The sequence below is a fragment of the Holophaga foetida DSM 6591 genome (assembly GCF_000242615.2).
Taxonomy (GTDB): domain Bacteria; phylum Acidobacteriota; class Holophagae; order Holophagales; family Holophagaceae; genus Holophaga; species Holophaga foetida.
The window spans coordinates 1889477-2299476 of record NZ_KI912268.1 but is presented as its reverse complement, the minus strand read 5'-3'; the positions used below and the strand labels follow the sequence as shown (position 1 = coordinate 2299476).

Here is a 410000-nt window from a genome sequence, read left to right as displayed (position 1 = left end):
CTAAATAGGTCCATCAGACCGATAGTGAACTAGTACCGTGAGGGAAAGGCGAAAAGAACCCCGATGAGGGGAGTGAAATAGAACCTGAAACCGTCAATCTACAAGCAGTGGAACCCCTATGGTTTACCAGGGGAACCGCGTGCCTTTTGCATAATGAGCCGGCTAGTTATTTTCAGTGGCGAGGCGAAGCCGAAGAGGCGAAGTCGTAGGGAAACCGAGTCTGAATAGGGCGACAGTCGCTGGGAATAGACGCGAAACGGGATGATCTATCCTTGACCAGGATGAAGCTACGGTGAAACGTAGTGGAGGTCCGAACCAGTGTGGGTTGAAAACCGCTTGGATGAGTTGAGGATAGGGGTGAAAGGCCAATCAAATTCCGTGATAGCTCGTTCTCCCCGAAATAGCTTTAGGGCTAGCGTCGGATGTTTCGTCGTGCAGGTAGAGAGTCTGAATGGACTAGGGGGCTTACCAGCTTACTGAATCCAACCAATCTTCGAATGGCACGCCGTGAAGTCCGGCAGTCAGACTGCGGGAGATAAGTTCCGTAGTCGAGAGGGAAAGAACCCAGATCGCCAGCTAAGGTCCCAAAATACATGCTAAGTGGAAAAGGATGTGGATGTGCTTAGACAGCCAGGAGGTTAGCTTAGAAGCAGCTATCCTTTAAAGAAAGCGTAATAGCTCACTGGTCAAGCGGGTCTGTGCCGACAATTCAACGGGGCTCAAGCATGTTACCGAAGCTGCGAACAGTATTCTGTGGTAGGGGAGCATTCCCTAAGTCTGTGAAGGTTGACCGTAAGGACAGCTGGAGACATGGGAAGAGACTCTGTCGGCATAAGTAGCGAAAAGACGGGTGAGAACCCCGTCCGCCGTAAGACTAAGGTTTCCAACGCAAGGTCAATCCGCGTTGGGTTAGTCGGGCCCTAAGCCGAGGCCGAGAGGCGTAGGCGATGGAAAGCTGGTTAATATTCCAGCACCATGATTATCTCGTTTGTACGATGCAGGGACGCAGGAAGGTAGGGACGCACGACTATGGAATGTGGTGTGCAAGCTTTCAAGGGTGTGAGCCAGGGAAGTCCGGTTCACGTTAAGCCCAAGAATTCTGACGAAAAGTTCTGATCCTACACTGCCGAGAAAAGCTGCTAAGGAGAGGTAGTTGTGTCCGTACCGCAAACCGACACAGGTAGTCGAGGAGAGAATCCTCAGGCGTTTGAGAGAACTCTGCTGAAGGAACTCGGCAAATTAACCCCGTAACTTCGGGAGAAGGGGTGCCCCGGTAGGGTTCATAGCCCGAGGGGGTGGCACATAAATGTTCCAGGCGACTGTTTAACAAAAACACAGGTCTCTGCAAACTCCAAAGAGGAGGTATAGGGGCTGACGCCTGCCCGGTGCCGGAAGGTCAAGAGGAGCGGTTAGCGCAAGCGAAGCTGCGAATTTAAGCCCCGGTGAACGGCGGCCGTAACTATAACGGTCCTAAGGTAGCGAAATTCCTTGTCGGGTAAGTTCCGACCTGCACGAATGGCGTAACGATCTGGAAACTGTCTCCAGCAGAGACTCAGCGAACTTGTAGCACCGGTGAAGATGCCGGTTACCCGCACTTAGACGGAAAGACCCCGTGCACCTTTACTACAACTTGACATTGATGTCGGTATTGTGCTGTGCAGGATAGGTGGGAGGCTGTGAAATTGGCTCGTTAGGGTCGATGGAGCCATCGTTGAGATACCACCCTGCGCAATGCTGATATCTAACCCACGCCCGTAATCCGGGTGGGAGACAGTGTCAGGCGGGTAGTTTGACTGGGGCGGTCGCCTCCTAAAGCGTAACGGAGGCGTGCGAAGGTTCCCTCAGGCTGTTTGGAAATCAGCCGCAGAGCGCAATGGTATAAGGGAGCTTAACTGCGAGACACACACGTCGAGCAGGTGCGAAAGCAGGTCATAGTGATCCGGTGGTTCCGAATGGAAGGGCCATCGCTCAACGGATAAAAGGTACGCCGGGGATAACAGGCTGATCTTGCCCAAGAGTTCATATCGACGGCAAGGTTTGGCACCTCGATGTCGACTCATCGCATCCTGGGGCTGGAGCAGGTCCCAAGGGTTCGGCTGTTCGCCGATTAATAGCGGTACGTGAGTTGGGTTCAGAACGTCGCGAGACAGTTCGGTCCCTATCTAGTGTGGGCGTAGGATATTTGAGAGGACCTGTCCTTAGTACGAGAGGACCGGGATGGACTGACCTCTGGTGTTCCAGTTGTGTTTCCAAATGCAACGCTGGGTAGCTATGTCGGGAAGTGAGAAGCGCTGAAAGCATCTAAGCGCGAAACACCCCTCAAGATGAGATATCCCCACGAGACCCGTCGTAGACGACGACGTTGATAGGTCGCATGTGTAAGCGCAGTAATGCGTTGAGCTGAGCGATACTAATTGGTCCACTGGCTTGACCTTTCATCAATCAATTACATTTGTTTTTTTGCAGAGTGCAAAAAAACAAGATCAGCGAGCTGCGGGCCTGAGGGCGCGGAGCATTCGGAGAGACGATTGTTTCAATCGCTTCGCCTAAATACCCTTCGACAAACACAACGAAAAGAATTTTCAGATTTCCGAAGGAAATCTGAAAGAGCCCTTCGTCGTGGCTATACCCTGGAGGTCACACCCGTTCCCATTCCGAACACGGCAGTTAAGCTCCAGAGGGCCGATGATACTGCCAGGGACACTGGTGGAAAAGTAGGTCGCCGCGACGTTAAATAAACACACGCCCCCGAAAGGGGGCGTTGCTGTACCTGCTGGGAAATGGAAGCTGATCATCGACTTCTGCCACGTCCAGGGGTTTGGGTTGGTGACGCAGTGCGCTTTCCTATGGCCAACCTTCATTCTCTTGGGGCAAGGAGCCTGTCCAAGGGCTAGACTCGATAACAGAGGCAGGAGAAGTTCGCGGAATTGCTTCCCATCCTTCTCCAGCCCGTATTGAGTTGCCATGTCTATACCCGCCTCGGGGGCGAAGGCCCCGCGTTCCCGCATCCACGTGCTGGATTTCATCCGGCTGATTGCCATGCTTCTGATGATCCAGGGCCACACCCTGGACGCTGTTGTGAATCCTGCCAGGGTAGACTGGAATTCTTTTGGGTGGAGCACTTGGCTTCACCTGCGGGGGCTTACGGCTCCCCTATTCCTAATGGTTTCCGGGGCCGCAACCGTGCTGGGGGTCCGTCGCGATTCTGAGGGTGGGGTGGCGCATTCCGTGATCCGACGTCGGGTGTTTACTGCTTTCAAGGTGCTCTGCATAGGTTACCTTCTGGTGTTTCCAGCCAACCGGCTCGCCGACCTCCAGTGGGTGTCCTGGGATGTCTGGAGGGGCTTCCTCCAGGTGAACATCCTCCAGTTGAACGGCCTTGCTTTGCTTGCCTTGACACTCCTGCTGGCGGGTACCCGGAGTCTCCGCAGATATGCCTTTTCGGCGATCTGTCTTGGCCTGTTGGTCCTGATCGGTGCTCCTTTTGTCTATGCCGTGGACTGGCACCAGTGGCTCCCCGAAGGGCTCGCCGCCTACCTGTCCTTCCGGCACGGTTCACTCTTTCCACTATTCCCTGCGGGCGCCTTCATGTTCCTTGGGGTAGGGCTGGGGGCTTTGCTGGTGGGAACACCGGAGGAACGGAGGCTTCGGACCTTCCGCATGGCTTGCCTCGCAGGCAGCGCTGGCCTCATGCTGGTCGCCCTTGGGTTGGACTGGTCGGGCATGGAGGCTGCGCTTCCGGTGCACGACCCGTACAAGGCTGGATACGCCTATACCCTGCTGCGCCTCGCTTTCGCTCTTCTGGTCTTCGGAGTCCTGGCCTGGGTTGCCGAAGTTCGCCCGAGCTGGGTTGAGGTCTGTGCGTCCATGGGGCGCAAGTCTCTCTTCATCTACGTGGTCCATCTCGTGTTCCTCTATGGAACCCCTTGGGGAGAGGGCCTTGCGGGTGGTCGTTACCACTCGCTCTCTGTCGCACAAGGCATCATGCTCATCCCATTGGTGATCGCCGTTTCGTTTGGAACTCTACTGGCCTGGGAGTGGGTCCAGCGCCGTTCGGACCAGATGGGAAAGGTCATTCGCGCCTCCGCAGCATGTGCGCTCTTCTATGCACTCATCTTCTGAACTCACCTGTGCCAGCATCCCCCTGGAAAATTAGCCAGGAACAATGGAGCATTGGCGCGGTAAACTGCTGGATTCTTTGCGAGGAATGTCATGCCTATCAGTGTCCGCCTTCCCGATGACTCTGTTCGAGAGATGCAGGATGGCGCCACCGGGTCTGATCTTGCCGCCTCCATCGGCCCCAAGCTCCTTGAGGCAGCCATGGCCATCAAGGTGAATGGCTTGCTCTGCGATCTCAGCGCCGTGCTCCCTGATGGAGCACAGGTCGCCATCCTGACCTCCAAGGCTCCTGAGGCCCTGGACATTGTCAGGCACTCCACGGCTCACCTCCTGGCGCAGGCCGTGAGGCGGCTTTTCCCTGGGGTCAAGGTGGGCATCGGTCCCATCATCGAAGACGGCTTCTACTATGACTTCCTGGTGGAGAAGTTCTTCACCCCGGAGGACCTTGTGGCCATCGAAGCCGAGATGCGTGTCCTCGTGGACGCCAAGGTCCCCGTGGTGCGTGAAGAGCTCTCCCGCGAAGCAGCCATTCAGCGTTTTCAGGAACTCGGGGAACCCCTGAAGGTTGAACTCGCCTCCGAGATCCCCGCCGGCGAGGTCATCACTGGCTACCGCCAGGGCGATTTCTACGACCTCTGCCGGGGCCCTCATGTTCCGGACACCTCCAAGCTGAAGGCCTTCAAGCTCACCCATACCGCCGCAGCCTATTGGCGCGGGGATGAGAAGAACGCCCAGCTCTGCCGCATTTACGGGACGGCCTTCCACACCCAGAAGGAGCTTGACGAGCACCTGAAGCGCCTTGAGGAAGCCAAGGCGAGGGATCATCGCAAGCTCGGTCGGGAGCTCGGGCTCTTCTCCTTCCATGCGGAGGCCCCCGCATCCCCCTTCTTCCACCCCAAGGGCACGGTGGTCTACAACGAATTGGTGAACTACATGCGTGGGCTCTACGCTCGGCAGGGGTACGACGAGGTCATTACGCCCCAGGCCCTGGATGTCAGCATGTGGAAGACTTCCGGGCACTACGAGAAATACCAGGACAACATGTATTTCACCATGGTGGAGGAGCGTGAGTACGCCCTCAAGCCCATGAACTGCCCGACCCACTGCCTGATCTATGGCACAGGTCATCATAGCTATCGCGACCTGCCCATCCGTTACGCGGACTTCGGCCGCCTCCATCGATACGAGCGCAGCGGCGTCACCCAGGGACTGACCCGTGTGCGGACCTTCTGCCAGGACGATGCGCACATCTACTGTGCCCCTGAGCAGATGAAGGCCGAAATGGCCTCCTTCTTCGCATTCATCAAAGACGTCTACGACACCTTTGGTTTCGAGGAGGTGCGGGTGGCCTTGTCCACCAGGCCCGAGAAGCGCATCGGCAGTGATGATATCTGGGATCTCGCCGAGAACGCCCTGGCCGAGGGAATGCGGGAGGCTGGGATGGACTTCCATGTTGCTCCCGGAGACGGCGCCTTCTACGGCCCCAAGATCGAATTCCAGATCCTGGATGCCCTCAAGCGCCCCTGGCAGCTGGGCACCCTGCAGGTGGACTACTTCCTGCCGGAGCGCTTCGGTCTGCGCTACGTCAAGGCTGATGGCAGTGAAGGGACCCCAGTCATGCTCCATCGTGCCATCCTGGGCAGCCTGGAGCGCTTCATGGGCATCCTGATCGAGCATTGCGCCGGGGCCTTCCCGGCCTGGCTGGCTCCTGTCCAGATCGCGGTGCTGCCCATCACGGACCGCGTTCACGATTTCGCCCGGGAGGTCAAGGCCAAGGCCTTGGATCTCGGCATCCGGGTCGAGCTGGACCTTCGGAACGAGAAGGTCAATGCCAAGATTCGCGATGCCCAGCTCCAGAAGGTTCCCTACATGCTGGTCATCGGAGACCGGGAGGCGGCCAACGGGTCCGTATCCGTGCGTCACCGCAAAGAGGGGGATCTGGGGGCCCAGCCACTGGATGCATTCTTTGCTAAGCTGGTCGAGGAGATCAAGCTTAGAGTCCGATAATTGCCTTGGCTTTCATTTGAAAGCTTGGTAACATCTTTATCCTTGTGTAAATGGGGAGGGTAGTATTCGAGCCAATGAGACGCGTATCAACGATGGCATTCGGGCTTCCGAAGTCAGGGTCATCGACGAAGACGGCACACAGTTAGGGGTCATGACCCCTTATGACGCCGTCAGGATCGCTGAAGGAAAAGGCTTGGACCTCGTGGAGGTTTCCCCCACGGCCAACCCGCCCGTTTGCAGAATCATGGACTATGGCAAGTACAAGTTCATGGAGTCCAAGCGCGAGCACGCTGCCCGCGCCAAACAGAAGACGATCGTGGTCAAGGAGGTCAAGTTCCGGCCTCGCACCGACGACCACGACTTCGAATTCAAGATCAAGCACATCCTCCGCTTCCTCGAAGATGGAGACAAGGTGAAGGTCGTGGTGATGTTCCGCGGGCGCGAGGTCGTCCACCGGGATATCGGCTACCGCATCATCGAGGATGTGCTGGCCCGCGTTGCTGATAAGTGCATCGTGGAAAAGTCCGCAGGAATCGATGGCCGCGATATGCACGCCATCATCTCTCCCCGGCCAGTAGCTCCCGAACCCAAGAAGGTCACCAAGGCTCCCAAGGCCGAGGCCCCCTTGGAACCAAACCAAGCATAGAGGTCACCATGCCCAAGCTCAAGACCCACAAGGGTGCCGCTAAGCGCTTCAAGAAGACCGGTACCGGTCAGTTCAAGCGCGGTTGCTCCCACCAGCGTCACATCCTCACCAAGAAGACTTCCAAGCGCAAGCGTCAGCTTGATCTGGGCGGCATGGTGGACAAGTCCGATCTCGGACGCGTTCGCGATATGCTCCCCTACGCGTAAGTTTCTGCGGGGATTGTAACTACCAGGTGGCCTAGCCACCCCCGACGGGGCCGGAAAACGCTCGAATGGAGCTGCCCTGAGGAAAGGAACACATGACAAGAGTCAAACGTGGTTTTAAGCGGGTTCAGCGTCGCAAGCGGATGCTGAAGTTTGCCAAGGGTTTCTACGGCGCCAAGTCCCGGCTCTACCGGTCGGCGAAGGAAGCCGTCGAGAAGGCCCTGCAGTACTCCTACCGCGACCGCAAGGTGCGGAAGCGTGATTTCCGTCGTCTCTGGATCGTCCGTATTGGCGCTGCCTGCGAGATGAACGGCACCAGCTACTCCAAGTTCATGGGCGGCCTCAAGAAGGCCAACGTGAGCCTGGACCGCAAGGTCCTCGCCGACCTCGCCGTCCGCAATCCCGAGGCCTTTACCAAGCTCGTGGCCGTGGCCAAGGGCTGAGCGAATACCAAAACCCATCGCAACAGACCTGAAAGGCCGCTTCACGCGGCCTTTCTGCCTTTTTGAAGCCTCCAGCGAGGAACCCATGGAACTGAGCCTTCTGCCCCAGGAATTGAGAGATGCCTATGAGGCGTTTCAGGCGGCCCTGGACGCCTGTGGAGATCTGGACGCCCTGATGCGCCTGAAGGGCGCATACATCGGACGGGAGGGCAGCCATGCCGCCCGCATGATGGACCTGCTCAAGGCTGCTCCCAAGGAGCAGAAGCGTGAGTTGGGAGCCTCTATCAACGCCTTGAAGGGGAAGTGGGAGGAAGGCCTCCGCATTCGACAGGCTGAGCTGGAGGATGCCCGGAAACGTCAGGCTTCCCTGGCCCAGGCCTGGGATCCTGAACTCCCTCCGCCCACTCCCGCCAAGGGGGCCATGCATCCCTTGAACCGCCTGATGGATCGCATGGTGGAGGTCTTCCGCCCCCTGGGCTACCACGTGGAGGAGGGGCCGGAGGTTGAAACCGAGGCCCACAACTTCGATGGACTCAATATCCCCGCCGATCACCCGGCCCGGGGTAGCGCAGACACCTTCTACCTCAAGGAACATGGGGATCTGCTGCTGCGCACCCACACCAGCCCGGTGCAGGTGCGGGTCATGCAGCGTCTGGCCCCCACCATCGAGGCGAGGGGCGGGATCCGCTTCCTGGCTCCCGGGCGGGTCTACCGCAAGGACGAGATCGACCCCACTCACAGCCCCATGTTCCACCAGGTGGAAGGGCTTCTGGTCGGCAAGGGGATCGGGATGCACCACCTCAAGGGCACCCTCGACTACGCCATGAAGGCCCTCTTTGGGCCCAAGGCCGAGGTTCGCTTCCGTCCCAGCTATTTCCCCTTCACCGAGCCCAGCTGTGAGGTGGATGTCCGATGCCCCCTCTGCGGTGGCGACGGATGCCGGGTCTGCAAGGGCTCCGGGTGGGTGGAGCTCCTGGGGGCGGGTCTGGTGCACCCCAATGTGCTGCGCTTCTCTGGGATTGATCCCGAGGTGTGGAGCGGTTTCGCCTTTGGCATCGGCGTCGAGCGTACGGCCATGATGGTCAGCCAGACCCCGGATCTTCGACTGTTCTTTGAAAATGACACCCGCTTCCTTGCGGCCATGGGAGGGCTGGACTGATGCTGATCGAAATCAAGGCGCTGGTGCAGGAGCTGCCCGCGGTCGCCAACCTTTCGGTGACTGAACTCTGTGAACTCTCTGCCGCCCTCGGCTTTCCCGTGGATGGCGTGAGTCAGGAGGGGGGCGAGACGGTCATCGAAGTGGATGTGACCGCCAACCGAGGGGATGTCCTCTCCCATCGCGGCTTCGCACGGGATCTAGCAGCCCGTGTCGATGGAAAACTTGAGCCCCTGGCATGTCCGACCCTGGAGGAAGGTGCCCCCCTGATGCCCATCCATCTTCGGGCTGGGGCTGCCTGCCCCGTCTACTCCACGGCGGTACTGGACCTCGGTGAAGGCCCTGGGACCCCCGAGGAAGCCCGCCGCTTCCTGGCATCCATGGGGACCAATGCCAAGGGCTTCGCCCCGGTGGACGGTTCCAACGAACTCCTGTTCCGCTATGGCCACCCCACCCACGCCTTCGATGCGGACCGCCTCAAGGGCTGCCTCATCGTGCGCTGGGCCGAGGAGGGAGAGACCCTGTTGACCCTGGACGGGGTGGAGCGCAAGCTCAGCCCCAAGGATCTCCTGATCGCCGATGACTCCGGTCCGGTGGCCCTGGCTGGGGTCATGGGTGGCGATAGCACCAAGGTGACCCCTGAAACCCGGCGGGTCCTCCTGGAGAGCGCCTGGTTCGATGCCCGCAGCGTCCGGGCCACGGCCCATCGGCACGGACTCCATTCCGATGCCTCCTACCGGTTCGGCCGCGGGGCTGACCCCGCCATGGCCCGGACCGGGCGCGATCTCCTGGCCCGCCGCCTTATGGATTGGGGGGGGGCCGTGCTCCACGGCGCCTGGACCGCCGGAGAGGTGCCTGAGGCCTCTGCGGCCATCCGGCTCACCGAGGGAACCCTCAATCGGCTGACGGGTTCGCCCATCTCCCTTGAGGAGGCCAAGCCCCTGCTGGAGCGTCTCGGCTTCGTCGTCAGCCAGGGTGCCGATGGCCTTTGGGCCCACCCGCCCACCTGGCGCCACGATATGGAGATCGAGGTGGATCTGGCGGAGGAAGTGCTCCGCATGCGCGGCTATGACACCATCCCCATGGCCCTGCCTCCCTTGCAGGGGCACCCTGAACCCCTTTCCGCCAACTACGCGCAGCGTAAGAATCTGGCCCTGCGCCTGGCCCACCTGGGCTTCCATCAGACCGTGACGCTGGGCTTTGTGAGTCCCGAGATCGACGCCGAGTTCATGTCCGTGCTCGGAGTGGACAACCCTCAGGGGGGACGCACCCTGGTCAATCCGCTGGGGGTGGAATACTCCGTGATGCGGGGCTCCCTGCTGCCCAGTTTGCGCTCCACTGCTGAATACAACCTTCGCCAGGGTGCCCGGGAGCTTCGCCTCTTCGAGATCTCCCCTGTCTACTTCAGCACCCCGAAGGGGCCGCAGGAGACCCTCAAGCTCGGGATCGTATGGAGTGGCACCCTCGGCGGTGAGAGCTACCTATCTCCCGCCCGTCCCGTTCGCAGTGCGGATCTCGTGGGCATCGCCCGCGATCTTGGCCTGGAGGTCCTTCCCCAGGTCCACGAGCTGGGTGACGGCGTCTTCGGAATCGAGTTTCCCCTCGGGGAGCTTGGGCGCCCCCAGGATCGCATCATCCCTGCTTTCCAGGCCTTCAGCCGCTTCCCTGCGGTGGAGCGGGACCTTTCGCTCCTGGTGGCGATGGAGCAGTCCTATGCCGCCCTCCGGGATGCCATGACCCAGGTCCTGCCCAAGGACACCCTACAGAGCCTTGCCTGCGTCGACGTCTTCCGGCACAAGAGCCTGCCCCAGGGCAGGCAGGCCTGGCTCATGCGTTTCCGCTTCCAGCACATGGAGCGGACCCTGACCGGGGCGGAGGTGGATGGCTGGATCGCGAAGGCCCTCGAGGCCGCCCGGACCCACGGAGCCGAACTGCGCGGTTAGTGTGTGCCGGAAGGTGCAGGTCCTGAGATGTATGATTAGCCATGGCCTGCGTTTGTTTCTTCATCCATGGAAGTGATGCCTACTACGACGCAGGGCGAGAGGCTGTGCGCTCAGTCCTGGTGCATACCGATTTCCCTGTGTTCGTAAGCTGCGATGACAAGACTCGGCTGAAGCTGAATTCCTCCAGGCTGCAGGTCGATGAATGCAGCCGGTATTCCGGAGCCCACCGTTCATGGCGGTTCCTTGGCAAATTCCGGGCGCTGGAGGCTTGCATCCGCAGCAGCGACGAAGACCTGGTGCTGTTCCTGGATGCTGACGCACTATTGCTTCAACCGCTGGATGACAGACTGATACGAACCGCACTCAATCATCATCCTTTGGGCATGGTTGAACAGACGACCATCACCGGATCGACGATGAATCGGACAGCATTCTGGGAACACTACCGTCAGCACTCACTGTCATTCATTGCTCCCGACCTGGCCCCGCCAACGCCGTCTCAGTTCCGCTATTTCAACAGTGGTGTGGTTTTCGGGCGCAAGTCGACGATTGCGGCCATTACGGACTGGGCACTGTCTGAGATCCGCAGGAGCAGCTCGGATCACTGCATCGGGCAACACATGATTGCTGACCAGGACTACTTTCAGGTCTGGACGAACAATCTTTTCCCTGGCATATGCCAGGAACTGCCGTGGGAATGGAATCATTGCGAATACTGGGATGTCGGTTTTCCTCGCCGCACGGCGCGGATCGCTCACTTCAGCAATTTCTGCAACGGACCTGCACCTGATACCGCCACACGCATGCGAGCGCTGTTGGGGTGAGCTGCTCCAATCAACGCTTTCGCGGGGACACTTGTTCACTCATGGGGGGGGAAGTGGGGTTTGTAGAGAGAGAACTGACGACGGTGATCGTTACGCACAACTCAGCTGCAGTGCTGTCGGACTGCCTGGCCTCTTTGAAACGTTGCGCTTCGGGGCCGGTCCTGGTGGTGGACAATGGGTCAACCGATGGATCGGCCGAGCTTGCGCGAGCCGCTGGCGCAGTGGTGCATGAGTTGGGTCAGAATACTGGATTCGCGAAGGCGGCCAATCATGGGGCGCGCGCAGCACAGTCTCCCTTCCTCTGTTTCCTGAATCCCGATTGCGCTGTCGATGCCCATCTGCTGGAGATCGCAGCGGAAATGCTTCGGCAACACAAGCAGTGCATTGCATTGCCCAGTTTCTTGCACGATGACGGCATTACGATCCAGGGTTGCCAGCCTGGCTATACCTGGGAAAAGCTCCTCGCCGATGTCCTTGAAAACAATCGCAATTGGCCCCGGGTGGTCAGGCTGATCAAGCGCTTGCCGGGATATGATGCACAGAACTGGCAATGGCCGCTGTGCGCCTGTGCTTTTATTGCAAAGGATGTATTCCTGGGGCTTGGAGGGTTTGACGAGCATTATTTCCTGTACATGGAGGATGTCGAGCTCGGTCTTTCGATGCTTCGGGCCGGTGGGGTTGTCGCGGCCCTTGATGCCACGGTGCGTCATCATGCGCAGACAGGCTCCGCCGTGAGCCCCGATCGCCGGTTGAGGATGCTGAACACGGCTCGGCTCCAATACGCCCGCAGGCATTACGGAGCCTGTTTCGAATGGCTGCTAAGGTTGTTGGTGCCTCAGCACAGACGAACGGCAACACAGGGGGCCATCTGATGCTCTATTATTTCGTTCCGGGTACCTCGATATTCGGAGGCATCAAGGTTGCGTATCAGTTTGTGGATGCGCTGAACGCGCTGGGGGTGCCAGCTGTGATTGCCTCTCCGGGAGCTTCGGCTGCGACTTGGTTCCTATCCCATGCGGCGGTGGTGGATTCCGAAGAAGTTCGCAAGACCTTCCGGCCAGAAGACATCGCAGTCTTCTCTCTGCCCCACGATTATCCTTCGTTGCGAACGCTTCCTGGGCAACTGGTCTTCCACTGTCAGGGCACGGACCCCCTCATTGACCCCATCCTCGCAGACCCTGCCGTGAAGGTCCTTACCTGTTGGAGACAGGCTGCGGAGTATGTGAAGGCTCGTGGCGTCCATGATCCCCTTGATGTCGGAATCTCGATATCCTCCTGTTTTGCCTACACCGGAGAACCGAAATTTGAATACGCCGTGGCTTGCATGCCGCGCAGAGGTGCAGAGCTGGGTGAGGCCGTGAGGCGTGCCTATCCTGCGATGCGCTATGTCGTGATCGATGGCATGCGCGAGGGCGAGGTGGCGCGGGTCCTGAAGCACAGCTCCATCTTCCTCGCCACCGCCACGCATGAGTGGTTTGGGCTGCCGGCGCTTGAGGCCATGTCTGCAGGATGTGTGGTTGTATCGACCCCGGTGCTGGGTGGGATGGAGTACCTTGAGGACGGTATCAATTGCAGAGTGGCCGAACCCCAGGATTTCACGGCCGCCGTGGGCGAACTGCTGCAGGAGCGGTCTGCGGTCTCGCGTTTCCAGATGAGGCAGGCCGCGATCGCGACGGCACGGCGTTACACCACCGAGTGCATGATGCAGCGCCTTTCCGAGGGGCTTGATGGACCATTGTCGAGCTGGCGGAGGAGAGCATGAAGACCCGTCTATGCGCCGTGATTCTCTCCCGTGGTCTCGATGAAATGCTGCGCTTCTGCCTGAAAAACTTTTTCGAAAGCGCGGAGCAGTTGTCCGGTGAGATCGAGGCTGAGGCGATTGTGGTGGATAACGCCTCCCCTCGCCCGTACCTTGGCACTTCATTCTCTGATCGCCGTGTTAGGCTCCTGCGGTTTGATGCTCCAACGGGCTTTGCCGCAGCCTGCAACCGGGCCGTTCAGAAATGTGAGGCTGAGCAATTGCTGTTTCTCAATAATGATGTCTTCCTTGACCGTTCGACACTTGGCCAGATGCTGCAACATGGATGCGATGCCGACGTTGGCGTCACCGGATCGTGGCTCTACTTCCCGGACGGGCGGGTACAGCACCGCGGTGTCGTATTTGGCAACGATGATATCGGTCCATACCATTTGCACCGCGGACAGTACCTCGAACCCCGTCGTCCGCTCGAAGCGTTTCAGGCCGTGACCGGCGCGTGCATGGTGGTCGGCCGGGAGCTGTTCAATCGGATCGGTGGCTTTGATGAATCGTATGCTTTCGGGCTTGAAGACATCGACTTCTGCCTACGGGTAAGGCAATGTGGACAGCGGGTGATTTGTGTGGATGCTGGGCGCCCCATGCATTTTGAATCATTCACCCCTGGGCGGGTCGAGATGGACGTTTCATCCAGGCGGCTCTTCATGGAACGCTGGCGAGGCAAATACACCATAGATGGGTGATGAAATGCTCGAGTTGACGGTGATCATTCATACGCGGGACTCCGAGGCCACGTTGCCCCGGCTCCTGGAGTCCGTCCGGTGGGCAGAGGAATGCATCGTGGTGGACATGGAGAGCCGCGACCGCACCTGCGAGATTGCGCGACAGTACGGGGCAACACTGATTCCCACACCGATGGCTCCGCGGATTGATGGCATCCGAAACGCCTTCCTGGAGCGTGGTCAGCACGAGTGGGTGTTTGTCCTGGATTCCGATGAATACCTGGCGGAGGACGCAGAGGAGAACGTGCGGGGCCTGCTGGCTCAATACGGAGAGAGCTGCGATGCATTCTTTGTTCCGCGCTACAACATGATTGCTGGTCAGATCATCCGTAGCTGCAGCTGGTACCCTGACCACCAGATCCGCCTTTTCCGGAAAGGGTGCGTACGCTGGGGCGATACCACGCATAAACTGCCGGAATTGCTGACAGCGCCGGAGCGGCTGCACAAGCTCGAGCCGCCGGGCTGTCTTCATATCCATCATGAGAACTATACAAGTATTGAGCAATTTATTGACCGACAAGTCAAATATGCGCTAAATGACATCTATCCGGAGGACGGGTTTTCATTCCAGCAATACGTAGCTAAGGCTTACGAAGAATTCTTCTTCCGCCTGGATGAGAAGAACGATGGTGAACTTTCGTTTGCTCTTGCGACACTCATGGCCTGGGATCGAGTCGTTCGTGGGCTGATACACTGGGAGCGGCTTGGCAGGAAGGATTCGCTGTCCAGGGCCTATTCCCTGCCAATTGCTACAATCAGCAGATACCCGGATTATGTGTTCCCAAACGACCTCGAAGAACTGCGTCGCAGGGTGCAGATGCTTGAGTCGGCCCCAGGGGTGAAGTCATGGGCGCGCATCGTAAAATCCTTCCGACGGGAACGCCGGAAGGTGAAAGAACATTTGAAACGGATTCTGCACTGCTTCCGTAAATAAGCCGATCGCTCTAATGTCGTCCTTTCGCGGGACACCGCACTAGAATGGTCTGAGACGAGGCTTCCATGGAACTCCTGAAACAACTTGAATCCAAGCTCCAGATCCTGGTTCAGCAGCGGAACCAGCTTCGCGAGGAGGTGGAACGCATGAAGGCTGCTGCCTCCGCAGGGGAGGATGAGCTCCATGGGCTTCGGCGTCGCCTCGAAGACCTACAGATGGAGAAGGCCGCCCTTGTGAAGGAGCGGGAGGATGTGAAACAGCAGGTGGACACCATCCTGCAGATGGTCGAGGACTTGGCGTGAACTCAATGCGAGAAACGGTCCCCCTGGCGGCGGACGAGGTGTGGGTCGAGATCCTCGGGAGGGACTGCCGGGTTCTCAGGCGCACCGACGACAAAACGCTGGCGGAGTCCGTGGCCCTTTTGGAGCAGACCTATCGCGACATGGAACGGGCCTATGAGTTAAGATGGGGAGGTCCCCCTTCGACCCTGGACACCACGACCTGGTTGTTGATGGGGGCCCTGAACCTGGCCCACCGTGTGGTGCGCCTGGAACAAGAAGCCAGCCAGCAAACCCAGAACCTGGAACTGACCCTTACGAGACTCCTCGATGATGTTCCAGATGCAAGTCCCGATACGAATGAAACAATTTGATCCCTGCGAGGCCCGTGAGAAGGCTATGCGCTTGTTCCGTAAGCCGTTATGGGAGTCCTGCCCCCGGCCTTGTGCGCACCACGCAGTGGCGCGCCTTAAACCGGGTCTTGGTCACCCCCCTAGTTTGACTGGGAACACGGCAACCTTCCACGACTGAGCGGGGATCATCTTCGGGATTCGCTTGCTGGCTCCAGACCCTCGGAGCCTACTATGAATGCATTGCAAATCGTACTCCTGCTGGTGGCCATCGGAGCGGTGGTTTTCGGCATCCTGAACATGAAGAAGGCCCAGTTGGCCCAGGTCGATGTCTCCAAGGCCCAGGCCAGGGCTGAGGCTGACCTCAAAGCCCAGCGGGACCAGCTCTTCGCTGAGGCGGAGAAGGAAGCCGAGCGGATCCGGGATCGCGGTATCAAGGAAGCAGAGTCCCTCCGCAAGGAGGCTGAGCTCAAGGTCAAGGAGCAGGCTCTGTCTGCCCGGACCGAGGCCGAGAAGCTCGTTAACGAGCGCCTCCAGGCCCTGGACAAGCAGGAACAGCGTCTTCAGTCCAAGGAGGAGGGCCTCGACAAGAAGCTTACCCAGGTGGATCAGAAGACCAAGGAACTGGAACTCAAGGGCGAGAAGCTCAAGTCAGAGATCGAGAAGCTGGAGGGTCAGCAGGCCGATGCAAAGCGCCTGGTGGAAGAGCAGGCCCAACTTCTGGAGACCCTCTCGGGCTATACCCGGGAGCAGGCCAAAGCCGAAATCGTGGGCCAGCTCGAGTACACCGCCAAGATGGACGCCGCCAAGCTGATCCGGCGCATTGAGGAGGAAGCCCAGGAGGAGGCCCAGAAGAAGGCCCGCTGGGCGATTGGAGACGCCATCCAGCGGGTGGCCTCCGAGGTGGTCACCGAGAACGCCGTGACTTCCGTCCAGCTCCCCAGCGATGACCTCAAGGGGCGCATCATCGGCCGGGAAGGCCGCAACATCCGGGCCCTCGAGAAAGCCACGGGCTGCGATCTCATCGTGGATGACACTCCGGAATCCATCGTGGTCTCCAGTTTTGATCCCATCCGCCGCGAGGTGGCCCGCCAGTCTATCCTCAAGCTCCTGGCGGACGGACGCATCCACCCGGCCCGCATCGAGGAGGTGGTTGAGAAGGTCAAGGTCGAGATGGACCAGCACCTCAAGGAGATTGGGGAGGCCACCTGCATCGCCCTGGGCTTCCCCGATGTCCACCCCAAGCTCCACAAGCTTGTGGGGCGTCTCAACTACCGCACCAGCTACGGCCAGAACGTCCTTGAGCACACCAAGGAAGTGGCCCGCATCGCTGAATACATGGCCGTGGAGATGGGGGCCGACGCCCGTCTGGCCCGCCGGGCGGGCCTCTTCCACGATATCGGCAAGGCCATCGATCGCGAGGTGGAGGGCACTCACATCGAGATCGGCATGGAACTCATGAAGCGCTTCGGTGAGAAGGAGGCGGTCATCCACGCCATGGCGTGCCACCACGGCGATCACGAACCCACCACGGTGGAAGCCATGCTCATCACTGCCGCCGATGCCCTTTCCGCTGCCCGCCCCGGAGCCCGACGGGAAATGCTGGAGACCTACGTCAAGCGTCTGGAGCAGCTGGAAGGTATTGCAAACTCCTACAAGGGGGTCCAGAAGAGCTACGCCATGCAGGCTGGCCGCGAGATCCGCATCATGGTGGATGCCGGCCACGTCAACGACGACCAGGCCTTCTGGATCGCCAAGGATGTCACCAAGCGCATCGAGAACGAGATGCAGTACCCGGGACAGATCAAGGTCACCGTCATGCGGGAGACCCGGGCCGTGGAATACGCGCGGTAGAAGGATAGATCCACCACGAAGGCTCCAAGACGCCAAAGAAAAGAGAAGGGGCGCCCACGAGAGCGCCCCTTCTGCTTTCCCGATCCAGTGTCCTACTGGTTGGTGGCTGTCTGACCAATGGCGACCATGCCCGTCAAGAATGACGTCGGCCCAGTCGTATCGTTGACGGTGATGCCATCGTCGTTGATGATGTTCTCGTACCCGCCACGCCCTGCGATGATCCCTGCCGTTACGTTCGTAATGAGGACATCTGCGCTTGTCGGTGCCTGGACCATGCAGTGAGCGCTGGGAGCGGTGGCCATCGGGTTGAACGAGGCGAAGAACAGAGCGTAGTTGCATAGCCCTGTGGCGTTGTGCGAAGTGACGGAGTCGGCTACGAGGTAGACCGGATAGCCGTTCTTGGTGCCGCTCATCCAGGAGGCTTGATCAGGCACGTCGTAGGGGAACTCGGACTCCAGGAAGATCGTCCTGCCGCCGTTGCCATTCCAGATGACCTGCTCCTTCTGGTAGTGCTCAACGTAAAGCCCCATTGCAGTGACGTCATCCCCATTGACCACCAGGCCATGATCGGCGAGATTGATGGTCCAACCCGTGGTGTCCTCAGGGTTGTCGTTATGATCGCCGCGCCACAACCATGTGTGATCGATCAGGACATGGTTCTGGTTCACCTCCACGCTGGTGGTCGCACCCCCCCCGGCGTAGGCTGCGCCAGTGGGGATGCGGACAAAGATGTCGCTCAGGGTGGTGGGATTGGAGGCCTCCCCCAGGTGGGCGCCGGTGGGGCCCACCTGGATAAGGGTCTGAGACGGCACTGCATTGCTATCAACAATCAGTGCGGAAAGGATGACACCAGGGACATCGTCAACAACGATGGCGGCAGTGCCGGTGGTCGGTGTGACGGTCGCCATGCCCAGGCCCATGATCACCGTGTTTGCCTTGGTGACATGCAGGGGCTCGTCCACCTCGTATACGCCGGGCGTCAGGATGACGCTTTTGCCACTGGCGAGAGACGTGTTGATGGTTTGAGCTGTATCCGTGGGCTGGGCGATAAAGATGCTGCTCATGGGAAGGGCCGTGCCGTCCGAGCTGCTTGTTCCCCAATGGATGCCTTGGGTGTTGGTCCGTGCTTTGGGGACAAAGACTTTGGCCGCAGTGCCATCGTAGAAGAGGAAGGGGGCTTCGCGGGTGATGGGTGTGGCATCGAGCACGGTTTTGTCACCGGGGGCGAAGGTCGGCTCTGGAGCTCCCGTGACTCCGGAGAAGACGAAATTGCCAGCATGTCCTTGCCATCTGGCGATCACGCTGTCCCGGGTAAAGTATTGGGCTTGGCCAACACTGGGGCTGGTATCGGTTGTCCACCCGAAGCCTGCACGCACCTCGCCCTCGATGTGACTGTTCCCAAGGAAGGTCCCGAAAGACTGCCCTCCGGTCAGATCGAGGTTGCCCATCATGTGGAGGCGTCGGAGGGGGCAGGCCTGGGAGGTGCTCCATCGCATGGTGAGGATGTCTTCGTCTGTCTGGATGGGGACGATCTTCATGTTCGACAGCGAGCGCCAGAAGGTGGCCAAGGCGCCTTGCCCCTGGGCACCGGCACGCAGGTTGCCGTTGATGGTCACCTCGTCCGGCGAGGCCCCCAAGCCCTGCACGGTCATCATGAATCCGATGGGTGAGTCGACTTGCCCGGTCGCTTCCGCAGGGAAAAACTGCCCACTGTCGTCCCCGTAGGTGCCGGGCATGAAGAGCACCGCGGCGCGCTTCTCGTCGAACCCGGTGGATTGGGCCGCCAGATCTTGCAGGGTGGCATTGATCTCCGTCACGGACATCGCAGGCGTGATCACCGTTACGTTTGGACCCAGGTCCGGCATCGATTGGGGGGACGAGGTCGTGTGTGTGCTGCCCCCGCAGGCACTCAGTATCAGGACGAGGGGAACTGCAAATGGCAGCCCAAAACGAGGGGAATGAACTTTTTTCATGGCGATGCCGCCCTCCTGGATAGAGGTGATGTAATATTCCGGGAGCAGGGCTTAAAAGTGCCATGAAAACAGGCACTTAATGGGGCCTTGTGCCGGGTTGAATTGAAGGTTGTTTTAAACGATACCCGGGGTGAATTGGGTAATATAGTGTTTCGGGAATGAAAAAAATTATTCGAGTGGATCAAATTTGGAGATAGCCGTTTGGGTCCATCTTGGAGGGGGAATGGACGTTCGCCATCTTCGGTGTTTCCTCGCAGTTGGGGAGCACCTCAATTTCACCAGGGCGTCGCGCCACGTCTGCTTGACACAGTCTGCGGTGAGCTACCAGATCTCGGCGCTGGAGAGTGAACTTGGGGTGAAGCTCTTCGATAGGGCACCGCACTCTGTCCACTTCACCCCGGCCGGTCGCCATTTCTACGATCGGGTCAGGGAGATCCTGGCTTCCTACGAGGGTGCCGTCATCGATACCCGGCGGATCGCCTCCGGGGTCACTGGGATAATGTCCATCGGTTTTCTCGGCGCCGTAGAATCCCGCTTTTTGCCACTGTTTATCAGGCGTTTCCGTATGAAACACCCGGACATCACCCTTCGGATCGAGCACTTCGATCTCGCCCCCTTGTGCGGCTCCCTGGCGAATGGTGATCTGGATGTTGCTTTCACCCTGGCCTTGGGTTTGCCTTTCCAGGCCGAGCTTCAAACGCGGGTTCTCGCCCGGGAGCCTCTGGTGATCGTGATGCCAGCTGATCATCCCCTTGCCGGGCGGGAAGCCCTGGCATACAGGGATCTGGTAGATGAGTGTTTCGTGGAGCTGGTCCAGCCCCTGAATGCACCGGCTCACACGCGTTTGGTGGAGGTGTGCCGTAGGCAAGGCTTCACTCCCCACACCATTGAGCGTTTTCTCGGGCTGGACGCCCTTTTCCTGGCTGTGGAGACGGGTGTAGGCATCGCAGTGTTCCCGAAATACCTAGCGGAGGCCCGCGCCAAGGAACGTTTGACCATCGTCCCGATCTGCGGGGAGGACTCGACGGTGGATTGTGTCGTGGCCTGGCATGCGAACACCCCCAACCCTGCCGTATCGGCTTTCATCCGGGAGTTGGGGGTGCTGTGACTCGCCATGGAGGCCAGAAGGGATCAGAGCGCTCCGCGCAGTGCCGCGAAGGCGGCCTCCAACCCCTCGGGCCTCGTTCCACCCCCCTGGGCCAGATCCTTCTTTCCACCCCCCCGGCCATCAATGTGGGGGGCCATGGCCTTGAGGAGGGCACCGGCATCGGCCTTGCCCGCCAGATCGGGGGCGACGCTCACCAGGAGGGCCACCTTGTCCTCGGCGACCTTGGAGGCGAGGGCGATGACGGCAGACTGGTGGCGGGTGCGGGCTTGATCCATCAGCTCGCGGAGGGCTGATGCCTCCAGACCCTCCACCTGGGCGGTGACCAGGGTAAGTCCCTTGATCTCCTCCACGGTTTCGCTGGTATCGGAGGCGGCCTTGAGCTTGGCTTCCTTCAACTCCTTCTCCAAAGCGGCGATGCGGGCATCCTTGGCGGGGAGCAGGCTCTCCAGGTTCTCACGGCCCGCGTTGGCCTGCCGCGAGAGATGATGAATCAGGGCTTCGTCTTCCTGGAGGCGCTCCAGGGCGGCCATGCCGGCGACGGCTTCGATGCGGCGTACGCCAGCAGCTACGGCGCCTTCGGACACGATCTTAACGCAGCCGATCTCGCCGGTGTTGGCGACATGGGTGCCGCCGCAGAGTTCCTGGCTGAAGCCGGGAACCGACACGACCCGGACCTCTTCGCCGTATTTCTCGCCGAAGAGGGCCATGGCTCCCAGGGCCAGGGCATCCTCGATGGGCATGCTCTGACTCTTGGTGGGGATGGCCCGGAGGGTCTGCTCGCTCACCATGCGCTCGATCTCGAGGGTTTGGGCGGGTTCCAGCGGTGCGAAGTGGTTGAAGTCGAAGCGGAGGCGATCCGCATCCACCACGCTGCCGGCCTGCTTGACGTGGGTGCCCAGCACTTCCCGGAGAGCTGCGTGGAGGAGGTGGGTGGCGGTGTGGTGGGCCCGGATACGGGCGCGGCGTTCCTCGTTAACCTGGGCCAGAACCGCATCGCCTTCCTTCAGGCGACCGGAGCAGTTCACCCTGTGAAGGCTGCGCTTGGGGGCGGGGGCGGTGGTCTCCAAGACCTTGGCGCTGCCGGTTTCGAAGCTCAGGGTGCCGGTATCTCCGGTCTGTCCGCCGCTGGTGGCGTAGAAGGGAGTGGTGTCCAGGAGCACCGAGCCCTCGCCCGTGAGTTCCTTGACGCGCTTGTGGTTCAGGTCGAAGAGGGCCAGCACGGTGGCCTGGGCCTCCAGGGTCTGGTAGCCCACGAACTGGGTGGCCGGGAGGTCCGCCAGCACGGCGTAGTCACCCTGGATCCGGACATCGTGGGCCTTCATGGCGGCGCGGCTCTTGGCTTTCTGCTCGGCCAGCTCGGTCTGGAAACCTTCCAGGTCGGCCTTCAGGCCCCGCTCCCTGCACCAGTCCTCCACCAGATCCACCGGGAAACCGAAGGTGTCATAGAGCTTGAAGATATCGGTACCGCAGAGGGCGCCGGAGGAGATATCACAGGCTTCGAGCTGGCGCAGGCCGGCGTTGAGGGTGACGCTGAACTGCGCCTCCTCGCGGGCCAGGACCTTCTGGATGCGGGGGAGTTCTGACCCCAATTCCGGGTAGGCATCCCCCATGGCCTGGAGGACGGCAGGCACGAGGTCCGCGAAGAAGAGGCCTTCGATGCCAAGCTTCTTGCCGAAGCGCAGGGCTCGGCGGGTGATCTTGCGCAGGACGTACCCCCGGCCTTCGTTGCTGGGCACCACACCGTCATAGATCATGAAGGTGGCGGCGCGGATGTGGTCCGCGATGACCTGGGAGGCGGTGCGGTTGGTGTGCTCACGCCGTTCCTCGGGCTTGATCCGGGCGACCTTCCAGATGGCCTCGAAGATGGGGGCGAAGAGGTCGATCTCGTAGTTGGATTCCACCCCCTGGAGGATGGAGGCCACGCGCTCCAGGCCCATGCCGGTGTCGATGCTGGGCTTGGGCAGGGGCTTGAGGCCACCCTTGCCGTCCTGCTCGTACTGCATGAAGACCAGGTTCCAGATCTCCATGGTGTCGTCGCCATCGCCATTGACCAGCTCCGGGCGGTTGCCCGAGACGTCCTTGGGGCGGTAGTAGTGGATCTCGGAGCAGGGGCCGCAGGGGCCGGTGTCGCCCATCTGCCAGAAGTTGTCCTTCTTGCCGAAGCGCAGGATGCGGTCCGCAGGAACCCCGGCCTGGATCCAGAGCTGCTCTGCCTCAGTGTCGGCGGGGATGCCCTCGGCGCCCTCGAAGACCGTCACCCAGAGGCGGCTGCGATCCAGGCCAAGATTTCCCTGGGAGGCCGGTCCGGTGATGAACTCCCAGGCGTAGCGGATGGCATCGGCCTTGAAGTAGTCGCCGAAGCTGAAGTTGCCCAGCATCTCGAAAAAGGTGTGGTGGCGGGCGGTGAAGCCCACGTTGTCCAGGTCATTGTGCTTGCCGCCAGCCCGGAGGCACTTCTGACTCGTGGCAGCCCGGGTGTAGTCCCGGCGCTCCTTGCCCACGAAGACATCCTTGAACTGCACCATGCCCGCGTTGGTCCACATCACCGTGGGATCGTCCGCGGGGCCGATGACGGCGCTGGAGGAGACCAGGCGGTGGCCCTGGGCGGCGAAGTAGTCGAGAAAGCGCTTGCGAAGCTCAGAGGTCTTCATGGGATGGGTTCACTCCAGAGGGATTAGCCGAGATGTGGCCCATAGGCCACCCCACAGTCTACCTGGAGGCACCCTTGGGAGCCGCTGAAGTTGTCCTGCCTCAGGGTTCTCGCCCCTGCGGTGGATCTGACTTTACCTAACGCTGTGAGTAGCGACGCTCCCAAAGCTGGAGCTCGGCGGCGTAGGTTTCGGTGGCGCAGAGGGGGGCAGGGCGGGGGAGGGCAGGGAGGCCATGTCGGCGTTCCCAGGCCTCTTCGTGAGCGAGGCAACGGATGGCGAAAGAGTCCAGGATGCGGGCTTCGCCGGGCTCGAAGGTGTTCACGGACTTGCAGGAACGGCACCTCATGTTCTGGGCCGTGAAGGTCAGGGGGATTTCGACGGGGCTTCCACACTGGGTGCAGCGCAGGTCCTTGGGAAGCTTTGGGGACAATCGAGCCCACAGGATTCGGCTGGCGTCAGCCTTGGTGCGGATCTCAAAATCATCGAAGGCATAGGTGATCCATTCCCTGAGCCGCTCCAGCTTGGCGTGCTCGGTGTCCAGGACCTGCCGGTTATAGGCCTCCGTCCGCTCGAAGGCGGGGGCCACTTGCTGGAACCAAGCGTCCTCGGCCTTGGCGCTGAGGTCCAGGAGCCGTGTGCGGATGGCGGGGAAGACGTTGCCCATGGTGAAGGGGTCGAAGCCCCCCTGTTCGAAGACTGTCATGCACCCTGGTCCGGCCTCCCCAAGAATCTCTTCGACCCTCTCCCGGATGCGGGCCAGGAATCCATCCCAGCGGGTGCGCACAGCCTCAAGGTCCTCACCCATGTGTCATCCAAACAGATTGCCGCCGCAGTAGCGGCAGAGGGTTTCCTGGTCATGGCTGCGGGGGGAACCGCAGGTTCGGCAACGCAGGGTCATCATTCTTCGCGGTTTCGCCTTGGACATATGGCGTACCGAAGACCCCAGGGCCGTGGCGAAAACCGAGTCCATGGTCGGCCTGGGTTTCACTTCAGCCGCATAAGCGGCCGCCTCGTGCTCTGCCTGGTGACGGAGCCGGTGGCCGAAGGCTCGAAGCTCCGATGAGAATGGATGGGCGTCGCTGAGTTGCTCGAGCTCCTCATGGATCCTGTCGCACCAGGCTCTGGTGGCTCGTTCCACTTCGTGAAGAGGGGCTCCACCGCTCTGGCCGAACCCTTCCAGGGCATCCCGGCGTCGCTGTTCGGGGGAGTTGGGGGTGATCCCAAGGCTCACCAATCTTCGATCCCAGGTCCCATCCCCCTCCGGCCCGGAAGCCAGGGCCTCCTGGCGGATGGAGGCAAGGCCTGCTTCCAGGCGACTTTGAAGTTTCGCAAGTTCACTCTGGAGGTGAGCCTCCGGGGCGGGCTTCTTTTGAAAGATCAAAATTCGAGGTCCTGATCGTTCTTGGCCAAGGCGTACTTGGCGCGGTATTTTTCCGAAAGGGTCGTGTGCTCTTCCAGGATGGCAGGGTTCCGTATGGCATTCTGGTTGAACCACTCACCCCAGTGCTGGCCAGCGTTGACATAATCTGACAGCGACATCCCCAGCTGCTTGAGCACCGCCTGGGGGTCCACGCCTGCGGATGTGGCAGCACTCATGGCCTCGGTGGCTTCGATGTACTCCTCCCAGGAGAAGGCAGGGGTTTCAGTGGTGCCGCAGGCCTCATTGGAGGCTGGCATGAAGGCCTTGCCATATTCCCCCGTGAGGGTGAAGGTCGTATCCACGGCCATGCGCTGGTTCCATGCCTCGGAGACCCGGTCGTACTTGGCCTGATCCATTCCACTCTCCCGCAGGAGCACCGCCAAGTCCTGTCCGGCGACCATGCGGGCCACGATCCGGCCGTAGTCCTGGATACTGACGCCCTCGATGGGTTCCAGCAGGCCGGGGTCCGTGGCCACCAGGGTGGCGTGCTCCTGGGTCCTCATGGCTGCGGTTTCCGCGTTGAGGCAATCCTGGAAAACCTCGCGCCAGGCCTGCTCTCCACGGGTGGCGACCAGGTGGTTCTGGTGCTCGGTCCAGGCCTCGTTGAGGCGGCGGAAATGGGACTCATTCTGGATGCCGTACTGGTAGAAAAGGTCTTCCCGCTTTCCCTCGTCTTCCCACGCCTGCTCGATGCGTCGACTGGCGATGAACCACTCTTCTGGGCTTTCGTCGAAATCGAAGGGCGATTCCTGTTCCTGCTGAGGGTAGGCGTGGATGGGCTGTGTATCCCGTTCCGCCTCTCCGGTGGTGACCAGGCCTTTTAGTCGGTCGAACAAACCCATGAACATCTCCTTGTGTGGAGTTCCATGATGTCAAGCTTATGGCGATGGCGCTAGTGCTTGAAGTGACGCATGCCGGTGAAGAAGAGCCAGACCCCGAGCCGCTGGGCGGCCTCGATGACCTCAGCGTCGCGGTTGCTGCCGCCGGGCTCCACGATGGCCGTGACGCCATGCTGGACCGCCAGTTCCAGGCCGTCGGCGAAGGGGAAGAATGCATCGCTCCCCAGCACCGCGCCGCGGGCGCGATCCCCGGCCTTACGGCATGCGATGTCCACGGAATCCACGCGGCTCATCTGCCCGGCGCCGGCGCCCACGGTGCCGCCGTCTCGCACCAGGGAGATCGCGTTGGACTTGAGGGCCTTGGCGACGGTCTGGGCCAGCACCAGATCCCGGTCCGAGGGACGGGGAGCCTTGCCCTCCGCCTTGAGCTCCCACTGGGCAGGGGGCACGAACTGGTCGTCGGGGTGCTGCACGAGGAAGCCTCCGCCGATGCTTCGGACGTCCATGCCGTTGACACCACTGGGCCAGCCAGAGGCCGTCTTGAGGAGGCGCAGGCTGGGCTTGGCCTTGAGGACGGCCAGGGCCTCCTCCGTGAAGTCCGGCGCCAGGATGACTTCCCAGAAGGTGGGGGCCAGGGCCTGGGCTATGGCTCCGTCCACGACCCGGTTGAAGGCCACGATCCCACCGAAGGCGCTCATGGGGTCCGAAGCGAGGGCCTTCTGGAATGCCTCCAGGGGCGAATCGGCCAGGGCGACGCCGCAGGGGTTGTTGTGCTTGACGATGACGCAGGCGCTTTCCTGGAACTGCCAGGCCAGCTTGGCGGTGGCGTCGGCATCCAGGAGGTTGTTGAAGGAGAGTTCCTTGCCCTGGAGCTGGGTGCAGGCCGCCAGGCCCTCCGCGTCCTTGCCTGGGCGGGTATAGAATCCGGCGCTCTGGTGGGGGTTCTCGCCGTAGCGGAGGCTCTGCTTCCTGGCGAGGCCCAGGGAGATGCGCTTGGGGGGTTCCGGGCTCTCCTCGCCCAGACGCTCGGCGAACCAGGCCGCAATGGCGGCGTCATAGGTGGCGGTGCGCTGGTAGACCTGGAGGGCGCAGCGGCGGCGATCTTCAATGCCCCAGGTGCCGTTCTTGGACTTCTCAATAAAGATGTCGTAGTCTGCGGGGTCCGTGAGGACGGTGACCGAGGCGTGGTTCTTGGCGGCGCTGCGGAGCATGCTGGGGCCGCCGATATCGATCTGCTCGATGCAGTCCTCGAAGCTGACCCCCTCCCGGGCGATGGTGGCCTCGAAGGGATAGAGATTCACCACCACGAGATCGATGGGGTCGATGCCCAGGCGCCTGGCGTCCTCCACATGGGAGGTCTCTTCCCGACGGTAGAGCAGTCCTCCGTGGATGCGGGGGTGAAGGGTCTTCACGCGGCCTTCGAAACACTCAGGAGCGCCGGTGTACTCGGCCACTTCCTGCACCTCGATCCGGGCGTCCCGCAGGGCCTTGAGGGTTCCGCCAGTGGCCAGGAGGTGCCACCCCATCTCCTTCAGCCCCTGGGCCAGGGGCAGGAGGCCCGTCTTGTCGAACACCGATAGGAGCGCGGTAGGCATGCTTTCCTCTAAAAGGCCATTCTCCCACGCCGGAGCCATTCTTAGAACGATCCATGCGGGGCTTGAGAATTTGCGTCATGGGTCGATGATGGAATCCGGAGGGTTCCATGGATGTCCAGGTTGAAGTCCAGTTCACGATCCAGCACACCCTGGACGAGTTGAGGGCCGAGTTCGTCAAGCGGGGACACATTCCTTCGTGGCACCGGATCGCGGATACGGACCTGAGGCCGGATCTTTTTTTCGAAACCCGGATCGTGTCTGTGAACCTCTCGGGCGAGGCTGACCGCTTGGCCTGGTTCATCTTTTCGATGGAGGCCTGCGGGGAGCTGCGGAACCGGATCGTGATCCCCAACGTTGTGCCATCGGGGGTGAAGGTGGACTATCCATCCCTGGACGACTTTCTGGCCTTCTGCCGGCACTGTCTGGTGGCTTCGCCGACCAACGCCTAGCCGAGCTGTTCCATAATCAGGGGGCCCAACCCCCCCGGGAGTCCCATGCCTACGATCAAGATCAACGACCAGACCGTTTCCGTGGAACCTGGCACCCTGCTGATCGATGCCTGCAAGCAAGTCGGCGTCGAAATCCCCCACTACTGCTACCACCCGGCCCTGAGCCCTGTGGCCACCTGCCGCATGTGCTTGGTGGAGATCAAGGGGCAGCCCAAGCTGGCCACCTCCTGCACCACTACCGCCGCCGAGGGCATGGAGGTCTTCACCAACAGCCCGTCCGTGGCGGATGCCCGGGGCGGGGTGATGGAGTTCCTGCTCATCAACCACCCCCTGGACTGCCCCATCTGTGACCAGGCCGGGGAGTGCAAGCTCCAGGACTACAGCTATGCCTTCGGCTCCGGCGACAGCCGCATGGTGGAAGCCAAGCGGCGCTACGCTTACGAGGAGTTGGGCGCCAAGATCGTCATCGACAAGAATCGCTGCATCCATTGCACCCGCTGTGTCCGCTTCACTCAGGAGGTGAGCGGTGGCGCGGAGCTGACGGTGGCCAACCGGGGAGCCAGCCTGGAAATCACCACCTATTCCGGCAAGACTCTGGACGGGAATCCCCTGGCGGGCAACGTCGTGGATCTCTGTCCTGTGGGGGCTCTCACAAGTCGGGACTTCCGCTTCAACAAGCGGGTCTGGTTCCTGAAGCCCGTTCCCACCATCAGTCGGCATTCCGCCATGGCGAGCCCCATCTGGGCAGATGTGGACCAGAACCGGGTCTGGCGTTTCCGGCCCCGCCCCGAACCGGGCAGGCCTGCCACCCAGTTCCTTTTCGATGATGAACGCGCTGCCTTCCATCGCTATGACCTGGATCCCGCCGATCGTCTGGCGAAACCCCTTCTGAACGGACAGCCTGCGGCGGTGGAAGCCATCGCGGAGGCCCTCCGGGGAGCCGGGAAGGTCGCGGTGGTGGGGCAGGGCACCTTTGGTTGCGATGCCGCCCAGCGTCTGGCGCTGCTGGCTTCGGATGCCCTCTGCTTCGGTACCGGGGATCTCACCCATGCCATCTCCCACCCGGAGCTTCAGAAGAGCAGCGACGGCATCTTCAACCGGCGGGGTTTCAGTGAGCGGGGATTCCGTTTCGGGCGTCTGGATGCACTTCTGGCACTTGCGATCTCCGGGCAGGTGGGGGCCGTCGTTCTGCTGCACGATGCCGAGTTTAGCTCCCCAGGGGAGAAGGCCGTGCTCAGGGCCCTCCTGGAGGCCGTGCCTTTCAGTTTGGCCCTGGAGCCCATCCCTTCTGAACTGGGCGATCTCGCCTCAGCCCGGCTGCCCGTGACCACCTACCTGGAGGAGAGTGACTCTGTCCTCACCCACGATGGCGTCCTCCGTCGCTACCAGAAGGCCCTCCAGGCCCCCAAGGGCGTGAAGACGGTGCCGGAATGGGTCAAGGAGCTGATGAAGGGGTAGGACGAGCCCTGCCTACGGGAACCAGAGCCCCGCATCCGGCGGGTTCGTGCGGCCATTCTTGACATAGGGGTCGCCGGGTTCGATGGTGCAGGCCTCTTCGACCGACCTGGGCCAAACGGGGATCTTGCAGGTGGCCATGGCGAACTTGCGGCCAATCCAGGCCATGAGAAAGATGGGGGACAGCAAGATCTGGAAGAGGATCTGCCCGTTCACTTCGAGCCAAAGGCGCTGCAGGCCCAGGATGCGGGGTTCCTTGCGCTGGTCAATGGGCAGGCAGTAGTCCAGAAGCTCCCAGGGCTCCTTCGGGCCTTCTTCCATGTAGCGGCGCAGGTATTCCCAGTAGGCGACCACCGTGTCCTGGGAGGTGGAGCAGGGCCGCCGCATGTACCAATCATTACAAAATCGATCAAATCGGCTAGATTCCGCGTAATTCAACCGGAAGTGCCCATTTGATACTTGTACTTTATAGCCAGCTATGGCATGACGTTCTATGGAGATCTTCCCATGGGAACCAAAGCCAGAAGCCTCGTCGATCACCTCGAATCGTTGCCCGATCCCCGGAGCATGCGTGGTCAGCGGCACCTCCTTCTCGACATCATTCTCATCGCCGTCCTGGCCGTTCTCTGTGGTGCTGACAGCTGGGAGGACATCCACCGCTTCGCCAAGTCGCAGGAGGCATGGCTCAGAACCTTTCTCTCGCTGCCCAACGGTGTGCCAAGCGCCGACACGATCAACCGGGTGTTCATCCTGCTCGACCCCAAGGCCTTCACAGAGTGCTTCCTCTCCTGGGTTCGCGACGTACGGAAGAAGGTTCCTGGGGATGTTGTGGCCCTGGATGGTAAGACTCTCCGGGCATCGCTTGCAGCCGGTAAGTCGGCCCTGCACATGGTCAGCGCTTGGTCCTCTGCGAACCATATGGTGCTTGGACAATGCGCCGTCAACGAAAAGAGCAACGAGATCACAGCTATTCCCGCACTCCTCAAGGTTCTGGATCTGAAAGGGTGCATCGTGACGATTGACGCCATGGGGTGCCAGAAGGGAATCGCCAAGGGGATCGTGGCCAAGAAGGCCGACTACCTTCTGGCCGTCAAGGGCAACCAGGAGCGCCTCCACAAGGCCATCAAGGTATGCTTCGAGCGGCTGGATGCCAATCTGGCTGATACTGCCCACGGCAGCGCCGAATCCTTGGAGTCTCGACGTGGCAGACATGAGCGGCGCCGCGTGACCACCCTTGATGCCGTTGAGCAACTCCCGGAGGACATCCTCCTGGAATGGCCCAAACTGGAGACGATCACGCGAATCCACTCAGAATCCCTGCGCGACGGCAAGCCTGCCCTGGAAGAACGGTTCTACATCACCACCTTGCCCATGACCCAAGCCGAGGCTATTGGTTCGGCCGCCCGCCATCATTGGGGCATCGAGAACAAGCTCCACTGGGTTCTCGATGTGGCATTTCGGGAAGATGCCAATCGGACTCGGAAGGGAAGCGGCCCTGAGTGCAGCGCGGTCCTCCGCCATATCGTGCTGAATCTCCTCCGGCAGGACCCGAACCCCATGGGAAGCATCAAGTTCCGCAGGATGCAGGCCGCCATGTCGCCGGATTATCGTATGGCTGCTTTGCTTGGATTCCCACACTATGGAGAGACGACCTCTATCTAATAATTCCATCATGCGGTGGCCCGTGCGCCAGGCCAAGCCTGGATGAGGAGGAAAGATGACATAGCTCAACTTGAAACCTCGTGATTGGTCCTCAGCGGGTAGCCAATCCCGTCCGGCAAAGCTGGCCAGCAGCCGGTACCGAGTGTTGCGTGGGGAAGGGTGCCCCCGCCGCCGCCACCACGGCGATGGCTCCATGGTGGAGGGTGCCGTTGCGCGCAGCGGTCCCGAATGATCCCTCTCTGCCGAGTTGCGTTTCAATGGCGCCCTTCCTCATTCAAAGAGCGACTTGGGATTGGAACGCCAATCCTTGAAGTAGGGATCATCGGGCTCGATGAGGCAGGATCTATCGGGTATTCCGCGTCTTGCCACGGCAGATTCTGGCTTCGCCATGGCTTTGGCGATGGCGCCGAGGATCCTGCCCCTCGGCTCGAAAGCGAGGCGCTCCCCGAGGAACTCGAGCTGACTCTGTGCCGATTTGGGCAAGCTGGGGCAGGCAACCAGATAATCCAGGTCTGGACCGGCCAGTTCAGTCCGGTCGTTGGCCACAAGGAAGGCCGCTCGGCTCGCCCGGAGAACCGAATGGACCTTCCTAATCTCGTCCGCTGTGCGAGGTTGCTCCCCCGCGAAATCGCCAGACTCATCCTCCCCTTCCTGGGCGCTTCTGAGCTGGGCGGTGGATTGGGAGGTGGACTGCTCTGTCCCCGTGCTCCCATTCTCCTGGAAAAGCCACTCTAGCTGTCGAAGGTTCTCCTGGAGATGTCCCTTCCGCCGCCAGAAGTGGTCGGCCTTGAAGAGGATCTGGTCATCCAGGCTTTGGAACGCGAAATCTGACGCGAACAACGTGATCCCACTTGCCTGTCGGCCCATCAGGTAGGCGGTCATCCCATCCTTGCCCGAGCGACCGAAGTAGACCCCACCCGCAGGGAGGTGTTCGAGGGCATAGGGGGAGTCTGGGAGTGGGTCTCCTGTATCCGAGTTCACCAGATTGAAGAAGCTGCCGAAACGGCCGTCGAGTTCCCCTATCACTTCACAGAGGCACCAATCTTCTTCCTTGATCGGGTGGGGCATGCGGACAAAGCGGGTGTATCCATCCGAATCCGTGGTGTCAAAGAGAACCCCCTGATGATCGGTCCCCTGGATCTCGTGCTTGGCGTCCTTAGAGAAGAGGCGGTAGGGCGTGTCGGGGGCCAAGCGGAACTGATACCCGAAGGGGCCGACCCCGATCTCCGGGGAGTGCCGGGTATTCTTCGGATGGAATCGCGTAAGTCGAGGGGTCTTGAGCGGAGGAAGCTGCCCGGATCGGCGCGGGGCGCCAGCACCGGGGGGAATGGGCGCCCCTGTGAGGCAGTCCAATACCGGGGCGTCCTTCCAGCGCGCCCAGGCCGAGGGGCCCTGGGGCATGAGGCCCCCGAAGCCGCAAGCCTCAGCGAGTTCCCGTGCCGTGTGGATCACTTCGTCACCCGAGCACCGAGGGGAGGCCACCTCATCCGGGGAGACACCCCGAGCGATGAGGAGGCGGATCACGTCACGCTTGGCGTCGGCATTTTCCGGCTCGGCCTCAAGGCCACAGGCGGTCGCCAGGTAAGGGAAACCTCCTTGCCAGCTCGCCAGGATGCCCTGGTCGTAATCGGGGCACTGGAGGAGGCGCAAGGCCACTTTCAGGTGTCCGGCCTTGAGGGCTTCCTGAAGTGGCGTTTGCCCCAGGGCTGGACTGGCTCCGGCCTTGAGCAGAGCTTCCACCAGATCCAGCCGGTTCCGCCTAGCGCACAAAATGAGGGCAGGCGGCTGCCCTTTGTCGGCTGCGTCCGGGTTCCCCCACTTCCGGGCCAGTAGGTCGAGCACCCGCTCGGGGGAACGGCTCCTAGCGGCCATGGCGAGGATTCCAGGGTGGGGCTGGAAGGGAGCGGCGGACTTGGCCCACCTGTCCACCAGATCCAGGCTCGCTCCCGCCATGACGGCGTACTCGACCATGCCGCGCTGTTCCTTGTCCCGCACGGAAGCCTTTGCCCCACCGGCCAGGAGGATATCGGCATACTCAGGTTGCCCGGCGGCGTGGAGCAGGGCGGTGGCCCCCTGGGCATCCGGCACCTCGGGATCCGCCCCGGCCTTCAGAAGGCGCCGGAAGAGTTCAGGCCTCCGGGCCTGCATGGCCATTCCAAGGGGTGAAAAGTCGGGGTCCCCCGATTCCCAGGTTTCTCGGGTCGCGGAGAGATCTTCACCTCCGGTCGCGAGGATCCAGTCCACCAGTTTCCATTTCCCTCTTGCCATGGCCAGCGTGAGGGCCGAGCCCTGGCGATCCTTCCGTTTGCCCAGGGGCGACCCGCCGTCGAAAAGGCGCTGCGCGAGCAGAATTTCTTGGTCTTCACTGAGTCCCAAATCCGAGTCGGCTAGAAGCATGAGGGCGGTCCAGCCTCCTCGTTCCTCCCCCTCTTCCTCCTCCCTCGTCTCCGCCCGCTGCCCTGCGGCCCTGGCGCCTTCTCCCGTGAGGGCGAGGGCCTGCACCCCATCCTTATGCTCCAGGGCATCCCACAGTTCGGCATCCAGGTTCCGACGAGGCGGCTTGGACGCGAACCGCCTCGCCGCAACCTGGGTCTCCTTGCGGGCCTGAGCCATGCGAGGAACGGCCTCCCGGAAGGCCTGCGCGATGGGTGATGCCTTGGGCTGGGCAGTGGGCGCGGCCGACAGGGTTCCCGAGGCGAGAAGGAGAAGGCAAGCGCTGCTGCGAGGCTGCAGAAGGATGGTCATAGGTGGCTTCCTGGGAAACGGCAACGAAAGGCAGCCCAGACGGAGGCGCCCGTGGGGCATGATGGGGCTTGAAGTGCGCGAAGGGGGATTGGACACAGCGTCTCTGACCTCATCCGAGGAGCGACTTGGGATTGGCGCGCCAATCCTTGACATAGGGATCATCGGGCTCGATGACGCAGGCCTCCTCCACCTCCTGGGGCCAGACCGGGAGCTTGCTGGTGCGGGCGGCCAGCCAGCGGCCCACCGAACCGAAGATGAAGAGGGGGAGTAGAACGAGTTGCCCCAGGGGGTATCCCTTCAAATTGCCCCAGAAGGCCATGAAGCCATACCAGAAGGGTTCCCGGCGGTCCCATAGGGGGAGGCTGTAGCGGGTCTTTTCGAAGGCCTCCCGGGGGCCTTCCTCCATGTAGCGGCGGACATGCTCCCAGATCTCCAGGAGGCCTTCCAGGGTACCGCTGATGTTGCGGATCTTGATGGTCTCCTTGACGGTGATGCCATCGGCCTCCAGGACGTGGGCATGGAGCTGCCAGTCGCTCATGCCCTTGTTGTAGAAGCGTGTATAGAAGAGCTCGTCCCACGGGGCGCTCAACACCGTTCCATCCCGCCGGAACATGTAGACCATCCGATTCTTGCGGTTGAAGCGGATGGGGTAGTGGGTCCACTTCCAGGCTTCGAAGGAAAAGAGAAACCAGGCAGCCCAAAGGGTAGGTATGCCCAAGGCTGTCACCAGGAGAAGGAACAGCAGGCTTGATGTGTTGTCTCCGGTGCCAGCCCAAAACTCGACAATTGAGATATGCATAACGGAAACAAAAAAGGGAGAATAAATAAGAGCTATGGCAGCACCACCAAGAAAACCAAGCCCCCGCCAGGAATACCAGTAATCCACAAATTCAAGGTAGGTGGAGTTGGTCCGGATGGCATTGGTCTGGGGCCTTGCGTTGACCTCCAGTCTCTCTCGCGGGAAAAGTTTGAGTTTCATTTCTTCCGGGGTTAGCGGGCGGTTAACTGGGGGCATCGCCTTGGTCATAAGTCTCGATTGAATCGACATCAGGCCCCCGTGGCCAAGGCCAGATTCTTCATTTCTTCGTCCAGACTTTCATAGCGCTTGCCCTGGCCCCAGCAGCATCGCTCTAGCCACTCGAACACCTTTTCCGGTTTGAGGTAACTGATGGCGAGGCCTACTAGGATCAGGGCCACGGCGAGCACCCAACCCCACACCGGCACGGCTGCCGCGCCGACAATCAGGGAATAGAAGGATATGAAGGCAAGGCCTACCCCAAGAATTCCTGATATGAGATAGCAGGCAGCGAGCCCATAATGTCTATTTGTAGCCGTTCAGGTATTTCGCACTTGATATGAATGGCTAGGTTGTACTTTTCGTTCAGGGCTGCAAGGCTTGAGAGATGGACGAACTGCAGCGGCAAGTTGACGAGCTGAAGGCCCTGTTGGCGGCCTCTCTGCAACGCATCCAGGAGCTGGAATCCAAGCTCACCCAGAACTCCGGCAACAGCTCGAAGCCTCCCAGTTCGGACATGGGTAGGAAGCGCAAGCCACCGGTAGATCCGAGTGGACGGAAGCGGGGCGGTCAGCCGGGTCACGCCGGAAAGACCCGGGAGCAGGTTCCGCCCGAGGAGGTGGATGAGGTGAAGGACGCCGATCCCGAGTCCTGCGAGAGATGCGGGGAATCCCTGGAGCAGGCTCCCCGCCGGGATGCCATCATCCGGCAGTTCTGCGAGTCGCCGGCGTTCCGGGCCTTCATCACGGAGCTGAGGCAGTGGTCCAAAGCCTGCCCCCGGTGCGGGCATGTCACCCGGGCGGCTGCGCCGGTGGGAACCCCGAAGGGTGCTTTCGGCCCCCGCCTCCAGGCGCTCACCGGGATGCTCTCGGGGCGATTCCGATTGACCAAGCGGGAGATCATGGTGATGCACCGATCCGTCTTTGGCGTGCGGATGTCGCTGGGCTCCGTGGCGGCCTGCTGCAAGTCGGTGAGCGAGGCTGTGGCCCCGACTGCCAGAGCGATCCACGAAGAGGTGAAGGCCTCCCCAGTGGTGCACGCCGATGAAACGGGGTTCGGTCGCTGCGGAGAGGATCGGATGTGGCTCTGGGTCGCCGCAACGGCGGAGGCCGAAGCCTTCCGACTTCTGCCAGGACGGGGCCAGGCGCAGGCCAAGGACCTCCTCGGCGAGGACTACCCGGGCATCATCCAGCGCGACCGATGGAAGCCCTACGAGAAGTTCCTCAAGGCCAAGCACCAGCTCTGCCACAGCCACATTCGACGTGACGTGCAGGGGATGTTGGAGAGCAAGGGTGAGACGGGAACCCAGGGCTGCATGCTGAAGCTGGCCAGCGACAAGGCTTTCCATCTGTGGCACCAGTGTGAGCAAGAGGAAATCAGTCGGGAGGAACTGGCCAAGGAGACACAGTCGATCCAGGCGGAGATGCGGGAGCGGTTCGAGATCCTGGCGAAGCACCCCGATACCACCAAGAAAGCACGGGGGACAGCCAACGATCTGCTCCGGCAATGGGATCGACTCTGGACCTACCTGAGCCATGAAGGGGTGGTGCCGACCAACAATGAAGCCGAGAGGGCGATCCGCAAGGCGGTGCTGTGGCGGAAGGTGAGCCTGGGGGTGGAGAGCGAGCATGGCGCCCGCTTTGTGGAGCGCATGCTGACCCTGGCAGGCACGGCCCGGAAGCGCGGCGTGGACCTGCTGGAGTGGCTGACTCAGGCCATGAAGGCCAGCCTCGTCGGAATCGCCGCACCGGATTTCACAGCCTGATGCGGTCCCCGTGGAATCAGAAACCCCCTCCATGCGGAGGGGGCTGAACGGCTACGTCTATTTTTACGTTCATGGTTTGCCGCCATTAGATCCATCACCGCAATCGCCAATCCCCCAAGGATCCCCAGGCCACTCCCAATCCCTCGTAGAGCCCGAAACCCCGCCGACGCCGTAATATCCGCCACCCATCCCCGGGCGATCGCGGCTTCCAGGCTCTTGGTCAGGGTTTCGGCGGTGGTGCCCACCAGGGCGGCGATCTGGCTGTGGAAGCGCTTTTTGAGCGCGGGCACTTCGTGGGTCATGGCGCGATCCAGATCCCTGCTCATCTGGCATGCCCCCACAAAGCCCAGGAGCATCCCCAGGGAGCCCGACAGGATGGGCAGACCATGGGAGGGCTTGAGGGCCACCTGGGCTTCACCGGCCTCCTCCAGGCGGAAGCCGCTCGTGAGGATGGCCAATCGCTGCTGGGGGGTGGCCTCATGGGAGATGCTTTCCAGGCCACGGCAGGTCAGGACCATGCTGGAGGTGCTCCCATCCAGCTTCGCCCCCTTGAGCTTGCAGTATTCGATCTGGGTAGCCGCGAACTGCTTGGCGGCGGTTTTCGAGACACCGGGACATTTTCCCAGAACAAATTCCAGGAGGCCCTGCCGCAACATCCGCTCAGTGCCTTCCACCTTGATGCACTCCAGGGGCGTTCCGGTCGCCACCGCCACGGCGATGGCCCCATGGTGGAGGGTGCCGTTGCGGGCGGCGGCCAGCACCTTGCCCATGGGGGCGGAGATGATCCCGAAGAACATCGTCAGGAGATCGTCCTTCTGATACGGGGCGATGCCGGGGGCGGCCGCCCCGAAGGCGCTGCACAGGCTGGCCCAGGTGCTGGCGACGGAATGCCTGTCGGCCTGGCTTGCAAGGCTGGCCTTCAGGCTGTGGCTCTCCCGTTCAATGGCCGACCACACCCCCTCCTGGTTCAGCACCAGCGCCCGGTTGACCAGGCTTTCGCTCATCGTGGGCTTTTTCAGCTCTTTTTCGAGGTGGTCATGGCAGGGCCCCTTGTCCTGGACCCCTGCGTAGCACTTCGCCAGGGTCCGGGTGAAATCGCAGCCGCTCTGGGCATCCTGCGGGTCAAAGGTGTCCTTGAAGTGCCCCTTGAGAGGCGCACTCTCCATGAAGGCGGCGTGGGCTTCCGCCAGGGGCAGGATCCAGTCCTTGTCGAAGGGGTCCAGGTATTTCTCCTTGAATATCGGCTTCCAGTTTCCATGCACCTCGGCGTGGTATTTCTTTTGGGATTCCGCCTTCACCCAGGCAATGTTGCCGTCGAGTTCCCGGGCGGTCTGCTGGGCGAGTTTCTCATCCACCTCTGCGTCATAACCCGAAAGGGCACCCGGCGAATAGGGACTGCTGCTCTTGGCCAGCACACCCAGGATCTTCCCGATCAGCCGGCGCTCTCCCTCCTTCTTGCCCGACCGCTTGAAGGCCGCGCTCTCCACGCACGCATCAATGGCGCTGGCGGTCGTGGCCGCCCAGCCCCAGGTGACCTTGGGATCACTGAATCCCGCCTCGGCCCGCCTGGACATGAACTGGTCGGTGCGCGCCAGCATGAGCGTGGCAAGGTCCATGGCCACGGCGACAGGATCCTCCAAGGCAAGGGTCGCCCCGGCGTGGTAGAACGATTTCAGGCTCCCATGGCTATCTTCAAGCAGGGTCTTCAATGTCGAAATCTTGAAGGCGTGCCGACTGAACCAGAATGCGTTTTTGCTTGTTGCTCCGTGGAGGTCCGCCACATGCCGACGCGCATCCTGGGATGGCTCACTGTGAAGGGGGCAGGTGTGAGGCTGGGCTGCTTTGACTTGGCCCGGGTCGAAACGGCGCATGTGTTTGGAGCGAAAAGCGGCATCTTCCTGGGCGGTCTTCAGGGTGGCCTGGGTCCAGGCCGCATCGGAGAAAGCAAACCAGCAGGGCTCATCGTCTATCAGGTAGATCAGGCCCTTGGGTGAACAGTTCCGTTTTTTCCAGTCCTTGCCCTCCAGTGAGGTCAGGTGGCCCAGGTGGTTGATTTCAAACTTGCTCCAATTTTGATCCTTTTCGTTGAACATATAGAGATAGCCTTTTCGAAGGCGGCGGAGCGTCATGTGGGTATGGGTTTTACCGGCAAGGGGCGCGCACTGGAATTGCCCACTCAACTTGGGCACTGCTGTGCGTTGCTCGTGCCCATCTTCGCGGTAGTCGTTTGCCAGGGCGTAACGCACGGGGAATACGGCCACCCAGCCGACTGGCTTGACGAGAACCTTGACGGGCACCTTGTCCGCCAGGGGCGTCATCACGGCTGTCTGCTCATGGATGGGGGGGGCTTGGTCGTTGGCCATATGGATTCCTAGGACTGTGAAATGGGGTTGGGAAGGATCTTGATACTCAAGCCCTCCGCGTCGAGTCCCCGGACCTTGCTGGTGAACCCCTGGGCATCCGTCACCCCCCGCAGAACCTTTCCGAATGCGGTGGTCAGTTCGTAGGGCATGTGCGGGAGGGATTCGCCGCTTTCGGAATCCACCACATGGAAATGCTGGTCGAAGATCTCCCCATCCTTCGGCGGGTGGGGGAGGTCCAGTTGCACGCTCTCTGGCCCCATCATCTTCACCCCCGCCGCGTGGATCTCCAGGGCGTCGGGGAGCTGGATGACCATGTTGCCGTCTTTCATGGTGAGGGCACCGCCTCCGGCGGCGAGGTGGAGGGCGATCTTGGCGAGGATCTCGGAGCTGGCGGTGGCGGAAACGATCTGGATCTCCTGGTCCGCCACGAGGCCGAGCTTGCCTTCGTGGGCCTGGATGTCGATGTTGCCCTTGCCTGCGAAGAGCTTGATGCCGGACTTCGCCGCAAAGACGCTCCAGGCCTCCTGGGCGGCCATCATGATGCGCTTGCCTGCGGCGATCACCGTATCCTGGCCGCTGTCGAGATGGATGTGCTCCCCGGCGCTGGTGTGGGCGCTGGCGGGGGTGGCTTGCACGATGCCTGCGGGGCTAGAGAGGGCCAGCAGGGGGGCGGCGAAGGCGGGCACTTCTGTTTGCCCAGTCTGGACGGTTTTCTTCAGGGTGTCCTGAGCTTTCTTCGCAGTCTCCAGGCTGCCCAGGGGCTCCATCTGGTGCTTTTCGGCCACGTCGCTGAGTGCATTGGAGAGCTGCTGGCCGCTTTCGAGCTGGCTGTGCAGCCCAGCGGCTTCCAGGGCGGCGCTGCCGCCCTCGGTGCTGATCAGCAGGCCCTTCTCGCCCCGAAGGGCGCCGTAGGCCTCGCTGCGCAGCTCGAAGCCGGTGCCTTTGGCTTCCGCCACCCCCAGGGCACGGGGGTGCACGATGTGGCCCAGGTTCAGTTCCGTGTGGGCGTGATCCGAAGCCAGTCGGGCCCGCAGCTCGTTGGTGCTGTCGTCGAAGAGGAGTTCGTTACCGCCGCTCCCCTTGTGCATCTTGGAGCGCATACCCGAGATGGCCTTATCGCCAGGGAGGCTGGAGGCCAGGCTGAAGCGGGCGGGCTTGCGCTGGCCGCCGATCAGGACGCTGAGGCTCACGGGCTTGTCGGGGTCGTTGTGGCGGAAATCATGGAAACCAGAGCCCGGCATCCGGCGGATTGGTGCGGCCATCCTTGACATAGGGGTCGCCGGGTTCGATGGTGCAGGCTTCTTCGACTTCTATGGGCCAGACGGGGGTCTTGCAGGTGGCCATGGCGAACTGTCGGCCAATCCATGCCATCAGGAAGATTGGCGAAAGGAGGATCTGGAAGAAGATCTGGCCGTGCATTACTAGCCATAGCTTCTGCAGGCCCAGGATACTGGGCTCCTTGTGTTGGTCGATGGGCAGGCAGTAGTTCAGAAGCTCCCAGGGCTCCCTTGGTCCCTCTTCCATGTATCGACGGAAGTACTCCCAGTGGGCTTGGACGCCCTCCACGGATGTGGTGACATAGCCGAAGGAGAATGTCTCCAGGACGGTCTTGCGGTCCTTGTCCAGGACGTGCCCCCGCACATCCCAGGACTCGATGCCCATGGATTTTCCGCCCCGCCCCAAAGTGAAGAAGACCTCCTTCCAGGGGACTGAAAGCACCGTTCCGTCCAAACGGAAGACATAGACCATGCGGTTTTTCCGGTTGAGGCGGATGGGGTAGTGGGTCCAGCGGAAGGATTCTTTGCGGAGGAGCCAAATGCACACAATGGCCAGCGGAGAGGCTGTTGCAGTCATCAACAAAAGGGTCAACCACATGGTGGCCAGACCTGTGCGGATTTGCTGCTCGTTGGGTGATAGTAGCGAAATAAAGAGCGCCGACAAGAAAAGGACAATACCCAAGAAGACAATTGAAGTGGCAAACGTGAGCAATCCCTTCCATGCGTAGTATTTGTCCACAAGATCCAGGTACGACGAGTTCATCTTGATGACGCTGAGCTGGTAGAAGGGATTGGAGGCTTGTCGATCATGGGGAGAGAGCTTGAGTTCTTTCTCCTCCTCGGTCAAAGGGCGGTTGACTTTGTATCCGAACAGTCCGGCGTATTCCAAGTCAACCTCCCATCGCTGCGTTGAAATCGCCGATTTCGGTTTCCATGTTCCCGTAGCCTTCCTTGTCTCGGAGGGTCCCCCAACAGCCGCGCTTGAGCCATTCCTGGAGTTTGTTGTCCTTGATGTACTCAATCAGGACGCTAATCCCTACACTTAGGACCACCAGGAGCCACCCGACTGGGCCCAGCCAAACAAAGGTCGAGGCCAAGAGGAAGCAAATGGCCGCCCCTCCGCCGACCATGGCGCTGATGCCGTAGGCATAGGCAAGTCCGTTATTACCATTCTTCCACTCCCCCCATCCCTTACACCCATCCACCCCCGCCATCACCAACCCCGCAACAAATCCCAAAACCCGCCCTGTGGTCTTGATGCCGAGAGCGGCAGACTCTGTCCAGAAAATTGACGGCCGCATCTCTATAGCCCCACCCATCAACTCCCCCAAGGTTCCCGCAAAAGCCGCCACGCTGGCACCATGGCGCCACTGGTTCTCCGTCTTCTCGAAGGAGGTGCCCTTTTCCAGGTCTGCGGAGAGTTTGCTCATGGACAGGAACTGGCAGATGCCTGCCACGGCACCAAAGATAAGGGGAGCACCCTTGCCCCAGCCATTCTTGAGCTTGCCCTGCCACTTGGCAAGGTTCAGGGCTTCCACTTCCTCGGGGGTCCGGATGGATTGGGCCAGCCATTCGGCCTGGGCCTGGGGCTTGAGTCCCTTGGGCATGGCCTTGGCCTCTTCGGGGTCCACCATTAGCAGGAAGCGCTGCTGGTGGGTGCCCTCCATGGGCACGCCATGCACTTCCAGTCGCTTCATCTCTGCCGCTGTGGCCATCTGGACCTGATTTGCACTGGGTTTGCCCTTGTTGAGCCCCAGCAATTCCTTGACCAGCATCGCCCGGAAGGTCTTCTTGCTGCCCACGACCTCGACGCAAACCCTGGGCGTCTCGCTGACCACGCCCAGGGCGGCGGCGGCGTGGCGGATGGGTCCATTCAGCGCCCCCTTGAGCACCTCCGCAATGGGGTGACCCAGCGTGGCGATATAGCGCACGATGACAGCATCCTTGTCCTTCTTGACGGCCTCCACGGTTGTGGCAAATCCCGAAATCAGGCCATCCCAGGGCAAGCCCCGAAGGTCCATGGATGGCGACACCGCCGCGCGGATGTCCGCAGCGGTCTTCTTCAGGTTGAGGACCAGCCCGCGCAGCAACAGGTTCTCGCTGGTGAGTTCTGCCTTCAGCCATTTGGTCATGTAGGCGGCGCAAGGCCCCTTATCCTGGACCCCTGTGTAGCAACGGCCCAGGGTGTGGGTATAGGCCAAGCCGCTGACCACATCCACGGAATCGAAGACACCGTTGAAGTAGCCCTTGAATCGCTGACTTGGGAGTTCTTCCATATCTCAAGTTTCCAGATGGGCGCCCGCGTTAAGGCTGCATCGCCGTTGAGTTGGAGAGAAATAGAACGCCTCAGTAGCCAAAACGATACCCAGGCGGGTTGGTGGTGACGTCGTGGACATGGGGGTCCTCAGGCTCAATGGTGCAGGTGGCCTCGATCTCCTTGGGCCAGACGGGGACCTTGCAGGTGCGGAAGGCGAGCCAGCGGGCGCAGGATTGGAGAACGCGGATCGGGAAGAGGATCGTCCCCAGGAACCAGTTGGGCGAACCCATCTCCCGATGAACCACCGTCATCCCCGCCGAAAAGGGTTCCTTGCCCCGATCCAGGGGCAGGCAGACAAGCTGCGGGGTGTCCTCCAGTGCGGATTCGGGCCCCTCTTCCATGTAGCGCCGGAAGAACTCCCAGAGGGAAAGGGTGGCAGCCAACCCGGAGGCGTGCCCCCCCAGGATGAAGGTCTCCTTGGGGTAGCGCTTGGAGCCCTCCATCACGTGCCCCGCGATGAAGGTGGGCTGGAAGGGGCCTTTGTACCGGCCCAGGCCGACATTGAAGAAGACCTCGTCCCAGGGGACGGAAAGGACCGAGCCATCAAAGCGAAACACATGGACCATCCGGGTTTTGCGGTTCAGGCGGACGGGCATGTGGGTGTATTTGAAGAATTCGGATTTGGAAATAGAAATAAAAAATAAAGCAGCTAACCACAACAAAATGCATCCATCGATGTTGTTAAATGTTAAAACTTTATTTTGCGTTATTGAAGAGTGTAGATCCAATATGCCTACTGCAAAAAAACCGAATGATGAAACTCCACACCACATTGTCAACCATCCTTGCTGCCCATAAACAACGTCCGGCGACTCAAGGTAGGTGCTATTGAGCTTGATCAGTGACCCCCAATACTGAGGGCTGACGTCAAGGGGCTCATTCTGGAAGAGCTGTCTCGCCAGCTCCTCATCCTCAAGCCTCTGATCAGGCTTGAACTGCAACTTGTTATTGGGAATCCCCTGCATAGCTCAAACCCTCGAAAGAGCGGGGTGCGCGTCAGTAGCCAAAACGGTATCCAGGCGGGTTGGTGGTGACGTCGTGGACATGGGGGTCATCGGGCTCAATGGTGCAGGTGGCCTCGATCTCCTTGGGCCAGACGGGGACCTTGCAGGTGCGGAAGGCGAGCCAGCGGGCGCAAGATTGGAGAACGCGGATCGGGAAGAGGATCGTGCCCAGGAACCAGTTGGGTGAACCCATTTCCCGATGAACCACCGTCATGCCCGCCGAAAAGGGCTCCTTGCCCCGGTCCAGGGGCAGGCAGACAAGCTGCGGAGTGTCCTCCAGTGCGGATTCGGGCCCCTCTTCCATGTAGCGCCGGAAGAACTCCCAGAGGGAGAGGGTGGCGGCCAACCCGGAGGCGTGCCCCCCCAGGATGAAGGTCTCCTTGGGGTAGCGCTTGGAGCCCTCCATCACATGCCCCGCGATGAAGGTGGGCTGGAAGGGCCCCTTGTACCGGCCCAGGCCGATGTTGAAAAAGACCTCGTCCCAGGGAACGGAAAGGACCGAACCATCGAAGCGGAACACATGGACCATCCGGGTTTTGCGGTTCAAACGGACCGGCATGTGGGTGTATTTGAAGAATTCGGATTTGGCGAGCAGAGAAAAGAGAATGGCAAAAAATAGGTAGAAAAAAAGACCGAAAATATCCTTATCGGTATTGGAATGGAATATCAGCGAAGATAATCCTGTATATGAAGACGTACCCGCAACCAAAAAGGCAATAACAACAACTCCGCACCACATTGTCAACCATCCCTGCTGTCCGTATACAACATCGGGGGATTCAAGAAAGGTGCTATTGAACTTGATCAGTGACCCCCAATAACGAGGTCTGAATTCAAGATGATCATTCTGGAAGAGTTGTCTTGCTAGCTCATCGTCCTCAAGCCTCTGATCGGGCTTGAACTGCAACTTGTGATTGGGAATCCCCTGCATATCTCAAACCCTCGAAAGAGCGGAGTGCGCGTCAGTATCCAAAACGGTATCCAGGCGGGTTGGTGGTGACGTCGTGGACATGGGGGTCCTCAGGCTCAATGGTGCAGGTGGCCTCGATCTCCTTGGGCCAGACGGGGACCTTGCAGGTGCGGAAGGCGAGCCAGCGGGCGCAGGATTGGAGAACGCGGATCGGGAAGAGGATCGTCCCCAGGAACCAGTTGGGCGAACCCATCTCCCGATGAACCACCGTCATCCCCGCCGAAAAGGGTTCCTTGCCCCGATCCAGGGGCAGGCAGACAAGCTGCGGGGTGTCTTCCAGTGCGGATTCGGGCCCCTCTTCCATGTAGCGCCGGAAGAACTCCCAGAGGGAAAGGGTGGCGGCCAACCCGGAGGCGTGCCCCCCCAGGATGAAGGTCTCCTTGGGGTAGCGCTTGGAGCCCTCCATCACGTGCCCCGCGATGAAGGTGGGCTGGAAGGGCCCCTTGTACCGGCCAAGCCCGACATTGAAGAAGACCTCGTCCCAGGGGACCGAGAGGACCGAGCCATCGAAGCGGAACACATGGACCATCCGGGTTTTGCGGTTCAGGCGGACGGGCATGTGGGTGTACTTAAAGAATTCAGATTTGGCAAGCAGAATAAACAATAGGGAAATAATTAAATTCGCCGCAAGAACTGCAATAATCATTGTTAGGTTGTGGCGATCTACACGATATATGGTTGTGGAGTATATAATTCCCGTAGTAAAAAAAATCAACGCTGCAATGCCGCCCCACATGGTCAGCCATCCCTGCTGTCCATAGATAACATCTGGGGATTCGAGATATGTACTATTCAGCTTGATGAGTGATCCCCAGTAGCGAGGAGTGGCTTCAAGGGGCTCATTCTGGAAGAGCTGTCTTGCCAATTCCTCATCTTCAAGCCTTTGATCAGGCTTGAACTGTAGTCTTCTATTTGGAATGCATTGCATGGATCATACCCCGCTGACTGCTGTTTTCAAGAATGCCCGTTCGGCGTCGGCAGTATGGAATCCAGGTCTAATACCGAAAGCGCACTTTTCAAGCCAATCGTGGAGCGGTCCGCTTCTGGTTGCAAGGTAAAGCTGAATGCCAATAAAAACAGCCAATAAAACCCAGCCAACGATCGGAACCCAAGCACCAGATAGCCAGGTCGTTCCAAGTAATATTGATGAACCAATACCAGATGCTGCGGAAAACCAGTAACATCCCATCGTTTTATAGTCTTTTTGTGTTAATGCCTGCCAACCCTTGTATATGTCGACTAGTCCATTCAACACCCCCGCCGCGACCCCCATGTATCTGAAGGTCTTGAATGCATTGGATTCAATGATTCCAAGCGCCACGTTGGGGCTTACGACGCTGTAGACGGTGGTGGCGACGGAACTACTCCATGCGAGGATTCCCGCCGAGAGCTGGGTGAGCACATCGATGTTCTGCTGGACGGGGGCGGAGTTGAAGTCCCGGATGCTGGCCACCAGGCTTGCGCTCTGGCAGGCGAGCATGAGGGCGCTGAATCTGCCGGTGCTGGTCTTGAAGAAGTTCCATCGATTGGCGGGGGTTTCGGTGAGCCGGTCCAGGGTCAGCAGGCCCTCTGACCCTGGGTTGATGCCGTGGAGGCGAAGTTCCTCTTCGTTCAGGACCACCACCCACTTGGTCGGCTTTCGGGCATTGTAGACCCTTGGATCCTGCCCCAGGAACCCAGCGATTTGGCACCGGGCCTGGCCTTGCTTGATGCTGGGATTCACCCGCCGCACGCTTTCCGTGATGGACTCCAGGACATCAGACAGACCCGTGTTCCGGAAGGTGAGGAGGCGAAGCTGCTTCTTTTCAATGGCCGCCAGGGCCGAGAGGGCAAGCCGGCCCCGATCCTCCTCGGCCGCCTTTTTCGTCAGCTCCGTCAAGGGGCCGATCAGTTCCTTGGCCAAGGCTTTCATGCTGTCGCCCGCCGCACCCCCAAGAGCGTCCACAGCCTGGGTGATCACCGGGAGAGACCCCTTGATGGCGAAATCGTTGAAGCTGACTCCGCTGCTGAAGGGGGCGTTCCTGATTTCGTTGAGAAGGGGAGAGTGGTTGCTCAGCAGCCCCCGGGCGAGGATTCCGCAGGAACGGAATGCATCGTCCTCCAGCCACTTGAGGTAGAGATCCGCGCAGGGTTTGTAGGCTTGGGTGCCCTCAATGCATAGGCGAAGAAGGCCCGCATAGTGGCCTCCCGTGTCAGCGACGCCGCTGGGGTAGTGGTAACGAAATACCGCCTGGAGTTCAGGGCTTTGCATCCATCGGGCATGGGTCTCTGCGAGGGGAATCAGGACTTTGTCCTTATGCTCGTTCAGTTGCTGTTCAAGCTGGCTGGGCCACTTTCCCATGGCATCCCAGTTGACCTTGTAGTGGTAAGGCTCCCAAGCCTTCCACCTGGCCTGCTCGATGGCGTTCTGGACATTCTTATTGAAGTCGTCCAACATTCGCCCATCCTCCTGGACAACCGCACGTGCCTTCGCCATGAGCCCATACAGGGAATCCTGGGGTTTCTGCCGCTGAAGATATTCCTTCTCGCCGAAGGACTGGACGCTGGCGCGGATATCCAACACGGCTTGGTAACTGGCGTTCCGCCGGGCTCTCTCGGGCTCTGATACGAAGTTGTTATAGCGTTGAGCCATCATGGCGCGGGTGTCCATGGCAATGCCGGTGGGGTCGTCCAGGGCGAGTATGAGGCCACGCTGGAGGCAGTCTTTGCTGACTTCGCTCTCCAGTTGGTCCACTTTCTGCTTGGCGAAGGGGAAGGCGCTGAACCAGAAGGCCTCGGGCCTCACTCCGCGCGCCAAGTCTGCGACATGGGTCTCGACATCCTTCAATGCTCCGGTGTGGGGTCCAGGCGCCAATGGTTTTACGCAACGCATGAACTTGCTGCGGAAGTCCTGTTTATGGGCCGCCTGGGACAGGATGCTCTTGTCCAGAAGGTGGTTCGTGAAGCAGAACCAAAGCACCGAATCGTCGGGTGCCAGCACCAGTCCGTTTTGGGTGTAGCCAAGGTTTCTGTGGTCCTGGTCATTCCGGTCCACCGGGGAAAGCTGGCCCCAAGGGTTCACAAGAAAGATGTTCCAGAATTGGCTCTTCTCGTTGAATACGTAAAGATACCCCCCACGGGGGCGGCGCAGGGTGTAATGGGTGCCTGGGCTCGGCTTGACGCTGGTAACGCAAAAGGAGCCGCTCAGTGGGGGAGTTCTTGACCCGTCATCCCCCAACGCATAACGCACCGGGAATATCGGCACGGGTTTCGACCAGTGCAGGTCCTTGACGCTCCCTCTGACTAGATTGCTGCTGTGAGTGCCCAGATAATGGTCCACCATGTTGAGGTTGCTCCCCTAAATTTGGTCAGGATTCCAGAACGATGTTCATGCCCTTGGCTTGATCCCCGGTATGGACGCGCAGGGTCTTGCCTTCGGCATCCGTGACGCCCCGGAACACGCGCCCATCCTCCAGTTCGATGCGATATTTCCGGTTAGCCAGGGGTTCCTGGGTCGCTTGGTCCAGGATGCGGAACTGCTCGTCATGGGGGGCCTCCCCCTGGGGCAGGGAGGGCAGGCTGGGTTCCACCTTTTGTGCCCCCATCATCTTCACCCCCGCCGCGTGGATCTCCAGGGCGCCGGGGAGCTGGATGACCATGTTGCCGTCTTTCATGGTGAGGGCACCGCCTCCGGCGGCGAGGTGGAGGGCGATCTTGGCGAGGATCTCGGAGCTGGCGGTGGCGGAAACGATCTGGACCTCCTGGTCCGCCACGAGGCCGAGCTTGCCTTCGTGGGCCTGGATGTCGATGTTGCCCTTGCCTGCGAAGAGCTTGATGCCGGATTTCGCGGCAAAGACGCTCCAGGCCTCCTGGGCGGCCATCATGATGCGCTTGCCGGCGGCGATCACCGTGTCCTGGCCGCTGTCCAGGTGGATGTTCTGTCCGGCGCTGCTGTGGGCGCTGGCGGGGGTGGCTTGCACGATGCCTGCGGGGCTAGAGAGGACCAGCAGGGGGTCGGCGAAGGCGGGCACTTCTGTTTGCCCAGTCTGGACGGTTTTCTTCAGGGTGTCCTGAGCTTTCTTCGCAGTCTCCAGGCTGCCCAGGGGCTCCATCTGGTGCTTTTCGGCCACATCGCTGAGGGCCTTGGTGAGCTGCTGGCCGCTCTCGAGCTGGCTGTGCAGCCCAACAGCCTCCAGGGCGGCACTGCCGCCCTCGGTGCTGAGCAGCAGGCCCTTCTCGCCCCGGAGGGTGCCGTAGGCCTCGCTGCGCAGCTCGAAGCCGGTGCCTTTGGCTTCCGCCACCCCCAGGGCCCTGGGATGGACGATGTGGCCCAGGTTCAGTTCGGTCTTGGCGTGGTCACTGGCCAATCGGGCCCGCAGCTCGTTGGTGCTGTCGTCGAAGAGGAGTTCGTTACCGCCGCTCCCCTTGTGCATCTTGGAGCGCATACCCGAGATGGCCTTATCGCCGGGGAGGCTGGAGGCCAGGCTGAAGGTGGCGGGCTTGCGCTGCCCGCCCGGGAGGACACCCAGGATCACGGGCTTGTCGGGGTCGTTGTTGAGGAACTGGATCAGCACTTCGTCGCCAGCCCGAGGCAGAAATCCCCCGCCCATGCCCTGGCTGGACCAGGGCTGGAGGAGGCGCACCCAGGTGCTATCCCGATCTGTGCCCGTGGCCCCGGCCAAGGGGTGGTCCTCCTTGCGGGTGCAGTGGAGTTCGACCTTGATGCGCCCCACCTCGTCGGTGTGGACCTCCTCGCCTTCGGGGCCGACGACCGTGGCGGTCTGGAGGCCGGGGTCCGGGGCTTCCAGCTCCTCCGGGAGGATGGGAATGCCCTGGCGAAGGCACTCGAAGCGATTGGTGTAGACCTGTGCGGCCTCGTGGCCGGTCTTCAATCCCCCGAAGTTGTTCTCGGCCTCCAGTTTCAACGCGGTCAGGACGAAGGTGCGCTGGGCCTTGGGGTCGGCGTCGTGGACGGGGTGGTCCTCCAGGACGAAGCTCGTGCCCACCCGGAAGTCCCGCACGGTGCCCTCGCCCACGAAGCCCTTGGTGCGCTGCTCCCAGACCTGGGCGCGGCTGGTGGTGGCCTTTTCGTGGCCTTGAAGCTCGTCGTGCTCCAGGGGCGCCTCGTGGCGGTAGTCCTCCAGGGTCGAGGCCAGGGCGTTGCCGAAGGCTCCCTGGTCCGAGAGGAGCTCTTCGCTGGTGGTGCTGAGGGCGCCGCTGCTGTGGTCCCAGGTGCGCCGGGTGACCCTGCCCACCTGGAGGCTGCGCTGGGCCTGCCAGCCCGTGATGGTGTCGGCCTCCTCGGTGCCATCGGCCCGGTGGAAGCGGACCTCTTCGGCCTCGTTCTCGTCCAGGTCCCGGGGATCGTCGAAGAGGATGAGGGTGTGCTGGGGGTGCTCCGGGCTGCTGTCGGGGCTGGGGGCGATGACGAAGGAGACGCCGATCCTGGCGAGGCGGCGGCGGATGAAGTCCCACTTGTTATCGTCGCAGAGGAAGGCGAAGTCCCGGACGGGGTAGCTCTGCTTCTTGAGGCAACGGTCTTCGAGGTGGAGGGTGGCGGCAAAAACGCTATTGTTTGCCAGCTCTTCGTTGATCAGGAGCTTGGCGATCTCCAGATCGGTCTTCTGGAGGAAGATTCGGGAACTGCGGCCCAGGCGCAGAGCGGCGGTGACGGGCTCCACCACGAGGCGATAGGTGGAGAATCCACCATCGGACCCCTCGCTGTGGACTTCGGTGATGACCCCGCAGATGAGTCGCTTGTCGCCGCTGTCCGTGAGGATGCTGATCTCGACGGGAACGCCCTGGAGCTTCTTCAAGGGGAAGTGGGCGTCCTGGCAGAGGACCCAGATCTGGTAGCTGAAGCCTTCGTTGATGGCCTCGGTGCCTTTGATCCGATGGACCAGGAACTTGCCCTCGGGGATGCCGCTGTCGCCGGAGAAATGGATCCCCAGGAGGCGGGTGGCCTGGCTGATGAAGGCGTTGAGGATATCGGTGAGGCTGGTGGGAAGCTGGGGCAGGTAGGGGCTCAGGCCTGAGGTGGCGGCATTCAAGAGAGACATGGTTCGACTCCGATGATTAAAGCATACAACAACTATGTATGAATCAATCTTGGGAGAGGCTATTCCTGTCTGGTCCTAGGCGCGTCGAGCGACGGGTGCCCCTGTCCGGGGCACTCAGGTCCAAAGCCATCGCGCCATGTGAGCGAAATTACTTATAGCTGCTCTGATTGGGGTTCCGCTCCCCCATCTCCTCCCAAAGCCGCTGAAGGCTCTGGAGGCGTTCGGGGTAGTCCAGGTCCAGGTTGTCATCGAAGGGGTCCAGCCCGGTGGGGTCCTCGATCCAGTCCCCCGGGAACTCCGGGAAGACCTGGGCCAGGAGGGAGCGGTCGAAGCCGCGAACGGACAGGGTGCGGATGCCGGGGGTATCGATGAGGGTGCCCCCGTAGGGCGTGGGGAGCCACCGGGCGGCGGTGGTGGTCTGGCGGCCCGTGCCGTACTTGCTCATATCCCCGGTCTTGACCTTCGCGTCTGGCAGGAGGGCGTTGACCAGGGTGCTCTTGCCCACCCCGCTATGACCCACCAGGACCACGGTGCGGTCCTTCAGCAGGGTCTGCAGAGGTTCGAGACCTGCGCCCTTGGCGGCGCTGGTTTCCAGGATGGACAGGTCCTGCTCCCGGAGGGCATCCAGCTCGGGCAGGGTGTCCTTGACGCTGGCGCGGTCCCGCTTGGTGACGACGATGCGAAAGGTGAGGCCTGCCGCCAGGGCCAGGGTCTGGGCCCGCTCCAGGATCCCGGGCCGAAGGGGTGGGTCCACCACGGCGGCGCAGACCCACAGCTCATCTGCGTTGGCGCAGATGAGCTGCCAGGGCTCCCGGTCGTCGATTCCTCCCCGTTTCAGCAGGGTGTGGCGGGGCATGATCGCCACCACCTGCACCTGGGGGAGGTTGGACTCCACGTATTCGATGGGCACCGGAGAGTAGCGCACCCGGTCACCCACCACCAGCTTCACTCCCTTGAGCTTGCCAGCAAGGGAGGCCCTCAGAATGGACCGATCCGCCAGTTCCAGATCTACCCACTGGCTGTGACGCTGGATCAGGGTGGCTTCCTCCAGGTGCATCCAGGGCGCTGGGTCTGGGAGGGTCAGCATCGAGGCCGCATCGTGGTCCTCAATGTCCGTCAACAGGCGCTCGGCGCTCTGTTGACGGCGCTTGCTCTGGGCCTTGCCCTCCCGGGCGTAGGAGTCGGGACGGTCCAGGTCGTCGGCGTGACGGCTCTGGCCAAGGCGGTATTTGCGCGTAGACACGCTAGGCCCGGCCCGCGAACTCTCCGGTTTCCGTGCTCACCTTGACCTTTTCGCCCTCCTTGATGAAGAGGGGCACCTTGACTTCCAGACCCGTCTCCAGCTTGGCGGGCTTGGTGACATTGCCGCTGGCCGTGTCGCCGCGGCTGCCAGGCTCGGTGTAGGTCACGGTCAGTTCGACGTGCTGGGGCATCTGGAGGCCGATGGGGTTGTCGTTGAACTTCTGGATCTGGACGATCATGCCCTCCAGCAGGTAGTCCAGGGCGTGGTCCACCATCTCGTCGTTGAGGGTCAGGGTCTCGTAGGTCTCCTGGTCCATGAAGTGGTGCCCCTCGCCATCGCTGTACAGGTAGCTGGCGGGATTCATGGTGAGATCTGGCTCCTTGAACTTGTCGCCAGCCTTGAAGGTCTTGTCGAAGACGGCGCGGGTCAGGAGGTTCCGCATCTTGAGGCGGACCAGGGTCTGGCCTCCGCGGGCGGTGGGGGTGGAGACTTCCACATCCAGACAGTGATACGGCGTGTCTTCGAACTCGAAGAACATCTTGCGCTTGATTTCAATGGCTTCGATCAGGGCGGCCATGGGGACCTCGAAAAGGGCAAATCATCATTGTATCGTTACCCTTCCCTTTCGCCATCCCTGTCAGGATTGGAGCGCAGGCCGTGCCTTGGCGATATGATGTGAGGTTAGGTTCATACATGCCAGAGATTCCCACCAAGATTGGACGCTATACCGTGCAACGCACCCTCGGCTACGGGGCCATGGGGAGGGTCTACCTAGCGGATGATCCCCTCCTCAAGCGTCGCCTGGCCATCAAGGTTGTGCGGGCGGTGGGTGAAGAACGGGATCTTGCCCTGGACCGCTTCAAGCGCGAGGCAGAGATCTCTGCCCAGCTCAATCATCCGAATGTCGTCACCATCTACGATGTGGGGGAGGAACCGGACCTGGGGCCCTTCCTGGCCATGGAATACGTCGAGGGGAGCAGCCTGGGCAAGCTCATCCGGGACGGGAATCTGGAGGTGGAGACCTGTCTTGGAATCCTGATCCAGGCCATGCGGGCCCTCCGGGCGGCTCACCGCCATGCCATCGTTCACCGTGATGTGAAACCCGACAATATCCTGGTGTCCGAGGACGGCCGGGTGAAGCTCATGGACTTCGGCATCGCCAAGACCATGGCTCCCCGCATGACTGCCTCCGGGGAATTCCTGGGATCTCCCGCATACAGCGCGCCCGAGCTTCTGCGGGGGGAGGACCCTACGCCGAGCAGCGATCGATATGCCTTTGCCGTCACAGCCTTCGAATTGCTGACGGGTCAGCTGCCTCACCCCGGCAGTAATGTTGCCGCTGTGATTTCCCATGTGCTCCACGAGGGCCCGGTCATCCCGCCGGGCATGTCTGGGCCCGTGGGCAACGTCTTCAGGCGTGCTCTGGCCAGTGATCCGGATGATAGGTATGAAACATTAATGCAATTCTTACTGGCCCTGATGGACACATACCCCTTGGATGACTTGGCTCGGGGGCGGGTGGAGGATCTCTTCCGCCACGATGACCACGCTGGCGATATCGTGCCCCTCCGAAGGACCCGCGCGCCTCGTCAGGTGACCGGTTCGGAGTCCATTGGAGCCAGCGGGTCTTTTCACGCCCGTGCCACGCCTGTTCGTCCCACACCGGTCTACAGCCAGACCGGAACGATGAAGATCGAGCTCGATCCGGACGCCCTGGATAATCCCAGGACCACGGCCAGCCACCCCGCCAAGCTGGACCACTCTTCTGAGCCCATCCGTCCCTGGGTGCTGGTGGCGTGGATTGTGGTGGTGTGGATCGTGGGTTCGGTCTTCTGGGCCGTGATGGACTACCTCAGGCATCCGTAGAGGGTCCGCATCAGCAGGAACTGGGCTCCGTTCCAGCAGGCGTGGACAAGGATGGAGGTCCAGAGGCTGCCGGTGCGCAGGAAGGCGAGTCCCATGGTGAGCCCCAGGAGGCTCAGGAGGGGCAGGCCCATGGGTTGGAGGTGCATGGCGCCGAAGGCCAGGGCCCCCAGGAGCAGAGCGGGCCAGGGGGAGAGGCGACGTCGGAGGGCCGGGAGGAGGCAGCCCCGGAACATGAGTTCCTCGAAGCAGGGGGCCAGCAACGCCACCGTCAGGAAGAGGGGGAGGGCGGTCCCAAGGGTGCGGGCCCTGGTGAGGATTTCGATCAGTTCCCGCTGCGGAGGCTCCTCGCTCGGCATCACTTGGCTCAGGGCAAGGGAGAGGGCAAGGGCCAGGAGCACGGTGAGGCCCAGGTAGCCCAGGCCCCAGGCCAGGTTCCGGCCCAGGGGCCCAGGAGTCATGCGGTGCCAGAGCTCCTTGAAACCGATTCCCTCCATTCCGCAGAGGAGGCCGGTGCCGATGAGGGCGTGGAAGAGATAGGCGCAGGGCAGGGCCCAGGGACGCAGGAAAGGCAGGACCGCCAGGAGGGCCTGGACGAAGGTGCCCGAAAACTGCATGGCCAGGAACCAGCCCAGGAAGAGGATGGCCAGGGCTCGTCCTCCGAGGGCGAGGGGTGGCAGGGGCGCTGGGGGAGTCGGCTTTCGGATGGAGAGGAAAAGGGCGAAGCCCAGGCCGCCCACAAGGACCATGCCTGCAAGGCATCCGAGAGCTCCGAGGGCCCAGAGGCGCATCCTGAGCCTGTCTGACGCCGCACGTCTGAATGACACGGCATCCTGTCCCCCGGCCTCCATGAGCCGGGCCTGTAGCAGACTGGCGGCATGGGTCTGCCCCAGCCCCCTATCGACCAAGGTCCAGGTGCCGGGCTCAGGCTGGGGGCCAGCCAGGTAGGCCCTCTTCCAAGCCTGGGTGAGGGCTGGGGGGGAATCCTGGAGCCACCCCGCCGCCGTGGAGACCTGCCCGGCCTCGGCGGCATGGATTGCCAGTATGGTTCGATCCCAGGGGTTCTGGGCCTGCTTCTGGAGGGCGGTCCATGGGGCCTTGGAGCCGAGCACGCTCAGCTGAAGGTCCAGGAGGCGCCCCGACACGGAGACTTGGTCACCCATGGGGCCAGGAGCCATGCGCCTCTGGAGGCTTGCCCAGGCCATCAGCAGGGTGAGCACGGCCAGGAGGACGATCAGGGGATCAGCCCATTGGGGGTGGGGGCGCCAAGCGCGGTCGAGCTGGGGGGCATGGAGAGCCATGGATACCACAATGAGCCCTGGGATACCCTGAAGGAAGACCGTGGGGTCTTGTGGAGAACATCTTGAAGCCATTCTGCTACACGACAGAGGTCCGATTCCGTGATCTGGATGCCCTGGGGCATGTCAACAACGCTGTGTATCTCACCTATCTAGAGCAGGCCCGCATCCGGTGGTGGGATGATCAACTCCAGGGGCGCCCCTGGCGTGAGCACGGCTTTCTTGTCGTCAGGACCGAGATCGACTACCGCAAACCGCTCTTCTTCCACGATGTGGTCAAGGTCGAGCTGTTCTGCAGCCAGATCGGCACCAGCTCCTTCACCCTGAGTTTCAAGTTCCGTCGGGAGAAGGACGACGTGGTGGTCGCGGAGGGGCATACCGTGCAGGTCATGATGGATTTCAATGCGGATCGCCCCCGGCCCATCCCCCCCGAGGCCCTCGAATGGCTGAAGACCCGGGTATGATCCCTGAACTCCAGCTGGGCACTGTGGAATGGGAAGGGCGCTGCCTCATGGTGGCCCCCCTGCCCTCTGATCCCGGTCGCGTGGTGGACCTCCACCGGGTGGAGCGGGTGCGTCTGGCTAAGCTAGGTGAGGGACACTCCGAGATCCTGGCCGAGGCTACGGTGCCGCCCCGTATCCGGGCTGTGCTGGAGGCCGGCCCCAGGGCGCTACAGCGGGTGCGTCAGGCCTTGGCCTACGCGGAGAAATGGGAGCGTCGCAGCGGGCTTCCAGAGGATCTGGCGCTGCCTCTGGAGGGCCTGCGCTTCTGTCCATGCCTGCCGGAGCCCAGTGCCATCCGTCGCGCCGATGGGCGGGCCTTGGACCGGGTTTCGGTACGGGGCCCACTTGCTGCACTGAGTCAGCTGCCCCTTCCGACCCTGGCGGTCATCGGGATGCACGGCGGGCGATCGGCGGGCTTCTGTCTGGCTCTTGAGGAACCCGAAGGTGTGGTGTTGGGGGGCTGGCTCACCTTCCGATGGCCTGAGGGGCACCTGGAAATCTCGGGGGCGGGCCACTCCCGCAGCATCCCTGTGGAGGCCTGGGAGGGACTTTCCCTGCCCCTACTCCAGCCCGGGGAGGTAAGGCTCCTGCCCCCGCCGCGCCTGAGGCCCATTCCCGGCCTGGGGGCCGGAAGCTGGGTGGAGGTAAAAGCCCCCTTCGAGGTTCTGCGCCTTCAGCTCGGGGGGGATATCTCCCATCCGACGGTCCAGTAGGGTTCGGTGTCGGGGGATGAGCGGGGGCATTACCCCAGAGCCAGCATCCGCTCCAGGGGCTTCAGGGCCTTTATCCGAAGCTCCTCACCCATGGTGATCTCAGGCTTGAGGTCCCGCAGGGCTAGGTAGACCTTCTCCAGGGTGTTGAGCTTCATGTAAGGGCAGAGGGAGCAGTTGCAACCGCTGTCCGCTGGAATGGGAATGAGCTGGGCTTCGGGGCGCAGCTTGTGCATCTGGTGCAGGATGCCGCTCTCGGTGCCCACGATGAAAGACTCGGCTGGGTTCTCAGCGACGTAACGCAGCAGGGCCGCTGTGGAGCCCACGAAATCGGCCATGCGGCTCACAGAGGCGTCGCACTCGGGGTGGACAATGAGCTTGGCCTCGGGGTGCTGGGCTCTGAGGGCGGCGACGCGCTTGGCAGTGAACTGCTCGTGGACGATGCAGAAGCCGGGGTAGAGGACCATCTCGCGGCCCGTCTGTCCCATGATCCAGCGCCCCAGGTGGCGGTCAGGGGCGAAGACCACGGGCCTGTCCTTGGGAAGACTGTTCACAACCCGCACGGCGTTGGAACTGGTGCAGATGATGGTGGAGAGGGCTTTGACGCCAGCCGAGCAGTTGATGTAGCTGACGACCTCGTGATCCGGGTAGTCCTTGAGAAACTCCGCGAAGGTTTCGGCGGGGCAGCGATCCGCGAGACTGCACCCGGCGTCGAGGTCCGGGAGGACTACGGTCTTGCCTGGATTGAGGATCTTGGCGGTTTCCGCCATGAAGTGGACGCCGCAGAAAGCGATCACATCGGCGCTCGTCTTCTGGGCGGCCTGGGCCAGCTGGAGGCTGTCACCAACGAAGTCCGCCAGGTCCTGGATCTCCGGCTCCTGGTAGTAGTGGGCGAGGATCACGGCGTTGCGCTCCTTGCGGAGCCGCCGGATCTCAGCCACGAGGTCGAGGCCGGGTTCGATGCTGTCGATATCGGGAACATAGGGAAGCGCACACATGGCCCTAGTCTAACCCCTGGGGGAAGATCCTGAGAGGGAGCTCCACGGAGGGCGGCGTTCCCAACCTTCCGCTTGGAGGTAGCCGGGCTTCCGGCGATCCTGAGGGTTCGATTTGAACTTAATGGGTGTCCAGGTCACTTCTGGACGCGGACCCTGATACTGGAGGCGATGGCATGGTGAGAACGGCATGGCGGCTGGGCATGGGAGCAGCGGGACTGCTTGCGGTTCTCCCGGGGGCATCCCTGGCGGCCCAAACCCCCTATCTGCGGGGTTCCGACGCGGTGACCATCGGGCGCAGCGGGGCTGGCGTGGCTTTCGGCCGCAGCCTGGAGGCTGCCTCCATCAACCCCGCACTCCTGGTGACCCTCCAGGACTCAAGGTCGGCATATGTCTCCATGGGCCTGGAATTGCAGTCCTCCACCTCTACCCTGGCGGCCAATGGCCTGAAGCTCTCCACCTCGGATCGGAACCGCCTCCTGCCAGCCTTCGGGGCGGCCTGGAGGCTGAGCCCGACCTTCGCTCTGGGGCTCAAGCTGGACACTCCGGTCCTCAGGCACGGAACCCTCCCGGTCGAGGCCACCAGCCGCTTCTACTGGCAGGGCATCGATCTCTCGGTGCATCGGCTGGAGCTCCAGGGCTCATGGGCGTTGTCTGAACAGCTCAGCCTGGGCCTGGGCCTGGGCCTGGCCCGGATTTCCTACGCCTCGGATGTCAGCGTGAGGGCCATTGTCCCCGAGGATGCGAGCAGTGCCTATGCTCCGGGGACGAACGATGCCCAGGCCCTGGCGGAACAGTCCCTCCATCAGAGCGGTAGCAAGACCACAGGTTGCTTCTCGCTTGGCTTCCGCTACGCGGTCAATCCGCGGTGGACCCTTGGTGGCAGCTATTCGAAAATTCTCAAGGCGGACCTCTCGATGAGCGCCAGCAAGGGCAGTGCCGGGGTCACGACGGGGGTCGATGGGTACAGCCAGCCTTCAGCGGGCATTGATGATGCTGTCCAGACCGTGCTCACCTCTTCACGGGCCCAGGCAGGGAGCGGCTCCGTGGAGATACCGGGAGTGGCCACCCTCGGGGTTCGTCATCGCTTCAATCAGCTCTTCACTTGGGAGCTGGATCTGCGTTACACGCAGGGGGCCAGCACGAAGCTGCCCTCCCAGGCCAGCTTGATCACCACGAGCGGGACCGTGGACGCTCCCACCTCTGGTGCCGGATACCGAAACGCCCTGGGCATGAGCCTCATGGGGGAGATCGCGTTCACCAAGCGTCTGACCGGGCGCATCGGTATGGCAGTGGACGCTGCCACCGTGGAGGACCAAGCCATCGACCCCGTGGTGGGGGGGGCGGCCTCTTCTGCCTTCTCTGTGGGGGCGGGCTACCGGGTCTGGGGAGGGGAGCTCAATGTCGGCCTCCAGGTCCGTCAGTCCAAGGATACGGACTCCGATCGGCTGAACGCAGTGTGGACGGCGGATGGGGTAAGGACAGTCTCCGGCAAGACCCGTGTCGAGGGCACCGGTTACACCTGTGCCATCGGTTTCCGCAGGAGCTTCTGATGCGCTTTCTGGGACCCCACGCATGTTCCGAAGCCCTGGAGCGCGGCGCACTTCAAGTGCTCCGCATTGCACCCCAGTCCTGGGAGCGTTCCTCCAAGCTGCGGACAGACGCCAGGGAGCAGGGGGTGACCATCCACCGGGAACCCATGGACAGCCTGGACCGCCGGGCACAAGGGGAGAGGCACCAGGGTATTCTGGGCGAGGGGGAGGATGTGAAGCTCAGCGCCCTCGATGAACTCATCCAGCGGGTGAAGGAGCGCGGGGAGAAGGCCCTGGTCCTGGCCCTGGATGGGGTTACGGATCCGCACAACTTCGGGGCCATTCTCCGCACGGCCGCCGCAGCGGGTGTGGATGGCGTGGTCTTTCCGGAGCGGCGTTCGGCCCAGGTCAACGAGACCGTAATCCGGGCCAGTGCCGGGACTGCGGGGCGGATTCCCCTGGTCCGGGTGGTCAACCTGGGCCGTGCCCTGGACGAACTCAAGGAAGCCGGAGCCTGGGTATACGGTCTGGCGGCTGGCCCTGGGAGCCGGGCCTATCTGGAGGAGTCCTTTGACCGCAGCACCGTCCTGGTGATGGGTGCTGAAGGAGAAGGGCTGCACCAGAAGATTCGTGAGCGCTGCGATGGGCTGCTCCGCATCCCCATGCCCGGTGGAATCGAGAGCCTGAATGTGTCCGCAGCCGCGGCTGTGGTGGTCTTCCAGGTCCTTGCCCGCAGGGAAGACGGCTGCAGCTGAATCTTTTTGGTTGTGGTGTTCGGAAAGGCGTGATAGATTTCCTATTCCTGCCGGAAAAACCCCGCAACGGTTCGACCAGTAGGAAGATCTTTGGACAGCGCCGAGATGGCCGAGTGGTTAATGGCAGCAGACTGTAAATCTGCCACGCATCGCGTTACGGAGGTTCGAATCCTTCTCTCGGCACCACTCCCCAACTCCTTTTTCGGAAGGGTTGGTTGATCTGCGGGAATAGCTCAGTTGGTAGAGCGTCAGCCTTCCAAGCTGAATGTCGCGGGTTCGAACCCCGTTTCCCGCTCCAGCACCTCGCTGGGTTCCCCCGCGAGGCCCCCGCCCACATAGCTCAGTGGCAGAGCACTTCCTTGGTAAGGAAGAGGTCGCCGGTTCGATCCCGGCTGTGGGCTCCAGTTTTTTCAATTCGTGCGTATACTCAACGGTTCACACTTCTCTTCAGGAGGCAATTGTGGCGAAGGAAAAATTTGATCGTTCAAAGCCCCACGTCAACATCGGCACCATCGGCCACGTGGATCACGGCAAAACCACTCTGACTGCAGCTATCACCTTCATTCTCTCCAAGAAGTTCGGTGGTCAGGCCAAGTCCTACGATCAGATCGACTCCGCTCCCGAGGAGAAGGCCCGTGGGATCACGATTAACACCGCCCACGTCGAGTACCAGACCGAGAAGCGTCACTACGCTCACGTGGACTGCCCTGGTCACGCCGACTACATCAAGAACATGATCACCGGTGCGGCTCAGATGGACGGCGCCATTCTGGTGGTTGCCGCCACCGACGGCCCCATGCCCCAGACCCGCGAGCACATCCTGCTGGCCCGTCAGGTCGGTGTGCCCTCCCTGGTGGTGTTCATGAACAAGATGGACATCGCTGATCCCGAGCTGGCCGAGCTGGTCGAGATGGAGCTCCGCGAGCTGCTCTCCTCCTACGGCTTCCCTGGCGACGACATCCCCGTGGTTCGTGGGTCGGCGAAGGCCGCCCTGGATGACGCCACCGCTGGCAACCTTGAGACGGATAACACCAAGGCCATCTACGAGCTCATGGATGCCGTGGACAGCTACATTCCCGATCCCGCCCGTCCCACCGATCTGCCCTTCCTGATGCCCGTCGAGGATGTCTTCACCATCACCGGTCGTGGCACCGTGGTGACTGGCCGTATCGAGCAGGGCGTGGTCAAGGTCGGCGAGGAAATCGAGATCGTCGGCATCAAGGACACCGTCAAGAAGATCGTGACCGGCGTCGAGATGTTCAAGAAGACCCTGGACGAAGGCCGCGCTGGTGACAACGCGGGCATCCTGCTCCGCGGTGTGGAGCGCAAGGATGTTGAGCGTGGTCAGGTTCTGGCCAAGGCCGGCAGCATCAAGCCCCACAGCAAGTTCACGGCCGCTGTCTACGTCCTGAACAAGGAAGAGGGCGGACGTCACACCCCCTTCTTCAACAAGTATCGCCCCCAGTTCTTCTTCCGCACCACGGACGTGACCGGTTCCATCACCCTGGAAGAGGGCCGCGAGATGGTCATGCCCGGTGACAACGTCACCCTGACCGTTGAGCTGATCTGCCCCGTCGCCATGGAGAAGGGCCTGAAGTTCGCCATCCGTGAGGGTGGTCGCACCGTGGGTTCCGGCCGCGTTGACGAAGTCGTCGAGTAGGGATCAGACATGCGCGACAACATCCAGCTCCAGTGCACCGAGTGCAAGCGTAAGAACTACACGACTACCAAGAACAAGAAGACCGTCACCGGTAAGCTGGAACTCAAGAAGTTCTGCCGCTTCTGCGGCGGGCACAAGGTTCATCGCGAATCCAAGTGATTTGACTGCCCGGGCCAGGTTTCTCGCTTGGTCCGGGCAGCAGCGCTAGGCCCGCATAGGGGAGTAGCTCAGTTGGCAGAGCAGCGGACTCCAAATCCGCAGGTCGCAGGTTCGACCCCTGTCTCCCCTGCCACCTCTTGTTTCGGCCCCGGCCTGAGAGCTGGGGCCGGTTTCGTAAATGCAAGCCCTCTCTGGGGGTATCCCTTTGATCTCCACCATCAAGCAACAGACGAAGGATCTGGCCACCGAGCTGCAACGCGTGGATTGGCCCTCCAAGGACAAGGTTCTGGGATCCACCTATGCGGTGGTGATCGTTTCCGTGTTCGTGGGCGCCTTTCTCTGGGGTGCCGATTGGGTGATCTCCTGGGGGATGAAGTTCATCCTTCCCCACCACTGATCGGAGGATCATGATGTCCGATATGACGGAGGTCCGGATGGAAACTGCTGGCGCGATCGCCGACCGCATGATGGCCTGGTTCATCATTCACACCTATTCCGGCTACGAGGCCAAGGTGATGGAAAGCCTGCGGCAGCGCATCAAGATGGAAGAGCGTGACGATTGCTTCGGGGACATCCAGATCCCCGAGGAGACCTATGAAGAAATGAAGGTCGACGCCAAGTCCGGGAAGAAGGAACGCGTTCTCAAGAAGCGCAAGTCCTTCCCGGGCTATCTCCTCGTCCAGATCGCCGTCACCAAGAAGGGCGCGAACTATGAGATGGAGGATGCCGACTGGCATCTGGTGCGCAACACCCCGAAGGTGACCTCCTTCGTCGGTGCCAATAAGAAGCGCCCCACCCCTCTGACGGAAGAAGAAGTCCGGCAGATCATGAATCACACGGAAGAGACGCAGGAGCGTCCCAAGCCGAAATTCCACTTTGAGAAGGGCGAAAAAGTCCGTATCATAGATGGCCCCTTCGCCAATTTTGAAGGGGATGTGGAAGAGATCCACGAAGAGCGCTCCACCATCAAGGTGATGGTGACGGTGTTCGGTCGCAGCACCCCTGTGGAGCTCGATTTCATCCAGGTTGAGAAGCGCTGACGCGCTTCTCAAAATGAAAAGCAACACCCCTGGCGGATCCGGCAATCCCGTCGGCCGCACACCAAGGCAGTAGTTGCCAGCATTCGCTGGAATCCACTGCAGGAAAAGGAAGCAAGACATGGCTAAGAAGATCACTGGTTACATCAAGCTGCAGCTCCCCGCTGGCGAGGCCACTCCGGCCCCTCCCGTTGGCCCCGCCCTGGGTCAGCACGGCGTCAACATCATGGAGTTCGTGAAGCAGTTCAACGCGAAGTCCGTGACTGCCGTCGAGAAGGGCACCATCCTTCCCGTGGTCATCACCGTCTATGCGGACCGCAGCTTCAGCTTCATCCTCAAGACCCCTCCCGCCGCCGTGCTGATCAAGAAGAAGCTCGGCCTGGAAAAGGGCAGTGCCACCCCCAACAAGATCAAGGTCGGCAAGATCACCAAGGCTCAGATCGAAGAGATCGCCAAGGTCAAGATGCCTGATCTGAACGCCGCCAGCCTGGAAAGCGCCATGCGCTCCATCTCCGGTTCCGCGCGCTCCATGGGTGTGGAAATCATCGACTGAACTTGAACCCGGGGGCTTCCCTCCCCCGGATTTTTGTGCGGAGACCCGCGCCGTGCGGGGAACCCGGTAACCGCGACCGTTATCGCGGAAGATCTTCAAAACAGGAGAAACAATGGCAAAACCTGGAAAGAAGTACCAGGCAGCCGCCTCCAAGATCGAAGATCGCCCCTACGAGCTGAATGAAGCCCTGACCACCATCAAGGACCTGGCCTTTGCCAAGTTCGACGAAACGGTGGAAGTGCACATGAGGCTCGGCGTTGACCCCCGCCACGCTGACCAGATGGTCCGTGGCACCATCGTGCTCCCCCACGGAACGGGACGGACGATGCGCGTGGCGGTCATTGCTGCGGGCGAAAAGATCAAGGACGCAGAAGCCGCCGGTGCGGAAATCGTGGGCGGTGACGATCTTGTCGAGCGTATCGCAGGCGGTTTCCTTGAATTCGACGCCCTTGTGGCCACCCCGGACATGATGAAGGGCGTGGGTCGCCTGGGTAAGGTGCTGGGCCCCCGCGGCCTCATGCCCAACCCCAAGACCGGCACCGTGACCTTCGATGTGGCCAAGGCCATCAAGGAGATCAAGGCTGGCAAGGTCGAGTACCGCGTCGACAAGACGGGCATCATCCACGCTCCCGTGGGCAAGCTGTCCTTCGGAGTCGAAAAGCTCGCCGAGAATGCCAAGGCCCTCATTGACGCCGTCCAGAAGGCCAAGCCTTCCGCCGCCAAGGGCAAGTACGTCAAGGCCATGCATATGGCTTCGACCATGGGCCCCAGCGTCACGTTGTCCACCAGCATGATTGAGAAGTGAGGCGGACCATGGATCGTGATCAAAAACGTAATGAAGTGGCCGAGCTCAAGGGAACGTTCTCTGCAGCCAAGTCCGCGGTCGTCCTGGAGTTCAAGGGCCTGACCGTCGACAAGGACACCACGTTCCGCAAGAACATCCGCGAGAGCAAGGCCCAGTACCGAGTCTCCAAGAACACCCTCCTTCGCCTTGCGGTGAAGGAAACCGCCTTCGAGAGCCTGACGCCCCACTTCAAGGGCGCCACCGCTGTGGCCACCACCGAGAACGATGTGGTGTCCCTCGCCAAGGCTGTGAACAACTTCCTCAAGGACAACCCGGCTGCGACCTTCAAGGGCGCCATCCTGGATGGTCAGCAGGTCTCCGTTGCGGAGTTCAAGACCATCGCCGAGCTGCCCAGCCGCGAAGTCCTCGTTAGCAAGCTGCTCTACCTCATGCAGTACCCGATCTCTGGCCTGGCTGTCGCCCTCGACCAGATCCGTAAGCAGAAGGAAGGCGCGGCCTAGCCGTTTTCCCCCATTCGAATCCGAAAATTTTGAGAGGAGTACACCATGGCTCTCACCGCTGATCAGCTGATCCAGGAAATTGAAACCATGACCGTCCTCGAGCTGGCCAATCTGGTCAAGGCCCTCGAGGAGCGCTTCGGCGTCACCGCCGCTGCCGTTGCGGCCCCTGCCGCCGGCGCCGCCCCCGCCGCCGCTGCTGAAGAGAAGACCGACTTCGACGTGGTGCTGGCCGATGCCGGCGCTGCCAAGCTGAACGTCATCAAGGCCGTCCGCGAGATCGTCCCCGGCCTGGGTCTGAAGGAAGCCAAGGACCTGGTCGATGGCGCCCCCAAGACCATCAAGGAAGGCGCGACCAAGGAAGAGGCCCAGAAGATCAAGGAAAAGCTGGAAGCCGCTGGCGCCAAGGTCGAGATCAAGTAGTCTCGCCCGCGTTTCAAGGACAAAGCGTAAGGCGTCACATGCGCCTTGCGCTTTGTCCTTTGACGCTGCCTAAAGTGGTATGCTACTTTCTTGTGCCTGGTCAGTGATGACAGGCTTTGATCTCTAGCCAATACGAAGGGCTCCGGTTGCAACCAAATCTGTGCACCAGCACCCCCAAGTTCATGAGGTCCGCTTCCCCGCACGGTAACAGGGGGGAAGCTGGCCGTAGGCCTGTTCCCGCGACTGAACCCTTGAATATCCATGTTTTCCATCGCCCCCAGGCCACTGGCCTGGCCGGGCTGACTCAGGAGTGAACCATGAGCGTTCAACAGAACATCTATCGCCAGCGCCATTCGTTCTCGAAGATTCGCTCCTTGGTTCCCATCCCGAATCTGATCGATATCCAGAAGCGCAGCTACGACGAGTTCCTGCAGATGAACCTGCTCCACGAGGAGCGGGACAACCGCGGCCTGCGTACTGTCTTTGAATCCATGTTCCCGGTCCACAACGCCAAGAATCCCGATGGCTCCGATGCCAGCCTGGAAGTCGAGTTCGTGGATTACACCGTGGGTCACTGGGCTTGCAAGTGCGGAAAGAATGAAGGCTTGGGCCACCTCCGCACCACCTGCAAGAGCTGCGGCCACCACATCGTGGCCGACCACCCCAAGGACGCCACGGTGGATTGCCCCAAGTGCGGCACCCGCAACAAGAACGAAGCCACCATCTGCGACGTGTGCAATGAGCCTGTGGGCCTGCACTCCAAGATGAGCATGGAGGAATGCGTCGAGCGTGGCGCCACCATGGCGGCCCCCCTGAAGATCCGGGTGCGCCTGAACCAGTTCGACAAGGACGACAAGGGCAACCGGCGTTTCAAGCAGAGCCAGGAGTCCGAGGTCTACTTCGGCGACATCCCCACCATGACGGACCGTGGCACCTTCATCATCAATGGTACGGAACGCGTGATTGTCTCCCAGTTGCACCGCAGCCCGGGGGCCTTCTTCTCCATCGCCTCGGACAAGTCCCTCTACAGCGCCCAGATCATCCCCTACCGCGGCAGCTGGATCGAGTTCGAGCTGGATACCAAGGGCCTCTTCTACGCCCGCATCGACCGCAAGCGGAAGTTCCTGGGTTCCACCTTCATGCGCGCCCTGGGGCTCTTTGACGAGGCCCTCGCGGACAACCAGTCCATCCTGTCCCACTTCTACACCCCCCACACCTTCCGGCTCCAGGGCGAAGAACTCGCCGTGAGTCCCGGCGAGCTGCTGGTGGGCCAGAAGGCCATCGAGGATGTCAAGGATCCCAAGACCGGCGATGTGATCGTGGCCAAGGGCAAGAGCGTCAGCCGCCGCCTTCTGGACCACATGGTCAAGGCCCAGGTCCCCTTCGTCCCCGTCGACCGGGCTCTGCTGGAAGGCGCCGTCCTGATCCAGGATGTCGTCAACATGAACACCGGTGAGGTGCTGCTGGAGGCCAATGACGCCTTCGTGCAGACCCACCTGGAGATGTTCCTGGCCAACAACGTAGATGAGTTCGTGGTCTGCTTCCCCGACCAGGACGCCACCGGCAAGGTGCTCTCCGAGACCCTGGCCAAGGATCACACCGAGGATTGCGAGGAGGCCGCCAAGGAGCTCTTCAAGAAGATCCGTCCCGGTGAGCCCGCCACCCTGGAGTCCAGCAAGAAGCTGCTCTACTCCATGTTCTTCGATCCCCAGAAGTACGACCTCTCCAAGGTCGGCCGCCACAAGATGAACGCCAAACTGAGCCTGGAGACGGACCTGGACCTGCGCACCCTGCGCACCGAGGACTTCATCCAGACGGTGCACTACCTTCTGCGCCTCAAGAAGTACGACACCACCCGTTCCGATCGGGCCGAGGGCGAAGTGGCCCCCGTCCGCAAGGACGACATTGATCACCTGGGCAACCGCCGCGTCCGCTCCGTGGGCGAACTCCTGGAGAACTGCTTCCGGGTCGGCCTGGTGCGTGTCCAGCGGGCCATCAAGGAGAAGTTCTCCATGGCCCAGGACCCCAACAGCCCCCTGCAGGCCCATGACCTGATCAACTCCAAGCCCGTCATCGCGGCCATGAAGGAGTTCTTCGGCTCCAGCCAGCTCTCCCAGTTCATGGATCAGACCAACCCCCTCTCGGAGATCACCCACAAGCGGCGCCTCTCCGCTCTGGGACCTGGCGGTCTGAGCCGTGATCGTGCAGGCTTCGAGGTGCGCGACGTGCACACCTCCCACTACGGCCGCATCTGCCCCATCGAGACCCCTGAAGGTCCCAACATCGGTCTGATCTCCTCGCTGAGCTGCTACGCACGCATCAACGAGTTCGGCTTCATCGAGTCCCCCTACCTCAAGGTGGAGAACGGCCGCATCACCCACTTCGCCAAGATCACCAGCGTGGGCGACCTCAAACTGGCCGATGTGACCATCGTGGACCCCAAGAACGGCACCCCCCTCAAAGAGGAACTGCTCAAGGGCCTGACCTCCCTCTACCTCCAGGTGGTTCCCCTGGATCAGTTGGCCGAGGCCAATGCCAAGCTGGAGAAGGCCGGCAAGCGTCCTGCCAAGTTCGAGATGCACGCCTTCTACCTCTCCGCCTGGGAAGAGGATGTCCACACCATCGCCCAGGCCAACGCCGAGGTGGATGCGAACGGCATGCTGGTGGACGAGTCCCTGGTGGCCCGTATCGCCGGTGAAAACACCACCGTGGATCGCGAGAAGATCACCCTCATGGACGTGAGCCCCAAGCAGCTCGTGTCTGTGGCGGCCTCCCTCATCCCCTTCCTCGAGAATGACGACGCCAACCGAGCCCTGATGGGCGCGAACATGCAGCGTCAGGCTGTGCCGCTCATCCGCACCGAAGCCCCCATTGTGGGCACCGGCATGGAATACTACGCGGCCAAGGACTCCGGTGCCTGCGTGGTCTGCCGCCGCTCCGGCATCGTCGAGACCGCGGAGGCCAACCGTGTGGTGGTCCGGGTGGAAGACGATCCCGAGACCGATACCGACGAAAGCGGTGTGGACATCTACACCCTGGTCAAGTACTCCCGCTCCAACCAGAACACCTGCCTCAACCAGGTCCCCCTGGTGAAGAAGGGTGAGTATGTCGCCCAGGGCCAGATCCTGGCTGACGGCCCCTGCTGCGAGCACGGCGAACTGGCCCTGGGCCGGAACCTCGTGGTCGCCTACATGCCCTGGCGCGGATACAACTTCGAGGACGCCATCCTGATCTCCGAGCGCGTCGTCAAGGAAGACCTCTACACCACGATCCACATCGAGGAATTCGAGGTCCACGCCCGCGACACCAAGCTCGGCCCTGAAGAAATCACCCGCGACATCCCCCAGGTCCGCGAGGAGATGCTCAAGAACCTCGACGAGTCCGGCATCATCCGCATCGGTGCCACCGTGCGTCACGGCGACATCCTGGTGGGCAAGGTCACCCCCAAGGGCGAGACCATCCTCTCCCCCGAGGAGAAGCTCCTCCGCGCCATCTTCGGCGAGAAGGCCTCCGATGTGAAGGACGCCTCCCTCACCGTGGGCCCCGGCATCGAAGGTACCGTCGTCGATGTCAAGGTCTTCACCCGCAAGGGCCAGGAGAAGGATCTCCGCACCCAGCAGATCGAGCGTGACCAGATCGCCAAGTGGGAGAAGGATCTCGGGGACGAGGAACGCATCATCCGCGCCGAGGCCAAGAAGAAGATCGTGACCCTCCTGAAGAATAAGGAGCTCTCCGAAGTCCTGACCGACGACAAGGGCAAGGAGCTCCTGCCCAAGGCCAAGAAACTCACCCAGAACATGCTGGAGGCCGTCCCCTACGGGCGCTTCCGTCAGGTCACCGTCGCCGCCGGCAAGGAGCGCATCGAGGCCCAGGTCCTGGACATCCTGGACAAGACCGAGAGCCAGCTCCGCGTGCTGCGCGACATCCTGAACGAGCGCGTCGATCGCCTCGTGAAGGGTGATGAGCTGATGCCCGGCGTCCTCAAGACCGTCAAGGTCTACGTGGCCGTCAAGCGCAAGCTGCAGGTCGGTGACAAGATGGCCGGTCGCCACGGCAACAAGGGCGTGGTCAGCCGCATCCTCCCCATCGAGGATCTGCCCTACCTGGCCGACGGAACCCCCGTGGACATCGTGCTGAACCCCTTGGGCGTGCCTTCCCGTATGAATATCGGGCAGGTGCTCGAGGCCCACTTGGGCTGGGCCGGCAAGGTCCTGGGCGTCCACTTCGCCACCCCCGTCTTCGACGGCGCCAAGACTCCTGACATCAAGGAGTGGCTGAAGAAGGCCAACGAGAAGGCTCCCCACGGAGCGGGTGTGGATGTGAAGGTCAAGCGCTACGACCCCGTCAGCGGCGATCTGGAAGAGATCGTCATCCCCGATGGTAAGTCCGTGCTCTACGACGGCATGACCGGCGAGGCCTACGAGCAGCCTGTGAACGTTGGTTGCGTCTACATGTTGAAGCTGCACCACTTGGTGGACAACAAGATCCACGCCCGGAGCATTGGGCCCTACAGCCTCATCACCCAGCAGCCCCTGGGCGGCAAGGCCCAGTTCGGCGGCCAGCGTTTCGGCGAGATGGAGGTGTGGGCCCTGGAAGCTTACGGCGCCGCCCACATCCTGCAGGAACTGCTGACCTACAAGTCCGACGATATGCACGGTCGCACGCAGATCTACCAGGCCATCATCAAGGGCGAGCCCATCAAGGATCCCGGACTTCCCGAGAGCTTCAACGTGGTGAAGAAGGAACTGAATGCGCTTTGCATCGACGTGGAGATGCTCACCCGGGAGGAGCTGGAACCCCAGCTCGAACTGGAAGAGGCCACCTTCACCATCGAGGCTTGATGGGAGGAGCCATCCTGGTTCCTCCACCCTGCAACCCCGTGAACTGATTTGGAGAGAGTTCTCATGTTTCCCGAACAGCAGAACATCAATGCCTACGAATGCATCAAGGTAAGCCTCGCTTCCCCGGACAAGATCCGGTCCTGGTCCAAGGGCGAGGTCACCAAGCCTGAAACCATCAACTACCGAAGCCTCAAGCCCGAACGCGACGGCCTCTTCTGCGCCCGGATCTTCGGACCCGTGAACGACTGGGAATGCCTGTGCGGCAAGTACAAGCGCCAGAAGTTCAAGGGCGTCGTCTGCGACAAGTGCGGCGTCGAGGTCACCAAGAAGGTCGTGCGCCGTGAGCGCATGGGCCACATCCAGCTGGCGAGCCCCGTCAGCCACGTGTGGTTCTTCAAGGGTGTCCCCAGCCGCATCGGCTACCTCCTGGACATCCCTCTCAAGGACCTGGAGCGCGTACTCTACTTCGAGGCCTACGCCGTCATCGACACCGGCGACACCTCCCTGAAGAAGCACGAGATCCTCGCCGAGGAGAAGTACCGCGAATACAAGGCCGAGTATGGCGAGCGCTTCCGCGCCATGATGGGCGCCGAGGGCATCAAGGAACTCCTGAAGCAGGTGGACGTCGAGGCCCTGGCCGTCGAGCTGCGCTACCTGATGAAGAACGAGTCCTCCGCCCAGAAGCGCATCAAGCTGGCCAAGCGCCTGAAGGTCACTGAGGCCTTCAAGCGCAGCGGCAACAAGCCCGAGTGGATGATCCTGGACGTGATCCCGGTCCTGCCCCCTGAGCTGCGCCCTCTGGTGCCTCTGGATGGCGGCCGCTTCGCCACCTCCGATCTGAACGATCTCTACCGCCGCGTCATCAACCGGAACAACCGCCTCAAGAAGCTGCTGGAGCTCCGCGCCCCCGACGTGATCGTGCGCAACGAAAAGCGCATGCTCCAGGAAGCCGCTGACGCCCTCTTCGAGAATGGCAAGCGGGGCCGCCTCCTTCGCGGCGTCTCCAATCGCCCCCTCAAGTCCCTGTCCGATGCCCTCAAGGGCAAGCAGGGCCGGTTCCGTCAGAACCTGCTGGGCAAGCGCGTGGACTACTCCGGTCGTTCCGTCATCGTGGTGGGACCTGACCTCAAGCTGCACCAGTGCGGTCTTCCCAAGAAGATGGCCCTGGAGCTCTTCAAGCCCTTCATCTTCAACCGCCTGGAGCACAAGGGCCACGCGGCCACCATCCGCCAGGCCAAGGAGATGGTGGAGCAGGGTGTCTCAGAGGTCTGGGACGTCCTGGAAGAGGTCATCCAGAACCACCCCGTCATGCTGAACCGCGCCCCGACCCTTCACCGTCTGGGCATCCAGGCCTTCCAGCCCGTCCTGGTGGAAGGCAAGGCCATCCGCCTGCACCCCCTGGTCTGCACCGCCTTCAACGCCGACTTCGACGGCGATCAGATGGCCGTCCACGTGCCCCTGAGCCCCATGGCCCAGACCGAGGCCCGGGTCCTGATGATGTCCACCCAGAACATCCTCAACCCCGCCAACGGCAAGCCCAACGTGGTGCCCAGCCAGGACATCGTGCTCGGCGGCTACTACCTGACCAAGAAGCGGCTCAGCCGCCGCGGTGAGGGCATGGTCTTCGGGAGCGCCAACGAGGTCGTGGCTGCCCACGAGGCCAAGGTGGTGGACACCCACGCCATCATCCAGCTCCGTTACACCGGCGAGGTCGTGGACACCGAGAAGTGGCACAAGGCTGATCCCAAGAAGCACTCCGAGCAGGAGGTCTTCGAATGCCCTTCCGAGGACGTGAAGGATCAGCTCATCACCACCACCGTGGGCCGCGTGATCTTCAACCGCGCCATGCCAGATGCGCTGCCCTTCATCAATGGTCTCCTGAAGAAGGAAGGCCTGCTGTCCCTGGTGAACCGCGCCTACAAGCTCAACGGTCCCGAAGTGACCATCCACATGCTGGACGCCATGAAGGATATCGGCTTCCAGTGGGCCATGAAGGCCGGCGTTTCCGTGGGTATCGATGACTTGGTGGTTCCCTCCACCAAGCCCGCCATCCTCAAGGGTGCCAACGAGGAAGTCCGTGCCATCGAGCACGAGTACTACCACGAAGGCAAGCTGGACGCCGCCACCCGCTACAACCGCATTCTGGAGGTGTGGGGCAAGGCTGCCGAGGACGTCGCCACGGACATGATGAAGGAGCTGGAGCGCCGCAACGACACGGATCGCTTCCTCAACTCCGTCTACATCATGGCCGACTCCGGCGCCCGTGGTTCCAAGACCCAGATCCGTCAGGTGGCGGGTATGCGTGGTCTGATGGCCAAGCCCTCCGGTGACATCATCGAGGCCCCCATCAAGGCTAACTTCAAGGAAGGCCTCTCCGTGCTCGAGTACTTCATCTCGACCCACGGCGCCCGTAAGGGTCTGGCCGACACCGCCCTCAAGACCGCCGACTCCGGCTACCTCACCCGCAAGCTGGTGGACGTGGCCCAGGACGTGATCATCAACGAGGACGACTGCGGCACCCTGGACGGCATCACGGTGGCGGCCATCGTCAACACCGATGGCACCATCCGGGCCCGGCTGCGCGACCGCATCATGGGCCGCGTCTGCCTCGATGACATCGTGGATCCCTACTCCAAGGAGATCATCGCGGCCTCCGGCACCCTCCTCACGGAGGAGCTGTCCTTCACCATCGAGACCTCCGGTGTCACCTCGGTGAAGATCCGCTCGGTCCTTACCTGCGAAGCCCGCCGCGGCTGCTGCGCCAAGTGCTACGGCCTGAACCTCTCCACCGGCAAGATGGTGGATCTGGGCGAGGCTGTGGGCGTGATCGCGGCCCAGTCCATCGGTGAGCCCGGCACCCAGCTGACCATGCGTACCTTCCACGTGGGTGGTGCGGCCAGCCGCACCTCCGAGAAGTCCACCCACGAGGCCCAGATCAAGGGCCTGGTGAAGCTGGATGGCATCAAGTCCGTGGAGGACCGCAACGGAGACGTGCGTGCCCTGAGCCGGTCCGGCTTCATCCTCGTGGTGGACAAGGACGGCAACGAGCGCGAGCGTTACAAGGTCGCCCCCGGCGCCACCATCCGCGTCAAGGATGGCGAGGAAGTGGAGCCCAAGACCGTTCTGGCCGAGTGGGATCCCTACAACGATTACCTGATCAACGAGAAGCCCGGCGTAGCCGACTTCAAGGAGTTCGATCTCAACGCCAGCTACCAGGAAGAGAAGGACCAGATCACCGGTCGCTTCCGTAAGCGCATCATCGATCCTACCGATGACAAGCTGCACCCCCACATCAACGTCAAGGGCGAGAACCACAAGGTTCTGCAGCGCTACAACATCCCCACCGGCGCCTACGTCGAAGTGGAGGATGGCCAGGAACTGCTGCCCGGCGATGTGCTGGCAAAGACCCCCCGCCAGCAGGCCAAGACCTCGGACATCACGGGCGGTCTGCCCCGCGTGACCGAGCTCTTCGAAGGCCGCAAGCCCAAGGATCCCGCCATCATTGCCGAGATCACCGGCATCGTGAAGTACGGGAACCGCGTGCGCGGCCAGCAGAAGGTCATTGTGGAAGCTGTGGACGGCGAGAAGGGCGAGTACCTGATCCCCCGCGGCAAGCACATTCAGGTGCAGGATGGCGACGAGATCCAGGCCGGTGAGAAGATCACCGAGGGTGCCGTCTCCCCCCACGATCTCCTCAAGGTCCAGGGCGAAAAGGCCCTCCAGGCCTTCCTCGTCAACGAGGTCCAGGAGGTCTACCGCGCCCAGGGTGTGACCATCAACGACAAACACATCGAGACCATCATCCGGCAGATGATGCGCTGGGTCATGATCACCGATGTGGGCGATACCCCGCTGATCGTCGAGGAGAAGGTGGACAAGCACCGCTTCAAGGAGATCAACGAGACCGCTTTGAACAACAGCGGCCAGCCTGCCACATGCGAGCCCCAGCTCCTGGGCATCACCAAGGCGGCACTGACCTCCGAGAGCTTCATCTCGGCGGCCTCCTTCCAGGAGACCACCCGGGTGCTCACCGAGGCCGCTCTTGAAGGACGCGTGGACTACCTGCGCGGCCTGAAGGAGAACGTCATCCTCGGCCGTCTGATCCCCGCGGGCACGGGCATGCCCATCTACCGCGGTCTCCAGATCGAGGAGGGCCAGTACCCTGAGCCTGTAGATACGGATCTCATGAACTCTGATGACTTCGACGACGAGTACAGCCGGATGGCCCAGCACGTCGAGGAGCTCCAGGGACTTTCGGAGATCGACGGAGATGAGTTGTAGTTTCGACTCTCCTCAACGAAAAGGGCCCTTCGGGGCCCTTTTTCATGGATACAGGGAGGCTTCCGTGGACAACGCTGAAACGATCCTGATCATTGAGGACGAAGCTGCTTTGCGCAGGTCGATGCGCACCTTGCTGGAGGCAATCGGTTACCAGGTCCTGGAGGCGCCGGATGGGCCGGGCGGAATCGCCGTCTGTGCTGAGCGGCGACCGGACTTGGTGCTGCTGGACGTCCGAATGCCGGGCATGGATGGCTTTGAAGTCTGCACCCACCTCAAAGAGGATGAAAGGCTGCGGGACATACCTGTGATCTTCCTCAGCGGCATGCTGGAGGCCAAGGAGAAGGTCCGGGCCTTCCGGGTCGGTGCCGTGGATTACGTGACCAAGCCTTTCCATGTCGAGGATGTGAAGGCCAGGGTGCGGGTACAGCTGGAACTCCTCTGCCAGAAGCGGCGTCTCGAGGCTCAGAACCAGACGCTCCAGCGGGCGCTTGAGGAGGCTGGCCGCCTGAACCGGCAGCTCATCGATATGAACGAGCAACTCTGCCGCTCCGAGGCGCTCAAGGGACATTTCCTCTCCAACGTCCGGAACGAGATCAACAATCCCTTGAATGTCCTCCTGGGGCTCGGTCTGGAATTGGAAGCGGGCAGGGTGCCTCCGGACCGGATCTCGGCCGTCGGAAGGCTCATCGCTGGCGAAACCTCCGGCCTGGACTTCCAACTGCAGAACATCTTCTGTGCGGCGGAACTGGAGGCCGGTGAGGCCACCCCAAGTGTGGCGAAGGTTGAAGTGACTGCGGTCGTTCGGGGCGCTCTGGAAAACCTGCGCTACCCCTCGGATCAGGCGAAGGTTCGCATTCGCCTGGATTCGGAGCCAGTGGAGGGCTGGACCCTCCGCACGGACGCGGCGAAGCTCAGGCTTGTGGTGGCGAACCTTGTCTCTAACGCCATCAAGTTCAGTCATCAGGGGGGAGAGGTCAGGGTCCGCCTGTGCCCCGAGGGCACCTCGCTGGTGTTGGTGGTAGAGGACGACGGAGTGGGCATCCGACCGGAGGACCAGACTCGCATCTTCGAGCGCTTCCGGCAGTTGGAAATGGGGCCCACCCGGTCCTATCCGGGCAAGGGACTGGGGCTATCGGTGGTCCAGGCCCTCCTTGACCTCCTGGGTGGAACCCTCCTCCTGGAGAGCGATCCGGGGCGCGGAACGCGATTCACATGCACCTTCCCCTCCATGGAGGGAGGCGATCCCAATCTGACGGAGGGTGACGTGCTCTTCTTTGGTGGTTCTGAAGAGGTCTGAGATGCCTCTCCCGACTCACTTCCTCTTCCCTTGCGCCCTCTTCGCGCACAGGCAGGAGCATGGAGTCACCACGATCCTGGGATCCTGCGTGTCCGTATGCCTGGTGGACCCCGAACTCGGCATCGGTGGTATCAACCACTACATGCTTCCCCTTTGGAACGGGGTAGGCCTTCCCACGCCAAGATTCGGCAATGTGGCGATCGACAAGCTGGTCGAGCGCATGCTCTTTCTCGGATGCCGCAAGGAGAAGCTCGTGGCGAAGGTCTTCGGAGGGGCCCAGGTGATCGCTGGGGAGATGCAGCAATTCAGCGTGGGTGAGCGGAACGTGGTCCTTGCCATGGAAATGCTGGACTACCACGGGATTCCGGTGATCGCCCAATCGGTGGGAGGGCTCCAGGGTATGAAGATCTGCTTCAATACCCGTAGCGGGCAGGTGCTTGCGACTTGGATCCAGGGGCGTGATTCTATGGCAAAAAATTAACAGCTAATCAGAAATGAGGGGCTCGTCTTTCAAAGCGTAGCTTCCCCCCTCGATGCGCAGGGCGCAGCCCTCCACCAGGGCCTTGGCTACCTTCCGGTGGGCAGCGTCCAGCACCCGCCCGAAGGTGGCCCGGGAGACCCCCATGGATTCGGCAGCTTCCTTCTGGTAGTGCCCTTCCAGGTGAGCCAGACGCAGTGCCTCCAGTTCCTCCATGGACAGGGTGACCTCTTCCAGTTCGGCCATGGGAACGGCCCGGGGCTTGAAGTAGCGCACTTCGGGCAGGGCTTCGATGCGCTTGCAGCAGGGACGACGGGCCAAAGGAACCTCCAAAAAAGGGCGCCCAAAGGCGCCCTTTTACAGAAACAAGTGAAGCTACTTCTCTGCAGGGGGCTCGGCGTCGGCGGCCATCAGGGCCTTGCGGCTCAGCCGGATCTTGCCGTTGGCTTCCACGGCGATGCACTTGACCATGATCTCCTGGCCTTCGCTGACCTCGTCCGCAGGGGATTTGACGCGGTAGGGGGCCATCTCGGAGACGTGGAGCAGACCGTCCAGGCCGGGGAGGATGGTCACGAAGGCGCCGAACTCGACGACCTTGGCCACCTTGCCCAGGTAAGTCTGGCCCACCTCGGCGCTCTGGATGAGGTCGCCGATCATCTTCACGGCCACGGCCAGCTTCTCCTGGTTGGGCCCGGCGACCTGGCAGATGCCGTTGTCATCGATGTTCACGTCGCAGCCGCTGACCTCGATGATGTTGCGGATGGTCACGCCGCCCTTGCCGATGACATCGCGGATCTTCTCCTTGGGCAGGGTGATGGTGGCCATCTGGGGGGCATTCTGGGCGAACTCGTCCCGGGGGGCGGCCAGGACGGATCCCATGGCCTCCAGGAGCTCAAGACGGCCCTTCTTGGCCTGGTCCAGGGCCTTGGTCAGGATCTCGGTGGTGATGCCGCCGATCTTGATGTCCATCTGGAGAGCGGTGATGCCCGCGGTGGTGCCGGCAACCTTGAAGTCCATGTCGCCGTAGTGGTCTTCCTGGCCAGCGATATCGGTCAGGACGACGAACTTCTCGCCATCGCTCACCAGGCCCATGGCCACACCGGCCACGGGGGCCTTCAGCTTGATGCCAGCGGCCAGCAGTGCCAGGGTGCCGCCGCAGATGGTGGCCATGGAGCTGGAGCCGTTGGACTCGGTGATCTCCGAGACCACCCGCAGGGTGTAGGGGTTCACCTTGGCATCGGGGAGCACGGCCATGATGGAGCGCTCGGCCAGGGCACCGTGGCCGATCTCGCGGCGGCCGGGTCCGCGGTTGGGCTTGCACTCACCCACGCTGTAGCCAGGGAAGTTGTAGTGGAGGTAGAAGCGCTTCTCGTACTCCTCCTCGATGCCGTCGATGGTCTGGACGTCATCGGCGGTGCCCAGGGTAGCGGTAACCATGGCCTGGGTCTCGCCGCGGGTGAAGAGGCAGGAACCGTGGGTGGCGGGGAGGACGTCCACCTCGATGTTGAGGGGACGGATCTCGTCGAACTTGCGGCCATCCAGGCGCATGCCCTGCTTGAGGATGGCGTTGCGGAAGAGGGTCTCCTTGAGGAGGTCGAAGCAGGCCTTGACCTCGCCCTTGAGGGAGGCGTCCTCGGCGCACAGGTCGGCGACGACTTCCTTCTTCAGGGCGTCGATGGCCTTGTAGCTTTCGATCTTGACCTTGATGGTCAGGGCGGCCAGGAGCTTCTCGGCGTACTTGGCGGCCAGCTGGCCGTAGATCTCGGTGTTGCGCTCGGTCTTGACAGGGACCATCTTGGGCTTGCCAACCTGGGCCTGGAGTTCCTTCTGGAGCTTCACCAGGGTCTTGATCTGGGCCTGACCGAACTCCAGGGCCTTGACCATATCGGCCTCAAGGACCTCCTGGGCGCCGCACTCCACCATGACCAGGGCCTCATCGGTGCCGGCCACCAGCAGGTCGAGATCGCTTTCGTGACGCTGGGAAACGGTGGGGTTGGCCAACAGCTGGCCGTTGACGCGGCCCACGCGGACGCCGCCCACGGGGTTGGTGAAGGGAATCTCGCTGATGATGAGGGCAGCAGAGGCGCCCACCATGGCCAGCGTGTCGGGCTGATGCTCGCCGTCGAAGCTGATCACCTGGCAGGTGATCATCGTGTCGCCGTTGTAGCCCTCTTCGAAGAGGGGGCGCAGGGGGCGGTCAATGAGGCGGGAGACCAGGGTTTCCTTGGTGGTCTGCTTGCCTTCACGCTTGAAGAATCCGCCGGGGATCTTGCCAGCCGCGAAGCCGGGCTCGCGGTAGTCCACGGTGAGGGGGAAGAAATCGATGCCTTCCCGGGGCTCGGCGCAGCACACGGCCACGAGGACCATGGTGTCGCCCTGGCGGACGACCACGGAACCGGCGGCCTGCTTGGCGATACGGCCCGTCTCAATGGAAATGGGCGTGCCGCCCAGATCAATGCTGACGGTCGTGGGGGTGAATTTGAGGGTATTCATCTAATCTCCATGGGCCCTGGGCCCGGAATGGCTTCCTGCTGGCGATCCCTCCATGAAACCCTCCGCCGTATCTATGGGGGCGGGCTTCCTGCAGAGGTCGCTGCCGACGGAAGCAATAATCGGCTCAGGTATCATATCAGGGTGCAGAAATTTGCAGTCCCAGCCTTGCGCCAGATGCCGGAGTACCATACCTTCACGCCAAGCAGTCGGAGGCAGCCATGATCATCCGCGCCGAGTGGCCTGGCTATGTGGTGGATGTCCTGGTGAGCGTCGGCCAGGAGGTAGATGAAGACGAGAACTTGATCCTCATGGAGGGGACGGACTCGGCCCACACCCCCTTTTACATCGCCGCGCCCGACGCCGGGAAGATCCGGAAGATCTACCTGGAGGAAGGTGACTTCGTCGATGAAGACGATGAAGTCCTTGAAATGGGAGACGTGGAGTAGGGGATTGGTAACATGGAGGCACTGTCGAGGTCTCCATGTCCCTGCTCATCAAGAACGCCCGCATCCTGGACCCCTCCCAGGGCCTGAACGAGCCAGGATCACTGCTTGTGCTGGATGGGCGGGTGGCCGCCATCGGGGCCGATGTCCAGGCCCCCGCTGACGCCGAGCTCCTGGATGCCCAGGGGATGGTCCTCTCGCCGGGCTTTATTGACCTCCATGTCCACTTCCGGGAGCCTGGCCAGACTGCCAAGGAGACCATCGAGACGGGGTCTCGGGCCGCCGTGGCCGGGGGGTTCACCTCGGTATGCGCCATGGCCAATACCCGGCCCGTCAATGATTCCGTGGCCATCACCGAACTGGCACTGAACCGGGCCAGGGCTGCCAACCTCTGCCGCTACTTCCCTCTCGGCACCCTGACCAAGGGGATGGCCGGGGAGGAACTGGCGGACTATGGCACCCTGAAGGGGGCGGGCTGCATCGCCTTCAGTGACGACGGACGGCCCATCATGAACGCCGCCATCATGCGCAAGGCTCTGGAATACACCGCCTGGCTGGATGTTCCGGTGGTGGCCCACGAGGAGGACGAGCATCTGGCCGACAAGGGATTCATGCACGAGGGGGCCGTGAGCGCCGCCCTTGGGTGCCGGGGGATCTCAGCCGCCGCCGAGGAGGTCATGGTGGCCCGGGATCTGATCCTGGCGGAGCACACCGGGGGCCACGTCCACTTCCAGCACCTCTCCACCAAGGGCTCTCTGCGGCTGGTGCGGGAGGCCAAGTCCCGAGGCGTCCGGGTCACCTGCGAGGTGACGCCCCACCACTTCAGTCTGACGGACGAGGAACTCCGCCGCTTCGACTCTGACTTCAAGATGAACCCCCCCCTGCGTCCCCAGGCCGATGTGGATGCGGTGCTGTTGGCCATCGCCGATGGCACGGTGGACGCCATTGCCACCGACCACGCCCCCCATGCCTGGGACGACAAGTCCTGTGAGCTGCCGGATGCCGCCTTCGGCATCCTGGGACTGGAGACGGCACTGCCCCTGGTGCTGGAGCGCCTGGTCAAGCCCGGGGTCATCACCCTGGAGCGGGCCATCGAGCTGCTGACCAGCGGCCCCGCCAAGGTCGTCCACCTCGATCGCCGGGGCCTGGGCTCCCTGGCGGTGGGCAATCCCGCGGACTTTGTTCTCTTTGATCCCGAGGCCCGCATCACCGTGGACCGGGCCTTCATCCAGAGCAAGTCCTTCAACACCCCCTTCAAGGGCTGGGAACTGCCCGGAAAGGTGCTGGGGACCTGGGTGGAGGGAAAGCGGGTCTGGGGGTAAGCGCCGCCTTGTGACCTGGTTATTTCCGGGGTTGTCGTCGGGTTATATGGACCAATTTTATGATCCGTTGCTGTGATAGGATCCCATCTATCCACCGCCGGAGGTTTTCATTGACGTCCAAGCCCCCTGACTCCCAAGGCGGAGGCCAGACTTTTGTCCACAAGCAGGAGGGCAAGGAGATCATCGTCTTGATGCCCGAGCCCGTGAGAACACGCCGCAGGGTGGTTCGGGGGGTGCTCCTGGGGCTCTTGGCGCTGAGCTTGACGGCCTTCGTGATCTTCAATGTGCTGCCGGACCGGGGTCCTCAAGTTCGGAAACGGACCAAGAAAGTCGTCCAGTTCACCCCGGCGAGTCCCGCTCAGCCCCCGCCGGTTGGAAAGGGTGAGATGCTCGCTCATTTCGGGCGGCAGGAATGGGATTCCGCCTTCAAGTTGGCCCAACAGGTGGCCGGTCAGGGGGATCGGGAGGCGGATTTTGTCCTGGGCTGGCTGCTGGCCGAGGGCAAGGGGACGGCCAGGAACGAGGCCGAGGCCGCCACCCATCTGGGCAGAGCCCTGGAGGAGAGGGTCCGGGTTCCCCAGGCCGCTTGGAAGCTTGCCTGGCTGTATGAGCGAGGCCTTGGAGTGCCCAGGGACCTGGATTTTAGCCGCCAACTCCGGGAGGATGCCCTAGTGGTCAGTTCCGCGAACACCAATCCCGATGAGCTGCTCTTCCTGGCCAAGCTTTGGGAGGAAGGGCGGACCGGACAGGTGGACCCCGTCCAGTCCTCGGTGCTCTATGAAAGGGGCTGCCAGGGGGAGCAGGCCATCCTGGTGCTCCAGCGGGCCACGGCCGAGGGGCACGCAGGGGCCATGGAGCGCTTTGCGAGCTTCCACTACGAGGGAACGTTCGGCATGGCCAAGGACCCGCGACCCTGCGTGGCGCTCCTAGTTCGCGCTGGCCAGGCCGGGAGCAGTGAGGCTTGGCTGCGGCTGGCGGAGCTTTGCGACAAGGACGAGGAGCTTGCCGCTGCGGCGGCGCCCGGCAACGCCCTGGAGTTCCGGCGTCGGGCAGCGGCCCTTCCTGGCGCCGGGGCCAAGGCTTACCGGGCCTTGGGGAAGGCGCTTTGGCACCAGGAGAAAGGCCCTATTCCTGAGGCTGCGGCTCTGTTGGTCAAGGCTTGGGAGTTGGAGCCGACCGTCCCGGCGGTTGAACTGGCAGAGGGCTTGGATCAAGGCCTGGCAGGCCTCGACATGGACCCCCTGGAGGCCGCGAAGATCTTCCGTCTGGCCAATGAACCGGATCGGGCCAAGAGCGCCGCTCTCCGGGCCATCGAACAGAATCGTCCAGGAGCCTGGGTCGAGATGGCTGAAGCCTGCCTTGTCCAGGGTCGCCCCAATGGTGCCGAACAGGTCCTGCGGGATGGGGTAAAGCGGGGAGATGCAGCCTCCAGCCATCTCTTGGGGCAGCTTCTGGCGGGGTGGCGGGCCCAGGCTGATGACTTCAGGCCCAGGCCCTTGGAGGCCTTTCCTCTCCTGTTGGCGGCAGCGGAGGCCGGACAGCGGGGTGCCCTCATGGATCTCTATCTGCTTTGCACCCGTTTCCGTGAGGTGAGATCTCGCGCAGGCCGGCTGTCGAAGGTCCAAGGCCTGGTGGCCCGCCAGTCTCCCAAGGGAGGCACTGCTCTGAAGCTTGCCCATGCCCACATGCTGCTGCACCCCAGTGGCGAGCCTGGGGCCGAGCCGACCCTGGCCAATCGTCAAAAAGCCCACGATATGCTCGCCCCCCTGGCCATTGCCGACCTGCAACGCCTTGATCCGATGCTTCAGAGGGTGACGGTGGAACTTGGGGAGGCCTGGCTCTCCCAGGCCTTGCCCGGTGGGGACCCGGCCAAGGCCAGAACCTGTTTCCGGAAGGGAGCCGCGCTGGACCTCTCCGAGGCTTGGCAGGGCTTGGCCCGGGTTTATCGCGAGGGACTGGGTCTTCCGAAGGACACTGTCCGGGCCGCCTACTGCATGGGGCGCGGAGTCATGGCGGAGGGATGCGGCGACTGATTATTTGAACGGATTCCGTTCCGGGGCTTCTTCTGGGTCTGGCAGGGGCTTCAATAGGCTTCCCGCCACCAGATTGAGGGCCTGGATGCGGTGTCGCAGCAGGCAATAGGTGGCCTGGGGTTTGGCGCCGAGCTTGGCCTTGGGCTACGTGAGCGTCCCCTGGGTGCCCGTGACGCGGATGAGGAAAGGTCTTGCCAACGCCCCTCTGCTGGGCCTTTCTGGATTATGATTACCTTGTCATATTCCTGATCGGAGAGGTGCTTTGTGAGACGTGAAACTTTGGGCGCGGTCATGGCTGTGGTCATGACAGCTGCTGTCTTCTCATGGCTGACGGGTTGTCAGCGTTCGGGGCGTGCTTCCGGTTCGAATTCAGGCCGCAATAGCGCGGATGAGGTGCTTCAGGCAAAACTTGGGCCCTTCATCGAATGCATCAACAGGACGGACTCCAGCATCCAGCAGAACGCCGAGCTCTACCTGGAGAGCGCACGGGTTGCGGGCCGTTACGCCGACCCCCGCCACAAGCCCCAAGCTGATGAGTGGACGCGCATCCGATTCATCAGCTTCAAGGTCGCTCCCTATGAGCGGAACAATGAGATCTCACTTGGCTGCGCGGCGGATCTTGAGAAGGCCGTGGCGGCACCGCCCGTCTCGCCGGAGCTCGACCGGATCGGCAGGGAATACGCCGCAACCCTCCGGGAGCTCATCCCCATCTTCAACCAGATCGACAAGTACTACAGCCAGAAGGACTATCAGGACGATCGTTTCAGTAGGGGACGCGCTCTGGATGTGCAGGTGACCCCGCCGCTCCGGCGCATCCTGTCGCTTTCTGACGCTCTCCGGAACGAGGTCGGGAAGCAGAACGATGCGCTGCACCAGCAGCAGCTAGATGCGGCGGCCAAGGCCGGGCGCAAGGACCAGGCGTGGTACGCCAGCAACTTCATGCTCCGGGCCCGTTACGCGATGGAGGGGATCGGTTGCCGGGAAGATCTGGAGGAAACCACCCTCCTCACCTTTGAGAAATCGGTACAGGAAGCCTTCGACGCAGCAGAAGCCTACGGTGCTGCTCATCCGAACGAGAGGGACGCCTGGTATGGGGGCGCCGTCCAGGTTACCGCCGACCTGTTCCTGAAATACCTGAAAGAACTCCGGCGGAACGTCAGCAGTCACGCTTCCCGGCGGGTCTTGGCGCGAAACCGGGAAACCCTGCTCAGCACCTACAACAGCCTGGTTCACAATTACAACACCATGCGCTGATCCGGTTTTCCGGACCTCCCCCTCGGGAGGTCCGCGGAAGGCGAACGGACGACGGCCCCCGGGGCAGGGAATCCCAGGGGCCGCCGTCCGTCCGCTGCTCCAGGATCCTACTTACTGGCCCATCCCATGTTTCTTCATGATCACCGCTCGCTGAGCATCGTACTCAGCCTGATTGATGAGCTGGGAGTCGAAGAGATCCTTCAGATCCGTCAGCTCTTCCTTCAGACTCTTGGCGGGGGGCGCGGGAACCGCCGCAGCAGGGGCGTTGCCCGCAGGGTAGGGAGTCTGGGCCATCTGTCCCATGGCACCGCCCATCTGCTGGCCCATGATATTGCCCATCCCGACGCCAACGCCCAGGCCCATGCCCATGCCCGCCAGACCGCCAGGATTTTGGGCTGCCAGGGGCACGCTGTCGGCGACCTGCATCTGGGTGTAGGCGCCCATGACCGGGGCCATCATGCCCACGCTGGTGCGCTTGTCCATCATGGCCTCGACCTCTTCGGGGAGGCTGATGTTCTCGATGAAGAGCTTGGAGCACTCCATGCCCATGGTCTGGAATTCGGGGTCCATCTTCTGGCGCAGAAGGTCTGATAGTTCGTCGTAGTGGGCCGCCAGGTCAAGGGCCGGGACCTTGGCCTCCCCCAGGGCATCCGTGAATCGGCTGATCAGGCTTTTGCGGAGCTGGTTCTGGATGTCAGTGACGGAGTAGACCTCGTTGGTGCCCACCACGTTCTGAAGGAAGCTCTTGGGGTCCTTGATCCTGATTGAATAGATGCCGAAGGCCCGGATGCGCAGCATGCCGAAGTCCGCGTCGCGCAGCATGATGGGGTTGGGGGTCCCCCAACCCAGGTCGTTGAAGAGCTTGGTGTTCAGGAAGTAGACGTCGCTCTTGAATGGGCTCTCGAAACCGTACTTCCAGCCCTTGAGGGTGGCCAGGATGGGCAGGTTCTGGGTGGTGAGGTTGTGGGTGCCGGGGCCGAAGACATCGGCGAACTGGCCTTCGTTCACGAAGACTGCCACTTGGCTTTCGCGCACCACCAGCTTTCCGCCGTTCTGGATCTCCTGGCCGCGCATGGGAAAGCGCCAGGCCATCGTGTCATTGGAGTCATCCAGCCACTGCAGGATGTCGAGAAATTGGGCTTTACCCCAGTCCATCAGACCCATGAAGGCCTCCGAATCGGCATGTGCCGCAGGATAAGTTTACGCAGGGACGCAAGGGCTTCAGTGGGGCTTCTTCTTTCCCGCAGGATTCGGGATGCGGTCCCTGGTGCGGACCCGGTGGGTGTCGCAGTCCACAATGCATCGCCATCCGCGGTCTTCCTGGGGCATGTGGACATCCACTTCCCATCCCCCGGATGCTCCGTTGAGGTGGATGCGCTGAGCGCTGACAGCCTGGCCCTTTGTCTCCTGCTCGGCGATGGCCTTGGCCTCCCTGGCCGTGGAGACGGGGCCTCCCCGTCTGTGCCCCGCCTGGAGCGGGAGGATGAGGGCCGGAACCACCAAGAGGGCTGCCAGTGTTTTCATGTTTGATTCCTGGAATACCGCCCCAGCTTAGGCCTGGAATTCGGGAATGTCCAGATTCTTCAACCAAAGGGCGTGATCCGTGGGCCGTTCACTGCGAACTCCGTGGTGCCTCATGGCGTGGACCCGGAGCGACCCATCGGCGAAGCCAAGCAGGACGCCCTCAGGGCTCTGGCGGAAGGCGCCTGCGGGGCAGGGGGTTTCGGAAGGCAGGGCCCAGGATAGCTTGAGCTGTCCGTGCTCCGTCTCCAGGAATGCATTGGGCCAGGGGTCGGCCACGGCCCGGACCTGATTGAAGGCCTCCAAGGCTGTCATTCCAAAGTCCAGGCGGGAGTCCTGGGGCCTGCGGCCTCCGAAATAAGTGGAAGGGCCCAGTTCGGATTGGCGAAGGGGGCGGATGCTGCCCTGGATGAGTCCTGGGATGATCCGGCGCACCAACTTCTTCCCTGCCTCGGCCATGCGCAAGGTGAGGCTCAGGGCGGTCTCATCCCAGGCGATCGGCATGCGGGTCTGGCCCAGGATGTCGCCGTCATCAGGTTTGGGGGTCATGCGGTGGAGGGTGATGCCCGTTTCTGTCTCGCCTCTCACCAGGGCCCAGTTGATGGGGGCCCGTCCCCGGTAGGCCGGGAGCAGGGAGCCGTGCAGGTTGCAGGCCCCCATGCGGGGGAGCTCCAGGAAGCGGGCCTGGATCATCTCCCGGAAATAGAAGCTCAGGAGGAGGTCCGGGGCTTCATCTCGAATGGTCTCAAAGACGCGATCCGCGTTGAAATCGGGTTCCATGCGCACGGGAATGCCGTAGCGCTCCGCCAGACTCGCCGGGGCCTCAAACCATGCGTCCTCGGTCGGCTGGGGGTAGGTGTAGAGGGCCTGCACCTCGATGCCAGCCTCCAGGAGTCCCGTCAGGGCGCCGTGGCCAACGGGAGAATAGGCGCAAACGATGGCTCGGGTCATGACGGCTCCTCGCCTCAAGTGTAGCGATGCCGATTGTCCCGGTGGGGCGCTGGGGTCCTCAGGGTTCCGGCGCAGGCGTGAGGGGCAGGCGGAGGGTGAACCGGGAGCCTTTCCCCGCCTCGCTTTCGGCTTCCAGGATGCCCCCCAGCAGCTCGGCGAACTTCCGGGAAAGGGTCAGCCCCAGTCCCGTGCCGCCGAATCGGGCACTGGTGGAGGTCTCAGCCTGGGTGTATTCCTCGAAGATGCGGCTGAGCTGTTCCGTGCTCATCCCAATCCCTGTGTCTGTCACGGTGAAGCAGGCCCAGGGGCCATCGGTATGCAATCCCAGGGTGATGGTTCCATCCTGGGTGAACTTGGATGCGTTGCTGAGCAGGTTCTGAAGGATCTGCCGGAGCTTCCTGGCATCGGTATGGAGGCCCAGGATGGCTGGGGCCGCGTCCAGTCTGAGCTGATTGCGCTTCTTCGTCACCAGTGGCTCTACGGTGGCCATGACCGTGGCGAGCAGGGAGGGGATGTCGCTGTCTTCCAGGCAGGCTTCCATCTTCCCTGCCTCGATCTTCGAGAGATCCAGGAGGGTGTTGATCAGATCCAGAAGGTGGCGGCCTGCATCCTGGATCTTGTCCAGATCCCCTGTGAGATCCGGCTGGTTGCGGTCGTTCACTTCCTCCTTCAGGAGCTCGCAATAGAGGAGGATGGCATTCAGGGGCGTCCGCAACTCATGGCTGGTGTTGGCGAGGAAGGTGCTCTTGGCCTGGCTGGCCGCCTCTGCGTCCAATCGGGCCTGGCGGTCGGCTTCGCGCCTGGCCAGCTCTGTCGCCATGTGTCTGACGCTGGAGGCCACTTGTCCCACCTCATCCCTGGAGTTCAGGTCCAGGGAGCCGACATCCATGTTCCCGGATGCGATCTCTCGGGCTTGAGTGGCCAGGGCGTGCAGGGGGCGCGTAAGGCGCCGGGCCATGAGCAGGATGATCGCTCCGACCCCCGCCAGGACCGCGAGGGTGATCACTGTCAGGTAGCGGATCATCCTGGTGGCTGATGAAGGTCCCGTCCTGGGCCAGGATGATGCCGTAGCCGGTCTTTCCAGCCTTCAGGCTCTCGCAGAGCATGCTGATGTAGTCGAGCGAGATCCCGGCTCCGCTGAGTCCCAGGGGTTGCCCGGAGGCATCCTGGATGGGCGCCACCACAAAGACGGTATGGACGCCCGTGGTTCTGGAGGCGAGTGGTGGTGTGATCTGGGAGGGGCCCCCGGCCATGATGCTCTTGAAATACTCGCGGGTGCTGATGTCGCCCCTGAACATCCGATAGCCGTTCCCCGCCTCTTGTACCGTGTGGTATTCCCCCTTCCGGTTCGCTGCATAGACGTCCTGGAACACGGAGGGATACTTCTTGTGGAGGAAGGCGTGGCGCTGGATGTTGTGGCGGTCCACCTCCTCGAAATTCTCATTGATCGCTTGGGCCGCATCGGTTGCCGCGAAGGATTCCGGTTCGAGCATCAGCATCCTGAACCAGTTGTTGATGCTTTCCGCCGTCTTGGCGGTGGTGGCGAGCATGCTGCTGGTCAGTTCCTCCTTGATCAGCCTGTCGATGTACCAATGCGCCCCGAAGCCCAGGGCGAGAAGCCCGAGGAACAGCACGGGCATGACCGCCAGCAGCAGCTTGCTCCTGAATGTGATGGCCTTGAACATGGCGTTCTCTGGGGGGCCGCCGCCGATGGCAGTCCTCTTAATCTTTCGGGGGGGGCGCTGCGGACTTGAGATCGCGATTGCCCGGATCTCTCCGTTCTGGAGGCCCTCAAGGGTCACAAGACCCTGCACCACTGCACCCCGGGCAGGGCGCTCCGCGACCACTGACTCCCCTTTCCCTGACCGGCTCTCGACGGGTAAGGAGAATGGACCATACTGGTAAGGAGGTGGGGCCCATGAGTATTACCGCGGTTGCAACCATGACCAGTAAGGGGCAGTTGACCATCCCGAAGGCCGTCCGGGAGGCCCTGGGTCTGTACGAAGGGGGCCGGGTCCGCTTTGAGGTTGACTCAGAGCAGGGCACAGCCGCCCTGGAACCCGTCAAGCTCCAGGTGTCCGACCTCTGGGCCTTCGCTGTGCCCGGGGCTCCCACCATGAGCTTGGAGGACATGGACCAGGCCATCCAGCGGGGGGCCACCCGATGATCGCCCTGGATACCAACGTCTGGGCCCGCGCTTTCCTGGGGGATGATCCGGCCCAGTCCGCCGCCGCCCGGGCCGCCATCGAGAAGGGCGCTCAGGGGAAGGGTGTCTTTGTGCCCCTCCTGGTCCTGGTGGAGCTGTATTGGGTGCTGAAGAGCGCCCCGGGGTGGGATGCCGCTCGGGTCCACCAGGCCTTGGGGAGCCTCCTGGAGGTGGAGGGGGTTGAAGTGGACCAGGCCGCGATGATCCGGGAGGCCCTGGAGCTCTCCACTGGGGCCGTGGGGCTGGCGGACAACCTCCTGGCCCTGATGGTCAAGGCCCAGGGCTGCACCAAGTTCCTGACCTTCGACACCCGCTTGGCCAAGACCGGAAGGGCTTCCCTCCTGAAGGCCTGATACTCTGCCATCGGCGCGGCTAGGTTTGGCCGCCGAAGAGCCCGCTCCTACACGGGCCCGCCGCGCCGAAACCCTGTAGGGCATCCGGTAGGAGGGTGCGGTGAAGACTCAAGCCGACGAACTGGCGGAGCTCCACAAGATGAACGGGAGTTGTTGGCCGTGGCGGAACAGGTGCGCCGCCTGATGACCTCGCTTCGAGGGTTGCATGAGGGGCCCGAATTTGCTCCACTGATTCGGCATGTGGCCATGAAATGGCTGGATGCCTCGGCCCAGCGTTCCAGTTATACGACCTCCAGAGAGCTGCCCTTTAGGTGGTTCCCAGCGATCCGGGAGACGGATGCCGGGTTTGAGGTGGACCAAGAGGATGATTCCCGGATCGAGGATATGGAGCTTCTGCTGGCCTTCCTCAAGGAAGCGGCTGCCCTGGCTGACCCTGAATGGGTTCTAACCATGGGAATCAGGTTGGGAATTACGGGTCCTTCTGGCGATCTGGGATCGTCAATCGAGGGGACTGCACAGCTCGTACGGCCTCTACGTGCCATTTGAGCACGTCCGGCCTAGCCCCAAAAACAAAAAACCCTCTGATTTCTCAGAGGGTTAAGTGGTAGCCCCAAGGGGATTCGAACCCCTGATCTTCGCCGTGAGAGGGCGACGTCCTAAACCGCTAGACGATGGGGCCACAGGAAGGAAAAGAATACCGTCGATTCGGGTTTTTGCCAAGCAGAAAAGTGAGTGGTCAGGGGGTGGCAGGGGGCGGGTCACTGGCTTTGCTGGGTTCCTCCACGCCTGAGGGTGAGGAGGCTGAACTCCGGGGGGGAGGCGAGCCTGACTGGCAGGCCCACCATCCCGAGACCAGCGCTCACGTTCATCTGGTGGGGGCCTTCGTGGTAGATCCCGCGGGTGAAACGTCCCTGGATGTAGGCGCTGGAGACCCCTGGGACCAGGTTGATCTGGCCTCCGTGCGTGTGGCCCGAGAGGGTCAGCCGGGCTCCGGCCTCCAGGGCCAGATTCCAGTTGCTGGGGCGATGGACCAGGGCCAGGCGCCAGCCATCCCGTGGCATGAGGAGCGCTGTGTCCTGGGGCATGGGGCCAGGTCCGAAGCGAAGTCCCCGGAATCGCCCATTGCGAGCCATGGGATCCTGCAGGCCGAAGATAACTAGCTGATCCGCCCCCCGTGATAGAACCTGGTGTCGGTTCTCCAGGAAGGTGAATCCGATGCCTTCCATCCCGGCCCACAGGGGGCGGGGGTCTGTGAAATAGTCATGATTCCCGAGGATGGCGAATCGTCCCATGGATGCCGGGAAGTCGCGGAAAGCCTGGATGATCGGTTCCACCTCTTCCGGCAGGGCGTCCACCAGATCTCCGGTGATGAGCAAAAGGTCGGGGTGCTCCCGTTCTGCCATGGCCCGCCAGAGCCTCAACTGGTCCCGGCGCACCAGGGGGCCGGAATGGAGGTCCGAAAGGTGGGCAATGCGAAGGCCATCAAAGGCTGGGGGGAGGTCGGGAAAGAAGAGCTCCTTGCGCCGAACCTCGGGTTCCCCATGGCCCTCGCGGTATCCCTTGGCCGTCAGTAGCCCCAGGACGCCGAGGCTGACGATGGCGCCCTTCTGGAGGAAGGCCCTCCGGTCGTGGTCCAGGTCTCTGCCCCGGTGCTTGCGGATCCTCCATAGAAGGGCCTCTAGCGAGAGGAGTAGGAGATTGAAGGTGGAGAGTGCCACGAAGTAAAGCCCTCCCCGGGCCAGGGGGCGCAGGGCATACCCCATCTCCATGGAGGATGCCCCGGTCAGGCGCAGGACCACGTAGGTCAGCAGTGGGACGTGGATCAGGACCAGCGCTGCGGCCAGCCAGGGGCTCCACTTGGGTGGCAGGATCCGGCGGAGGGCTCGCCAGTGGAGGACCTGCAGGCCAATGCCCAGGATCAGGAAGAAGAAAGCCATACCCCCATGATGGCAGTCCTGGGGGTTTTGATTGCAAGTCCTGTGAGGGGGCTAGAGTCAGGATGGTTCCTCGAAGGAGATCACCTCCAGAGGGTGTTCTGCGAGTTTCTGTCGGGTCGTCGGACCCCGAGAGGAGAAGCTCAGGACCGAGATTGATGCCCGGGAGTTCATAGCCATCGAGGTCTTCTCTCCTGTTCGGGAAGACTATCTTCTGAAGCCCTGAGGCTGAGATGTGCGGTCATCTGTCTGGGCATCACTCGCGGGTGGTATTGACGATCTTCGACTTGATAGGGAAAACCCCCGAAACCTTTGATTTCTCAGGGTTTCAGGGGTTTCTTCTGGTGCAACCGGCGCGACTCGAACGCGCGACCTTTGGCTTCGGAGGCCAACGCTCTATCCAACTGAGCTACGGATGCCGAGCTATCCATGATGCCCGTTGTCGGGGCTTTTGGCAAGGTTGGCCCAGCGACGTCCCAGGGCCATGGCGGGCCTTTCGATCCAGCGGTGGGTGAAGGCGGAGATGGCCAGGGTCAGGACGAGGCTTCCGAGGAAGCGCCAGGTGGCGGGGGTGCTGGCGGGCAGGGCATGGGCCACGGCCAGGCTGGCGAAGGGGTGCATCAGGTAGACCGAGTAGCTCCAGTCTCCCAGGAGGGTGAGGGGCTGTTTGAGCCTGCCTTCCGGGACCTCGAAGAAGGCGAAGAGGAGCACCACCAGCATGGCGAGCCCGACGAAACGGGCCCGGTAGAAGCCCGCCAGGATGTCGAAGTGGTCGTAGAAGCGGGGGAGCTGCCACCAGGTGACCAGGAAGATCAGGAGCCCGAGGCCGAGGAACCATTGCCAATGGAGACGCCTGGGGGTCATGCCCCGCAGGTGGGCCGTCAGCCCTCCCAGGAGAAAGAGGAAGGCATGGTTCGGGATCTGGACGTAGGTATGGAACTTGGCGTCCCCCACGAGGGAGGCCGCCTGAACCTTGCCGAAGCTCCAGGGCAGGGCCAGGGCGATCAGGAGGACGCAGCCCAGATACAGGGCGGACTTCCTCCGTGTGGCCCAGGCCAGGAGGGGGAAGGCCATGTAGAAGACGTACTCGATGCCGATGGACCAGCCCCCCAGCACCAGGGCGTGGTTGGGGTGGAAGAGCCCAAAGGTGAGGGTGAAGTTCTCCGCCAGCATGCGGGCCGATGGATCGGGGCCTCTCGCCTGGCTGAGGATCAGGTTCAGGAGCACCGCCACATAGTAGAGAGGGGCGATGCGGAAGAAACGCTTGATGTGGAAGCTCTGGAGGGCCCGCTGATCCCAGCTCGTACCTCTGTAGATATGGAAGAAACAGAAGCCGCTGATGATGAAGAAACCCTCGACGCCGTAGTTCCCCAGGAGGGCCACGAGCCGGTTCAGTGCCGTGCCGGAGTCGAAGAGTTGGTTCCAGATGGAGAGGTGATAGAAGGCCACCGCCAGAGCCATGAAGCCCCGGAGGATGTCCATGGAGTCGACGCGCGAGGAAGGGGCAGGGGTCTTCAAGTTAATCCCAGTCCTTCTTCTGCCGGGCCTGCTTGCGCTGCCCGGTGACCTTCTTCGCCTCCACGCGACGGATCTGGCTGCCGCGGGTGGGGCGCGTGGCGTGTCGGATCATCGGTGCCTTCATGGCTTCGGCCACGATGGTCTGGATCTTGGTTCGGGCGTCCTCAAGGTTGGTGGCCTGGTCCCGGGTCCGGGAGCTGGTGACAATCCAGAGGCCCTCGGCATCCAGCTGGTTGCGGACCCGCCCCTTCAGGCGCAGAAGGGCCCCCTCGCTCAGGCCTTCGATCAGGGTGAGGTCCACCCGCAGCTCGACCTTGCTGGCGACCTTGTTGACGTTCTGGCCACCGGGGCCGCCGCTTCGCACCGCTTTCATGCGGAGCGCCTCTGCGGGAATCCGGACCTGCTCGGTGATGAAGATGGGCTCGGCCATACCGGATCATGGCAGGAGCCCAGCTCCCTTCACAATCCCAGCCGCTCCCGAAGGCGCGGAGCTCCGCCTCGGCTGGCTTCGACTTCCTCGCCTCCCATGAGGCGGACAATGGCCCTTCCTCCGGGGGCAGGCTTGAGGCCCAGCACGGCTTCGGGGCGCACCAGGAGGTGGCGGTGGATGCGGAGCAGGCCGGAGCCCGGGAAGGCGGATTCCACCTCGTTGAGGGAGGTCCACTGGGTCCGGAGGCGTCCCCCGGCGTGGGCCCAGACGACCTCGTTATCCACCTCGAAATAGGTCGTCTTGTGGAGATCCACCAGCAGGACGCCTTCCCCGGCCTGGATGGGGTAGCGGATGGGGCCGCTGGGTGCAGGAGGAGCCTGGGGGCTTGAAGGGGTGCTCCGCTCATCGATCCGCTGAAGGGCCCGCTCCAGGCGGGAGGCCGTGATGGGCTTCAGCAGGTAATCCACAGCCTCGGTGTCGAAGGCCTCTACGGCGTGCTCTCCGAAGGCGGTGGTCAGGACCGTGGGGATCTGGCCTCCCAGGTTCTTCAGGATGGCCAGGCCGTCCAGGTTGGGCATGTGGATATCCAGGAACAGGGCATCCAGATCGGGATGCTGGCAAAGCCATTCGTAGGCGCCCTTGCCTTCGGCGAAGCTGTTCACCACGGTGCATCCGGCCTCCTGTAGCAGGCGGATCAACCGCTTGCGGCTCAGGGCTTCGTCTTCCACCACCACGACTTTCAGTTTTCGCGCACTCATGCGTTGCTCCTCGGGGTCCATTCCACTCGCGCTATCGTCCATTCTCCCTGTCTCTCAAGGGAGAACTTACCGGCTGCATCCGTCCAGAGGCCCAGGCGGGCCTCCAGGTTTTCCAATCCCACACCCTTCCGGTCGCACGCCTTTGGCGGAAGACCGGTATTCGCCACTTGGAGGGCCAGGGTCCGGCCCTCCTGTTGGCAGCTGATGCGAAGCACCCCGCCTTCCCCCTGGGAGCTGATGCCGTGCTTGATGGCGTTCTCCACGAGGGGTTGGAGGAAGAGGGGAGGGGCCTGGATCGCATCGGCCCATGAGGGCCAGTCCCACTCAACCTGCAGGCGCTCCCCGAGCCGCATCTGTTCCATGGATAGGTAGGCTTCCACCAGCCTGCGCTCCTCACAAAGGAGGGCCATGTCCGCCTTACCGTAATCCGTCAGCATCCGGTAGAGATTGGCCAGCAGGGCCACCGCCTCCTCCGCCGCCAACGGATCCTCGTGAATCAGCTCCGAAAGGCCGTTGAGGGCGTTGTAGAGCACATGGGGCTCCAGTTGGTTGCGCAGGGCTCGGAACTGGGATTGGCGCAGCAGGTCGGCCGTCCTGCGCTCCCGGGCCTCCGTCAGCTCCTTCTCGGCCATCCCCCATCCGAAGATCAGGGCGAAGGTCACGTTGAGAAGCCCCAGGCCCATCTCGGGGAAGAAGGGGGTGCGGCGTCTGGGGAGTTGACTGGACCGTTCGGGTTCTCCCGGTCGGGGAGTCCCCATATTGATACCCAGGGGTGCGGGGGGTGGCGTGGACTCGGCCCTTGGTGGAGGAAGCGGGGGGCGCATAGGGGTGACGTAGTGTGTGACCGTAAGGCTCGCCGTCACCCAGAGGAGGTTGAAGGCCAGGGCCGTGAAGAAACGGCGAACGAGACTCCAGCGAGGAAGCTGTTGGGCCTTCCATAGCCAGGGCACAGGGGCGAGTGCCACCTGGAGGAACAGGAAGATGAAGGGGAGGAGCAGTTCGCCAAGCCGCAGGTTGGTTGGGTCGACAAGAATCCGGAAGCCGCCGAGTACGCCCCCTACCAGGAGCACCATCAGGAGATTCGACCTGTGGGTGACCCGGTTCAAAAGAGTTGGAAGGGTGATTTCTTGCCGCATGAATTAGAAGATCCCACGGATAAGTGCGCTGGGAACCCCCTTCGGCTCCCTGGAAGTTTGAGCTTCGGCCAACGTTGTTGGGTGGGGTTTGGCTGGCTGTATTCTGCCGCCAAGCGGCTGATGGGTGGGTATGAATGTCGTTTCCTGGTGGGCCCCTTCTTGCGGGCGCCCTCGATTAGGGGGCTATTTTTGTGCACTTTTTGCCTTGTCATTGATGTAAATATTGGTATAAAATAACCTGTAATTTGATCGCCGTGCGGATAATGGCAGAATCCCTGGGCTTGGTTTTGTCGCAGGGGAGGGTGGAATAGCTATTCGGCGTCTCTGGTATGCCATTCCCCTGCGGGGCTGATCTCCGCCCTGGGAAGTCGCCTGCCCGTTCTGGCTGAAGGTTTGCCAAGGAGGTTCTGGGCTGTGTCCCACACTTCCAAGGAGAACGTCATGGGTATTTCCCCCGCTGGAGCCGCTGCTTCTACGACCGCCACCAGCAGTACCAAATCGGCCGCCCAGGCTGCCGCCAGTCCATCTTTCGCTGAGATCTCCAAGCTGGCCGTCGCGCCGAGCGACACTGTGACCCTTTCTGCCCAGGCCAAGTCCCTGATGCAGGAACAGGGGATCGCTCCCGCCCTCGCACTCCTGGGGAACTGATGTCCCGGTTGGACGGAGGCTCCCCACGCGCCTGTCGCCGATCGGGCACCCGCTGAATGGCGACAGGTGGGCTCCGAATGGCTGGTGCCGGAATGTCTGGTTTGGCGGTTTTTGTCAAAAGGGCTGACTTTTGCTGGGTAAAATTGACACATCCGTGCGGTAAGTCGTTTATGGATACTGTTTTGAATATCGGTGGAGTGCTTGTCGTGGACGGCTTGGATGTCTTGGTCCTGCGCTGGACTCCATCGATATGCGATTCGGCGAGTCGATATACCTGTTGGGCGGAATGTCTGTGCTCTGCGGACCTCGGTGGCGCGGATGGGCGCCATGGCTTGGCAAAGCTCTTGCTCTGGGCACGGCGGACTCTGTCCCTATCAAGCCAGGAGGATTTATGAGCGTATCTCCCATCGGGGCCTCCAGCGTGTCGGCCCTCGTTCTGTCCAGGCTGCTGGGCAATTCGGACACTTCAGGCAGCACTGACGATGCCTCTAGCCTGCTCCAGAGCAGTCTGGACAGCCTCTTCATCTCCCCCGAGGCCCAGTGGATGAGCCGGACCCAGGAGGGGAACCCCTTCAAGGCGGACTTCGAGAATCTGGGCAGTCTCATCCAGTCCGGGGATATGAGCTCCGCCAAGAGCGCCTATGCCGCCATGATCGAGAAGATGCAGTCACGGCAGGATGGCCAGGATGCTGTTTCTGCAGAATTCACAGCCATCGGCCAGGCCCTGGAATCGGGGAACAGCACCGCGGCTCAGTCCGCCTGGGGCGGCATGCAAGCCACGCTTGCGAGCATGGGGGGCGGCCAGCAGGCCTCCAACCCCATGCAGCGTGATATGGACAAGCTCAGCACTCTGATCGCGTCCGGAGATCTCAGCAGCGCCTCAACGCTCTTCCAGGGCATTGAGGACAAGTTCCGGGCGGGTGAAACGAGCGGGGCCGGGACCAGCACCAGCGATCAGTCCAGCTCCATGGATGCCAAGTTCAGCGCCCTGGAAGCTGCCCTCAAGTCCGGGGATTCGGAATCCGCCAAGAGCGCGCTTGCCGCGCTGGAGGAGAGCCTCCAGAAGACGCCTCCTCCTCCGCCGCCTTCCGGAACCCAGGCGTCCTCTGGGATCTCGGACCTGGACGTCCTCCTGCTCTCCAACTACTGGAACTTACCAGGACTGACCTCGCAGGTGAGCGGGGCCGCCAGCGATCTGGCCTAGGATGCGCTGTCGAAGGGGTCCGTCACTCAGAGGAGGCGGATCCGTCCAGGGCGATGCCACGCATGGCATAACCGTAGTTGAAGACGACGGGCTCTGTGCTGGTGTCGGTAGCGGGTGACTTCCAGAGGGTGAGGTATGTCGGGCTGGTGCTGCTGCTGGAGGTGCTGCCGGAGCCCACCAGCCAGTCCTTGTTCCCCGGGTGGGCGATGACGGTGACGTAGATGGGATTTGCCGTGTTCCCGGGGAGTTGGATGCTGGGGGCCACGTTGTTGTAGGTCTTGGAGAACTGACTGTTCTTGTAGGCGATGACCGGGTTGGTGGCGTTGGTGCTGATGGCCGTGTAGACCAGGCTGTTGGTGGAGTCGGCGGCAAGGAGCCCGTAGCTGGCGAATTCCGTCTCATCCCCGATGATCACCTTGGAGAATGCCGAGGAGGTGCCCAGGCGCAGTCGGGCACCGGAGTAGCTGTTGTCGCTGTCGTCCGAGAGGGTCTTTCCGCTGTTGAAATAGGCATAGACCCTGCTGCTGGTGACCGCCACCCCATAGCCGTTGTAGTCCTTTGAGGTGGTCAGCAGAGTCGCGGAGGAGGAGGAGACGGTATCGTCCTGGGCGTAGCTGGTCGGGCTGCTGATGACCCAGATGCGGGAATTGCTGCTGTTCCATTCGGTGATGTAGAGGTTGCCGGAGCTGTCCACGGCCATCTGGCCGAAGGTGCTGTCGTCCAGAAAGTCATCGCTGTCCAGCTGGAAGGTCCGGATATAGGAAGACGTGAGGGCACCGCTGCGGGAGCGGATGCTGTCGATGCGGGCGATCAGGCCCGTTGTCGACACCAGCCAGAGGCGGCCATGGGTCCGGTCCATGCACATGCCACCCAGGCCAAGGGTGTCAATGTCTGCCAAGTAGTCGGAAGTCAGGGTCCGGTCAGGGGTGGGGGCGGTCGTCACACTGCTGGTGGATCCGCTTGTGTAAAGGGTCTCCAGATCGTCCCAGGCCAGGATCTTGCTGCTGCTCTCGTCAAATGCGTAGAGGCCTGTCCCGGAGGTTTCAGTCCCCGCGACAATGCAGGCCGTGCACATCATGAGGCTAAGGGATGCGATGGCCCCTAGAAGGAGACGCTGGATCTTCATGGTGGGTTCTTTCCTGGGAAGGGCGCAGCCTAGAGGGAGTCGCCATCATCTTACGTGATCCCACATTCTCCATCGTTCCGGAATCCTTTTCTTCGAATCGCTAATTGAAAGGGGCCCGGACGATGCCGGGCCCCCTTCAAATGCCATCCGTGGGGTTTACCCGCGGGTCATGGTGCCGTCCCAGGTCTCGATCTTCTTGGGAATGGCCTTGCCGGTGTTCCAGGTGGTGGTGACGTTCTTGCTCTCCGTGAAGAAGATGAAGCCGTCCCGGCCCATGCAGTGCAGGTCCCCGAAGAAGGAGCGCTTGTGGCCGGTGAAGCCGAAGATGCCCAGGGGCACGGGGATGCCGACATTGATGCCCACCATGCCACCATCGGTGCGGGAGGCGAACTGCCGGGCGTAGTGTCCGCTCTCCGTGAAGATCACGGAGCCGTTGGCGAACTCGTTGCCGTTCATGATGGCTAGGCCCTCTTCGAAGTCCTTGACCCGCTTGAAGCACACCACAGGCCCGAAGATCTCCTTCTGGCCCACGGTCATTTCAGAGGTCACGTTGTCGAAGATGGTGGGCCCGAGGAAGAAGCCGTTCTCGCAGCCGGGGGCTACCTGGGGGTTGCGGCCGTCGAGCACAAGCTTGGCACCCTCAGCGATCCCCTTCTCGATCCAGCCGGTCACGAAGGCCTTGTGGCCTGCGTTGATTACGGGGCCCAGGTTCGTATTCTTTTCCCAGGCCTTGCCCAGCTTCAGGCCCTTGGCTAGCTCCACCACCTTGGCGATGAGTTCGTCGGCCACTTCGTTCTCGACCACGATCACGGGCAGTGCCATGCAGCGCTCACCGGCGCAGCCGAAGGAGGAGTTGATGATGCTCTGGGCCACGCGCTCGATGACGGCATCCTTGAGCACCAGGGCGTGGTTCTTGGCCTCGCAGAGGGCCTGGACCCGCTTGCCGTTGGAGGCGGCGGTGGAGTAGATGTGGAGACCCACCTCCGTGGAACCTACGAAGGACACGCCCTTGATGGCGGGGTGGCGCAGGAAGATCTCGGACTCGTGGCGGCTGCAGGTGACGATATTGAGCACACCCGCGGGGAGACCGGCCTCCTCCCATAGTTCCATGATGCGCATGGAGGTCTGGGGGACGAAGCTGGCGAGCTTGAGGACCATGCAGTTGCCGGTGGCGATGCAGATGGGGGCCATCCAGCCTTGGGGAATCATGGAGGGGAAGTTCCAGGGGGCGATGCCGGCGAAGACGCCCATGGGCTCATTGAAGCGCACGGTGTCGAAACCTCTGGAGACGTTCATGACGGACTCGCCCTTCATGATGTGGGGGGCGCCGCAGGCGAACTCCACCACCTCGATGACCTTGAGGACATCGCCCTTGGACTCGTCCCAGTTCTTGCCGTTCTCCCGGGCGCAGATCTCGGTGAGCTCATCGAGGTGCTGGTCCAGCAGGGTCTTCATGCGGAAGAGGACCTGGACACGGGCGGACACGGGGGTATCGCGCCAGGCGGGGTAGGCCTGGTCGGCGGCCTGGATGGCATCCTCCACCTCCTCGGCGGTGCAGGTGGGGGCCATGGCGATGACGGCGCCCGTGGAGGGGTTGTGGCAGGGCATGAACTTGGTGGTCTTGGAATCCTTCCACTGGCCGCCCGCGTAGTAGCGCAGCTTGGTGGGCTTCTGACCGCTGATGGGGTCGACGGCCAGGGATTCGTCGGTCGTGAAATAACGCTGGGAAGTCATGACGGGATAGTCTCCTTTGCAGGGATTGAAAGCTTTTTCTTTATCCCCTTCATCCCCTTTATCCTGGCTAATTCTTTTTAAAAGCAAAATTGAGCCAGGATGAAGGGGATGAAGGGGATACTACAGGTGAAGTTAGGTCAGCGCAGGTGAGGGAGGTCAGGAACAGTCTGGCTTTTCGTCCCTGTGCCTCCCCGGCTCAGGCCAGGCCGATCTTGGAGGGCGTGAGGGTGCGGTAGTAGCTGCCGCCGAGGTGGTTGGGATTGACGGCCTCGCGCACCTTCCACTGGTAGGCGAAGACCAGGGGCTGAGCCGCATTGACATACATGGCGTCGTGCTCTTCCTGGGTGAAGTTGAGGCCGTCCTTGCGGCGGATATCCTGGTTCCAGCGGCCCATGTCGACGCCCAGGCCCTTGGAGGTCATCCACTTCTGGGTCTCGTCGATGAAGTCGTTGGTGCCCTGGATGGAGGCCTTGTCGTAGGCGTCGAAGTTCACGAAGAACTCCCAGCCCATGGCTCCGCCACCGCCGATGATGGACAGACTGCCCATGTCGGAGTCGCCGCCGGTGTCGGCGATGGTGGTGTGGGTCTTGGCCCACTTGTCCTTCAGCTCCGAGGCTTCCTCGATCACCGCCGTGGCCACGAAGACGTTGGAAGAAAGACCGTAGTTGCCCTCGTAGGAGCCGCAGAGGGTGTAGTTGAGGTTCTTGTGCCCCAGGCGCAGGAGGTAGAGCAGGACGTAGTCCTGCATGTCCTTCTCCAGCATCATCTCGGACTTCCAGCCGCCGCAGAGTTCGAGGATGCGGTCGAGGACCTTCTCCTTGTAGGCGATGTCCCGGGCGGTCATACCCGCCAGGACGACCTGGATGTCCATCTTCATGAGCTCGTTCTGCTTCTTGAGCTCGGGGTCCTGGAGCAGGGGCTCGAGGTCGGCGAGCTGGCCGTTGGGATCATTGAGGATCCGCAGCATGGCGGCCTTGATGTCCCGGCCGAACATGTTGAACTGGCGGTGGCCCAGGTAGACGATCTCGGCCTCGTGCAGCATGGCGGCGCCCTTGGCCCAGGCTTCCCAGGAGGGATAGCACAGGGTGTAGCACTTGAAGTTGTCCGGGAGGCTCGCCTTGTAGGCGGGCGTCTGGCCCCGGGTGGGGATGCACGTGGGGCCGGGCCAGGGGTGGAGGCGGATGGCCACCTTGGTGCAGACGCCCATGGTGCCGGTGGTGCCCTGGAAGCCGCGGAGGACGGAGCGGGTGCTGGGGCCGGGGCCCTCGCCGTTGAACCAGCCCGCGCCAGCGCCCAGGGAGCCGGTGCGAAGGACCTCGCCGTCCGGCAGGACCCACTCAGCACCCAGCATGTTCTCGCCGGCGACACCCATGGAGATGGAGGTGGGGCCGAAGCCCACCCAGCCAGCGGTGCTGGCCACCACGGAGCTGCTGCAGCCCACACCGGGGATGTTGCAGTTGAGGCCCACCTTCATGGCCTCCACCTGGACCACGGCGCCGATGGCGTAGGGTTCCACCACGGCGATCATGTTCTTTTCGTCGATCTCGATCCCCTTCATCCGGCGCATGTCGAGCTGGATGGCGTTCTCGGAACCGATGAAGCCCATGGCGGACCAGAAGGTGGTCGAAGCCTTGAACTGGATCTTGTATTTGTTGCAGAGCTTGATGATCTTCTGCACCTCCTCCGTGCTGCCGGGCATGATCACCGCCTGGGGCAGGGGAGTCTTGTGATCGAAGGGGCCGTAGTGGGCCGAGGACTGGGAGGTGATGCAGCGGTAGCTCTCGAGCACCCCCTTGTCCTGGGAGATGTTCCTCTGCCCCACCACATCTTCGAATGCCTGATAGATTTCAGCCGTCAATGCCATGGGTCACCTCAGAGCGCTTGCTGAACGAGTTCAATGATGTCGAATACCTGGATGGACTTGCCGTGCTCGTCCACGGCGCCCATGAAGTTGGCTTCGCACCAGGGGCAGGCGGTCACCATGGCTTCGGCGCCGGTGGTGTTGGCCTCGGTGATGCGCTCGCTGGCGGTCCAGGCAGAGTATTCGGGAAGGGTCTGGCTGCACCCGCCGCCGGCGCCGCAGCACCAGGCGTACTCGCGGATCCGGTCCATTTCCACCAGGCGGAGGCCAGGGATGGCGGCCAGGACGTTCCGGGGGGCGTCATAGATGCCGTAGGCGCCGTTGTAGCGGGGGCGCTTGGGCGACCAGGTGTGGACCTGGTTCATGATCTTCTTCTCGGTGCCATCCCAGGGGACGAAGGGCTCACCCAGACGGCCCAGGTGGCAGGGATCGTGGTAGGTGACGGTCATGTTCACGGACTTGGTGAACGTGAGCTTGCCTTCCTCGATCAGGCGCTCCAGGTATTCCACGGTGTGGAGCACCTCGATGGCCAGGCCCAGCTTGGCGTACTGCCGCTTCAGGGCGTGGTAGCAGTCCGAGCAGGGGGTGACGATGACCTTGACGCCAGCCGTGTTGAAGGCCTTGATGTTGGCCTCGGCGCGCTCCGTGAACTCGGCGCGGAAGCCCATCTGCAGGGCGCGGCCGCCGCAGCAGGCGTCGGCATTGCCCATGATGCCCACATCGGCACCGGCATCGATCAGGAGCTTGAGGGCAGCCTGGGCCACCTTCTGGAGCTTGGGGTCATAGCTGTACTTGCAACCGGGGTAGAAGGCCACCTCAGCCTTGTCCTTGAAGAGGTCCTTGACCTGGATGCCCTTGGCCCAATCCAGGCGCTGGGCCTTCTTGGAACCGGGGATCATGGTCTGTTCCTGCTTGAGGGCGGCCATGATGCCAGCCTGGGCGGGCAGGGTCTTGCCCTTCTCAACAGCATCGACCTTGAGCTCGATGTTGTGCTCCAGGGGCTCCAGGTTGTAGCGGCAGACCTTGCAGGTCACGTCGCAGGAACCGCAGGCCATGCAGTCGTGGACCAGTTCCGTGATGGTCTCGGTGTAGTCCGCATCGCCATCCAGGATGGTCTGGCCCAGCTGGAAGCGGCCACGTGCGGAGTAGGTCATGAAGTTGTTGTAGGCGATGCTGGGACAGTTCTCCCCGAAGCGCTCGCTCTTGAGCTTGTCGAAGGGAACCCACCTGCAGTTGAGGCAGTTGCTGCAGCGTTCCTGCATGGGCCTGAAATCTTGCAATGCCATGTTCAGTCTCCTCTGTTAGACGCTGAGCTTTCCGGGGTTCAGGATGCCGTTGGGATCGAAGATCCCCTTGACCTTCTTGAGCGCGATGGTGGACTGGGCGTCCTTGTTGAGTTGGAGCCGGGCCCAGATGCCGTGGGGGCGGGAGAAATAGGCACCCATGGAAGAGATCGTTTCGCTGATGTCAACGAAGAGCTTCTTGGCGCGGGCACTCTCTTTGGCGCAGGCGGCGTTGTAGGGCAGTGTGAACTCGCAGTGGCAGCCCACACCCATGTTGATGGGCTGGATGTAGACGCCGATGTCCTCGACGGGATACCCGGCGGCGATGGCCTGCTTCTGCACCGCTTCGATGAACTCGGGAGTCCGGTTCAGGGTGGTGGTGAAGAAGATGTCCTGGAAGGCGCCCTTGGCGGTCTCCTTCCAGAAGGGCACCTGGGAGGGCTCGAAGGCCTTGGCGCGGACCTGCTCGGCACGGAGGCCCGGGACGCTGGGAAGCAGTTGGAGGCCGCAGGCCTGGGCGATCTCGGCGATGTCCTGCTCCTGGGCCTGGACCCGCTCCTCGGGCAGCAGTTCCCGGCCCACCACGTTGACCACGGCCACGTAGGTGGGGAGTTCTGCCTTGAGGGTCTTTACTTCTTCGGCATTTCCGCCCATCAGGGAGGCCAGGGCGGCGCCGTTCATCACGAAGAGGCCATCGCTGAAGCGAACCCGAAGGGTCTTATACGCGAACTCGTTCACGTCCTCCAGCTTGGCGGCGGGCACCAGGTAGGTCCGCTCGACCTGGGGCAGCAATTCGCAGCGGAGGGAGACCCAGGTGACGATGCCCATGGTGCCCTGGGAGGCCGTCAAGAGGCGGTAGAAGTCCAGCATGTTGGGGCCCGTGGGGCTGACCTGCCACTTCTGGGCGGCCCACTGCTTCTCCAGATCCCGGGGGCCGGCACCGGCTTCGCCGGTGAACATGCGGTTGCCATCGCCCCAGGTGACTTCGGTGCAGCGCAGGGGTTCGGTGTAGTTCCACTGGTGCAGGGCGTTGAGTCGGGGTTCCAGGTCCAGGACGCTGGCGGCCACCGACTTGGTGGCCCGGGGAGCCAGGGGCATGGAGAGGCACATGCCCTCCTTGGCCAGGGCGGCCTGGAGCTCGCCGTAGGTCACGCCGGGCTCCACCACCGCCATGCGCTGCTGGCGGTTGATGTTGAGGATCTTCTTCATGCCGCTGAGATCCACAATCACCGATCCCGGCATCTCGGCCACGGTGTCCCCCTTGTAGTGGGGGGCGCCGGAGCTGACGGGCACGAGGGGGGTCTGGGTCTGGTTGGCCCACTTGACCAGGGCCTCGACCTGCTCGGCACTCTGGACCTTCACCACCGCCGCCGGTTTCATGGGGGTGGCAAAGCTGCTATCGGAGGCGTAGGCGGCGAGGCTTTCGGGGGTCGTGGACACCCCGGCCTGCCCGACGATCCCGGCAAGTTGGTTCAAGGTTGCATTCACTTCCAACCTCCTTTTCAGAAAACGACAGAGGAACTCCGGGTGCAAACTGCAAGCAGCGCCGGGGAAAACAACAAAAGAGCTGTTCTGGATTATCCGAGCTTGGAATATTCAATCAATTGTATTACTCGTGTGATTTTGATAACTTTTACTTATCAATAGTGGGGGCGCCTTGGACTTCCGTCAGTTCCGCTACTTCACCACCGCCGCGGAAGAGCTTCACTTCGCCAGAGCGGCGGAAAAGCTGGGCATTGCCCAGCCCGCCCTCAGCCAGCAGATCCGTACCCTGGAGGACCAGCTCGGCGTCCTTCTCTTCCACCGGGCCAACCGCCGGGTGGAACTGACGGAAGCGGGCACCGCCTTCCTGGCCGAGGCGAGGCAGGCCCTGGCCAGTGCCGAAAAGGCCATGCGTGTGGCCCGGGAGACGGCCCGTGGCGAGACCGGGAGCATCGACCTCGGATTCGTGGGCAGCGTGATGTACCGCCCGACCTTTCCCCTGCTGCTGCGCCAGCATGATCTGGAGCACCCAGGCGTCCAGCTCCAGCTCCACGAGATGGCGGTTCTGCCCCAGATCGAGGGGCTTCAGGCCCACCGCCTGGACATCGGGATCGCCCGTGGGCCCCTTCCCCCCAACCTCCCGGATGAACTGAGTACCTTCGTCCTCGCCAGACAGCGGATCGTGGCGGTTCTGCCGGAGGCCCATCCCCTGGCGGGAGCCTCAAGCCTGGCCCTGGCCCAACTGGCTGGGGAGGCCTTCCTGACCTTTGATGATCCCCCGGGGATGGGCCTGGGGCATTCTCTGCTGACCTTGTGCCGCGAGGCGGGTTTCCGGCCCTCCATCCATATCCGCCTGGGGGGTGTGGCGACCCTCCTGAGCCTGGTGGCGGCGGGACACGGCGTGAGCGTGATCCCCGAGTCCGCCAATGTCCTCAAGACCCATGGTGCGCGGTTCGTGCCTCTGGAGGGTATCGAGGCCTATTCCGAATTGTTGGTGCTGCATCGCCGCTTCGAATCGTCTCCCGCAGTGAAGGCTCTCCTTGCGAGGATCAAGAAGGCCAGGCCCCTGCTCCAGTCGTAAAAAGGAAGAGGGGGAGGCATGCGGACATGCCTCCCCCTCTTCGCTTTCTGGGAAATCAGTGTTCTGCTTTGGGAGCCTGGGCACCCCCCTCGCGGGGTGGCTCCTCCATGTCCCGGTCGCACGGCGGGGGAGGCGGCATGGCGCCGGGGTGACCAGGGCGGCCGGGACCACCGAATCCAGGCCCAGGCTGGCGGGGGCCACCAGGGCCTCCAGGGCCGGGGAAGGGGTGCTCTGAGCGCATCTTGGCGAGTTTGGCCCGCTGTTCGTTGGTCAGCAGGGCATCGGTCTCCTGGAGGAGGGCGTGGCCTTCCAGTAGCTCGTCGAGGTGGGTCTGGGCCTCCTTGGCGGCCAGGGCGCGGAGCTGCTCGGGCTTCGCCGTGGGATCGCCCATGGCCTGCATGACGGCCTGGCGGGCCTTGTGGGTTTCAGTGCGCTTGGCCTCCATGCTCTTGGCATGGGCCTCGAACTTCTGGCGGATCTGATCCTGCTGCTTCTGGTTCAGATCCAGGGGGCCTGCCATCTCCAGGAGGGGGCAGGGAGCGGGGGGGCGGGGGCCCGGGCAGGGACCGGGTTGGCCTGCGCTGAGGCCTAGAGTAACGACCATTGATAGTGCCAACTTTCCGAGATCCATGCCTCGACTCCATTCAGGGCTGTTCAACCCGCTTGTGAATATGCGGGGTCAGGTCGGCTCTGGCCAGAGGTTCAATCCCATTCGCTCGGGGGGGGCTTCCAATGGTCAAAGCGGGCGGTTGAACCGGGATTTTTGGACAGAGGGGGGGCTGGACTGGATAATTGATCTGGTCTGATCAGTGAGGCAACCCGTGAATCGAGCCCAACTTGCGCCCCCCCCGGCCTTCCTCCTTGCGGGGACTCATTCCGGGTGCGGCAAGAGCACCCTTTCTGTGGGCTTGATGCGCGCCTTCCGCAATCAGGGGCTTGTGGTGGCCCCCTTCAAGACCGGGCCGGACTACCTGGACCCCCAGCTCCATGCCGTGGCGGCGGGACGCCGGAGCTGGAACCTGGACGGCTGGTTCATGGACGATTCCGGCCTGCGGGAAGGCTATGCCAAGGGTTCGATGGGGGCTGATCTGAGCTTGGTTGAGGGGGTGATGGGGCTCTTCGACGGAGCCGATGCCGTGGACTTCAGGGGCTCTGCTGCGGACCTTGCCAAGCGTCTCGGTCTTCCCGTGGTGCTGGTGGTGGATGGGGCCGGTACCGGGGGCAGCGTGGCGGCCACGGTGCTTGGGCACCGCCGGATCTGGCCTGACCTGGACCTGGCCGGGGTGATCCTCAACCGTCTATCGGGGGAGCGGCACTTCCGTCTCCAGGAGGCTGCCATCCAGGCCCACACGGATGTCCAAGTCCTGGGGTACGTGGCGAAGTCCAAGGCATGGAAGCTCCCGGAGCGTCACCTGGGCATCTACCGCCCCCACGAGGTGGAGGGCCTGGAGGGCGCCCTGAACGGGCTGGCGGCGGACATCGGGGAGACGGTGGATCTGGAGCGTCTGCGGGGGCTGGCGCGGGTGCCCCTGGCCGTTCCGGCTCTTCCCTTGGCCCAACCCGGAGAGCTGCCCGTGGCCCTGGCCCGGGACGAGGCCTTCTGCTTCACCTATGCCGACACCTTGGATCGCCTGGAACGCCTGGGGGTGCGCTGGGTGCCCTTCTCCCCCCTGCGGGAGCGCCTTCCGGAGGGGGTGGCGGGACTCTATATGCCCGGGGGATATCCCGAGCTCCACGCCGCCGAACTCTCGGCCAACACCGGCTTCCTGGCGGACCTCCGGGAGGCTCACGCCCGGGACCTGCCAATCTTCGCGGAATGCGGGGGCTACATGGCCCTCAGCGAGGCCCTGGTGGACCTGGAAGGGCGCGCCCACCCCATGGCCGGGATCATCCCGGGGCGAACCCGGATGACGGAGCGGCTCCAGTCCTTCGGATACAAGAAGCTGAAGGCCCAGCGGGATACCCTCCTCTGCCGCGCCGGGGCCGAGGGCAAGGCCCACGAATTCCACCACTCCGTATGGGAAGGGGAACTGGCGGCTCCGGCTTGGCAGATGGAGAACCTTCGCGGCGAGGGGGGACCGGAGGGTTACGCCAAGGGCAACCTTCTCGCGGGTTACGCCCACCTTCACTTCGGCGCCCAGCCGGAGTGGGCGGAGCGGTGGGTGGCGAGGATGAAGCTGGCGAGTAACCGTTCACACCTCCTGCCAGCGGATTGATGGGAGCACCCCGCGAACACTCGGATGAGAAGAATAACGGCCGGGGATGGACGGGGAGGCACTGAAGAAAGCCCATCAAGGGGTGGGCACCCAGGCTGCCCCGCTATGCGGAACCAAGCCTGAGTGTCCTGGTTAACCGCAGCATTCTCTTCCCTGATTATCGACTTTGCTCAGCCGAAAAAGAGATGAGCTGGGATGTGCAGGATAGGCAGGATAAAAGCAGTAAGGACGATGAACCTCCCCAGCCAACTTGTCCGTTGCCGGGGGCTTTCGGGTATCAGGCCTTGTGACGATCTGTTGCCTGCTGGTGCGAAGGGTCTTGATCTGACGGCGCTTCCGCTTTCCCCGTCATCTCCTCGACGCTGAGGCGCAGGCCTTCCAGTTCCACCGCCGCATGGCCCAGCCGGGCGGAGAGCCAGGCGTCCGGACCTGTGGCCTGGAGGGGGGCCTGGCGCCACTCGCAGAGGGCTTGGCAGGGTTTCCTGGGGCCGTCCTTCCCTTCGAGGCGGGCCGCCAGGGTCTCAAGGATCTTGGCGGCGCAGCCTCCGAATCGGTCGAGCTTGAGGGCGGGTGCCGGGGGGGCCTCCTGGCCCAATCTGGCGAGCATGGAGTTCAGGATGTGGGTGAGGCGCAGACTGCCGTTGGCCAGGATGGCGATGGTCGCGAGGTTCGTCCGGTGCCCGGCGGGTTCCTTGCCCATCCGCCCGAGTCCCGCGAAGGCCCGGCCGTGGGCCAGTTCGGCCTGGAGCTTGAAGCGGAGGAGCTGCCTTGACGGATGGGGTTCGCCCCGGTTGATGGCCCCCAGCAGGGATTCGAAGTAGGCCCCGGTGGCCTTCATGGCTTCCGCCAGGAGGGGACGGATGCGCTGCTCCTCCCATACCGGCCATAGCCGCCAAGCCGCCAGGACCGCCAACAGGCTGCCAAGGACACAGCAGGCCAGACGCTCAATGGTGACAAGAAGACTGGCAGGCCCAGGTGCTTCGAGCTGCAGGATCACCAGCATGGTGAGGAGAAAGATTCCAGTACCGTAATGACGCCGGACGTAATAGGTGAAGGCTCCGCAGAGGAGGGCCGTCAGGCTCAATAGTCCCCAGGAGGGAAGCTGCAGCCAGACCAGGGCGCTGACCGCCAATCCTCCCAGGAGCGTTCCGATGGCGCGGTGGAGGGCTCGGTTCCAGGTGGCGCCAAAGTCCGGCTGAAGCACCACCAGAGTGCTGAAGGGGATCCAGAAACCGTGGGGTAGGTGGAAGGACTTGAAGATGGCGGTGCCGATGGCCATGGCCACTGACAGCCGGAGGCTGAAGCGGAAGAGGTCCCGGCCCATGCCGTGGTTGAGATTGAAGGCGCGCTCCAGGGGACTGGGGGCAGGGACATGCAGGTCCGCCAGTTCCAGGGAGGGCATCTCCACCGGGGCCTTGTCGCCCAGGGTGGAGCGAAGGATGGGTGGAAGATCCATCAGGAATCCATCGAGGCTGCGGAGCAGATCCACGGCGTGGTCGCTGGCGGGGGCTTGCAGTTTTCCCTCCAGGCGGGTCCTGAGGACTTCCAGGAGGCTGGAGGCCCTGGCCAGGCGCAGGGCGGCCCGCTCCGTCTGATCCATTCGCCGGGAAACCAGGGCCATGGCGATGCTCCTGGACGTATTGGACAGCGCGTGCAGCAGGGTGTGGAAGGCCTCTTCCACGCCCGGGTCCGCCCCCTCGGCCACCAGGAGCTGGTCCAGGGCGCTCAACCGGTCGGCCATTCCTCCAGCCCGGCGGTTGAGCAGGATGAAGGCGGGGAGCAGAGGGCGCTGCCTGGGGTGGCCAGCGCCGTCCAGGACCTTCTGGGTGCGGGCCTGGATCTGGTCCAGGGCCAGCTCCCGCGCCGCCATCTCCTGATGTCGTTGGGCCAGCTCCGTCACGGGCCTGGCCTCCATGGCGTCGCAGAAGTCAGCCAGGGCCTGCCAGCTCTCCCCCAGCGCGGCCCGCAGGGGATGCTGGGGCGCGATGGGCCAGGCCATGACCACCAGGAGAGTGCCCCAGAGGGAGCCCAGGACAGAAGCCAGCACCAGCCCCAGGCCCTGGGTCGGGCCAATGGCGTGGGGCGCTGCCAGGGTGGTGAAGAAGAGCATGGCGGAGGCCGCCGCCATGCCTGGACCGTATTCGGGCAGCATGTGCCGCAGGAAACCCGCCCCCATGGCGATGAGCCCTGCCGCCAGGATGGCGAGGATCGGGCCGCCTCCTGTCGCCGCGGCGAGGCCCACGGCTCCAGCCACGACGAGGGTCTGGAAGAGGAGGATCCTGAACCGCAGGCCATAGTGGCCGCGGACATCCTGCATGGTGATGCTGTGGGCCGAGAAACTGGCGATGAGCGCTGGGAAAGGGTGGACCATCCCGGCAGCACCCAGGAGCAGAGGGGCCATGAAGGCAGTAGCGGCCCTGAGGGCAAGCCAGAGCCGGGGCTGGATCCTCTCCTGTGCGGCAAGGCGGGCAAGGGCTTGTTGGACCTCAGACATGGGCAGGGGGGCCTCCGGGGATCTCCCCGGATGGGTGGGCGATCCCTGATGGCATTTTCACACCGGTGGGGAACCCGTGCTCCTCCATATCCAGTGTGCAGGGTGAGCTGTGACCGATAACGCCTGTGGCCGTAGGGCAGGGGGCGGATCGCTGAATATGACAAGTCGAGCCTATGAAGAGCCTGTGATACGGGTAGAATGGCCGTCTGATTCCAGATCCCATGACAGGAGACATCATGCACCGAGGCCTTCTCTTTCCGGCTGCTCTCGTCCTCTGCGCCGTTCCGGCCTTCGCCCAGGAACCGGACGCAGAAGGCTGCCGGGACCACCCGCTGCTCTCCCGCTTCCCCGGCTTCCGAATCCAGCGCTGCACGCAGCACGCCTTCTCCACCCATGCCTTCCTCATGGGGCGGAAGGAGGTCCCGGTGGAAGGCCGGTACACCGAGATCATGTACGCCCTGAACGAGGGGGCGAAGGCGCCCGCCCCGGTGGCGGTCCACCGCAACATCCAGAACGCCCTGGCGAGGGTCGGGGGTGTCCAGGTGGGTAACAACGGGGAAGGCGACCAGTATTACAAGGTGGCCAAGGACGGCGCGGAGGTGTGGGTGCACGTCAACGCTGTGATTGCCGAGCAGTATCTGCTCAGGATCGTGGAAAAAGGCGAGATGAAGCAGGAGGTCGTGGCAGACGCAGCCGCCCTTGGTGCCGGGATCAAGGCCGAAGGGCGGATCGCGGTCTATGGCATCCTGTTCGACACGGGCCGATCCGAGATCAAGCCGGGGTCAGAGGTCGCACTCCAGGAGATCGCCAAGCTCCTCAAGGGCCAGCCAGCCCTCAGGCTGCATGTGGTGGGCCACACCGACAACGTGGCGGGCCTGGAGCTGAACATGAAGCTCTCCAGGGCCCGGGCCGAGGCGGTGGTGGCGGCTCTTACTGGGAGCTACGGCATCTCCTCCGCACGCCTGATCCCCCACGGCATCGGCCCCATCGCCCCGGTGGCCAGCAACGACAAGGAGGCCGGAAGGGCCAAGAATCGCCGGGTGGAGCTGGTGAAGCAGTGAATCCGTTGATGTCAGCTCTATGCACGGTCTCTGACGGGAATCAGTCCTGGGGCCATGCCACCCTGGGGAGTCCGGGCTGCCGGACGGCTTCGCCCAGGAGGCCATAACCGTCCGCATTCCGTCCAGTTCCCCAGAGGGTGCCGTCCCGCTTCACGGCGTAGATGGCGTCTCGGGCCACGGCCACATGCACCACCTGCTCCATGACCCGCGCCGGGGATTGTACCGAGGGCTCCCGGGTGCCGGGGATCTGGCCTGAGAGGCTGGAGCCCCACACGTGGAGCCCTCCGTCTTCGGTGATGGCTGCGGTGTTGCATGGGCCTGTCGCCACGAATCGGGTGTTCGCCAGGATGGGGCGGGCGTCGAACCAGCGGAAGGTCGCATCCCAGACCCCCTGCCCGATCCGCCCCCCGCAGTCCGCTCCCTGGCTCCTCAGGCTTCCCCCTCCGTCAATGAAGAACACGGCGCCATAGGGGGCGCCGGGAGCCACTGCCGCAAAACGAACCTCCGAGGCGATGCGGGTCGGCGCCAGGGGCACGGCCTCCTTGTGGCAGTAAGGCTTCCCATGGGCGTCCGTCCGGCCCGGATGGACCAGTCCGGCGCCGAAGCCCCAGAGGCTGCCATCGGCGCGCCGCACCAGCAAGGCCCCCGGGTCGTTGTCTCCGGGATAGCTTCCTCCGGAGAGGCGCCAGGCCGATGTCTCCACCGGAGGAAGGTCGAGGGGTGAGGCCGGGGGCCGCTGCTCCTGGGGGCGGTAGTGGGCGGTGAAGGTGCCCCCCTCTGGCTCCACCCCTACCATGAAGGTGCCCAGTCCTTCCGTGACCGTTACGGTGACCCGCCAGCCCGGGAGGGTGGCGCTGATGACCGGCACCTGGGGAGCGGGCTCCAGGACCTGGGCCCCCATTCGGGTGAAGGTCGCCCGGTAGAAGTCGACCACCCCGTGGGTGCCATGGCGGGGCTTCAGGACCACGACGATGGACTGGTGGCCCGCCGGGGCCCCGGAACGGTCATGGACCTGCTGGACCTGCGCCCCCGGGGGGAGCGGCACCTGCTCGGGGAAGAGGGGTGGGAGACCCGGGGCCAGGCTCAGCAGGAGTAAGGCTAGAGGGATCATGGTTGCTGTTCCCTGAACATGCGGCCGTCCACTTTCGCCGTGACCCGACCCTGCTTGCGGATCGTGTCCACCAGGAGCTCCCTGAGGGGGAGGCGGGTATTGGTTGCAGGCTTGCCGGTGAAGACCTTGTACCCGTCTCCCCCTGCGTGCATGAAGTCGGTGAGTGTGACGGTGTAGGTTCTGGCGGGGTCGATGGGGTTTCCGCCGACCTTCACCTCCGTCACCGAGTGGCCTCTGATCCTCATGGTGATTCCGGAGACGTGGAGGAAGCCGCCGTCCTCATCCTCCCGGGAGCCCCGCACGGAGCGCACGAGGGCTTCCAGCAATTCGGCTCCGGTGAGCCTGGCCACGAGGATCTCATTCGGGTAGGGCATCACCTTGAAGATGTCCTCGATGGTGACTGGCCCCTTGTCCAGGCTGGCTCTCAGGGAGCCGGCATTGAGGAGGGCAAGGTCGGAGCCCGTGTGCTGCCGCATGATGTCGCTCACGAAGTTGCCCAGGTTGGTCTCCTCGTAGCGGATACGCCCCCGCTCGCCATCAAGGAATACCAGGGACTCGCCCACCACCTCCTTGAAGGTGGCGCTGAGCTGGGCGTTGTAGGCCTCCAGGAGCCGAGCGATCTCCGGGTCCTGGCGGATCTCCGCCGTGATGGGGATGTAGGCCCACTTCTCGATGGCCGCCCGTCCGGTCCTGGGGTTGACGACGATATCGAGCCTTCCGAGGAAGCGCCCCTTCTCAAAAGCTTGGAAGACAGGAACCCCAGCGGCGTACTTGGCCGGGTCGAAAAGGATCTGGTCGTGGCCGCCGATGATAGCCGTCAGTCCCGGGTTGGCCTTGGCGATCTCCGAGTCGGTCTGGAACTTGCTGTGCGAGAGGAGGAGGACCGGGCCGTGCCTCCGGGCCTTCCGGTACCCTTTGCTCACGGTCTGGACCGAATCCAGCACATCAACCTTCTCCACATTGCCCGGGGCCGTGGTCACCAGGAGCTCCTGGGTGGTGGCGCCGATCACTGTGAGATTGATCCCCTGGCCGAGGGGGAAGGTGGCCGAGGGGCGGTTCATGAGGCTGCGCCCCCGCTTCCAGACCACATTGGAGCTGATGATGGGGAAGCGGGCCATCTTCTTCAGGCGGAGGAAGTTGTCCAGGCCGAAGTCGAATTCGTGGTTGCCGACGGTCATGGCGTCCACGCCCAGGGCGTTGAACACCTCGATGTCGGGCCTCCCCTGGAAGACCGTGGACATTGGGGTGCCCTGGAGCACGTCCCCGGCCATGAGCAGGACCGTCCGGATGCCCTTCCGTGCGTTCTCTGCCCGGATCTCCTTGACCAGGGTGGCAATGCCGGCGACACCCCCCACCTCCACCTGGGTGCCGTCGCCCTTCTGAATTCTGAAAGGCATCAGATGTCCGTGCAGATCGTTGAAGAAGAGGATGGTCGTGCGTATCTGCCGGGCCTCCGGCCGCTTCCTTCCCCCGGGTGACACCTGGGCCTGCACCTGGGTGGGCGCCCCCGATCCCAGGGGGCGCCCAGCGCCGGCACTGATGAACGGCGCCAGGGTGATCGCAAGGGCGAGGGAAAGGGTAAGCCGTCGGAGCCTATTCATATCGCATTTCTCCAAGGTGGACTCAGTTTATAGGAGCCGGTCGAGGTTTTCGAATTTCAGGGTGTTCGGAGGGATCACTGTGCTAGTATGACCACTTACAACATGCATACGGTGTTCGGGAAGTCGGTTCAAAGCCGACACTGCCCCGCAACGGTAAGCGACGCACCTTCGGGTGTGCGGCCAGAAGCCAGGGTCACTGGGAAACCGGGAAGACTCTGGAGGATCGTCAGATCCAGCCTTATCGCAAGTCCGGAGACCGGCCCTGTGCTTAGAACCCCTGCCGAGGGAGCAGGCGGTGCCAGGGACACCAGTCCCTCGCCCTCCGTCCCCGGCAACCCGCAAGGAGCTTGGCGTGGGTCCCGAGAATTCGATACAGGTGGTGCATCCCTCCCTGCCGGTGCAGATCAGGCTTCAGAACCGTCTTTGCGTAATCCTGGGTGGGGGCCGTGTCGCCCTTCGCAAGGCTCTGAAGCTCAAGGATGCGGGAGCCGTGGTGAGGGTCATTGCGCCGAGCCTCGAGGGGGATGCAGCCGCCTGGGCCAGTCTGGAGATCGAGCACGAGGCCCGGCCGTACGGGGGCCCTGAAGACCTCAAGGCCTTCCTGGTGGTGGCTGCCACCAATGATGCCGAGGCCAATGCCCAGATCGCCCTGGATGCCCGGACGCAGGGCGCCATGGTGCTCCGGGCCGATGCCCCCGGGGATTCGGACATCAGCTTCCCCTCCACCCTGCGTCGGGGGGCTTTGAGTGTCTCCTTTGCCACCGATGGCCGTTGTCCGGCCCTGGCGGCCCGACTCCGGCGGGAGGCAGAGGTCCGCTATGACGCGCACTACGAGGTCTTCCTGGATCTGATCGCCGAACTCCGCGCCGAGCCGCGCTTCAAGGCCCTGCCGGGACGCGAACGGGAACGCATTCTCACGGAAATCGCCGAGTCCGATCTCCTGGCCAGCCTGGGCTGGGAGCAGCCCGAGGCGGTCCGCGAGGCCATCTTCCACAAGCTGGAGGAGCTTGTGCACCCGACCCCCCGGAAGGGTTCGGTCACCCTGATCGGGGCGGGTCCCGGGGATCCCGGGCTGCTGACCCTAAAGGCGGCGGAGGCCCTACGGGGCGCCGAAATCGTGCTCCACGATGCCCTGGCCAATCCGGCCCTGCTGGATCTCCACGCGCCCCAGGCCGAGCGCATCGATGTGGGCAAGCACAAGGGGAATGCGGTGATGACGCAGACCCAGATCAATCAACTCCTGGTCCAGCTGGGCCGGGAGGGCAAGCGAATCGTCCGCCTCAAGGGCGGAGATCCCTACCTCTTCGGCCGGGGGGGCGAAGAGGCCCGGGCATTGTCTGAAGCTGGCGTTGGCTTTCAGACGGTGCCCGGAGTAAGCAGTCTGAGTGCCGTTCCGGCGGCGGCGGGCATCCCCGTCACCGACCGCGATTTCGGCAATTCCGTGGGGGCCTTCAGCCTCCACAAGCACCACGGTGAGGGGCCCTGTGAGGACGAGTGGCATCGCATGGCCCACGGCCCGGAGACCCTGGTGCTCTTCATGGGCAAGTCCATGCTGCAGCACGCCTGCGATCGCCTAGTGGCCCACGGTCGCCCCGCCACCACGCCGGCGGCCCTCATCATCAACGGCACCCTGCGCAGTCAGCGGGTGATCCAGGGCACCCTGGAGACCCTCGCGGGGCAGGTGGCCAACGAGAAATACAGCGGGCCCGGGCTCATCGTCGTGGGCGAGGTGGTTGGCCTGCGGCAGATCCTTACCCCTTCGGAGGTCCTGGCATGAAGTCCCTGATCCATCACCTGATGGCCAACCCCATGAGCGGGGAGGACATCGAAAGGGCCTCCTTCGCCGCCATCGATCGCGAGGCTCCCGAGCACAGCTTCGATGCGGGGCAGTGGGGCGTGGCCCGACGCATGGTCCACACCTGTGCGGACTTCTCCATCCTGAAGGACCTGGTCTTCCATGCCGGGGCCGTGGAGGCGGGCATCCAGGCCCTCCGCAATGGTGCCCCCATCTTCACCGACGCCAACATGATCCGCTCGGGACTGAGCCAGGCCCGTCTGAAGGCGGTGAATCCCGGCTATTCCCCCGCATCCCTCCACTGCCATGTGGCGGATCCCGATATCGCCGAGGAGGCCAAGCGCACGGGGCTGCCTCGGAGTCTCTTCGCCATCCGCAAGGCCAAGGCCCAGCTGGAAGGCGGGATCGTGGCCATCGGCAACGCCCCGGTGGCCCTGCTGGAGCTGAACCGCATGATTGTGGAGGAGGGCCTGCGCCCCGCGCTGGTGGTGGGCATGCCCGTGGGCTTCGTCCACGTGGTGGAGAGCAAGGATGAGCTGCTGGGACTGGATGTCCCCGCCATCGCCCTCAAGGGCCGTCGCGGGGGTAGCCCTCTGGTGGTGGCGACGATCCATGCGCTGGCGGTGCTGGCGAAGGAGCGGGCATGAGACCGTTCCATCGACCGGGAAATGCAGGAACGCAGAGGGCGCAGAGAAAAGCAAAAGAGAGGGCGCGGAGAAGTTTGCGGGCAATGATACGCACTTCTACACGCCCCCGGCCGCTCCGCTGCGCGGAGGCGGTCGGCTGCGCCTCCCGCGTTCCGGGTGGACCTCGCCCCTCCGGCGCGCAGGCGCGCCTCCTGGGCGCTGCCCGCCCGGAACCGGGCCGGGGTCGCTCTGGGGCAGTCGCTGGTTCTGCTTCTGTTTCTTCTCCTCTTTTCTCGCTTTTTTCTTTTCCTCTGCGCCCTTTCTTTTGTACCTCCGCGCCCTCCGCGTTGACTCAGTTAATGGCTTTCGGGGAGGCAACGACATGACGACCCCCATCCTCATCGTGGCCTTCGGGGCCATGTCTTCGGCGGCCCGGGTGGCCTACGAGCACTTCGATGCTGAAGTCCGACTGGCCTTTCCTGGACGCGAGATCGTCTGGGCCTACACCGCCAAGAGCCTGGTGGCCCGCCTCCAGGCCAAGGGGGAGAAGGTTCAGCTCCTCTCCGAGGCCTACGCTGACCTGAAGGCCCGGGGCTTCCGGAACGTTGCCCTCCTGAGCCTTCACCTCGTGCCTGGCGAGCAGCATCAGGGCATCCTCGCGGAGGATACCCGGGGCCTTGAGGTGTCCTATGCCGGTCCCCTCCTGGGTACCCCGGCGGATATCGAAGCCATCGCCCAATGCCTGGGGGCGGAACTGCCCCAGGATCGCCCCGTGATGGTGGTGGCCCACGGCCACGCCCACGAGGCCAAGTTCAACGAGGAGCTGAAGGCCCTGGCGGATCGCCTGGGGCAGCTCCACCCCGATCTCCTCATGACCCGCCTGGAGGGCGACGATGCCCCCGAGGCCCTGGATGCCTTCATGGGGCGTGCCCGGGTCGCGGGGAAGGTCCATGTGGACCCCTTCCTCTATGTGGCCGGGGACCACGTTCGCAACGACATCCTGGGGGAGGAAGAGGACAGCCTCAAGTCCCGCCTGGGGGTTTCGGACTTCGGCTTCGGGGCCGTCCTTGGGGAAAGGCCCTGGGTTCGCCACCACTTCATCGAACAGCTTCGCAACGCACTGGAGACGGCATGATCATGCAACCTGAGAAGGGCCACTTCTACGCCGTGGGCGTGGGCCCTGGAGCCCCGGATCTCATCACCCTTCGCGCCGCCCGCCTCATTGAGGATTGCGATGTGGTGGTGGCCCCCCGCAGCAACCGCAGCGAGGAAAGTCTGGCCCTCAAGATCGCCGCCGCCCACATCAAGGGCCAGGAGGTTCTGGAACAGGTCTATCCCATGGTCCGGGATCAGGAGAAGACCCGGGCGGTCTGGGCCGAGGTGGCGGATTGGATTCTCCTCCGACTGGAGGCGGGCAAGTCTGTGGTCCAGATCACCCTGGGGGATCCCCTCATCTACAGCACCAGCGCCTACCTCCTGGAGGCCCTGGCGGCCCGGGTGAGCTCTGACCGCCTGCATATCGTGCCCGGCATCAGCGCCATGCAGGCCGCCGCCGCGTCCTTCGGTCTGCCCCTGACCCTTCAGGAGGACCGCCTCACCCTCATGCCCGCCACGGATCTCGAGGCGGTGTCCGAGGCCCTGGACCGCTCCGAGACCCTGGCCCTCTACAAGGTGGGAGGCGGTCTCCCGGCCCTGCGGGAGCTGCTGAAATCCAAGGGCCTCCTGGAGTGCTCGCGACTGGCCTACGCCGTGGAGCAGGAGGGCCGGGAACAGCTCTTCTCAGACCTGGACGACGTGGACGCCAGCCTGGGTTACATGAGCGCCGTCCTGGTCCACAAGGCCCACAAGCCCTGGATCGCCTGATGCGCATGGGATTCAGTACCGGCGCATGCGCTGCGGCGGCCACCCAGGCGGCTGCCCGCCTTGCGCTGGGCTTGGCGCCCAGGGCCCTTGAATCGATTGCCTTCCCTGACGGAGGCTTGGACGCCCTGCCGGTGCTCTGGGTCTGCCCTCTTCCGGAGGGTGCCGAGGCTGCGGTCTGCAAGGATGCCGGGGACGATCCCGATATCACCCATGGTTCCGAGATCCGGGTCCGCCTTCGCTGGCGGGAGGATAGTCGGATCACCTTCAAGGCTGGAATCGGGGTGGGCACCGTGACCCTCCCCGGCCTCCAGATCCCGGCGGGGCAACCCGCCATCAATCCGGGCCCCCGGCACATGATGGAAGTCGCCCTGCGCAGCCTTTCGCAGCGGGGTGCCGAACTTGAGGTTTCCATCCCGGGGGGGGTGGAGCTGGCGGCCCGGACATTCAACCCCCGTCTCGGTGTCCGGGGCGGGCTTTCCGTCCTGGGCACCACCGGCCGAGTGCGCCCCTTCAGTCTGGAGGCCATCAAGGCGACCATCGCCGTGGCCCTGGATGTGGCCTGGGCCGCAGGCTACCGGAAGGTGGCCCTGGTGCCTGGGCACATCGGCGAGAAGGCCGCCCGAACGCACTTTGAACTGGGACCCGAACAGGTGGTGGAGGTCTCCAACGAGTGGGGCTTCGCCCTGGAGACCGCCAAGAAGGTGGGTTTCACGGATTTCCTGGTGGTGGGCCACCCCGGCAAGCTCGCCAAGCTCTGGATGGGCCACTGGGACACCCACAGCTCCCGCAGTCCCAGCCCTATTCCGCAGGTGGCAGAACTGGCCCGGGATCTCACGGGTCGGGCGCTCTTCGATCTCCCCACGGTGGAGGGCCTCTTCCAGGCTCTGGACCCCCAAGGGCAGGGCCTCCTGACCCGGGAACTGGTCCAGCGGATCCATGCCAGCGTGACCGCTCTGGTGGAGCGACCCGTCACCGTGGCGCTCTGCACCATGGATGGGCGATTGTGGGGGGCGGCATGAAAGGCATGTCTCACGCGGAGGCGCGGAGGGCGCGGAGCCTGGAGCCAGGGAGGAGATGGCGAGTGACCGCGTCAACCCCTTGCGATTCCGCCCTCTATCTCTTTTCCCGCTTTCTCCGCGCCTCCGCGTCTCCGCGTGAGGCTCTTTTCCCGGAGGTGCTGTCATGACGGCTCCGCTCCTCATCGTCGGCTGTGGTCCCGGTGATCCTGACCTCATCACCCCCGCTGCCCGCAGGGCCGCTCTGGAAGCTGAAGTATTGGCCGGGACACCCCGGCTCCTGGAACTCTTTCCGGAGGCCCCCGGCGAGCGCTTGCCTTACGCCGGTGGCCTGGAGCCCTTCCTGGATGCCTTGGAATCCCGCATGGGTCAGAAGCGTATTAGCGTCCTGGTCACGGGCGATCCCGGTGTTGCCAGCCTGGCGGGGACGCTGCGGCGACGCTTCGGGAAGGACGCCTGTCGTGTCATCCCTGGCATCAGCAGCGTCCAGCTGGCCTTTTCCGAGGTCGGGCTGGACTGGCTGGATGCCCGGATCCTTCGGGCCCACGGCGAGGTGCCCGAGTGGGATCCCGCCTGGGCGGTGCACAGTGGGCCCTTTGCCATCCTGGCGGGCTCCGATGAGGCCGCCGCCTTTGCGGCCAAGCTGGCGGCCCACCTGGATCGGGAAGCGGTCTGGCGCTGCGAGCGTCTGGGCCTGCCGGGCCAGCGAATCGATCGCATGGAACCCGCGGCCCTGGCCCGGGCGGGCTGCGATTCCCTGAGTGTGCTCATTGTTGAAGGAGAAGTGCGATGAAGGTGTGGTTTGTGGGCGCTGGCCCTGGTGATCCTGAACTCCTGACGGTGAAGGCCCGCCGTCTCCTCCGCAACGCCAAGGTCTGCATCTATGCCGGGAGCCTGGTGAATCCCCAGGTTCTGGAGGAACTGCTGCCCACCTGCGAGCGCCATGACAGCGCCGCCATGAGCCTGGAACAGACCACGGCGGTCTGCGCCGAGGCCCAGCAGCGCGGCATCGACGTGATCCGCCTCCACAGCGGCGACCCCAGCATCTACGGGGCCATCCGGGAGCAGATGGATGCCCTGGACGAGCTGGGCATCGAATACTCCGTGGTGCCCGGGGTCAGCGCCTTCCAGGCCAGCGCCGCCGCCCTCTGCGCCGAGCTGACGGTGCCCGAGCTGAGCCAGACCATCGTCCTGAGCCGCACCAAGGGCCGCACCCCCATGCCCGAGTGGCAGGACCTGCCGCAGCTGGCGGCCCTCCGGGCCTCTCTCTGCCTCTACCTCTCGGCCCACAAGATCGGCGAGGTGGCGGAGGAACTGATTCCCTTCTACGGCGCCGAATGCCCGGCGGCGGTGGTCCACAAGGCATCCTGGCCCGACGAGAAGATCTACAAGGGCACCCTGGCCACCATCGGGGAGATGACCAAAGATGTCAACATGACGGCCCTCATCCTGGTGGGGCCCGCCCTGTCCCGGGGCCACGCCAAGTCGAAACTCTACGACGCCAGCTTCGCCCACGGGTTCCGCAGTGCCGAATGATCTGGCGCTCATCACCCTCTCGGAGCAGGGGCTGAAGGTCTGCCGCCTCCTGGCCGAGCGGCTGGGGCCTGCGGACCTCTACGTCCATCGGGAGGCTGCGCCTCCCGATGCAGAAACCTTCGACCGGGTGGTGGAGCTGAGTCCGAGGATTTTCCACCGCTACCGGCGCCTGGTCTATGTCATGCCCTCGGGGGTGGTGGTGCGCGCCATCGCGGCCTCCGTTCAGCACAAGCTGAAGGATCCTGCGGTGGTGGTCACTGATGTCCTGGGGCGCTGGGCCGTGAGTCTGCTGAGTGGTCACGAGGGCGGGGCCAACGACCTGGCCCTGGCGGTTGGCAATGCCCTGGGGGCCGAGCCCGTGATCACCACCACCTCCGAGGCCGCCAAGGACCTCATCGTGGGCCTGGGTTGCCGCCGGGGAACCTCGACCGAGGCCCTGGAGGCAGCACTTCGCGAGGGCCTGGGCCAGTGTGGGGGGGAACTCTCCCAGGTGCGCTACCTGGCCAGTGTGGACATCAAGGCCGACGAAGTGGGGCTCATGGAACTCTCCCGGCGCCTGGAGATCCCCTTCCGCACCATTCTGTCCGAGGAGATCCGCAAGGCTCCCCTGGACCTTCAGGAAAGCGGCGCCGCCCGCAGGCGTCTGGACTTGCCGGGGGTGGCCGAACCCGCGGCGCTCCTGGCGGGACGCCGCACCCGACTGATCCTGCCCCGCACCATTGTCGGAGGCGTCACCGTGGCCGTGGCCCGGGAGGAGGAACCCGTATGACCGGAAAACTGAGCGTGGTGGGCATTGGCCCCGGAAGCATCCTGGATCGCACCCGCCGGGCCGAGAATGCCATTCTGGAGGCCTCGGTGGTGGCGGGCTACGACCTCTACCTGGATCATGTGAAGGACCTGCTGGATGGCAAGGAGCGGATCGCCTCGGGCATGATGGCCGAGGTCGAACGCTGTCGGGCCGCCCTCCAGGCTGCCCAGGCCGGGGCCAAGGTGGCCCTGGTGTCCAGCGGCGATGCTGGGATCTACGGCATGGCGGGCCTGGCCCTGGAGATGGCCGAGGCCGAGGGCTTCTCGGTCCCCATCGAGATCGTCCCCGGGGTCAGCGCCGCCCAGTCCTCGGCGGCCCGCATGGGGGCCCCCCTCATGCTGGACTGGGCCTGCATCTCCCTTTCCGACCTCATGGTGGACTGGGATACCATTCGCCGCCGCATCGCCGCCGTGGCTGAGGCCGATATGGTCCTGGCCCTGTACAACCCCCGCAGCAAGCGCCGGATCAAGCAGCTTGAGGAGACCGTGGAGATCCTGCTGAAGCACCGTCCCGGCTCCACCCCCGTGGGCATCGCCACGGCGGTTGGCGCTCCCGAGGAGCGCATCGTCCTCTCCACCCTGGAGCGCCTCCTTTCGGAAGATGTCGGGATGCGCAGCCTGGTCATCATCGGCAACAAGGGCAGCCGCGTCAGTTCTGGCTGGTTCATCACCCCCCGGGGCTACGAATTATGATCCTCCTCCTGGGCGGCACCTCGGAGACCGGACCCCTGGCCTCAGCCCTCCTGGGCCGAGGTCTTGAGGTGCTGGTCTCCACCGCCACCGACGCTCCCCTGGCCCTGCCCGAGGGGGTCCGTCGACGTTGGGGGCGCCTGGATGGGGCCGCCCTGGCGGAGCTCTGCTGTCGGGAGGGGATCAGTGCCCTGGTGGATGCGGGGCACCCCTTCGCCACGGAGCTGCACGCTGCGGTCCAGGAGGCGGCTCGCCTCACAGGCCTGCCCCTGCTGCGCTTCCGCAGGGGGGAGACGAGGCTTGGTGATGAATCCGTCCACTGGGTGACGGACCACGAGGAGGCCGCCCGGGTGGCCTTCTCCTTCGGTCGTCCCGTGCTGCTCACTTCGGGGAGCCGTCACCTGGAGCCCTACGTTCGGGCCTCAAGGGAGACCGGGCTGCCGGTCTACGCGCGGGTGTTGGACCATCCGGAGAGCTGGAGGAGCTGCCAGGAGGCTGGCCTCGACCGGGCATGCGTGATGGCCATGCGCGGCCCCTTTGATCTGGAGACCAATCGCGCCCATCTGCGCCACACCGGGGCCGGGGTTCTGGTGAGCAAGGACAGCGGCGAGGCCGGAGGCCTGGGGGCCAAGGCCGAGGCCTGCCGCCTGGAGGGGGTGCTTCTCGTGCTGCTCCGAAGGCCGAACGGTGCCGGGGATGCCTCTGATCCCGAGGTTCTGGCTGATCTTGTCATTCTTGCAACTCACCAAAGGAGTTAGACATGCACATCATGGAAGGCTATCTGCCGGTCGTTCATGCTGTCGGGTGGGGAGTCGCCTCTGCGCCCTTTGTGGCCTTTGGGTTCCGCTCCATCCGGAAGCGGGCTCAGGAGATGCCTGAACTGAAGATGGTGCTGGGGGTCAGCGCCGCCTTCACATTCGTGCTATCGGCCCTCAAGATGCCCTCGGTGACCGGGAGTTGCTCCCATCCCACGGGTTCCGGCCTGGGCGCCGTGCTCTTCGGCCCCCTGGTGATGGCGCCCATCGGGGCCATCGTGCTGCTCTTCCAGGCCCTCCTCCTGGCCCATGGCGGGCTCACCACCCTGGGCGCCAATGTCTTCTCCATGGCGATCGTCGGGCCCTTCGTTTCCTACGGCGCCTTCAAAGTTGCCCAGCGGATCGGTCTCCCCGTATGGACCGCGGTCCTTCTGGCGGCCTTCCTGGGGGACCTTTCGACGTACCTCACGACCGCACTCCAACTGGCGCTCGCATTCCCCGCAGCCCAGGGCGGAATCCTCTCCTCCTTCCTCAAATTCGGTGGCATCTTCGCATTCACCCAGATCCCCCTGGCCCTGAGCGAGGGGCTCTTGACGGTGATCATCTTCAACCTGCTGGCCAAGCACAACGCCCATTCCTTCCGGAATATGGGGCTTCTGCGGGACGCAGGAGGGGACCTGTGATGGGCAGGAAGGGAAACCTCATCATGCTGGGGATGGTGGTCCTGCTGGTGGCAGCCCCCCTGGTTATTGTCAGACCGAAGACCGGCCCTGGAGGCGAGGCGGTCGAGATGTTCACGGGAGCCGATGGCCAGGCCCAGGACGCCATTGCTGAAGTCTCGCCCGGCTACAAGCCCTGGGCCATTCCCCTGATGCGCCCGCCAAGCGGTGAGGTGGAGAGCATGCTCTTCGCCCTTCAAGCCGCCGTGGGAGCCGGGTTCATCGGGTACTACTTCGGATCCCGCCGCGCCAAGTCTGGTTCCGATGTGAAGGCATAGGGGCGCCCGTGCTCATGGATGACTTGGCGTACGCCAACCGCCTCCGGCGGGTGCACCCAGCAGAGAAGGCCATCTTTGCCATCCTGTGCCTGATGGCCTCGCTGCTGGCCCGTTCGCCCATCGTGCCGCTCCTGGTCCTGCTTGTCATGAGCTTGGTGGCCCTGGGCGTGGCACGCATCCCCTTCGGGGCATGGCTTCGGATCAGTCTCCTTCCTGTGGGCTTTCTCCTGGTGGGCGGCCTCTCTCTGGCCGTGGACATCGGCACGCCGCAAGGGGCCTGGAGCCTGCCTTTGGGGCGCGGGCTTTCCCTCTGCACCACGCCACAGGGCCTGCGTCTGGCGGTTCATGTCACCGCACGTTCCCTGGGCTGCACGGCGGCCATGCTCTTCCTGGCGGCCACCACCCCCTTGACCGATCTGATCCAGCTCCTGCGCTGGGGAAGAGTGCCTGATTTCGTCATTGAGATGCTCACCATCAGCTACCGCGCCCTCTTCATCCTGCTGGAGACCGCGGGGCAGATGCAGCGGGCCCAGGCCTCCCGCCTCGGCTACAGCAGCTTCCGGACTTCACTCCGCTCCCTGGGCCAGATGGTCAGTCACCTCTTCGGCCGCTCCCTTCAGCGGGCGGATCTTGCCTGGAATGCGATGCTTTCGCGGGGATACGGAGAGGTGCTGTGCGTCCTGCCGCCCGAATACCGCGTGTCGCCGGGCCGGGCCCTTGCAGGGGCCGGAGTCGGCCTGGGTCTCCTGCTGCTTGCCCTTTTTCTCCCTGGAGGCTGGTGATGACCGGACCGATCCTTGAAGCCCGTGCCCTCTCCTTCCGCTATCCCGGCGGTGTCCGGGCCCTGGACGGCCTGGACCTCGCCTTTGCTCCTGGATCGCGCAATGTGGTGCTGGGGGCCAACGGTGCGGGGAAATCGACCCTCTTCATGCTGCTCAACGGGGTGCTCCGACCCTCGGGGGGGCAGGTCTTCCTCAACGGCGAAGCCCTGGACTATGGCCGGGCTGGGCTCCGGAAGGTCCGCAGCAAGGTGGGCATCCTCTTCCAGGACCCAGATGCCCAGCTGGTCTCGGCGGACCTCCGGGAAGACATCTCCTTCGGCCCCATGAACCTCGGACTGGACGTTGCGACGGTGAGGCGCCGAGTCGAAAAGGCCCTCGTCGACACCCATCTCGAGGATCTGGCGGACCGCCCCGTCCATGCCCTGAGCTATGGGCAGAAGCGGCGTGCGGGAATTGCGGGGCTCCTGGCCATGGAGCCGGAGGTGCTGATCCTCGATGAACCCACCGCTGGGTTGGACCACCGGGCCCAGGGCGAATTCTTTGAGCTCCTCGACACGCTGCGCGCGGATGGGCTTACGGTGATTCTCTCCACCCACTCCATTGACCTGGCCTATGCGTGGGCCGACCGGGCCTTTGTGCTGGAGCGGGGGCGACTGGTGGCCTCCTGCCATGCCCATGAATTCCCGGAAGTCTTCCCCACCCTCCCGCGCTTCGGCTTCGGCCTTCCCAGGGTGATCGAACTCCAGCAAGCCCTCGCCTCCTGCGGCCTATCCCTGGGTGATGGACCCCCGCCACGGGATCATGCCGGGTTGCTGAGGGCGATAGGGGATGCTTCATTATCTTGGGAATATATAGAAGAATGAGGCTATGTCATGCCTGGAACTGCGTAAAATGAATCCTCATCATTTCGTCATACCAGGGAGGTTCCCGTGGCTCTCGATTTTCAGGAACTCGTCCAGGCGGCCTTAGATCGCAAGGCGGATCACGCCGCCATCGCCCTGAGCTCCCAGATCAACTTCGTGCCGGAATTCCGGAAGGCCTGTGAGCAGGATACCTGCCGCAAATACGGCACCAACTGGATGTGCCCTCCGGGGGTGGGTCCCTTTGAGGAGCTGAAGGCCAAGGCCCTGGAATACAAGCAGGGGCTCTTCTTCCAGACGGTCCACCAGATCGCCAGCTCTTTCGATCTGAAGGGCATGTACGCGGCCAAGAAGGTCCACGATCCGATCTTCCGGGAGATCATGGACTACTTCCGCACCCGCACCGAGATCAAGCGCATGCTGCCCCTCAATGCAGGGGCTTGTGAGCTATGTGCCCGCTGCACCTACCTTGACGACAAGCAGCCCTGTCGCTTCCCGGACCAGGCCTTCCCCTCCGTCGAGGCCTACGGCATTGATGTCATCAACCTGGAGAAGGCCATCAACATCCCCTACTACAACGGCAAGAACACCGTGAGCTACGTGGGGATGATCCTCTTCGAGGCTGAATAGACGTTCCGTTCGGGGCCACGAATCTCGTTTTGTCCGAGTAGAAAAGCAAAAGACAATTTCAGCCACAGATGCAGGGGATGAACACCTCAAAGATGTCCACCTGGGCGCCTGGGGCTGGTTCAGCAAGGGAGAGGGAGGCGGAGGCAAGCGAGCTTGCCATAGCCTCCCTCTCCCTTGCTGAACGCGGCGGCTTCGCCGTCCGCCCCCGCGTTGCGGGGCAGACCCAGGTGCCCCGCCCGTAGACCATTTCTTTATCGGTGTATATCCAATTTATCTGTGGATGGTTCTGCTTTTACAAGCAGTTCTGTTCCATGGCGGGGGTCCGAGCGCTTTCTCCGCGGCTATTCCCTCAGCAGCGTGTTGTACGTCTCCTGCAGGCACTGGACCGTCTGTGTCATCTGCTTGAGGTAGTCGGGGTCGATAGCTCCGTAGACCTCAGAGTTCAGCTGAAGGACAACGGGGACAAGCCTCTCCCAGAGGGAGTGGCCTTCCGGTGTCAGGCGCACGATGTAGGAGCGGCGATCCGATGGATTGCACTCCCGGCAGACGTACCCCTTTTCCTCCAGCTTCCAGATCACCCGGATGGTGGAAGGCAGATCCCGCTCCAGTTCACCCATCAGCTCTGACGGGGTGATGCCATCCTTGCCCTTGAGGCCGGACAGGATGCCCCATTGTACGGGGGTGATGTCGAAGGGGGCCAGACGGCGGTACAGAGCGGCTGTGGCCGCTGCGGATGTGCGGCTCAGGTTGAATGCGAAGGATTCGAAGAGGTCGTACTTGATCACCGGATCCACCTACACCAGGGGTTCAAGCGTTTGAACGGTTGACTGCACATACGGGACGCTTCCGAAAGAGCCCACGGCTATGGCACCGTGGGCTCTGAAAAAAACCAACTGCCCACTGCCCCGACTGCTGTGCGGAGGCGATCCATCCGCGCAGGTCAGGCAGCTGCCAGGCGATACCCTGCTCTACTTCTTCCAGCGGATGACGCCGCCGAGGAGGTTGGGATCGAGGTTCCAGACCATGTCGTAGGCCTTGGAGATCTCCTCGAACTCGAAGCGGTGGCTGATCAGGGGCGTGATATTGAGGGACCCGAACTTGATGAAGTTCAGGATGACCCGGATATCCTCGTCGCTGGTCCAGGTATCGGAGTTGACGTAGCGGACAAGGTTGTCGCCCATGACCGGGGGCCACTCGCCCTTGATGGTCAGGTCGGCCCGCTTGAGGGCGAAGGGCTTGGAATTGATGTAGCCGCCGATGAGGGTGGCGCCCTTCTGCATCAGGTTGTTGTCGTACTGGGGGGCGTCGCCGCCGTGGACCTGGGACATCATCATGACCCGGCCGCGCTCGGAGACCAGCTCGAAGGCCTGATCCAGGGGCTTGCGGGCACCGGTGGCCTCGAAGATCACGGGGATGCCGCCCCAGCCGATGCTCTCGATCACACGCTCCAGCTCACCGGGCTGGGTCTTGGGGTTGATGGCGTACTGGACACCCATCTTGCGGGCGTTGTCGAGGCGGCGGTCATCGAGGTCGGTGACGATGAGGGGCATGGCGCCAGCCAGGCGGGCCAGCTGGGCGGTGATGGCGCCCACAAGGCCCTGACCCATGACCAGGGTGGGCTCGCCGAGCTTGATGCCGGTGCGGCGGATGGCATACATGCCGGTGTGGGCCAGGTTGAAGAAGGCGGCCTGCTGCATGTCCACGCCGTGGGGGGCGGGGGTGCAGTTCTTGGCATCCATCAGCAGGAACTGGGCGTGCTGGCCGGTGGTGACGACGGGATCGCCCACCTTGAAATCGGTGACTTCAGGGCCGACTTCGATGACACGGGCGGCCATGCTGTAGCCGATGGGCTGGGGCAGGGGCACGATGTGGTTGCCCATGAGGGCGTTCTCGGTGCCCATGCTGATGGTGCTGTATTCGGCTTCGAGCAGGACCTGACCAGGGCCGGGCTTGGCCAGTTCCTTGGTCTTGAGGACGACTTTGCCGGGCTCGGCAACTGCATACTGGGTGATCATGCTTCCATCTCCTCTGGGATTCAATAGAGTGGACTTGCGTGGTGTTGGCAGAAAAAAACGGCCCGCACTCATACCGATACGGGCCGCCACATACCTTCTGGTAATTCTGGACCCTTAGGCCTTGATGCTGGCCCCGACCTTGCGATCGGCGAGCTTGCCCATGCCCAGGGCGCCAACGGCGCCGATGAGGCCGAGGATGACCACGATGTTGATGGGCCACTGGTAGTGGCCAGTCATGTGGAGGGCGCTGGCTCCGGCGGCCACACCGGCGGTGCCGGCGAACATGCTGATGCCCTGGGCGGTGCCGCAGAGACGGCCCACCACGTGCTCAGGGTAGTTCTTGGCGAAGAAGGCCATGAGCACAGGGTTGATCATGGCCATGAAGAGGCCGGCCAGGATCAGGCAGGGCACCAGGGCCGCGCTGCCGGTGACGGCGGGGAACTTGATGGCGAAGGCGAAGACGGCGAAGAGCAGGCAGGCCAGGAAGGCCACGGGCTTGGCGTTGCCGCCGAAGACCTTCTCCACGATGAAGCCGCTCAGGGCAGCGCCAACCATCAGGGCGATGGAAACCATAGACATGTACTTGCCAGCGGTCATGGGGCCCATGCCCAGGCCGATGCCGGGGATGGCGATGTAGCCGGGGACGATGTCGTTGTAGCCCTGGAAGAGCCAGCCGAGCGCCACGACCACGACGAGGGTGGCCCAGGTTACGGGCTGCTTCATGGCCCAGGCGAAGGCGTTGTCAGAGTTGGCGCCAGCGGCAGCCTCGGGCTGTGCCATTTCGGGGGCCTTGGGGCCGAAGGCAACCACAATGGCCAGGATGAGGGCGATGATGCCGACGATGCTGACGGCGGCCATGGCCTTCATGGGGTCACCGGTCTTCATGAGGAAGGCGGGGGCGATGCTGAAACCGAGGGTGATTCCGACACCCATGGCCAGACCCTGGGCACCGGTGACGGTGCCACGCTCTTCAGGCACGAACCATTCGGCGGCCACCTTGCCAGCGGAAGCCATGATGGGTCCGCCGCCGATGGCCTGGAGGGACCGGAGCACGGAAAGACCCAGGATGCTCCTGCCGAAGAAGGGGGTCAGCACCAGACCGATGATCATCAGGGCAAGGCAGCCGATCCAGACCTTATTGAAGCCGAAGCGGTCCAGGAGCCAGCCACCACCGATGGCGGCCAAGGCGCCGAAGAGGTTGAAGGTGCCCATGGTCGCGCCGACCACTACGCCGGGTTCCGTTTGCAGGGCCTTGCAGAGGTCGCCGATCATGGGCGCGGGCGCGATCAGGGTGACGGCGTTGGTCATGCACGCGATTACCAGCGCGACCAACACAACCCAGCGGAATGCGGGCTTTTCTGTGCTCATATAATGCTCCTTTTTGTTTTTGATGCGGTTTCAGGAAATGCCATTAAGGGGGCAGAATGACGAGGCCCTCCTGCCCCCTTGCGTCAGGCTTCAGTTCACTTGAAGAAGAAATCGACCTGCAGGCGGAACATGTTGTCCTTCTGGCCGGCGAAGCAGGCGGTGCTGCCGTCCTGGACGAGGGAGTTCCCGCCAGGCTGGAGGGGGTTGTCAGACTCGATGTACTTCGCCACGTCATACCAAGCGGTAATCAGGACGCTGTCCATGGGGGTGTAGTGGGCTCCGAAGCGCACACCCTTCATGTTCTTGTAGTAGCGCAGGTCGTTGTACATGATCGAGTTGGCCTGGAGGTTGTGGTAGGCCGCGTAGATGTCGAAGGTGCCGGGCACGAAGGGGATGGCGTTCCCGTACTTTAGCTGGGCGTAGACACCCTTGTTGTCGTCGTCATAGCTGCTCTTGATGCCAGCGGCCTCGAAGGACAGGTTCATGGGGAGCTTGGTGTCGAAGCCACCTTCCCAGTAGTTGATGTAGGCGTTATCGCCATAAACACCGCCGAGGCCACCCGAAGCGATATAGCCCGCGTAAGCGGCAGCAGGGGCCAGACCACGGTTGCTCTGGTTCCGCTGGAAGGCGACTTTTACGTTGGTGGTCTTGGGGATGACGGTGACGGCGGCTTCAGCGGCCATGTAGCCCATGGAGGCGAAGGTGCCGCCGGGGACGTAGTTGGTGTTCTGGCCACCGGTCAGGGTCAGGCGGACCTGATCGATGGGGCTGAAGCCCACCTGGGCGCCGCTGACGTAGAGGTAGTCGCCATGGGTCATTCCGTAGGCGGGGATGTAGGTGAAGCGGCCGGCCTTGACGTTCAGCTTGGCCACATCCCAGTTGGCGTTCACATAGGCGTTCTCGAAGAGGTGGGTCCAGTCCGACTTGTCATCGGGGAAGCTGGATCCGTTGAGGTTCTGGTTCTCTTCGGTCTGGCGGTACTGCTTGTGGAGCTCGCTCTGGGTCTCGAAGCTGATGTGATCATTGACCTTGAAGCCCAGCTGGAGGATGCCCACGAAGCTGGTGTCGGTGCGACCCTCGACCTTCATGTGATCGTAGCGGTGGCCCATGATGCCGAAGTAGTGGAAGCGGTCGCCGAGGGAGTCGGCGGCGTTTGCCGCGCTGCCCGCACACAGGGCGGCGGTCAGGGCCAGGATTGCGCTCTTTTTGTTCATGTTGTCTGCCTTTCCTTTTGGGTTGATTTACAACACCTTTCGGGTTGTAGGGGTTGGTTGCTGGGGAACAGGTTTGACGTGTTGCTGGGTTGCCTTGTCCGGTAGTCCCACCCACCCTCCATGGCTTCCAGCGAGGTGATGCTGGTCTGTCTGGGAACCTCCTAGCAGGCGGATGGTTTCTGGATCAGTTCGATGAGGTTGCCGGTATTGTCACGGATGAAGGCCACCTTGTCGCCCTGCATGGGGAAGACGTCCATGGCGATATCGACATCCTTGGTCTTCAGGTCGGCCATCAGGGTGTCGAGATCCTGCACGAGGTAGGCAACGTGCTTGGTGCCGTGGGTCCGGATGTCGAGGTTGGGGGTGCGGCGATCCGCAGGAAGGGGGGCGGCTCCCTCGTAGTAGAAGAGCTCGATGCTCCAGTCCCCAAGCTCCATGAAGGCGATCCGGGCCAGATGAGGGATGACCATATCCGATACGAGCTTATAGCCGAACATATTCTGGTACCAGGCGATGGATTCTTCCATGTTTGCAACGCTGATGCCCTGATGCAGGGGCTTGAGGGCTACATCCCAGGCTTCGGTGGTATTTGGCATTTCCTCTCCTGTTGTTATTTGTTGGCATACAAGACCACGTCAATACGCAATGTATTGAATGATAATGATTCGTGTAATCTGCTTTTAAGCCGTCATGACCTTTGGTGATTTGCCTGTTTCTACTTGAGATGGATCCTGGATTTCAAGACAGCCTGTCGAGAATCTATGACTTCTTTCCAGGCTATAGAGAAGAGTGAGAGGCGGATGACCTATCCAGTATGGAAGGCCTAAATGGGGAGTCCAATTCGAATTTCGGATACTGAATTAGTTTGGAACCAAATATCATTATAAATAAAAAATAATAAAACAACATATCACCCCCTTTTATGGGCATGTGTAATTATTCAAACATTGCGAGGGCCGAAAAAACTTATGCAGAATGCAACAAGGCGGGGGAAGCGCCGCAAAGGTGGCCGTTGGGTATGCATGGAAGCGTTGCGTCCTAGCTTTTGAGGTGCGTATATGTCCCATGGAATGGATTTGGGGTGCTTTGCTCTCCTGCGGGATGATTAAAAATTGGATGAACGCCAATAAGGAAGTGGTCTGCGGGCGGGGCACCTGGGCCTGCCCCGCAATGCGGGGGCGGACGGCGAAGCCACCCGCGTTCAGCAAGGGAGAGCGCGATTCGCAGACTTCCAGGGGTCGTCCCCTGGCGGGTGAAGGCTTCGGGGTGTGTGTTCTCTTGCGCGGCGGGGGAAATATCGATGGAAGTGGAGGCGGTCACAAATGCGATATTCGTGCTATTCGAGAAAAATATAACGATATACTTTTCTCGAAAAGTTTATCTCAACAGGCGATCGATGGCTCAGTGATGTCCATGATCCAGAACATACAAACCGGAGAAAACGCAATGTGTTCTAACGTCGTTGAAGCCCCGCAGTCGGCGAGGCAGTTCGCCAAGGTGCTCCAGATCCTGGCGTCCTTCGGCAACGAGGAAGCCAAGCTGGTGCCCATCCTCCAGGCCGTGCAGGAGGAATACCGCTACCTGCCTGAAGAAGTCATGACCTTTGTGGCCACGGCCCTGGGGGTCCCGCCCGCCAGGGTCTACGGCGTCGCCACCTTCTACGGGCATTTCGCCCTGGAACCCAAGGGCAAGTACGTCGTCCGCGTCTGTGATGGCACCGCCTGCCATGTGAAGGGCAGCCAGAACCTGGTGGAGACCCTCCGCGACATCCTGAAGCTCCCGGAAGGGAAGAAGACGACTCCCGACATGCTCTTCACCCTTGAGACCGTGAGCTGCCTGGGGGCCTGCGGCCTGGCGCCCGCTGTGGTCATCAATGAGGACGTGCATGGCCTCATGACCCCCGAGAGCACCGCCGCGCTTATCGAAGACATCCGCCGGGAGGAAGGCCTGTGAGCAGCACCGCCACCGAACTGAACCTGGAGCAGATCGGATCTGCTTATGACGAAGCTGCGGCCCAGTGCGCCCGCCGCGTGGTGATCTGCGCCGGAACCGGCTGCATGGCTGGCGGCGCCCTGAAGGTGTTCAAGGCCCTCCACGAGGAGGCCAAGGCCCTGAACATTTCGCTGGAGATCGACCTCGACTTCGAAGACAAGACAGACAAGGCCGGGCTGCTCACCAAGAGTGGCTGCCAGGGCTTCTGCCAGATGGGCCCCCTGATGTCCATCGAGCCCGATGGCATCCTCTACTGCGGCGTGAAGCCCGGGGACGTGGGGGAGATCCTCCGGACCACCTTCCAGGACGGCAAGCTGGTGCAGCGTCTCCTCTACAAGGTCCCGGCCACCGGCAAGGTTTGCAACGGGCACGGCGACATCCCTTTCTACACCCAGCAGAAGCGCACGGTGTTGGCCGCCTGCGGGAGCATGGATCCTGAGGATGTGCGGGAGTACATCGCCCGGGGTGGGTACGCGGGCGTCCGCAAGGCCATCCTGGAGATGAGCGACGAGGACGTCTGCAAGTCCCTCCTGGATTCCGGGCTCCGGGGTCGCGGTGGTGGCGGCTTCCCCACGGGCCGCAAGTGGGACCTCACCCGCATCCAGCCCAAGGGCAAGAAATACATCGTGTGTAATGGTGACGAAGGCGATCCCGGGGCCTTTATGGACCGCTCGGTGATGGAAGGCAACCCCCATGCGGTCATCGAAGGCATGATGATCGCCGCCCGTGCCGTGGGAGCCGACGAGGGCTACGTCTACGTCCGCGCCGAGTACCCCCTGGCCGTGGCGCGCCTGCGCCGGGCCGTGAAGGACGCTGAGGCGATCGGGGTTCTGGGTGAAGGCATCTTTGGAAGCGACTTCAACTTCAGCCTCCATGTCATGGAGGGCGCCGGTGCCTTCGTGTGTGGTGAGGAGACCGCCCTGCTGGCCTCCATCGAGGGCAAGCGCGGGATGCCCATGCCCAAGCCTCCCTTCCCGGCCCAGAGCGGCCTCTGGGGCAGGCCGACGGTCATCAACAACGTGGAGACCCTGGCCTCCGTGCCCCTCATCCTTCGGAACGGCGCCGCGTGGTACCGCGCCATGGGCACCGAGAAGAGCCCCGGCACCAAGACCTTCGCCCTCACGGGACACGTGGCCAACACCGGCCTCATCGAAGTCCCCTTCGGTGCCACCCTGCGGAAGATCGTCTTCGAGATCGGCGGCGGGATCACCCGGAAGGACGGCACCATCGACAACGAGGCCTTCAAGGCCGTCCAGATCGGTGGGCCCTCTGGCGGCTGTCTCACCCGTGAGCACCTGGACCTGCCCATGGACTTCGACAGCCTGACCAGCATCGGCGCCATGGTGGGGTCCGGTGGCCTGGTGGTGATGAACCAGGGGACCTGCATGGTCCGCATCGCGAAGTTCTTCATGCAGTTCACCCAGAACGAGTCCTGTGGGAAGTGCGTTCCCTGCCGTGAGGGCACGAAGCAGATGCTCCAGCTCCTGGATGACATCACCGAGGGCCGCGCCACCGAAGAGACCCTGCCCCTGCTGGAGCAGCTGGCCAGGAATGTGAAGCTCGGCTCCCTGTGCGGCCTGGGCAAGACTGCGCCCAATCCGGTGCTCTCCACCCTCAAGCACTTCCGGGCCGAATACGAGGCCCACGTCCACCGAAAGGTCTGTCCCAGCCGCGAGTGCAAGGCCCTGATCACCCCCGTGATCGAGGCCGCCCGCTGCAAGGGCTGCACCCTCTGCGCCACCAAGTGTCCGGTGGACGCCATCGAGGGGGAGCGCAAGGCCCCCCACCACATCGACGTCTCCAAGTGCATCCGCTGCGGCGTCTGTGTGGAAACCTGCAAGTTCAACGCGATCTCCGGGATCTGAGGAATATCCATGACTGCTGAAAAGACCCTGACCATTGATGGCCTCCCGGTCGCCATCCAGGACGAGAAGAACATCCTGGAGATGATCCGCAGGGCCCACATCGAACTGCCGACCTTCTGCTACCACAGTGAACTTTCCGTCTATGGCGCCTGCCGCCTGTGCATGGTGGAAGTGGAAGGGCGCGGCCTCGTGGCCGCCTGTTCCACGGCCCCGGAGCCCGGCATGAAGCTCCGCACCCAGACCCCCCAGGTCCGCGAACTCCGGAAGATGAACATCGAGCTGCTGCTGGCCAGCGGCAACCACGACTGCCCCACCTGCAGCAAGAGCGGCTCCTGCAAGCTCCAGAGCCTGGCCGAGCGACTGGGGGTCACCAAGGTGCGCTTCCATGCCCCGGTGCCCGAGCGCCCCCTGGACACCAGCTCCCCCAGCATCCTGCGGGATCCCTCCAAGTGCATCCTCTGCGGCGACTGTGTGCGCTTCTGTGACGAGATCCAGGGGATCGGCGCCATCGGCTTCACCCATCGCGGCTCCCAGTCCATGGTGGCTCCGGCCTTCAACAAGGGGATTGCCGAGGTGGACTGCGTGAACTGCGGCCAGTGCGCCGCCATCTGCCCCGTGGGCGCTATCACCGTGAAATCCGACATCGAGAAGGTTTTTGATGTCCTGGGGGATCCATCGAAGACTGTGATCGTCCAGGTGGCCCCCGCTGTGCGCTCCGCCATGGCTGAGGCCTTCGGCCTGCCCAATGACACCTTCACCACCATGGGCCGCATCGTCACCGCGCTGCGCCGCCTGGGCTTCAAGAAGGTCTACGACACCTCCTTCACCGCCGATCTCACCATCTGGGAAGAGGCCACGGAGTTCATCAACCGCAAGCAGAAGGGCGGCAAGCTGCCCCTCTTCACCAGCTGCTGCCCCGCCTGGGTGAAGCTGGCGGAGCACGACCTGCCCGAGATCCTGGACAACATCTCCTCCTGCCGCAGCCCCCAGGCCATGTTCGGCAGCCTCGCCAAGGAGATCCTTCCCGGGGAGCTGGGCATCCAGCGGGAGGATCTGGTCGTCGTCTCGGTCATGCCCTGTACCGCCAAGAAGTTCGAGGCCACCCGCCCCGAGTTCGCCGTGGATGGCAATCCCGACACGGATCTGGTCATCACGACCCAGGAACTGGCCCGGATGATCCAGGACGCTGGCCTCCTCTTCGGCGAGCTGCCCGTGGGAAGCCTGGATATGCCCTTCGGCTTCAAGACCGGCGCCGGGGTGATCTTCGCCAACTCCGGAGGCGTGAGCGAGGCGGTCGTCCGCTACGTCGCCGGGCATCTGGGGGAGGAGAATCCGGTCGTCCAGGAGCTGCGCTCCGACAAGAACCGCCGCATCCTCGAGGTGCCGACCAAGCTGGGGGCCATCCGGATGGGTGTGGTCTACGGACTTGCCGAGGCCCAGCGGCTGGTGAAGGAGATCCAGGCGGGCCAAAGCGATGTGGATTTCGTGGAGGTCATGGCCTGCCCTGGCGGGTGCATCGGGGGCGCCGGCCAGCCGGTCACCCACTCCGCTGCGACCCGTGAGCAGCGGACCCAGGCGATCCGCCGGGTGGATGCCGCCCTGGACCTGCATTGCCCCCAGGAGAACCACTACGTCAAGGAGATGTACTCGGAGCGGCTGGAAAGCCCCAACAGCCACCAGGCGCACCACCTGCTGCACACTCACTACCAGAGCCGCAAGCGCATCCAGGGGGAAGGGATCTCGCTCAGTGACATGACCGGGACCCCCAAGATCCCGGTGAGCTTCTGCGTGGGCACCGCCTGCCATCTGCGGGGCGCGGAGGTGCTCCTGAAGAAGGTCATGGCCTGTGTGGACCAGGAGGACCTCGGAGACCGCTTCGATATCCGGGCCACCTTCTGCATGGAGTCCTGCGACCGCGGCCCCACGGTGAAGGTCGATGACATCGTGCTGCACGGCGCCACCGTCGACTCCGTGATGGGGCTCATCCGGGAAGTCGTGGCCGAGGGTGCCAAGGGATAGCCCGCTTGGACGCTGCAACCGGTCTCCCAGAAACACCGGGGGGGGGGACGCTTCCATTGCCCACCTAGCCAAGCCTATCCCCGTTTATCCCCGGCCAATGATCTTTTTAGCCGGGGATGCACGGGGATAAACGGGGATAGACCTTGCCCTGTCCCGGGTCGACCCGATCGATACGATGGGTGAGCGCTTACATCGGTCCTTTCTTGCCGTGAGGTGCGTAGCGTCCACGCAGGGGGCTCCGCGGCCAACATGCTTTTCCTCTGGATCAGCTCATTCAAGGTGCCCCATGCGGCCCTGCTGGTAGTCCAGGATGGCCTGCTCGATCTCTTCCTGGGTGTTCATCACGAAGGGGCCGTAGTGGGCGATGGGCTCGTGCATGGGCTCACCGGCCAGCAGCAGGAAGCTGACGGGCGTTTCGGCGGTCACGAGCACCGCATCCCCCCCGCCAAGCTGGGCCACGCAATTCTCCGAAACCGGAGTGCCCTCGATCCGGAGCGAACCATGCAAGGTCGCCACGGCGGAAGACCAGCCCTCCGGAAGCCTCTGCTCGAAGCGTGCGCCTGCCTCCAGTTCCAGGTGGGCATAGGCGATTCTTGCGGGAGTGATGGCCGGGCCGGTCACCCCCGCCAAGGTGCCTGCGAGGACACGGATGCGGCCCCCCGTGAGGGGCTTCCATGGCATGGATTCCGGTTGCAGATCGGTATAGCCGGGGGCGGAACGCTTGTCGGCCTTCGCCAGGTTGATCCAGAGCTGCACCCCTTCGATGGGGCCGCCGGTTTCCAGCTGCTCGGGGACCGGCATCTCTTCATGGACGATGCCCGAGCCCGCATTCATGAGCTGGGCTCCCCCCGGTCGCAGGAGGCCGGATCCACCCGTGCTGTCCCGGTGCCGGAAGGCACCCTGGATGAGGTAGGTGAGGGTCTGGAAGCCTCGGTGGGGGTGGGGCGGGAACCCTGCGTCCGTGCCAGAGGGCAGCACCATGGGGCCGAAGTGGTCCATGAGCAGGAAGGGATCCATGGCGCGGAATGCATCCGCTCCGCGCTGACCCCGCCCCGGCACGAGACGCGTAAGGGATACCCGATTCCCATCCTGGGTGAGTAGGCCGGGGATGACCGTTGTTACCACCTTGTTGGGCATGGTTATCTCCTCAGGTCGGCCCCTGCAAGGGTCACGCGCTGGTCTCGACCCATGCCGCGTATGCCGTCATGAACCGGGGGGCGGATGCTCGAATGGAATCGGCCATTCGGATCGGGAGGTTGAGTCCGGTTCACTGCTGAATCAAATCGGTGTTGGAGTGGGGTGGGGGGAGGGAAATGAGCGTCCCGGCGATTGGGCCGAGCGTTTCAGCCCCCTTAATGCGCCATTCGGCTCCCTCGCAATCGCTGCCCCCCGACCGTATGGGGCCATGGTCCATAGAGACACCCCGAACGCGCTGAAACTGGTGCAATATAGAATTAGCATTCGAGGGGAATTCCGGTGGATTTGCGTCAGTTGCGTTGTTTCCTGTCTGTGGCGGGGCTCTTGAGCTTCACCAAAGCGGCGAAGCGCCTTGGCATGACCCAGCCTGGGGTCAGTTATCAGGTGAGTTCCCTGGAGCAGGCCCTGAGCCTGAAACTCTTCAACCGGGGGCCCCGGGCGGTTCAGCTCACGGCCTCCGGACACTACTTCTTCAGCCACCTCCAGAGGCTCTGTGCTGAATACGAGAGCGTGATCGCCCATTGCCGGACTTTCCCTGGAGAGGACATCGAGGGGGCGGGCGAACCCGAGACCTTTCCGGACATCCGTCAGCTCCAGTGCTTTCTGGCGGTGGTTCATCGCCAGAACTTCACCAAGGCCGGGGAGGACATCTTCAGGACCCAGTCCGGGATCAGCTACCAGATTGCTTCCCTGGAAAAGTCCCTCGGCAGGAAACTCTTCCATCGCGCCGCCCGCTCCATCAGCCTGACCGAGTTCGGGAGGCTCTTCTTCGAACAGGTCTGCGGCCTGGTGGCTGACTACCAGAGGGTTCTCATCCAGGCCCAGAGTCTGGGGGCGGGAGCTGGCGGGAGCTTGACGGTCGGCTTCCTGGGCGTGGTGTTCATGCAGATGCTTCCTGGGCTCATCCGGGAATTCTCGCAGGCCTGCCCAGGGGCCCGCGTCAAGACCGTGCATGTCACCCTGGCGCACATGTTCGACGCCATTCTGGCGGGGGAGATCGATTGCGGATTCGCCCTGATCTTCAATCATGACTGCCCCCCCGGCATCCAGACCCAGCTGATCTTGAAGGACCGCATGATGGCGGCCATGTCCGTGGACCACCCCTTCGCCAGCCGCAAGAAACTGAAGCTCTCCGAACTGCGGGGGCAGCCTCTGTTGAGCATCACCCCGGCCATCGCTGGCGTCGGAGTCGAGTGGCACCGGGCCATATGCGAGAAACACGGATTGGACTACGATTTGACCGAGTTCTCGCCGGATTTCCCCTCCATGTTCCTGGCCATCAGCATGGGGAGCGGCATTGCCATCCAGCCCCGGCGGACCATCGAAGAGCACGGCAACGCCCGGCTCCGGTCCGTGGAGATCGAGGACGATGGCATGGACATCGAGTTCGTCGTGGCCTGGAAAGCCGAGGGGGCCAACCCCCTCCTGCCCCTGTTCCTCCAGTGCTTCAACCGAGTCGGATGCTGACTTCCACCGGCAGGGCCAGCTTCTTCTCCACCTCAATGGCCTTGATGATCCCTGCAGGCACCGGACAGGCGGCGTGAAAGCAGTGCTGGAGGCCGAGCTCCAGGCAGCGTGGAGTCCCCCGGCGGGAGGAGATCTCCTTCATGGGATCCAGGGGGCCCAGTTCCTCGGCGATCTTCTGGATGGCTTTGCAATCGCTGGTGATGGCGACATTGCAAAGGCGGCCTTCGGAGCTGACCTCCACCACCGTGAAGAACCCACACACCCCCGGTGCGATCTCGGCCTTGCTCATGGCGAACCTCCTGCCTGGAGAGTCTAGCGCAGGCGGAATGAAAAGCCCCCCGAAGAGCCGGGGGGCTTGGAGTTGGGGGGGAGGGCTTCGTCAGAAGTGGCAGACGAAGCTGGCGCTCACGACGGGGGAGCTGAGCCTCTGCTCCAGGCCGCTGAACTCGGGCTTGTTGTTGGTGTAGGTATAGCGGAGTTCGGCGCCATAGTTTTTGGTGAACATGTAGCCTGCCTGGGCTGCGTAGTAGACGGCGTTGGTGGTGCTGTCCGCGCTGTCCGCCTCGAACTTGGTGCGATCATAGCCAAGGCCAAGGCCCGCGTAGAGGCCTTCGTTGGCCTTCCTGGAGAAGAAGTAGTCGCAGTCGGCGCCCACCTTGAGGCTCTGGACCTTGAGGTCATGGTTGTCGCTGTTCTTGAAGTAGGTGTAATCCACCCGGGGAACCACCGCGAAGCCGCGATCCAGTCCGACGAAGACGTGGCCGCCGATGCCGCCGCCGAGCTTGCTGTCCAGGTTCTGGCCACTGCCCAGGGGGCCGGCGGGAAGGGAGAGGGTGGCCTGACCGCCATAGTGCAAGTCCTGGGCGCCCAGTGAAGCGGTAGCGGTGACGGTGGCAAGAGCGCCGAGGGCCAACTTGGATATGTAGTTCATGATGTCCTCGCTTTTTGATGGGGGTTCCTGGTTGGAAGGTGGAACCCTGAGGTTGTGGATCGAACGATTGATCGATCTGTGGGGGTAATATGATCGAACGATCGATTGTTGTCAAGCCGGTCTATCTTGGAAATCCGGAACGCAGAACGAGGGAAGGGCGTGGGATGCGTAATCCCACGCCCTTCAAAGCCGATTGAATATTCGATCAGTCAAAGCGTCCGTACTTGTCCACGGCTTCGAAGAAGGCCTTCACGTTGGGGAGCTTGGCGTTCATGGGGAGGCTGCAGCCCGAGGAGTAGATGAGGCCCTCGCCATTGCGGAAGGTGCTCAGCAGCTTCCTGGCGTAGGCGTCCAGTTCGCTGGCCGATGCGGAGGTGAAGAGGGCCGGGGGGACGTCGCCCTTGATGGCGCAGTGGCCCTTCAGGATCTCGTGGGCCTTGAAGATGTCCGTGGCGCTGTCCAGCTCCAGGACGAACTTCCCCTTGGGCAGCTCCAGGAAGAACTCCAGGTTCATGGTCCAATCGGCGTCGAAGTGCAGGACAGGGACGATGTCCTTCTCTGCCAGCCTCTCGATCATGGCCTTGAGCTGGGGCCAGACGAAGCGCTTGAACTGGCGCAGGGAGATGAACTCCCCTGCGCCCCGCACGCCGCCGATAAAGACGCGATTGTTGCCGGTGGCCTTCACGGCGGCTTCGCACCCGGCGATGATGGCGTCGTTGGCGGTCCAGAGAACATCATCCAGCTGGTCACCCAGCTGGAAGACGTCCTTATAGAAGGCCGTCATGGAACGCATGATCGAATAGGCATCGAAGGGGATGACCCCCAGGATGGCGCCCCACATGAGGCTCTGTCCCCGGGCCAGGCTGCGCTGAATCTCGTCCTGGCGCAGGCGGGCGGACTCCTTCTGGCCCGCCAGGACTTCCTCCCGGCTCACGCCGTGGACCCGCTCCAGGAAGCTGAGGCGGTACTCCGGGAAGCCCTTCTCCCGGACGATGGCGTAATCGTCCCGGCTCATGACCTCGAACTCGTGGATCTGGTACTGCTCGTTTTCCGCCAGTTCGGTGCCTGGCATCTTGAGCTGGCCGGGGCCGCACTTCTGGCCTACGGGGGCGTAGCGGCCGTGCTGCATGATGGCGTTGCAATCCCAGATCGGGAAGTCCTCCCAGACTCTCTGGATGGCGGCCTGGGACTTCTCCCAGTCCCACATGAACTCGCGGTTGGTCATGCCCACATACTGCCCGGCGTACTGTTCGATGATGGGGGCGCACACGACCCGGTCCACGGGCTGAAGCGCAATACTGGCGACGAGGCGCTGCTCGGCGGTCATGGTCATTCTTTCCTCCTTGGACCCATCCCGATTCTAGGGGGAGCTCCCGGGTGGGGCGAAACGCGAAATCCTGGGAGCTGTCCGGCGAAATATCGATACCTCTCCGGGGGGCGCTTCGTGGTCCCCATGGCGGATTCCGAGGAAGATGATCTGCAGGGTGCCAAACTGTTGGGACCCTGCGGGAGTTCCATGGATATCCGACAGCTCCGATGCTTCCTGGCCGCCGCCGAGCGGCTGAACTTCACCAGGGCCGCAGCGGACCTCTTCATGACCCAGTCCGGGGTCAGCTACCAGGTCGCGGCGCTGGAGGACATTGTGGGGGTCCCCTTGTTCCACCGCACCTCCAGGGGCTTGAGGCTGACGGAGGCCGGGGCCTTCTACCATCAGGCCATCCGGGACATGATGGCCAGCTACGACGAGGTTCTCCTGAAGACGCGGCTTCTGGGAACCGAGGTCTCGGGGAGCCTCGCCATCGGCGTCCTGGGGGGCTTCGAGAAGAAGCTGCTGCCGGGTTGGCTGGATGCTTTCTCGCAGCACTTCCCCAGGGTTGAGGTCAAGCTTTCGCACCACAAGCTGAATTCGCTGGTCGAGGCCCTGGAGAGCGGGGAGGTGGACCTGGGCTTCACCATGCTCTTCGAGGGGGAGTGCCCGCCCAACCTGGAGAGCCACACCCTCATTTTGGACCATTCCGTGGTGGTCATGCGCCCGGACCATCCCCTGGCCTCCCGGAAGAGCCTCCTCCTGGCCGATCTCAAGGACCAGGCCTTCGTCGCCATGGATGCCGAGCTCGGCTCCAGGGCCCTGGAGTGGCGCAAGAAGCTCTGCCGCAAGCGGGGCTTCACGATGCACATCGTCCAGTCCCTGCCGAGCTTCGCCACCCTCTTCATGGCGGTCGAGGCCGGGGCCGGGATCTCGATCCACGCCCAGCAGGTCGTGGAGGAGAACGGTTCCCCCCGCCTCCACTTGGTTCCCCTGGAGGACGAGGATTGCCGCGCGGAGCTGGCGGTGATCTGGCGGAGGAATTCGAACAATCCCAACGTCCCCTTCTTCCTGCAGACCATGGGGCTGGCGGGCTAACTGCATCTGTCGAACGGTGATTCAATCTGTGGGAATGGGATTACTGCCCTGCCAGGGGGAATCATGAAAAGCAAAGCCAGGCCCTGAGGGCCTGGCTTCACTTTGACAAGCGTTGCAGCCCCCAGTGCCAAGGCTGAACAACCTCTTCGGCATCTAGGACCGGTGGGGGTCCAACCTCCTCCTGCCCGCTGGTATGGTGATTCTGGCGGCCAGTTACCTCACTCCTGGCCATCGCCGTCGTGATGGGTGTGGGTTTCAGCATCGGCCTGGGGCTCCTGGCGGGTCACGCGGGGCTCCGCACCGCCTTCCTCACCCGCGGCCTCCTCCACGCGGTGCCGCTGAACCTTTTCCTGGTCTTCGACCGGGTGTGGACTGCAACCCGGGCCTGAAGGCCGCTGAAGAGGCTCTGATTTACTGGGCGGTACCGCCTTTGGCCTCACCGGGGCCTTTGAGTGCGATACCAAGCCGTGTGAGGCACTCCCCGATGGGGATGAAGAGGTTCAGGTGCCCGCCCCGCGCTCCACCGGCCAGATCCGCGATCCCCACCACCGCGCCATCGGTATCCAGGAGGGGGCCGCCGCTGTTTCCGGGGAGGATGGAGGCATCGCTCTGGATGAACTTGAGGTCGGCGAGGTCGCGGAAGCCACTGATGACGCCCTTGGTGATGGTGCCATTGAACTGGTCCCCGAGGGGGGAGCCCACTGCGAAGACCTCTTCGCCGGGTTTGGGTTCGGTGAGCCGCAAGCTGAGGGGATCATAGGGCACAGGCGCGGTCTTGATCAGCGCCACATCCCGCCGCTCGTCGAAGGCCAGGACCTCCCCAGGCAACTCGCGCCCGGTGGCCGTTTTGACGCGCAGGAATTTGCTCTTGCCCACCACATGGTTGTTCGTGATGAGGTAGCCGTCCTGGCTGATGAAGAATCCTGACCCGGTCCGGCCATCCACCTCCAGCGTCACCACGGCACCCTTGAGGGTGGTGCTGTTCTTGATGGTGCCCCCGGGCTTGAGGCCCGGGTTGGCGATGGTGTAGGCGACAGTCTTGTCGGTCTGGGGCTCGAGGCTGGCCTGCTGGTGGGCGCTCTTGAAGGCGGGGGAGCGGAAGAGCTCCTGGGAGAGGTTGCCGAGGGCCTTTTCCAGGACCTGGATCCAGGGCATGGACTCGCCATCGGTTTTGTAGGAGCCCTGACCCGGGAACTCGGCGATGGTCTTCTGGTTTTTTGCGTTGAAGAGGACCCACTTCCCGGAGATGCTCACTTCCCCCTTGGAATTGCCCCCCATGCTGCACAGATCGGCATTCATCTTTTCCAGACGGAACCCCAGCTCGCAGTCCGCAGCCTCGGACTTGGTCTCGGATTCGAATACCTTCTCGCTCTTCTGGGGCGTGGGCAGCCCGGCGGTCCTCAGTTCACGGTTGACCATCTTCAGGAATTCCTTGGTCAGGATGGTCTTCCACCGCTCACCCCACTTGAGGGGCGTCTTGTTGATGCAGAAGAGGCCGTAGGACTCCTGTCCGATTAAATCATCTTCCTCGATGCCTGAAGTGAAGCGCTTGAACTCCAGGGTCGGGAGGTGCCCCTTGGCGGGAGCCGCCGGGGCCACGGCTTGGAGGGCAGGCCCGGGGATTTGGGGATCGGCGGCAGTGAGCTGGGAGGCCGCAAGGGCTGTCGCCAGGAAGCAGGAGTTGTAGGACGGCATGTGGACTCCAGGAATCAGTCATTTCGAGGGCTGAACTGGCATTGTAGGCCGCCCGGTGTGACCAAGTCCATCAGAGAGGCGCGGGGCCCCTACAGGAATTTGATGCTGGTCTCCCGAGGCAGGGCCAGCTTCTTCTCCACTTCGATGGCCTTGATGATGCCCACGGGGAGGGGGCAGGCAGCGTGGAAGCAGTGCTTGAGGCTCAGCTCCAGGCTGCGGGGGGGTCCGCGGCGGGAGGCGATCTTCTGCATGGGATCAAGGGGGCCCAGTTCCTCGGCGATCTGCTGGATGGCCTTGCCGTCACACTGGATGGACACTAGGCACATCCGGCCCTCCGAGGTGACCTCCACCGTGGCATGAAAGCCGCGGACATCTGGATCGATGGCAACCATGGACATGGCGACTCTGTTTCTCTGATCATACCAGAGCGGGGGCCGGGGTGTCCTTCCAGACTGCAAGGGAGGCCAGCAGCCTAGCCTGATCTGCCGGGTCCTTCAGGGCCAGGCGGACATAATGGTCCCCCAATCCCGGCCAGGCCCCGCAGGTGCGCACCAGGATCCCCTTAGGGCGCAGGTCGGTCGCCAGGGAGGATCCGGTGCGGCCCTCCGGGAGCTTCACCAGGACGTAGGGGCCGGCGCTGGGCAGGGGCTTCAGTCCCAGTTCCCGCAGGCGCTCCTGGAAGAGCGGGGCATCGTTCCGGAAGACCTCCAGGCTTCGCGCCTCGAAGTCGCGGTCCCGGAGGGCCGCCTCAGCGGCGAGGAGATCGAGTTGCCCCACGGGCCACCCCTCCTGGAGGGCCCGCATCCGTCCGGCCGTGAGACCATCCGCAAAGGCGTAGCCCACCCGCAGGCCCGGCATGGCATAGAACTTGGTGAGGCTTCGCAGAACCACGGTCCGGGGGCGGGCCAGGATGCCCGGAAGGAGGGTCTGGTGGGGGGCATAGTCGATAAAAGCCTCGTCTATGATCAGCCCCACCTGGGGGTGCTTCCGGATCCATTCCGCCAGGGCGGCCCGCTCCAGACACTGTCCCGTGGGGTTATGGGGGCTGGTGAGGAGGACGGCGTCACAGGTGGCTGCTTCGGGATTCAGGTCCTCCAGGTCCAGGCGCAGTTCCGGCATGGGATGGGGCACCAACTCAGCTCCGGCGGCCTGGATGGCCCGGGGCTGTTCCTGGAAGCAGGGAATCGGCACCATGATCCGCCTGGGAGCCAGGGCCCGCAGGGCGAGCATCAGGAGGGCGGCCCCACCGTGCCCCAGCACCAGGGAGACATCGGGCGCTCCGTTGCGTTCGCAGAGCAGGCGGCGCAGGGCAGGGGCCTCGTTGTCCGGGTAGGCCGAGAGGGCCTGGGGCAGGGCCTCACGGATCACCCGGAGCACACCCTCCGGGGGGCCGAAGGGGTTCAGGTTGGCGCTGAAGTCCAGGATCTTGGAGGGCTCGCAGCCCAGCTCCCGGGCCAGTTCCCAGACCCTTCCACCGTGCAGGGCTTCAGCCATGGAGATACCTCAAGGAGAGAAGGGCGGCCCCCAGGAGGAGCGCCAGGAGGTTGACGCGGCGCTCCAGCCCAAGCCCCTCCCGCAGGAGGGGGCCATCCAGGGTGCGACCGGGATCCCCCAGGCGCGGACCCTCGTGGGGCACCCCATCGTAGACGTTGCGGCCCCCAAGCTGGATGCCCAGGGCACCGGCGTAGGCCGCCTCGCACCAGCCGGCGTTGGGACTGGAGGTCTTGGAACCGTCCCGCCAAGCCAGCCGAATGGCCCGCCCGGACCAGGCGGCCAGGGCGATGAGGAGAACGGAGAGGCGGGCCGGGATCAGGTTCAGGAGGTCATCCAACCTGGCGGAGGCCCACCCGAAGTGGGTGTAGGGGGCCTCCATGTGGCCTACCATGGAATCCAGGGTGCTGACCGCCTTGAATGCCCAGAGGGCGGGAACTCCGCCGATGGCGAACCAGAACAGGGGGGCCAGGACCCCGTCGCAGAGGCTCTCCGCCACGGTCTCCAGCCCAGCTCGGGCGATTTCGGATCCATCAAGGGTGGCTGTATCCCGGCCCACCACCATGGCCACTTCGCGGCGGGCCAGGTCCAGATCCCCGGTTTCCAGGGCGAGGGCCACGGGGCGCACGGCATCCCTCAGGCTCCGGCCCGCCAGCATCCAGGCCCCCAGGATGAGCTCGGCGATCCAGGCCCAGGGGCCGCAGAGGCGCAGGACGCCCCAGGCGAAGCCCCCGGCCAGGGCGGCCATGCCCAGGGCCAGGAAGACGCCTAGAAACCTGAGCAGGTTGGGGGAGTTGACGCGTCGGCGGGCCTTGTCCAGGCCCTCGATGATGATCCCGATGACCCGCACCGGGTGGGGCCAGGAGGGCGGATCGCCGATGGCTTCGTCCAGCAGACCCGCGCCCAGAAACACCAGCGGATGCATCAGAATTCGATCCCTGCCTGGGCTTTCACGCCAGCGTGATAGGGGTGCTTATGCTCCCTCATCTCCGTCACCAGGTCCGCTGCCTGGAGGATGACCTCCGGAGCGCCCCGGCCGGTCATGACGACATGGAGCTTGGGCTGGCGGGCCAGGAGGTCCGCCAGAACCTTGTCCGTGTCCAGGAACTGGTGCTGGAGCACGATGTTGAGCTCGTCCAGCATCAGGAAGCGCAGCTCCGGGTCCGCCAGGAGCCCCTTGACCTGCTCCCACCCCTGCTGGGCCAGCTCCAGGTCTCGGGTCTTGTCGGCATTGCGCCAGGTGAAGCCTTCTCCGCAGCGTTCCCAGGTGAGGGAGCCCCCCAGGGACTCGGCGACCTTGGCCAGCAGGGTCTCGGAGGTGGGCTGGGAGCCCTTGATGAACTGGACCACGGCGCACTTGTGGCCGTGGCCCAGGCTCCGCACCAGCATCCCGAGGGCGGCGGTGGTCTTGCCCTTGCCGTTGCCGGTGTGGACGATCAGCAGCCCTTTGGAATTACGGTGTGCGTTCATGACTCAGCTTAGCCGCTTGTCGGCGGAGATGCAGTCGTTGAAGATCTCCATGCCCTTGCGGTTGGCGCAGAAGTCGCCGCACATAGTGCAGGTCTCTTCCTTGGCGGGCATGCGGCTCTCACGGATCTCCTTGGCCTTGTCGGGGAAGAGCAGGAGGTCCATGTGCTGGGACCACTTGGAGTCACGGCGGGTGAGGGCGGCGAGCTTTTCCTTGTGGCGGCGTTCGGGGTACTTGGCCAGATCACCGATGTGGGCGGCCAGACGGGTGGTGCGCACGCCTTCGCGCACATCGGCCTCGTTGGGGAGGGCCAGGTGCTCGGCGGGGGTGATGTAGCAGATGAGATCCGCGCCGTAGCGGGCGGATTCGGCGGCCCCGATGGCGGCGGTGATGTGGTCGTAGCCAGCCCCACGGTCGCAGGGGAGGGGGCCGAGCACGTAGTAGGGCGCGTAGCCGCTCATGCGCTTCTCGAGGATGATGTTGGCCTCGATCTCATCCAGGGGCACGTGGCCCGGGCCTTCCACCATCATCTGGGTGCCCATGTCGCGGCCCAGTTCGGCCAGTTCGCAGTTGATGATCATCTCGGCCATCTGGGCTCGGTCGTGGCTGTCGTGGATGGCCCCGGCGCGCACCCCGTTGCCCAGGGAGAGCACGGCGTCGTACTTGTTCATCAGGGCGCAGACCCGGTCGAACTGCTCGTAGAGGGGGTTCTCTCTGTTGTTGGTCTCCATCCAGGACACCATGAAGGTGCCGCCCTTGGATACCAGGCCACCGTAGCGGTAGCCCTGCTTGCGGAGACGCTCCAGGCTGAAGCGGTTCAGGCCGCAGTGGACGGCCATGAAGCTCATGCCGTCCGCCAACTGGCGCTCGATGAGCTCGAAGAGATATTCAGGGTCCAGCTTGTTGGGGTCGTTGTACTTGCGGGCGGCTTCGCAGAAGGCCTGGTAGAGGGGCACATTGCCCACGGGGAGCTGGGTGGAGGCGATGACCTCGCGGCGGATCTTGTCGAGATCGCCTCCGGCGCTCAGCTCCATGAGGGTGTCGGCGCCCTCTTCTTCGGCGGCCTTGGCCTTGCGCATCTCCGCTGCGACGTCACAGATGTCGGAGGAGGTGCCAATGGAGGCGTTGACCTTGGTGCGCAGGCCCATGCCGATGCCCACGGCCTTCTGACCCTGCCGCATAGGGTTGTTGGGGATCACGATGTGGCCAAGGGCCACGCGCTCACGGATCACCTCGGGGTCGAAACCCTCGGAGGCTGCGACCTGGCGCATGCAGTCGGTGACCAGGCCCTGGCGGGCCAGTTGGATCTGGGTGGACATCGGTCTTCCTTTCGGTGGTGGGTTCTGAGGATCAGCGTTGAGCATTCAGACCCGGTGCCACCTCGAGGGTTGTCCGGATACAGGTTGGATTGCCCATCACATGCCTCCCGCATGTAGCCGGGGGGGATGGAAAGGACGCGAATCCGGGGATTCCTGTCCCTTGACCGCTCCCTCGGCGGGTTGGGAATTGCAGGACCGGTCTCCGGGCTCGCACGCGACGAACACCTTTCGGTGTCCCTGGATCCCTTCCCGAAGCATCGCTTCAGTGGGTTCCAGCAAGGTCTCCCTGGCTTGCGCCGGGGTGCATACCGTTGCGGGGCAGCGCAGGAATCTCACCTGCTTCCCAAAAAATCCTGCATGAACTACAGAGCCCATCATGCCAGGGTGGTATGACCAGTGCTAGGGGGAATTTCAGTGCCCGGCGCAACTCCCCTCGTTCACCACTTCCAGGCTTCCTCCCAGCAACCGGAAGACCGCTTCTTCAGGGCTGGCGGAGGGGTTCGCCATGTAGATCTTGAGTCCGGCGCCTGCGATGGCCCGGACTGCGCCGGGGCCGATGCCCTTGATGATCACGGCCTGGCAGTCCGACAACAGGCGGGCGAAGGCGCCGTGGTCATGCCCGTGGCCGTGCTGGCCGCAATCGTGGGGCTCACCGCCGCCCTGGGCGTTGGTGCGCTCCTCCCGGCCGATGATGGCGTTGCCTTCGGTCTCGAAGACCAGGAAGGTCTTGCATCGGCCGAAGTGGTCCGAGATGGTCTTTCCGTCCATGGTGGGCAGGGCGATTTTCATGGGAAGCCTCCGCTCCCATGGTGGCATCAACAGGGCATATGCTCAAATGTTCTGCAGGGAGTCCGCAAAACGCTCGTACTCCCCGGGCCGGTCTCCGAAGCCCCGTTCCACCTCGGCGCAGCGGGCATAGAGTTCTCCCACCTCCCGCATGGTGAGGGTGCGGTCCATCCAGGGGTAGAGGATCTCGTTCTCCCGTTGGATGTGGCCCCGCAGAAGCTCGCCATAGGCCCGGAAGTGGGCCTCCACCTGGTCCAGGTCACCCGTGGTCAGGCCCTCCGCGACGGCTCGGACGTGGGCCCGGCCATCCTCGTGGTCCTGGAGCATCACCTTCAGGATCTCGGACTGGGGATCGAAGTAGCCGAAGAGGATGTCCTCCTCCTTGGCGTGGTGGTAGCGGTCCGCGTAGTTCCGGATGAAGTCCAGGGCCTGCTCGGCCAGGGGCCTGACTCCGAGGAGATCCCGGCGGAGGGCCTCCACCATGCTGGGGATGGCGGCAATGAGCTTCAGGATGTGGGCGTGCTCCTCCACCATGCGGGCGATGGGAGGGCAGAAGGTGCTGCGGATCGGTGCTGCCTTGCGCGCGATGTCCGGCACTTCGAAAGGAGCATCTCCGAAAAGGGTTTCGCCCATGCGGGTGAGGAGCCTGCGGGACTGAGCCGAATCGAGGTTGTGGATCTCCAGGATGTCCTTCACCTTGCAGGTGCCCAGGCTGCAGGTGGTGCATCCGATCCCGGCCTCCGAAAGGAGCGTGCCCAGGGACGGGTGCTTCTGGATGAGATCCTTGATGGGCTGTTCGAGGTAGCTGCGCACGGGATTCTCCTTCGCCGACCTTTCCAGCTTCAGGCCTTCCCCGGGCCACCGCCTTGACGGGCGACAAGTATGACCAGATGGCCGATAATTCCCCTCTCGGAGGCTGCGTGACCCTTTCCCGCGTCGTGATGCTGGACAACTTCGATTCCTTCACCTTCAACGTCTTCCACGGGCTGGTGGAGGCGGGGGCCCAGGTGGAGGTCCGGCGGGCCGAGGCCATTGATCTCCCGGGGCTCATCGCCCTGGAGCCCGAACTCCTGGTGATCTCGCCGGGCCCCAAGCGACCGGAGGACGCCCATCTCTCCCTGGAGGCCCTGTGCCACTTCGGGGGACAGGTCCCCGTGCTGGGGATCTGCCTGGGGATGCAGTGCATGGCTGTGGCCTTCGGCGGCCAGGTGGGGCGGGCCCCGGAGCCGGTCCACGGCAAGGTCTCCCGGATCCGGCACGACGGCCGGGGGATCTTCGAGGGCCTTCCCGACCCTCTCGCCGTGGGGCGCTATCACTCCCTCTGCGTGACGGAAGTGCCCAGGGACTTCGAGGTGGCCGCTCGCACCGAGGCGGGCCTGGTGATGGCCCTCCGGCACCGTCACTGGCCCATGGTGGGGGTCCAGTTCCACCCAGATTCCTTCCTCACCGAACACGGCACGGAGATCCTGCGCAATGTCCTCCACGAGCGTTACTGAAACCTGGAGCTCCCGTCGGGCCGAGTGCTCGGTGGATGAGCTCTTCGGGCTCATCGGGGAGGAGCCCTTCGCCATTCTCCACGGGGAGGGCCGGTGGTGGGTCTTTGCCGAGGGGCCCCTGGCGGTGCTGGAGGAACCGGATCCTTCGGGGTACGTCTTCGAACGGCGAGGTGAGGTTCCGGCCATGCTCCCGGACTTCATCGGCTTCGCCTCCTACGAGTGGGGCTACGGCCTGGACCCGCTCATGCCCGAGTCCCTGCCCAAACCCTTCCCATTCCCGGACTTCCACTTCACCCTCTACCGCCGGGTGCTGCTCTTCGATCGGCAGGAAGGTCGCCTTCACGAAGGGCTCCGCTCCGGTCCCGAGGTCGCGCCCCAGCGTCACCTGCTCCAGAAGGGGGCTTTCCATGCCCGCAAGGCCTGGGACAGTGATACGCCGGAGGGCTACGCCGCCAAGGTCGAACGCATCCGCCAGGAGATCGCCCGGGGGAACGTCTACCAAGTGGATCTCACCCGTCAGGAGGCCTGGGCCTACGGGGGGGATCTCCGGGCCTTCGCCCGGAAGCTCTACGATATGAACCCGGGGCCTTTCTCGGCCTTCATGGCGGATCGGGACTTCGCGGTGGTCTGCTCCTCCCCGGAGCGCTTCGTCAGTCTCCAGGATGGGAAGCTGGTGGTCCAGCCCATCAAGGGCACCGCGCCCCGGGGGCAGAGCCCCGGGGAGGACGAGGCTCTCAAGGCCGAACTCCTGGCCTGCGGGAAGAACAACGCCGAGCTGGCCATGATCGCCGACCTCCTGCGTAACGACCTGACCCGGGCCTGCGCGGTGCCCTCGGTCAAGGTGGACGCCTTCCCGGATCTGGAGAGTTACGCCAACGTCCACCATCTGGTGGCCACGGTGAGCGGCCAGGCCCGGCCCGGCCTCACCCTACGGGCCCTCCTGGAGGCCCTCTTCCCCGGGGGCTCCATCACGGGCTGTCCCAAACTGGCCTCCATGGAGCTGATCCGGGAACTGGAGTCCCAGCCTCGCCTCCTCTACACCGGATCCCTGGGATGGTTCTCCCATGATCTCTCCCAGTTGGACCTGAATATCGCCATCCGCACGGCCTTTGGCGATGCCCAGGAACTGCGCTTCGGCGTCGGTGGCGGCGTGGTCTGGGACTCGGATCCCCGGGCGGAATACGAGGAGACCGTCCACAAGGGGGCCAGTCTGGTGGCCTGCCTGGAGTCTTTTGGGGGGTAAGGGGAAGGATCCAACGCAGAGGGCGCAGAGGTTCAAAAGAAAGGGCGCAGAGAAAAGCGGGGCCGGATCGGATTCTGACTTGCTGGATGGCCTATCCTGGGTTCCATGACCCTGGAACTCACCCTCGACGCCACCCTGGACCTCAGCCGCTCCGACGCCCGGCACGGCTACGGCCTCTTCGAGACGATCCGGGTGAAGGATGGCCGACCTCTCCGCCTCTCCCTGCACCGGGCCCGCCTGGAACGGGGGGCCGCCTTCCTGGATATGGATCCGCCCCCTTCCCTGGAAACCTTGGAGACCTTCCTGGCCCAGAGGACCCAGGTGCCCGGGATGAGTTCGGGCGTGCTTCGGCTCTACGCCGTGGATCGCCGCCTCATCGTTTCGGCCATGGCCTTCAGCCCCGAGGTCCGCAACACGGTGGCTGTGGATCTCGCGGATACCCTGGTGCGGCACAGCTCCAGCCCGCTCAATGCCTTCAAGACCCTGGCCTATCTGGAGAACCGCATTCTGGCGCGAGAGGCACGGGACCGGGATCTCTTCGAAGTCATCGCTCTCAACGAGCGGGGGGAGCTGACCGATGGCAGCCGCACCACCCTCTTCCTGGTAGAAGGGGGCCGCGTCTTCACGCCACCGGTTTCGGCTGGGGCCCTGCCGGGCGTGGCGCGCCAAGTGATCCTTGAGGCGGGGCTGGCTCAGGAGGCCACCCTGACCCCTGCGGATCTGGTGCGCTGCGAGGGGCTGTTCCTCACCAACTCCCTGCAGGGGCTGATCCCGGTCCACTTCTTCCGTGGCCGTGCCCTCAAGCAGAGCCGGGCGGTCCTGGAGCCGATTCTGGACCTGCTCAATCAGGGTGCGCCTTGACCTGGTGAACCCTTGCAAATGTTTGATTGTGGATCTATTGTGAATTAAATTCACAATACTGGGCGATGCTCCGGCATATCAATAAGATGGGAGTAACCGTCATGGCTTATCAACCCGCATTCAGTGCGCCCGGCGTGATCCGCATGGAGCACGATCCTTCCAGCAAGGCCTTGATCGTCCACTGGGAGAAGTTCCATAACGTCAAGGAGATGGTGGACAAGTGCAATTCCGAAGGGAAGCGGCTTGGCGCCAAGACCCTCATCGTCGAGGTGCCCGCAGGCCTGGTGCTGAAGCAGGAGGATGCGGCCATGTTCCAGGAATACGTCCCAAAGAACCAGCTTGCGGCTGGCATGACCAACCTGATCAACATCGTCTCCAGCAGCGCCGTCACCAACATGGCCTCCAAGCGCTGGAAGGAGCCTTCCAAGCAGTGCGGTCTCACGGTCTACGAGGCTCCGAGTGTCGACGAGGCCCTCAAGATCGCCAAGCAGAACGCCTGAACGCTTCCTCAAAGAAACGCCACGCCGACTTCCAGCGTCGCGTGGCGTTTCTGTAATCCGGGAAGCCTACAGCTTGGCCTGGCTTGTTCCTGCTTCGGGCTTCTGCACGAGCTGCTTGCGCTTGAGGAGTTGCTCTGCCTCGGGGAAGAGCTGGAGGGCCTTCTGGACCTGGGGATCCCGGCTGCAAAGGTAGCGCCAGCCAGCCTCGATGCCGAAGGCCATGTTCTGCAGCTCGTAGGTGATCTGGTCCCGCATATCGTTCTGGGTGGCGGGATCCTTCCAATCCGCTTCGGTGAAGGGGATCTTCTCGGTCTTCAGCCACTCCTGGAAGCGGGCCAGCACCAGCTCGGAGGCGACCTCCCCCTGCTTCACGCCGAACTTCTCCTTCTCCACCAGGGCGAACTTGAAGAAGGCGCCATAGCGGCCCCGTAGGGTGGCCACGAAGGTCGTCAGCTTGCTCTGGTCCACCACGTAGTCCGGCTGGATGCCCCCGCCGCCGTAGACCACGCGATTGAGGTCCGTCCGGTAGGCGGGGCCCTTGGGCACCTCCGGCTGCTTGTCATCCGGCAGCAGGTAGTCGTCCAGGCCGTGCTGGTAGTCCCGCTGGATGCATCGTCCCGAGGGGGTGTAGTAGCGGGCTACCGTGAGGGCCAAGCCCCGGCTGCGGCCGATGGGGAGGACGGTCTGGACCAGCCCCTTGCCCCAGCTGGTGGTGCCCACCACCAAGCCCCGGTCATGGTCCTGGACGGCTCCGGTGACGATCTCGGAGGCCGAGGCAGAACCCCGGTTGATGAGGACCACCAGGGGGAAGGGGTCCAGTGCGCTTCCCGCTGGGGTGCGGGTTACGGAGACCTGTTTGGCCTCTCGGCCCCGCTGGCTCACGATGATCTCGTTGGGGCCCAGGAGCTGGCGGCAGATGCCAATGGCGGCGTCCAGGAGCCCGCCGGGGTTGTACCGCAGATCCAGGATCAGCTCCTTCATCCCCTGGCGCTTCAAGTTGGCGATGGCCCGCTGGAACTCCTCTGAGGTGGTCTCCCCGAAGTCCTTGACGGTGATGAAGCCCGTCGTGGGGGTGAGCATGAAGCTGTAGTAGACGCTGTTGGAGGGGATCTCGGCCCGGGTGATGCTGAACTTCAGGTTCTCGGGGTAGCCTGGGCGCTGGACCGTCACCTCCACCACCGTGCCCTTGTCCCCACGGAGACGCTGCACCACCTGGGAGCTGCTGAGGCCCTCGGCGGTCTTGCCATCAATCTCCTTGAAGGTGTCCCCTGGGCGCAGGCCCATCTTCTCGGCGGGACCGCCTCGGACGATGCTGGTGATGACCACGCCGTCCGGCTGCTGTTGGATCATGGCCCCGATGCCGAAGAAGGTGCCCCGCTGGTCCTCGCGGAGGGAGCGGAATTCCCCTTCGTCCATGTAGTTGGAGTGGGGGTCCAGGGTGTGGAGCATGCCCTGGATGGTGGCGTGGGTGGCCTGCTTGGGCGTCGGGGGCTCCATGGCCTCCTTCTGCACCAGGGTCATGACCTCCGCCAGGGTGTCCAGGCTCCGCTGCTTGGCCCGCTCCTCGCCACCCCGTCCGGACAGGGGGGCATACACCAGGGGGGTGGCCGCCACGGTGAGAACGATCCAGTACCTGCCGAACCAGCGTGCCATGGAGCTTCCTGTCTTTCGGGTTGCGTGGGAGGGGAGGGGCACGGGAGCCTCAGAAGGTGGCGAGGATGTGATCGGCGATGGGTCTCATGCGGGTCAGACGGCTGCGCTCTGCCACGAAGATCGACTCGAGCTGGCGGTAGGCGTCTTCCAGGTCCTCGTTCACCACCAGATAATCGTAGTGGGGGAACTGTTCCATCTCATGCCGGGCGTGCTGGAGGCGGACCGTCAGCTGCTCTTCGGTCTCGGTGCCCCGGCCGCGGAGGCGGCGGGTCAGCTCCTCTGCCGTGGGGGGCAGAAGGAAGATCAGGATGGCTTCCGGCAGGGCCGATTTGACGTTTTTCGCGCCCACGGTCTCGATATCCAGGAGGATGTCCCTCCCAGAGGCCCGCTGCTCCTGGATCCAGGCGCGGCCGGTGCCGTAGCGGTTCTTGTAGACCTGGACCCATTCCAGCAGGCCGTCCTCCGCCAGCATGGCGTCGAAGGTGGCGTCATCCACAAAGAAATAGTCCTCGCCGTTCACTTCGCCCTCCCGGGGAGGCCGGGTGGTGAAGGAGATCGAAAAGATGAGATCCGGTAGCTTCTCCAGCAGACGCCGCACAAGGGTCGACTTCCCCGCCCCCGAGGGTGCGGAAAGGACATAGACGTTTCCCTGCTGTGGGGTCAAAGGCGGCTCCAAAACTTTATGTTACTCCGAGAGGAGCCGGATCGCAGATCACAGCTTGAGGCTGGGCCCCTCAGACCCCATACTCGATATCCCACGGTTCCCTCCTTGAGGGGAGGAGCCGCACCCGGGGGTGACCGGTTTCGACAGGTTGACGTAGGGGTGCGAGATGCAGGCGGGGGTTGGTCGGAGGGCCCCCTTATCAATCCGATCAAAACAAAACTGCCAACGATAACTTCGAACTGGCCTACGCCGCTTAACCGCGGTTGTAGCGAGTCCCCGTGATCTCCTGGTAGCGGGCTCGTAAAACCACTGAAAGGGTGACTTCGGTCTGCCGGACGGTGGGACAGGATGGATCGCCGGAGTGCCTCCGCCCGGTGATCGAGATCAGGAGGCAAGTCCTCGATCAGGGTTGTCCAATTCCCCTGCAGAGGTCACGCGAAATGGACCAAGCCTGTGGATGACCCTCCACTTCACACTTCTTGGACGCGGGTTCGACTCCCGCCACCTCCACCACAAAAAAACCCGCCGCAAGGCGGGTTTTTTTGGGATATCAAGAGGTGGCTATGGCTCACAACCGGGCTCGGGAAAGGCTTTGGCGGGGAGTGGGGTCCGCGTCTCCGGTGGGGTACCTCGGACGGGGAAAAGCCTGCGGGCGTCGCCGACGAGCAGGGCACCAACCATCAACATGACTGCGCCTGCGATCCAGGTGGCAGCCAGGGAAACATGATCGAAGAGCAGCCCACCGAAGGCGGATCCGATCATGATCGCCAACTGGATGGCTGCCACCATCAGGCCGCCGCCAGCCTCTGGATCGTCCGCGATGCCCTGCGCCAGCCAGTTGGACCAGGCCACTGGGATGGCCGAGTTCAGAAGGCCCCAGACAAAGAGAGTCAGAGCGACCGGCCAAATATGGCGCCCGACCAGGAGCAGCGTGAGGGTGGCCAAGCCCAGAGCAACCGGCAGACCGGCCAGCAGTCTGCGGAGATGCCGACGGACCAGTAGACTCGCCCCATAGGTTCCGAAGAATCCGGCCACCCCGAGGGCAAGAAACAGGAGCGACAGTTGGGACACCTGGACGCCCGTCCGGATCTCGAGGAAGGGCCTCAGGTAGGTAAACGTCGAGAAGGCACCCCCGAAGGCGAGCATCACGGCCGCCATGGCGAGCCACACGTTCCTCCGGCGCAGCAGGCCGAAAGAATGGAGGGGGTGGGCCTTGGTTTCAGACCGCAGCCTGGGCAGGCTCACCCACTGCCAGACCAGATTGACAAGGACCAGCAGGCTCAAGGCCAGGAACACCCGACGCCATCCCAGGAGGCTCCCGAAATAGCTGCCGATCGGTGCCGCAAAGGCCGTGGCGACGGCGTTTCCGGCATAAAGCGCCCCAAGAGCCTTCGGCACGGATCCCTCCGGAACAAGCCGCATGACGGTGGCCGTGGACAGGGCCCAGAACCCGCCCACCGTGATTCCGAGGAGGGCCCTGGCGCCCATCAGGGCCACATAGCTCGGGGCGATGGCGATCAGGAGGAGAGAAGCCAGCATGACCGCAGTGAGGCTGAGCAAGACAGTTCGACGATCGAGCCTGGAAGCGATGGCCGCGATGAACAGGCTCGTCGCGACCGCAAAAGCCCCCGAGACCGAAATGGCCTGCCCCGCCATGCCCTCGGTGATATGGAGGTCAGCGGCGATCGGTGTCAGGAGGCTGACCGGCATGAATTCTGATGCGATCAGGAGCGCCACGCACATTGACATCGATCCGATGGCGTTCCATGGGTTGGGTCGGGGGGGTGAGGGGATTCTGGTCATGATCCTTCCGGGGCCCGCCGGGAATGAGGGGCCATCCTGAGGGCACCGGGCCCCGAAGGGGGTCGGGGCTGAGCGCCTGAAGCCATTCTCTGATGCCGCCCCCCGGCATCGATAGCATGATCCTGTCGAATCCTTGCCTGATCCGCCTTGGTGTCGGACATTCAGGTGCTTTGCACCGTAGTGGAATATCATTCCCTGGTAGATGGCCAGGAGATCGCCATGCAGCCCACCCCCGCCAAGCATCACGCCGCTCAACTCGATCCCATCCGAGCCCGCATGGCCGCCATCATAGATCGCTGGACTGCGGGTCAGGAGGGGTATCAGGCTCCGGTGCCTGGGCTCCAGTTCTTCCGGCGGGAAGGTCGGACCGAACCCTGTCCTTGCCTGGTGGAGCCCAGCATCGTCCTGGTCCTCCAGGGTGCCAAGCAGCTGCTGATCGGTGAGGAAGCCTATGCCTACGACCCCGACCGTTTCCTCATCACCTCCCTCGACCTCCCGGCCAGCTCGCAGGTGTTGGACGCCAGTCCGTCCCATCCCTGCCTGGGCCTGAGCCTCAAGCTCGACCTGCGGATCATGGCGGAGCTGATTGCCCAGATTGGCCGCCCGCCTGCAAAGGGCTCCACCCAGCCCGGGAGCGCGAGCCTGGGCAGCCTCACGCCACCCCTGCTCGACCCCTTTCTTCGCCTGCTGGAGCTGCTGGAGGAGCCCGCCTCCATCCCGGTGCTGGCTCCCCTCATTGAGCGGGAGGTCCATTTTCGCCTTCTGATGAGTGACCAGGCAGCCCGGCTCTGGCAGATCGCCTCCGTGGGCACCCAGAGCCATCGGATCGCACGGGCCATCGATTGGCTCAAGACCCACTATGTCCAACCCCTTCGCATCGAGGAGCTCGCGGCCCACGCCCAGATGAGCAGTTCGACTCTCCACCACCACTTCCGCCAACTCACGGCCATGAGCCCCCTTCAATACCAGAAGTGGCTCCGACTGAACGAAGCCAGACGGTTGATGCTGAACGAATCCATGGACGCGGCCAGCGCGGCCTTCCAGGTCGGTTACGAAAGCCCCTCCCATTTCAGCCGGGAATACAGCCGACTCTTCGGCATGCCGCCGAGACGGGACATCGAGGGGCTGCGCCACCGCAGCGCAGAAAGATAGTGGCTCAATGCTGGCGATTGAAGATGTTGAAGTTCTCGACGACGAATAGGTAGGCGAGGATGACCGCGGCGAGCAGCCCCAGGGTGATGCCCCATTCCACGAGGGATGGGGAGTAGCCGCTCCCGATGGCGCGATACATCCCGGTGAAGACGACGTTCACTCGGTTGAGGACAACCCCGGCGATGCTCAGCAGGGAGAAGATGAACAGCCCCTTCTTGGTCTTTCCCCATGGGGAAAAGGCAAGCGCAGCAGGCAGCGCCGTGCAGATGACCATCTCGCCCAGGAACATGGGCACCTCGAAGGATCCGGCACCCAGACCCTGGAGCTGCCCCAATCGGGCGAGGTCCAGGAGCTTCGCAACGAAGTAGACCCCCATGATCGCGGCGGCAATCCGCGCCAATCGGGTGAGAATCCGCATCTCGACCTCCTGACCGAAGCATTTGGCCGACCCGATGGCTTCGAGGACCACCATCGCCGGGCCAGCGTAGAAAGAGGTCGCCAGGAAGAACCAGGGCAGCATGTCCGACCACCACAGCGGATGCAGGCGCCCCTTCATGAGGAGATAGATCGCACCGAGGGAGGCCTGATGCCCGAAGGGCAGGATGGCTCCGATGATGAAGGCCGCTGGCAGCAGAAGCTGAACGTATCGGTTGGCCGAGTGGAAAATCTTCTCGGTGGCGACTTCGCTGAACTCCACCACCTGGATGGCCATGTAGATGCTGACCGCGATCACGACTTCGAAAAGAGGAGAGGCATGCCCCCAGGACAGGAAGGGTGTGTAGGCGTTGTCCCACCGTCCGATTTCGAGGATCAGGGTCAGCAGGACGAAGACATAGCCCAGGAGGGAGATCAGCATCCCGCGCCGCGAGATGCCGTGGAAATCATCGATGTGCAGCACGTGGGACATCACGCACATGCTGTACCCCGCGCCAGCCAGGGCCACAGCGGTCAGATCGACACCGATCCACAAGCCCCAGGGCCACTGGTCGCTCAGATTGGTCGAAGCGCCGAGGCCCGTAAGAAGCCGGAAGGCCGCCAACAGCACAAACAGACCTGCCATCCCGGCAAGCACGGCCCTGAAGGGGGTCATGCGCAGGCGCCACCCCCCCCAGGTGGTGTCGAATTGCAGAATTCCGCTATTGTTCACGCTTCCCCTCCTCGGCGGCGGCAACCGCTTTCTTGCGTTGAATCAACTTGCTCAGGCCCATGAACAGAGCGGCCCCGCCCAGCAGGAGGGCTGGCGTCTTGCGCATGTAGTGCTCCGCGATGGCAGGCAGGGACTCGCTGGTGACATTCGCTTTGAAGCCCAGCTGGCCGAACGGTATGTCCGAGATATACAGCCAGCTGGTCCCTCCGGCTTCCCTCTCGCCGTAGACCTTGTTCACGTACCGCCCGGTCTTCAGCTTGTCGTGAGCGATCCCCAGCAGCTCCTGGCGTCTGCCGAAGCGCAGGGCACCCGTCGGACAAGCGTCCGTGCAGGCTGGCGACCGGCCGTGGGCAAGGCGGGTGGAACACATCTGGCACTTGGAAACCGATGGGATCACCTTCCCCCACTCGTACTTGGGGACCTCAAAGGGGCAGGCCATCATGCAATACCGGCAGCCAGCGCAGAGGTCCGGACGGTAGACCACCGGGCCCTGCTCGGTCTTGCGCATGGCCTTCGACATGCAGGAGGAGACGCACGCGGGCTCCTCACAGTGCATGCACTGCGCCTTCACGAAGCGCCATGCCGGAGCACCATCCTTTTCTGCTTTCCGCTGGGTGAGCGTCGTCCAGTTGCTATGGTCCGCCACCGGATGCAGGCCCGTCGCCGGGGCTCCCTTGTCATAGGGCTTCCCATTCCAAAGTTTGCAGGCGACGGTGCAACTGCCGCAGCCGACGCATTGGGTCAGATCAACGAGTACCGCGTTGGAACCATTCATGGGCGGCTTGCCTCCGTAACCTGGCCTGCCAGGATTTCCTCAAGGGCCTTCGGATCGACCTTCAGGTGCTTGGCGCGTGAAACATAGTCCGTATGCAGCAGTTCGTGGGACAGGTGACTGAGGGGTCTGCCCAGGAAGCTGCGGTAGAGCTCCTTGATCTCCTGGTTTTCATGGCTTTCGCGCAGGGTCCCGGCGGCATCCTTGACCTGGAGGCTTCGGATCCGGCTCCTGCGGACATCGTCAGCCGGGGGGACCGAGCTGCGCGGCATGCCTCCACCCCCGATGCACCCACCAGGGCATGACATCACTTCGATGAAGTCATAGCGCGCCGTGCCTGCCTTCACCCGGTCGAGAAGGGTCCTGGCGTTGTGGAGTCCGTGGGCCACGGCGACGCACACCTTCCCATGTCCCGGCACATCAAGGCTGGCTTCCTTGACACCGCTCAGGCCTCTGACGGGTGCCAGATCGAAGGCCAGGGCCGGTGCCTTCTGGCCCGTCACCGCGTGGTAGGCGGTGCGCACCGCGGCCTCCATGACCCCCCCGGTGCTGCCAAAGATGAGGGCTGCCCCGGAGCCCTCGCCCAGAAGCGAATCGTAGGACTCTTCGGGCAATGAGGCGAAATCAAGCCCGGCCTCCTTCATCAGCAAGGCCAGTTCCCGGACGGTCAGGACTGCGTCGATGTCCCGGAGGCCATCGTTCTTCCAGTAGCGACCGGCAGCATTGAATTCCGGGCGCGCGGATTCGAACTTCTTGGCCGTGCAGGGCATGACCGAAACGCTGAAAATGGTCCTGGGGTCGATGCCGGTCTTCTTGGCGTAATAGGTCTTCAACACGGCGCCGAGCATCTGCTGGGGGGATTTCGCAGTGGAAAGATTGGGCATCCATTCGGGGTAGTAGTACTCAACAAACTTGACCCAGCCGGGGCAGCAGGAGGTCAGCTGGGGCAGCGGGGCCTCGGACTTTCCGGTGAGGCGCTCGATCAGCTCCGAACCTTCCTCCATGATGGTGAGATCCGCCGTGAAGTTCGTGTCAAACACCCTGCTGAATCCCAGGCGGCGCAGGGCGGCGACCTGCTTGCCCTCCACCCAGCTGCCCGCGGGCATGCCGAATTCTTCGCCAAGGCCCACACGGGTTGAAGGCGCGGTCTGGACGATCACGACCTTGGTCGGATCCTTCAGGGCCTGGAGGACACGTGTCCTGTCGTCGGCTTCCGCAATTGCGCCCGTCGGGCACCAGAGGGTGCACTGGCCGCAGTGGATGCAGATGAAGTCGTCCTTGACGGGCAGTGCATAGGATCCATAGATGGTCTGGATTTTCTTGCAGACCTCGATGCACTGCCCACAGAGCACACACTTCCGATCGTCGCGAACAATCGAGGGGTTCTCCGGATCGATGGGCACCCGTCCGCGGACCTGTGGTGGCCAGTTGCTGGGCGCATCGTACTGCTGGGGAACCCATCCCTTGGCCCCAGGCTCCTGCTCTCGGACGAGACATCCGGTCAGCGACGCTGTGGCACAGCCTCCCACCAAGGCCTTCAGCATATTGCGACGATCAATCGTCGTCTTTTCTTTGGCATCGAAGGATTTTGACATATAATTCCATTAAAATTGACACAATATTAAATTGTTAAAATTGCTTTACAAGGTTCACTACACCGACATTTGCTGCCTACTAGAAAAATGAACCTTATGGACATAGTTCATCAAGAGTCTGAATGGCCAGACTTGTGCCATTTCTAAATTCTATTATTGTACTACTTTAATTATTTATATTATTATATTTGCCGTATTCGGCATTTTGTATTGTCTTATTTGGCAATCGGGGCGCGATACATCATATTTGAGAATTACCATAAATAACGTTCTAAAAATCATTGATGCAATACCAACCAAAAGCATCTGAAATCAGGCAGCGGCCAATCATGCTTTTGCGATGGGTCTTGATCGCGAGGCCGCAGTGCAGGATGCCGGTCCGGCGGATGCCCTGGATCGTCAGGAAAAGTCAGGCGCTTGTGCACCCGTCCTGCCCTGGATGGGGAACGCCTCCACCCTCCCTTCGCGGTGAGGAGAGTCCGGAGTCGACCATGCATCTGGCCGAAAATGAAACAGGGCCACGGTCGTGGCCCTGTGCAAAGGTTTCGTAGGATCCGCCTATGAAACTCTCAGCGGAGGTATTTAACAAAGAATTCCGTCAGCTTGTCGAACGGGATCATATCGGCCCGGTCATACAGATCGATATGCCTGGCTCCGGGCACGACATAGAGTTCTTTGGGCTCTGCGGCCTTCTTGAAGGCATCTTCGCTGAAATACCGGGAATGGGCGTGCTCCCCGATGATGAAGAGGATGGGCCTCGGAGAGATCGTCTCCAGGTGGCTCATCATGGAGAAGTTCATGAACGACATGGCGCTCGTCAGCGTGAAGGCGCCGATGGATCTCGGGTGGTGCCCCCGGGGGGCCACGTAGTAATCGAAGAACTCCCGGGTGATGGGGTCTGGTCCCGATTCGGGTATTTCCTTGGGGAAGGTCGGATTCAGCTTCGGCGACCGGGCTTCAAAGTCGGCCCAGCGCTGCTCCCCCAGGGCATCCAGGGCCTGGCTGCGCTCCTTGTCACTCATGCTGTCCTTCCATCCGTTCCGGATGACCCGGCTCATGTCGTACATGCTGGCGGTGGCCACCGCCTTGATCCGGTGGTCCACCTGGGCGGCGGTCAGGGCGAACCCGCCGCTGCCGCAGATGCCGATGGCACCGATCCGCCCACGGTCGACGAATGGACGTGTGCCCAGGAAATCCACCCCGGCGCTGAAGTCCTCGACAAATATCTCCGGAGACGAGACATGCCGCGGCGTGCCGGTGCTCTCCCCGTTGAAGGACTCGTCGAACGCAATGGCTACGAATCCTCGCTCGGCCATGGTCTGGGCATAGATGCCGGCCCCCTGCTCCTTCACGCCTCCGTACGGAGTTCCCACAACGATCGCGGGAAGCTTTTTGGACGCATCCCGGTCCTTGGGGAGGTAGAGGTCTGCAGAGACCGTGATGCCGTACCGATTGGGATAGGACACCTTCTCGTGGATGACCTTGGGGCTGAGGGTGAAGGTCTTGTCCCAGGCCGCCGTGTCACCGGCTGAAAGCAGGCTGGCCGCGGAAATCGAGGCGCCCAGCGCCAGGGATGTGAGGGCTTTGTTCATGGGGAACCCCTTGAGTCGGAAAAGACAGGCCAGTGGTCGCACAACGGGCGGCCATGGGCACTGAGGAATGATTGGGGTGGCAGGACGTGCGCCGAGGCTTTTCCTCACCTTGGTTCCCGCTCCACCCGTGCGGAGCCAAGCTTGCAACTGTATTTTCAGGACAGGCACACAGGCAGCGGTAGAACGATCCTGCCGAATTCTTGCCTGATCCGACTTGCCTTCGTGCCATCGGGCGAACGAAGGGTCACCCATCCCTCACCAGACCCAGGGTCAGGGCCCCAGGCAAATGGAGTCAACCCGGGTCGGACAGAGCGGCCCACAAGCACATAAGACCTAATCTGCAACAACTTACACACATAATGCATCAAAGCCCAGGTATCAAACCACCAGGAGACGAGAGGATCAGGCAACAAATTCGCAGGATCGGGATACTGCTGGTTCGGATGGGGACGTAGCCTGGAAACGGAATCGATGACCATGTCCATACCAAGCGGAAACTCCAGAAAGCCGAAGGGCTGGGTGGCCGGCTGCGGCGTATGCTGGGGAACCAGCCCCTGGCTCCCCCGTTTGAGGCATCGCGGCCCCGGAGGTCACGTTGAATAGATTGGAAGCGTTAAGGTCCTGGCTTCAGCCCTTCAACCGGGTCGGCATTGCGTTCTCCGGCGGCGTGGACAGTGCATTCCTCCTAAGCTGCGCCAGCCGCACCCTGGGGCCGGACCGGGTCCGGGCCTTCATGGTGGTTTCGGCTGCCCTCCCGGGTCGGGAGAAGGCCGAGGGCCTGGCCACCCTGGCCCGGTGCGGGGTGCCGCACCGGATCCTGGAGGTGGACGCTTCGGTGATCCCCGGCTTCGACACCAACCCGCCGGACCGCTGCTACCATTGCAAGCGCTTCGTGTTCCAGAACATCCTGGCCGCCAGCCGGGAGGAGGGCTGCGATGTGCTGATGGATGGCACCAACGCCGATGATCTGGGCGACTACCGTCCCGGCCTCAAGGCCCTGGCGGAGCTGGGGGTCGAGAGCCCCCTGGCCCGTTTCGGACTCCGCAAGGCCGTCATCCGGGAACTGTCCCGGGAGATGGGCATCCCCGGTTGGGACCGTCCCTCCCTCGCCTGCCTGGCCACCCGCTTCCCCACGGGACAGCGACTGACGCCCGAGCTGCTGGCCCGGGTCGACGCCGCCGAAGAGTTGCTCCGCGCCGAAGGCTTCTCCCAGTGCCGGGTGCGCTGTCACGGGGACATGGCTCGGCTGGAGCTGCTGCCCGGAGAGATGGAACGGCTGATGGCCGATCGTCCCCACATGGATGAAGCCCTGAAGGCCCTGGGGTTCCGCCAGGTCGTCCTCGACCTGGCGGGCTACCGCATGGGCAGCATGAACGCCTGAGAGGTCCCGCATGGAAGAAGAGAAACTGCGCCAGCTGCTGCGAGAGGTCCGGGAGGGACGTCTGTCCGAGGAGGCGGCCCTGGAGGGGCTCCGGGAGCTGCCCTTCGCCGACCTGGGCTACGCCAAACTCGATATGCACCGCGGGCTCCGGCGGGGCCAGGCCGAGGTGATCTTCTGCCAGGGCAAGACTCCGGAGCAGACCCAGGGGATCTTCCAGAAAATGCTGGGGCACCTGGACAACGTGCTGGGCACCCGGGCCTCCCGGGAGGCCTATGAGGCCGTGGCCCAGGTGGCCCCCGACGCCACCTGGCACCCCGAGGCGAAGATCATCCAGGTGCGGCGATCCCCCCAGGAGCCCGCTCCCGGGGTGATCGCCGTGGTCACCGCCGGTACCTCGGACATTCCGGTGGCGGAGGAGGCCGCCCTCACCGCCGAGTTCCTCGGGAACCGCGTGGAGCGGCTTTTCGATGTAGGTGTGGCGGGCATCCATCGTCTCCTGGCCCACCGGGAGCAGCTGGAGCGGGCCAGCGTAATCATCGCGGTGGCGGGCATGGAGGGGGCCCTGCCCAGCGTGGTGGCGGGCCTGGTGCCCTGCCCGGTGGTCGCCGTACCCACCAGCGTCGGCTACGGCGCCAGCTTCGGCGGCGTGGCGGCCCTGCTGGCCATGCTCAATAGCTGCGCCTCGGGCGTGGGGGTTGTAAATATCGACAACGGCTACGGTGCCGCCGCCCTGGCCTCCCTCATCAACCGGAGGCCCGCATGAAACTGCTCTACCTGGATTGCGTCTCAGGCATCAGTGGGGACATGACGGTGGGGGCCCTCCTGGATCTGGGTCTGGACACCGAGGCCTTCCGGGCGGGCCTGGCTTCCCTGGGGCTGGATGGCTGGGACCCCGCATGGTCCAAGGCCCGGAAGGGGGTCCTGGCGGGCACGGCCTACCGCCCCACCCCCCGACCCGACCTCGTGGAGCCTGAGCGGCACCTGGCCGAGATCGAGGCCCTCATCCTGGCTGCCCGGCTGCCGGAACCGGTGGTTCAGAAGTCCCTGGCCGCCTTCCGGCTCCTGGCCGAGGCCGAGTCCCGGGTCCATGGGGTGCCGGTGGAGACCATCCACTTCCACGAGGTGGGGGCCGGGGACGCCATCCTGGATATCGTGGGGGCCGCCCTGGCCATCCACCTGCTCGCCCCGGACCGGGTGCTGGCCTCATCCATCCCCATGACCCGGGGCTGGGTGCGCTGCCGCCATGGCCGGATCCCTCTGCCCGCTCCGGCCACCCTGGCCCTGGCGGAGGGTGTGCCCATCACCCGGCCGCCCCAGCCCGTGATGCGGGAGCTGGCGACCCCCACGGGCCTGGCCATCGCCCGCACCATGACCGACGGCTTCGGCGAGCTTCCTGAGGCCACGCTGCTCCGCAGCGGTTATGGCCTTGGCAAGGCTGAACTGCCCTGGCCCAATGTGCTTCGGGCGATCCTGCTGGAGACCCCGGATGCCGGGAGCGACCAGGTGGCCCTCCTGGAGACCAACCTCGACGACATGACACCGGAGGCCCTGGCCTTCGCCACCGAGCGCCTCCTGGGCGAGGGGGCCCTGGATGTCTGGCTCACCCCTATTCTGATGAAGAAGGGGCGTCCGGGGCACACCCTGAGCCTTCTCTGTCCGTCCGAGGCCATGGAGCGCTTCGCCGGGTCCATCCTCCGGGAGACCAGCAGCCTGGGGGTGCGCCACCGGATTCTGGAGCGGACATTACTGCCTCGGGAGCAGATACCGGTGGAGACGCCCTACGGGACGGTCCGCTGCAAGGTTGCCCACTTGGAGGGCAAGCAGCGGGTCAAGCCGGAATACGAGGACTGCCGGGCGGCGGCCCTGGCCAGCGGCGCAAGCCTGGCCCACGTCCAGGAAGCGGCCTTGGCCGCCTTCCTGGACGCCAGGGGGTGATGTCGATGGTTGCCGAGGTGTGGAGCAGCGACTCCGGATCTGACGGCCAGAGCCCGTGTGGTGGCCATGAATCTGGGACCACCTCCTTGGGGGGAAACCACACTAGCCATCGCGTTTTCTACACGGTTGAGACTGATCGGCTGCCTTTGAAAACCATGGGCAGATCCACGTGAAGACAAGGGAGGTTTTTCATGAGCAGGCACATTTCCCGTCGCACTTTCCTGGAGGTTGGAGTGGCGACAGCCGGTGCAGTGGCCGCTGCTGAGCTGGGTGGATTCGGCCGGGCCGCCGCGGCGGAGCCCGTGAAAGCGAGGGTCTATTTCACCGAGGACATCAGTCCTGCGGGACTGCTGAAGGTCTATCAGAAGATCAGCGGGGAGATCGGCGGCAAGGTGGCCATCAAACTGCACACCGGCGAACCGAACGGCCCGAACATCCTGCCGCGCGACATGGTCAAGGCCCTTCAGCAGAGCATTCCCAACAGTGCCCTGGTCGAGACCAACACCCTGTACAAGGGAGCCCGCTACACCACCGAGGATCACCGGAAGACGCTCAAAACCAATGGCTGGGACTTCTGCCCCGTGGACATCATGGACGAGGACGGTGCCGTGATGATTCCGGTCAAGGGCGGCAGGCACTTCACGGAAATGTCCGTGGGTAAGCACATGCTCAACTACGACGCCATGGTGGTGCTCACCCACTTCAAGGGCCACGCCATGGGGGGCTTCGGCGGCTCCATGAAGAACATTGCCATCGGCTGCGCGGATGGCCCCATCGGCAAGAAGATGGTGCATGCGGCACCTGACCACGAGGATTATTCCAAGTGGCTCATGGGAGAACTGTTCATGGAGAACATGGTCGAGTCGGCCAAGGCCACGGTCGACCACTTCGGCAGGCGGATCGTTTTCATCAACGTGCTGCGCAACATGTCGGTCGATTGCGACTGCGCGGGCGTAGCCGCCGCTCCGGTCAAGGCACGCAATCTCGGCATCCTCGCCTCCACCGACCTTCTTGCTGTGGACCAAGCCTCCATCGATATGGTTTACAGGCTCCCGGAGGCTGAGCTGCACGACCTCAAGGAGCGCATCGAGTCGCGCAAGGGGCTGCGCCAGCTCAGCTACATGAAGGCGTTGCGCATGGGCAACGATCGCTACCGGATCGTCCAGGTCTGACCGCATTTTCCGAACCCGACGCGGAAGGTCTAGCCTGGGTGAGGAGGGAGCCCCTGCTTCGGTGCCCCCTCCTCACCGGGGACTTCAGAGTGCCTGGGCCAGCGCCCGGTGCGCCTCCTTCAGCTTTTCGATGATGGGGATCCCCTGGGGGCACTGGGGTTCGCAGGCCCCGCACTGGGTGCACTGGTCGGCGCCATGGCCCGCCTTCACCGTGAATGTGTCATAGCTCCAGGCCGCACTCTTCCAGGTGTCGAACATGCTCCCGGTGTTGTAGGCGCTGAAGGTGATGGGAATGGCGACGCCCTTGGGGCAGGGGGAGCAGTAACCGCAGGTGGTGCAGGGAACCACCATACGGGAGGCATAGTAATTCCGCACCTCCTGGAAGAGGTCCAGCTCTTCGGCTGAGAATCCGTCGGTCTCGGCCAGGTCTGCGGCCGCCAGGTTCTCGGCCAGCTGGCTCTCGGCATTCATGCCGGAGAGGGCGGTGATCATCGCGGGGTGGTTCCAGACCCACCGCAGGGCCCAGTCCGCCGGGGGCCGCTGCCGGGCGGCCCTGGCCCAGATCTGCTGGATCTTCGCGGGCTGGGGCACCGCCAGGGTCCCGCCCCGCAGGGGCTCCATGGCGATGACGCCGACCTGCCGCGTGGCCGCGTATTCCAGACCCTCGGCCCCGGCCTGGAAGCCCTCATCCAGGAAGTTGTACTGGATCTGGCAGAACTCCCAGTCGTAGCTGTCGATGATCTCCTTGAAGACCCTCAGGGAGTCGTGGAAGGAGAAGCCGAAGTGCCGGATGCGCCCGTCTGCCTGGGCCCGCTCAAGGATCTTCAAGGCACCCGCACGCTTGAGGTTCGACCACCACTCCTCGTTCAGGGCATGTAACAGGTAGAAGTCGATGTGGTCGGTGTCCAGTTTCTTCAACTGCTCGTCCAGCAGGCGTTCCACATCGGCTTCGGCCTGGACCATCCAGGAAGGCAGCTTGGTGGCAATCTTGACCCTATCCCGGCGATGAATTTCCCGTGGCCCCATGTCGGCTCATTCCGTGTGCCGGGGGGCCTTCACAAGCTGGATGGTGACGGCGAAGCCGTGGGGCTGCAGGTTGCGGACTGACACGCTTCCCCGACAGCTCTCCACGCAGGTCTTGACGATGGCAAGCCCCAGCCCGACGCCTCCGGAGTCCCGATCCCGCGACGGCTCCGGCCGGAAGAAGGGCTCGAAGAGCTGGCTTAAGTATTCCTCGGGAATCCCTGGTCCGCAGTCACACACCTCGAGGCCGATGCTATCCCCCTGGAGGCTTGCGGAAATCGAAATGGGGCCGTCCTTGCCGGCGTACTTGACGCTGTTGCGGATCAGGTTCGACACCGCGCGGATCAGCAGGTTGGGACAGGCAACCACCCAAAGATCGCGCTCCACCGCAAGCCGGATCTGGACAGAGGAGGTGAACTCGCGTTTGACCGCTGCCTCCACCATGGGAAGGAGCTCTGCTGCGACCAGCACCACGGACCGCTTGTCGATCTCCACCCGCGAAAGGGACAGGAGCTCCTGGACCAGTGCGGACATGTGATCAACCTCTTCCATGATCTCCTGGACCCGCTGCCGATTCCCCTCATCCACACGCTGTTCGAGAGCCCCCAGGCCATACTGGATCCGCCCGATGGGAGAACCCAACTCGTGGGCTACGTCGCCCATGAAGCGCTTGTGGCCCTTGAGGAGATGGGCCAGCTGTTCACTCATGCGATTGATCGCCCTGGCCAGACGGCCGATCTCGTCTCCGCGGTTCTCCTCCAGGGAGACCCGGAAGTCCCCCCGGGCGATCCGCTCGGTCGCCAGGGTCATCCGTCCCAGGGGCCGCGTGATGCGATGGATGAGCGGCAGCCATAGGACAACTGAGATGAGGGCTACGGCCACGAGGATCAGCACCCAGGGCAGGGGCTCCAGCAGGAAGCCGTTCCCGGTGACCGAATCGGATACGGTCGAAATCATGGCCGTGCTCATCTTGCTCTTGGGGCCATGGGGCATCTCGATGACCACCCCTGTCCAGAAGAGGGGGGGATTGCCGGTCTGCATCAGCAGGTGGGGATGGAGCGGATTGTTCTCCGGCAGGAGCGGGACCGGCTGGCCCAGGTATTCTCTGTGCTGGAGGGTGTGGTACTGATCGATGGAGTAGCGCACCTTGTTCAGGATCGACTCGTCAAGCCTGAAGGGCATGGACGCGTAGCATGTGCCATCGCCGAAGATGATCACCAGGTCGACCTTGTATTTATTCGAGTACCGGATCAGGGTGTCACTCCACTGGTCCTCCGGCCTTCCGGCCAGATCGTCGCAGACGAGTCTGAACGCTTTGCGCATCCGGGCATGGCCCTGGATGGCCAGGATGTCATGGAGGATGATCTGGTGGTTGAAGAGGATCGAAGTCACCAGCAGGATCACTGGCAGCACGGTCAGGTTGAGGAAAAGCCAGAAGAGTGTCTTGGTGAACAGGGAAAATCCACGCTTCTTCATGACCAGTCGCCACCCTTCTTCAGCATGTAGCCCGCGGATCGGATGGTCTGGATGAGGCGGGGGTTCCGGGGGGTGTCGCCGAGCTTCCGGCGCAGCGAGGAAATGTGGACGTCAATGGACCGATCGAGGGCGTCGTAATCCCGTCCGGTCACCAGATCCAGAAGGCGGTCCCGGGTGAGCACCCGCCCAGCGGACTGGGCCAGGCAGACCAGGATTTCGTACTCGACTGCGGTGAGCTTGATCGCCTGTCCCCCAAGCGTCACCTCCCGCGCTTCCAGGGCTATGGCCAATGGGCCGACCACCAGGGATTTCGGGGCCTCCGGCTCTTCGTCCTTCCTGGGCGTCATCCTGGCTCTGCGGGTCACCGCCCGGAGCCTCGCCAGCAGTTCGCGGGAAGAGAAGGTCTTCGGAAGGTAGTCATCGGCCCCCAACTCCAGACCCACGATCCGATCCGCCTCCTCATTGCGGGCTGAAAACATCAGGACCGGCACATCCGAGATGCGGCGCAGGCTTTGCAGCACTGAAAATCCATCCCTGCCGGGCATCATGACATCAAGTATCACCGCCTGATACTCATTGGCGGTGAGCATGGAGAGCCCTTCCTCACCGCTGTAGGCGGCATCCACATGGTAGTTCATGGGTTCCAGGTAGTCCCCGATCAGTCGGCAGAGCTTCCTGTCGTCATCGACAATGAGGATCTTCATCGGACTTTCCACTGTTGCATCCCCGGCATCTCACCGCATTCGCACGCAATTGCGTGCATATTCGGCTTCCCGATTATCGGCTTTTGTCAATTCTGCTGGCCTGGCTAGAGGATAGCTGGGGATCGCTTCGATGAACATGCCCCGGTGCGGATTATGGGATGGCGCTATAAACGTTTATTCGAATAATCGCGTGTCGGCAAATGCTGAATGGCCTGAATGGCGCTATGGCCCTTTACATTTCTTTGCAAATCTTCGGAATTTTCACAAAAAGGCTTAACTCCATCTCTGTAAAAAAGATCAAGTAAACCATCCACACCACGAATGAGGCTGCTTGAGTGCAGCCAATGACACGGCCATTTCGTCTGCGCGAGAAGGTCAAAGCCTATAACTACCAGGGAGGAAACCCGTGAAGAAACTCGCATCAGTCGCAGCAGGCCTAGCCGCTGTCACCGCACTCCTCGTGACAGGGTGCGACAAGAAGGGCGGGAAAGAGATCCGCGTGGGTGTGGTTCATGCCCAGTCCGGCATGTTCGCGTCCTTCGGTCAGGGTGGCGTGTACGGCATCCAGGCTGCCGTGGAGGACATCAACAAGCAGGGCGGTGTCCAGGTCGGCGACCAGAAGATGCCCATCAAGCTCGTGGTCGTCGACAACGAGAGCGATCCCAACAAGGCCGGTTCCCTGGCCGAGAGCCTCATCAACCAGGACAACGTCAGCTTCATCGTGAGCGGTGATGAGCCCCCCCCGATGCACGCCGGTGTCTCCCAGGCCTGCGACCGCTACAAGGTGCCCTACATCACCGCCGTGGGTCCCCTGGAGCCCTGGATGGGCATGAGGAACGAGACCCCCACCAAGTGGCAGTACACCTGGGCCACTGGCCTGATGGCCATTGCCACCCCGGCCACGGGTGACGATTTCCGCGCGGGCAAGCCCGGATACACCGTGCTCGACACCTGGACCGACATGCTGACCCAGTTCGGTGGCCAGACCAACAAGAAGGTGGGCGTGCTGGCTTCCGACGACCCCGATGGTCGCGGCTGGTACACCGTCTTCGGCCCCTCCCTCGCGAAGCTGGGCTACACCGCCGTCGGCGTCGACAAGAACCTGGGCCTGATGCCCATGGAAACCACCGACTTCTCCTCCGTCATCAAGGCGTGGAAGGATGCGGATGTCCAGATCCTCTGGGGCAACTCCCCCGGCCCCTTCTTCGGTGCCGTCTGGAAGCAGTGCAAGTCCCTGGGCTTCAACCCCAAGCTGGTCATGATCAGCCGTGGTGCCCTCTACTATAATGACGCCAATTCCTGGGGCGGCGATCTTGCCAATGGCATCGGCTCTGAGATCTGGTGGGATCCCTCCTTCAAGAACTGCCCGGGCATCGGTGACACCACCCCCGCGTCCCTGGCCAGCCGCTGGAAGGCCGCCAAGAACCAGCCCATCAACCCCGCCATCGGCCCCGGCTACCGCGCCGTGCAGGTGCTGGTCGACGCCATCCAGCGCGCCAAGTCCATCGAAGCCGACAAGGTGCAGGCTGCCCTCAAGGACACGGATCTCCTGACCATCGGCCACCGTGTGAAGTTCGACGAGAATCACTTCAGCCGCGGCCCCGTGCTCTTCGGGCAGTGGTTCAAGAAGGACGGTCCCGAGAAGTGGGAACTCAAGGTGGTGCTTTCCAAGCATGATTTCGCCACCAAGACGGGCGATCCGGTCTTCCCCCTGCCGACCAAGTAGGCCTGACCTGGGGAGCGGGTTGGCAGGCCAGCCCGCTCTCCGGTGAGGATTTCAACAGCCCTGTTCAAGGTGTGTGACAACTGATATGAGTGAACCCATTCTTTCCATCAAGGGAGTCACCAAGCGCTTCGGCGGTCTGGTGGCCAACAACAACGTGAGCTTTGACGTCTACGAGGGAGAGGTGCTCGGCCTCATGGGCCCCAACGGCGCGGGCAAGACCACCCTCCTTAGCCTCATCGCTGGCGCCCAGGCCCCTACCTCGGGCCAGATTTTCTTCGAGGGCAAGGACATCACCGGCATGCCCGCCCACAAGATCTGCCACCTCGGCATCGCCCGGACCTTCCAGATCCCCCACCCCTTCTCCCATCTGACCGTCCGGGAGAATGCCGCTGTCTCCAGCGTCTTTGGTCGGGGCATCAGCCGTGAGCAGGGCCTGGCCGAAAACGACGAGATCCTCGACATGGTGGGCCTGGGCGACAAGAAGGACACCCGCGCAGGCAAGCTGCCGACCCTGACCCTCAAGAAGCTGGAGATCGCCCGCGCCTTGGCCCGCAAGCCCAAGGTGATCCTGCTGGACGAGGTCTTCGCTGGCACCACCGAGGCCGAGGTTCCCCAGATCCTGGAGACCGTCGCCCTCTTCCGCAAGATGGGCATCACCATCGTCATCATTGAGCACGTCCTGAAGATCCTGTGCAACGTGGTGGACCGGATCGTGGTGATCGACAAGGGCACCTGGATCGCCGAGGGCAAGCCCGACGAGATCATGTGCCACCCCGAAGTGGTCAAGGCCTACTTCGGGGCCTAGCCGCGCTGATCACCCTCAAAAACCGTACATCGTGAGGCCCCAAGCGATATGCAATCCGAACCGATTCTCAAGATCCAGAACATAGACGTGTTCCATGGCGGATTCCAGGCCATCTGGAACCTCTCCATGGAAGTCCGGGAGGGCGAGGCCTGCGCCCTCATCGGCGCCAACACCGCCGGTAAATCCACCCTCCTGGACACCATCAACGGCGTGAACCACCCCAAGAGCGGCAGCATTACCTTCATGGGGCAGGACATCAGCAAGCTCGAGCCTTTCGAGATTGTGGATCTGGGCATTACCCAGGTGCCCGAAGGCCGTCGCCTCTTCCCTGAGATGACGGTGATGGACAACCTCATCATGGGCTCCTACACCCCCAACGCGCGCAAGCACAAGGACAAGAACCTCCAGCGCGTCTTCGATCTCTTCCCCAAGCTCAAGGACCGCCAGAAGCAGCTCGCCAAGACCATGAGCGGCGGTGAGCAGCAGATGGTGGCCATCGGGCGCGGCCTCATGGCCAACCCCAAGCTCATCATGATTGACGAGATGTCGCTGGGTCTGGCCCCCATCATCGTTGACGAGATCTTCAAGACCCTGCACAAGATCAAGGCCCAGGGGGTCACTGTTCTCTTCGTGGAGCAGAACGTCGTCAAGACCCTCAAGGAAGCCGACCGGGCCTACATCATCGAGACCGGCAAGATCACCTTGAGCGGAACGGCCTTGGAACTTAGGGATAACGAAGATGTCCGCAAAGCCTATTTCGGCGTCTAGCTCCGCGAGGAAATAAACATGTCTGGCGATATTCTCACACCAATTCTCATGGGGGTCATGCTGGGCGGTCTTTACGCCCTGACGGCCCTCGGTCTGTCCATGGTCTTCGGGGTCATGCGACTCATCAACCTCGCCCACGGCGATCTCGTCGTGCTGGGCGCTTACGGATCCTACGCGGTCCTCACCATGCTGGGCATCGATCCCATCCTGGGCCTCGTCATCACCGTCCCCCTCATGTTCTGCATCGGCATCCTGATCCAGAAGTACCTGATGAGCAAGGCCGTCACCATCGGCGCCGAGGCGCCCCTGATCATCGCCTTCGGCCTCTCCCTCATCATCCAGAACGCCAATCAGATCATGTTCTCCCCCCAGTCCCGGGGCATCAACACCGCCTACTCCCAGGCGAGCTTCCACATCTTCGGTCGGCAGCTCCCCATGATCTACCTCCTCGACTTCATCGTGGGCGTGGTGGTCATGCTGGTCATGCAGGAGTTCCTCAAGCGGACCTACATGGGACGGGCTATCTCCGCCGCCGCGCAGGATACCCGGGCCTCCAAGCTCATGGGCATCAACACCAAGCGGATCTACTACTACGCCTTCGGCATTGCCATGGTCTCCGCGGCCATCGCCGGAACCTTCCTGGGCATGACCTTCCCCTTCACGCCGACCTCGGGCACGACCTTCCTCACCATCGCCTTCGGCGCGGTGATCATCGGCGGCTTGGGCAGCATGATGGGCACCTTCCTGGGCGGCATCATCCTGGGGGTGGTCCAGACCCTGAGCGCGCACTTCCTGGGCGCCAACGCCCAGATGCTGGTGCTTTACGTGATCATTCTGATCCTCCTGGCCTTCCGGCCCCAGGGACTCTTTGGACGCTAGGTGCATGATGGGAACCAAGATGCATACCAAACCAACTGTTCTGCTCGGCTACCTCGTGCCGGCCCTGGTGCTGGCGCTCCTGCCGGTGTTTGGGGCCCCCCGAAGCTGGCTGCTCTATATCTTCCTCTTCGCCATCTACCTGACCATGGCCAACATGTGGAACCTGCTGGCGGGCTACTCCGGTCTGGTGTCCCTCTGCCAGCCCGCCTTCCTGGGCCTGGCCGGGTACACCATGGTCATCGGCACCTGGATCGGGATCCCCTGGTACTGCGGGATCTTCCTCGGGGCCATCGTGGCGGCGCTCTTCTCCCTGCTCCTCTCCAACGCAGTGTTCCGACTGACGGGGGTCTACTTCTCCATCGGCACCATGGTGGTGCCTGAGGCCCTCCGCATGGTCTTCTACCTCTGGCGCCCCGTCGGTGGCTCCATGGTGGGTGCCGGCGCCGGATACATGGTCAAGGGCATCGAATCCCTGCGGCCTGACCACTTCTACTGGCTGGCACTGGCGCTGGCCGTGGTTTCCATGGTCATCATGCGCGTCGTGCTCCGCTCCGATCTGGGCCTGGGCCTGGCCGCGGTCCGGGACAATGAGAAGTCCGCCGCCACCGCGGGTGTCAACGTCTTCAAGCTGAAGGTCTACACCTTCATGATCGCCGGTGCCGTCACGGGCCTGGCGGGCGCCATCTACTACCTCAACAACGGCTACATCGAACCCTCCAACACCTTCAATGTGAAGTGGACCATGACGCTGATCCTGGCCACGGTCATCGGCGGCGTGCGCACGGAGGAGGGCCCCTTCCTCGGCTCCATCGTGGCGGTGTTCCTCTACTTCATGCTGGCCCGCTACAGCGGCTACAGCCTCCTGATCCAGGGCATCATCCTGGTGGTCATCATGCTGGCCTCCCCCCAGGGCATCGTGGGCCTGCTTCGCAAGCTGAAGTGGTACCGGAACTTCACGGGATACGTTGCCGATTAAGCAAGGCTTGACCTGAACCAAAGCACGGGGCGAATGGACTGGAGAATATCCAACCATTCGCCCCGTTTGCAGTCTGCTGTGGGGATTGGGACTGTATGCGAGACGCAGGCCTCGCTACTGATTTAGACGAAGGCCGGAGGTGCCCTGTGAAAGGCAAGCGAAAAGCCGTGCGAGGCCCGTCTTCTCCGTTCACACTCCCCCCCCGCACATCGTCCAAGGGGTGTTGAGGCGAACCGTCTTTCCTCAATTCTTTAATCGCCATCACCCCGACCGAGTGGCCCGCCGATGAGTCAGGGGCGAACCCGGAGCCTGATCATGCAAAGCCCTGAAGCCGATCCCAAGGACCCCCACCTGGAGGAGGTGGTCAAACGTGCCACGGACGGCCATCCCGAGGCCCTGGACCAACTGGTGCGGGCGCTCCAGGGCGGGATCTACGGGCTCGCCCTGCGGATGCTGGGAAACCGGCATGAGGCGGAGGACGCCACCCAGGAGATCCTGGTGCGGGTGGTCACCCGTCTGGCGCAGTTCGATGGGCGCAGTCGGGTGCGGACCTGGGCCTACCGGGTGGCCGTGAACTACATCCTGGACGTAAAGAAGAGCGCGGTGGAGCGGCTGCACCTCAGTTTCGAGCGCATGGCCGAGGATCTGGGGCTGGACCCCGGACCTGGCGGACTCCTGGAATCCGAGGAATCCATCCTCATCGATGAGGTGAAGGTGGGCTGCACCCTGGGGATGCTCCAGTGCCTGGACCGTCCCCACCGTCTCGCCTTCGTGCTGGGGGAGATCCTGGAGATGCCGGGCCCGGAGGCCGCCGAGGTGCTGGAGGTCGAGCCCGCGCTCTTCCGCAAGCGTCTCCAGAAGGCCCGGGAGTCCATGGTGGCCTTCCTGCGGGCCCACTGCGGGCTGGTCTCGGATGCGGCCCCCTGCCGATGCAACCGCCAGGCCGGGCGCCTCCGGGCGGCGGGCAAGGTGGATGCTGCTTCCTGTGACTATGCGGAGCGTCCCTCCTCCTTCCGGGAGACCCGGCAGGTGATCCGGCAGGTGGAAGAGGCCCGCCAGGCTCTCCACGTGCACCGAAGCACTCAGCCGAAGCAGTCCTCCATCGATTTTGCCCGCAGGCTGGTGGATACCCTGGGGGGCAGGCTTGAGGCAAACTGAACAGATGGAAGACTTCGAGACCCGCATCCTCCAGGCCCGCCAGGCACTCCGGGCCGCCGACGCCCTCGTGGTGGGCGGGGGGGCCGGACTCTCCGCCGCCGCCGGACTCACTTATGGGGGGCCACGCTTCCAGGAACACTTCGGCCCCTTCATCCGGCGCTATGGGATGACCGACATGTACAGCGCCGGGTTCCACCCCTTCGCCAGCGATGAGGAGCGTTGGGGCTACTGGGCTCTCCAAATCGGGCTCAACCGCTACGATCCTCCGGGGATGCCCCTCTATCGGGACCTGCTGGCCCTGGTGCAGTCGAAGCCCTATTTCGTGATCACCACCAACGTTGACCACCAGTTCCAGAAGGCCGGGTTCCCGGAGGACCGGGTCTGGGCGGTGCAGGGGGATTACGGCCTCTCCCAGTGCGCCCAGGGCTGCCATCGCCGGGTCTACGACAACGAGGAGGAGATCCGGGCCATGCGGGCGGCCACGGTGGACTGCCGGATTCCCTCTGACCTGGTGCCCCATTGCCCGGTCTGTGGCGGACCCATGGACCCCAACCTCCGCAAGGACGACCACTTTGTAGAGGATGAGGCCTGGGAGGCCGCCCGGGACCGCTACTCCGCCTTCCTCCAGGGGGCCCAAGGGGTCCGGGTTGCCTTCCTTGAGCTGGGTGTGGGCTTCAACACCCCCGCCATCATCCGCTTCCCCTTCGAACGGATGGTCCATCGCCTGAAGGGGGCCACCCTGATCCGCTTCAATGCGCTGGATATCGAGGGTCCCAGGGAGAACGCGACGCGAACCCTGGCCTTTACGGAGGAGATGGGCCTTACCCTGGGTCGCCTGCTCGGCAGCCCGGATGCATGATATCTGGAACCCCTGGCACGGCTGCCATCGGGTGAGCGAAGGGTGCGCGCACTGCTACATGTATTTTCTGGACGAGCGGCGGGGGCGGGACTGTTCCCAGATCCACCGGAACCGCTCCGGCTTCCGCTACCCGCTCCAGCGGGACCGGGAGGGGCGCTACAAGATCCGCAGCGGCGAGCAGATCCGGGTCTGCATGTCCTCCGATTTCTTCCTGGAGGAAGCGGACCCCTGGCGGGAGGAGGCCTGGGACATCATGCGGGTCCGGCGCGATGTGAAGTTCTTCCTCCTGACCAAGCGCCCCGAAAGGATCCTGGCAGTGCTCCCGGCGGACTGGGGTGAAGGCTGGGATCACGTCGCCCTGAACGTGAGCTGCGAGAACCAGACTCGGGCTGAGGAGAGGATTCCGGTCCTGCTGGACCTGCCCGCGCGGCACAAGGGGGTGATGGCGGCACCCCTCCTGGGCGAAGTCCGCTTGGCCCCCTTTCTGGCTTCTGGGCAGATCGGGCAGGTCATCGCCGGGGGCGAGAACTACGGGGGTGCCAGGCCCTGCGACTTCGACTGGATTCTTCGCATGCGGGTCGATTGTGAGCGCTTCCAGGTGAGCTTCTGCTTCATCGAGACGGGCTCATACTTCCTCAAGGATGGACGGGCCTATCGCATGCCCCGTCGACTTCAGAGCGAGATGGCCTGGAAGTCAGGCATGAGCTTCGCGGGGCGACCCCGGGGCTTCCGCCTGGTCGACTCCTGGGGCGGGGAGTTGGCCGAGAGCGATCTGCACATCCCGGCCTTCAAGACCCGCTGCGACCGCTGTGGTAGCAAGCCTATCTGTAACGGCTGCAGTAACTGTGGAAAGTGTTGAAGACTGTTCTTCACACACCCGGGCCCTGTTTCGTCCAACCGATAAGCGCATTGTCTTTTTCAATGCCCTTTCGTCCCATGGGGACAGGACCAGGAGCCATCATGATCGTCATCGTCGCCACCCTGCAGGCCCGCCCGGAAGCTGCTTCCGCCCTGGAGGCCGCCCTCCGCATCATGGTCCGCGAGAGCCGACTGGAACCCGGGACCCTCGCCTACGGATTCTGCAGGGAAGGCGAGACCTTTGCCCTTACGGAATGCTATGTCGACGAAGCCGCCTGCAAGTCCCATTCGGAGGGGGCAGCCCTGAAGGCCTTCTTTGAGACTGCGGGCCCTCTTTTGGCGGGCGCACCCACGATCATCCAGGCTCCACTGGTGGATGGCTTCGGTTTCGGTGCCTCAAAGGCTGGCGCGTAGAGCCTCTGTCTTCCTTTCTTTGGAGCAAAACATGAATCAGATTCGAAGCGCGCTGTTCGGCGCGGGCCAAAGCTGTCGGCCCAGTGGCTGATGTACCCCACGGTGAGCAACAGGATGGATACCGAGTCCTGGAAGGAGCTGGGCGAGCGGGAATTTCCGAGCCGGGCCGTGAACCTCGGGGTGATCCAGGCCTACGTTCCCCAGGGAACCAGTCCCTACGCGCCGCTGGTGGCTCCGCTTTGGGCGACCCACCAGGGGCTGCCATCGGCCCTGATCCAGGTGGGCGACAGCGACCCCCTGCGGGACGAGGATCTCGCCTACGGGAAGGCCCTCGCGGCAGCCGGTGTGAAGGCTGAGACCCGGGTCTATCCGGGGCAGCACCATGGCTTCATCCAGTTCTTCAAGGACAGGAAGCGCAACTCCGGGGGTGAGAGGGCCCTCGACGAGGGTGTTCGCTTCCTTCGGGGAGCCTTCGGGCCTCCCTGACCGGGAGTTGATGTTCACAGTCCCTCCCAGGTCCTCGTCCAAGTTAGCAGCGGGACAAGGGTCCCGGACGAGGCCCCGGGACGGGGCAGGAGGAATCATGACTGCGAACAAGAACTACCAGGCCACCCTCGTGGCGGAGATGTACAAGCCCGGTCGGACGGTGCTCCACGATGACCTAGCACTGACGAGCGCCGAGGTCTCCATCAACACCCTGCCAGCCGGGGTCAGCCTGCCCTTCATCCATGCCCACAAGCAGAATGAGGAGATCTATGTGGTGCTGAAGGGGAAGGGGCTTTTCTACATCGACGGCGAGGAGTTCGGGGTGCAGGAGGGCTGCGTGGTGCGCATCGATCCCGCCGCGGCCCGCAGCATCAAGGCCGATGAGGCCAGCGAGCTGACCTATGTCTGCGTCCAGGCCAAGGCCGGGAGCCTGGAGCAGCACACCCAGGGGGATGGTCTGCCTGCGGAAGGCCAGCCCAGCTGGCAGAAGTAGGCTGAGTTGTTAAAAAGGAGGTTATGAAATGAGACGTTTTCTTCATGCCCTGCTGGGCGCAGCGGTCCTCCTGGCAGCCACGCTGTCTGTGCAGGCCCGGCCCGCCCTGGAGGTCCTGGGGCGCGACTTCAGCTTCCCGAACCGGATCGAGGGCCTGCCCGCTAAGCTCTCGGACTTCAAGGGCCTGCAGATCAATGACTTCGTAACCTCGGATGGGGTCCGCCTGGCATACTGGGAGGCCGGGCAGGGCCGACCCCTGGTCTTCATTCCTGGCTGGTCAGCCAACGGGGCGGAATACCTCAACGTGATGTATCTGCTGAGTCGCCACTACCGGGTCATCGTCCTGGATCCCCGGAACCAGGGGCTCTCCCAGCAGGTGGCCTATGGCAACCGGATTGCGCGCTACGCAGTGGATCTCAGGGAGCTCGGAGAGCACCTGGGGCTGGCCTCCGCCGACTACTGCGGGTGGTCCATGGGGGCCTCGGTGCTCTGGAGCTACATCGACCTCTTCGGCACCCGGGGGATTCGCAAAGTAGCCTTTGTGGACGAACCTGCCTCCATCTACAGCCATGCGGACTGGTCCGAGCAGGAAAGGCTGGAGGCCGGAGGCATGACTTCCTCACCAGAGCGGATGATCGAATCCTTCACCACGGGCAAGCCGGTCACCAGCCTCATCTGCCAGTCCCGGGCCCTGGAGCGCTACCTTGCCATGGACTCGCCCAGCTTCCAGAATTCCGAGGCCTTCGCCCGGGAGTTCATCAAAAGTGACCCTGGGTATATGAAGCTGGTGCTCTTCGACCACATTTCGAACGATTGGCGGGATGTCCTCCGGAGCAAGATCAAGGTGCCAACGGCCATCTTCACCGGAGAGAACAGCGATGTGGTGGCCTGCCAGAAATGGATGAAGTCGGTGATCCCGGATTCGCGACTCTACCTCTACTCCAAGGCCGAACACGGCGACCACTTCCTGATGTTCAAGAACCCTCTGAAATTCACGGAAGATCTTCGGGGCTTCCTGGAGCAATGACCCGGATCCCCTGCTCGCTGCGCTCGCGATGTCCCCCCTTTGACCTCCACGTGATGACCGGGCAAAGCCCGACCATCACGTCTGTGTGGAGAAGGGTGGCTGAGCGACTGGTGCGTCCTCGCAGAATTGGGCAAAAAGTCTGGAGCATCAGGCAAGCCGGGGTGGGGCCATCGGCCTACACTTTGTCTTGTCGCTGAGGCGATGCGGTGCCGGTGGGAAGGCGGAATAGGCGTGAGGCCTTCCCGCTCCAGGAAGCGCCGAAGGCCTTGCGGATGCCGCAGGCCATCCCAACCACGACGAGAAATGCACATCGGAACGTCTTTGGGCGAACGCTGAGCCGTCCGTCCAGACCCGTGCCATCCCTGATCCGGAGGACTTCATGACCACGAACGTGCTCGGCTACGCCGCCCACTCCCCGAAGGACGCCCTGGTGCCCTTCCGCTTCGACCGCCGTGCTCCCCGCCCCGACGATGTGGTGATCGAGATCCTCTTCTGCGGGGTCTGCCACTCCGATCTGCACACCGCCCGCAACGACTGGGGATGGACCACCTACCCCATCGTGCCGGGCCACGAAGTCATCGGCCGGGTGATCGAGGTAGGCCCGGGGGTGACCCGCTTCAAGGTGGGCGATCATGTTGGCGTAGGCTGCATGGTGGACTCCTGCCAGCATTGCCAGCCCTGCGAGCAGGGCCTGGAGCAGTACTGCGAGGAGGGCTCCACGTATACCTACGGGGGCGTGGACCGCCATGACCACACCCTGACCCAGGGCGGCTATTCCGAGAAGATCGTCGTGGCTGAGAACTTCGTGCTCCGCATTCCTGAGGGCCTGGATCTGAAGGGCGCCGCGCCGCTCCTCTGCGCGGGCATCACCACCTGGTCCCCGCTTCGCCACTGGAAGGTCACCCAGGGAAGCCGCGTGGCGGTGGTGGGCCTCGGAGGCCTGGGGCACATGGCCCTCAAGCTGGCCAAGGCCCTGGGGGCCGAGGTGACCCTCTTCACCCGCTCCGCCGGGAAGGAGGCGGATGCCCGCCGCCTGGGGGCCGATCACATCGTCCTCTCCACGGACTGGCAGCAGATGGCTTCGGTCAAAGGGAAATTCGATCTGATCATCGACACGGTACCCTACCTCCACGATATCAACCCCTACATTCCGACCCTTGGCATCTCCGGTACCCTCGTGCTGGTGGGCTACCTGGGGCCCCTGGACCCCTTCCTCAACACCGTCCCCATGATCATGGGCCGGAAGTCCGTGGCGGGTTCCCTTATCGGGGGCATCGCCGAGACCCAGGAGATGCTGGACTTCTGCGGCCAGCACGGCATCACCTCCGATGTCGAGGTGATCAACATGCAGGCCATCAATGAGGCCTACGAACGGATGCTGAAGAGCGACGTGAAGTATCGCTTCGTGATCGACATGGCCTCCCTCAAGGCCTGATACCGATTCGCAATCAATAAACTAAAATGCAAAAACGACTTCCACCACCAAGGCGCGAAGACACCAAGGAATCACCAAAGGTTTACTGGCGATCAATGTCTTCGCCCCGGGTCAATGTGAAAGCCAACTCCCACCTCTGCGCGCCAGTGGCTGGACACTCTGGCCGCCCCGCGATGCGGGGGTGTGCGGCGGCGCCGCACACGTTCCGGGAGGGACAGGTGGCCGTGGCACGCTTGCGTGCCTCTGCCGCCTGCCCCCCCCGGAACCAGGCCCGAGTGTCCTGGTCGACGCATCAGGCTTTTCTTGGTGAAACTTGGTGCCCTTGGAGCCTTGGTGGTGGAATTTATGCTTTTGTCTGCGAAGGCGTATGAGGCGCCTTCAAGCCGCAACCCAGCAGGGCCCCTCCCTCGGGCCTTGCCCAGCCTCTGGAAAACCATGCCCAAGCAGATCCTGATTCTCTCCTCCAGTCCCCGGAAGGGTGGGAATTCCGACACCCTCTGCGACCAGTTCGCCCTCGGCGCCCGGGAGGCCGGGCACCACGTCGAGAAGGTCCGCATCCCCGAACACCGCATCAACTACTGCACCGGTTGTGGCGTTTGCGTCGGTGGGAAGTCCGCCTGTCCCCAGCGGGACGATATGGCCGGACTCCTGGACCGCGTGATCGCCGCAGATGTCCTGGTCCTGGCCACGCCGGTCTACTTCTACACCATGGCCGCCCAGATGAAGACCTTCATCGACCGCTGCTGCGCCCGGTACACCGAGATCACCGGCAAGGAATTCTACTTCATCGCCACGGCGGCGGATGGCAGCGAGCCAGCCCTGGAGCGGACCATCGAAGGCTTCCGGGGCTTTCTGTCCTGCCTGACCGGCGGCCGGGAGAAGGGAATCGTCTACGGGGCCGGGGCCTGGGGCAGGGGCGAGATCGATGGTTCCCCGGCCATGCAGGTGGCCCGTCAGTTCGGCCGCCAGGCCTGAGTAACACCCAATCCCCAACACAGGAGCATTCCATGCAGAAACGCAAACTTGGCAACAGTGATCTTGAGGTATCGGCCCTCGGGCTGGGCTGCATGGGGATGAGCTTCTCCTACGGACCCGCCGGGGACCGCCAGGAGATGATCGCCCTTCTGCGGGCCGCGGTGGAGCGGGGGGTCACCTTCTTCGATACGGCGGAGGTTTACGGTCCGTACACCAACGAGGACCTCCTGGGCGAGGCCCTGGAACCCTTCCGGGGGCAGGTGGTGATCGCCACCAAGTTCGGCTTCAACCTGGACCCGAACTACGATCCCCGGGGCGTGGCGGGACAGCCGGGCCTGGACAGCCGCCCGGAGAACATCCGCCGGGTGGCCGAGGCCTCCCTCAAGCGTCTCCGGGTGGAGGCCATTGACCTCTTCTATCAGCACCGGGTGGACCCGAATGTGCCCATCGAAGAGGTCGCCGGGGCGGTCCGGGACCTGATCCAGGCGGGCAAGGTGAAGCACTTCGGGCTTTCCGAGGCCAGCCCCCAGACCATCCGCAGGGCCCACGCGGTCCAACCCCTGGCGGCCCTCCAGAGCGAGTACTCCCTGTGGACCCGCAGCGTAGAAACGGAGATCCTGCCGGTTCTGGAGGATCTGGGCATCGGCCTGGTCCCCTACTCCCCCCTGGGTCGGGGCTTCCTCACCGGGAAGATGGATGAGGCGACTACCTTCGACGCCAAGGACTTCCGCAACTCCCTGCCACGCTTCACCCCGGAGGCCCGTAGGGCCAACCAGGCCCTGGTGGAGCTGCTGAAGGGCATCGCCACCCAGAAGGGGGCGAGCCCTGCCCAGATCGCCCTGGCCTGGCTCCTCGCCCAGAAGCCCTGGATCGTGCCCATCCCCGGAACCCGCAAGCTGGGGCGCCTGGAGGAGAACCTGGGGGCCACAGAGGTCGAGCTGAGCCCCGAGGATCTGCGGGAGATCGGGGTCGCGGCCCAGGCCATCCCCGTCGCCGGGAGCCGCTACCCCGAGCATCTCGAAGCCCTGACTGGCCGCTGAGGCCTTTCGAAAGGTCCTGGGGGGCTGAAGTCCCCCATATGAAGATCCGCCTGGGCGCAACAGGTGTGGAAACGTAAACCCGGAAACAGCGGCGTCGGTGTCGCGGCTGCGAAGTCGGGTCATTGAACTGGAGGAGGGCCTATGGCCATTTCAGAAACAGCTTACCGAAACCACGAACGCCTCTTTCCGGGTCATGTCTCCACCCTGAAGGTCACGGATCCTGAGCTCATCGAGATCTTCGACAACTTCGCCTTCGATGAAGTGCTGGCCCACGGCCATCTCGATGAGCGCACCCGCTTGATGGTCATCCTGGCGGCCCTGGTCGCGGGACAGTGCATTGGGGCGTTCAAGGTGATGCTGGGCGGTGCCCTCAACATCGGGGTGACCCCGGTCGAGGCCAAGGAGATCGTATACCAGGCCGTGCCCTACTGCGGCATCGGCGTGGTATACGAGTTCCTCCATGCGGCGAACGATATCCTGGTGAACCGGGGGGTGGAGCTTCCCCTGGATGGGCAGGCCACCACAGGTCCGGAGACCCGTTTTGAGCGGGGGCTGGCCCTGCAGAAGGCGATCTTCGGCGAGGCCATTGATCGGATGCATCAGCAGACTCCGGCGAGCCAGTCCCATATCAATACGTACCTCTCGGACAACTGCTTCGGCGACTTCGTCTCCCGGGGAGGCCTGGACCTGAAAACCCGGGAACTGCTGACCTTTTCCATGCTCCTGTCCATGAAGGGCTGTGAACCCCAGTTGAAGGGGCACATCCAGGGCAATGCCCATCTCGGGAACGACAAGGCCACCCTGCTGGGTGTCATCACCCAACTGCTGCCCTACATAGGGTACCCCCGGACCCTCAACGCAATTCGATGTCTGAACGAGGTCCTGCCGGAGCACCCATAGGGGGGCTTGAGGGTTCGCGGTCTAAACTTGGCGGAAGGAAGGTCGACCATGGTTCAGGACGAGAGTATCCAGGCCGAATTGGGCTCCTTGGCCAAGCTCCTGCTTGGCTTCGCTCCCTACGATGGCTTTTTTGCCATGCGCATGCCCGGCCTGTCGGTATACCGGGCTTCGCGGCCCTATAAGGATATGGCTCACGGGCTCCAGAAGCCCTCGCTCTGCCTTGTGGCGCAGGGGGCCAAATCCGTCTTTTTCGGACCCGATGAGGTGGAATACGACACCTCCCGGATGCTGGTGGTTTCGGTGGATGTTCCGGTGGGGGCCCGGGTGACCCAGGCTTCGCCGGAAGCGCCCTTCATCAGTCTCAAGCTCGAGCTTGATCCGCAAAAGATCTCGGAGCTCGCCCTCCGGGTCTTCCCCCACGGGCTGCCCCAGTCTCCCAGCGAGCGTGGCATCTTTGTCAGCCCTACCGAGAAGGACATTGTCCAGGCCGCCATCCGGCTCCTGGGCCTGCTGGCCCGTCCTGACGATACGGAACTGTTGGCACCCCTCGTGGTGGATGAAATCCTGATCCGCCTCCTCCGGAGCCCCATCGGCGTCCGGGTCGCCCAGATCGGCAAGGAGGAGTCCCGGGTGCAGCGGGTTTCCAAGGCGATCTCCTGGGTGCGGGACAACTTCGACCAGCCCCTGGATGTGGAAAGGCTGGCCCTGCTGGTCAACATGAGCTCCTCTTCCTTTCACCAGCACTTCAAGTCCGTCACCTCCATGAGCCCCCTGCAATACCAGAAGGTGCTGCGCCTCCAGGAGGCCCGGCGCCTCATTCTGACCCGGATGCTGGATGCCGGGAGCGCAAGTCGGCAGGTGGGCTATCTGAGCAATTCCCAGTTCAGCCGGGAATACCGCCGCTATTTCGGCCATGCCCCCACGCGGGACCTGGTTCTGATCCGCGAAGGGGCCCGCGCTCCGCAGGTCGACGAGAACTGATATTCCAATTCTCGGATTGCTCACGATTACAAGTGTTAAATGAGCAATGTGTTTATAACGTGTTTTCCGGGCAGCTCGTTGTCCTTATGTTTCTATCCTGCCCATCCTGCATATCCTGTTGAAAATCTTTGAACAGGATAGACAGGATGGGCAGGATGAAATGATTTGAAAGATAATTATATGTTCATTTTTGCTTTGAAATCGGTGGAAGTCCGCTGTTGTGTCATTCACGCCAAACAGGGGAACCGACTGAAAAGCCTGTTGGCCGGGCCTGAGCGTCCGCCCCTTGATGGGTTTTCTTTATCGTGCCTCCCCGGCCGCTGCTTCATGACGCAGACCAAGGGGGCACCGATCAGTACCTTGAAGGCATCCTTCGCGAGATCTCCTCGGTGAGGTCTGCGGGGTAGGGGTTGTGGCGGCGCGCCTGGATGGCATGCTGGAATCGGGCCCAGGTCTTGCGGGCGGCCTGCTGGAAGTCGGCCCGGCTCCGGGATTCGGGGCGCATGCGGATGGACGCCAGGGCGTCCTTGCCGTCGCCATCCAGAGGGCCACCGATGGCTTCGGCCAGATCCAGGTTTGAGGCTGTGTTCCGCAGATGCCAGCAGGACACCCTCGGCTGGTCGCGGAAGGGAGCCAGGCTGCGCAACAGCATGGGGGGCACCTCCGTATGGGTCCGGGCGCTCTCATCCGGATCGACGATGCGGCCCTCGTCTGCGGCCCGCAGCAGCATCGACTGGAAAGCATCCTCGAAGGTCCGGTCCAGGTACACTACCCAGGCCTCATATCCCCGGTCCAGCACCTTCTGGACATCCTTCTCCGACACCCAGGGGCTGTCCACGATGGCGCCAGGGAACCCCTGGCGGATCAGCTGGCAGCTGAGCGTGCTCTTGCCGGAAGCCTCCCCCCCGGCCATGAGGATCACGGGTTCGCGGCCCGCCAGATCAAGGACGTGGTCGCGGATCCGGGTGCCGAGGCTGGCCAGCTCGCCCAGGGCCGACGGGTCCACATCCTGGAAGGCTGCCAGGGCCAGGGGTGGGTTCTCCGCCACGCCTGGGATCAAGTGGAGCAGGGTGTCGCCGCTGACGATCCGACCGCCCTGGGTGTCGGGACGCTCCGCATAGCGGGCCAGGGTGGCCTTGTGATCCCTGGCCATGGTCTGGATTTCCCGGGTCAGGCGCGCCACCCACCGCTCCCGGATTTCAGAAAGCAGGCTGCCGTAAGCCACCCGTCGGTGTTGCGGCAGGTTCCGCCACACTGGGCGCCGCACGGGCAGAGGCTCCGGCGCACCGAGCCCCGTCGGCCTGGGCGTGCCGAAGGCCCATCGGTGCAGTATCTCCCGGACCTGGCCTTCCTCCAGCGGGCCACCCCACTCCGCCAGGGCGCGGGCCAGGCGGCGGTTGTTCTCGAAAACCCCCTGCCGGAGGGCCTTCATGAAGCGCTGGGGTGTCATGGGCATCGCTTGCTCCGGCATTTCGTCTCCTCGACCAACATGCTTCTCTCCTCTGGGAAAGCGCGATCCGTGGCTCTTGAACCGAACGGCTGCGATGCCGGATTCAATTTTCATGAAACCTCAGCCCCCTTGCAGACATATCCATGGTCCATGGAAATGCCTGAACTCACCCAATTCATCGATGCCTGGACCATCCGGGCGGTGGTGGCTTCCCGGTTTCTCGCCCGCCTCTACCGTGCCATGGGGGATGGTCGACAGGCCTCCAATGCCATTCAGGCCGGGGCACCCTCGGAGGAGCGAGCCCAGCGCCTCGGGCTGGCGCCCCGGGTGGCCGAAGGGCAGGCTGTCTTCGGAGATGAGGTGGGCGAGGAGATCGAGAAGGAAATCCGGGCCTGGCAGTCCCTCGTCGAATCCCAGGCCGGCATCAGCGCCTTCCATGCGATGGTTGAGGGCTGCAGCCGCGGTCGGCGAGGGCTTCGCGGGGCGCGGCAGGCGGCGGGCAAGGCTTTTCACAGGGCCGTCCAGGGCTACCGCATCGCCTTCCCGGAGGAAATGGCCCGCGAAGGAATTTCTCTGGCCATCCAGGCCGCCACCATCCTCTGCATGGAAGCCTTCCTGGTGGACCTCAATGGGGACCCGGCCCTGGGCCAGGAGCTGCACCGGAACATCCTGGAGGCCCTCCAGGCGGCAGCGGGCTTGACGGCCTGAGGGCAGCTACTGCTTCCTGAACACCACGATGCGATTGCTGTTGGTTCCGTGGGTATTGTTGGAGACACCCCAGATGTTGGCGGTCTTGGTGAAGTCCTGTTCGTTCACCAGCACCCCCAGGGCTTCGAATCCGGCCTGATGCCCCAAGGGGAGTACGGCCTCCTCCAGCCGGACCTGCCCCTGGCGCACCTCCCCGACCTCGAAGGCCACGTGGCCTCCGGGCCGGGTGATGCGGTGGAGTTCCCGGAAGACCTCCCCCATGACCTCGGACCAGGCGGCCACGGTGCGGGACATGGTGATGCCCCGGCCGATGACCTCGGCGTCCAGGCCGCAGAACCAGCAGCGCAGCCAGTTATCCTTGGCGTACTGCACCACGTCCAGGAAGGGGGGGGAGGTGACGGTCAGGGCCACCGCGTTGTCCGGGAGGGTGGGCACCCGCCGGGCGTCCCCGGTCAGGAAGCGGGCGTCCCTGCGGGCGGCGCCCAGGTTGCCGCACTCCGTTTCCGTGAGCCCCTTGAGGAGCTGACGGCTCTTTTTGATGATCAATTCGTGTACATTGCGATAGGGGGGTACCTGGTTGCGGCGCTCGTTGAGGACGCGCTGCTTCTCGGCGCTCACGGCCTGGTTGGGGGGCAGGGTGTAGACGGAGAAGAATCCCGGGCTGTGGCCCGTGAGGCGGTTGGTGGCCACCATTCGGATCCAGGCGTCGAGCTCATCGAAGGCGCCGGATGCCTCCCGCTCCATGAGGTAGGCCCGAAGGGCGCGCAGCTCCGCCTCGGTGTCCGGGTGGTAGAACATGTCCAGGGCAGTGCCATCGGGAGCGGCCCCGGCCAGGGGGATCTCCTTCAGGCGCTTGGCCAGAGCCAGGGATTCCGGCGGGCTGAGGCGCGGTTCCGCCAGCATCCGGGAGAGGGGGTTCACGTCGTTGGCAGCCACCCGGCGCCCCAGGAGCGCGGCCTCCACGGCGGTGGTGCCCCGGCCGCTGAAGGGGTCGTAGACGAGATCGCCGGGTTCCGTGAGGCGCTCGATGAAGAGGCGGGGAAGCTGGGGCTTGTAGCAGGCGCGGTAGGAAATCTCGTGGAGGTTGGAGGCCTGGCGCTGCATGGAGGTCCAGAATTCGCCGCGCAGCAGGGGCAAGGGGGTGTCCCGGAAGGGGAGCTCCTCTCGCACCAGGCCCCCCGCATGGGCGCTGAGGGCCTCCAGGGATGCATTGAGAGCTTCCTCCATGAGGAGGGGGAGGGTGCGTTGGGGTTCCCAGTTCTGCATCCATCCAGGGTACCCTGGACCATGACCTACAAGCGGAATGCAGAACTGAATCGTCTCTATCTGGGCGCCGGCCTTGCGGTTCTCATCTTCGGCATCTTCCGGGTCTACAAGCTGCTGGGCAACCAGGTGGAAGCGGGCCTGGACGCGCCGTCCCGCTGGGGCCTGCTGGCCCTGGGGCTGGCCAATCTGCTGGCCATCATGGGCCTCCTCTTCATCGTGGCCCGCAGCCTGCTCAAGGTCTATTTCGAGCGCCGCAGCGGCATCCTGGGCGCCCGGATCCGGACTCGGCTGGTGGTGGCCCTCCTGGCGGTGGGGATCCTGCCAAGCCTCATGCTCTACCTCATCGGGCGGGACTTCATCAGCCAGAACATCGACCGCTGGTTCAGGCCCGACACGGTCCGGGTCATCCAGGATGGCGGGCGGCTTTCCGAGGCCTATCGGGAGGAGTTGCGGAAGCAGGTCCAATTGGGCTTGGCCCTGGCCCAGAACCGTTCGGGCCTTGAAATGGACCTCCTCCGGAACGAGGCGCGGCTGGACATCCTGATCCACCGGACAGGTTCCGATACGGCCGAGGAGTCCATGAGCAGGGGGTTGCCCCGCCCCGACCTGAAGAAGGGGCCTGGCCTCCAGGAGGTGGAGGATGGCTGGTGGATCCTGGAGTCGCTTCCTGGCCTGGGGAGAGAGGAGTGGATCGGCGGAACCTTCGCGCCCCCGGAGCTGGCAGGAGGGCTGGTGCGACTCGAGAAGCGCCATCGCGAGAGCCTTCAGATCACCCAGAACCGGGAAAAGTTCGAAACTCTGCCCCAGAGCAGCTTCCTCTTCCTGACCCTCATGACGATCTTCATCGCCATGTGGGTGGGGCTTACCCTTTCCCGCACCATTTCCGAGCCGATCCGGGCCCTGGCCAAGGCGGCCCAGCGGATCGGCATGGGGGACCTGGAGTCCAATCTCCCGGAGGAAGGCGAGGATGAGCTGGCCTTCCTCTGCCGGAGCTTTAATGCCATGGCCCGGGACCTCAAGGCCGGACGTCTGGCCGTGGTGGAACAGTCTGAGCGCATCGATCGTCAGCGGGCCTACCTGGGCCAGCTGCTGGAGGCGCTCCCCGTGGGGGTCATCAGCTGGCAGCCGGATGGCAGCCTCCGCACCTTCAACCCCGCAGCCAGGGCTTGGCTGGGAGAGGAGGGCTGGGATCCCGAGCGGGATTCGTGGCAGGTCCTTTCGGACCAGCCCCGCTTCGGCAACCTCCCCCTGCTCCAGAAGCGGGTCAAGGAGACGGGGCGTCCCATGCAGGAGGAACTGCGGATTGGCAGCGAGGGCGAGGGCCGCCCCGTCCGGGCCATGGTGGTGCCTTTGGTGAATGGCGGCGAGTTGGCGGTGCTGGAGGATCTCTCCCTCCTGGCCCAGGCGGAGAAGCGGGCGGCTTGGCAGGAGGTGGCCCGCCGCATGGCCCACGAGGTCAAAAATCCCCTCACGCCCATCAAGCTCACGGCCCAGCGACTCCTGCGCAAGTGCAGCCAGGGAACCCTTGAGACGGCCTCGGTGGCCGAAGGGGCCGAGACCATCCTGACCGAGGTCACCAGCCTCCAGCGTCTGGTGGACAGCTTCAGCCGCTTCGCCAAGCTCCCCACCCCCCAGTTCCGGGAGATGGACGCTGTGGACCTGGTGCGTCAGGTGGCCGCACTTTACGTGCCCAACCACCCCCGCATCCAGTGGGACGTGCAGCTCCCCGAAGGTCCCCTCCAGGTGTTCTGGGATGAGGACATGGTGAAGCGGGTCCTCATCAACCTCCTGGACAATGCCATCGGGGCCCAGGCTGAAACGGGCTGCATCCATGTGAGCCTTTCCGAAGAGGCCGGAATCACCACCCTGATGGTGAGGGACGAGGGGCAGGGTGTTCCCCCGGAGGCCCGGGAGCGGATCTTTGAGCCCTACTTCTCCACCAAGCGCAAGGGGATGGGTCTGGGGCTGGCCATTGTGCGCCGGATCGCCCAGGATCACGGGGGCGAGGCCCATTTTGAACCCGCCCAGCCCGGCAGCCGCTTCTGGGTGACCCTGCCCCGGCAGGCCACCCTGTCTTGAATCACTTCTGGGAAATGAATATGCGATTTTCACCCCTCTTTTCTTCCGCTACGGCAGCGCTTGTCCTGGTGGCTCCGGTCATGGCCACCGCACCCCAGCCCATGGCGACAGCGCTCAAATCCATCAGCGATCGCGCCCGGCGGATCTCCCCAGACAAGAAAGTCCGCCTCGCGGTGGTCCCCCTGAAGGGGACCGAATCCCAGCGATTCGGCGACAAGGGCTTCGGGGTCTATCTGACGGAACAGCTCTCCACGGCCCTGAGCTCAGCCGGACCCGCCATCCGCCTCTTCGAGCGCTCCCGCCTGGACGTGGTGCTCAAGGAGCAGGCCCTTTCCTCCAGCGGCCTCATGGACGAATCCGAAGCCCGGAAGATCGGTGAGCTGGCTCCCATCGACTACCTGCTGACCGGGACCTTCACCCGGCTGGACCGCTCCATCGCCATCCAGGTCCGGTACCTGGATGTGGTGTCGGGAGAGGTGGTGGCAAGCCTTTCGGAAAGCGTGGATCTGACGCCGGATTTGGCGGGTCTCTTCGAGGACCTCCAGGCCGGGCCGACCCCTGCGACGGAACCCAAGCCCACCGCCAACCCCTGTGAACCCAAGTGGATCCCCATCCGGAACCTCATGGAGGACATCGGGACCCAGGAGAAGGTCGAGGGGTTGGTGAAGGAGGCCACCGCCATCCCCTTCGAGGGGGCCTGCGGGAAAATCCACGACCACGTGGTCTGGCACCTGGTTCGCTACAAACAGCACTCCGCCAGCTACCGGCAGTTCCTCGTCGGGGTTATTCCCGGCATCCAGAACCCGGATGAGGATGACCGCACAGGGGCCATCCTTAGCTACCTGGAGGCCGAGCCTTCCCTGGAGGAAGGTGAATGGAGGGCGATCCAGGGACTCATGGCCCGCTCCAGGCGCCCCTGGGGCTATCTGGACCTGCTGCTCAGGGACCGGGAGAACAGCGATGCTTCACGCCAGCGGCAGATGGTACGGATCGGCCTCCTCCTGAAGGAGGCCCAGGCGGGGCGCATCGGGCGTCCGGTGCCTGTGGAGGCGGGCAAGCTGTTCACCCAGATTCTCGGACGTTTGCGATCTTCGGGGGCCAAGACGCCGGATCTCCGGGCGGCCGTCCTCTGTTACGGGCGCTTCGGAGCCTCCTGCGGCGTCGATGGTGACAAGGAGCTGCTGAGCCTCCTCTCCCATCTCTTCACCCACTCCACCGGAGCCCCCAGGGCCCAGGCCCTGACCTGGCTGGGGCAGCGCGTTGCGGCAGCCGAGCCCAGTCGGGATCTGGCGGAGCAGGTGGTGCGTCTCTACGAAGGCCTGCTCAAGGACTCCGGGAAGAACAAGGCCCCGTCGGTCCGGGAGCTTCGGCGCACACCGGAGATGGACCGTCTTGCCTCCCTCTGTGGCCAGCGGATGGCCGACGTCCTGCCCCAGGTCATCAACCGGGAGAGCCGCATCGAACTCAAGCGCTTCTGCCTGGCCTACGGGATTTCCGGCTCCGAGGTCCCGAGTCCGGAGGAACTGCTGAAACAACTGGATGCCGAGCCCGTCCACGAGCGCCAGGAAGCCCTTCGAATGCTGGCGGCCCTGGGCGAGAGGGCCAAGGCCGCTGAGCCCCGGGTGCTCAAACTTCTGCGGCGGGCCGATGTCCTGAGCGGGTGGGGAGGGCAGATGCGGTACCTCCAGCGGGATCTCCTGGACTTCGCGGGGGTGATCCGGACAAACAATCCCGAGTTGCAGCGCATCCTGGTCCAGCACCTGACCAGTCTGGAGCCCCTGTTCTACGAGGCCGCCATGCAAAGCCTCGCCCGTATCGGCGCCCCCACCATTCCTCTGCTCAAGGAAAGCTATGGTCCGGTGGAGCAGTACCCCAAGCAGCTCATCGCCCGGACCTTCGGGCTCATGGGGGGCCAGGCAAGGGCTCAGACCCCATGGCTGCGGTCCATGATGGGCTCGGCTCCCAATGTCCATGTCCGGAACGCCCTGGAGGATGCCATCGAAGCCATCGAGACGCCTCAGTCCAAGTAGGATTGGCGGTGGTCCCTCAGGGGTGTCGCGTGGTCGCGGAGGCCTGCCGCCAGCTTCAGGCGAGGCCCATGAAATCAGCAAAGCGCCCCAGCCCGGAGGCTGAAGGCGCTTTGCTGTCCCGGGCTTGACCTGTGTCAGCCGGCGACGGTGCCGCCGTCCACGGACAGGATGTGGCCGGTCACGAAGCAGCTGGCTTCGGAGGCGAGGAAGATTGTGGGGCCGACGAAATCCTCGGGCTCAGGGGCGGCGCCCATGGGAATGCGCGCAAGGTAGCCAGCGGCGCTCTTGGGGTCGGCCAGGATGGGCTCCGTGAGGGGGGACCAGAAGACGCAGGGGGCGATGCTGTTGACGCGGATGTTCTGCTTGCCCCACTCGAAGGCCAGGGTCTTGGTCATGTAGTGGACCGCGGCCTTGCTGGTGCCGTAGCCGGTGTAGCCGCCCTCGTGGCCGTTGAAGCCGCGGACGGAGCCGATGTTGATGATCGAGCAGGGCTTATTGAGGGCGATCATGGCCTTGGCCACGGACTTGCAGCAGATCAGGGTGCCCTTGACGTTGATGTCCATCACCCGCTGCCAGGCGGCGATATCCATGGTGACCAGCAGCTCGCGATGGGCGACGCCAGCGCCATTGAAGAGGACATCGATCTTGCCCATCTCCTTCATGGCTTCCGCCACCATGGCATCGACGCTCTCTTCGCTGGTGATGTCGCAGGCGGCGGTGATCACCTTCACGCCCAGCTTCCGGAGCTCCTCCGCCAGCTGATCCAGGCTCGCCTGGTTCATGTCGCAAAGCACCAGGTTGGCGCCGTTCAGTGCCAGGCCACGGCAGACAGCGGCGCCCAGGCCCCCGCATGCACCGGTGACCAGGGCCGTCTTGCCAGAGATATCGAAAAGGTTCTTCAGGTCCGCGTCGCTCTTCTTGTTACGCATGATCATCCTCCAGGTGAAAGCAGAGATAAATAATAACGGGTTTTGTCAGGTATTAAATGTATCGTTTCATGTGGAATACTGCTGTCGGATGTCGCTATTCGAGCTTAAATGGATTGTGGGCCTATTCGTCGAAGCCTGGGATGAGTTCGCTGCTCGCGGCTCGGTCGGTCTTGTATGCCTGTTTGTTATGGTAATAACTGTATTGTTATTGTAATAAAGACATCCTTGCGTGGTCTTGTAATTGTAATGTACGCTTGAAAGCGCGGCATTTTCCGCAAGAATCCTGTATTAATGTTTTGGTTATTTGATAAAAGTAACCCTAGATATGGCTTTGTAGTTGTGAGGGTAATTCCAATGTATCGATTTTGGCTTTATCTGCGTTTGAGAACCCAGCTGTTCTTGGTTCTTGCGGTTGTATCTCTTGGTTTTATTGTATTCGGGTCCTGGTCGTTCCGGACCCTGGATGCCCTGCGGATCGGTGGCCCCTCCTATTCCCGTATCGTCCGGGGAAAGGATCTCGTAGCGGATATCCTGCCTCCCCCCAACTACATCATCGAATCCTATCTTGTGGCGCTCCAGATGGCCCGAGGTGGGCACGATGCCGAGCTGACGAGCCTTTCGGAGCGCCTCAGAACCCTCCATCGCGAATACGACACGCGACGGGCGTACTGGCTCGAGCAGCCGCTTGAGGGTGAAATCGCCAGTGTGTTCCTGCAAGAGGCCCACGAGCCGGTTCCCCGCTTCTATGAGATCGCCGAACGTCAGTTCATCCCTGCCTTGGCCAGCGGTGACAAGGCTCGTGCAGAAGTAGCTCTGAACGGCATGAGCCGGGAATACCAGGCCCATCGGCGAGCCGTGGACCGTGTGGTGGCATTGGCCAACCAGGGCAATGTGGTCACGGAAAAGGAGGCTGCGGGCCTTCTGGCGAGCTCACGAAGAAGCCTGCAGTGGGTGTTCGGGTTGTCCCTGGCGGTGGGCCTGTTTCTCTTCTTCCTGGTGACCTACACCCTGACCCGGGATGTGAAGCGGCTCCAGGGAGCCATGGGCAGCCTGGCCCAGGGGAAGCTCGGGACTTCCATCACCCTGGCCCGGCGGGACGAAATCGGCGGCATGGCGATGGCCCTGGAGGAGACGCGGCGGACCCTCGCGGGCCTGGTGGGGGATATCCGGAGTGGTGTCGACCAGGTGGCCCGCTCCGCTGGCTTTGCCTCCGGGACCTCCCGTAGCCTGGCCATGGGCGTCCAGGGGCAGACCGAGGCAGCTCAGTCCATGGCCGCCTCGGTGGAGGCCCTCGGAGTCAGCATCCTCCAGATCGGGAACGTGGCCGACCGAGCCCGGGAAGTGGCGGAGGTCGCGGACCGCCGCTCCGCCGATGGGCGCTCTGCCATGGCCGAGACCGTTCAGCGCATCGGGGATGTGGCCCAGGGCATCGAAGATTCCGTCATCCGGGTCCAGGGGCTCGCCGCCGTTGGTGAGCGGATCGCCCGCATTGTTGCGACCATCCGGGAGATCGCCAACCAGACCAACCTCCTGGCCCTGAATGCGGCCATCGAGGCCGCGCGGGCCGGGGAGCAGGGCAAGGGGTTCGGGGTCGTCGCCAATGAGGTTCGGAATCTGGCTGAGCGCACTTCCGTGGCCACCCGGGAGATTGGCGACATGCTTGGCGAAATCCAGAGGAGCACCGAGGGGGCGGTCCAGAGCATCCAGGCCAGCAGCTCCCTTTCCAGGCAGACCGTGGAGCGGGTGGATGCGGCCCAGGTCGCCCTGGGCGAGAGCCTGACCGCCCTCGGCGGCCTCATCCGGGAGATCGCCGAGATTTCCGACGCGCTTCAGGAGCAGCGGGGTGCTTCCGAACAGCTTGTCGAGAACGTGGGCAGGGTGGCCGAGGTCTCCCGTGCCAATCACGGGGTCACGGAGGACATGGCCAGGGTCTCCCGGGAACTGGACGGCATGGCCCAGGGCTTGGCTGGCGCCGTGGCCCTGTTCCAGGCTTAGCTCCTGCGGCCGAAGCTCCGTTCCAGTTCACTTCGGGTCAGCTTCTTGATGACGGGGCGGCCGTGGGGGCAGGTCTGGGGGACTTCGCAAGCCAGGAGGTCCCGCACGAGCTGGACCACCAGGGGGCCGTCCAGCCGATGATACCGCTTGATGGCGGCCCGGCAGGCGAGTTCGGCATTGAGCTCGCGCCGGAAGGCCTCCAGATCGAGCTTGCCACCGGTTTCAAGGCGCTCCTGGAGGGCCTCCAGCAGGGTCTGGGGGTCCCGGTCGGCCAGGAAGTCGGGAAGCCCGCGCACCACCAGGGCGTCATCTCCGAAGACCTCGCACTCCAGGCCCACATGGTTCAGTTCCTCAAGGTAGGGTGCGAGGCGGGACAGGGAGGCGGGTCCCAGGTGAAGAGCCCTGGGGGGCATGAGGGGCTGCACCGCCGGGGCATGGCGTCGGGTGAAGAGGCGCTCGAAGAGGATGCGCTCGTGGGCCGCGTGCTGGTCCAGGATCCAGAGTTCCGGCTCCCGTTCCCCTTGGATCTCCACCAGGAGGTAGGTGTGGTCGAAGGCGCCCAGGAATCGGATGTCCTGGGCGGGCTCCGGGGCCTCGGCGGCCCGGTCGGGGATAGGGGGTGCCGAATAGGGGCGGTCCAGGCGGGTCTGGAAGACCTCTTCCATGACTCTGACCGCCGGTTTCGCAGAGTCCTTCCACAGGTGGGGATGGATGGCGGCCTGGGTCCGCACGGGGGCCTCGAACTCGGGCTCCAGGGGCTTGGGAGGAAGGTCCAGCACCGAGGCGAGATCGCCCCGCAGCTGGCCCCAGGCCTCCCGCAGGACCCGGCTCACCCAGGGGAAGATGCGGTGGGGATCCTGGAAGCGGACTTCGGCCTTGGTGGGGTGGACGTTCACATCCACCGCCTCCGGGGGGAGGTCCAGGAAGATCACGGCGGCCGGGTACGAGCCCTTGGCGAAGTAGCCCTCCCAGCCAGCGGCCAGGGCCGCCAGGAGGAGGCGATCCCGGACGGCTCTGCCATTGACGAAGAGGTAGAGGTGGTTGCGGTCCCGGAAGCTAAGTTCGGGCGGGCTCAGGTAGCCCCGGAGGACCCATGGGTGTTCGCCCTCCCGGAAGGGCACCAGCCTGCGGAGCCGTTCGCCGAGCAGGGCTCCCAGGCGATCGCCAACCTCCGAAACCGGGGGCAGGATGAGGTCACTTCCTCTATCCGTCCTCAGGACCCAGTGCACATCCGGTGTCGAAAGAGCCATGCGGGTCACCACGCCCCAGAGGTGGGCGTGCTCGGTGTCAGTGCCCTTGAGGAAGCGTTTCCGGGCGGGGAGCTGGGCAAAGAGGTCCCGCACGGTGACCGTGGTTCCCCGGGAGCGGGGGGCGGCCTGGACGTCCTTGATGACGCCGAACTCGCTCCTCAGGCGCCAGCCCTGGCCTTCGGCCTCGGCGCTGTGGAGTTCGAAGCGGGTGACGGAGGCGATGGAGGGCAGGGCCTCGCCCCGGAAGCCGAAGGTCTCCAGATGGCCCAGGTCCTCGGCCGTGCGGACCTTGCTGGTGGCGTGGCGCTCCAGGGCCAGGTAGAGGTCGTCCCGGCCCATGCCATAGCCATCATCCGCCACTTCCAGCAGCCGCTTGCCGCCATCCTCCCAGCGGATTTCCAGGCGCGTGGCACCGGCATCCAGGGCGTTCTCCAGGAGCTCCTTGAGCACCGAGGAGGGGCGTTCCACCACCTCCCCGGCGGCGATCTGGTTGGCCACCTGATCCGAAAGGACGCGGATCCGGGTCATGACTTCCGGTTGAACTGGCGGTCGTAGGCTTCCTGGGCATACTGGCTGGGGGGGACGCCGAAGCGGGTCTTGAAGGCCCGGGTGAATGCGCTGGCGTCATAGAAGCCAAGGGTGGTCGCCACATCGGAGGGGCGCTCCCCGTCAGAGAGCAGCTGCACGGCCCTCTGAAGGCGTCGCTCGATCAGGTACTGGTGCGGGGTGGCGCTGGTGGCCTCCCGGAAGAGGCGGATGAAGTGGTCCGGGGTGCACCGGGCCAGCTTGGCCAGGTCCGGCACGCTGTTCTTGGCGCCCAGGTGGGCCTCCATGTGGTCCAGGACCAGCTGGAGCACGGAGCGGTTGAGGCGATAGGGGAAGCGGCCGACCTCCTCCTTTTCGCTGAGGCGTCCCAGCTCGGCGCCGAAGAGGATCAGGAAGAGCTCCCGGGTCATGAGCTGGAGCCCATCGGGATGGATCATCTCCTGGGTGAAGATGGTGAAGAGCTGCTTGAGGCTCTGGCTCCTCAGGGCCGTGAAGCTCTGCTCCTGCCAGCGCCGCGGCGGGTGCTGGAGGATGGTAAGCATGGGCTCGGGGAAGGGGCCTTCCAGCTCCAGGGCCGTGTAGCCGAAGGGCGTGTCCGCCTGATGGCGCTTCAGGGTATGCCCGAAGCCCGGCAGGAACAGGGCCAAGCTGCCCCGGGGCACCACTCCCTCCTCGTGATCCTCACCCGTGAAGACCCGGATGGGGGCCGTCGGGAGCATGAGGGTCCAGACGTTACGGCCTGAGAGGGCCTTGGTGGGGACGGGGTCCCGCTTGAGGATCGTGAGCCTCAAGGAGCCGCTGGTGAAAACCTGGAGATTTTTGGATTCTTGGTCGCTCATGGGCTTGGGAAAAAAAGGGAGTCAGATTACAAGGAAGGATGGCATCGAATTCGAGCCTTGTCATGCTTTTTTCTACAAGCGCACTACTGAAAATATAATTGATGAACGATTATCGCTCTGCGGCGATCCGGTACATCTCCGAGGGGTTCACCCCCAGGTGTCTGGCCAGGGGTTTTACAGCCTCCCGGAGGGTCATGCCCCCTTCCCGGGCGGCGTCGAGGAAGGTGCAGGCCCATTCCGGAAGCGCGCTGCCATCGAAGAGTTGATCGGTCTCGGTGACTGTCCGCTTGGCGCTGGCTCCGGCGATGACGAGCACCATCTCTCCCCGCCCTTCTGAGCCCAGCTGCTGGCGGACCTGGGTGGGGGTGCCCCGGTACCAGCTCTCGTGGAGCTTGGTGAGTTCCCGACCCAGGGCAATCTCCCGATCCGGGAGGATCTCCTCCAGCTCGGACAATGTTTCATGGATGCGATGCGGGGTCTCGAAGACCACGATGGTTTCTTCCCTTCCGCCGAGCCGCTTGAGGAAGGTTTGCCTGGGCTCGCTGCGGGAGGGCAGGTACCCCAGGAAGGTGAAGGCGTGACTGGGGAGCCCCGAGGCCACCACCGCCAGGGTCACGGCCGAAGGCCCCGGCAGGACGGTGACCCGCACACCGGCCTCCCTGGCCAGGCGGGCCAGTTCGAAGCCGGGATCATTGACTCCGGGCATGCCCGCGTCGGAGCAGTAGGCAACGGTCTGCCCTGAGCGGAGGGCCAGGGACACCCGCTCGAAAGCTGCCTGTCCTGCGTGGTCATCGAAGCGCTGCAGGGGTTTGTCGATCTCCAGGTGCTTGAGGAGCCCCCCTGTCCGCCGGGTGTCCTCGCAGGCCACCAGGTCGCAGTTCCGGAGACTCTCGGTGGCCCGGAGGGTCATGTCGCCCAGGTTTCCCAGGGGGGTTGGTACGAGGATCAGATGGCCAGACATGGTGCACTCCTTCCTACATTCTGGCAGGGCGAATGCGAGGGCAACTATTTCCTGGAGCAAGTATCGTTCTACTGGGATAAATTGGGCGCAATAGCATGATCTTCATGGAGTGTCGGTTGTGAAGCCCGTCAAGGAAGCGGAAGGGGAACTAGCACCCGTCAGATCGCTGAATCCGGCGGACGTGCTGGACCAGCTGGCCCAGTCCCGCGCGGAGATCCACCTCCTCAAGGCCGAGCTCTCCGCCATGCGGCAGCAGGATCCCATCACCGGTCTGCCCAACCGCTTCCGGCTTCAGGATCGCCTCGAACAGGCCACCCAGCTGGCAACCCGGGGGAACCATTACGCCGCCCTCCTGTACATCACCATCGACCGTTTCGAGACCATGGCCCAGACCCTGAGTTTCCGGGACATGGATGAACTGGTGCGCCAGATGGCCAAGCGGGTGGGGGCACCCCTCCACCTGGGCGACACCCTGGCCTCCCTGGGCGGGGATCGCTTCATGATCCTCTTGCCCACGGTTCACGATCCCTTCGAACCTTCCCGGGTGGCGCAGTCCGTCATGGATGCCCTCCGTATCCCCTTCCGGGTGGGTTCCCGGCACCTGCACTTCACCGCCAGCATTGGCATCAGTCTATTTCCCCAGGATGGGGGAGATGCCATCACCCTCTTCCAGCATGCGGAGAGTGCGGCCAGGAGGGCCAGCAGTGAGGGCGGAAACCGGATCCAGTGCACCACGGCCACCCTGAGCGAGGCCTTCCTGGAACGCCGTGAGCTGGAGAGTTACCTGGGAGAAGCCATTGCCGCCGGGGGCCTCAAGCTGAACTTCCAACCCCTGGCGGCGGCGGATGGCCGCCTTCTGGGGATGGAGGCGCTCCTGCGCTGGGAGCACCCTCTGCTGGGAGTGGTGCCTCCTTCCAAGATCATCCCCCTGGCGGAGGAGAACCGTCTGATCCATCCCCTGGGGGAATGGGTCCTGCGCACCGCCTGCCGCGAAGCGGCCGCCTGGCAGGCCCTCAGTCCCAAGCCCATCCGGCTCGCGGTCAACGTGTCGGCCTTTCAGATGGCCCACCCCCAATGGGTGGATCTGGTGGCCAAGGTGCTCCGGGAGACCCGACTCCCCGCCTTCTGTCTGGAGCTGGAACTCACGGAGAGCTCCCTTCTCAAGCAGGGGAGCCCCGGCGCCGGGCCCATCCATGAGCTCAAACGGCTGGGGGTGCGCATCAGTATCGATGACTTCGGCACCGGGTACTCATGCCTTAGTTACCTGCAGCGTCTCCCCATCGACACCCTGAAGATCGACCGCTCCTTCGTGCAGGGGTTGCACCCCGAGAGTCTGGAGGAGGCCGCCTCGCCGATCATCCAGACCATCCTCAGTCTGGGAAGCCATCTGGGGATCGATGTCATCGCCGAGGGGGTGGAGACCGAGGCCCAGAGAACGGCCCTGGAGGGCATGGGCTGCAAGACCTTCCAGGGCTATCTCTTGGGGCGTCCCATGAACGGGGAGGCGGTGATGAATCTGCTCGAGGACAGCCAGATCGTGGCCTTCAACGAGCTCTTCAATCAGCGGTAGACGACGCTCCCGCTGCCGACCACCATCTCGCCGATGACCCAGGCGGCCTCGCCCTGCTCCTTCAGGCGGGCCAGGATGGCCGGGGCTTCGTCCTTGCTGGCGATGAGCACCATGCCTACGCCCAGGTTGAAGCTGCGGCGGGCATCCTCGATGCTGGTGCCGCTCTTCTCCATGAGGAAGCGGAAGAGGGTGGGGATCTCCCAGGAAGTGGTGTCGATGGCGGCGTCGAGGTGGCCTGGCAGGACCCGGGGCAGGTTGTCCGTGAGGCCGCCGCCGGTGATGTGGGCCATGGCCAGGAGCTTGTGCTCCTTCACCAGGGGCATGAGGAGGCCCAGGTAGCTGCGGTGGATCGCCAGCAGGGCTTCGGCCACGGTCTGGTCGGTTCCGGGGAAGGTGTCGTCCACCTTCAGGCCGCAGACATCGAAACAGACCTTCCGGGCCAGGGAGTAGCCATTGGTGTGGAGACCGGAGGAGGGCAGGGCGATGAGCACATCCCCGGCGGCCAGGGCGTCGAGGCGGGGCAGGAGGTCCCCCTCGTCCACCAGGCCCACGATGGTGCCGGCCACATCCACCTCACCCTCGGCGTAGACGCCGGGCATCTCCGCCAGTTCACCACCGATGAGGGCGCAGCCAGCGGCCTTGGAAGCCTCGGCCATGCCCGTGACGATCTGCTCGATGACTTCGGGCTCCAGGCGCTGGGCGGCGATGTAGTCCAGGAAGAAGAGGGGCCGGGCTCCCTGCACCAGGATGTCGTTGATGCAGTGGTTCACCAGGTCGCCCCCCACCGTGTTCCAGGTGTCGGCGAGCCGGGCCACCTTCATCTTGGTGCCCACGCCATCCATGGAGGCCACCAGGATGGGCTTGGCCTCGGGGAACTGGGCGCTGAAGAGGCCGCCGAAGAGCCCGATATCCGAGCGCACGCCGGGGGTCTTGGTGGCCTTCACCAGGGGCTTGATGCGGGCCAGAGCCTGGTCCTGCCGGTTGATGTCCACGCCCGAGGTGGCGTAGCTGACGGTCTTGTCGGTCATGATGCCTCTCCAACAGTCATGATCCCACAGGCCGGGCCGGATCGGATCACTGCCCCTGAATTCCCCTTTCGGTGGCACTCTTAGGGGTGTTTGCGGAGGTAGTCATGTCAGTGGACCAGAAGAGGGCCGCCCTGGCCGTGCGGGAGCTGCTGGTCGGTCTGGGGGTTGATCCGGATTCCCCCGAGCTGCGGGATACCCCCAAGCGGGTGGCTGAATTCTGGAAAGAACGCCTGGAGGGGTACGGCGTGGACCCGATGACGGAACTGACGCCCCTGCCCGGCGAACTGGAGCCCTGCCCGGTGATCCTGGAAAAGGTGCCCTTCGTGAGCACCTGCGAACACCACCTGGCCCCCTTTGAAGGCTTCGCCACCATCGGGTACATCCCCGGCCCCGGTGGGACCGTGGGCCTCTCCAAGCTCGCCCGGCTGGTCCAGACCTTCGCCCACCGCCTCCAGGTCCAGGAGCGCATGGTCCACCAGATCTCCCAGGCCCTGGAGGCATCCCTCCACCCCGTAGCCTGGGGCGTCAAGCTGGTGGCGGTCCACACCTGCATGGCCCACCGCGGCGTGCGCACCCCCGGCGTCCCCGTGGTGACCACCGTGATGGGTGGCGCCTGGAAGGAAAAGCCGCCCAAGGCCTTCGAGTAACTTACTTCGTCTTTTATCCCCTTAATCCCCTTCATCCTGGCTAAATATTTTTCTTTTTAGCCAGGATGAAAAGTGATAAGGAAAGGTTAATGGCGTCACGGGTTGTTTTTTTGGTGACATTTGAAGCTGTTTACCTCGCCTCTGCCACTGTTTCTGGCAGGGTTGAAAGGCGTATTTGGAGGAACTTTTAGGCTAGTTTTTACTCCTTGGTATGTTGGTGACTTTTGCTCTTGTTTTTAAGAAAAAAAGAATTAGCCAGGATGAAGGGGATGAAGGGGATGAAGAAAAAAACGAAGTTTTGTTTATTTATCCTGGTGGATTTTGGGGGGGCGAATTACTCGCGCATGAGGCTGAGCAGGGAGCCTTCGCCGGTTTCGCCCTGGCCTCGCAGGTAGGCCAGGGTCAGGGCCTCGGCTTTCTCGGCCAGGGGGCGGAAGGCGGCGGCTTTGCGGTCCCATTGGTCTTCGAAGAGGATGGCGTAGCGCCATGAGCGTGGCTGGCTCCAGCCTGCTCCGCTCGGGTGCTGGTCAGGGCTCCGGGCTTCGCTGGCGGTGCGGCACCAGGCCAGGGCTGCCTTGGCCTTGTCCCAGATGCTCTGGGAATCCCGATCCCGGACGGCCTTGGTTTCGACGAGCCACATTTCGTCGCCGAGGCGCACCACGAAGTCTGGCCAGTAGCGGCTCAGTTCGCCGAAGCGGGTCCGGTAGCGCAGGGCCAGGCTGTGGCGTCGCTCCAAAGGCTTGGACCAGGCCTGGACCTCCCCGGACTTCTCCAGCACCTGCTCGATGAAGTCCCTTTCCAGGCCGCCGCCCTGGGCACCTTCGAAGATGGAAGGGAAGACGCAGCGTGCGTTGGCGATCTGGCGGCTCTCCCGGCCCCTCAGCACAGGAGCACGGCCGTCCAGTTCCGGCTCGGAGGCCCAGCCCCAATCCGTGACGCCGACCTCGCTGGTCTGGTCCTCGTAGAGGCGTTGCAGCCAGCGGTCCCGCGCATCCTGGAGCTGCTTCAGGAGGTGCTGGCGGACCTCCTCCCTCCGCAGCACCCTGGCATCCTCGGGCCGGGTCAGGGGATCAAAGTCGGTGTCGGGAAAGAGGGAACGCTTGGCCACCCGGGAGACGACTTCCACCATGTCGGCCCACTGGTCCGTGAGCCAACTCTGGCCCCGCCTGCCTTCCACCAGCTGACTGGCCATATTGGCCAGGGCCTGTTGGGCGTCGGAGGAGAGGTCCGCCGTCCAGACCCTCTGGGTTTCGGTGGCCATGTGCTCCTCGGTGAACTGGACCCCCTTGTTGATGCGCAGGGCCGCCAGGATCCGCCCATCGCCGAAGGGCTTGAAGCCCTCCTTCAGGAGGTCAAGCACCTGGGGGGCGGGGGGATCCTCCCGGTAGAAGCCCAGGGGCCAGGCCAGATCCTTGCCCGGTACCCGGGCAGAGTCCACTGCCACCGTGATGAGGTCGCCCGCAGCGGAACGGTCCTCGTCCACATTGCCTTCGCCGATTTCGACGCCCTCCTCCTCCTCGAAATCCCGCAGCTTCTGGCGGAACTTGGGGTGGTCCACCAGGAAGAGCATGTCCAGGGCCGTCTCGGGCTCCCGGTGCTCCCAGAGGCTCTGGGCATCCTGGACCTTCTGGGGCCAGAGTTCCGGCCAGGTCTCGGCGCGGAACATGAGGCGCAGGCCGCGCCCGATGACCTGCTCCACCAGGATGGCGCTCTCGCCCGCCCGCAGGAAGACAATGACGCAGATGGAGTTCACGTCGAAGCCTTCCTGGAGCATGGCGACGTTCACGATGACCTGGAGGTCGTCCCGCTTGTCCGCCGCAAAGATCCTGCGGCGCAGGGACGCGTATTCCTCGGGTTTCAGCTCGCCCTTCCGGTTGCTGTGCAGTACTGCCACGCTGTCCGGCACGAGGCCGAACTCCCCAGTGCGCTGCTTGGAGATGAAGTCTGCCGCCTGATCGGCGAGGCTGGTGTCCTCCGCCACCACCAGGAGTTTGGGCATGGCGCTCAGGCCAAGGCCTGAAAGCCCCTTCTCTACCCACTCCCGCTTGGCCAGGCCCACGTCGATGAGGGCCTTCTGGCTGTCGGTCAGGACGCCCTCCTCCGCCAGGGGGATCGTGATCTCACCATCCAGCCGGGGGTCCTTCACCAGCCAGAGCTGTTTCACCAGCATGTCTCGCTGGGCCTGGGCCAGACCGTAGTCGCAGAGAATGTGGGGGAACCACTTGCGCACCGGGCGCTTGGCCTTGCCCCTGCCCGCACTCACCTGGAAGAAGGGGGTGGCGCTGAAGTCGCCCCGCCAGCCCTGGCTTTCGCCGTGCAGGGTTTCCTGCTCGGCGCGGATCAGGTTGAGCGCTTCTTCCCAGGCGCCTTCACCCCCTTGGTAGCCCTTCTCGCCGGGGTTGGTGTGCGTGTGGTGGGCCTCATCGTTGAAGATCACCAGATCGGGTGCCTGGGCCAGCCACTCTCGTAGCACCAGGTAGCGGGGGTTTCCTCGCTCGGTGACGCTGCCGTACTTGGGCAGTTCCATCAGATCCGCAGGGTGCTGGGCTTCGTCTTCCTCGCCGCTGCGGTCCATCAGGGCCTGCCAGTTGACCACCAGGGCGAAGGCCTCGGGCTGGGGGGTGGTCTCGGTCACGTCGCGCCCGTTCATGGGACGGAAGGAGCCGAAGAAGGCATCCGCCCATTCCGCCGGGAGGAAGAGATCCCTGAAGCGCCGCAGATCGGCGGTCTCCAAGTGGCGGTTGCCGCGCTCGTCCTGGGTGCCCAGGAGGGCGTCCAGCAGCCGGTCGTGGACCACCAGTCCCGGCGTCACCACCAGGCAGCGGGTGGAAAAGGCCTTCTTGCGCCACGCCCCTTCCTCGCCATCAAGCTGCCGCCCCGCAGGGCCCTCCAGGGCCAGGCGATTGAGGGTCTGCCAGACCAGCAGGGCCTGGAGTACCCAGGTCTTGCCGGTTCCCGTGGCCAGTTTGAAGCCATAGCGGGGCAGGGGGTCGGACCACCAGGGGCCGAAGAGCGGATCCCGATCCTCCGGGGCCCCCAGGTGCTCGTGCAGCCCATGGAGGAAGCCGCCTTCTGCAGGCAACTCCCGTCGCAGCACCTCATGGACATAGATGGCCGTCTCGATGGCCACCCGCTGGGCCGGGTGGAAGCTAGCCTCCTCGTGCTCCGTGCCGAACCAGTGGTTCAGCAGGGCCTCGGTCAGGGGCGTAACCCCCTCGTACCCGGCCTCCGCCCAGGCCCCGACCCTGTCCCCCAACAGCGCCGGAAGCACCGGCCCCCCCTGCATCGCCCGCACCTGCTTCTCAAGATTGGCCATGACCCACCCACACTGTTTGCCAGGATGAAAAAGAGAAAAATATTGAATCGTTATTTTGTTTTTGCTTTATCCCATTCATCCTGGCTAATCTTTCTTTTTCTTTTTTAAGCCAGGATGAAGGGGATAAAGGGGATAAAAGACGAGATTGCTTCAGCAGTGCTTGCCTGCTTGATTCCTGGCAAAGGAGGCCGTGATGAGGCCGGAGGATGAGGTCACGGAACGGATCATCGGCTGTGCCTATACGGTGGCCAACACCCTGGGCTCGGGTTTCCTGGAGAAGGTCTACGAGAATGCCCTGGCCCATGAACTGCGCAAGGCTGGCTTTGCCGTGGCCCAGCAGCAGGGCGTCGAAGTCCACTACGACGACGTGATCGTGGGCCAGTTCGTCGCCGACTTGGTGGTGGACGGAAGCACCATCCTTGAACTCAAGGCCACCCCAGGCTTCATGGATCTTCATGCGGCCCAATGCCTCAACTACCTCCGCGCCACCGGTCTGCCCGTCTGTCTCCTCCTCAACTTCGGCAAGCCCCGCCTCGAAGTCCGCTGCTACGAACGCAAGCCCGAGCCTGGAAAAGCCTGAGCCAGGATCATTGCCTCCTGCCTTCCTCTTTATCCCCTTAATCCCCTTTATCCTGGCTAATTCTGTTTTTTCTTTTTTAAGCCAGGATGAAGGGGATGAACAGGATAAAGCAGGAGCCAGGTCGATCATGGAAACAACACCTTGCTCATCTCTTTTCACACCTTTATCCATCCGCTTCATCCCGGCTCGCCTTCAGGCTTCGGGCAGGAGGCCGCGCCAGGCGGCGTCGTTGCCGAAGACATCCACCATGCGCAGGCCTATCTGGCGGCCTGGGCGGGGGATGTAAAGGATTTCGGCCTCGGTGACGATGCGGCGCACCCGCTTGCCCAGGCCCCGGAGGTCCTGCCAAGTGGAGGTGAAGGGGCGCTTGCCATCCTCGCCTCCCAGGTCGTCGTCCAGGCTCCAGAAGTCCACCAGGCTGAGGCCATCGGGGCCTCCGGCCTTGCGGAGCCAGTCCTGGCGCTCGGCCTCGCTCATCTTTGCGAAGTCCTTGAGGCCGGAGGGGACGCTGCGCAGGAGGTAGCGGCCCAGCTTCACGCTTACCTTCAGGAAGCGCTGCCCGTCCTGCTCTACCCAGCCTTGGACGCTCAGGGTGGGAGGCTCCAACCAAGGCTTCTCGAAGAAGGCCACCTTCTCCCGCAGGCGCTCCACAGTGGGTTCGTCGGGGGCCGCTCCCTCGGGAATCTTCTTGAGGTGCTCGATGATATCCGTGGGGACGATGCGGCTTTCAACCTTGGCGGTATCCGCTCCCAGCAGCTTCTGGAGCCCGGCATCGAAGTTCAGCTCGAAGTCCCAGCCCAGGGCCACCAGTTTGGCGTAGCCGCCGCCGTCCAGGCTGTTCAGGAGCCGCACGGCCTCAGCTACCCGCCGGGCCGAGAGGGGGCGGTCCGGCTCACCCACCAGCACCAGTCGCCGCTGCAGGCGTCCCGTCACCGGGTCATTGGCCTGCTGGGTGCCCAGATTGCGCTCGCTGGGGTGGGGCAGGGCGCCGAAGAGGGTCATGACCAGGGGGCCAACCTGCTTGAGCTTGTGGTCATTGAGGTAGATGAGCTGGCGCTGGTAGTTGCCCAGGTTCTCCACCACGAAGGGGGAGCAGCGGGTCGCCCCGTCGGGCCTCTGGAAGGCCAGCCCCCCCGAGCCCGGCTCGCCCATCTTCACAAAGCGGTTGCGGGCCACCTGGATGGAGGCCTTGCCCAGGTCCGAGGTGATCCAACGGCGGCTCAGCTTTTCGGCCACGGCAGCGGTGGTGCCGGAGCCGCAAAAGAAGTCGGCCACGAGGTCGTTGGGATTAGAAGATGCCTTCAGAATGCGTTCAAGAAAGACCTCCGGTTTCTGTGTGTCGTAGGCCACTCGTTCGCTTGACTGAGCACCAATCACAGACACATCCGCCCAAACACTCTGCAACGGCATCCCTGGCATATCGTCGAGGTACCTCTTGAAAGATGGAACCCCTCCAATCTTTTTAGGCCAGTGGATTTTGCCATCCTGATCTAGTAATTCAAGTTTTTCAATTGAAAACTTCCAATGATTTCCACGGTCACTGGGATCAATACCTCGCCAAGGTTTACCAGAAGAACCGTTTCTGGTCCCTGATGCAGTCAAGTCACTCAGACGGAATCGCCTACTATCCTTCGGATCTATATGGCGATAGAAATTTGAAATGTAATCTTCATCATATGCAACAAATTGAGAATTAAAATTAAAATTGTCAGATTTTGTATAAAAATAAATCCGATTATCCACATGCCTCCGAAACCAGGAGGCGGACAGGGTGAGGCGGGGTATTTGTGACTGCGGCGAACAAGGCAGGGAAGATGGCCTGGAGGTTGAAGCGGCGATTGAAACGGAACTGGTGTTCGGCAAGGTATCTGGGCAGATGCCGGGCGCTGCACCAGCGACAGACGCCGAGGATGTTGCCCTTCAGGTTGGAGATGACGGTGTTCACGGCCTGAAAGGCCTCCATCTTGGAACCCTTCCAACCCCCTTCACTTTTGATGGGTTCGTGGGAGGCTCCAGATGCGGCCACGCCACGAAAGCAGTGAAGGCCATCCGATACGACGTGAGTTCCAGGGTCCAGGGCCTTCTTGGCCCATGCCTCGATCGTCTCAATTTTGAAGTCCGTCACGGCTTTGAGCACGGTATAGATGACCTGCCTGTGGTTCTCCATCGCTGTTTGGACCGCAACCAGGAAGGGCTGCTTCCCGGGAGCCCCACGGCCACGCTTGCCTCCGTGGGTAGCTCCACCCGCATAGGCATCATCGATCTCAACCCGATCCTTGAGCTTCCGGCTCGATTCCGCAGCACTCATGGCGCAAAGGATCTTCTGCTTCAGGTAGTAGGCAGTGGGGTATCTGACACCCAGATAACGCTTGAGTTCCAGGGCAGAAATCGAGTGTTTGCCGTGTGAAAGCCGATACATGGCCTCGAACCAGGTCCTCAGTGGGAGGTGGCTGGACTCCATGACGGTCCCCACGGTGACAGATGTCTGGTGGTGGCAAGCCTTGCACTGGAACAACTGCCGAGGAACCAAGAAGTAAGCCCCGCCACTACCACACTTCGGGCATTGGAACCCGTGTGGCCACTTTGCCTTCACCATTGCGTCCCTGCACTGCACTTCTGTGCCATACCGGGCTTGGAAATCCCGAAAGGACAGACCCTTCTGGAACTGGATCCGATTGATCGCCATGGAACACCCCCATGACTCGAAGGTTCGGTCCCATGGCGCGACAAATCCTGTCCAAAACCCGCCTCACCCAGAGGTTTCGGAGATACATGGATAATCGGGAAAATAAATACAATCATGAATATGATTAAATGTTTCTGAATCTGCTCTGGCTGATGTTCTCTTCCAAATGATCTCATTTTGTAGATTGTTGCGGCCAAAAATCTCATCAAGCATCATGCGAATATGGCTATGAACATGCCAATCACAATGAACATAGATGCTGCCATCCTCAGTCAACAACCTGTGCATCAACTGCAACCTTGGATAAAGCATGTCCAAATAGCTATCCGTCCCATCCTCCCAGGTATCCCGGTAGGCCAATCGCTCCAGGGCGCTCATCTCGGCGGTCAGTTCTCCACCCTTGCCCTTTTCATCCGGAGTGAGTTGGACGCTGTGGCTGTAGTCGGCCTTGGAGTCGAAGGGAGGATCGATATAGATGAGGTTGATCTTGCCTTCGTAGCCCTGGGCCAGGAGGGCCTGCATCACCAGCAGGTTGTCGCCCCAGATGAGGCGGTTGCAGGCGGTGGTGTCCACCTCCTGGGCCACAGGGTCGAAGGGGAGGCGCGGTCCCGCCTGGGCGGGGTTGGGCACCACCACCTCGGCGATCTGGAAGCCGAGGTTCTTAGGATTGGGGGCCCGCTTGGGCTTGCTGTCCCAGACCAGGCGGGCGGTGTTGCGTTTTTTTCGTCTGGGGCTGCCTTCGGCGACCTCCTGGGCATCCGTCTCGACTGGGGGGAAGGGCGCATCCAGTGGGTCCATCTCCTGGGGCTCTGCCAAGAGAGCCGAATGGGACGGGGGCTTGGGGGCGTCAGCAAAGGGCTGGAGGGTGAAATCTTGGGGCTCAGGCATGCTGGACTCGCGAAGTGACAACTAGGTTGTAAGCGAGTCTAGATCCTGCGGGCCTTTACGGCCAGACCTTCCTGGCCTCTAAGTGGGCCTCTAGCCTGAATTCATGCTGCCTGTCCTGTGTCCTCGCCCTTGCTTGTCGGGCATTCGGACTGGTTTGGCGAATTCACAACTTTGTTGTTGGGCGGGGTGCTTGTCGTGAATCCCCTTCCCGGCCAGGCACCCGCCTCTGCTTTTCCCCAGAACCTGCGGGCCCTCCGGGAGCGGCTCGCCATGGGGCAGCGCGACTTTGCGGACTACCTGGAGGTCACCCAGCAGACCGTTTCGCTCTGGGAGCGGGGCTCGCGCCGCCCAGGGCGACGCACCTGGTTGCTCCTGGAGCAGAAGCTCGGCTACCCGAGGGCGGTCCTGGAATCCCGGCTCCCACTGGCCCTCCCGGAGGAGGGCGTGAGGGAAGGTATCGATTTCGCCAAGACGATCACCCTGCCGCCACCAAAAGCAGGGCTGCCCATCACCCGCATGGGAGTGTCGGGACTGGCCGCCGAAGCCATCACGCTTGCCGTCGCCCAACGCGAACTCCGCGAAGCGATCCGCGCAGGTCGTCCGGTTTGGCTGGTTGTTGGCTGAAGGGCGGGGTTATTGCTTTGGCTTTGCAAAAGATAAAAAAAGAAAAATTTAGCCAGGATGAAGGGGATAAAGGGGATAAAGCAAAAAGACTGGAACAAGGGCTGTGGTCTGCTGTGGTTAGTTGATTTATTTGCTGGGTTCAGCCGGTGAATCATCTATAGGTTCTTGCTTTTCATCCCCTTAATCCCCTTCATCCTGGCTAATTCCCTTTTCTTTTGAATTCTTATCCCAGCGATTTCAGTTCGCTTCCAGCTCCGCCAGGTATCCCTGCGCTTCTTCGCTCTCGGGATGTGCCAGGAGGCACTCCCGGAGGATGGCCTTGGCGCCGGCGGTGTCGTGGAGGGCGCGTCGGGTCTCGGAGAGTTGGAGGAGGGCTTCCTCGCACTTGGGTTCGAGCTGGAGGGCGCGGCGCCAGTGGTGTTCTGCTCGCTCCCATTCCGCCAGCTCCATGCAGGCGTGTCCAGCGTCCAGGGCGAGGCGCAGTTGGCTGGGATCCATGGCGGAGGCCCGCTCCAGGCACTCCCGGGCGGGTACACGATGCTGAAGGTGGGCGTGGCTGAGCCCCAGCAGGTGCCAGTAATCGCTCCGGATGGCCCCCGTCATCTGGAAGGATTCCATGAAGGGGAGAAGGGCCTTCCAGGTGCCCATGCCCGCCATGCAGTCGGCCTGGAGCAACAGCAGATCCACGTCTTGAGGGGCCTGTGCCAGGAGGGCCTCGATGGCTGGGAAAGCCTCGGCATGCTGTCCCATGGCCACCTGGAGTTGGAGGCGGAAGGGGGGATGGTGCCGGCCCTGGTGGGTCTGGGGAATCCCCGAGAGGAGGCTCCAGGCCTGGGCGGCATCTCCCTCGACCCAGTAGGCGAACTCGGCTCGCCTCAGTAACCATTCCCAGTGAGCCTCTGCGGCATCCTCCTGAGCTTCCAGGAGGGGTTTGGCCCGCTCCAGGGCCCAGATTGCCTGGGCGATGTCCTGGCGTTGCAGGGCGTGGCCATGGCGTTCCATCCACAGTCGGAAGGATTCTGGGTGCCACTCCAGGCCACGGATGGCAGCCTGTTCGGCGGCGGGCAGGTTCCCCAGCTCCCGCAGGGCGAGGCATTCGGCTTCCCACAGACCCATGGGGCGCTGGGGCTCGGGGAGGCTGCGGGCCAGGATGAGAACCTCCTCAGGCCTTCCGGCGGCCATGAGGTAGGGAAGGGCGGCCAGGCGGTTCCAGGCGCATCGCTTCTCGCCGTGGCGGCGCAGCAGCAGGGTGAGGCTCTGTTCGAAGATTTGGGCCGGGAGGGCGGCGAGTTCCTCCCTTGCTTCGGGGGACTGCATCCTCTCAAGGGAGGAAAGCATCAGGTCCTCCAATACGAGGGGGTCCTCCTGGCAGCCCTCGAGCGCCTTCTCCATCAGGGGCCAGGCCCTGTCCGGATCCCCGGCCCGAAAGCTCTGGGCCGCCAGGAAGTGGTGGAAGCGCTGGCCCCCGGAGAGCCTGCGCCCCAGAAACTCCCCAAGGGGCATCCGCCAGCCCTTTGGGAGCCTGGCCTGGGCCAGGAGATATAGAGAGATTGGCCATCTGTGCCAGAAGGGGAGCCTCGATAATCCTGCCCGGAAGCTGGCCTGCCAGGCCCGGGGGCGATCACCGCTTTCCAGATGGGCCAGGGAGCGCAGCAGGTGCATTCGATAGCCGAGTTCGCCCCCTGCCAGGAGGGAGTGGTCGAGGGGTTCCAGCACCTCGGAGGCGGGTGCCCCCTGGTGCCAGAGTTGCTCGGCCTTCCGGAATCGCTGGGGATAGATCCAGGCCTGGCGGAAGGCGAAGCCGAGCCAAAGGCCGACTATGCTGATACCCAGAACGGCGGTCCAGGAGATCCCGGTCTCCCTGGCCAGGGCGACCAGCCCGACGGGGACATAGATGATGGCAAGCCCCATCAGAAGGCTGGAGCCGGGGCTGTTGTTGGAGTTGGAGACGGAGGCCATGGGGCTATTCCTGGGTTACGCCCCGGTTGGTGCGGATACGTTCGACGATCGTAGTGGTACTGTGGCCGGGCAGGAAAGGGATGAGGACCAGGTGTCCGCCCTGGGCTTCGACATACTCGCGGCCTACCACGGCTTCGGGCGTGTAATCTCCGCCCTTGGCCAGGATGTCGGGTTGAAGGGCGCGAATCAGGTCCAGCGGCGTGTCCTCTTCGAATCGCACGACGGCGTCCACGCTGCGGAGCCCCAGCAGGATCCTGGCCCGGGCCTCCTCATCCTGGAGGGGACGACTTGGCCCCTTCAGCCGGGCTACGCTGGCGTCACTGTTGAGACCCACCACCAGGAAATCCCCCAGAGCGCGGACATCCTCCAGGTACTGGACATGTCCAGGGTGCAGGAGGTCGAAACATCCGTTCGTGAAACACAGAGTGGCAGGGCGCTGGGGGTAGGCCTTCCAGAAGGCTTCTGGGCTGAGGAAGAATTGGTCGAGTGATGTCATGGGCTGCCTAGGGTAGAATGTAAGGTTACGGCGCAAGCCGTTCTTTTGAGGATGCCATGCCGCTCTACGAGTACCGTTGTGAAGCCTGCGGGGGAAACGAAGAGAAGCTCCAGTCCATCTCTGCCCCCTCCGAACATGATTGCCCCCGCTGTGGGGCCTCCCAGGGGATGAAGCGTCAGCTTTCCGTGAGCGCCTTCAGTCTGAATGGCGGTGGTTGGTACGATCAAGGTTACGACAAGGGAGCGTCTTCCTCGTCTCCAGCGGCCCCTTCGGCTCCCGCTGGAGGCTGTGCTGGGTGCCCTTGTGCGGGTTCCCACTGATTTTCGATTGACGCTTATGGCCTTTGGGCTAAAATTCTAGTTTCCTGGCCAATTCCGGCCCGGGATGTCATGCATCCGCTCCATGTCGACCCCTGCTGGGACTCGACCTCTCGGGCTTAGGCGCCTAGTGCGCCTCATAACAGGAGGTTGGTGTGCCAACCATCAATCAGTTGATCCGCCAAGGGCGGACGACTTTCCAGAACAAGACCAAGAGCCCCGCGCTCGACGCCTGCCCTCAGAAGCGTGGCGTTTGCACCCGCGTCTTCACCACTACCCCCAAGAAGCCGAACTCCGCGCTTCGCAAGGTGGCTCGTGTGCGTCTCACCAACGGGATCGAGTGCACCACCTACATCCCCGGCGTGGGTCACAACCTCCAGGAGCACAGCATCGTGCTGATCCGTGGCGGCCGTGTGAAGGATCTGCCCGGTGTGCGCTACCACGTGGTGCGCGGAACCCTCGATGCCACCGGCGTCGCTGGCCGCAATCAGTCCCGTTCCAAGTACGGCGCAAAGCGGCCTAAGGCTGGTGCTGCTGTCGCTGCGAAGAAGAAGTGAGGTAGGCCATGTCACGTCGTAGCACTCCTGCCAAGCGCGAGATCCTCCCGGATCCCGTCTACAACAGCATCACCATCACCAAGTTCGTCAACGTCCTCATGGAGCGTGGCAAGAAGGCCACCGCCGAGCGCATTCTCTACGGAGCGCTTGAGATCGTTGTCAAGAAGACCGGCGAAGTTGCCCTGGAGGCCTTCGAGAAGGCCCTCAACAACATCAAGCCTTCGGTGGAAGTCAAGTCCCGCCGTGTCGGTGGTGCCACCTACCAGGTGCCCATCGAGGTTCCCCAGAACCGCCGCCAGTCCCTGGCCATGCGCTGGCTCAAGGCCTACTCTGCTTCCCGCGGCGAGCGCACCATGCGCGACAAGCTGGCCGGCGAGATCATGGACGCCATGAACTTCCGCGGTGCCGCCATCAAGAAGAAGGACGACGTCCACAAGATGGCCGAGGCCAACAAGGCCTTCGCCCACTTCCGCTGGTAGTCACCTGTTGTTTGAACGGGGGGCCGATCATTGGGTCGGCCCCACGTTTTGCCACGTCGCATTGAGCATTTGACCCTTTCGATTTTGTAGGAGGCCCCCGTGGCCCGCACGACCCCACTCGAGCGATACCGTAACATCGGCATCATGGCGCACATTGATGCCGGCAAGACGACGACCACGGAGCGCATCCTCTACTACACCGGCAAGATCCACAAGATCGGTGAGGTGCACGAGGGCGCGGCCACCACGGACTGGATGGTCCAGGAGCAGGAGCGTGGTATCACCATCACCTCCGCCGCCATCACCGCCGCCTGGACGCCCCAGACCGGTACCCTGAAGGACATTGAGCACCGCATCAACATCATTGACACCCCCGGCCACGTGGACTTCACCGCCGAGGTCGAGCGCTCTCTGCGCGTGCTGGACGGCGCCGTTGCCGTCTTCTGCGCCGTGGGCGGCGTCCAGCCCCAGTCCGAGACCGTGTGGCGCCAGGCCAACAAGTACGGCGTGCCCCGTATGGCCTTCGTCAACAAGATGGACCGCACCGGCGCCGACTTCTATCGCGTCATCGAGATGATGCAGACCCGTCTCAAGGCCAAGCCCCTGCCCATCCAGATCCCCATCGGGGCCGAGGACAACTTCAAGGGTGTGGTTGATCTGGTGACCATGGAAGGCCTGACCTTCGACGAAGGCGACAAGGGCTTCAAGGTCATCCATGGCGAAATCCCCGCCGAGCTGCTGGATGATGCCAAGAAGTGGCGTGAGCACATGGTCGAGATGGTCGCCGAGACCGACGAGACCCTGATGGAGAAGTACCTGGGCGGCGAGGAGCTGACCGAGGCCGAGATCCGCGAGGGCATCCGCAAGGGCTGCGTCACGCTGGCTTTCACTCCCATGTGCTGCGGCTCCGCCTTCAAGAACAAGGGCGTCCAGCCCATGCTCGACGCCGTGGTCAGCTACATGCCCAGCCCCCTCGATATCGCCGCCATCAAGGGTGTCGATGAGGACGGTAACGAGGTTGAGCGCCACGCCGACGACAAGGAGCCCTTCAGCGCCCTGATCTTCAAGATCATGGCTGACCCCTTTGTGGGCAGCCTCGCCTTCATCCGTGTCTACTCGGGTGTTCTGGAGGCCGGTTCCGCCGTCTACAACAGCAACAAGCGCCGCCGCGACCGCATCGGCCGTCTGCTGCAGATGCACGCCAACAAGCGTGAAGACATCAACGAGGTCCGCACCGGTGACATCGGCGCCGCCGTGGGCTTCAAGGATGTCTACACCGGCGAGACCATCTGCGATGAGGCCCATCAGGTGATCCTGGAGTCCATGGACTTCCCGGATCCCGTGATTCAGGTCGCCATCGAGCCCAAGACCAAGCAGGACCAGGAGAAGATGGGTATCGCCCTCGGCAAGCTGGCTCAGGAAGATCCCACCTTCAAGGTCCACACCGATCCCGAGACCAGCCAGACCATCATCGCCGGCATGGGTGAGCTCCACCTGGAGATCATCGTCGACCGCATGATGCGCGAGTTCAAGGTCGAGGCCAACGTCGGCAAGCCCCAGGTGGCCTACCGCGAGACCATCCGCAAGCAGGTCAATGCCGAAGGCAAGTTCGTCCGTCAGTCCGGCGGTCGTGGTCAGTACGGTCACGTCAAGATCACTGTCGAGCCCAACGAGACCGGCAAGGGTTACGAGTTCATCAATAACATCGTGGGCGGTGTGGTTCCCAAGGAATACATCAAGCCTGTGGACCAGGGCATCCAGGAGGCTCTGAACTCCGGCGTCCTGGCGGGCTACCCCGTGGTGGACGTCAAGATCACCCTCTTCGATGGCTCCTACCACGAGGTGGACTCCAACGAAATGGCGTTCAAGATCGCCGGTTCCATGGCCTTCAAGTCCGGTTGTGAAAAGGCGAACCCCGTCCTCCTCGAGCCCATCATGGCCGTGGAAGTCGAGACCCCCGAGGACTACATGGGTGATGTCATCGGCAACCTCAACAGCCGCCGTGGCCGCATCGAGAACATGGAAGACCGGGCCGGCAGCAAGGTGGTCACCGCCAAGGTGCCCCTGGCCGAGATGTTCGCCTACTCCACCACCCTGCGTTCCATGACCCAGGGCCGCGCTACCTACACCATGATCTTCAGCCAGTACGACGAGGCACCCCGCAACGTCGCCGAGGAGATCATCGCCAAGGCTCGCGGTACCAAGTAGTTCCAGCTTTTCCCGCGCCGGATCTCGGTCCGGCGCGGTGTCTTCCCATGGCCCCCCGATCTGGGGGGTGAGGCCGCCTGAGATCCCTGATCGAGGCCTCTTGAGACTGCCGATCCGGGGGGGATTCCCCCTCGAATCGTTGAAAATCTGAAAAAGCCGTTGCATTTGCAGGGGCTTTTGCTATTCTGGATAGCCTTGTCCCTGCTTATGGGACGAACCTTACAATCGGGCGGTCAGCGCCCCACATCTATGGACGGCCAGTCCGTCCCAATGGAGTGAACATGAAGGACAACATTCGCATTCGCCTGCGAGCCTTCGATCATCGCCTGCTGGATCAGTCCACCCGCGAGATCGTGGATACCGCGAAGCGCACCGGAGCTCAGGTCGCCGGACCTATTCCTTTGCCTACGCGCATCAACAAGTACACGGTGAACCGCTCGCCCCACGTGGACAAGAAGAGCCGTGACCAGTTCGAGATCCGCACCCACAAGCGGCTCCTGGACATCCTGAACCCCACCCAGAACACGGTGGACACCCTCATGCGTCTCGACCTCCCCGCGGGTGTCGACGTTGAGATCAAGGTGTTCAGCCGTCAGGGCAACCGGTAAGGGAAGGGGTGAAGAATGACTAAAGGCATTATCGGCAAGAAGCTGGGCATGACCCAGATCTTCAACGAGAAGGGACAGATTGTCCCCGTCACCGTCATCCAGGCTGGCCCCTGCGTGGTGGTCCAGCGCAAGACCTCTGCCAAGGATGGCTACGAAGCTCTCCAGATCGGCTACGTGGATCCCCAGGGGGGCAAGCGTGCCTCCAAGGCTGAAAAGGGCCATTGCGAGAAGCATGGTGTGGCTCCTGTTCGTGTCCTGCGCGAGATCAAGGTCGAAGCCGCGGACGCCACCAAGGAAGGCGATAGCATCCTGGTGACCCAGTTCGAGGAAAAGGGCAAGGTTCACGTGACCGGCATCAGCAAGGGCAAGGGCTTTGCTGGCGTCATGAAGCGCCACCACTTCAAGGGTGGTCGTGCGACCCACGGTTCCATGTTCCACCGCGCCCCCGGTTCCATCGGTGGTTCGTCCTATCCGAGCCGCGTTTGGCCCGGTATGCGCATGGGCGGCCAGATGGGCAACGAGCAGGTCACGGTCCGCAACCTTGAGATCGCGAAGGTCGATGTGGAGAACAACCTGCTGCTCGTCAAGGGTGCTGTCCCTGGCCCCAAGGGCGGCTACCTCGTGATCAAGCAGGAGGCGTAAGATGGCGACTTTTCAGCACCCCGTCGTGAACCTTGAGAACCAGGCTGCTGGCTCTGTCGAGCTGCTGCCCGAGGTCTTCAAGCTTGAGGACATCAACAAGCACCTGATCTGGGAAGCGGTTCGCCACTTCCAGGCCAAGCGTCGTCAGGGCACCGCCTCCACCAAGGACAAGTGGGAAGTTTCCGGCTCCGGTCGCAAGCTCTGGAAGCAGAAGGGCACCGGTCGCGCCCGTATCGGCTCCATCCGCAGCGCGCTGTGGAAGGGCGGTTCGACCGTTCACGGACCCCACCCCCGCAACTACGACTACGCATTCCCCAAGCGGGCCCGTCGCGCCGCTGTGCGCCACGCCCTCTCCGCCAAGTTCGCCGCCGGTGAAGTCCTGGTGGTGGAGAACTGGGATGTCGAAACCCACAAGACCAAGGCCCTGATCGCCACGCTTACCAAGCTGGGTGTCAATGGTTCTGCTCTGCTGGTGGGCGCCGAGGCTTCCGAGAAGGTTGCCCTGGCTGCTGGGAACAATCACAAGCTCCTGGCCATCGAGAGCCTGGGCGTGAATGTCTATGACCTTCTGAAGTATGACCAGGTTGTCTTCTCCAAGGACGCCATCCTGGCTCTGCAGGAAGTGGTGAAGCCATGACCAAGATCTTTGAAGTGATCCGCAAGCCCCTCCTCACCGAGAAGGGCCAGATCCTGCGCGAAAGCAACATCCAGGTGTTCGAAGTGGCCTCCTGGGCCAACAAGCACCAGATCAAGGAAGCTGCTGAGCTTCTCCTTCAGACGAAGGTGAAGTCCGTGCGCACCGTCCGCACTCCCGCCAAGGCGAAGCGTCTGGGTCGCTGGGTCGGCACCACCAGTGCCGTCAAGAAGGCCTACGTCGAGCTCGTGGAAGGCGCGACCCCTGCCGCCGAGTAATCGGCGATTTGCAACCGACGGGCGGACAAGCATTGCCACTATCGCCCGTTTTTTTGAGGCAAGAGGATAATCATGAGCGTCAAACTGCTCAAACCAACGACCCCCGGTCAGCGGGGCATGTCGAAGCAGGGCTTTGAGGAGATCACCTCCACCACGCCCGAGCGTTCGCTCATTGCCAAGCTGAACCGTACTGGCGGCCGTTCCAACACCGGTCGTATTACCACCCGCCACATCGGCGGTGGTCACAAGCGTCGCTACCGCATCATCGACTTCAAGCGCAACAAGATGGAGGTTCCCGCCAAGGTCGCCACCATCGAGTACGATCCCAACCGCACCGCCCGCATCGCTCTGCTGGTCTATGCGGATGGTGAGAAGCGCTACATCCTGGCCCCCGATGGTCTGGAAGTGGGTCGCACGGTGCTGGCTGGCAAGAACGCCGACATCCTGGTGGGCAACGCGCTGCCCCTGCGGAACATTCCGCTCGGCACCGAAGTCCACAACATCGAAATGAAGCCCGGCAAGGGTGGCCAGATCGCCCGTGCCGCCGGAACCTTCGCCCAGCTTGTGGCCAAGGACGGCGACTACGCGCAGCTGCGCATGCCCTCCGGCGAGATCCGCAAGATCCACCTCGACTGCTACGCCACGGTTGGCAAGGTGGGCAACCTCCAGCACGAGAACGTGTCCCTGGGCAAGGCCGGCCGCAAGATCTGGCTCGGCATCCGTCCCACCGTCCGCGGTGTGGTCATGAACCCCGTGGATCACCCCCACGGTGGTGGTGAGGGTCGTACCTCTGGTGGTCGTCACCCCGTGACGCCTTGGGGCCAGCCGACCCGCGGTCACAAGACGCGCTCCAACAAGCGCACCACTAAGTTCATCGTCAAGCGGATCAACTAGGAGAGCTTCAATGGCACGTTCACTGAAGAAAGGCCCGTTCATTGATGGCCATCTTCTGAAGAAGGTGGAGGCCGCTCAGGCTGCCATGGACAAGCGCGTGATCAAGACCTGGTCCCGCCGTTCCACCATCGTTCCTCAGATGATCGGCTTGACCTTGGCTGTCCATAACGGCAACAAGTTCATCCCTGTCTACGTCACCGACAACATGGTCGGCCACAAGCTGGGCGAGTTCAGCCTCACCCGCAATTTCCGTGGTCACGCCGGCAAGTCGGATGCCAAGGCGAAGGGGAAGTAATATGGCAAATATCGTTTCCAGCGCCACCATTCGTCACCTGCGCGGTTCCGCTCAGAAGGCCCGTCTCGTGGTCGATCTGATCCGGGGCAAGAAGGTCGGTGAGGCTCAGTGGATCCTCACCAGCACCAAGAAGTACGCCGCCGCTCCCATCAAGAAGCTCCTGAACTCCGCCATCGCCAACGCGGTGGACAAGGATCCCGCCGTGAATCCTGATGAGCTGATGGTCAAGACCGTATTCGTGGATGAGGGCTTCCGCATGAAGCGCGTCCGCCCTGCCCCCATGGGCCGTGCCTACCGCGTGCAGAAGCGCACCTGCCACATCACGCTGCAGCTTGCTGCGATCACGGCTGGGGAGGAGTAATCCAATGGGTCAGAAAGTCCATCCGTACGGATTCCGTCTAGTCCACACCAAGAACTGGCACAGCAAGTGGTACTCCAAGCGCGAGTATGCCAGCCTGCTGCATGAGGACCTCAAGCTCCGCAAGGAGCTGAAGGCTCAGCTCCACGGCCTGAACGCCATGGTGTCCAAGATCGACATCGAGCGCGCCGCCGACAAGGTGACCGTCCGCATCTTCACCGCCCGCCCCGGTATCGTCATCGGTCGCAAGGGCGCTGAGATCGACAAGCTGCGTGAGGATCTCCAGAAGAAGCTCAACCGTCCCGTGAGCGTCGACATCCAGGAGATCAAGAAGCCCGAGATCGATGCCCAGCTCGTAGCCGAGGGCGTTGCCCAGCAGCTCGAGCGCCGCATCGCCTTCCGCCGCGCTATGCGCAAGGCGGAGGAAGCGGCCATCCGCTTCGGCGCCAAGGGATTCAAGATCAAGGTCTCCGGCCGTCTCAACGGTGCCGAGATCGCTCGCACCGAGGATTACCTCTCGGGCCAGATGCCCCTCCAGACCATCCGTGTCAACGTGGATTACGGCTTCGCTGAAGCCCACACCACCTACGGCATCATTGGCATCAAGGTGTGGGTCAATCTGGGCGAAGGCGCCCTCGAAACCGTGAAGCGCTGAGGTGTACCCATGTTGATGCCGAATAAAGTCAAGAACCGCAAGCTTCAGAAGGGCCGCACCCGCGGCGTCGCTACCCGCGGCAACGAAATCGCTTTCGGCGATTTCGGTCTGAAGGCCACCGAGCACTGCTGGCTGACCAACCGTCAGATTGAGGCCGCTCGTATTGCCATGACCCGCCACATCAAGCGTGGCGGACGCATCTGGATCCGTATCTTCCCGGACCGTCCCACCACCAGCAAGCCCGCCGAGACCCGCATGGGTTCCGGCAAGGGGTCTCCCGATGGCTGGGTGGCGATCATTCGCCCCGGCAAGATTCTCTTCGAGATGGAAGGCGTTTCCGAGGAAGTTGCTCGTGAAGCCCTGCGCCTGGCGCAGATGAAGCTTTCCGTGGCTTCCGAGTTCGTCTCCCGCACTCCGCCGGAAGAATGAGAGGACAGAGATGAACAAGAAGAACCCTTTTAGCGATTTGACCGGGAAGAGCACCGAAGAGCTGGCGCAGATGGAGGTCGATCTGGCCGCCAAGCGCTTCACCCTTCGCTTCCAGAACGCCTTGGGCCAGGTTGAGAACACGGCTGAGATCCGCAAGACCCGCCGTGAACTCGCCCGCGTCAAGACCGCCCTCAAGATCAAGCTGAGCCAGTGAGGTCGACCACATGAGCCTAGAAAACAAGATGATTCGAAGTGGCGTCGTGGTCTCCAACAAGGCCGACAAGACGGTTGTGGTGAAGGTGGAGCGCCGTTTCCAGCACCCCCTCTACCATCGGACGGTCAAGCAGACCAAGAAGTTCATGGCCCACGATGAAACCAACGCGTGCCAGATCGGGGACGAAGTCAAGATCGTCGAGACCCGCCCCCTTTCCAAGCGCAAGCGCTGGATGGTCCTTGAGATCGTCCAGAAGTCTGGCGAATAAGGAGGCCACATGATTCAGATGGGAAGCATGCTCACTGTCGCCGATAACTCCGGCGCAAAGAAGATCTGCTGCATCCTGCCGCTCGGCGGCGGGGTGGGCAAGATCGCCCAGCTTGGCGATGTCATCACCGCCTCCGTCAAGGAAGCCATTCCTGGCGGCACCGTGAAGAAGAAGGCCGTGGTCCAGGCCGTCATCGTCCGTCAGCGCAAGGCCTACCGCCGCAAGGACGGTTCCTACATCCGCTTCGACGAGAACGCAGCCGTCATCATCAAGAAGGATGGCGAGCCTGTCGGAACCCGCGTCTTCGGACCCGTGGCCCGCGAACTCCGCGAGCGGAAATACATGAAGATCGTTTCCCTCGCTCCTGAGGTGCTGTAATGGACAAGCCCACCAAGATGAAGCTCAAGAAGGGCGACGAAGTTGTCGTCATCGCCGGCAAGGACAAGGGCAAGCGCGGACAGGTCGCCAAGGTGACCCCCGCCACCAACCGTGTCGTTGTCGCGGGTGTCAACGTGGTGAAGAAGGCCACCAAGCCCAACCCCCAGACGGGCGAAGGCGGCGGTTTCACCGAGAAGGAGGCCTCCATCCACGCTTCGAACGTGATGCTGGTCGACCCCACCACCCAGAAGCCCACCCGCAAGCGGGCTGAATAGTAGCTGTCCCACCTGGAAAAGATGCTTTCTTTCCAGGAACAAGCATGAGAAGCTTTCCCTTTCCGCCGATGGATCTCCCGTCGGCGGAAGCTTTGATAACTGAGGCTGGAAGGAAACGGACCGGATCGCCGGAACCCAAGCCCTTCCGCTCTCCCGAACCCTGGGGGCGTAGTCGCCCCTCGGAAATGGAGGCAATATGGCTGCAAATGCGGAACCCCGCATCAAAGGCCGCTACCACAACGATGTGGTAGCCAAACTGAAGGAAGAATTCGGGTACACGTCTGCCATGCAGGTGCCCCGTCTTCAGAAGATCGTCATCAACATGGGCGTCGGCGACGCCATCCAGAACATCAAGGTCCTGGATGTCGCTGTCGAAGAGCTGACCACCATCGCCGGCCAGAAGGCCGTCGTGCGGAAGGCCAAGAAGAGTGTGGCTCAGTTCAAGCTGCGCGAAGGCATGCCCATCGCCTGCATGGTGACCCTGCGCGGACCCCGCATGTGGGAGTTCTTCGACCGCCTGGTGTCCCTGTCCTTGCCCCGCGTCCGTGACTTCCGTGGCGTCCCCACCAAGTCCTTCGACGGCCGTGGCAACTACACCCTGGGCCTCAAGGACCAGTTGATCTTCCAGGAGATCGACTATTCCAAGGTCGAAAAGATCAAGGGAATGAACGTCACCTTCGTGACTTCCGCGGCCAACGATTCCGAGGCCCGCTCCCTTCTCGCCCATCTCGGCATGCCTTTCCGCAAGTAGTCAGGAGAACCCATGGCTCGCATCGCAAAGAGATATAAAGACGCTTCCAAGCCCAAGTTCTCGACCCAGCACCGCAATCGTTGCAAGGTGTGCGGTCGTCCCCGCGGCTTCATGCGCAAGTTCGAACTCTGCCGTCTGTGCTTCCGGAAGCATGCCCTCGCGGGTGAGCTCCCCGGCGTTCAGAAGTCCAGCTGGTAAGGAGAGGCAACCATGCATACAGATCCCATTGCCGATTACCTTACCCGCCTGCGCAACGGCATCATGGCCGGCCACGACGCTGTCGTGGTGCCTGCCTCCAGCATGAAGGAGCGCCTCTGCGGCATCCTGAAGTCTGAGGGCTACATCCACGGCTACAAGACCGTGGAGCATGATGGCCGTAACTACCTGATCGTGAACATCAAGTACGTGAAGAGCGGCGAGTCCGTGATTCACGGCCTGAAGCGCATCTCCAGCCCCGGCCTGCGTATCTACGCCGGCGTCAAGGAGATTCCTGACGTCAATGGCGGCCTGGGCATCGCCATCCTCTCCACCCCCAAGGGTCTGCTGTCTGGCAAAGAAGCCCGCAAGCAGAATGTGGGCGGCGAGGTTCTGGCTCACGTCTGGTAGTTCATCGCCAATCCACTTTTCCAAGGATCAATCATGTCTCGCATCGGAAAAAAGCCAGTGGCACTGCCGAAAGGCGTCAAAGTGACCATCCACGGGGCCGAGGCTGTCGTTGAAGGTGCCAAGGGACAGCTGTCCTGCCCCATCATGAAGGGGATCACTCTCGACGTTCAGGCCGATTCCATCACGTTGGCCCGCGCCAACGATGAGGCGCAGAACCGCGCCTTCCATGGCCTCACCCGCGCCCTCCTCCAGAACGCCGTGACCGGTGTTGCTGAGGGGTGGAAGAAGGAACTCGATATCGTCGGCGTCGGCTACAAGGCCGCCATGGAGGGAGCCCAGCTCCGCCTGGATCTTGGCTACAGCCACCCCATCCTCTATCAGGCTCCCGCCGGCATCACCATTGCCGTCGAAAAGAACACCCACGTGGTGGTTACCGGTATCGATCGTCAGCTGGTCGGTCAGGTGGCTGCCGACATTCGGAAGTTCCGCAAGCCTGAGCCTTACAAGGGCAAGGGTGTCCAGTACACCGGCGAAGTCATCCGCCGCAAGGCCGGCAAGACCGGGAAGTAAGGGGAAAACATGTCCAACGACCTCAAACTTCGCCGTCAGAAGACCAAGACCCGTATCCGTGGGCGCATCTCGGGCACGACCGAGCGTCCCCGCATGACCATCTTCAAGAGCCTGAAGCGCATTTATGTGCAGGTGGTGGACGATTCCAAGGGAATCACCCTCGCCTCCGCTTCCAGTCTCGAGAAGGAGATCCGCGGAACCATCCAGAACGGAGCCAACATCGAAGCCGCCAAGGTTGTCGGAGCCCGCATCGCCGCCCGTCTCATCGAGCAGGGTATCAAGGCTGTGGTCTTCGATCGCAACGGTTACGTCTACCACGGCCGCGTGAAAGCGCTGGCTGACAGCGCCCGCGAAGCCGGGCTCCAGTTCTAGGGAGGGGCTCATGGCTATCGAAAATAGAAACTCACAGGATTCCGCACAGGGCGAATTCAAGGACCAGGTCATCTATGTCGGCCGCGTCACCAAGGTGGTGAAGGGTGGCAAGAACTTCTCCTTCTCCGCCCTCGTGGTGGTGGGAGACGGCAACGGCAAGGTGGGCTTCGGTCTGGGCAAGGCCCTCGAAGTGCCCTCCGCCATCAAGAAGGGCATCGAGAGCGCCAAGCGCAACATGATGAAGGTTCCCGTGACCCCCAACGGCACGATTCCCCATCCTGTCACCGGGCGTTTCGGAGCTGGCTCCGTCATGCTCAAGCCCGCTCCTGAAGGCACCGGTATCATCGCTGGCGCCACTGTCCGCGCCATCATGGAAGCGGTCGGCATCAACAACGTGCTCACCAAGAGCCTCGGTTCCTCCAACCCCCACAACGTGGTTCGCGCTACGTTCGCCGGGTTCCAGGACCTCATGGATCCCTACACGGTCTTCACCAACCGTGGCCTGGATCAGGCGGAGGCCTAAGATGTCTAATCTCATCGGAAAGCAGGTCATCCTGACCCTCAAGCGCTCCACGATCTGCACTGTGCCCAAGCACAAGGCCTTCGTGCAGACCTTGGCGCTCAAGAAGGTGGGCGACACCCGCGAATGCGAGTACACGCCCAATGTGCATGGCATGGTCAAGCTCATGCCTTACCTGGTTGACGTCAAGGTGAAGGGGTAAGCCATGAAGCTGAATGAACTCAAGCCCGCTGAGGGCGCCGTCAAGGTGCGCAAGCGCGTTGGCCGGGGCAAGGGCTCCGGCATGGGCAAGACCGCGACCCGCGGTGAGAAGGGCCAGAAGTCCCGCCGTGGTTATTCCGCCAAGCGTGGCTTCGAGGGTGGCCAGATGCCCCTGCATCGCCGTCTCCCCAAGCGCGGTTTCACCAATATCTTTGCCCCCGTCACCGCGGAGATCGGCCTCACCGTCATCTCCAACAACTTCGCCGAAGGCGAGACCGTGTGCCTTGAGTCCCTCCGGGACAAGAAGCTTATCGGTTCCAAGATCGAGCGGATCGTGGTGCTGGCCTCCGGCGAACTGACCACCAAGGTCACCGTCGTTGCCGACCGCATCACCAAGGGGGCCCGCGAGGCCATCGCCGCCATCGGCGGCACCATCCAGGAGCCCTGCGCCAAGCAGGCTGAATAGGGCTTCCCTGAATGGAACGACTTCGGCAGCTATTCTCCAACCCTGAACTGCGCAAGCGCCTGCTCTTCACGCTGGTGCTGCTGCTGGTCTACCGTCTCGGGGTTCATGTCTCGGTCCCCGGCGTCAATGCTGAGGCCCTGGCCAAGAACATCGGGAAAGCCGGTGACCTTCTGAATGTGGTGGATTTGTTCTCCGGAGGCGCCTTCAAGAAGTTCTCTGTGTTCGCTCTAGGCATCACGCCCTACATCACTGCGAGCATCGTGCTCCAGTTGTTGGGGGCTGTGGTGCCGAGCATCGAGAACCTTCAGAAGAAGGAAGGCGAAGCCGGACGCCAGAAAGTCAATCAGTGGACCCGGTACCTGACCGTCGGCCTCGCCTTCGTGCAGGGCTTCGGTATCGCTTCCCTGGCCCAGGGCATGGGCACGGATGTCGTGGCCAACCCTGGTCTGGGGTTCAAGCTCCTGTGTGCCTGGACCTTGGCCACCGGAACGATCTTTGTGATGTGGATCGGTGAGCAGATCACGGATCGCGGGCTGGGCAACGGCATATCGCTGCTCATTTTCGCTGGTATCGTCGCGGGTCTACCCAAAGGGGCCACCACTCTGGGGGCCATGTTCCGTGATTCGGTCATGAACAAGGGGAATGTGGCGCCTCCTGGCGTTTTCATCCTCCTGGCTGCTGCCATGGTGGTGGTGCTGATCGCCGTCGTCTTGGTGGAGAGTGCCTATCGGCGCATCCCCATCCACTACGCCCGGCGTTCGGATTCCTCCCGGATGGCCAGTCAGCGCAGTTCATACATGCCTCTCAAGGTGAATACCGCAGGCGTCATGCCCGTGATCTTCGCCAGCTCGGTCATCTTCTTCCCGGCCACCATCGGTCAGTTCACGCGGTGGGAATGGCTGGCCAAGGCTTCGAGCTTCCTCAATCCGAGCGCCCACTTCTGGATCTACACTCCGGTTTTCGTGGGCGTGGTGATCTTCTTTGCATTCTTCTATACCAGCATCGTGTTCAACCCGGATGAAACCGCAGAGAACATGAAGCGATCTGGCGGGTACATCCCGGGCATCCGCCCCGGAAAGGAAACCAGCGTCTATATGGATGGCATCCTCTCGAAGCTCACCTTCGCCGGAGCCGTCTACTTGGCCCTGATCTCCATCGTCCCGCTGGTGATAACAAACAGCATGCCTGGCCTCAACTTCTACTTCGGAGGGACCTCCCTTTTGATCGTGGTGGGCGTGGCCATGGATACTGTTTCGCAACTTGAGAGCTATCAGGTCATGCGTCACTACGACGGATTCCTCGAACAGGGGCGCGTCCGTGGCGGTCGTTTGGCCCGCGCAGGAGCCAGGACAAAATGAAGGTTCATATCCTCCTCGGCCCTCCCGGAAGCGGGAAGGGCACGCAAGCCAAACAGTTGGTCGAAAAATTTGCTTTGAGTCACCTATCAACGGGTGATATTCTGAGAGATGCCGTTTCGAAAGGAACGGAGATTGGCCTTCGGGCCAAGGCCATCATGGCTGCAGGAAAACTCGTGGACGACGACACGGTTAACGGTTTGGTCTTTGCGCGGCTGCAGGACGAAACAGGTGCTGTGTTGTTCGATGGCTACCCACGAACCCTCCAACAGGCTGAAGCGCTCGCGGCTTTCCTCTCGGCGCAGAAGATTGAAATGGGGTTGGTGGCTGACATTGAGGTCCCCGAAGAGTTCCTGGAGGCTCGGGTGGTTGGGCGGCGCAGCTGCAGCAACAACGCATGTGGCGCTATCTATCACCTTGAAAACAAGCCCCCTCGGGCAGAGAATGTCTGCGATCTGTGCGGAAGTCCGCTGAAGCACCGTGCCGACGACACCTCTGAAGCCTTCCGGAGCCGGATGGAAGCGTTCAACGCGACCTTCAAGCCCCTGCAGGCCTACTACCGAGGAATGGCGAACTACCGGCGGGTGGATGGCCGCAGCAAGCCGGAAGAAGTCTTTGAAGCCGTAGTCGAGCTTTATCAGGAGAACGCTTGAGCAAAGAAGAAGCCATTGAGCTCGAAGCCACAGTGGTAGAGTCCTTGCCCAACGCGGTCTTCCGTGTCGAGCTTGAGAACAAGCACCAGGTGCTGGCCCACATCAGTGGGAAGATGCGGAAGAACTTCATTCGCATCCTGCCGGGTGACCGGGTTCTCGTAGAGGTAACCCCCTACGATCTCTCCCGGGGCCGCATCATCTACCGATTCAAGTAAGCAACCGAGAGGTAAACCATGAAAGTACGGCCCTCTATTAAGAAGCTGTGCGAGCACTGCAAGGTGGTTCGGCGTGAAGGCATCGTCCGGGTCATCTGCAAAAAGAACCCCAAGCACAAGCAGCGTCAAGGCTAAGGAGACGGCATGGCACGTATCGCTGGAATCGATCTGCCGGTCCAGAAGCGCGTTGAAATCGCGCTGACCTATATCTATGGGGTTGGCCGCGCCAAAGCCCATAGCATTCTCGACCGGGCAAAGGTCGAATACGCCACCAAAGTTCGCGACCTCACGGAAGACGAGATTGGCCGTATTCGAAAGGTAATTTCCACTGAAGAGACGGTAGAGGGTGACCTCCGCAAGAACATCAGTCTGGACATCAAGCGTCTGATGGACATCGGCTGCTACCGTGGCATCCGCCACCGTAAGGGGCTCCCTGTCCGCGGTCAGCGCACGCACACGAACTCCCGCACCCGGAAGGGTAAGCGGAAGACCGTCGCCGGCAAAAAGAAGTAAGGTTTTGAGGAACTGATATGGCAAAGACCCAGTCCAAGACCGCCGGTAAGAAGGTGGTCAAGAAGAAAGAAAAGAAGAACGTCCCGCATGGGGTCGCTCACATCCAGGCGTCCTTCAACAACACCATCATCTCCATCTCCGACCCGATGGGGAACATGCTCTGCTGGGCTTCCAGCGGCAACCAGAACTTCCGCGGCACGCGCAAGGGCACGCCCTTCGCCGCCCAGATCGCCTCTGGTATCGCTGCTGAGGCTGCCAAGGAGCACGGCGTCCGCTCTGTTGACGTCCGTGTGAAGGGTCCCGGAGCCGGACGCGAGTCCGCCATCCGCGCCCTGAACGCAGCAGGCATTTCGGTGACCAGCATCCGCGACGTCACCCCCATTCCCCACAACGGTTGCCGTCCCCCCAAGCGGCGGCGTGTCTAAGAGAGGATAGAGAATGGCTCGTTATTCTGACGCCGTATGCCGCCTCTGCCGTCGCGAGGGTATGAAGCTCTACTTGAAGGGCGAACGCTGCTTCAAGGAAAAGTGCTCCTTCGAGACCCGCAAAGGCAAGATTCCCGGCCAGCACGGCGCTGGCAAGACCAAGAAGCCCACGGGCTACTCCCTTCAGCTCCGCGAGAAGCAGAAGGTCAAGCGCATCTATGGTGTGCTCGAGAAGCAGTTCCGTCTCTACTTCGAGAAGGCTGAGAGCAAGAAGGGCCAGACTGGCCACAACCTGCTTGCCTTCCTGGAGCAGCGTTTGGACAACGTGGTCTACCGTCTGGGCTTCGCCGCCAGCCGTGCCGCCGCCCGCCAGATGGTCATGCATGGCCACATCCTGGTGAACGGCAAGCGGGTGGACATCCCCAGCTACCAGACCAAGGCCGGACAGAGCGTTGAGCTTTCTGAGCGCTCCAAGGCCAATGATTTCGTCAAGTCCTCTGTGGAAACTGCGGCTGGCCGCGGTATCCCCAAGTGGCTCACGCTCGACGCCGCTGCCTTCAAGGGGCAAGTCATCGCCGCCCCCACCCGCGAAGATGTGCCTCTCGATATCAACGAGCAGTTGATCGTGGAACTCTATAGCAAGTAAGGGGACAGGGATGCTGAACCTCAGCGATTTCCAAAGGCCGCGTCTGGCGGAAGTTAACGCCGCGACCAAGACCGCAGGGTATGGCGAGTTTGTGGCCTACCCTTTCGAACGGGGATTTGCCACTACCGTTGGCCATTCCCTGCGCCGAGTGCTCCTCAGCAGCATCCAGGGGGCCGCGGTCACCAACGTCCGTATCAAGGGCGTCCAGCACGAATTCACCGCTCTGCCTGGGGTCTGGGAGGATATCACCCATATCCTTCTGAACCTCAAGCAGATTCCCTTCAAGCTCCACTCCTCCCAGCCCCAGATCGTCACGATCAGCCACAAGGGCGAAGGCGTGGTGACCTCCGGGTCCATCCAGACCAACCAGAACGTGGAAGTTGTGGACCCCAATGTCCACATCGCCACCCTGGGCGAGGATGGTGAGCTTGAGATGGAGATCCAGGTGAGCCAGGGCCGTGGCTTTTTGACCGCGGACCGCAATCTGGACGAGCGCCTGGGCCTGGGCTTCATCCCTCTCGATTCCAACCACAGCCCCATCGTGCGGGTCAACTACACCGTTGAACCCGCCCGTGTGGGACACAGCACGGATTATGAGAAGCTGACCCTCCAGGTCTGGACCAACGGAACCGTGGATCCCAAGGATGCCGTGAGCGATGCTGCGCTCATCATCCGGGAGCACTTCATGATCTTCGCCCGTCAGGACGAGGACACCGTTGAAGTCGAAGCCGGCGTGGCCGTACTGACCAGTGAAAACGTCAACAGCATGCTTTCCAAGTCCGTCGAGGAACTGGAACTCTCCGTTCGTGCCAACAACTGCCTGCGCAACGCCAATATTACGAATATTGGCGAGCTGGTGCAGCGGACCGAGGCCGAGCTGATGAAGACCAAGAACTTCGGGAAGAAGTCCCTCCAGGAGATCAAGGACGAGCTCGCTCGCATCGGACTCTCTCTCGGCATGCGCATCGAACAAGAAGTCTAAGGAGCACCCATGCGTCACAATGTTGCCGGCAAGCGCCTGGGCCGTACCACGAACCAGCGCAAAGCCCTCATGAAGAACCTCGCCACGGCCCTGCTCACCTCTGAGCGGATCGAGACGACCCTCGTGAAGGCCAAGGAGCTCCGCAAGTTCGTGGAGCCCTTCATCACCCTCGCCAAGACCGACTCTGTGGCCAACCGCCGTCTGGCGATGGCCCGCCTCGGCAACAAGAGCATCGTTCAGAAGCTCTTCGCCGATGAGTTCCGCGCCCGCTTCAACGAGCGTCCCGGTGGGTACACCCGTATCCTCAAGCTCGGTCACCGTCTCGGCGACGCCGCCGATATGGCGATCATCGAGCTGGTGGACTACACCCTGCCCGAGGTCAAGGAAGCCGAATAGGCTCAAAAAACAAGCGCCCTTCGGGGCGCTTGTTTTTTAAAGGGTTGAAATACCTAAAAAGAACGGGGTTCCCTTGGGAACCCCGTTCTTTTTACAGCATGCCTTCCAGGAAGGTCGTGGTGTAGAGTAGGCCCTCGCTGCGATCGGGGCCAGTGCTCAGGTAGGCAATGGGGGTTTCCACGGACTCCACCAGGGCATCCAGGTAGACTCGGGCCTCCTTGGGAAGCTGTTCCAGGCGGGTGGCGCCACGGGTGGGCTTCTCCCATCCGGGGAAGTACTTGATCTCGGCCTTGAGGGTGTCCCATTCGGCAGCGCAGGCGGGGAGCTTGTTGGAAACCCGGCCTTCGCCATCCCGGTAGCCCGTCACCAGGCCTACCTGCTCGAAGCCATCGAGGACATCCAGCTTCATGAGGCCCAGGCCATCCACACCGTTGGTGAGGCAGGCGTGGCGGGTGATGGGGGCGTCGAACCAGCCGCAGCGGCGAGGACGGCCAGTGGTGGTGCCGAACTCGCGACCGGCTTCACGGATGCGATCCCCGACGGCATCGTGCAGCTCGGAAACCATCGGGCCTTCGCCCACGCGGGTCGTGTAGGCCTTGGCCACGCCCAGGATCTTGCTGAGGGCCTTGGGGGGCAGTCCGGTGCCGGTGAAGAGGCCGCCAAGGCTGCAGTTGGAGCTGGTGACGAAGGGGTAGGTGCCGTGGTCGATATCCAGGAGGGTGGCCTGGGCCCCCTCGAACAGGATGGACTGGCCCTTCTTCCACGCGTCCATGAGGTAGGTCTGGGTATCGCCGATGAAGGGCAGGAGGGGATCAGCCCAGCGCAGCACATCGGCCACGATGGCGTCAAGGGAGGGCAGATCCTTGGCTTCATCCCCCAGGCGGAGGCGCACTTCCTCGTACCCGGTGCGGACGATGTCCTTGAGGGTTTCAGGGCGGAGGAGATCCCCCAGGCGCACCCCCATGCGGGCCACCTTCATTTCGTAGGCAGGACCGATGCCCCGACCCGTGGTGCCGATCTTCACTTTGCCAGCTCCACCTTCGCGCCAGCGATCCAGGGCGATGTGGTGGGGCAGGATGACATGAGCCTTGTCGGAGAGCAGCAGACGCTTGGAGAGGTCGAAGCCCCGTTCCGCCAAGCGGTTCAGCTCCTCGCGGAAGACCTCGAGGTTGAGGACCACACCGGACCCCACCAGCAGGAAGCAGCTCGGGTGGAGGGCGCCGCTGGGCACCTGGTGGAGGGCGATGCTCTGGCCGTTGACCACGACGGTGTGGCCTGCGTTGTTGCCTCCCTGGAAGCGGACGACGTTCTGGTACCGGGCACTGAGGAGATCGACAAGCTTGCCTTTCCCCTCGTCACCCCACTGAAGGCCCAGGATGGCTAGATTGGGTGGAACATCCCTCATGGCAGAACTCCTAAGCGATTAGATTACCGCGAGGTGGCTTAGCTTCCCAGGTTGAATCATCCAAAGGTAGGCGGGACAACCATCAATGTTAGGGTTACCCTTGACTCACACCGGTTTGCTCAACCCGCGACTTCAATGATCCTGCTTGGCCCCAAGGGGGAATCGTGTTCGAGAAATTCACTGAAAAGGCCCGACGTGTCATGTTTTTCGCCCGCTACGAGGCGAGTCAGTTCGGAGCGGAGAGCATCCAGAGTGGGCATCTCCTGCTTGGCCTGCTGCGGGAGGCCGAGAAGACCTCCACCCAGCTCCTGGAGCGCATGGGGGTGCAGACCAACCAGCTGAGGGACCGCCTCATCGGCGCCCTCACGCCGAGGGATCGTAAGGTGGTACCCAGCAGCACCTCCATTGATATTCCCATGGAGGAGGAGGTGAAACGGATCCTCCAGCACGCCACCCAGGAGAGTGCCAAGCTCAATCACAAGCATGTGGGGGCCGAACATCTCCTGCTGGGGATGCTCAAAGAGGAGGAGAGCCTCGCTGGGCGCCTGCTCCGTGAGGCCGGGGCCGATATCCTCGCCGCCAAGGAGATCCTCCTGGAATCCACCAAGGAAGAGAAGATCGCAAAGAAGAAAAAGGAGCACCCCCTTCTCGCCGAATTCGCCCGCAACCTTTCCGAGATGGCCGAGCGGGGGATCTTCGACAACCTCATCGGGCGGGATACCGAGGTGGAGCGGATCATCCAGATCCTCTCCAGGCGCCGCAAGAACAACCCCATCCTCCTGGGAGAGGCGGGGGTCGGCAAGACCGCCATCGTTGAGGGACTGGCCCAGAAGATCTATGAGGGCAAGGTGCCTCCGGGGCTCCAGGAGAAGCGGATCTATGCACTGGACCTCTCCCTGGTGGTGGCTGGGACCAAGTACCGCGGCCAGTTCGAGGAACGGCTCAAGGCGATCATTGCCGAGGCTTCCAAGGATCCCAGCGTGGTTCTCTTCATTGATGAAGTTCACAGCATCATCGGCACCGGGGCCGCCGAGGGCAGCCTCGACGCTGCCAACATCCTCAAGCCAGCCCTCAGCCGGGGCGAGATCCAGTGCATCGGAGCCACCACTCACAAGGAGTTCGCCAAGTACATCGACAAGGACCGCTCCCTGGTGCGCCGCTTCCAGCCGGTAACCGTCAATCCGCCGGATGAGGAGGAGAGCCTCCGCATCCTCGAGGGCATCCGGAGCCGCTATGAGCTCTTCCACCGGGTTCGCTACACCCCGGCCACGCTGCGGGCCTCCGTATACTTGGCCAATCGTTACATCACGGACCGTTTCCTGCCTGACAAGGCCATCGACCTCCTGGATGAGGCTGGGGCTCGGGTCAAGCTAAGGGTGGGGGCCAGCGGGGGAGATGCTCCCCGGGTCGAGGAGGAACTGCACCGGGTCATCAATGAGATGAACGAGGCGGTGCTGAACCGTGACTTTGAGCGGGCTGTGCTCTTGCGTCAGAAGGAGATCCAACTCCGGGAGCAGCTCCAGGGCGGCCAGAAGGAGTTGACGGACGAGGATTACGAGCGCTTCGCCGAGGTGGGCGAGCAGGACATCGAAGATGTGGTGGCCTCATGGACCGGCATCCCCGTGAAGGCCCTCAAGAATGAGGAGAAGCAGAACCTGGTCCAGATGGAGACCCGCCTCAACGAGCGGGTCATCGGCCAGGAGCCAGCGGTCAGCGCCGTCAGCCGGGCCGTCCGCCGGGCCCGCACCGGCCTGAAGAACCCCAACCGTCCCATGGGATCCTTCCTCTTCCTGGGGCCCACCGGCGTGGGTAAGACGGAACTGGCCAAGACCCTGGCGACCTTCCTCTTCGGCGACCCCAAGAAGATGCACCGCTTCGACATGTCGGAGTTCATGGAAAAGCACGAAGTTTCGAAACTTCTCGGGGCCCCTCCGGGGTATGTGGGCTATGAGGAAGGGGGCCTGCTGACGGATCGGGTTCGTCGCAACCCCTATTGCGTGCTTCTTTTCGATGAAGTCGAGAAGGCCCACCCGGACCTCATCAACATCCTGCTCCAGATCTTTGACGATGGCATCGCCACGGATGCCTTCGGGAACCAGGTGGACTTCAAGAACACCATCATCATCATGACGAGTAATGTGGGCAGCCGAGAGCTCCTGACGGACAAGGCCCTGGGTTTCGTGGAGCAGGAACAGCGCCTTGACGCCAAGGCGGGGGATGCCATGAAGGTGCTCAAGCGCACCTTCCCACCGGAGTTCCTGAACCGCATCGATGAGATCGTGGTCTTCAACCGCCTTGGCGACGCTGAACTCCACAAGATCGTCCGTTTGCTGGTCTACGACCTGAACCAGACCCTCAAGCAGCACCGTCTTGAAGTGGATCTATCCGACGCCGCCGTGGATTGGATCGTCAAAACCACCTCCCGGGACCGCTCCTACGGCGCCCGCCCTCTGCGTCGGGCCATTCAGAAGGCCGTCGAAGACCCCCTGGCCGAGCTGATGGTGGCCCAGGACACTGTGCCCTCGGGTCGGGTATTCTTCGAGGCTGGGCCCGACGGGCTCGTCCCTGCCTTCACGGAAGACGGTTCGAGGGAAACCTTGTCCCCCGTTCCCTGATCCCGGCTCCCCCCGGCAACGGCGGCCGTCCCCACTGGCGACCGCCCTTCAATTTTGAACCCAATGAAATGTGAGTGCGGATGAAACTGAGTGTGGATGTCATCGGTGAAATGCTTCGGAGCCGGTCGCTCCGGTATTGCCTCCCGGCCTTCCTGGTGGGGGGGCTGGCCTGGGGCCAGGACTCTGAAGCCATTACCCGCATCGAGGTGGTGGGGGTCCAGAAGCTCACGCCGGAGACGGTGATCTTCAAATCAGGCATCAAGGTCGGAGACGACCTCCGGGCGCTGGATCTGACGGCGGTGCTTCAGCAGCTCTGGAATTCAGGCTCCTTTGATGACATCAAGTTCGAGCTGGCGGACGAGGCTGGTGGCAAGCTGTTGACCATCAGGGTCGCGGAGCGCCCTCTCATCAAAGAAGTGGACTACCGGGGCGGTACCGAGATCGGGGTCAGCTCCCTGAAGGACAAGGTCAAGGAAAAGAAGCTCACCATCAATCCTGACAGCGTCTATGATCCCGAGGCTGCCCGCAAGATCAAGGGGCTCATCGTGGAACTGGCTGCCGAGAAGGGCTTCCGGAACCCGGTTGTGGACGTTTCCCTGGAGCCCATGACCCCTGGTGTGGCCCGACTGGTCTTCGACATCAAGGAGGGCGGCAAGGCCAAGGTCTACAGGATCGCCTTCCGGGGCAACAAGGTCATATCGAGCCGCCGCTTGGCGGGGGTTATGGAGAAGACCAAGCGCCACGGCCTTTTCTCCTGGATCGGAAGCAGCGATCTCCTGGTGGAGAAGAACCTCGAAGAGGACATCCAGAACGTCAAGAAGGCCTACTGGCGCGAGGGCTACAAGGATGTCTTCGTAGGGCAGCCCCTCATCGAGGTGGAAGACCGCACCACGCCAAGGCAGAAGAAGACGAACGAGAAGCTGATCAAGGAGGCCAAGTCTCCCAAATACGACCTCCGGGCGACCCTTACCATTCCGATCCTGGAGGGCGAGAAATACTACGAGGGCAAGTTCAAGGTCGAGGGCAACACCAAGGTCTTCAAGGGGCCGAAGGGTGAGGACTTCTATCGCAGGAAGATCGCCGAGGTCCGGCGGGACAACCGTTCCTTCATGGCCAAGTGGCTGAACCTCAAGCCCTCCATTGAGGACCTCCCTGCGGACAAGAACCGCCCCTTTGATCTGGATGGCCTGAACCAGGGCATCGAGAAAATGGCCGAGGAGCACAAGAACCTCGCCTATATCCAGTGGCGTGCCGACAAAAAGCTCGAGGTCCGCGAGGAGAATGGCGTCAAGAAGGTGGATACCACCCTCAAGGTGGATGAAGGGGAACCCTACACCATCCGCCGCATCAACTTCGAGGGCAATATCACCACCAAGGACAAGGTGCTGCGGCGGGCTCTGATGATCAGGGAAGGGGAGCCCTTCCGCTTCGAGCTTTTCAAGGATTCTTTCATCGGCTTGGGGCAGTTGGGCTTTTTCGATGTCAAGAGTTCTGAACCCAAGATCGACTTCGTGCCCGACAAGCCCCAGGTGGATATCACCCTGAGGGGGGAAGAGGCGGGGGTCAACGAACTGATGTTCCAGGCCGGTTATGGCAGCGTCTATGGCGCGTCGGTGGGCGGCTCCTTCTCCACCAAGAACCTGGGCGGTGGCGGCGAAACCCTCAGCTTCAGCGCCACGGTTGGCAAGTACCAGAAGAACCAGTCCATCTCCTTCACGGAGCCCTATGTCCTGGATCTGCCCTACAGCGTGACGGCGAGCATCAGCAATGGCAGCACGGACTACGATGCCTCCCGGGTCGGGTCCAACTATGCCTACAAGCAGTTCACCCGGTCCCTGGGACTGGGGGTCGGCACGCGGCTGAGCACCTTCTTCCCGAACAAGCCTTGGGCATTCTGGACCAGCTACTCCGTGGGTTACAGCTTCCGGGTCATCCGCATGGAGGGAGGCCAGAACTGGTATCTGAAGGACACGGACAACCTTCTGACCTCCTCTCTCAATCAGAGCCTGACCTACAGCACAGTCAACCATCCCTTCAAGCCCACCCGGGGCACCAAGCTGGCTTTTGGCCTGGAATATGGCGGGTGGCAGCTGGGCTCGGATCGCCCCTTCCTGCGGACAAACCTCGAGTTTGTAAAGTTCACCAACATCGCAGATCGCCACATCTTCGGCATCAATGCCAGCTATGGTCAGATTTTCAACCTTGGGAACGACGATCTGGCGGTGTATGACCTCTACCGACCCGGTGGCGAGAACTCTCTTCGGGGATACCGATACGGGCAGGTGGGTTCCACGGTGTACGATCTGGACGGAGAACCCATTGTTGTCGGCGGCAACAAGCAGTTCCTGATGAACCTGGAATACCAGCTTGTGATCTCGGACCAGCTGAGGGCCGTATTCTTCTTCGATGCGGGCAACGCCTGGGCCCCAGGTGTCTCCGCATTCTCGGAGCCTCTCCGCAAGAGTGTCGGAGTTGAGGTCCGCTTCTTCATTCCCATCAGCCCGGCCCCCATGCGACTGATCTGGGCCCGGAAGCTCAATCCCTACTCCTTTGATACGGATAGCCGCAACGACTTCCAGTTCAGCATCGGCACCACCTTCTAGGGCTGCTTCAGATCTGTTCTAATTGATAAAAACGGAGCAAACATGCGCAAGATCCTTTCCCTTCTGGCTCTCAGTGCCGCCCTTCCCGTCCTGGCCCAGGAAGCCCCCGCGCCTAAGTTCGCGGTCGTGATCCCCGACTACATCCTGGGGAACAGTGCCCGGGGCAAGAAGGTCACCGCTGAGTTCGTCGAGCTGCGCAAATCTCTGGACGAGCGCATGCGCGCGAAGAGTGAAGAGCTCCAGAAGCTGGCCCAGCAGCTCAAGTCTCCTGGTCTGTCCGATGAGGGGCGTGCCAAGGTTCAGCGGGACCTGCAGGATGGCGAGATCGCCCTGAAGCGTGCCGAAGAGGATGCCCAGAAGGAATTCAACCTGGGCCGGGAGAAGGTGAGCAAGACCTATCAGCAGGAGATCCGCCCCATCGTCGAGGTCTTGGCCAAGGAATGGAAGCTCCAGGTTCTGTTCAACTACCAGGAAGGTCTCTTCCAGTATGCCGACGAGACCTGGCTCACCAGCTTCTCCAATGAAATCATCAAGCGCTACGACGCCAAGTTCCCCGCAGAGGGCACCGCCAAGGCTCCCGTGGCTCCGGCCCCCAAGCCCGGGAAGGGCGTTGGCAAGAAGTAATACGCATTCGCAAACAAGAGAAGAACTTCCACCACCAAGCAACCCCGCACGGCGGGGTTGCTTGGTGGTGGAAGTCGCTTGATGGCAAACGGGAATAAGGCTAACGGCGGCCGGTTGAGCCGTACCCCCCTTCGCCGCGCTCGGTCTCTCCGAGGGCGGCGAGTTCCGTTTCGGGGGCCCATTCCCAGCGACAGACCGGGGCCACCAGAAGCTGTGCGATGCGTTCCTCCCGGCGGATCTCGAAGGGCACCCTGCCGTGGTTGATGAGGACCACCATGACCTCGCCACGGTAGTCCGAATCGATGGTGCCTGGGGCGTTCAGCACCGTGACGCCGTGGCGCAGGGCCAAGCCGGACCTGGGGCGAACCTGTCCCTCAAAACCCTCGGGGATGGCCATGCTCAAACCGGTTGGCACCAGGCGTCGCTCCCCTGGATCCAGGATCCAGACCTCTTCCGCCGGGATGGCCGCCCGAAGGTCCATGGCGGCAGCGTGCGGTGTGGCGTAGGAGGGCAGGGGCATGCCCTCGGCGTGGGGCAGTGTATGGATGGAGATCTTCATGCCGGTGTCCTTTCCAAGAGAATGGCTAGCCCTAGGCCATCGGCCGTTTCCATGGCGGCGAGACCAAAACGGCCCCCGGTCCGCTCCAGGCCGTGAAAGAGAGAGATCAGGAGGCGGAGGCCCTCGGTGCTGTGGGCCTGGCCTGTGGCGAAGGCGCCGCCGCCCGGATTGACGCGCCGGGGGTCCAGGCCTGGCAGGGCCTGGAGGAGTCCCAGGGGGGAGAGGAGGAGGGATTCGTCCACTTCTACCTGGTCCAGATCCTCCGGCGTGAGTGCGGCGCTCTCCAGCAGGGGCCCGACGGCGCCCAGCAGGGCTTCCGTGGGGCGATCTGCCCAGGCCTCCCGAAAGCCTGCGATGCGGATGCCGGGGCCCTCAGCGCTCATTACCAGGGCAGCGGCAGCATCCGCTAGCGGCGGGAGGGGCCAGCCGGGTTCTGGGGAGGGGGGAGCCATCCCGAGGATTTCGTCGCTTTCGAGATGGGTGGGTCCCTTCCTGGCAGCGATGGTTACCGGAAAGCATAGGGCTGGGCAGCTGAGGGCCTTTTCCCGGCTATGGGTTGCCCAATTAATTAATGAATCATAACAAATGCCCAGTTCGGCCTGACGCTGGGTCATGGCCTGCTGACGGATGGCATCGCGCTCAGGGGCATCCAGAAGGAGGGGGTCCATGGCGGTGGATTGGCCCAGGCGATGTCCCCAGCGGCCAGCGGGTATGAGATAGGGAACGGTGGAAGCGCTGTCGGCGGCGGCCACTACGAGTCGGGTATGGGCTCCGGCTTCGATGGCATGGAGGCCTGCCACCAGCGCCCGCAGTCCCGAGGCCCTGCCCTGGTCTACGCCCCAGGCTGCGCAGGTCGTCCCGAGACCGGCTGCCTGGGCTGCCCGCCTGGCGGGGTTGGCGCCTCGTCCGTACCGAAGGGCCTGTCCCAGAATCAGGGCATCCACCTGGCCTGGGGGCATGTCCGCACACCCCAGGGCCTCCCGGATGGCCCAGGCAGCCAATTGCTCCGGGGCCACCCTCCGGAAGGCGCCCCCGAAGGCCCCGTAGGGCGTGCGGGCGGCGGATCGGAGGAAGACGGCCAAGGGGACTCCAAAGGATCCACCTTATCACCCCGTGCGTTCGCGGTAATCTGCTCTGATGCGAGCCCCCAGCCTGTTTCCTGCCGCCCTCATGCTGCTCCTTTCCCCAGGGGTGCTTCCGGGGCAGAGTCGCGTGGTGCCAGATGTCCGGGAGATCCGTCTGTCCAATGGCCTGGAGGTGCTCTGCGTGGAGCGTCCGGGCTCCGGGGCGCTTCATGCCGCGCTCTTCGTGAAGGGTGGGCGAAGTGAGACCGCTGCCCTTCCGCCCTGTGCCGCGGATCTTCTGGCCCAGGCCCTCTTCCGCCGGGTATCCCCAGTGGACCTCCTGCGCGATGGCAGCGTGGAGGATCTGCTGAAGGAGGAAGAGGGGGTCTTCGAGGGGCTCCGCCTGAAGGGAGCCCTGCTGCAGGCGGAGCCCCAGGGGCTCGCCCAGGTCCACGAACGCCTGATGAGCGCCCTGAAGGCTCGGACGGGGGATGAGGACGCCCTTGCGAACGTGGGGGTCGTCCAGCCGCAGGTTCGCGTTGAGGCCGACTACATCGCCTGGGCTGCGGATCTGCCCGCCGGGAACCTGAAGGCCCTGGCCTCCACACTGGAGAGCCTCTTCTCCCATACCCGGCTCTCGCGGCTTCCCGAGGAGAGGGAGCGCCTCCTCAGGCTCCAGGGTACCCCCCCGTCCACCTCCATCCTTCTCGGGGCTGCATCCCTTCCGGGCGCCTATGGGCGCCTGGCTGACCGCACCCCCGGCGCCCTGGAGAGCCTGCGTTGGTCGGAAATGAGGGCCTACGCCAAGGGCATGCTGGTCCCGGATCGGTTGACCCTCGTTCTGGTGGGGGATGTGTCCTCCGGGGATCTGGATCCCCTTCTTGCGAGCACCCTGGGCAGGCTCGGGAACGGCTCCGGGGGGCGGAAGGCTGAGTCCTGGGCCGCAGGTATCACGCCCTGGGATGGGGCCAGGACTCTGAAGGCCACCGTGCCACGCAACCGCCGGGTCTTTGTGGCCTGGCGAGTCCCTCCCCGATCTCATCCAGATGCTCCGATACTCCAACTCCTCTGTCAGATGCTTGGCTCCGGCAACGCATCCCGCCTCGTCAAGTCCCTGAAGGAAGACCAGGGCCTGGCCTCCCGGGTGACGGTTGGCATGGGTGTTCCCGGGGGCCGAGAGACGAATCTCCTGGTGGTGGAGGCGGATCCGGCAGAAGGCAAGAGCCTGGAGGAACTCGAACAGGCCATTCACTCCGAGATGCGTCGCCTCTACGCCGAACCACTTCGGGAGGGGGAGCTTCAGCGGGCTCTGCGGCAGGCGGAAGGTCTGGCCCAGCGTACCCAGGAGGACGCCGCTGTCCTTGCCCAGGTCATGGGAGCGGCCAAGGTCCAGGCAGGGGATTGGCGAAGCGCCTTCGCGCCGGTCCGCTTCGGGGCGGAGTTGCGCCAGGAATCCGTGCAGGCGGTGATACGGCGCTATCTCGCGCCGACCCAGAGCCTGACGGTCTCCATGGAACCCGATGCCCTCAGCTCCCCCAGGGATGCCCTGGAGATGCAGCTGGTGAGGGTCCTTGAGCAGCTGGCCAAGCGCCGGACCCTGGATGCCGCCCGGGCGGAAGCCATTGTGCGGGATGTGCTTCAGCAGCTTCGGATGCTTCCCCCCGCCGAACGCCAGAAGACCCTCAGACTTCTGGAATCACAGGTGAAACCATGAAACGCCTGATCCCAGCCCTGCTTCTGGTTCCAGGGCTCATGGCCGCCCAGTCCCAGGAACAGAGCTTCACTCTGCCAAATGGCCTGCGGGTGGTGGTCCTGGAGGACCATGCCTTGCCCCAGGTCCGGGTCCATCTGGCCCTCGATTTCGAGGCACGGGGTGGATTGGCCCCCATCACCGGCGCTCTGATGGAGGGCTCTGGGGCCGGACCTCTCAATGCAGATGCCTTTGCCCGTGCCCTTGAGGAGCGGGGGGCTTGGCTCCACTCATTCCGGCGTCCCGGCACCCTGGAATGGCGCCTGCAGGTGGGCAGCCCCGAACTGGAGGGAGCCTTGGAGCTGCTTGGGCACACGGTATTCCGCCCAGTCTACGACGCCTCCCGGGTGGAACGTCTTCGCGGGAGGATGTTGAGGCAGGCCCAGGAACGCTCCCTGCGGGAGAGCACCCTTGACCTCTTCCTGGGGGCACTGGGGCACCCCGACGGGGGGGTACTGCCTCCCGAGGCTGCCCTCCGCCGGATTACCTTCCAGGAACTCTCCGCTTTCAGGCGGGGTATCAGTGACCCCAGGAGGGCCGTGGTCGTCCTCCAAGGGGATGTGTCCCTCTCTCTGGCCCATCAGGTGATGCTCCAGAATTTCGGGACCTGGACCCCCCCCTCAGCCCCTTCGCATGCGGAGCCCGAGGAGGTTCCGACCACCCTCCAGGTGAGTGGGTTCCCCCCAGAATGCTGGGCTGGGCGGCGCATCGTCTTTGCTGACGAGGCGGAGCGCGAGGCCTTTGATGTCCTGACAGAGGTGTTCGCCAGGCGCGCCTCTTCCGAGACCCTCCGCCTCGAATGGGTGAGGGGAGACCAGCGCGCCGGGGTGATGCTCGCCTGGGCTCCCGCCTCCCAGACGGTGATCATGGAACGACTCGGGGCCATGGCCCTGCAGGGGCTGACCCAGGCTGAGCTGGACCAAGCCCGGGAAGCCCGCAGAAGGCAGCGGGCCATGCTGGCCTTGCACCCCAAGAAGCTGGTGGAGGGGTGCCTGGACCGGCACCGGGTCCCCAGGAATGGGCCAGTGGAGGCGTTCCGGCTCGCCCAGGTCCAGAGTCTGCTGACTCGCTGGCTGCGGCCCGAGGGGCTCCGGTTCCTGGTCGTGACAAACGAAAAATGAGAGCATATTCCACCACCAAGCGACCCCGCCGCGCGGGGTTGCTTGGTAAATGAAGAAGACCTGGCTGGCGTATCAGGCTTTTCTTGGTGCCCTTGGAGTGGTGGAATCTCTGCCTCTCACAGCTTCACGTTGAAGCGCCCCGCCAGATCCAGGTAGCGGTCGCGGATGCCCTGGATGATCTCAGCGGGCAGGCTTGGCGCGGGGGGCTGCTTGTCCCAGTCCGGCAGGGTTTCCAGATAGTCCCGTAGGAACTGCTTGTCCAGGCTGGGGGGATTGATCCCCGGGGTCCACTGGTCCGCCAGCCAGTAGCGGCTGGAGTCGGGGGTCAGGGCCTCGTCAATGAGGATCAGTTCACCGCTGGGCAGAGTCCCGAACTCGAACTTGGTGTCGGCAAGGAGGATGCCGCGTTCCCTCGCCAGTTCGCAGCCCCGCTTGTAGAGGGCGATGCTGAGGTCGCGCAGGCGCTGGGCCAGATCAAGACCGACGATCTCCACCGTGCGTTCGAAGGTGATGTTCTCGTCGTGGCCCTCCTCCGCCTTGGTGGAAGGGGTGAAGAGAGGCTCGGGGAGGGGATCCGCCAGCCTCAGGCCAGCGGGGAGGGAAATGCCGCAGACCGTGCCCTTTGCCTGGTATTCCTTGAGGCCCGAACCGGCGAGGTAGCCACGTACGACGCACTCAATGGGCAGAGGGTTAGTCTTCTTCACCAGGATGGAGCGACCATCCAGCAGTTCCCGGAAGGGGTGGAGTTCGGCGGGATAATCCTCCACCTTGGTGGCCAGGAGCTGGTTGGGGAGGATGTCCTGGGTGGCCTGGAACCAGAAGTTGGCCACCTGGGTGAGGATGCGTCCCTTGCCGGGGATGCCGTCGGTCATCACGCAATCAAAGGCGGAGACGCGATCTGTGGCGACGATCAGGAGGCTCTGGCCAAGGTCGTAGACATCGCGCACCTTGCCCCGGCGGAAGGCGGGAAAGGGCAGGTTGGTTTCAAGGACAACGCTCAAGGGAGTTCCTTTCGTGCTAGTGGAGCTCAGGGATGTGCCTGGGGGTGGGGGCCATCCAGTGCAGGCTTATGGGAAGAAGATGGTAGCGGTTCTGGAGGGATACCCAGCGGGAGAGTTCCGGTTCTCTGACCGTTCCCTCCGGGCCGGTAACGGGCAGGCCGTGATGCTGGATGAGGCTCCGCACTTCGCCCGGGCTCACCCCCAGCAGAAGTGCCAACTCGTCCGGGGGATAGACGGTTTCGCCAATGCGCTGGGACAGGATTCGGAAATCGAAGGTCTCCTGGAGTACGGAGATCGTGGCGTCCCGATCCAGTTCAAGGGCGGCGTCCAGGTGGGGGCAGGGATCCCCCCCAGCCAGGCTCTTGGCCTGCCCGGCCCCGAGGTGGGCCAGGGCGTGGACCGGGGAGACCTTCAGGATACTCTCGAAGGCCAGCAGGGCCTCCGGGAGCCGCTCCAGGTGCAGGAGAGCCTCGCCCTTGCGGAGGAGCGCCTCGATGTCTCCAGGCCTGATGGCGAGAAATCGGTCCACCACGCCCAGGGTTTCCTCCATGAGACCCTGGTGGCGCAGGAGGATGGAGAGCCACTCCAGGGCCAGGGAGTGCTGGGGAGAGAGGAGCAGGAGCCGCTCCAGGAGTTCGATGGCCTTGATGGGGTACCCCTCTTGGTCCAGGCGCTGGGCCCAGTCCCAGAGGATCTCCACCTGCCGGGCCGCAGGGTGGCCCAAGGTGCCCCGCCGCTCGTCGCTCGGGTGCAGGATCTGGGTGCTGACCCAGGCATAGCGGGCGGGATTCCGGCCGTCGGGTCCGGACATATCTTCTTCGATGGCATGCACGACGATCTTCAGGCCCCGGTCCCAGATCTGGGGGATGGGCATCTGGATGTGAGTCTGGAGTTCCCGCCGCAGGGGCTGGAGAGGGTCGCCGGAACGGCCGAGGAAGAGCTTCATCCGGAGCACCTGGGGGGCGCTCCCATCTTCGCTGTAGACCCCCACCCTCAGGGCAAGCTCGGCCGTATCGGGATCGAACCCGTCCAAGAGGAGGTAGTGAAGGAGCGCCCGCATCCTATGAGATTAACAAAAGGAAGGCTGCTGAGGCGTTCCCATCCCAGGATTCTGGGGCTATCATGATCGGCAAATCCAGGAGATGTATGGAACTGCGGGTGCTGGGCTGTTCTGGGGGAGAGGCCGGGGGCGAACGCCTGACCGGGCTGCTGGTCAATGGCACCGTGGCCATTGACGCAGGCTCCCTGACCCAGGCCCTTTCCGTCACGGAACAAGTGGGGATCCGCCACATCTTCCTGACCCATTCCCATCTGGACCACATCTGCTCACTGCCTTTCTACACGAAGAACGTCTTCGGGCACACCGAGGCACCCGTGGCGATCCGGGCCCTGCCTGAAACCCTGGATGTCCTTCGCCGCCACCTCTTCAACGACGAGTTGTGGCCGGACTTCTCGGTGATCCCCAGCCGGGACAATCCCATCATCTGCTACTCGGAAATTGGGCCCGAGAAGGCCTACGAAGTGGAAGGCCTGCGGATCACTCCGATCGCCGTGAACCACCTGGTGCCGTGTGTCGGCTACCTGGTGGAGGATGACCACTCGGCCTTCATCTTTACCTCCGATACCGCCGAAACGGATCGGATCTACGAGGTGGCCAATGCCACTCCGAATCTGAGGCTCTTCATCACAGAGGTGAGTTTCCCCAACCGCCAGAAGAAGCTGGCCGAGGCTTCCCGGCATTTGACAGCGGACAAGCTGAAGGGCGAGCTGGGCAAACTGAACCCAGGTGTGCCCGTTGCCATCTACCACCTGACCCCGGGGGACAAGCCGACGATCCTCCCGGAGTTGGAGGCCCTGGGAGACCCCCGGATCCGCCTGTTGCATCAGGACGAGCGGATCCAGCTTTAACGGAAACGGGCCTCCGAAGAGGCCCGTTTCCGTCAAAAGGGTAAGGTTCAGTGGCTCGTGTCCCTGCTGAGGGCTTGCTGCCGGATCAGGCTGGCATCCAGCCGCCGCTGGGCGGCCTGGAGGGCGGCCTCGTCCTTGGCTTCCTTCAGGAGTGCCAGGGCCTGCTGCTGCTCCCGTTCGATCTGCTCAGGGTTGAGCTGGTCGATGGTTTCGCTCTCCCGGGCAAGGAGGGTGACCCGATCGGGGCCCACTTCCGCGAAGCCACCGAAGACGGTGAGGCAGTGGGGCTGGTCATCCTGCTGGAAGAACACCAGGCCATCGCCCACGGGGGTGAGGACGGGGGTGTGGTCCGGCAGGATGCCGTAGTAGCCCTGCTGCGCCGTGGGGAACTGAACCTCGGAGACCATGGCCGAGAAGACCAGGCGTTCGGGGGTCAGCACTTCAAGCTTGATGGGGTTGGACATGGGAGGCTACCTCAGTCCTGGGCCGCGAGCTTCTCGGCCTTCTCGGCGGCTTCCTCGATGGTGCCCACCAGGTAGAAGGCCTGCTCGGGGAGGTGATCCCACTTGCCTTCGCAGATCTCCTTGAAGCCCTTGATGGTGTCGGCCAGCTTGACGTACTTGCCGGCCATGCCCGTGAAGGTCTCGGCCACAAAGAAGGGCTGGGAGAGGAAGCGCTGGATCTTGCGGGCGCGGGCCACCACGAGCCTATCGTCGTCGGAGAGCTCGTCCATGCCGAGGATGGCGATGATGTCCTGGAGTTCCTTGTACTTCTGCAGGATGTTCTTCACCTGCATGGCCACGTTGTAGTGCTCATCGCCCAGGACACGGGGATCCAGGAGGCGGGAGGAGGAAGCCAGGGGGTCCACGGCGGGGTAGATGCCCAGGGCGGCGATCTCGCGGCTCAGGTTGGTGGTGGCGTCCAGGTGGGCGAAGGTGGTGGCGGGCGCGGGGTCGGTGTAGTCGTCCGCGGGCACGTACACGGCCTGCACCGAGGTGATGGAACCCTTCTTGGTGGAGGTGATGCGCTCCTGGAGGTTACCCATCTCCGTGGCCAGGGTGGGCTGGTAGCCCACGGCGCTGGGCATGCGGCCCAGCAGGGCGGATACCTCGGCACCGGCCTGGGTGAAGCGGAAGATGTTGTCCACGAAGAGCAGCACGTCCTTGCCTTCGGTGTCGCGGAAGTACTCGGCGACGGTGAGGCCGGTGAGGGCCACACGGGCACGGGCTCCGGGGGGTTCGGTCATCTGGCCGTAGATCAAGGCCACCTTGGACTTGGCGAGATCGTCTTCGACGATGACGCCCGAATCCATCATCTCGTGCCAGAGATCATTGCCCTCGCGGGTGCGCTCACCCACGCCAGCGAACACGGAGTATCCGCCGTGGCCCTTGGCGATGTTGTTGATGAGCTCCATGATGAGCACGGTCTTGCCCACACCGGCGCCGCCGAAGAGGCCGGTCTTGCCGCCCTTGGCGTACGGCTCCAGGAGATCGATGACCTTGATGCCGGTCTCGAACATCTCGGAGGCGGTGTTCAGCTCGTCGAACTTGGGGGCTTCGCGGTGGATGGGGAGGAAGGCCTTGGCGCCCACGGGGCCACGCTCATCCACGGGGTGGCCCACCACGTTCATGATGCGACCGAGGGTTTCGGGACCCACGGGCACCATGATGGGATGGCCGGTGTCCGTGACCACCTGGCCGCGGATCATGCCCTCGGTGGGCTGCATGGCGACGCAGCGGACCCGGTTCTCGCCCAGGTGCTGCTGGATCTCAAGGGTGACGGAAGTGGTGACGCCCTGGGCATCGGTGACGTCCGTAAGCAGTGCGTTCATGATTTCGGGCAGGTGGCCGTCGAATTCGACGTCCACAGCGGGACCGACCACCGCTATGACTCGGCCCTTGGTGAGTTCGTTGGACATGGTGACCTCTCGTGCGAAGGAGCTAGGCGTTGGCGCCGGAGACGATCTCGATGATCTGGTTGGTGATCGAAGCCTGGCGGATCTTGTTCATGTTCAGGGTCAGCTTCGCGATCATTTCTTCCGCGTTGGAGCTGGCCTTGTCCATGGCGGCCATGCGCGCACCGTGTTCGGAGGTGGAACTCTCCAGCAGGCAGCGCAGCAGTTCAGTCTCGATATAGAGGGGCAGCAGGTGCTCCAGCACCTCGTTGGGATCGGGTTCCAGGAGGTGGGGCGTTTCGGCCCGGAATTCCACATGGGGCTCAATCTCCACGGGGAAGACACGCATCACCATGGGGACCTGCGCCACTGCGGACTGGAAGTAGTTGAAGACGACGTAGAGGGCGTCGATCTCGCCCTTCTCATACTGCTCCGCCGCCTGGGCCGCGATCTCGCTGGCCACCTGCTTCAGTTCGGTCACGGCGAGTCCGGTGTGTTCCCCATTGGCCTTGAGCTGCCGCTTCCTGGCCCACTCGATGGACCGCTTTCCGATGGCCTGGAAGTGGGCGACATGGGAGGGGCAGTCGCGCAGGAAGGCCTGGGCCTCCCGGAGCACATTGGCGTTGAAGCCCCCGCAGAGCCCCTTGTCGCTGGCCACCAGCACGAGATGGATGTTCTTCTCCTCCCGGGGGGCCAGGAAGGCCTGGGCCACGGGACCCGGCTGGAGGGTGGGAACCGCCCTGAGGCGGCCCACCACATGGCGGACCACCTCATCGAGCTTGGTCGAGTAGGGGCGCAGGGCCAGCAGTCGTTCCTGAGTCTTCCGCAGCTTCACTGCGGAGATCATCTTCATGGCCTTGGTGACCTGCTGGGTGTTTTTGACCGACTTGATGCGTCGGCGTATGTCCTGGACATTAGCCATTCTAGGCTCCGACGACCTGCTTCATGGAGGCCACGAAGGTCTCCTTGAAGGCCGCAGTCTGGGACTTCATGGCCGCCTTGGTTTCGTCCGAGAAGGTTTTGGTCTCCCGGATGGCCCGCAGGGTATCGGCGGCGTTGATATCCAGGTACTCGTGGAGTTCCTTCTCGAAGCGACGCACCTCGGAGACTGGCAGGTCATCCACGTAGCCGCTGGTGGCGGCCCAGATGGAGACGATCTGCTTCTCGACGGGCATGGGCAGGTACTGGGGCTGCTTGAGGATTTCCATGAGGCGCTGGCCGCGGTTCAACTGGGCCAGGGTGGCCTTGTCGAGATCGGAACCGAACTGGGCGAAGGCCGCCAGTTCGCGATACTGGGCCAGTTCCAGCTTGACGGAGCCGGCGACCTGCTTCATGCCCTTCACCTGGGCGGCACCGCCCACGCGGCTCACGGAGATGCCCACGTTCAGGGCGGGGCGCACGCCGGAGTTGAAGAGATCGCTCTCGAGGAAGATCTGGCCGTCGGTGATGGAGATGACGTTGGTGGGAATGTAGGCGGAGACGTCACCGGCCTGGGTCTCGATGATCGGCAGGGCCGTCATGGAGCCACCACCGCGCTCGTCGGAGAGCTTGGCGGCGCGTTCCAGGAGGCGGCTGTGGAGGTAGAACACATCGCCAGGGTAGGCTTCACGTCCGGGAGGACGGCGCACCAGAAGGGAAATCTCGCGGTAGGCCACGGCCTGCTTGGAAAGATCGTCGTAGATGCAGAGCACGTGCTGGCCGGGATTGTCCTTGCCAGCGGGCTGGCCGTTGGTGCCGTGCCACATGAAGTACTCGGCCATGGCGGCGCCGGCCATGGGGGCCAGGTAGAGCAGGGGAGCGGGCTCGGAGGCGGAAGCGGCCACCACGATGGTGTGCTTCATGGCGTCATACTCTTCCAGGGTCTTCACCACCTGGGCGATGGTGGAGCGCTTCTGCCCAATGGCGACGTAGATGCAGATGACGCCGTTGCCCTTCTGGTTGATGATGGCGTCGAGGGCCACGGCGGTCTTGCCGGTCTGGCGGTCGCCGATGATGAGCTCACGCTGGCCGCGACCCACGGGGATCAGGGCGTCCACCACTTTGAGTCCGGTCTGCATGGGCTCGTTGACGCTCTTGCGGTCCACGATGCCGGGAGCGATGCGCTCGATGGGGTTCATGGCCACGGATTCGACGGGACCCTTGCCGTCGATGGGGTTGCCCAGGGCGTCCACCACGCGGCCCACGAAGGCGGGACCCACGGGGATGTTCATGATGCGGCCCGTACGCTTGACGGTGTCCCCTTCCTTGATGAGGGTGGCATCGCCCAGCAGGATGATGCCGACGTTGTCCTCTTCCAGGTTGAAGGTCAGGCCCATGACGCCGTGGGGGAGCTCAAGCAGCTCACCGGCCATGGCCTTTTCCAGGCCATGGGCCCGGGCGATGCCGTCTCCGACGCTGATGACCGTGCCGACTTCGGAGACATCGACCTGAGCGTCGAAGCCTTCGATCTGGCTACGTATAATGCGGGAAATCTCTTCCGCGCGGATATCCATGCAATCCTCCGAGAGACCGGGAAAGGTTTAAGCCGAGAGAAGTTGGGCCTTGAGCAGGCGGAGCTGACCCTGAAGGGAAGCGTCGTAGATGGTGGAGCCGAGCTGCACCTTGAGGCCGCCTAGAAGGGCGGGGTCCTGGGACCAGCGCATCCGCACGGTCTTGCCCGTGCGGCGCCCCAGCGTGGCGGAAAGAGCCGATGCCTGGGCCTCCGAGAGCGCCTGGGCGAAGGAAACCTTGGCCTCCACAATCCCCATCTGCTTGTCCACCAGGCCATTGAAGGCCTCGATGATCAGGTGGACGAGACTGAGGCGGGCCGAGAGGGTCACCACCTTGAAGAACTTCCGGAGGGTGCTGCTGGCGCCAGCCTGGGCAAGCACGGCATCAAGGGCTTCGGCGCGCAGGGAGGGAGCCAGGAGCGGGTAGGTGGTCAGGCGCTGCAGGTCGGCATTGCTCCGGACCAGGGCATCCACCGCCGTCAGTTCACCCTGGAGGCTTTCAAGGGAGCCTTCCTTGACCCCGATCTCCACCAGGGCCTTGGCATAGCGCTGGGCTACGAGACGTCCGCTCACTGGGCACCTCCCACCTGATCAATGGCGCGATTGAGAAGCTTTTCGGCCACTTCGCCCTGGGCCCTGGCCTTGAGGCGGGCGGTGGCGCCCTCCACGGCCAGCTCGGCCACCAGAGCCCGCAGCTCAGCTTCGGCGATCCGGCGCTGGGCGTCGATATCCGCCGATGCCTGGGCCAGGATCTGGCCTGCCTCGGCCTTGGCGGCCTCCAGAATGCGCTGCTTCTCAAATTCCGCGTCGGATTCAGCCTTGGCCATGACGCCATCCAGTTCCGTCTTGAGTCCGGTCATCCGGGCCTCCAGCTCCTTGAGCTGGGCCTCGCCTTCGGCCTTGTCGCGCTCGGCCTGGGAGAGCAGATCCGTCAGCTCCTTGGCCCGGGCCTTGAAGGCCGCCGAGAGGGCGCCCTTCAGGAGGAAGTAGAGGATCAGGAAGAAGATGATGAAGTTGAAGAGCTTGACTGCGAACTGCCAGTTGGGGTCGAGGGCCTTGCCGAAGAGCTTGATGACGGGGCCGTGATGGGCGGTCTCGCCGTGGGCCGGGGCGTCCCCGTGAGTCGCGGGGGGCTGGGCGCCGTGGGCCGGTTCCGCGGCAGGGCTCACATGTTCCTGGCTGGCGGACGTCGGCTGGTGGGCGGCCGTTCCGTGCTCCTGGGCCGAGAGGGAGAGAGCCGTGGCGAAGGCGAAGGGAAACGCCAGGCAGAGAAGACGTCGTGCGTTCATGGGTCAGGCCTGCTTCAAGAGGTGGAGGACCATGGATTCGGAGAGGGCATCGACTTCGGCCGTCAGCTGGACCTTGGCCTGCTCTTGCTGAGCCTCAAGGGCTTCCCGGGCGACACTCCGCTGATGGAGAGCTTTCCTGCGGGCCTCGTCCAGAAGGACATCCTTCTGGTGGGTGGCCTCGGTGGCCAGTTCTTTGCGGCGCTCGAAGGCCTGGCCCCGAAGCTCCCGCAGGCGGGCCGCATAGTCGGCCTGACGCTGCTCGATCTCGGCGGCAGCCTGATGCTTGGTGGCGGAACCGGTGGCGATCTCCGCCTCCCGATCATCCATCACCTTGGAAACCGGCTTGAAAAAGGTATATTTGAGAAACATGAACATCGCGATTAGAATCACGATCACAAACCCAACTTGGTAGAGGTCAGGTTTCATGGGATCGGGCAATCCGTCGATGAAACTGCTGCTGGCGTGGCTCTCGGAGCCGACCAGGCCTAGCAGGGTCCAACTTGCTCCGGTAACTGAAATCACAATTCCCCCCCGATCTTGCTCCCCTTCTTGAGGGGTGCGGACGCTCGATTTTGGGCCATGCCCATTTGAGGGCAATGTCCCATCCTACCGCTATGCATCGAGCTATCAAGCCGCATTTCTACTAAGAATCTCAGGATAATCGACCCAAATTTCCTGAATGAACGGGAGGCGAACAATTGGTCAGGAATTGTGCTTGACGCCCTCTCGATGCCGTGGCAAACTGGTTTTTCGGCGATACGGGCGATTAGCTCAGTCGGTAGAGCGGCTGCTTTACACGCAGCATGTCGGCGGTTCGAGTCCGTCATCGCCCACCAGCAATGGTGAAGTAGTGCCACATGGGGTTGTAGCTCAGTCGGTTAGAGTGACGGCCTGTCACGCCGTAGGTCGCGGGTTCGAGCCCCGTCAGCCCCGCCAGACAGAAAGGGTCCCGCAAGGGACCCTTTCCTGCGTTTACCTTCTTCCATGAGATACTTCCCCCACAAGGAACCCCGATGAAACTGCCCCTGGTAGCACTCTGCGGACGTCCCAACGTCGGGAAGTCCACCCTCTTCAACCGCCTGACCCGCACCCGGGCGGCCCTGGTGCATGATCTGCCGGGCATGACCCGGGATCGGAGCTATGGGCGGGTGACCCTTCTGGACGAGGAGGGCGAAGCCGCCGAGGTGTTCGAGCTTGTGGACACCGGCGGATTGGATTTCGAGGGGGATGATGTCATCACCCAGGGCATTACGCGCCTGGCCCAGGAAGCCATGGACGAGGCCCACGTCCTCATGGTCATGGTGGATGCCCACGACGGCCTGAATCCCGTGGACACTGAGATCGCCAACCGGGTGCGTCGCCTCGGCAAGCCCTCCATCCTGGTCATCAACAAGATGGACGGGGTCAAGGGGGGCCTGCCGGACGGTGCCTTCTATGGTCTGGGCTTCGAGGAGGTCCATGTCATCTCTGCGAGCCATGGCGATGGCATGAGCGACTTGCTGGCCAGCATCCAGGGGAAGCTGCCTTTCCACCGCACACCGGAAGAGGCCGAGCAGCACGAGCTTGCCGATGAGACCCGCTTCGCCCTCATCGGGCGGCCCAATGTGGGAAAGAGCTCCCTCACCAACAAGCTCCTGGGTTATGAACGCAGCCTCGTGAGCGACGTGGCCGGGACAACGCGGGATACGGTGGACACGATCTTCAATGTCGAGGGGCACCTCTACCGTCTCATTGACACGGCGGGCATCCGCAGGAAGGGCAAGACCCATGAGGGGGCGGAGAAGCTCTCCATTCTCAAGGCCAAGCAGGCCATGGCCCGGGCCGATGTGAGCCTTCTGCTCATCGATGCCGTAGAGGGCGTCACTCACCAGGATGCCGTCATCGCGGGCTACGCCCAGGAGGCTGGGGCAGCCGTGATCCTGGTGGTGAACAAGTGGGATCTAGTGGAGAAGGACACCTTCACCTCCATCGCCTTTGAGGAGAAGATCCGCCACGACCTGGGCTTCCTGAACCACGCCCCCATGATCTTCATCTCGGCCCTGACTGGGCAGCGGGTTTCCAAGCTCTTCGCCATGATCAACGAGGTGGCCGAGGCTCATTCTCGCCGCATCCCCACCGGTAAGCTCAACGACTTCCTTCGGGATTCCGTGGACACCATGTCGCCCCATGCGGTGGATGGCAAGCTTCCCAAACTCTACTTCATGACCCAGGTGGGGGTCCGCCCCCCCTCCTTCGTCATCAAGGCGAATACGGATCGCGGCCTCCACTTCAGCTACATGCGCTACCTGGAGAACCGCCTCCGCGCCGAGTTTGGCTTCACTGGCACCCCCCTCCGTCTGAGCGTCCAGAAGCGCAGCACCGGAGAGGACGGGCCAGCCAGGGAAGAAGCCAAGGTCCGCCGGATCCTGGATCCCGGCGAGGGGCTGAAGCCCGGCCGCCGGACCATCAAGAAGCAGGATGCCGAGCCGGTGGTGCCTGGACGTCCCAGCGCCCGTCACATCCCGGATGCCAAGCCGAAACCTAAGCCCAAGCCCAAACCCAAGCTGAAGACCAAGCCTGTCCTGGGTCGCAAGCGCTCTGCGGGTGCGGGGCGGAAAAAGACGTAATACAGCCACCAAGCAACCCCGCCCCGCGGGGTTGCTTGGTGGCTGAGAGGTGATATAAACCCAGGGGTTTACAGGGGTGGCACCGAGCTCAGTCCTGGACCTGGATGACCTCGGACTTGGCCAGCATATCGCTCAGGCTGATCCGTTCTTCGCCTTTGATGGCAAGCACGATGAGGTTCAAGAAGAAGAAATTGCCGAACTGACGCAGCAGGGCCGGCATGAAGGCGATCCGCTGGAGGGGAGCTCCCTGGGGGCACACCCGGAGCTTCATGAACTTCTTGCCGATGCTTGCTCCGGTGGTGGAGACGCTCCATGGGATGAATACGAAGTAATAACCCAGCTGAAGGAGGAAGTTCAGGGGAATGGCCAGCAGCCCAAGAACCGGGATGATGGCGAGGACCGTGCACAGGATGGTGATAACGACGGAGGGAATGGCGTCGATGATGACCGCCAGGATCCGGGGCACGATCTCGCCCCTGGCTCCCGTGGGCCGGGCGGAGTCGGGGGTGGACGGCAGCAGTGTCCCAAGGGTGGATGATGGCTGTGAGTTGCTCATGGTTTCTCCAAGCAAATATTCATGTTATTATTTTTTTCATACCCTTGCCAGTATTAAAAACGTTCTCTTTGCTTAGAGTTGTTCTCGTGTTTTTTGTGGAAAATGATTGTAATTTGTTTTAATCCCAATCGTCTTGCACATCTTATAGATGCTGTTTGCTCGGGATAATGGATTACGGGATGAATATTGTGATAAATTAAACTTATTTACGGGTTGCTGAATGGCGATAAATTTATAAAATGCTTTAAGTATTTGTCTAGCCTGGTCGTGGGCCTTCTCTTCAGCCTTTCACGCTGGGCTCTTCCAGTCCGTAGCCCATCTTCTGGCCGTCGGTCTTGAGGAGGTAGGCGAAGAGCAGCGATAGGACGCCGCAGATCGTGAAGATCACCATGGGAAGGGTGTAGTTGTAGGCGGGGCTGCTGGCGCCTTCGACGACCCGGGTGCCCACGATGCAGTAGCGGTCCAGAACCTCCCCGATGAGGCAGGGCACCCCCCAGAGGGCCACCAGATTCTGGAGCCAGAAGATGAGGGCGTAGGCCGTTCCCAGTCGGCGCTGAGGGATGAACCTCGGCACCGAGGGCCAGATGGCCGAGGGAACCAGGGAGAAGCTGAAGCCCAGCACGATGGTTGCGAGAAGCGCCACACTCCAGCTGTTCAGGAGGGGGATGGAAAAGATGCAGTGGACCAGCACCAGCAGGAGGGAGCCCAGGATCATGAGGCTGGCCCCCTTGCCCTTCCGGTCGTAGTACCCCCCGAAGACCACCGTGAGGGGGATGGTGGCGAAGGGCAGGACGCTGGGGATGGCTCCTGCCCAGCTCTCCTTGATGTGGAACTTCTGGACCATGAGGTCCGGGGCGAACTTGAGGAAGGGGAAGACTGCGGAATAGAAGAGGGCACAGAGGATGGCGACGTACCAGAAGCTCCGGATGCTGAGAATCTCCCGGATATCCGAGAATCGGAAGGGCTCCTCCGCCTCTCCTTCCAGGTCGGATTCTGAGGCGTCCAGCTTCCGGTCCATGGCGCAGTAGAGAAAATAGGCCACCAGGCCTGCCAGGAGCATTACAAAACCCACGAAGACAGGGGCTCCCACGGAATCCCTGAATGCCCGGGCGATGGGGTCGCTCAAGCCGAGGGCGATGGCTGTCCCGATGCGGGCAGTGCTCACCTGGAGGCCCATGGCGAGGGCGATCTCGTAGCCCTTGAACCACCGTGCGATGAGTTTGCTGGCGGTGACGCCGCAGATCTCCAGTCCCAGGCCGAAGATGGAAAAGCCGAAGGCCGCCGCGAAGACCTGTAGGTTGAAGCCCAGGAAGGTGCGCGTGAAGAGGCTGGTGTCCTGGATGGCGAACCACTTGAGGCCGCAGCCCAGCACCATGAGCACCCCCGCCAGCACACCCGCCATGCGGGCGCCCACCTTGTCCAGGAGGATGCCCCCCAGCAGCAGCCCTCCGATGATATTGAGCCAGGCGTAGCCACCGGTGAAGAAACCGTACTGGGAGCTGGTCCAGTGGAGCTTCTGTTCGATGAGTGGCTTCAGGGGGGAGGCTACATCCGCGACGTAATATCCGCAGAGCATGGTGAAGGAGACGATGAACAGGGCCGTCCAGCGGGCGGCAACCGAGGCTCGGAGCGAATTCTTGACGGATTGCACCATGGAAATTCTCAGGGAAAATGGATACTTTGTGCCAGAGGCCGCACCGCATGTGGGCTGAAGAATGACCTAGTGTAGTGACACAACCCCTTCAAAGGAGCAAACCGTGACCGGCAAAGCCAAGAAAGTCTCCCAATCCGGCATTGTGCTGGCCCAGAACATGCTCCCCCCGGATGCCAACGCAGCGGGTAATGTTCACGGTGGCACCATCATGAAGCTCATCGATAACGCTGCCTGGACCGTGGCCTCACGGCACACCGGCATGAACGCCGTCACCGCTTCCCTTGACCGTCTGGATTTCCATTCTCCGGTCTACATCGGCAACCTCATCATCCTCAGGGCCAGTCTGAACCGGGCCGGTCGCACCTCCATGGAGATCGGTGTCCGGGTGGAGGCCGAGGACCTCCGCACCGGGGAAGTCCGCCATACCGCCAGCGCCTACCTGACCTTCGTGGCACTGGACGAGGACAAGAAAGTCGTGCCCGTGCCCGAACTCCTCCTCGAGACCGAGGATGACCATCGCCGCAATACCGAGGCCAATGCCCGCTACGAGGCTCGCAAGGAGGCCCTGAAGGCGCGCAAGAAGGGCTGAGTCCAAACCGCCGTCAACCATAGAGCAGTCACACTCTGAAGCCAGCCTTCCCTGTCAGACCGATGCTTCCTGCGTCTCATCGCTGTTTATCGCTGTCCATCGCTGGCTGAAGTTCTTTTACTTCGCTTTTGACTGCAAAGAAATTCGGCACAGCTCCCCATCACCCGCCTTAAAAAGGCTCAGCCAGCGATGGACGGAGATGGACGGCGATTGGGAATGAGTCGCCGTAACGGAAAAGGCACGTCCCCCGAAAGGTTGACGTGCCTTTCTTTGTTGCCAGGGTCTAGCGTGAGGCCTCTTCCAGCATGTACAGGTAGCTCCGGTAGATCCTGCCGGTGGCGCGGGTCATGCCCACTTCGCAGGTCCGGCTGCTGGAGTAGTAGCCGTCGAAGCTCTTTCCCGCGAGATCCGCCGCTTCCCGTCGGGTGGCGGAGGCGGTGAGCTCGGGGTGTGAGAATCCCCGATCCCCGGCGAAGCCGCAGCAGCCGGCGTTCAGGGGGACTTCGACCTCATCGGCGCAGGCCCTGGCGATGGCCTCAAGCTTGGAGGCCAGGTTCATCTTGGTCACGGAGCACACTGGGTGGAGGGCGACGGAGGCAACCTTGCGCCTGATCTCCAGGCGGGGGAGTACCTCGTCGTGGACGAAGCTCACGGAATCCAGGATCTTGAGGCGATCAAAGCGTTCCTGGTTCTCAGGGGTAAGGTAGGGGCGGGCTGTGACCAGCCCGTAGGTGCAGGGGCTCGTGTCCACCACCACCGGCAACTGGCCCTCGCCGCTCCAGGCCCAGAAGCGTTCGATGGCCCGGTTGACCACCTCCCGGTGGGCCTGATCGTAACCCTTGGAGGAGAAGGGCACTCCACAGCAGGTGCCTTCGGCCTGCTCGGGGATGTGGATGAGGACTCCGGCGCGCTGAGTGACGGCGACGAAGGCCTCCGGCAGGCTCAGGTCCGAGGGTTCCCCGGGCAGCAGGCCCATCATCCGGGAGATGCAGGCCGGGAAGTAGATGGCCTGGGCGCCCTGAAGGCTGGTGCGGGGCAGGGCCGCCTTGGCAGCCCTGGGCATCTCCGGGCTCCACTGGTAGGTGGCGCGGCGGAGTATGGTGCGACCCAGGCGGGTAAGGCTGACCATGGAGGCGGCCCCGAAGACCTGCTGCACTGCGTGCCCGGAGCGCAGGCCGAAGCGCACCAGGGGTTCCATGGTGCCGAAGTGACGGGCCATCCAGGCCGCGATCCGCTGGGCCTCAGGCCCATGGGCCGTGCGGCGCAGGTGCTTGATGAGGGAGCCTGTGTCGATGGACACGGGGCAGGCCGTGGCGCAGAGGCCGTCGGCGGCACAGGTGTCCACCCCCATGTAGGCGTAGTCGGCCTGCAGGGAACTCAGGCGGCTGGCGTCCTCCCCGGTGGTGGCCAGCCTGGCCATCTCACGGCGGACCACGATGCGCTGCCGGGGGCTCAGTGTCAGTTCCCGGCTGGGGCACTTGGGCTCGCAGTAGCCGCACTCGATGCACTTGTCGACCTGCTCCTCCACCGGGGGCATGGCCTTGAGGTGGTGGAGGTGGGCCTCGGTGTCGGAATTGAGGATGACGCCGGGGTTGAGGAGGTGCTGCGGGTCCACCAGGGCCTTGAGGCGGGTCATGATGGCCTTGGCCTCGGGGCCCCACTCGGCCTCCACGAATGGGGCCATGTTGCGCCCGGTGCCGTGCTCGGCCTTGAGGGCACCGTCGTATTTCTTAACCACCAGGTCCACCACGTCATCGATGAAGCGGGCGTACTGGTCCACGAAGCGGGACTCGTTGAAGGAGGGCGTGATGACGAAGTGGAGGTTGCCGTCCTTGGCGTGGCCGAAGATGATGGCGTTGTCGTAGCCGTGCTTCACGAAGAGGGCCTGGAGGTCCAGGGCGGCGTCCGCCAGGTGCTCCACCGGGAAGGCTACGTCCTCGATGATGACGGTGGTGCCCCGGGCCCGGACCGCACCCACGGAAGGGAAGGTGCCGGATCGGAGCTTCCACATCTTGGCCTGCTCCACGGGATCCTGGGTGAAGTGGACCGGTTCCAGAAGGTGGAGATTGGCACAGGCGGCTTCGGCCTGCCGCTGCAGGGCCTCCAGGGCCAGAGGATCGGCCCCCTGGAACTCCGCCAGGAGGGCTGCTGCACCCTCCGGCAGGGCCTTGAAACTTTCGGGGGTGCCGTCCTGGTTCTCGACGGCTCTGAGGGAAGCACGGTCCAGGAGCTCCAGGGCCGCAGCCCCAGCATCCCGGAGGGGGACGATGGCGGCGCAGGCCGCCCGGAGGTCGGGGAAGATCAGGAAGCCCGTGACTTTGGCGGGCAGGTCGGGAACCGTGCGAAGCACCGCCTCCGCAATGAAGGCCAAGGTGCCCTCGGAGCCCACCATCAGGTGGCGGAAGATCTCGACCGGCTTCTTGAAGTCCAGGAAGGCGTTCAGGGAATAGCCTGTGGTGTTCTTCGTCCGGTATTTTGAGCGGATCCGGGCGCTCAGGGCCGGATGAGATTCGATTTCGGCCTTGAGCTCCAGGAGGCCTGAGGCCAGCGCGGGTTCCTGGGCCTGGAACTTCGCATCGGCTTCGGGATCCGCCGTATCGATGAGGGTCCCGGAGGGCAGGAGGAAGGTGAGGGACTCCAGGGTGTGGTAGGCGTTGTGGTGCACCCCGCAGCACATGCCGCTGGAGTTGTTGGACAGGATGCCGCCTACGGTGCAGGTGGCGATGGACGCGGGATCCGGGCCGATCTTGGCCTTGGAGGCTTTCAGGGTCCGGTTCACCTGGTCGCCGATGATGCCGGGCTGGACCTTGACCCGGGCCCCCTGGTCCAGGATCTGGATGTGCTTCCAGTTGCGGGTTACCTCCACGAGGATGCCGTCCGTGATGGCCTGTCCCGAGAGGCTGGTGCCGGCGGCCCGGAAGGTCATGGGTATGCCCTGGCTTCGGCTGAGGCTGAAGAGTTGGCGCACCTCCTCGATCGTCTTGGGGAAGACCACTGCCTTGGGGATCATCCGGTAGAAACTTCCGTCTCCGGAGAAGGCCACCCGGTCGATGGGGCGGTCGAGGATTCTTTCCCGGTCCAGGATCGCTTCGAGAGAGCGGCGCAGGTCCCCCTGTGACTGGGTAAGTTCTGCCATGGTTTTCTCCCTTTAAACCCGGAGGATCACCCCCGGAAATACACCTAGTTTCCCCGCTTCGAGGGGAAGGTTCAATCTCTCTTCGGAAGGATCGACAAAATGGAGGATCCCTGTAACTTCCCAAGCTTGAAGGAACCCAAGAGAATGTCGATAGACTCGGCAGATCCCAATGTTACGGGATAATCTGAATAACTAATAAAGGAGAGGCCATGGCCGCGAAGAAGATCTTGATGCTCGTCGGGGATTTCGTGGAGGACTACGAAGTGATGGTGCCCTTCCAGGCCCTGTTGATGGTGGGGCACCAGGTGGATGCCGTCTGCCCGGAGAAGAAGGCTGGGGACTTCGTGAAGACTGCGATTCATGACTTCGAAGGCGATCAGACCTACAGCGAGAAGCCGGGACACCGTTTCACCCTCAATGCCACCTTCGCCGATGTGAAGGCTGAGGCCTATGATGCCTTGGTCATTCCCGGCGGTCGGGCCCCCGAATACCTCCGCCTCAATCCCAAGGTCATCGAGATCGTCCAGCACTTCGCCAAGGCCAACAAGCCGATGGCTGCCATCTGTCACGGACCCCAGCTCCTTGCGGCTGCTGGTGTCCTGGAAAACCGCGTCTGCTCTGCCTATCCGGCATGTGGCCCGGACGTGTCAAAGGCCGGGGCAACGTTCGCAGGCATTGCCGTGGACAAGGCCGTGACCGATGGCAATCTCGTCACCGCCCCCGCTTGGCCGGCCCACCCCGACTGGATCGCCCAGTTCCTCAAGGTGCTGGGGACGAAGATCGAACTGTAAGTTCGGCCTGCCTGGCCAGATCGATGGCCATAGCCAAGTTCCGGGCGGCTTCCTGCGGGGCATGGAAGCCGTCCGAGCCTTCGCTGGCGACGAAATCCCAGTGGGCCTGGGCTCGCCGCAGCAGGGTCCGGGCCTCCGGAATCTCCCGCTTGGCAAGGGCCTGATGGGCGGAGAGCAGGGCCGCTTCTGCCCGCTTCTGGAGCTCACGGTGGCTGCTCTGGATGTCCTCCACCCTGGCCTTCAGCTCGCTTCCGGGCCAGCGGTGGCATGGGATGCACTGGGCTTCCAGGGGATTCCTCAAAGGACGATGAAGCTGATGGCTGGCGATCCGGGTGCCTTCCTCCTGGATGTAGGGCATGTGACAGTCGCTGCAGGTCACCCCCCGGAAGGCGTGCACGCCCTGGCTTCCGAGTTCATAGGCAGGCCCGCGCAGCTTGACCATGGGGGTGCCGGAAACCCCATGGGTCCAGTCGGTGACTCCGCGCTCTTCCAGGGCTTTCAGGATCTCATCGGATTTCAGCCCCTTTTCGTGGGGGAAGTCCAGGCCTTCATCCCGGCGGAAGGTATAGGTGCTGTGGCATTGGGCGCAGACATAGGTCCTGAGATCCTGGTCCGAGGCCTTGGCTAGATCCACACCCCGCCGAGCAAGGGCTTCACTGAAGGCTTTCTGGCCCACCCTCAGCTTCATGGTTCGGGGATCGTGGCAGTCCAGGCAGGTGGCTGGGTGCTGGCCGTCGGGGAAGCCGCTGCGGGTCCGGTTGAAGTCCCGGGCGAAGCCATATCCTGCAAAGAGTTCCGCCGGTGCGGCAGGCTGGGGCTGGGCAGGCGAGGAGCGCTGCCAGTTGCGGTATTCGAGGGGGAAGTTCATGCCCCACACCGCCGGGTCCCGCTCCTGGTCACCGATGGGGGTCACGAAGGTCCTTGCGGGAGCCTCCTCTTGTCGGCTCCCGAGGCCCGTGGCCAGAAGGCCCAGCCCAAAGGCCACCAGGGCGGCGGCGATGAAGAGAGCGAACCAGGTTCGGTTGGAAAGGGTCATGGGGATCATCTCCGGGCGAGGGCAGGGGCCCCGTGGGCAGTATCCCCGTGGCAGTCCAGACATGGGCGGGAGGACAGCGGGTGCATGCGCGGTGAGCTCTGGTGGCAGCGGCGGCAGTTGGCCTCCACCACGGCAGGGCTGGCGAGGCGATGGTAGATCCCCTCCCGCCGGAAGGCATGGACCGTCGCGTGGTGGAGTCCATCCACACCCTTGGCCCAGGTCCTGGGAAAAGGACCCTGGGGCAGGTGGCACTCACCGCAGTCTTGCTGGTGATGGGCTCCGGCCCGCCAGCTTGCGAGGGCCTCATTCATGGTGTGGCAGCTGCGGCAGCTTGCAGAGCCGTCTCCGACATAATCGGATCGCAGGAACCAGAGTCCCAGGCCGAAGGCCAGCCCGGAGGCTAGGGCGGCTAGGGCTTTCCAGGGGAAGGGGCTCATTGCTCCTGAGGATACCCTACGCGCCAGCGGTCCAGGATCGGCGCCAAGTCCGGCGGCGGGAAAAGGCCGTGGGCATCCAAGGTTACTTCAAGCCTTTCACTGACAACTGTCCCTGTCTCCCGTAATCGATGGATTCCGCCAGGATCCGAGCCGTCTCCTGGGGGGCGTGGAAGCCCATGGAGTTTTCGGCGTTGACGTAGTCCAGGCGCCACTGGGCTTTGCGATGGAGTTCCATGGCTGGCTGAAGTCTGGCTTCGGGAATCCCCGCCTTCCTGGCGGTGTCCAGGTCCCGGATCAGGGCCACGATGGCGTCTTCGGCCGCACTCATCAGGATGTGGGTCCGGTCCTGGATGATCTCCACCCGGGCCTTCATTTCAGCTTCGGGGAAGCGGTGGCAGGTCTGGCAGGATCGGGAGATGTCCATGAGGGGGCTGCGGACCTGGTGGTCGCTGATCTTGATGGCCCCTTCCCGGACATAGGGCATGTGGCAGTCGGCGCAGGAGACCCCGGAACGGGCATGGATCCCCTGGCTCCAGGTCTCAAACTCGGGGTGCTGGGCCTTCAGGATTTCCGTTCCGGCCTTGGCGTGCTTCCAGTCATAGAATCGGTGGCCATCGGAGAACTTGTAATCGTTGTAGTAGCTTTCGATCTGCTCAACTTTGAGCCCCTTGTTCCAGGGGAAGAAGAGGGTGGTCTTGGGGCCGCAGTAGTACTCGACGTGGCACTGGCCGCAGACCATGGAGCGGAGCTCCTGGCGGGAGGCATCGCGGTTGGCGTCATAGGCCTCTTTCCCTCCCCCCTTGCGCCATTTCTCGATGGAAGGCAGGTGGGGCGTAGGCTCACCGCTCTGGGCCAGGGCGGCGATGCCCCGGATGAAACCGGGCTTGGTGACCCGGAGCTGCATGTTCCTGGGGTCGTGGCAGTCCAGGCAGGCCACGGGATGCTGCACCAGCTTGGTGGCATCCTGGTAGCTCATCTTGCAGATGGATTCGAAGCCGGCCATCAGCTGCTGGCGGGCATGGGGACTGTCGAAGGCCTCGTCCAGGGAGCCCGGTGCACCCTGCTTGATGCCCTCTTCCCGGTAGGCCACGGTGTTGGAGGCGTGGCAGTGGAGGCAGGCGCCTGTCTGGGGACGCTGGGTGACCCGCTTGGTGGTGCGCTGGTCCAGGAGCATGTAGGCGTGGCCCTGGCGCTGGTTGAAGTCCAGGGCGAAGGCGTAGCCCTCGAAGAGGGTGACGAGCCTGGGGTCAGCCTCCAGGCGGCTCTTGGCCATGCCTTCGCTTCCTGCGCCTCCGAACTTGGTCGTATAGCGCTCATTGGTGCGCTGGTAGGCGTCGAACTGCCGGGGGAAGTTCTTTCCCCACTGGGCGGGATCCACGGTCTTCTCGTCCAGGTTCACGAGGCGGAAGCTGGTCTGGAGGGCCTCCGTCTTGCGCTTTGACACGCTGGCATAGAGGGCCAGCACCAGGATCGTGGCGATGGCCGCGGCGCACGCCACCAAGCCCAGGCGGACGGAGGGGCGGGAAAGGAAGGGGGGCTGGCTCATGGACGATCTCCTCCAAGGGGGGAGTTGGAACGATCAGCGGCGGGGGCCATGGCCCACCTCCTGGTGGCAGCGGACGCACCCGTAGAGGTCCGCCTTCTGGGTGGGGTCCGTGGGGACCCCCAGGGTGCCGTGGGCCGTGATCTCGCCGGTCAACTCTCCGTGGCAGTGGAGGCAGTTGGCCTCCAGCACCTGGGCGTTGCCGGGCTTGATCCGGATGGGCTCCTGGAAGTCCATGGTCGTGAAGGCTTTGGAATGGTGGTAGCCGTTGAGGCCCTTCACGAGGAACTTGTGGATCACGTTGTCATGGGGCAGGTGGCAGTCGTTGCAGGTGGCCACGGCATGGTGGGAACTGTGGTTCCAGCCGTCGAACTGCTCCCGCATGATGTGGCAGTTGACGCATACCTTCGGATCGTTCGAGAGATACGAGGTCCCCTCGGCGGAAATGAACGTGAAGAGGCCGGACCCGGCCAGGACCCCGATGAGGGCCACGGCAAGGAAGGCGAGGGGAGAGGTGGGGAACTTGAGGCTCATCATGGGGCCCGTGAAGGGTGGCCTGATCGTACCTGTATTTCAGATATTTTTATCCTGATTGTTTGACGAGGCTGTGGAACGCCTCAAATATGGGGCGTTCTCTCCTGTTTGCCCTCTTTTGCCTGCCCTTTTCGGAAGGTTGCCTGGAGTTCTGTCAAGGGGATGCCGCCCAGGCTCTGCTCCAACAGAGTGCGGGCCTCGAGCCAGGCTCCATGCATGGGCCAGGGGCTGGAAGACCTTGGCCAGATAGGATCCCGGGATGCCCAGTTCCTCGGCGAGCTCCTTGGCGGGACGGAGATGGCCTTGGTATTCCATGGCCGCCAGGGCCCGCAGAGCGTGGGTTGTGGCCCGGGTGAAGATCATCAGCGCAGCTTCAGTCGCAGGATGGAGTTGCCCCGGACCTCGATCAGTCCTTCGTCCTGCATGGTGCGAAGGGCCCGGGAGAGGGTCTCGGGGGTCATGCCCAGGGAGGCCGCCAGAGCCTTCTTGGTCAAGGGGAGTTTGAAAAAGAGGTTCACGGGCAGCTGGTCGTTGAGCCAGCGGCGGAGGCGCTCCTGGCTGTCGGAACTGCTGAGGCTCTCCACCTTCTGGGTGAGTTTCCGGAGCCACACCGCCTGGGCGTGGATGATGGCCAGGGCCAGGGCTGGCTCCTGGGCCATGGCCGCGAGGACGTTGGCTTTGGGGAAGTGCTGGACCCGTGTGGGCTTGAGGGCTGTGGCCGTGGCCGGGAAGGCTTCCCCACCGAACATGGCGGCTTCCGCGAAGCTCTGGACCGGCAGGATTACGGCCAGGGTGGGATGGGCGCCCGGGGTCGTGCTGACCCGGGTCAGCTGGATCGCCCCCTCCATCAGGACGAAGAACCCGGTGCAGGGGGCGTCCTCCATGAAGAGGATCTGACCCTCCTCCAGGGCCTTGGTGGAGGAGATGGAAGCCAAGTGCTCCACCTGCGCCGGGCTCAGGGACTGGAAGAGGGGGGCTTGGGACCAGGTGGGCATAGGGCTCGCTACGATCTGGAATAACGTTGGGGCAGTTTGCGCTTAAGAGAAACTGGGCCTCTGTCTAAAACATACCTCAACCCTTGCCCGATCAGGTGCTTCGGATCCCCTCCCTAATGTGGTGTCCCTGGTGAAACGCGGACCATTTAAAGCGGCTCTGGCACCACACTAGCGCGAGATCAGCCCGGGGATCTCCTGGATGGGCACGATCCGGTCTGCGGCTCCCAGCTTGATGGCCTCCTTGGGCATGCCGAAGACCACGCAGGTGGCCTCGTCCTGGGCGAGGGTGTGGGCGCCGGCCTGCCGCATCTCCAGAAGTCCCCGGGCGCCATCATCCCCCATGCCGGTCATGATGACCCCCAGAGCGTTGCTGCCAGCGTACTTGGCCACGGAGCGGAAGAGCACATCCACCGATGGGCAGTGCCGGTTCACCGGGGGTGCGCTGATGACCTCGGCCACGTACTGGGCCCCGCTGCGCCTGACCACCAGATGCTTGCCCCCGGGGGCGATGAGAGCCCTTCCGGGGATCACGCGGTCTCCCGTCTTGGCTTCCCTGACTTCGATCTCGCAGATATCGTTCAGGCGCTTGGCAAAGGCTGCGGTGAACTGTTCAGGCATGTGCTGAACGACCACGATGCCTGGACAGGTGCGGGGGAGGTTTGACAGGACGTACTCCAGGGCCTGGGTGCCCCCGGTGGAGGTGCCGATGGCCGTGAACCGGTCCGTGGTGAGGGTCATGGCCTCCCGCCCGGGTTCCATGACCACATCGGCGCTGAACTTGGCGCTCGCCTTCTGCAGGGGCCTCACCGGCGGAAGCCTGGAGATCCGGGCTCCTGCGGCGGACTTCACCGCGGCCAGGAGTTCGTGGGCTGCGTCCGACAGGAAGTTCTTCACGCCCATGGTGGGCTTGGTGAAGATGGTGAAAGCCCCCGCCTCCATGGCCTGGAGGCAGGTTTCGGTCCCCTTGATGGTTAGTGATGAACAAATTATAACAGGCGTGGGGTGCTCGGCCATGATCTTCCGGAGGAAGGTGATGCCGTCCATCCGGGGCATCTCCACATCCAGGATGATCACATCGGGCCATTCCTTGCGCATGCGCTCCATGGCGAAGATGGGGTCGATGGCGTAGCCGATGACCCGGATATTCCGATCCGTCTCCAGGATGCTCACGAGCACCTGGCGCACCACGGCGGAGTCATCCACGATCAGGACCTTGATGGGCGCGTTCGCTGTCATGGCTTGGGCCTCTCGGCATCCCCGAAGGCGAACCCTCCGGGCTGCAGGACGTTGTCCTTGGGTATGAAGTCAGTTGGCACGGTACACGGTGGGTTGGACTGGGACGACGCGATCGGTTACGCCATTCAGGCTCTCCGAATGGCCCACGATCAGGAGACCATTGGGTTTCAACCTTTGGATGACCGATTCCACGATTCTGCGCTTCTCTTCCGTCTCGAAATAGATCAGCACGTTGCGGAGGAATATCAGCTCGAAGGGGCCCACCTGCGGGATGGGTCTGCACAGGTTCATCTGAAGAAACTGGACCCTTTCCCGCAGAGTCTTGCTGATCATGAACATGCCTTCGTACTGACCCTGTCCCTTGAGGCAGAAGCGGTGCAGGGCATCCCGGGGAATGGTGCAGCTGCGCTCCATGGGGTAGACCCCCCGGCTGGCCCGTTCCAGGACTCGGGTGCTGATATCGGTGCCAAGGATCTCCCATTCGGCACTCCCCAGGACCTCCGCCAGGACCATGGCAATGCTGTAAGCTTCCTCCCCGGAGGAGCTGGCGGCGCTCCAGACCCGGAAGGGAAAGGCGATCGGGCGTTGGCGTGCGATGTACTCCCGCAGGATCCGGAAGTGGTCCGCCTCCCGGAAAAAAGAGGTCTCGTTGGTGGTGATCAGATCAATGGCCGCCTGGAGTTCATCCCCTTCACTGGGTGCCGTGATCAGCTTGTAATAGTCGAGAAAGGTCCGGATGCCCCGCGCCCGGAGGCGGGAAGCCAAGCGGGACACCATGAGGGTCCGCTTGGATTCCGCCAGGGATATGCCAGTCGTCTCTTTAACCAGGGTTCTCAGCCTGTCGAATTCCAGGTCTGAGATGGGAAAGGGCATGTCAATCTCAGCCAATTCGGCTCCTAGGCTTCGATGGCCTCCGCGGCCCCCCGGTTGGCGGCCAGGGAAGCCAGCTCCTCCACGGAGACGACCTGATTCACCTCCAGGATGATGACGAACTTGCCCCCGACCTTGCCTACGCCCTGGATGAAATCGGAGCGGAGGCTGCTCCCGAAGCTGGGGGCGGGCTCAATGTCTTCCCCCTGGATCTCCAGGACTTCGCTGACGTTGTCCACCAGGACCCCGAGGGTGGCCAGATTATCCTCCTGGCCGACTTCGAGGATCACGATGCAGGTGCGTTTGGTGGGTTCCGTGGGGGGGCGGTGGAACCGCACGGAGAGATCGATGACGGGTACCACCGCCCCTCGGAGGTTGATGACCCCCCGGATGAAGTCGGGCATGAGGGGGACGATGGTGAGCCCCCCGAACTGGATGACCTCCCGGATGAAGCGGATCTCCATGGCGAAGGTCTCGCCACCGAGGGTGAAGGTGAGGTACTGGTTGCGCTGGGTGGCCTTGGCGGCCACCAGCGCCTGGTTCTGTCGTTTGTTCATCTGCAATTGCTCGGCCATGGGGTGCCTCGCCGCTCAGAACCGCGTGAAATCACGGTCATCGGGAACATTGCCCTGCACGGATCTGAAGCCCGATGCCATGGCTCTTGCCGGAGGCTTGGCGGCTTTCCGGGCTTGGTGGGCGTGGACCTCCTTGGTGTCGGTCAGGGTGAAGAACTCGATCATGGATTGGAGTTCCATGGCCTGGGAACTCACCTCTTCGGACGTGGATGCCAGCTCTTCGGAGGCTGCTGCGTTCTGCTGGGTCGCCTGGCTGATCTGGCTGATGGCGCCGTTGATCTGTCCCACACCGGAATTCTGTTCCGCCGAGGCGGCGGCGATCTCCTGCACCAGATCCGCAGTCTTCTGGATCGAGGGCACGATGACCTCCAGCAGGCCTCCGGCACGTTCCGCCAGGTCCACGCTACCCGTGGCCAGGTGACTGATTTCCTGGGCCGCAACCTGGCTGCGTTCCGCCAGCTTTCGCACCTCTGCGGCGACCACGGCGAATCCCTTGCCGTGCTCTCCTGCCCGGCCCGCTTCGATGGCGGCGTTGAGGGCGAGGAGGTTGGTCTGGTAGGCGATGTCATCGATGATGGCGATCTTCTGGGCGATCTGCTTCATGGCCCCCACGGTTTCTCTGACGGCCTGCCCTCCTTGCACCGCTTCCTTTGCCGTCTTGATGGCAAGATCCCCGGTGACCTTGGCGTTTTCGTTGTTCGTGGCGATGGAAGCGCTCATCTCCTCCATGGAGGCGCTGGTCTCCTCGACACTGGCGGCCTGCTGGGAAGCTCCCTGGCTCAGGGTCTGGGCCGTGGCGCTCAACTGGTCGGATGCATTGAGGAGCATCCCCGTCGCGTCCCGGACCTCGGTGATGGTCGAACCCAGTTTCGCGGTCGTCTCGTTGATGGAATCCTTCAGGACCTTGAACTCACCCTGGTACTCCTGCTTGATGTTCTGGGTCAGGTCGCCTCCAGCCATGGCGCCCATGACGCGCTTGACCTCGTTGACCGGTGCAACCACCGCTTCGACCAGTTCGTTGAGGCCCTGCACCACTTCCTTGAACTGTCCCCGATGCCGGGAAGTATCTCCGCGTTCCGTCAGGCGTCCTTCAATGACCGCCTTGGCCAGGCTTTGGACATCGGAGATCAGCATGTTGAGAGGATTGATGACCGCATCGAGGGTGGCGTTGACGCCCTCGACCACACGCCGGTACTCCCCTTGGTGCTTGCCTGCGTCGGCTCGGGTGTCCAGCTTGAGGGCCACTGCGGCCTGCGACAACATGGTGGCATCTCCCACCAGGGCGTTCAGGGAGGCTCCCACCAGCTTGAAGCTGTTGTTGATCTTTCCGAACTGCTCCTTCACCTCCTTGGTGTACTGGTCCGCTTCCGGCAGAGACATGTCGAGGTTCAGGTCACCTCCGCTCAGTCTTTCCAGGTTCAGGGCAACCCGCTGGACTTCCCGTTCGGTATAGTTCTTGACCCTGATGGTCGAGGTGAGGTCGGAGACTGTCTCCACGTAGCCCACGGTCTCGCCCTTGGCGTTGAGGACCGGGGCCGTATCCTGCTTGCAGTTCAGGCCACACCAGTCGAAGAAGCTCTCCTTCACGCCGTTTCGCAGTTGGACGATGCCGCAATTGCCAGTCTTGCAGATATTGGCGTTGGCTGTGGAGCAGGGGCGGCCCATGGCATCCAGACGGTCACGGATATTGCCCTGGTCGACCATGAGCTTCTCGAAGGCCTTGTTGAGGAAGGTCCACTTCATGTCCATATCAGTGACATGGATGGGGAAGGGCACGGCGTCGATGATCGAGCGGTACCACTCCAGCTTGTCCACCACGGTGTCCAGAGTGCCGTTGACCCCTTCGACAACTTTGCGGAATTCACCGGCATGCTGCCTGACGTCGGCCCGGCTGGAGAACTGGCCCTGGATGGCGTCGACGGAGAGCTTGTTGACGTCCGTGACGAGGGCATTCAGTGAGGTGCCCACCAGTTTGAAACTGGCATTGATCTCGTTGAACTGGGCCTGCACTTCCTTGGTGTACTGGTCCGATTCCGGCAGGGAGAGATCCAGGTTGAGATCGCCCCCGCTCATGCGCTTGAGGTTCTGGGCGACGCGCTGGACTTCCTGCTCGGTGTAGCTCTTGACGCGCATGGTGGGTGTGAGATCCGTGACGGTTTCCACGTAGCCCACGGTCTCGCCCTTGGCGTTGAGCACGGGAGCCGTGTCCTGCTTGCAGCTCATGCCACACCAGTCGAAGAAGCTCTCCTTCACGCCGTTGCGGAGCTGGTGGATACCGCAATTGTTGGTTTTGCAGATATTGGCATTGGCTGTGGAGCAGGGGCGTCCGACGGCGTCCGCACGGTCGCGGACATTGCCCTGCTCAACCATCAATTTCTCGAAGGGCTTGTTGAGGAAGGTCCACTTCATGTCCAGATCGGTGACATGGATGGGGAAGGGCACAGCGTCGATGATCGAGCGGTACCACTCCAGCTTGTCCACGACCACATCGAGGGTGCCGTTGACGCCTTCGACAACCTTCCGGAATTCGCCGGAATGGCGGTTGAGGTCAGCTCGAGTGGAGAACTGCCCCTGGATGGCGTCGACGGAGAGCTTGTTCACATCCGTCACCAGGGCGTTCAGAGAGGCGCCCACCTGCTTGAAGCTGCTGTTGATCTTGGCGAATTGGGCCTGCACTTCCTTGGTGTACTGATCCGATTCAGGCAGGGAGAGATCCATGTTGAGGTCACCGGCGCTCAGGCGTTCGAGGTTCTGGGCGACGCGCTGGACTTCCTGCTCGGTGTAGCTCTTGACTCGCATGGTGGGCGTGAGGTCGGTGACGGTTTCCACGTAGCCCACGGTCTCGCCCTTGGCGTTGAGCACGGGGGCCGTGTCCTGCTTGCAGCTCATGCCGCACCAGTCAAAGAAGCTCTCCTTGACGCCGTTGCGGAGCTGGTGGATGCCGCAGTTCTTGGTCTTGCAGATGTTTGCATTGGCTGTGGAGCAGGGGCGTCCGACGGCGTCCGCGCGGTCGCGGACATTGCCCTGTTCGACCATGAGCTTCTCAAAAGAGCTGTTGAGGAAGGTCCACTTCATGTCCAGATCGGTGACGTGGATGGGGAAGGGCACGGCGTCGATGATCGAGCGGTACCACTCCAGCTTGTCCACCACCACATCGAGGGTCCCGTTGAAGCCTTCGACCACGGTGCGATATTCCCCAGCGTGCTTTTCCACCTTCGCCCTTGCGGAGAAATTCCCCTTCATGGCGTTGTCGGAGAGCATGTTCACATCTTCGATCAGGCTCTTGAGCGGGATCACGACGCCGTCCAGGGTGTTGTTGATCCCGTCCACGAGGTTCTTGTACTCTCCCTGGTGCTTGCTGGCATCGGCCCGCACGTCGAGCTTGTTCGCCGCAGCGCTCTGGACCAGGATCGAGGTGTCGGAAACCATGGCCTGGATGGCGTGGGTCATTCGGCCCATGGCCGCCATGAGGCTTGTGCTGTCATCAGCCTTCAGCTCGATCTTGCTGGACAGATCGCCGATGGCAATCCTGTTGGCGATCGCCGCCACGGTGGCGGGTTCTCCACCCAGCATCCGCGTGAGCACTCGGGTGACCAGGATGCCTAACACGACGGCGACGATGAAGCCGAGGACGATGACTCCGATGGTGGTGTTCCGGATGCCCTGGTAGGTGGCGATCCCGCTCTTGTTGGCTTCGTCGGCGAGTTTCAGGTTGTCTTCGGAAATTTTTTCAATGATGGCTCTCAGTTCAAGGTATTTGGGCCTTACGTCGGACAAGAGGACCCTGTTGGCTTCTGGCGCCTTGCCGGCATCGACCAAGTCCATGGCCCGTTTGACGGACTCCAGGTATGAGGGCCAGAGAGCGTCAAACTGAGTCCATTGCGTCTTTTCGGTGTCGCTCATATTTGTGGCGCGTTCTTTGGACACGAAGTCCAAGAGTGCCTTCTTTCCTTCATCCAGCTTGGCGGACTCGGCCTTCCTGCCCTCCGATGTCGGCGTGAGGGTGTAGTAGACAAAGCGCAGTTGATAGGCGGCGAGATTGCGGATGATGGATGAGGAGTAACTGATGCTCATGACATTGTTGTTGTAGGTGCTCACCATCAGATTGCTGACTTTGGAGCTTCCGCTCAGGCCGAAGCTCCCGGTCACGATCGAAATGGCGGCCACGATCACAAAGGCCAGGGTGAGCTGGGTGGCGAGCTTGAGATTCCTGTACCAGTTCATAAGTTTTCTCCTCGGATTGGGGTCAGGAAACCGTTGAAAGACGGGGCTGGAGTGCATGTTTACGGGTCACGGCCAGTTGAATGAGTTGGGGGACGTCGAGGATGAGGGCCACCTCCCCGGAGCCCAGGATGGTGGAGCCCCCCAGGCCTTTTACGCTGCGGAAGAGTTCTCCCAGGGGCTTGATGACGGTCTGGAACTCGCCCATGAGGCGGTCCACCACGATGCCTGCCCGGAGCTCCCCGAACTGCACCACCACGACCCGCTCCCGGGCCGGGACGGCTCCCCGGGTCTCAAAGACCTCCCGCAGGCGCAGGAAGGGCAGGACCTCGCCCCGGAGGTTGATGAGATGGTTCTGTTCGGACTCCAGGAAGGGGCCGAGGTCCAGGCACTCGATGACCATGTCCAGCGGGATGACGTAGAACGTATCCTCTACGCCCACCCGGAAGCCGTCGATGATGGCCAGGGTCAGGGGGAGGCGGAAGCGCAGGGTGGTCCCGGCTCCCTCGTAGGTCTCCACCTCGATGGTGCCCCGCAGTTCGTCGATGTTGCGCTTCACCACGTCCATGCCGACCCCCCGCCCCGAGAGGTTGCTGACGGCGTCCGCTGTGGAGAATCCAGGCTCGAAAATCAGATTGGTGATGTCCTGGTCCGTCAGGCTGCTGGGATCCTGCACCAGTCCGCGTTCCACGGCCTTGGCCAGGATCCGCTGCTTGTTCAAGCCGCCCCCGTCATCCGCCACCTCGATGACAATGCTGCCGGACTCGTGGAAGGCGTTCAGGGAGAGGGATCCCGTGGCGGGCTTGCCCCGGGCCCGGCGGACCTCCTGGGATTCGATCCCGTGATCGATGGAGTTGCGCACGACGTGCATGAGGGGGTCGCTCAGCTTTTCGACGATGGACTTGTCCAGTTCGGTCTCCGCGCCGCGGATCTCCAGTTCGATGGGCTTGCCGAGCTCCTGCCCCACATCCCGCACGATGCGGCGGAAGCGGCTGAAGGTCTCCCCGATCTGCACCATGCGGAGGCTGAGGGCATTGTCCCGGATCTCCTCCACCAGCTTGCCCAGGATGGCTGTGGCTTCCAGGACCCGGCTATCCGTTCCCTGGGCCGCCAGGGTGTTGGCGGTGGCTCCGGCGATGACCAGTTCCCCCACCAGATCCACCAGACGGTCCAGCTTCTCCGCTTGGACCTTGACGACCTTGACCTCGTGGCCTGTCTTCTCCTTGGCCTTTTTCTGCTTGTCCAGGGCTGCGGCCACCACGGCCGGCGGCACGGCCTGGTCCTGTATCACGATGGTGCCCAGCATGCGCCCCTGGACGGTCCCGTCCTCGAAGGCCTCCTGGCGTTGGGTGCCGAGGGCCTCCTCCAGGTCCTTGGGGGTAAGGCACTTTCCCTTGACGAGGATCTCGCCCAGGTAGTGGTCGCCCTCGGGCAGCTCCCGGATGAGCTGGATGTATTCCTCGACCTTGGAGCGGGGGGGGATGATGCGGATCTGGCTGTCCTCCCGGACGAACTCGAAGACATCCTCGATGACCTGGCGCTCCACCTTGGTATCGAGGTCGATCTCCAGGCCCAGGTAGCAGCGCTCCGGATCGAAGTCGGGACCTGCGGGGAGGCGATCCAGCAGGGGGGTCAGGTGGGTGATGCTGCCCAGGGTCTGGAGGTAGCGCAGGAAGGACAGGGGGTCCATGCCCTGCCGCAGGATATCTGGCCCGAAGCGGATGGAGATATGCCAGCAGGGCTGGTCATCCTCTTCCTCGTGCGGGTGGGATTCATGGGTGACGAGTGTTGTGGGCGGAGCCGCGGGCCTGGGGACCGTCTCCAGGTATGGCAGGAGGCGGGCCAGCAGAGCATCCCCTTCCGCTATGGTCTCCGGTGAGCCCGCATCATCCCCCTCCTGGAGCTCCGAGATCTGCTGGGCCAGGTGGTCGTGGCAGGCCAGGATCAGGTTCACCAGGTCGGGGTCGAAGGCGAGGGAGCCTGCCCGCACTCGGTCCATGACGCTCTCGACGGTATGGGCGAAGCGGACGATGGGGTCCAGGCCGAAGAGTCCCGCCGATCCCTTGATGGTGTGCACGGCGCGGAACATGGCGTTGACGGCCTCGCTGGACTCAGGGGCCAGGAGGGATTCCTCCATGGCGTCCAGGAGTTCATGAGCTTCAATGATGAAGGTCTGTTTTGCTTGATCGAGATCCATGGTGCCCTCTCCTAGGCGGGGCCGATGAGGATGGGGTCGCCGAAGATGCCGGTGACGTGGAGGAGGTCGAAGGTCTCGACGACGGCCGGGCTGTGGCGGACCAGGGAGAGGGCGCCCACCCGGGCAGCAGCCTCCCGCTTGAGCCAGAGCAGGACTTGCACACCGGAGGTGTCGAGCTCGTCGATCTCGGAGAGGTCCAGCACCAGGGTGGGGTGCTGGGAGAGATGGGTCTCCAGCTCGTGGCGAGCCTCCGCGGCCGAGTAGATGGTCAGGTCCCCCGAGAGCTGCAGGATCTCGTGGCCGTTGTCCTTGATGCGGGTGATCTGGAACATGGAGACTCCGTCCCTCAGGGAAGGATGAGCTTGGAAACGGCAGTGAGGAGCAGTTCGGGCTTGAAGGGCTTGACGACCCAGGCTTTGGCTCCGGCGGCCTGGCCCGCCTTCTTCATCTCCTCGCCGGCTTCGGTGGTGAGCATGATGATGGGGGTGAACTTGTAGGCGGGCAGTTCCCGGACGGCCTTGAGGAAGGAGATGCCGTCCATGTTGGGCATGTTGACGTCGCTGATCATGAGGTGGATCTTCTGCCCGGTGAGTTTTGCCAGGGCATCCCGGCCGTCGCAGGCCTCCAGGACCTCATAGCCAGCCCCCGTGAGGGTGATGCTCACCACCTGACGGAGACTCGCGGAGTCGTCGATGATCATGATGGTCTTTGCCATGGTGGGGACAAGCTCCTAGAAGAAGGTGATTTCAGATTCCTCGTCCGTGCCGCTGAGGGCCTCGCCGTGGTGCAAGGCCTTCTGCTCCCGGGTCGTGTAGGTTTCTTCCAGTTCTGCCAGCCACTGGTCGACCTCCACTGCGGTTGGGTTGTGGGCCATCCGGTTCTGGAACTTCTCCATGTCCTGCACAACGCTCTGGAGAATCTGTCCGATCCGGTCCTGGAACTGGAGGTGCACCAGGGTTTCGGAGATCTCCCCCTGGACATGGGTGTTGACGGTCTTGAGATGGTCCGTCGTCGAGCTGAGCTCTTTGGCGGCGGCGCCAAAGCTGTCCAGCACCTTGCGGATGGTGGCCTCCGACTTGGCGATGAGCTTCTCGTCCTCGACCGTGAATGCTTGGGACTCGTCCAATCCTGCCCGGATGGTCCTGCTCACCAGTTCCACCCGTTCGGTGATCAGGTGCCCGGTGGTGCCGGAGCGATCGGATAGCTTGCGCACCTCGTCCGCCACCACTGCGAATCCTTTGCCCAGATCCCGGGCATGGGCCGCCTCGATGGCGGCGTTGAGGGCCAGCAGGTTGGTCTGGGAGGCGATATCGGCCACTTCCGTGGACATCTCATGCAACTGGTCCGTGATGGTCATCAGTTCGGAGATTCGCTCCAGGATGCGGGTTCGGCTTGCCCGTGTCTGGAGGATGGCCTCCGAGACCGTGCCCAGGGCGACCTCGCACTCCTCCAGGGTCCTCAGCAGGTGCTGGGTGGATTCGCCGCTGGTGGCCCCCAGGGCCTCGCGCAGTTCCTTCTGCATGTTGCCGAAGCGCAGTGTGAGCGCCTGGATGGCTTCCTCTGTCTGCTGGCGCACCGCAGCCGTCTGTCCTGCCCAGACGGGAACGACAGCCTGGGCCAGCTGCTCGACTCGGCTGGCATCCGGCTGGGTCAACTCCTGGGATGAACCGGGGGGGGCTTCATGGGGGCCCGTCGAGCTGAGTCCGATTTTGCCCAGGAAGACCCAGGCCAAGCCCCCGGCGAGCAGCCCCATGACCCACCCATGGAGGGCAAAACCCGCCGCAAGGATGGGGGCCAGGACTCCGAGGGCCGTAATGGCCAGGCAGATCTGTCTGGGTGAGAAATGCCCGTGTTTATTGGAGGAACGCCTTATGTCCAAGCAACCCCCTTGTCATGCCACTGAGTGCAAGAGCTCTTTCGGGCACCCCCACGCTTCCCTTGATTCCTGTGAGGGGGTTTTTTCTTGCCTTCCTTGACATAGATCAAGGACGGACCGAGCTTACAATTTCACACTCACTTCAGACCATCCCGAATGGGACTTTCACAGGAGGCAACGCGATGTTTTGCAATCAGTGCGAACAGACGGCGAACGGAACTGGGTGCAACACCTACGGAGCCTGTGGCAAGGATCCGGATGTCCAGTCCCTTCAGGAGATCCTGCTCTATGGTCTCAAGGGGATGGCCGCCTACGCCCACCACGCCCGTCGCCTGGGCAAGACCGACGAGGCCGTGAATGCCTTCATTGAGGACGCCCTCTTTGCCACGGTCACCAATGTGAACTTCGATATCCCCAGCCTCCTGGAGATGGTGCTGGACTGCGGCAAGCACAACCTGCGGGTGATGGAGCTGTTGGATCAGGGCCATGTCGAGCGCTACGGCCAGCCTGCTCCGAAGGAAGTCTTCATGGGCACCAAGGCCCAGCCCGGCATCCTCATTACCGGTCACGACATGCTGGACCTTGAGAACCTCCTCAAGCAGGTGGAGGGTACCGACGTCCTGGTTTACACCCATGGCGAGATGCTTCCAGCCTTCATGTATCCCAAGCTGGCTGCCCACCCCAATCTGGCTGGTCACTTCGGCGGAGCCTGGCAGCTCCAGAAGGACGAGTTCGAGGCCTTCGGCGGCGCCATCCTGGCCACCACCAACTGTGTGCTTCATCCCAAGCCCAGCTACGCGGACCGCTTCTTCACCCTGCGGGTCACCGCCGTCCCCGGCGCCAAGCGCCTCACCACAGACGACTTCAGCGAGGTCATCGCCCGAGCCAAGGCCCTCGGGGCCCTGCCTGCCCGTGACCACGGCAAGACCGTGACCGGCTTCCACCACAGCGTCATCCTCGGCGCCGCTCCCGCCATCCTGGATGCCGTAGGCAAGGGCCAGATCAGCCGCTTCTTCGTCATCGGCGGCTGCGATGGTGCCAAGGTGGGCCGCAACTACTACACGGATTACGCCAAGAATGCTCCGGCAGACTCCTTCATCCTGACCCTGGGCTGCGGCAAATACCGGATCATGGGCCACGACTACGGCACCCTGCTGGGCCTGCCCCGCCTGCTGGACATGGGCCAGTGCAACAACGCATACGGCGCCATCCAAGTGGCGGCCGGCCTGGCCAAGGCCGTGGGCTGCGGGGTGAATGACCTGCCCCTTACCATCGTCCTGAGCTGGTTCGAGCAGAAGGCCGTGGTGGTGCTCCTCTCCCTCCTCTACCTCGGGGTGAAGAACATCGCAGTTGGCCCCACCCCACCCGCCTTCATCACCCCCAACGTGTTCAAGGTTCTCCAGGACACCTACGGCCTGAAGCTCATCGGCACCGATGGCAAGGCCGACGTGGAAGCGGTCTTCGCGAAGTAGTGCCAAGGAACAACTGAGTCAACGCGGAGGGCGCGGAGAAGAACAAGAAAGGGCGCAGAGAAAGGCCGCTATACAAAAGTTGCTTATGGCCATTTATCTGACGCCTCTGCGCCCTTTGCGTTGACTCTTTTGCTTTTTTCATCCGGAGTCCCCATGTCCACCATCACCAATCTCGAACTGGAAATGCCCATCTCGAAGGATGCCACCACCAGCCGTCCTCTCATGGATCTCCCTGGCTCCACCAAGCTGGTGCTTTTTGCCATGGACCAGGGGCAGGAGATCAGCGCCCACAGTGCGCCATTCCCAGCTCATGTGCTCCTGCTGGCCGGGTCCATCGAGGTGATGGTGGAGGGAGCTCTGCAGGTGCTGGCTCCGGGGATGCAGTGCGCTCTGCCCAAGGGGCTTCCCCATGGGATCAAGGCCCTGGGGCCTTCCCACTGGATGTTGACCATGCTGCGGGGACTGTGATTGCGGGCCTTAGGGCTGTAAATTCCCTCTCGCTCTCTGGGATTTCCCATGGGAAACTGATCGATCGCCCGGTGTACTGGGCGGCGGCGAGGGACCATGGCGCTTTCCCACTATCAGCTGCTATCCCACTGCACGGACGACCAGCTCCGTCGCATATGTGAGCGCCGAAAACTGCCGGTTCCGCAGTACTGCGGAGACGGGGACGATGGCCGGATGCGCCTTCTCAAGACCATGGTCTTCCACCTGGAGGAGAATCGGCATCTCACCAATGCCCTGGCGGACCTGGATGGGGCCTGCCTGAAGGCCCTGAAGCTCTTCCTGGGGGATGGCATGGAGCCTGCCGGGCGCGTTCTCCAGGAACTGGCGGATCTCGGGCTGCTGCTGCCTCGTCCAGGTGGGTGGGGGGTGGCCGAGCGAGTGGCGGATGCTTTGGCGGATTTCGACGATGCCGCTTTCAGCTTCCAGGCGGAGGTCGAGGTGCGTCTCGATGCGCCGAAGCCATACAGCTTCGCCCTCTCCCTCAGTTCCATTCTTCTGCGCTGCCTGGGGGGCATCCGGGTGCTCAAGGGCGGCTTGCCTGCGAAGAAGGAGCTGGGTCAGATCCTGCGGGGCAATGCCCTCATCAGCGAGGAAAAGGACGCCACCCTCCTCTTCGCCCTGTTGCACCGCCTGGGGTTGCTCTGGAGCCGGGAGGGGCGGGTGGACACCCTGCTGCCAGCCGTCATGGCTCAGTCCCCCAGATGGGTCGCGGAACGTGCCTTCGCCAAGCTACTGGAGGACGATCTCAAGCTCTGGAACATGCCCCCCGCAGAGGATCGGCATTTCCTGATGCAGCACCTTCTGGAGCGGAAGGGACAGATTCTCTCCATCCAGCCCTTTCTCAGTTTTCTTCAGACCCTGCATCCCCTGGATGCCGAGCGGACCCGAACCGTTTTCCTGCCCTTTCTCGGCCGCATGGGCATCCTGGTGATGGATTCCGCCCTGGAGCACGTCTCCCTCACGACCCATGGTGAGGCGCTGGCCCACGAATACCTTCTGAGGGACCATCGGGGCACCGAGGCGCACTGGGCGCCCCTTTGCATCCATCAGCCCCTGGTCATCCAGCCCACCCTGGAACTCCTTACCCCCATGCTCCAGAATCCCCATCGCCTGCTGGGGCTGGCCCAGCTATCCGAGGTGGAGACCATGGATGCCATGGTCACCTGCCGCATAGGGGCCGATACGCTGATCCGGGCCTTGGATGCTGGGGTGAGCCTGGATGAGATCCGGGATCGTCTCAATGACGGTTCATCCTTCCTCCCCCAACCTCTCAAGCAGTTGCTGGGGGACCTGGAACGGCGCCTGGGCGAGGTGGAAGTGGAGCAGGGGGTCCGTCTGGTGCGGGCCCGCACGTCCCAGTTGGCGGAGGAGCTGAAGCTCCGCCCAGAACTGGCTTCCCTCTCCCTGCGCTCCATCTCGGAAACGGTACTGGAGGCCAATGGGCCAGGCAACGCCTTTGCCCTCCTCAAGCAGGCCGGTTTCCTGCCCAAGCCGGGGCGCTTCCTCCCCGTGAGCGTGGACGGGGACGAGTCCCTCTACCTCTGGGCACTGGCCTGCCTGGCCTTCATCGATGACAAGGGGATGAACCACCACCTGGATCCTGTGCGCCAGATGATCCAGGGGGCCCTTCAGCGGGTTCAGAACGAGGATCCCAACCTCTACCAGGAGATCCTGCGGCGAGTCCCCATGCTTCATCTCGGCGGTGGCGCCCAGGCGGCGGACGAGACCCAGCGGATCCTGGAATACGCCTCCCGCTTCAACCTCATCACGGAAATCACCTACATGCCCCTGGCGGCGCATCGTTCCCAGCTTCGCAGGGTCACGCCCCAGGCCATCGAAGGCGAGCACTTGCGGGCCTTCTGTCACCTCCACCAAGAGGAGATGACCTTCCGCCTGAGCCGGATCATCGGCGTGCGTCTGCTGAACGAGAAGGGATGGACGCCCGTCAACTCGGCATCCCACGCAGGCTGATCAGCTGACCTTCTGCTTCAGATCCAGGAGCGGAGGGGCTGGGCGGGAGTCCGCCCTGTCCTCCGGGAAGGGGATGGCACGCACCACGAGCTTGCCATCCTCGCGGTATTCACGAATGTACAATAAACGCCTTTCTCGTCCTCTTGGCATTGGATTTTCCAATCTGGTGGTTGCTTGAAATATAGGATGCTTCGAGTCCAGGGAAAGTGCCTGGCTTGATTCATCTGCCTTTTTGGGATCATGTTTATGATATGACCAGATTGGGGCGCCGCTCAATATTTTTTTGAAGGGGATTCATCTGGCTACTTGGGGGTGCCCACCCGGTAGCCACCGTAGATGCCCCGGTGTCCCACCAGAACATAGGCCAGGAAGCAGGTGATGAGCATGGGGCCGGCGAAGGCGGCCCCGAAGAGTTCCACGCCGAGGAGGGTGGAGGCGATGGGGGTGTTGCTGGCGGCGGCGAAGACGGCCACGAAGCCAACGGCGGCGATGAACGGCACCGGAAGTCCGAGCAGGGGGGCCAGTGCTGCCCCCAGGAGAGAGCCGATCACGAAGAGGGGGGTGACCTCGCCCCCCTTGAAGCCGAATCCCAGAGTGAGGGAGGTGAAGAGGAGCTTCAGCGCGAAGGACCAGGGGGGGACAGGGCTGGCGCCCTCGAAGACTTTCGGGAGCCACTCCGTGCCCAGGTTCAGATAGGCCGTGGTCCTGAGGGCCAGGGAAAGGGCGATGATGACGAATCCGCCGATGACGACTCGGAGGTAGGGATTTTCGATGAACCTCCGACTCCATCGTCCCAGCCCCTGGGTCAACTCTGAGAATGCGCCAGCCACCAGGGCCACCGGGATGGCGAAAGCGGCAAGCTTGAGGGCCAGGAGGAGGCTGGGGGCCAGGGCGGCAGGGTGGAAGAGGGCATGGTGGATGCCCCAACCCCGCGCCACTGCGTTACCGACGAAGCTGGCGGCGGCACAGATCAGCAGGCCTTCGTAGTGCATCTTTCCAATGGCGATCGCCTCCAGGCCGAAAACCGCCCCGGCCACAGGGGTGCCGAAAAGGGAGCCGAAACCCGCCGACACGCCCGCCATGAGCAGAAGCCGCTGCCGGGAACGGGTCAGGCGCAGCCAGCGCCAGGGAAGCTTTCCGATGGTCCGGGCCAGGCTTGCCCCCATCTGTACGGCGGTGCCCTCCCGTCCCACGGAAGCGCCGCCGAGGTGGGAGAGCAGGGTGGCTGTGAGCACCAGCGGGGCCATGCGTGTGGGGACCTTGCCGCTGAAGTTCATTACCTCGTCCAGGATCAAGGCGCCTCCCCGTTCAGCCTCCTTGCCCCAGCGCTGGTAGATCCAGGTGGCGATGAAGCCAAAGAATGGGAGCAGGGCGATGAGCCAAAGGTGGTCTACCCGCAGGCGGATCGTGCGCTCCAGGAGCCAGAGGAACAGGGCCGAAGCCGTGCCGGAGAGGGCTCCGACCAGGGTGCCCATACCCAGGTCCCACCCAGTCCAGAAGAGCCTCCTGCGCAAGCCGTCCATGCGTTCCCCAATGCCTCGGACCGGTGCTGCCACTTCACAAGGACCGCACTGCCCTGGAACAACTCTACTTCATTTGCCGCCGGGGACGGCGAAGGCCGCCTTGCGGCGGCCTTCTTCACCGGAGGTAGTCGAGAGACTACATCTGATCCTTCAGACCCTTGGCAGCCTTGAAGACGACCTTGCGCCCGGCGGGGATCTTGATGGATTCGCCGGTCTTGGGGTTGCGGCCCATCTTCTCCTTGGTGGCGCGGACTTCGAAAGTGCCCAGGCCGAAGATGTTTACACGCTTGCCGGCCAGGACGGCCTCGACGATTTCGTCCCGCAGGCCGTCGAGGATGGCCTTGGCACGGGCCTTGGTGAGGTCGTGGGCCTCGGCGAGGGAGGCGGACAGCTCGGGGATGCCCAGGGTTTCAGGCTTGGCAGCGGACTTGGTCATGGAGTCTTCTCCGGAAAAGAATGAAAAGGGCCCACAGGAGCCGGAACGCTGGTTCCGGCTCCGTTCGGGTTCGGACTCTGGTCTATTCGGCGGCCAGAGCCGTGACTTCGATGCTCAGCTTGGCGTGGACACCGGTGTAGAGACGGACATCGATGTCGTAGTTGCCGACGCACTTGACGTGGGGGAGGCTGATGGCCTGCTTCTCCAGCTCGAAGCCCTTGGCCTTGAGGAGGTCGGCGATATCACCATTGGTAACGGAGCCGAAGAGCTGACCGTTCTCGCCAGCCTTCTTGGCGGCGCTGAGGCTCACGGCCTCCAGGCGGGTCTTGAGATCCTGGGCCTCAGCCAGCTCCTTGGCGCGGATCTTCTGGGCGCGCTCCTTCTCCAGTTCGATCTGGCGCTTGTTGCCAGCGGTCACGGGGAGGGCCTTCTTGCGGGGCAGAAGGAAGTTGCGGGCATAGCCGTCCTTGACGTTGACGACGTCGCCGCGGACGCCAAGGTGGGTCACGTTCTCGATGAGCAGTACTTCCATGGTTGAACTCCTTTCGCTTGGCCAGCGCTTATGCGTTGTCCCCTCGCTGGTTAGGCCGGAAACCTGTTCCGGCCAGGGCGCTCCTTGATCGTTCGGAGCCCCGGTTCCTTCGGTGGGTTGAGGCCAACTTCGACGGACAACCAGCTTACCTCAGATCTGGATGGAACCCAAGGCCTGATGTCCTAGGGGTGCTCATCCAGCCAGATCTTGGCGGCCTGAAGATCCATCCAGACGGCTCGCCGCACATCCTGGGTGTATTGGCGCAGAACATAGGCAGGGTGGAAGGTCGGCATGACCGGGATTCCGTCCAGGCGCTGCCACTGACCCCGGATCCGTGTGATGCCGGTGGTCACGCCCAGCAGCTCCCGGAGGGGGGTGGCACCCAGGGCGACGATGACGCCTGGGCTGATCAGTTCGATCTGCTTCCGGAGATAGCGCAGACAGGCCTGGGCCTCCTGGGGGGTCGGGGTCCGGTTGTCCGGGGGGCGACACTTCACCACGTTGGCGATGTAGACATCCTCGCGCTGGTAACCCAGGGCGCCGATCATCTTGTCCAGCAGTTCCCCGGCTTTGCCCACGAAAGGACGGCCTTGGAGGTCCTCATCCCTGCCCGGACCTTCCCCGATGAACATCATGCGGGCCTTGGGGTTGCCTTCCCCGAACACGAAACGGATGCGTCCAGGTCCCAGGGGGCAGGCCAGGCAGCCATTGATCCGGGACTCCAAATCCTGGAGGCTGGAGGCGGACGAAACCGCCTCCATGGAGGGGCACCCGATGGGATCCCTGGGGACTTGGAAGGCGGGGGCGGCCTCCATCTGTCTGACCGGGGGGCGAGGCGAGGCTGACTGGGCCGGGGCAGGCCGAGCCGCAGGCGACCGTGGGGCCGGTGCCGCCTGAGGTTGGGGGGGGGGGGGAGGCGCATGGGCTGAGCCTGGGGGCGGAACGAGCCCCATGACCCCCAGATCCTGGAGGGTTTCCCGCCACGCTCGCAAGTCGCTCGACATAGCCAATAGACTATCTTCTCCGCGCCGGGGATTTGCCAGGAACCTCGTGGGCGGATCTCGCATACCTTTTGCGGAGCGATGCATGCAAGCCCCAGACACCACCACTACGACCCCCTTCGGGGATGTCGCCGATTTCCATCAGGCCTTTGCGGACCTCTATCCGAGGCTCGTGGCCTATGCCCGGCGCTATGGCGCCACCTATCCCGAAGACATCGCCCAGGAGGCCTTCGTCATCCTCATGCAGCGTGAGGAGCCCGTGGACCACCCGGCCGCTTTCCTTTACGGTACGGTTCGGACCCTTTCCCTCACGGAGCGGCGTCCCATGAAGAACCAGAACCTGAGCCTCGAAGTGGTCATGGAGCCCGGCAGGGCCCCCGAGGCGGAAGACCTGCTTCTGAGCCGCGAGATCCGGGAGCGGATGCGGACCCTTTCCCCCACGTTCCGGGAAGCCCTCTGGCTCTTCGTCGTGGAAGGCCTGTCCATTCGGGAGATTGGCGAAATCCTGGAAATCCCTGAAGCCACAGTCAAGACTCGTATCCATCGCGCCAAGGCCCAATTGCGCGATCAACTCAATACCTCAGGAGGCGCCCATGTCATGGCATGAAACCGCTTGTGACGAATCCACCGCCGATCAGGAGCTCCGCATGGAGTTGAAGGATCTGCTGGGGCTCGATCCCAAGATGCCCGTCCGGGCCAAGGCTCAGCTTTCTCCCGAGGTCCTGGATCTTGCTGAAGAGTTGCGCCGGGAGGCCACGAGGCGCCAACACGCTTCCGTTGTGAAGACCCGAAGGGTCTGGCCCATGCTTCTGGCGGCTGGGTTGCCCGTGGCTCTTGCCCTTGGAGGTCTCGGGACCTGGGGGACCATCCAGAAGCGCAAGGCCGATGCTCTCGCTGCTGCCGTCCAGCAGAAAGAGATGGAGGTGCAGCGCTTGGCCAAGGCTTCCGAGGACGCTGCTGCCCAGGTCAAGGCCACCCAGAACGAGCTGGTACTGGCGAGGAGCTCCCCCAAGGGCGCCCAGAAGGCCCGGGAACTGGTCCTTCCCATGCAGCCCTCTGTCTCTCGCACTCCTTTGGATACCCAGACGGTTTCCAATCCCAGTCGCTGATTCGGGTAGGCCACCCGCCCGGTTGTGAAAAAGGCACGCATCGCGTGCCTTTTTCCGCACTAGGATTAGGAACAGAGGTTCCAATCATGGCCAACGGTCTTCTCATTCTGATCCTGCTTATGACTGCCATTGCTGCCGTTCTCGCGGGGATGGGGGTGTTCAGCAACAGTCGCCCCCCTGATTCCCGTTTGAACCAGATCCTGGATGACCTGGATGAGATCAAGGGCGTCATGAACGCCCTCCAGAAGTCGGTCATGCAGATGGAGCGCAAGTCCGATAAGGATCAGCGCGACACCCGATCCGAGGTCAAGGAGATGGTGGATAAGGCGACGGAGCGTCTGGAAAAGAAGATTCAGGAATTGGGGTAGATTGGCGCGTTCTTGGCTAGGATCGGTATGGAAGTGGGGGGACACCCTCTAATTCCAGGAGGCTTCCATGGTTTCCATCGATTGCAAATCCATTCCTCTGGCGCTGCTGCTGCCCGCTGCGATCTTTGCCGCACCCCCGGTGCTGGCCCAGGTTGACGACGAGCAGGACGAATACGCTGGAGAATCGGCTGATCGCTACGCCCAGGTGCGGGTGCTGGAAGGCGAGGCCACTATCCGGAAGGGAGACGTGGAGGAGGCCCTGGGCACCGGAACCCCGGTGGGTGAGGGTGACGTTGTGGAAAGCCGCGGTCGTGGTGTTTTGCAACTGGGCGACGGGAGCCGGGTGGCTTTTGATGCGGGCACCCGCTTCACTGTGGCGGCTCTTTTTATGGATCGTCAGGGTGAACGTCAGGTGCTCTTGACGCTGGAAACGGGTCGGCTGCGGATCTCCGTGGGCAACGAGGCCGATACCCGAGTGCGGGTGGACTCTCCCCTGGGAAGCGTGAGCTTTGGGGAAAAGGCTAACGTGGCCGTCGGCATGGAGCGGCATTCCCTGGAGGTGAAGGTCTTCTCCACCCGGGCCTCGGTCCGGACCCAGGAGGATCAGGCCACTCTCGGGGCGGGCGAATGGCTCCGACTCAACTCTCCCAAGGACAGCCTCAACCGGATCCGCGACTTCAACACCTATGATCTGGACGACTTCGAGAAATGGAGTGGGCCCCGTTTGGCGCAGCGACGCAGCCCGGACCTGGACCGGGTTCCTGAGGAGATCCGTCCCTACGCTGAGGAACTGAGCGGCAATGGGGACTGGATATACGTCGACGAGACCCAATCCTATTGCTGGCGCCCCCGTGGCGTCTCTCAGGACTGGCGTCCTTACTGGCGGGGGCGCCCGGTGGCATGACTTGGGTGAGTGACGAGCCCTGGGGCTATGTGACCCACCACTACGGCCGCTGGGGCTGGACCCTCTCTCTTGGGTGGTACTGGATTCCCGGCATCCATTTCAGTCCCGCTTGGGTGGCTTGGCAGAACTCCGATGTCTACTTTGGATGGGCCCCCTTGGGCTACTACGATGCGCCCTGCACCTGGGGGTATGGCGAGTGGAATGGCGGGTACTGCTGGAATGTGGTGTCGATCAACTTCATCTGGGCTCCCGGGATCCACCACCGCATGCACCACGGGTGGCGGAACCTCCGGGACTTCGGTCCTCGTGGGGATCGGCCTCTCTCCCCGCCCTGGCACCGGACCCCTTTGATTGTCCGGCCTGGCGAAATCCGGGACCCGAACCAGTTCCGGCGGCTCGTTCAGCAGCGGGACCTCCGGCGGGAGCGGCTGCTTGATTACTCCCGGCGGTCTGAACAGGCTACTGGGCGCAAGGTGTACCGTTTCGCCGCCCGGGATGCCCAGGCCGCGCCCCGACCCGGGACGCCTGTCGGCAGACCGCAGTCCCCGCGCGGCTTCCTGGAGCGTGAGCGCCAGTGGCGGCGGTCTGAACGGCCGGATGCCCGTCGGGTGCAGGAGGGGGGCGTGGCTCCTCGCCGTGAGCAGCCCCGCGGTCAGGAGGAGGATCGCCCTGGCCGTCGCACAGAACCGGTGCAGCCGCGGCAGAATCCCGGTGAAGTCGTGGTTCCTCGCCGCGAGCAGCCCCGCAGTCAGGAGGGGGATCGCCCTGGCCGTCGCACAGAACCGGTGCAGCCGCGGCAGAATCCCGGTGAAGTCGTGGTTCCTCGCCGTGAGCAGCCCCGCGGTCAGGAGGGGGATCGCCCAGTCCGTCGCGTCGAACCGGTGCAGCCACAGCGGAACTCGGGCGATGTCGCGCGCCCCCAGAGGGTGCAGACACCCCGGGGCTCTGCTGAGCAGCGGGAGGCTCGGCCCAGCGTCGAACGGCCTGCTGCGGTCAAGGAATCCCCTGCCCAAGTCAAGGAGAGCCGCCCCAATCGGGATCGTCGGGAAGAGCGCTCCAAGGACAACCGCTGAAGACTATACTGGCCTCAGAACCAGCCGATAGGACAGTCGTTTCGCAGGCAGATCTTCAAGGGGTTGCCACCATGGATCAGGGCTTCAGCCAACGAGAGTTTACGAGGGTTCCCACGAGCCTGGATGTGCGTGTGACGGTGGGTGGGAGGGCCATCCCGAATACCGGCTCCCAGAACGTCAGCCTCAAGGGGATGCTGATCCACACCCAGGAAGCACTTCCCAAAGGTACCGTCTGCAATCTCTCCATCCTCCTGGCGGGTGGCGAGATCGAGGTCGAGATCGAGGGTGTGGTCGTCAACAACTACCCTGAGGGCACGGCCTTCCAGTTCAACAAGATTCTGGGGGTGGACAGCTTTGAACACCTGCGGAACTTGGTGCTCTACAACGCCCAGGACACCGAGCAGGTGGAAGACGAATTCCGCACCCACATCGGACTGAAGAAGAAGGCTGAGTAGCCCGCAGTAATCACCCCAACCGGCTCTGTCGCAAGGCAGGGGAGCCGGTTGGGGTGATGGTTATAATTCGTTCATTATTGCATTCCGTTTCTGGTTGTACTCGTCTGCGGAGATGAGGCCCTTCTTCCGGAGCCTGTCCAGGCGTTCCATGCGCTCTTCCGGGGAGAGCTGGGGCTCCGTGGAGGTCGCCTTCGTTGGAAGACTGCCCCCGTTCATCATGGCGCCCTTGGCTTCGGCTTCGGCCATGCCCTTCATCAGCGTGATGGCCCGCTCGCAGTCGGCCCTCGCCTCCCGGTAGATCCCATTCTCGGCATCCGTGTTCTGGGCAGCAAAGAGATAGGGCAGTGCGCTGTCGTAATCGCCCAGGATGAAGTAAGCCATGCCTACGTTGTAGGAGGTCCGCCCAAGGTGTTTCGGCTTGGCCTGGGGGTCGGCCTTGGCCTGCTTCAGGGAGTCCTGGGCCTGGGTCAGTGCACCTGGATAATCCTTTGCCTTGAGGCGCCTGTGAGCCTCCTTCATGCCATATTCCTTGTCGTCATAGAAGATGAGCTTACGAACTTCCGTCCAGGGGAGCAGCAGTCGGCGCACCGTGGTCAGAGCGGACTGGAAGGCCTTTTCCCGGATCTCGGTATCCGATGGATAGTCCGGCTGCCCCTCGTTCGAGGTGTGGGTCAGGGTGGGATTGGCCACGATGCGCTGGGCGGCGAAGACCTTGCCCGTGGCCAGATCCACGGCCTGGACGGAGGCACTGAAGTCGGCCTGGGTCTTGGAGGTGTAGGTGACCCTGACTTCCTGCTTGCCGTCCTTCTTGAAGTGACGGGTTTCCTTCAAAGGGGTGCGGGTGACCTTGTACTGATGGACCTTCGTCAGGAGAAGGACCGGGCTTCCCAGGAGCCTGCCCAGCTCCACTGCCTGATTGCTGTCCACCAGGCCGGAGTTGGAGAATTTCTGTTCCTTGAGGACCTTCTCCAGGTTCCCCCGGTCCATGATCTCCAGTTCCGTGTTCGAAAGATCGGCGAGGCAGGCCGCCAGCAATTCCTCCTCCACGGGATTCGTGACCGGGGCGAAGGCCACGCGCCGGATGTTCATCTTGAGTCCGGCCGGGTGCTGGAGGGTCACCTCGACATCGGGGTTGAAGAGGCGTTCGAATAGCTGGGCCTGGGCTGGAAGGGCCACCAGCAGGGCTGCCAGGGAAAGACCTATCATCCTCATTCACTGCCTCCGTTTGTCCGATTGTGCGCCAGAATGGGCTATGCGTTTCATATTCGAACAGATCCGGATCGGTGGCGACCGCAATTTCGCCTATCTCCTTGGGGATCGGGAAGCGGGGAAGGGGCTTCTGGTGGACCCCGCCTTCCATCCGGAAGCCGCAGTGGAACGCGCCCAGGCCCAAGGGCTCCGGATCACCCATATCCTCAATACCCATGGCCATCACGACCACGCCAATGGCAACGCCAAGGCCAAGGCCATGACCGGGGCTCTGGTGGCTGGAGGCCCGCAGCACCCCGGACCCCTGGATCTTACGCTGCGGGACGGGGATCGTCTCTCCGTCGGCGAGTTCACCATGGGGGTCTTTGAGGTGCCAGGCCACACCCTTGACCACCTGGCCTTCCTGGTGGAGGGCCTGAACGTCGGTATCACCGGGGATCATCTATTCGTGGGAAAGGTGGGGGGGACCCAGACCGAGGCCCAGGCGCGCCAGGAGTGGGCAAGTCTCCGACGCCTCCTCATGGAGTGGCCTGAGCACACGAGCATCTGGCCGGGACACGACTACGGGGCACGGCCCAGCAGCACTCTTGCCCTGGAACGGGCCTACAACCCCTTTCTGGCCGTGCCGGATGTCGAGGCATTCCTGGAACTCAAGGCCCAGTGGAGCGGCTTCAAGGCCAAACACGGGCTGAAGTAGGCTAGCGGTGTCCGTTCCTGCAGAGGTGCAGCGGGTCCCCCCACTCCACCTGGAAGGTGGGGTGGTCGATGTGGAAGCGGTGGTGCAGCTGGTGACCCAACTCTGCCAGATCGGGTTCGTCGGCCTCGGGGTCCATGACCAGATGGGCACTGAGGGCGTTTTCTGTGGTGCTCATGGCCCATACGTGGAGGTCGTGGACTTGGGAGACCCCTGGCCAGGCGCTCAGGAATTCTCTGAGCTCTGGAAGCTCTATGGCGTGGGGAACCCCATCAAGGGTAAGGACGAAGGACTTCTTCAGGAGGTCCCAGGTGCCGATCAGGATGACCAGGGAGATGAGAAGGCTCAGGACAGGGTCCACCCAGTTCCAGCCGGTCCAGATCACCAGGAAACCCCCGATGACCACGCCCAGGGAGACCAGGGCGTCCATGGCCATGTGGAGGAAGGCCCCCCGAAGGTTCAGATCGTGGTGCCGGTCCTTCATGAAGAGCAAGGCTGTTCCCGTGTTCAGGACGATGCCCACGGCGGCCACCCAGATGACCGTGGTCGCCTGGATGGGGGGTGGAGAAGCCAAGCGGCGCACCGCCTCCCACGAGATGGCTCCGATGGCCGCCATCAGGAGCAGCGAGTTGAAGAGAGCCGCGAGGATGGAGGAACGACCATATCCGTAGGTAAAGCGATCCGAGGGCTTCCGGCTGGCCAAGCCCACGGCGGCCCAGGCCAGGGCGAGTCCCAGCACATCGCTGAGGTTGTGGCCCGCATCGGCAATCAGGGCCAGGGAGTGGGACATGATGCCGAAGACCCACTCCACCGCCACGAAGGTGAGATTGAACCCGATGGCCAGGGCGAAGGCCTTTGAGGGCTTGGTGGGCAGGGCGTGGTCGTGGGTATGCTCGTGGCTCACGCGTAGAACCCTCGGGAATGCAACGCCTGGGCCACGCGATCCAGGGCGAGGATGTAGGCGCCGATACGGGGGGTGGTCTTGTACTTGTCCGTGGTGGCAAAGACAGCCTGGAATGCGTGGGTCATGTACTCCACCAGCCGTTCGTTCACCTCCCGCTCGCGCCAGTAGTAGCCGATGCGGTTCTGGACCCACTCGAAGTAGCTCACCGTGAGTCCGCCGACGCTGGCCAGGATGTCCGGCACCACCAGGACGCCGTTGGAGAACAGGATGGGGTCAGCCTCGGGGGTCGTAGGGCCATTGGAGCCTTCCACGATGACCTTGGCCCGCACCTTGATGGCATTCTCTTCGGTGATCTGGTTGTCCGTGGCGGCTGGCACCAGGATGTCCACCGCCATCAGCAGCAGTTCCTTGGCATCCATGGGCTCCGCTCCCTTGAATCCGACCGGGGACTTGGTTTCCGTCGTGTGCTTCATGAGAGCGTGAACATCGATTCCACGATCATTCCGGATGGCGCCATTGGCATCGGACACTGCCACGATACGGGCTCCGGCTTCGTGGAGTAGACGGGCGCTCTGGGAACCCACATTGCCGAAGCCCTGGATGGCCACAGTCGCGCCAGCCAAGGGCTTGCCGAGGCGCTGCATGGCCTCCCGGGCGCTGATGAGGACGCCCCGCCCGGTGGCTTCGGCCCTGCCCAGGCTGCCCCCCAGGCCGATGGGCTTCCCGGTCACGACCGCATTGTCGGTGCGGCGGGCGTGCATGGCATAGGTATCCAGGATCCAGGCCATGACCTGGGGCGAGGTCCCCATGTCGGGCCCGGGGATATCCCGGTCCGAGCCCAGCATGTCCATGATCTCAGCGGTATAGCGCCGGGTCAGGCGCTCCAGCTCCCCCTGGCTCATGCGGGAGGGGTCACAGACCACACCGCCCTTGCCACCGCCGAAGGGCACATCCACCAGGGCGCACTTCCAGGTGTTCCAGGCGGCCCCGGCCTTGATCTCGTCGAGGGTCACGCCCATATCGAAGCGGATGCCACCCTTGGATGGCCCCCGGGCGATATTGTGCTGCACCCGGTACCCCGTGAAGACCTCCCAGCTGCCATCGTCCATGTGTACCGGAAGGCTCACGATCACGGAGCGCATCGGGGTGATGAACACCTTGAAGAGGGCCTCCTCCAGGCCATAGAGCTCGGCGGCGGCCCTGAGACGGGCCTGCATCGCGTCGAAGGCGCTGTGCGGGGCGGGCATGGCTTGCTCCTAGGCGAGGTTGGAGGGGGGCAGCTCCGGAGGCAGCTCCAGGGTCCGGCCCTGGTCCCAGAGGCCTTCCAGGTTGTAGTGCCGCCGGGTCTCCTCATCCATGACATGGACGATGAGATCGCCGTAATCCATCAGGATCCAGTTGCCGTTCTGATCGCCTTCCGTCGAGAAGGGGCGTTCCCCTTCCAGCCTCAGACGCTCGAAGATGGCGTCGGAAACGGCGCGGTTGTGACGGTCGCTGGTGCCGCTTACAAAGGCAAATGTGTCCGTGAACGTGGCGATTCCTTGAACGTCGAGGATGTGGATGTCCAGGGCTTTCTTCGAGCGAGCCGCTTCCACCAATCCCAGAAGTCTTGCGTCCAGATTCATTCGATCTCCCAAATCAATTGTCAACGGTACAGGCTTTCGCGTTGAATGGCATTCAGAACTTGGGGCGGAAGCCCCGGAGCTACAAGGCCTTCCGACAGATTGCGTCGGATTTGGCTGGATGCAAGGGCCAGCTGGGTCCCCGGAAGGAAAACGATCTCCCCTGGAGAGCCTGACCAACTTGGCCTCACACGGCCAAGCTGGGATTCCGGGACCAGGGCCTCGAAGTCCGGGCGGGGAGCCACGGCCATGGAGGCCAGCTCCAGGATCCGCTCCAGGCGGTGCCAGGAGGGGAGGATCGCCAGCTGATCGCTTCCCAGGAGAAAGATCCATGCGGTGCCAGGGTCCCGGCCCTGGAGGGCCTCCAGGGTATCCACCGTATAGCTGGTTCCACCCCGATCGATCTCAATGCTTTCCACGCTGAAGGGGCGTCCCGAGGCCGCCAGGACTTCTTTGAGGAGCTTGAGTCGGGTTGCGGCGGAGGGGCCTTCCGTGGGCTTGTGGGGTGAGATGTGGGTGGGGATGAAACGAACCTCGTCCAGTCCCAGATGCTCCAGGGCCAGCTCCGCCAACCGGAGGTGGCCCTGGTGGGGGGGGTTGAAGGCCCCGCCCAGGAGACCGATCCGTCTCATGCCTTGGGGAGGGCGGCGAGGCTGGCGCCCAGCTGGAAGACCAGAGTCCGGATACCTTCGCCCGTCACCCCGGAGATGAAGATGGGCTCTTGGCCCCGCTTGTGGCAGAGGGCCTCGAAGCGATCCCGGCGCTCTTCATCCTGGAGGGCATCCAGTTTGGTGCCCACCAGCCAGCGGGGCTTGGCGTAAAGGACCTCGGAGAAGGCCTTGAGCTCCCCTTCGATGATGCGGATGGCGTCCTCGGGCTCTTGCATGGGATCCGTGAGGTCCACCAGATGCAGGAGCATGCGGGTGCGTTCCACATGACGCAGGAACTGGATGCCCAGACCGGCCCCCTGGGCAGCGCCCTCAATGAGCCCCGGAATGTCCGCGATGACAAAGCTCTCCACATCGTCAATCGGCACCACCCCAAGCTGGGGCTCGAGGGTGGTAAATGGGTAGTTGGCGATCTTGGGGCGGGCTGCGGAGACCCGGCTCACCAGGGTGCTCTTCCCGGCATTGGGAAAGCCCACGAGACCCACATCCGCGATGAGCTTGAGCTCCAGGTCCATGTCCCGGATCTCGCCCTCCTCGCCGGGCTGGGCGTGGCGGGGGGTGCGGTTGGTGGAACTCCTGAAGTTGGCATTGCCCAGGCCGCCGCGGCCGCCCCGGGCGACACAGACCTTCTGGCCCTCCTCTAAGAGTTCCGCAAGGACCTCCCCGCTGGCGGCGTCCTTGAGAACGGTTCCCAGGGGCACTTCCAGGAGAACATCGGCGCCATCCTTGCCGTGCCTCATGGACCCCTCGCCCTGGAGGCCCCGGCCCGCAGCGAAATTGCGCTGGTTCCGGTAGGGGTTCAGGGTGTTGAGGGCGCGGTTGGCCTGAACGAAGACGGAGCCGCCGAGGCCGCCGTCTCCGCCATCGGGTCCGCCGCGTTCCGCAAACTTCTCGCGGCGGAAGCTCACGGCCCCGGAGCCTCCGTGGCCTGCCTCAACGTGGAGGGTGATGTGATCGAGAAACATGGGCAGTCCTGGGTTCTGGAGATAGAAAAAGCGCGCAGGCCATCGGCCGCGCGCTTTCGGTGGTCATTCTGCTGGATCAGGCCTCGACGGGGTCGATGTGGATGAACCGACCGTGCTGGCCCTTGTCCTGGAAGCGCACCTTGCCATTGATCTTGGCGAAGAGGGTATGGTCAGTGCCCATGCCCACGTTGACGCCCATCTTGAACTTGGTGCCGCGCTGACGAACGATGATGCTCCCGGCGGTGACGACTTCGCCACCGAACTTCTTCACGCCGAGGCGCTGAGAGTGGGAATCGCGACCGTTACGACTGGAACCTACGCCCTTTTTATGTGCCATGTTAGGACCTCAATGACTTTTTAACTTTCGTTACTGGTTGAGCTTGAGCGGGCTTGGCCTGCGAAAGCGTGGGGGGCCGGGGGTGTCAGGCGCAGCCGGAACCCCCGGACAGCGTTCACCCCTTGATGCCCTTGATGCGGACTTCGGTGAAGCCCTGACGGTGGCCCTGGGTGCGCTGGTAGGTGGTGGTGCGCTTCTTCTTGAAGATCACGACCTTCTTGGCGCGGTCGTGGCGGATCACCTCAGCCTCGACGGTGGCACCGGCCACGATGGGCTGACCGACCTGCAAATCATTTTCATTGGCCACCAGGAGCACGCGGTCGAACACCACGGACTGCTTGGGCTCCTTCTCGAGGAGTTCCACACGGACCACGTCCCCTTCGGAGACCCGGTACTGCTTGCCACCAGTTTGAATCACTGCGTACATAAGACCCTCACACGGGAGGCTTGGGCGGCTTCGAGGTACACGAAGCGCTTGGAGGGCCCAAGACAAGGCCAATCAGAATGGCACTGTTTGTCAAGTGGTGCAAGGTAAAAGTCAATGCCATATCCGCTGGATCAGGGAGGGGGAGTCTTCGCTCACCGCTACCAGATGACGGGCCGTGGGTTGTCCCTTGGGGTCCCACTGGTAGGCTTGGGTTAGGAGTTCCCGGTCGGCGTTGGTATTGCGGTGGTGCTGGCGCAGGTGCTCGCCCATGCTCGAACTGAGATAGGACTCCACGAAGTGAATCAGGAGGTCCTTCGACTCAGCCGGTTCCTCGAAGAGTGCCCAGCGGAGAGCTCCATCCCGAAGCCTCAGGCGGCGCACGGGCCCCATGGCTTCCATGAATGCCTCCCGTGCGTCCGGCTGGATCCGATACTCGAGTTGGACAAGGATGGGGCCAGCATCCAGAGGGATGGGGCTGGGGCGATGGGGGCCATCGCTGTGGGGGGACAGGTCGAGTTCCTCTTCGAAGACCTGGATCCGCTGCCGTCCGATCAGGGCCAGGGTCAGTCCCAGCCCTGCAGCTGAAAGGGCGAAGGCGGTCGTCAGACCCAGGTGCTGGGCGATGGCTCCCCAGAAGGCGGCTCCCAGGGCCATGGAACCTCCCCAGACCATCTGGTAGGCTCCGAAGGCCCGGGCCTTCACCCAGGAGGGCACCGAGAGTTGGATGGCCGTGTTGACGGTGGAAAGCACCGCCAGCCAACCCATGCCGGCGCAGAAGAGACAGATGGCCACCGTGAGGGTGTGGGGCACGAAGGCGATGACGAACTGGGCCACCATGGCCAACAGGGAGAAGCCGCAGAGGAGCTGGTTGGCCGTGTATCTGGCCCGCAGCCTCGGCATGAAGAGGGTGACGCCCACGGCTCCGGCGCCGACGCAGCCCATGAGGAGGCCGAAGGCCGAGGAGCTTAGCTTCAGATGGTGAATGGCCAGCACCGGCAGGAGGGAGAAGATGACCCCTGCGAACCAGGTGTAGCCCAGGGCCCGCAGCAGGATGATCTGAAGGGGGCGGCTGTGGCGCACATACCGGAAGCCCACCTTCATGGCCCCCAGGAATCGCTCTGAAGGGAGATCCTGGGTGGGGACCGGGCGCTGCCACCGGGCCATGACGGTGACCACGGCCAGGAAGGAGACGGCGTTCAGCGTGAAGGCCCATCCGGCTCCCAGAAGCCCCACTACGAAGCCCCCCAGGGCCGGCCCGAGGGCGCGGCTGGCGTTGAATCCGGCGCTATTGAGGGCCACCCCCGCTCCCAGGTCCCTGCGGGGGAGCAGTTCCGGGACGATGGCCTGGAAGGCGGGCATGCTCAGGGCCGAACCGATGCCGATGAGAAGGGACATCCCCAATAGCACGGTCGGGGTGACCTGTCCCAGGAAGGTGAGGGCTGCCAAGGCTCCCGCCACCAGCATCATGAAGACCTGGGTCGTCATGAGCAGGCGTCGGCGGTCGAGGATATCCGCCAGGGCCCCCGCCGCCAGACCGAGTCCGAGGACCGGCAGGGTGGTGCCCGTCTCGATGAGGGCCACCAGCAGGGGAGAGGCGGTCAGGTGGGCCATCTGCCACTTTTCGCCGACGCTCTGGACCTGGGTGCCGATATTGGAGGCCATGGAGGCGATCCAGATGGCGAGGAAGGCTCGTGAGGCCAAGGGAGCCAGAGGGCTCGGAGTGCGTGGTTCCTGCATATTTCCTATGTTCCCGGGCTCTGTATCCGAGCCCTGTATCCTATCCTGGTTCCCTGATGCTTGAATCCTTGCGCCTTCCCGATGCCGTCATCTCCCCCCCGCTCCTGCTGGCACCCATGGCCGGGGTGACCCACTCCGCCTTCCGCCGACTCCTGGCGGACTTCGGGGGGTATGGTGCCCTCTTCACCGAAATGCTTTCGGCCTCCGCATTCCTGCATGAGAGCCCGGAGCAGTCGCCCTTCAGCAAGCGCAGACCCTGCGAGGGTGCCGTCATCTACCAGTTCCGGACCTCCGGTGAGGAGAACCTGGAGGCGGTGCTTGAGAAGATGGCCGGTTTGGACTTCACCGCCATTGATCTGAACCTCGGATGTCCCGCCCCCAAGATCCAGTGCCAGGCCTCAGGGGCGGCGCTCTTTCGGGACTTTGACCGGCTCAGGGGTGTCCTGACCCGGATCCGTCGCTGCTACCAGGGGGCCCTGACGGTGAAGGTCCGCCTCGGGGATGATCCGGAGAACTGGCGGGGCCCCTTCCTGGAGCGCCTGAGGCTCTTTGAGGATGCAGGGGTCCAGGCCATCACGGTGCATCCCCGCTTCTCGGGCGAAAAGCTCAAGCGCCGCGCCCGCTGGAGCGAGTTCCCGTGGCTCGCGGCCCAGACCTCGCTCCCGATCATCGGCAATGGGGATATCTGCTCCCCCAGGGATGTGGAGGCCAACGCCGCCCTCTTCGCGCCCCTGGCGGGGATCATGCTCGGGCGCATCGTGGCGGTGAAGCCCTGGATCTTCCGGGACTTCGCCGGGCTCCCCAAGGTGGAGGTCGATCACGCCGAGGTCTGGGAGCGCCTGTACCGGTACACCCTGGAGGATATGCCCCAGGATCGCGCCTATGGCCGGATGAAGGAGTTCAGCTTCTACTTCGCCAAGAACTTCTTCTTCGGCCACGAGATGTTCAAGCGGATCCAGGGGGCCCGGGATGTCGAAGGTGTCCGGGCTGCTGCGCTGGGCTTCCTGGAGGGCAAGCCCCAGTTGAGTTCCAGTGAGCGACTGAACTTCACCTGAACTACTTCTTCTTTCCTTTCGAGATCTCCTCGCGCAACTGCTTGCCCGCATCTTCGATGGGGTAGGCCGGCAGGGCGAAAATGGCACCGGAAATCGGGCCTGCCTTGATCTGGGTCGCCTCGGAGAGCGCGTTCATGCCCAGGAAACCGCTCATTCTGGTCTTGAGGGGAAGCCCCTTGATCTTGCTCATTTCCTCATAGAGGCGCTTGAAGGATGCGGCGGAAGGACCGGCCTTGGCCATGGTGGCAGCCCGGGCCTTCATCATCCTGCTGTAGCTGGCGGCGGGCACTGGAGCGCTGAGGCTGGGGTCGGCACTCATGACCATGACCAGCTTGCCTACGGTGATCTTGTGGATCGTGCAGGTGCGGCCGGCCACCGCCTCGGTGCCCATCTTCTCGACGGTGCACTTGCTGGCGTCCCCGAACATGGCTCCCATGACGCCCTTCATGGCCCCAGGACTCTGCTGGTCCATGGATTCCATGGCCGCCAACGCGTCGTCCATACGCATCATCGCAATCTTCTTCTTATCGTGATCAATGGTGTAGGTGGTGGCCTTCTCGTAATCTACAAGGCTGTCGGTCTTGGACGATTCATTGCGAACCATCTGGTACTTCGAGGTGTAGTAGTGGGTTTCGGTGGTGGTCTTGCCACCCATCAGGCTTTTGCCTTCAACCTTGAAGGCGATGGTCAGGTCTGTAGCGCCTAGGGTGATGGCGGAAAACAACAAGCCCAGGGCAAGTAAGGCAAGTCTTCTCATAGCTCTCTCCGAAAGTGGTGAAGCAAGGTTACCCTCAATCAGGAACATGTCCAGCGTGAACGAGGTCGGTATGGCAAGAGTGTTAGTGGTGGATGACAGCCGGGAGACATGCGATCTGCTGGAGCTCCTCCTCGGACAGGGGGGGGAGGGCATGGATCTGGAGGTCGTGAAGGCTACCCGCCCGGAGGATGCTCTCGAGCTTCTGAAGAGCCGCCCCTTTGAGGTCATGCTTTCGGATATCAATCTGGAGGCAAACCTGGACGGTCTGGATCTCCTCCGGGCCGCCAAGCCCCTCGGTGTGGAGACAATCCTGCTCACCGGTTTCGGCACCTTGGAGAAGGCACTGGAGGCGGTGAAAGAGGGGGCCTTTGACTTCATCTCCAAGCCGTGGAACAACGAGGAACTGAAGGCACTGGTCAAGCGGGCTGTGGTCCGCCGTGAAAACCAGGGCGGAGGCAAGCGGAGCGGTCGTGTGCCCCCCCTTCAGAAGAGCCTCATGATTGGCTCCAGCCCCAAGATGATGGAGGTCTATCGCACCATCGCCTCGCTTCAGAACAGCCGCTCGACGGTGCTGATTTCTGGCGAGAGCGGCACCGGCAAGGAACTGGTGGCCAGGAACATCCACCAGAGCAGTGACCGCAAGGATCGTCCCTTTGTGGCCATCAACTGCGGTGCCCTCACCGAAAGCCTGTTGGAGTCTGAGCTCTTCGGCCACGAGAAGGGCTCCTTTACCGGTGCCATCTCCGACAAGAAGGGGCTCTTCGAGGAGGCCAGCGGCGGAACCATCTTTCTGGATGAGATCGGCGAAACCTCCCCCAGCTTCCAGGTCCGCCTCTTGAGGGTTCTCCAGGAGCATGAGCTCCGGCGTGTCGGTGGCTCCAAGGTTATTTCCGTGGATGTCAGGGTCATTGCTGCCACCAATCGCGACCTGAACCAGATGGTCAAGGCCGGGAAGTTCCGGGAGGACCTCTACTACCGTTTGAGTGTTGTGGAGATCCGGATGCCTGCGGTCCGGGAACGCCATTCCCGGGATGAGCACACCGGGAAGATCCTTTCGGACGCCCCCCTGCTGCTGGATCACTTCCTAGCGGAGATCAGCCTGAAGGATGGCCAGACCTACAGCATCCGCCCTGATGCCCGTAGGATGCTCGAACGCTACAGCTGGCCGGGCAATGTCCGGGAGATGGGCAATGTCATCGAGCATCTGACCCAACTCAGTCGGGGGCGGGAGATCACCCCGGAGGACCTCCCGGAAAAGATCCGGGAGGAGGTGGCCAACAAGGCTCCGGTCCTGCCCGACGCCCTGGCCCCGCTGCTTGAATTGATTGATTCATGGGATCATCTCCCCACCTTGGAGGAATTGGAGCGGCGATACATCCAGGTGTTGCTGAAACATGAAAGCCGGAAGAGCCGGATCGCCGAAATCCTGGGGAAGGACCGGACCACTCTCTATCGCAAACTCAAAGATCTGGGGCTCGGGGATGGGGCGGAGGATTTGGCCTGAGTCTCTTGGTCGATGGCGCTGCATTTTGCATCGCGTTGTGGAATGCAACGTCGTGTCGGTCCGGTGGGAGCGGAGATCGCTTGAAAAAACACGGTCTCATCTTTGGCCCGCATTATGCTTGAAGGCTCCCAGACCCCGGCCGTGCCGGTCCAAACCTAGGAGAATTCACATGAACAAGCTTGCTGCCCTGCTCGTGGCTGCCGCCCTCATCAGCCCTGCCTTCGCTGAGCAGACCAAGAAGGCCGAGACCGCCAAGGTCGAGACCAAGAAGGAAGATGTCAAGAAGGCCGAGAAGAAGCAGGCCATGACCGCCGAAGAGAAGAAGGCTGAGGCCGCTCCCGCCGCCCCCGCCCCCAAGAAGGCCGTGAAGAAGGCTAAGAAGGCCGCCAAGAAGGCCGAGGCCGCTCCTGCCGCTGCCGAGAAGAAGGCCATGACCGCCGAAGAGAAGAAGGCTGAGGCCGCTCCCGCCGCCCCCGCCCCCAAGAAGGCCGTGAAGAAGGCTAAGAAGGCCGCCAAGAAGGCCGAGGCCGCTCCTGCCGCTGCCGAGAAGCAGGCCATGACCGCCGAAGAGAAGAAGGCTGAGGCCGCTCCCGCCGCCCCCGCCCCCAAGAAGGCCGTGAAGAAGGCCAAGAAGGCTGCCAAGAAGGCCGAGGCCGCTCCTGCCGCTGCCGAGAAGAAGGCCATGACCGCCGAAGAGAAGAAGGCTGAGGCCGCTCCCGCCGCCCCCGCCCCCAAGAAGGCCGTGAAGAAGGCCAAGAAGGCCGCCAAGAAGGCCGAAGCCGCTCCTGCCGCTGCCGAGAAGCAGGCCATGACCGCCGAAGAGAAGAAGGCTGAGGCCGCTCCCGCCGCCCCCGCCCCCAAGAAGGCCGTGAAGAAGGCCAAGAAGGCCGCCAAGAAGGCCGAGGCCGCTCCTGCCGCTGCCGAAAAGAAGTAAGTTCTTTCGCTCTATAAAAAAAGCGGGCCTCGGCCCGCTTTTTTTATATCCGTAGCCTCGTGACACGTGTTTTCGGGGGCTGGGCCTTCCCTTGGCGGGACATGCTCGATGGTATTTTCGGCCAGCCTTGAATGGGGGCGCGAATTCCTCCCATTGGCCTTATTATTGGTAGGCTCCTTGATACGGGTGCTTCCATGCCGAAGATCGATGTCCTGCTGGACCAGATGGTGAGCCGCGGAGCCACTGTGCTGCGCCTGTTGGCGGGGGATTTCCCGACCTATGAATTGCCCGGGGGGCATCGCAGCCCATTTGGTAGCACTCCGATGGGAGGCCCCCAATTGGATGGGCTCATTCGAGAGATTCTGCCAGAAGATCAAGAAGAGCACTTCAAGCGTGGCCAGGAACTCCGCTTTACATACTCCTATGCGGACGAGGTCTTCCGGATCGTGACGCGCCGATTCCAGGCTGGCGCACAGATTGTGGTGGGGCGCTCTCCCCGCGAGGCTCCTGGTGGGGCAACGCCGACCCAGGTCTCTGGGGCCCCCGCGGCCCTGGAACCGCTCATATCGCGTTTGTTGAGGGAAGGCGGATCCGACCTCTACCTGAACTCCAAGGAATCCGCTATTTTTCGCATGGACGGCCAGCTGCTGGTGGATAGCGAGGCTGGGGTCTGGGCTCCCCGTCAGATCGAAGAACTGATCAAGGCCTGGGCTCCACCGGAGGTCCTGGAAGCCTTCCGGGCCGGCCATGACACCGAATTCGCATCCACTCAGCCAGGGAGTATCTTCCGTTTACGGGTGAGCCTCTTTCATGACAGCCAGGGGCCTTCGGTCGCAGTTCGCATTGCTCCCAAGCTCATTCCCGATGCCGAGACCCTGGGTTTGGGCAAGCCCGTTCAGCGTTTGGCGTGCCTCAACCAGGGCCTGGTCATTCTTACGGGGGCCATGGGGTCGGGCAAGTCTACCACCCAGGCCTGCCTGGTGAATCTGGCCCATGCCCACCGTCCCGGCTACGCCATCCTGATCCAGGACTCCCGGGAATTCGAGTTTCCGGATGGTCGGAGCCTCATCCGTCACAAGGAGACGGGACGGGATCTGGAGGCCCAGAAACGCGCCCTTCGTGCAGCGCTGAGGCAGGCTCCGGATATTCTGGCTGTGGGGGAGTTGCGGGACGCTGAAACCATCGACCTGACGCTCCAGGCCGCCTTGACCGGCCGTCTTGTCTTCGCCATGGTGCCCTCAGTCACCCCTTGCGACACGCTCTACTATCTGATCGATGCCTTCCCCACAGATCAGAAGGCCCGCATTCGAGCTCAGTTGGCCGAAGGGCTCAAGGCCATCATCGGTCACACCCTGCTGCGCCGCCTTGGCGGGGGGCGGGCTGTGGCGCTGGAAACCCTGTTCAACAACCCCACCATCGCCTCCATGATCAGGGAAGATCGGGTGCTCGAGCTTCCTGGTGGCATGAAAGCCGGGCGCTACGGGCAGGTGACCCACAATGATGCCCTGATCCAACTCATCGCCAATCAGACGGTTGAGCCCATGGAGGCCTACCTCCACTGTCACGACCGGGAAACCTTCATCGCCGCCTGCAAGCAATACAACATTCCCTTTGACCCTCGATGTGAGGGGCAGGTTGTGACAGAGGAATAATAACGATTCGCCGTCAAGCGTCGCGTAACCGCGCACTTGGATGCGGTGGCAAAGCCGGAATTGGCCGGGCTTTGCCGCAGTCTGAAGGCGTATAAAGAGTAGCTATAGAGGGCAGAGAAAAGCGAAGACTGGCTGCGACGCGCGGGCCTGCCGAAGCCCTCTCGCCCTCTCTGGGAGCCCCTCCGCTTCGCGGGGCAGGCCGGTGTGTCTTGGTTGACTGATTCCAAGTTCTTTGCATCTGTCTCCATTCCATCTCCTTCATCCTGACTAAATGCCTTTCTCTTTAAAGAATCATGGCCGTGAGATAAGTGTTGCCAAACGCTGAATCATGATCATATTCATGGCCTAGTGATACAAAGTGCGTAATTCGCCGATCTTTTTGCGCCGTTCCACCACGGTACAGCCCAATTCATCCCAACCTGGCAAGGAGGATTCCCATGAGGAGTAATCGGTCGACGCTTTCGCACATCATCGTTGCAGGCCTGTGCTCGGGCGGAGTGCTGGTGGCCCAGGGAACCCAGACCGCAAGCATGACTGGCCAGATCGTCGACAAGGGCGGTGTTCCCGTATCTGGTGTCACGGTTCGCCTGAGTTCGCCCTCCATGCAGGGCATGCGCACCCTGGTCACGAATGAAAAGGGGCAGTTCTTCGGCCGCTTGCTGCCGCCAGGAGCCTACGCCATTGAGGTCTACAAGAGCGGGTACCAGACCATCAAGCTCAATCAACAGTTGGGCATCGACCAGAACTTCCAGCCCCGCATTGTGATTTCCCAGGTCCAGAGCGCAGTGGTGGAGGTGATTGCCGCCCCCCCCGCCGTGGACAAGACCGATGTGAAGACCTCCACCAACTTCAATCTGGACACCATCGACAAGTTGCCCACGGCTAATCGCAACATGGAGACCGTGGCTCTGTTGACGCCTGGCGTGGTCACCGGTGTCGGTGACCGTGTCCAGATCCGGGGCGCCATGACTTCGGGAAACGTCTATCTGGTGGATGGCCAGAATGTCCAGGACAATGTGTACGGCAACCGTGGCGTGGAAATGATCGACGATTCCGTGGAGGAGATCCAGGTCATCACCGGTGCCATTTCGGCCGAATACGGCAATGTGGATGGCGGTGTCATCAACTCCATCACCCGTTCCGGTTCCAATGAGTTCACTGGGCAGATCCGTGCGGAATTGAGCAGGGAGTCCCTCAACGCCTATGCTCCCCTCCAGGAGCATGGCACCCAGTCAGATGCCTGGAACAAGGAGATGACGTATTCCGTCGGGGGGCCTGTTCTCAAGGACCGTCTCTGGTTCTATGTCGCCTACTTCGATAAGAAGCACGCCAATACCGAGTACATCGACGCTGATGCCCTCCAGGCCGGTCAGGCCTACACCTTTTCCTATGATGAAAACCGCACCCAGCTCAAGTTGACCTGGCTGGTCAACCAGGATCACACCCTGGTGGGCTCCTGGAACAGTTCGGAAAAGAAGGATCTCAATCGGGACTACTCTGCCGGCGAGTTGGCGGCCCTCGTCCCCCAGAATCAGAAGTTCGGATTCTGGAATCTGGGACTGCGCTCAACTTGGGCCCCCTGGGTCACTTCGGAATTCCGTTTTGGTGTCAAGCACCAGAAATACGTTGGCGGGGCCACTGCCCTCAATGGCAGCCCGATCTACGATGAAAACTACGGCTATTTCTACAACAATGGCATTTTCAATAGCGCGGATGGCGGCGATACCAGAGACAACCGGACCGCGAACCTGAAGGTCAGCCTGTTCTGGGACAGGATGGGCTCCCATCAGACGGACATGGGCTTTGACTACTACGTGGGGAAGGCGCGAGCCAAGAATGACCAGTCCCCCACCAGTTTGATCTTCGGGGCAACGAATATCGATCCAGTGGCCCAGATGGCCGAAGGCAGCACCATGTGGGAATTCACCCCAGGGTCGGGAGAGACCAGGAACTACACTTATGGCCTTTATGTAAATGACAAGTGGACTCTGAACAACCACCTGTCCTTACAGATGGGACTCCGCTGGGATGATTTCAGGGCCGAAAATGAGGCCGGGACCAAGACGGCCTCCGCCGATGCCCTGAGCCCCCGTCTGGGCCTCAAATACGATCTCTTCGGGGATTCCAAGTGGGTGTTCGGTCTCAGTTATGCTCGGTACACTGCCAAGGTTCTTGAAAGCATCACCAATGCTGTGACCTACCAGGGTAATCCCAAAGAGATCGACTATGCCTGGATTGGTCCGAGCGGTTCTGTCAGCTACGCCGAGATCTTCAATCCTGCCAATTACGACCGCACGGCTAGTGGCGTCACTTATTACAACGATCCGGCTCTGAACAATCGCCTGGATGGGAAACTGAAGGCGCCGACGGTGACAGAGTTCCAGGCCTCCGCCGCCTATACCTTCAACCACGCGACCTACGGCAGCGGCTTCGTCCGTCTCACGGCCGTCTACAAGGACTGGAATGATCTCATCGACTACAGCATCGGCACCGAAGGGCTTTCTGATGTCGGGGACGATGGTGCCCGCCACTACATGAAGGTCTGGCGCAATGATCCCGATGCGGTTCGGCGATACAGGGGCTTGGAGTTCGATTTTCAGTGGCAGAAGAACGCCTTTGCCGTCACCGGCAACGTGACCTTCTCATCCCTGCGGGGCAACTACGAGGGGGAGGATAAGAACGTTCCCGGCCGTGGCGAGGGCATCCATGCCTGGAATACCCTCACGACCTACAACCCTGACTACAGTGTGAACCAAGCCAATGTGCAGCTCTGGGACAGGAACTGGACCGCGCCCTATGGGTACCTGGCTGGGGATGTTCCTGTAAGTGTTAGATTGATGGGTAGTTATACTAAGGATTTTGGGATAGGTCCCACGACTTTCGGCCTGATATATAAATACACTGCAGGGCGACGCTATAGCGACACGCGAAGTGTTTATGCCGGCGACATCAGTAGTGATCTTCCCGGAGAAGCCGGGAATTGGTTCACCCAGTACAAGGATAAAGAGCGGGGCGGTGGTTCATTCAATGGCGTGCAGTACTGGGATCTGGCGCTGACCCAGGAGTTCAATACCCCGAAGATCGGTAGCAAGCCGGTTACGTTTTTTGCCAAGATGGTTATCCGTAATCTATTCAATCACCAGCAGCAGATCAGTTGGAACACCAACTGGGACTATGTCGATGGCGATCCACAAGGCTTTAATGCTTCCTGGAGCAATTCCGGGTACGGAACTTATGGCACGGCTACCAGTAGCGATAATTATGCAATCCCTCGAACCATTACTTTCTCTCTAGGCGTGCGGTACTAGGTTTGGATTCAGGGCGTAGAAGGAGCGGGGCCCCTTCCGGGGCCCGTTCTTTCTGGGGGGAAGGGCTCACATGGCGCCCCATCCCACAACTCCCGCCAGAGCCACTGGTGCGGTCACGGCCCTCAGGATGCTTTTCCCGAAACTGAGGGGTTGCCAGCCAGCCTGGCGGAGGGCCTGGAATTCCTGGTCGGTGATTCCGCCTTCTGGGCCGCTGGTGAAGGCGATGGGGGCTGGTTGCAGGGTGGGATTCCGTTCGCCGGTCTGGAGTTCGTAGGCCACCCACTTCTGGGGCAGATCCAGGTTCAGGATGGTCTCGAGAGGGATCGGTTGGTGGAGTTCGGGGATGCGGGAACGGTGGCTCTGTTCGCATGCTGAGAGGAGGATACGCTGCCATCGTTCCATGCGGGCCTGGGTCTTCTTTCCGTCGAACTGGCTGCGGGCGTAGATCACGGGGCGGATGTGGGTGATGCCCAGTTCTACCAGCGGCGGGATCATTTCGTCCATCAGGCTCAATTGGGCGGTCAGGGGAATGCAGGCGTGGATGGGGTAGGGGGGCTCCCGGTCATCCTCCAGGGGGGCTACCAATCGGGCCAAAGCCCGGTCCTTGTGTAGCTCGGTCAGATCAGCCCGCCACGGGCCGCTGGGCAGCACCAGTTCCAATGGATCTCCTGTCCGCAGGCGCAGGACGTTCATGTGCTTGGCTTGGGCGCCATCCAGGGGGACCGTCAGGCCCGGCTCGAGTTCCAGGTGGAGGTCGAGAAACAGTCGTGGGGTACTCATGATCATCCTTCGCCGGGGGGACCGGTCTGGCTAACGAATTGATGGTTTCAACCCAGTTGGTGGGCTGGATCCATAGGTTAAACTGATCCGCTGGAGGATTCCTTGCTGCACGCTCTGCTTCAATCGGCACCCTGGTGGGCCTGGATCGGTTTCCATCTCCTGATTTTCATCATGCTGGCTATGGATCTCGGGGTCTTCAACCGGAAGATCCACGCTCCCAGCGCAAAGGAGGCCGCGGCCTGGAGTGCGGTATGGATTGGGCTGGCCCTGCTTTTCAACGGGGTCGTTTGGTACGCCATGGGTTTCCAACGGGGTGCTGAGTGGTTCACTGGCTACATCCTGGAGAAGAGCCTGAGTGTGGACAACCTCTTTGTCTTCGTCATGCTCTTCGGGGCCTTCCAGGTGGAGATGAGGAACCAACATCGGATCCTCTACTGGGGGATTCTGGGGGCTCTCATCATGCGTGCGGTCATGATCCTGGCGGGGACAGCGCTTCTCAACCGCTTTGAATGGATGATGTACGTCTTCGGTGCCTTCCTGGTCTACACGGGTATCCATATGTTCGTGGCCGAGGACAAGCAAAGCGATCCGACCAACAACCGGCTGGTGCGTTTCTTCAAGCGGATCCTCCCCTTCGACACGTCCGGAGGGCATGAGCACTTCACCGTGAAGCGCGATGGAAAGCTCTTCTTCACCCCCATGCTGCTGGTGCTCCTGGTGGTGGAGGGAACGGATCTGGTCTTTGCCGTGGACTCCATCCCGGCCGTTCTGGCTGTGACGCGGGACCCATTCATCGTCTACACCTCCAATATCTTCGCCATCCTGGGGCTGAGAAGCCTCTACTTCCTCCTGGCCAAGATGATGGACCGCTTCCACCGTCTCAAGACCGGCCTCGCGGTCATTCTCACTTTTGTGGGCGTCAAGATGTGTATCGCCAACTGGTACCACATCCCCATCCTCTTCTCCCTGCTATTCATCGCTGCGGTGCTGGCGGGCTGCATCGTGACCAGTCTGGCTTGGCCTGAAGAACACCCCGAGGAGCCCTGATGCAGATCTGGCGCCACTCACTGGAATCCGCCACCTCCTTCGGCCCTTGCTTGGTGACCCTGGGGAATTTCGATGGTGTTCACGCTGGGCATCGGGAGCTCCTGGAACAGGTTCATCAGCGAGCGGTAGAAGGGGGGTTGCCTTCAGTCGTGGTCTCCTTTGATCCTCACCCCACGGTGGTCACTGCGCCGGAACGTCGACCTCGCCTGCTCATGACCCTTGGGCAGCGTCTGGCGGCCTTCAAGCAGACGGGCGTGGATCTGGCCTGGATCATTCCCTTCAGCCGTGCGCTTTCGGAAATGAGCCCCGAGGCCTTCCTTGAACAGTTCCAGCGGGTTCTTCACCCCCGGGAACTGCACGTGGGCAAGGCCTTCCGTTTCGGTCGTGACCAGGCTGGCAATCTCGACTCCCTGAAGATCTGGGGAGAGCAGGTGGGTTGCGCCATCCACTCCCATGCCCTCCGCGCGCCCGATGGGGGCTTTCTCTCCTCAACCCGGATCCGCGAGGCGCTGGAGCAGGGGGATGTCCAGGAGGCCGCTGTACTCCTGGGGCACCCTTTCGCGCTGACGGGAGTGGTCGTCGACGGGGAACGACGGGGGCGGCACCTGGGTTTCCCCACCGCCAACTTGGAGTGGGAGCAGGAGCAACTGCCCGCCAAGGGCGTCTATGTCACCGAGGTGAAGGGCAGCCATCTCGACGGGCCGCACCTGGGGCTGACCAATGTGGGGGAGAAGCCTACCTTCGAGGGGGTGCAGCTTACGGTGGAGACCCATCTCCCCGGATTCCAGGGTGATCTCTACGGGACTCACCTGGAGCTCGCCTTCCTCCATCGCTTGAGGGGCGAACACCGCTTCACCAGTGTGGACGGCCTGCGGGCCCAGATAACGGAGGACGTGTTGCGGGGCCAAATCTGGTGGCGGGAGCACAAAAAGGCCTAACGCATCCCTCTCCTCCGGCGTCCAAGAACCACAGCCGGTCCTTTGGCCCTGGAGGGAAAGATGTTGACCTATTCAATCATTCGCAAGCTATCCGCCGCCGCTTTCGTGCTCTGTCTGCCCCTTGCGGCGGCGGACACCTACACCATCGATGCGGTCCACTCCGAGGTGGGGTTCCGGATCCGCCATCTGGTTTCCAAGACACCTGGGCGTTTCACCCGCTTCCAGGGCACCATCCGGGTGGACGAGAAGCAGCTCTCCCAGTCTGCGGTGGATGTCGTGATCGAGACCGCCAGCATAAACACCGATAATGAAGCCCGGGACAAGCACCTGCGCAGCCCTGATTTCTTTGATGTGGAGAAGTTCCCTGCCATCACCTTCAGGAGCGTGGCGGTGAAAGAGGTGGGCAAGGGGCGTCTGCAGGTGCTTGGCGACCTGACGATGCGTGGCGTGTCCCGGCGGATCACCATTCCCGTTGGGATCCTTGGCACCATGAAGGGGGCCCAGAATGAGACCCGCGGTGGTTTCGAGGGGGCTGTCACCCTCAACCGCAATGATTTCGGCATTACGAAGTTCCCCGGGATGTTGGGGGACGATGTTGATATCACGCTGAATATCGAGGCTGTAAAAAACGAGGCAAAGTAGTTATCATCCATTCAAATTCTCAAGGAGCGATGGATGAGCGAGCCTCGCATCTACGACAGGCAGCCGGTGGTCCTGGACCTTGAGCCCGGAACCTACTACTGGTGTTCCTGTGGCAACTCCGCCAAGCAGCCCTTCTGCGACGGGTCTCACAAAGGTGGTGATTTCCAGCCGCTTAAGTTCGAGGTGGGTAAGGCTGCCAAGAAAGCCCTCTGCCTCTGCAAGCACACAGAAAAAGCCCCGTATTGCGACGGGGCTCACAATAAGGTCTGAAAACGGGGGCAGGTCCGTGGACCTGCCCCTTCTTGTGTCACACCTTGAAGGAGGCGATCTGGAGCTGCAGTCCCTCTGAGAGGCGGTGCAGGTCTGTCGACGTCCTGGCGACTTCGGTGGTGGTGGCGGACATTTGAGTGATGGCCGAGGCAATGCTGGCGGCCTCTTGGGCGCTTCCTTCCACCTGCTGCGCGACTTCGCCTCCCGCATTGGCCTGTTCGGCTGTGGCGGCTGCGGCCTGCCGTGTTGACGCCGCGAATTCGTCCAGGACGCTGCGGATCTGCTTGAGGATCTCCACGGTGGTGGCCACGGTGCTGCTGCCATTCTGGATGGCCTCGTTGGCGTTATCGATGTAGCGGCCGATATCCTTGGCTGATACGGAACTGCGCTCCGCCAGTTTCCGGACCTCTTCGGCCACCACCGCGAATCCCTTTCCGTGTTCCCCGGCTTTGGCGGCCTCAATGGCGGCGTTCAGGGAGAGCAGGTTGGTCTGCTGGGCGATTTCCTGGATGACTCCAACCGCTTTGGCGATCTGGCTGGCGGTGTCGGTGATGCCTTGCATGGCCTCGTGGGTGGCCTGCCCAGCATGATCGCCCTTCATGGTGGCTTCCAAGGCCTCCTCCAGGCGTCCCAGGGAGGTCTGGGCACCGCGATTCACCTCGTCGATGGATGCCGAGAGCTCGGCCACGGCAGCCACCATCTGCTCGGAACCGCTTTGCTGGACGTCTGCGCTACGGGCAATCTCGTTGGAGGTGGCGGCCATCTGTTCGGCGGAAGCTGAGAGCTGAGTGGCACCGCTGGCAACCCCTTCCACACCCTGGCGGATGCCCTGCATGAGATTGCGTAGTTGAGTGACCATCTGGTTGAGCGTGCGGCTCATGTCTCCCAGTTCGTCGGTCGAGTCCAGGGATGACTGGACCCTCAGATCACCTGCTGAGACCGCGTTGAGGGCCTTCTGGAACGCATCCATCGCCTCCTGAATCATCTTCACCACGACGATGCCGAGCCAGATGCTGGCCACCAGCCCCAGGACCGCCAGGCCCACCCCTTTGGTGGCGTTCGAGTTGAAGTTGGCGCGGCTGGCGGACACGGCAGTCTCGACCTGCTTCATGTTGTCCTCCATGAGGACCTGCCAGTAGCGCGTGCCATCGACCAGCAAGGGCTGAGCTTCGGTCTCCATGATGGAAATGGCTCTGGGCGCATCTCCCCGGCGAGAGGCTTGAATGGCGCGGTCGCGCGCCGTTCGCAGCTCCATCATCCTGCTGTGGTAGAGGGGAGCGTTCTTCCGCTCGGTGTCACTGGAGAGTTCCGCTACGTAGGTTGGCCATGCTACGTCGAAAAGCCGGTCGCACTCCTGGATATCCTTTTCCAGGTTCGCCCTCTCGGCTGCCGGGGCGTTGAAATGGCGTTCGGTGGTGTAGGAGGCCTTGAGGACTTGGGACCGGAACAGGGCCAGTTCCTTGACGGGCACCAGACTGCCCTTGTAAAAGGCCTCGAATCTTTTCACATCGGCGTAGGTATCCCGGACCGCCAGGGAAGTGATGATGATCAGCACAAGGGCGAGAAGGTTGATCACAGCGAATATCTTGTGCTTGATCTTCAGGTTTCCATACCAGTTTCGAAACACGTGTCCTCCGGGGATGTTGATTAGAAAATTAAATGAAATCAATCATGGGAATGGGTCAATGGTCAAGGTCTCCTTTTCCTGATCTTGGGATTCCCAAACCGAAATGAGCCTCGCGGACCCGTATCCCGGCCGTACCCTCCAGAAAGGGACCGGGCGACGCCCAGCCCCGCATACTCCCTTTGACTGGGAGAGCGGGGCTGGGGTCATCCGTTCCGGTGTCACCGGGTTCAGATCCTGAAGGTGGACACCTGTTGCTGGAGCCCCTCTGCGAGCCGGTGCAAATCGGAGGAGGTCCTGGCGACTTCAGAGGTTGTTGCAGACATTTCCGTAATGGCAGAGGCGATGGCGATGGCCTCCTGGGCATTCCCCTCCACTTGGCGAGCCACGTCGTTTCCGGCGCTTGCCTGCTCAGCGGTTGCGGCGGCGGCCTGGCGGGTGGAGGCGGCGAAGTCGTCCAGCACCGAGCGGATCTGCTTGAGGATCTCGACGGTGGTCGCCACGGTGCTGCTGCCATTGTGGATGGCCTGGTTGGCCTCCTCGATGTAGCGGGCGATCTCCTTGGCCGAGACAGAGCTGCGTTCCGCGAGTTTGCGCACCTCCTCGGCGACCACGGCGAATCCCTTGCCGTGCTCGCCTGCCTTGGCCGCCTCGATGGCAGCATTGAGGGACAGCAGGTTGGTCTGCTGGGCGATCTCCTGGATGACGCTGACCGCCTTGGCGATCTGCCCGGCGGTTGCGGTGATGCCCTGCATGGCTTCATGGGTGGCCTGCCCGGACCGGTCCCCCCTCAGGGTGGCCTCCTGGGCCTCCTCCAGGCGTCCCAGGGAGGACTGGGCTCCCCGGTTGACTTCCTCGATGGAGGCTGAGAGTTCGCCCACCGCTGCCACCATGGCCTCGGACCCGTTCCGCTGGGTCTCCGCGCTCCTGGCGATCTCGTTGGAAGTGGTGGCCATCTCCTCGGCAGAGGCCGAGAGCTGGGTGGCGCCGCTGGCCACGCCTTCCACCCCCTGTCGGACGCCCTGCATCAGGTGGCGCAGCTGGTCCACCATGCCGTTGAGGGTTTCCCCCATCTTCCCGAGCTCATCCCTGGAGATGATGGACGCCTTGGTCCGGAGATCACCCGCAGCGACCTGGCCAAGGGTGTTCTGGAATCCCTGGACCGCGCGAAGGATGGTGCTGACCACCAAGATGCCGATGGTAAAGCTGATCGCAAGTCCGACGACCACGAGGATGACTGAAACGGTGGTGCTCCCCTTGAAAGTCCCATGATTGGCTTTGACCGCACCCTCCACCTGCCTCAGGTTGTCCTCCGCCAGGACCTTCTGGATCTTGGCGCTTTTCGTCAGGGCGGGGTGGGCCTCCTTGCGGAGCACTTCCAGGGCTTTGGCGTTGTCCCCATTCCTGGATATGGCCAGGGCCTTGTCCCGGGCGGTCCTGAATTCCTTGACCACCTCCAGGTAGAGCGGAGCGTTGGTCCGCTCCACGTCGCTGGACAAGTTTGCAAAGTATTTGGCCCAGGCTTCATCGAAGCTCTGATCGCTGGCCTCGATCTCCAGGTCGAGCTTCTTCTTTTCTTCCGAAGATACTTGCACATGCAGGGCAGAACGGTAGGACGCTCGAACCAGCTCTGTGCGGCACACATCCAGGTTGCTCATCGGAAGCATGTTCCGCATGTAGAAGTTGTCGAAGCTCCGCATGTTTGAATAGGCATTCCATATGCTGAACGCCGTGATGATGATGGTTAGCAGGGCAAGCAGGTTGATGATCAGGAAGAGCTTGTGCTTGATCTTGAGGTTGGCGAGCCATTGCATGGCGTTTCCCCTTCATGGACGGAAATGTCCTACTTGTATCCCTGCATTGACTATTCGACCTTCCCGGTGGATGAACTGAGTTCCAGGGTGTGGGCTGCTGAAAGAACAGCCCCTTTCGGGGCTGGATGGGCACTGTCGGAACTCGGGCTGGCAGGCCGCTCAGATGCTGAATCTCCCGATCTGGACCTGGAGTCCTTCGGCTAACTGGTGCAGGTCGGCGGAGGTTCTTGCCACCTCGGTGGTAGTGGCGGACATCTCGGTGATGGCCGAGGCGATGGCGATGGCCTCCTGGGCATTCCCCTCCACTTGGCGAGCCACGTCGTTTCCGGCGCTCGCCTGCTCGGCGGTTGCGGCGGCGGCTTGGCGGGTGGAGGCGGCGAAGTCGTCCAGCACCGAGCGGATCTGCTTGAGGATCTCGACGGTGGTCGCCACGGTGCTGCTGCCATTGTGGATGGCCTGGTTGGCCTCCTCGATGTAGCGGGCGATCTCCTTGGCCGAGACAGAGCTGCGTTCCGCGAGTTTGCGCACCTCCTCGGCGACCACGGCGAATCCCTTGCCGTGTTCGCCTGCCTTGGCCGCCTCGATGGCAGCATTGAGGGATAGCAGGTTGGTCTGCTGGGCGATCTCCTGGATGACGCTGACCGCCTTGGCGATCTGCCCGGCGGTTGCGGTGATGCCCTGCATGGCTTCATGGGTGGCCTGCCCGGACCGGTCCCCCTTCAGGGTGGCCTCCTGGGCCTCCTCCAGGCGTCCCAGGGAGGACTGGGCTCCCCGGTTGACTTCCTCGATGGAGGCTGAGAGTTCGCCCACCGCTGCCACCATGGCCTCGGACCCGTTCCGCTGGGTCTCCGCGCTCCTGGCGATCTCGTTGGAAGTGGTGGCCATCTCCTCAGCGGAGGCGGAGAGCTGGGTGGCGCCGCTGGCCACGCCTTCCACCCCCTGGCGGATGCCCTGCATCAGGTGGCGCAGCTGGTTCACCATGGCGTCAAGCCCTTGAGCCAGCCGCCCGAACTCGTCCTTCCGCGCCATGGTCACCTGGACGGTGAGATCGCCCGTCGCCACCTTGTCCATGACCTCTCCGAAGGTGCGCAAGGGCTCATCTATCCCTTTGACCAGGCCCCAGCCCATGAGGGCGCCCAGGGCAATGCCGATGGCCGCCAGGACGATGCCGATGATGATCCCCCGCTGCGCTGCGATATCCCCAGACTTGAGGGCTTCAGCCGCGTGCCGGGCACCCTCCTTCACGAGCTGGCCACCCACGGGGCCGAGGTCCTTTTCCAAGGGATCCGAGCGTTCGCGCATGATCTGCTTTGCGAGCTCCATCTGACCTTTTTTGGATGCAGCCATGGACTCCTGCCTGGCCTGTCGCTGCTGCAGCGCCAATTCGCGATACTTGGGGGCAGCTTCTCGGGCCAGTGGGGTGGCAAGGGTCTTCTCGTACCGAGCCCATGCTTCGTCGAACTGAACGTCCACCTCGGACATGATGGCTTCCTGCTGGGCGGCTTCCGCTGGGCTTGCCGCGCGCCAGTGCCGGTATAGAGCGGTCATGGATCTGAGCCCTGCTGTCCGGACCGTGGTGAGATCCCCCGTGGAGATGAGGTCTTGGTGATACATTGCTTCAGCGCGTTGCTTGGCGGCGTACACCTCCCTCAGGGCGAAGGCCAGTACGACCACCATCACCAGGGAGAGGACGCCGATGACCATGGCGATCTTCCGTCTCACCGCGAGATCCCGGAACCAAGTGCTGACCATTGTTTCTCCTTTTGGGTGAGATTCAAAGTCTGCATGGAACTTACGGTTCTGAACAGCGAAAGCAAGGCCGTGGCTCTGGAGGGAATGTCTGGGTTTCACACGGAATGGGTGGGAGGAAGCCCTCGTGATGGCGCTAAGCTGTTAGCTCAACGTGAGTGCCCCATGAGCCATCCAGTGCCCGAGCCGAGCGGACGTCCTTTAGCCCCTGGGGAGCGTCTGCCCCGAGGTGATCGCGAAACCCTGAGTTCCCGGGCTGAGGAGGCCATCCGGGCCCTGATGGTGAAATACCCGGATCCTCTGGCCGCCACCCTTCCGGCTCTCTATGTGGCCCAGGAGGACATGGGCTTCACCAGTCTGGCAGCCATGAAGGCGGTGGCTCGGGTGCTCCAGATCCCAGAAGGGCATGTCTACGGTGTCGCCACCTTCTACACCATGTATCAGAAGAAACCCGTCGGCCGCTTCCACATCCAGGTATGCACCAACCTCTGCTGCGCCCTGCGTGGGGGCGCCCAGCTCTTCGAGCGCCTCTGCGAAAGGCTGAAGGTCCACCCCGGCGAGGTTAGCCCAGATGGCCTCTGGAGCGTGGAGGAGGTGGAGTGCCTGGGCTCCTGCGGCAGCGGGCCCTGCCTTCAGGTGAACCAGGAGACCTACGACGAGTTTGTGGATGATGCCCGCCTCGACCAGATCATCGAGGCCTGCCGGTGCGGCGATGTGCCCGAGTGGGGGAAGTGATGGCGATCCGCACCAAGCCCGATCCCCAGTCCTACACCTTCGATGGCTTCGGCTCCGGCAGGTATCCCAACCTCATGCTGCGGGGCGCCGGGGAGCTGGAGAACTGGCAGCTGCGCACCTACGAGCAGAAGCACGAAGGCTACGTGGCACTGCGCAAGGCCCTGAAGATGGAGCCCTCCGCCGTTACCGCCGAGGTGAAGACCTCGGGCATCCGGGGGCGTGGCGGGGCGGGCTTCCCCACGGGGCTCAAGTGGACCTTCATGCCCAAGGACATCGAGGACAGGAAGCTCACCCGCTACGTGGTCTGCAACGCCGACGAAGGGGAGCCCGGCACGTTCAAGGACCGGGCCATCATGGAATACAACCCCCATCAGCTCATTGAGGGGCTGGTCATCGCGGGCTGGGCCATGGGCTGCAAGCTGGGCTTCATCTATGTGCGGGGCGAGTTCAAGTGGCTGGTGGACAAGCTGGATGCCGCCCTCCAGCAGGCCCGGGAGGCGGGCTACCTGGGCAGGGACATCCTGGGCTCGGGCTTCGACTTCGATATCCTCACCTATCGTGGAGCCGGGGCCTATATCTGCGGCGAAGAGACGGCTCTCCTCAACAGTCTGGAGGGGCGCCGGGGCGAACCCCGGGTGAAGCCCCCCTTCCCGGCCGTCAAGGGTGCCTTCGGCCAGCCCACCACCGTCAACAACGTGGAGACCCTCGCGGCGATGCCGCCGATCCTCCGCATGGGCGGAGACGAATACGCCAAGCTGGGCACGCCCGGAAACACCGGCACCCGGATCTTCGGGCTCTCGGGCCATGTGAAACGCCCCGGCCTGTACGAACTGCCCCTGGGACTGCCCCTGGATTTCATCCTCAATGACCTGGGGGGGGGCTCCAGCACGGGGCGGAAGATCAAGGCCATCATCCCGGGGGGCGCCAGCGCCCCCATGTGGGATGCGAGCGCCTTCGACTGCCCCATGGACTTCGATACCGTGAAGGCCCGGGGCTCCATGGCCGGATCCGGGGGCATCATCGCCATGGATGAGAGCACCTGCATGGTGCAGGCCACCCTGCGTCTACTGCGCTTCTACGCGCACGAGAGTTGCGGCCAGTGCACGCCCTGCCGGGAGGGCTGCAACTGGGTCACCAAGATCCTGACCCGCATCGAGGCTGGGCAGGGGCGCGAGGAGGATCTTCCCCTCCTGGAAAGCCTGGTGCCGCGGATCAACATGCGCACCCTCTGCCCCCTGGGGGATGCGGCCTGCGGGCCCCTGGAATCCGCCCTGCGGCTCTTCCGTCCCGAGTTCGAGCACCACATCCGGCAGAAGACCTGTCTGGTCACCGGGACTCCGCTTCTGGCCAGCCTGGGGGCGCATTGACTTCCATCAGCACCCTCGGCATCGTTCTGACTTTGATCGCCTCCTTCGGCTGGGGCGCGATGGATGTGGGACAGAAGGCCCTCATGCGGCGAGTGGATCCCATGGTGGTCGTCGTGCTGCTGCCCTTGGCGGAAGCCCCGCTTCTGGCGCTCTATGCGGCTTTCGTGGGCCCTTTCATCCTGCCGCCCATGGCCTGCCTCCCCATGCTGGGCTCCGCCACCCTCAACGCGGTGGGTTTATTCTGCTTCATGCAGGCCCTGCACCGCTCGCCCATGAGCTTGACCATTCCCCTGCTGAGCCTGACCCCGGTCATGACGACCCTGCTCGGCTGGGCCTTCCGCCATCAGGTGCCAGGCCTGCCCCAGGTCTTCGGCGCCTTCCTGGTGGTGGGCGGTGCCTTGGTGCTGGGGGCCAAGTCGCCCCAGTGGCACGGATTCAAGGGCTTCCTTCGGGAGCCCGGGGTGCCCCTGATGCTGGGGGCCTCCGTGGCCTGGAGCTGCACGGCCCTCATGGATCAGACCGCCTTCGCCTATGGTGCGGGAGTCTGGTACGCTCCGGCCTTGACCCTATGTGTGGGGCTGATCTTCAGTTTCTTCTTCGTGGTTTCGGGGAAGCTGCCACCCACGCTCCAGAAGGCTCGGGCGCTGGCTGGGTGTCCCGGGCTCGGGCTCACCGTGGCCGTGATGGGCGCTGCCGTGATCGCGGTCCAGATCGAGTCTCTCCGCCATGTCCCCGCAGGGCTCAACGAGACGGTGCGCCGGGGGCTCGGCATGGCCTGCGCCATCGTCTCTGGACGCCTCTTCTTCAAGGAGACCATCACCCACAGGATGGTGGTGGCGGTGGTGATCCTGACGCTGGGGGTGGCGCTGGTGGTCGGGGTGAGGTGAGTTGAAGTGCTGGCGGCTAAGGCCTGATCGGGGCGTTTGAAGAAGATTGGTAAATCGTGGCTGTTGGGGTCGGGTTGAATGGAAGATAGGCCGGAACCGCGTTCATTTAGCGGTTTGACCATTCGAGAATGGCCAGTTGTGCGGCCTGGTTTACAGTCAGGCCTGCCTTTTGTGCTTTGATGGTTAACGCTTGCCAGATGCTTTCCTGCACTCGAAGCGAGTGGGGGGTCGTTGGTTCAATGGTGGAACCTTTTGGCGGACGCCCCGGCTTGGTGAGGCGGCCAACAACTTGAGGGCCATATTTCTTCTCAGCCCAGGCCGCTTCCTCTTCGAAGTTGGCTTCAAGTTCTTTGAACGATGGTTTTTTATTTGCAGTCATGGGGTCCTCCTTTGCCGGCGATGAATTGGGAAAGCCGTGATGGGATACAACCCATCGTCCGTTTCGGCGAAGATGACTCGGATCAATCGGCTTGTATGAGATGTGCCTTCGCCAACAATGCGATAGGGCTTTTCACTTGCCGCAGTGGCCCAATCATCAGCATCGAATGCTGACTCGACCTCGCTAGGTTCAAGCTTATGGGCTTGGACCTTTTCTAAGTTGCGTTGTCCCCAGAGGAGTTTCATTCACGGCCCTCCCCTCTTAAATGTATCACAATTGTTTGGACGCGCAAGGCAAACAGGTCATGAAAAGAGCAGGGCGGGCTATCGAAAGGAGACAACTAGGCCAGCAGTCGGTGGGATGAGCGAAGGGGAGGAGAAAGCGGGATGCATGGGGGAGGTGGAAGATCGTGGTTGTTGGGGCCGGGTTGAACGATTGGTTGGGTTGCGTGTGTTGTATACCTAGAAGATTGGATCATTTTCAAGTTCAGAATGATGAACGATGTTGGTATTTAACCCATACGTGGTTAGCACATTGGAGACTAAAACCTTAAACCAAACTGGCGCCAATGGGGAGATATAAATATTCTCAAAGAGTAATGTTAGATTAACAGGTGGTAATATATGCTCAGGTGTTTCGTGATATGGCCGAATGATGATTCGAAATTCTTTCTCGTGCTCGAAGCTTTTCCTTTTATGAAAAAAGGGAGTAATATCGACTTCGGCTACGCCACCTTCAAATGTTTCAGTTTCATAGTCGATGTAATTCACTTTGGTTAGGTACAGGTGAGCGCGAGATTTCCATTCATCAAGTTTCCCCAGTGATTTTTTTAATTGTCCATATGATGTCTGAACGGTAAAGTCCATATAACGCCACAATTTTTCTGTGGACGCAGGCTCATGGAGTATGGGAACCGGAGGGTATAGCTGACCAGAAGTTGGTCGAGGCAGTTTGTTTTCGGCCAATGGACCTCCAATGCGGGCAATCTAACCGTATTTCGGCCCGCTTTGCTTCTTCTTGTTTTTCGCCTTCTTCTGGGCCACCTGGATGGCCGCACGCACCCACGGGGCCAGTTCCTCCGGGTCATCCAGAAGCTCCTCGGGCAGCTCGAAGTAGGCCATGGGCTTGGTGGCGTCCCCGAAGGGGAGGAAGGGGCAGGGCCGCCGCATGTACAAATAATCAAAAAAGCAATAAATCGGGCCATATTGCTGGCAAATCAACTGTGCGGGCCCATATAACACTTGTACTTCATAATCAAGTGTGGCATGACATTCCATGGAGAACTGTCCATGGTAACCAAAGCCAGAACCCTCGCCGATCACCTCGAATCCTTGCCCGATCCCCGGAGCACGCGTGGTCAGCGGCACCTCCTTCTCGACATCATTCTCATCGCCGTCCTGGCCGTTCTCTGTGGCGCTGACAGCTGGGAGGACATCCACCGCTTCGCCAAGTCGCAGGAGGCCTGGCTCAGGACCTTCCTCACGCTGCCCAACGGTGTGCCAAGCGCCGATACGATCAACCGGGTGTTCATCCTGCTCGACCCCAAGGCCTTCACAGAGTGCTTCCTCTCCTGGGTTCGCGACGTACGGAAGAAGGTTCCTGGGGATGTTGTGGCCCTGGATGGCAAGACGCTCCGGGCATCGCTTGCAGCCGGTAAGTCGGCCCTGCACATGGTCAGCGCTTGGTCCTCTGCGAACCATATGGTGCTTGGACAATGCGCCGTCAACGAAAAGAGCAACGAGATCACAGCTATTCCCGCACTCCTCAAGGTTCTGGATCTGAAAGGGTGCATCGTGACGATCGACGCCATGGGGTGCCAGAAGGGAATCGCCAAGGGGATCGTGGCGAAGAAGGCCGACTACCTTCTGGCCGTCAAGGGCAACCAGGAGCGCCTCCACAAGGCCATCAAGGCGTGCTTCGAAAGTCTGGATGCCAATTTGGTGGGCACTGCTCACGGCAGCGCCGAGTCTTTGGAGTCTCGACGTGGTCGGAATGAGCGGCGCCGCGTGACCACCCTGGATGCCGTTGAGCAACTTCCAGAGAGCATTCTCCTGGAATGGCCCAAGCTGGAGACGATCGTGCGAATCCAATCAGAATCGCTGCGCAACGGCAAGTCTGCCCTGGAAGAACGGTTCTACATCACCACCTTGCCCATGACCCAAGCCGAGGCTATTGGTTCGGCCGCCCGCCATCATTGGGGCATCGAGAACAAGCTCCACTGGGTCCTAGACGTGGCATTTCGGGAAGATGCCAATCGGACTCGGAAGGGGAGCGGCCCTGAGTGCAGCGCGGTCCTCCGCCATATCGTGCTGAATCTCCTCCGCCAGGACCCGAACCCCATGGGAAGCATCAAGTTCCGCAGGATGCAGGCCGCCATGTCGCCGGATTATCGTATGGCTGCTTTGCTTGGATTCCCACACAATGGAGAGACGACCTCTATCTAATAATTCCATCATGCGGTGGCCCTGGAGGAAGGGGCCTTGCCCCCTGGCCTCGAAACCCGGGCGGTTGCTCTCGTCGACCTTGAAGTAGACGCGGTCCTCGGCGATGAGGGCGAAGGGAAGGCCCTCCGCGTAGATCATCAGCCCGCCGAACATCGTCCGGGAAGAGACGGGAAGCACCTGGCCCATCTGGTCTAGGACATAGTCTCGGTAGCTTGGGGTGACGGACATGGGGGCCTCGGAGAAGGGTAATGGCAAAGCCTGTGGCACCATTAAGGCCGGAGTATGCCATGGGCCGCGATTTCCAGACCTTCCTGAAACAGCTTGAGGCTGCGGGTGAACTGAAGCGGGTCGCCGTGGAGGTGGATCCCTGTCTGGAGATGGCGGCCGTGACGGACCGGGTTTCCAATGAGCCCAAGGGGGGGGCTGGGCTTCTCTTCGAGCGTGCCAAGGGGAGCACGATCCCTGTGGCCATCAACATCTTCGGCTCGGAGCGCCGCATGGCCATGGCCCTGGGGGTGGACCGGGAGCCCAGGGGCCTGGATGCCATCGCGGACCGCATCGAGAAGCTCATCCAGGAGGCCATGCCCAAGCCCGGCACCAGCTTCCTGGACAAGCTGGCCAAGCTTCCGGTGCTGGCGGAGGTCAGCAAATGGATGCCCAAGACCGTGCGCAAGGGGATCTGCCAGGAGGTGGTCCTCCAGGGCGAAGACGCCAAGCTATCCCTGCTGCCGGTGCTCACCACCTGGCCCGAGGATGGCGGACCCTTCATCACCATGGGCATGAGCCACGTGCGGCACAAGGATGGCCGTCGCAATATGGGGCTCTATCGCCTCCAGGTCTTCGACGATCGCACCCTGGGCTTCCACACCCAGATGCACCACGATGGCGCCAAGGCCCGCACCGGCTATGGCGCCGGGGAGAGGATGCCCGTGGCCGTGGCCTTCGGGGGCGACCCCGCCCTGGCTTACGCCGCCACCGCTCCCCTGCCGCCCTTCCTCTCGGAGCTCATGTTCGCGGGCTTCCTCCGGGGCGAGGGCATCGAGATGGTGAAGTGCGTCACCAGCGATCTGGAAGTCCCAGCGGATAGCGAAATCGTCATCGAGGGCTGGGTGGACCCCGGCGAGCGGCGCCGGGAGGGACCCTTCGGGGACCACACCGGCTACTACTCCCTGGCGGACGAATACCCGGTGCTGCACGTCGAGGCCATCACCATGCGGAAGAACCCCGTCTTCAACGCCACCCTGGTGGGGCGTCCTCCCCAGGAGGACACCTACCTTGGTCTGGCGACGGAGCGGATCTTCCTGCCCCTGCTGCGCATGGTCCTTCCCGAGGTGCGGGACATGCACCTTCCCGCCGCCGGGGGCTTCCATAACCTCGCCATCCTCTCCATCCGGAAGGAGTTCCCGGGCCACCCCCAGAAGGTCATGAACGCCGTCTGGGGCACGGGCCAGATGATGTTCACCAAGTGCGTGGTCATCGTGGACGAGGACATCGACCCCCACGATATGACCGAGGTCCTCTTCCGCATCACCTCCAATGTGGATCCCCGCAGGGACATGCTCTTCACTGATGGCCCCCTGGATGTGCTGGACCACAGCTCGGACCGCTTCGCCTTCGGCAGCAAGGTAGGCATCGACGCCACCCGCAAGGACAAGCCCTGGGACAACTTCCCCCGGGAGTGGCCGAGGGATCTGAGCCATCCGGAAGAGCTGCTGGCGAAGGTGGCCCGGCGCTGGAAGGACTACGGACTGTAGGCCCCGATGGGCATCTGGACATCCTGGACCCGGTCACCGGGATCATCCATTCCTTCTGCAACATCGTCCTGACGGTGCCCGCGGGGGTGGAGGGCTGGGTTCAGGTATCGGCCGTGGAGTTGTGGATCAGTTCCGGCCCACGACGCCAGTGAGGGGACTGGAGGCGCTGGCGTAGAGCTTCCTGTCCATGCGGCCGGATTCGTAGGCCAGGCGGCCCGCCCGGACGGCCAGGTCCATGGCCTCAGCCATCTTGGTGGGCTCGCCGGCCTCGGCCACGGCGGTGTTCAGCAGCACGCCATCCGCGCCCAGCTCCATGGCCACGGCGGCGTCGCTGGCGGTGCCCACCCCTGCGTCCACGATCATCGGCAGTTTGTAGCTGTCGCAGATTTCCTTGATGAGCATCATGACGTAGGGATTCTGCACGCCCAGGCCCGAGCCGATGGCGCTGCCCAGGGGCATGATGGCGTGGACGCCAATATCGCAGAGCTTCTTGGCCAGGATGGGATCGGCGTTGAGGTAGGGGAGGACCACGAAACCCTCCTTTACCAACTCCTCGCAGGCCTTGAGGGTCTCTTCTCCATCGGGGTAGAGGTTCTTGGTATCCCCCAGGACCTCCACCTTGATCCAGGGGTTGTCCAGAGCCTCCCGGGCCAGACGGGCTACCCGGAGGGTGTCCTCACGGGTGAAGCATCCGGCGGTGTTGGGGAGGAGGTGGATGTTCTTGGGGATCCAGTTGAGGATGTTGTCCTCGCCCTTGGCGCCGAGATCGAAGCGACGCACCGCCAGGGTCACCATTTCCGAACGGGCGGCCTGGTAGCAGGCCTTCATGGTGGCGAAGTCCTTGTACTTGCCAGTACCCAGCACGAGCCGGTTGGAGAAAGTCTTGTCGTGGATCTTGAGCATGGTCTCCCCTTCGTCGGCCACAGGGGGCCGACGATTCTTTATAGCATGCAGGCAGGAGTGCGCCCGGCGAGGTGTGACCCCAGTCCTACGCCTTCCCTGAGGGGGATGGCAAGGGCGGACCCTTCTGTACGTTCTACAGCTGTCTCAGCCCCAAACCCGCCAAGTCCTGGGGAAGGGACACAAACCCAGCCGCTGGGACAACTCCTTGGCCCTCTCGGGAGAGTATGAACTTGAGGAAGCCTTTGATTGCAGGATTGAGTTCCTTGCCGGTGGGTTTGTTCAGGTAGATGTATAGGAATCGGCCAAGAGGGTAGGATGCGTCCGCAATGGTGGCCGGGGTGGGTTCCACGGCGGTCTTGGCACCGGGGGAGATCAGGGGGATGGCTTTCAGGCTGGCTGTGGCATTGCTGAAGGAGCCGTACCCGATGGCTGCTTGGTTAGCCATAATGGTTTCGATCATGTAGGCGACGTCAGAACCGCGCTTGATGTCGGGTCTCTCCTGTGCGTCGAGCTCAACGACATGCCGGAAGAAAACCAGCGTGCCCGAATCCGCGGGGTGCCCCCAGCGCTCAATGGGGCGTTTGACCCAGTCGCTGGCGGTCAACCCGAGATCACCCCAGGTTTCGACGGGAGCTGGCCAACCCCGCAGCCGTTTGGAGCTGTACATGGCATCAAGCTGTTCCATCCGGAGTTCCTTGATGGGATTGTTCTTGTTCGCCAGGACGACCACGGCATCCATGGCCCCCGCAATGCGCCTGGGGGGGTATCCCCATCGAGCCGTGAAGGCGCTGACCTCCTCAGGGCTCAGTTCCCGGGTGGATAGCGTGAAGGGGGTCTTGCCGTCCATGAATGCCTTCAGGGCCATCATGTTCGGGGTTGTCCCATGGTTCAGCCGGAAAGAGGGTTGAGTCTGCTGGTACGCTTGCCTCCAGGAGACGAAGAGGGACTCCAGCAGTTCTCCGACGATCACAGATGTCTCTTCGACCGTCTGTCTGGATTCCTGAGCCGCCAGGGGAGCGACTGTGGAACTGTTCATCAACAGGCCTGCTGCCAGGGCGAGATGGATTGATTTCAATTTCATGGTTGCATCCTGGGTGAGAAGAGGTTTGTGTGGAGGCCGGGCGCGTGGGGGGTGCGCTGGGCTGCTGTCTGGGCCAGATGACCTCAAATGAGGGGTGCTTGGGGGTGCTTGAATCGGCCCGCCCCGGTTGGAAGGGGCTTGTGGGCTCATGCGAGGCTCTTGTCTTGGTACCGTCAGGCAGAACGTTTGTACCAGTTTTGCAGGATGCAGGTCTAATGGACAAGTGAAATAAAGGGCGCTTCGATGGCGTGAATTTTGGCGTTGGAACGCCAAACGCCCCGCAGGTGCGGGGCGTTTGGTGTGGCTGGATTCCAGGTCAGCCCAGGAATGCCTTGAGGGTCTTTGAATACCGCGGGTGGCGAATCTTACGCAGTGCCTTGGACTCGATCTGGCGGATGCGTTCTCGGGTGACGGCGAATTCACTACCGACCTCTTCGAGCGTGTGCTCGCTGGTGTCGTCGCCCACGCCAAAGCGCATGCGCAGGACCTTCTCCTCGCGCTCCGTGAGGGTGTGGAGAACGGAGTTGACGGTCTCCTTGAGGCGGGCGCTGACGACCTGCTCCACCGGGGAGACAACGCCTTTGTCCTCGATGAAATCGCCAAGGTGGGAATCCTCCTCCTCACCGATGGGGGTCTCGAGGCTGATGGGCTCCTGGGCGATCTTCATGACCTTGCGGACCTTGGAGACCGGCATGTCCATGGCCTGGGCGATCTCCTCGCTGGAGGGTTCCCGGCCCAGCTTCTGCACCAGCTCGCGCTGGGTGCGGATGAGCTTGTTGATGGTCTCGATCATGTGGACCGGGATGCGGATGGTGCGGGCCTGGTCTGCGATGGCGCGGGTGATGGCCTGCCGGATCCACCAGGTGGCGTAGGTGGAGAACTTGAAACCACGGCTGTATTCGAACTTGTCCACAGCCTTCATGAGACCGATGTTGCCTTCCTGGATGAGGTCCAGGAACTGGAGTCCGCGGTTGGTGTAGCGCTTGGCGATGGAGACCACCAGGCGGAGGTTGGCCTCGATCAGTTCAGCCTTGGCGGAGCGGCTGATGGACTCGGCGTGGCGGAGCTGGCCGAATCCTGCGTGGAAGTGCTCGGAATTGGTTTCGTACTTGCTGAAGAAACGCTGGAGTTCAGCCTCGATGTTGGCGATATCCCGTTCGTGCTTTTCCTTCAGGGCGGCGAAAGCGGGGTTCTTGAGCCGATCCCGCAGTTCCCGCAGGCGGCGTTCGCCCTCCCGCACCTGGTGGTGGTGGTGGGTGATCTTGTCGATGAGCCGGGTCACGGCCAGGCTATTGAGGCCCAGGCGGCGGATCTGCCGGGCCACACGGGCTCGGGCGAAGAGGATCTCCTTGTCCAGGTTCCGCTTCTTGGGCATGGCCTTGCCGCTTGCCTTCGTTTCCAGGAGTTCCATCAGGGCCTGCTCGTAGCCCAGGAGCTTCTCGAACTGGTGGTGGACATGTTGGGTGGCGGAGGTGCTCTCGGCATCCTCATCGTCGTCCACCTCGTCGGAGAGACCCACCACTTCGCGGATCTTGCCGGGGTTCTCCTTGAGCATCTTGCCGATGTCGATGAGGATGCTGGAGGCCAGGCGGGACCGGGAGAGGGCTCGCATGACGCTGCGGACACCCACTTCGATGCGCTTGGCGATCTCGACCTCGTCCTCGCGCTTGAGGAGGGGCACCGTGCCCATCTCCTTGAGGTACATGCGGACCGGATCGTTGTACTTGTCGCTGTCGGGGCTGTCGATATCCACATCGCCCCCTTCCTTCTCCCCCCGTGCAGAGGCTTCGACCGGGAGGCCAGGTTCCGTCTCGGGCTGATCCTTCGCGGTCAGGGCCTCGTCGGGGGTGGCGCCAACACCAATGGCAAGGCGCCCCAGCATGGTCATCACGTTCTCCACATCATCGGGATGGGAGGCGCTCTCTGGCAGGAAGGCGTTGAGCTCGTCGATCAGCACATAGCCACGGCTGCGGCCGATGGAGATCAGCGCTTTGGTCAGCTGGTAGTAACTTTCGCGGGCTGGGGAAGGGACCATCAATACCTCAAGGAGCTAGGGAATCCTCGGACCCCCAGACTCCGTCATGGGGTGAGAAGTGCGACGCCAGCCTACAGGCACAATAAGCCCATATTGTGCGGCGCCCGGAACCGATCAGTATACTCGTCGGAATTTCAAAGGCAAGTGCATCAGGTCTCTTTTTATCGGTGGGCCCGGAGCTGACGTTGAATTCCCTTTTCCCGTCCCAGGAGGTCAGCCTGTCTTTGTTCCAGGTTCCGCGCCAGGGTGGCATCCGAGATCACCGAAGGGTCCAGGAGCATCCGGTTGTTGGCCTGGATCTCTCGCAGGACAAAGGCCTGCTCCAGCTTCAGGTAGATCCGCTCCGGGACCTTTTCCGCCTCGTCCTTGGAGGCCCAGATGGCCTCGAAGTGACGGAGTTGCGCCAGGACCTCCGGGGGCAGCAGGGCCTCGTCTCCGTCCACGTCCAGTAGGCACTGGAGGAAGGGCGCACCTTCCAGTGTCTCCCACCAGGCGTGGGGAAGGCCGGAGATCTGGGCACGGATCTCAGGATCGCGGCAGAGGATGAGGAGGGGGCGCAGGAGTTCGTCGACCTTTTCGGCGGCGGAGGGCTCAGGCTCGGGGCTTGCTTCGCTGGGATGGGTGCGGGCCTGGACGGCCCGATCGAACTCGGCCAAAGGGATCTGGAGCTGGTGGGACAGGCTGGCGAAGAGTTCCCGGCGGTCCGGGCTGGGCGGCAGGAAGGCCAGGTACGCCGCCAGATCCCTCAGGGCAGACATCCGGTCCGGGATCCGCCGGAGGTCCTTGCCCTCCAGGGCCCGGTTGATGACAAAACTGGTCCAGTCCGGGGCGCCTCGGAGGAGCTCCTTGAATCCCTCGGCTCCGAGCTTGGTGCACCAGGTGTCCGGGTCCTCGCCCGAGGGCAGGAGCAGGAGCCGGATATCGAAACCCATGGGCAGGGCGAGCTTGAGGGACTTTTCCATGGCCCCCAGGCCCGCGGCGTCACCGTCGAAGCAGAGCACCAAGCGCTTGGTGAAACGGGAGACGAGCTTGAGGTGTTCCGCGGTGAGGGCCGTCCCCAGGGGAGCCACAGCCTGGTGGATGCCCTCCTGGTGGAGCATGAGCACATCGAAGTAGCCTTCGACCACCAGGGCCCCATCCCGCATCTGCCCCTTGGCGCGGTGGAAGCCGAAGAGGATCCCGCCCTTGTTGAAGAGGGGGGTTTCCCGGGTGTTCAGGTACTTGGGCTTGGCGTCGCCGAAGGCCCTGCCTCCGAAGGCGATGAGGCGGCCTCTGGCGTCATGGATGGGGATGGTGAGGCGATCCCGGAGGAAGTCCAGGGTGTTGCCTCGGTCGTTGCGGCTGGCCAGTCCCGCCTGTTCCACCAGTTCGGAAGAAAAGCCCTGCTGGCGCAGGTGGGTCACCAGGGCCTCCCAGGCGTCCGGGGCGAAGCCGAAGCCCGCCTCCTTGGCGAACTCGGAGGAAATGCCGCGTCCGGCCAGGTATTCCCGGGCCTTGGGGCTCTCCCGGAAGCGCCGCTCATAGAACTCTTGGGCGGCCTCCAGCACGGTGCGCATCCGGGTCTCCAGATCCACCTCCGCCGAGGAGCGTTCACGCTGGCGGGGGAGTTCGATGCCAGCCGCACGGGCCAGCTGCTCCATGGCCTCACCGAAGGAGAGTCCCTCCCGCTCCATGAGCCAGGTAAAGGCATCGCCGTGCTTGCCGCAGCCGAAACAGTGGTAGAAGCCGCGGTCCGGCACCACCTGGAAGCTGGGGGTCCGCTCGGAGTGGAAGGGGCAGCGGCCCACCCAGGCCGAGCCCTGGCGCCGGAGTTGCACCGCCTGCCCCACCATGGCCAGGAGGTCCGTGGCGTCCTTGATTCGCAGGACGAGTTCCCGGTCACGCATCCGGATCCCAATCGCCGAAGAGGCTCTGGGGCAGGGCCTGGGTCACATCCAGGATGGGGGTGAAGGCGCTGGATGGGGCCCAGGGGCGCTCTGGCAGGAAGGGGCCCTGGGGTGGTTCTCCGGGGGGGATCCACTGGATGGCGGGCAGGCATTGCTGGCCACGGAGGAATGCCTCTACCGCACCTTCCTGGGGCAGGGAGGGCACCCTCAGCAGAATGATGGGGGGATGGCTCAGGACCGAGGCCATGGCCGGGGGGAACTGGGTCCGGGCTTCCAGGGGAGAGGGGTCCCTGGGGTCGGCCCCCAGTCCAGGGGTGAAGGACGGGCTGGCGGGGGGCATGGGCAGGGCGTAGCGCCAAGGGTGCCCTTCCCGCATGGCCTGATGCCCCAGGCTGTTTGCGGCCAGGAAATCCGAGGACACCCCCGCGACCACCGGGGCCCGCAGGGCCGAGGCGAGGGCGCTTGCGAGGGACTCCACCTGATGGGCCCCCTCCTCCCAGTTGCCACCGGAGGCCAGGAATTCCCGACCGCCCAGCACCGCGAGCCGCCAGGCCGCCCGGCGGCGATGGAAGGGGAAGTTCTCGGGCCAAGCTCCCGCTGCGATGCGCTGGCTCAGGGCCAGCTCCATGGGGCCCTGGGCATCCATGATCAAGGGCAGGAGTCCGTCCGGGCCGAGGTGCGCCAGGGCCGGGAGGGGCAGAATGATCTCACCCCAGAGGGTTCCCATGGTCTCCACACCACCGGAGAGGGTGATGCCCTGCTCCGGCAGGCGCCAGGTCTCCTCTGTCAGCTCGGGGCACCAGCCTACCCATCCCTGGCGCCAGGCTCGATTGGAGAATCCGGTGGGGGGATGGATTCCATGGACCCATCCCTGGATGGAGCCCTCGGCCAGACCCGGCGGGAGTTCGTTCCGGAAGTGGAGGGTCAGGCCGGGCAGGTGGCCGAGGGCGCCCCAGAAGGCCGAGCGGGTTTCGGAGGGGAGTTCATCCAGCCAGGTCAAGGGGGCGTCCCAGATCAGGGCCAAGCCTCCGGGGAAGCGCTGCACCAACTCCCCCAGGGCCCGGAGGGCCATCCAGGGAGCTTCCCGCAGTGGCGCCTTGGCATCCAGTTGACGGACGCCGATCCATCCGGACCAGGGGCCGTCCCAGCCGGAGCGCACCAGGAACCCGCGGCCTTCCATCAGCCTCATGGGAGCTCCGGCAGAAAGGCGGGGCGACCGAAATTACCGGGCGCCTCGGCCTGTGACCAGTGGGCTCGCAGCCATTCCACCGCCTGGGAGGCGGCCTTGGTGGCCCCGGCTCCTTTCAGGCGCATGCCGAGCCAAGCCGAGGCCAGGGAGCAGCCTGTGCCCCGGCGCTCGCCAGGGAGGCGGGGATGGGCTTCCAGGGGGAGGGCGCCTTCTTGGGTGATCCAGACATCCTGGACCTCGTCCCCGGCGGTGTGCCCACCCTTGAGCCAGACGGCTTCCGCGCCCATTTCCAGCCAGGGGCGGGCCAGGGTCTCGGGATCGGAGGCGGGGGTGCCGAGGATGGCCTGGGCCTCGCATCGATTGGGGGATACGGTCCAGCCTCCCGTGGGGAGGATCGTCTGGGCCATCCGCAGGAGACCGGCTCTTCCATGGAGGCCGACGCCGGAGGTGGGGGCCTTGATGGGATCCCATATCCGGATCTGCGGACCCGCTTTCGTGATGGCCTGAATCAGATCTCTCAATGGAGCAGACCTCAGGGCGCAGAGTCCGAGCTTGACGCCCCAGATCCCGGTCAGGTGGGGGAGGAGGGCCTGGAATCCTTCGGCAGGGGAGAGCCGGGGGGAGGCGATCCGGATGCAGGCCGAGCCATTCTGGATGGTCTCAGCGGTGCACAGGGCCATGGGGTAGATGCCCATGGAGGACAGGACCTGCACATCCCGAAGCAGTCCTGCGCCCCCGGAGGGATCCAGTCCCCCCAGGCAGAGGGCGATCGGGACAGAACTGGGGTGGCCGGGGTTAACGTTCATGGGCAATACGAGCATGACACAGGGCCGCGCCTCAAATCCTCCGGTTGGAGTCGACGATTTCCACGATGCGCAGGCCGAGGGTGTCCTCCAGGACGGTCACCTCCCCGCGCATGATGGTCCTGCCCTTGCACGTGACATCCATGGGTTCGCCGGCGCTCTTCTTCAGCTCCACCAGGGAGCCCGCTTCCAGTTCCAACAGGTCTCGGATGCTCATCCGTGTCTGGCCAAGCAGGATCTCCAGGCGGAAGTGGGTGTCGATGACGGGCAAAAGCTCCGAGATGACCGTCTCGAAGCTGGTCGTGCGATCCGCATCCTGCCTGTCTGCCTGTTTGATGGCCAAGGGGGGCCCCTTTGGAGAACACGTGGGTCCGGGAATGGACACGTGGGGTGAAGTAAGCAATCTCGGTACCCGCTCGGGGGCAGCGGTTTACCGGGCGATGGCCCACTCCACTACCAGCACATCCTTGATGGGGTGCTTGGGCTTCTTGTGCTTGGAGTCCTCTTTCTCACCGGGCTTGGGGGCGAACTTCTCGTTGAGCTTCTCCTTGATTTCGCTGCGAAGGGCTTCCCTGGCCTCCGGATCGGAGGCCTCTTCGAGGGTCAATTGCGACAGTGCAGAAAGCACCATGGATTTGACGACACTGCTTTCATAGGACGGCTTGTCCCCGGATGCCAGCTTGCCGAGCTCTGCATCTCTGAATACGACGTCTATTTCGCACTTGAGGTAGGCGTTCTTGGTGGGTCCCTGGAGGTTCACGATGGGCTTGATGACCAGGATGGCGGGACCGCCGCCCTCTCCGTGCCCGCTGGCTTCCTCTTCCTCCTCCTCCCCCCCGGTATGGCCGCCCTGGGCGGTGCCCGCCTGCGCCGCAGCGGCCGCCGCAGCTGCCTTCCTCTTCTTCATCACGATATAGCCTGCAGTTCCTCCTCCGCCGATGACTACTACCGCCGCCGCAATGATGATGATGAGTTTTTTGGAGAGCATCGAGGATCCCTTCTGTGGCTTTCAATGGTGAAACAAAGACATTATCGGGCATTCCCTGTCCTGGCATAAGGGGGGGGGATTTGCCGGGGCAGTCCAGGATGTTGTCCAAACCTTGAATGGATCTGTTTCCAGAATTTGACGATTAATCTGATCCATTTCGATAATCTGGGAGGATTCCATTGTGGACTTGCCTTTTCAGACAGCAAACAGCCCGCCGAGGCGGGCCGTTTGTTGTCTGAAATTTTGGTAAGAAGACTACTTCTTGGCCTTGACCTTCTTACCGTTCACATCGTCGGCCAGCTTCTTGCCGGGCTTGAACTTGGCAACCTTCTTGGCGGCGATCTTGATCTTCGCGCCGTCGCGGGGGTTGCGACCGGTGCGGGGCCCGCGGGCGGCCACGGAGAAGGTGCCGAAGCCGACCAGGGTCACCTTGTCGCCGGCGCGGAGGGCGGCGGAGACGCTGGAGATGAGGGTATCCAGGGCAACAGCGGCCTTGGACTTGTTGATCTCGGCCTTCTCGGCGATGGCAGCGATCAGTTCAGCCTTGTTCATGAAAACCTCCGGAAATGGGGTCTAGTGCCCCGGTTAACAGGTGAACGGATGGTTGTCCTGTTTGGGGCCTCCGTCCTCACTGGCTTTTCAAGACTCGAAAGTCCCAAAACCCTCATGGATTCTAGGTTGGTTCTAAACTAGATGCAGAGTAGGCCTGAAGGTAAACCCCGTCAAGGAAATTTCGGAAAAAAAGTATGTGGAATCACGCCATCAGTTCGTTAGGTGATATTGCGAATGCATGGAGTTCCACAGGCTCGATGTTCTAACGGATGCAAATAGGTGAGATGTAGCGATGGCAGTGGCTTGGAAGGATTGCCTCCGCTGAAACCATTTCGTAGGGCCATTTTCAGTCTCGACCCGGAAGGATGGCAGAATGGACCCATGTCCCACCCCTACTTTCTGCGCATGGCTTACGATGGCACGGCCTTCCATGGATGGCAGATCCAGCCTGTTGCCCGGACAGTTCAGGGTGAGGTGTGGCGGGCCCTGAGGGTCCTTGATCCCGGAGCTCCAATGCCACAGGGCACGGGGCGCACCGATGCGGGGGTCCATGCCCGGGCTCAGGGTGTCCTCATCCATGCCTCCCGCTCCTGGGAGCGGTATCGCCTGCTTGCGGCCCTCAATGCCCACCTGCCTCCGGAAGTCCGGGTCATGGACGTGCGGGAGTCTCCGGAGGGCTTCTATCCCCGGCAGCATGCTGTGGCCAAGCGCTACACCTACCGCATCAACGAGGGGCCTGCGGTGGATCCCTTCGAACGGGATCTCCGCTGGCACGTCTTCGGTGTGGAGCCCCTGGATCGTCAGGCCATGGCCGAAGCAGCATCCCACCTGCTGGGGGAGCATGATTTCTCCAGCTTCCGTCACCACGATTGTGTGGCAGCCACTCCGGTGCGTCACATCTACAGCGTGGACCTGGAGACCCGAGGGTCCCTCCTGGACATCGTATTCGAGGGGAACCGCTTCCTCATGCACCAGGTCCGGATCATGGCGGGCACTCTGGTGGATGTGGGGAAGGGGCGGATGGCCCCAGAAAGCATTCCGGCGGTCCTGGAAGCCAGGGACCGCCGGAGGGCGGGACAGACTGCCCCGCCTCATGGTCTTTGCATGGAGAAAGTCTGGTACCAATCCCAGTGGGGGATTGGAGAGCCCTACTCCTGACCTACGAGGACCACTTCATCTTCGTCTTCATCCAGCAGGTCGTTGTCGCGCTTGACCAGGATGGGGGTGGAGCTGCTGGTGTGGCTGGTGATGCCATTCCAGACGTACCGTGTGCCGCGCTTCTGGCCCTGCTTGGCGATGAGCCCCTCGTCTTCCAGCTCGCTGAAGAGGCGCCGGAGTGTGGCGGGGGCCCATTCGCAGTCCTTGAGACCGAGGATTTCCTGGGCCTGGAAGCTGGATAGGTGGCCTCGCATCTGGAGGGAAGTCACCAGCTGGCCCTTCAGGTCCGAGAGCTCGGCCTTGGTCCTGCGGGCCCGGATCTTGTAATCCGGGACCGCCGCTGGGGGAATCGTGAGAGGCTGGAAGAAGGAGGGCTCATGCCGGACTGGAGCGGGCTCTTCCGGGGCTTTGATTTCGGAGTTCGCCTCTACCAGCAGGCCGCCGTCCAGAAGGATGTCCGCCTCCTCCCGCTTGAAAAGGAGGATAGTGGAACTGGCAGAGATGCCTTCAGAATGAAGGGCCTCGAAGACTCGGTCCCCGATCCGCTTCTTCTGGTCACTTGTCAACTTGGGTGCATGAATTACAACTAGTGCCATGGGGTCTCCTATTGCATCAACAATCATTAGTATAGCAGTATCAAACTTGATTTAAATCACTAGAGCCTAAAATTAACGAAAAAGTTTGGAGGAGCCCATGGTTTCCAGTCCCAGCGATGCAGCGCCGATGCGACCCCGCGAGGAGGCCCGGTTCGAGGTGTTTCTCAGGGAGCGGAAGCTGAAGCTGACCGGGGAGCGGATGGCGATTCTGGCTGCTGTTTTCCAAAGGGCATCCCACTTCGACGCTGAGTCTCTCCATGCCGAATTGAAGGGGGCGGGGGCTGATATCAGTCGGGCTACCGTATACCGCACCCTTGATCTCCTGGTTCAGTGCGGCCTCGTCCGCAAGCATAGCCTGGGGGCGACCCATGCCAGCTATGAGGCGGCTCAGGACGAACACCACGATCACTTGGTGTGCATCCAATGTGGCAAGGTGTTGGAGTTCTTCCGCCCCGATCTGGAAAAATTGCAGGAGAGCATATGCCGCGAGCGGGACTTCCAGCCCTTTCATCACAGTCTGCAGATCTTCGGCCTTTGCTCCAGGTGCAAGGGGGGATTCGATGAAAAGGAGATCCAGGGGCGTGTGGCTCAGCTCCATACTTGAGGAGCTTGTTTGTGGATAAATTAACAATTAATGACTTTATCCGCCTGCCCAAGACGGATCTTCATGTCCACTTGGATGGCAGTATCCGCTTGGAGACGATCCTCGACTTGGCTCAGAGCCAGAGAATCAGGCTTCCGGCCGAGGACGTCGAGGGGCTCCGTCCCTTCGTGCAGGTGGGTGAAGGGTGCAAGTCCCTGGTGGAATATCTGAAGGCCTTCGACGTCACCCTGTCCGTCATGCAGACCTATGACAGTCTGGTGCGGACGGCCTTTGAACTGGCTGAGGATGCGGCTCGGGAGAATGTCCGGTACCTGGAGGTCCGGTACAGCCCCATCCTCCACCAGCAGCAGGGCCTCACCCTTCACGCCATCGTGCAGGCCGTGCTGGAGGGGTTGGGGATGGCCGAGAAGGCCTATGGCATCCGGACGGGCGTCATCCTGTGCGGCATGCGGCACATCAGCCCGGAGATCAGCCTGAAGCTGGCGGACCTAACGGTGGCCTTCAAGAACAAGGGAGTGGTCGGTTTCGACCTGGCAGGTGCCGAGGAGGATTTCCCGGCCAAGAAGCACAAGGAAGCCTTCGGTCGCGTGCTTGCCAACAATATCAACTGCACGCTGCATGCTGGCGAGGCCTACGGGCCCGAGAGCATCCATCAGGCCATCCACCAGTGCGGTGCTCACCGGATTGGTCACGGCGTGCGCCTTATCGAGGACGGAGATCTCCTCAATTATGTGAACGACCACCGGATCCCCCTGGAGTGCTGCCCCAGCAGCAATGTCCAGACCAAGGCGGTGAAGCGCATGGCTGACCATCCGATGCGCCTGTTCTTCGATCTGGGGCTTCGGGTGACGGTGAACACCGACAATCGCCTGGTGACCGGGACAACGGTGAGTCGTGAGTATCAGGTCATTCACGAACAGCTTGGATTCAGCCTGGAGGAGATCCAGGAGATCATTCTCATGGGCTTCAAGAGTGCTTTTCTTCCCTATGCCATCAAGCGGGCCATGCTGGCGGATGTGGTGAACGAGCTCAAGGCCTTCCATCCCGGGAGCCTTGAGAGCAAGCGGGAGCAGTTGTAGATCCCATCCGACTCGATTTTTTCCCGCAGCGCGGGGATCATGGAGGGTGAGGTTGTACATGCTTGACCGTTTTGCCGCCCTCCTGGATTCCAGGGATCGTTTTCTGCTGACCGCCCATGAGAACCCGGACGGGGACGCCATTGGGGCTCTGGTCGGGCTGGCGCACTACCTGCGGAATTGCGGGAAGGCTGTGCGCATCGTGATCTCTCCAGAACTCCCCGAATACCTGCGTTTTCTGGATACGGAAGGCTGGGTCGAGGTCTTTGGGGATGCCCATGCCGACCTGGCGGCCTGGCCCGAGACGTGGCTGCTGGTGGACGCTTCCGAACCGCAGCGTCTCGGGCAGATGCTGGGAGCCTTTCTGGCATCCAATGCCATGAAGGTCTGTCTGGACCATCACCTCACGGAAAATCCCATGGGCTTTGATCATGCGTTTGTGGACTCCAGCGCCAGCGCCAGCGCCGAGCTGGTGTATGACCTTGCCTCGTCCCGCATGGCCCTTCCCATGCCCATGGCCCAGGCCCTGTACGCCGGTATGGCCGACGACACCGGGAACTTCCGTTTTTCCAATGCGACCCCCAGGATCCATCGCTTCGCAGCGGAGCTCATTGAGGTGGGGGTGGATCCGGCCGCCACTTATCAGGCCCTCTACCACCAGGGGCGCCCGGAACGGCTCAAACTCTTTGGCCGGGCCTTCGAGTCCATGCGTTTCCTCGATCAGGGGCGCTACGCCACTACCCTGGTGACCCAGGCCGATATGGATGCCTGCCTGGCCGTCAAGGAGGACATGGAGGGGCTGGTCAACAAGGCTTTGGAAATTCGAGGGGTGGAGGTCTCCTGTCTGATGTATGAACTGCCCGACGGTCACTACAAAGTTGGGCTGCGCTCCCGGGGGCGAGTCAATGTGAATGCGGTCTGCCGTCAGCTTGGCGGGGGGGGGCACAAACTTGCTTCCGGGGCCAAGGTGGACGGACCCGCAAAAGCAGCCCAAACTAGAGTGGACACCTTGGTGGTGTCCCAGATCACATTTGACCTCTCCACCACCTGATGTCTTCCCTTGCTTCTGTGGAATAAGTCTTTTTTCCTCAGTGATTCAGCTCCCTTTAACCCTGTTGTCATATCCTATGACCACATCTTCTCGGCGGATTCCACCCATGTCCCCCAAAGACAGAAGCACCGCCCCCAAGCTGTCCCTGGATCCGGACTCCCCCTTGGAGGTTGTGACCAAGTTTGAGACCGAGGCGGTGCCTTTTGTCGCCAAGGCCAAGATTCCGTCCATGTTCGGCAAGTTCACGGTATACGGGTTCCTGGAAAAGCTGACGGGGAAGGAACATATCGCCATTGTCTCCGGCGAGATCGATGCCCGGAAGCGCATCCCTGTGCGGATCCATAGCGAGTGCTGGACCGGGGATGTCATGGGGAGCCTGCGCTGTGACTGCCGAGCGCAGTTGGAGGGTGCCCTGCGCTACATCGCTGAACACGGCGGCATCGTGCTCTATATGCGTCAGGAAGGTCGTGGCATTGGCCTGCTGAACAAACTCAAGGCCTATGCGCTCCAGGAGAAGGGGCATGACACTGTGGAGGCCAATCATCTGCTTGGGTTCGAGGATGACCTCCGCTCGTACACCGCTGCCGTGGAGATGCTGCGCTTCTTCGGCATCACCAAGGTGAAGCTCCTGACCAACAATCCGCGGAAGGTCCAGTCCCTTGAGGATGCGGGCATATACGTGCAGCGGGAGTCCCACCAGCTGGGCTCCAATCCTCACAACCTCTTCTACCTCAAGACCAAGGCCCAGAAGTCAGGCCACATGCTGGATTTCCTGGAGGATCCGGAGCTTTAAAGAAAAATCCACCACCAGCTTGGTGGTGGATTTTTCTTCACTCCTCCCGTCGTGGGAGCAACAGGGCCCGCTGGACGCGCTCCAGCTGGCCCTGGAGCCTCACCAGCTTCCAGGCCAGGACCATGGAATAGCCCAGCCAAACCCAGAGCAGGCGTGGGTCGCAGGGGGTGCGGCGGAGGGGTTCGAAGCCGATATCCATCCGAAGGCCGTGGAGGAACCACACGACGATTCCGAAGGCGATGAGGAGGTGCCCCCACCGGATCCAGTGGGGGCGCAGGCCCTCCTTGATCTTCCAGCGGAGCAAGAGCCAGCGGGTGAAGACCTCGCCTCCCTGTTCGGCGAAGTGGACGGCCACCATGCGGTCCACCAGGGGGGCGTAGCGATGAACCCGGAGTTCCGACTGCTCCTCCGCTCCGTTGACGGCCCGCAGGAGGGCGCTTCGGATCTTGCCGATGCACTCCTCCCAAGGCGCCTCCTCGCGATGGATGGTCCAGTGCAACCGCACCAGGCCTACCCAGAGCAGGGCCTGGGCAAGGAGCACCCCCCAGAGAGCCATGCCCCGCCAGCCGAAGGAGTGAGCCGCTTCCAGAAATCGTGTGAGATCCATGGATCCAGGATCGCATGAGTCAGGTCTTCTCGAGTCTCCTGATCCACTCGCGGATGCTTGGGTCCTGGTTCCCGGCCAGGCTCTGGGCGATCAGGAGGTCCCCTAGGGCTCCCGGGATGTCTCCCCGCCTGACCTGCACCATGGCGCGATCCCGGTAGGCCAATGGGTCCCCAGGGTTCAGGAGCACGAGATGGGTGGTGGCCCAGAAGGCATCGTTCCAGAGCTGGTTGCGGAGGAATCGGATGTGCAGGTTGCGGGTGAGGCGGGTAAGGGTTGCACGATGGGAGACCGGGACCAGCATGGATGGGTCGAAAATTACCCGGCCCTCGGTGGCGCGGCTGACCAGGAGGGCGGCATCCTCTTCACCCACTGCACGGCAGCGATTGAAGGGATCGAAGTAGAGGGTGCCCACGTCGAGGCGCAAACCTGTGATGAAGTGCCCGGGGAGGGCGATGCCAACGGCGTCCAGGCCCAGGCGCCGGGCCACATCAATCCACAGGATGGAGAGGGCGATGGGGAGGCCGTGCTTGGATTCCACCACCAGGGGAAGAACAGCATTCTCCGGGCGGTCGTAGGTCTCGGTGTCCCCCCGCAGTCCCATCTCCTCGGTGAGGAAGTGGTTGAGGGCATCCAGGGCCTTGTGCAGACTCCAGGGAAGGGGCATCTTTCCCGCCAGTTCGAAGGCCCATGCATCCAGTTCCTTGAGGAAGGGGACCGGGTCAGGATCCGGCAGCATCGGAGCCACGGCCCAGACTGCACCCTCCGCGAGGTGATTGCACTCCGGATCGGACTGGAGGTACTCGTGAAGGGACAAGGTCATCCTCGCCTGCGGACCCAGGCCCGGAGCACCACTGCAAGGAATGCGAGACCCAGGGTTCCGTAGAGCCATGGGCGCCACCAACGCTCGGCGGCTTCCCGTTTGGCTCGCTCGTCGGCCAGTCGGGCGTTCTCTTCGATGGATACCTTCCGCTGGACATCCCTGGCCTCGCGCACGGCCTTGGTCGCGGAATCGCGGCTCTCCTTGAGATCCTTCATGGCCTGCTCGGATCCATCATCCTGCTGCTGGACCCGCAGGAAACGGCGGGGGGCGCTGGAGAGCGATGATGGTACGATTCCGCCCTCTGCCTCGCCATCGGAGAGCGCCTGCTCCAGGCTGTCCGTGAGGCACTGGATGTCCTCCCGCATGGATTCGAGCTGGTGCTGCTGGCGGTTCAGCAGGGCTCCGTTGAGCCAAGTCAGGCCCACCAGGAGGGTGAGCAGGACCAGGACCCCTCCCATGAACCAGGTCGGGTGTCCCTTGGTCTGATTGGCTTCGCTCATGCAACCTCCGGGCCCAGAATGAGGATTGTACGATCATCCCCCTTCGGGGGCCGAATGGATACGGTAGCCTTGAGTCGGGAGTGAAGCGTGGAGAACCGAAAACCCTGGTGGATCCTGGTGGGTGGGCGGCAGCGCCTCGGGCGGTTCCTCGCGGAGCGCTGGGCCCCGGAGCGGAACCTAGTCCTGACCAGTTCCCGTCCTTGGGAGGGCGAAGCCGATTGGCTGGGGGCCATGTCCCGGACCACGGAGGTGCGCACCCTATGCTGGAATGCCGAGGATCCGTGTCTCGTCACCCGGATGGCTGCCGATATGGCCGCTCTGGCGGAGGAGGGGATCTCCTTCGGGAATGCCCTGGTTGCCAGTAGCACCTTCCCCATGGCGTCCCTGGGCAGCTGGACCCCTGAATCCCTGGAGGCCACCTGGCGCATGAACCTCAGCTTCCCTTTCCTGGTGGCCCAGGCGCTGGCTCCCCGGATGACGGAAGGCGGGTGCCTCCAGTTCCTCCTCGATACGGCCATCCATCGCCCCTGGCTCAAGCGTCTCCCCTACTCGGCTGCCAAGTCCGGTCTTGCTTCCCTGGTGCCCGGCCTTGCCCAGGTCTTGGCGCCCCGGGTGAGGGTTGTGGGACACGCCATCGGTGTGGTCATGGCCGATGAGGGCAGCGACCCGGCTTTCCTGGCCAGCCGCTCCCTTCTGAAGCGCCTCGGGGTGCCCGAGGATCTCGATCGCGCCATCCGCTATGCAGCGGACAGTCCTTATCTGACGGGGGAGATCATGACCCTGGATGGCGGCCGGAGGTGGGTGTGACGTTCCTGATTAATGAAATATTCACATCCATTCAGGGAGAGGGCACCCGGGCCGGGCGCCTCTGCCTCTTCATCCGGACCGCCGGGTGCTCATTGCGCTGCCGCTACTGCGATACGACCTATGCCTTCTCGGAGGGGCGCCCCATGAGCGGGGGTGAGATCCTGAGGGAGGTCCATCGGCGCATTGGCCTCCCGGGGAAGGGGCCCAATGCCCCCTTCGTGGAGATCACGGGTGGAGAACCCCTGGATCAGGCCGGCACTCCTGCGCTGATGCAGGCCCTTCTGGAGGGCGGTTACGAGGTGGCCCTGGAGACCGCCGGGAGCCATGACCTTTCGGTGGTGCCCAGGGATGTGGTCAAGATCGCCGACCGGAAGACCCCGGGCAGCGGCATGTCCCAGCGGTGGCTGGAATCGAACCTGGACTGCCTGGTGAGCGGCCAGGACGAGCTGAAGTTCGTGCTTTGCGGCGAAGATGACTACGCCTGGGCCAGGACTTGGTGTCTGGAGCGGGGCATCCTGGATCGCCTGGATGTGCTTTTCAGTCCCGTGTGGGGCAAGCTGGATCCCCGCTGGCTGGCGGAGCGCATCGTGGCGGATGCCCTTCCGGTGCGCTTCCAACTCCAGCTTCACAAGCTGGTGTGGCCCCCGGAACAGCGGGGGGTCTAGCGTTCCAGGATGAAGGTCACCGGGCCGTCATTCACCAGTTCCACCTCCATGTGGCACTGGAAGAATCCTGTCTGAACGCGGCAACCTGCGGCCTTCAGCTTCTCAACGAAGAACCCAAAGAGCTCCCGGGCCTGATCGGCGGGCATGGCATTGTCGAAGGAGGGCCTTCGCCCACGTTCGATACTGCCTGCCAGGGTGAACTGGGAAACCGCCAGGATCTCCCCATGAACCTCTTCAAGGGAGAGGTTCATGCGGCCATCCGGGTCGTCGAAGAGGCGGAGCCCGGCGATCTTGGCGGCGGCCCAGGTGCAGGTGGCTTCCGTGTCACCGACCTCCAGGCCGACGAGGACCAGGAAGCCCCGACCGATAGAAGCGCTCTCTCCACCAGAGGATACGGAGGCGCGGCTTGCCCGCTGGATGACGGCCCTCATGCCCTTTCCTTCCTATAAAAAAAGCGCCCGGAATCGGGCGCCTTTTTTATGCAGACTGGAACTATTCGGCAGCGCTTTCGACGCGGCGGACTTCCTTGAGGCGGCCGGCCTTGCCGAGCTTATCGCGGAGGAAGTAGAGCTTGGCGCGACGGACCTTGCCGTGACGGATGACTTCCATCTTGTCGATGGAGGGGCTGTTCAGGGGGAAGATGCGCTCGACGCCGACGCCGCTGCTGATCTTGCGGACGGTGAAGGAGGCGCGCATACCGCCGCCCTTGATGCCGATGACGATGCCCTGATAGACCTGGATACGCTCCTTCTCGCCTTCCTTCACCTTTACGTGCACCTTCACGGTGTCACCGGGGGTGATGCGGGGGAGGTCCTTGCGAAGGAGACCAGCTTCGAGGCGGTCGATGATGTTCATGTGAGCTCCTTGGGGCCAGCGGTCCCCAACCGATCGCGGTGGGACATGACACACGTGATCCCCATATGGGGAGTCAACTAGTTTACCGTAATCGGGGAAAAAGGGAACCGGGAACGTTCCGGCCGAATCCCTTCCATCCTTTGGGCTTGGGCTCATCCCATGCTTCCGGGTGCTCCACCTGCCAGGCGCACCACTGCTCGGGGCGCGGGAGCTCGGCCAGTTTTTCCTGCATGAAGCGGCTCCATAGATCCGGGCGCAAGCGCTTGGTGCGGACCATGGCCTCCCGCAGGCGCCAGAGGTGGATGGCCTTGTGGTTGCCTCCCCGGAGGATCTCCGGGACATCCATTCCCTCGAATGATTCGGGCCGGGTGTAGTGAGGGTGGTCCAGGAGGCCGGTGGCAAAGCTGTCCTGGTCGGCGGAGTCCTGGTTGCCGAGGACTCCTGGCAGCCAGCGGCATACCGCGTCGATGAGGAAGAGGGCCGGCAGTTCCCCGCCTGAGAGCACGGCCTCGCCGATGCTGAACTCCTCGTCTACGTATCGCTCCACGGCTCGCTGGTCCAGGCCCTCGTATCGGGTGCAGACCAGTACGACCTGCTCCATGGATGCCAGCTCCAGGACCTTGGCATGGGTGAGGGGGGGGGCGGCAGGGGTGAAGTGGATGATGCGCCGTGGGGGGCAGTCCGGGATGGATTGCAACGTGTCCCGAAGAACCTCGGGGCGGAGTACCATGCCGGGACCCCCGCCGAAGGGGCTGTCGTCCACATGCCCGAACGTGTTGCCGGAGAAGGGGCGATAGCTGTGGGTGTGGAGTTGGTGGCTCAATTCCCGGAAAGCGCGGCCCGTGACACCCAGGCGGGCGCATTCGAAATACTCGGGAAAGAGGGTGAGGCAGTCGAACCGCATCAGGGTCTCCCATGGACGAGGGCTCGGAAGGCCGAAACGCTGGCGTAGACAATTATCTCGTAGGACATTGCGTAGTAGATGGTCATACCGACGCTAGTGGCCGCCCCTAGCCAACCCCAGAGCGGTCGTTCCTCCACCAGGGCAGCTCCCAGCAGGACGAGGGTCGCTCCGGGGACGAGGTTGCCGAAGGGGAGTGGGACCGGGATGGCGAGCAGGAACGCGGTCCAGGCCACCAGGAGTCCGGTCCATCGCTTGTGGAGGGAACGCCGGATCTGCGATTTGGAACCAAGGCGTTCCAGGTAGCTTTCGATGCGGGCGAGGGCTTCCTCCAGCCAGTTCCGGTGGAGGATCTGGCGGCGGAGCCGTTCGGGAAGGTGGGGCTGCGGGCGTCCCAGGGCCATCTGGATGCCGAGCCACATGATCCCGAGGCCGCTGAGGGGAGCTGTGCCGACATTGAGGCCGGGGATCAGATTCGGGATCGACAGGAGAAGGATGAGGAGTCCGTAGGTCTGCTCACCTGCTGCGTCCATGAGCTTTCCCAAGGTGCTCTCAGGCTCCTGTTCCAGGAGTTCCCGCAATGCCTTGAAGAAGGGGGCGGGCCTGGGGCGAACCTCCACCAGGCTTCTTAGGTGTCCCAGCCAAGCCATGAACCATATCCCTTTCCGGCTGTGACGGCGGCCAGGAAACAGGCGCGCCAGCCTGAGCCGGGACCGGGTGGCCAGCCGGTAGAGGGGTTTCACGGGTTTTCCTCGGACCAGCCTTCTCCATCCTCGTCCTCGGGTGCTTCGGGTACGCGGTAGCTTTCCGATGCCCAGGCGCCCAGGTCCAGGGTGCGGCAACGGTTGGAGCAGAAGGGGCGGTGGGGGTTGGTTTCCCAATCCACAGCCTTTCGGCAGATGGGGCATGGTAAGGGCTTCATGCCAGTAGTCTAGCGGGGATTGCTTCGGGTGCGCCAATCGGCTACCTTCGCTGGATTATTTAAGTAATCTTAGTCTGATAATGTAGATCCGCTTGACAACCGTTTTTTGTGGCCTATCCTGGTTTTTGGATGGGTCATCCCAATCCCCTTTGACCGTTTCTGGAGGCACCACATATGAGCAAAATCATTGGCATCGACCTGGGCACCACCAATAGCTGCGTCTCCGTAATGGAGGGCGGCCAGCCCAAGGTCATCCCCAACGCCGAGGGTTCCAACACCACGCCTTCCGTGGTGGGCTTCAATCCCAAGACCAGTGAGCGTCTGGTTGGCGCCGCTGCCAAGCGGCAAGCCGTGGCTCAGCCCAAGAACACCGTTTTCTCCATCAAGCGCTTCATGGGCCTACCCTTTGCGGATTCCGACCGCGAGCAGCGCCTGGTGCCCTACGCTGTTGAGCGCACCGACAAGGGCGGCTGCGCCGTCAACATCAGCGGCAAGCACCTCTCTCCCGAGGAACTTAGCGCCATGGTGCTGGTCAAGATGAAGGAGAGCGCCGAGGCCTACCTGGGTGAGAAGGTCGCCAAGGCCGTCATCACGGTGCCCGCCTACTTCAACGACGCCCAGCGCCAGGCCACCAAGGATGCCGGCGCCATCGCCGGTCTCGAGGTCATGCGCATCATCAACGAACCCACCGCCGCGGCCCTGGCCTACGGCCTGGACAAGAAAAAGGACGGCACCATCGCTGTCTTCGACTTTGGCGGTGGCACCTTTGATATCTCCATCCTGGAGGTTTCCGAGGGCGTGGTTGAAGTGAAGTCCACCAACGGCGACACCCACCTGGGCGGCGACAACGTGGACCAGCTCATCATCGACTGGCTGGTGGAAGAGTTCCAGAAGGCCGAGGGCATCGACCTCCGCAAGCAGGCCGACGCCATGCAGCGCCTCAAGGAGGCCGCCGAGAAGGCCAAGTGCGAGCTCTCCAGCACCACCCAGACCGACATCAGCCTGCCCTACATCACCGCTGACGCCAGCGGCCCCAAGCACATCAGCCAGAACCTTACCCGGGCCCGCTTCGAGGCCATGATGGAGCCCATCATCCAGAAGCTGAAGGTGCCCTGCGAGAACGCCATGCGGGATGCCAAGCTTAGCCCCAGCCAGATCGACGAAGTGGTCCTGGTGGGCGGTTCCACCCGCACCCCCAAGGTGCAGGAGATGGTGAAGGCCCTCTTTGGCAAGGAGCCCAACAAGAGTGTGAACCCCGATGAGGTGGTGGCCGTGGGTGCCGCCGTCCAGGGCGGTGTCCTGGCGGGCGACGTCAAGGGTGTGCTGCTCCTCGACGTGACCCCCCTCTCCCTGGGCATCAACGCCAACGGCGGTCAGATGAGCGTCATCATCTCCCGCAATACCACCATCCCCACCCGCAAGAGCGAGATCTACACCACCGCCGTGGACAATCAGCCCGGCGTGGACATCGAGGTCTTCCAGGGCGAGCGTCCCCTGGTCGAGGGCAACAAGCTCCTTGGCAAGTTCCACCTGGGCGACATCCCCCCCGCGCCCCGGGGCATGCCCCAGATCGAGGTGACCTTCGATATCGACGCCAATGGCATCGTCCACGTCACCGCCAAGGACAAGGGCACCGGCAAGGATGCCAGCATCACCCTCACCGGCAGCACCGGCCTCTCCAAGGAGGAGATCGATGCCAAGGTGGCCGAGGCCGAGGCCCACAAGGCTGACGACGAGTCCCGCAAGTCCCTGCTCGAGGACAAGAACCACCTCGACCAGACCATCTACCAGATCGAGAAGCTCCTGAAGGAGAGCGGGGACAAGATCCCCGAGGCCGATAAGGCCGAGCTGGAGAAGGCCATGGCCGAAGGCAAGGAAGCCCTGGCCAGCCTGGACAAGGACCGCATCAAGAAGGCCCTCGAGGATCTGCAGGCCAAGAGCCACAAGATGGCCGAGCACATCTACAAGGATGCCCCCGCCCCCGAGGGTGCCGCTCCCGCCCCCCAGGGTGAGCAGAAGAAGAAGGATGATGACGTGATCGACGCCGAAGTGGTGTAGGCGATCACCTGCCGGGTTGTGTCCGGCAACCAGGATGCGGCAGCCGGGGCGCTCAGGCGCTACCGGCTGCCGTCTTTGCGAGGTGGCAAAAATATGAGTCACACCCGCGCAACATACGCTACAGTGCTTCCATGAGTGTTCCCGACTACTACAAGACCCTGGGCCTCCCCAGGAACGCCTCGGATGAGGACATCAAGAAGGCCTACCGGAAGCTGGCCCGGAAATACCATCCGGACCTCAACCCCGGCAACAAGGAGGCCGAGGGACGTTTCAAGGAGGTCTCGGAGGCCAACGATGTGCTTTCGGATCCGGAGAAACGCCAGAACTATGACCAGTTCGGCGATCCCAATGGGCCGACCCATCAAGGCGGGTCCGGCTTCGGGGGCTTCGGTGGCTTTGGCGGCGGCAGCTTCGAGGACCTGTTCCAGGGCTTCACCGGGGGAGGGCGGCCCCGAAGGGCCGGGCCAAAACCCGGGGAGGACCTCCAGCACACGGTCCGTATCAGTTTCCAGGATGCTTTCAGGGGCACCAAGCTGCCTCTGAATATCACCCGCACCGAGACCTGTCGGGGCTGTCAGGGGAGTGGCGAGTCTCCAGCAGGGAGTCGCAGCACCTGTGGCGTGTGCCATGGCAGGGGCTACCTGGAGCAGGGCGGTGGCTTCTTCCGTTCCAAGGTGGAATGCGATGCCTGTGGTGGCACCGGTCGGAAGGCTCCGGCATGCCCGGAGTGCCAGGGCCGCGGCCGCAACCCCAAGCGGGACAGCATCACGATCGCCATTCCTTCCGGAGTGGAAGATGGCACCCGCCTCAGGGTCAGTGGCAAGGGCGAATCCGGGCGGCGAGGCGGTGGCCCGGGCGACCTCTACATCCAGATCCAGGTGGAGCCTGATCCGCGCTTCGAGCGCAAGGGGCCGAACCTTTACCTCAAGCTTCCCATCACCTTTGCCGAGGCTGCCCTCGGGGCCAAGGTCGAGGTCCCGACGCCCGAGGAGCCAGCGACCATCAAGATCCCTCCTGGTACTCAGAGCGGCTCCAAGTTGCGCCTCAAGGGCAGGGGGATGCCCATCCCCAAGCACGCGGATCAGCGGGGAGACCTATTCGCCGAGATCCAGGTGGTGACCCCTATCCTCCAGGACGAGCGCAGCAAGGAGTTGATGCGGGAACTGGGCGAAATCAACGACGGGAACATCCGTGAGAACGCATGGAGGCAGGCATGAGGCATGATCCCAAGCGGGGTCTGTACATGATCGGGGTCGTGGCCGCCCGCTACGAGATCCATCCCCAGACGCTCCGCCTGTACGAGCGCGAAGGCCTGCTCCTGCCCTCCCGCACCGAAGGCAAGACCCGTTTGTACAGCGACGAGGACCTGGAGCGTCTGGAGTTCATCCTCAGCCTCACCCGGGATCTGGGGGTCAACCTTGCTGGGGTGGAGGTCGTCCTGAACCTCCGGGATCGGATGCAGGGCATGCAGGAAGAGATGCAGAAGCGCCTGGACGCTTATGAAACTCAACTTCGGGCGGCAGGAGTCGAAATAGAGCGTGGGATCGAGGCCTTCAGTCCGACAGGTCTGGTGAAGCTGGCTTCTCACGGATTGCGCAAACGCTGACATACTTGGACGCGTTTCCGGTCCAACCCTTGATATTCTGATCCTTTCCCAGGTGACATGTGCCCCCACGGCATTTGGAAGAACACTCCCTCGATAAATACTTCGACTCCATCCGTGACCTCCCCCTGCTCACGGCGGAGGAGGAGCACATCTACGGAGAGATGTGGCAGACCGAAACCAACCCCCAGGAGGTCCGGGCCGAGGGTCTGCGCCACTTGGTGGAGGGCAACCTGCGCTTTGTGGTCAAGGAGGCCCGGAAGTTCCAGGGCATGGGGCTCGACCTCCTGGATCTCATCTCCGAGGGTAATCTCGGTCTCATCGAGGCCGCCAAGCGCTTCGATCCCACCCGGGAGAACAAGTTCCTGACCTATGCCTCCTGGTGGGTGCGGCAGGCCATCTTCCACGCCTTGGCGGAGCATGGGAACAAGATCCGCCTGCCTCAGAAGGTGGCGGGACATCTGGTTCAGCTCAGTCGCATCACCAACCGTCTCTCCCAGGAGCTGGGGAGGCCTCCCCAGGTGCAGGAGATTGTGGATGTGAGCCACTTCAGCCGCGAGGAGGTGGAGCGTCTCCAGCTGCTCCAGCAGACCACCTGCACCGTGTCCACCGAGCAGGGGGTCGGGGAGTCGGACCTGACCCTGGGGGATAGCCTGGAGCAGACCAGCGAGCCATCCCCCCTGGAAACCCTGGACCAGGAGTCCTTCCTGGACCAAGTGCGCCTCAGCCTCGCCATCCTCAACGACAAAGAACGGATCATCATCGCCCGGCACTTCGGGATGGACGGCAGCGACCCCATGACCCTGGAGAAGATCGGCCAGGCCTTCAATCCTCCCATCAGCCGGGAGCGGGTGCGCCAGATTGAGGAGCGGGCCTTCGCCAAGATCAGGGACCGCCGCAGGGTGCTCCTGGGACAGTTCCTTCAGGAGTGCCGCCTTTGATCGCTCGCAAGGACTGTGCGCTCTGCCACGGGAAGGGTTTCATCATCGATCCCGATCCCATGAAGCCCGTACGCCCCTGCGAATGCGCCCGCAGCCAGCGGGTGGGGGCGGCCGCCCTGGGGATTCCTCCCCGCTACCGCCAGTCCAGCTTCGAGTCCTTCTGGGAATGGTGGAAGCTCGAACATCCCAAGGACACGGTGGCCGCCGCTCTCACCAAGGCCCACCAGCTCCTGGAACACCCCATGAGCCGGGGAACCTTCAGCCAGGACATCGCCTCCAAGCTCGAACTCATCCTCCATCGCTGCGGGGCCAAGGCCCTCCCCGGGGGCGAGGTGGGGTGGAAGGATCTCAAGCCCGCCCAGGAACCCCAGGGGTATCGGACCCTTTACAACTGGGCCAAGAGCGATCGGGATGCCATCGATCTCTGGTGGATCGACGGCTCCCCTGGAAGTGGGCGCAGCTCCCTGGCAGCGGCGGCCTTGAGGGCCTGGGCGGATCGCACCGGACGCCCCGGGCTGTTCGTCAGTGTGCGCACCTTCAGCCAGGAGCTGAAGGACACCTACTACGACTCCCGGAGCTTCAAGAACACCGACTTCATGAGCGAGCGGGACCGGATGGCCCCCCTTCTCACTGCCGAGTGCCTGGTGCTGGATGACTTCGACCGACTGGATGCGGATATCCGGGTGGTGCGGGCCCTGGCCCAGCTGCTGGATCAGCGCTATTCGGATGAACTGCCTACCATCCTTACGGCTTCCCGTTGGGCTGGCACCCTCCAGAACCTGACTCCCGAGGCCTATCCCCTGCTCCGCCTGGACGATGCCAGTCTCCTCAAGCGCCTCGCACAGGCTCGCCGTGTGGTGATGGCGCCTCTCCTGGAGCGTCTGCTGGGTGCTCCGGACGGGGGAGCCGACTCCCGGCCATGAAGCGTCTGCTCCGCCTTCTGCTGCACCTCCATCTGAAGCGAACCCGGGGGAGGTGGGCGGTCCTTATCCTCCTGACCCTGCTGCTGGGTGCCGGGGCCTGCCGGATCGAGCGGCGTCTGGACCTCTTCAGCCTGCTCCCTACGGAGCATCCCGTGGTCAAGGCCAGCATCGAGGCCGGAGTCGGGCGCCAGGAGATCCTCTGGCTGGCGGCTGAGGGGGAGGCCGCGAATCTGGAAGCCCGCCAGGCCTGGGCCGAGGGCCTTGTGGAGAAGCTCCTCTCGGAGAATGGCGTCCCGATGAACGGCATGAGCGGCGAGGGGCGCATCTCTCAGCCCGTTCCCGTCCCCGGTCCCATGGGGGCTTCCCTCTGGCCGCCCCTGCTGGTGGCCGGGAGCTTTCTGGAGGGGGATCCCCCCGCCAACCGTCTCGTGACGGAAGAACTGTACGCCTTGGCGCCCGTCCTTCTGGGGGACCGTCTGGCCTCCCTCACTGACCCGGCGGAAGTGCGGCGGCGCTTCCAGGCCACCGCCAGGGATCTCGGCTCCCCCGATCCAGCCAAGGCCCGGATCGCAGCGGTGGATCCCCTCGGGCTCCGGGACCGCTTCCCTCTTCAGAGCGAGACCGTGGAACGGGCCCATCGCGGCCTCTCAAACTTCCCCCTGAAGCTGAAGACCGGCTATCTGGAAACCAGGGATGCCCGTTTCGTCCTGGTCCCCCTGGTCCTGGACTTCCCCAGTTCCGATGCCAGGAGCACAGCCAAAGTCCTGGCCTGGGTTGGGCGGGGCGCCCAGGGAGAGCTTCCCCGCAGGGCCAGCCTGGAGGATGTGGAGGGGGCGCTTGCGCCCACTTCCGGACGGTCCTTCCCCATCCAGGCCACCGGCGCCCATGCCATCGCCTACTGGGAGTCCCAGCAGCTGGGGCGGGAGGTGGTCCTGAGCCTTGTCCTCAGCTTCGTCCTCATCGGGGTGGTCTACTGGATCGGCTTCCGGACCCTGGCGGGGTACGGCTATGTGGTGGGGCCCCTCCTCCTGGGGATGCTCTGGGCCCTGGGGCTGACGGGCTGGCTCCTGGGTCGGCTCAACCTCATGGCTGCGGCTTTCGGAGCCGTGCTTCTGGGCATCGGTGACGATGTGGGGATCCTGATCTTCAGTCGCTACCGGGAGGAGCGGCAGGCGGGACGTTCCAAGCCCATGGCTCTTCGCCTGGCCCTCCTGGGCACCGGTCCCGGGGTGGTGACGGGGACTCTGGCTACGGCTCTGGCCTTCCTTGCCTGCACCTTCACCCCCTTCCCGGGCTTCCGGGATCTTGGCCTGACCGCAGGCCTGGGGCTCCTGGCCTGCCTCGCCTCCAGCTTCCTGGTGCTGCCGGCCCTGCTCCTGGCCCTGGACAAGGGGAGGGGGGTCTTCGCCCGCCGGGAGGCGCCCCTTGCTGTTCCGAGGCCCGTGAAGCCGTGGAAGCTGGTCCTCTCGGGACTGCTTCTCGTCCTGGCGGCCTGGGGGGCCCGCCGCATGACCTGGGAGGAGGATCTCCGCCGCTTCCGCCAGACCGGCAATCCGGCCCTGAGGCTCCAGGAATCCCTCGGAAAGGCCCTGGGGGCGGGGCTCCAGCCCCTGGAATTGCAGATTCCCCTGGATGATCCCGAGCACTTCGCCCAGCGCTGGAACCGCATCACCGAGGTCCTGCGGCGGGAAGGGGTTCCCATGCCCGCCTGGGAGACGCCCTCCCAGGAACTGCGGATGGTGCTCGGCTCCGAGACCTGGTACCGCCGCACCCTGGAGGAGGCGGCCCGCGCCGGGCTGGACCCCGTGGCTCTGGAGCGCCCCCTGGCGGCCCTCCGGGCCAGCGCAGAAAACCCGCTTGCCGCTCCCCTATCCATCCAGGGCCTCCTGCCGCCGCCTGCTTCGGAACGCCGGAAGGACCCCTGGACCGTTATGCACTGGTTCCAGCGACATCGCAGCGCGGCTCCCGCATCCTCCTATCTGGCGCTCCCCCTCCGTCTGCCGGAAGCCGCCCAGGACCGGGTGGAAGCCGAGGCGAAGGCCGTGGGAGCCCGGATGGTGGGCACCCGGCCCCTCTTCCGGGCCATCAAGGAGGTGGCCCGGGAATCCCTCCTGCAGGTCATCGGGCTTGCCTTTGCGGCGGTCCTCCTCGTGGTGGCGATCTTCGGGCGGAGCTGGCGCTTCTTCTTCCTGGCCCTGGTGCCCCTGGTGGCGGGCCAGCTCGGCGTGCTGGGTTCCCTCGGCCTGACGGGGGAGCCCCTCACCTTCCTGAGCCTCGTGGCCATCCCCATCACCCTGGGGGTCAGCGTGGACACCGCCATGAACCTGTTGCACCGTTCCCGCCACGAATCCGGCGCCGCTGCCCGGGTGGCCAAGGTCAATGCCGTATGCGCCTGCACCACCCTGGCAGGCTTCGGCGGTCTGGTCTTCAGCGGCTATCGGGGCCTCCGGGGACTCGGGCTGGCGGCCCTCGGCGGCGTGGCCCTGGCCCTCCTGGTGACCCAGTGGCTGTTGCCCTGGATGGTGGAGAAGTGGCCTGTTGGGGAAGGTGATTGATGAAGCATTGCTTTATAAGCTCTGTTCCTGGAAACACGGCACTATCTCCAACAACACCCGCCACGCCTCGGCCTTGCTGCCCATGCGAAAGGGCTTGGTGAGAGAGCCTTGAAAACGAGAAGATGGGGTGTTCCACGGGAGGCGGCCATGACCAGAGCAAAGAAAGAGCTGGATCTCGTGCTGTCTATCGGCGGCAAGGGTTCCCTCAAGGGTGCCTTGACCCCAGAGGATCTCGAAGATCTTGCCGATCTGATGAAGGGTTTGAAGCTTTTCGATCCCTCTCTGCAATCCATTCAAATGACGGGATCGATAAGGGCAGGTAGTGCCGTTGTTGGGTTTTCCATCCCTCAGCCAGGCGGCTTGGGGGAAATCAATCCCGCTCGCCAAGCTGCTCGTTGTTACTTTCAGAATGGTGGATTTGATCCAGATACCGGGTGGAAATGGGCGAAGCCTCAGCGGACAGCCTTTGAAAGGCTCACTCGGCGGGGTTGCAGCCTCGGCGTGAGGATTCCTCCTTCGCACCCGGACGAACCCGCCTTTAAAGCCGAGTTCGACCGCAAAGATTACCTGGGCTTTTCGAAGCACATCGCCGCTGAACCAGAATGGCAGCATCTCCAGGGCCGCCTATTGGAGATTGATTTCAAAGATCGTACCTTCGAGGTCCACACGAGCCAAGGCGTGATGACATGTTCCTTCCCAGGCGACTACACCGAGGATCGTTTCGATGGACTGGCGCGGAAAGTTGTTTTCGCCAAAGTCCTCTGCCGTCATCGCCCCAAGCAAGGAACCTGGAAAGCTGAACGTTGTGAGAGCGTCATCCTTGCCCCGCAACCCCAGGATCTGATCGCTGTTGACTATCCCGCGGGCATCCACCCTCCCAAACGCCCCATGGTGGGTGGATTTCATCTGGACCAGTTCGCTCCCAGCCTGGACGCCGCTGCGGCCGAAAGCCTGTCTGCGTTCCTCAAGGATTTTGAGGGGGCGTGAGACATGCCTCTGGTCGTCGTGGACACCAATTTGGTTTCTTTGCTCGTCAAGCTTCGAAGCGGTCAGCTTCGGAAGGATGAGGAGCGCGCCCACCGCTACGAGGCGTATCTCCAGGGCCAGGATATGATCCGTGCCTTCCCCACTGAGGCGGAACTCCTTGTTTGGCTGAAACGGCTTCCTGCTGACGAACTCGGGGAGAAATACGCCCAGGGCATCCGGGAGTTCCTGGACCAGACCGGGCTGATCGACGGTACCGACCTTGTAGCACAGCATTGGGCACGGATCGTCTCCGCAGGGGAGAAGATGGCAAGGGTGCATGTGCGGGATCGCAACAACCCCAAACGCGAAGCCCAGTTGAACGACACGTGGATAGCCGCCTGCGCCCTGGCCCATGGGTTACCCCTGGTGAGCGACAATCGGAAGGACTTCGAGTGGATGGTGGAGGCCCTGGGGCTGGAACTGGTCAGTTATGCCGGTGCCGGTCAGACCCTTACGTCACAATAGCTCTCGACGTCCCGATGTCCGAGGTTGGACAATGGGACTTCCCTTTTGCGAGTAGCCCCATGCCTACGGAGCAGTTGCCAGGCCTCCTGGAAACTTGGTTCAAGCGCTACCCGGTGAAATGAGCGAACAGGGGCTCAGCGGCCCTGGAAGGTGGTTATGAACCGTCTCAGCGAAAAGATGTTTCGGGCCCTCGACAAGGCCATGAGATGAAAATGCACATGATCATTGATGAGCTGTTGCGCCAAAACAGCCTTGCCCTCCCCGCCTCCGACTTCATGGCCCAGGCCCTCTATCACCCGGAGCAGGGCTACTATCGCCGTCCGCTGGGCCCCTGGGGTTTCGAGGGGAAGGACTACTACACGGCCCTGGATCTGGGGCCGCTGCTGGGGGAGGCCCTGGCGCTGCGGCTGGAGCGGGCCTGGGAGCGCCTGGATAGGCCCGGTGTCTTCACGGTACTGGAGCCCGGGGCAGGGCGGGGCTGGCTGGGACGGGATCTGCTGGGCGCGGCCAGGGGAGCCTTCGCCGAGGCCCTGGTCTATGTGCACCGGGACGACAATCCGGCGGCTCGCGAAATGGCAGCAAAGGCCCTGGAGCCCTGGCTGGAAAGCGGGAAGGCGCGCTTTATCCAGGAGGGGGACGGGATTGCGCCCTTCTCAGGGGCGATCCTCTCGAACGAGCTCTTCGACGCCCTGCCAGCCCAGCCCTGGCGCTGGACGGGGGAAGCCTGGGAGCGGGAGGTGCTGACTGCCGACGGCCCCGGCTGGGAGGCTTCGGACGCCGGGGAGGCCGGGGCGTGGTTCGCCGCCCATGCCGAGGACGGCCTTCAGCCGGGGGATGGCAGCATCTGGTGCGAGGGTTTGCCCCAGCTCGTGGCGGAACTCTGCGGGGCTCTCCAGGCCGGACTCTTCCTGGCGATCGACTACGGCGAGAGCGCATCCCGTCTGCTTTCCAAGGGCGCTGGCCTCCGCCGGTACAAGGGGCACACCGTGGATGGCCGCTGGTGGGAGGAGCCTGGGGAATCGGATCTCACCGCCGATGTGGACTTCACGCGCCTGGAAAGCCTGCTTCGGGGGGCCGGGCTTTCGGGTTCCGGGCACGTCAGCCTCAGCCGCTGGATCCGGGAGCACGCTCCCCTGGCCGATTGGGAGGAAGCTTGGCAGTCCCTGGACTCCGTGGCGCGGGTCAAGCGCATGGAGAACCTGCTTCAACTCACCCTGCCCGGCATGATGGGGGAGCGGTTCCGGGTGCTGGAGGCCTGGGCTAACGGCTGCTCTGCTTCGTGAAGAGGTATGATGGGCTTCTTGGGGGGACCTTCCATGTCCATTCGTAGCTGCCTGCACCTGGGAATGCCTCTTGTCTTCGCCTTGATCACGTATCCGGGCCATTCGGAGGCTCCTGTGACATCTGCCCCTCTGCCCATGCTCGCCCCCTGGACCGGCCCCTACGGCGGCGTTCCCCCCTGGGACAAGGTTGTGCCGAAGGACTTCCTCCCTGCCTTCGAGGCGGCCATGGCGGAGCAGCGCCGGAACATCCAGGCCATCGCAGGCAATTCCGAAGCCCCTACCTTCGAGAACACCCTCGCCGCCATGGAGCGCTCCGGGCGCGCCCTGGAGCGCGTGAACGTCCTGGCAGGCGTTCACTTCAGCACCCTCAAGCTCGGGGATGTGGGGAAGATCGAGGCAGAGATCATGCCCAGGCTGGCGGCCTTTTCGGATGAAATCGTCCAGAACGGCCCCCTCTTCCAGCGCATCGAGGCGGTCTATCTCGGGGCTGACAAGGCCAGCCTGGATCCGGTCCAGAAGCGCCTTGCCTGGCTCTACTACACCAACTTCGTCCGGGCCGGAGCCAAGCTGAATTCCGGGCAGAAGACCCGCATCAAAGCCATCAACCAGCGCCTGGCCGTGCTCAGCACCCTCTTCAGTCAGAACGTGCTGGCAGAGGAGGACGGTCAGTTCACCGTCATCGAGAAGGAGGCTGACTTGGCAGGCCTGCCCGCCGATTTTCGCGCCTCCGCCGCCAGGGCTGCGGAAGCCAAGGGGCTCAAGGGCAGGTGGGTCATCGCCAATACCCGTTCCTCCATGGAGCCCTTTCTTTCCTACGCTGAGAATCGCCAACTCCGCGAAAAGGTTTGGCGCACCTACGTGAACCGTGGGGACAACGGCGGGAAGACCGACAACAAGGCCACCATCACCGAGATCCTCAAGCTGCGCTTCGAACGGGCCCAGCTCCTGGGCTACGCCACCCACGCCCACTGGGCCCTGGAACGCTCCATGGCCAGGACCCCCGAGCGGGCCGTGGCCCTGATGGAGGCCATGTGGAAGCCCGCGGCAGCACAGGTCCGGGCGGACGTGGCCGAGATGCAGGCCATCATCGACAAAGAGGGCGGGACCTTCAAGCTGGCCCCCTGGGACTACCGCTTCTACGCCGAGAAGCTCCGCAAGGCCAAGTACGACCTGGATTTCAACGAGGTCCAGCCCTACATGCAGCTCGACAAGCTCCGGGAGGGCATGTTCTGGGCCGCCGGTCAGCTCTATGGTCTGAGCTTCACGCTGGTGAAGGGGCTGCCCCTCCAGCACCCGGATGTCTCGGTCTTTGAGGTCAAGAATGCCCGGGGCCAGCACCTCGCCCTCTGGTACTTCGACCCCTTCGCCCGGGCCGGGAAGCTCTCCGGCGCCTGGATGAACGACTACCGCGGGCAGGAGAAGCTCGACGGCGCCATCACCCCCATCGTTTCCAACAACTCCAACTTCACCAAGGGGGCCCCGGGGGAGCCTGTACTCGTCTCCTGGGATGATGCCGAGACCATGTTCCACGAGTTCGGCCATGCCCTCCACAGCATGCTCTCGGACGTGAAATACCCCTCCCTGGCAGGCACCGCCGTGGCCCGGGACTTCGTGGAGTTCCCTTCCCAGATCAATGAGCACTGGCTCCTGACCCCCGAGGTCCTGAACCGCTTCGCCCTCCACTACAAGACCGGCAAGCCCATCCCGGCGGAGCTGGTGGCGAAGATCAAGCGGGCCTCCACCTTCAACGAGGGCTTCAAGACCATGGAGTTCCTGGCCTCCGCGGTCATTGACATGAAATACCACCTGGCTGGGGGCCAGACCATCGATCCCATCACGTTCGAGCGGGAGGAGCTGGCCCGGCTGGGGATGCCCTCCGAGATCGTCATGCGCCATCGTCCCACCCAGTTCAACCACATCTTTTCGGGGGACGGGTACTCCGCAGGCTACTACTCCTACCTCTGGGCCGACGCCCTGGTGGCGGATGCCTGGGAGGCCTTCCAGGAGGGCAAGGGCCCCTGGGACCCCGCCGTGGCCAAGCGTTTCCACGACTGCGTGCTTTCGATCGGGAACACCATGGACCCCACCGAGGCCTTCCGGGCCTTCCGGGGCCGGGATGTGAACACCGACGCCCTGATGCGGGACCGGGGCTTCATGGAGTAGCTACGGGGGATCTTACTGGAGTGGTATAATTGTATTAGAATAGTATCACTCTGGATTCCCCTGTATTGGAGGTGCGACATGCTGCCCAGACTGGTGCCCGTCACCGATATCAAGCGCAAGGCCACGGATATCATTGCGGCACTCCAGAGGGATCAGGAGCCGCTGGTCATCACCGAACATGGCCGGGAAGCTGCGGTCCTGATGGATGTCGTCAGCTATCGCATGCAGGAACGGAAACTGGCGCTGCTGGAGGGCATCATCCGTGGTCAGCAGGCCATGGCCGAGGGGCGGACTCTATCCCATGAGGAGGTTCTTCTCCGGACGGCAAAATGGGCCTGAAAATCCTCTGGACCGAGCCCGCTGCTGAACAGTTTGCGGAGCGTCTCGACTACATCGGCGCTTTCAACCCAGAGGCGGCCCGTCTGCTTCGGGCAAGGGTGGACCGGAGCCTGCGGCGTTTGGCTGACTACCCGGAGATGGGACGGTGGGTTCCCGAGTTCGGCCCAGGTTTCTACCGGGAGGTGCTGGTCAAACCTCTCCGGATTCTGTACGAGCACCACGACAAAGGGCTTGTGATCACCTATGTGCACCGTCAGGAAGAAATGACGGGGCCCGACACCTTTGAGGGAAGCGATCAGGTCTGAGCGCGCCGGATGCCCCCCGCCAGGCTCCTCGTCGCCGCCTCCGGATCCTCCGCTCCGCAGATGGCCGACACCACGGCGATGCCTTCGGCACCTGCCCGGACGATGGCTTCCACGTTCCCCGCGTGGATGCCGCCGATGGCCACCAGGGGGTGCCGGGAGAAGGTCCGGATGCGGGCAATCCCTTCGAGGCCCCAGGCGCCTTTGGTGTTGGTCTTGGTGGGGGTCCCGAAGACCGGGCTCACGCCCAGGTAGTCCACGGGCTGCTGCTGGGCCCGCTCCACGTCCTCCCAGGTCTCCACCGAAAGGCCGATGATGGCGCCCGATCCCAGGATGCGCCGGGCGTCGCTCGGATCCATGTCGCTCTGGCCCACGTGGACACCCGCAGCGCCACAGGCCAGGGCCACGTCCACCCGGTCGTTGATGATGAGGGGGGTGGCGCCGAGCAGGGCCTTGAGGGCCTTCGCCTGGGTCACGAAGTCCCGGGTGCCCAGGTCCTTCTCCCGTAGCTGAACGGAGGCGATGCCCCCCTGGAGGGCGAGGCGCACCACCTCCTCCAGGGGGCGGCCTGCGCATGCCCCCCGGTCCGTCACCAGGCAGAGGCCTTTCATCCATGGATCGGAAGTGTGGGTGTTTGGGGCCACCCCTCAGGCCTCGACCCGGATGTCGCGCTTGATGTCCTCTCCGTTCATGCGGTAGAGGGCATCGATGAAGTGCATCTGGAGGCTGCCGGGGCCTTCAGCCTTCCTGGCGGCCATCTCTCCGGCGATGCCCATCACCGCCATGGCCTGGGCGGCGGCCAGGACCGGGTCCGGCGTGACGGCGGCGAAAGCCCCCGTGAGGGCCGTGGCGGTGCAGCCCAGGCCGGTCACACGGGGCATCATGGCGTGGCCGTTGTGGATCCGGATGGTGCGGTCACTCCCCACGATGTAGTCCGTCTCCCCACTGATGCTGATGATGCACCCATAGGTCTTGTGGAGGCTGTGGGCCGCCGCCAGGGCGTCATGGGAAGCCTCCGTGCTGTCCACGCCCCTGGTCTGGGCGAGATCACCGCAGGTGGCCATGATCTCGGAGGCGTTGCCCCGGAGGATGGCTGGCTTGGTTTCCTTGAGGAGCTCACGGGCGGTCCGGGTGCGGTACGCGGTGGCGCCTGCGCCTACGGGATCCAGGATGATGGGGATGCCCTTCTTCTGGCCAGCCTCCCCCGCCAGGAACATCGCCTTGATCCACTCCTGACTCAGGGTGCCGATGTTGAGGACCAGGGCGGAGGCGATGCCCACCATTTCCACCATCTCCTCCTGGGCCTGGGCCATGACCGGCGAGGCCCCCAGGGCCAGCAGGGCATTGGCGGTGTTGTTCATGACCACGTAGTTGGTGATGCTGTGGACGACGGGGGACTTGGCGCGGATGGCCTGGACGGCTTCCCAGGTGTTCAGAGGGTCGATGGACATGCTTGATTCCTTTGCGTCAGGGGCTCTGACAGAAAGCGTCAAAGGGCCCCTTTGAAGTCTGAGCTCAGCTGTGCACGCCGGGCGCCTCGTGCCCGGTGCTTGCAACGTATTCGTTGTAGCTTCCCTGGTAGAGCAGGGGTGTCTCGTGTTCTTCCACCGCCAGTTCCAGCACCCGGTTGGCGATGCCCCGGAGGAAGTTACGGTCGTGGGAGACGAAGAGGATGGTGCCCTCGTAGTCCTTCAGGGCCTCGATCAGCATCTCCTTGGTGGCCAGATCCAGGTGGTTGGTGGGCTCGTCCAGCACCAGGAAGTTGGGGGGATTGAAGAGCATGCGGGCCATGACCAGCCGGGACTTCTCTCCGCCGGAGAGGGCCCGGATGGGCTTGTCCACATCGTCCCCGGAGAACTGGAAGGCCCCCAGGATATTGCGCAGCACCCCCAGGCCCTCCATGGGGAAATCCTGCTGCATCTGCTCCACCACCGTGAGGTCGGGATTCAGGAGGTCCAAAGACTGCTGGGCGAAGTAGCCCATCTTGAGGCTGGCCCCCAGCTTGACGCTCCCTGAGTCCGGCTCGATGGCACCAGCGATCATCTTGAGGAGCGTGGACTTGCCGGCGCCGTTCTTGCCCATGACGCACCAGCGCTCACCGCGCCGGATATGGAAGTCGAAGTCCTTGTAGATCTTCCGGTCGCCGTAGGCCTTGCAGATGCCTTCCAGCATGGCCACATCATCCCCGGAGCGGCCGGGCGTGCGGAACTGCCACTTGGTCACCTGGCGCTTCTTGGGGAGCTCGATCCGATCCTGCTTCTCCAGGGCCTTCACCCGGCTCTGGACCTGGGCGGCCTTGGCGGCGTGGGCCTTGAAACGGTCGATGAAGCGCTGTTCCTTGGCCAGCTTGGCCTGCTGGCGCTCGTAGGCTGCCTCCAGGTTGGCCTCCCGCTGCTCCCGCTCCTTCACGTAGAAGTCGTAGTTGCCGGAGTAGCTGATGATGTCGCCTGCGTCGATCTCCACGATCTTGGAGACGATGCGGTTCATGAAGTCCCGGTCGTGGGAGGTCATGAGGAGGGTGGCGTCCACACCCCGGAGGAAGTTCTCCAGCCAGAGGATGGATTCGATATCCAGGTGGTTGGTGGGCTCGTCCATCAACAGGACGTCGAAGTTCCCCAGCAGCACCTTGGCCATGGAGACGCGCATCTTCCAGCCGCCTGAGAGGGCACCCACGTCCCCGTCGATCTGCTCCGGGGCGAAGCCCAGTCCTTCCAGGCAGGCCCGGGCCTTGGCCTCCAGCTCATAGCCCCCGGCGTGCTCGTACTCCTCCTGGACATGGCCGAAGCGCTCCAGGATTTCGTCCAGCTTGTCGGCCTGGTCCGGGTCCGACATGGCGTGGTTCAGCCCTTCCAGCTCGTGGTGCAGTTCCCCGAGGCGACCCGAGCCTGCGATGGCCTCCTCCAGCACCGTGCGCCCGGCCATCTCGTCCACTTCCTGGCGGAAGTAGCCCACTGTCAGCTTCTTGGGGACCGCCACCACGCCGTCATCCGGGCTCTCTTCCCCCATCACCATGCGAAAGAGCGTGGACTTGCCCGCCCCGTTGGGCCCTACCAAGCCCGCCTTCTCGCCAGGATTCACCTGGAAGCTGGCGTCGATGAAGAGGATCTGCTGGCCGTACTGCTTGCTGACATTGGAAAACGAAATCATGTAGCTCCCGGGATACGAAGGTACCGAACCTTCCATGGTATCCCGGGAGCTTCAAAGTCATGGGGTCATCGGATTCTTTGGGGCTAGGCTCATAAGAAATCTGGGGATATTGACTCTCGTGTCACTTTTAATGTATTTAATTGAGTTTTATTGCCTTTTAGTCTTTGTTTATCGCCAGAATGTCTGGGTAACCCCCCCTCTACGGAGCTATCCATGATCAAGTGGAATATCACCAGCAGGCACCACCCCTCGCTCAGCACTGAGCGGTTCTACTACGAGTGGGCTGTCATCCACGTGGCCTTGATGGTCACCAACGCCTCCACCATGCGTTGCTTCAAGCGCTACGTGCAGCACTTCGCATACGAATTCGAGATGATCCCCGATGAGGCTCGCCTCCTGCCCCTGCATCCTACCAAGTGGCAGAGCTTTGCCGAGCATTGGATCGAAGGGATCCAGGCCATCGGGCCCGCCGTGAGCAGCGAGGACTACAGGGGCCGCATGCATCCCCATAGCTTCAGCGATTCCACCATGGAGTTGCACCTCCTCCAGGGTACGACGGTCTATGAACGACCTGACTTCAAGTCCGGTGGCGTCAAGCTGATACACAACCTCAAACTCAAGGCGGGTGTCAGTGTCGAGCAGTTCAACGCATTCCTGGCCGAAAAGCACGCTCCCCTGGTGCTGGACCTGCTCAAGGCGCGGGGCCTGCGCAAGTATGAGATTGATCGCCAGCTGGGTCTGGACCCTAACCAGTTCAAGGGGACCCTCTTCGAGAAGGGCGGCGTGGATCAGTACGCCGGTCTGGAGGAGTTCTGGTTCGATAGCCTGGAGGATGCCCTCGCCTTCGGCAAGGATCCCAAGGTCCGCCAGGCCCTGCTGGAAAGCTACGGCCAGTTTGTCGACATCCAGGCCAGCCACTCCATCTACATGACCGAGCGGGTGGCTTTCGACTTCGTCACCAGGGAAGCCACGCCCCCGCCCGCCATCCTGAACCCGGACAGCTGCGAGGCCAGGACCTGCTACGACGACTGGAAGTGCTACCTGCCCAGCCTCGTCAAGCCCGAGCCTCACCAGGGCAACTGCTACCGGGAAAGGCCCTGATTCCGGCCCTGGGTCGCTTCTTTATCGGTGCCCATCCTCTGTGGACTAACCTGCTTTTTTTCCAAGACCCCGTGCGGGGGATCAGGTTCCGGAGTTTATTCCGGTCTGATGGCCTTTTTTGGAGTGAATCATGAAAATCCTAGGCATTTCATTCGGTGCCAAGAACGGCAGCAACGATGCCATGTGCAAGGAGGCCCTGAAGGCCGCCCAGGAAATGGGAGCCGAGATCGAGTTCATCCGACCTCTGGAACTCGACCTCAAGCCCTGTAACGGCTGCGTGGCCTGCGTCAAGAAACTCGTCCAGGGCAAGAATCCCCAATGCATCATCCAGGACGACTTCCCCTGGCTGGATGACAAGATCGCTTCGGTGGACGGCATCCTTATATTCATGCCGATCTTTGAGAAGGGGGCCCCTGCGAGCTTCAAGATTCTCCAGGACCGCCTCGCCGGGCCCAGCCACGACAAGGCCTTCCTGAAGGCCTGCAAGCAGATCTCAGAGAAGACGGGAAACGAGGGGCCGGACATCCGTCAGATGCGGGATGACATCCCGGTCTCCTTCGTCATGATCGGCGGCAGCGACTGGGTCACCCGGGTAGCCACGGACGCCAAGCTATTCGCCATGACCCCCGAGTGGAAGATCATCGATGAGATCGTCTTCCCCTGGTCCAAGGCCATCGTGGCGGAGGACGAGAAGGTGGCCCAGTGCCATCAGGTGGGCGTGAACATGGTGAAGGCCCTGCAGGATCCCGCCAGCGCCAAGTACCTGGGCGATCCCGGCGTTTGCCCCAACTGCCATTCCCGGAACTTCTACCTCAATGACGCGATCACTGAGGCGGTCTGCGAGGTCTGTGGCCTGATCGGTGAGCTCAAGTCGGTGGAGGGGAAGGTGAGCTTTGAGTTCCCGGCCGAACAGATCAAGCATGCCCACAACACGGTCTCCGGCAAGTTCCACCACCTGGATGACGTGAAGGGCAACGAGATGAAGATCGCCGAACTCCGTAAAACGGAAGCCTTCAGCCGGCGGATGGCGGGCTACCGGGACTTCATCCAGGCCAGCATGCCGAACAGGTCATAGCCCCATAGTCCCCAGTGTTCCATCTGACGCTTGCCGCACATGAATGCTTGACTTGAACACATAAAATACTTAGGTTGTGTGTGACTTCATCCCCATGTCTTTCAATTGTGTTTCAGAGGAGATCCCCTTGTCTGACCGCATCAAAGTCATCGATTATAAAGGGCACAAGATCCTTTGTGGGGACAGTTCGGGCCTCAAGCCAGCGGAGATCGTTGCCCTGCTTCCAGAGATTTCCAGAATCATGATTGAGCAGAAGATTTTCCTGATCTTTCAGGATGTAAACAACACAACCTCAGACGAGACCGTCAAGAAGGCCGCCATCGAGAGTGCGACCAAGACGGCTACAGCTTTGGGGAGGCCGGCCTACTCTGCATTCATCGGCATCCGGGGGCTCCAGAAGATCATCGCCAACGCCGCATTGCGGGGTCAATACTTTGCGTCGACCCGTGAGGAGGCTCTGGATTGGCTGGTACAGCAGGCTGAAAAAAAATGAGAACACGATCCGGGTGAGGGTGCCGTGCGCGGGGGGCTCCCAATGCCTTCGCCACAACCTCCCATCCCTGCAGAATGAAAAGGAGCACCCATGGTGCTCCTTTTTCAATGGATACGGCGTTCTACTTCATGTATTTGTAGCGTGCTTCGCGCCCCCTGCCCTCCAGGGATAGGTCGGCAAAGGGGTTGAAGAGGGGATTCTTGACCGGCTTGTAGAGGCTGTGGAGCTGGGGGAGGAAGACGCCCCAGTTGCCGATCTCCTGGGCGCAGTGGGCGGCCCAGATCTTTCCGTCTTCGTGGGTTTCCTTCTTGCGGGTTCCGAAGGCGGAGGACTTGCCGATGACGCCGTAGTCCGTCTTCTCCCACTGGTGGAGACGGTAGCCCATCGGAGAGGGGTTGATCAGGGACTCCTCCCCGAAACCCAAGCCGGCCGCGATGTAGACATGCTCGTAGCAGATGTAGTCGCGGATCTCGGCGGGCACCTCTTCGAGGCGTTCCATGCGGATGTAGAGGTTCTGGCGGCTGCCGTCATTCCAGGTCTGGGGGGCGATGTGGATCGAGCCCTGGGGATCCCCCGGGGTCACCGGCACGGCCCACTGCAGGGGCTCGTGCTGCTCGGGGTGCCAGAGCAGCACCGCCTTTTCCAGGTTGCTCCAGAACCAGTCGATCATGTGGGCGGTCACGCCTTCGTGCCGCCAGTCCAGGTGGGTGCCCAGGGCGTCCTGGGTGATGTTCACTTCCATTGAGAAACCTCCGTATTTCTGATGGTGGTCCATTCTAGGCTGTGTGCCCGATGACCGGTCTCACGGCCAGGGGCAAGGGATTCGGGGGTAGCCGTCCCTTCGGTCTGGCCTCGTAACGGAAAGGGCGTGGGCCAGTTGCCTGGCCCACGCCCTTTCCCGGGCAGGCCTCCCTCAGACCGTGGCTTCGTCCGTGCCCTTGACCGTCCGGGTCGCCCTCTTCGGGGAGGGGAGGAACTGGACCAGAAGGGCCCCGAGGATGGCGACGAGGGCGACGAGGGCGATGGAGCCGTGGTAGCTGCCCGTCCTGGAGAGGATGGCTGAGCCCACCAGGATGCCGGGGATGCCTGCGTAGAACCCGATGCCGAAGGCCATGCCGGTGATGCGGCCCACCACAGAGTGGTGGTAGTTGATGGAGATGAAGGCGACGATGGTGGGCACCACCCAGGCGGCGAAGAAGGCCGTGGCCGGGAGCACCAGACTGAGCGTGGAGACCTTGGCGCAGACCGAGGGGGACAGGAGCGAGCAGGCGAGGGCGCCTGAGACCAGGAAGCCCAGGCCGAGGGTGGCGCGGGCGCTTTCGCGGAAGAGCTTCTCGAAGATGAAGCCCACCAGCAGCCCCCCCAGCATGAAGAACATCTGGTAGAGCCCCATGAGCCTGCCGGCCATCACGGGACCGTAGCCCAGTCCGGTGGGGGGAGCGATGGCGATGTAGCCGGGGGTCAGGTCGTTGACCCCGGTGAAGAACCAGCAGCTGATGAAGACCGAGGCGATGAGGATCCAGGTGGTGGCTGACCTGAGAGCCCTGGAGAAGGCGCCCTGGACCTCGCCCCGGGCCTCTTCGGAGCGCTCGTCAGCAGACGCAGGGGGCTGGGGGCCCAGGGCCACGAAGACCCAGCAGGCCAGGGCGATGGCGGGCGCGATGGCCATCCAGCCCATGGTGCTGAGCCAGCTGTGGGTGCGGATGAAGGTGGCCGGGGCCGCCAGGAAGCCGATGAGGACGCCCCCCGAGGTGGCCACACCCTGGAGGCCCGCGACCATGCCCCGCTGCCGGACCGGGAACCAATCCGCCGCCAGGGTGGCCAGGGTGGAGGTGATGGGGCCCAGGCCAGCCGCCTGGATGATGCGCAGCAGGATGATGGTCTTCAGGCTGCCACCGGACAGGGGGAAGAGGAGGGTCGGGATGATGAGGAGGATGCAGCCGACGATCATGAGCCGGTTGGCGCCGAAGCGGTCCACCAGGAAACCCGCCAGCAGGCAGGAGCTTGCGCCGACGATGTTCCAGAGGCCCATGACGATACCCGTGGCGACCCCGGGATCCACCCCCAGCTGGTGAGAGACTTCCCCCATGAGGGGGGCTGGGGTGATCATGAGAATGCTGCCTGCCACCGTTGCCACAAGGAGGGAGAACAGGACGAACCAGCGGAAGGCTGGGTAGTTCTGGGATGCGTGCATGGGATACCTTTCGGACAGGGCCGCACGCAGAAAGGGCCGCTCGTCTGACCGGCCGAGCGGGCCCCTGGGGTGCGGGCATGGGTGGATGGGGCGTTTGTGGAAGCTTGGAAAGCCTATCCTTCCGCTCCTATGACCTGGGCCAAACAAAGCCGCGAGATACCAGGGGCTAGGGCCTGGAAGATCGATGCTGTCCACTTCATCCTGGGCCCGGAACTTAAGGCCATAATGGGGGCTAGGACAATCCCATGGACACCAAGCTGCTCAACTGTTTCAGGCTGGTGGTGGAGCACCAGAGCTTCACCAAGGCGGCCCGCCTCCTGGGCATCACCCAGTCCGCCGCGAGCTACCAGATCGCGACTCTGGAGCGGGAGCTGGGCATCACACTCTTCCGGAGGCTTCCCCAGTCCCTCCGCCTGACCCCCCAGGGGCGGCACTTCTTTTATGAGATCGAGGATGTGCTGAACCTATACCGGAAGGTAGTGGGGGAGGCCCGGGACATCGAGGCCGGGAGGCTCGGCCAGGTGAGCCTGGGCATCGCGGGGCATGCCGGGGGGGGCTTCGTCCCCAGCCTGATCAAGGCCTTCCGCCAGCGCCATCCCGGTACGCTGCTCCAGCTCTCCCGGGTGGACCTGGCCTCCCTGGAGAAGGCCCTGGAGGAGGGGCAGCTGGATGTGGGGGTGACCCTGGGCTTCGGGGAAGAGGAACACCCGGGCTTCCAGCGGCGGCTCATCGGCCAGGAGCCGGTCGTGGTCCTGCTCCCCGAGGGGCATCCCCTGGCGGACCGGGAGAGTCTTACCCTGGAGGATCTGGAATCCCAGCCCATCGTCCACCTCCTGCAGGAGGCCGACCCCCCCGGTTGCTCCGGTGTGGTACGGATGTTCGCCCGGTACGGGCTGAGCCCGAACCTGGTGCGGCGGGTGCCTGACTTCGATTCGCTTTTCCTGCTGGTGGAGGCCGGAGAGGGGCTGGCGGTCTTCCCGGCCTACCGGGCCGCCACCTGCGGAAGCGCGCGGGTAAAGATCGTCCCCCTCGCCGGGGACGGGTCGATGGAGGACGTCTTCCTGGTGTGGAATCGGGAGGCCCTGAATCCGGCCCTGGAGGTTCTGCTGGCAGAGGCGGATGCGATCCTGGCCGGGGCATCTCATAGCAAGTCGCCGTCATAGGTAGCGTATTCACCATGATGGGGCACGCGTTCCGCAGAACTGGCCATCGGACCCCAAGGGCCGGAAAGAAGGTCGGCCGGGAGTCAATGTCCGCAGGATCGGTCGCGATGGATTTTGTCTTTCCCGATTATCGGCTTTGCTCAGCCGAAAAAGGCATGAGCTGGGATGCCCAGGATGAAAGGGATGAAAAGCCGCTGACAGGAGGCTCGGCGCTCTGGCCAGGTTCAGGAAGGGCAAGGGGGCGTAGACACGCCTACGTGCCACAGCCCCCTTGCCCTTCCTGAACGCGTGCGGCTTTGCCGCGCGCCCCCGCATAGTGGGGCGGGCCAGAGCGCCTTTGTGGACCATTGTTGCCCGCTGATGGCTTTATCCGGTTCATCCCCTCCATCCCAGCTGATATTGCTTTTCGGTGCCTGCCAATAGTCCTCCCAGCCCCTCGGTCTTGGCTGAAGCAAGCCGATAATCGGGTTGTCTTTTATTGCTGTCCATCTTCGCTCCTGAACGGGGGAAGATGGCGACGGATGAATGCCGTGATATTGGTCGGATCCCTGTTCAGGAGCCACCTGAGCACGTTGGGGTTCCCGCGAATGCCATAGCTGTTGTAGCAGGCGACCAGTCGTCGGAGCGCGTCGATGGAGTAGTCCGGGACTTCTCCACGATGTCTCCGGAGCTTGTCCAGGGTCTGGTCCCCCACACTGCCTTCGGTTCCCGGGGTATCCAGGATCTGTTCCAGGGAGATGTAGCGTGCCTCAATGGGTCTGCCGGAATGGGTGGAGATGGCTTCCGCCACCTCATGGGTGGTCAGGCAGTCTTCGCTGCAGAGGGGATAGGTCGCGAACCAGTGGTCTGGCTGCAGAACGACCTTTGCGGCCACTTCCGCCACATCCTCCATGTCCACGAAGGAAAGGCGGCTGGATAGGGCGAAGGGCGAGGTCAGGACGCCGGATGCCACGACCGAGGCCACATCGATGTTCTGCATGTAGTGGGTCGGCTGCAGGATGGTGAAGGGCAGGCGGGACTGGATCAAGGCGTTCTCCACCCTCAGCTTGGCCTGGTGGTTGAGCAGGGCCTCGATCTGCGGGTGCAGAACCGAGATGTAGACAAAGTGCTCAATACCGTTCTCCCGGGCGGCGTCGATCACGAACTGTCCCATGGCGCTTTCGTGAGGGTGCATGGGCGGGCCGATGTGGATCACCGCCTTGACGCCCTCCATCGCACGGCCCAGGAAAGCTTTGTCCAGCTGGTCCCCGTAGAGGACTTCCTGAGCGCCAAGCGGACCCGCGGAGGACCGGCAGATGGCCCTGAGCGGGAGCCCCTTGGCCACCATGGCTTTCATCATGTGCCGACCCGTCTTCCCGTTGGCAGAAGTCAGCAGGATCATTTCGCGCTCCCTGGATCAGATCCGCTCAAACACTACCGCGATACCCTGCCCGCCGCCGATGCACATCGTCACGAGGGCATGGCGGCCCTGGATCCTTTCCAGTTCGTGAAGGGCTTTGGTCGCGATGAACGCACCACTTGCGCCGATGGGGTGCCCGAGGGCGATGGCGCCACCATTGGGGTTGGTCTTGGCGGGGTCCAGACCGAGCGCGCGGGAGACTGCGATTGCCTGAGCTGCGAAGGCTTCGTTGGATTCCACGACATCCATCTGGTCGACCCTTAGACCAGCCCGGGAGAGGGCCAGTCTGGAGGCCGGGATCGGGCCTTCTCCCATGAGCTCGTTGGGCACCCCCGCCACAGCCCAGGAAACCACCCTGGCGATGGGTTTATGGCCGCCTTTCTGGGCAGCCGAGGCTTCCGCCAAGAGGAAGAATGCCGCTCCGTCATTGAGCCCGGAGGCATTCCCGGCGGTCACGGTACCATCCTTCTTGAAGGCCGGTTTCATGGCCGCTAGGGCTTCGGGAGAGGTGGACCTGGGGTGCTCATCCGTGTCGAAGGTGATATCTCCCTTCTTGCCGCGCAGAGTCACTGGCACGATCTGGGAGGTGAAGTGTCCGGCCTTGATTGCGCGTGCGGCTCTCATCTGGGACTCAAGGGCCAGTTCGTCCTGCTCCTGCCGTGTGATCCCCCACTTTGCGGCTACGTTTTCGGCGGTAACGCCCATGTGGCCGGCCCCGAAGGGGTCCGTGAGGGTTCCCACCATCATGTCGACGAGGGGCGTGTCCCCCATCCGGGCGCCCCAGCGGGCAGTCGGCATGAGGTAGCCTCCACGGGACATGACTTCCACTCCCCCGCCGATCCCGAAGTCTGCCTCGCCGAGGATGATGGCCTGCGATGTGGACACAATGGCCTGCAATCCAGAGGCACATAGGCGGTTCACGCCAAAAGCGACCGAATCCATGGGCATCCCGCCAGTGACCGAAGACACCCGGGCGACATAGGGGAACCGGCCGTCCGCAGGTATGGTGTTGCCGACGGTGGCATAGGTCACCTGGTTTGCATCGACGCCAGAGCGCTGGATGGCCTCCTTGATGACAAGACCGCCGAGGGCACATGGATCCATGTCCTTGAGGGCCCCGCCGAAGGTCCCGATTGCTGATCTGACCGCACTGAGGACTACGATTTCCCGATTCATATTCCTTCCCTCCTGTTGATTCCGGCTCCTCGGCCGCCCTGTCATGAATTGCTTCGGGGGGAGGAATTCCCCCCCCCCGGTTATCTGGCCTTCAGGCTCTGGGAATCCCGATGGACCGCCCTGTCGGGAGACGTCTCCCAGCTACTTCTTGTTCCGGTTGAAGAGGCGCTGGATGTACCGCATGCCGTTGGCGCCACCGCGGGCTTCGTCGGCGTAGCCGGTGCCACCGTAGAGGTACTCGCGGTCCGGAACCTCGTTAACTTGGTCCTCGTCAATCTCGGCGAGGCAGCGGGCGATGGAACCGTCGCCCATGTACCAGCGCATGGGGAAGCAGATGAACTTGAAGCGCTTGCCGCTCACTTTGGCGAGGTCGCCGCCCAGGTTCTCCACACCCACGATGCCGTTTCCGAGCATGAGCTTGTGGCAGGGCTCCCAGGTGCCCCAGCCGCTGTGTTCCTCAAGGAAGCCGTATTTCTGGTCGTAGGCCTCCTTGCCGTGGAGCTTGATGTACTCGTCCTTGTCAAACTCAGCATAGGCTTCCGCACCGAACAGCTCCGTGTATTCCTCAACGAGCGGCCGTCCAGAGTGGCCGAGGAGATTCAGTCGGGTGCCGCCGTTTAGCCCCATGGCAGTGTGAAGGGGGTGGTCCAGGGCCTGCCCGTCCATGGCCACGCACTTGACCTTATGCTTTACGAACCAGCGGCCAGCTTCGACCCCAGTGCCGCAGGCGTAGTGGTAGTAGGCCTTGGAATCGTCGTAGTATTTGTGCATGCCGGTGTCCAGCACAACGACCATGCCCTCGAGTTCGGCAGGTTTGATCCCGGCTTTTTCGCAGGCTGCATCCAGTTCCTTGGGGCCGATCAGGGCCCAGGGCTCGACCTCGATCTTCAGGCAGACCGCCTCGCCGGTGTAGGCGTCGATGGGCATCTCGTGGGTATAGCGGGCGCGCCGACCATCGAATTCGTATTCCATGACGTGGCGGGGAGCGTCGCAGTGGGTCCCGGTGTGCTGGGGGACATTGATCCACTGGGTGAGGACGCCGCTCTTGGCCATCGTGTGGGTGCTGTTGACACTGGCCTTCTCGAAGTAGGGCCAGCGGGGGGCTTCCGCGCTGAAGGGGTGGCTCAGATCGATGTAGATTTTCTTGCTCATGGCTGTTTCTCCGTTGGTTGTGGCACTGGTGCTTGGTAGTTATATGAATGATGCTTTTGATGAGAATTTAGGGTGGCCTCGGCATAAGGGTTCCAAGCAGATCAACCATGAAGTTGAACCGCAAAAATAGAGGACGGGGTGGAATGCGTTCGAGATGGAATTCCCAGCTCGGTCACTGGTCTCGGATACGCTTCAAGCGGTTGGTTCTGCGCTGCGCTGGAAGGGTATCCAAACCATAGGAGAAATGCTTTGGGGGTGGAATTCGAATGATTATATTGTTGCGATAGATGTTATCTATCGCATTGTGGAGTGGCCTGTAGGGTATTTTGGAGGCAGCTTGACTGTCTGTTTTGCAATCTGGAACACGCTAAGGAGTTCTCATGGATACTAGGCAGTGGCGATGTTTCTTTGCGGTTGCGGAGAATTTGAATTTTACAAAAGCGTCGGCACGCCTGTACATGACCCAGCCTTCCGTAAGTTATCAGATCTCATCTCTTGAAAATGAACTTGGTGTTAAACTGTTTGTTCGAGACTCTCATGCTGTTAAACTTACGCAAAATGGGTCGTATTTTTATCAGCACATGGGCAAGATCATGCAGGAATACAACGATCTTGTTCAGAGGCTCCGTGAATTAGACTCGGGTGCTATCGGAACGATCTCCCTGGGCTTCCTGGGGCCCATTAGCAACAGCATGATGTCTCATTGGATCCATGACTTTGCCATAGCCCACCCCGCTGTCGGGTTGAATCTGAACCGCTACACGCTGACAGGTCTGGATGAGGCGGTCTCCAGCAACCAGGTGGATGTTGGGTTTACCATGAGCCTGGGGCAGGAAAGTGCGGGAGGTGTCCACCGACGCACCCTCTATACCGATGACCTTGTGCTCGCGCTCCGCCTGGACCATCCCCTAGCCTCCCGGGACTCCGCGTCGCTCACCATGCTGGAGACGACGCCGGTCGTCACCCTGACCCGGGAAGCCTCCTCGCCGGTCTTGAACTGGCTGGAGCGGTCCTGCCACCGCAACGGCTTCGACCTCCGGATCGTGCGAATGGTGCCGGATGTTGAAACCCTTCTGTTGATGATCGAGGCTGGACTGGGAGTCGCGGTGATTTCCCGCAGGATGGTCGAGTTCTATCCCCAGTACCAGGTGAAGTGCCTGACCTTTGCGGATGAGGTTCCCAAGGTGCGCTTCGAGGCCATCTGGCACGAGAAAAGCGATAATCCGTTGCTTTCGCAATTTCTGATGACCCTTCCCGAGGGGTGAGTCTGTTGAAACCCTCGCCAAGGGGCGGGCTGGCCCACCAGTCCGCCCCAGGTCAGGTCTACTTGGCAGGCATGGGGAAGATCGGTTCGCCGTTCTTCGGAACGAAGTCCAGTTTGGAGAAGACGGTCCGCAATTCCCATTTCTCCGGAGTGTCGTTCCTGAACCACTGGCCGAAAACCACAGGGCCGCGGTTGAAGTGTAACTCGTCGAACTTGACCCGGTGACAGATGGTCATGAGGTCCGTGTCCTTGAGCGCAGCGTTGACCTTCTCGGAGTCAAGGGACTTGGCTCGCTGGATGGCATCCACAATGATCTGGATCGAACGGTAGCCAGGACCGATGGCAGGGTTCAGTGGCTGATTCTTGGCGCTCTTCCAGCGTGCGGCAAGGGAGGCGGGGGTGGTATCCCCGAATCCTGGACAGTTCTTGAATGAGGGATCCCACCACACCTCGGAACCTATGGCGTGGGGAAGTTCGCCACCCCAGGCATTCACATCGTTGTAATAGAGCGCTCCCCGGCTGATCATGGCGATCTTGGGGGTGAAGCCCAGGGCCTTGCACTGCTTCCAGACGGCACCGAAGAAGGGGCCGGGGGCATTGCCCCACAGGATCTCCACGTCCGAATCCTTCCACGCCTGCACCACCGAGGAGAAGTCCGTGGTTTCCATGGGAGTCAAGCCAAGGTTCTTCTCGACGCCGACAGGGGTGTAGCCCAGCTTCTTCAAGGAGGGGCCGAAAAGGGTGTACCAGCTGCGGCCATCGGGATCATCGGAGGCCAGGATCCCGACTTTCTTGTTCGTCTGGGATCCGAACTGGTCCAGCATGGAAACCCAGGTATCCAGCACGGTATAACCGGGCTTGCCAGTCCTGAAGTCGTTTCCGGTCGCTGGACTTGAAATGGCCATCATGCCGCTTGCCCAGGTGTACTGCCACTTGGTGGGCGTTTCATTCCGCATGGCGGCATAGGCCTCCAAGGGGCCAGTGCTGGTCACATACGGGACTTTGTACCGCTCGCAAGCCTGGGAGACGCCCGGGTGCATCGGAGGGGGCTCATCCCCCGTCACGATGAAACTGACCCCGTCCTGGTTGATGAGCCCTTCGGCCAGGGTACCGGCCTTGTTGGGATCGCTCTCGTTATCCACCACCACAAGCTTGATGGGCATCTTCTGGTCGCCGACCTGGACGCCCCCCAGCCTGTTGATGTCCTCCACAGCGGCCTGGAGGCCGAAGACGGCGCCTTGGCCGAAGGAAGCGAACATACCTGTCTGTGCCTGGACCACGCCGATTTTGATCTCGGCTGGCCTTTTCTTGTCGCAACCCACAGCCAGAAGGGTGGCCATGGCCGCAATGGAACATGCGAGCTTTTTCATGCGTTCTCCCATTTATCTGGAAAATAACTGTATTTGATTGAGTTGTGCCTACGGCTCAGCAGGCCCAAGGCAGATGGCTGGATATCCATCACCCGGTAGGGATGGTTGAACGAAGCCGCTCCGCGGCGGGGGTGGCGCCGTGTGGCGGGCCCGCGCAGTAAGAAAGCTAGCAATTCCATGTAAATGAAGGCTCCTTGGTCATCGCGATGTTGACGCATCGCCAGACGACTGTCAAGCGACATGAAAATTAACCCACCCGGCGACACGAATATTGACCCCCTTGTTGTATGAGCCCGTGGGGTGTCTGGAGCGTAGGCCGTAGGCCGAAGCGGAGGACACCCCACTGGGTGCGGCTCAGGTGGTGGCCGCTGGCACCGGGGCCGGGACGATCCCGGCTCGGCGCTTCTCCCGCAGGCGGTAACTCTCGCCTTTGATGGTGATGATGTGGCTGTGGTGCAGCAGTCGGTCCAGGATGGCGGTTGCCAGGATGGTATCCCCGAACACCTCGCCCCACGCACCCACTGGCTGGTTGCTGGTGATCATGAGGCTGCCCCGCTCATATCTCCGGTTCACGAGCTGGAACATGAGGTGGGCCGCCCGCCGCTCGAAGGGTAGATATCCTAGCTCATCCACAATCAGTAGTTTGGGCTTCGAGAAATGCAGGAGACGCTCCTCCAGGCGACCCTCTGCCTCGGCCCGCATCAGTTGACCCACCAGGGCCGTGGCGCTCACGAACAGGCAGCTCGCGCCCCGTTCGATGGACTTCCGCCCCAACCCGATGGCCAAGTGGGTCTTACCCACCCCTGGTGGCCCAAGGAGCAGGATGTTCTCCGCATGAGCGATGAAGGTCCCCGTCTCCAGCTCCCGGATCAGGCGGCGATCCAGGCTCGGCTGAAGGTCGAAGTCGTAGTCATCCAGGCTCCGCCGGATCGGGAAGTGGGCGATCTGGATGCCCATCCGGGTTCGCTTTGAGTCCTTGGCCGCTGCCTCCTCCGAGAGCACCAGATCCAGGAAGTCCAGGAAGCTCAGTTCCTTTCGTGCAGCCTCCTGAAGCAGGCCATCCAGGCGGTCCCGGGTCGTCGTCAGCTTCATCCGGCTCAGGTGGCTCTGAATGCGCTCCATCTGGGGGTTCACCATGGCTCACCTCCCACCACCTCCTCGTAGACCGACAGGGGGCGCTCGATTTCATTGGGGCGACCGATCCAGGCGTGTCCGTTCACGAAGGTCAGCACGTGGCCAGGATCCTCCACGACCTGATGCCGTCCCGGTGCCACGCTGTGCTCCGCCACGATCCGATCCTGGAAGTGGACCTGGATGAGGTCCTGCTCGATGAGCACATCCACCACCTCTCCCACCAGGCCCGGTGGAACGCTGTAGCGGTTGGTATCGATGTCGATGCGGAAGTCAGAGGATACCTTCCGCTCCTCCCAGCGCGACTTCATGTAGCTGGGATGGTTCCCGATGGGCCGCAGCGCCATGCGCTCACCCGCCTCGAAGCGCTCGATGGGCTTCTCGAAGGTGGTGCCGTGGACCCGCACATCCGCTACCTCCCGGAGCCACTTGGCCAAGTGGAGGTCCAGGGCCAAGTCGCTCTCGAAGGCCAGTCCGCCCAGGGCATTGCCTTTCACATAGCCGACCCCGCTCTCCACCTTCCCCTTGGTTCGGGCGCGGTAGGGCTGGCAGGCTTTCGGCCGCACGCCCCAGTGCTCGCAGAAGGCCAGGAACTCAGGATGGAACTGGGCTTTTCCGGAACGAGGGTGCGACAGGACCAGGGGTTTGGCATTGTCCACCAGCAGTTCCTCCGGTACGCCGCCGAAGTGGCGAAAGGCGTGCTCGATACCCAGGATCCAGTCCCGCTGCCGGAGCCCGAAGCAGACCTCCGCATAGTCGCGGCGGCTGTAGCCCAGGGTCCCCACAAATACGAAGCGTTTCTGCGGAACCCGGCCGATCTCCAGCCACTTCTCTCCGAAGTCGATCTGCATCTGCTTGCCCGGTGGGGTCTCAAAGCGCAGCGTGGCCCGATCGCTCACGACCTGCTCCCGACGCAGGGGGCGGATCGCCCGCTCCACTGTGCGCAGGCTCGTCTGCACCCCCTTGGCCAGTAGTTCCTGACGGAAGACATCACCATTCCTCACTCCGGCCCGCCACCGCTCCCGAAGCCAGTCGCGGTGAGTATCCAACGTGGCCTCGCGATTTGGACCGCCGTAACGGCGATCTGGACCTGCCTTCAGCCAGGCTTTCACGGTGTTCCGGGATATCCCCAACTCCTCGGCGATCCGTCTCATCCCCCAGCCCAACTTCCTCAGGGCAAAGACTTGCCCTGCCTCCTCGTTGCCCAGCATCCCGTCTCCCACTTGTGCAGGTACGAGATTGCCTCGATTTCTTCCCATGACTTCCCCTCCGTGAGGGGGGTCAACTTTCGTGTCGTTCCTGGGTCAGTTTCTGATGTCGCCTGACAACGACCAAGGAGGTACTACATGAAGGACGTCAGTCTATCTCTATCCCGCCTGGAAGCGGACCTGCGAATGGCGGATCGGGCGAAAGGGACGATCCAGCAATACCTAGCTTCGATCCGGCGCTTTGAGGAGGCTCTGGGCTCGGATCTGGCGGAGGCGGATCAGGAGGCTATCCGCCGCTGGGTGGACCACCTCCGGCTGCAGCCCATCGGGCCGGAACGGCTGCGGTGCCACTACTCGGCGCTGAAGTTCCTCTACGCTCGCACCCTGGGGCAGCCGGAGAAGGTGGCCTTCATCTCGATGCCCCGCAAGGACGCCCCGCTGCCCACGGTCCTGAGCCCAGCCGAAATCCAGCGGGTGCTGGATGCCTTCCTGGTCGCCAAATACCGAGTGTTCTTTGCCCTCATCTACGCCACCGGGCTCAGGATCCGTGAGGCCAGTCTGCTCCAGACCACCGACATCGACGCGATGCAGCGGGTCATCCATGTGCGCAACGGTAAGGGTGGAAAGGAACGCCTGGTCCCCCTGAGCTCCAGCCTCTACGCCCTGCTTCGGAGGTACTACGGGCACGAACGCCCACCACTCCCCTGGGTGTTCACCTCGAAGGCGGGCAAGCCGCTCTGCCACGAAACCGCGCGCCGAGCCTTGCTTTGCGCCTCCGCCGTGGCGGGCATCGGCAAGGTGGTCACCCCCCACATGCTCCGGCACTCCTTTGCCACGAACCTTCTGGAGCACGGCACGGACCTGCGAAAGATCCAGGTGGTGCTGGGGCACGGCAGCATCAAGTCCACGACGATCTACACCCAGGTCTCACCGAGCCAGATCGCTTCCGTGAGAAGTCCTCTGGAGGATTTGAAGCTATAGCGCCGTGGCCTTCCCAAGGCCTCGCCACGACATCGCGGATATCGTCAGGGCGCACCGCCCGGAACTGGAGCGGCTCCATCGCCTCTCCCGGCCCCAGAAGCGCGTCCTGACGGCCATCAGCCGGTGTCGCACAGCCGCCCTCGGCGGCCATGTCGAGGTATGTACCGGCTGCGGTCGGGAGCATCCGGTCTACAACAGTTGCCGGAACCGTCACTGCCCCAAGTGCCAGGCCGCAGCCCAGCAGAAGTGGATCGATGCCCGGGCCGAGCGCATCCTGCCGGTGCCCCACTTCCACCTGGTGTTCACGCTCCCCTCGGAGCTGAAGCCCGTGGCCATGCGCCATCCAGTGGAGGTCTATGGCGCCCTGTTCCAGGTCACCGGCGAGGTCCTGGCGGAGTTGGGACGGACCCACCTCCGGGCCACCCTGGGGCTCACCCTGGTGCTCCACACCTGGACCCGGGACCTCCGCTTCCATCCCCATGTCCACGTGCTGGCCACGGCGGGCGGGCTTTCGCTGGATGGGAGCCGGTTCGTCCACGCCAGAAAGGACTACCTGTTCCCGGTGAAGGCCATGGGCAAGCTGCTGCGGGGAAAGATGCTGGATGCCCTGCGAGGACTCCGCCGGAAGGGCATCCTGCCAGATCAGGGCTTCAATGCCCTCATGGCCACCCTCGCCCGCCACAAGTCCTGGGTCGTCTATGCGAAAGCCCCCTTCCGGCGTTCCCAGCATGTGCTGAGCTACCTGGGGCGCTACACCCACCGGGTGGGTATCGCCAATTCCCGGCTGATCGACGTGGGGCCGGGGCATGTCACCTTCCGCACCCGGGGCCAGCAGACCGTCACCCTCCACCCCATCGAGTTCCTGCGCCGCTTTGTCCAGCATGTCCTTCCGGATGGCTTCCATAAGATCCGGCACTTTGGCCTCTACGCCTCGGCCCAGGGTGGAGGTCTGCTGGAACAGGCCAGGGCCCTGCTGCCTGCTCCGAAACCCAGAGCCGAGGCGTGTCCAGCCGAAGGCACGGGGCAACGCTGCCCTCATTGTGGTGGTCTGATCCTCTGGCGACCGCTGATGAGTGAAGCCTCCAGGGCACCCCCGGCGGTGATGCCATGACTGTCAGCCTCTCAGCTATCCATCACCTGCACCACGACCTCCACCACGGCGGGACGGCGAAGCCCTGCTGTGACGCCAACTCGGTCCAAGCCCCTGCCGGGACTGTCGGGCTCAGCAGTCAGCAATCCCTGGGCGACAGGGGACCTGGCGTCCCCAAAAGTGGATCAGCAGGCGCGATTTCCCCATAGCCCTCGCCCAACTCCCCCGCCGCTCCGGGCTTGTTCAACACCGCATTTCATCGGTGGGGGCTCCGTCTACCTGAGGCAGCCTCGCCCACGCCCCACCGACGAAATGCTCACTGTTTTGGTGGCAGTATTGACTTTTGCGGCAAAAGCACTGCCAGCTTTCCTGAGTGCCTCCATGATTGGAAACCCGAATTTTCAATTGTGCCGATAGAAGAATCCTTCAATCGGGTGTGATTCGAGTTGCCACGCTTGATCAAATGCTGGTTTTTGAAGCTTGTTAGCTGTTTTCGATCGAAAATTTGGCCCGACTTGGGTTGGCGAGGAGCTGCGAGGACGACTGCCCCAATCTCACGGGTCAGGGACAACCCATAGAAAATCGCTATTGCAGCCATTGATCCTTTCGAATTCCAGGAATCGACTGGTTTGCATAGGATTCGGGAATCGCAGTCCCCGCAAGGGCATTCCCATTCGGGAAACTTCTGGCTACGCCCAGGAGCCCGCCCGTTTCATTCATGCGCTTCCCGTGCCAGCTATGGCACAGGAAAGGTGCGCTTAAAAACCATTGTTTGAGGAAAACCATGTCCGATCTGTCCAACAAGGTCATTCTGACCGTCGCCCACACCGGCGCCTGGCCCAAGAAGACCGACACCCCCTACGTGCCCCTGACCCCCCAGGAGATTGCCGAGGACGTGCTCGCCTGCGAAAAGGCCGGTGCCTCCGTCTCCCACATCCACGTGCGCGATGACAACAGCGTTCCCACCATGGACTTCAACAAGTTCAAGGAGACCGTGGACCTGATCCGCGCCGCCAACAGCAACATGGTCCTGAACCTGACCACCTCCGGCGGCCTGGGCCTCACGGACGAAATCCGCCAGAAGCCCTTCGTCGAGCTGCGCCCCGAGATGGCCTCCTACGATTGCGGCACCATGAACTGGCAGCACAGCGGCATCTTCGAGAACAGCCCCCGCTTCCTTGAGTCCACCGCCATCGCTATGCGCGAGTGCAAGGTCAAGCCTGAGATCGAGATCTTCGACATCAGCTGGATCTACAACGCCACCTACCTCCTCAAGAAGGGCATCCTCCAGGGGCCCCAGCACTTCCAGTTCGTCCTCGGCGCCGCCAACGGCATCCCCGCCACCGTCGAGAACCTCTGCATCCTGCTCCGCAACATCCCCCAGGGTCAGGGCCACACCTGGTCCGCCTTCGGCATCGGCCAGATGCACCTGCCCATCATCGCCGCCTCCATCGCCCTGGGGGGGCACGTCCGCATCGGCATGGAAGACAACATCTTCCTGTCCAAGGGCGTGCTGGCCAAGTCCAACGTCGAGTTCGTCGAGCGCACCAAGAAGATCATTGAGGCCCTCGGCAAGGAAGTCGCCACCCCCGACGAGGCTCGCCAGATCCTCGGCATCCCTGCGCGCAACTAAGCCGCAGTTCTCTTCGGAGCCGACATGAAAGAATTCAACCATATTGCCATCATCGGGTCTGGACTGATGGGTTGTGGGCTGGCCCAGGCCTTTGCCTACTCCAAGAACTGCCAGGTCCAGATATTCAGCCGAGCCACTCCGCCTGCGGAGATCTTTGAGCGTGTTGAGACCAATCTCAGGCCTCTGGTCGACAAAGGGGTTTTCTCCGCGAATGAGGTCGCCTCGATCAAAACCCGGATCACCCCCACCAACAACTTGGCGGATGCGGTGCGCAAGGCGGACTTCATCGTCGAATGTGTCGCCGAGGATATGGAGATCAAGCAGAACCTGTTCCGGGACCTGGAGCCGCTGACGCGCCCAGATACGGTCTACGCCACCAACACCTCGGTCATGAGCCCAACGGAGATTGCGGCCAAGACCAGCCGGAAGGACCGGGTGGTCGGAGCCCACTTCTGGAATCCGCCCTACCTGATTCCCCTGGTGGAGGTGGTCAAGGCCGCCGAGACCTCCGAAGCCACCATGGACTACACCATGGAGCTGCTCCGGCAGGTCGGGAAGCGCCCGATCCGGGTGAACAAGGATGTGCCGGGTTTCGTCGCCAACCGTCTCCAGCACGCTCTATGGCGCGAGGCAATCTCCATCGTGGAGCGCGGCATCGCTGATGCCGCAACGGTGGATGAGGCCATCAAGACCAGCTTCGGGATGCGACTCCCCCAGCTCGCGCCCATGGAGAATTCGGACCTCGCGGGGCTGGATCTTACGCTCCAGATCCACAGCTACATCCTCAAGCATCTCGAGAACTCCACCGAGCCATCTCCTCTGCTCCAGGAGAAGGTCGCCAAAGGCGAGCTCGGCTTCAAGTCGAACGGCAAGGGCTGGAGGGAGTGGACCCCTGAATCCATGGCCACCTGCAAGCGAGAGCTTTCCGAATACCTCATCAAGGTCATCTACGGCAAGTGAACCCTACTGTCCCCGCCATTCGGCGCATGGAGGCATCTATGATCAAACGGGAAGTCAAGAACTGTCAGCCCTACGAGGCGCCCAAGCACTTCAACATGTCGGCGCTTCGCCTTCATGGGAAGGATGAGTCCGGCATCACCAAGTTCTGGGTGGGCATGTCCCATTTCCTCCCCAAGGGGGGCGCGGAATACGACGAGTCTCCCGTGGAGAAGGTCTATTTCGTCCTCAGTGGCGAGGTTACGGTCTACAGCAAGGACGAGAAGGAGAAGTTTGTCCTGGGGCCCACGGACTCCATCCACATCGGATCGGGAGAGGGGCGGACCCTGGTGAATGAGAGCAACCTGCCCGCCACCATGCTCGTGATCGTCAACTACCCCAACAGCTAGGGTGCTGCTGGGATCTGCAGTGTTTCCAACGACACATGTGAGGTGTGAAATGAAGAATATTTTTTCTCTTGAGGGGAAAAACGCAGTTGTCATCGGCGGTGGCGGTGGGATTGGCCTGGAGATCGCCAAGGGGCTCGCTTTCTATGGTGCCAAGGTGGCCATCGCCAGCCGCACCCTGGAAACCCTGAAGGCCGCCGCCGACAAGATCGAGCAGGAGATCGGAAAGAAGGTCCTCTGTCTCCAGGTGGATGCCTCCAGGGAGGAGAGCATCGCCGCCCTGGCCGAGAAGGCCGCCGAGGAGATGGGGTTCGTGCAGATCCTCGTCAATTCCCAGGGCTACAACAAGAAATACTCGACCTTCGACCTGCCCGTGGCCGAGTGGGAGTCCATGGTCTCCACCAACGTCACAGGTATGATGATCGCCTGCCGGGAGTTTGGGCGCGCCATGGTGGAGAACAGGTACGGGAAGATCATCAATGTGACCTCCATCCGCGGCATCCGGGCGGTCATCGGCGGGGGCGGGAACACCGCCTACTCCACGACGAAAGGTGCCGTGGACATGTTGACCAAGAGCCTCGCCTCCGAGTGGGCGAAGTTCAATGTCAATGTGAATGCCATCGGCCCGGTCATCACGGATACGCCGATGATGGCCTCTGTCTTCGCAGCGAACCCCGAACTCAAGCCCAACATACTCCGGAACATCCCCATGGGCCGGATCGGGCTGCCAGAGGACAACATCGGGCCTGCGGTCTTCCTGGCATCCGACGCTTCGGCGTTTGTCACCGGGCAGATCATCTATCCAGACGGCGGCAGCGCCGCGGTTGTGTGAGTTCCTGCTGTACCAGGCAGACCCCTGTTTGAAGGGTTTCCGCATCCCGGCGCCGAGGGCTCCTCATTCCCTCGGCGCCTGCCCTCGGTTGTGCTGATATAGAGGCGAATCCAGCTCCGGGATGCGGCGGAGGTATTCCTCCCGGCTGATCTCGTTCCGCCAGTGCCCGGTGGCCATGGCCAAGCCGCAGACCAGGAGGAAGAGGCCCAGCACCAGGGCGCCGAAGTGGATGCCGGGAACCTTGACCTGCCCCGGGGCCTCCATGGCCAGGGTCTCCTTCACGGGGCAGGCGTCCACGCAGCGCAAACAGGCCATGCACTCGTCACTGCGGACCCGGGTGGCGGCATGGACCTGGATCCGGGAGGGGCAGGCCCGGGTGCAGCGCCCGCAGTCGATGCAAGTGCTCTTCTCGCGCCGCACCTTCAGGGGGCTGGCCAGGCTCAGGAAGCCCAGGAGGGCGCCGTAGGGGCAGAGGTAGCGGCACCAGAAGTTCTGCACCAGGACCGAGAGCAGGGCCAGCACCAGGATCACGCCGATGGCCAGGCCGCTGATGCGGGCGAAGAAGAGATACATCTTCAGGTCGGCCATGCGGTTGTACGGGCTCGCCAGGAAGGTATCCAGGCTGTGCCCGTCCATGCCCAGGACGGCCCACAGGAAGAAGGCCAGGAGGAGATACTTCAGCATCCGCAGGGGCCAGTCCGCCCAGCGGGGCAGGCTGAGGTTGCGCCTGAAGAGTCTTCTCCCCAGCTCCCATAGGGCTTCGCTCAGGGTGCCCACGGGGCAGAGCCAGCCGCAGAAACCCTTCTTCAGCAGGAGGCTGATGGCCAGGATGGCGATGAGGATGAAGAGGCCCGCTGGATGGATGCTTGTCAGATGCCCTGTCTCGACCCACTGGCGCAGGCTCATGAGGGCGCTGATGGGGAGGAATCCCTCGGCTCCCGGTGGATGGGGCACATAGAGGGCCGCCCCGCCGCTCATCCCCCAGCGCATGAAGAGGAAGAACTCCACGCCGATCCACAGGCAGAGCAACAGAAGGGCGATCTGGACCGTGCGGCGGAAGGGTTGGCTGCGGAAAGACAAGGGGCCCCCAAGGCAGGCCTTCAGCATGCCATGGGGGCCCCTGGGGATCAGCCCTTGAGGGCTGCGGTGACCAGGGTTGCGAGGGGCGTCGTGGGACGGCCGATGAGGCCACTCAGGACTTTCCCGTCATCGTAAAGGCCGCCCTTGGATGCCCCGGTATCCGACTCCGCCAGCAGCGTGGCCAGGCCCTCGGGCAGGCCAGCCCCCACGAGGGCCTGCTGGTAGGCCACCTCCGGGATGTTCTGGTAGGTGATGGCCTTGCCGGTCTGCCTGGCGATCTCGGCGGCCAGCTCCGTCAGGGTGTAGGCCGTGTCCCCGGCCAGTTCGTAGACCTTGCCGGCCTGGTCGGGCAGGACGAGGACCTGGGCGGCGGCGGCGGCGTAGTCGGCCCGGGCGGCGGAGGCGATACGGCCATCCCCGGCGGCACCGTAGACCGCTCCGAGCTGGAGGGCGGCGGGAACGCTGGCGGTGTAGTTCTCGGTGTACCAGCCATTGCGCAGCAGGACGTAGGGCACACCGGCCGTCTTCAGATACTCCTCCGTGGCCTTGTGCTCGGCGGCCAGGGGCAGGGGGGAGCTGTCGGCCCGCAGGATGCTGGTGTAGGCCAGGAGCTTGACGCCTGCACGCTTGGCGGCGTCGATGAGGGCGACATGCTGGGGATAGCGTTTGCCGACTTCGCTGGAGGAGATCAGGAGCACCTTCTCGACGCCCTGGAGGGCCCTGTCGAGGGTCTCGGGCTGCTCATAATCGCCCTGGCGCAGTTCCACGCCGAGGGTGGCCAGGTCCTGAGCCTTGGCGGGAGTGCGCACCAGAGCAGCGATCTGGGTGGCAGGGACCTGCTTCAGCAGGTTCTGGATGACGAGGTGGCCGAGCTGGCCGGAAGCGCCGGTGACGAGGATCATGGTGGTTCTCCTTATGGAATTTGAGATGAACCGCAACCGATATGGTTACGAATTTGTTGAAAAAAAGTCAGCACTCATCGCTGACGTTCTGGACAAGCTGGGCGATGGTGGTGCGATCCAGATCCTGCTCCAGGGCCGCCTGGGCGGACTGGAAACGGCGCATCAAAGCCTGCTGGATGGTGCGGCCCACGGGGCAGAGGGGGTTGGGGTCCGAGCTGTGGAGGGGGAAGATCGAGGTCTCTTCCATGGCCAGGAATACGTGGCGGAGGGTGATGGCCTCGGCCGCCTTGAGGAGCTGCCAGCCCCCGCCGGGCCCCCCCTGGGAGGACACCAGACCCGCCTGGCGCAGGTTGGCCAGGATGCGGCGGATGACCACCGGGTTGGTGTTGACGCTGCCTGCGATGAACTCGGAGGTCAGGGGCTCCGGCCCGCAGTATGCGAGGAGCGTGAGGATATGGATGGCGACGGTGAATCGGGTGTTGTTGTTCATGGGATTTCGTATCCGTAACTATGATGGTTGCGATATGCCTGGACGTCAAGGGGGCTTTTGGGTAGGGCAATCGCATTAAAAATGCGATCGCCCTGGATCTTGGGAATTCAGAGTCGGGCTTGAACAGTTTTTTGGCATAATTAATAATTTTTATACTGTTCAACTGGAGAATCCACGGGGCATAGCCCCTGATCCGGGGGCCTTGCCTCGGCCGGTATTCCCTTGACGGCCTTGAGATGATTGGGAAATTGCGTTGGACCCCGGGAGGGCAGGGGCGGACACTGGTGCTACACGATCTGCCTGCGCAATGTACCGCAAATCCACCCTCTGCAGGGTTTGGATCTGAAGAGCTACTTGGCCCCCCAGGCCTTCGGCCTGTGGCTTGCCCCCAATGGAGGAGGGTTCATGAGCAAGGATGAAAACAACAAGGCCCCGGAATCGGGTCGCCGCCTGTTCCTGAAGCAGTCCTTCCTCGCCGGGGTGGGTGTCAGCGCGGCGGGCTCCCTGGGCGCGGCCCAGATCCTGGAGGCCCCCCAGGGCGCGGCGCCCTCACCGGTGGCCCCTGCGGGGGGACACAACTGGGAGGTGGCTCCTGCACCCATTCCCGAGAGCAAGATCACCCAGACCCTCGAGACGGATGTGCTCGTCCTAGGGGCCGGGATCGCGGGCATGGGGACCGCCCTGGGGGCCGCCGAGGTTGGCCTCAAGGTGGTCGTCATCGAGAAGATGAGGACCTTCTCCGCTCGCGGCATGCATAATGGCGCCATCGACAGCCGGGTTCAGAAGAAGGCCGGCATCCGGATTGACCGGGAGCGGGTGATCGCCGAGCTGGTGGCCTTCGCGGGCAACCGGGTCCACCAGAACCTGGTGCGGCTCTGGGCCGAGAAGAGCGGTGAGATCTTCGACCACTTCACGGACCTGGCCGAGGCCCGGGACATGGAGGTGGTGCTCACGGACACCTTCCTGGTGGGCCGGAAGTTCCCCGACCTCTACCCCGGCTACACCACCGCCCACACCTTCGTGAAGAAGGGGGCCGCCCGGAGCAGCGGCAACGAGTACGTCCCGACCCAGGAATACTTCCTGGGAATGATGGAGGCCGAGGCCAAGGCCAAGGGAGCCCAGTTCCTATACAGCACCCCGGCCCAACAGCTTTTGCGCGAGAAGGGCGGGCGGGTCGTGGGGGTCGTCGCCAAGAGCAAGGGCGGCTTCATCCGGATCCTGGCCCGGAAGGGCGTGGTGGTGGCCACGGGCAGCTACACCGAGAACCCCGAGATGGTGAACGCGTGGTGTCCCGCGGCGGCGGTGCCCGAGGTGAAGATCTACACCCCCTTCGGCGGCAACACTGGCGATGGCCTCAGGATGGCCATGTGGGCCGGGGCGACCATGCAGCCGCTTCCCCATCCCGCCATGATCCACACGATCCCCGGCATCGGCATCGACCTGATGGCCGGCAACCAGAGCTTCCTGCAGGTCAACAAGTTCGGCCAGCGCTTCGGCAGCGAGGCCCTGCCCAACCAGACCCTCTACAACGGCCGCACCCTGCAGCCGGGGAAGAAGGCCTGGGCGGTCTTTGACTCCAACTACGAGCGGGACTTCAGCACCTTCAAGACGGGCTTCGACGGCCCTGTGCTGGAGGATCGCGCCGCCCTGGAGGCATCGGTGAAGAAGGGGCTGGCCCTGAAGGCCGACACCCTGGAGGGCCTGGCTCAGGCCATGGGGGTGCCCGCTGGGGCCCTCAAGGCCTCCGTGGCCCGCTACACCAAGTTCGCCAAGGAAGGTCGGGACCAGGACTTCGGCAAGGAGCCCTACCTCATGTTCCCCATCGAGCAGGGGCCCTTCTTCGCCCTGCCCATCAAGTCCTGCCTGCTGGTGACCGTAGGCGGCCTGAACGTGGACCAGGACATGCAGGTGCTCGACAAGCGCGATGAGCAGATCCCGGGCCTCTACGCGGCTGGCAACGCCATGGGGAACTTCTTTGCCAACGAGTACCCCCTCCACTGTCCCGGCCTCAGCCATGGCCGTGCCGTGGTGCTGGGCTACATCCTGGGGCAGCGCCTGGCCAAGGCCTGATCCCCTTTTCTCCACCCGAGCGCGGGAGTGCCGTTAGCGCGGCCTCCCGCCTTCCTGACAGGACCTTTGTGCGCACTGCCATGATCTCGCTATTCACCGTTCTCGCCCTGGGGGCCGTGGCCCTTGCGGGGGCCGAGGACAAGCCCCGGCCGCTTCTGGCCGATCGCCACAAGGCCGCCGGCCTGGCCTGCGCCGACTGCCACGGCGAGGGCTCCAGGCAGGCGGTAGAGAGCGATCAGTGCCTGAGCTGCCACGAGAGCTGGGAGGCCACGGCCAAGCGTACCCGCACCATCAAGCCCAACCCCCACGACAACCACGTGGTCAACGCCAGCGGGGAGTGCAACCTCTGCCACCACGGCCACAAGGCGGCGGAAGTGGTCTGCGCCCAGTGCCACCAGGATTTCCCCTTCCGCCCCTGAGTAGAATGAGGGCTGGAGGATCCAGGTGGACCGTAGGCAGCTCAAGTGCTTCCTGGCCGTCGGGGAGCATCTTCACTACACCCGCGCCGCGCGGGCCATCGGGCTCTCCCAGTCTGGGGTGAGCTATCAGCTTGCCTCCATCGAGGCTTCCCTGGGGCTCACGCTGATGGCGAAGGTCGGCAAGGGCATCCACCTCAGCCCGGCGGGGAGTCTGCTCTACCGGGAGTTGCGGCGCATTTGCCTGGAATACGCCCGGGGGGTGGCCGAGTGCTGCGGCGTGCCTTCCGGGGACGAGGGGCTTCCGGACTTTCCGCGCCTCCGCTGCTTCCTGGTGGCGGCCAAGTGGCGCAGCTTCACCAAGGCTGCCCAAGAGGTCTGCTTGACCCAGTCGGCCTTCGGCTACCAGATCGCCGAGTTGGAGAAGGCCGTGGGCTGCCGCCTCTTCGATCGCTCCTCCCGGGTGGTGGAGCTGTCGGAGGCGGGCTACGGCTTCTTCCGCCTGGCGGAGCCGCTGCTCCGGGACTACGAGGACCTGCTCCGTCGCTGCCAGTGCCTGGCGGCCCAGGAGGGGGGGCAGCTGACTCTCGGCTTCCTGGGGGGGCTGGAGATGCGCTTCCTGCCTCAGGTCCTCCGGCGCTTCAGCAGCGCCTTCCCGGCCACCCAGGTGCAGATGCGCTATACCCCCCTGGCCCGGATGTTCGAGGCCATCCTGGGGGGAGAGATCGACTGCGGCTTCACCATGCTCTTCGAGCATGCCCATCCCGAGGGGATCCATGTAGAGCCCCTGGCCCAGGATCGCATGCTGGCCATGGTGGCCCCGGATCACCCCCTGGCCCGGCGGCGCAGCCTGAGGCTGGAGGAGCTTCACGGTCAGCCCCTGGTCAGCCTGGGCGACGAGATGAGCCGCCCGGGGGTGGACTGGCACCGAGCCATCTTCGCCCGGCACGGCCTGGACTACGGTCGGGCGGAGTTCGTGCCCGACTTTCCGAGCCTGCTGCTGGCGGTGGAGATGGGGCGGGGCATCGCCATCCAGCCCCGGGAGACCACGGATCAGCACGGCGGTGGTCGTCTCAGAGCCATCGAACTGGAGGACCCAGAGCTGACCTTCGAGTACGCCATGGCCTGGCCGACCCAGGGCGCCCGACCCGAACTCCAGGTGCTCCTGGAACTCATCCGGACCGGAAGGAGCTGACACAGGAGCCCGGGGGGACCCAGCCCGCGACGTAGCCAAGCGATCCCCCGTGCCTTCTTGGTGGCATTGGGGTGCTTCGCCTGAATCTCGAACCGCTCCCGCATCTCCGCCTGGATCGGCTGTGTCCGCTCGGCTTCGTGCGATCAAATTCGTGAATGATGGCCATTTGATTTATTCATGTCGCTCTCATGCTGACTAACAAGTCGACGATGGAATCCTTCGATCGCTACGAGCAGCATTTTGCCATCGATCCTTCCCTGGTTTCCGCAGAGGGCCGCCTTCTGCCACTGCACAGCATTGGATGGCAGAGCTTCGCCGAGCATTGGATTACGGGCCTGGACCGGATTCCGGTAGCTGTTGGAAGTGCGGACTACCGGGGGCGTCTCCACCCCCAGGCTCCGCGAGGCCTGGACGCTGCACTCGCAATTCTTTAACCCGGATCCTGCATTAGGCGACAGTGGATAGAGTTTGCACCGTAAGAGGCGCTCGACTTTCCTGTAGTTGCGATACAAATGGGAGGGTCTCCCAGTCCTTTCGCCAGATGCACTCCAGCTTCAGGGTCTGGATCAGGCGCTCCTCCACCGCGTTGCCTGGGCCTTGGCCAGGAGGTTCAGATCCCGCGCCTCCAGAACGGCCTTCGGAGCACCTTTCTGAGCTGCGGTCAGTATGGCCCAGCCGAGGCTCTCCGTGTTCAGGACGACCCCAGGGACGAACTTGTTGATCAACCAGATGAAGGGACTGCTCAATGCATAGAAGACGCGATACCACTGAGTTCGTGAGCGGATGCCGTGCCGTGGCTGGATGAAGCATGGGCGGAAGAGGTAGACCCGCCCGAAGGGAAGGCGCTGGAGCGCATTCTCGGTGCGTCCCTTGACCCTTGCCCACATGGACCGGCCCTGTTCGCTGCTGTCCGTTCCAGCGCCGGAGACATAGATGAAGGTCATGCCGGGATTCAGGCGAACCAGGGTCTCCGCGATGGACAGGGTGAGGTCGTAGGTGAGCCGCGCGTAGTCGGCCTCACCCATTCCGACAGCCGAGACTCCGAGACAATCGAAGCAGGCATCGGCCCCTTGGAGATCGGGTTCCAGCCCAGTCAGATCGAATAGGTCCGGTGTGCAGACCTCCTTCAGCTTGGGGTGCGTTCGCCCCGTGGCCGACCGCACCACCGTGAGGACCTGCGTGACGGTGCTGTCACGCAGGCATTCACGCAGAACACCCTGGCCAATCATTCCGGTGGATCCGAACAAGACGACTTTCATGGGGCCCCCTAGGCTTCCGGCAACTCTGGCAGTTGGGCAGGTGAACCGAAGTCCGTGGCTGTGCTGATGGCTTCCCAGCGCCCTCGGGAGGTTCCGGTAATCAACCAGACGGGAGGCATGTCGGCTCCTTGCGAAGGATGGAGATATTCGCGTGTTGGGTGGGTAAGGGCGGTGCGTCAGTTCTCAAGCGTGGTTCGGCGGGATCGCCAGGCCGCGGGCGTCGTGCCCTCCCACTGCCGGAAGGCGCGATAGAAGGAGGGTGAGTCCTCGTAACCCAGCAGGTAGACAATCTCCTTCAGATCCAGGGACGGATTCTGGAGGTATTCACGGGCCAATGCCTGACGGGCCTGGGACAGCAGGTCCCGAAAGGTGGAGCCCTCTTCGGTGATGCGGCGTTGGAGGCTGCGCGCGCTCATCCCCAATTCCTTGGCCACTGCGTCGATCTCGGGTCTGCCCGCCGAAAGGAACCTGGGCAGTACCTGTCGGACTTGTTCGGTGGCCTTGAGGCTTAAGCCCAGCGCCCTCGAAGCCGCTTCCAATGCGGGATTCAGCATGGCCAGCAGCTCGGCATTGTGGGTGGCAAACCGGAGGTCCAGATCCGCACCGCGGAACACCAGGCGATTCTGGCGCGAACCGAAGATCACCTTGCACCCGTAGAACTCCTCCCGGAGGCCGGGCCTGTCGTCCGCGCACATATACTCCACCCGGCTAGGGTGAAGGTTGGTTCGCGTGCCATGGCGCCCGAGAAGAACCAGGGAACCAAAGGTTGCATCTACAAGCGCTTCGGGAACAATCTTTCCACCGTGGGGCCACTCGGGCTCGATCACGCATTCCTCCGGCCCCTCCGTGATCTTGAGAATCTCCGGAGAACACAGGTGCTTGAAGCGTGCCATGCGCGTGAGAGCATCCCGGAAATCTCGGGCGTGGTAGGCCGCGAGGAAGGAGGGCGGAAGTATGGCGGTGTCGAGTCCCTTGACGAGCTTCAGCCCTGCGGCGCAGGCAGGGGCCAGTTCGCCTATCGCCTGCCAGAGAAGGAAGAACTCCTCGGTGCGCAGTGAACCCTCGCGGGCAATGCGGGCAGCGGGCAGCTTCGCATGTCGGAGCACCTCGTCGAGGGTGAGGCCCAGAGCGGCGAGACCGACCCAGAATGCTTGAGGAATTTTGACTTGATCCGTCATCCGGGTCGGCATGGGGCCTCCTTTCTACTTGGCCTGGAAGCCGCCATCGATGTTCAGGATATGGCCGACGACGAAGCTCGCTTCCTCCGAGAGTAACCAGGCGATGCCATTGGCAATCTCTTCCGGTTCGCCAATACGGCCAATGGGGTGCGCCGCCGCCAATCCAGGCTCGTCTATCTTGATCTGATCGGCGATGATATCCGTTCGGATGGCACCTGGGGCCACGGCATTGATGCGGATACCCTGGGCGGCATGATCGAGTGCCGCTGATTTGGTCAAGCCGACCACGGAGTGTTTGGTGCCGACATAGGTCCCCGTCCACTGGAAGCCGTTCAGGCCTGCGATGGATGCCAGGTTGACGATCGAACCTCCGCCCTGCTTGAGCATCTGCGCGATCTCGTATTTCATGCTGTAGTAGACGCCCATGACATTGACTTCAATCATCGCGCGGAACTTCTGAGTGTCCGATTGATCCAGGGTGGCGGCTTCGTTGTATATTCCCGCGTTGTTGACTGCCATGTCGAGGCGACCGAACTCCGCGACGATCTGGTCGATCATCGCTTTGACGGCACTTTCGTCAGCCACGTCATTTTGGATGAACCGCACTTCCGCGGCACCGGTGGCCACCGCCTGGATTTCCTTGACCGCTGCGGCTCCAATCTCCTTGCGGCGACCACTGATTACGACAGTGATGCCCTTGGCGGCGAGCTTTTTCGCAGTGGCCTTCCCGATGCCGGTGGCACCGCCGGTGATGAGGGCTACGGGCTGATTCATACCGATCTCCTGATTGGGTGGTGGGATATACCCCACGGTTCCAAGACTAGGAGTAGGGTGTTTTGAATGCATTGTTGGAATGCGCCAACTGTATTGCATATTGCGCCATGCTCAAAACAACCTGCATCAAGATGGTTTTTGCCTTATGGCTTCAGCTCCGGGTGACGGACCCTTCTCTGTCGGTCACTTGGCCCAGGCCACGGATTTTGCCGAGTTCCTAGATGGTCAGATGGACCAGTCCACCTGGCTTGACGATCACCTAGCATCGGGGTGACTCCTCCTCTCTGACGCAGCCTACAGGAAGAGCCCAGGACCAAGCCGACAACGGACTCGGACGTTCAGGACCATGGAGTATTCAGCGCCGATGCGGCGGGACCCTGTATAATCGCCTACACCCTGGATGAGTATCACCTTGCCTAATGCCCCTAACCTCTTCACCGAGCGCCTGAAGATGCACGAGCGGTATCTCGCGGATCTTCAGGCAGTGCTGTCCGAGGAGGGACAAGGGAGACTCTATCCGGAGCTTTTGGCGGGGATTCGCCCAGACGGCGCTTTCGATAGTCCGAGTTTCGAAGAATACATGTCTGTAGTCAGACGCCTGGATGATCTGGGCGTAGTCCGCGGACTGGGTCTCAAGCTGGGTGACCGCAAGCGGAATGCGACCTTCGGCTTCTTCGGCATCGGCTTTCTGACTCAAGCCTCACTCTGGGAGATGGGGGGCTTTTCCTGCGAAGCCTTCTCGCACTGTTGGGGGCACTATCTGCAGTTGCAGGTCTTCCGGGAGGGCGAGTTCCTCGTCAGCCGGTATCTGGGCCGTCCACCGCTCATTGCCTCGGATCCCCTGTTGGTGGAACAGGTCGTCATGACGGGGGTCCGGGTGGTAACTGAGGAACTGCCGGGCCAGGACTGGTCCCGCTGCCGGGCTTCCTTTGCCTATCCTCCGCCTCCTCACCGGGAGCTCTACGCCCGCTTCCTCCCCTTCGAGGTTCGCTTCGACCAACCCTTCTCCGAGCTCCTCCTTCCATGGGCCTGGGCCGCTCGGCCCTTGCCCATGGCCAATGACAGGGTGCGGGCCTTCTGTGAATCGAGCTTCCATGCCATGGTCGAGGCGGACTCCGGCCGGACCTCTCTGCAGCGAAAGATCCTGAATCTGCTCATAGAGGCGGGGGCCAGCGGGTCGTTGGATCTCTCTGCGGTCTCCTGTCGCCTCGGCATCTCTGAACGCTCGCTCCAGGCGGCCCTGACCCGGGAGGGGACCTCCTTCCGCCGACTCCAGAATGAGGTTCTGGTGGAACGGGCGAAGCAGATGCTTTCCGTCCCCGGGATGTCTGTGAAGGAGATCGCCTTCGCGCTCGGCTTCTCCCAGGCCGCAAACTTCTCAAGGGCTTTCGCAAGGGCTACGGGGATGAGTCCGGAGCAGTTCCGTTCAGACTGCGGATTCTGATAGCAGAACGTCGTGAAATGCATAGTCGGAGCTGTGGCACCCGGCCGGGAAGCCAGCGGATAATGAAGTTCTGCCACAACTTCATTATTCACAACCCTTCAAAAGGAGCCCCACCATGGAGCCCACCACCGGTCTGCCTACACTTCCCCACGCCCTCATGGTTCCGATGGACCCGAGGCCAACCAACTACCAGCTCTTCATCACGACTTATGAGCCCAGCGAATATACGGACTGGCGAGATGAGAGCATGTCCTGGAAGGAGACCTGCTTCATCGGGGACTGGAGCCCTCTGATCAAGCTTCACCTTCAGGGACCTGATGCCCTGGCCTTCTTTCAGAGCCTCTCCGGCTTCAATGCCAAGAAATACGATATCGGGCAGGCCAAGCACGTGGTCTTCACCAACAAGATGGGCAAGGTGGTGGGCGACCAGGTGCTGATCCGCTTGGCGGAAGATGCATTCCAGCTCACGGGGGGGCTGGGGGTCCTCTGGGCCATGTACAAGTTCTACCAGGGTGGATTCAACGCAGTCCTGACCCCGAACACCAACGACCGCTTCCTCTTCCAGGTCCAGGGGCCCACCAGTCTGGCGCTCCTCGAGTCTCTGGTGGGGGCGGAGCTGAAGGAGCTTCCCTTCATGCGGTGCCGGGATTTCGAGCTGTGTGGCGTCCCGGTGAACTTCCTCCGCCAGGGGATGTCCGGCGAGATCGGATTTGAACTGTCTGGTCCGGCCTCCCAGGCCCTGGAGATCTACAACACCATCCTGGAAGCGGGAAAGGCCTTTGGCCTCCGACGCCTGGGGGGACAGACCAAGTGTGTGAACCACGTGGAGGCCTGCTATCCCACGACGGTCCTTGATTACTGCCCGGGCATTTTCGATGAGACCGATCCGGACCAGCAGGGGTTCCTGAAGTTCCTCGGGCCTGTTGGAAACCAGATCGATCCAAGGAATGGTGGGACCAGTGGCAACCTGGATAACGTGCTGGACTATATGCACAGCCCTGTGGAGCTGGGATGGGGCAAGACCCTCTGCTTCGATCACGAATTTCCAGGTTGCGAGATCCTTCGGCAAGAGGTCGCTAACCCCAAGCAAACCATCTGCAGCCTGGAGTGGAGCACCGAGGATGTCCTGGATGTCAGCGCCTCCTATCTCAGGCCCGGCGATGCCTACCACTACATGGAACTCCCGCGTCGGATCGGCGGCGAGATCATGAAAACCTTGAAGGATGGCAGGATGGTGGGCATCTCCTCTTCGCGCTGCTACAGCTACTACTTCCGGAAGATGATCTCCCTCTGCGTGATTGATGCAGAGCTCAATGTCCCTGGGACCGAGGTGGAGGTCCTTTGGGGCGTCCCTGGCGGTCCTACGAAGAGGATCAAGGCTACCGTCGCCCCTGCTCCCTACAAAAAGGATCGGCGGCGGACGGAACTGATGAAGGTGAGGTAGCTTCGAGTGTCTGCAACAGGGAGGCGCAGCCTGAACCGCACCTTCCTGTTGCAAGAGTGGATGTCTACACCTGGGCCATTCCCAGCTTCAGTGCCTTGATGTTCAGCTCCGCCAGCGCTGGCTTCACGTTCTCCTTGATGATGCGCTCCCAGTCCAGGGTGTCGAGGCCCATGGACTTCACGGTGGCGCCCAGCAGGATCACGTTCATCACCTTGCTGTTGCCCAGTTCAGAGGCCAGCTTGGCCGCGTCGATGGCGGTGGTGGGCACCTTGGACTGCAGTTCCTCGATGATGCCCTTGGGATAGTCCACCTTGCCCGTCACGATGGGCATGGACTTGATCTCCCAGTTGTTCACCACGACCTTGCCCGAGGGCTTGAGATAGTTCAGCCAGCGCATGGCCTCCATCTTCTCGAAGGCCACCAGGATATCGGCGCCGCCCTCTTCGATCACTGGGCTGTGCACTTCCTTGCCGTAGCGCACCTGGGAGGATACGGAGCCGCCCCGCTGGGACATCCCGTGGATCTCGCTCATCTTGACGTCGTAGCCGGCGTCCATGAGGGCGACGGTCAGAAGCTTGGCGGCGAGAATGGTGCCCTGTCCGCCCACCCCCACCAGCATGATGCTCTTGGTCATTACTTGACCTCCTTGGAGATGGCCTGGACCTTGGGGGGGCAGACCTGGGCGCAGACGCCGCAGCCCACGCACTGATCGCGGGTAATGGAGACCTTCTTGGTTGCCTTATCGAGAGACAGGGCAGGGCAGCCGGTCTTGATACAGGCGCCGCAGCCAATGCACTTGTCCGGATCGATGCAGTATTTCTCCGTGAAGGCGCCCTTGAACTCGGCTTTGTCCTCGGGGGAGAACTTCTTCAGGACGCAGGGCCAGCGGGTGATGAGCACCGAGGGCTCGTCCTCGGTGGCCAGGGCCCACTCGATGGCGTTCTTCATGGCCGTCAGATCGTTGGGGTTGACGGTCAGGACGTTCTTGAAGCCCAAGGACTTGACCACGCCCTCGATCTCGATCTCGGGGGTGGCCATGCCCTGGAGGGTATAGCCGGAGGCGGGGTTCTCCTGGTGGCCGGTCATGCCGGTGATGCGGTTGTCCAGGATGACGGTGATGGTGTTGCTGCGGTTGTAGGCGATGTTGATCAGGCCGTTGATGGCGGTGTGGAAGAAGGTCGAGTCGCCGTGCACGGCAACCACGCGCTTTTTGGCCTCGCCCTCCTTCAGATTGAAGACCTGCTGCGCCCCGTGGGCGGTGCCGGTGCTGGAGCCCATGCAGTTGCACCAGTCCATGGCATTGTAGGGCTCGGTGAAGGCCAGGGTGTAGCAGCCGATATCACCGGCGATGGCCACGTTCTTCCGCTTGCCGATCTCATGGAAGAATCCACGGTGGGGACAGCCGGCGCAGAGCGTGGGGGGGCGACCCACCACCTTGCTGCCATCGGTCCCGATAGTTTCGCAGGCCTTGCCGAAGACGGCCTTGCGGATCACATCGGGGGTCATCTCGCCGTTGAAGGGGAAGAGGTTCTTGCCGAAGCAGTCGAAGCCCAGCATCCGGACCTGGTCCTCGATGTAGGGATCGTTCTCCTCGATGACGTAGATCTTCTTGACCTTGGCGCAGAAGTCCCTGATCTTGCCCACGGGCAGGGGATAGGTGAAGCCCAGCTTGAGGTAGGAGGCGGAGTCCCCGAAGACCTCCTTGGCATAGCTGTAGCAGACACCGGAGGCGATGATGCCGATTTCACTGCCGTTCATCTCTGCGAAATTGAGGGGGGTCTCCTCGGTGTAGACCTTGAGCTTCTCGGTGCGGGCTTCCACCTTCACGCGCATGGGGATGGCGTTGGCGGGCACGGGGATGTTCTTCCGGACATCCTTCACATAGTCCTTGAGGGGCACTTCCTGGCGCTCACCGCACTCCACGATGCCCTTGGAATGGCAGACCCGGGTGGTCATGCGGAAGAGGACGGGGGTGTCGAAGGCCTCGCTGACCTCCAGGGCCACCTTGACCATGTCCTTGGATTCCTGGGCCGTGGCAGGTTCCACCATGGGGACCTTGGCGGCCTTGGCGTAGTTGCGGTTGTCCTGCTCATTCTGGGAGGAGTGCTGTCCGGGTTCGTCCGCAGTCACCACCACCATGCCACCGTTGATGCCGGTGTAGGCCAGGGTGAAGAGGGGATCCGAGGCCACGTTCAGGCCGACATGCTTCTGGGCGCAGATGGAACGGGCGCCCGCGATGGAGGCCCCGATGGCGGTCTCCATGGCGACCTTCTCGTTGGTGCCCCATTCGGCGATGATGTCGCCCTTGTAGAGGGCGATGTTTTCCAGGATCTCGGTGCTGGGGGTTCCAGGGTAGGCCGAGGCGTACTTGACGCCGGCTTCCCAGGCGCCACGGGCAACGGCCTCGTCGCCGGTCAAGAGCTTCTTCATGGAACTGCCTCCATTCATTGCGTGGGTGAGATGCTTCAGATCGTCATCGATTGTAACCAAAGGGCCGGAAGCGTTGGACGTTCCGGCCCCATCGTTCAGGAGGTCCCAGCTAAGCCTGGGGCAGGAACCGGTACCGGGCATCCCGCCCCTTGCCCTCGACGGCCAGATCCGCGAAGGGGTTGTAGAGGGGGTTCTTCACCACTTTGTAGAGTTCGTAGAGCTGGGGGAGGAAGACGCCCCAGTTGCCGATCTCCTGGCCGCAGTGGGCGGCCCAGATCATGCCCTCCTCGGGGGTGGCCTTCTTCTTGCCGTCATTCCAGGTCTGGGGGGCGATGTGCACCGAACCCCTGGGGTCGCCGGGGGTGACGGGCACTGCCCATTCAAGGGGCTCATGCTGTTCGGGGTGCCAGAGGAGGATGCCCTTCTCCATGTTGCTCCAGAACCAGTCGATCATGTGGGCCGTGATGCCCTCATGCTTCCAGTCCATGTGCGTGCCCATGGAATCCTGTTTGACCTGCATGTCCCTGATGTCCATTCGGACCTCCTTAGTAAGTTTTGGCCTGCTCTTCGCCCTTCAGCACCCGGACGGCTCCGACGGCCAGGGAGGATAGTTCTTCCTCACCGGGGATGACGACGATGGGGGCGATGAACTTCACACGGCGGGAGATGTCCGCCACGATGCGCTCGGAGTAGGCGATGCCGCCCGTGAGGATGATGCGGTCGACCTCGCCCTCCAACACCGCAGCCATGGCGCCGATCTCCTTGGAGACCTGGTAGGCCATGGCCTTGAGCACCAGATCGGCCTGCTCGTCTCCAGACTCGGCGCGTTGCACCGCCTCCCGCACATCGCGGGTGCCCAGGTAGGCATACATGCCACCCGCCACCAGGAGGCGTTCCAACATCTGGGGCTCGGTGTAATTTCCGGAGTAGCAGAGCCTGGCCAAAAGGCGGGCCGGCAGGCCGCCGCAGCGATCCGGGGAGAAGGGACCCTCCTCCTGGGCGCCGTTGACATCGATCATCCGGCCCTCCCGGTGGGGGGTGACGGAGACGCCGGTGCCGAGATGGGCCACCACGAAGCGGCAGGATTCATAGGGCTTGCCCATCTCATCGGCCGTCCTGCGGGCCACGGCCTTGCTGTTGAGGGCGTGGGAGAGGCTGGCCCGGGGCAGGTCCGGCAGGCCGGAGAGCCGGGCTTCGGGTTCCATCTCGTCCACGGAAACCGGGTCCACGATGAAGGCGGGAATGCCGTGTTGGGAGGCGATGAGGTGGGCCAGGAGGCCTCCCAGATTGGAGGCGTGCTCACCCCTCGTTGCGGCCCTGAGGTCCGCCATCATGGCCTCGTTCACCGCATAGGTGCCGCCGCTCATGGGCTTCAGGAGGCCCCCTCGCCCCACCACCGCGTCCAGGCTCTCCAGGGGGATATGGGCCAGGCCCAGGGTGGAAAGGATGAGGTGGAAGCGGTACTCCAACTGGTGAAGCACCTGCTTGAAGGGCTTCAACTCCTCTCCCTGGTGCTCCACGGTGGTTTTGAAAAGCACCGCTGCGTCGTCGAAAACCGCCAGCTTGGTGGAGGTGGCGCCGGGATTGATGGCAAGAATGCGGACCATGCGGCTTCCTGAGGTAGGCCGAAGGCCGCCCCTGTGGGGCAGCGTTGTTTCGGACGGATGGGGGTGGAGGCGCAGGAACGGATGCCTGCCGCGCTCTCTTCATCCTAGGGATGCATGGGGGTGATAGGGGCCACGGCTGTGATGGAAAAGCTTGGCGATGAAGATGAAGGGGATTTGTCGCTGCTCAAATCTTTTATCAGGATATTCAGGATGGGCAGGATAAAAGCATGAAGGCAACGTGCCTATGACGCTGGAGCCTTCGTAGCCCCCGAGGGGCCTTCGATCCTAACCCCCCTATGGGAGGGCGGGATTATCTCCGGTCAACCTGTCCGTCCCGGTAGCCCGCGGGCGTGAAGCCCGTGCTCTTGGTGAAGGCCCGGTTGAAGTTGGAAGGCTGGGAAAAGCCCAGGCGGAAGGCGATCTCCTTGATGGAAAGCTCCCGGCTTGCGCTGAGCATTTCCTTGGCCCGCTCGATCACCACTTCGTTCAGGATGGCGCGGAAGGAGGTGTCCTCCTGGGCGAGGCGGGCCCGGAGGGTGCGCTCCGGCATCCGCAGCTGGGCTGCGATCTCGTTGATCTTCGGCAGCTTCTCGGGGGGGGCTTCCATCAGGATGCGGCGGATCTGGTGCTCCAGGCGGGGCAACTCCCGGCCCTCGGCCAGCATGGCCTTGAAGTGGGTGGTGCAGAAGGCCTGGATGTGGTCCTCCGCCAGGTTCGAGGAAACGGCATCCCAGGAGGCGGGGCAGCACAGCTCGTTGTGGGGCTGGTTGAAGAAGCAGGGGAAGGGGATGAACCGAGCGTACAGGGGGAGGTATTCCGGGGGCGGAAAGGCGAAATGGGCCCGGCACTCCGACCAGTCCTTGCCCGGAAGGACCTCCGAGAGGGTGCGGTAGCCCGTCATGATGGTCTGCTCGATCAGGGGTGCAAAGAGGGCCAGGGAAGGGGGGGATAGCTCATACCGTGAGCGGATCCAGGGGCCCTCCTTGAGGATGTTCAGGCGGAGGAAGCGTCCGTAGCAGATCTCGAAGGCGGTGATGGCGAACGCGTGGACCTGGTCGAAGGTGCTCTGGGTGAGGAAGGCCACGCCGGTGAAACCATAGGTGCCACAGCGCTTCAGGGCCCCGACCTTCAGCCCAAGGCCCGGAATGTGCTCTCGGTCCTGGAGGATCTTCAGGGCCGAGAGGTAGTGCTCGAAGCCCAGGCGACCCGAGGCATCCCCGAGGTCCTCGCGCTGGAGCCCGAGTTCGTCGAGCAGGGGATCAAAGATTCCACCGAGTCCCTCGTCCTTCATCACGCATTCCAGGTCCTCGAAGTAGTGTCTGAGGACCCGCTGGATTTCCTGTTTGAGCGAGGGATGGGGCATAGGGGGTGACCCCATTATGGGGTGGATCGCACACCGAAATCGATGCTCATATGTTCAGCCCCGCCGGGCCTTATCGGGGGCCGGGCGGGGCTGGGGAGGATTGTGGACTGGGCTCAGCTCTTCAGATGGATGGCGGCGATGGCACAATCCCGGGCGGCGTTCCGGGCCACTTCGATGAGGTCACCCTCGATGAGGTCGGCCTTCACCTGGATGGCATCCGAGGGGTGGTCGAAGTGGAAGAGCTCTGGATACAGGTCTTCGCAAAGACCACAGCGGATGCAGAAATCCTTGATTTCGATCTTCATGGTGTCACTCCTCTCTTACTGCTGGACGTAGGCGGCGGCCTGGTCGCCGGTGATGAAACCCTGGGAGAAGCTGAGGGTGGAAACCCCGATGCCGCCCACGGGAGGGTTGCCGTAGATCTCGCCGGCGCAGCAGTCGCCCCCGGCGTAGAGCCCCTTGATGACGTTGAAATCCTTGTCGATGACCTCGCACTTGCCGTTGATCTTGATGCCGCCATAGGCGTGGTAGCCGCCGACGAAGACCCGCAGGGCGTAGAACTTGCCCTCGCGCACGGGCCGTAGGTATTTGGGGTTCTTGGCGTACTGGGGGTCGGTCCCCTTGTCGCAGTAGCCGTTGTAGGTTTCGACGGTCTTGAGGAGGCCTTCCTTGCAGATGCCGGTCTTCTCGGCCATCTCCTCCAGGGTGTCCGTCATGAAGACGTGCTTGTTGCCCTTGGCGATGACCGTCTCGAACTGGGGGCGTATGTTGGGGATCTGGGCCGCCTCGAAGATGAAGTAATAGAACTCGACGCCTTCAGTCTCCATGTGGCGGACCGTGGCCTCATCAAAGATGATGTAGGCGAATTTCTCCTTCTGGTTGTTGATGGCGGTGACCATGGCCATGTGGCAGTCGGACTGTTCCTCGCTGATGAAGCGGTGGCCCGCCTGGTTCACCCAGAGGTAGGGCTGCTCCTGGATGGTGCGCAGCTTGTTCTGCTGGAGCCAGGCCACGTTGTCCCCCACGATGCCCGGGCCGGGGCACATGTTGTGGCCATTGACGGCCATGCCGCTGCGGGCGCCGCCGATCTTCCAGATGGCCTTCTGACCGTCCCCCGTGAGCTGACTGTTGCAGAAGTGGTTAAAGACGACGTTGCCGCCATCGCTGCAGTTCTTGTCCGTGAGCTTGAGGCCCAGCTCGGCCAAAAGCTCCTTGTCATCGCTGAAGCCGCCTGAGGCCACGATCACGGCCTTGGCGTTGATCTGGACGGTGTTGCCATCCTTGTCCTTGGCCAGGGCACCGATGACCTTGTCGCCTTCCTTGATGAGGCTCTGGATGGGGGTGCTGAAGTGCAGCTCGCCGCCCAGGGCCCGCACGCGGTCGGCCATCTTCTTGCAGATGACGGCGGCGCCGTGGCCCCGGCCGATGGGCTTGAGGAAGTAGTAGTCGCCGATGTTGAAGGCGTTGGGAAAGCCCGCGCCATAGCCACGGCGCTCCCCCAGCTCCTCGAAGGGCGTCATCTTCTCGCCCATGAACTCGATCCCCAGGCCCTTGATGAAGCCTGGGATGGCACTGGAATTGTCGATCCAGGAACGCACCACATCTGGGTTGGCGTTCCAGTTGGTGTAATCCATATGGATCTTGAATGCCTTGTCCTTGTACGCCTGATCGTCACGGACCGCCAGGGTCATCATGGGGGTGTTCGACACCCCGCCGCCCTGGAATGGGCGCTTCTCGAAGACGGCGACCTTGGCGCCCTTTCCGAGGGCGGTCACGGCGGCGGAAAGTCCCGCCAGGCCACTGCCCATGATGGCGATATCCGTATCGATGATTTTCATATTTCACTCCTCTTGGAAGTTGGGAATAGGCACAAAAAGGTCGTGCGACCGAAGGGGGTGGGTCGTTATGTGTTTTGGATTATTTAGTGTGATAAAAATAATCTTTATCGATATTTTTGTCACCAATGTCGCCCTGCCGAATGGGGGCTGCGTCGAGCAGTTGCACCCATTCATCTGATTAGTTGAGGACCTGAACTTATTCTTTTCGCAAGCTCAGGAAAGAGCCAGGGGAACTCCTTGGCATTTTCGACGATTCGATATGCATTTTCGGCAAGGGCCCCGAGTCCATCGGACCCCCATGCATACTGGGGCAACGCACGAGCCGGGGGTGGGCATGGACATCAAGCACTTGAACTGCTTCCTGCAGGTCGCCGAGCACCAGAACTTCACCAAGGCCGCCCGGCTGCTCTCCATCACCCAGTCCGCCGTCAGCTACCAGATCTCCGCCCTGGAAAAGGAACTGGGCTTCAAGCTCTTTGCGCGGACGCCCCATGTGGTGCGCTTCACCGCCCAGGGGCGACACTTCTACTACGGCATCCGGGACATGATGGGCTTCTATGCCAACCTCGTGCGGCAGGCCCAGGAACTGGAGGCCGGCACCACCGGGGAGTTGTCCATCGGCATCCTCGGGCATGCGGGGGGGGATTTCCTGCCAAGGCTTCTCCGGGGCTTTCGGGAGCGGCACCCTCAGATTTCCCTGAATGTGAGCCAGTTCGATATGGTGGGGCTCAATTCGGCCCTGGAGGCTGGGGATATTGATGTCGGGTTGACCCTGGCCATCAGCTTCGGGCATCGACCGGATTTTGAGACCCGACGGATCCAATGCGAGCCCTTGTCCCTCCTGGTGGCCGAGGATCACCCCCTGGCCGGGAAGGCCGAACCCAGCTTTGCCGATCTCCAGGGCTACCCCATCGTAGATGTGGCCCGGGAGGGGGCTGCTCCCGCCAAGGTCTTCATCGCCAAGGCCTGTGCCAGGCTGGGGTTCGCTCCCAATGTCGTCCAGTGGGTAAACGACTTCGACACCCTCTTCCTCCTGGTGGAGGCGGGGGTGGGACTGGCCGTCCTGCCCCGTTACCGGGCCGAAACCCATGGGAACACCCGCCTCAAGGTCACCAACCTCGGTGGGGAGGACTCGGCGGTGGATGTCATCCTGGCCTGGAAGCGGGAGGTGGTGAACCCGGCGCTGCCTTTGCTTCTGGAGGAACTGGACCGCATGGGGCTTGTTGGATAGCGCCGGGATTTCCGAACCGTCACAATGGTTCATGGCATTCTCTCTGATTCCTCATCCCTCCCGAGTCCTGTCAACCGCGATCCTCAGCCTACTGGTGCTGGGTCTGCCCCTGGAGGCCAGACCCAAAAAGAGGCGGCCTGCTCCGCGCGCGTCCCTCAAGGTTGATCCCCTGCCCGCGCGGAAGGCTCTGGAAGGCCCGACCCGATGGCTCCTCAGCGGCGGTCTGATCAGCGGGGGCCACGTTTCCGCAGCCCATCGCGCCCAGTGGCCCCTCTGGATGCAGGCGCTGTGCGGTCCTCGCCGGGATGTCCAGGCCAGGGCCCTGGCTGAGGCTGATCTCGACAAGGTGCCGGATGTATTCCTGGTTCGTGCCGTGGATCTCCTGCGGGAAAGGCAGGTCTTCACCCCCAGGCTCCTGGCCCAGGCCACCCAGATCGGCTACACCGCCGATGCCGCCTCCTGGGGGCGAACCCGGACGGCCTACCAGGTGGCCTATCTCAGCACCCATCCCCTGCCTGTCCAGGACTGGCGCACCTGCTCCCTGCTGCTCTCCCAGCTGGCGGGGGAAGGGGAGGCTCCTCTGGTGCGGCGCTTGTTGCAAAGCTCTGGCTTCCCGGGGGATGCCGCCCTCAACGCCTCCTTCCTGCGAAGGCTGGAGTCCCAGGATGACTCTGGCGCGGCGAAGGGCTTGGTGTGGGACGCCGGTCGTCCCTCGGAGGAACGCTTCCTGGCCCTTCGCCGGGCTCGTCTGTCGGACCGGGAGAAAGAGGCCCTGCTCCCGGCGCTGAAGGGGACCGACTCTTTCGGGGAGGCGGTCCTGCTGGGGGTTCAGAGCGGGTGGATCACCCTCGCGAGCCCCCGGGTGGACGAGGCCATCGCCCATCCCGGGCGGCCCAAGGGCCAGAGCCCCTGGTTCCTGGTAAACCTGGGGGAGCGGGCCTCGGATCTTCTGTGGATGCGGGCGGTGGATGCCCTCCAGTCCGGGCGCTGGGATCTGGCGGAGCGCTGGGCGGGTGAGCTCCTGACGCGCTTCCCGGATTCCTGGTACGCCTGGCATGCGGCCTACCTTCGCAGCCGCTCCGGGGATCCTCAGCCCCATCGGCTCAAGATCCCCGGGGATATCACCTTCTGCAATGCCGAGCGCCTGGGTTCCCGGATGCAGCCTGCGGAGCGCCCCTGGCCCGAGCCCTTCCGCTCCCTGGCGGAGCAGGGACGCTACGATCTGATCCTGGCCCGGGTGGACCCAGAGAAGCAGACAGTCCTCTATCTGCGGGCGGCCCACATGGCCGCTCAGCAGGATCTGGTGGTCCGCCACTTCGCCATCCACAAGGACTGCTCCCCGGAAACCCTGGCCTTTCTCTATCCCACCAGTCCTGTGCCAATGCTGGCCACCCTCATCCGGGAGGAAGGCTGCGAGGGGATCGTGGATCCGGCCTTCGTCCTGGCGGTCATGAAGAACGAAAGCCAGTTCCAGCCCAGCGCCACCTCTGGCGCCAAGGCCATGGGGCTCCTGCAGCTCCTGAAGCCCACCTTCGTCAGCATGGTGGGGCGGAATGCCGACATTCGGGATCCCGAGACCAATATCCGGGCGGCCCTGCGCTACTTCAAGCGCATCGCGAAGACCGCCAGTCTGCAGGGGGAGCCCGAGGCCATCCGCTATGCCTACATCGTGGCGGGGTACCACGCCGGGGAAGGGCGCGCCAAGCGCTGGCACGCCGAGTCCCAGGCTCGCTTCGGCAGCCGGACGGGACCCGCCGAGATGCTCCTCCGCACCGAGGCCATCCCCTTCACCTCCACCCGCCAGTACGTCCTGCGGGTCCTGGGCGACCGGAGGCTCTTCCGGCAGGTGATGCGTTGATGGGCCAGGACAAGCGCTGGATGGAGGAGCATGTCCTGAAGGGGGAGGATCTGCTGCTCTACGGCCGCCTGCTGGAAGAGATGGACGAGCTTCCCCCCGAGGTGATCTGGAAGGAGTTGCGGGCTGCCGCCGAGGCCTACCTGGGTGGCGGGAAGGACCGGACACGCCTCGTCCATCAGCGGGTGGACGAACTCATCGATGCCCTCGTCGCCCGGGACCATCGCTTCGGCTATCCGTCTCCCTTCTGCCATCGGGGCTGCGCCAACTGCTGCCATGAGCTGGTCTACTGCACCGACGAGGAGGCGCTGCGCATCCATGAGCACTGCGCGGAAGAGGGCATCGCCATCGACTATGCCAAGCTGGCGCGCCAGCTTGAGCACGTCGAGACCGACGGACACCTGGATCACACCGGCGGCACCACCTGGAACGACCAGGAGGAGGCGGATCAGTCCTGCATCTTCCTGGGGCCCGACCGGGCCTGCAGAATCTGGCTTGAGCGCCCCCTGGTCTGCCGCGTGCACCTTGCAGAGCAGACCGACCGGCACTGCAGGCCCCACAACGGGGTCGAAAACCCCGAGGCCCTGGGCATCAGCTACATCGAGTTGAGCTACATCCTCAGCGCGGTCTTCATGGTCCACCGGGATTCGGTGAAGAAGACCCTGGGGCGATTGCTGCTGGGAAAGAACTGAAATTCCACCACGAAGGCACCAAGGACACAAAGAAAGCACGAAGAAAAATCAAATGAAATTAAATAAATAATTACTTTCTCCATTTCCTTTGTGCACCTTCGAGTCTTGGTGTCTTTGTGGTGGAAGTCCTTTCTAGTTGTATCGTCCGTACTTGTCCACAGCCTCGAACAGGGCCTTTGCGTTCTCGTGTTTGGCGTTCTGGGGCATGGTGCAGGCGGGGCGCAGCATGAAGCCGCCGCCCTTGCCAACGGTGGTGATGAGCTTCTTGCAGTAGGCGTCCACCTCGTCGGGGCTGCCGAGGGCCAGCATGGTGGCCGACACGTCACCGGAGAGGGCGCAGTGGTCGCCCAGGATCTCCCGGGCCCGGAAGATGTCCGTCTCGCCGTCCATCTCGATGGCGAACTTGCCCTTGGGGAGCTGGAGGAAGTTCTCCAGATCCCGGCCCCAGTCGGTGTCCATGTGGAAGATGGGGGTGATGTCGGCGTCGATGAGCCGCATGGCCATGTCCTTGACCACAGGCCAGACCAGGGCCTCGAACTTGCGCTTGTTCAGGAAGGCTGCGCCGGTGCGGGTCACGGGGAAGAAGGTGCGGCGGATGCCCGTGCGTCCCACCTGGTCCACGATCCGGGGGAAGAACTGCTCGTTGAAGATCATGAGGATCTCCAGGAGCTCGTCGCCCATCTGGAAGAGGTCCGTGATGTAGCGGTCGAAGGAGCGGGTGATGGCGAACATCTCGTGACCCGTGGGGGAGGTGCCGCCGTAGAGGCAGCTCTGGCCGCGCTTGGCGACGGCTGCGAGTTCCATCCCGTGGCGCTTGCCGGCTTCCATGAAGCGGGCGCCGATCTCCGGGGGGTCGATGCCGTAGAGCTTCTTCAGGAGGATGCCCACGTAGGCCATGATCCCGGCCTGCTTGATCAGGCGGATGTCATCCCGGCTCATGACCTCGGGCTCCAGGGTCTGGTAGGGCTCGTTGTCGGCCAGGTCCCGCCCCGGGAACTTGCAGGCGTTGAAGCCGATCTGGCTCATGCCGTTGGCGTCCCCGTACTGGAAGTGCATACCGGCGTAGCAGTCCCACTGGGGGTAGGCTGCGGCCAGCTTGTCATAGCATTCCATGGCGGTGTCCCAGTTCCACATGAAGTCCTTGGTGGTGACCCCGGCGAACTGGGAGGCGTAGGTGGTGACCCAGGGGGCGCAGACGATGCGGTCCACGGGCTGGGAGGCCAGGGTGGCCAGAAGGCGGGCTTCCGGGGTCATGGTGTCTTGAGACATGGGGAACCTCTAGCATTAAATATTAATAAAAATAAGACTTCCCAGGCGTTTTCCTGGAAAGCTATGGATTTTTTGCGTGAGGAGAATCGCTGTTCTGGATCCTCTGGATGGCTTATGTGAAGGATAATAGAGGTGACAATCGGATGAGTAGTGGGCTGAGATTGAATTCTTTTGGGCTAGATAATAAAATGGTTTAATTAATTTTGATTCATTGACCCTTGGGGCTGCCTTATGGATATTCGTCACTTGCGGTGCTTCCTGGCGGTCTCGGAATTCCTTAATTTCACGAAGGCTGCCCATCAGCTCTGCCTCACCCAGTCCGCCGTGAGCTACCAGATCTCTGCCCTCGAAAGGGAATTGGGGGTGAAGCTCTTCACTAGGGCTCCCAACTCCGTGCACTTCACTCCTGAAGGGCAGCACTTTCACGACGGTCTGAAGGGGGTGATGGCGACCTACGATGGCTTGGTTGCAAGCACGCGTCGCCTGGCCTCGGGGCAGACCCACAGCCTGGAGGTGGGTTTCATGGGGGGCGTTGAAAAGCGGATCCTTCCCCCGCTCGTGAAACGCTTCCGGGAGCTCTATCCCTGGGTGGCCCTCCGCTTCAATCGCTTTGACATCGTGCCCCTCGGTCTTGCCCTGGAAAAGGGGGAGTTGGATGTAGTCTTCGCCCTTGCCGTAGGGCTTCCGGACAGCCCTGATCTTCGATCCCAGCTGCTCTACCGGGAACGCCTGGTGGTCGTGATGCAGGCCGATCATCCTCTGGCTACCGCCGAGAGCCTAGTCTGGGAGGATCTCAAACACCTGCCTTTTGTTGATCTCAAGCAGGTCCTAAATGCCCCCGCCAGCGCCCTTCTCGTGAAGCTGTGCGAGCAGCGTGGCTTTACGCCCAGGATCGTTGAACGCTTCTCGGGGCTGGAATCCCTGTTCATGGCGGTGGAGTCGGGGGAGGGGATTGCGATCTTCCCGAAGTACCGGGCCGAGACTCACCTGAACCCCAGACTGACCTATGTCCCTCTTGTCGGGGAGGACAGCACTTCGGACTTCGTGGTGGCGTGGAAGCAGACAGGCAACCCTGCCCTGCAGGCCTTTCTCCGGGAACTGGGGATCCGGGCATGAAAAGGCCCCCACCCTAAGGCGGAGGCCTCTGATTGTGTTAACTCGCCCTGGCTGGCAGGCCAAGTTCCTTGGCCCCAAATAACACCCCCTGGGGATGCTTGGGGTTGGATGGCCTTACTATGAAACCTGTTTGACCAGCCAATCCAAGGCGTCCTCTTTGCTGGACGCAAAATGGGTATCCCGGACGATGGCGTTGGCGAGGATCTTCTGGATGCCCCGGAGACCCACGATGCTGCTATGGATCTTGCCGTTGGCTGCTGTGACCTTGGCCACAGACTCTGCGGCGGCCCTCTTGATGCTGTCATCCGAGGTGGTGTTGGAGATGTCATTGCATAGCAGGTTGATCTTTTGAGCAATCATGACCTGCGTGGACCCATTGATTTCAGCGACGATCTCTGCGGGTTTGAGGCCCGAGCAGTCCGCAAACAGGATCTTGTGGCCCTTGTGAATGATGACTTGAACGTGACTGGACATGGCTTCCCCCTGAGGAAAATTGTTCCAGGCAGCAGTATTGGTTGGACTTGAGCTGGCTGGAATGGCGTTCAGATATGCCCGAATGAGTAGGAATTTGAAATAACTTAACGAATATTTACAAAGGTTGGGACGCGATTCGATAAGCTCGACGTGATGTTTTACCGCCTTTGTCATGGCTGCACTAATCGCTGAGGCTCCTTGATAGTGTTAACGTGCGCTAGTCTTCGGCAATGGCCAGCTTGGCTGGATTCATGGCCTTTTCCGGCAGGGGTTTGATGAACTGGATCAGGATGGCGCCGAGAATGGCCACAGTACTGACAATGGTGATGGAGGTGTGATAGCTTCCGGTGGATTTCAGGGCCAGGGAGCCGAGGATGATGCCCGGGATGCCGGCGTAGAATCCGATACCGAAGGCCAGCCCGGTGATGCGGCCCACCACGCTGTGATGGTAGTTGATGGATACATAGGCGAGGGCTGCGGCCATGACCCAGGCTGCGAAGAAGCCTATGATGGGCAGGACGACCGCGAGCACCGGGATATGGTGGGCGACGGCGGCCAGCATGATGGTGAAGGCGAGGGCGCCGGAAACGAGGAACGCGACGCTGATCGTGGCCTTGGCGCTCTCCCGGAAGACCTTCTCGAAGATGAAGCCCGACGCGATGCTGCCGAGCATGAAGAAGAGCTGGTAGATGCCCATGAGCTTGCCCGCCATCATGGGACCGTAGCCCAGGCCGGTGGGGGCCTCGATGGCGATATAGCCGGGGGTCAGGTCGTTGAAGCCGGTGAAGAACCAGCAGGAGAGGAAGACCGTCGCGACGATGATCCAGGTGGTCCGGGACTTCAGGGCTGCCTTGAATGCGCCATCCGCGAAGGCCTGAGCCTCTGCGGAGATCTCGTCATGAAAGGCGGGGGGCTTGGGGCCAAAGGCCATGACGATGGCCAGGACAAGGGCGATCATGGGGGCGATGGCCACCCGGGACATCACGGTGAGCCAGCTGTGGGTTGCCGCGAAGATCATCGGGGAAATGATGATGCCGACGAGCACGCCCAGGGAGATGGAGAAGCCGGAGAGGCCAGCCACCATGCCCCTCTGCTGGGGGGGGAACCAGGTCGCCGCCAGGGGGGCGACGATGGCAGTCAGGGGGCCAACGGCCAGGGCCTGGATGATCCTGAGAAGGATCAGTGCCTTCATGTTGTAGCCAACCAAGGGGAAGAGGAGCGAAGGCACAATCAGGATGATGCATCCGGCGATCACCATCTTGCTGATGCCAAGTCGGTCCACCAAGAACCCGGCCACTAGGCAGGAGGTGGCCCCCACAATGTTCCACAGGCCCATGAACGTGCCGGTGGCGGTCCCTGGATCCATGCCCAGGGTCTTGGAAACCTCCCCGATCAGGGGAGCCGGAGCGATCATGAGGGCTGTGGAGGCTGCTGCAGCCACGATCATGACCAGCAGCACGAACCAGCGGAATTTAGGGTAGGCCTGCGGCATTTCCATAAGAATCTCCTTTGGGGGTGAACAGGCTCATGCCACCGGAAATCGGTGTCCTGGTCTGATTGGCAATTTGAAAAGGGAACGATCCATTACAAAGACTCCAAGGCCCCAAGAAAAGCAAAGGAAGGAAAATGCTGTTTTTCTTGGTGCCTTGGAGCCTTGGAGGTGAATCTGTTTTTAGTTGTACCGACCGTATTTTTCGACGGCGTTGAAGAAGGCGTCCACGTTGGCCTTGCGGGCGTTGAAGGGCATGGTGCAGCCCACGGAGTAGAGGAGGCCGCCGCCCTGGCCGAAGGTGGTGATCAACTTCTTGGCATAGGCGTCGACATCATCGGGGTTCCCCACGGCCAGGAGGCCTGCGGGCATGTCGCCCTTGATGGCGCAATGCCCCTTGAGGACATCGTGGGCCTTGTAGATGTCGGTGGCGCTGTCCAGTTCCAGGACGAACTTCTTGGCGGGGAGCTGGAGGAAATACTCCAGGAAGCCGCCCCAGTCGGAGTCGAAGTGCAGGATCGGGGTGATGTCCATCGCGATGAGCTTGCCGAGGAAGTCCTGGAGATAGGGCCAGTAGAAGCGCTCGAAGTTCTTCTTGTTGATGAACTGGGAGCTGCCCCGGGTGCCCGGGACAAAGACCCGCTTGATGCCGGTCTGGGCCACGCTGATCTCGTGGGCCTTGAGGTTGGCGGCCTGCTGGATCCAGAGGAGTTCTTCCAGCTCGGAACCCATCTGGAAGACATCCCGGAAGAACTTGTCCATGGAGCGCATCATGGAGAAGTCCTCGAAGGCGGCCCCGGGCCCCAGGGAGCCCCAGGTGAGGGACTGACCGCGCTGGAGGGATCGCTGGATCTCCTCGCCGCGGTGGGCGCCGATGAGCCCGAAGGCCTGGAAGATCTGGGGGCGCGTCACGCCGTGGGCCCGCTCCCAGAAGGTGAAGGTATACTCCATGCCGCCGTTGGGCTGGCGCAGCAGGGCGTAGTCCTCCCGGGTCATGATCTCGCTCTCGTGGTACTGGAGGGGGGCGTTGTCCTCCAGCTCCTTGCCCGGCTGCTTGTTGAACGAAGCCGCTCCGCGGCGGGGGTGGCGCCGTGTGGCGGGCCCGCGCAGTAAGAAAGCTAGCAATTCCATGTAAATGAAGGCTCCTTGGTCATCGCGATGTTGACGCATCGCCAGACGACTGTCAAGCGACATGAAAATTAACCCACCCGGCGACACAAATATTGACCCCCTTGTTGTATGAGCCCATGGGGTGTCTGGAGTCGTAGGCCGTAAGCCGAAACGGAGGACACCCCACTGGGTGCGGCTCAAGTGGAGGCCACTGACACCGGGGCCGGGACGATCCCGGCTCGGCGCTTCTCCCGCAGGCGGTAACTCTCGCCTTTTGATGGTGATGATGTGGCTGTGGTGCAGCAGTCGGTCCAGGATGGCGGTTGCCAGGATGGTATCCCCGAACACCTCGCCCCACGCACCCACTGGCTGGTTGCTGGTGATCATGAGGCTGCCCCGCTCATATCTCCGGTTCACGAGCTGGAACATGAGGTGGGCCGCCGCCGCTCGAAGGGTAGATATCCTAGCTCATCCACAATCAGTAGTTTGGGCTTCGAGAAATGCAGGAGACGCTCCTCCAGGCGACCCTCTGCCTCGGCCCGCATCAGTTGACCCACCAGGGCCGTGGCGCTCACGAACAGGCAGCCCGCGCCCCGTTCGATGGACTTCCGCCCCAACCCGATGGCCAAGTGGGTCTTACCCACCCCTGGTGGCCCAAGGAGCAGGATGTTCTCC

390 protein-coding genes, 8 tRNA genes, 2 rRNA genes, 1 other RNA gene, 3 pseudogenes and 2 riboswitches (1 of these 406 cut by a window edge) are annotated in these 410000 nt (G+C 62.9%); of the genes and pseudogenes, 220 read left to right on the top strand and 184 right to left on the bottom strand.

Annotated elements, in window-relative coordinates; genetic code table 11:
* The 17 genes from HOLFODRAFT_RS0210250 to rny form a co-directional block, all read left to right on the top strand.
* A 23S ribosomal RNA gene (locus HOLFODRAFT_RS0210250) occupies nucleotides 1-2435 on the top strand (it extends 509 nt beyond the left edge of the window).
* A gap of 180 nt (nucleotides 2436-2615) precedes the next feature.
* Nucleotides 2616-2731: ribosomal RNA gene (gene rrf, locus HOLFODRAFT_RS0210245) — 5S ribosomal RNA — on the top strand.
* Nucleotides 2732-2964: 233 nt separating this feature from the next.
* Nucleotides 2965-4122 (top strand): heparan-alpha-glucosaminide N-acetyltransferase domain-containing protein, encoded by a 1158-nt coding sequence (locus tag HOLFODRAFT_RS0210240; RefSeq protein ID WP_005038474.1) that lies wholly within the window; start codon nucleotides 2965-2967, stop codon nucleotides 4120-4122.
* Between the two features lie 90 nt (nucleotides 4123-4212).
* On the top strand, nucleotides 4213-6126 hold the full coding sequence (gene thrS / locus HOLFODRAFT_RS0210235) for a threonine--tRNA ligase (RefSeq protein WP_005038473.1): 1914 nt from the start codon (nucleotides 4213-4215) through the stop codon (nucleotides 6124-6126).
* A 64-nt stretch (nucleotides 6127-6190) separates the two neighbouring features.
* Complete coding sequence (gene infC / locus HOLFODRAFT_RS0210230) at nucleotides 6191-6772, top strand: translation initiation factor IF-3 (protein ID WP_084053535.1); 582 nt, start codon at nucleotides 6191-6193, stop codon at nucleotides 6770-6772.
* 8 nt (nucleotides 6773-6780) lie between these two features.
* The gene (gene rpmI, locus HOLFODRAFT_RS0210225) at nucleotides 6781-6978 is read left to right on the top strand and encodes a 50S ribosomal protein L35 (RefSeq protein WP_005038471.1); all 198 of its coding nucleotides are present in this window, start codon (nucleotides 6781-6783) and stop codon (nucleotides 6976-6978) included.
* 92 nt (nucleotides 6979-7070) lie between these two features.
* Nucleotides 7071-7418, top strand: coding sequence for a 50S ribosomal protein L20 (rplT, locus tag HOLFODRAFT_RS0210220; protein WP_005038469.1), 348 nt, complete (start codon nucleotides 7071-7073; stop codon nucleotides 7416-7418).
* A 91-nt stretch (nucleotides 7419-7509) separates the two neighbouring features.
* Nucleotides 7510-8577 carry a phenylalanine--tRNA ligase subunit alpha gene (gene pheS, locus HOLFODRAFT_RS0210215; RefSeq protein ID WP_425280010.1) on the top strand — a complete coding sequence of 356 codons (1068 nt, stop codon included), beginning with the start codon at nucleotides 7510-7512 and terminating at the stop codon, nucleotides 8575-8577.
* Nucleotides 8577-10517 (top strand): phenylalanine--tRNA ligase subunit beta, encoded by a 1941-nt coding sequence (locus HOLFODRAFT_RS0210210; RefSeq protein WP_005038464.1) that lies wholly within the window; start codon nucleotides 8577-8579, stop codon nucleotides 10515-10517. The genes pheS and HOLFODRAFT_RS0210210 overlap by 1 nt, the downstream gene beginning before the upstream one ends.
* Nucleotides 10518-10558: 41 nt before the next feature.
* A complete protein-coding gene (locus tag HOLFODRAFT_RS0210205; protein WP_005038462.1) occupies nucleotides 10559-11341 on the top strand; it encodes a hypothetical protein in 783 nt (260 codons plus the stop codon).
* A 53-nt stretch (nucleotides 11342-11394) separates the two neighbouring features.
* Nucleotides 11395-12213, top strand: a complete 819-nt coding sequence (locus HOLFODRAFT_RS0210200; RefSeq protein ID WP_026939230.1) for a glycosyltransferase family 2 protein — start codon at nucleotides 11395-11397, stop codon at nucleotides 12211-12213.
* Entirely contained in the window at nucleotides 12213-13103 is an 891-nt protein-coding gene (locus HOLFODRAFT_RS0210195) for a glycosyltransferase (protein ID WP_026939229.1), read from the top strand. Before HOLFODRAFT_RS0210200 ends, HOLFODRAFT_RS0210195 begins: the two co-directional genes overlap by 1 nt.
* Nucleotides 13100-13840 carry a glycosyltransferase family 2 protein gene (locus HOLFODRAFT_RS23005; protein WP_005038456.1) on the top strand — a complete coding sequence of 247 codons (741 nt, stop codon included), beginning with the start codon at nucleotides 13100-13102 and terminating at the stop codon, nucleotides 13838-13840. Before HOLFODRAFT_RS0210195 ends, HOLFODRAFT_RS23005 begins: the two co-directional genes overlap by 4 nt.
* Before the next feature lie 4 nt (nucleotides 13841-13844).
* Nucleotides 13845-14813 carry a glycosyltransferase family 2 protein gene (locus HOLFODRAFT_RS0210185; protein ID WP_005038454.1) on the top strand — a complete coding sequence of 323 codons (969 nt, stop codon included), beginning with the start codon at nucleotides 13845-13847 and terminating at the stop codon, nucleotides 14811-14813.
* 65 nt (nucleotides 14814-14878) lie between these two features.
* Nucleotides 14879-15115 (top strand): hypothetical protein, encoded by a 237-nt coding sequence (locus HOLFODRAFT_RS0210180; protein ID WP_005038452.1) that lies wholly within the window; start codon nucleotides 14879-14881, stop codon nucleotides 15113-15115.
* A 5-nt stretch (nucleotides 15116-15120) separates the two neighbouring features.
* The gene (locus HOLFODRAFT_RS0210175; protein ID WP_148300418.1) at nucleotides 15121-15465 is read left to right on the top strand and encodes a cell division protein ZapA; all 345 of its coding nucleotides are present in this window, start codon (nucleotides 15121-15123) and stop codon (nucleotides 15463-15465) included.
* Nucleotides 15466-15675: 210 nt separating this feature from the next.
* Nucleotides 15676-17295, top strand: coding sequence for a ribonuclease Y (gene rny / locus HOLFODRAFT_RS0210170; RefSeq protein WP_005038448.1), 1620 nt, complete (start codon nucleotides 15676-15678; stop codon nucleotides 17293-17295).
* A gap of 92 nt (nucleotides 17296-17387) precedes the next feature.
* Here rny and HOLFODRAFT_RS20485 read toward each other — a convergent pair whose 3' ends face one another.
* Nucleotides 17388-19118, bottom strand: a complete 1731-nt coding sequence (locus tag HOLFODRAFT_RS20485) for a hypothetical protein (RefSeq protein ID WP_052572532.1) — start codon at nucleotides 19116-19118, stop codon at nucleotides 17388-17390.
* 373 nt (nucleotides 19119-19491) lie between these two features.
* Between HOLFODRAFT_RS20485 and HOLFODRAFT_RS20480 the strand changes: the two genes are divergently transcribed.
* A complete protein-coding gene (locus HOLFODRAFT_RS20480; RefSeq protein WP_005038444.1) occupies nucleotides 19492-20376 on the top strand; it encodes a LysR family transcriptional regulator in 885 nt (294 codons plus the stop codon).
* Between the two features lie 23 nt (nucleotides 20377-20399).
* Here HOLFODRAFT_RS20480 and alaS read toward each other — a convergent pair whose 3' ends face one another.
* The 5 genes from alaS to purH form a co-directional block, all read right to left on the bottom strand.
* Nucleotides 20400-23027, bottom strand: a complete 2628-nt coding sequence (gene alaS / locus HOLFODRAFT_RS0210155; protein WP_005038441.1) for an alanine--tRNA ligase — start codon at nucleotides 23025-23027, stop codon at nucleotides 20400-20402.
* Nucleotides 23028-23163: 136 nt separating this feature from the next.
* Nucleotides 23164-23832 (bottom strand): hypothetical protein, encoded by a 669-nt coding sequence (locus HOLFODRAFT_RS0210150; RefSeq protein ID WP_005038439.1) that lies wholly within the window; start codon nucleotides 23830-23832, stop codon nucleotides 23164-23166.
* A 3-nt stretch (nucleotides 23833-23835) separates the two neighbouring features.
* Nucleotides 23836-24408: a hypothetical protein gene (locus tag HOLFODRAFT_RS0210145; protein WP_005038438.1), complete on the bottom strand. Its 573-nt coding sequence runs from the start codon at nucleotides 24406-24408 to the stop codon at nucleotides 23836-23838.
* Nucleotides 24405-25289: a hypothetical protein gene (locus HOLFODRAFT_RS23000; RefSeq protein ID WP_005038435.1), complete on the bottom strand. Its 885-nt coding sequence runs from the start codon at nucleotides 25287-25289 to the stop codon at nucleotides 24405-24407. The genes HOLFODRAFT_RS0210145 and HOLFODRAFT_RS23000 overlap by 4 nt, the downstream gene beginning before the upstream one ends.
* A 50-nt stretch (nucleotides 25290-25339) precedes the next feature.
* Nucleotides 25340-26881, bottom strand: a complete 1542-nt coding sequence (gene purH, locus HOLFODRAFT_RS0210135; RefSeq protein WP_005038433.1) for a bifunctional phosphoribosylaminoimidazolecarboxamide formyltransferase/IMP cyclohydrolase — start codon at nucleotides 26879-26881, stop codon at nucleotides 25340-25342.
* A 107-nt stretch (nucleotides 26882-26988) separates the two neighbouring features.
* On the opposite strand from purH, the gene HOLFODRAFT_RS0210130 reads away from it, so the two are divergent.
* Entirely contained in the window at nucleotides 26989-27330 is a 342-nt protein-coding gene (locus HOLFODRAFT_RS0210130; RefSeq protein WP_005038432.1) for a hypothetical protein, read from the top strand.
* A gap of 45 nt (nucleotides 27331-27375) precedes the next feature.
* A complete protein-coding gene (locus tag HOLFODRAFT_RS22995) occupies nucleotides 27376-28788 on the top strand; it encodes an NADH-quinone oxidoreductase subunit G (protein WP_005038430.1) in 1413 nt (470 codons plus the stop codon).
* A 12-nt stretch (nucleotides 28789-28800) separates the two neighbouring features.
* On the opposite strand, the gene HOLFODRAFT_RS20455 is transcribed toward HOLFODRAFT_RS22995, so the two are convergent.
* Nucleotides 28801-29172 (bottom strand): DUF6708 domain-containing protein, encoded by a 372-nt coding sequence (locus tag HOLFODRAFT_RS20455; protein ID WP_005038428.1) that lies wholly within the window; start codon nucleotides 29170-29172, stop codon nucleotides 28801-28803.
* 120 nt (nucleotides 29173-29292) lie between these two features.
* Between HOLFODRAFT_RS20455 and HOLFODRAFT_RS20450 the strand changes: the two genes are divergently transcribed.
* Nucleotides 29293-30447 carry an ISAs1 family transposase gene (locus HOLFODRAFT_RS20450; protein ID WP_005038426.1) on the top strand — a complete coding sequence of 385 codons (1155 nt, stop codon included), beginning with the start codon at nucleotides 29293-29295 and terminating at the stop codon, nucleotides 30445-30447.
* Nucleotides 30448-30717: 270 nt separating this feature from the next.
* Here the strand turns inward: HOLFODRAFT_RS20450 and HOLFODRAFT_RS0210110 are convergent, their stop codons facing one another.
* The 3 genes from HOLFODRAFT_RS0210110 to HOLFODRAFT_RS24840 all read right to left on the bottom strand — a co-directional run bounded on the left by HOLFODRAFT_RS0210110 (nucleotide 30718) and on the right by HOLFODRAFT_RS24840 (nucleotide 34389).
* Nucleotides 30718-33192, bottom strand: a complete 2475-nt coding sequence (locus tag HOLFODRAFT_RS0210110) for an ankyrin repeat domain-containing protein (RefSeq protein WP_005038424.1) — start codon at nucleotides 33190-33192, stop codon at nucleotides 30718-30720.
* Nucleotides 33193-33301: 109 nt separating this feature from the next.
* Complete coding sequence (locus HOLFODRAFT_RS0210105) at nucleotides 33302-33910, bottom strand: DUF6708 domain-containing protein (protein ID WP_026939228.1); 609 nt, start codon at nucleotides 33908-33910, stop codon at nucleotides 33302-33304.
* 329 nt (nucleotides 33911-34239) lie between these two features.
* On the bottom strand, nucleotides 34240-34389 hold the full coding sequence (locus HOLFODRAFT_RS24840; RefSeq protein ID WP_158412943.1) for a hypothetical protein: 150 nt from the start codon (nucleotides 34387-34389) through the stop codon (nucleotides 34240-34242).
* Nucleotides 34390-34595: 206 nt separating this feature from the next.
* Between HOLFODRAFT_RS24840 and tnpC the strand changes: the two genes are divergently transcribed.
* Entirely contained in the window at nucleotides 34596-35972 is a 1377-nt protein-coding gene (tnpC, locus tag HOLFODRAFT_RS0210095) for an IS66 family transposase (protein WP_026939007.1), read from the top strand.
* Here the strand turns inward: tnpC and HOLFODRAFT_RS0210090 are convergent.
* From HOLFODRAFT_RS0210090 to efp, 11 genes are all read right to left on the bottom strand, one after another.
* A complete protein-coding gene (locus HOLFODRAFT_RS0210090) occupies nucleotides 35918-38335 on the bottom strand; it encodes a T6SS effector BTH_I2691 family protein (protein WP_005038418.1) in 2418 nt (805 codons plus the stop codon). The two genes, tnpC and HOLFODRAFT_RS0210090, sit on opposite strands and share 55 nt — an antisense overlap.
* 8 nt (nucleotides 38336-38343) lie before the next feature.
* The gene (locus HOLFODRAFT_RS0210085; RefSeq protein WP_244432614.1) at nucleotides 38344-39597 is read right to left on the bottom strand and encodes a DUF2345 domain-containing protein; all 1254 of its coding nucleotides are present in this window, start codon (nucleotides 39595-39597) and stop codon (nucleotides 38344-38346) included.
* Nucleotides 39554-40501 (bottom strand): DUF6708 domain-containing protein, encoded by a 948-nt coding sequence (locus HOLFODRAFT_RS0210080; RefSeq protein ID WP_005038414.1) that lies wholly within the window; start codon nucleotides 40499-40501, stop codon nucleotides 39554-39556. Before HOLFODRAFT_RS0210080 ends, HOLFODRAFT_RS0210085 begins: the two co-directional genes overlap by 44 nt.
* Before the next feature lies 1 nt (nucleotide 40502).
* Entirely contained in the window at nucleotides 40503-41888 is a 1386-nt protein-coding gene (locus HOLFODRAFT_RS0210075) for a T6SS effector BTH_I2691 family protein (protein WP_005038412.1), read from the bottom strand.
* 70 nt (nucleotides 41889-41958) lie between these two features.
* Nucleotides 41959-42702: a DUF6708 domain-containing protein gene (locus HOLFODRAFT_RS23980; RefSeq protein WP_148300500.1), complete on the bottom strand. Its 744-nt coding sequence runs from the start codon at nucleotides 42700-42702 to the stop codon at nucleotides 41959-41961.
* 223 nt (nucleotides 42703-42925) lie between these two features.
* Nucleotides 42926-43672, bottom strand: coding sequence for a DUF6708 domain-containing protein (locus HOLFODRAFT_RS25285; protein ID WP_341871912.1), 747 nt, complete (start codon nucleotides 43670-43672; stop codon nucleotides 42926-42928).
* 223 nt (nucleotides 43673-43895) lie between these two features.
* Nucleotides 43896-44549: a DUF6708 domain-containing protein gene (locus HOLFODRAFT_RS25280; protein ID WP_341871911.1), complete on the bottom strand. Its 654-nt coding sequence runs from the start codon at nucleotides 44547-44549 to the stop codon at nucleotides 43896-43898.
* Between the two features lie 285 nt (nucleotides 44550-44834).
* A complete protein-coding gene (locus tag HOLFODRAFT_RS0210055) occupies nucleotides 44835-47225 on the bottom strand; it encodes a T6SS effector BTH_I2691 family protein (protein ID WP_005038405.1) in 2391 nt (796 codons plus the stop codon).
* A gap of 25 nt (nucleotides 47226-47250) precedes the next feature.
* On the bottom strand, nucleotides 47251-49941 hold the full coding sequence (locus tag HOLFODRAFT_RS0210050) for a type VI secretion system Vgr family protein (RefSeq protein WP_005038403.1): 2691 nt from the start codon (nucleotides 49939-49941) through the stop codon (nucleotides 47251-47253).
* A 148-nt stretch (nucleotides 49942-50089) separates the two neighbouring features.
* Nucleotides 50090-51184, bottom strand: coding sequence for a ribosome small subunit-dependent GTPase A (rsgA, locus tag HOLFODRAFT_RS22990; protein ID WP_005038401.1), 1095 nt, complete (start codon nucleotides 51182-51184; stop codon nucleotides 50090-50092).
* A 1-nt stretch (nucleotide 51185) separates the two neighbouring features.
* Entirely contained in the window at nucleotides 51186-51761 is a 576-nt protein-coding gene (gene efp, locus HOLFODRAFT_RS0210040) for an elongation factor P (protein WP_005038399.1), read from the bottom strand.
* Nucleotides 51762-51877: 116 nt separating this feature from the next.
* Here efp and HOLFODRAFT_RS22985 point away from each other — a divergent pair, with 116 nt between their 5' ends.
* On the top strand, nucleotides 51878-53050 hold the full coding sequence (locus HOLFODRAFT_RS22985) for a serine/threonine-protein kinase (RefSeq protein ID WP_005038397.1): 1173 nt from the start codon (nucleotides 51878-51880) through the stop codon (nucleotides 53048-53050).
* Here the strand turns inward: HOLFODRAFT_RS22985 and HOLFODRAFT_RS0210030 are convergent.
* Complete coding sequence (locus tag HOLFODRAFT_RS0210030; protein ID WP_005038395.1) at nucleotides 53032-54348, bottom strand: CPBP family intramembrane glutamic endopeptidase; 1317 nt, start codon at nucleotides 54346-54348, stop codon at nucleotides 53032-53034. The genes HOLFODRAFT_RS22985 and HOLFODRAFT_RS0210030 overlap by 19 nt on opposite strands.
* A gap of 62 nt (nucleotides 54349-54410) precedes the next feature.
* On the opposite strand from HOLFODRAFT_RS0210030, the gene HOLFODRAFT_RS0210025 reads away from it, so the two are divergent.
* Together HOLFODRAFT_RS0210025 and HOLFODRAFT_RS0210020 are read left to right on the top strand one after the other, a co-directional pair.
* A complete protein-coding gene (locus HOLFODRAFT_RS0210025) occupies nucleotides 54411-54809 on the top strand; it encodes an acyl-CoA thioesterase (RefSeq protein WP_005038393.1) in 399 nt (132 codons plus the stop codon).
* On the top strand, nucleotides 54806-55561 hold the full coding sequence (locus HOLFODRAFT_RS0210020) for a hypothetical protein (protein WP_026939223.1): 756 nt from the start codon (nucleotides 54806-54808) through the stop codon (nucleotides 55559-55561). Before HOLFODRAFT_RS0210025 ends, HOLFODRAFT_RS0210020 begins: the two co-directional genes overlap by 4 nt.
* Before the next feature lie 29 nt (nucleotides 55562-55590).
* On the opposite strand, the gene nadA is transcribed toward HOLFODRAFT_RS0210020, so the two are convergent.
* Nucleotides 55591-56556, bottom strand: a complete 966-nt coding sequence (gene nadA, locus HOLFODRAFT_RS0210015) for a quinolinate synthase NadA (RefSeq protein WP_005038388.1) — start codon at nucleotides 56554-56556, stop codon at nucleotides 55591-55593.
* Nucleotides 56557-56729: 173 nt separating this feature from the next.
* Between nadA and HOLFODRAFT_RS0210010 the strand changes: the two genes are divergently transcribed.
* The 18 genes from HOLFODRAFT_RS0210010 to HOLFODRAFT_RS0209925 all read left to right on the top strand — a co-directional run bounded on the left by HOLFODRAFT_RS0210010 (nucleotide 56730) and on the right by HOLFODRAFT_RS0209925 (nucleotide 74874).
* Nucleotides 56730-58106, top strand: a complete 1377-nt coding sequence (locus HOLFODRAFT_RS0210010; protein ID WP_005038386.1) for an OmpP1/FadL family transporter — start codon at nucleotides 56730-56732, stop codon at nucleotides 58104-58106.
* A complete protein-coding gene (gene rlmB / locus HOLFODRAFT_RS0210005) occupies nucleotides 58106-58840 on the top strand; it encodes a 23S rRNA (guanosine(2251)-2'-O)-methyltransferase RlmB (RefSeq protein ID WP_005038384.1) in 735 nt (244 codons plus the stop codon). Before HOLFODRAFT_RS0210010 ends, rlmB begins: the two co-directional genes overlap by 1 nt.
* A 99-nt stretch (nucleotides 58841-58939) precedes the next feature.
* A tRNA-Tyr gene (locus HOLFODRAFT_RS0210000) sits at nucleotides 58940-59026 on the top strand.
* A 36-nt stretch (nucleotides 59027-59062) separates the two neighbouring features.
* Nucleotides 59063-59138: transfer RNA gene (locus tag HOLFODRAFT_RS0209995), tRNA-Gly, on the top strand.
* A 31-nt stretch (nucleotides 59139-59169) separates the two neighbouring features.
* Nucleotides 59170-59244 (top strand) — tRNA-Thr (locus HOLFODRAFT_RS0209990).
* Nucleotides 59245-59300: 56 nt separating this feature from the next.
* Nucleotides 59301-60500: an elongation factor Tu gene (gene tuf, locus HOLFODRAFT_RS0209985; protein ID WP_005038382.1), complete on the top strand. Its 1200-nt coding sequence runs from the start codon at nucleotides 59301-59303 to the stop codon at nucleotides 60498-60500.
* A 9-nt stretch (nucleotides 60501-60509) separates the two neighbouring features.
* Nucleotides 60510-60659, top strand: a complete 150-nt coding sequence (rpmG, locus tag HOLFODRAFT_RS0209980; RefSeq protein WP_005038380.1) for a 50S ribosomal protein L33 — start codon at nucleotides 60510-60512, stop codon at nucleotides 60657-60659.
* 57 nt (nucleotides 60660-60716) lie between these two features.
* Nucleotides 60717-60792, top strand: a tRNA-Trp gene (locus HOLFODRAFT_RS0209975).
* A 72-nt stretch (nucleotides 60793-60864) separates the two neighbouring features.
* A complete protein-coding gene (gene secE, locus HOLFODRAFT_RS0209970) occupies nucleotides 60865-61056 on the top strand; it encodes a preprotein translocase subunit SecE (protein ID WP_005038378.1) in 192 nt (63 codons plus the stop codon).
* Between the two features lie 37 nt (nucleotides 61057-61093).
* A complete protein-coding gene (nusG, locus tag HOLFODRAFT_RS0209965; RefSeq protein ID WP_211237947.1) occupies nucleotides 61094-61699 on the top strand; it encodes a transcription termination/antitermination protein NusG in 606 nt (201 codons plus the stop codon).
* 118 nt (nucleotides 61700-61817) lie between these two features.
* Nucleotides 61818-62249, top strand: coding sequence for a 50S ribosomal protein L11 (gene rplK / locus HOLFODRAFT_RS0209960; protein WP_005038375.1), 432 nt, complete (start codon nucleotides 61818-61820; stop codon nucleotides 62247-62249).
* A 112-nt stretch (nucleotides 62250-62361) separates the two neighbouring features.
* Complete coding sequence (gene rplA / locus HOLFODRAFT_RS0209955) at nucleotides 62362-63054, top strand: 50S ribosomal protein L1 (protein WP_005038373.1); 693 nt, start codon at nucleotides 62362-62364, stop codon at nucleotides 63052-63054.
* Between the two features lie 8 nt (nucleotides 63055-63062).
* Entirely contained in the window at nucleotides 63063-63554 is a 492-nt protein-coding gene (gene rplJ, locus HOLFODRAFT_RS0209950) for a 50S ribosomal protein L10 (protein WP_005038372.1), read from the top strand.
* A gap of 45 nt (nucleotides 63555-63599) precedes the next feature.
* Nucleotides 63600-63974 (top strand): 50S ribosomal protein L7/L12, encoded by a 375-nt coding sequence (rplL, locus tag HOLFODRAFT_RS0209945; RefSeq protein ID WP_005038370.1) that lies wholly within the window; start codon nucleotides 63600-63602, stop codon nucleotides 63972-63974.
* A 317-nt stretch (nucleotides 63975-64291) separates the two neighbouring features.
* Complete coding sequence (gene rpoB / locus HOLFODRAFT_RS0209940) at nucleotides 64292-68815, top strand: DNA-directed RNA polymerase subunit beta (protein ID WP_005038368.1); 4524 nt, start codon at nucleotides 64292-64294, stop codon at nucleotides 68813-68815.
* A gap of 63 nt (nucleotides 68816-68878) precedes the next feature.
* Complete coding sequence (gene rpoC, locus HOLFODRAFT_RS0209935; RefSeq protein ID WP_005038366.1) at nucleotides 68879-73096, top strand: DNA-directed RNA polymerase subunit beta'; 4218 nt, start codon at nucleotides 68879-68881, stop codon at nucleotides 73094-73096.
* Between the two features lie 64 nt (nucleotides 73097-73160).
* A complete protein-coding gene (locus HOLFODRAFT_RS22980; protein WP_005038363.1) occupies nucleotides 73161-74393 on the top strand; it encodes a hybrid sensor histidine kinase/response regulator in 1233 nt (410 codons plus the stop codon).
* Between the two features lies 1 nt (nucleotide 74394).
* On the top strand, nucleotides 74395-74874 hold the full coding sequence (locus tag HOLFODRAFT_RS0209925; protein ID WP_005038360.1) for a chemotaxis protein CheD: 480 nt from the start codon (nucleotides 74395-74397) through the stop codon (nucleotides 74872-74874).
* Between the two features lie 3 nt (nucleotides 74875-74877).
* On the opposite strand, the gene HOLFODRAFT_RS20420 is transcribed toward HOLFODRAFT_RS0209925, so the two are convergent.
* Complete coding sequence (locus tag HOLFODRAFT_RS20420; RefSeq protein WP_005038358.1) at nucleotides 74878-75192, bottom strand: DUF134 domain-containing protein; 315 nt, start codon at nucleotides 75190-75192, stop codon at nucleotides 74878-74880.
* Between the two features lie 54 nt (nucleotides 75193-75246).
* Entirely contained in the window at nucleotides 75247-77364 is a 2118-nt protein-coding gene (pnp, locus tag HOLFODRAFT_RS0209915; RefSeq protein WP_005038357.1) for a polyribonucleotide nucleotidyltransferase, read from the bottom strand.
* Between the two features lie 218 nt (nucleotides 77365-77582).
* Here pnp and HOLFODRAFT_RS0209910 point away from each other — a divergent pair, with 218 nt between their 5' ends.
* The 4 genes from HOLFODRAFT_RS0209910 to HOLFODRAFT_RS0209895 all read left to right on the top strand — a co-directional run bounded on the left by HOLFODRAFT_RS0209910 (nucleotide 77583) and on the right by HOLFODRAFT_RS0209895 (nucleotide 82416).
* Nucleotides 77583-77810, top strand: a complete 228-nt coding sequence (locus HOLFODRAFT_RS0209910) for a biotin/lipoyl-containing protein (RefSeq protein WP_005038354.1) — start codon at nucleotides 77583-77585, stop codon at nucleotides 77808-77810.
* Between the two features lie 35 nt (nucleotides 77811-77845).
* A complete protein-coding gene (locus HOLFODRAFT_RS0209905; protein WP_005038352.1) occupies nucleotides 77846-79129 on the top strand; it encodes a dihydroorotase in 1284 nt (427 codons plus the stop codon).
* Between the two features lie 110 nt (nucleotides 79130-79239).
* On the top strand, nucleotides 79240-81162 hold the full coding sequence (locus tag HOLFODRAFT_RS0209900; RefSeq protein ID WP_005038351.1) for an SEL1-like repeat protein: 1923 nt from the start codon (nucleotides 79240-79242) through the stop codon (nucleotides 81160-81162).
* Between the two features lie 264 nt (nucleotides 81163-81426).
* Nucleotides 81427-82416, top strand: coding sequence for a DUF3829 domain-containing protein (locus HOLFODRAFT_RS0209895; protein ID WP_005038348.1), 990 nt, complete (start codon nucleotides 81427-81429; stop codon nucleotides 82414-82416).
* A 111-nt stretch (nucleotides 82417-82527) separates the two neighbouring features.
* On the opposite strand, the gene HOLFODRAFT_RS0209890 is transcribed toward HOLFODRAFT_RS0209895, so the two are convergent.
* From HOLFODRAFT_RS0209890 to HOLFODRAFT_RS25070, 5 genes are read right to left on the bottom strand one after another with little or no spacing between them, the layout of a single operon-like run.
* Nucleotides 82528-83580, bottom strand: a complete 1053-nt coding sequence (locus HOLFODRAFT_RS0209890; protein WP_005038346.1) for an SPFH domain-containing protein — start codon at nucleotides 83578-83580, stop codon at nucleotides 82528-82530.
* A gap of 57 nt (nucleotides 83581-83637) precedes the next feature.
* Nucleotides 83638-83940, bottom strand: coding sequence for a PepSY domain-containing protein (locus HOLFODRAFT_RS0209885; protein ID WP_005038344.1), 303 nt, complete (start codon nucleotides 83938-83940; stop codon nucleotides 83638-83640).
* Between the two features lie 27 nt (nucleotides 83941-83967).
* Complete coding sequence (locus HOLFODRAFT_RS20415; protein ID WP_005038342.1) at nucleotides 83968-84888, bottom strand: formyltransferase family protein; 921 nt, start codon at nucleotides 84886-84888, stop codon at nucleotides 83968-83970.
* 58 nt (nucleotides 84889-84946) lie between these two features.
* A complete protein-coding gene (locus tag HOLFODRAFT_RS0209875) occupies nucleotides 84947-85846 on the bottom strand; it encodes a sensor histidine kinase (protein ID WP_211237946.1) in 900 nt (299 codons plus the stop codon).
* The gene (locus HOLFODRAFT_RS25070; protein WP_148300414.1) at nucleotides 85740-86573 is read right to left on the bottom strand and encodes a cache domain-containing protein; all 834 of its coding nucleotides are present in this window, start codon (nucleotides 86571-86573) and stop codon (nucleotides 85740-85742) included. The genes HOLFODRAFT_RS0209875 and HOLFODRAFT_RS25070 overlap by 107 nt, the downstream gene beginning before the upstream one ends.
* 233 nt (nucleotides 86574-86806) lie before the next feature.
* Between HOLFODRAFT_RS25070 and HOLFODRAFT_RS0209865 the strand changes: the two genes are divergently transcribed.
* The 3 genes from HOLFODRAFT_RS0209865 to HOLFODRAFT_RS0209855 all read left to right on the top strand — a co-directional run bounded on the left by HOLFODRAFT_RS0209865 (nucleotide 86807) and on the right by HOLFODRAFT_RS0209855 (nucleotide 87993).
* Nucleotides 86807-87055, top strand: a complete 249-nt coding sequence (locus HOLFODRAFT_RS0209865) for an AbrB/MazE/SpoVT family DNA-binding domain-containing protein (protein WP_005038335.1) — start codon at nucleotides 86807-86809, stop codon at nucleotides 87053-87055.
* Complete coding sequence (locus HOLFODRAFT_RS0209860) at nucleotides 87052-87447, top strand: PIN domain-containing protein (protein WP_005038332.1); 396 nt, start codon at nucleotides 87052-87054, stop codon at nucleotides 87445-87447. Before HOLFODRAFT_RS0209865 ends, HOLFODRAFT_RS0209860 begins: the two co-directional genes overlap by 4 nt.
* 159 nt (nucleotides 87448-87606) lie before the next feature.
* Nucleotides 87607-87993 carry a hypothetical protein gene (locus HOLFODRAFT_RS0209855; protein ID WP_005038329.1) on the top strand — a complete coding sequence of 129 codons (387 nt, stop codon included), beginning with the start codon at nucleotides 87607-87609 and terminating at the stop codon, nucleotides 87991-87993.
* 56 nt (nucleotides 87994-88049) lie between these two features.
* On the opposite strand, the gene HOLFODRAFT_RS0209850 is transcribed toward HOLFODRAFT_RS0209855, so the two are convergent.
* The 7 genes from HOLFODRAFT_RS0209850 to HOLFODRAFT_RS22970 all read right to left on the bottom strand — a co-directional run bounded on the left by HOLFODRAFT_RS0209850 (nucleotide 88050) and on the right by HOLFODRAFT_RS22970 (nucleotide 93223).
* Nucleotides 88050-88126, bottom strand: a tRNA-Glu gene (locus HOLFODRAFT_RS0209850).
* A gap of 79 nt (nucleotides 88127-88205) precedes the next feature.
* A complete protein-coding gene (locus HOLFODRAFT_RS0209845; RefSeq protein WP_005038327.1) occupies nucleotides 88206-89384 on the bottom strand; it encodes a metallophosphoesterase in 1179 nt (392 codons plus the stop codon).
* Nucleotides 89385-89723: 339 nt separating this feature from the next.
* A tRNA-Arg gene (locus HOLFODRAFT_RS0209840) sits at nucleotides 89724-89800 on the bottom strand.
* Between the two features lie 4 nt (nucleotides 89801-89804).
* Complete coding sequence (locus HOLFODRAFT_RS22975; RefSeq protein ID WP_052572526.1) at nucleotides 89805-90899, bottom strand: acyltransferase family protein; 1095 nt, start codon at nucleotides 90897-90899, stop codon at nucleotides 89805-89807.
* A 1-nt stretch (nucleotide 90900) separates the two neighbouring features.
* On the bottom strand, nucleotides 90901-91329 hold the full coding sequence (gene arfB, locus HOLFODRAFT_RS0209830) for an alternative ribosome rescue aminoacyl-tRNA hydrolase ArfB (RefSeq protein ID WP_005038323.1): 429 nt from the start codon (nucleotides 91327-91329) through the stop codon (nucleotides 90901-90903).
* Between the two features lie 29 nt (nucleotides 91330-91358).
* Nucleotides 91359-92087 (bottom strand): LytR/AlgR family response regulator transcription factor, encoded by a 729-nt coding sequence (locus HOLFODRAFT_RS0209825; RefSeq protein WP_005038321.1) that lies wholly within the window; start codon nucleotides 92085-92087, stop codon nucleotides 91359-91361.
* Nucleotides 92084-93223: a sensor histidine kinase gene (locus HOLFODRAFT_RS22970; RefSeq protein WP_005038319.1), complete on the bottom strand. Its 1140-nt coding sequence runs from the start codon at nucleotides 93221-93223 to the stop codon at nucleotides 92084-92086. Before HOLFODRAFT_RS22970 ends, HOLFODRAFT_RS0209825 begins: the two co-directional genes overlap by 4 nt.
* A gap of 441 nt (nucleotides 93224-93664) precedes the next feature.
* Here HOLFODRAFT_RS22970 and HOLFODRAFT_RS0209810 point away from each other — a divergent pair, with 441 nt between their 5' ends.
* Nucleotides 93665-93871 (top strand): hypothetical protein, encoded by a 207-nt coding sequence (locus HOLFODRAFT_RS0209810; RefSeq protein WP_148300413.1) that lies wholly within the window; start codon nucleotides 93665-93667, stop codon nucleotides 93869-93871.
* 391 nt (nucleotides 93872-94262) lie between these two features.
* Nucleotides 94263-95075: a hypothetical protein gene (locus tag HOLFODRAFT_RS0209805; RefSeq protein WP_005038315.1), complete on the top strand. Its 813-nt coding sequence runs from the start codon at nucleotides 94263-94265 to the stop codon at nucleotides 95073-95075.
* 22 nt (nucleotides 95076-95097) lie between these two features.
* Here HOLFODRAFT_RS0209805 and HOLFODRAFT_RS0209800 read toward each other — a convergent pair whose 3' ends face one another.
* The 5 genes from HOLFODRAFT_RS0209800 to HOLFODRAFT_RS0209780 all read right to left on the bottom strand — a co-directional run bounded on the left by HOLFODRAFT_RS0209800 (nucleotide 95098) and on the right by HOLFODRAFT_RS0209780 (nucleotide 102555).
* Nucleotides 95098-96201, bottom strand: coding sequence for an NHL repeat-containing protein (locus HOLFODRAFT_RS0209800; RefSeq protein ID WP_005038314.1), 1104 nt, complete (start codon nucleotides 96199-96201; stop codon nucleotides 95098-95100).
* A 156-nt stretch (nucleotides 96202-96357) separates the two neighbouring features.
* Nucleotides 96358-97935, bottom strand: coding sequence for a CoA-acylating methylmalonate-semialdehyde dehydrogenase (locus HOLFODRAFT_RS0209795; protein ID WP_005038313.1), 1578 nt, complete (start codon nucleotides 97933-97935; stop codon nucleotides 96358-96360).
* A 196-nt stretch (nucleotides 97936-98131) separates the two neighbouring features.
* Nucleotides 98132-99799: an FAD-binding oxidoreductase gene (locus HOLFODRAFT_RS0209790; RefSeq protein ID WP_005038311.1), complete on the bottom strand. Its 1668-nt coding sequence runs from the start codon at nucleotides 99797-99799 to the stop codon at nucleotides 98132-98134.
* A gap of 8 nt (nucleotides 99800-99807) precedes the next feature.
* Nucleotides 99808-101082, bottom strand: a complete 1275-nt coding sequence (locus HOLFODRAFT_RS0209785; RefSeq protein ID WP_005038310.1) for a (Fe-S)-binding protein — start codon at nucleotides 101080-101082, stop codon at nucleotides 99808-99810.
* Nucleotides 101083-101097: 15 nt separating this feature from the next.
* Nucleotides 101098-102555, bottom strand: a complete 1458-nt coding sequence (locus tag HOLFODRAFT_RS0209780) for an FAD-binding oxidoreductase (protein WP_148300412.1) — start codon at nucleotides 102553-102555, stop codon at nucleotides 101098-101100.
* A gap of 181 nt (nucleotides 102556-102736) precedes the next feature.
* Here HOLFODRAFT_RS0209780 and HOLFODRAFT_RS0209775 point away from each other — a divergent pair, with 181 nt between their 5' ends.
* A complete protein-coding gene (locus HOLFODRAFT_RS0209775; RefSeq protein WP_005038307.1) occupies nucleotides 102737-103642 on the top strand; it encodes a LysR substrate-binding domain-containing protein in 906 nt (301 codons plus the stop codon).
* Nucleotides 103643-103697: 55 nt separating this feature from the next.
* Here HOLFODRAFT_RS0209775 and HOLFODRAFT_RS0209770 read toward each other — a convergent pair whose 3' ends face one another.
* Nucleotides 103698-104273, bottom strand: coding sequence for a Spy/CpxP family protein refolding chaperone (locus HOLFODRAFT_RS0209770; protein WP_005038305.1), 576 nt, complete (start codon nucleotides 104271-104273; stop codon nucleotides 103698-103700).
* Between the two features lie 190 nt (nucleotides 104274-104463).
* On the opposite strand from HOLFODRAFT_RS0209770, the gene HOLFODRAFT_RS0209765 reads away from it, so the two are divergent.
* Entirely contained in the window at nucleotides 104464-105858 is a 1395-nt protein-coding gene (locus tag HOLFODRAFT_RS0209765; protein WP_005038303.1) for a cobyrinic acid a,c-diamide synthase CobB, read from the top strand.
* Nucleotides 105859-106135: 277 nt separating this feature from the next.
* Here the strand turns inward: HOLFODRAFT_RS0209765 and HOLFODRAFT_RS0209760 are convergent, their stop codons facing one another.
* Nucleotides 106136-108352: an FUSC family protein gene (locus HOLFODRAFT_RS0209760; protein WP_005038301.1), complete on the bottom strand. Its 2217-nt coding sequence runs from the start codon at nucleotides 108350-108352 to the stop codon at nucleotides 106136-106138.
* A 236-nt stretch (nucleotides 108353-108588) separates the two neighbouring features.
* Here HOLFODRAFT_RS0209760 and HOLFODRAFT_RS0209755 point away from each other — a divergent pair, with 236 nt between their 5' ends.
* Nucleotides 108589-109413: an OmpA family protein gene (locus tag HOLFODRAFT_RS0209755; protein ID WP_005038299.1), complete on the top strand. Its 825-nt coding sequence runs from the start codon at nucleotides 108589-108591 to the stop codon at nucleotides 109411-109413.
* Nucleotides 109414-109453: 40 nt separating this feature from the next.
* Here the strand turns inward: HOLFODRAFT_RS0209755 and HOLFODRAFT_RS0209750 are convergent, their stop codons facing one another.
* Together HOLFODRAFT_RS0209750 and HOLFODRAFT_RS20400 are read right to left on the bottom strand one after the other, a co-directional pair.
* Entirely contained in the window at nucleotides 109454-110524 is a 1071-nt protein-coding gene (locus tag HOLFODRAFT_RS0209750; protein WP_005038297.1) for an RCC1 domain-containing protein, read from the bottom strand.
* Entirely contained in the window at nucleotides 110521-112125 is a 1605-nt protein-coding gene (locus tag HOLFODRAFT_RS20400) for a bifunctional metallophosphatase/5'-nucleotidase (protein ID WP_005038296.1), read from the bottom strand. Before HOLFODRAFT_RS20400 ends, HOLFODRAFT_RS0209750 begins: the two co-directional genes overlap by 4 nt.
* Nucleotides 112126-112217: 92 nt before the next feature.
* A riboswitch (cobalamin riboswitch) is annotated at nucleotides 112218-112404 on the top strand.
* Between the two features lie 73 nt (nucleotides 112405-112477).
* On the opposite strand from HOLFODRAFT_RS20400, the gene cobA reads away from it, so the two are divergent.
* The 15 genes from cobA to HOLFODRAFT_RS0209670 all read left to right on the top strand — a co-directional run bounded on the left by cobA (nucleotide 112478) and on the right by HOLFODRAFT_RS0209670 (nucleotide 124482).
* Nucleotides 112478-113902, top strand: coding sequence for a uroporphyrinogen-III C-methyltransferase (gene cobA, locus HOLFODRAFT_RS24835; protein ID WP_005038295.1), 1425 nt, complete (start codon nucleotides 112478-112480; stop codon nucleotides 113900-113902).
* Nucleotides 113899-114567: a precorrin-8X methylmutase gene (locus HOLFODRAFT_RS0209735; protein WP_005038294.1), complete on the top strand. Its 669-nt coding sequence runs from the start codon at nucleotides 113899-113901 to the stop codon at nucleotides 114565-114567. The genes cobA and HOLFODRAFT_RS0209735 overlap by 4 nt, the downstream gene beginning before the upstream one ends.
* Nucleotides 114568-114928: 361 nt before the next feature.
* Complete coding sequence (locus HOLFODRAFT_RS24830) at nucleotides 114929-115681, top strand: sirohydrochlorin cobaltochelatase (RefSeq protein WP_005038292.1); 753 nt, start codon at nucleotides 114929-114931, stop codon at nucleotides 115679-115681.
* A complete protein-coding gene (gene cobI, locus HOLFODRAFT_RS0209725) occupies nucleotides 115678-116409 on the top strand; it encodes a precorrin-2 C(20)-methyltransferase (RefSeq protein WP_005038291.1) in 732 nt (243 codons plus the stop codon). Before HOLFODRAFT_RS24830 ends, cobI begins: the two co-directional genes overlap by 4 nt.
* Nucleotides 116409-117428, top strand: a complete 1020-nt coding sequence (gene cbiD, locus HOLFODRAFT_RS0209720) for a cobalt-precorrin-5B (C(1))-methyltransferase CbiD (RefSeq protein ID WP_005038290.1) — start codon at nucleotides 116409-116411, stop codon at nucleotides 117426-117428. The genes cobI and cbiD overlap by 1 nt, the downstream gene beginning before the upstream one ends.
* A gap of 163 nt (nucleotides 117429-117591) precedes the next feature.
* On the top strand, nucleotides 117592-118218 hold the full coding sequence (cbiE, locus tag HOLFODRAFT_RS22965; protein WP_005038288.1) for a precorrin-6y C5,15-methyltransferase (decarboxylating) subunit CbiE: 627 nt from the start codon (nucleotides 117592-117594) through the stop codon (nucleotides 118216-118218).
* The gene (gene cobM / locus HOLFODRAFT_RS0209710; RefSeq protein ID WP_005038286.1) at nucleotides 118215-118961 is read left to right on the top strand and encodes a precorrin-4 C(11)-methyltransferase; all 747 of its coding nucleotides are present in this window, start codon (nucleotides 118215-118217) and stop codon (nucleotides 118959-118961) included. The genes cbiE and cobM overlap by 4 nt, the downstream gene beginning before the upstream one ends.
* On the top strand, nucleotides 118951-119730 hold the full coding sequence (locus HOLFODRAFT_RS0209705; RefSeq protein WP_005038284.1) for a cobalamin biosynthesis protein: 780 nt from the start codon (nucleotides 118951-118953) through the stop codon (nucleotides 119728-119730). The genes cobM and HOLFODRAFT_RS0209705 overlap by 11 nt, the downstream gene beginning before the upstream one ends.
* Complete coding sequence (gene cobJ, locus HOLFODRAFT_RS0209700) at nucleotides 119727-120461, top strand: precorrin-3B C(17)-methyltransferase (protein ID WP_005038282.1); 735 nt, start codon at nucleotides 119727-119729, stop codon at nucleotides 120459-120461. The genes HOLFODRAFT_RS0209705 and cobJ overlap by 4 nt, the downstream gene beginning before the upstream one ends.
* The gene (gene cobK / locus HOLFODRAFT_RS0209695; protein WP_005038280.1) at nucleotides 120458-121216 is read left to right on the top strand and encodes a precorrin-6A reductase; all 759 of its coding nucleotides are present in this window, start codon (nucleotides 120458-120460) and stop codon (nucleotides 121214-121216) included. Before cobJ ends, cobK begins: the two co-directional genes overlap by 4 nt.
* Nucleotides 121217-121218: 2 nt before the next feature.
* A complete protein-coding gene (locus HOLFODRAFT_RS0209690; protein WP_005038278.1) occupies nucleotides 121219-121896 on the top strand; it encodes an energy-coupling factor ABC transporter permease in 678 nt (225 codons plus the stop codon).
* The gene (locus HOLFODRAFT_RS0209685) at nucleotides 121896-122210 is read left to right on the top strand and encodes an energy-coupling factor ABC transporter substrate-binding protein (RefSeq protein ID WP_005038277.1); all 315 of its coding nucleotides are present in this window, start codon (nucleotides 121896-121898) and stop codon (nucleotides 122208-122210) included. The genes HOLFODRAFT_RS0209690 and HOLFODRAFT_RS0209685 overlap by 1 nt, the downstream gene beginning before the upstream one ends.
* 14 nt (nucleotides 122211-122224) lie before the next feature.
* Complete coding sequence (cbiQ, locus tag HOLFODRAFT_RS0209680) at nucleotides 122225-122992, top strand: cobalt ECF transporter T component CbiQ (RefSeq protein WP_005038275.1); 768 nt, start codon at nucleotides 122225-122227, stop codon at nucleotides 122990-122992.
* Nucleotides 122992-123855 (top strand): energy-coupling factor ABC transporter ATP-binding protein, encoded by an 864-nt coding sequence (locus tag HOLFODRAFT_RS20385; RefSeq protein WP_005038273.1) that lies wholly within the window; start codon nucleotides 122992-122994, stop codon nucleotides 123853-123855. The genes cbiQ and HOLFODRAFT_RS20385 overlap by 1 nt, the downstream gene beginning before the upstream one ends.
* Nucleotides 123856-123921: 66 nt before the next feature.
* Nucleotides 123922-124482, top strand: a complete 561-nt coding sequence (locus tag HOLFODRAFT_RS0209670; RefSeq protein WP_005038272.1) for a DUF2284 domain-containing protein — start codon at nucleotides 123922-123924, stop codon at nucleotides 124480-124482.
* Nucleotides 124483-124823: 341 nt separating this feature from the next.
* On the opposite strand, the gene HOLFODRAFT_RS20380 is transcribed toward HOLFODRAFT_RS0209670, so the two are convergent.
* From HOLFODRAFT_RS20380 to HOLFODRAFT_RS0209640, 5 genes are all read right to left on the bottom strand, one after another.
* Nucleotides 124824-125267, bottom strand: a complete 444-nt coding sequence (locus HOLFODRAFT_RS20380; protein ID WP_005038270.1) for a MarR family winged helix-turn-helix transcriptional regulator — start codon at nucleotides 125265-125267, stop codon at nucleotides 124824-124826.
* A gap of 183 nt (nucleotides 125268-125450) precedes the next feature.
* A complete protein-coding gene (locus tag HOLFODRAFT_RS0209655) occupies nucleotides 125451-126497 on the bottom strand; it encodes a zinc-dependent alcohol dehydrogenase (RefSeq protein ID WP_005038269.1) in 1047 nt (348 codons plus the stop codon).
* Between the two features lie 114 nt (nucleotides 126498-126611).
* On the bottom strand, nucleotides 126612-127865 hold the full coding sequence (locus tag HOLFODRAFT_RS0209650; RefSeq protein ID WP_005038267.1) for an MFS transporter: 1254 nt from the start codon (nucleotides 127863-127865) through the stop codon (nucleotides 126612-126614).
* A gap of 95 nt (nucleotides 127866-127960) precedes the next feature.
* Nucleotides 127961-129079: a hypothetical protein gene (locus HOLFODRAFT_RS0209645; protein WP_005038265.1), complete on the bottom strand. Its 1119-nt coding sequence runs from the start codon at nucleotides 129077-129079 to the stop codon at nucleotides 127961-127963.
* Between the two features lie 161 nt (nucleotides 129080-129240).
* Nucleotides 129241-129675: a VOC family protein gene (locus HOLFODRAFT_RS0209640; RefSeq protein WP_005038263.1), complete on the bottom strand. Its 435-nt coding sequence runs from the start codon at nucleotides 129673-129675 to the stop codon at nucleotides 129241-129243.
* An 850-nt stretch (nucleotides 129676-130525) separates the two neighbouring features.
* Between HOLFODRAFT_RS0209640 and nuoE the strand changes: the two genes are divergently transcribed.
* The 3 genes from nuoE to HOLFODRAFT_RS0209625 are packed head-to-tail and all read left to right on the top strand — an operon-like array spanning nucleotide 130526 to nucleotide 134955.
* Nucleotides 130526-131032, top strand: coding sequence for an NADH-quinone oxidoreductase subunit NuoE (gene nuoE, locus HOLFODRAFT_RS0209635; protein WP_005038261.1), 507 nt, complete (start codon nucleotides 130526-130528; stop codon nucleotides 131030-131032).
* A complete protein-coding gene (locus HOLFODRAFT_RS0209630) occupies nucleotides 131029-132936 on the top strand; it encodes an NADH-quinone oxidoreductase subunit NuoF (RefSeq protein ID WP_005038260.1) in 1908 nt (635 codons plus the stop codon). The genes nuoE and HOLFODRAFT_RS0209630 overlap by 4 nt, the downstream gene beginning before the upstream one ends.
* A gap of 9 nt (nucleotides 132937-132945) precedes the next feature.
* Nucleotides 132946-134955 carry a [FeFe] hydrogenase, group A gene (locus HOLFODRAFT_RS0209625; RefSeq protein ID WP_005038259.1) on the top strand — a complete coding sequence of 670 codons (2010 nt, stop codon included), beginning with the start codon at nucleotides 132946-132948 and terminating at the stop codon, nucleotides 134953-134955.
* A gap of 270 nt (nucleotides 134956-135225) precedes the next feature.
* Here the strand turns inward: HOLFODRAFT_RS0209625 and HOLFODRAFT_RS20375 are convergent, their stop codons facing one another.
* Nucleotides 135226-136092 (bottom strand): pirin family protein, encoded by an 867-nt coding sequence (locus tag HOLFODRAFT_RS20375; protein ID WP_005038257.1) that lies wholly within the window; start codon nucleotides 136090-136092, stop codon nucleotides 135226-135228.
* Nucleotides 136093-136431: 339 nt separating this feature from the next.
* Here HOLFODRAFT_RS20375 and HOLFODRAFT_RS22960 point away from each other — a divergent pair, with 339 nt between their 5' ends.
* Nucleotides 136432-137619: a LysR family transcriptional regulator gene (locus HOLFODRAFT_RS22960; protein WP_005038255.1), complete on the top strand. Its 1188-nt coding sequence runs from the start codon at nucleotides 136432-136434 to the stop codon at nucleotides 137617-137619.
* On the opposite strand, the gene HOLFODRAFT_RS0209610 is transcribed toward HOLFODRAFT_RS22960, so the two are convergent.
* The 3 genes from HOLFODRAFT_RS0209610 to HOLFODRAFT_RS0209600 all read right to left on the bottom strand — a co-directional run bounded on the left by HOLFODRAFT_RS0209610 (nucleotide 137600) and on the right by HOLFODRAFT_RS0209600 (nucleotide 139883).
* The gene (locus tag HOLFODRAFT_RS0209610; RefSeq protein ID WP_005038253.1) at nucleotides 137600-137908 is read right to left on the bottom strand and encodes a DUF6951 family protein; all 309 of its coding nucleotides are present in this window, start codon (nucleotides 137906-137908) and stop codon (nucleotides 137600-137602) included. The genes HOLFODRAFT_RS22960 and HOLFODRAFT_RS0209610 overlap by 20 nt on opposite strands.
* A 90-nt stretch (nucleotides 137909-137998) precedes the next feature.
* Nucleotides 137999-138550: an outer membrane beta-barrel protein gene (locus HOLFODRAFT_RS0209605; protein ID WP_005038251.1), complete on the bottom strand. Its 552-nt coding sequence runs from the start codon at nucleotides 138548-138550 to the stop codon at nucleotides 137999-138001.
* 205 nt (nucleotides 138551-138755) lie between these two features.
* Nucleotides 138756-139883, bottom strand: coding sequence for a uroporphyrinogen decarboxylase family protein (locus HOLFODRAFT_RS0209600; protein WP_005038249.1), 1128 nt, complete (start codon nucleotides 139881-139883; stop codon nucleotides 138756-138758).
* 183 nt (nucleotides 139884-140066) lie between these two features.
* Between HOLFODRAFT_RS0209600 and HOLFODRAFT_RS0209595 the strand changes: the two genes are divergently transcribed.
* Entirely contained in the window at nucleotides 140067-140954 is an 888-nt protein-coding gene (locus HOLFODRAFT_RS0209595) for a LysR family transcriptional regulator (protein WP_005038247.1), read from the top strand.
* 248 nt (nucleotides 140955-141202) lie between these two features.
* Nucleotides 141203-141343: a hypothetical protein gene (locus HOLFODRAFT_RS24825; protein WP_158412942.1), complete on the top strand. Its 141-nt coding sequence runs from the start codon at nucleotides 141203-141205 to the stop codon at nucleotides 141341-141343.
* A gap of 22 nt (nucleotides 141344-141365) precedes the next feature.
* On the opposite strand, the gene HOLFODRAFT_RS22955 is transcribed toward HOLFODRAFT_RS24825, so the two are convergent.
* The 8 genes from HOLFODRAFT_RS22955 to HOLFODRAFT_RS0209550 form a co-directional block, all read right to left on the bottom strand.
* Entirely contained in the window at nucleotides 141366-142649 is a 1284-nt protein-coding gene (locus tag HOLFODRAFT_RS22955; protein WP_005038242.1) for a S1C family serine protease, read from the bottom strand.
* Between the two features lie 89 nt (nucleotides 142650-142738).
* On the bottom strand, nucleotides 142739-143047 hold the full coding sequence (locus tag HOLFODRAFT_RS0209580; protein WP_005038240.1) for a DUF6951 family protein: 309 nt from the start codon (nucleotides 143045-143047) through the stop codon (nucleotides 142739-142741).
* Nucleotides 143048-143066: 19 nt separating this feature from the next.
* On the bottom strand, nucleotides 143067-144143 hold the full coding sequence (locus HOLFODRAFT_RS0209575; protein ID WP_005038237.1) for a pyridoxal phosphate-dependent aminotransferase: 1077 nt from the start codon (nucleotides 144141-144143) through the stop codon (nucleotides 143067-143069).
* Nucleotides 144136-145065 carry an adenosylcobinamide-phosphate synthase CbiB gene (cbiB, locus tag HOLFODRAFT_RS20360; RefSeq protein ID WP_005038234.1) on the bottom strand — a complete coding sequence of 310 codons (930 nt, stop codon included), beginning with the start codon at nucleotides 145063-145065 and terminating at the stop codon, nucleotides 144136-144138. The genes HOLFODRAFT_RS0209575 and cbiB overlap by 8 nt, the downstream gene beginning before the upstream one ends.
* On the bottom strand, nucleotides 145065-145610 hold the full coding sequence (cobO, locus tag HOLFODRAFT_RS0209565) for a cob(I)yrinic acid a,c-diamide adenosyltransferase (RefSeq protein ID WP_005038232.1): 546 nt from the start codon (nucleotides 145608-145610) through the stop codon (nucleotides 145065-145067). The genes cbiB and cobO overlap by 1 nt, the downstream gene beginning before the upstream one ends.
* A 3-nt stretch (nucleotides 145611-145613) precedes the next feature.
* Nucleotides 145614-146927 (bottom strand): phosphomethylpyrimidine synthase ThiC, encoded by a 1314-nt coding sequence (gene thiC / locus HOLFODRAFT_RS0209560; protein ID WP_005038230.1) that lies wholly within the window; start codon nucleotides 146925-146927, stop codon nucleotides 145614-145616.
* Nucleotides 146928-147103: 176 nt separating this feature from the next.
* A riboswitch (cobalamin riboswitch) is annotated at nucleotides 147104-147317 on the bottom strand.
* A gap of 21 nt (nucleotides 147318-147338) precedes the next feature.
* Nucleotides 147339-147716, bottom strand: a complete 378-nt coding sequence (locus tag HOLFODRAFT_RS0209555) for a NifB/NifX family molybdenum-iron cluster-binding protein (protein WP_005038228.1) — start codon at nucleotides 147714-147716, stop codon at nucleotides 147339-147341.
* A 42-nt stretch (nucleotides 147717-147758) separates the two neighbouring features.
* Nucleotides 147759-148526 (bottom strand): hemerythrin domain-containing protein, encoded by a 768-nt coding sequence (locus tag HOLFODRAFT_RS0209550; protein WP_005038226.1) that lies wholly within the window; start codon nucleotides 148524-148526, stop codon nucleotides 147759-147761.
* Between the two features lie 107 nt (nucleotides 148527-148633).
* On the opposite strand from HOLFODRAFT_RS0209550, the gene HOLFODRAFT_RS0209545 reads away from it, so the two are divergent.
* From HOLFODRAFT_RS0209545 to HOLFODRAFT_RS0209530, 4 genes are all read left to right on the top strand, one after another.
* On the top strand, nucleotides 148634-149209 hold the full coding sequence (locus tag HOLFODRAFT_RS0209545; RefSeq protein ID WP_005038224.1) for an anthranilate synthase component II: 576 nt from the start codon (nucleotides 148634-148636) through the stop codon (nucleotides 149207-149209).
* Nucleotides 149187-150452 carry an anthranilate synthase component I family protein gene (locus HOLFODRAFT_RS22950; protein ID WP_005038222.1) on the top strand — a complete coding sequence of 422 codons (1266 nt, stop codon included), beginning with the start codon at nucleotides 149187-149189 and terminating at the stop codon, nucleotides 150450-150452. Before HOLFODRAFT_RS0209545 ends, HOLFODRAFT_RS22950 begins: the two co-directional genes overlap by 23 nt.
* Nucleotides 150453-150557: 105 nt before the next feature.
* A complete protein-coding gene (locus HOLFODRAFT_RS22945) occupies nucleotides 150558-151313 on the top strand; it encodes an aminotransferase class IV (RefSeq protein WP_005038220.1) in 756 nt (251 codons plus the stop codon).
* A 101-nt stretch (nucleotides 151314-151414) separates the two neighbouring features.
* A complete protein-coding gene (locus HOLFODRAFT_RS0209530) occupies nucleotides 151415-151813 on the top strand; it encodes a hypothetical protein (protein ID WP_005038218.1) in 399 nt (132 codons plus the stop codon).
* Between the two features lie 66 nt (nucleotides 151814-151879).
* On the opposite strand, the gene HOLFODRAFT_RS20345 is transcribed toward HOLFODRAFT_RS0209530, so the two are convergent.
* Nucleotides 151880-153466 (bottom strand): S41 family peptidase, encoded by a 1587-nt coding sequence (locus tag HOLFODRAFT_RS20345; RefSeq protein WP_005038216.1) that lies wholly within the window; start codon nucleotides 153464-153466, stop codon nucleotides 151880-151882.
* A gap of 49 nt (nucleotides 153467-153515) precedes the next feature.
* Nucleotides 153516-154130, bottom strand: coding sequence for a guanylate kinase (gene gmk, locus HOLFODRAFT_RS0209520; protein ID WP_005038213.1), 615 nt, complete (start codon nucleotides 154128-154130; stop codon nucleotides 153516-153518).
* Nucleotides 154131-154256: 126 nt separating this feature from the next.
* On the opposite strand from gmk, the gene ssrA reads away from it, so the two are divergent.
* Nucleotides 154257-154643: a transfer-messenger RNA gene (gene ssrA / locus HOLFODRAFT_RS23955) on the top strand.
* A 48-nt stretch (nucleotides 154644-154691) separates the two neighbouring features.
* Here the strand turns inward: ssrA and HOLFODRAFT_RS20340 are convergent.
* Entirely contained in the window at nucleotides 154692-155933 is a 1242-nt protein-coding gene (locus tag HOLFODRAFT_RS20340) for an MFS transporter (protein WP_148300408.1), read from the bottom strand.
* 219 nt (nucleotides 155934-156152) lie between these two features.
* Here HOLFODRAFT_RS20340 and HOLFODRAFT_RS0209510 point away from each other — a divergent pair, with 219 nt between their 5' ends.
* Complete coding sequence (locus tag HOLFODRAFT_RS0209510) at nucleotides 156153-157085, top strand: AraC family transcriptional regulator (protein WP_005038209.1); 933 nt, start codon at nucleotides 156153-156155, stop codon at nucleotides 157083-157085.
* A 4-nt stretch (nucleotides 157086-157089) separates the two neighbouring features.
* On the opposite strand, the gene nrfD is transcribed toward HOLFODRAFT_RS0209510, so the two are convergent.
* The 4 genes from nrfD to HOLFODRAFT_RS0209490 all read right to left on the bottom strand — a co-directional run bounded on the left by nrfD (nucleotide 157090) and on the right by HOLFODRAFT_RS0209490 (nucleotide 162191).
* Nucleotides 157090-158232 carry an NrfD/PsrC family molybdoenzyme membrane anchor subunit gene (nrfD, locus tag HOLFODRAFT_RS0209505; RefSeq protein WP_005038206.1) on the bottom strand — a complete coding sequence of 381 codons (1143 nt, stop codon included), beginning with the start codon at nucleotides 158230-158232 and terminating at the stop codon, nucleotides 157090-157092.
* Nucleotides 158222-159007 carry a 4Fe-4S dicluster domain-containing protein gene (locus HOLFODRAFT_RS0209500; RefSeq protein ID WP_005038205.1) on the bottom strand — a complete coding sequence of 262 codons (786 nt, stop codon included), beginning with the start codon at nucleotides 159005-159007 and terminating at the stop codon, nucleotides 158222-158224. Before HOLFODRAFT_RS0209500 ends, nrfD begins: the two co-directional genes overlap by 11 nt.
* The gene (locus HOLFODRAFT_RS0209495; RefSeq protein WP_005038203.1) at nucleotides 159004-160599 is read right to left on the bottom strand and encodes a [FeFe] hydrogenase, group A; all 1596 of its coding nucleotides are present in this window, start codon (nucleotides 160597-160599) and stop codon (nucleotides 159004-159006) included. The genes HOLFODRAFT_RS0209500 and HOLFODRAFT_RS0209495 overlap by 4 nt, the downstream gene beginning before the upstream one ends.
* A gap of 569 nt (nucleotides 160600-161168) precedes the next feature.
* Nucleotides 161169-162191: an alpha/beta hydrolase gene (locus tag HOLFODRAFT_RS0209490; RefSeq protein WP_005038201.1), complete on the bottom strand. Its 1023-nt coding sequence runs from the start codon at nucleotides 162189-162191 to the stop codon at nucleotides 161169-161171.
* A gap of 595 nt (nucleotides 162192-162786) precedes the next feature.
* Between HOLFODRAFT_RS0209490 and larE the strand changes: the two genes are divergently transcribed.
* The 4 genes from larE to HOLFODRAFT_RS0209470 all read left to right on the top strand — a co-directional run bounded on the left by larE (nucleotide 162787) and on the right by HOLFODRAFT_RS0209470 (nucleotide 166679).
* The gene (larE, locus tag HOLFODRAFT_RS0209485) at nucleotides 162787-163572 is read left to right on the top strand and encodes an ATP-dependent sacrificial sulfur transferase LarE (RefSeq protein ID WP_005038199.1); all 786 of its coding nucleotides are present in this window, start codon (nucleotides 162787-162789) and stop codon (nucleotides 163570-163572) included.
* A gap of 10 nt (nucleotides 163573-163582) precedes the next feature.
* Entirely contained in the window at nucleotides 163583-164335 is a 753-nt protein-coding gene (gene larB, locus HOLFODRAFT_RS0209480; RefSeq protein ID WP_005038197.1) for a nickel pincer cofactor biosynthesis protein LarB, read from the top strand.
* Entirely contained in the window at nucleotides 164332-165507 is a 1176-nt protein-coding gene (gene larC / locus HOLFODRAFT_RS0209475) for a nickel pincer cofactor biosynthesis protein LarC (RefSeq protein WP_005038194.1), read from the top strand. Before larB ends, larC begins: the two co-directional genes overlap by 4 nt.
* 191 nt (nucleotides 165508-165698) lie before the next feature.
* A complete protein-coding gene (locus HOLFODRAFT_RS0209470) occupies nucleotides 165699-166679 on the top strand; it encodes a DUF362 domain-containing protein (RefSeq protein WP_005038192.1) in 981 nt (326 codons plus the stop codon).
* Between the two features lie 84 nt (nucleotides 166680-166763).
* Here HOLFODRAFT_RS0209470 and HOLFODRAFT_RS0209465 read toward each other — a convergent pair whose 3' ends face one another.
* Genes HOLFODRAFT_RS0209465 through HOLFODRAFT_RS0209455 form a run of 3 tightly spaced genes read right to left on the bottom strand, consistent with a single transcriptional unit; the run spans nucleotide 166764 to nucleotide 169882 of the window.
* Nucleotides 166764-167705 carry an aldo/keto reductase gene (locus tag HOLFODRAFT_RS0209465; protein WP_005038190.1) on the bottom strand — a complete coding sequence of 314 codons (942 nt, stop codon included), beginning with the start codon at nucleotides 167703-167705 and terminating at the stop codon, nucleotides 166764-166766.
* 6 nt (nucleotides 167706-167711) lie between these two features.
* Complete coding sequence (locus tag HOLFODRAFT_RS22940) at nucleotides 167712-169178, bottom strand: sensor histidine kinase (RefSeq protein ID WP_005038188.1); 1467 nt, start codon at nucleotides 169176-169178, stop codon at nucleotides 167712-167714.
* Nucleotides 169175-169882, bottom strand: a complete 708-nt coding sequence (locus HOLFODRAFT_RS0209455) for a response regulator transcription factor (RefSeq protein WP_005038186.1) — start codon at nucleotides 169880-169882, stop codon at nucleotides 169175-169177. Before HOLFODRAFT_RS0209455 ends, HOLFODRAFT_RS22940 begins: the two co-directional genes overlap by 4 nt.
* Before the next feature lie 406 nt (nucleotides 169883-170288).
* Here HOLFODRAFT_RS0209455 and HOLFODRAFT_RS0209450 point away from each other — a divergent pair, with 406 nt between their 5' ends.
* The 17 genes and pseudogenes from HOLFODRAFT_RS0209450 (at nucleotide 170289) to HOLFODRAFT_RS0209370 (ending at nucleotide 185662) form a co-directional block, all read left to right on the top strand.
* Complete coding sequence (locus HOLFODRAFT_RS0209450) at nucleotides 170289-171608, top strand: ABC transporter substrate-binding protein (protein ID WP_026939205.1); 1320 nt, start codon at nucleotides 170289-170291, stop codon at nucleotides 171606-171608.
* Between the two features lie 85 nt (nucleotides 171609-171693).
* Nucleotides 171694-172413: an ABC transporter ATP-binding protein gene (locus HOLFODRAFT_RS0209445; protein ID WP_005038182.1), complete on the top strand. Its 720-nt coding sequence runs from the start codon at nucleotides 171694-171696 to the stop codon at nucleotides 172411-172413.
* A 48-nt stretch (nucleotides 172414-172461) separates the two neighbouring features.
* Nucleotides 172462-173181, top strand: coding sequence for an ABC transporter ATP-binding protein (locus HOLFODRAFT_RS0209440; protein ID WP_005038180.1), 720 nt, complete (start codon nucleotides 172462-172464; stop codon nucleotides 173179-173181).
* Nucleotides 173182-173199: 18 nt separating this feature from the next.
* A complete protein-coding gene (locus tag HOLFODRAFT_RS0209435) occupies nucleotides 173200-174060 on the top strand; it encodes a branched-chain amino acid ABC transporter permease (protein WP_005038179.1) in 861 nt (286 codons plus the stop codon).
* Between the two features lie 19 nt (nucleotides 174061-174079).
* Nucleotides 174080-175036, top strand: coding sequence for a branched-chain amino acid ABC transporter permease (locus tag HOLFODRAFT_RS0209430; protein WP_158412941.1), 957 nt, complete (start codon nucleotides 174080-174082; stop codon nucleotides 175034-175036).
* Between the two features lie 315 nt (nucleotides 175037-175351).
* The gene (locus HOLFODRAFT_RS20330) at nucleotides 175352-176194 is read left to right on the top strand and encodes an RNA polymerase sigma factor (RefSeq protein WP_052572520.1); all 843 of its coding nucleotides are present in this window, start codon (nucleotides 175352-175354) and stop codon (nucleotides 176192-176194) included.
* Nucleotides 176181-177053 (top strand): SIR2 family NAD-dependent protein deacylase, encoded by an 873-nt coding sequence (locus HOLFODRAFT_RS0209420; protein ID WP_211237945.1) that lies wholly within the window; start codon nucleotides 176181-176183, stop codon nucleotides 177051-177053. The genes HOLFODRAFT_RS20330 and HOLFODRAFT_RS0209420 overlap by 14 nt, the downstream gene beginning before the upstream one ends.
* The gene (locus tag HOLFODRAFT_RS0209415; protein WP_005038171.1) at nucleotides 177046-177912 is read left to right on the top strand and encodes a DUF5131 family protein; all 867 of its coding nucleotides are present in this window, start codon (nucleotides 177046-177048) and stop codon (nucleotides 177910-177912) included. Before HOLFODRAFT_RS0209420 ends, HOLFODRAFT_RS0209415 begins: the two co-directional genes overlap by 8 nt.
* Before the next feature lie 101 nt (nucleotides 177913-178013).
* The gene (locus tag HOLFODRAFT_RS20325; RefSeq protein WP_005038169.1) at nucleotides 178014-178325 is read left to right on the top strand and encodes a putative quinol monooxygenase; all 312 of its coding nucleotides are present in this window, start codon (nucleotides 178014-178016) and stop codon (nucleotides 178323-178325) included.
* A gap of 63 nt (nucleotides 178326-178388) precedes the next feature.
* A pseudogene (locus HOLFODRAFT_RS20320) lies at nucleotides 178389-178811 on the top strand (alpha/beta hydrolase fold domain-containing protein); the annotation flags it as partial.
* Between the two features lie 97 nt (nucleotides 178812-178908).
* Nucleotides 178909-179304, top strand: a complete 396-nt coding sequence (locus HOLFODRAFT_RS0209400) for a cupin domain-containing protein (protein WP_005038165.1) — start codon at nucleotides 178909-178911, stop codon at nucleotides 179302-179304.
* A gap of 28 nt (nucleotides 179305-179332) precedes the next feature.
* Nucleotides 179333-180331, top strand: a complete 999-nt coding sequence (locus HOLFODRAFT_RS0209395) for an alpha/beta fold hydrolase (RefSeq protein WP_005038163.1) — start codon at nucleotides 179333-179335, stop codon at nucleotides 180329-180331.
* A gap of 379 nt (nucleotides 180332-180710) precedes the next feature.
* The gene (locus tag HOLFODRAFT_RS0209390) at nucleotides 180711-181766 is read left to right on the top strand and encodes an NAD(P)-dependent alcohol dehydrogenase (protein WP_005038161.1); all 1056 of its coding nucleotides are present in this window, start codon (nucleotides 180711-180713) and stop codon (nucleotides 181764-181766) included.
* Nucleotides 181767-182201: 435 nt separating this feature from the next.
* On the top strand, nucleotides 182202-182741 hold the full coding sequence (locus tag HOLFODRAFT_RS0209385) for a flavodoxin family protein (protein ID WP_026939202.1): 540 nt from the start codon (nucleotides 182202-182204) through the stop codon (nucleotides 182739-182741).
* Nucleotides 182742-182773: 32 nt separating this feature from the next.
* Nucleotides 182774-183781 (top strand): aldo/keto reductase, encoded by a 1008-nt coding sequence (locus HOLFODRAFT_RS0209380; protein WP_005038157.1) that lies wholly within the window; start codon nucleotides 182774-182776, stop codon nucleotides 183779-183781.
* A gap of 141 nt (nucleotides 183782-183922) precedes the next feature.
* Entirely contained in the window at nucleotides 183923-184681 is a 759-nt protein-coding gene (locus tag HOLFODRAFT_RS0209375) for a carboxymuconolactone decarboxylase family protein (protein WP_005038154.1), read from the top strand.
* A 48-nt stretch (nucleotides 184682-184729) separates the two neighbouring features.
* Entirely contained in the window at nucleotides 184730-185662 is a 933-nt protein-coding gene (locus HOLFODRAFT_RS0209370; protein ID WP_005038152.1) for an AraC family transcriptional regulator, read from the top strand.
* Between the two features lie 352 nt (nucleotides 185663-186014).
* On the opposite strand, the gene HOLFODRAFT_RS0209365 is transcribed toward HOLFODRAFT_RS0209370, so the two are convergent.
* Nucleotides 186015-187133 carry a hypothetical protein gene (locus HOLFODRAFT_RS0209365; RefSeq protein WP_005038150.1) on the bottom strand — a complete coding sequence of 373 codons (1119 nt, stop codon included), beginning with the start codon at nucleotides 187131-187133 and terminating at the stop codon, nucleotides 186015-186017.
* Nucleotides 187134-187268: 135 nt separating this feature from the next.
* Between HOLFODRAFT_RS0209365 and HOLFODRAFT_RS0209360 the strand changes: the two genes are divergently transcribed.
* Nucleotides 187269-187820, top strand: coding sequence for a hypothetical protein (locus tag HOLFODRAFT_RS0209360; protein ID WP_148300407.1), 552 nt, complete (start codon nucleotides 187269-187271; stop codon nucleotides 187818-187820).
* A 6-nt stretch (nucleotides 187821-187826) separates the two neighbouring features.
* On the opposite strand, the gene HOLFODRAFT_RS0209355 is transcribed toward HOLFODRAFT_RS0209360, so the two are convergent.
* The gene (locus tag HOLFODRAFT_RS0209355) at nucleotides 187827-189086 is read right to left on the bottom strand and encodes a DNA methyltransferase (RefSeq protein WP_005038145.1); all 1260 of its coding nucleotides are present in this window, start codon (nucleotides 189084-189086) and stop codon (nucleotides 187827-187829) included.
* A 21-nt stretch (nucleotides 189087-189107) separates the two neighbouring features.
* On the opposite strand from HOLFODRAFT_RS0209355, the gene HOLFODRAFT_RS0209350 reads away from it, so the two are divergent.
* Together HOLFODRAFT_RS0209350 and HOLFODRAFT_RS0209345 are read left to right on the top strand one after the other, a co-directional pair.
* The gene (locus tag HOLFODRAFT_RS0209350) at nucleotides 189108-191165 is read left to right on the top strand and encodes an ATP-binding protein (protein ID WP_005038143.1); all 2058 of its coding nucleotides are present in this window, start codon (nucleotides 189108-189110) and stop codon (nucleotides 191163-191165) included.
* 20 nt (nucleotides 191166-191185) lie between these two features.
* Nucleotides 191186-193195 carry a FlgO family outer membrane protein gene (locus tag HOLFODRAFT_RS0209345; protein ID WP_026939201.1) on the top strand — a complete coding sequence of 670 codons (2010 nt, stop codon included), beginning with the start codon at nucleotides 191186-191188 and terminating at the stop codon, nucleotides 193193-193195.
* A gap of 134 nt (nucleotides 193196-193329) precedes the next feature.
* On the opposite strand, the gene HOLFODRAFT_RS0209340 is transcribed toward HOLFODRAFT_RS0209345, so the two are convergent.
* On the bottom strand, nucleotides 193330-194124 hold the full coding sequence (locus tag HOLFODRAFT_RS0209340; RefSeq protein ID WP_005038140.1) for an SDR family NAD(P)-dependent oxidoreductase: 795 nt from the start codon (nucleotides 194122-194124) through the stop codon (nucleotides 193330-193332).
* A 399-nt stretch (nucleotides 194125-194523) separates the two neighbouring features.
* Here HOLFODRAFT_RS0209340 and HOLFODRAFT_RS0209330 point away from each other — a divergent pair, with 399 nt between their 5' ends.
* Nucleotides 194524-196119 carry a methyl-accepting chemotaxis protein gene (locus tag HOLFODRAFT_RS0209330; protein ID WP_026939200.1) on the top strand — a complete coding sequence of 532 codons (1596 nt, stop codon included), beginning with the start codon at nucleotides 194524-194526 and terminating at the stop codon, nucleotides 196117-196119.
* Here HOLFODRAFT_RS0209330 and mutL read toward each other — a convergent pair.
* The 3 genes from mutL to rsmI all read right to left on the bottom strand — a co-directional run bounded on the left by mutL (nucleotide 196116) and on the right by rsmI (nucleotide 199715).
* The gene (gene mutL / locus HOLFODRAFT_RS0209325) at nucleotides 196116-197897 is read right to left on the bottom strand and encodes a DNA mismatch repair endonuclease MutL (protein ID WP_005038135.1); all 1782 of its coding nucleotides are present in this window, start codon (nucleotides 197895-197897) and stop codon (nucleotides 196116-196118) included. The two genes, HOLFODRAFT_RS0209330 and mutL, sit on opposite strands and share 4 nt — an antisense overlap.
* Nucleotides 197894-198754, bottom strand: a complete 861-nt coding sequence (locus tag HOLFODRAFT_RS22935) for an AraC family transcriptional regulator (protein ID WP_005038133.1) — start codon at nucleotides 198752-198754, stop codon at nucleotides 197894-197896. The genes mutL and HOLFODRAFT_RS22935 overlap by 4 nt, the downstream gene beginning before the upstream one ends.
* Nucleotides 198755-198863: 109 nt before the next feature.
* Nucleotides 198864-199715, bottom strand: a complete 852-nt coding sequence (gene rsmI, locus HOLFODRAFT_RS0209315; protein WP_005038132.1) for a 16S rRNA (cytidine(1402)-2'-O)-methyltransferase — start codon at nucleotides 199713-199715, stop codon at nucleotides 198864-198866.
* Between the two features lie 118 nt (nucleotides 199716-199833).
* Here rsmI and HOLFODRAFT_RS20310 point away from each other — a divergent pair, with 118 nt between their 5' ends.
* Complete coding sequence (locus HOLFODRAFT_RS20310; RefSeq protein ID WP_005038130.1) at nucleotides 199834-201285, top strand: putative bifunctional diguanylate cyclase/phosphodiesterase; 1452 nt, start codon at nucleotides 199834-199836, stop codon at nucleotides 201283-201285.
* Here HOLFODRAFT_RS20310 and purM read toward each other — a convergent pair.
* Complete coding sequence (gene purM, locus HOLFODRAFT_RS0209305; protein ID WP_005038129.1) at nucleotides 201276-202313, bottom strand: phosphoribosylformylglycinamidine cyclo-ligase; 1038 nt, start codon at nucleotides 202311-202313, stop codon at nucleotides 201276-201278. The two genes, HOLFODRAFT_RS20310 and purM, sit on opposite strands and share 10 nt — an antisense overlap.
* A gap of 104 nt (nucleotides 202314-202417) precedes the next feature.
* Between purM and folE the strand changes: the two genes are divergently transcribed.
* On the top strand, nucleotides 202418-202960 hold the full coding sequence (gene folE / locus HOLFODRAFT_RS0209300) for a GTP cyclohydrolase I (RefSeq protein WP_005038128.1): 543 nt from the start codon (nucleotides 202418-202420) through the stop codon (nucleotides 202958-202960).
* 334 nt (nucleotides 202961-203294) lie between these two features.
* On the opposite strand, the gene HOLFODRAFT_RS0209295 is transcribed toward folE, so the two are convergent.
* Nucleotides 203295-206276, bottom strand: coding sequence for a helicase C-terminal domain-containing protein (locus HOLFODRAFT_RS0209295; RefSeq protein WP_005038127.1), 2982 nt, complete (start codon nucleotides 206274-206276; stop codon nucleotides 203295-203297).
* Nucleotides 206277-206469: 193 nt separating this feature from the next.
* Here HOLFODRAFT_RS0209295 and HOLFODRAFT_RS0209290 point away from each other — a divergent pair, with 193 nt between their 5' ends.
* Nucleotides 206470-206856: a GxxExxY protein gene (locus HOLFODRAFT_RS0209290; RefSeq protein WP_005038125.1), complete on the top strand. Its 387-nt coding sequence runs from the start codon at nucleotides 206470-206472 to the stop codon at nucleotides 206854-206856.
* 192 nt (nucleotides 206857-207048) lie between these two features.
* On the opposite strand, the gene HOLFODRAFT_RS0209285 is transcribed toward HOLFODRAFT_RS0209290, so the two are convergent.
* The 3 genes from HOLFODRAFT_RS0209285 to HOLFODRAFT_RS0209275 form a co-directional block, all read right to left on the bottom strand.
* Entirely contained in the window at nucleotides 207049-208599 is a 1551-nt protein-coding gene (locus HOLFODRAFT_RS0209285) for a DNA methyltransferase (RefSeq protein WP_158412940.1), read from the bottom strand.
* On the bottom strand, nucleotides 208592-209542 hold the full coding sequence (locus HOLFODRAFT_RS0209280) for an IS1595 family transposase (RefSeq protein WP_005036503.1): 951 nt from the start codon (nucleotides 209540-209542) through the stop codon (nucleotides 208592-208594). The genes HOLFODRAFT_RS0209285 and HOLFODRAFT_RS0209280 overlap by 8 nt, the downstream gene beginning before the upstream one ends.
* 63 nt (nucleotides 209543-209605) lie before the next feature.
* Nucleotides 209606-210430 carry a DNA methyltransferase gene (locus HOLFODRAFT_RS0209275; protein ID WP_005038120.1) on the bottom strand — a complete coding sequence of 275 codons (825 nt, stop codon included), beginning with the start codon at nucleotides 210428-210430 and terminating at the stop codon, nucleotides 209606-209608.
* Nucleotides 210431-210625: 195 nt separating this feature from the next.
* Between HOLFODRAFT_RS0209275 and HOLFODRAFT_RS22930 the strand changes: the two genes are divergently transcribed.
* The gene (locus HOLFODRAFT_RS22930) at nucleotides 210626-211054 is read left to right on the top strand and encodes a helix-turn-helix domain-containing protein (protein ID WP_052572518.1); all 429 of its coding nucleotides are present in this window, start codon (nucleotides 210626-210628) and stop codon (nucleotides 211052-211054) included.
* Nucleotides 211055-211291: 237 nt separating this feature from the next.
* On the opposite strand, the gene HOLFODRAFT_RS0209265 is transcribed toward HOLFODRAFT_RS22930, so the two are convergent.
* Both HOLFODRAFT_RS0209265 and rfaE2 read right to left on the bottom strand, forming a co-directional pair.
* Complete coding sequence (locus tag HOLFODRAFT_RS0209265; protein ID WP_005038117.1) at nucleotides 211292-213013, bottom strand: tetratricopeptide repeat protein; 1722 nt, start codon at nucleotides 213011-213013, stop codon at nucleotides 211292-211294.
* A gap of 4 nt (nucleotides 213014-213017) precedes the next feature.
* Nucleotides 213018-213509 (bottom strand): D-glycero-beta-D-manno-heptose 1-phosphate adenylyltransferase, encoded by a 492-nt coding sequence (gene rfaE2, locus HOLFODRAFT_RS0209260; protein ID WP_005038114.1) that lies wholly within the window; start codon nucleotides 213507-213509, stop codon nucleotides 213018-213020.
* A gap of 56 nt (nucleotides 213510-213565) precedes the next feature.
* On the opposite strand from rfaE2, the gene HOLFODRAFT_RS25790 reads away from it, so the two are divergent.
* The 34 genes from HOLFODRAFT_RS25790 (at nucleotide 213566) to rplQ (ending at nucleotide 231669) form a co-directional block, all read left to right on the top strand.
* Nucleotides 213566-213829 (top strand): FmdB family zinc ribbon protein, encoded by a 264-nt coding sequence (locus HOLFODRAFT_RS25790; protein ID WP_026939197.1) that lies wholly within the window; start codon nucleotides 213566-213568, stop codon nucleotides 213827-213829.
* A gap of 152 nt (nucleotides 213830-213981) precedes the next feature.
* Nucleotides 213982-214383 (top strand): 30S ribosomal protein S12, encoded by a 402-nt coding sequence (rpsL, locus tag HOLFODRAFT_RS0209250; protein ID WP_005038112.1) that lies wholly within the window; start codon nucleotides 213982-213984, stop codon nucleotides 214381-214383.
* 8 nt (nucleotides 214384-214391) lie between these two features.
* Nucleotides 214392-214862, top strand: a complete 471-nt coding sequence (rpsG, locus tag HOLFODRAFT_RS0209245; protein ID WP_005038110.1) for a 30S ribosomal protein S7 — start codon at nucleotides 214392-214394, stop codon at nucleotides 214860-214862.
* 99 nt (nucleotides 214863-214961) lie between these two features.
* Entirely contained in the window at nucleotides 214962-217070 is a 2109-nt protein-coding gene (gene fusA, locus HOLFODRAFT_RS0209240; protein WP_005038108.1) for an elongation factor G, read from the top strand.
* 281 nt (nucleotides 217071-217351) lie between these two features.
* Nucleotides 217352-217678 carry a 30S ribosomal protein S10 gene (rpsJ, locus tag HOLFODRAFT_RS0209235; RefSeq protein ID WP_005038107.1) on the top strand — a complete coding sequence of 109 codons (327 nt, stop codon included), beginning with the start codon at nucleotides 217352-217354 and terminating at the stop codon, nucleotides 217676-217678.
* Between the two features lie 15 nt (nucleotides 217679-217693).
* Nucleotides 217694-218320: a 50S ribosomal protein L3 gene (rplC, locus tag HOLFODRAFT_RS0209230; protein ID WP_005038106.1), complete on the top strand. Its 627-nt coding sequence runs from the start codon at nucleotides 217694-217696 to the stop codon at nucleotides 218318-218320.
* A 1-nt stretch (nucleotide 218321) separates the two neighbouring features.
* Nucleotides 218322-218957, top strand: a complete 636-nt coding sequence (rplD, locus tag HOLFODRAFT_RS0209225) for a 50S ribosomal protein L4 (protein WP_005038104.1) — start codon at nucleotides 218322-218324, stop codon at nucleotides 218955-218957.
* The gene (locus HOLFODRAFT_RS0209220) at nucleotides 218954-219232 is read left to right on the top strand and encodes a 50S ribosomal protein L23 (RefSeq protein WP_005038102.1); all 279 of its coding nucleotides are present in this window, start codon (nucleotides 218954-218956) and stop codon (nucleotides 219230-219232) included. Before rplD ends, HOLFODRAFT_RS0209220 begins: the two co-directional genes overlap by 4 nt.
* A 72-nt stretch (nucleotides 219233-219304) precedes the next feature.
* A complete protein-coding gene (gene rplB / locus HOLFODRAFT_RS0209215) occupies nucleotides 219305-220126 on the top strand; it encodes a 50S ribosomal protein L2 (protein ID WP_005038101.1) in 822 nt (273 codons plus the stop codon).
* A gap of 10 nt (nucleotides 220127-220136) precedes the next feature.
* Entirely contained in the window at nucleotides 220137-220421 is a 285-nt protein-coding gene (rpsS, locus tag HOLFODRAFT_RS0209210) for a 30S ribosomal protein S19 (RefSeq protein ID WP_005038099.1), read from the top strand.
* Nucleotide 220422: 1 nt separating this feature from the next.
* Entirely contained in the window at nucleotides 220423-220782 is a 360-nt protein-coding gene (gene rplV, locus HOLFODRAFT_RS0209205) for a 50S ribosomal protein L22 (protein ID WP_005038097.1), read from the top strand.
* Between the two features lie 4 nt (nucleotides 220783-220786).
* A complete protein-coding gene (gene rpsC, locus HOLFODRAFT_RS0209200) occupies nucleotides 220787-221434 on the top strand; it encodes a 30S ribosomal protein S3 (RefSeq protein ID WP_005038095.1) in 648 nt (215 codons plus the stop codon).
* Nucleotides 221435-221443: 9 nt separating this feature from the next.
* A complete protein-coding gene (gene rplP / locus HOLFODRAFT_RS0209195) occupies nucleotides 221444-221863 on the top strand; it encodes a 50S ribosomal protein L16 (RefSeq protein WP_005038093.1) in 420 nt (139 codons plus the stop codon).
* 10 nt (nucleotides 221864-221873) lie between these two features.
* On the top strand, nucleotides 221874-222077 hold the full coding sequence (rpmC, locus tag HOLFODRAFT_RS0209190) for a 50S ribosomal protein L29 (RefSeq protein WP_005038091.1): 204 nt from the start codon (nucleotides 221874-221876) through the stop codon (nucleotides 222075-222077).
* Between the two features lie 10 nt (nucleotides 222078-222087).
* The gene (gene rpsQ, locus HOLFODRAFT_RS0209185) at nucleotides 222088-222345 is read left to right on the top strand and encodes a 30S ribosomal protein S17 (RefSeq protein ID WP_005038087.1); all 258 of its coding nucleotides are present in this window, start codon (nucleotides 222088-222090) and stop codon (nucleotides 222343-222345) included.
* 9 nt (nucleotides 222346-222354) lie between these two features.
* A complete protein-coding gene (gene rplN / locus HOLFODRAFT_RS0209180; RefSeq protein ID WP_005038086.1) occupies nucleotides 222355-222723 on the top strand; it encodes a 50S ribosomal protein L14 in 369 nt (122 codons plus the stop codon).
* Nucleotides 222723-222998, top strand: a complete 276-nt coding sequence (rplX, locus tag HOLFODRAFT_RS0209175) for a 50S ribosomal protein L24 (RefSeq protein WP_005038084.1) — start codon at nucleotides 222723-222725, stop codon at nucleotides 222996-222998. The genes rplN and rplX overlap by 1 nt, the downstream gene beginning before the upstream one ends.
* Nucleotides 222999-223194: 196 nt before the next feature.
* On the top strand, nucleotides 223195-223749 hold the full coding sequence (gene rplE, locus HOLFODRAFT_RS0209170; protein ID WP_005038082.1) for a 50S ribosomal protein L5: 555 nt from the start codon (nucleotides 223195-223197) through the stop codon (nucleotides 223747-223749).
* 12 nt (nucleotides 223750-223761) lie between these two features.
* On the top strand, nucleotides 223762-223947 hold the full coding sequence (locus HOLFODRAFT_RS0209165; protein WP_005038080.1) for a type Z 30S ribosomal protein S14: 186 nt from the start codon (nucleotides 223762-223764) through the stop codon (nucleotides 223945-223947).
* Between the two features lie 12 nt (nucleotides 223948-223959).
* Nucleotides 223960-224355, top strand: a complete 396-nt coding sequence (rpsH, locus tag HOLFODRAFT_RS0209160; protein ID WP_005038078.1) for a 30S ribosomal protein S8 — start codon at nucleotides 223960-223962, stop codon at nucleotides 224353-224355.
* 33 nt (nucleotides 224356-224388) lie between these two features.
* Nucleotides 224389-224925, top strand: a complete 537-nt coding sequence (rplF, locus tag HOLFODRAFT_RS0209155) for a 50S ribosomal protein L6 (protein WP_005038077.1) — start codon at nucleotides 224389-224391, stop codon at nucleotides 224923-224925.
* 9 nt (nucleotides 224926-224934) lie between these two features.
* Nucleotides 224935-225297 carry a 50S ribosomal protein L18 gene (rplR, locus tag HOLFODRAFT_RS0209150; RefSeq protein WP_005038075.1) on the top strand — a complete coding sequence of 121 codons (363 nt, stop codon included), beginning with the start codon at nucleotides 224935-224937 and terminating at the stop codon, nucleotides 225295-225297.
* A gap of 10 nt (nucleotides 225298-225307) precedes the next feature.
* Nucleotides 225308-225820, top strand: coding sequence for a 30S ribosomal protein S5 (gene rpsE / locus HOLFODRAFT_RS0209145; RefSeq protein WP_005038073.1), 513 nt, complete (start codon nucleotides 225308-225310; stop codon nucleotides 225818-225820).
* Nucleotide 225821: 1 nt separating this feature from the next.
* Complete coding sequence (locus HOLFODRAFT_RS0209140) at nucleotides 225822-226019, top strand: uL30 family ribosomal protein (protein ID WP_005038071.1); 198 nt, start codon at nucleotides 225822-225824, stop codon at nucleotides 226017-226019.
* A gap of 3 nt (nucleotides 226020-226022) precedes the next feature.
* Nucleotides 226023-226484 (top strand): 50S ribosomal protein L15, encoded by a 462-nt coding sequence (gene rplO, locus HOLFODRAFT_RS0209135; RefSeq protein WP_005038069.1) that lies wholly within the window; start codon nucleotides 226023-226025, stop codon nucleotides 226482-226484.
* Nucleotides 226485-226495: 11 nt separating this feature from the next.
* The gene (secY, locus tag HOLFODRAFT_RS0209130; RefSeq protein ID WP_005038067.1) at nucleotides 226496-227842 is read left to right on the top strand and encodes a preprotein translocase subunit SecY; all 1347 of its coding nucleotides are present in this window, start codon (nucleotides 226496-226498) and stop codon (nucleotides 227840-227842) included.
* Nucleotides 227839-228492 (top strand): adenylate kinase, encoded by a 654-nt coding sequence (locus tag HOLFODRAFT_RS0209125; RefSeq protein WP_005038065.1) that lies wholly within the window; start codon nucleotides 227839-227841, stop codon nucleotides 228490-228492. The genes secY and HOLFODRAFT_RS0209125 overlap by 4 nt, the downstream gene beginning before the upstream one ends.
* Nucleotides 228489-228707 (top strand): translation initiation factor IF-1, encoded by a 219-nt coding sequence (gene infA / locus HOLFODRAFT_RS0209120; RefSeq protein WP_005038062.1) that lies wholly within the window; start codon nucleotides 228489-228491, stop codon nucleotides 228705-228707. Before HOLFODRAFT_RS0209125 ends, infA begins: the two co-directional genes overlap by 4 nt.
* Before the next feature lie 18 nt (nucleotides 228708-228725).
* The gene (gene rpmJ, locus HOLFODRAFT_RS23945) at nucleotides 228726-228842 is read left to right on the top strand and encodes a 50S ribosomal protein L36 (protein ID WP_005038061.1); all 117 of its coding nucleotides are present in this window, start codon (nucleotides 228726-228728) and stop codon (nucleotides 228840-228842) included.
* Between the two features lie 9 nt (nucleotides 228843-228851).
* Complete coding sequence (rpsM, locus tag HOLFODRAFT_RS0209115) at nucleotides 228852-229220, top strand: 30S ribosomal protein S13 (protein ID WP_005038059.1); 369 nt, start codon at nucleotides 228852-228854, stop codon at nucleotides 229218-229220.
* A gap of 17 nt (nucleotides 229221-229237) precedes the next feature.
* Nucleotides 229238-229645, top strand: coding sequence for a 30S ribosomal protein S11 (gene rpsK / locus HOLFODRAFT_RS0209110; RefSeq protein WP_005038057.1), 408 nt, complete (start codon nucleotides 229238-229240; stop codon nucleotides 229643-229645).
* A gap of 13 nt (nucleotides 229646-229658) precedes the next feature.
* Nucleotides 229659-230291, top strand: coding sequence for a 30S ribosomal protein S4 (gene rpsD / locus HOLFODRAFT_RS0209105; RefSeq protein ID WP_005038055.1), 633 nt, complete (start codon nucleotides 229659-229661; stop codon nucleotides 230289-230291).
* Between the two features lie 10 nt (nucleotides 230292-230301).
* Entirely contained in the window at nucleotides 230302-231273 is a 972-nt protein-coding gene (locus tag HOLFODRAFT_RS20300) for a DNA-directed RNA polymerase subunit alpha (protein ID WP_005038053.1), read from the top strand.
* Nucleotides 231274-231282: 9 nt separating this feature from the next.
* Nucleotides 231283-231669, top strand: coding sequence for a 50S ribosomal protein L17 (rplQ, locus tag HOLFODRAFT_RS0209095; RefSeq protein WP_005038052.1), 387 nt, complete (start codon nucleotides 231283-231285; stop codon nucleotides 231667-231669).
* Between the two features lie 91 nt (nucleotides 231670-231760).
* On the opposite strand, the gene HOLFODRAFT_RS0209090 is transcribed toward rplQ, so the two are convergent.
* Nucleotides 231761-233074 carry an adenylosuccinate synthase gene (locus HOLFODRAFT_RS0209090; protein ID WP_005038050.1) on the bottom strand — a complete coding sequence of 438 codons (1314 nt, stop codon included), beginning with the start codon at nucleotides 233072-233074 and terminating at the stop codon, nucleotides 231761-231763.
* A gap of 164 nt (nucleotides 233075-233238) precedes the next feature.
* On the opposite strand from HOLFODRAFT_RS0209090, the gene HOLFODRAFT_RS0209085 reads away from it, so the two are divergent.
* The 3 genes from HOLFODRAFT_RS0209085 (at nucleotide 233239) to HOLFODRAFT_RS0209075 (ending at nucleotide 238916) form a co-directional block, all read left to right on the top strand.
* Nucleotides 233239-235689, top strand: coding sequence for an ATP-dependent Clp protease ATP-binding subunit (locus HOLFODRAFT_RS0209085; protein ID WP_005038047.1), 2451 nt, complete (start codon nucleotides 233239-233241; stop codon nucleotides 235687-235689).
* An 80-nt stretch (nucleotides 235690-235769) separates the two neighbouring features.
* Nucleotides 235770-238292 carry a BamA/OMP85 family outer membrane protein gene (locus HOLFODRAFT_RS0209080; protein WP_005038045.1) on the top strand — a complete coding sequence of 841 codons (2523 nt, stop codon included), beginning with the start codon at nucleotides 235770-235772 and terminating at the stop codon, nucleotides 238290-238292.
* Nucleotides 238293-238334: 42 nt separating this feature from the next.
* Nucleotides 238335-238916 carry an OmpH/Skp family outer membrane protein gene (locus tag HOLFODRAFT_RS0209075; protein ID WP_005038044.1) on the top strand — a complete coding sequence of 194 codons (582 nt, stop codon included), beginning with the start codon at nucleotides 238335-238337 and terminating at the stop codon, nucleotides 238914-238916.
* Between the two features lie 100 nt (nucleotides 238917-239016).
* On the opposite strand, the gene dut is transcribed toward HOLFODRAFT_RS0209075, so the two are convergent.
* On the bottom strand, nucleotides 239017-239475 hold the full coding sequence (gene dut / locus HOLFODRAFT_RS0209070; RefSeq protein ID WP_005038042.1) for a dUTP diphosphatase: 459 nt from the start codon (nucleotides 239473-239475) through the stop codon (nucleotides 239017-239019).
* The gene (locus tag HOLFODRAFT_RS0209065; RefSeq protein WP_005038040.1) at nucleotides 239472-240557 is read right to left on the bottom strand and encodes a thiolase family protein; all 1086 of its coding nucleotides are present in this window, start codon (nucleotides 240555-240557) and stop codon (nucleotides 239472-239474) included. The genes dut and HOLFODRAFT_RS0209065 overlap by 4 nt, the downstream gene beginning before the upstream one ends.
* Nucleotides 240558-240612: 55 nt before the next feature.
* Between HOLFODRAFT_RS0209065 and HOLFODRAFT_RS0209060 the strand changes: the two genes are divergently transcribed.
* Nucleotides 240613-242253 carry a M16 family metallopeptidase gene (locus HOLFODRAFT_RS0209060; RefSeq protein WP_005038038.1) on the top strand — a complete coding sequence of 547 codons (1641 nt, stop codon included), beginning with the start codon at nucleotides 240613-240615 and terminating at the stop codon, nucleotides 242251-242253.
* Nucleotides 242250-243410, top strand: coding sequence for a M16 family metallopeptidase (locus HOLFODRAFT_RS0209055; RefSeq protein ID WP_005038036.1), 1161 nt, complete (start codon nucleotides 242250-242252; stop codon nucleotides 243408-243410). Before HOLFODRAFT_RS0209060 ends, HOLFODRAFT_RS0209055 begins: the two co-directional genes overlap by 4 nt.
* Nucleotides 243411-243526: 116 nt before the next feature.
* Here the strand turns inward: HOLFODRAFT_RS0209055 and HOLFODRAFT_RS0209050 are convergent, their stop codons facing one another.
* Both HOLFODRAFT_RS0209050 and HOLFODRAFT_RS0209045 read right to left on the bottom strand, forming a co-directional pair.
* Complete coding sequence (locus HOLFODRAFT_RS0209050) at nucleotides 243527-244411, bottom strand: phosphoribosylaminoimidazolesuccinocarboxamide synthase (protein WP_005038033.1); 885 nt, start codon at nucleotides 244409-244411, stop codon at nucleotides 243527-243529.
* A 16-nt stretch (nucleotides 244412-244427) separates the two neighbouring features.
* A complete protein-coding gene (locus HOLFODRAFT_RS0209045) occupies nucleotides 244428-245471 on the bottom strand; it encodes a tetratricopeptide repeat protein (RefSeq protein ID WP_005038031.1) in 1044 nt (347 codons plus the stop codon).
* 86 nt (nucleotides 245472-245557) lie between these two features.
* Here HOLFODRAFT_RS0209045 and HOLFODRAFT_RS0209040 point away from each other — a divergent pair, with 86 nt between their 5' ends.
* Nucleotides 245558-246319: a 3',5'-cyclic-nucleotide phosphodiesterase gene (locus HOLFODRAFT_RS0209040; protein WP_005038030.1), complete on the top strand. Its 762-nt coding sequence runs from the start codon at nucleotides 245558-245560 to the stop codon at nucleotides 246317-246319.
* A 47-nt stretch (nucleotides 246320-246366) separates the two neighbouring features.
* On the opposite strand, the gene atpC is transcribed toward HOLFODRAFT_RS0209040, so the two are convergent.
* From atpC to HOLFODRAFT_RS0209005, 7 genes are read right to left on the bottom strand one after another with little or no spacing between them, the layout of a single operon-like run.
* Nucleotides 246367-246783 (bottom strand): ATP synthase F1 subunit epsilon, encoded by a 417-nt coding sequence (gene atpC, locus HOLFODRAFT_RS0209035; protein ID WP_005038028.1) that lies wholly within the window; start codon nucleotides 246781-246783, stop codon nucleotides 246367-246369.
* Nucleotides 246784-246794: 11 nt separating this feature from the next.
* On the bottom strand, nucleotides 246795-248237 hold the full coding sequence (atpD, locus tag HOLFODRAFT_RS0209030; RefSeq protein WP_005038027.1) for a F0F1 ATP synthase subunit beta: 1443 nt from the start codon (nucleotides 248235-248237) through the stop codon (nucleotides 246795-246797).
* A 22-nt stretch (nucleotides 248238-248259) separates the two neighbouring features.
* Nucleotides 248260-249135, bottom strand: coding sequence for an ATP synthase F1 subunit gamma (gene atpG, locus HOLFODRAFT_RS0209025; protein WP_005038026.1), 876 nt, complete (start codon nucleotides 249133-249135; stop codon nucleotides 248260-248262).
* A gap of 1 nt (nucleotide 249136) precedes the next feature.
* Nucleotides 249137-250705: a F0F1 ATP synthase subunit alpha gene (gene atpA, locus HOLFODRAFT_RS0209020; protein ID WP_005038024.1), complete on the bottom strand. Its 1569-nt coding sequence runs from the start codon at nucleotides 250703-250705 to the stop codon at nucleotides 249137-249139.
* Nucleotides 250706-250732: 27 nt separating this feature from the next.
* Nucleotides 250733-251275 carry an ATP synthase F1 subunit delta gene (gene atpH, locus HOLFODRAFT_RS0209015; protein WP_005038022.1) on the bottom strand — a complete coding sequence of 181 codons (543 nt, stop codon included), beginning with the start codon at nucleotides 251273-251275 and terminating at the stop codon, nucleotides 250733-250735.
* Nucleotides 251272-251991 carry a F0F1 ATP synthase subunit B family protein gene (locus tag HOLFODRAFT_RS0209010; RefSeq protein WP_005038021.1) on the bottom strand — a complete coding sequence of 240 codons (720 nt, stop codon included), beginning with the start codon at nucleotides 251989-251991 and terminating at the stop codon, nucleotides 251272-251274. The genes atpH and HOLFODRAFT_RS0209010 overlap by 4 nt, the downstream gene beginning before the upstream one ends.
* Nucleotides 251992-251994: 3 nt before the next feature.
* The gene (locus HOLFODRAFT_RS0209005; RefSeq protein WP_280113204.1) at nucleotides 251995-252417 is read right to left on the bottom strand and encodes an ATP synthase F0 subunit B; all 423 of its coding nucleotides are present in this window, start codon (nucleotides 252415-252417) and stop codon (nucleotides 251995-251997) included.
* Nucleotides 252418-252751: 334 nt separating this feature from the next.
* Here HOLFODRAFT_RS0209005 and HOLFODRAFT_RS0209000 point away from each other — a divergent pair.
* The 3 genes from HOLFODRAFT_RS0209000 (at nucleotide 252752) to der (ending at nucleotide 254597) form a co-directional block, all read left to right on the top strand.
* Nucleotides 252752-252827: transfer RNA gene (locus HOLFODRAFT_RS0209000), tRNA-Val, on the top strand.
* A gap of 23 nt (nucleotides 252828-252850) precedes the next feature.
* A tRNA-Asp gene (locus HOLFODRAFT_RS0208995) sits at nucleotides 252851-252927 on the top strand.
* A 77-nt stretch (nucleotides 252928-253004) separates the two neighbouring features.
* Complete coding sequence (gene der, locus HOLFODRAFT_RS20295; protein WP_005038017.1) at nucleotides 253005-254597, top strand: ribosome biogenesis GTPase Der; 1593 nt, start codon at nucleotides 253005-253007, stop codon at nucleotides 254595-254597.
* A gap of 88 nt (nucleotides 254598-254685) precedes the next feature.
* On the opposite strand, the gene HOLFODRAFT_RS0208985 is transcribed toward der, so the two are convergent.
* Nucleotides 254686-255153: an RDD family protein gene (locus HOLFODRAFT_RS0208985; protein WP_005038015.1), complete on the bottom strand. Its 468-nt coding sequence runs from the start codon at nucleotides 255151-255153 to the stop codon at nucleotides 254686-254688.
* A gap of 280 nt (nucleotides 255154-255433) precedes the next feature.
* Nucleotides 255434-256807, bottom strand: coding sequence for an MFS transporter (locus tag HOLFODRAFT_RS0208980; RefSeq protein WP_005038013.1), 1374 nt, complete (start codon nucleotides 256805-256807; stop codon nucleotides 255434-255436).
* 103 nt (nucleotides 256808-256910) lie between these two features.
* On the opposite strand from HOLFODRAFT_RS0208980, the gene HOLFODRAFT_RS0208975 reads away from it, so the two are divergent.
* Nucleotides 256911-257396: an acyl-CoA thioesterase gene (locus HOLFODRAFT_RS0208975; protein WP_005038010.1), complete on the top strand. Its 486-nt coding sequence runs from the start codon at nucleotides 256911-256913 to the stop codon at nucleotides 257394-257396.
* A gap of 283 nt (nucleotides 257397-257679) precedes the next feature.
* On the opposite strand, the gene HOLFODRAFT_RS0208970 is transcribed toward HOLFODRAFT_RS0208975, so the two are convergent.
* The gene (locus tag HOLFODRAFT_RS0208970; RefSeq protein WP_005038009.1) at nucleotides 257680-260532 is read right to left on the bottom strand and encodes an FAD-binding and (Fe-S)-binding domain-containing protein; all 2853 of its coding nucleotides are present in this window, start codon (nucleotides 260530-260532) and stop codon (nucleotides 257680-257682) included.
* Between the two features lie 209 nt (nucleotides 260533-260741).
* Here HOLFODRAFT_RS0208970 and HOLFODRAFT_RS0208965 point away from each other — a divergent pair, with 209 nt between their 5' ends.
* Nucleotides 260742-261323, top strand: a complete 582-nt coding sequence (locus tag HOLFODRAFT_RS0208965) for a DJ-1/PfpI family protein (protein ID WP_005038007.1) — start codon at nucleotides 260742-260744, stop codon at nucleotides 261321-261323.
* On the opposite strand, the gene HOLFODRAFT_RS20290 is transcribed toward HOLFODRAFT_RS0208965, so the two are convergent.
* The 13 genes from HOLFODRAFT_RS20290 to HOLFODRAFT_RS0208895 form a co-directional block, all read right to left on the bottom strand.
* On the bottom strand, nucleotides 261292-262359 hold the full coding sequence (locus HOLFODRAFT_RS20290; RefSeq protein WP_005038005.1) for an ammonia-forming cytochrome c nitrite reductase subunit c552: 1068 nt from the start codon (nucleotides 262357-262359) through the stop codon (nucleotides 261292-261294). The two genes, HOLFODRAFT_RS0208965 and HOLFODRAFT_RS20290, sit on opposite strands and share 32 nt — an antisense overlap.
* 5 nt (nucleotides 262360-262364) lie before the next feature.
* A complete protein-coding gene (locus HOLFODRAFT_RS22925; RefSeq protein ID WP_005038003.1) occupies nucleotides 262365-262796 on the bottom strand; it encodes a NapC/NirT family cytochrome c in 432 nt (143 codons plus the stop codon).
* Between the two features lie 82 nt (nucleotides 262797-262878).
* Nucleotides 262879-264342 carry an ammonia-forming cytochrome c nitrite reductase subunit c552 gene (locus HOLFODRAFT_RS0208950; protein WP_005038001.1) on the bottom strand — a complete coding sequence of 488 codons (1464 nt, stop codon included), beginning with the start codon at nucleotides 264340-264342 and terminating at the stop codon, nucleotides 262879-262881.
* A gap of 33 nt (nucleotides 264343-264375) precedes the next feature.
* A complete protein-coding gene (gene nrfH, locus HOLFODRAFT_RS0208945; RefSeq protein WP_005037999.1) occupies nucleotides 264376-264876 on the bottom strand; it encodes a cytochrome c nitrite reductase small subunit in 501 nt (166 codons plus the stop codon).
* Nucleotides 264877-265235: 359 nt separating this feature from the next.
* Complete coding sequence (locus HOLFODRAFT_RS0208935) at nucleotides 265236-265868, bottom strand: Crp/Fnr family transcriptional regulator (RefSeq protein ID WP_005037997.1); 633 nt, start codon at nucleotides 265866-265868, stop codon at nucleotides 265236-265238.
* Nucleotides 265869-266036: 168 nt separating this feature from the next.
* Entirely contained in the window at nucleotides 266037-267104 is a 1068-nt protein-coding gene (locus HOLFODRAFT_RS0208930) for a protein-glutamate methylesterase/protein-glutamine glutaminase (RefSeq protein ID WP_005037995.1), read from the bottom strand.
* Nucleotides 267105-267173: 69 nt separating this feature from the next.
* Nucleotides 267174-267992, bottom strand: a complete 819-nt coding sequence (locus HOLFODRAFT_RS0208925) for a CheR family methyltransferase (protein WP_005037993.1) — start codon at nucleotides 267990-267992, stop codon at nucleotides 267174-267176.
* 8 nt (nucleotides 267993-268000) lie between these two features.
* On the bottom strand, nucleotides 268001-268549 hold the full coding sequence (locus HOLFODRAFT_RS0208920) for a chemotaxis protein CheW (RefSeq protein WP_005037990.1): 549 nt from the start codon (nucleotides 268547-268549) through the stop codon (nucleotides 268001-268003).
* Between the two features lie 15 nt (nucleotides 268550-268564).
* Nucleotides 268565-272773, bottom strand: a complete 4209-nt coding sequence (locus HOLFODRAFT_RS0208915; protein WP_005037989.1) for a methyl-accepting chemotaxis protein — start codon at nucleotides 272771-272773, stop codon at nucleotides 268565-268567.
* A 22-nt stretch (nucleotides 272774-272795) separates the two neighbouring features.
* A complete protein-coding gene (locus tag HOLFODRAFT_RS20280; RefSeq protein ID WP_005037987.1) occupies nucleotides 272796-274967 on the bottom strand; it encodes a chemotaxis protein CheA in 2172 nt (723 codons plus the stop codon).
* Nucleotides 274968-274978: 11 nt separating this feature from the next.
* Entirely contained in the window at nucleotides 274979-275299 is a 321-nt protein-coding gene (locus HOLFODRAFT_RS0208905) for an STAS domain-containing protein (protein ID WP_005037984.1), read from the bottom strand.
* Between the two features lie 14 nt (nucleotides 275300-275313).
* Nucleotides 275314-275682, bottom strand: a complete 369-nt coding sequence (locus HOLFODRAFT_RS0208900) for a response regulator (RefSeq protein ID WP_005037982.1) — start codon at nucleotides 275680-275682, stop codon at nucleotides 275314-275316.
* Between the two features lie 15 nt (nucleotides 275683-275697).
* The gene (locus HOLFODRAFT_RS0208895) at nucleotides 275698-276846 is read right to left on the bottom strand and encodes a methyl-accepting chemotaxis protein (protein ID WP_005037980.1); all 1149 of its coding nucleotides are present in this window, start codon (nucleotides 276844-276846) and stop codon (nucleotides 275698-275700) included.
* Between the two features lie 179 nt (nucleotides 276847-277025).
* On the opposite strand from HOLFODRAFT_RS0208895, the gene hcp reads away from it, so the two are divergent.
* The 3 genes from hcp to HOLFODRAFT_RS0208880 all read left to right on the top strand — a co-directional run bounded on the left by hcp (nucleotide 277026) and on the right by HOLFODRAFT_RS0208880 (nucleotide 280793).
* The gene (gene hcp / locus HOLFODRAFT_RS0208890; protein ID WP_005037978.1) at nucleotides 277026-278315 is read left to right on the top strand and encodes a hydroxylamine reductase; all 1290 of its coding nucleotides are present in this window, start codon (nucleotides 277026-277028) and stop codon (nucleotides 278313-278315) included.
* Nucleotides 278316-278468: 153 nt separating this feature from the next.
* A complete protein-coding gene (locus HOLFODRAFT_RS0208885) occupies nucleotides 278469-278783 on the top strand; it encodes a cupin domain-containing protein (RefSeq protein WP_005037975.1) in 315 nt (104 codons plus the stop codon).
* Nucleotides 278784-278879: 96 nt separating this feature from the next.
* Complete coding sequence (locus HOLFODRAFT_RS0208880) at nucleotides 278880-280793, top strand: helicase-associated domain-containing protein (protein WP_005037973.1); 1914 nt, start codon at nucleotides 278880-278882, stop codon at nucleotides 280791-280793.
* Here the strand turns inward: HOLFODRAFT_RS0208880 and HOLFODRAFT_RS25510 are convergent, their stop codons facing one another.
* The 5 genes from HOLFODRAFT_RS25510 to HOLFODRAFT_RS0208855 form a co-directional block, all read right to left on the bottom strand.
* The gene (locus HOLFODRAFT_RS25510; RefSeq protein WP_280113183.1) at nucleotides 280794-280916 is read right to left on the bottom strand and encodes a hypothetical protein; all 123 of its coding nucleotides are present in this window, start codon (nucleotides 280914-280916) and stop codon (nucleotides 280794-280796) included.
* Between the two features lie 179 nt (nucleotides 280917-281095).
* Nucleotides 281096-282316 carry a chloride channel protein gene (locus tag HOLFODRAFT_RS20275; RefSeq protein WP_005037970.1) on the bottom strand — a complete coding sequence of 407 codons (1221 nt, stop codon included), beginning with the start codon at nucleotides 282314-282316 and terminating at the stop codon, nucleotides 281096-281098.
* A gap of 136 nt (nucleotides 282317-282452) precedes the next feature.
* Nucleotides 282453-282752, bottom strand: a complete 300-nt coding sequence (locus tag HOLFODRAFT_RS0208865) for an HU family DNA-binding protein (RefSeq protein WP_005037966.1) — start codon at nucleotides 282750-282752, stop codon at nucleotides 282453-282455.
* An 82-nt stretch (nucleotides 282753-282834) separates the two neighbouring features.
* Nucleotides 282835-283284: a 50S ribosomal protein L9 gene (gene rplI, locus HOLFODRAFT_RS0208860; protein ID WP_005037964.1), complete on the bottom strand. Its 450-nt coding sequence runs from the start codon at nucleotides 283282-283284 to the stop codon at nucleotides 282835-282837.
* A gap of 182 nt (nucleotides 283285-283466) precedes the next feature.
* Nucleotides 283467-284099, bottom strand: coding sequence for a uracil-DNA glycosylase (locus tag HOLFODRAFT_RS0208855; RefSeq protein ID WP_005037962.1), 633 nt, complete (start codon nucleotides 284097-284099; stop codon nucleotides 283467-283469).
* A 271-nt stretch (nucleotides 284100-284370) separates the two neighbouring features.
* On the opposite strand from HOLFODRAFT_RS0208855, the gene HOLFODRAFT_RS22920 reads away from it, so the two are divergent.
* From HOLFODRAFT_RS22920 to HOLFODRAFT_RS0208825, 6 genes are all read left to right on the top strand, one after another.
* Nucleotides 284371-284892: an RNA polymerase sigma factor gene (locus tag HOLFODRAFT_RS22920; protein ID WP_005037960.1), complete on the top strand. Its 522-nt coding sequence runs from the start codon at nucleotides 284371-284373 to the stop codon at nucleotides 284890-284892.
* Nucleotides 284879-285394, top strand: a complete 516-nt coding sequence (locus tag HOLFODRAFT_RS0208845) for a hypothetical protein (protein ID WP_005037958.1) — start codon at nucleotides 284879-284881, stop codon at nucleotides 285392-285394. Before HOLFODRAFT_RS22920 ends, HOLFODRAFT_RS0208845 begins: the two co-directional genes overlap by 14 nt.
* Nucleotides 285395-285480: 86 nt before the next feature.
* Nucleotides 285481-285762, top strand: coding sequence for a hypothetical protein (locus HOLFODRAFT_RS0208840; protein ID WP_005037956.1), 282 nt, complete (start codon nucleotides 285481-285483; stop codon nucleotides 285760-285762).
* A gap of 67 nt (nucleotides 285763-285829) precedes the next feature.
* Nucleotides 285830-286666 (top strand): FecR domain-containing protein, encoded by an 837-nt coding sequence (locus HOLFODRAFT_RS0208835; protein WP_005037954.1) that lies wholly within the window; start codon nucleotides 285830-285832, stop codon nucleotides 286664-286666.
* A complete protein-coding gene (locus HOLFODRAFT_RS24480) occupies nucleotides 286663-287739 on the top strand; it encodes a DUF6600 domain-containing protein (RefSeq protein ID WP_005037952.1) in 1077 nt (358 codons plus the stop codon). The genes HOLFODRAFT_RS0208835 and HOLFODRAFT_RS24480 overlap by 4 nt, the downstream gene beginning before the upstream one ends.
* Nucleotides 287740-287810: 71 nt before the next feature.
* A complete protein-coding gene (locus HOLFODRAFT_RS0208825; RefSeq protein ID WP_005037951.1) occupies nucleotides 287811-288194 on the top strand; it encodes a PilZ domain-containing protein in 384 nt (127 codons plus the stop codon).
* Nucleotides 288195-288254: 60 nt separating this feature from the next.
* Here HOLFODRAFT_RS0208825 and HOLFODRAFT_RS0208820 read toward each other — a convergent pair whose 3' ends face one another.
* Nucleotides 288255-289406 carry a CsgG/HfaB family protein gene (locus tag HOLFODRAFT_RS0208820; protein ID WP_005037949.1) on the bottom strand — a complete coding sequence of 384 codons (1152 nt, stop codon included), beginning with the start codon at nucleotides 289404-289406 and terminating at the stop codon, nucleotides 288255-288257.
* A 40-nt stretch (nucleotides 289407-289446) separates the two neighbouring features.
* Here HOLFODRAFT_RS0208820 and HOLFODRAFT_RS0208815 point away from each other — a divergent pair, with 40 nt between their 5' ends.
* Nucleotides 289447-290100, top strand: a complete 654-nt coding sequence (locus HOLFODRAFT_RS0208815) for a hydroxyacylglutathione hydrolase family protein (RefSeq protein WP_005037946.1) — start codon at nucleotides 289447-289449, stop codon at nucleotides 290098-290100.
* A 1-nt stretch (nucleotide 290101) separates the two neighbouring features.
* Here HOLFODRAFT_RS0208815 and HOLFODRAFT_RS0208810 read toward each other — a convergent pair whose 3' ends face one another.
* The 8 genes from HOLFODRAFT_RS0208810 to HOLFODRAFT_RS20265 all read right to left on the bottom strand — a co-directional run bounded on the left by HOLFODRAFT_RS0208810 (nucleotide 290102) and on the right by HOLFODRAFT_RS20265 (nucleotide 296757).
* Entirely contained in the window at nucleotides 290102-291001 is a 900-nt protein-coding gene (locus HOLFODRAFT_RS0208810; RefSeq protein ID WP_005037944.1) for a cation diffusion facilitator family transporter, read from the bottom strand.
* Nucleotides 290998-292248 (bottom strand): Glu/Leu/Phe/Val family dehydrogenase, encoded by a 1251-nt coding sequence (locus HOLFODRAFT_RS0208805; RefSeq protein ID WP_005037942.1) that lies wholly within the window; start codon nucleotides 292246-292248, stop codon nucleotides 290998-291000. The genes HOLFODRAFT_RS0208810 and HOLFODRAFT_RS0208805 overlap by 4 nt, the downstream gene beginning before the upstream one ends.
* A gap of 9 nt (nucleotides 292249-292257) precedes the next feature.
* Nucleotides 292258-292626, bottom strand: coding sequence for a ribosome silencing factor (gene rsfS / locus HOLFODRAFT_RS0208800; RefSeq protein ID WP_005037941.1), 369 nt, complete (start codon nucleotides 292624-292626; stop codon nucleotides 292258-292260).
* Nucleotides 292627-292646: 20 nt separating this feature from the next.
* Complete coding sequence (gene nadD / locus HOLFODRAFT_RS0208795) at nucleotides 292647-293255, bottom strand: nicotinate (nicotinamide) nucleotide adenylyltransferase (protein WP_005037939.1); 609 nt, start codon at nucleotides 293253-293255, stop codon at nucleotides 292647-292649.
* Nucleotides 293252-294256 (bottom strand): GTPase ObgE, encoded by a 1005-nt coding sequence (gene obgE / locus HOLFODRAFT_RS0208790; RefSeq protein WP_005037938.1) that lies wholly within the window; start codon nucleotides 294254-294256, stop codon nucleotides 293252-293254. Before obgE ends, nadD begins: the two co-directional genes overlap by 4 nt.
* A 76-nt stretch (nucleotides 294257-294332) precedes the next feature.
* Nucleotides 294333-294593 carry a 50S ribosomal protein L27 gene (rpmA, locus tag HOLFODRAFT_RS0208785; RefSeq protein ID WP_005037936.1) on the bottom strand — a complete coding sequence of 87 codons (261 nt, stop codon included), beginning with the start codon at nucleotides 294591-294593 and terminating at the stop codon, nucleotides 294333-294335.
* Between the two features lie 115 nt (nucleotides 294594-294708).
* On the bottom strand, nucleotides 294709-295020 hold the full coding sequence (gene rplU, locus HOLFODRAFT_RS0208780) for a 50S ribosomal protein L21 (protein ID WP_005037934.1): 312 nt from the start codon (nucleotides 295018-295020) through the stop codon (nucleotides 294709-294711).
* 111 nt (nucleotides 295021-295131) lie between these two features.
* Nucleotides 295132-296757: an MFS transporter gene (locus tag HOLFODRAFT_RS20265; RefSeq protein ID WP_043485798.1), complete on the bottom strand. Its 1626-nt coding sequence runs from the start codon at nucleotides 296755-296757 to the stop codon at nucleotides 295132-295134.
* 56 nt (nucleotides 296758-296813) lie between these two features.
* On the opposite strand from HOLFODRAFT_RS20265, the gene HOLFODRAFT_RS0208770 reads away from it, so the two are divergent.
* Nucleotides 296814-297812, top strand: coding sequence for a tRNA dihydrouridine synthase (locus tag HOLFODRAFT_RS0208770; protein WP_005037930.1), 999 nt, complete (start codon nucleotides 296814-296816; stop codon nucleotides 297810-297812).
* Nucleotide 297813: 1 nt separating this feature from the next.
* On the opposite strand, the gene HOLFODRAFT_RS0208765 is transcribed toward HOLFODRAFT_RS0208770, so the two are convergent.
* Entirely contained in the window at nucleotides 297814-298569 is a 756-nt protein-coding gene (locus HOLFODRAFT_RS0208765; protein WP_005037928.1) for a DUF4412 domain-containing protein, read from the bottom strand.
* Nucleotides 298570-298639: 70 nt separating this feature from the next.
* Between HOLFODRAFT_RS0208765 and HOLFODRAFT_RS0208760 the strand changes: the two genes are divergently transcribed.
* The 4 genes from HOLFODRAFT_RS0208760 to HOLFODRAFT_RS0208745 all read left to right on the top strand — a co-directional run bounded on the left by HOLFODRAFT_RS0208760 (nucleotide 298640) and on the right by HOLFODRAFT_RS0208745 (nucleotide 305967).
* Nucleotides 298640-300073 (top strand): sigma-54-dependent transcriptional regulator, encoded by a 1434-nt coding sequence (locus HOLFODRAFT_RS0208760; protein WP_026939185.1) that lies wholly within the window; start codon nucleotides 298640-298642, stop codon nucleotides 300071-300073.
* Between the two features lie 169 nt (nucleotides 300074-300242).
* Complete coding sequence (locus tag HOLFODRAFT_RS24820) at nucleotides 300243-301007, top strand: hypothetical protein (protein ID WP_052572517.1); 765 nt, start codon at nucleotides 300243-300245, stop codon at nucleotides 301005-301007.
* Between the two features lie 194 nt (nucleotides 301008-301201).
* Nucleotides 301202-302659: a type IV pilus twitching motility protein PilT gene (locus HOLFODRAFT_RS0208750; RefSeq protein WP_005037923.1), complete on the top strand. Its 1458-nt coding sequence runs from the start codon at nucleotides 301202-301204 to the stop codon at nucleotides 302657-302659.
* Nucleotides 302660-303096: 437 nt separating this feature from the next.
* Nucleotides 303097-305967: a TonB-dependent receptor gene (locus HOLFODRAFT_RS0208745; RefSeq protein ID WP_005037921.1), complete on the top strand. Its 2871-nt coding sequence runs from the start codon at nucleotides 303097-303099 to the stop codon at nucleotides 305965-305967.
* Between the two features lie 66 nt (nucleotides 305968-306033).
* Here HOLFODRAFT_RS0208745 and HOLFODRAFT_RS0208740 read toward each other — a convergent pair whose 3' ends face one another.
* Nucleotides 306034-306747 (bottom strand): RsmE family RNA methyltransferase, encoded by a 714-nt coding sequence (locus tag HOLFODRAFT_RS0208740; RefSeq protein WP_005037919.1) that lies wholly within the window; start codon nucleotides 306745-306747, stop codon nucleotides 306034-306036.
* Between the two features lie 102 nt (nucleotides 306748-306849).
* On the opposite strand from HOLFODRAFT_RS0208740, the gene HOLFODRAFT_RS0208735 reads away from it, so the two are divergent.
* The 4 genes from HOLFODRAFT_RS0208735 to HOLFODRAFT_RS0208720 are packed head-to-tail and all read left to right on the top strand — an operon-like array spanning nucleotide 306850 to nucleotide 309644.
* On the top strand, nucleotides 306850-307794 hold the full coding sequence (locus HOLFODRAFT_RS0208735) for a TerC family protein (RefSeq protein ID WP_005037916.1): 945 nt from the start codon (nucleotides 306850-306852) through the stop codon (nucleotides 307792-307794).
* On the top strand, nucleotides 307794-308732 hold the full coding sequence (gene ribF / locus HOLFODRAFT_RS0208730; protein WP_005037913.1) for a riboflavin biosynthesis protein RibF: 939 nt from the start codon (nucleotides 307794-307796) through the stop codon (nucleotides 308730-308732). Before HOLFODRAFT_RS0208735 ends, ribF begins: the two co-directional genes overlap by 1 nt.
* 60 nt (nucleotides 308733-308792) lie before the next feature.
* Nucleotides 308793-309374 carry a YceI family protein gene (locus tag HOLFODRAFT_RS0208725; RefSeq protein WP_005037912.1) on the top strand — a complete coding sequence of 194 codons (582 nt, stop codon included), beginning with the start codon at nucleotides 308793-308795 and terminating at the stop codon, nucleotides 309372-309374.
* A gap of 33 nt (nucleotides 309375-309407) precedes the next feature.
* Complete coding sequence (locus HOLFODRAFT_RS0208720; RefSeq protein ID WP_005037910.1) at nucleotides 309408-309644, top strand: CDGSH iron-sulfur domain-containing protein; 237 nt, start codon at nucleotides 309408-309410, stop codon at nucleotides 309642-309644.
* A 37-nt stretch (nucleotides 309645-309681) separates the two neighbouring features.
* On the opposite strand, the gene HOLFODRAFT_RS0208715 is transcribed toward HOLFODRAFT_RS0208720, so the two are convergent.
* The 3 genes from HOLFODRAFT_RS0208715 to HOLFODRAFT_RS0208705 all read right to left on the bottom strand — a co-directional run bounded on the left by HOLFODRAFT_RS0208715 (nucleotide 309682) and on the right by HOLFODRAFT_RS0208705 (nucleotide 314834).
* Nucleotides 309682-311271 (bottom strand): HAMP domain-containing methyl-accepting chemotaxis protein, encoded by a 1590-nt coding sequence (locus tag HOLFODRAFT_RS0208715; protein ID WP_005037908.1) that lies wholly within the window; start codon nucleotides 311269-311271, stop codon nucleotides 309682-309684.
* A gap of 227 nt (nucleotides 311272-311498) precedes the next feature.
* Entirely contained in the window at nucleotides 311499-313082 is a 1584-nt protein-coding gene (locus HOLFODRAFT_RS0208710) for a methyl-accepting chemotaxis protein (protein ID WP_005037906.1), read from the bottom strand.
* Between the two features lie 159 nt (nucleotides 313083-313241).
* The gene (locus tag HOLFODRAFT_RS0208705; protein ID WP_005037904.1) at nucleotides 313242-314834 is read right to left on the bottom strand and encodes a methyl-accepting chemotaxis protein; all 1593 of its coding nucleotides are present in this window, start codon (nucleotides 314832-314834) and stop codon (nucleotides 313242-313244) included.
* A 162-nt stretch (nucleotides 314835-314996) separates the two neighbouring features.
* On the opposite strand from HOLFODRAFT_RS0208705, the gene HOLFODRAFT_RS20255 reads away from it, so the two are divergent.
* From HOLFODRAFT_RS20255 to HOLFODRAFT_RS0208690, 3 genes are read left to right on the top strand one after another with little or no spacing between them, the layout of a single operon-like run.
* Nucleotides 314997-315566 carry an NADH-quinone oxidoreductase subunit NuoE family protein gene (locus HOLFODRAFT_RS20255; RefSeq protein ID WP_052572516.1) on the top strand — a complete coding sequence of 190 codons (570 nt, stop codon included), beginning with the start codon at nucleotides 314997-314999 and terminating at the stop codon, nucleotides 315564-315566.
* Entirely contained in the window at nucleotides 315566-316933 is a 1368-nt protein-coding gene (gene nuoF, locus HOLFODRAFT_RS0208695; protein WP_005037900.1) for an NADH-quinone oxidoreductase subunit NuoF, read from the top strand. The genes HOLFODRAFT_RS20255 and nuoF overlap by 1 nt, the downstream gene beginning before the upstream one ends.
* Nucleotides 316930-317820 carry a DMT family transporter gene (locus tag HOLFODRAFT_RS0208690; RefSeq protein ID WP_005037898.1) on the top strand — a complete coding sequence of 297 codons (891 nt, stop codon included), beginning with the start codon at nucleotides 316930-316932 and terminating at the stop codon, nucleotides 317818-317820. The genes nuoF and HOLFODRAFT_RS0208690 overlap by 4 nt, the downstream gene beginning before the upstream one ends.
* Nucleotides 317821-317926: 106 nt before the next feature.
* Here the strand turns inward: HOLFODRAFT_RS0208690 and HOLFODRAFT_RS0208685 are convergent, their stop codons facing one another.
* The 3 genes from HOLFODRAFT_RS0208685 to HOLFODRAFT_RS20250 all read right to left on the bottom strand — a co-directional run bounded on the left by HOLFODRAFT_RS0208685 (nucleotide 317927) and on the right by HOLFODRAFT_RS20250 (nucleotide 319368).
* Nucleotides 317927-318199, bottom strand: coding sequence for a hypothetical protein (locus HOLFODRAFT_RS0208685; protein WP_005037896.1), 273 nt, complete (start codon nucleotides 318197-318199; stop codon nucleotides 317927-317929).
* 461 nt (nucleotides 318200-318660) lie between these two features.
* Complete coding sequence (locus tag HOLFODRAFT_RS24470) at nucleotides 318661-319164, bottom strand: hypothetical protein (protein ID WP_148300402.1); 504 nt, start codon at nucleotides 319162-319164, stop codon at nucleotides 318661-318663.
* A 21-nt stretch (nucleotides 319165-319185) separates the two neighbouring features.
* Entirely contained in the window at nucleotides 319186-319368 is a 183-nt protein-coding gene (locus tag HOLFODRAFT_RS20250; RefSeq protein WP_043485796.1) for a hypothetical protein, read from the bottom strand.
* A 120-nt stretch (nucleotides 319369-319488) separates the two neighbouring features.
* Here HOLFODRAFT_RS20250 and HOLFODRAFT_RS0208670 point away from each other — a divergent pair, with 120 nt between their 5' ends.
* Entirely contained in the window at nucleotides 319489-320643 is a 1155-nt protein-coding gene (locus tag HOLFODRAFT_RS0208670) for an ISAs1 family transposase (RefSeq protein ID WP_026939181.1), read from the top strand.
* Nucleotides 320644-320676: 33 nt separating this feature from the next.
* Here HOLFODRAFT_RS0208670 and HOLFODRAFT_RS25785 read toward each other — a convergent pair.
* Nucleotides 320677-320829: pseudogene (locus HOLFODRAFT_RS25785) on the bottom strand (TfoX/Sxy family protein); the annotation flags it as partial.
* A 101-nt stretch (nucleotides 320830-320930) separates the two neighbouring features.
* On the opposite strand from HOLFODRAFT_RS25785, the gene HOLFODRAFT_RS0208660 reads away from it, so the two are divergent.
* Complete coding sequence (locus HOLFODRAFT_RS0208660; protein ID WP_005037888.1) at nucleotides 320931-322397, top strand: menaquinone biosynthesis decarboxylase; 1467 nt, start codon at nucleotides 320931-320933, stop codon at nucleotides 322395-322397.
* A 126-nt stretch (nucleotides 322398-322523) separates the two neighbouring features.
* On the opposite strand, the gene HOLFODRAFT_RS0208655 is transcribed toward HOLFODRAFT_RS0208660, so the two are convergent.
* The 9 genes from HOLFODRAFT_RS0208655 to HOLFODRAFT_RS0208615 form a co-directional block, all read right to left on the bottom strand.
* Nucleotides 322524-323300: a thiazole synthase gene (locus tag HOLFODRAFT_RS0208655; RefSeq protein WP_005037886.1), complete on the bottom strand. Its 777-nt coding sequence runs from the start codon at nucleotides 323298-323300 to the stop codon at nucleotides 322524-322526.
* Between the two features lie 133 nt (nucleotides 323301-323433).
* Nucleotides 323434-324381 (bottom strand): PstS family phosphate ABC transporter substrate-binding protein, encoded by a 948-nt coding sequence (locus tag HOLFODRAFT_RS22915; protein ID WP_005037884.1) that lies wholly within the window; start codon nucleotides 324379-324381, stop codon nucleotides 323434-323436.
* Nucleotides 324382-324697: 316 nt separating this feature from the next.
* On the bottom strand, nucleotides 324698-326416 hold the full coding sequence (gene rpoD / locus HOLFODRAFT_RS25645; RefSeq protein WP_005037882.1) for an RNA polymerase sigma factor RpoD: 1719 nt from the start codon (nucleotides 326414-326416) through the stop codon (nucleotides 324698-324700).
* Nucleotides 326417-326577: 161 nt separating this feature from the next.
* Nucleotides 326578-328302: a DNA primase gene (dnaG, locus tag HOLFODRAFT_RS22910; protein WP_005037880.1), complete on the bottom strand. Its 1725-nt coding sequence runs from the start codon at nucleotides 328300-328302 to the stop codon at nucleotides 326578-326580.
* A complete protein-coding gene (locus HOLFODRAFT_RS0208635; RefSeq protein ID WP_005037878.1) occupies nucleotides 328295-329491 on the bottom strand; it encodes a hypothetical protein in 1197 nt (398 codons plus the stop codon). The genes dnaG and HOLFODRAFT_RS0208635 overlap by 8 nt, the downstream gene beginning before the upstream one ends.
* Entirely contained in the window at nucleotides 329488-330312 is an 825-nt protein-coding gene (locus HOLFODRAFT_RS0208630) for a bifunctional hydroxymethylpyrimidine kinase/phosphomethylpyrimidine kinase (protein WP_005037876.1), read from the bottom strand. Before HOLFODRAFT_RS0208630 ends, HOLFODRAFT_RS0208635 begins: the two co-directional genes overlap by 4 nt.
* A 16-nt stretch (nucleotides 330313-330328) precedes the next feature.
* On the bottom strand, nucleotides 330329-330637 hold the full coding sequence (locus tag HOLFODRAFT_RS20235) for a FliM/FliN family flagellar motor switch protein (RefSeq protein ID WP_005037874.1): 309 nt from the start codon (nucleotides 330635-330637) through the stop codon (nucleotides 330329-330331).
* Between the two features lie 87 nt (nucleotides 330638-330724).
* Nucleotides 330725-331282, bottom strand: coding sequence for a flagellar basal body-associated FliL family protein (locus HOLFODRAFT_RS22905; protein ID WP_005037872.1), 558 nt, complete (start codon nucleotides 331280-331282; stop codon nucleotides 330725-330727).
* Nucleotides 331283-331537: 255 nt separating this feature from the next.
* Entirely contained in the window at nucleotides 331538-331834 is a 297-nt protein-coding gene (locus tag HOLFODRAFT_RS0208615) for an HU family DNA-binding protein (RefSeq protein ID WP_005037870.1), read from the bottom strand.
* A 381-nt stretch (nucleotides 331835-332215) separates the two neighbouring features.
* Here HOLFODRAFT_RS0208615 and truA point away from each other — a divergent pair, with 381 nt between their 5' ends.
* The gene (gene truA / locus HOLFODRAFT_RS0208610) at nucleotides 332216-332992 is read left to right on the top strand and encodes a tRNA pseudouridine(38-40) synthase TruA (protein WP_026939177.1); all 777 of its coding nucleotides are present in this window, start codon (nucleotides 332216-332218) and stop codon (nucleotides 332990-332992) included.
* Here truA and HOLFODRAFT_RS0208605 read toward each other — a convergent pair.
* Nucleotides 332983-333588 carry a helix-turn-helix domain-containing protein gene (locus HOLFODRAFT_RS0208605; protein ID WP_005037866.1) on the bottom strand — a complete coding sequence of 202 codons (606 nt, stop codon included), beginning with the start codon at nucleotides 333586-333588 and terminating at the stop codon, nucleotides 332983-332985. The two genes, truA and HOLFODRAFT_RS0208605, sit on opposite strands and share 10 nt — an antisense overlap.
* Before the next feature lie 97 nt (nucleotides 333589-333685).
* Here HOLFODRAFT_RS0208605 and HOLFODRAFT_RS0208600 point away from each other — a divergent pair, with 97 nt between their 5' ends.
* The 4 genes from HOLFODRAFT_RS0208600 to ribA all read left to right on the top strand — a co-directional run bounded on the left by HOLFODRAFT_RS0208600 (nucleotide 333686) and on the right by ribA (nucleotide 337112).
* Nucleotides 333686-334192, top strand: a complete 507-nt coding sequence (locus tag HOLFODRAFT_RS0208600; protein WP_005037865.1) for a Fur family transcriptional regulator — start codon at nucleotides 333686-333688, stop codon at nucleotides 334190-334192.
* Nucleotides 334193-334203: 11 nt separating this feature from the next.
* Nucleotides 334204-335271: an adenosine deaminase gene (gene add / locus HOLFODRAFT_RS20225; protein WP_005037863.1), complete on the top strand. Its 1068-nt coding sequence runs from the start codon at nucleotides 334204-334206 to the stop codon at nucleotides 335269-335271.
* A gap of 58 nt (nucleotides 335272-335329) precedes the next feature.
* A complete protein-coding gene (locus tag HOLFODRAFT_RS0208590; RefSeq protein ID WP_005037861.1) occupies nucleotides 335330-336319 on the top strand; it encodes a DHH family phosphoesterase in 990 nt (329 codons plus the stop codon).
* A gap of 106 nt (nucleotides 336320-336425) precedes the next feature.
* The gene (ribA, locus tag HOLFODRAFT_RS0208585) at nucleotides 336426-337112 is read left to right on the top strand and encodes a GTP cyclohydrolase II (protein WP_005037859.1); all 687 of its coding nucleotides are present in this window, start codon (nucleotides 336426-336428) and stop codon (nucleotides 337110-337112) included.
* 37 nt (nucleotides 337113-337149) lie between these two features.
* Here the strand turns inward: ribA and HOLFODRAFT_RS0208580 are convergent, their stop codons facing one another.
* The 3 genes from HOLFODRAFT_RS0208580 to HOLFODRAFT_RS0208570 are packed head-to-tail and all read right to left on the bottom strand — an operon-like array spanning nucleotide 337150 to nucleotide 339039.
* Nucleotides 337150-337719, bottom strand: a complete 570-nt coding sequence (locus tag HOLFODRAFT_RS0208580; protein ID WP_005037856.1) for a hypothetical protein — start codon at nucleotides 337717-337719, stop codon at nucleotides 337150-337152.
* Between the two features lie 19 nt (nucleotides 337720-337738).
* The gene (locus HOLFODRAFT_RS0208575) at nucleotides 337739-338539 is read right to left on the bottom strand and encodes a SirB1 family protein (RefSeq protein WP_005037854.1); all 801 of its coding nucleotides are present in this window, start codon (nucleotides 338537-338539) and stop codon (nucleotides 337739-337741) included.
* Nucleotides 338536-339039 carry a hypothetical protein gene (locus HOLFODRAFT_RS0208570; protein WP_005037852.1) on the bottom strand — a complete coding sequence of 168 codons (504 nt, stop codon included), beginning with the start codon at nucleotides 339037-339039 and terminating at the stop codon, nucleotides 338536-338538. Before HOLFODRAFT_RS0208570 ends, HOLFODRAFT_RS0208575 begins: the two co-directional genes overlap by 4 nt.
* An 87-nt stretch (nucleotides 339040-339126) precedes the next feature.
* Between HOLFODRAFT_RS0208570 and HOLFODRAFT_RS20220 the strand changes: the two genes are divergently transcribed.
* Both HOLFODRAFT_RS20220 and HOLFODRAFT_RS0208560 read left to right on the top strand, forming a co-directional pair.
* On the top strand, nucleotides 339127-339846 hold the full coding sequence (locus tag HOLFODRAFT_RS20220; protein ID WP_005037850.1) for an SDR family oxidoreductase: 720 nt from the start codon (nucleotides 339127-339129) through the stop codon (nucleotides 339844-339846).
* Nucleotides 339843-340511 (top strand): radical SAM protein, encoded by a 669-nt coding sequence (locus HOLFODRAFT_RS0208560; RefSeq protein WP_005037848.1) that lies wholly within the window; start codon nucleotides 339843-339845, stop codon nucleotides 340509-340511. Before HOLFODRAFT_RS20220 ends, HOLFODRAFT_RS0208560 begins: the two co-directional genes overlap by 4 nt.
* On the opposite strand, the gene dtd is transcribed toward HOLFODRAFT_RS0208560, so the two are convergent.
* The 5 genes from dtd to HOLFODRAFT_RS0208535 form a co-directional block, all read right to left on the bottom strand.
* Entirely contained in the window at nucleotides 340508-340942 is a 435-nt protein-coding gene (gene dtd / locus HOLFODRAFT_RS0208555; protein WP_005037845.1) for a D-aminoacyl-tRNA deacylase, read from the bottom strand. The two genes, HOLFODRAFT_RS0208560 and dtd, sit on opposite strands and share 4 nt — an antisense overlap.
* Nucleotides 340943-341003: 61 nt before the next feature.
* A complete protein-coding gene (gene rplS / locus HOLFODRAFT_RS0208550) occupies nucleotides 341004-341366 on the bottom strand; it encodes a 50S ribosomal protein L19 (RefSeq protein ID WP_005037842.1) in 363 nt (120 codons plus the stop codon).
* 82 nt (nucleotides 341367-341448) lie between these two features.
* Complete coding sequence (gene trmD, locus HOLFODRAFT_RS20215; protein ID WP_005037840.1) at nucleotides 341449-342270, bottom strand: tRNA (guanosine(37)-N1)-methyltransferase TrmD; 822 nt, start codon at nucleotides 342268-342270, stop codon at nucleotides 341449-341451.
* Complete coding sequence (locus tag HOLFODRAFT_RS22900) at nucleotides 342270-343010, bottom strand: exopolysaccharide biosynthesis protein (RefSeq protein ID WP_005037838.1); 741 nt, start codon at nucleotides 343008-343010, stop codon at nucleotides 342270-342272. Before HOLFODRAFT_RS22900 ends, trmD begins: the two co-directional genes overlap by 1 nt.
* On the bottom strand, nucleotides 343007-343189 hold the full coding sequence (locus HOLFODRAFT_RS0208535) for a DNA gyrase inhibitor YacG (protein ID WP_005037835.1): 183 nt from the start codon (nucleotides 343187-343189) through the stop codon (nucleotides 343007-343009). The genes HOLFODRAFT_RS22900 and HOLFODRAFT_RS0208535 overlap by 4 nt, the downstream gene beginning before the upstream one ends.
* Before the next feature lie 174 nt (nucleotides 343190-343363).
* On the opposite strand from HOLFODRAFT_RS0208535, the gene dnaK reads away from it, so the two are divergent.
* The 12 genes from dnaK (at nucleotide 343364) to HOLFODRAFT_RS20200 (ending at nucleotide 356850) form a co-directional block, all read left to right on the top strand.
* Nucleotides 343364-345247, top strand: a complete 1884-nt coding sequence (gene dnaK, locus HOLFODRAFT_RS0208530; protein ID WP_005037834.1) for a molecular chaperone DnaK — start codon at nucleotides 343364-343366, stop codon at nucleotides 345245-345247.
* Between the two features lie 131 nt (nucleotides 345248-345378).
* On the top strand, nucleotides 345379-346464 hold the full coding sequence (dnaJ, locus tag HOLFODRAFT_RS0208525) for a molecular chaperone DnaJ (protein WP_005037832.1): 1086 nt from the start codon (nucleotides 345379-345381) through the stop codon (nucleotides 346462-346464).
* On the top strand, nucleotides 346461-346853 hold the full coding sequence (locus HOLFODRAFT_RS0208520) for a MerR family transcriptional regulator (RefSeq protein WP_005037830.1): 393 nt from the start codon (nucleotides 346461-346463) through the stop codon (nucleotides 346851-346853). The genes dnaJ and HOLFODRAFT_RS0208520 overlap by 4 nt, the downstream gene beginning before the upstream one ends.
* A 59-nt stretch (nucleotides 346854-346912) precedes the next feature.
* Nucleotides 346913-347791, top strand: a complete 879-nt coding sequence (locus tag HOLFODRAFT_RS20210; protein WP_005037828.1) for a sigma-70 family RNA polymerase sigma factor — start codon at nucleotides 346913-346915, stop codon at nucleotides 347789-347791.
* Nucleotides 347788-348714 carry a P-loop NTPase family protein gene (locus tag HOLFODRAFT_RS0208510; RefSeq protein ID WP_005037825.1) on the top strand — a complete coding sequence of 309 codons (927 nt, stop codon included), beginning with the start codon at nucleotides 347788-347790 and terminating at the stop codon, nucleotides 348712-348714. Before HOLFODRAFT_RS20210 ends, HOLFODRAFT_RS0208510 begins: the two co-directional genes overlap by 4 nt.
* The gene (locus HOLFODRAFT_RS0208505; protein WP_005037823.1) at nucleotides 348711-351269 is read left to right on the top strand and encodes an MMPL family transporter; all 2559 of its coding nucleotides are present in this window, start codon (nucleotides 348711-348713) and stop codon (nucleotides 351267-351269) included. The genes HOLFODRAFT_RS0208510 and HOLFODRAFT_RS0208505 overlap by 4 nt, the downstream gene beginning before the upstream one ends.
* A gap of 147 nt (nucleotides 351270-351416) precedes the next feature.
* Entirely contained in the window at nucleotides 351417-352256 is an 840-nt protein-coding gene (locus HOLFODRAFT_RS0208500; protein ID WP_005037820.1) for a hypothetical protein, read from the top strand.
* A 3-nt stretch (nucleotides 352257-352259) separates the two neighbouring features.
* A complete protein-coding gene (locus HOLFODRAFT_RS20205) occupies nucleotides 352260-352760 on the top strand; it encodes a PIN domain-containing protein (RefSeq protein WP_005037817.1) in 501 nt (166 codons plus the stop codon).
* A 212-nt stretch (nucleotides 352761-352972) separates the two neighbouring features.
* Nucleotides 352973-354043 (top strand): SAM-dependent methyltransferase, encoded by a 1071-nt coding sequence (locus tag HOLFODRAFT_RS0208490; RefSeq protein ID WP_026939170.1) that lies wholly within the window; start codon nucleotides 352973-352975, stop codon nucleotides 354041-354043.
* A 63-nt stretch (nucleotides 354044-354106) separates the two neighbouring features.
* Complete coding sequence (locus tag HOLFODRAFT_RS0208485) at nucleotides 354107-356206, top strand: M3 family metallopeptidase (protein WP_425280009.1); 2100 nt, start codon at nucleotides 354107-354109, stop codon at nucleotides 356204-356206.
* Nucleotides 356207-356284: 78 nt separating this feature from the next.
* Entirely contained in the window at nucleotides 356285-356545 is a 261-nt protein-coding gene (locus tag HOLFODRAFT_RS0208480) for a type II toxin-antitoxin system Phd/YefM family antitoxin (protein WP_005037812.1), read from the top strand.
* Nucleotides 356536-356850 carry a type II toxin-antitoxin system RelE/ParE family toxin gene (locus HOLFODRAFT_RS20200; RefSeq protein ID WP_005037810.1) on the top strand — a complete coding sequence of 105 codons (315 nt, stop codon included), beginning with the start codon at nucleotides 356536-356538 and terminating at the stop codon, nucleotides 356848-356850. The genes HOLFODRAFT_RS0208480 and HOLFODRAFT_RS20200 overlap by 10 nt, the downstream gene beginning before the upstream one ends.
* On the opposite strand, the gene thiE is transcribed toward HOLFODRAFT_RS20200, so the two are convergent.
* The 3 genes from thiE to HOLFODRAFT_RS0208460 all read right to left on the bottom strand — a co-directional run bounded on the left by thiE (nucleotide 356841) and on the right by HOLFODRAFT_RS0208460 (nucleotide 359994).
* On the bottom strand, nucleotides 356841-357458 hold the full coding sequence (gene thiE / locus HOLFODRAFT_RS0208470) for a thiamine phosphate synthase (RefSeq protein ID WP_043485795.1): 618 nt from the start codon (nucleotides 357456-357458) through the stop codon (nucleotides 356841-356843). The two genes, HOLFODRAFT_RS20200 and thiE, sit on opposite strands and share 10 nt — an antisense overlap.
* 36 nt (nucleotides 357459-357494) lie before the next feature.
* Nucleotides 357495-358298: a hydroxyethylthiazole kinase gene (thiM, locus tag HOLFODRAFT_RS0208465; RefSeq protein WP_005037807.1), complete on the bottom strand. Its 804-nt coding sequence runs from the start codon at nucleotides 358296-358298 to the stop codon at nucleotides 357495-357497.
* Nucleotides 358299-358362: 64 nt separating this feature from the next.
* The gene (locus tag HOLFODRAFT_RS0208460; RefSeq protein ID WP_005037804.1) at nucleotides 358363-359994 is read right to left on the bottom strand and encodes an ABC-F family ATP-binding cassette domain-containing protein; all 1632 of its coding nucleotides are present in this window, start codon (nucleotides 359992-359994) and stop codon (nucleotides 358363-358365) included.
* A 213-nt stretch (nucleotides 359995-360207) separates the two neighbouring features.
* Here HOLFODRAFT_RS0208460 and HOLFODRAFT_RS0208455 point away from each other — a divergent pair, with 213 nt between their 5' ends.
* The 3 genes from HOLFODRAFT_RS0208455 to HOLFODRAFT_RS0208445 all read left to right on the top strand — a co-directional run bounded on the left by HOLFODRAFT_RS0208455 (nucleotide 360208) and on the right by HOLFODRAFT_RS0208445 (nucleotide 362663).
* Nucleotides 360208-361095, top strand: coding sequence for an EthD domain-containing protein (locus HOLFODRAFT_RS0208455; RefSeq protein ID WP_005037801.1), 888 nt, complete (start codon nucleotides 360208-360210; stop codon nucleotides 361093-361095).
* A 130-nt stretch (nucleotides 361096-361225) separates the two neighbouring features.
* Nucleotides 361226-362170 (top strand): NAD(P)H-dependent oxidoreductase, encoded by a 945-nt coding sequence (locus HOLFODRAFT_RS0208450; RefSeq protein ID WP_005037800.1) that lies wholly within the window; start codon nucleotides 361226-361228, stop codon nucleotides 362168-362170.
* Nucleotides 362171-362297: 127 nt separating this feature from the next.
* A complete protein-coding gene (locus tag HOLFODRAFT_RS0208445) occupies nucleotides 362298-362663 on the top strand; it encodes a hypothetical protein (RefSeq protein ID WP_005037798.1) in 366 nt (121 codons plus the stop codon).
* Between the two features lie 121 nt (nucleotides 362664-362784).
* On the opposite strand, the gene HOLFODRAFT_RS0208440 is transcribed toward HOLFODRAFT_RS0208445, so the two are convergent.
* Nucleotides 362785-363405, bottom strand: a complete 621-nt coding sequence (locus HOLFODRAFT_RS0208440) for a hypothetical protein (RefSeq protein ID WP_005037796.1) — start codon at nucleotides 363403-363405, stop codon at nucleotides 362785-362787.
* A gap of 171 nt (nucleotides 363406-363576) precedes the next feature.
* Nucleotides 363577-364857, bottom strand: a complete 1281-nt coding sequence (locus HOLFODRAFT_RS0208435) for an MFS transporter (RefSeq protein WP_005037794.1) — start codon at nucleotides 364855-364857, stop codon at nucleotides 363577-363579.
* Nucleotides 364858-365102: 245 nt separating this feature from the next.
* On the opposite strand from HOLFODRAFT_RS0208435, the gene HOLFODRAFT_RS0208430 reads away from it, so the two are divergent.
* Entirely contained in the window at nucleotides 365103-366020 is a 918-nt protein-coding gene (locus HOLFODRAFT_RS0208430; protein ID WP_005037792.1) for a LysR family transcriptional regulator, read from the top strand.
* 475 nt (nucleotides 366021-366495) lie between these two features.
* On the opposite strand, the gene HOLFODRAFT_RS20195 is transcribed toward HOLFODRAFT_RS0208430, so the two are convergent.
* The 3 genes from HOLFODRAFT_RS20195 to HOLFODRAFT_RS0208415 all read right to left on the bottom strand — a co-directional run bounded on the left by HOLFODRAFT_RS20195 (nucleotide 366496) and on the right by HOLFODRAFT_RS0208415 (nucleotide 369747).
* Nucleotides 366496-367401, bottom strand: coding sequence for an SDR family oxidoreductase (locus HOLFODRAFT_RS20195; RefSeq protein ID WP_005037788.1), 906 nt, complete (start codon nucleotides 367399-367401; stop codon nucleotides 366496-366498).
* A gap of 15 nt (nucleotides 367402-367416) precedes the next feature.
* The gene (locus tag HOLFODRAFT_RS0208420) at nucleotides 367417-368595 is read right to left on the bottom strand and encodes an acetyl-CoA C-acyltransferase family protein (protein ID WP_005037786.1); all 1179 of its coding nucleotides are present in this window, start codon (nucleotides 368593-368595) and stop codon (nucleotides 367417-367419) included.
* Between the two features lie 141 nt (nucleotides 368596-368736).
* Nucleotides 368737-369747, bottom strand: a complete 1011-nt coding sequence (locus tag HOLFODRAFT_RS0208415; protein WP_005037784.1) for a cyclase family protein — start codon at nucleotides 369745-369747, stop codon at nucleotides 368737-368739.
* Between the two features lie 380 nt (nucleotides 369748-370127).
* On the opposite strand from HOLFODRAFT_RS0208415, the gene HOLFODRAFT_RS0208410 reads away from it, so the two are divergent.
* Complete coding sequence (locus HOLFODRAFT_RS0208410; protein ID WP_005037782.1) at nucleotides 370128-371012, top strand: LysR family transcriptional regulator; 885 nt, start codon at nucleotides 370128-370130, stop codon at nucleotides 371010-371012.
* A 58-nt stretch (nucleotides 371013-371070) separates the two neighbouring features.
* Here the strand turns inward: HOLFODRAFT_RS0208410 and HOLFODRAFT_RS0208405 are convergent, their stop codons facing one another.
* The 3 genes from HOLFODRAFT_RS0208405 to istA form a co-directional block, all read right to left on the bottom strand.
* Entirely contained in the window at nucleotides 371071-372381 is a 1311-nt protein-coding gene (locus tag HOLFODRAFT_RS0208405) for an ABC transporter substrate-binding protein (RefSeq protein WP_005037780.1), read from the bottom strand.
* Nucleotides 372382-372735: 354 nt separating this feature from the next.
* Complete coding sequence (gene istB, locus HOLFODRAFT_RS0208400) at nucleotides 372736-373518, bottom strand: IS21-like element helper ATPase IstB (RefSeq protein WP_005033228.1); 783 nt, start codon at nucleotides 373516-373518, stop codon at nucleotides 372736-372738.
* Nucleotides 373512-374723 (bottom strand): IS21 family transposase, encoded by a 1212-nt coding sequence (gene istA, locus HOLFODRAFT_RS0208395; RefSeq protein WP_005033230.1) that lies wholly within the window; start codon nucleotides 374721-374723, stop codon nucleotides 373512-373514. The genes istB (HOLFODRAFT_RS0208400) and istA overlap by 7 nt, the downstream gene beginning before the upstream one ends.
* A gap of 135 nt (nucleotides 374724-374858) precedes the next feature.
* Here istA and HOLFODRAFT_RS20190 point away from each other — a divergent pair, with 135 nt between their 5' ends.
* The 6 genes from HOLFODRAFT_RS20190 (at nucleotide 374859) to HOLFODRAFT_RS0208365 (ending at nucleotide 380599) form a co-directional block, all read left to right on the top strand.
* The gene (locus HOLFODRAFT_RS20190; RefSeq protein WP_005033233.1) at nucleotides 374859-375701 is read left to right on the top strand and encodes a tyrosine-type recombinase/integrase; all 843 of its coding nucleotides are present in this window, start codon (nucleotides 374859-374861) and stop codon (nucleotides 375699-375701) included.
* 4 nt (nucleotides 375702-375705) lie between these two features.
* Nucleotides 375706-376812 (top strand): IS91 family transposase, encoded by a 1107-nt coding sequence (locus HOLFODRAFT_RS0208385; protein ID WP_005033235.1) that lies wholly within the window; start codon nucleotides 375706-375708, stop codon nucleotides 376810-376812.
* A gap of 763 nt (nucleotides 376813-377575) precedes the next feature.
* Nucleotides 377576-378424, top strand: coding sequence for a beta-keto acid cleavage family enzyme (locus tag HOLFODRAFT_RS0208380; protein WP_005037776.1), 849 nt, complete (start codon nucleotides 377576-377578; stop codon nucleotides 378422-378424).
* Nucleotides 378425-378448: 24 nt separating this feature from the next.
* On the top strand, nucleotides 378449-379384 hold the full coding sequence (locus HOLFODRAFT_RS0208375; protein ID WP_005037772.1) for a 3-hydroxyacyl-CoA dehydrogenase family protein: 936 nt from the start codon (nucleotides 378449-378451) through the stop codon (nucleotides 379382-379384).
* A gap of 38 nt (nucleotides 379385-379422) precedes the next feature.
* Nucleotides 379423-379770 carry a cupin domain-containing protein gene (locus HOLFODRAFT_RS0208370; protein ID WP_005037770.1) on the top strand — a complete coding sequence of 116 codons (348 nt, stop codon included), beginning with the start codon at nucleotides 379423-379425 and terminating at the stop codon, nucleotides 379768-379770.
* Between the two features lie 49 nt (nucleotides 379771-379819).
* Entirely contained in the window at nucleotides 379820-380599 is a 780-nt protein-coding gene (locus HOLFODRAFT_RS0208365; RefSeq protein ID WP_005037767.1) for an SDR family oxidoreductase, read from the top strand.
* Between the two features lie 63 nt (nucleotides 380600-380662).
* Here HOLFODRAFT_RS0208365 and HOLFODRAFT_RS20185 read toward each other — a convergent pair whose 3' ends face one another.
* The 3 genes from HOLFODRAFT_RS20185 to HOLFODRAFT_RS0208350 all read right to left on the bottom strand — a co-directional run bounded on the left by HOLFODRAFT_RS20185 (nucleotide 380663) and on the right by HOLFODRAFT_RS0208350 (nucleotide 383071).
* Entirely contained in the window at nucleotides 380663-381679 is a 1017-nt protein-coding gene (locus HOLFODRAFT_RS20185; protein WP_211237942.1) for a 4Fe-4S binding protein, read from the bottom strand.
* 47 nt (nucleotides 381680-381726) lie between these two features.
* A complete protein-coding gene (locus tag HOLFODRAFT_RS0208355; RefSeq protein ID WP_005037762.1) occupies nucleotides 381727-382581 on the bottom strand; it encodes an SDR family oxidoreductase in 855 nt (284 codons plus the stop codon).
* A 67-nt stretch (nucleotides 382582-382648) separates the two neighbouring features.
* A complete protein-coding gene (locus HOLFODRAFT_RS0208350; protein ID WP_005037761.1) occupies nucleotides 382649-383071 on the bottom strand; it encodes an Rrf2 family transcriptional regulator in 423 nt (140 codons plus the stop codon).
* Between the two features lie 405 nt (nucleotides 383072-383476).
* Between HOLFODRAFT_RS0208350 and HOLFODRAFT_RS0208345 the strand changes: the two genes are divergently transcribed.
* The 4 genes from HOLFODRAFT_RS0208345 (at nucleotide 383477) to HOLFODRAFT_RS0208330 (ending at nucleotide 387186) form a co-directional block, all read left to right on the top strand.
* The gene (locus HOLFODRAFT_RS0208345; RefSeq protein WP_005037759.1) at nucleotides 383477-385141 is read left to right on the top strand and encodes an FAD-dependent oxidoreductase; all 1665 of its coding nucleotides are present in this window, start codon (nucleotides 383477-383479) and stop codon (nucleotides 385139-385141) included.
* 80 nt (nucleotides 385142-385221) lie between these two features.
* Nucleotides 385222-385560 carry a cytochrome c3 family protein gene (locus tag HOLFODRAFT_RS0208340; protein WP_026939166.1) on the top strand — a complete coding sequence of 113 codons (339 nt, stop codon included), beginning with the start codon at nucleotides 385222-385224 and terminating at the stop codon, nucleotides 385558-385560.
* Between the two features lie 25 nt (nucleotides 385561-385585).
* Nucleotides 385586-386752, top strand: coding sequence for a LysR family transcriptional regulator (locus HOLFODRAFT_RS0208335; protein ID WP_005037756.1), 1167 nt, complete (start codon nucleotides 385586-385588; stop codon nucleotides 386750-386752).
* Between the two features lie 209 nt (nucleotides 386753-386961).
* A complete protein-coding gene (locus tag HOLFODRAFT_RS0208330) occupies nucleotides 386962-387186 on the top strand; it encodes a hypothetical protein (protein ID WP_148300401.1) in 225 nt (74 codons plus the stop codon).
* A gap of 132 nt (nucleotides 387187-387318) precedes the next feature.
* Here the strand turns inward: HOLFODRAFT_RS0208330 and HOLFODRAFT_RS0208325 are convergent, their stop codons facing one another.
* The 3 genes from HOLFODRAFT_RS0208325 to HOLFODRAFT_RS0208315 form a co-directional block, all read right to left on the bottom strand.
* The gene (locus HOLFODRAFT_RS0208325; RefSeq protein WP_005037752.1) at nucleotides 387319-388011 is read right to left on the bottom strand and encodes a Rossmann-fold NAD(P)-binding domain-containing protein; all 693 of its coding nucleotides are present in this window, start codon (nucleotides 388009-388011) and stop codon (nucleotides 387319-387321) included.
* 176 nt (nucleotides 388012-388187) lie between these two features.
* Nucleotides 388188-389201: an AraC family transcriptional regulator gene (locus tag HOLFODRAFT_RS0208320; protein ID WP_005037748.1), complete on the bottom strand. Its 1014-nt coding sequence runs from the start codon at nucleotides 389199-389201 to the stop codon at nucleotides 388188-388190.
* A gap of 12 nt (nucleotides 389202-389213) precedes the next feature.
* On the bottom strand, nucleotides 389214-389963 hold the full coding sequence (locus HOLFODRAFT_RS0208315; protein ID WP_005037746.1) for a glucose 1-dehydrogenase: 750 nt from the start codon (nucleotides 389961-389963) through the stop codon (nucleotides 389214-389216).
* A 412-nt stretch (nucleotides 389964-390375) separates the two neighbouring features.
* Here HOLFODRAFT_RS0208315 and HOLFODRAFT_RS0208305 point away from each other — a divergent pair, with 412 nt between their 5' ends.
* Together HOLFODRAFT_RS0208305 and HOLFODRAFT_RS0208300 are read left to right on the top strand one after the other, a co-directional pair.
* A complete protein-coding gene (locus tag HOLFODRAFT_RS0208305; protein ID WP_158412937.1) occupies nucleotides 390376-391407 on the top strand; it encodes a helix-turn-helix domain-containing protein in 1032 nt (343 codons plus the stop codon).
* Nucleotides 391408-391522: 115 nt separating this feature from the next.
* Entirely contained in the window at nucleotides 391523-392851 is a 1329-nt protein-coding gene (locus HOLFODRAFT_RS0208300) for a glycine cleavage T C-terminal barrel domain-containing protein (RefSeq protein ID WP_005037744.1), read from the top strand.
* A gap of 64 nt (nucleotides 392852-392915) precedes the next feature.
* Here the strand turns inward: HOLFODRAFT_RS0208300 and HOLFODRAFT_RS0208295 are convergent, their stop codons facing one another.
* From HOLFODRAFT_RS0208295 to HOLFODRAFT_RS0208260, 7 genes are all read right to left on the bottom strand, one after another.
* Nucleotides 392916-393485 (bottom strand): indolepyruvate oxidoreductase subunit beta, encoded by a 570-nt coding sequence (locus HOLFODRAFT_RS0208295; protein ID WP_005037743.1) that lies wholly within the window; start codon nucleotides 393483-393485, stop codon nucleotides 392916-392918.
* Complete coding sequence (gene iorA / locus HOLFODRAFT_RS0208290; RefSeq protein ID WP_005037739.1) at nucleotides 393485-395281, bottom strand: indolepyruvate ferredoxin oxidoreductase subunit alpha; 1797 nt, start codon at nucleotides 395279-395281, stop codon at nucleotides 393485-393487. Before iorA ends, HOLFODRAFT_RS0208295 begins: the two co-directional genes overlap by 1 nt.
* A 109-nt stretch (nucleotides 395282-395390) precedes the next feature.
* Complete coding sequence (locus tag HOLFODRAFT_RS0208285; RefSeq protein WP_005037737.1) at nucleotides 395391-395816, bottom strand: hypothetical protein; 426 nt, start codon at nucleotides 395814-395816, stop codon at nucleotides 395391-395393.
* Between the two features lie 10 nt (nucleotides 395817-395826).
* Entirely contained in the window at nucleotides 395827-396888 is a 1062-nt protein-coding gene (gene buk, locus HOLFODRAFT_RS0208280) for a butyrate kinase (RefSeq protein ID WP_005037735.1), read from the bottom strand.
* Between the two features lie 310 nt (nucleotides 396889-397198).
* Nucleotides 397199-398251, bottom strand: coding sequence for a helix-turn-helix transcriptional regulator (locus HOLFODRAFT_RS22895; RefSeq protein ID WP_005037733.1), 1053 nt, complete (start codon nucleotides 398249-398251; stop codon nucleotides 397199-397201).
* Nucleotides 398252-398364: 113 nt separating this feature from the next.
* Complete coding sequence (locus HOLFODRAFT_RS0208265; RefSeq protein WP_005037732.1) at nucleotides 398365-398556, bottom strand: 4Fe-4S domain-containing protein; 192 nt, start codon at nucleotides 398554-398556, stop codon at nucleotides 398365-398367.
* 15 nt (nucleotides 398557-398571) lie between these two features.
* The gene (locus HOLFODRAFT_RS0208260; protein WP_005037729.1) at nucleotides 398572-400089 is read right to left on the bottom strand and encodes an FAD-dependent oxidoreductase; all 1518 of its coding nucleotides are present in this window, start codon (nucleotides 400087-400089) and stop codon (nucleotides 398572-398574) included.
* A gap of 334 nt (nucleotides 400090-400423) precedes the next feature.
* On the opposite strand from HOLFODRAFT_RS0208260, the gene HOLFODRAFT_RS0208255 reads away from it, so the two are divergent.
* Genes HOLFODRAFT_RS0208255 through HOLFODRAFT_RS0208245 form a run of 3 tightly spaced genes read left to right on the top strand, consistent with a single transcriptional unit; the run spans nucleotide 400424 to nucleotide 403867 of the window.
* On the top strand, nucleotides 400424-401320 hold the full coding sequence (locus tag HOLFODRAFT_RS0208255) for a LysR family transcriptional regulator (protein WP_026939162.1): 897 nt from the start codon (nucleotides 400424-400426) through the stop codon (nucleotides 401318-401320).
* 31 nt (nucleotides 401321-401351) lie between these two features.
* Nucleotides 401352-403178, top strand: a complete 1827-nt coding sequence (locus HOLFODRAFT_RS0208250) for a transglycosylase SLT domain-containing protein (protein ID WP_005037723.1) — start codon at nucleotides 401352-401354, stop codon at nucleotides 403176-403178.
* Entirely contained in the window at nucleotides 403178-403867 is a 690-nt protein-coding gene (locus HOLFODRAFT_RS0208245) for a YkgJ family cysteine cluster protein (protein WP_005037721.1), read from the top strand. Before HOLFODRAFT_RS0208250 ends, HOLFODRAFT_RS0208245 begins: the two co-directional genes overlap by 1 nt.
* A 132-nt stretch (nucleotides 403868-403999) precedes the next feature.
* Here the strand turns inward: HOLFODRAFT_RS0208245 and HOLFODRAFT_RS0208240 are convergent, their stop codons facing one another.
* Nucleotides 404000-405136 (bottom strand): uroporphyrinogen decarboxylase family protein, encoded by a 1137-nt coding sequence (locus HOLFODRAFT_RS0208240; RefSeq protein ID WP_005037719.1) that lies wholly within the window; start codon nucleotides 405134-405136, stop codon nucleotides 404000-404002.
* Nucleotides 405137-405367: 231 nt separating this feature from the next.
* Between HOLFODRAFT_RS0208240 and HOLFODRAFT_RS0208235 the strand changes: the two genes are divergently transcribed.
* On the top strand, nucleotides 405368-406252 hold the full coding sequence (locus HOLFODRAFT_RS0208235; RefSeq protein WP_005037717.1) for a LysR family transcriptional regulator: 885 nt from the start codon (nucleotides 405368-405370) through the stop codon (nucleotides 406250-406252).
* A gap of 117 nt (nucleotides 406253-406369) precedes the next feature.
* Here HOLFODRAFT_RS0208235 and HOLFODRAFT_RS0208230 read toward each other — a convergent pair whose 3' ends face one another.
* The 4 genes and pseudogenes from HOLFODRAFT_RS0208230 to istB (HOLFODRAFT_RS23910) form a co-directional block, all read right to left on the bottom strand.
* On the bottom strand, nucleotides 406370-406726 hold the full coding sequence (locus HOLFODRAFT_RS0208230) for a hypothetical protein (protein ID WP_005037715.1): 357 nt from the start codon (nucleotides 406724-406726) through the stop codon (nucleotides 406370-406372).
* Between the two features lie 217 nt (nucleotides 406727-406943).
* On the bottom strand, nucleotides 406944-408224 hold the full coding sequence (locus tag HOLFODRAFT_RS0208225; protein WP_005037714.1) for an MFS transporter: 1281 nt from the start codon (nucleotides 408222-408224) through the stop codon (nucleotides 406944-406946).
* Between the two features lie 174 nt (nucleotides 408225-408398).
* On the bottom strand, nucleotides 408399-409346 hold the full coding sequence (locus HOLFODRAFT_RS23915) for a uroporphyrinogen decarboxylase family protein (RefSeq protein WP_005037712.1): 948 nt from the start codon (nucleotides 409344-409346) through the stop codon (nucleotides 408399-408401).
* Between the two features lie 176 nt (nucleotides 409347-409522).
* Nucleotides 409523-410000 (bottom strand): annotated as a pseudogene (gene istB, locus HOLFODRAFT_RS23910) (IS21-like element helper ATPase IstB); the annotation flags it as partial.

Bases quoted from the DNA above. Each gene is read 5' to 3' on its own strand.
- HOLFODRAFT_RS0209010 (WP_005038021.1), bottom strand. From the start codon at position 251,991: ATGAACGCACGACGTCTTCTCTGCCTGGCGTTTCCCTTCGCCTTCGCC.
- HOLFODRAFT_RS22940 (WP_005038188.1), bottom strand. From the start codon at position 169,178: ATGAAGAAGCGTGGATTTTCCCTGTTCACCAAGACACTCTTCTGGCTT.
- HOLFODRAFT_RS0209530 (WP_005038218.1), top strand. From the start codon at position 151,415: ATGGCTTATCAACCCGCATTCAGTGCGCCCGGCGTGATCCGCATGGAG.
- HOLFODRAFT_RS0209755 (WP_005038299.1), top strand. From the start codon at position 108,589: ATGCACCGAGGCCTTCTCTTTCCGGCTGCTCTCGTCCTCTGCGCCGTT.
- HOLFODRAFT_RS20400 (WP_005038296.1), bottom strand. From the start codon at position 112,125: ATGAATAGGCTCCGACGGCTTACCCTTTCCCTCGCCCTTGCGATCACC.
- rpmA (WP_005037936.1), bottom strand. From the start codon at position 294,593: ATGGCACATAAAAAGGGCGTAGGTTCCAGTCGTAACGGTCGCGATTCC.
- HOLFODRAFT_RS25790 (WP_026939197.1), top strand. From the start codon at position 213,566: ATGCCGCTCTACGAGTACCGTTGTGAAGCCTGCGGGGGAAACGAAGAG.
- rplN (WP_005038086.1), top strand. From the start codon at position 222,355: ATGATTCAGATGGGAAGCATGCTCACTGTCGCCGATAACTCCGGCGCA.
- HOLFODRAFT_RS0208250 (WP_005037723.1), top strand. From the start codon at position 401,352: ATGGCATTCTCTCTGATTCCTCATCCCTCCCGAGTCCTGTCAACCGCG.
- rplC (WP_005038106.1), top strand. From the start codon at position 217,694: ATGACTAAAGGCATTATCGGCAAGAAGCTGGGCATGACCCAGATCTTC.
- HOLFODRAFT_RS0208225 (WP_005037714.1), bottom strand. From the start codon at position 408,224: ATGGAAATGCCGCAGGCCTACCCTAAATTCCGCTGGTTCGTGCTGCTG.
- HOLFODRAFT_RS0210085 (WP_244432614.1), bottom strand. From the start codon at position 39,597: ATGGCCGCACCAATCCGCCGGATGCCGGGCTCTGGTTTCCATGATTTC.
- HOLFODRAFT_RS0209490 (WP_005038201.1), bottom strand. From the start codon at position 162,191: ATGAACAAAGCCCTCACATCCCTGGCGCTGGGCGCCTCGATTTCCGCG.
- HOLFODRAFT_RS0208255 (WP_026939162.1), top strand. From the start codon at position 400,424: ATGGACATCAAGCACTTGAACTGCTTCCTGCAGGTCGCCGAGCACCAG.
- HOLFODRAFT_RS0209350 (WP_005038143.1), top strand. From the start codon at position 189,108: ATGACCTACAAGCGGAATGCAGAACTGAATCGTCTCTATCTGGGCGCC.
- HOLFODRAFT_RS0208965 (WP_005038007.1), top strand. From the start codon at position 260,742: ATGGCCGCGAAGAAGATCTTGATGCTCGTCGGGGATTTCGTGGAGGAC.
- HOLFODRAFT_RS20265 (WP_043485798.1), bottom strand. From the start codon at position 296,757: ATGCAGGAACCACGCACTCCGAGCCCTCTGGCTCCCTTGGCCTCACGA.
- alaS (WP_005038441.1), bottom strand. From the start codon at position 23,027: ATGAAGACCTCTGAGCTTCGCAAGCGCTTTCTCGACTACTTCGCCGCC.
- HOLFODRAFT_RS22920 (WP_005037960.1), top strand. From the start codon at position 284,371: ATGCAAGCCCCAGACACCACCACTACGACCCCCTTCGGGGATGTCGCC.
- nuoF (WP_005037900.1), top strand. From the start codon at position 315,566: ATGGCGATCCGCACCAAGCCCGATCCCCAGTCCTACACCTTCGATGGC.
- HOLFODRAFT_RS0208765 (WP_005037928.1), bottom strand. From the start codon at position 298,569: ATGAGAAGACTTGCCTTACTTGCCCTGGGCTTGTTGTTTTCCGCCATC.
- HOLFODRAFT_RS25280 (WP_341871911.1), bottom strand. From the start codon at position 44,549: ATGATTATTGCAGTTCTTGCGGCGAATTTAATTATTTCCCTATTGTTT.
- HOLFODRAFT_RS0210195 (WP_026939229.1), top strand. From the start codon at position 12,213: ATGCTCTATTATTTCGTTCCGGGTACCTCGATATTCGGAGGCATCAAG.
- HOLFODRAFT_RS22895 (WP_005037733.1), bottom strand. From the start codon at position 398,251: ATGCCCCATCCCTCGCTCAAACAGGAAATCCAGCGGGTCCTCAGACAC.
- arfB (WP_005038323.1), bottom strand. From the start codon at position 91,329: ATGGCCGAGCCCATCTTCATCACCGAGCAGGTCCGGATTCCCGCAGAG.
- rplK (WP_005038375.1), top strand. From the start codon at position 61,818: ATGGCTAAGAAGATCACTGGTTACATCAAGCTGCAGCTCCCCGCTGGC.
- HOLFODRAFT_RS0209825 (WP_005038321.1), bottom strand. From the start codon at position 92,087: ATGAGTGCGCGAAAACTGAAAGTCGTGGTGGTGGAAGACGAAGCCCTG.
- HOLFODRAFT_RS0210050 (WP_005038403.1), bottom strand. From the start codon at position 49,941: ATGTCTCTCTTGAATGCCGCCACCTCAGGCCTGAGCCCCTACCTGCCC.
- HOLFODRAFT_RS0208570 (WP_005037852.1), bottom strand. From the start codon at position 339,039: ATGAGCGAAGCCAATCAGACCAAGGGACACCCGACCTGGTTCATGGGA.
- HOLFODRAFT_RS0209355 (WP_005038145.1), bottom strand. From the start codon at position 189,086: ATGCAGAACTGGGAACCCCAACGCACCCTCCCCCTCCTCATGGAGGAA.
- HOLFODRAFT_RS0210030 (WP_005038395.1), bottom strand. From the start codon at position 54,348: ATGGCTCTCCATGCCCCCCAGCTCGACCGCGCTTGGCGCCCCCACCCC.
- HOLFODRAFT_RS0209625 (WP_005038259.1), top strand. From the start codon at position 132,946: ATGACTGCTGAAAAGACCCTGACCATTGATGGCCTCCCGGTCGCCATC.
- HOLFODRAFT_RS0208815 (WP_005037946.1), top strand. From the start codon at position 289,447: ATGCGTTTCATATTCGAACAGATCCGGATCGGTGGCGACCGCAATTTC.
- HOLFODRAFT_RS0208455 (WP_005037801.1), top strand. From the start codon at position 360,208: ATGATCAAGTGGAATATCACCAGCAGGCACCACCCCTCGCTCAGCACT.
- HOLFODRAFT_RS0208370 (WP_005037770.1), top strand. From the start codon at position 379,423: ATGATCAAACGGGAAGTCAAGAACTGTCAGCCCTACGAGGCGCCCAAG.
- pnp (WP_005038357.1), bottom strand. From the start codon at position 77,364: ATGAATACCCTCAAATTCACCCCCACGACCGTCAGCATTGATCTGGGC.
- HOLFODRAFT_RS0208260 (WP_005037729.1), bottom strand. From the start codon at position 400,089: ATGAAAATCATCGATACGGATATCGCCATCATGGGCAGTGGCCTGGCG.
- HOLFODRAFT_RS0209345 (WP_026939201.1), top strand. From the start codon at position 191,186: ATGCGATTTTCACCCCTCTTTTCTTCCGCTACGGCAGCGCTTGTCCTG.
- rpsH (WP_005038078.1), top strand. From the start codon at position 223,960: ATGCATACAGATCCCATTGCCGATTACCTTACCCGCCTGCGCAACGGC.
- HOLFODRAFT_RS0209295 (WP_005038127.1), bottom strand. From the start codon at position 206,276: ATGGCCAATCTTGAGAAGCAGGTGCGGGCGATGCAGGGGGGGCCGGTG.
- cobK (WP_005038280.1), top strand. From the start codon at position 120,458: ATGATCCTCCTCCTGGGCGGCACCTCGGAGACCGGACCCCTGGCCTCA.
- HOLFODRAFT_RS0209845 (WP_005038327.1), bottom strand. From the start codon at position 89,384: ATGGCTTTCTTCTTCCTGATCCTGGGCATTGGCCTGCAGGTCCTCCAC.
- atpA (WP_005038024.1), bottom strand. From the start codon at position 250,705: ATGGATATCCGCGCGGAAGAGATTTCCCGCATTATACGTAGCCAGATC.
- rpsS (WP_005038099.1), top strand. From the start codon at position 220,137: ATGGCACGTTCACTGAAGAAAGGCCCGTTCATTGATGGCCATCTTCTG.
- HOLFODRAFT_RS0208835 (WP_005037954.1), top strand. From the start codon at position 285,830: ATGGTTTCCATCGATTGCAAATCCATTCCTCTGGCGCTGCTGCTGCCC.
- istA (WP_005033230.1), bottom strand. From the start codon at position 374,723: ATGCTGGGCAACGAGGAGGCAGGGCAAGTCTTTGCCCTGAGGAAGTTG.
- HOLFODRAFT_RS0209445 (WP_005038182.1), top strand. From the start codon at position 171,694: ATGAGTGAACCCATTCTTTCCATCAAGGGAGTCACCAAGCGCTTCGGC.
- HOLFODRAFT_RS0210075 (WP_005038412.1), bottom strand. From the start codon at position 41,888: ATGGAAGAACTCCCAAGTCAGCGATTCAAGGGCTACTTCAACGGTGTC.
- HOLFODRAFT_RS0208770 (WP_005037930.1), top strand. From the start codon at position 296,814: ATGCTTGAATCCTTGCGCCTTCCCGATGCCGTCATCTCCCCCCCGCTC.
- HOLFODRAFT_RS0208805 (WP_005037942.1), bottom strand. From the start codon at position 292,248: ATGCCCGCCCCGCACAGCGCCTTCGACGCGATGCAGGCCCGTCTCAGG.
- HOLFODRAFT_RS20340 (WP_148300408.1), bottom strand. From the start codon at position 155,933: ATGACCAGAATCCCCTCACCCCCCCGACCCAACCCATGGAACGCCATC.
- HOLFODRAFT_RS0210090 (WP_005038418.1), bottom strand. From the start codon at position 38,335: ATGGCCAACGACCAAGCCCCCCCCATCCATGAGCAGACAGCCGTGATG.
- rplD (WP_005038104.1), top strand. From the start codon at position 218,322: ATGGCGACTTTTCAGCACCCCGTCGTGAACCTTGAGAACCAGGCTGCT.
- rpsG (WP_005038110.1), top strand. From the start codon at position 214,392: ATGTCACGTCGTAGCACTCCTGCCAAGCGCGAGATCCTCCCGGATCCC.
- HOLFODRAFT_RS24820 (WP_052572517.1), top strand. From the start codon at position 300,243: ATGAACAAGCTTGCTGCCCTGCTCGTGGCTGCCGCCCTCATCAGCCCT.
- HOLFODRAFT_RS0208880 (WP_005037973.1), top strand. From the start codon at position 278,880: ATGGCGCTTTCCCACTATCAGCTGCTATCCCACTGCACGGACGACCAG.
- HOLFODRAFT_RS0209290 (WP_005038125.1), top strand. From the start codon at position 206,470: ATGAGGCCGGAGGATGAGGTCACGGAACGGATCATCGGCTGTGCCTAT.
- HOLFODRAFT_RS20480 (WP_005038444.1), top strand. From the start codon at position 19,492: ATGGACGTTCGCCATCTTCGGTGTTTCCTCGCAGTTGGGGAGCACCTC.
- HOLFODRAFT_RS0209470 (WP_005038192.1), top strand. From the start codon at position 165,699: ATGAGCAGGCACATTTCCCGTCGCACTTTCCTGGAGGTTGGAGTGGCG.
- HOLFODRAFT_RS0209750 (WP_005038297.1), bottom strand. From the start codon at position 110,524: ATGATCCCTCTAGCCTTACTCCTGCTGAGCCTGGCCCCGGGTCTCCCA.
- HOLFODRAFT_RS0210055 (WP_005038405.1), bottom strand. From the start codon at position 47,225: ATGGTGGACCATTATCTGGGCACTCACAGCAGCAATCTAGTCAGAGGG.
- HOLFODRAFT_RS0209645 (WP_005038265.1), bottom strand. From the start codon at position 129,079: ATGAACAAAAAGAGCGCAATCCTGGCCCTGACCGCCGCCCTGTGTGCG.
- HOLFODRAFT_RS22945 (WP_005038220.1), top strand. From the start codon at position 150,558: ATGACCCTGGAACTCACCCTCGACGCCACCCTGGACCTCAGCCGCTCC.
- HOLFODRAFT_RS0209580 (WP_005038240.1), bottom strand. From the start codon at position 143,047: ATGTCCATGGTTGCCATCGATCCAGATGTCCGCGGCTTTCATGCCACG.
- HOLFODRAFT_RS20375 (WP_005038257.1), bottom strand. From the start codon at position 136,092: ATGCCCAACAAGGTGGTAACAACGGTCATCCCCGGCCTACTCACCCAG.
- HOLFODRAFT_RS0208430 (WP_005037792.1), top strand. From the start codon at position 365,103: ATGGACACCAAGCTGCTCAACTGTTTCAGGCTGGTGGTGGAGCACCAG.
- HOLFODRAFT_RS0209220 (WP_005038102.1), top strand. From the start codon at position 218,954: ATGACCAAGATCTTTGAAGTGATCCGCAAGCCCCTCCTCACCGAGAAG.
- HOLFODRAFT_RS0209430 (WP_158412941.1), top strand. From the start codon at position 174,080: ATGCATACCAAACCAACTGTTCTGCTCGGCTACCTCGTGCCGGCCCTG.
- rlmB (WP_005038384.1), top strand. From the start codon at position 58,106: ATGCGCTTTCTGGGACCCCACGCATGTTCCGAAGCCCTGGAGCGCGGC.
- rpsE (WP_005038073.1), top strand. From the start codon at position 225,308: ATGGCTATCGAAAATAGAAACTCACAGGATTCCGCACAGGGCGAATTC.
- rplR (WP_005038075.1), top strand. From the start codon at position 224,935: ATGTCCAACGACCTCAAACTTCGCCGTCAGAAGACCAAGACCCGTATC.
- rplT (WP_005038469.1), top strand. From the start codon at position 7,071: ATGACAAGAGTCAAACGTGGTTTTAAGCGGGTTCAGCGTCGCAAGCGG.
- HOLFODRAFT_RS0208600 (WP_005037865.1), top strand. From the start codon at position 333,686: ATGGTTTCCAGTCCCAGCGATGCAGCGCCGATGCGACCCCGCGAGGAG.
- HOLFODRAFT_RS0209555 (WP_005038228.1), bottom strand. From the start codon at position 147,716: ATGAAAATCGCCCTGCCCACCATGGACGGAAAGACCATCTCGGACCAC.
- HOLFODRAFT_RS0209500 (WP_005038205.1), bottom strand. From the start codon at position 159,007: ATGAATGGTTCCAACGCGGTACTCGTTGATCTGACCCAATGCGTCGGC.
- HOLFODRAFT_RS22955 (WP_005038242.1), bottom strand. From the start codon at position 142,649: ATGCCGTCCTACAACTCCTGCTTCCTGGCGACAGCCCTTGCGGCCTCC.
- rplI (WP_005037964.1), bottom strand. From the start codon at position 283,284: ATGGAAGTACTGCTCATCGAGAACGTGACCCACCTTGGCGTCCGCGGC.
- HOLFODRAFT_RS0210175 (WP_148300418.1), top strand. From the start codon at position 15,121: ATGCGAGAAACGGTCCCCCTGGCGGCGGACGAGGTGTGGGTCGAGATC.
- HOLFODRAFT_RS0208885 (WP_005037975.1), top strand. From the start codon at position 278,469: ATGTCCACCATCACCAATCTCGAACTGGAAATGCCCATCTCGAAGGAT.
- rplB (WP_005038101.1), top strand. From the start codon at position 219,305: ATGAGCGTCAAACTGCTCAAACCAACGACCCCCGGTCAGCGGGGCATG.
- HOLFODRAFT_RS22985 (WP_005038397.1), top strand. From the start codon at position 51,878: ATGCCAGAGATTCCCACCAAGATTGGACGCTATACCGTGCAACGCACC.
- istB (WP_005033228.1), bottom strand. From the start codon at position 373,518: ATGGTGAACCCCCAGATGGAGCGCATTCAGAGCCACCTGAGCCGGATG.
- HOLFODRAFT_RS0208315 (WP_005037746.1), bottom strand. From the start codon at position 389,963: ATGAATCAGCCCGTAGCCCTCATCACCGGCGGTGCCACCGGCATCGGG.
- HOLFODRAFT_RS0208970 (WP_005038009.1), bottom strand. From the start codon at position 260,532: ATGGCAGAACTTACCCAGTCACAGGGGGACCTGCGCCGCTCTCTCGAA.
- HOLFODRAFT_RS0209690 (WP_005038278.1), top strand. From the start codon at position 121,219: ATGCACATCATGGAAGGCTATCTGCCGGTCGTTCATGCTGTCGGGTGG.
- atpD (WP_005038027.1), bottom strand. From the start codon at position 248,237: ATGTCCAACGAACTCACCAAGGGCCGAGTCATAGCGGTGGTCGGTCCC.
- HOLFODRAFT_RS23005 (WP_005038456.1), top strand. From the start codon at position 13,100: ATGAAGACCCGTCTATGCGCCGTGATTCTCTCCCGTGGTCTCGATGAA.
- HOLFODRAFT_RS0209805 (WP_005038315.1), top strand. From the start codon at position 94,263: ATGAGCGTATCTCCCATCGGGGCCTCCAGCGTGTCGGCCCTCGTTCTG.
- HOLFODRAFT_RS20250 (WP_043485796.1), bottom strand. From the start codon at position 319,368: ATGCGGCGGCCCTGCCCCTTCCTCCCCTTCGGGGACGCCACCAAGCCC.
- HOLFODRAFT_RS0208235 (WP_005037717.1), top strand. From the start codon at position 405,368: ATGGATATTCGTCACTTGCGGTGCTTCCTGGCGGTCTCGGAATTCCTT.
- cbiB (WP_005038234.1), bottom strand. From the start codon at position 145,065: ATGCATCCGCTGGTGTTTCTGGGCGCGGGTCTGCTGGACGAAGCCATC.
- HOLFODRAFT_RS0209875 (WP_211237946.1), bottom strand. From the start codon at position 85,846: ATGGCCCGGCGCCTTACGCGCCCCCTGCACGCCCTGGCCACTCAAGCC.
- HOLFODRAFT_RS0208300 (WP_005037744.1), top strand. From the start codon at position 391,523: ATGGAGCCCACCACCGGTCTGCCTACACTTCCCCACGCCCTCATGGTT.
- HOLFODRAFT_RS20300 (WP_005038053.1), top strand. From the start codon at position 230,302: ATGCTGAACCTCAGCGATTTCCAAAGGCCGCGTCTGGCGGAAGTTAAC.
- HOLFODRAFT_RS0208265 (WP_005037732.1), bottom strand. From the start codon at position 398,556: ATGAAGATCGAAATCAAGGATTTCTGCATCCGCTGTGGTCTTTGCGAA.
- rsmI (WP_005038132.1), bottom strand. From the start codon at position 199,715: ATGTCTGGCCATCTGATCCTCGTACCAACCCCCCTGGGAAACCTGGGC.
- HOLFODRAFT_RS0208580 (WP_005037856.1), bottom strand. From the start codon at position 337,719: ATGGATCTCACACGATTTCTGGAAGCGGCTCACTCCTTCGGCTGGCGG.
- HOLFODRAFT_RS0208375 (WP_005037772.1), top strand. From the start codon at position 378,449: ATGAAAGAATTCAACCATATTGCCATCATCGGGTCTGGACTGATGGGT.
- HOLFODRAFT_RS20345 (WP_005038216.1), bottom strand. From the start codon at position 153,466: ATGGCACGCTGGTTCGGCAGGTACTGGATCGTTCTCACCGTGGCGGCC.
- HOLFODRAFT_RS0208930 (WP_005037995.1), bottom strand. From the start codon at position 267,104: ATGACAGCGAACGCGCCCATCAAGGTCCTGATCGTGGATGACTCCGCC.
- HOLFODRAFT_RS20455 (WP_005038428.1), bottom strand. From the start codon at position 29,172: ATGCGGCGGCCCTGCTCCACCTCCCAGGACACGGTGGTCGCCTACTGG.
- HOLFODRAFT_RS0208635 (WP_005037878.1), bottom strand. From the start codon at position 329,491: ATGAGGCTGATGGAAGGCCGCGGGTTCCTGGTGCGCTCCGGCTGGGAC.
- HOLFODRAFT_RS0208720 (WP_005037910.1), top strand. From the start codon at position 309,408: ATGAGCGAGCCTCGCATCTACGACAGGCAGCCGGTGGTCCTGGACCTT.
- HOLFODRAFT_RS0209860 (WP_005038332.1), top strand. From the start codon at position 87,052: ATGATCGCCCTGGATACCAACGTCTGGGCCCGCGCTTTCCTGGGGGAT.
- HOLFODRAFT_RS23980 (WP_148300500.1), bottom strand. From the start codon at position 42,702: ATGTGGTGTGGAGTTTCATCATTCGGTTTTTTTGCAGTAGGCATATTG.
- dnaJ (WP_005037832.1), top strand. From the start codon at position 345,379: ATGAGTGTTCCCGACTACTACAAGACCCTGGGCCTCCCCAGGAACGCC.
- HOLFODRAFT_RS20325 (WP_005038169.1), top strand. From the start codon at position 178,014: ATGATCGTCATCGTCGCCACCCTGCAGGCCCGCCCGGAAGCTGCTTCC.
- HOLFODRAFT_RS0209140 (WP_005038071.1), top strand. From the start codon at position 225,822: ATGTCTAATCTCATCGGAAAGCAGGTCATCCTGACCCTCAAGCGCTCC.
- HOLFODRAFT_RS22905 (WP_005037872.1), bottom strand. From the start codon at position 331,282: ATGCTCTCCAAAAAACTCATCATCATCATTGCGGCGGCGGTAGTAGTC.
- rpsD (WP_005038055.1), top strand. From the start codon at position 229,659: ATGGCTCGTTATTCTGACGCCGTATGCCGCCTCTGCCGTCGCGAGGGT.
- rplL (WP_005038370.1), top strand. From the start codon at position 63,600: ATGGCTCTCACCGCTGATCAGCTGATCCAGGAAATTGAAACCATGACC.
- rplO (WP_005038069.1), top strand. From the start codon at position 226,023: ATGAAGCTGAATGAACTCAAGCCCGCTGAGGGCGCCGTCAAGGTGCGC.
- HOLFODRAFT_RS20385 (WP_005038273.1), top strand. From the start codon at position 122,992: ATGACCGGACCGATCCTTGAAGCCCGTGCCCTCTCCTTCCGCTATCCC.
- HOLFODRAFT_RS22950 (WP_005038222.1), top strand. From the start codon at position 149,187: ATGTCCTCCACGAGCGTTACTGAAACCTGGAGCTCCCGTCGGGCCGAG.
- HOLFODRAFT_RS0210180 (WP_005038452.1), top strand. From the start codon at position 14,879: ATGGAACTCCTGAAACAACTTGAATCCAAGCTCCAGATCCTGGTTCAG.
- HOLFODRAFT_RS0209385 (WP_026939202.1), top strand. From the start codon at position 182,202: ATGCCCAAGCAGATCCTGATTCTCTCCTCCAGTCCCCGGAAGGGTGGG.
- cobI (WP_005038291.1), top strand. From the start codon at position 115,678: ATGATCATGCAACCTGAGAAGGGCCACTTCTACGCCGTGGGCGTGGGC.
- HOLFODRAFT_RS0209055 (WP_005038036.1), top strand. From the start codon at position 242,250: ATGAAACGCCTGATCCCAGCCCTGCTTCTGGTTCCAGGGCTCATGGCC.
- HOLFODRAFT_RS0208615 (WP_005037870.1), bottom strand. From the start codon at position 331,834: ATGAACAAGGCTGAACTGATCGCTGCCATCGCCGAGAAGGCCGAGATC.
- HOLFODRAFT_RS0208420 (WP_005037786.1), bottom strand. From the start codon at position 368,595: ATGAATCGGGAAATCGTAGTCCTCAGTGCGGTCAGATCAGCAATCGGG.
- HOLFODRAFT_RS0208825 (WP_005037951.1), top strand. From the start codon at position 287,811: ATGGATCAGGGCTTCAGCCAACGAGAGTTTACGAGGGTTCCCACGAGC.
- HOLFODRAFT_RS0208330 (WP_148300401.1), top strand. From the start codon at position 386,962: ATGGAATCCTTCGATCGCTACGAGCAGCATTTTGCCATCGATCCTTCC.
- thiE (WP_043485795.1), bottom strand. From the start codon at position 357,458: ATGAAAGGCCTCTGCCTGGTGACGGACCGGGGGGCATGCGCAGGCCGC.
- trmD (WP_005037840.1), bottom strand. From the start codon at position 342,270: ATGCGGTTCGACTGCCTCACCCTCTTTCCCGAGTATTTCGAATGCGCC.
- HOLFODRAFT_RS0210210 (WP_005038464.1), top strand. From the start codon at position 8,577: ATGCTGATCGAAATCAAGGCGCTGGTGCAGGAGCTGCCCGCGGTCGCC.
- HOLFODRAFT_RS0209165 (WP_005038080.1), top strand. From the start codon at position 223,762: ATGGCTCGCATCGCAAAGAGATATAAAGACGCTTCCAAGCCCAAGTTC.
- rplJ (WP_005038372.1), top strand. From the start codon at position 63,063: ATGGATCGTGATCAAAAACGTAATGAAGTGGCCGAGCTCAAGGGAACG.
- HOLFODRAFT_RS0208355 (WP_005037762.1), bottom strand. From the start codon at position 382,581: ATGATCCTCGTCACCGGCGCTTCCGGCCAGCTCGGCCACCTCGTCATC.
- HOLFODRAFT_RS0209800 (WP_005038314.1), bottom strand. From the start codon at position 96,201: ATGAAGATCCAGCGTCTCCTTCTAGGGGCCATCGCATCCCTTAGCCTC.
- HOLFODRAFT_RS0208630 (WP_005037876.1), bottom strand. From the start codon at position 330,312: ATGCTCGTATTGCCCATGAACGTTAACCCCGGCCACCCCAGTTCTGTC.
- HOLFODRAFT_RS0209905 (WP_005038352.1), top strand. From the start codon at position 77,846: ATGTCCCTGCTCATCAAGAACGCCCGCATCCTGGACCCCTCCCAGGGC.
- HOLFODRAFT_RS0208500 (WP_005037820.1), top strand. From the start codon at position 351,417: ATGACCAGAGCAAAGAAAGAGCTGGATCTCGTGCTGTCTATCGGCGGC.
- HOLFODRAFT_RS0209435 (WP_005038179.1), top strand. From the start codon at position 173,200: ATGTCTGGCGATATTCTCACACCAATTCTCATGGGGGTCATGCTGGGC.
- HOLFODRAFT_RS0208365 (WP_005037767.1), top strand. From the start codon at position 379,820: ATGAAGAATATTTTTTCTCTTGAGGGGAAAAACGCAGTTGTCATCGGC.
- HOLFODRAFT_RS0208535 (WP_005037835.1), bottom strand. From the start codon at position 343,189: ATGAAGCCCTTACCATGCCCCATCTGCCGAAAGGCTGTGGATTGGGAA.
- HOLFODRAFT_RS0208660 (WP_005037888.1), top strand. From the start codon at position 320,931: ATGGGCCGCGATTTCCAGACCTTCCTGAAACAGCTTGAGGCTGCGGGT.
- rpoC (WP_005038366.1), top strand. From the start codon at position 68,879: ATGTTTCCCGAACAGCAGAACATCAATGCCTACGAATGCATCAAGGTA.
- HOLFODRAFT_RS0208575 (WP_005037854.1), bottom strand. From the start codon at position 338,539: ATGACCTTGTCCCTTCACGAGTACCTCCAGTCCGATCCGGAGTGCAAT.
- nuoE (WP_005038261.1), top strand. From the start codon at position 130,526: ATGTGTTCTAACGTCGTTGAAGCCCCGCAGTCGGCGAGGCAGTTCGCC.
- HOLFODRAFT_RS0209925 (WP_005038360.1), top strand. From the start codon at position 74,395: ATGCCTCTCCCGACTCACTTCCTCTTCCCTTGCGCCCTCTTCGCGCAC.
- rplA (WP_005038373.1), top strand. From the start codon at position 62,362: ATGGCAAAACCTGGAAAGAAGTACCAGGCAGCCGCCTCCAAGATCGAA.
- HOLFODRAFT_RS20275 (WP_005037970.1), bottom strand. From the start codon at position 282,316: ATGGACGGCTTGCGCAGGAGGCTCTTCTGGACTGGGTGGGACCTGGGT.
- HOLFODRAFT_RS0208685 (WP_005037896.1), bottom strand. From the start codon at position 318,199: ATGACTGCAAATAAAAAACCATCGTTCAAAGAACTTGAAGCCAACTTC.
- rpmI (WP_005038471.1), top strand. From the start codon at position 6,781: ATGCCCAAGCTCAAGACCCACAAGGGTGCCGCTAAGCGCTTCAAGAAG.
- HOLFODRAFT_RS20330 (WP_052572520.1), top strand. From the start codon at position 175,352: ATGCAAAGCCCTGAAGCCGATCCCAAGGACCCCCACCTGGAGGAGGTG.
- HOLFODRAFT_RS0209595 (WP_005038247.1), top strand. From the start codon at position 140,067: ATGGATATCCGACAGCTCCGATGCTTCCTGGCCGCCGCCGAGCGGCTG.
- HOLFODRAFT_RS0209795 (WP_005038313.1), bottom strand. From the start codon at position 97,935: ATGACTTCCCAGCGTTATTTCACGACCGACGAATCCCTGGCCGTCGAC.
- dnaK (WP_005037834.1), top strand. From the start codon at position 343,364: ATGAGCAAAATCATTGGCATCGACCTGGGCACCACCAATAGCTGCGTC.
- HOLFODRAFT_RS0210010 (WP_005038386.1), top strand. From the start codon at position 56,730: ATGGTGAGAACGGCATGGCGGCTGGGCATGGGAGCAGCGGGACTGCTT.
- HOLFODRAFT_RS0209495 (WP_005038203.1), bottom strand. From the start codon at position 160,599: ATGTCAAAATCCTTCGATGCCAAAGAAAAGACGACGATTGATCGTCGC.
- HOLFODRAFT_RS0209655 (WP_005038269.1), bottom strand. From the start codon at position 126,497: ATGATCACCCAGTATGCAGTTGCCGAGCCCGGCAAAGTCGTCCTCAAG.
- HOLFODRAFT_RS22995 (WP_005038430.1), top strand. From the start codon at position 27,376: ATGCCTACGATCAAGATCAACGACCAGACCGTTTCCGTGGAACCTGGC.
- HOLFODRAFT_RS0208710 (WP_005037906.1), bottom strand. From the start codon at position 313,082: ATGCAATGGCTCGCCAACCTCAAGATCAAGCACAAGCTCTTCCTGATC.
- rplE (WP_005038082.1), top strand. From the start codon at position 223,195: ATGGCTGCAAATGCGGAACCCCGCATCAAAGGCCGCTACCACAACGAT.
- HOLFODRAFT_RS24830 (WP_005038292.1), top strand. From the start codon at position 114,929: ATGACGACCCCCATCCTCATCGTGGCCTTCGGGGCCATGTCTTCGGCG.
- HOLFODRAFT_RS22970 (WP_005038319.1), bottom strand. From the start codon at position 93,223: ATGCGGCAAGAAATCACCCTTCCAACTCTTTTGAACCGGGTCACCCAC.
- purM (WP_005038129.1), bottom strand. From the start codon at position 202,313: ATGACCGACAAGACCGTCAGCTACGCCACCTCGGGCGTGGACATCAAC.
- HOLFODRAFT_RS0209045 (WP_005038031.1), bottom strand. From the start codon at position 245,471: ATGCGGGCGCTCCTTCACTACCTCCTCTTGGACGGGTTCGATCCCGAT.
- HOLFODRAFT_RS0209080 (WP_005038045.1), top strand. From the start codon at position 235,770: ATGAAACTGAGTGTGGATGTCATCGGTGAAATGCTTCGGAGCCGGTCG.
- HOLFODRAFT_RS0208760 (WP_026939185.1), top strand. From the start codon at position 298,640: ATGGCAAGAGTGTTAGTGGTGGATGACAGCCGGGAGACATGCGATCTG.
- HOLFODRAFT_RS0209510 (WP_005038209.1), top strand. From the start codon at position 156,153: ATGCAGCCCACCCCCGCCAAGCATCACGCCGCTCAACTCGATCCCATC.
- HOLFODRAFT_RS0209415 (WP_005038171.1), top strand. From the start codon at position 177,046: ATGCATGATATCTGGAACCCCTGGCACGGCTGCCATCGGGTGAGCGAA.
- rplS (WP_005037842.1), bottom strand. From the start codon at position 341,366: ATGAACATCATCGACCGCCTCGAAGCTGGTCTCCTTCGCAAGGACCTC.
- tnpC (WP_026939007.1), top strand. From the start codon at position 34,596: ATGGACGAACTGCAGCGGCAAGTTGACGAGCTGAAGGCCCTGTTGGCG.
- HOLFODRAFT_RS0209390 (WP_005038161.1), top strand. From the start codon at position 180,711: ATGACCACGAACGTGCTCGGCTACGCCGCCCACTCCCCGAAGGACGCC.
- iorA (WP_005037739.1), bottom strand. From the start codon at position 395,281: ATGAAGAAGCTCTTGACCGGCGACGAGGCCGTTGCCCGTGGCGCCTGG.
- HOLFODRAFT_RS0209910 (WP_005038354.1), top strand. From the start codon at position 77,583: ATGATCATCCGCGCCGAGTGGCCTGGCTATGTGGTGGATGTCCTGGTG.
- HOLFODRAFT_RS0210150 (WP_005038439.1), bottom strand. From the start codon at position 23,832: ATGGGTGAGGACCTTGAGGCTGTGCGCACCCGCTGGGATGGATTCCTG.
- HOLFODRAFT_RS0210110 (WP_005038424.1), bottom strand. From the start codon at position 33,192: ATGACCATCCTTCTGCAGCCTCGCAGCAGCGCTTGCCTTCTCCTTCTC.
- truA (WP_026939177.1), top strand. From the start codon at position 332,216: ATGTCCCACCCCTACTTTCTGCGCATGGCTTACGATGGCACGGCCTTC.
- HOLFODRAFT_RS0208605 (WP_005037866.1), bottom strand. From the start codon at position 333,588: ATGGCACTAGTTGTAATTCATGCACCCAAGTTGACAAGTGACCAGAAG.
- HOLFODRAFT_RS0209400 (WP_005038165.1), top strand. From the start codon at position 178,909: ATGACTGCGAACAAGAACTACCAGGCCACCCTCGTGGCGGAGATGTAC.
- rpsK (WP_005038057.1), top strand. From the start codon at position 229,238: ATGGCAAAGACCCAGTCCAAGACCGCCGGTAAGAAGGTGGTCAAGAAG.
- HOLFODRAFT_RS0208520 (WP_005037830.1), top strand. From the start codon at position 346,461: ATGAGGCATGATCCCAAGCGGGGTCTGTACATGATCGGGGTCGTGGCC.
- HOLFODRAFT_RS0209360 (WP_148300407.1), top strand. From the start codon at position 187,269: ATGCCTGAACTCACCCAATTCATCGATGCCTGGACCATCCGGGCGGTG.
- HOLFODRAFT_RS0209275 (WP_005038120.1), bottom strand. From the start codon at position 210,430: ATGCCTGAGCCCCAAGATTTCACCCTCCAGCCCTTTGCTGACGCCCCC.
- HOLFODRAFT_RS0208655 (WP_005037886.1), bottom strand. From the start codon at position 323,300: ATGCTCAAGATCCACGACAAGACTTTCTCCAACCGGCTCGTGCTGGGT.
- HOLFODRAFT_RS0209790 (WP_005038311.1), bottom strand. From the start codon at position 99,799: ATGGCATTGACGGCTGAAATCTATCAGGCATTCGAAGATGTGGTGGGG.
- larC (WP_005038194.1), top strand. From the start codon at position 164,332: ATGAAACTGCTCTACCTGGATTGCGTCTCAGGCATCAGTGGGGACATG.
- nrfH (WP_005037999.1), bottom strand. From the start codon at position 264,876: ATGATGAGCCTCAAGTTCCCCACCTCTCCCCTCGCCTTCCTTGCCGTG.
- HOLFODRAFT_RS0208435 (WP_005037794.1), bottom strand. From the start codon at position 364,857: ATGCACGCATCCCAGAACTACCCAGCCTTCCGCTGGTTCGTCCTGTTC.
- HOLFODRAFT_RS0208905 (WP_005037984.1), bottom strand. From the start codon at position 275,299: ATGTTCCAGATCACCCGCATCAAGGACAACGGCCACGAGATCCTGCAG.
- ribA (WP_005037859.1), top strand. From the start codon at position 336,426: ATGTCCCCCAAAGACAGAAGCACCGCCCCCAAGCTGTCCCTGGATCCG.
- hcp (WP_005037978.1), top strand. From the start codon at position 277,026: ATGTTTTGCAATCAGTGCGAACAGACGGCGAACGGAACTGGGTGCAAC.
- HOLFODRAFT_RS0208340 (WP_026939166.1), top strand. From the start codon at position 385,222: ATGATCTCGCTATTCACCGTTCTCGCCCTGGGGGCCGTGGCCCTTGCG.
- rplQ (WP_005038052.1), top strand. From the start codon at position 231,283: ATGCGTCACAATGTTGCCGGCAAGCGCCTGGGCCGTACCACGAACCAG.
- HOLFODRAFT_RS0209075 (WP_005038044.1), top strand. From the start codon at position 238,335: ATGCGCAAGATCCTTTCCCTTCTGGCTCTCAGTGCCGCCCTTCCCGTC.
- HOLFODRAFT_RS0209575 (WP_005038237.1), bottom strand. From the start codon at position 144,143: ATGGCTGAAGCCCTGCACGGTGGAAGGGTCTGGGAACTGGCCCGGGAG.
- rpmJ (WP_005038061.1), top strand. From the start codon at position 228,726: ATGAAAGTACGGCCCTCTATTAAGAAGCTGTGCGAGCACTGCAAGGTG.
- HOLFODRAFT_RS0209395 (WP_005038163.1), top strand. From the start codon at position 179,333: ATGAGACGTTTTCTTCATGCCCTGCTGGGCGCAGCGGTCCTCCTGGCA.
- HOLFODRAFT_RS0208840 (WP_005037956.1), top strand. From the start codon at position 285,481: ATGGCCAACGGTCTTCTCATTCTGATCCTGCTTATGACTGCCATTGCT.
- HOLFODRAFT_RS0209650 (WP_005038267.1), bottom strand. From the start codon at position 127,865: ATGAGCACAGAAAAGCCCGCATTCCGCTGGGTTGTGTTGGTCGCGCTG.
- HOLFODRAFT_RS0208915 (WP_005037989.1), bottom strand. From the start codon at position 272,773: ATGAACTGGTACAGGAATCTCAAGCTCGCCACCCAGCTCACCCTGGCC.
- thrS (WP_005038473.1), top strand. From the start codon at position 4,213: ATGCCTATCAGTGTCCGCCTTCCCGATGACTCTGTTCGAGAGATGCAG.
- rfaE2 (WP_005038114.1), bottom strand. From the start codon at position 213,509: ATGACATCACTCGACCAATTCTTCCTCAGCCCAGAAGCCTTCTGGAAG.
- HOLFODRAFT_RS0208845 (WP_005037958.1), top strand. From the start codon at position 284,879: ATGTCATGGCATGAAACCGCTTGTGACGAATCCACCGCCGATCAGGAG.
- HOLFODRAFT_RS0208410 (WP_005037782.1), top strand. From the start codon at position 370,128: ATGGATACTAGGCAGTGGCGATGTTTCTTTGCGGTTGCGGAGAATTTG.
- HOLFODRAFT_RS0209785 (WP_005038310.1), bottom strand. From the start codon at position 101,082: ATGGCATTGCAAGATTTCAGGCCCATGCAGGAACGCTGCAGCAACTGC.
- HOLFODRAFT_RS0209760 (WP_005038301.1), bottom strand. From the start codon at position 108,352: ATGTCTGAGGTCCAACAAGCCCTTGCCCGCCTTGCCGCACAGGAGAGG.
- secY (WP_005038067.1), top strand. From the start codon at position 226,496: ATGGAACGACTTCGGCAGCTATTCTCCAACCCTGAACTGCGCAAGCGC.
- rpoD (WP_005037882.1), bottom strand. From the start codon at position 326,416: ATGGTCCCTTCCCCAGCCCGCGAAAGTTACTACCAGCTGACCAAAGCG.
- cbiE (WP_005038288.1), top strand. From the start codon at position 117,592: ATGACGGCTCCGCTCCTCATCGTCGGCTGTGGTCCCGGTGATCCTGAC.
- HOLFODRAFT_RS20280 (WP_005037987.1), bottom strand. From the start codon at position 274,967: ATGGATCTCGATCAAGCAAAACAGACCTTCATCATTGAAGCTCATGAA.
- purH (WP_005038433.1), bottom strand. From the start codon at position 26,881: ATGCCTACCGCGCTCCTATCGGTGTTCGACAAGACGGGCCTCCTGCCC.
- HOLFODRAFT_RS0209380 (WP_005038157.1), top strand. From the start codon at position 182,774: ATGCAGAAACGCAAACTTGGCAACAGTGATCTTGAGGTATCGGCCCTC.
- HOLFODRAFT_RS23000 (WP_005038435.1), bottom strand. From the start codon at position 25,289: ATGGGTTTGTTCGACCGACTAAAAGGCCTGGTCACCACCGGAGAGGCG.
- HOLFODRAFT_RS20415 (WP_005038342.1), bottom strand. From the start codon at position 84,888: ATGACCCGAGCCATCGTTTGCGCCTATTCTCCCGTTGGCCACGGCGCC.
- HOLFODRAFT_RS0209885 (WP_005038344.1), bottom strand. From the start codon at position 83,940: ATGAAAACACTGGCAGCCCTCTTGGTGGTTCCGGCCCTCATCCTCCCG.
- cobJ (WP_005038282.1), top strand. From the start codon at position 119,727: ATGACCGGAAAACTGAGCGTGGTGGGCATTGGCCCCGGAAGCATCCTG.
- mutL (WP_005038135.1), bottom strand. From the start codon at position 197,897: ATGACCCGGATCCGCGTCCTTTCGGATCAGGTGGCCAACCAGATCGCC.
- HOLFODRAFT_RS0209810 (WP_148300413.1), top strand. From the start codon at position 93,665: ATGGGTATTTCCCCCGCTGGAGCCGCTGCTTCTACGACCGCCACCAGC.
- HOLFODRAFT_RS22935 (WP_005038133.1), bottom strand. From the start codon at position 198,754: ATGAGCGACCAAGAATCCAAAAATCTCCAGGTTTTCACCAGCGGCTCC.
- HOLFODRAFT_RS0209465 (WP_005038190.1), bottom strand. From the start codon at position 167,705: ATGGGGCCACGGGAAATTCATCGCCGGGATAGGGTCAAGATTGCCACC.
- HOLFODRAFT_RS0208590 (WP_005037861.1), top strand. From the start codon at position 335,330: ATGCTTGACCGTTTTGCCGCCCTCCTGGATTCCAGGGATCGTTTTCTG.
- HOLFODRAFT_RS0208505 (WP_005037823.1), top strand. From the start codon at position 348,711: ATGAAGCGTCTGCTCCGCCTTCTGCTGCACCTCCATCTGAAGCGAACC.
- HOLFODRAFT_RS0209890 (WP_005038346.1), bottom strand. From the start codon at position 83,580: ATGGGTCTGATGGACTGGGGTAAAGCCCAATTTCTCGACATCCTGCAG.
- HOLFODRAFT_RS0209280 (WP_005036503.1), bottom strand. From the start codon at position 209,542: ATGGCGATCAATCGGATCCAGTTCCAGAAGGGTCTGTCCTTTCGGGAT.
- HOLFODRAFT_RS0208745 (WP_005037921.1), top strand. From the start codon at position 303,097: ATGAGGAGTAATCGGTCGACGCTTTCGCACATCATCGTTGCAGGCCTG.
- cobO (WP_005038232.1), bottom strand. From the start codon at position 145,610: ATGAACGCACACCGTAATTCCAAAGGGCTGCTGATCGTCCACACCGGC.
- HOLFODRAFT_RS0208245 (WP_005037721.1), top strand. From the start codon at position 403,178: ATGGGCCAGGACAAGCGCTGGATGGAGGAGCATGTCCTGAAGGGGGAG.
- HOLFODRAFT_RS0209685 (WP_005038277.1), top strand. From the start codon at position 121,896: ATGGGCAGGAAGGGAAACCTCATCATGCTGGGGATGGTGGTCCTGCTG.
- atpC (WP_005038028.1), bottom strand. From the start codon at position 246,783: ATGTCCAACCCCATCAAGCTTGAAGTGCTGACCCCCGAACGCCTGGTC.
- rpsQ (WP_005038087.1), top strand. From the start codon at position 222,088: ATGAGCCTAGAAAACAAGATGATTCGAAGTGGCGTCGTGGTCTCCAAC.
- HOLFODRAFT_RS0208705 (WP_005037904.1), bottom strand. From the start codon at position 314,834: ATGGTCAGCACTTGGTTCCGGGATCTCGCGGTGAGACGGAAGATCGCC.
- rsfS (WP_005037941.1), bottom strand. From the start codon at position 292,626: ATGAATCTGGACGCAAGACTTCTGGGATTGGTGGAAGCGGCTCGCTCG.
- rpsJ (WP_005038107.1), top strand. From the start codon at position 217,352: ATGAAGGACAACATTCGCATTCGCCTGCGAGCCTTCGATCATCGCCTG.
- HOLFODRAFT_RS23915 (WP_005037712.1), bottom strand. From the start codon at position 409,346: ATGGAATTGCTAGCTTTCTTACTGCGCGGGCCCGCCACACGGCGCCAC.
- HOLFODRAFT_RS0208670 (WP_026939181.1), top strand. From the start codon at position 319,489: ATGGTAACCAAAGCCAGAACCCTCGCCGATCACCTCGAATCCTTGCCC.
- HOLFODRAFT_RS0208460 (WP_005037804.1), bottom strand. From the start codon at position 359,994: ATGATTTCGTTTTCCAATGTCAGCAAGCAGTACGGCCAGCAGATCCTC.
- HOLFODRAFT_RS20200 (WP_005037810.1), top strand. From the start codon at position 356,536: ATGGGCCTGAAAATCCTCTGGACCGAGCCCGCTGCTGAACAGTTTGCG.
- thiM (WP_005037807.1), bottom strand. From the start codon at position 358,298: ATGTCCATCGACCCTCTGAACACCTGGGAAGCCGTCCAGGCCATCCGC.
- HOLFODRAFT_RS20450 (WP_005038426.1), top strand. From the start codon at position 29,293: ATGGGAACCAAAGCCAGAAGCCTCGTCGATCACCTCGAATCGTTGCCC.
- HOLFODRAFT_RS0209340 (WP_005038140.1), bottom strand. From the start codon at position 194,124: ATGCGTAACAAGAAGAGCGACGCGGACCTGAAGAACCTTTTCGATATC.
- buk (WP_005037735.1), bottom strand. From the start codon at position 396,888: ATGGTCCGCATTCTTGCCATCAATCCCGGCGCCACCTCCACCAAGCTG.
- HOLFODRAFT_RS0209365 (WP_005038150.1), bottom strand. From the start codon at position 187,133: ATGCCGGAGCAAGCGATGCCCATGACACCCCAGCGCTTCATGAAGGCC.
- dtd (WP_005037845.1), bottom strand. From the start codon at position 340,942: ATGAGGGCCGTCATCCAGCGGGCAAGCCGCGCCTCCGTATCCTCTGGT.
- HOLFODRAFT_RS0208900 (WP_005037982.1), bottom strand. From the start codon at position 275,682: ATGGCAAAGACCATCATGATCATCGACGACTCCGCGAGTCTCCGTCAG.
- HOLFODRAFT_RS0210020 (WP_026939223.1), top strand. From the start codon at position 54,806: ATGATCCCTGAACTCCAGCTGGGCACTGTGGAATGGGAAGGGCGCTGC.
- HOLFODRAFT_RS0208480 (WP_005037812.1), top strand. From the start codon at position 356,285: ATGCTGCCCAGACTGGTGCCCGTCACCGATATCAAGCGCAAGGCCACG.
- HOLFODRAFT_RS0210205 (WP_005038462.1), top strand. From the start codon at position 10,559: ATGGCCTGCGTTTGTTTCTTCATCCATGGAAGTGATGCCTACTACGAC.
- rpmG (WP_005038380.1), top strand. From the start codon at position 60,510: ATGCGCGACAACATCCAGCTCCAGTGCACCGAGTGCAAGCGTAAGAAC.
- HOLFODRAFT_RS20485 (WP_052572532.1), bottom strand. From the start codon at position 19,118: ATGTCCGTGACGGAGATCAATGCCACCCTGCAAGATCTGGCGGCCCAA.
- rplX (WP_005038084.1), top strand. From the start codon at position 222,723: ATGGACAAGCCCACCAAGATGAAGCTCAAGAAGGGCGACGAAGTTGTC.
- HOLFODRAFT_RS0209735 (WP_005038294.1), top strand. From the start codon at position 113,899: ATGAAGTCCCTGATCCATCACCTGATGGCCAACCCCATGAGCGGGGAG.
- der (WP_005038017.1), top strand. From the start codon at position 253,005: ATGAAACTGCCCCTGGTAGCACTCTGCGGACGTCCCAACGTCGGGAAG.
- HOLFODRAFT_RS20195 (WP_005037788.1), bottom strand. From the start codon at position 367,401: ATGATCCTGCTGACTTCTGCCAACGGGAAGACGGGTCGGCACATGATG.
- obgE (WP_005037938.1), bottom strand. From the start codon at position 294,256: ATGTTTCTCGATCACATCACCCTCCACGTTGAGGCAGGCCACGGAGGC.
- cbiQ (WP_005038275.1), top strand. From the start codon at position 122,225: ATGGATGACTTGGCGTACGCCAACCGCCTCCGGCGGGTGCACCCAGCA.
- rplP (WP_005038093.1), top strand. From the start codon at position 221,444: ATGTTGATGCCGAATAAAGTCAAGAACCGCAAGCTTCAGAAGGGCCGC.
- HOLFODRAFT_RS0208750 (WP_005037923.1), top strand. From the start codon at position 301,202: ATGCCGAAGATCGATGTCCTGCTGGACCAGATGGTGAGCCGCGGAGCC.
- rny (WP_005038448.1), top strand. From the start codon at position 15,676: ATGAATGCATTGCAAATCGTACTCCTGCTGGTGGCCATCGGAGCGGTG.
- HOLFODRAFT_RS0208820 (WP_005037949.1), bottom strand. From the start codon at position 289,406: ATGAGGATGATAGGTCTTTCCCTGGCAGCCCTGCTGGTGGCCCTTCCA.
- HOLFODRAFT_RS20205 (WP_005037817.1), top strand. From the start codon at position 352,260: ATGCCTCTGGTCGTCGTGGACACCAATTTGGTTTCTTTGCTCGTCAAG.
- HOLFODRAFT_RS0208485 (WP_425280009.1), top strand. From the start codon at position 354,107: ATGCCTCTTGTCTTCGCCTTGATCACGTATCCGGGCCATTCGGAGGCT.
- HOLFODRAFT_RS25285 (WP_341871912.1), bottom strand. From the start codon at position 43,672: ATGTGGTGCGGAGTTGTTGTTATTGCCTTTTTGGTTGCGGGTACGTCT.
- larB (WP_005038197.1), top strand. From the start codon at position 163,583: ATGGAAGAAGAGAAACTGCGCCAGCTGCTGCGAGAGGTCCGGGAGGGA.
- HOLFODRAFT_RS0208405 (WP_005037780.1), bottom strand. From the start codon at position 372,381: ATGAAAAAGCTCGCATGTTCCATTGCGGCCATGGCCACCCTTCTGGCT.
- HOLFODRAFT_RS0208415 (WP_005037784.1), bottom strand. From the start codon at position 369,747: ATGAGCAAGAAAATCTACATCGATCTGAGCCACCCCTTCAGCGCGGAA.
- HOLFODRAFT_RS0208725 (WP_005037912.1), top strand. From the start codon at position 308,793: ATGTTGACCTATTCAATCATTCGCAAGCTATCCGCCGCCGCTTTCGTG.
- HOLFODRAFT_RS0209440 (WP_005038180.1), top strand. From the start codon at position 172,462: ATGCAATCCGAACCGATTCTCAAGATCCAGAACATAGACGTGTTCCAT.
- HOLFODRAFT_RS24480 (WP_005037952.1), top strand. From the start codon at position 286,663: ATGACTTGGGTGAGTGACGAGCCCTGGGGCTATGTGACCCACCACTAC.
- HOLFODRAFT_RS0210130 (WP_005038432.1), top strand. From the start codon at position 26,989: ATGGATGTCCAGGTTGAAGTCCAGTTCACGATCCAGCACACCCTGGAC.
- HOLFODRAFT_RS0210185 (WP_005038454.1), top strand. From the start codon at position 13,845: ATGCTCGAGTTGACGGTGATCATTCATACGCGGGACTCCGAGGCCACG.
- rpmC (WP_005038091.1), top strand. From the start codon at position 221,874: ATGAACAAGAAGAACCCTTTTAGCGATTTGACCGGGAAGAGCACCGAA.
- HOLFODRAFT_RS25070 (WP_148300414.1), bottom strand. From the start codon at position 86,573: ATGTTCAAGGCCATCACATTCAGGAGCAAGCTGCTGCTGGCGGTCATG.
- HOLFODRAFT_RS0209060 (WP_005038038.1), top strand. From the start codon at position 240,613: ATGCGAGCCCCCAGCCTGTTTCCTGCCGCCCTCATGCTGCTCCTTTCC.
- HOLFODRAFT_RS0208350 (WP_005037761.1), bottom strand. From the start codon at position 383,071: ATGAACAACAACACCCGATTCACCGTCGCCATCCATATCCTCACGCTC.
- efp (WP_005038399.1), bottom strand. From the start codon at position 51,761: ATGGCCGCCCTGATCGAAGCCATTGAAATCAAGCGCAAGATGTTCTTC.
- HOLFODRAFT_RS0209610 (WP_005038253.1), bottom strand. From the start codon at position 137,908: ATGAGCAAGGCCGAGATCGCACCGGGGGTGTGTGGGTTCTTCACGGTG.
- HOLFODRAFT_RS0208490 (WP_026939170.1), top strand. From the start codon at position 352,973: ATGCACATGATCATTGATGAGCTGTTGCGCCAAAACAGCCTTGCCCTC.
- HOLFODRAFT_RS0208935 (WP_005037997.1), bottom strand. From the start codon at position 265,868: ATGCCCACCTGGTCCCAAGCCCCCCTCTTCCAGTCCCTGAGCCCGGCG.
- HOLFODRAFT_RS0208950 (WP_005038001.1), bottom strand. From the start codon at position 264,342: ATGAGCCAGCCCCCCTTCCTTTCCCGCCCCTCCGTCCGCCTGGGCTTG.
- nusG (WP_211237947.1), top strand. From the start codon at position 61,094: ATGGAAACTGCTGGCGCGATCGCCGACCGCATGATGGCCTGGTTCATC.
- HOLFODRAFT_RS0209090 (WP_005038050.1), bottom strand. From the start codon at position 233,074: ATGAGGGATGTTCCACCCAATCTAGCCATCCTGGGCCTTCAGTGGGGT.
- HOLFODRAFT_RS0209455 (WP_005038186.1), bottom strand. From the start codon at position 169,882: ATGAAGATCCTCATTGTCGATGACGACAGGAAGCTCTGCCGACTGATC.
- cbiD (WP_005038290.1), top strand. From the start codon at position 116,409: ATGCGCATGGGATTCAGTACCGGCGCATGCGCTGCGGCGGCCACCCAG.
- HOLFODRAFT_RS0208285 (WP_005037737.1), bottom strand. From the start codon at position 395,816: ATGGACATCAGGGACATGCAGGTCAAACAGGATTCCATGGGCACGCAC.
- HOLFODRAFT_RS0208230 (WP_005037715.1), bottom strand. From the start codon at position 406,726: ATGTCCAGTCACGTTCAAGTCATCATTCACAAGGGCCACAAGATCCTG.
- HOLFODRAFT_RS0209375 (WP_005038154.1), top strand. From the start codon at position 183,923: ATGGCCATTTCAGAAACAGCTTACCGAAACCACGAACGCCTCTTTCCG.
- HOLFODRAFT_RS0209005 (WP_280113204.1), bottom strand. From the start codon at position 252,417: ATGAAACCTGACCTCTACCAAGTTGGGTTTGTGATCGTGATTCTAATC.
- HOLFODRAFT_RS0208295 (WP_005037743.1), bottom strand. From the start codon at position 393,485: ATGACCAAGAGCATCATGCTGGTGGGGGTGGGCGGACAGGGCACCATT.
- nadA (WP_005038388.1), bottom strand. From the start codon at position 56,556: ATGTGTGCGCTTCCCTATGTTCCCGATATCGACAGCATCGAACCCGGC.
- HOLFODRAFT_RS0209370 (WP_005038152.1), top strand. From the start codon at position 184,730: ATGGTTCAGGACGAGAGTATCCAGGCCGAATTGGGCTCCTTGGCCAAG.
- HOLFODRAFT_RS0208240 (WP_005037719.1), bottom strand. From the start codon at position 405,136: ATGTCTCAAGACACCATGACCCCGGAAGCCCGCCTTCTGGCCACCCTG.
- dnaG (WP_005037880.1), bottom strand. From the start codon at position 328,302: ATGCGTGACCGGGAACTCGTCCTGCGAATCAAGGACGCCACGGACCTC.
- HOLFODRAFT_RS20290 (WP_005038005.1), bottom strand. From the start codon at position 262,359: ATGACCCTTTCCAACCGAACCTGGTTCGCTCTCTTCATCGCCGCCGCC.
- HOLFODRAFT_RS0208985 (WP_005038015.1), bottom strand. From the start codon at position 255,153: ATGAGCAACTCACAGCCATCATCCACCCTTGGGACACTGCTGCCGTCC.
- HOLFODRAFT_RS0209640 (WP_005038263.1), bottom strand. From the start codon at position 129,675: ATGCCAAATACCACCGAAGCCTGGGATGTAGCCCTCAAGCCCCTGCAT.
- dut (WP_005038042.1), bottom strand. From the start codon at position 239,475: ATGAAGATCTCCATCCATACACTGCCCCACGCCGAGGGCATGCCCCTG.
- rplV (WP_005038097.1), top strand. From the start codon at position 220,423: ATGGCAAATATCGTTTCCAGCGCCACCATTCGTCACCTGCGCGGTTCC.
- HOLFODRAFT_RS0209040 (WP_005038030.1), top strand. From the start codon at position 245,558: ATGGAACTGCGGGTGCTGGGCTGTTCTGGGGGAGAGGCCGGGGGCGAA.
- HOLFODRAFT_RS0208450 (WP_005037800.1), top strand. From the start codon at position 361,226: ATGAAAATCCTAGGCATTTCATTCGGTGCCAAGAACGGCAGCAACGAT.
- thiC (WP_005038230.1), bottom strand. From the start codon at position 146,927: ATGTCCACCCAGATCCAACTGGCCCGCCAGGGCCTGGTCACCGACTGC.
- HOLFODRAFT_RS0208855 (WP_005037962.1), bottom strand. From the start codon at position 284,099: ATGGAGGCCGCCCCCGCCTTCCAAGTCCCCAGGGATCCCATCGGGTGC.
- HOLFODRAFT_RS22915 (WP_005037884.1), bottom strand. From the start codon at position 324,381: ATGAAATTGAAATCAATCCATCTCGCCCTGGCAGCAGGCCTGTTGATG.
- rpsC (WP_005038095.1), top strand. From the start codon at position 220,787: ATGGGTCAGAAAGTCCATCCGTACGGATTCCGTCTAGTCCACACCAAG.
- rpsM (WP_005038059.1), top strand. From the start codon at position 228,852: ATGGCACGTATCGCTGGAATCGATCTGCCGGTCCAGAAGCGCGTTGAA.
- HOLFODRAFT_RS0209605 (WP_005038251.1), bottom strand. From the start codon at position 138,550: ATGAACTACATATCCAAGTTGGCCCTCGGCGCTCTTGCCACCGTCACC.
- HOLFODRAFT_RS0209265 (WP_005038117.1), bottom strand. From the start codon at position 213,013: ATGGCCTCCGTCTCCAACTCCAACAACAGCCCCGGCTCCAGCCTTCTG.
- folE (WP_005038128.1), top strand. From the start codon at position 202,418: ATGTCAGTGGACCAGAAGAGGGCCGCCCTGGCCGTGCGGGAGCTGCTG.
- rplF (WP_005038077.1), top strand. From the start codon at position 224,389: ATGTCTCGCATCGGAAAAAAGCCAGTGGCACTGCCGAAAGGCGTCAAA.
- HOLFODRAFT_RS22925 (WP_005038003.1), bottom strand. From the start codon at position 262,796: ATGAGCCCCTTCCCCTGGAAAGCCCTAGCCGCCCTAGCCTCCGGGCTG.
- HOLFODRAFT_RS0209770 (WP_005038305.1), bottom strand. From the start codon at position 104,273: ATGGATCTCGGAAAGTTGGCACTATCAATGGTCGTTACTCTAGGCCTC.
- cobM (WP_005038286.1), top strand. From the start codon at position 118,215: ATGAAGGTGTGGTTTGTGGGCGCTGGCCCTGGTGATCCTGAACTCCTG.
- HOLFODRAFT_RS0208980 (WP_005038013.1), bottom strand. From the start codon at position 256,807: ATGGTGCAATCCGTCAAGAATTCGCTCCGAGCCTCGGTTGCCGCCCGC.
- HOLFODRAFT_RS0208740 (WP_005037919.1), bottom strand. From the start codon at position 306,747: ATGAGTACCCCACGACTGTTTCTCGACCTCCACCTGGAACTCGAGCCG.
- HOLFODRAFT_RS0208440 (WP_005037796.1), bottom strand. From the start codon at position 363,405: ATGGAAGTGAACATCACCCAGGACGCCCTGGGCACCCACCTGGACTGG.
- rpoB (WP_005038368.1), top strand. From the start codon at position 64,292: ATGAGCGTTCAACAGAACATCTATCGCCAGCGCCATTCGTTCTCGAAG.
- HOLFODRAFT_RS0208320 (WP_005037748.1), bottom strand. From the start codon at position 389,201: ATGCCGACCCGGATGACGGATCAAGTCAAAATTCCTCAAGCATTCTGG.
- rplU (WP_005037934.1), bottom strand. From the start codon at position 295,020: ATGTACGCAGTGATTCAAACTGGTGGCAAGCAGTACCGGGTCTCCGAA.
- HOLFODRAFT_RS0208865 (WP_005037966.1), bottom strand. From the start codon at position 282,752: ATGACCAAGTCCGCTGCCAAGCCTGAAACCCTGGGCATCCCCGAGCTG.
- HOLFODRAFT_RS0208380 (WP_005037776.1), top strand. From the start codon at position 377,576: ATGTCCGATCTGTCCAACAAGGTCATTCTGACCGTCGCCCACACCGGC.
- HOLFODRAFT_RS0209865 (WP_005038335.1), top strand. From the start codon at position 86,807: ATGAGTATTACCGCGGTTGCAACCATGACCAGTAAGGGGCAGTTGACC.
- HOLFODRAFT_RS0209125 (WP_005038065.1), top strand. From the start codon at position 227,839: ATGAAGGTTCATATCCTCCTCGGCCCTCCCGGAAGCGGGAAGGGCACG.
- HOLFODRAFT_RS0210240 (WP_005038474.1), top strand. From the start codon at position 2,965: ATGTCTATACCCGCCTCGGGGGCGAAGGCCCCGCGTTCCCGCATCCAC.
- HOLFODRAFT_RS0208920 (WP_005037990.1), bottom strand. From the start codon at position 268,549: ATGGCCGAGCAATTGCAGATGAACAAACGACAGAACCAGGCGCTGGTG.
- ribF (WP_005037913.1), top strand. From the start codon at position 307,794: ATGCAGATCTGGCGCCACTCACTGGAATCCGCCACCTCCTTCGGCCCT.
- HOLFODRAFT_RS0209600 (WP_005038249.1), bottom strand. From the start codon at position 139,883: ATGACCATGACCGCCGAGCAGCGCCTCGTCGCCAGTATTGCGCTTCAG.
- HOLFODRAFT_RS0208345 (WP_005037759.1), top strand. From the start codon at position 383,477: ATGAGCAAGGATGAAAACAACAAGGCCCCGGAATCGGGTCGCCGCCTG.
- HOLFODRAFT_RS20190 (WP_005033233.1), top strand. From the start codon at position 374,859: ATGAAGGACGTCAGTCTATCTCTATCCCGCCTGGAAGCGGACCTGCGA.
- HOLFODRAFT_RS20255 (WP_052572516.1), top strand. From the start codon at position 314,997: ATGAGCCATCCAGTGCCCGAGCCGAGCGGACGTCCTTTAGCCCCTGGG.
- HOLFODRAFT_RS0208325 (WP_005037752.1), bottom strand. From the start codon at position 388,011: ATGAAAGTCGTCTTGTTCGGATCCACCGGAATGATTGGCCAGGGTGTT.
- nadD (WP_005037939.1), bottom strand. From the start codon at position 293,255: ATGAGACGGATCGGTCTCCTGGGCGGGGCCTTCAACCCCCCCCACCAG.
- atpG (WP_005038026.1), bottom strand. From the start codon at position 249,135: ATGGCTAATGTCCAGGACATACGCCGACGCATCAAGTCGGTCAAAAAC.